Annotated in this window: 433 protein-coding genes, 6 tRNA genes, 3 rRNA genes and 4 pseudogenes (2 of these 446 cut by a window edge); 168 read left to right on the forward strand and 278 right to left on the reverse strand. The window is 54.9% G+C overall.

Annotated elements, in window-relative coordinates; translation table 11 throughout:
• The 7 genes in view from AB0A83_RS15055 to AB0A83_RS15085 are tightly spaced (at most 31 nt apart) and all read right to left on the reverse strand, a layout consistent with a single transcriptional unit that may run on beyond the window.
• A protein-coding gene (locus AB0A83_RS15055) for a glycosyltransferase family 4 protein (RefSeq protein ID WP_367154603.1) crosses the window boundary here: on the reverse strand, positions 1 to 300 show its 5' portion. It extends 882 nt beyond the left edge of the window; the window shows 300 of its 1,182 coding nt (coding positions 1-300); its start codon is at positions 298 to 300; its stop codon lies beyond the left edge, outside the window.
• A 1-nt stretch (position 301) separates the two neighbouring features.
• Positions 302 to 1,450, reverse strand: a complete 1,149-nt coding sequence (locus tag AB0A83_RS15060) for a glycosyltransferase family 4 protein (RefSeq protein ID WP_367154604.1) — start codon at positions 1,448 to 1,450, stop codon at positions 302 to 304.
• On the reverse strand, positions 1,447 to 2,637 hold the full coding sequence (locus AB0A83_RS15065) for a glycosyltransferase family 4 protein (RefSeq protein ID WP_367154605.1): 1,191 nt from the start codon (positions 2,635 to 2,637) through the stop codon (positions 1,447 to 1,449). Before AB0A83_RS15065 ends, AB0A83_RS15060 begins: the two co-directional genes overlap by 4 nt.
• A 7-nt stretch (positions 2,638 to 2,644) precedes the next feature.
• Entirely contained in the window at positions 2,645 to 3,469 is an 825-nt protein-coding gene (locus tag AB0A83_RS15070; RefSeq protein ID WP_367154606.1) for a PIG-L deacetylase family protein, read from the reverse strand.
• A gap of 10 nt (positions 3,470 to 3,479) precedes the next feature.
• On the reverse strand, positions 3,480 to 4,283 hold the full coding sequence (locus AB0A83_RS15075; RefSeq protein ID WP_150049828.1) for an ABC transporter permease: 804 nt from the start codon (positions 4,281 to 4,283) through the stop codon (positions 3,480 to 3,482).
• Positions 4,284 to 5,291, reverse strand: a complete 1,008-nt coding sequence (locus tag AB0A83_RS15080; RefSeq protein ID WP_190303163.1) for an ABC transporter ATP-binding protein — start codon at positions 5,289 to 5,291, stop codon at positions 4,284 to 4,286.
• A 31-nt stretch (positions 5,292 to 5,322) separates the two neighbouring features.
• Positions 5,323 to 6,465: a glycosyltransferase family 4 protein gene (locus AB0A83_RS15085; protein ID WP_367154607.1), complete on the reverse strand. Its 1,143-nt coding sequence runs from the start codon at positions 6,463 to 6,465 to the stop codon at positions 5,323 to 5,325.
• Positions 6,466 to 6,623: 158 nt separating this feature from the next.
• Between AB0A83_RS15085 and AB0A83_RS15090 the strand changes: the two genes are divergently transcribed.
• Positions 6,624 to 7,565: an FkbM family methyltransferase gene (locus tag AB0A83_RS15090; RefSeq protein WP_150049834.1), complete on the forward strand. Its 942-nt coding sequence runs from the start codon at positions 6,624 to 6,626 to the stop codon at positions 7,563 to 7,565.
• A gap of 35 nt (positions 7,566 to 7,600) precedes the next feature.
• Here AB0A83_RS15090 and AB0A83_RS15095 read toward each other — a convergent pair whose 3' ends face one another.
• The 14 genes from AB0A83_RS15095 to rpoE form a co-directional block, all read right to left on the reverse strand.
• Entirely contained in the window at positions 7,601 to 8,860 is a 1,260-nt protein-coding gene (locus tag AB0A83_RS15095) for a GNAT family N-acetyltransferase (protein ID WP_150049836.1), read from the reverse strand.
• A 14-nt stretch (positions 8,861 to 8,874) separates the two neighbouring features.
• Positions 8,875 to 10,842 carry an SDR family NAD(P)-dependent oxidoreductase gene (locus AB0A83_RS15100; protein ID WP_150049838.1) on the reverse strand — a complete coding sequence of 656 codons (1,968 nt, stop codon included), beginning with the start codon at positions 10,840 to 10,842 and terminating at the stop codon, positions 8,875 to 8,877.
• A 66-nt stretch (positions 10,843 to 10,908) separates the two neighbouring features.
• Positions 10,909 to 12,138: a GNAT family N-acetyltransferase gene (locus AB0A83_RS15105; protein WP_190303164.1), complete on the reverse strand. Its 1,230-nt coding sequence runs from the start codon at positions 12,136 to 12,138 to the stop codon at positions 10,909 to 10,911.
• Positions 12,139 to 12,148: 10 nt separating this feature from the next.
• Positions 12,149 to 12,805 (reverse strand): polysaccharide biosynthesis/export family protein, encoded by a 657-nt coding sequence (locus AB0A83_RS15110; protein ID WP_190303165.1) that lies wholly within the window; start codon positions 12,803 to 12,805, stop codon positions 12,149 to 12,151.
• 153 nt (positions 12,806 to 12,958) lie between these two features.
• The gene (locus AB0A83_RS15115) at positions 12,959 to 14,716 is read right to left on the reverse strand and encodes a sugar transferase (protein ID WP_150049844.1); all 1,758 of its coding nucleotides are present in this window, start codon (positions 14,714 to 14,716) and stop codon (positions 12,959 to 12,961) included.
• Positions 14,717 to 15,146: 430 nt separating this feature from the next.
• On the reverse strand, positions 15,147 to 15,377 hold the full coding sequence (locus AB0A83_RS15120) for a hypothetical protein (protein WP_150049846.1): 231 nt from the start codon (positions 15,375 to 15,377) through the stop codon (positions 15,147 to 15,149).
• Positions 15,374 to 16,771 (reverse strand): GNVR domain-containing protein, encoded by a 1,398-nt coding sequence (locus AB0A83_RS15125; protein WP_150049847.1) that lies wholly within the window; start codon positions 16,769 to 16,771, stop codon positions 15,374 to 15,376. The genes AB0A83_RS15120 and AB0A83_RS15125 overlap by 4 nt, the downstream gene beginning before the upstream one ends.
• A 580-nt stretch (positions 16,772 to 17,351) precedes the next feature.
• Positions 17,352 to 18,407, reverse strand: a complete 1,056-nt coding sequence (locus tag AB0A83_RS15130) for a hypothetical protein (RefSeq protein ID WP_367154608.1) — start codon at positions 18,405 to 18,407, stop codon at positions 17,352 to 17,354.
• On the reverse strand, positions 18,404 to 19,657 hold the full coding sequence (locus AB0A83_RS15135) for a hypothetical protein (protein WP_367154609.1): 1,254 nt from the start codon (positions 19,655 to 19,657) through the stop codon (positions 18,404 to 18,406). Before AB0A83_RS15135 ends, AB0A83_RS15130 begins: the two co-directional genes overlap by 4 nt.
• A gap of 27 nt (positions 19,658 to 19,684) precedes the next feature.
• Positions 19,685 to 20,593 (reverse strand): cysteine synthase A, encoded by a 909-nt coding sequence (gene cysK, locus AB0A83_RS15140; protein WP_150049853.1) that lies wholly within the window; start codon positions 20,591 to 20,593, stop codon positions 19,685 to 19,687.
• Between the two features lie 13 nt (positions 20,594 to 20,606).
• Positions 20,607 to 22,001 (reverse strand): DegQ family serine endoprotease, encoded by a 1,395-nt coding sequence (locus AB0A83_RS15145; protein WP_150049855.1) that lies wholly within the window; start codon positions 21,999 to 22,001, stop codon positions 20,607 to 20,609.
• A gap of 177 nt (positions 22,002 to 22,178) precedes the next feature.
• Positions 22,179 to 23,117 (reverse strand): MucB/RseB C-terminal domain-containing protein, encoded by a 939-nt coding sequence (locus AB0A83_RS15150; protein ID WP_150049857.1) that lies wholly within the window; start codon positions 23,115 to 23,117, stop codon positions 22,179 to 22,181.
• Between the two features lie 8 nt (positions 23,118 to 23,125).
• On the reverse strand, positions 23,126 to 23,632 hold the full coding sequence (locus AB0A83_RS15155; protein ID WP_150049859.1) for a sigma-E factor negative regulatory protein: 507 nt from the start codon (positions 23,630 to 23,632) through the stop codon (positions 23,126 to 23,128).
• A gap of 11 nt (positions 23,633 to 23,643) precedes the next feature.
• Positions 23,644 to 24,234 carry an RNA polymerase sigma factor RpoE gene (rpoE, locus tag AB0A83_RS15160; RefSeq protein ID WP_150049861.1) on the reverse strand — a complete coding sequence of 197 codons (591 nt, stop codon included), beginning with the start codon at positions 24,232 to 24,234 and terminating at the stop codon, positions 23,644 to 23,646.
• A 138-nt stretch (positions 24,235 to 24,372) separates the two neighbouring features.
• On the opposite strand from rpoE, the gene nadB reads away from it, so the two are divergent.
• Positions 24,373 to 26,001: an L-aspartate oxidase gene (gene nadB / locus AB0A83_RS15165; protein ID WP_150049862.1), complete on the forward strand. Its 1,629-nt coding sequence runs from the start codon at positions 24,373 to 24,375 to the stop codon at positions 25,999 to 26,001.
• Positions 26,002 to 26,430: 429 nt separating this feature from the next.
• A complete protein-coding gene (locus tag AB0A83_RS15170) occupies positions 26,431 to 27,279 on the forward strand; it encodes a hypothetical protein (RefSeq protein ID WP_367154610.1) in 849 nt (282 codons plus the stop codon).
• A 538-nt stretch (positions 27,280 to 27,817) separates the two neighbouring features.
• Here AB0A83_RS15170 and AB0A83_RS15175 read toward each other — a convergent pair.
• From AB0A83_RS15175 to AB0A83_RS15200, 6 genes are read right to left on the reverse strand one after another with little or no spacing between them, the layout of a single operon-like run.
• Complete coding sequence (locus tag AB0A83_RS15175) at positions 27,818 to 28,864, reverse strand: formylglycine-generating enzyme family protein (RefSeq protein ID WP_367154611.1); 1,047 nt, start codon at positions 28,862 to 28,864, stop codon at positions 27,818 to 27,820.
• Positions 28,861 to 29,040 carry a hypothetical protein gene (locus AB0A83_RS15180; RefSeq protein ID WP_367154612.1) on the reverse strand — a complete coding sequence of 60 codons (180 nt, stop codon included), beginning with the start codon at positions 29,038 to 29,040 and terminating at the stop codon, positions 28,861 to 28,863. Before AB0A83_RS15180 ends, AB0A83_RS15175 begins: the two co-directional genes overlap by 4 nt.
• Before the next feature lie 46 nt (positions 29,041 to 29,086).
• Positions 29,087 to 32,317, reverse strand: coding sequence for an SUMF1/EgtB/PvdO family nonheme iron enzyme (locus tag AB0A83_RS15185; protein WP_367154613.1), 3,231 nt, complete (start codon positions 32,315 to 32,317; stop codon positions 29,087 to 29,089).
• 20 nt (positions 32,318 to 32,337) lie between these two features.
• Entirely contained in the window at positions 32,338 to 33,423 is a 1,086-nt protein-coding gene (locus AB0A83_RS15190) for an AAA family ATPase (RefSeq protein ID WP_367154614.1), read from the reverse strand.
• 2 nt (positions 33,424 to 33,425) lie between these two features.
• Positions 33,426 to 34,997, reverse strand: coding sequence for a trypsin-like peptidase domain-containing protein (locus AB0A83_RS15195; RefSeq protein ID WP_367154615.1), 1,572 nt, complete (start codon positions 34,995 to 34,997; stop codon positions 33,426 to 33,428).
• 30 nt (positions 34,998 to 35,027) lie between these two features.
• Positions 35,028 to 35,357: a CU044_2847 family protein gene (locus tag AB0A83_RS15200; protein ID WP_150049876.1), complete on the reverse strand. Its 330-nt coding sequence runs from the start codon at positions 35,355 to 35,357 to the stop codon at positions 35,028 to 35,030.
• Between the two features lie 318 nt (positions 35,358 to 35,675).
• Between AB0A83_RS15200 and AB0A83_RS15205 the strand changes: the two genes are divergently transcribed.
• Genes AB0A83_RS15205 through AB0A83_RS15215 form a run of 3 tightly spaced genes read left to right on the forward strand, consistent with a single transcriptional unit; the run spans position 35,676 to position 37,694 of the window.
• Positions 35,676 to 36,596, forward strand: coding sequence for a TatD family hydrolase (locus tag AB0A83_RS15205; protein WP_367154616.1), 921 nt, complete (start codon positions 35,676 to 35,678; stop codon positions 36,594 to 36,596).
• Positions 36,589 to 37,368, forward strand: a complete 780-nt coding sequence (locus AB0A83_RS15210; RefSeq protein ID WP_367154617.1) for a ThiF family adenylyltransferase — start codon at positions 36,589 to 36,591, stop codon at positions 37,366 to 37,368. The genes AB0A83_RS15205 and AB0A83_RS15210 overlap by 8 nt, the downstream gene beginning before the upstream one ends.
• Entirely contained in the window at positions 37,365 to 37,694 is a 330-nt protein-coding gene (locus tag AB0A83_RS15215) for a hypothetical protein (RefSeq protein ID WP_150049880.1), read from the forward strand. The genes AB0A83_RS15210 and AB0A83_RS15215 overlap by 4 nt, the downstream gene beginning before the upstream one ends.
• Positions 37,695 to 37,697: 3 nt before the next feature.
• Here the strand turns inward: AB0A83_RS15215 and AB0A83_RS15220 are convergent, their stop codons facing one another.
• The 3 genes from AB0A83_RS15220 to AB0A83_RS15230 all read right to left on the reverse strand — a co-directional run bounded on the left by AB0A83_RS15220 (position 37,698) and on the right by AB0A83_RS15230 (position 40,748).
• Positions 37,698 to 38,327, reverse strand: a complete 630-nt coding sequence (locus tag AB0A83_RS15220; RefSeq protein WP_150049882.1) for a sulfite oxidase heme-binding subunit YedZ — start codon at positions 38,325 to 38,327, stop codon at positions 37,698 to 37,700.
• 2 nt (positions 38,328 to 38,329) lie between these two features.
• Positions 38,330 to 39,256, reverse strand: a complete 927-nt coding sequence (gene msrP / locus AB0A83_RS15225; protein WP_150049884.1) for a protein-methionine-sulfoxide reductase catalytic subunit MsrP — start codon at positions 39,254 to 39,256, stop codon at positions 38,330 to 38,332.
• 481 nt (positions 39,257 to 39,737) lie between these two features.
• Positions 39,738 to 40,748, reverse strand: coding sequence for a hypothetical protein (locus tag AB0A83_RS15230; protein WP_367154618.1), 1,011 nt, complete (start codon positions 40,746 to 40,748; stop codon positions 39,738 to 39,740).
• Between the two features lie 697 nt (positions 40,749 to 41,445).
• On the opposite strand from AB0A83_RS15230, the gene smbP reads away from it, so the two are divergent.
• Positions 41,446 to 41,934, forward strand: a complete 489-nt coding sequence (smbP, locus tag AB0A83_RS15235; RefSeq protein ID WP_150049888.1) for a small metal-binding protein SmbP — start codon at positions 41,446 to 41,448, stop codon at positions 41,932 to 41,934.
• A gap of 117 nt (positions 41,935 to 42,051) precedes the next feature.
• Here the strand turns inward: smbP and AB0A83_RS15240 are convergent, their stop codons facing one another.
• Positions 42,052 to 42,978, reverse strand: coding sequence for a DMT family transporter (locus tag AB0A83_RS15240; protein WP_367154619.1), 927 nt, complete (start codon positions 42,976 to 42,978; stop codon positions 42,052 to 42,054).
• A 281-nt stretch (positions 42,979 to 43,259) separates the two neighbouring features.
• On the opposite strand from AB0A83_RS15240, the gene AB0A83_RS15245 reads away from it, so the two are divergent.
• From AB0A83_RS15245 to AB0A83_RS15255, 3 genes are read left to right on the forward strand one after another with little or no spacing between them, the layout of a single operon-like run.
• Complete coding sequence (locus AB0A83_RS15245; RefSeq protein WP_367154620.1) at positions 43,260 to 44,291, forward strand: agmatine/peptidylarginine deiminase; 1,032 nt, start codon at positions 43,260 to 43,262, stop codon at positions 44,289 to 44,291.
• 23 nt (positions 44,292 to 44,314) lie between these two features.
• Positions 44,315 to 45,199, forward strand: a complete 885-nt coding sequence (locus tag AB0A83_RS15250; protein WP_150049894.1) for a carbon-nitrogen hydrolase — start codon at positions 44,315 to 44,317, stop codon at positions 45,197 to 45,199.
• A gap of 14 nt (positions 45,200 to 45,213) precedes the next feature.
• Positions 45,214 to 46,758 (forward strand): cation:proton antiporter, encoded by a 1,545-nt coding sequence (locus tag AB0A83_RS15255; protein ID WP_367154621.1) that lies wholly within the window; start codon positions 45,214 to 45,216, stop codon positions 46,756 to 46,758.
• A gap of 38 nt (positions 46,759 to 46,796) precedes the next feature.
• Here AB0A83_RS15255 and AB0A83_RS15260 read toward each other — a convergent pair whose 3' ends face one another.
• The 4 genes from AB0A83_RS15260 to radA all read right to left on the reverse strand — a co-directional run bounded on the left by AB0A83_RS15260 (position 46,797) and on the right by radA (position 49,322).
• Entirely contained in the window at positions 46,797 to 47,000 is a 204-nt protein-coding gene (locus tag AB0A83_RS15260) for a YbdD/YjiX family protein (RefSeq protein WP_367154622.1), read from the reverse strand.
• Positions 47,000 to 47,362 (reverse strand): PilZ domain-containing protein, encoded by a 363-nt coding sequence (locus AB0A83_RS15265; RefSeq protein WP_150049900.1) that lies wholly within the window; start codon positions 47,360 to 47,362, stop codon positions 47,000 to 47,002. Before AB0A83_RS15265 ends, AB0A83_RS15260 begins: the two co-directional genes overlap by 1 nt.
• A 180-nt stretch (positions 47,363 to 47,542) precedes the next feature.
• Positions 47,543 to 47,821, reverse strand: a complete 279-nt coding sequence (locus AB0A83_RS15270; RefSeq protein ID WP_367154623.1) for a hypothetical protein — start codon at positions 47,819 to 47,821, stop codon at positions 47,543 to 47,545.
• 133 nt (positions 47,822 to 47,954) lie between these two features.
• Positions 47,955 to 49,322, reverse strand: coding sequence for a DNA repair protein RadA (radA, locus tag AB0A83_RS15275; protein ID WP_150049904.1), 1,368 nt, complete (start codon positions 49,320 to 49,322; stop codon positions 47,955 to 47,957).
• Positions 49,323 to 49,445: 123 nt separating this feature from the next.
• Here radA and AB0A83_RS15280 point away from each other — a divergent pair, with 123 nt between their 5' ends.
• The 7 genes from AB0A83_RS15280 to AB0A83_RS15310 all read left to right on the forward strand — a co-directional run bounded on the left by AB0A83_RS15280 (position 49,446) and on the right by AB0A83_RS15310 (position 57,773).
• On the forward strand, positions 49,446 to 49,931 hold the full coding sequence (locus tag AB0A83_RS15280; protein ID WP_150049906.1) for a hypothetical protein: 486 nt from the start codon (positions 49,446 to 49,448) through the stop codon (positions 49,929 to 49,931).
• Between the two features lie 267 nt (positions 49,932 to 50,198).
• Positions 50,199 to 51,104, forward strand: coding sequence for an HprK-related kinase A (locus AB0A83_RS15285; RefSeq protein ID WP_232056876.1), 906 nt, complete (start codon positions 50,199 to 50,201; stop codon positions 51,102 to 51,104).
• On the forward strand, positions 51,101 to 52,183 hold the full coding sequence (locus AB0A83_RS15290) for a nucleotidyltransferase family protein (RefSeq protein ID WP_367154624.1): 1,083 nt from the start codon (positions 51,101 to 51,103) through the stop codon (positions 52,181 to 52,183). Before AB0A83_RS15285 ends, AB0A83_RS15290 begins: the two co-directional genes overlap by 4 nt.
• 33 nt (positions 52,184 to 52,216) lie before the next feature.
• Positions 52,217 to 53,422 (forward strand): TIGR04063 family PEP-CTERM/XrtA system glycosyltransferase, encoded by a 1,206-nt coding sequence (locus AB0A83_RS15295; protein ID WP_150049911.1) that lies wholly within the window; start codon positions 52,217 to 52,219, stop codon positions 53,420 to 53,422.
• On the forward strand, positions 53,422 to 54,624 hold the full coding sequence (locus tag AB0A83_RS15300; RefSeq protein WP_367154625.1) for a glycosyltransferase: 1,203 nt from the start codon (positions 53,422 to 53,424) through the stop codon (positions 54,622 to 54,624). The genes AB0A83_RS15295 and AB0A83_RS15300 overlap by 1 nt, the downstream gene beginning before the upstream one ends.
• Entirely contained in the window at positions 54,570 to 55,976 is a 1,407-nt protein-coding gene (locus AB0A83_RS15305) for a phenylacetate--CoA ligase family protein (RefSeq protein ID WP_367154626.1), read from the forward strand. Before AB0A83_RS15300 ends, AB0A83_RS15305 begins: the two co-directional genes overlap by 55 nt.
• 15 nt (positions 55,977 to 55,991) lie before the next feature.
• Positions 55,992 to 57,773: an asparagine synthetase B gene (locus AB0A83_RS15310; protein WP_367154627.1), complete on the forward strand. Its 1,782-nt coding sequence runs from the start codon at positions 55,992 to 55,994 to the stop codon at positions 57,771 to 57,773.
• A gap of 42 nt (positions 57,774 to 57,815) precedes the next feature.
• Here the strand turns inward: AB0A83_RS15310 and AB0A83_RS15315 are convergent, their stop codons facing one another.
• Positions 57,816 to 58,241, reverse strand: a complete 426-nt coding sequence (locus AB0A83_RS15315) for a CopD family protein (RefSeq protein WP_367154628.1) — start codon at positions 58,239 to 58,241, stop codon at positions 57,816 to 57,818.
• 174 nt (positions 58,242 to 58,415) lie between these two features.
• Between AB0A83_RS15315 and AB0A83_RS15320 the strand changes: the two genes are divergently transcribed.
• From AB0A83_RS15320 to AB0A83_RS15400, 17 genes are all read left to right on the forward strand, one after another.
• Positions 58,416 to 59,126, forward strand: coding sequence for a hypothetical protein (locus AB0A83_RS15320; protein WP_150049919.1), 711 nt, complete (start codon positions 58,416 to 58,418; stop codon positions 59,124 to 59,126).
• A gap of 41 nt (positions 59,127 to 59,167) precedes the next feature.
• A complete protein-coding gene (locus tag AB0A83_RS15325; RefSeq protein ID WP_150049921.1) occupies positions 59,168 to 60,322 on the forward strand; it encodes a hypothetical protein in 1,155 nt (384 codons plus the stop codon).
• 13 nt (positions 60,323 to 60,335) lie between these two features.
• Positions 60,336 to 60,875, forward strand: coding sequence for an ATP/GTP-binding protein (locus AB0A83_RS15330; protein ID WP_150049923.1), 540 nt, complete (start codon positions 60,336 to 60,338; stop codon positions 60,873 to 60,875).
• 1 nt (position 60,876) lies between these two features.
• Positions 60,877 to 61,515 carry a hypothetical protein gene (locus AB0A83_RS15335; RefSeq protein WP_367154629.1) on the forward strand — a complete coding sequence of 213 codons (639 nt, stop codon included), beginning with the start codon at positions 60,877 to 60,879 and terminating at the stop codon, positions 61,513 to 61,515.
• Positions 61,516 to 61,560: 45 nt separating this feature from the next.
• The gene (locus tag AB0A83_RS15340) at positions 61,561 to 61,923 is read left to right on the forward strand and encodes a roadblock/LC7 domain-containing protein (RefSeq protein ID WP_150049927.1); all 363 of its coding nucleotides are present in this window, start codon (positions 61,561 to 61,563) and stop codon (positions 61,921 to 61,923) included.
• A gap of 21 nt (positions 61,924 to 61,944) precedes the next feature.
• Positions 61,945 to 62,421 carry a PAS domain-containing protein gene (locus AB0A83_RS15345; RefSeq protein ID WP_150049929.1) on the forward strand — a complete coding sequence of 159 codons (477 nt, stop codon included), beginning with the start codon at positions 61,945 to 61,947 and terminating at the stop codon, positions 62,419 to 62,421.
• A 13-nt stretch (positions 62,422 to 62,434) separates the two neighbouring features.
• Positions 62,435 to 63,181, forward strand: coding sequence for a phosphate/phosphite/phosphonate ABC transporter substrate-binding protein (locus AB0A83_RS15350; RefSeq protein ID WP_150049931.1), 747 nt, complete (start codon positions 62,435 to 62,437; stop codon positions 63,179 to 63,181).
• A 10-nt stretch (positions 63,182 to 63,191) separates the two neighbouring features.
• Complete coding sequence (locus AB0A83_RS15355) at positions 63,192 to 63,800, forward strand: histidine phosphatase family protein (protein WP_367154630.1); 609 nt, start codon at positions 63,192 to 63,194, stop codon at positions 63,798 to 63,800.
• A 212-nt stretch (positions 63,801 to 64,012) separates the two neighbouring features.
• Positions 64,013 to 66,811, forward strand: coding sequence for a class I adenylate cyclase (locus AB0A83_RS15360; protein WP_367154631.1), 2,799 nt, complete (start codon positions 64,013 to 64,015; stop codon positions 66,809 to 66,811).
• Between the two features lie 168 nt (positions 66,812 to 66,979).
• Positions 66,980 to 67,627: an FHA domain-containing protein gene (locus AB0A83_RS15365; RefSeq protein ID WP_150049937.1), complete on the forward strand. Its 648-nt coding sequence runs from the start codon at positions 66,980 to 66,982 to the stop codon at positions 67,625 to 67,627.
• A 3-nt stretch (positions 67,628 to 67,630) separates the two neighbouring features.
• Complete coding sequence (locus AB0A83_RS15370) at positions 67,631 to 68,011, forward strand: PilZ domain-containing protein (RefSeq protein WP_150049939.1); 381 nt, start codon at positions 67,631 to 67,633, stop codon at positions 68,009 to 68,011.
• Between the two features lie 65 nt (positions 68,012 to 68,076).
• Positions 68,077 to 70,203 (forward strand): phosphate acetyltransferase, encoded by a 2,127-nt coding sequence (pta, locus tag AB0A83_RS15375; protein WP_150049941.1) that lies wholly within the window; start codon positions 68,077 to 68,079, stop codon positions 70,201 to 70,203.
• Positions 70,196 to 70,690: a DUF2380 domain-containing protein gene (locus AB0A83_RS15380; RefSeq protein WP_150049943.1), complete on the forward strand. Its 495-nt coding sequence runs from the start codon at positions 70,196 to 70,198 to the stop codon at positions 70,688 to 70,690. The genes pta and AB0A83_RS15380 overlap by 8 nt, the downstream gene beginning before the upstream one ends.
• 122 nt (positions 70,691 to 70,812) lie before the next feature.
• Positions 70,813 to 72,006, forward strand: coding sequence for an acetate/propionate family kinase (locus tag AB0A83_RS15385; RefSeq protein ID WP_367154632.1), 1,194 nt, complete (start codon positions 70,813 to 70,815; stop codon positions 72,004 to 72,006).
• Positions 72,007 to 72,134: 128 nt separating this feature from the next.
• The gene (locus AB0A83_RS15390; protein ID WP_150049947.1) at positions 72,135 to 72,527 is read left to right on the forward strand and encodes a PilZ domain-containing protein; all 393 of its coding nucleotides are present in this window, start codon (positions 72,135 to 72,137) and stop codon (positions 72,525 to 72,527) included.
• 17 nt (positions 72,528 to 72,544) lie between these two features.
• A complete protein-coding gene (locus tag AB0A83_RS15395) occupies positions 72,545 to 73,381 on the forward strand; it encodes an MOSC N-terminal beta barrel domain-containing protein (protein WP_150049949.1) in 837 nt (278 codons plus the stop codon).
• Positions 73,382 to 73,622: 241 nt separating this feature from the next.
• The gene (locus AB0A83_RS15400; protein ID WP_367154633.1) at positions 73,623 to 74,429 is read left to right on the forward strand and encodes an OmpA family protein; all 807 of its coding nucleotides are present in this window, start codon (positions 73,623 to 73,625) and stop codon (positions 74,427 to 74,429) included.
• A gap of 81 nt (positions 74,430 to 74,510) precedes the next feature.
• Here the strand turns inward: AB0A83_RS15400 and AB0A83_RS15405 are convergent, their stop codons facing one another.
• On the reverse strand, positions 74,511 to 75,824 hold the full coding sequence (locus AB0A83_RS15405) for a replication-associated recombination protein A (RefSeq protein ID WP_367154634.1): 1,314 nt from the start codon (positions 75,822 to 75,824) through the stop codon (positions 74,511 to 74,513).
• Positions 75,825 to 75,904: 80 nt separating this feature from the next.
• Between AB0A83_RS15405 and accA the strand changes: the two genes are divergently transcribed.
• The 10 genes from accA (at position 75,905) to truD (ending at position 85,478) form a co-directional block, all read left to right on the forward strand.
• Positions 75,905 to 76,879, forward strand: a complete 975-nt coding sequence (gene accA, locus AB0A83_RS15410) for an acetyl-CoA carboxylase carboxyl transferase subunit alpha (protein ID WP_150049955.1) — start codon at positions 75,905 to 75,907, stop codon at positions 76,877 to 76,879.
• A gap of 56 nt (positions 76,880 to 76,935) precedes the next feature.
• Entirely contained in the window at positions 76,936 to 78,276 is a 1,341-nt protein-coding gene (gene tilS, locus AB0A83_RS15415) for a tRNA lysidine(34) synthetase TilS (RefSeq protein ID WP_367154635.1), read from the forward strand.
• A 206-nt stretch (positions 78,277 to 78,482) separates the two neighbouring features.
• Complete coding sequence (locus AB0A83_RS15420; RefSeq protein ID WP_367154636.1) at positions 78,483 to 80,117, forward strand: CTP synthase; 1,635 nt, start codon at positions 78,483 to 78,485, stop codon at positions 80,115 to 80,117.
• Positions 80,114 to 80,947 carry a 3-deoxy-8-phosphooctulonate synthase gene (gene kdsA, locus AB0A83_RS15425; protein WP_150049961.1) on the forward strand — a complete coding sequence of 278 codons (834 nt, stop codon included), beginning with the start codon at positions 80,114 to 80,116 and terminating at the stop codon, positions 80,945 to 80,947. Before AB0A83_RS15420 ends, kdsA begins: the two co-directional genes overlap by 4 nt.
• 17 nt (positions 80,948 to 80,964) lie before the next feature.
• Positions 80,965 to 81,570, forward strand: coding sequence for a Uma2 family endonuclease (locus AB0A83_RS15430; RefSeq protein WP_367156170.1), 606 nt, complete (start codon positions 80,965 to 80,967; stop codon positions 81,568 to 81,570).
• 41 nt (positions 81,571 to 81,611) lie between these two features.
• Positions 81,612 to 82,895 (forward strand): phosphopyruvate hydratase, encoded by a 1,284-nt coding sequence (gene eno, locus AB0A83_RS15435; RefSeq protein ID WP_150049964.1) that lies wholly within the window; start codon positions 81,612 to 81,614, stop codon positions 82,893 to 82,895.
• Between the two features lie 95 nt (positions 82,896 to 82,990).
• Entirely contained in the window at positions 82,991 to 83,260 is a 270-nt protein-coding gene (locus AB0A83_RS15440) for a septum formation initiator family protein (protein WP_150049966.1), read from the forward strand.
• Positions 83,261 to 83,263: 3 nt separating this feature from the next.
• Positions 83,264 to 83,959, forward strand: a complete 696-nt coding sequence (gene ispD, locus AB0A83_RS15445; RefSeq protein ID WP_367154637.1) for a 2-C-methyl-D-erythritol 4-phosphate cytidylyltransferase — start codon at positions 83,264 to 83,266, stop codon at positions 83,957 to 83,959.
• Positions 83,956 to 84,429 carry a 2-C-methyl-D-erythritol 2,4-cyclodiphosphate synthase gene (gene ispF / locus AB0A83_RS15450; RefSeq protein WP_150049970.1) on the forward strand — a complete coding sequence of 158 codons (474 nt, stop codon included), beginning with the start codon at positions 83,956 to 83,958 and terminating at the stop codon, positions 84,427 to 84,429. Before ispD ends, ispF begins: the two co-directional genes overlap by 4 nt.
• Positions 84,430 to 84,431: 2 nt before the next feature.
• Entirely contained in the window at positions 84,432 to 85,478 is a 1,047-nt protein-coding gene (gene truD, locus AB0A83_RS15455) for a tRNA pseudouridine(13) synthase TruD (protein ID WP_367154638.1), read from the forward strand.
• On the opposite strand, the gene AB0A83_RS15460 is transcribed toward truD, so the two are convergent.
• From AB0A83_RS15460 to rpoH, 5 genes are all read right to left on the reverse strand, one after another.
• Positions 85,475 to 86,248 carry a TIGR01458 family HAD-type hydrolase gene (locus AB0A83_RS15460; protein ID WP_150049974.1) on the reverse strand — a complete coding sequence of 258 codons (774 nt, stop codon included), beginning with the start codon at positions 86,246 to 86,248 and terminating at the stop codon, positions 85,475 to 85,477. The two genes, truD and AB0A83_RS15460, sit on opposite strands and share 4 nt — an antisense overlap.
• Positions 86,249 to 86,300: 52 nt before the next feature.
• Entirely contained in the window at positions 86,301 to 86,855 is a 555-nt protein-coding gene (rimI, locus tag AB0A83_RS15465) for a ribosomal protein S18-alanine N-acetyltransferase (protein ID WP_150049976.1), read from the reverse strand.
• A gap of 12 nt (positions 86,856 to 86,867) precedes the next feature.
• On the reverse strand, positions 86,868 to 87,734 hold the full coding sequence (locus AB0A83_RS15470) for a uracil-DNA glycosylase (protein ID WP_367154639.1): 867 nt from the start codon (positions 87,732 to 87,734) through the stop codon (positions 86,868 to 86,870).
• A 12-nt stretch (positions 87,735 to 87,746) separates the two neighbouring features.
• On the reverse strand, positions 87,747 to 89,291 hold the full coding sequence (locus tag AB0A83_RS15475) for a 2-isopropylmalate synthase (protein WP_150049980.1): 1,545 nt from the start codon (positions 89,289 to 89,291) through the stop codon (positions 87,747 to 87,749).
• 271 nt (positions 89,292 to 89,562) lie between these two features.
• A complete protein-coding gene (rpoH, locus tag AB0A83_RS15480) occupies positions 89,563 to 90,414 on the reverse strand; it encodes an RNA polymerase sigma factor RpoH (RefSeq protein ID WP_150049982.1) in 852 nt (283 codons plus the stop codon).
• Between the two features lie 552 nt (positions 90,415 to 90,966).
• Between rpoH and AB0A83_RS15485 the strand changes: the two genes are divergently transcribed.
• Positions 90,967 to 91,077, forward strand: coding sequence for an SUMF1/EgtB/PvdO family nonheme iron enzyme (locus tag AB0A83_RS15485; RefSeq protein ID WP_367156171.1), 111 nt, complete (start codon positions 90,967 to 90,969; stop codon positions 91,075 to 91,077).
• A 158-nt stretch (positions 91,078 to 91,235) separates the two neighbouring features.
• Here AB0A83_RS15485 and AB0A83_RS15490 read toward each other — a convergent pair whose 3' ends face one another.
• From AB0A83_RS15490 to AB0A83_RS15515, 6 genes are read right to left on the reverse strand one after another with little or no spacing between them, the layout of a single operon-like run.
• Positions 91,236 to 93,476 (reverse strand): hypothetical protein, encoded by a 2,241-nt coding sequence (locus AB0A83_RS15490; protein ID WP_367154640.1) that lies wholly within the window; start codon positions 93,474 to 93,476, stop codon positions 91,236 to 91,238.
• Complete coding sequence (locus tag AB0A83_RS15495) at positions 93,477 to 94,604, reverse strand: glycine-rich domain-containing protein (protein WP_367156172.1); 1,128 nt, start codon at positions 94,602 to 94,604, stop codon at positions 93,477 to 93,479.
• Positions 94,604 to 95,020 (reverse strand): hypothetical protein, encoded by a 417-nt coding sequence (locus AB0A83_RS15500; RefSeq protein ID WP_367154641.1) that lies wholly within the window; start codon positions 95,018 to 95,020, stop codon positions 94,604 to 94,606. Before AB0A83_RS15500 ends, AB0A83_RS15495 begins: the two co-directional genes overlap by 1 nt.
• Positions 95,017 to 98,562, reverse strand: a complete 3,546-nt coding sequence (locus tag AB0A83_RS15505; RefSeq protein ID WP_367154642.1) for a hypothetical protein — start codon at positions 98,560 to 98,562, stop codon at positions 95,017 to 95,019. Before AB0A83_RS15505 ends, AB0A83_RS15500 begins: the two co-directional genes overlap by 4 nt.
• A 7-nt stretch (positions 98,563 to 98,569) precedes the next feature.
• Positions 98,570 to 98,950, reverse strand: a complete 381-nt coding sequence (locus AB0A83_RS15510) for a hypothetical protein (RefSeq protein WP_367154643.1) — start codon at positions 98,948 to 98,950, stop codon at positions 98,570 to 98,572.
• Positions 98,950 to 102,462 (reverse strand): tape measure protein, encoded by a 3,513-nt coding sequence (locus tag AB0A83_RS15515; protein WP_367154644.1) that lies wholly within the window; start codon positions 102,460 to 102,462, stop codon positions 98,950 to 98,952. Before AB0A83_RS15515 ends, AB0A83_RS15510 begins: the two co-directional genes overlap by 1 nt.
• A gap of 25 nt (positions 102,463 to 102,487) precedes the next feature.
• Between AB0A83_RS15515 and AB0A83_RS15520 the strand changes: the two genes are divergently transcribed.
• Complete coding sequence (locus AB0A83_RS15520) at positions 102,488 to 102,646, forward strand: hypothetical protein (protein ID WP_367154645.1); 159 nt, start codon at positions 102,488 to 102,490, stop codon at positions 102,644 to 102,646.
• Between the two features lie 75 nt (positions 102,647 to 102,721).
• On the opposite strand, the gene AB0A83_RS15525 is transcribed toward AB0A83_RS15520, so the two are convergent.
• From AB0A83_RS15525 to AB0A83_RS15605, 17 genes are all read right to left on the reverse strand, one after another.
• Positions 102,722 to 103,030: a hypothetical protein gene (locus AB0A83_RS15525; RefSeq protein WP_367154646.1), complete on the reverse strand. Its 309-nt coding sequence runs from the start codon at positions 103,028 to 103,030 to the stop codon at positions 102,722 to 102,724.
• A gap of 3 nt (positions 103,031 to 103,033) precedes the next feature.
• On the reverse strand, positions 103,034 to 103,168 hold the full coding sequence (locus AB0A83_RS15530; protein ID WP_367154647.1) for a hypothetical protein: 135 nt from the start codon (positions 103,166 to 103,168) through the stop codon (positions 103,034 to 103,036).
• Positions 103,169 to 103,210: 42 nt separating this feature from the next.
• On the reverse strand, positions 103,211 to 103,969 hold the full coding sequence (locus AB0A83_RS15535) for a hypothetical protein (RefSeq protein WP_367154648.1): 759 nt from the start codon (positions 103,967 to 103,969) through the stop codon (positions 103,211 to 103,213).
• 65 nt (positions 103,970 to 104,034) lie between these two features.
• Positions 104,035 to 104,466, reverse strand: coding sequence for a hypothetical protein (locus AB0A83_RS15540; RefSeq protein WP_367154649.1), 432 nt, complete (start codon positions 104,464 to 104,466; stop codon positions 104,035 to 104,037).
• A gap of 2 nt (positions 104,467 to 104,468) precedes the next feature.
• Complete coding sequence (locus AB0A83_RS15545; protein ID WP_367154650.1) at positions 104,469 to 105,020, reverse strand: phage tail protein; 552 nt, start codon at positions 105,018 to 105,020, stop codon at positions 104,469 to 104,471.
• A gap of 107 nt (positions 105,021 to 105,127) precedes the next feature.
• Positions 105,128 to 105,433: a hypothetical protein gene (locus AB0A83_RS15550; RefSeq protein ID WP_367154651.1), complete on the reverse strand. Its 306-nt coding sequence runs from the start codon at positions 105,431 to 105,433 to the stop codon at positions 105,128 to 105,130.
• 1 nt (position 105,434) lies between these two features.
• On the reverse strand, positions 105,435 to 106,121 hold the full coding sequence (locus tag AB0A83_RS15555; protein ID WP_367154652.1) for a hypothetical protein: 687 nt from the start codon (positions 106,119 to 106,121) through the stop codon (positions 105,435 to 105,437).
• Positions 106,118 to 106,573, reverse strand: a complete 456-nt coding sequence (locus AB0A83_RS15560; RefSeq protein WP_367154653.1) for a hypothetical protein — start codon at positions 106,571 to 106,573, stop codon at positions 106,118 to 106,120. The genes AB0A83_RS15555 and AB0A83_RS15560 overlap by 4 nt, the downstream gene beginning before the upstream one ends.
• Positions 106,573 to 107,040 carry a hypothetical protein gene (locus AB0A83_RS15565; RefSeq protein ID WP_367154654.1) on the reverse strand — a complete coding sequence of 156 codons (468 nt, stop codon included), beginning with the start codon at positions 107,038 to 107,040 and terminating at the stop codon, positions 106,573 to 106,575. Before AB0A83_RS15565 ends, AB0A83_RS15560 begins: the two co-directional genes overlap by 1 nt.
• A gap of 9 nt (positions 107,041 to 107,049) precedes the next feature.
• The gene (locus AB0A83_RS15570) at positions 107,050 to 107,283 is read right to left on the reverse strand and encodes a hypothetical protein (RefSeq protein WP_367154655.1); all 234 of its coding nucleotides are present in this window, start codon (positions 107,281 to 107,283) and stop codon (positions 107,050 to 107,052) included.
• Positions 107,283 to 107,621, reverse strand: a complete 339-nt coding sequence (locus AB0A83_RS15575) for a hypothetical protein (RefSeq protein ID WP_367154656.1) — start codon at positions 107,619 to 107,621, stop codon at positions 107,283 to 107,285. The genes AB0A83_RS15570 and AB0A83_RS15575 overlap by 1 nt, the downstream gene beginning before the upstream one ends.
• The gene (locus tag AB0A83_RS15580; protein ID WP_367154657.1) at positions 107,602 to 108,072 is read right to left on the reverse strand and encodes a hypothetical protein; all 471 of its coding nucleotides are present in this window, start codon (positions 108,070 to 108,072) and stop codon (positions 107,602 to 107,604) included. The genes AB0A83_RS15575 and AB0A83_RS15580 overlap by 20 nt, the downstream gene beginning before the upstream one ends.
• A gap of 2 nt (positions 108,073 to 108,074) precedes the next feature.
• Positions 108,075 to 108,449 carry a DUF2190 family protein gene (locus AB0A83_RS15585; protein ID WP_367154658.1) on the reverse strand — a complete coding sequence of 125 codons (375 nt, stop codon included), beginning with the start codon at positions 108,447 to 108,449 and terminating at the stop codon, positions 108,075 to 108,077.
• 70 nt (positions 108,450 to 108,519) lie between these two features.
• Positions 108,520 to 110,577 (reverse strand): ClpP-like prohead protease/major capsid protein fusion protein, encoded by a 2,058-nt coding sequence (locus AB0A83_RS15590; RefSeq protein WP_367154659.1) that lies wholly within the window; start codon positions 110,575 to 110,577, stop codon positions 108,520 to 108,522.
• 19 nt (positions 110,578 to 110,596) lie between these two features.
• Complete coding sequence (locus tag AB0A83_RS15595) at positions 110,597 to 112,201, reverse strand: phage portal protein (RefSeq protein WP_367154660.1); 1,605 nt, start codon at positions 112,199 to 112,201, stop codon at positions 110,597 to 110,599.
• The gene (locus AB0A83_RS15600; protein WP_367154661.1) at positions 112,198 to 112,428 is read right to left on the reverse strand and encodes a hypothetical protein; all 231 of its coding nucleotides are present in this window, start codon (positions 112,426 to 112,428) and stop codon (positions 112,198 to 112,200) included. Before AB0A83_RS15600 ends, AB0A83_RS15595 begins: the two co-directional genes overlap by 4 nt.
• A gap of 285 nt (positions 112,429 to 112,713) precedes the next feature.
• Positions 112,714 to 114,153, reverse strand: a complete 1,440-nt coding sequence (locus AB0A83_RS15605; protein WP_367154662.1) for a WYL domain-containing protein — start codon at positions 114,151 to 114,153, stop codon at positions 112,714 to 112,716.
• Between the two features lie 122 nt (positions 114,154 to 114,275).
• Here AB0A83_RS15605 and AB0A83_RS15610 point away from each other — a divergent pair, with 122 nt between their 5' ends.
• Positions 114,276 to 114,521 (forward strand): hypothetical protein, encoded by a 246-nt coding sequence (locus tag AB0A83_RS15610; RefSeq protein WP_367154663.1) that lies wholly within the window; start codon positions 114,276 to 114,278, stop codon positions 114,519 to 114,521.
• A 42-nt stretch (positions 114,522 to 114,563) separates the two neighbouring features.
• Here AB0A83_RS15610 and AB0A83_RS15615 read toward each other — a convergent pair whose 3' ends face one another.
• The 12 genes and pseudogenes from AB0A83_RS15615 to AB0A83_RS15670 all read right to left on the reverse strand — a co-directional run bounded on the left by AB0A83_RS15615 (position 114,564) and on the right by AB0A83_RS15670 (position 120,665).
• Positions 114,564 to 114,839, reverse strand: coding sequence for a Mor transcription activator family protein (locus tag AB0A83_RS15615; RefSeq protein ID WP_367154664.1), 276 nt, complete (start codon positions 114,837 to 114,839; stop codon positions 114,564 to 114,566).
• Complete coding sequence (locus tag AB0A83_RS15620; RefSeq protein WP_367154665.1) at positions 114,836 to 116,902, reverse strand: phage terminase large subunit family protein; 2,067 nt, start codon at positions 116,900 to 116,902, stop codon at positions 114,836 to 114,838. The genes AB0A83_RS15615 and AB0A83_RS15620 overlap by 4 nt, the downstream gene beginning before the upstream one ends.
• A complete protein-coding gene (locus AB0A83_RS15625) occupies positions 116,899 to 117,390 on the reverse strand; it encodes a DUF1441 family protein (protein WP_367154666.1) in 492 nt (163 codons plus the stop codon). The genes AB0A83_RS15620 and AB0A83_RS15625 overlap by 4 nt, the downstream gene beginning before the upstream one ends.
• A gap of 112 nt (positions 117,391 to 117,502) precedes the next feature.
• Entirely contained in the window at positions 117,503 to 117,832 is a 330-nt protein-coding gene (locus AB0A83_RS15630) for a hypothetical protein (protein WP_367154667.1), read from the reverse strand.
• Entirely contained in the window at positions 117,829 to 118,275 is a 447-nt protein-coding gene (locus tag AB0A83_RS15635; protein ID WP_367156187.1) for a hypothetical protein, read from the reverse strand. The genes AB0A83_RS15630 and AB0A83_RS15635 overlap by 4 nt, the downstream gene beginning before the upstream one ends.
• Positions 118,276 to 118,572: 297 nt before the next feature.
• Positions 118,573 to 118,761: pseudogene (locus AB0A83_RS15640) on the reverse strand (helix-turn-helix domain-containing protein); the annotation flags it as partial.
• Positions 118,758 to 119,267 carry a hypothetical protein gene (locus AB0A83_RS15645; RefSeq protein ID WP_367154668.1) on the reverse strand — a complete coding sequence of 170 codons (510 nt, stop codon included), beginning with the start codon at positions 119,265 to 119,267 and terminating at the stop codon, positions 118,758 to 118,760. The gene AB0A83_RS15645 and the pseudogene AB0A83_RS15640, both read right to left, overlap by 4 nt.
• Positions 119,268 to 119,298: 31 nt before the next feature.
• The gene (locus AB0A83_RS15650; protein WP_367154669.1) at positions 119,299 to 119,832 is read right to left on the reverse strand and encodes a hypothetical protein; all 534 of its coding nucleotides are present in this window, start codon (positions 119,830 to 119,832) and stop codon (positions 119,299 to 119,301) included.
• Positions 119,829 to 119,996: a hypothetical protein gene (locus AB0A83_RS15655; protein ID WP_367154670.1), complete on the reverse strand. Its 168-nt coding sequence runs from the start codon at positions 119,994 to 119,996 to the stop codon at positions 119,829 to 119,831. Before AB0A83_RS15655 ends, AB0A83_RS15650 begins: the two co-directional genes overlap by 4 nt.
• Entirely contained in the window at positions 119,993 to 120,244 is a 252-nt protein-coding gene (locus AB0A83_RS15660) for a hypothetical protein (protein WP_367154671.1), read from the reverse strand. Before AB0A83_RS15660 ends, AB0A83_RS15655 begins: the two co-directional genes overlap by 4 nt.
• On the reverse strand, positions 120,241 to 120,393 hold the full coding sequence (locus AB0A83_RS15665; protein WP_367154672.1) for a hypothetical protein: 153 nt from the start codon (positions 120,391 to 120,393) through the stop codon (positions 120,241 to 120,243). Before AB0A83_RS15665 ends, AB0A83_RS15660 begins: the two co-directional genes overlap by 4 nt.
• Positions 120,390 to 120,665 carry a LuxR C-terminal-related transcriptional regulator gene (locus AB0A83_RS15670; protein ID WP_367154673.1) on the reverse strand — a complete coding sequence of 92 codons (276 nt, stop codon included), beginning with the start codon at positions 120,663 to 120,665 and terminating at the stop codon, positions 120,390 to 120,392. Before AB0A83_RS15670 ends, AB0A83_RS15665 begins: the two co-directional genes overlap by 4 nt.
• A 185-nt stretch (positions 120,666 to 120,850) precedes the next feature.
• Between AB0A83_RS15670 and AB0A83_RS15675 the strand changes: the two genes are divergently transcribed.
• The gene (locus tag AB0A83_RS15675; protein WP_367154674.1) at positions 120,851 to 121,225 is read left to right on the forward strand and encodes a hypothetical protein; all 375 of its coding nucleotides are present in this window, start codon (positions 120,851 to 120,853) and stop codon (positions 121,223 to 121,225) included.
• Between the two features lie 18 nt (positions 121,226 to 121,243).
• Here AB0A83_RS15675 and AB0A83_RS15680 read toward each other — a convergent pair whose 3' ends face one another.
• Positions 121,244 to 121,492 carry a hypothetical protein gene (locus AB0A83_RS15680; RefSeq protein ID WP_367154675.1) on the reverse strand — a complete coding sequence of 83 codons (249 nt, stop codon included), beginning with the start codon at positions 121,490 to 121,492 and terminating at the stop codon, positions 121,244 to 121,246.
• 76 nt (positions 121,493 to 121,568) lie between these two features.
• Here AB0A83_RS15680 and AB0A83_RS15685 point away from each other — a divergent pair, with 76 nt between their 5' ends.
• The 25 genes from AB0A83_RS15685 to AB0A83_RS15805 all read left to right on the forward strand — a co-directional run bounded on the left by AB0A83_RS15685 (position 121,569) and on the right by AB0A83_RS15805 (position 136,351).
• Entirely contained in the window at positions 121,569 to 122,333 is a 765-nt protein-coding gene (locus tag AB0A83_RS15685) for a helix-turn-helix transcriptional regulator (RefSeq protein ID WP_367154676.1), read from the forward strand.
• A gap of 25 nt (positions 122,334 to 122,358) precedes the next feature.
• Positions 122,359 to 123,429 (forward strand): type I restriction endonuclease, encoded by a 1,071-nt coding sequence (locus AB0A83_RS15690; RefSeq protein WP_367154677.1) that lies wholly within the window; start codon positions 122,359 to 122,361, stop codon positions 123,427 to 123,429.
• Between the two features lie 140 nt (positions 123,430 to 123,569).
• A complete protein-coding gene (locus AB0A83_RS15695; RefSeq protein WP_367154678.1) occupies positions 123,570 to 124,079 on the forward strand; it encodes a hypothetical protein in 510 nt (169 codons plus the stop codon).
• Between the two features lie 260 nt (positions 124,080 to 124,339).
• On the forward strand, positions 124,340 to 124,528 hold the full coding sequence (locus AB0A83_RS15700) for a hypothetical protein (protein ID WP_367154679.1): 189 nt from the start codon (positions 124,340 to 124,342) through the stop codon (positions 124,526 to 124,528).
• A gap of 11 nt (positions 124,529 to 124,539) precedes the next feature.
• The gene (locus AB0A83_RS15705) at positions 124,540 to 124,728 is read left to right on the forward strand and encodes a hypothetical protein (protein WP_367154680.1); all 189 of its coding nucleotides are present in this window, start codon (positions 124,540 to 124,542) and stop codon (positions 124,726 to 124,728) included.
• Positions 124,729 to 125,043: 315 nt separating this feature from the next.
• Entirely contained in the window at positions 125,044 to 125,271 is a 228-nt protein-coding gene (locus tag AB0A83_RS15710) for a hypothetical protein (RefSeq protein WP_367154681.1), read from the forward strand.
• Positions 125,268 to 125,699 carry a hypothetical protein gene (locus tag AB0A83_RS15715; protein WP_367154682.1) on the forward strand — a complete coding sequence of 144 codons (432 nt, stop codon included), beginning with the start codon at positions 125,268 to 125,270 and terminating at the stop codon, positions 125,697 to 125,699. Before AB0A83_RS15710 ends, AB0A83_RS15715 begins: the two co-directional genes overlap by 4 nt.
• Before the next feature lie 107 nt (positions 125,700 to 125,806).
• Positions 125,807 to 126,229, forward strand: coding sequence for a tellurite resistance TerB family protein (locus AB0A83_RS15720; RefSeq protein ID WP_367154683.1), 423 nt, complete (start codon positions 125,807 to 125,809; stop codon positions 126,227 to 126,229).
• A gap of 67 nt (positions 126,230 to 126,296) precedes the next feature.
• Entirely contained in the window at positions 126,297 to 126,647 is a 351-nt protein-coding gene (locus tag AB0A83_RS15725) for a hypothetical protein (RefSeq protein ID WP_367154684.1), read from the forward strand.
• 33 nt (positions 126,648 to 126,680) lie between these two features.
• Positions 126,681 to 127,490 (forward strand): YfdQ family protein, encoded by an 810-nt coding sequence (locus AB0A83_RS15730; protein WP_367154685.1) that lies wholly within the window; start codon positions 126,681 to 126,683, stop codon positions 127,488 to 127,490.
• 23 nt (positions 127,491 to 127,513) lie between these two features.
• A complete protein-coding gene (locus AB0A83_RS15735) occupies positions 127,514 to 128,215 on the forward strand; it encodes a hypothetical protein (RefSeq protein ID WP_367154686.1) in 702 nt (233 codons plus the stop codon).
• Positions 128,216 to 128,749, forward strand: a complete 534-nt coding sequence (locus AB0A83_RS15740) for a glycoside hydrolase family 108 protein (protein WP_367154687.1) — start codon at positions 128,216 to 128,218, stop codon at positions 128,747 to 128,749.
• Positions 128,750 to 128,757: 8 nt separating this feature from the next.
• Positions 128,758 to 130,767, forward strand: coding sequence for a DNA cytosine methyltransferase (locus AB0A83_RS15745; RefSeq protein WP_367154688.1), 2,010 nt, complete (start codon positions 128,758 to 128,760; stop codon positions 130,765 to 130,767).
• Between the two features lie 37 nt (positions 130,768 to 130,804).
• A complete protein-coding gene (locus AB0A83_RS15750; protein WP_367156173.1) occupies positions 130,805 to 131,089 on the forward strand; it encodes a DUF4326 domain-containing protein in 285 nt (94 codons plus the stop codon).
• Positions 131,086 to 131,676, forward strand: a complete 591-nt coding sequence (locus AB0A83_RS15755; RefSeq protein ID WP_367154689.1) for a MerR family DNA-binding transcriptional regulator — start codon at positions 131,086 to 131,088, stop codon at positions 131,674 to 131,676. Before AB0A83_RS15750 ends, AB0A83_RS15755 begins: the two co-directional genes overlap by 4 nt.
• The gene (locus AB0A83_RS15760) at positions 131,673 to 132,230 is read left to right on the forward strand and encodes a 3'-5' exonuclease (RefSeq protein WP_367154690.1); all 558 of its coding nucleotides are present in this window, start codon (positions 131,673 to 131,675) and stop codon (positions 132,228 to 132,230) included. The genes AB0A83_RS15755 and AB0A83_RS15760 overlap by 4 nt, the downstream gene beginning before the upstream one ends.
• 116 nt (positions 132,231 to 132,346) lie before the next feature.
• Positions 132,347 to 132,586 (forward strand): hypothetical protein, encoded by a 240-nt coding sequence (locus AB0A83_RS15765; protein WP_367154691.1) that lies wholly within the window; start codon positions 132,347 to 132,349, stop codon positions 132,584 to 132,586.
• Positions 132,587 to 132,794: 208 nt separating this feature from the next.
• Positions 132,795 to 133,220: a hypothetical protein gene (locus AB0A83_RS15770; RefSeq protein ID WP_367154692.1), complete on the forward strand. Its 426-nt coding sequence runs from the start codon at positions 132,795 to 132,797 to the stop codon at positions 133,218 to 133,220.
• Positions 133,217 to 133,417: a hypothetical protein gene (locus tag AB0A83_RS15775; protein ID WP_367154693.1), complete on the forward strand. Its 201-nt coding sequence runs from the start codon at positions 133,217 to 133,219 to the stop codon at positions 133,415 to 133,417. Before AB0A83_RS15770 ends, AB0A83_RS15775 begins: the two co-directional genes overlap by 4 nt.
• Positions 133,414 to 133,647 carry a hypothetical protein gene (locus AB0A83_RS15780; RefSeq protein ID WP_367154694.1) on the forward strand — a complete coding sequence of 78 codons (234 nt, stop codon included), beginning with the start codon at positions 133,414 to 133,416 and terminating at the stop codon, positions 133,645 to 133,647. The genes AB0A83_RS15775 and AB0A83_RS15780 overlap by 4 nt, the downstream gene beginning before the upstream one ends.
• Complete coding sequence (locus AB0A83_RS15785) at positions 133,644 to 133,979, forward strand: hypothetical protein (RefSeq protein ID WP_367154695.1); 336 nt, start codon at positions 133,644 to 133,646, stop codon at positions 133,977 to 133,979. Before AB0A83_RS15780 ends, AB0A83_RS15785 begins: the two co-directional genes overlap by 4 nt.
• Positions 133,980 to 133,990: 11 nt before the next feature.
• Positions 133,991 to 134,662 (forward strand): hypothetical protein, encoded by a 672-nt coding sequence (locus tag AB0A83_RS15790; RefSeq protein ID WP_367154696.1) that lies wholly within the window; start codon positions 133,991 to 133,993, stop codon positions 134,660 to 134,662.
• A gap of 4 nt (positions 134,663 to 134,666) precedes the next feature.
• Complete coding sequence (locus tag AB0A83_RS15795) at positions 134,667 to 135,053, forward strand: hypothetical protein (protein ID WP_367154697.1); 387 nt, start codon at positions 134,667 to 134,669, stop codon at positions 135,051 to 135,053.
• Positions 135,054 to 135,056: 3 nt separating this feature from the next.
• Positions 135,057 to 135,347: a hypothetical protein gene (locus AB0A83_RS15800; RefSeq protein ID WP_367156188.1), complete on the forward strand. Its 291-nt coding sequence runs from the start codon at positions 135,057 to 135,059 to the stop codon at positions 135,345 to 135,347.
• Positions 135,269 to 136,351, forward strand: a complete 1,083-nt coding sequence (locus AB0A83_RS15805) for a tyrosine-type recombinase/integrase (RefSeq protein WP_367156174.1) — start codon at positions 135,269 to 135,271, stop codon at positions 136,349 to 136,351. Before AB0A83_RS15800 ends, AB0A83_RS15805 begins: the two co-directional genes overlap by 79 nt.
• 187 nt (positions 136,352 to 136,538) lie before the next feature.
• Here the strand turns inward: AB0A83_RS15805 and pnp are convergent, their stop codons facing one another.
• From pnp to AB0A83_RS15845, 8 genes are all read right to left on the reverse strand, one after another.
• On the reverse strand, positions 136,539 to 138,617 hold the full coding sequence (pnp, locus tag AB0A83_RS15810) for a polyribonucleotide nucleotidyltransferase (protein ID WP_150049984.1): 2,079 nt from the start codon (positions 138,615 to 138,617) through the stop codon (positions 136,539 to 136,541).
• Between the two features lie 82 nt (positions 138,618 to 138,699).
• Positions 138,700 to 138,969 carry a 30S ribosomal protein S15 gene (rpsO, locus tag AB0A83_RS15815; protein ID WP_150049986.1) on the reverse strand — a complete coding sequence of 90 codons (270 nt, stop codon included), beginning with the start codon at positions 138,967 to 138,969 and terminating at the stop codon, positions 138,700 to 138,702.
• 91 nt (positions 138,970 to 139,060) lie between these two features.
• Positions 139,061 to 139,981 (reverse strand): tRNA pseudouridine(55) synthase TruB, encoded by a 921-nt coding sequence (gene truB, locus AB0A83_RS15820; RefSeq protein WP_150049988.1) that lies wholly within the window; start codon positions 139,979 to 139,981, stop codon positions 139,061 to 139,063.
• Positions 139,981 to 140,397 (reverse strand): 30S ribosome-binding factor RbfA, encoded by a 417-nt coding sequence (rbfA, locus tag AB0A83_RS15825; RefSeq protein WP_150049990.1) that lies wholly within the window; start codon positions 140,395 to 140,397, stop codon positions 139,981 to 139,983. The genes truB and rbfA overlap by 1 nt, the downstream gene beginning before the upstream one ends.
• A 3-nt stretch (positions 140,398 to 140,400) precedes the next feature.
• Positions 140,401 to 143,085: a translation initiation factor IF-2 gene (gene infB / locus AB0A83_RS15830; RefSeq protein WP_367154698.1), complete on the reverse strand. Its 2,685-nt coding sequence runs from the start codon at positions 143,083 to 143,085 to the stop codon at positions 140,401 to 140,403.
• A gap of 15 nt (positions 143,086 to 143,100) precedes the next feature.
• Positions 143,101 to 144,612 carry a transcription termination factor NusA gene (gene nusA / locus AB0A83_RS15835; RefSeq protein WP_150049994.1) on the reverse strand — a complete coding sequence of 504 codons (1,512 nt, stop codon included), beginning with the start codon at positions 144,610 to 144,612 and terminating at the stop codon, positions 143,101 to 143,103.
• Positions 144,602 to 145,087 (reverse strand): ribosome maturation factor RimP, encoded by a 486-nt coding sequence (gene rimP / locus AB0A83_RS15840; RefSeq protein WP_150049996.1) that lies wholly within the window; start codon positions 145,085 to 145,087, stop codon positions 144,602 to 144,604. Before rimP ends, nusA begins: the two co-directional genes overlap by 11 nt.
• 126 nt (positions 145,088 to 145,213) lie before the next feature.
• A tRNA-Phe gene (locus AB0A83_RS15845) sits at positions 145,214 to 145,289 on the reverse strand.
• 252 nt (positions 145,290 to 145,541) lie between these two features.
• Between AB0A83_RS15845 and AB0A83_RS15850 the strand changes: the two genes are divergently transcribed.
• From AB0A83_RS15850 to AB0A83_RS15865, 4 genes are read left to right on the forward strand one after another with little or no spacing between them, the layout of a single operon-like run.
• Positions 145,542 to 146,456, forward strand: a complete 915-nt coding sequence (locus tag AB0A83_RS15850; protein ID WP_150049998.1) for an AEC family transporter — start codon at positions 145,542 to 145,544, stop codon at positions 146,454 to 146,456.
• Entirely contained in the window at positions 146,453 to 147,649 is a 1,197-nt protein-coding gene (locus tag AB0A83_RS15855; RefSeq protein WP_367154699.1) for a competence/damage-inducible protein A, read from the forward strand. Before AB0A83_RS15850 ends, AB0A83_RS15855 begins: the two co-directional genes overlap by 4 nt.
• Entirely contained in the window at positions 147,640 to 149,526 is a 1,887-nt protein-coding gene (locus tag AB0A83_RS15860) for an ATP-binding cassette domain-containing protein (protein ID WP_150050002.1), read from the forward strand. The genes AB0A83_RS15855 and AB0A83_RS15860 overlap by 10 nt, the downstream gene beginning before the upstream one ends.
• A 25-nt stretch (positions 149,527 to 149,551) precedes the next feature.
• Positions 149,552 to 150,385 carry a S1-like domain-containing RNA-binding protein gene (locus AB0A83_RS15865; RefSeq protein WP_150050004.1) on the forward strand — a complete coding sequence of 278 codons (834 nt, stop codon included), beginning with the start codon at positions 149,552 to 149,554 and terminating at the stop codon, positions 150,383 to 150,385.
• A gap of 317 nt (positions 150,386 to 150,702) precedes the next feature.
• On the opposite strand, the gene AB0A83_RS15870 is transcribed toward AB0A83_RS15865, so the two are convergent.
• The 4 genes from AB0A83_RS15870 to AB0A83_RS15885 form a co-directional block, all read right to left on the reverse strand.
• On the reverse strand, positions 150,703 to 150,882 hold the full coding sequence (locus tag AB0A83_RS15870; protein WP_367154700.1) for a hypothetical protein: 180 nt from the start codon (positions 150,880 to 150,882) through the stop codon (positions 150,703 to 150,705).
• Positions 150,883 to 151,067: 185 nt separating this feature from the next.
• Entirely contained in the window at positions 151,068 to 151,859 is a 792-nt protein-coding gene (locus tag AB0A83_RS15875; RefSeq protein ID WP_367154701.1) for an SDR family NAD(P)-dependent oxidoreductase, read from the reverse strand.
• Between the two features lie 53 nt (positions 151,860 to 151,912).
• Positions 151,913 to 153,001: an alkene reductase gene (locus AB0A83_RS15880; protein ID WP_367154702.1), complete on the reverse strand. Its 1,089-nt coding sequence runs from the start codon at positions 152,999 to 153,001 to the stop codon at positions 151,913 to 151,915.
• 50 nt (positions 153,002 to 153,051) lie between these two features.
• Positions 153,052 to 153,780 (reverse strand): SDR family oxidoreductase, encoded by a 729-nt coding sequence (locus tag AB0A83_RS15885; RefSeq protein ID WP_367154703.1) that lies wholly within the window; start codon positions 153,778 to 153,780, stop codon positions 153,052 to 153,054.
• Positions 153,781 to 153,911: 131 nt separating this feature from the next.
• Here AB0A83_RS15885 and AB0A83_RS15890 point away from each other — a divergent pair, with 131 nt between their 5' ends.
• From AB0A83_RS15890 to AB0A83_RS15905, 4 genes are all read left to right on the forward strand, one after another.
• Entirely contained in the window at positions 153,912 to 154,838 is a 927-nt protein-coding gene (locus tag AB0A83_RS15890; RefSeq protein ID WP_150050012.1) for a LysR family transcriptional regulator, read from the forward strand.
• A 163-nt stretch (positions 154,839 to 155,001) separates the two neighbouring features.
• Positions 155,002 to 156,318, forward strand: coding sequence for an amino-acid N-acetyltransferase (gene argA, locus AB0A83_RS15895; protein WP_367154704.1), 1,317 nt, complete (start codon positions 155,002 to 155,004; stop codon positions 156,316 to 156,318).
• A gap of 30 nt (positions 156,319 to 156,348) precedes the next feature.
• Positions 156,349 to 156,801: a GDP-mannose mannosyl hydrolase gene (locus AB0A83_RS15900; RefSeq protein WP_150050016.1), complete on the forward strand. Its 453-nt coding sequence runs from the start codon at positions 156,349 to 156,351 to the stop codon at positions 156,799 to 156,801.
• An 11-nt stretch (positions 156,802 to 156,812) separates the two neighbouring features.
• The gene (locus tag AB0A83_RS15905; protein WP_367154705.1) at positions 156,813 to 157,604 is read left to right on the forward strand and encodes a metallophosphoesterase; all 792 of its coding nucleotides are present in this window, start codon (positions 156,813 to 156,815) and stop codon (positions 157,602 to 157,604) included.
• Here the strand turns inward: AB0A83_RS15905 and AB0A83_RS15910 are convergent.
• The gene (locus tag AB0A83_RS15910) at positions 157,585 to 158,124 is read right to left on the reverse strand and encodes an RNA pyrophosphohydrolase (RefSeq protein ID WP_150050020.1); all 540 of its coding nucleotides are present in this window, start codon (positions 158,122 to 158,124) and stop codon (positions 157,585 to 157,587) included. The genes AB0A83_RS15905 and AB0A83_RS15910 overlap by 20 nt on opposite strands.
• Positions 158,125 to 158,277: 153 nt before the next feature.
• On the opposite strand from AB0A83_RS15910, the gene AB0A83_RS15915 reads away from it, so the two are divergent.
• Complete coding sequence (locus AB0A83_RS15915; RefSeq protein ID WP_150050022.1) at positions 158,278 to 158,934, forward strand: HAD family phosphatase; 657 nt, start codon at positions 158,278 to 158,280, stop codon at positions 158,932 to 158,934.
• 3 nt (positions 158,935 to 158,937) lie between these two features.
• Here the strand turns inward: AB0A83_RS15915 and AB0A83_RS15920 are convergent, their stop codons facing one another.
• Positions 158,938 to 159,168, reverse strand: a complete 231-nt coding sequence (locus tag AB0A83_RS15920; protein ID WP_150050024.1) for a sulfurtransferase TusA family protein — start codon at positions 159,166 to 159,168, stop codon at positions 158,938 to 158,940.
• Between the two features lie 71 nt (positions 159,169 to 159,239).
• Between AB0A83_RS15920 and cysG the strand changes: the two genes are divergently transcribed.
• Positions 159,240 to 160,643: a siroheme synthase CysG gene (cysG, locus tag AB0A83_RS15925; RefSeq protein ID WP_367154706.1), complete on the forward strand. Its 1,404-nt coding sequence runs from the start codon at positions 159,240 to 159,242 to the stop codon at positions 160,641 to 160,643.
• Between the two features lie 208 nt (positions 160,644 to 160,851).
• Positions 160,852 to 161,187 carry a cytochrome c gene (locus tag AB0A83_RS15930; protein ID WP_150050028.1) on the forward strand — a complete coding sequence of 112 codons (336 nt, stop codon included), beginning with the start codon at positions 160,852 to 160,854 and terminating at the stop codon, positions 161,185 to 161,187.
• 96 nt (positions 161,188 to 161,283) lie between these two features.
• On the opposite strand, the gene AB0A83_RS15935 is transcribed toward AB0A83_RS15930, so the two are convergent.
• The 3 genes from AB0A83_RS15935 to AB0A83_RS15945 all read right to left on the reverse strand — a co-directional run bounded on the left by AB0A83_RS15935 (position 161,284) and on the right by AB0A83_RS15945 (position 164,470).
• Positions 161,284 to 161,910, reverse strand: a complete 627-nt coding sequence (locus AB0A83_RS15935; protein WP_150050030.1) for a hypothetical protein — start codon at positions 161,908 to 161,910, stop codon at positions 161,284 to 161,286.
• Between the two features lie 136 nt (positions 161,911 to 162,046).
• Positions 162,047 to 163,255 carry an argininosuccinate synthase gene (locus AB0A83_RS15940; protein WP_150050032.1) on the reverse strand — a complete coding sequence of 403 codons (1,209 nt, stop codon included), beginning with the start codon at positions 163,253 to 163,255 and terminating at the stop codon, positions 162,047 to 162,049.
• Between the two features lie 414 nt (positions 163,256 to 163,669).
• Positions 163,670 to 164,470 carry a helix-turn-helix domain-containing protein gene (locus AB0A83_RS15945; RefSeq protein ID WP_367154707.1) on the reverse strand — a complete coding sequence of 267 codons (801 nt, stop codon included), beginning with the start codon at positions 164,468 to 164,470 and terminating at the stop codon, positions 163,670 to 163,672.
• 69 nt (positions 164,471 to 164,539) lie between these two features.
• On the opposite strand from AB0A83_RS15945, the gene AB0A83_RS15950 reads away from it, so the two are divergent.
• The 4 genes from AB0A83_RS15950 to purH all read left to right on the forward strand — a co-directional run bounded on the left by AB0A83_RS15950 (position 164,540) and on the right by purH (position 168,041).
• Positions 164,540 to 165,016, forward strand: coding sequence for a hypothetical protein (locus AB0A83_RS15950; RefSeq protein ID WP_150050036.1), 477 nt, complete (start codon positions 164,540 to 164,542; stop codon positions 165,014 to 165,016).
• A 191-nt stretch (positions 165,017 to 165,207) separates the two neighbouring features.
• Complete coding sequence (gene dusB / locus AB0A83_RS15955; protein WP_150050038.1) at positions 165,208 to 166,185, forward strand: tRNA dihydrouridine synthase DusB; 978 nt, start codon at positions 165,208 to 165,210, stop codon at positions 166,183 to 166,185.
• Positions 166,186 to 166,449 (forward strand): DNA-binding transcriptional regulator Fis, encoded by a 264-nt coding sequence (gene fis, locus AB0A83_RS15960; protein ID WP_150050040.1) that lies wholly within the window; start codon positions 166,186 to 166,188, stop codon positions 166,447 to 166,449.
• A 29-nt stretch (positions 166,450 to 166,478) separates the two neighbouring features.
• Entirely contained in the window at positions 166,479 to 168,041 is a 1,563-nt protein-coding gene (purH, locus tag AB0A83_RS15965) for a bifunctional phosphoribosylaminoimidazolecarboxamide formyltransferase/IMP cyclohydrolase (protein WP_150050042.1), read from the forward strand.
• Positions 168,042 to 168,175: 134 nt separating this feature from the next.
• Here purH and AB0A83_RS15970 read toward each other — a convergent pair whose 3' ends face one another.
• Entirely contained in the window at positions 168,176 to 169,417 is a 1,242-nt protein-coding gene (locus AB0A83_RS15970; protein ID WP_232056676.1) for a M20 aminoacylase family protein, read from the reverse strand.
• 242 nt (positions 169,418 to 169,659) lie between these two features.
• On the opposite strand from AB0A83_RS15970, the gene csrA reads away from it, so the two are divergent.
• The 4 genes from csrA to AB0A83_RS15990 all read left to right on the forward strand — a co-directional run bounded on the left by csrA (position 169,660) and on the right by AB0A83_RS15990 (position 170,184).
• Positions 169,660 to 169,851, forward strand: a complete 192-nt coding sequence (gene csrA, locus AB0A83_RS15975; RefSeq protein WP_150050044.1) for a carbon storage regulator CsrA — start codon at positions 169,660 to 169,662, stop codon at positions 169,849 to 169,851.
• 12 nt (positions 169,852 to 169,863) lie between these two features.
• Positions 169,864 to 169,954: transfer RNA gene (locus AB0A83_RS15980), tRNA-Ser, on the forward strand.
• Positions 169,955 to 170,016: 62 nt separating this feature from the next.
• Positions 170,017 to 170,093 (forward strand) — tRNA-Arg (locus AB0A83_RS15985).
• 15 nt (positions 170,094 to 170,108) lie between these two features.
• A tRNA-Asn gene (locus tag AB0A83_RS15990) sits at positions 170,109 to 170,184 on the forward strand.
• 400 nt (positions 170,185 to 170,584) lie between these two features.
• Here AB0A83_RS15990 and AB0A83_RS15995 read toward each other — a convergent pair.
• From AB0A83_RS15995 to mtnA, 8 genes are all read right to left on the reverse strand, one after another.
• On the reverse strand, positions 170,585 to 170,683 hold the full coding sequence (locus AB0A83_RS15995) for a hypothetical protein (protein ID WP_367154708.1): 99 nt from the start codon (positions 170,681 to 170,683) through the stop codon (positions 170,585 to 170,587).
• A 145-nt stretch (positions 170,684 to 170,828) separates the two neighbouring features.
• On the reverse strand, positions 170,829 to 170,921 hold the full coding sequence (locus tag AB0A83_RS16000) for a hypothetical protein (protein WP_332095490.1): 93 nt from the start codon (positions 170,919 to 170,921) through the stop codon (positions 170,829 to 170,831).
• Position 170,922: 1 nt separating this feature from the next.
• Positions 170,923 to 171,102 carry a DNA-binding protein gene (locus AB0A83_RS16005; protein ID WP_367154709.1) on the reverse strand — a complete coding sequence of 60 codons (180 nt, stop codon included), beginning with the start codon at positions 171,100 to 171,102 and terminating at the stop codon, positions 170,923 to 170,925.
• Positions 171,099 to 171,413 carry an addiction module antidote protein gene (locus AB0A83_RS16010; protein WP_367154710.1) on the reverse strand — a complete coding sequence of 105 codons (315 nt, stop codon included), beginning with the start codon at positions 171,411 to 171,413 and terminating at the stop codon, positions 171,099 to 171,101. Before AB0A83_RS16010 ends, AB0A83_RS16005 begins: the two co-directional genes overlap by 4 nt.
• Positions 171,406 to 171,633, reverse strand: a complete 228-nt coding sequence (locus AB0A83_RS16015; protein WP_150050102.1) for a type II toxin-antitoxin system RelE/ParE family toxin — start codon at positions 171,631 to 171,633, stop codon at positions 171,406 to 171,408. Before AB0A83_RS16015 ends, AB0A83_RS16010 begins: the two co-directional genes overlap by 8 nt.
• Before the next feature lie 659 nt (positions 171,634 to 172,292).
• Entirely contained in the window at positions 172,293 to 174,371 is a 2,079-nt protein-coding gene (locus tag AB0A83_RS16020; RefSeq protein ID WP_150050104.1) for a carbon starvation CstA family protein, read from the reverse strand.
• Positions 174,372 to 174,448: 77 nt separating this feature from the next.
• The gene (cysZ, locus tag AB0A83_RS16025; protein WP_150050106.1) at positions 174,449 to 175,171 is read right to left on the reverse strand and encodes a sulfate transporter CysZ; all 723 of its coding nucleotides are present in this window, start codon (positions 175,169 to 175,171) and stop codon (positions 174,449 to 174,451) included.
• Complete coding sequence (mtnA, locus tag AB0A83_RS16030; RefSeq protein WP_367154711.1) at positions 175,168 to 176,202, reverse strand: S-methyl-5-thioribose-1-phosphate isomerase; 1,035 nt, start codon at positions 176,200 to 176,202, stop codon at positions 175,168 to 175,170. Before mtnA ends, cysZ begins: the two co-directional genes overlap by 4 nt.
• Positions 176,203 to 176,265: 63 nt before the next feature.
• Here mtnA and AB0A83_RS16035 point away from each other — a divergent pair, with 63 nt between their 5' ends.
• From AB0A83_RS16035 to AB0A83_RS16045, 3 genes are all read left to right on the forward strand, one after another.
• Positions 176,266 to 177,579: a TRZ/ATZ family hydrolase gene (locus AB0A83_RS16035; protein WP_367154712.1), complete on the forward strand. Its 1,314-nt coding sequence runs from the start codon at positions 176,266 to 176,268 to the stop codon at positions 177,577 to 177,579.
• 113 nt (positions 177,580 to 177,692) lie between these two features.
• On the forward strand, positions 177,693 to 177,863 hold the full coding sequence (locus AB0A83_RS16040; RefSeq protein ID WP_150050112.1) for a rubredoxin: 171 nt from the start codon (positions 177,693 to 177,695) through the stop codon (positions 177,861 to 177,863).
• A gap of 178 nt (positions 177,864 to 178,041) precedes the next feature.
• A complete protein-coding gene (locus AB0A83_RS16045; protein WP_150050114.1) occupies positions 178,042 to 178,527 on the forward strand; it encodes a putative metalloprotease CJM1_0395 family protein in 486 nt (161 codons plus the stop codon).
• On the opposite strand, the gene AB0A83_RS16050 is transcribed toward AB0A83_RS16045, so the two are convergent.
• Complete coding sequence (locus AB0A83_RS16050; RefSeq protein WP_150050116.1) at positions 178,524 to 178,802, reverse strand: PilZ domain-containing protein; 279 nt, start codon at positions 178,800 to 178,802, stop codon at positions 178,524 to 178,526. The genes AB0A83_RS16045 and AB0A83_RS16050 overlap by 4 nt on opposite strands.
• Positions 178,803 to 179,052: 250 nt before the next feature.
• On the opposite strand from AB0A83_RS16050, the gene mrcB reads away from it, so the two are divergent.
• Both mrcB and lolA read left to right on the forward strand, forming a co-directional pair.
• On the forward strand, positions 179,053 to 181,377 hold the full coding sequence (gene mrcB / locus AB0A83_RS16055; RefSeq protein WP_150050118.1) for a penicillin-binding protein 1B: 2,325 nt from the start codon (positions 179,053 to 179,055) through the stop codon (positions 181,375 to 181,377).
• Positions 181,374 to 181,991 carry an outer membrane lipoprotein chaperone LolA gene (gene lolA, locus AB0A83_RS16060; RefSeq protein ID WP_150050120.1) on the forward strand — a complete coding sequence of 206 codons (618 nt, stop codon included), beginning with the start codon at positions 181,374 to 181,376 and terminating at the stop codon, positions 181,989 to 181,991. The genes mrcB and lolA overlap by 4 nt, the downstream gene beginning before the upstream one ends.
• Before the next feature lie 187 nt (positions 181,992 to 182,178).
• On the opposite strand, the gene AB0A83_RS16065 is transcribed toward lolA, so the two are convergent.
• Together AB0A83_RS16065 and AB0A83_RS16070 are read right to left on the reverse strand one after the other, a co-directional pair.
• The gene (locus AB0A83_RS16065) at positions 182,179 to 184,566 is read right to left on the reverse strand and encodes a fatty acid cis/trans isomerase (RefSeq protein ID WP_367154713.1); all 2,388 of its coding nucleotides are present in this window, start codon (positions 184,564 to 184,566) and stop codon (positions 182,179 to 182,181) included.
• A 319-nt stretch (positions 184,567 to 184,885) separates the two neighbouring features.
• A complete protein-coding gene (locus AB0A83_RS16070) occupies positions 184,886 to 186,196 on the reverse strand; it encodes a TolB family protein (RefSeq protein ID WP_367154714.1) in 1,311 nt (436 codons plus the stop codon).
• Positions 186,197 to 186,601: 405 nt separating this feature from the next.
• Between AB0A83_RS16070 and AB0A83_RS16075 the strand changes: the two genes are divergently transcribed.
• The gene (locus tag AB0A83_RS16075; protein ID WP_367154715.1) at positions 186,602 to 187,282 is read left to right on the forward strand and encodes a TIGR00266 family protein; all 681 of its coding nucleotides are present in this window, start codon (positions 186,602 to 186,604) and stop codon (positions 187,280 to 187,282) included.
• 16 nt (positions 187,283 to 187,298) lie between these two features.
• Positions 187,299 to 188,432: a M48 family metallopeptidase gene (locus AB0A83_RS16080; RefSeq protein WP_367154716.1), complete on the forward strand. Its 1,134-nt coding sequence runs from the start codon at positions 187,299 to 187,301 to the stop codon at positions 188,430 to 188,432.
• 59 nt (positions 188,433 to 188,491) lie between these two features.
• On the opposite strand, the gene AB0A83_RS16085 is transcribed toward AB0A83_RS16080, so the two are convergent.
• From AB0A83_RS16085 to AB0A83_RS16215, 27 genes and pseudogenes are all read right to left on the reverse strand, one after another.
• Positions 188,492 to 191,011 (reverse strand): DUF3570 domain-containing protein, encoded by a 2,520-nt coding sequence (locus tag AB0A83_RS16085; protein WP_367154717.1) that lies wholly within the window; start codon positions 191,009 to 191,011, stop codon positions 188,492 to 188,494.
• The gene (locus tag AB0A83_RS16090) at positions 190,998 to 191,177 is read right to left on the reverse strand and encodes a DUF4266 domain-containing protein (RefSeq protein WP_150050130.1); all 180 of its coding nucleotides are present in this window, start codon (positions 191,175 to 191,177) and stop codon (positions 190,998 to 191,000) included. Before AB0A83_RS16090 ends, AB0A83_RS16085 begins: the two co-directional genes overlap by 14 nt.
• A 58-nt stretch (positions 191,178 to 191,235) precedes the next feature.
• On the reverse strand, positions 191,236 to 191,751 hold the full coding sequence (locus AB0A83_RS16095) for a TlpA disulfide reductase family protein (RefSeq protein ID WP_232056679.1): 516 nt from the start codon (positions 191,749 to 191,751) through the stop codon (positions 191,236 to 191,238).
• Complete coding sequence (locus tag AB0A83_RS16100; protein ID WP_150050132.1) at positions 191,748 to 192,203, reverse strand: hypothetical protein; 456 nt, start codon at positions 192,201 to 192,203, stop codon at positions 191,748 to 191,750. The genes AB0A83_RS16095 and AB0A83_RS16100 overlap by 4 nt, the downstream gene beginning before the upstream one ends.
• A 30-nt stretch (positions 192,204 to 192,233) precedes the next feature.
• Positions 192,234 to 193,097 carry a hypothetical protein gene (locus AB0A83_RS16105; RefSeq protein ID WP_150050134.1) on the reverse strand — a complete coding sequence of 288 codons (864 nt, stop codon included), beginning with the start codon at positions 193,095 to 193,097 and terminating at the stop codon, positions 192,234 to 192,236.
• A 180-nt stretch (positions 193,098 to 193,277) separates the two neighbouring features.
• Positions 193,278 to 194,075 carry a hypothetical protein gene (locus AB0A83_RS16110; RefSeq protein ID WP_150050136.1) on the reverse strand — a complete coding sequence of 266 codons (798 nt, stop codon included), beginning with the start codon at positions 194,073 to 194,075 and terminating at the stop codon, positions 193,278 to 193,280.
• A gap of 507 nt (positions 194,076 to 194,582) precedes the next feature.
• Positions 194,583 to 195,670 (reverse strand): annotated as a pseudogene (locus AB0A83_RS16115) (IS5 family transposase).
• A gap of 303 nt (positions 195,671 to 195,973) precedes the next feature.
• On the reverse strand, positions 195,974 to 196,420 hold the full coding sequence (locus AB0A83_RS16120; RefSeq protein WP_190303169.1) for an SPASM domain-containing protein: 447 nt from the start codon (positions 196,418 to 196,420) through the stop codon (positions 195,974 to 195,976).
• Positions 196,410 to 198,137 carry a glycosyltransferase gene (locus AB0A83_RS16125; protein WP_150050140.1) on the reverse strand — a complete coding sequence of 576 codons (1,728 nt, stop codon included), beginning with the start codon at positions 198,135 to 198,137 and terminating at the stop codon, positions 196,410 to 196,412. The genes AB0A83_RS16120 and AB0A83_RS16125 overlap by 11 nt, the downstream gene beginning before the upstream one ends.
• A gap of 112 nt (positions 198,138 to 198,249) precedes the next feature.
• Positions 198,250 to 199,443 carry an iron-containing alcohol dehydrogenase gene (locus tag AB0A83_RS16130; RefSeq protein WP_150050142.1) on the reverse strand — a complete coding sequence of 398 codons (1,194 nt, stop codon included), beginning with the start codon at positions 199,441 to 199,443 and terminating at the stop codon, positions 198,250 to 198,252.
• Between the two features lie 5 nt (positions 199,444 to 199,448).
• Positions 199,449 to 199,745, reverse strand: coding sequence for an antibiotic biosynthesis monooxygenase (locus tag AB0A83_RS16135; protein WP_150050144.1), 297 nt, complete (start codon positions 199,743 to 199,745; stop codon positions 199,449 to 199,451).
• A gap of 298 nt (positions 199,746 to 200,043) precedes the next feature.
• Entirely contained in the window at positions 200,044 to 202,302 is a 2,259-nt protein-coding gene (locus tag AB0A83_RS16140; protein WP_367154718.1) for a methyl-accepting chemotaxis protein, read from the reverse strand.
• Between the two features lie 320 nt (positions 202,303 to 202,622).
• Positions 202,623 to 203,054, reverse strand: coding sequence for a SoxR reducing system RseC family protein (locus AB0A83_RS16145; protein ID WP_150050146.1), 432 nt, complete (start codon positions 203,052 to 203,054; stop codon positions 202,623 to 202,625).
• 7 nt (positions 203,055 to 203,061) lie between these two features.
• Positions 203,062 to 203,451: a Rieske (2Fe-2S) protein gene (locus AB0A83_RS16150; RefSeq protein ID WP_367154719.1), complete on the reverse strand. Its 390-nt coding sequence runs from the start codon at positions 203,449 to 203,451 to the stop codon at positions 203,062 to 203,064.
• 1 nt (position 203,452) lies between these two features.
• Positions 203,453 to 203,977, reverse strand: a complete 525-nt coding sequence (locus AB0A83_RS16155) for a flavodoxin (RefSeq protein WP_150050150.1) — start codon at positions 203,975 to 203,977, stop codon at positions 203,453 to 203,455.
• A gap of 25 nt (positions 203,978 to 204,002) precedes the next feature.
• Complete coding sequence (gene grxD / locus AB0A83_RS16160; RefSeq protein WP_150050152.1) at positions 204,003 to 204,614, reverse strand: Grx4 family monothiol glutaredoxin; 612 nt, start codon at positions 204,612 to 204,614, stop codon at positions 204,003 to 204,005.
• Positions 204,615 to 204,660: 46 nt separating this feature from the next.
• Complete coding sequence (gene clpX, locus AB0A83_RS16165) at positions 204,661 to 205,959, reverse strand: ATP-dependent Clp protease ATP-binding subunit ClpX (RefSeq protein ID WP_367154720.1); 1,299 nt, start codon at positions 205,957 to 205,959, stop codon at positions 204,661 to 204,663.
• Between the two features lie 61 nt (positions 205,960 to 206,020).
• Positions 206,021 to 206,875 (reverse strand): nitrogen fixation protein NifM, encoded by an 855-nt coding sequence (gene nifM, locus AB0A83_RS16170; protein WP_150050157.1) that lies wholly within the window; start codon positions 206,873 to 206,875, stop codon positions 206,021 to 206,023.
• A gap of 1 nt (position 206,876) precedes the next feature.
• Positions 206,877 to 207,356, reverse strand: coding sequence for a nitrogen fixation protein NifZ (locus AB0A83_RS16175; protein ID WP_150050159.1), 480 nt, complete (start codon positions 207,354 to 207,356; stop codon positions 206,877 to 206,879).
• Positions 207,353 to 207,667 carry a nitrogenase-stabilizing/protective protein NifW gene (nifW, locus tag AB0A83_RS16180; RefSeq protein WP_150050161.1) on the reverse strand — a complete coding sequence of 105 codons (315 nt, stop codon included), beginning with the start codon at positions 207,665 to 207,667 and terminating at the stop codon, positions 207,353 to 207,355. The genes AB0A83_RS16175 and nifW overlap by 4 nt, the downstream gene beginning before the upstream one ends.
• 3 nt (positions 207,668 to 207,670) lie before the next feature.
• On the reverse strand, positions 207,671 to 207,799 hold the full coding sequence (locus AB0A83_RS16185) for a hypothetical protein (protein WP_269473488.1): 129 nt from the start codon (positions 207,797 to 207,799) through the stop codon (positions 207,671 to 207,673).
• A 203-nt stretch (positions 207,800 to 208,002) separates the two neighbouring features.
• Positions 208,003 to 208,509 (reverse strand): hypothetical protein, encoded by a 507-nt coding sequence (locus AB0A83_RS16190; protein WP_150050163.1) that lies wholly within the window; start codon positions 208,507 to 208,509, stop codon positions 208,003 to 208,005.
• Positions 208,509 to 209,285 (reverse strand): serine O-acetyltransferase, encoded by a 777-nt coding sequence (gene cysE, locus AB0A83_RS16195; protein WP_150050165.1) that lies wholly within the window; start codon positions 209,283 to 209,285, stop codon positions 208,509 to 208,511. The genes AB0A83_RS16190 and cysE overlap by 1 nt, the downstream gene beginning before the upstream one ends.
• The gene (locus AB0A83_RS16200; RefSeq protein ID WP_190303170.1) at positions 209,282 to 209,443 is read right to left on the reverse strand and encodes a hypothetical protein; all 162 of its coding nucleotides are present in this window, start codon (positions 209,441 to 209,443) and stop codon (positions 209,282 to 209,284) included. Before AB0A83_RS16200 ends, cysE begins: the two co-directional genes overlap by 4 nt.
• 11 nt (positions 209,444 to 209,454) lie before the next feature.
• Positions 209,455 to 210,579, reverse strand: a complete 1,125-nt coding sequence (gene nifV / locus AB0A83_RS16205; protein ID WP_367154721.1) for a homocitrate synthase — start codon at positions 210,577 to 210,579, stop codon at positions 209,455 to 209,457.
• Between the two features lie 342 nt (positions 210,580 to 210,921).
• A complete protein-coding gene (locus tag AB0A83_RS16210) occupies positions 210,922 to 212,772 on the reverse strand; it encodes a hypothetical protein (protein ID WP_367154722.1) in 1,851 nt (616 codons plus the stop codon).
• A gap of 67 nt (positions 212,773 to 212,839) precedes the next feature.
• Complete coding sequence (locus AB0A83_RS16215; protein WP_367154723.1) at positions 212,840 to 213,283, reverse strand: pilin; 444 nt, start codon at positions 213,281 to 213,283, stop codon at positions 212,840 to 212,842.
• 246 nt (positions 213,284 to 213,529) lie between these two features.
• Here AB0A83_RS16215 and AB0A83_RS16220 point away from each other — a divergent pair, with 246 nt between their 5' ends.
• Entirely contained in the window at positions 213,530 to 214,027 is a 498-nt protein-coding gene (locus AB0A83_RS16220; protein WP_150050171.1) for a tetratricopeptide repeat protein, read from the forward strand.
• Here AB0A83_RS16220 and murU read toward each other — a convergent pair.
• Positions 214,005 to 214,709, reverse strand: coding sequence for an N-acetylmuramate alpha-1-phosphate uridylyltransferase MurU (gene murU, locus AB0A83_RS16225; protein ID WP_150050173.1), 705 nt, complete (start codon positions 214,707 to 214,709; stop codon positions 214,005 to 214,007). The two genes, AB0A83_RS16220 and murU, sit on opposite strands and share 23 nt — an antisense overlap.
• Entirely contained in the window at positions 214,706 to 215,710 is a 1,005-nt protein-coding gene (locus tag AB0A83_RS16230; RefSeq protein WP_150050175.1) for a phosphotransferase, read from the reverse strand. The genes murU and AB0A83_RS16230 overlap by 4 nt, the downstream gene beginning before the upstream one ends.
• Before the next feature lie 95 nt (positions 215,711 to 215,805).
• Between AB0A83_RS16230 and lptD the strand changes: the two genes are divergently transcribed.
• From lptD to AB0A83_RS16245, 3 genes are read left to right on the forward strand one after another with little or no spacing between them, the layout of a single operon-like run.
• The gene (lptD, locus tag AB0A83_RS16235; protein ID WP_367154724.1) at positions 215,806 to 218,631 is read left to right on the forward strand and encodes an LPS assembly protein LptD; all 2,826 of its coding nucleotides are present in this window, start codon (positions 215,806 to 215,808) and stop codon (positions 218,629 to 218,631) included.
• 9 nt (positions 218,632 to 218,640) lie between these two features.
• Positions 218,641 to 219,933, forward strand: a complete 1,293-nt coding sequence (locus AB0A83_RS16240; protein ID WP_367154725.1) for a peptidylprolyl isomerase — start codon at positions 218,641 to 218,643, stop codon at positions 219,931 to 219,933.
• Positions 219,934 to 219,948: 15 nt separating this feature from the next.
• Positions 219,949 to 220,452: a DbpA RNA binding domain-containing protein gene (locus tag AB0A83_RS16245; protein WP_150050178.1), complete on the forward strand. Its 504-nt coding sequence runs from the start codon at positions 219,949 to 219,951 to the stop codon at positions 220,450 to 220,452.
• A gap of 145 nt (positions 220,453 to 220,597) precedes the next feature.
• Here the strand turns inward: AB0A83_RS16245 and AB0A83_RS16250 are convergent, their stop codons facing one another.
• Positions 220,598 to 222,913: a TonB-dependent receptor gene (locus AB0A83_RS16250; protein WP_367154726.1), complete on the reverse strand. Its 2,316-nt coding sequence runs from the start codon at positions 222,911 to 222,913 to the stop codon at positions 220,598 to 220,600.
• Between the two features lie 186 nt (positions 222,914 to 223,099).
• On the opposite strand from AB0A83_RS16250, the gene rnd reads away from it, so the two are divergent.
• Positions 223,100 to 224,254: a ribonuclease D gene (rnd, locus tag AB0A83_RS16255; protein WP_367154727.1), complete on the forward strand. Its 1,155-nt coding sequence runs from the start codon at positions 223,100 to 223,102 to the stop codon at positions 224,252 to 224,254.
• Positions 224,255 to 224,375: 121 nt separating this feature from the next.
• On the opposite strand, the gene fliL is transcribed toward rnd, so the two are convergent.
• Positions 224,376 to 224,774: a flagellar basal body-associated protein FliL gene (gene fliL / locus AB0A83_RS16260; RefSeq protein ID WP_150050184.1), complete on the reverse strand. Its 399-nt coding sequence runs from the start codon at positions 224,772 to 224,774 to the stop codon at positions 224,376 to 224,378.
• Between the two features lie 66 nt (positions 224,775 to 224,840).
• Between fliL and nagZ the strand changes: the two genes are divergently transcribed.
• The 3 genes from nagZ to AB0A83_RS16275 are packed head-to-tail and all read left to right on the forward strand — an operon-like array spanning position 224,841 to position 227,135.
• Positions 224,841 to 225,857 carry a beta-N-acetylhexosaminidase gene (gene nagZ / locus AB0A83_RS16265; protein WP_232056681.1) on the forward strand — a complete coding sequence of 339 codons (1,017 nt, stop codon included), beginning with the start codon at positions 224,841 to 224,843 and terminating at the stop codon, positions 225,855 to 225,857.
• Complete coding sequence (locus AB0A83_RS16270; protein WP_367154728.1) at positions 225,850 to 226,398, forward strand: hypoxanthine-guanine phosphoribosyltransferase; 549 nt, start codon at positions 225,850 to 225,852, stop codon at positions 226,396 to 226,398. The genes nagZ and AB0A83_RS16270 overlap by 8 nt, the downstream gene beginning before the upstream one ends.
• Entirely contained in the window at positions 226,395 to 227,135 is a 741-nt protein-coding gene (locus AB0A83_RS16275; protein WP_367154729.1) for an S-methyl-5'-thioinosine phosphorylase, read from the forward strand. The genes AB0A83_RS16270 and AB0A83_RS16275 overlap by 4 nt, the downstream gene beginning before the upstream one ends.
• 172 nt (positions 227,136 to 227,307) lie before the next feature.
• Here the strand turns inward: AB0A83_RS16275 and AB0A83_RS16280 are convergent, their stop codons facing one another.
• On the reverse strand, positions 227,308 to 227,502 hold the full coding sequence (locus AB0A83_RS16280) for a hypothetical protein (protein ID WP_150050190.1): 195 nt from the start codon (positions 227,500 to 227,502) through the stop codon (positions 227,308 to 227,310).
• A 173-nt stretch (positions 227,503 to 227,675) separates the two neighbouring features.
• On the opposite strand from AB0A83_RS16280, the gene AB0A83_RS16285 reads away from it, so the two are divergent.
• Entirely contained in the window at positions 227,676 to 228,074 is a 399-nt protein-coding gene (locus AB0A83_RS16285) for a thiosulfate oxidation carrier protein SoxY (RefSeq protein WP_367154730.1), read from the forward strand.
• Entirely contained in the window at positions 228,074 to 228,400 is a 327-nt protein-coding gene (gene soxZ, locus AB0A83_RS16290) for a thiosulfate oxidation carrier complex protein SoxZ (protein WP_367154731.1), read from the forward strand. Before AB0A83_RS16285 ends, soxZ begins: the two co-directional genes overlap by 1 nt.
• Here the strand turns inward: soxZ and AB0A83_RS16295 are convergent.
• From AB0A83_RS16295 to AB0A83_RS16305, 3 genes are read right to left on the reverse strand one after another with little or no spacing between them, the layout of a single operon-like run.
• A complete protein-coding gene (locus AB0A83_RS16295; RefSeq protein ID WP_367154732.1) occupies positions 228,387 to 229,346 on the reverse strand; it encodes a beta-ribofuranosylaminobenzene 5'-phosphate synthase family protein in 960 nt (319 codons plus the stop codon). The genes soxZ and AB0A83_RS16295 overlap by 14 nt on opposite strands.
• 31 nt (positions 229,347 to 229,377) lie before the next feature.
• Positions 229,378 to 230,073, reverse strand: a complete 696-nt coding sequence (locus tag AB0A83_RS16300) for an HAD family phosphatase (protein WP_150050198.1) — start codon at positions 230,071 to 230,073, stop codon at positions 229,378 to 229,380.
• Positions 230,048 to 230,974, reverse strand: a complete 927-nt coding sequence (locus tag AB0A83_RS16305) for a hypothetical protein (RefSeq protein ID WP_150050200.1) — start codon at positions 230,972 to 230,974, stop codon at positions 230,048 to 230,050. The genes AB0A83_RS16300 and AB0A83_RS16305 overlap by 26 nt, the downstream gene beginning before the upstream one ends.
• 319 nt (positions 230,975 to 231,293) lie before the next feature.
• Between AB0A83_RS16305 and AB0A83_RS16310 the strand changes: the two genes are divergently transcribed.
• Both AB0A83_RS16310 and pntB read left to right on the forward strand, forming a co-directional pair.
• Positions 231,294 to 232,856, forward strand: coding sequence for a Re/Si-specific NAD(P)(+) transhydrogenase subunit alpha (locus AB0A83_RS16310; RefSeq protein ID WP_150050202.1), 1,563 nt, complete (start codon positions 231,294 to 231,296; stop codon positions 232,854 to 232,856).
• A gap of 12 nt (positions 232,857 to 232,868) precedes the next feature.
• A complete protein-coding gene (gene pntB, locus AB0A83_RS16315) occupies positions 232,869 to 234,257 on the forward strand; it encodes a Re/Si-specific NAD(P)(+) transhydrogenase subunit beta (protein ID WP_367154733.1) in 1,389 nt (462 codons plus the stop codon).
• Between the two features lie 108 nt (positions 234,258 to 234,365).
• On the opposite strand, the gene AB0A83_RS16320 is transcribed toward pntB, so the two are convergent.
• The 8 genes from AB0A83_RS16320 to AB0A83_RS16355 form a co-directional block, all read right to left on the reverse strand.
• Positions 234,366 to 235,658: an adenylosuccinate synthase gene (locus AB0A83_RS16320; protein ID WP_150050206.1), complete on the reverse strand. Its 1,293-nt coding sequence runs from the start codon at positions 235,656 to 235,658 to the stop codon at positions 234,366 to 234,368.
• 14 nt (positions 235,659 to 235,672) lie between these two features.
• A complete protein-coding gene (locus AB0A83_RS16325; RefSeq protein WP_150050208.1) occupies positions 235,673 to 236,863 on the reverse strand; it encodes an ATP phosphoribosyltransferase regulatory subunit in 1,191 nt (396 codons plus the stop codon).
• A 71-nt stretch (positions 236,864 to 236,934) separates the two neighbouring features.
• Complete coding sequence (hflC, locus tag AB0A83_RS16330) at positions 236,935 to 237,789, reverse strand: protease modulator HflC (RefSeq protein WP_150050210.1); 855 nt, start codon at positions 237,787 to 237,789, stop codon at positions 236,935 to 236,937.
• 4 nt (positions 237,790 to 237,793) lie between these two features.
• Positions 237,794 to 238,990 (reverse strand): FtsH protease activity modulator HflK, encoded by a 1,197-nt coding sequence (gene hflK, locus AB0A83_RS16335; RefSeq protein ID WP_367154734.1) that lies wholly within the window; start codon positions 238,988 to 238,990, stop codon positions 237,794 to 237,796.
• Between the two features lie 133 nt (positions 238,991 to 239,123).
• A complete protein-coding gene (gene hflX, locus AB0A83_RS16340) occupies positions 239,124 to 240,401 on the reverse strand; it encodes a ribosome rescue GTPase HflX (RefSeq protein WP_150050214.1) in 1,278 nt (425 codons plus the stop codon).
• A 12-nt stretch (positions 240,402 to 240,413) separates the two neighbouring features.
• Positions 240,414 to 240,659 (reverse strand): RNA chaperone Hfq, encoded by a 246-nt coding sequence (hfq, locus tag AB0A83_RS16345; protein WP_150050216.1) that lies wholly within the window; start codon positions 240,657 to 240,659, stop codon positions 240,414 to 240,416.
• Positions 240,660 to 240,982: 323 nt separating this feature from the next.
• Entirely contained in the window at positions 240,983 to 242,647 is a 1,665-nt protein-coding gene (gene ettA / locus AB0A83_RS16350) for an energy-dependent translational throttle protein EttA (RefSeq protein WP_367154735.1), read from the reverse strand.
• Between the two features lie 461 nt (positions 242,648 to 243,108).
• Complete coding sequence (locus AB0A83_RS16355; protein WP_150050220.1) at positions 243,109 to 243,366, reverse strand: hypothetical protein; 258 nt, start codon at positions 243,364 to 243,366, stop codon at positions 243,109 to 243,111.
• A gap of 409 nt (positions 243,367 to 243,775) precedes the next feature.
• Here AB0A83_RS16355 and AB0A83_RS16360 point away from each other — a divergent pair, with 409 nt between their 5' ends.
• On the forward strand, positions 243,776 to 244,321 hold the full coding sequence (locus AB0A83_RS16360; protein WP_367154736.1) for a peroxiredoxin: 546 nt from the start codon (positions 243,776 to 243,778) through the stop codon (positions 244,319 to 244,321).
• A 400-nt stretch (positions 244,322 to 244,721) separates the two neighbouring features.
• Here AB0A83_RS16360 and AB0A83_RS16365 read toward each other — a convergent pair whose 3' ends face one another.
• Positions 244,722 to 246,110: an integron integrase gene (locus tag AB0A83_RS16365; protein ID WP_367154737.1), complete on the reverse strand. Its 1,389-nt coding sequence runs from the start codon at positions 246,108 to 246,110 to the stop codon at positions 244,722 to 244,724.
• A gap of 146 nt (positions 246,111 to 246,256) precedes the next feature.
• Here AB0A83_RS16365 and AB0A83_RS16370 point away from each other — a divergent pair, with 146 nt between their 5' ends.
• From AB0A83_RS16370 to AB0A83_RS16395, 6 genes are all read left to right on the forward strand, one after another.
• On the forward strand, positions 246,257 to 246,595 hold the full coding sequence (locus tag AB0A83_RS16370) for a hypothetical protein (RefSeq protein ID WP_367154738.1): 339 nt from the start codon (positions 246,257 to 246,259) through the stop codon (positions 246,593 to 246,595).
• 62 nt (positions 246,596 to 246,657) lie between these two features.
• Positions 246,658 to 247,113, forward strand: a complete 456-nt coding sequence (locus AB0A83_RS16375) for a hypothetical protein (RefSeq protein ID WP_367154739.1) — start codon at positions 246,658 to 246,660, stop codon at positions 247,111 to 247,113.
• Between the two features lie 60 nt (positions 247,114 to 247,173).
• The gene (locus AB0A83_RS16380) at positions 247,174 to 247,671 is read left to right on the forward strand and encodes a hypothetical protein (RefSeq protein ID WP_367154740.1); all 498 of its coding nucleotides are present in this window, start codon (positions 247,174 to 247,176) and stop codon (positions 247,669 to 247,671) included.
• Positions 247,672 to 247,706: 35 nt separating this feature from the next.
• Entirely contained in the window at positions 247,707 to 248,207 is a 501-nt protein-coding gene (locus AB0A83_RS16385) for a hypothetical protein (protein WP_367154741.1), read from the forward strand.
• A 55-nt stretch (positions 248,208 to 248,262) separates the two neighbouring features.
• Positions 248,263 to 248,808: a hypothetical protein gene (locus tag AB0A83_RS16390; RefSeq protein WP_367154742.1), complete on the forward strand. Its 546-nt coding sequence runs from the start codon at positions 248,263 to 248,265 to the stop codon at positions 248,806 to 248,808.
• A gap of 155 nt (positions 248,809 to 248,963) precedes the next feature.
• Complete coding sequence (locus AB0A83_RS16395) at positions 248,964 to 249,398, forward strand: hypothetical protein (RefSeq protein WP_367154743.1); 435 nt, start codon at positions 248,964 to 248,966, stop codon at positions 249,396 to 249,398.
• 209 nt (positions 249,399 to 249,607) lie between these two features.
• On the opposite strand, the gene AB0A83_RS16400 is transcribed toward AB0A83_RS16395, so the two are convergent.
• Positions 249,608 to 250,696 (reverse strand): IS5 family transposase, encoded by a 1,089-nt coding sequence (locus AB0A83_RS16400; RefSeq protein WP_367154744.1) that lies wholly within the window; start codon positions 250,694 to 250,696, stop codon positions 249,608 to 249,610.
• 181 nt (positions 250,697 to 250,877) lie between these two features.
• On the opposite strand from AB0A83_RS16400, the gene AB0A83_RS16405 reads away from it, so the two are divergent.
• From AB0A83_RS16405 to AB0A83_RS16415, 3 genes are all read left to right on the forward strand, one after another.
• The gene (locus AB0A83_RS16405) at positions 250,878 to 251,267 is read left to right on the forward strand and encodes a DUF5071 domain-containing protein (RefSeq protein ID WP_367154745.1); all 390 of its coding nucleotides are present in this window, start codon (positions 250,878 to 250,880) and stop codon (positions 251,265 to 251,267) included.
• Between the two features lie 84 nt (positions 251,268 to 251,351).
• The gene (locus AB0A83_RS16410) at positions 251,352 to 251,930 is read left to right on the forward strand and encodes a hypothetical protein (protein WP_140913071.1); all 579 of its coding nucleotides are present in this window, start codon (positions 251,352 to 251,354) and stop codon (positions 251,928 to 251,930) included.
• A gap of 85 nt (positions 251,931 to 252,015) precedes the next feature.
• Positions 252,016 to 252,255, forward strand: coding sequence for a hypothetical protein (locus AB0A83_RS16415; RefSeq protein WP_367154746.1), 240 nt, complete (start codon positions 252,016 to 252,018; stop codon positions 252,253 to 252,255).
• Between the two features lie 248 nt (positions 252,256 to 252,503).
• On the opposite strand, the gene AB0A83_RS16420 is transcribed toward AB0A83_RS16415, so the two are convergent.
• The 19 genes and pseudogenes from AB0A83_RS16420 to AB0A83_RS16510 all read right to left on the reverse strand — a co-directional run bounded on the left by AB0A83_RS16420 (position 252,504) and on the right by AB0A83_RS16510 (position 301,220).
• Positions 252,504 to 255,596, reverse strand: coding sequence for an efflux RND transporter permease subunit (locus AB0A83_RS16420; RefSeq protein WP_367154747.1), 3,093 nt, complete (start codon positions 255,594 to 255,596; stop codon positions 252,504 to 252,506).
• A 12-nt stretch (positions 255,597 to 255,608) separates the two neighbouring features.
• Positions 255,609 to 256,730 (reverse strand): efflux RND transporter periplasmic adaptor subunit, encoded by a 1,122-nt coding sequence (locus tag AB0A83_RS16425; RefSeq protein ID WP_367154748.1) that lies wholly within the window; start codon positions 256,728 to 256,730, stop codon positions 255,609 to 255,611.
• Complete coding sequence (locus tag AB0A83_RS16430; protein ID WP_367154749.1) at positions 256,727 to 258,085, reverse strand: efflux transporter outer membrane subunit; 1,359 nt, start codon at positions 258,083 to 258,085, stop codon at positions 256,727 to 256,729. The genes AB0A83_RS16425 and AB0A83_RS16430 overlap by 4 nt, the downstream gene beginning before the upstream one ends.
• A 55-nt stretch (positions 258,086 to 258,140) precedes the next feature.
• Positions 258,141 to 259,406, reverse strand: a complete 1,266-nt coding sequence (locus AB0A83_RS16435; protein ID WP_367154750.1) for a thioesterase domain-containing protein — start codon at positions 259,404 to 259,406, stop codon at positions 258,141 to 258,143.
• Positions 259,364 to 264,085, reverse strand: a complete 4,722-nt coding sequence (locus tag AB0A83_RS16440; protein WP_367154751.1) for an amino acid adenylation domain-containing protein — start codon at positions 264,083 to 264,085, stop codon at positions 259,364 to 259,366. Before AB0A83_RS16440 ends, AB0A83_RS16435 begins: the two co-directional genes overlap by 43 nt.
• Entirely contained in the window at positions 264,061 to 268,497 is a 4,437-nt protein-coding gene (locus tag AB0A83_RS16445; RefSeq protein WP_367154752.1) for a condensation domain-containing protein, read from the reverse strand. Before AB0A83_RS16445 ends, AB0A83_RS16440 begins: the two co-directional genes overlap by 25 nt.
• Complete coding sequence (locus AB0A83_RS16450; protein WP_367154753.1) at positions 268,455 to 271,253, reverse strand: amino acid adenylation domain-containing protein; 2,799 nt, start codon at positions 271,251 to 271,253, stop codon at positions 268,455 to 268,457. Before AB0A83_RS16450 ends, AB0A83_RS16445 begins: the two co-directional genes overlap by 43 nt.
• 47 nt (positions 271,254 to 271,300) lie before the next feature.
• On the reverse strand, positions 271,301 to 279,196 hold the full coding sequence (locus AB0A83_RS16455; RefSeq protein WP_367154754.1) for an amino acid adenylation domain-containing protein: 7,896 nt from the start codon (positions 279,194 to 279,196) through the stop codon (positions 271,301 to 271,303).
• Between the two features lie 75 nt (positions 279,197 to 279,271).
• The gene (locus AB0A83_RS16460) at positions 279,272 to 280,963 is read right to left on the reverse strand and encodes an amino acid adenylation domain-containing protein (RefSeq protein ID WP_367154755.1); all 1,692 of its coding nucleotides are present in this window, start codon (positions 280,961 to 280,963) and stop codon (positions 279,272 to 279,274) included.
• A complete protein-coding gene (locus AB0A83_RS16465; protein ID WP_367156175.1) occupies positions 280,942 to 282,513 on the reverse strand; it encodes a condensation domain-containing protein in 1,572 nt (523 codons plus the stop codon). Before AB0A83_RS16465 ends, AB0A83_RS16460 begins: the two co-directional genes overlap by 22 nt.
• Positions 282,508 to 292,316, reverse strand: a pseudogene (locus AB0A83_RS16470) (amino acid adenylation domain-containing protein); the annotation flags it as partial. The pseudogene AB0A83_RS16470 and the gene AB0A83_RS16465, both read right to left, overlap by 6 nt.
• Positions 292,317 to 292,324: 8 nt before the next feature.
• The gene (locus tag AB0A83_RS16475) at positions 292,325 to 293,332 is read right to left on the reverse strand and encodes a TauD/TfdA family dioxygenase (RefSeq protein WP_367154756.1); all 1,008 of its coding nucleotides are present in this window, start codon (positions 293,330 to 293,332) and stop codon (positions 292,325 to 292,327) included.
• Between the two features lie 206 nt (positions 293,333 to 293,538).
• Positions 293,539 to 294,282 (reverse strand): alpha/beta fold hydrolase, encoded by a 744-nt coding sequence (locus tag AB0A83_RS16480; RefSeq protein WP_150052037.1) that lies wholly within the window; start codon positions 294,280 to 294,282, stop codon positions 293,539 to 293,541.
• Positions 294,283 to 294,289: 7 nt separating this feature from the next.
• Entirely contained in the window at positions 294,290 to 294,502 is a 213-nt protein-coding gene (locus tag AB0A83_RS16485) for an MbtH family protein (RefSeq protein ID WP_150050254.1), read from the reverse strand.
• A 7-nt stretch (positions 294,503 to 294,509) separates the two neighbouring features.
• The gene (locus AB0A83_RS16490; RefSeq protein ID WP_367154757.1) at positions 294,510 to 295,481 is read right to left on the reverse strand and encodes a GNAT family N-acetyltransferase; all 972 of its coding nucleotides are present in this window, start codon (positions 295,479 to 295,481) and stop codon (positions 294,510 to 294,512) included.
• 143 nt (positions 295,482 to 295,624) lie between these two features.
• Entirely contained in the window at positions 295,625 to 296,962 is a 1,338-nt protein-coding gene (locus AB0A83_RS16495; protein ID WP_150050258.1) for a SidA/IucD/PvdA family monooxygenase, read from the reverse strand.
• Between the two features lie 51 nt (positions 296,963 to 297,013).
• Positions 297,014 to 299,425 carry a penicillin acylase family protein gene (locus AB0A83_RS16500; protein ID WP_367154758.1) on the reverse strand — a complete coding sequence of 804 codons (2,412 nt, stop codon included), beginning with the start codon at positions 299,423 to 299,425 and terminating at the stop codon, positions 297,014 to 297,016.
• A gap of 25 nt (positions 299,426 to 299,450) precedes the next feature.
• Complete coding sequence (locus AB0A83_RS16505; protein ID WP_150050262.1) at positions 299,451 to 300,221, reverse strand: hypothetical protein; 771 nt, start codon at positions 300,219 to 300,221, stop codon at positions 299,451 to 299,453.
• Between the two features lie 81 nt (positions 300,222 to 300,302).
• Complete coding sequence (locus tag AB0A83_RS16510; RefSeq protein WP_367154759.1) at positions 300,303 to 301,220, reverse strand: hypothetical protein; 918 nt, start codon at positions 301,218 to 301,220, stop codon at positions 300,303 to 300,305.
• Positions 301,221 to 301,931: 711 nt separating this feature from the next.
• On the opposite strand from AB0A83_RS16510, the gene AB0A83_RS16515 reads away from it, so the two are divergent.
• Genes AB0A83_RS16515 through AB0A83_RS16525 form a run of 3 tightly spaced genes read left to right on the forward strand, consistent with a single transcriptional unit; the run spans position 301,932 to position 304,089 of the window.
• Positions 301,932 to 302,144, forward strand: a complete 213-nt coding sequence (locus AB0A83_RS16515; RefSeq protein WP_367154760.1) for a hypothetical protein — start codon at positions 301,932 to 301,934, stop codon at positions 302,142 to 302,144.
• A gap of 47 nt (positions 302,145 to 302,191) precedes the next feature.
• Complete coding sequence (locus tag AB0A83_RS16520; RefSeq protein WP_150050268.1) at positions 302,192 to 302,413, forward strand: DUF6686 family protein; 222 nt, start codon at positions 302,192 to 302,194, stop codon at positions 302,411 to 302,413.
• Positions 302,414 to 302,421: 8 nt separating this feature from the next.
• Positions 302,422 to 304,089: a multidrug ABC transporter permease/ATP-binding protein gene (locus AB0A83_RS16525; protein ID WP_367154761.1), complete on the forward strand. Its 1,668-nt coding sequence runs from the start codon at positions 302,422 to 302,424 to the stop codon at positions 304,087 to 304,089.
• Between the two features lie 108 nt (positions 304,090 to 304,197).
• On the opposite strand, the gene AB0A83_RS16530 is transcribed toward AB0A83_RS16525, so the two are convergent.
• The 4 genes from AB0A83_RS16530 to AB0A83_RS16545 all read right to left on the reverse strand — a co-directional run bounded on the left by AB0A83_RS16530 (position 304,198) and on the right by AB0A83_RS16545 (position 308,877).
• Positions 304,198 to 304,674, reverse strand: a complete 477-nt coding sequence (locus tag AB0A83_RS16530; RefSeq protein ID WP_150050272.1) for a hypothetical protein — start codon at positions 304,672 to 304,674, stop codon at positions 304,198 to 304,200.
• A gap of 414 nt (positions 304,675 to 305,088) precedes the next feature.
• On the reverse strand, positions 305,089 to 305,274 hold the full coding sequence (locus AB0A83_RS16535; RefSeq protein ID WP_150050274.1) for a hypothetical protein: 186 nt from the start codon (positions 305,272 to 305,274) through the stop codon (positions 305,089 to 305,091).
• A gap of 96 nt (positions 305,275 to 305,370) precedes the next feature.
• Positions 305,371 to 306,546, reverse strand: a complete 1,176-nt coding sequence (locus AB0A83_RS16540; RefSeq protein ID WP_367154762.1) for a PepSY-associated TM helix domain-containing protein — start codon at positions 306,544 to 306,546, stop codon at positions 305,371 to 305,373.
• Between the two features lie 15 nt (positions 306,547 to 306,561).
• Positions 306,562 to 308,877 (reverse strand): TonB-dependent siderophore receptor, encoded by a 2,316-nt coding sequence (locus AB0A83_RS16545; RefSeq protein ID WP_367154763.1) that lies wholly within the window; start codon positions 308,875 to 308,877, stop codon positions 306,562 to 306,564.
• 221 nt (positions 308,878 to 309,098) lie between these two features.
• Between AB0A83_RS16545 and AB0A83_RS16550 the strand changes: the two genes are divergently transcribed.
• Positions 309,099 to 310,697: a tetratricopeptide repeat protein gene (locus AB0A83_RS16550; RefSeq protein ID WP_367154764.1), complete on the forward strand. Its 1,599-nt coding sequence runs from the start codon at positions 309,099 to 309,101 to the stop codon at positions 310,695 to 310,697.
• A 353-nt stretch (positions 310,698 to 311,050) separates the two neighbouring features.
• Here AB0A83_RS16550 and rrf read toward each other — a convergent pair.
• The 18 genes from rrf to queF form a co-directional block, all read right to left on the reverse strand.
• Positions 311,051 to 311,166 (reverse strand): 5S ribosomal RNA (rrf, locus tag AB0A83_RS16555).
• 244 nt (positions 311,167 to 311,410) lie between these two features.
• A 23S ribosomal RNA gene (locus AB0A83_RS16560) occupies positions 311,411 to 314,304 on the reverse strand.
• Positions 314,305 to 314,614: 310 nt separating this feature from the next.
• Positions 314,615 to 314,690 (reverse strand) — tRNA-Ala (locus AB0A83_RS16565).
• A 43-nt stretch (positions 314,691 to 314,733) separates the two neighbouring features.
• A tRNA-Ile gene (locus tag AB0A83_RS16570) sits at positions 314,734 to 314,810 on the reverse strand.
• A 61-nt stretch (positions 314,811 to 314,871) separates the two neighbouring features.
• Positions 314,872 to 316,406 (reverse strand): 16S ribosomal RNA (locus AB0A83_RS16575).
• Together the 16S, 23S and 5S rRNA genes with 2 tRNA genes alongside form the textbook arrangement of a ribosomal RNA operon.
• 351 nt (positions 316,407 to 316,757) lie before the next feature.
• Positions 316,758 to 317,258, reverse strand: coding sequence for a thiol peroxidase (gene tpx / locus AB0A83_RS16580; protein WP_150050280.1), 501 nt, complete (start codon positions 317,256 to 317,258; stop codon positions 316,758 to 316,760).
• Between the two features lie 92 nt (positions 317,259 to 317,350).
• On the reverse strand, positions 317,351 to 318,742 hold the full coding sequence (gene der, locus AB0A83_RS16585) for a ribosome biogenesis GTPase Der (RefSeq protein ID WP_150050282.1): 1,392 nt from the start codon (positions 318,740 to 318,742) through the stop codon (positions 317,351 to 317,353).
• A 3-nt stretch (positions 318,743 to 318,745) separates the two neighbouring features.
• The gene (gene bamB, locus AB0A83_RS16590; protein WP_150050284.1) at positions 318,746 to 319,963 is read right to left on the reverse strand and encodes an outer membrane protein assembly factor BamB; all 1,218 of its coding nucleotides are present in this window, start codon (positions 319,961 to 319,963) and stop codon (positions 318,746 to 318,748) included.
• A 10-nt stretch (positions 319,964 to 319,973) separates the two neighbouring features.
• Positions 319,974 to 320,627 carry a tetratricopeptide repeat protein gene (locus tag AB0A83_RS16595; protein ID WP_150050286.1) on the reverse strand — a complete coding sequence of 218 codons (654 nt, stop codon included), beginning with the start codon at positions 320,625 to 320,627 and terminating at the stop codon, positions 319,974 to 319,976.
• 35 nt (positions 320,628 to 320,662) lie between these two features.
• Positions 320,663 to 321,952 (reverse strand): histidine--tRNA ligase, encoded by a 1,290-nt coding sequence (gene hisS, locus AB0A83_RS16600; RefSeq protein ID WP_367154765.1) that lies wholly within the window; start codon positions 321,950 to 321,952, stop codon positions 320,663 to 320,665.
• Positions 321,953 to 321,969: 17 nt separating this feature from the next.
• Positions 321,970 to 322,737 (reverse strand): type IV pilus biogenesis/stability protein PilW, encoded by a 768-nt coding sequence (pilW, locus tag AB0A83_RS16605; RefSeq protein ID WP_367154766.1) that lies wholly within the window; start codon positions 322,735 to 322,737, stop codon positions 321,970 to 321,972.
• The gene (gene rlmN, locus AB0A83_RS16610; protein WP_367154767.1) at positions 322,727 to 323,833 is read right to left on the reverse strand and encodes a 23S rRNA (adenine(2503)-C(2))-methyltransferase RlmN; all 1,107 of its coding nucleotides are present in this window, start codon (positions 323,831 to 323,833) and stop codon (positions 322,727 to 322,729) included. Before rlmN ends, pilW begins: the two co-directional genes overlap by 11 nt.
• A complete protein-coding gene (gene ndk, locus AB0A83_RS16615) occupies positions 323,817 to 324,248 on the reverse strand; it encodes a nucleoside-diphosphate kinase (RefSeq protein ID WP_150050295.1) in 432 nt (143 codons plus the stop codon). The genes rlmN and ndk overlap by 17 nt, the downstream gene beginning before the upstream one ends.
• A gap of 46 nt (positions 324,249 to 324,294) precedes the next feature.
• Positions 324,295 to 326,142, reverse strand: coding sequence for a protein translocase subunit SecD (gene secD / locus AB0A83_RS16620; protein WP_367154768.1), 1,848 nt, complete (start codon positions 326,140 to 326,142; stop codon positions 324,295 to 324,297).
• 75 nt (positions 326,143 to 326,217) lie between these two features.
• A complete protein-coding gene (gene yajC / locus AB0A83_RS16625; RefSeq protein WP_150050299.1) occupies positions 326,218 to 326,559 on the reverse strand; it encodes a preprotein translocase subunit YajC in 342 nt (113 codons plus the stop codon).
• Positions 326,560 to 326,675: 116 nt separating this feature from the next.
• A complete protein-coding gene (asd, locus tag AB0A83_RS16630) occupies positions 326,676 to 327,536 on the reverse strand; it encodes an archaetidylserine decarboxylase (RefSeq protein WP_367154769.1) in 861 nt (286 codons plus the stop codon).
• The gene (locus AB0A83_RS16635; RefSeq protein ID WP_150050303.1) at positions 327,533 to 327,817 is read right to left on the reverse strand and encodes an EscU/YscU/HrcU family type III secretion system export apparatus switch protein; all 285 of its coding nucleotides are present in this window, start codon (positions 327,815 to 327,817) and stop codon (positions 327,533 to 327,535) included. Before AB0A83_RS16635 ends, asd begins: the two co-directional genes overlap by 4 nt.
• A gap of 12 nt (positions 327,818 to 327,829) precedes the next feature.
• Positions 327,830 to 328,219: a preQ(1) synthase gene (gene queF / locus AB0A83_RS16640; protein ID WP_150050305.1), complete on the reverse strand. Its 390-nt coding sequence runs from the start codon at positions 328,217 to 328,219 to the stop codon at positions 327,830 to 327,832.
• A 183-nt stretch (positions 328,220 to 328,402) separates the two neighbouring features.
• Between queF and AB0A83_RS16645 the strand changes: the two genes are divergently transcribed.
• The gene (locus AB0A83_RS16645; RefSeq protein WP_150050307.1) at positions 328,403 to 328,720 is read left to right on the forward strand and encodes a hypothetical protein; all 318 of its coding nucleotides are present in this window, start codon (positions 328,403 to 328,405) and stop codon (positions 328,718 to 328,720) included.
• A 101-nt stretch (positions 328,721 to 328,821) separates the two neighbouring features.
• On the opposite strand, the gene AB0A83_RS16650 is transcribed toward AB0A83_RS16645, so the two are convergent.
• From AB0A83_RS16650 to AB0A83_RS16690, 9 genes are all read right to left on the reverse strand, one after another.
• Entirely contained in the window at positions 328,822 to 330,312 is a 1,491-nt protein-coding gene (locus AB0A83_RS16650; RefSeq protein ID WP_197737385.1) for a cobyric acid synthase, read from the reverse strand.
• Positions 330,287 to 330,943, reverse strand: coding sequence for a 5,6-dimethylbenzimidazole synthase (gene bluB / locus AB0A83_RS16655; protein ID WP_150050309.1), 657 nt, complete (start codon positions 330,941 to 330,943; stop codon positions 330,287 to 330,289). Before bluB ends, AB0A83_RS16650 begins: the two co-directional genes overlap by 26 nt.
• Positions 330,937 to 331,662 carry an adenosylcobinamide-GDP ribazoletransferase gene (locus AB0A83_RS16660; RefSeq protein WP_150050311.1) on the reverse strand — a complete coding sequence of 242 codons (726 nt, stop codon included), beginning with the start codon at positions 331,660 to 331,662 and terminating at the stop codon, positions 330,937 to 330,939. The genes bluB and AB0A83_RS16660 overlap by 7 nt, the downstream gene beginning before the upstream one ends.
• An 84-nt stretch (positions 331,663 to 331,746) precedes the next feature.
• Positions 331,747 to 332,160: an NINE protein gene (locus tag AB0A83_RS16665; RefSeq protein ID WP_150050313.1), complete on the reverse strand. Its 414-nt coding sequence runs from the start codon at positions 332,158 to 332,160 to the stop codon at positions 331,747 to 331,749.
• 5 nt (positions 332,161 to 332,165) lie between these two features.
• Positions 332,166 to 333,206: a nicotinate-nucleotide--dimethylbenzimidazole phosphoribosyltransferase gene (cobT, locus tag AB0A83_RS16670; protein WP_150050315.1), complete on the reverse strand. Its 1,041-nt coding sequence runs from the start codon at positions 333,204 to 333,206 to the stop codon at positions 332,166 to 332,168.
• A 1-nt stretch (position 333,207) separates the two neighbouring features.
• The gene (gene cobU, locus AB0A83_RS16675) at positions 333,208 to 333,729 is read right to left on the reverse strand and encodes a bifunctional adenosylcobinamide kinase/adenosylcobinamide-phosphate guanylyltransferase (RefSeq protein WP_150050317.1); all 522 of its coding nucleotides are present in this window, start codon (positions 333,727 to 333,729) and stop codon (positions 333,208 to 333,210) included.
• The gene (locus tag AB0A83_RS16680; RefSeq protein WP_150050319.1) at positions 333,722 to 334,162 is read right to left on the reverse strand and encodes a universal stress protein; all 441 of its coding nucleotides are present in this window, start codon (positions 334,160 to 334,162) and stop codon (positions 333,722 to 333,724) included. The genes cobU and AB0A83_RS16680 overlap by 8 nt, the downstream gene beginning before the upstream one ends.
• A gap of 7 nt (positions 334,163 to 334,169) precedes the next feature.
• The gene (locus AB0A83_RS16685; protein ID WP_150050321.1) at positions 334,170 to 334,682 is read right to left on the reverse strand and encodes a hypothetical protein; all 513 of its coding nucleotides are present in this window, start codon (positions 334,680 to 334,682) and stop codon (positions 334,170 to 334,172) included.
• Positions 334,683 to 334,685: 3 nt separating this feature from the next.
• Entirely contained in the window at positions 334,686 to 336,578 is a 1,893-nt protein-coding gene (locus AB0A83_RS16690; RefSeq protein ID WP_150050323.1) for an ATP-binding cassette domain-containing protein, read from the reverse strand.
• A 535-nt stretch (positions 336,579 to 337,113) separates the two neighbouring features.
• Here AB0A83_RS16690 and AB0A83_RS16695 point away from each other — a divergent pair.
• The 3 genes and pseudogenes from AB0A83_RS16695 (at position 337,114) to AB0A83_RS16705 (ending at position 338,994) form a co-directional block, all read left to right on the forward strand.
• Positions 337,114 to 338,244, forward strand: a complete 1,131-nt coding sequence (locus AB0A83_RS16695; RefSeq protein ID WP_150050325.1) for a fatty acid desaturase — start codon at positions 337,114 to 337,116, stop codon at positions 338,242 to 338,244.
• 206 nt (positions 338,245 to 338,450) lie between these two features.
• Positions 338,451 to 338,695, forward strand: a pseudogene (locus tag AB0A83_RS16700) (type II toxin-antitoxin system RelE/ParE family toxin).
• Positions 338,692 to 338,994 carry a Fis family transcriptional regulator gene (locus AB0A83_RS16705; protein ID WP_367154770.1) on the forward strand — a complete coding sequence of 101 codons (303 nt, stop codon included), beginning with the start codon at positions 338,692 to 338,694 and terminating at the stop codon, positions 338,992 to 338,994. Before AB0A83_RS16700 ends, AB0A83_RS16705 begins: the two are co-directional and overlap by 4 nt.
• A 483-nt stretch (positions 338,995 to 339,477) precedes the next feature.
• Here the strand turns inward: AB0A83_RS16705 and AB0A83_RS16710 are convergent, their stop codons facing one another.
• The 9 genes from AB0A83_RS16710 to AB0A83_RS16750 all read right to left on the reverse strand — a co-directional run bounded on the left by AB0A83_RS16710 (position 339,478) and on the right by AB0A83_RS16750 (position 348,435).
• Entirely contained in the window at positions 339,478 to 340,635 is a 1,158-nt protein-coding gene (locus AB0A83_RS16710) for a DEAD/DEAH box helicase (protein WP_367154771.1), read from the reverse strand.
• Between the two features lie 133 nt (positions 340,636 to 340,768).
• Entirely contained in the window at positions 340,769 to 341,032 is a 264-nt protein-coding gene (locus AB0A83_RS16715; protein WP_150050331.1) for an RNA-binding protein, read from the reverse strand.
• Positions 341,033 to 341,422: 390 nt separating this feature from the next.
• The gene (locus tag AB0A83_RS16720) at positions 341,423 to 341,635 is read right to left on the reverse strand and encodes a cold-shock protein (protein ID WP_150050333.1); all 213 of its coding nucleotides are present in this window, start codon (positions 341,633 to 341,635) and stop codon (positions 341,423 to 341,425) included.
• A gap of 195 nt (positions 341,636 to 341,830) precedes the next feature.
• The gene (locus AB0A83_RS16725; protein WP_367154772.1) at positions 341,831 to 342,670 is read right to left on the reverse strand and encodes a PP2C family serine/threonine-protein phosphatase; all 840 of its coding nucleotides are present in this window, start codon (positions 342,668 to 342,670) and stop codon (positions 341,831 to 341,833) included.
• An 8-nt stretch (positions 342,671 to 342,678) separates the two neighbouring features.
• The gene (locus tag AB0A83_RS16730) at positions 342,679 to 344,109 is read right to left on the reverse strand and encodes an FHA domain-containing protein (RefSeq protein WP_367154773.1); all 1,431 of its coding nucleotides are present in this window, start codon (positions 344,107 to 344,109) and stop codon (positions 342,679 to 342,681) included.
• A gap of 3 nt (positions 344,110 to 344,112) precedes the next feature.
• Positions 344,113 to 344,676 (reverse strand): FHA domain-containing protein, encoded by a 564-nt coding sequence (locus tag AB0A83_RS16735; protein ID WP_150050339.1) that lies wholly within the window; start codon positions 344,674 to 344,676, stop codon positions 344,113 to 344,115.
• A gap of 53 nt (positions 344,677 to 344,729) precedes the next feature.
• Positions 344,730 to 346,127 (reverse strand): serine/threonine-protein kinase, encoded by a 1,398-nt coding sequence (locus AB0A83_RS16740; protein ID WP_150050341.1) that lies wholly within the window; start codon positions 346,125 to 346,127, stop codon positions 344,730 to 344,732.
• A gap of 52 nt (positions 346,128 to 346,179) precedes the next feature.
• Entirely contained in the window at positions 346,180 to 347,112 is a 933-nt protein-coding gene (locus AB0A83_RS16745; RefSeq protein ID WP_150050343.1) for an HDOD domain-containing protein, read from the reverse strand.
• Between the two features lie 9 nt (positions 347,113 to 347,121).
• Entirely contained in the window at positions 347,122 to 348,435 is a 1,314-nt protein-coding gene (locus tag AB0A83_RS16750) for a sigma-54-dependent Fis family transcriptional regulator (protein ID WP_150050345.1), read from the reverse strand.
• A gap of 208 nt (positions 348,436 to 348,643) precedes the next feature.
• Between AB0A83_RS16750 and AB0A83_RS16755 the strand changes: the two genes are divergently transcribed.
• Positions 348,644 to 349,459: a hypothetical protein gene (locus AB0A83_RS16755; RefSeq protein ID WP_367154774.1), complete on the forward strand. Its 816-nt coding sequence runs from the start codon at positions 348,644 to 348,646 to the stop codon at positions 349,457 to 349,459.
• Positions 349,460 to 349,520: 61 nt separating this feature from the next.
• On the opposite strand, the gene AB0A83_RS16760 is transcribed toward AB0A83_RS16755, so the two are convergent.
• Both AB0A83_RS16760 and AB0A83_RS16765 read right to left on the reverse strand, forming a co-directional pair.
• Complete coding sequence (locus tag AB0A83_RS16760; RefSeq protein WP_367154775.1) at positions 349,521 to 352,007, reverse strand: ABC transporter permease; 2,487 nt, start codon at positions 352,005 to 352,007, stop codon at positions 349,521 to 349,523.
• A complete protein-coding gene (locus tag AB0A83_RS16765; protein ID WP_150050351.1) occupies positions 352,004 to 352,693 on the reverse strand; it encodes an ABC transporter ATP-binding protein in 690 nt (229 codons plus the stop codon). The genes AB0A83_RS16760 and AB0A83_RS16765 overlap by 4 nt, the downstream gene beginning before the upstream one ends.
• On the opposite strand from AB0A83_RS16765, the gene AB0A83_RS16770 reads away from it, so the two are divergent.
• The 5 genes from AB0A83_RS16770 (at position 352,692) to AB0A83_RS16790 (ending at position 359,233) form a co-directional block, all read left to right on the forward strand.
• Positions 352,692 to 353,312 (forward strand): arylesterase, encoded by a 621-nt coding sequence (locus tag AB0A83_RS16770; RefSeq protein WP_150050354.1) that lies wholly within the window; start codon positions 352,692 to 352,694, stop codon positions 353,310 to 353,312. The two genes, AB0A83_RS16765 and AB0A83_RS16770, sit on opposite strands and share 2 nt — an antisense overlap.
• A 388-nt stretch (positions 353,313 to 353,700) precedes the next feature.
• The gene (locus tag AB0A83_RS16775) at positions 353,701 to 354,642 is read left to right on the forward strand and encodes an NADH:ubiquinone oxidoreductase (protein WP_367154777.1); all 942 of its coding nucleotides are present in this window, start codon (positions 353,701 to 353,703) and stop codon (positions 354,640 to 354,642) included.
• A 2-nt stretch (positions 354,643 to 354,644) separates the two neighbouring features.
• Positions 354,645 to 356,183 (forward strand): nickel-dependent hydrogenase large subunit, encoded by a 1,539-nt coding sequence (locus tag AB0A83_RS16780; RefSeq protein ID WP_150050358.1) that lies wholly within the window; start codon positions 354,645 to 354,647, stop codon positions 356,181 to 356,183.
• 3 nt (positions 356,184 to 356,186) lie between these two features.
• The gene (locus AB0A83_RS16785; protein WP_367154778.1) at positions 356,187 to 356,636 is read left to right on the forward strand and encodes a hydrogenase maturation protease; all 450 of its coding nucleotides are present in this window, start codon (positions 356,187 to 356,189) and stop codon (positions 356,634 to 356,636) included.
• Positions 356,633 to 359,233, forward strand: coding sequence for an EAL domain-containing protein (locus tag AB0A83_RS16790; protein WP_367154779.1), 2,601 nt, complete (start codon positions 356,633 to 356,635; stop codon positions 359,231 to 359,233). The genes AB0A83_RS16785 and AB0A83_RS16790 overlap by 4 nt, the downstream gene beginning before the upstream one ends.
• Positions 359,234 to 359,361: 128 nt before the next feature.
• Here AB0A83_RS16790 and AB0A83_RS16795 read toward each other — a convergent pair whose 3' ends face one another.
• The 4 genes from AB0A83_RS16795 to AB0A83_RS16810 form a co-directional block, all read right to left on the reverse strand.
• Positions 359,362 to 360,438, reverse strand: coding sequence for a formylglycine-generating enzyme family protein (locus AB0A83_RS16795; RefSeq protein WP_367154780.1), 1,077 nt, complete (start codon positions 360,436 to 360,438; stop codon positions 359,362 to 359,364).
• A 446-nt stretch (positions 360,439 to 360,884) separates the two neighbouring features.
• Positions 360,885 to 361,400 carry a hypothetical protein gene (locus tag AB0A83_RS16800; RefSeq protein ID WP_367154781.1) on the reverse strand — a complete coding sequence of 172 codons (516 nt, stop codon included), beginning with the start codon at positions 361,398 to 361,400 and terminating at the stop codon, positions 360,885 to 360,887.
• Between the two features lie 75 nt (positions 361,401 to 361,475).
• Positions 361,476 to 362,528 (reverse strand): recombinase RecA, encoded by a 1,053-nt coding sequence (recA, locus tag AB0A83_RS16805; protein ID WP_150050368.1) that lies wholly within the window; start codon positions 362,526 to 362,528, stop codon positions 361,476 to 361,478.
• Between the two features lie 100 nt (positions 362,529 to 362,628).
• Complete coding sequence (locus AB0A83_RS16810) at positions 362,629 to 363,141, reverse strand: hypothetical protein (protein ID WP_150050370.1); 513 nt, start codon at positions 363,139 to 363,141, stop codon at positions 362,629 to 362,631.
• A gap of 495 nt (positions 363,142 to 363,636) precedes the next feature.
• On the opposite strand from AB0A83_RS16810, the gene AB0A83_RS16815 reads away from it, so the two are divergent.
• The 7 genes from AB0A83_RS16815 to AB0A83_RS16845 all read left to right on the forward strand — a co-directional run bounded on the left by AB0A83_RS16815 (position 363,637) and on the right by AB0A83_RS16845 (position 372,823).
• Positions 363,637 to 366,198, forward strand: coding sequence for an SGNH/GDSL hydrolase family protein (locus AB0A83_RS16815; protein WP_150050371.1), 2,562 nt, complete (start codon positions 363,637 to 363,639; stop codon positions 366,196 to 366,198).
• A gap of 35 nt (positions 366,199 to 366,233) precedes the next feature.
• Complete coding sequence (locus AB0A83_RS16820) at positions 366,234 to 366,485, forward strand: acyl carrier protein (RefSeq protein ID WP_150050373.1); 252 nt, start codon at positions 366,234 to 366,236, stop codon at positions 366,483 to 366,485.
• A 51-nt stretch (positions 366,486 to 366,536) separates the two neighbouring features.
• On the forward strand, positions 366,537 to 367,763 hold the full coding sequence (locus AB0A83_RS16825) for an aromatic ring-hydroxylating dioxygenase subunit alpha (protein WP_150050375.1): 1,227 nt from the start codon (positions 366,537 to 366,539) through the stop codon (positions 367,761 to 367,763).
• The gene (locus AB0A83_RS16830) at positions 367,760 to 368,236 is read left to right on the forward strand and encodes an aromatic-ring-hydroxylating dioxygenase subunit beta (RefSeq protein WP_256603355.1); all 477 of its coding nucleotides are present in this window, start codon (positions 367,760 to 367,762) and stop codon (positions 368,234 to 368,236) included. The genes AB0A83_RS16825 and AB0A83_RS16830 overlap by 4 nt, the downstream gene beginning before the upstream one ends.
• Positions 368,237 to 368,328: 92 nt before the next feature.
• Complete coding sequence (locus tag AB0A83_RS16835) at positions 368,329 to 370,077, forward strand: cobalamin-dependent protein (RefSeq protein ID WP_150050379.1); 1,749 nt, start codon at positions 368,329 to 368,331, stop codon at positions 370,075 to 370,077.
• A 47-nt stretch (positions 370,078 to 370,124) separates the two neighbouring features.
• The gene (locus tag AB0A83_RS16840; RefSeq protein WP_367154782.1) at positions 370,125 to 371,672 is read left to right on the forward strand and encodes an amino acid adenylation domain-containing protein; all 1,548 of its coding nucleotides are present in this window, start codon (positions 370,125 to 370,127) and stop codon (positions 371,670 to 371,672) included.
• Between the two features lie 2 nt (positions 371,673 to 371,674).
• A complete protein-coding gene (locus AB0A83_RS16845) occupies positions 371,675 to 372,823 on the forward strand; it encodes an acyl-CoA dehydrogenase family protein (RefSeq protein ID WP_367154783.1) in 1,149 nt (382 codons plus the stop codon).
• Positions 372,824 to 372,857: 34 nt separating this feature from the next.
• On the opposite strand, the gene AB0A83_RS16850 is transcribed toward AB0A83_RS16845, so the two are convergent.
• The 6 genes from AB0A83_RS16850 to AB0A83_RS16875 all read right to left on the reverse strand — a co-directional run bounded on the left by AB0A83_RS16850 (position 372,858) and on the right by AB0A83_RS16875 (position 380,329).
• Positions 372,858 to 374,504 (reverse strand): electron transfer flavoprotein-ubiquinone oxidoreductase, encoded by a 1,647-nt coding sequence (locus tag AB0A83_RS16850; RefSeq protein WP_367154784.1) that lies wholly within the window; start codon positions 374,502 to 374,504, stop codon positions 372,858 to 372,860.
• 7 nt (positions 374,505 to 374,511) lie between these two features.
• Positions 374,512 to 375,456 (reverse strand): electron transfer flavoprotein subunit alpha/FixB family protein, encoded by a 945-nt coding sequence (locus AB0A83_RS16855; protein WP_367154785.1) that lies wholly within the window; start codon positions 375,454 to 375,456, stop codon positions 374,512 to 374,514.
• A complete protein-coding gene (locus AB0A83_RS16860; RefSeq protein ID WP_150050389.1) occupies positions 375,453 to 376,199 on the reverse strand; it encodes an electron transfer flavoprotein subunit beta/FixA family protein in 747 nt (248 codons plus the stop codon). Before AB0A83_RS16860 ends, AB0A83_RS16855 begins: the two co-directional genes overlap by 4 nt.
• Positions 376,200 to 376,414: 215 nt before the next feature.
• A complete protein-coding gene (locus AB0A83_RS16865) occupies positions 376,415 to 378,016 on the reverse strand; it encodes an ABC transporter ATP-binding protein (RefSeq protein ID WP_150050391.1) in 1,602 nt (533 codons plus the stop codon).
• Entirely contained in the window at positions 378,009 to 379,352 is a 1,344-nt protein-coding gene (locus tag AB0A83_RS16870) for an ABC transporter permease (RefSeq protein ID WP_150050393.1), read from the reverse strand. The genes AB0A83_RS16865 and AB0A83_RS16870 overlap by 8 nt, the downstream gene beginning before the upstream one ends.
• The gene (locus AB0A83_RS16875) at positions 379,352 to 380,329 is read right to left on the reverse strand and encodes an ABC transporter permease (protein ID WP_150050394.1); all 978 of its coding nucleotides are present in this window, start codon (positions 380,327 to 380,329) and stop codon (positions 379,352 to 379,354) included. Before AB0A83_RS16875 ends, AB0A83_RS16870 begins: the two co-directional genes overlap by 1 nt.
• Positions 380,330 to 380,507: 178 nt before the next feature.
• On the opposite strand from AB0A83_RS16875, the gene AB0A83_RS16880 reads away from it, so the two are divergent.
• The 6 genes from AB0A83_RS16880 (at position 380,508) to AB0A83_RS16905 (ending at position 385,503) form a co-directional block, all read left to right on the forward strand.
• Positions 380,508 to 381,059: a copper resistance protein NlpE gene (locus AB0A83_RS16880; protein ID WP_150050396.1), complete on the forward strand. Its 552-nt coding sequence runs from the start codon at positions 380,508 to 380,510 to the stop codon at positions 381,057 to 381,059.
• Positions 381,060 to 381,307: 248 nt separating this feature from the next.
• Positions 381,308 to 382,546 carry a glutamate-5-semialdehyde dehydrogenase gene (locus AB0A83_RS16885; protein ID WP_367156176.1) on the forward strand — a complete coding sequence of 413 codons (1,239 nt, stop codon included), beginning with the start codon at positions 381,308 to 381,310 and terminating at the stop codon, positions 382,544 to 382,546.
• Positions 382,546 to 383,166, forward strand: coding sequence for a nicotinate-nucleotide adenylyltransferase (gene nadD / locus AB0A83_RS16890; protein WP_150050400.1), 621 nt, complete (start codon positions 382,546 to 382,548; stop codon positions 383,164 to 383,166). Before AB0A83_RS16885 ends, nadD begins: the two co-directional genes overlap by 1 nt.
• Before the next feature lie 14 nt (positions 383,167 to 383,180).
• Positions 383,181 to 383,519, forward strand: a complete 339-nt coding sequence (gene rsfS / locus AB0A83_RS16895; RefSeq protein ID WP_150050402.1) for a ribosome silencing factor — start codon at positions 383,181 to 383,183, stop codon at positions 383,517 to 383,519.
• Between the two features lie 111 nt (positions 383,520 to 383,630).
• Positions 383,631 to 384,332: a hypothetical protein gene (locus AB0A83_RS16900; RefSeq protein WP_367154786.1), complete on the forward strand. Its 702-nt coding sequence runs from the start codon at positions 383,631 to 383,633 to the stop codon at positions 384,330 to 384,332.
• Positions 384,322 to 385,503 (forward strand): flagella assembly protein FlgT middle domain-containing protein, encoded by a 1,182-nt coding sequence (locus AB0A83_RS16905; protein WP_367154787.1) that lies wholly within the window; start codon positions 384,322 to 384,324, stop codon positions 385,501 to 385,503. The genes AB0A83_RS16900 and AB0A83_RS16905 overlap by 11 nt, the downstream gene beginning before the upstream one ends.
• 65 nt (positions 385,504 to 385,568) lie before the next feature.
• Here AB0A83_RS16905 and AB0A83_RS16910 read toward each other — a convergent pair whose 3' ends face one another.
• Entirely contained in the window at positions 385,569 to 385,901 is a 333-nt protein-coding gene (locus AB0A83_RS16910) for an SMR family transporter (RefSeq protein ID WP_150050409.1), read from the reverse strand.
• A 379-nt stretch (positions 385,902 to 386,280) separates the two neighbouring features.
• Between AB0A83_RS16910 and AB0A83_RS16915 the strand changes: the two genes are divergently transcribed.
• Positions 386,281 to 393,822, forward strand: coding sequence for a PKD domain-containing protein (locus AB0A83_RS16915; RefSeq protein WP_367156177.1), 7,542 nt, complete (start codon positions 386,281 to 386,283; stop codon positions 393,820 to 393,822).
• A 171-nt stretch (positions 393,823 to 393,993) separates the two neighbouring features.
• Complete coding sequence (locus AB0A83_RS16920; RefSeq protein ID WP_150050423.1) at positions 393,994 to 394,491, forward strand: transposase; 498 nt, start codon at positions 393,994 to 393,996, stop codon at positions 394,489 to 394,491.
• Positions 394,492 to 394,770: 279 nt separating this feature from the next.
• Here AB0A83_RS16920 and AB0A83_RS16925 read toward each other — a convergent pair whose 3' ends face one another.
• Both AB0A83_RS16925 and AB0A83_RS16930 read right to left on the reverse strand, forming a co-directional pair.
• Positions 394,771 to 394,983, reverse strand: coding sequence for a hypothetical protein (locus AB0A83_RS16925; protein WP_367154788.1), 213 nt, complete (start codon positions 394,981 to 394,983; stop codon positions 394,771 to 394,773).
• A gap of 65 nt (positions 394,984 to 395,048) precedes the next feature.
• Positions 395,049 to 395,591: a helix-turn-helix transcriptional regulator gene (locus AB0A83_RS16930; protein ID WP_367154789.1), complete on the reverse strand. Its 543-nt coding sequence runs from the start codon at positions 395,589 to 395,591 to the stop codon at positions 395,049 to 395,051.
• 43 nt (positions 395,592 to 395,634) lie between these two features.
• On the opposite strand from AB0A83_RS16930, the gene AB0A83_RS16935 reads away from it, so the two are divergent.
• From AB0A83_RS16935 to AB0A83_RS16945, 3 genes are all read left to right on the forward strand, one after another.
• Positions 395,635 to 396,366, forward strand: a complete 732-nt coding sequence (locus AB0A83_RS16935; protein WP_232056688.1) for a cytochrome b/b6 domain-containing protein — start codon at positions 395,635 to 395,637, stop codon at positions 396,364 to 396,366.
• A 144-nt stretch (positions 396,367 to 396,510) separates the two neighbouring features.
• Positions 396,511 to 397,212 (forward strand): hypothetical protein, encoded by a 702-nt coding sequence (locus AB0A83_RS16940; RefSeq protein ID WP_232056689.1) that lies wholly within the window; start codon positions 396,511 to 396,513, stop codon positions 397,210 to 397,212.
• Between the two features lie 96 nt (positions 397,213 to 397,308).
• Positions 397,309 to 398,388: a hypothetical protein gene (locus AB0A83_RS16945; RefSeq protein ID WP_150050427.1), complete on the forward strand. Its 1,080-nt coding sequence runs from the start codon at positions 397,309 to 397,311 to the stop codon at positions 398,386 to 398,388.
• Positions 398,389 to 398,538: 150 nt separating this feature from the next.
• Here AB0A83_RS16945 and AB0A83_RS16950 read toward each other — a convergent pair whose 3' ends face one another.
• Positions 398,539 to 399,033, reverse strand: coding sequence for a retroviral-like aspartic protease family protein (locus tag AB0A83_RS16950; protein ID WP_150050429.1), 495 nt, complete (start codon positions 399,031 to 399,033; stop codon positions 398,539 to 398,541).
• Positions 399,034 to 399,197: 164 nt separating this feature from the next.
• Here AB0A83_RS16950 and AB0A83_RS16955 point away from each other — a divergent pair, with 164 nt between their 5' ends.
• The gene (locus tag AB0A83_RS16955; protein WP_367154790.1) at positions 399,198 to 399,626 is read left to right on the forward strand and encodes a hypothetical protein; all 429 of its coding nucleotides are present in this window, start codon (positions 399,198 to 399,200) and stop codon (positions 399,624 to 399,626) included.
• A gap of 267 nt (positions 399,627 to 399,893) precedes the next feature.
• On the opposite strand, the gene AB0A83_RS16960 is transcribed toward AB0A83_RS16955, so the two are convergent.
• From AB0A83_RS16960 to AB0A83_RS17050, 19 genes are all read right to left on the reverse strand, one after another.
• Positions 399,894 to 401,027, reverse strand: a complete 1,134-nt coding sequence (locus tag AB0A83_RS16960) for an IPT/TIG domain-containing protein (protein ID WP_150050433.1) — start codon at positions 401,025 to 401,027, stop codon at positions 399,894 to 399,896.
• Positions 401,028 to 401,656: 629 nt separating this feature from the next.
• On the reverse strand, positions 401,657 to 402,583 hold the full coding sequence (gene lpxC, locus AB0A83_RS16965) for a UDP-3-O-acyl-N-acetylglucosamine deacetylase (protein WP_150050435.1): 927 nt from the start codon (positions 402,581 to 402,583) through the stop codon (positions 401,657 to 401,659).
• An 84-nt stretch (positions 402,584 to 402,667) separates the two neighbouring features.
• Positions 402,668 to 403,828: a cell division protein FtsZ gene (ftsZ, locus tag AB0A83_RS16970; protein ID WP_150050437.1), complete on the reverse strand. Its 1,161-nt coding sequence runs from the start codon at positions 403,826 to 403,828 to the stop codon at positions 402,668 to 402,670.
• 39 nt (positions 403,829 to 403,867) lie between these two features.
• Positions 403,868 to 405,094, reverse strand: coding sequence for a cell division protein FtsA (gene ftsA / locus AB0A83_RS16975; RefSeq protein ID WP_150050439.1), 1,227 nt, complete (start codon positions 405,092 to 405,094; stop codon positions 403,868 to 403,870).
• Positions 405,095 to 405,159: 65 nt separating this feature from the next.
• Positions 405,160 to 405,894 carry a cell division protein FtsQ/DivIB gene (locus AB0A83_RS16980; RefSeq protein ID WP_150050441.1) on the reverse strand — a complete coding sequence of 245 codons (735 nt, stop codon included), beginning with the start codon at positions 405,892 to 405,894 and terminating at the stop codon, positions 405,160 to 405,162.
• Complete coding sequence (locus AB0A83_RS16985) at positions 405,885 to 406,829, reverse strand: D-alanine--D-alanine ligase (protein WP_150050443.1); 945 nt, start codon at positions 406,827 to 406,829, stop codon at positions 405,885 to 405,887. Before AB0A83_RS16985 ends, AB0A83_RS16980 begins: the two co-directional genes overlap by 10 nt.
• Positions 406,826 to 407,716 (reverse strand): UDP-N-acetylmuramate dehydrogenase, encoded by an 891-nt coding sequence (murB, locus tag AB0A83_RS16990; RefSeq protein ID WP_367154791.1) that lies wholly within the window; start codon positions 407,714 to 407,716, stop codon positions 406,826 to 406,828. The genes AB0A83_RS16985 and murB overlap by 4 nt, the downstream gene beginning before the upstream one ends.
• Positions 407,713 to 409,131: a UDP-N-acetylmuramate--L-alanine ligase gene (gene murC / locus AB0A83_RS16995; protein WP_367156178.1), complete on the reverse strand. Its 1,419-nt coding sequence runs from the start codon at positions 409,129 to 409,131 to the stop codon at positions 407,713 to 407,715. The genes murB and murC overlap by 4 nt, the downstream gene beginning before the upstream one ends.
• 11 nt (positions 409,132 to 409,142) lie before the next feature.
• A complete protein-coding gene (gene murG / locus AB0A83_RS17000; RefSeq protein WP_150050447.1) occupies positions 409,143 to 410,207 on the reverse strand; it encodes an undecaprenyldiphospho-muramoylpentapeptide beta-N-acetylglucosaminyltransferase in 1,065 nt (354 codons plus the stop codon).
• Positions 410,204 to 411,346, reverse strand: coding sequence for a putative lipid II flippase FtsW (gene ftsW / locus AB0A83_RS17005; RefSeq protein WP_150050449.1), 1,143 nt, complete (start codon positions 411,344 to 411,346; stop codon positions 410,204 to 410,206). The genes murG and ftsW overlap by 4 nt, the downstream gene beginning before the upstream one ends.
• Positions 411,346 to 412,713: a UDP-N-acetylmuramoyl-L-alanine--D-glutamate ligase gene (murD, locus tag AB0A83_RS17010; protein WP_150050451.1), complete on the reverse strand. Its 1,368-nt coding sequence runs from the start codon at positions 412,711 to 412,713 to the stop codon at positions 411,346 to 411,348. The genes ftsW and murD overlap by 1 nt, the downstream gene beginning before the upstream one ends.
• Before the next feature lie 3 nt (positions 412,714 to 412,716).
• On the reverse strand, positions 412,717 to 413,799 hold the full coding sequence (gene mraY / locus AB0A83_RS17015; protein WP_150050453.1) for a phospho-N-acetylmuramoyl-pentapeptide-transferase: 1,083 nt from the start codon (positions 413,797 to 413,799) through the stop codon (positions 412,717 to 412,719).
• A complete protein-coding gene (murF, locus tag AB0A83_RS17020; protein ID WP_150050455.1) occupies positions 413,799 to 415,172 on the reverse strand; it encodes a UDP-N-acetylmuramoyl-tripeptide--D-alanyl-D-alanine ligase in 1,374 nt (457 codons plus the stop codon). The genes mraY and murF overlap by 1 nt, the downstream gene beginning before the upstream one ends.
• Complete coding sequence (locus AB0A83_RS17025; protein ID WP_150050457.1) at positions 415,169 to 416,632, reverse strand: UDP-N-acetylmuramoyl-L-alanyl-D-glutamate--2,6-diaminopimelate ligase; 1,464 nt, start codon at positions 416,630 to 416,632, stop codon at positions 415,169 to 415,171. The genes murF and AB0A83_RS17025 overlap by 4 nt, the downstream gene beginning before the upstream one ends.
• Positions 416,629 to 418,281: a penicillin-binding protein 2 gene (locus tag AB0A83_RS17030; RefSeq protein WP_232056690.1), complete on the reverse strand. Its 1,653-nt coding sequence runs from the start codon at positions 418,279 to 418,281 to the stop codon at positions 416,629 to 416,631. Before AB0A83_RS17030 ends, AB0A83_RS17025 begins: the two co-directional genes overlap by 4 nt.
• Positions 418,282 to 418,353: 72 nt before the next feature.
• Positions 418,354 to 418,626 carry a cell division protein FtsL gene (gene ftsL, locus AB0A83_RS17035; protein ID WP_150050461.1) on the reverse strand — a complete coding sequence of 91 codons (273 nt, stop codon included), beginning with the start codon at positions 418,624 to 418,626 and terminating at the stop codon, positions 418,354 to 418,356.
• Positions 418,626 to 419,549 (reverse strand): 16S rRNA (cytosine(1402)-N(4))-methyltransferase RsmH, encoded by a 924-nt coding sequence (gene rsmH, locus AB0A83_RS17040; RefSeq protein ID WP_367154792.1) that lies wholly within the window; start codon positions 419,547 to 419,549, stop codon positions 418,626 to 418,628. The genes ftsL and rsmH overlap by 1 nt, the downstream gene beginning before the upstream one ends.
• 11 nt (positions 419,550 to 419,560) lie before the next feature.
• Positions 419,561 to 420,028: a division/cell wall cluster transcriptional repressor MraZ gene (gene mraZ, locus AB0A83_RS17045; RefSeq protein WP_150050465.1), complete on the reverse strand. Its 468-nt coding sequence runs from the start codon at positions 420,026 to 420,028 to the stop codon at positions 419,561 to 419,563.
• Positions 420,029 to 420,687: 659 nt separating this feature from the next.
• Positions 420,688 to 421,275, reverse strand: coding sequence for a TIGR00730 family Rossman fold protein (locus tag AB0A83_RS17050; RefSeq protein ID WP_150050467.1), 588 nt, complete (start codon positions 421,273 to 421,275; stop codon positions 420,688 to 420,690).
• 148 nt (positions 421,276 to 421,423) lie between these two features.
• Between AB0A83_RS17050 and AB0A83_RS17055 the strand changes: the two genes are divergently transcribed.
• From AB0A83_RS17055 to AB0A83_RS17065, 3 genes are all read left to right on the forward strand, one after another.
• Complete coding sequence (locus AB0A83_RS17055) at positions 421,424 to 422,548, forward strand: aminotransferase class V-fold PLP-dependent enzyme (RefSeq protein WP_367156179.1); 1,125 nt, start codon at positions 421,424 to 421,426, stop codon at positions 422,546 to 422,548.
• A gap of 5 nt (positions 422,549 to 422,553) precedes the next feature.
• The gene (locus tag AB0A83_RS17060) at positions 422,554 to 424,326 is read left to right on the forward strand and encodes an ABC transporter transmembrane domain-containing protein (RefSeq protein ID WP_150050469.1); all 1,773 of its coding nucleotides are present in this window, start codon (positions 422,554 to 422,556) and stop codon (positions 424,324 to 424,326) included.
• A gap of 220 nt (positions 424,327 to 424,546) precedes the next feature.
• Entirely contained in the window at positions 424,547 to 424,864 is a 318-nt protein-coding gene (locus AB0A83_RS17065) for a hypothetical protein (protein ID WP_367154793.1), read from the forward strand.
• A 212-nt stretch (positions 424,865 to 425,076) separates the two neighbouring features.
• Here the strand turns inward: AB0A83_RS17065 and AB0A83_RS17070 are convergent, their stop codons facing one another.
• Both AB0A83_RS17070 and AB0A83_RS17075 read right to left on the reverse strand, forming a co-directional pair.
• Positions 425,077 to 426,291 carry an MFS transporter gene (locus tag AB0A83_RS17070; protein WP_367154794.1) on the reverse strand — a complete coding sequence of 405 codons (1,215 nt, stop codon included), beginning with the start codon at positions 426,289 to 426,291 and terminating at the stop codon, positions 425,077 to 425,079.
• A 226-nt stretch (positions 426,292 to 426,517) separates the two neighbouring features.
• Positions 426,518 to 426,673 (reverse strand): hypothetical protein, encoded by a 156-nt coding sequence (locus AB0A83_RS17075; protein WP_190303175.1) that lies wholly within the window; start codon positions 426,671 to 426,673, stop codon positions 426,518 to 426,520.
• 148 nt (positions 426,674 to 426,821) lie between these two features.
• On the opposite strand from AB0A83_RS17075, the gene AB0A83_RS17080 reads away from it, so the two are divergent.
• The 8 genes from AB0A83_RS17080 to AB0A83_RS17115 all read left to right on the forward strand — a co-directional run bounded on the left by AB0A83_RS17080 (position 426,822) and on the right by AB0A83_RS17115 (position 434,417).
• Positions 426,822 to 427,019 carry a metallophosphoesterase gene (locus AB0A83_RS17080; protein ID WP_367154795.1) on the forward strand — a complete coding sequence of 66 codons (198 nt, stop codon included), beginning with the start codon at positions 426,822 to 426,824 and terminating at the stop codon, positions 427,017 to 427,019.
• A 24-nt stretch (positions 427,020 to 427,043) separates the two neighbouring features.
• Complete coding sequence (locus AB0A83_RS17085; RefSeq protein WP_150050477.1) at positions 427,044 to 427,751, forward strand: hypothetical protein; 708 nt, start codon at positions 427,044 to 427,046, stop codon at positions 427,749 to 427,751.
• A 163-nt stretch (positions 427,752 to 427,914) separates the two neighbouring features.
• Positions 427,915 to 428,385 carry a hypothetical protein gene (locus tag AB0A83_RS17090; RefSeq protein WP_367154796.1) on the forward strand — a complete coding sequence of 157 codons (471 nt, stop codon included), beginning with the start codon at positions 427,915 to 427,917 and terminating at the stop codon, positions 428,383 to 428,385.
• Positions 428,386 to 428,556: 171 nt separating this feature from the next.
• Entirely contained in the window at positions 428,557 to 429,648 is a 1,092-nt protein-coding gene (locus AB0A83_RS17095; RefSeq protein WP_150050481.1) for an ATP-binding protein, read from the forward strand.
• Between the two features lie 25 nt (positions 429,649 to 429,673).
• Positions 429,674 to 430,090: a response regulator gene (locus AB0A83_RS17100; protein ID WP_150050483.1), complete on the forward strand. Its 417-nt coding sequence runs from the start codon at positions 429,674 to 429,676 to the stop codon at positions 430,088 to 430,090.
• The gene (locus AB0A83_RS17105) at positions 430,087 to 431,418 is read left to right on the forward strand and encodes a PAS domain S-box protein (protein WP_367154797.1); all 1,332 of its coding nucleotides are present in this window, start codon (positions 430,087 to 430,089) and stop codon (positions 431,416 to 431,418) included. The genes AB0A83_RS17100 and AB0A83_RS17105 overlap by 4 nt, the downstream gene beginning before the upstream one ends.
• Before the next feature lie 364 nt (positions 431,419 to 431,782).
• On the forward strand, positions 431,783 to 434,026 hold the full coding sequence (locus AB0A83_RS17110; RefSeq protein WP_367154798.1) for an RHS repeat-associated core domain-containing protein: 2,244 nt from the start codon (positions 431,783 to 431,785) through the stop codon (positions 434,024 to 434,026).
• Between the two features lie 4 nt (positions 434,027 to 434,030).
• Complete coding sequence (locus tag AB0A83_RS17115; RefSeq protein WP_367154799.1) at positions 434,031 to 434,417, forward strand: hypothetical protein; 387 nt, start codon at positions 434,031 to 434,033, stop codon at positions 434,415 to 434,417.
• Between the two features lie 170 nt (positions 434,418 to 434,587).
• On the opposite strand, the gene AB0A83_RS17120 is transcribed toward AB0A83_RS17115, so the two are convergent.
• Entirely contained in the window at positions 434,588 to 435,676 is a 1,089-nt protein-coding gene (locus AB0A83_RS17120; protein WP_367154800.1) for an IS5 family transposase, read from the reverse strand.
• Between the two features lie 183 nt (positions 435,677 to 435,859).
• Here AB0A83_RS17120 and AB0A83_RS17125 point away from each other — a divergent pair, with 183 nt between their 5' ends.
• Positions 435,860 to 436,126, forward strand: a complete 267-nt coding sequence (locus AB0A83_RS17125; protein WP_367154801.1) for a hypothetical protein — start codon at positions 435,860 to 435,862, stop codon at positions 436,124 to 436,126.
• Between the two features lie 178 nt (positions 436,127 to 436,304).
• On the opposite strand, the gene AB0A83_RS17130 is transcribed toward AB0A83_RS17125, so the two are convergent.
• The 15 genes from AB0A83_RS17130 to AB0A83_RS17200 all read right to left on the reverse strand — a co-directional run bounded on the left by AB0A83_RS17130 (position 436,305) and on the right by AB0A83_RS17200 (position 445,273).
• Positions 436,305 to 436,706 carry a hypothetical protein gene (locus AB0A83_RS17130; protein WP_367154802.1) on the reverse strand — a complete coding sequence of 134 codons (402 nt, stop codon included), beginning with the start codon at positions 436,704 to 436,706 and terminating at the stop codon, positions 436,305 to 436,307.
• Between the two features lie 82 nt (positions 436,707 to 436,788).
• On the reverse strand, positions 436,789 to 437,304 hold the full coding sequence (locus tag AB0A83_RS17135) for a hypothetical protein (protein ID WP_367154803.1): 516 nt from the start codon (positions 437,302 to 437,304) through the stop codon (positions 436,789 to 436,791).
• A gap of 411 nt (positions 437,305 to 437,715) precedes the next feature.
• Complete coding sequence (locus tag AB0A83_RS17140; protein WP_367154804.1) at positions 437,716 to 438,003, reverse strand: hypothetical protein; 288 nt, start codon at positions 438,001 to 438,003, stop codon at positions 437,716 to 437,718.
• A 347-nt stretch (positions 438,004 to 438,350) separates the two neighbouring features.
• Positions 438,351 to 438,566 (reverse strand): hypothetical protein, encoded by a 216-nt coding sequence (locus AB0A83_RS17145; protein WP_367154805.1) that lies wholly within the window; start codon positions 438,564 to 438,566, stop codon positions 438,351 to 438,353.
• On the reverse strand, positions 438,563 to 438,964 hold the full coding sequence (locus AB0A83_RS17150) for a PIN domain-containing protein (protein ID WP_367154806.1): 402 nt from the start codon (positions 438,962 to 438,964) through the stop codon (positions 438,563 to 438,565). Before AB0A83_RS17150 ends, AB0A83_RS17145 begins: the two co-directional genes overlap by 4 nt.
• 112 nt (positions 438,965 to 439,076) lie before the next feature.
• Positions 439,077 to 439,469 carry a hypothetical protein gene (locus tag AB0A83_RS17155; protein ID WP_367154807.1) on the reverse strand — a complete coding sequence of 131 codons (393 nt, stop codon included), beginning with the start codon at positions 439,467 to 439,469 and terminating at the stop codon, positions 439,077 to 439,079.
• 100 nt (positions 439,470 to 439,569) lie between these two features.
• Positions 439,570 to 440,070, reverse strand: a complete 501-nt coding sequence (locus tag AB0A83_RS17160; protein WP_367154741.1) for a hypothetical protein — start codon at positions 440,068 to 440,070, stop codon at positions 439,570 to 439,572.
• 35 nt (positions 440,071 to 440,105) lie between these two features.
• Positions 440,106 to 440,603 carry a hypothetical protein gene (locus tag AB0A83_RS17165; protein WP_367154808.1) on the reverse strand — a complete coding sequence of 166 codons (498 nt, stop codon included), beginning with the start codon at positions 440,601 to 440,603 and terminating at the stop codon, positions 440,106 to 440,108.
• A gap of 61 nt (positions 440,604 to 440,664) precedes the next feature.
• Positions 440,665 to 441,120: a hypothetical protein gene (locus tag AB0A83_RS17170; RefSeq protein ID WP_367154739.1), complete on the reverse strand. Its 456-nt coding sequence runs from the start codon at positions 441,118 to 441,120 to the stop codon at positions 440,665 to 440,667.
• Positions 441,121 to 441,182: 62 nt separating this feature from the next.
• Positions 441,183 to 441,521: a hypothetical protein gene (locus AB0A83_RS17175; protein ID WP_367154738.1), complete on the reverse strand. Its 339-nt coding sequence runs from the start codon at positions 441,519 to 441,521 to the stop codon at positions 441,183 to 441,185.
• A gap of 82 nt (positions 441,522 to 441,603) precedes the next feature.
• Positions 441,604 to 442,140 carry a hypothetical protein gene (locus tag AB0A83_RS17180; RefSeq protein ID WP_367154809.1) on the reverse strand — a complete coding sequence of 179 codons (537 nt, stop codon included), beginning with the start codon at positions 442,138 to 442,140 and terminating at the stop codon, positions 441,604 to 441,606.
• Positions 442,141 to 442,239: 99 nt separating this feature from the next.
• Positions 442,240 to 442,464 (reverse strand): hypothetical protein, encoded by a 225-nt coding sequence (locus AB0A83_RS17185; protein ID WP_367154810.1) that lies wholly within the window; start codon positions 442,462 to 442,464, stop codon positions 442,240 to 442,242.
• A gap of 218 nt (positions 442,465 to 442,682) precedes the next feature.
• Positions 442,683 to 443,630: a glycosyltransferase gene (locus tag AB0A83_RS17190; RefSeq protein ID WP_367154811.1), complete on the reverse strand. Its 948-nt coding sequence runs from the start codon at positions 443,628 to 443,630 to the stop codon at positions 442,683 to 442,685.
• A complete protein-coding gene (locus tag AB0A83_RS17195) occupies positions 443,631 to 443,987 on the reverse strand; it encodes a hypothetical protein (protein WP_367154812.1) in 357 nt (118 codons plus the stop codon).
• Positions 443,984 to 445,273 carry a glycosyltransferase family 39 protein gene (locus tag AB0A83_RS17200; protein WP_190303176.1) on the reverse strand — a complete coding sequence of 430 codons (1,290 nt, stop codon included), beginning with the start codon at positions 445,271 to 445,273 and terminating at the stop codon, positions 443,984 to 443,986. Before AB0A83_RS17200 ends, AB0A83_RS17195 begins: the two co-directional genes overlap by 4 nt.
• A 241-nt stretch (positions 445,274 to 445,514) precedes the next feature.
• Here AB0A83_RS17200 and AB0A83_RS17205 point away from each other — a divergent pair, with 241 nt between their 5' ends.
• Positions 445,515 to 446,183 carry an SOS response-associated peptidase gene (locus AB0A83_RS17205; RefSeq protein ID WP_150050511.1) on the forward strand — a complete coding sequence of 223 codons (669 nt, stop codon included), beginning with the start codon at positions 445,515 to 445,517 and terminating at the stop codon, positions 446,181 to 446,183.
• 51 nt (positions 446,184 to 446,234) lie between these two features.
• Here the strand turns inward: AB0A83_RS17205 and AB0A83_RS17210 are convergent, their stop codons facing one another.
• The 14 genes from AB0A83_RS17210 to AB0A83_RS17275 all read right to left on the reverse strand — a co-directional run bounded on the left by AB0A83_RS17210 (position 446,235) and on the right by AB0A83_RS17275 (position 460,705).
• Positions 446,235 to 449,831, reverse strand: a complete 3,597-nt coding sequence (locus tag AB0A83_RS17210; RefSeq protein WP_367154813.1) for a hydantoinase B/oxoprolinase family protein — start codon at positions 449,829 to 449,831, stop codon at positions 446,235 to 446,237.
• Between the two features lie 35 nt (positions 449,832 to 449,866).
• A complete protein-coding gene (gene ccmI, locus AB0A83_RS17215) occupies positions 449,867 to 451,111 on the reverse strand; it encodes a c-type cytochrome biogenesis protein CcmI (protein ID WP_150050515.1) in 1,245 nt (414 codons plus the stop codon).
• A 3-nt stretch (positions 451,112 to 451,114) separates the two neighbouring features.
• Positions 451,115 to 451,558: a cytochrome c-type biogenesis protein gene (locus tag AB0A83_RS17220; protein ID WP_150050517.1), complete on the reverse strand. Its 444-nt coding sequence runs from the start codon at positions 451,556 to 451,558 to the stop codon at positions 451,115 to 451,117.
• Positions 451,555 to 452,088, reverse strand: coding sequence for a DsbE family thiol:disulfide interchange protein (locus AB0A83_RS17225; RefSeq protein ID WP_150050519.1), 534 nt, complete (start codon positions 452,086 to 452,088; stop codon positions 451,555 to 451,557). The genes AB0A83_RS17220 and AB0A83_RS17225 overlap by 4 nt, the downstream gene beginning before the upstream one ends.
• Positions 452,089 to 452,098: 10 nt before the next feature.
• Positions 452,099 to 454,078, reverse strand: coding sequence for a heme lyase CcmF/NrfE family subunit (locus AB0A83_RS17230; RefSeq protein ID WP_150052055.1), 1,980 nt, complete (start codon positions 454,076 to 454,078; stop codon positions 452,099 to 452,101).
• Positions 454,078 to 454,524 carry a cytochrome c maturation protein CcmE gene (ccmE, locus tag AB0A83_RS17235; protein WP_150052057.1) on the reverse strand — a complete coding sequence of 149 codons (447 nt, stop codon included), beginning with the start codon at positions 454,522 to 454,524 and terminating at the stop codon, positions 454,078 to 454,080. The genes AB0A83_RS17230 and ccmE overlap by 1 nt, the downstream gene beginning before the upstream one ends.
• Positions 454,525 to 454,529: 5 nt before the next feature.
• Complete coding sequence (gene ccmD / locus AB0A83_RS17240) at positions 454,530 to 454,700, reverse strand: heme exporter protein CcmD (protein ID WP_150050521.1); 171 nt, start codon at positions 454,698 to 454,700, stop codon at positions 454,530 to 454,532.
• Entirely contained in the window at positions 454,697 to 455,437 is a 741-nt protein-coding gene (locus AB0A83_RS17245) for a heme ABC transporter permease (protein WP_269473490.1), read from the reverse strand. The genes ccmD and AB0A83_RS17245 overlap by 4 nt, the downstream gene beginning before the upstream one ends.
• A gap of 44 nt (positions 455,438 to 455,481) precedes the next feature.
• Positions 455,482 to 456,165, reverse strand: a complete 684-nt coding sequence (gene ccmB, locus AB0A83_RS17250; RefSeq protein WP_150050523.1) for a heme exporter protein CcmB — start codon at positions 456,163 to 456,165, stop codon at positions 455,482 to 455,484.
• The gene (ccmA, locus tag AB0A83_RS17255) at positions 456,162 to 456,785 is read right to left on the reverse strand and encodes a cytochrome c biogenesis heme-transporting ATPase CcmA (protein ID WP_367154814.1); all 624 of its coding nucleotides are present in this window, start codon (positions 456,783 to 456,785) and stop codon (positions 456,162 to 456,164) included. Before ccmA ends, ccmB begins: the two co-directional genes overlap by 4 nt.
• A 119-nt stretch (positions 456,786 to 456,904) precedes the next feature.
• Positions 456,905 to 457,789 (reverse strand): peptidylprolyl isomerase, encoded by an 885-nt coding sequence (locus tag AB0A83_RS17260; protein ID WP_150050527.1) that lies wholly within the window; start codon positions 457,787 to 457,789, stop codon positions 456,905 to 456,907.
• Positions 457,790 to 457,993: 204 nt separating this feature from the next.
• Positions 457,994 to 458,581: a phosphoheptose isomerase gene (locus tag AB0A83_RS17265; RefSeq protein WP_150050530.1), complete on the reverse strand. Its 588-nt coding sequence runs from the start codon at positions 458,579 to 458,581 to the stop codon at positions 457,994 to 457,996.
• Between the two features lie 4 nt (positions 458,582 to 458,585).
• The gene (locus AB0A83_RS17270; RefSeq protein WP_150052061.1) at positions 458,586 to 458,951 is read right to left on the reverse strand and encodes a YraN family protein; all 366 of its coding nucleotides are present in this window, start codon (positions 458,949 to 458,951) and stop codon (positions 458,586 to 458,588) included.
• Positions 458,951 to 460,705 carry a penicillin-binding protein activator gene (locus AB0A83_RS17275; protein WP_367154815.1) on the reverse strand — a complete coding sequence of 585 codons (1,755 nt, stop codon included), beginning with the start codon at positions 460,703 to 460,705 and terminating at the stop codon, positions 458,951 to 458,953. The genes AB0A83_RS17270 and AB0A83_RS17275 overlap by 1 nt, the downstream gene beginning before the upstream one ends.
• A gap of 93 nt (positions 460,706 to 460,798) precedes the next feature.
• Between AB0A83_RS17275 and rsmI the strand changes: the two genes are divergently transcribed.
• A protein-coding gene (gene rsmI / locus AB0A83_RS17280) for a 16S rRNA (cytidine(1402)-2'-O)-methyltransferase (protein WP_367154816.1) crosses the window boundary here: on the forward strand, positions 460,799 to 461,373 show its 5' portion. 280 nt of this gene lie beyond the right edge of the window; 575 of the gene's 855 nt are visible here — the first part of the coding sequence; its start codon is at positions 460,799 to 460,801; its stop codon lies beyond the right edge, outside the window.

A 461,373-nucleotide genomic window follows, 5' to 3' on the forward strand; every position in this document is an offset into this window, starting at 1 on the left:
CAAGGTGCAGCCGTCATTTTTCAGCGCCAGCCAATGCCGGACAAAATTGGAGAAGAATCGATAATAACGGCTGAATTTAATACCGCCGCCTGGTCCTAAAATCACCATGGCTACTTTGGGATCGACCAAATCCATTTCTTCCGGATCGACATCTACCCGCCGGCGCTCGGAAAACACCGCCGTCAATGCGACTTGCCCGACCTCTCCCCGGGCTGCCAACGCATTGCACAACAAGGCACAATAATGGTGGTAAGCGCCGACCGGCAAGTCGTACAACATGTGGATATTTAGCGTGGACATCTCATAGGTCTCGATAAAGTTGCAAGGTTTGTTCGGCCATGTTTAGCCAAGAAAACTGTCGAGCCCTTTCCAAACCACGGGCAACCAGTCGCGCCGTGCCTTCGCTGTCCGCCAACAAGCGAACCATGGCTTGCGCCAATTCGTCGACAGCCAAGGGATTGACCAAATAGCCGGCGCCGCCCAACACTTCCGGTAGCGACGCCACATCGGAGGTAATCACCGGCGTGGCGCTGGCCATGGCTTCCAATACCGGGATGCCGAAGCCTTCGTACAAAGACGGAAACACGAAGGCCGCGGCAGCGGCGTATAACAGCGGCAAATCCGCGCGGGCCACGTGACCGGCCAACAACACAGCGTCGCCCAGCTTGAGTTCCGCTATCAGCTTACGGATGGCGTCTGTGTCGGGCCCCGGCGCGCCGGCCAGCACCAACCGGTGCGGCCGGGCAAACTCGCTTCTCGCCTGGGCGAACGCTCTAAGCAAGCGAAGCAGATTTTTTTTCGGCTCCTGCAACCCGACGAATAACAAATAAGGGCCGCGTATGCCCAAGCGGTCTTGCATCGCTTGCAGTAGCCTCGCATCGTGGCGATCGTGAAACTCTTCGCCTATCCCCGGATAAATCACCCGAATGCGGTCGCTGCCTATGCGGTAAGCCTGCATGACTTCGTCTCGAGTAAAATTGGATACGGTCAGCAATACGTCCGCATGTTGCACGGCGTATGCGGTCTCGCGCCGATAATTTTCCAAACCGCGCGGATCGGGGAACAATTCCGGATGTTGCAAGAAATTGATGTCGTGAATGGTCGCTACCGACTTCTTGTAATAAGCCTTGGGCAACAGGCGAAAAGCCGGCCCGTGATAGACGTCGAATCGCCCGCCCAACCCGGCCAACGACGGTGCATATTCGCCCAGCGCGTGTATCAAGCGGTAAGGCGTGCGGAACAGGCTTTTATCAAAATTGGCTTGAAACCGGTAAGATGCGACCAACTCCCGACTCGCCCGGTCGCGGCAACTGAAGAACAACAGCCGATAGGCGTTCTGCCGGTCAATCTGCTGCAGATTGTCCACTAAGCGCCAGGTATATTGATAAACTCCGGTACGGTTGCCCGGGATCTGCAAGGGTAAGCCGTCGATACCGATACGTAAACTCATCGTGCGGCTCCGGCGGCTTCCTCGTAGACGCTCTGCAAGCGCTGTAAATGCACCGGCAGGCTATACAGTTCTTTAGCCCGCCGTCCGGCCGCCTCGCCCATGCGGGTTCTGAGTGCGTCGTCTTGCAACAGTTGGTCTACCCGCCGCGCCAGCCCCTGCCGATCGCCGGCCTCGACCAAAAATCCGCTGGTTTCATGCGCCAGCCAATCGCGGATACCGCCGATATCGAAACCCACTACCGGCCGGCCGGCCGCCATGGCCTCGATGCCGGCCAGGCCGAACGCTTCCGGCACCTGAGAGGGCACCACCAGCAGGTCCGCTTGCTGGTAAACCTGCGGCATCGCTTCGCGCGCCACTTTACCGGCCAATCGCACCCGGCTGGTTAATCCGGCCTCGGCCAAACGCTGCTCAAGCTCTGCCAGCATAGGTCCCTCCCCTACCATGGTGGCTTGCCAGCCCGGGGTTTGCAGCCGGTTTAGCATGTCTACGAATTCGCTAACGCCTTTTTCCCAGCTAAAGCGGCCGACGAATAATAATTGCCCGGCTGAGCGCTTAGTGTCTGAAACGCCAACCTGCGGCAAGGCGGTGAAATGCGGCACCACCGCAATCCGCTCGGCCGGCACGCCGACTAACCGCAACTCTTCCGCCATGCTGGCGGACGGGGCAATCAATTTGTGCAAGCGCGGCAACATGCGCAATAACCGATAACGCAGCCAGGCCTGATAAGGGCCGTACAGCCAGCCGCCGAATTGCAAGGGTTTATAACAACCGCTGGCGATGCAGCGCCACCCCATAGCGGACCGACAAATTTGCCGGTTGTCCGCCCGTATCTTGGACGATAGAAAACACAACATTTCGACACTGTGCAGGGTGAGCACCAGCGGATACGCACTAAGCAAGGCTCGCAACCAGACCGGGGTAAACAAACAATGCAAATGAATGACGTCGGGCGCTTCCTGCTCGACGATTTGCAGCAGCCGCGGCAGTTTAGCCAGGCCTTTGAAATAACCGTGCGGCTTGTGTAGAACATGCTTGCCCGGCCGGCTGGATTCGCCGGCGTCCGCTGCCAGAAGATGCAAGGTAGCGACCTGATGCCCTCGTTGCAATTGGCCGGCAACAACCTCGGCAAAATACACTTCGCCGCCGCCGTATCCCGCCGGCCGATCATGGATATGCAGGATTTTCATCTAACCCTTAACCGGCAGTCGCCAATCGCTCGGCAAATGCCCGCATCTCCGCCATCGGCAGGCGAAAAAACGCTTCAGCATAGCCGTCGCGGCTAATGCGCATGGCGCGATAGCGGGTCAAGGCATCCATGGCCCGCTGATAATCTATACCCTGTAATTGACTGGCATGGGCTTGCAAGGCTTCCCGTTTGCAGGCCATGGTGTCGCTGATATCGACCAAACAGTTTGGAAATAACGGAGTCCAGACTTCGTAACAATAACAGTCGAATCGATAATCGCCGGTTTCCACGGTATCCAGCAGCACTTGCGTGGTTTGCCGGTGATCTTTGTGGTCTTCGGTAAAAAACGGCGTGAATACCGCGTCCGGCCGAAACTCGTCCAGCACCTGGCGCAATTGCCGGCGGATGACGTCGGTCGATTGCAGCTGCGCGTCGACGGCGTCGAAAAAAATCGGCGGTTCCACGCCTAAAATTTCGCCGGCACGCAAGGCTTCCCGTTTGCGGGTCCGGATCAATTCCTGCTGCAAATCCTGGAAAGCCTGTCCGCTCAGATGGGCCAAGCGGTCGTCGCCGAACCGGCCGTCGGTCATGAACGCTACCTTAACCTGTTTGCCGGCTAGCACGCATTTGCGCAGAGTACCGCCACAGCCTATGACTTCGTCGTCCATATGCGGCGCCAACACCAATATACGCTGGCCATCCGGCCAGGCTATCAGCTGCGGCGGGGTTTCGTACCTATCCCAAAGTTGCTTGGCCTTGAGAAATTGCTTGACTCTGTCTTCGACATGCAACTTGCGCAAGCAATCGCCGATAATTCTGCGGAAACCAGCCATGTTTCACCCGTCAATATTGACCCAAGGTACCGTTGATCTTCGCATAGCGGGTCGCTAGCGAGAAGGCATACAAACCGATGGGCAGCAACACGACCGAAAACAATGCCAAGGCGTTGATCGCCGGTAGCAGTTCCAGCACCCCGGCGCCGGTCAACAGTGAAGAACGCATGCCTTGCAAGGCATAGCTGAACGGTATGACTTTCGGCACCCATTGCAGCCAATCGGGCAGCAGGGTAACCGGATAAGCCACCCCGCCGAAGGCCAAGCTGATACCGGTCATCATCAGGTTGATACCCTCGCTGCGTTTGATGATCAAGGTCGCCGCCGCGATCAAAATCCCCAACGAAGCCATGCTGGCTACCGACAACACGAGAATCAATAAAAATCCCGGCACGTTGGCGGCACTTAAGTCCAGCCCGAACAAAAAGCCGCACAGTAAATAAATCACAAAGCGGAACGAGGTAAAAATATAACCCCACAGCGACGAGAAAATTAAAATCAACGGTACCGGCGTCGGCGACAGCATGACGATCTCCAAGGTCCCCATGAATTGATGTTCGCGGATGCTGGTAGTGAACGAAGACTGGCTCACGGTAATGAAATCTTGGAACGCGACGCCCAGCAGCAAAAACGGGAAATATTTACCGCCGTATTGCGCCAGCGAATCGGCTTGGCCGCCCTCCATGACCTGGCTGATGAAATACAGCACCGGCACCCCGAAGGCGATACCCAGTTGTTGCAAGATGAAAGCGCCCCGGTAACTGACGGCCAATAAAAAGTCGCGCCGTAAAAACGCCAATGCGATTCGTCCCATTTATCCCCCTTGTCTTGCCGACGCAATAACCCTGCTAAATACATCCTGCAACGATACCGGCACTTCGCTGCAATGCATGACGTCGGCACCGTTGGCCAACACGTTTCTCAACATCTCCGAAACCAGACCGGGCCGACCGTTGGTTTCGATCTCGAAGCGCGTGCTGGCGGCATCGCGCACCGTGTTGATGTTGACGATCCCGTCCAGCGCGCTGAGCTGCGGCAAAAAGGCTTCCGGCGCACCGGCCAATTCCAGAACGTAACTTTTGATTTTCGAGACGCTACTTTTCAAAGCTTCGATTTCCTCGCATTTCAACAGCGTACCGCGCTGCATGATCGCCACCCGCTTACACAATTGTTCGATTTCGGTCAAGTTGTGCGAGGTGATGATGATGGTCGGTCCCCACATGTTCAAAATCCTATCTTCTATCAATTGCACCAATTCGACGGCCGCGACGGGATCCAGGCCTTTGGTCGGTTCGTCCATGAATAAAATCCGCGGCCGGTGCAGCATCGCTCTGGCAAACGCCACGCGTTGACGCACCCCGGTGGAGCAACTGTCGAAGCGCCGGTCGGCAAAACGGGCAATGTCCAAAGCATCCAGCATTTCGTTTATCCAAGGCGAGGTTTCCTTGTCCGGCAAGCGGTATAGCTGCGCGAAAAAATGCAGATTCTGGCGTACGGTCAAGGGCCAATAAAAACTGCGCTCGTTACTGGTGACCAATCCGACCAAACGGCGTATTTTGCCGGGTTCTTTCAGCACGTCTATGCCGTTGATCCGCGCGGTTCCGGAAGTCGGAATCAGCAAGGTGCACAGCATGTTGATCAACGTGGTCTTGCCGGCACCGTTAGGCCCCAACAAACCGAATATTTCTTTGGCTTCCAAACTAAAAGACACGTTGTCTATCGCCGTGACCTGTTGCGGCGCACTGCCGGTAAACACGTCTCTTATTCGCTTCTGCTGGGCGAATTTTTTGGTTAGCCCGCAGACTTCTACCATATATGTCATCGCTATTTTTACCGTTTTTTCCGTAACAAATTTAGGCCGTTGAGGCATTCGACAAATCGCGGCTACGCAAAATTTGCCGATACAAGGCTTGAGTTTTCTCGACGTGCCGCTCCCAGGAATAACGTTCGGCGACCACACGGGCCTCAGCACCTATCGCTCGCGAAACCGTAGTATCGCTAAGCAAATAGCTCGCTTTAGCGACCAGGCCGTCTATATCGCCCGGATCGGTAACCACTAAACCCGACACCCCGTCGGCTATTGCCTCGATAGCCAGACCTACCGTGGACGCGGTGATTACCGGCAATCCGCAGGCCATGGCTTCCAATACCACCAAACCGAACGATTCGTATTGACTGGGCGCCATCAAGGCGTCCGCTGCGGCGTAATAGGCGGCAATATCTTGATCGGGAACGACAAACCGCAAACGTCCGCTTTGTTGCAAGCTATCGATCAGTTCAGCGTCATCCGCCATTTCAGCAGGGTTACCGTGCCCAACCACCAATAACACTGCCCGTTCGGGTAAACGCTGCAAGGCCTTGGCGGCAAAATGCATGCCTTTCAACCGTAAGGTGGAACCTACCAGCATGAACACGAATTGGCCGTCGTCCAGCGCTAACTGCTTACGCATCCGTAGCCTGTGTTCGCCCACCGTTTGCGGCGAAAATCGCTCAAGATCCACGCCATTGGCTATCGCGCTGATACGCTGCACGGGGTAGTCGTAACGTTGCACAATTTCGCTTTTGACCTTTTCCGACACCGCAACAATGCGCCCTTGAGCCCGGCCTAAATGGTAACGGTACAAGGCGTTTTGCAACTGATACGGCACCCTGACTTTCCAAGGCAAATCCCGGTTTTCCAGCAGGGCTGCCGGCAAACTGTGGCAGGTAAGCAGATCCGCGGGAATCAAGGCCGGAATATGCGCGTGCAAAATGTCGCAATCGGCAGATCTGATCAACCCGGCAATTTTACAGAGATATTCTATTTCCCGCGGATAACGGCCGCGCAATCTGAGCGGCAACACTTTCAGCTCGACCCCGGCTACCTCCGGATGATTGGCAGTGGCCGCAAACACCGTGACCCGATTCTCCACCGCCAAGCGTTTAGCCGACTCGACGACGCAACGACCGACCCCATCGGCGGTATCGAATCCCCAGGTAATTAATCCGATTTTCATCACTCGAATCCGCGCACCAAGCCTAAGCCACGTCGATTAGTTTCAATAACACGGTATCTGTAAAAGATATTTTTCACGCCCTAGATGACGCCGCACATCGTTGTGCTTAGAATGACTCGCCGTTTCACTATTCATTATTATTCGCCAGTTAGCCGCCTATGAAACCGATTACAAAACAAATACTAAAAAAAACCTTATCGCTGTTCGGTTCTAACGCCCTCGTGCGCCAGCGGTTAAGATACTCCGCTCCCAAATCGGCACACCCTTCCAAATACGACCTACCCGATATCATTAGCCACGATTACGGCACATGGAGCGGCAAATGCCGGCGCATACTGCCTATCCCCAACGACTTGGCCTTCTCCCCGGAAGAGGGGTATCGATTCCAACTGGCCGGCTCCAATGCCAGCGCCTTAACCCGATTGGTTTACTGGTACGGCATTCCGCAAATGGATTTCTACCCGAATTCGCCGATCTGGAACATCGTCAACCAAGCGAAAACCATCGTAGACATCGGCGCCAACATCGGTTTGTATTTGTTTTGCTTTAAGCAAGCCGCCCCCAACGCCAAACTGTTCGCGTTCGAACCCGCCCCCGAGGTCTTTCAAACGCTGGAACGCAATGTTGCGTTAAACCAAACCCGGGCTGAAATTTATCCGTACGCAATTACCGATTATTGCGGCGACATCACCCTTTATATTCCGCCGACCGAATGCGACGCTTCCACCCGCGCCAGCTTACCCGACGAAGCCAAAATTCTCGACATCCCGGTAGTTGCGCGTACTGTTCCGGCATTTACACTGGACGAACTGAGTAGCCGACTCAACATGGGTCCGGTCGATTTCGTCAAACTCGACACCGAAGGCACCGAGCCGGCGGTATTGCGCGGCATGGCACACATTCTGGCCACCGATAAACCGGACATTTTCTGCGAAGTGGTAGACGGCACCCACACCGAACGCGACCTCGAGGCTCTATTGCTACCGCACGGTTATCACTTTTATCAGTTAATCCGCGGCGAATTGTTAAAAGTCGATTCGATCGTTCCGGACCCGGACAAACAAAACCTGAATTTCTTCTTCTCGACCCGGCTGCACTGACCTAACAACAGGCTAACCCCGCCGGCTCGGTGGGGTTAGCCGCCGCTCGTCTTGTCCGGTTGCGTTCGACCAATTCCCAACCGTTGCATTAGCCAAGCGCGTATTGCGCCCCAGCCGCTTTCGTTCAACAAGGTAAACGCATAAAACAAACGCGGTAAGCCACGCTCCATACCCGGCAACAGCTTCAACCACAGCCACGCGGCGATACGCGATGAAACATCGCTACGGTATGACGCTAGTCGCATACTCTGCCGCCCTTGCTTAGCCCAGTTGGCTTTATAGCCTTCTTCCCCACGCAAAAGATCGATTTCGCTTGCCCCGCTATCCCAAAACAGTTGCAACATGCGGATGAAGGTCAAGCGCCCTACTCCGTAGCGGCGATAATCGTCGCGGTAGGACGTCAAATAGGCGTAATAGCGGCCTTGATACAAAAAGGTTAGGTAATAAGCGACCGGTACATCGCCGCAACGCATCAGCACTACCCGCAGCCACTGCGAAGATACAGGATTTTCCAGAAACTCTTCCAGGAAGGCACGAAACGGAAAGGTGCGCAGGAAGCCGGGCCTGGCGTTATCGATGCCCGGATGCCGGCTTTCGATATCGGCCAACGTTTCCAGCAAGTCGTGCAGTCCTTCGCCGCCGCCCGCTAGTTGTACTTCGACCGGCGCGACGGCTTCCAAACGCCGCCATTCCTTCCGGTGATCGCGTCGCCCCTGAGCACTGCAGCACTCGGCAAAGTAATCGTCCCACCCACCGCGCATCGGAATAAACCGGCAATAACTTTCCTCGGCAGTTTTGTTAAACCACTGCAACCGTTTCGATTGCTCGGCAACCAGTGTCAAAGTGTCCGATTCCGCGTAAAGATTGCGTAAATCCAAAACCTCCCATCTGGCCGCCTGTTGCTGCAAATAAGCGAGGATGGCCGCTGTGACCTTGGCGCGCGACACGGCGCGGCTGAGCAGAATATCGTTGTAATCGGAAGCGTCTTCCCCCCAAAACGAAACGACTCTGAGCCGATAACCGAAAAAATCGTGCGCGGTAATTTTGAACGGTGCCAATGCTTGCAATTCGCCTTGCGGGTCGCGCACGGTAATCGCCAACAGTTCCGGCACAAACCGGCGCAAGGACTCGGAGCAAAAATGCCGCCAGCAACCTTGCAACCATTCCGGCGTCAAAAACATTAAATCGACGGCACTACGCTGCAACAACTGACGCCACTCGTCGCTTAGCGCCAGCAGAGATTCGGGGTTATTGATCTCTTCGACCTGAAAATCCCCAACCGACAGTTTGGTCATAACGGACCGATCCTTCAAGCGTTCAACAAAATATCCAAGTTTCTATCGTTTTGCTCCGGCCGGAAAATCGGGAAAATGATGAATTTTTCCTGCCAAACGCCGCGCGGCATCAAAATGCCGGCCGCATCGTAGGCCTGGTAGACCCGTTCCGGCGGCACGGGACATTCCACGATCATCACGTTCATTTCCCCGGGCATGCTGCGCAGGCCGGATTCGGCCAAGCGCGCTTGAATCCGCCGGCGCTCGGTGTCGGCGTTGTTCAAGGTCCGTTGCGCATGCTCGGCATCTTGCAGAGCGGCCACCGCCGCGGCTTCCGCTAACGGCGTCAAGCAAAACAAGGGTTCCAGGCGTTCGAACAAACGCATCACCTCGCGCCGGCCGAACGCATAGCCGATACGTAATCCGGCCAAGCCGTAAAACTTGGAAAAGGTGCGTAAACCAAGCACTAAACGATCGGAGCGCTCGACGATTTCATGGCTGCGCAACGTGCCGGGATTGCTACTGTATTCCAGATAGGCTTCGTCGACTACGACCGGAATGTGTGCCGGCACCTGTTGCAAGAATTCCGCGAATGCTTCGGCGCGAATTCCGACACCCAGCGGATTGCTGGGGTTGATCAAATAGATAAGTCGGGTGTTGTAACGAATCTCGCGCGCCATTTGTTGCAAGTTGTGGTCGAAACCCTCGGCGGTTTCTACAAACGGCACTTTGCGATTGACGATACCCATGGCTTGGCACAGCCGGTCAAACATAAACCAGGTAGGGTCGTTGGACAACACTTCTTCGCCCGGCAACGCGAAGGTTCGCAAAATGCGGTCGACCAATTCGGACGAACCATTACCGAAGGTAAAATAATCCTCGGGTAGTTTCAGTTTTTGGCTTAAAGCCGTGCGCAGAGAAGGATAATTTTCATCGGGGTAGCGCGAAAAATCGAAACGCTGCCCAGCGTCCTGCAATAGCTCGCGGACTTTTGCCGGCATTCCGAAAGGATTCTCCGCTCTATCCAAAGCGGCTATTTGCGGATCGAAACGGTTTAAGGCAACACCGTCGCGATAAACCGGATTAAACGTAAACTTATCCAACTCCGCTAGCGGACCGTTCAGCAAGGTTTCGCCATGCGGATCGCGCAAATAGCGCCAGGCCGCCAAAATTCTGCCGTGTAACGCGTCTCCCGCTGCAGTCGCAACGTGCAAGAAAAACGGCACAACCGCTTCGGGAGGCGGCAACAGTTGGTGCTCTTCCCAATTGAAATAGGCTTTGGTCATCGGTGTACGCAAGGAACCAAGCTCGACCGCGACCACCGTCAATCCGGACTTAGCAGCTTCCAGGGCCATCACCCGCGTCATCATTTCCAATGCGCATTTGCTGACCGAATACCCGCCTATCCCCTCGGCCGGCATGCGCGCGGCGCCGGTCGACACATTGATGATACGCCCGGCCACCGCATGATCGGCCATCCATATAGCCGCTTCTCGCGCACAGTAAAATGCGCCGTTAAGATTGACTTCGATCACCCGTGACCAATCCCGGGGAGCCAGCTGGTGGAAACCTTGTCCGGCCGGTCCAAGTATCGCGGCATTGTTGATCAAAATATCCACTCGGCCCATGCGCGCGACCGACTCTTTGATCAATTCGGCCGCGCCGCTTTCGCTTGCGATGTCGACGGCTATACCTTCCGCCCGCCCGCCCGCCGCTTGAATATTTTGCACGACTTGCCGTACTTCGCTTGCGTTTCTGCCGTTGACAACCACCGATGCGCCGGCCTGGGCAAACGCCGCGGCCAACACCTGGCCCACGCCGTGAGAGGAACCCGTGATCACCACGACTTTTCCCGATAAATCGTTGGAACTCAACGCTCTGGGAATTTCCGCGAGTAATTGTTCCAGCTCGTCTGTCTGAAACAGCCGGGTTTGCAAACGCCGCAACCGGCCAACCAGTTTACTGGTAATCCAAATAAATTTGCGCGCAACTTTATTACTCATGCTTGAATGCTCTGATAGTTTCGGTTTGATCGGTGAGGTTACAGCCGAAAAGCTGAATGATTGTGACTAATCGGTTACCGTTTGAACTGATTGCGGCGAAATAGACTTAAGACTTGACCTGAGCCGGCCGATGAACGGCTTGACCGTTTGCAGTACAGTATCGAGCGTAAAAAGCCAACGCCCGTACCAATGATTTGCGTAAATACCGATACGGTCGTACTCGTGCCAAGTCGGCGCCAACCGTTGGGCGGTAGGCACGTCGCTCAAAAAGTCGATTTCCTGATAGCCAGCGCTGTATCCCTGTTTGATCAAATGGGTCAACAAGATTAGACCCGGCGACAAACGAGCCGACGAAAACTTTTGTTTGAACGAAGTTTTATAGGCATAGAAGATGTTTTTGTCGGCAATACAGAACACCGCGGATGCCGGCTCACCGGCTATACGCAACAGCCAGATTTCACATCGCCCGCTCACTGCGAGGCCATGATAGAGACGGGTATAAAATTGAGACAACTCCGCGGTAGCGGCTACGCTCTCCCCATCCTCGGCTTTCCAGCTCTCCGTATCTATCTCGAAAAAAGCTTGCAAACCCGCGTCTCCGGATAGCTCCGAAGTATGACGTTCAACAGTGATCTCGCCAAGTTGCGCCAGATAACCTTCCTGCTGACGTAAACCTTTGCGAAAGTGTTTACCTTTGGACGACAAATACTCTTCCCAATCGCCGGACAGGCGGATGAAACGGTTTCGCCACGGAAAATCTTGCTTGGCCACCAACAACTTTTGCTTGACGGCGCTGCAGCGTACAGAGGTTTCTACACCTAACTCCCGCTCCAGGCCATCGAGCAACAATACGTCCCAATCGGCTTTAGCTTGCAAAAACTCTAATGCAGCTTGATAAGCCCAATCGGCTCCATCGGCAAGCAAAAATCCGCTACGCCATGCTTGGCTGTTGACGGGAGACAACAAGATACGCGCCGGGCAACGACGCCAAACGCCTTTAAAACTCAACAACGGCAATATTCCGACGCAACGGCCCTGATCGCGCACCACCACGACATGCGGATGCCATTGCGCATGGTTAAACGGAACAACCTCATAAGCGCGTGTGAAATGTAACGGCGTTTGCGCCAGCGGCGGTGCGAAACTCTTAGCCCAAGTAAGAAACCACTCCACGCTATTGAATAAAGTGCTATGGCTTGCCTGTTGCCATAAAAGCTCCCACTCGGCTTTGAATTGCCCAATCGTATCCAAATCATCTAATAGCGATACCTTAGGCAAATTAATTTCTGAATTCAATATGTCCGTCCTATTTTGGTGAAACGACAACTGTCGAGCTGGAATTCGTTACGCCTTTAATGGCATCGACCACCGATGGGTATAAAACGATACCTTGTTCAACCAATAATCCGGTAATCAGCCCCCTTTGGACATGTTCGAAAAATCTATCGAGATCGGCAACGAAACTGCGAGGCACATAGACTATATCTCCCGGTTTTAGCACCGCATTATCGATACCGCCTTCGCCGTTGATAATATTTTTTAAATCCAATACCTTCATGCGCGATTGGTTTTGATTATTCCTAATCAAAACCACGCTATCCTCGGATGCGTTTAATGTAAAGCCGCCAGCCCTTGTCACCGCATCCACCGCACGTACCGCCGAATCGTAGGGAATCGCCCCGGCCTGAGTTACTTCACCCAGCACATAGATATTCTTACTGCGTTGCGAAAGTAAATCGACGCTCACTTGCGGATTGACTAAATAATGACTTAATTTTTCGGTTAACACCCGCCTAACCTCGTTTACTCCTTTATCGCTGACATCGATTTCACCGGCCATCGGAAAATAGATGATTTTAGACGCCGGGATACGAACTTTTCGGGTTAAATTCTCTTGCGGATAAATTCTAATTTCCAGTTCGTCGCCGTAATCCAAGGCATAATCCTTGGCATCGACAGCCAATAATTCACTCTCAGGAATACTTTGAATCTCCGGAGTACTAATCGAACATCCCGTTATCAATATCGCAATGAATATCGGACTAAAATTCAGTAACTTAACAGCTAAACGATGCAACTCGGAATCTCGCTTTCGAATCAACATTTTCAAATTCAATTAAACGCCTTGTAAAGCCGATTTAATCGTTCCGAACAAAATACGGATGTCCCGCCTAAGCGATTGATTTCTGACGTAATCGATATCCTTTTCTATCCAAGCGTGAAATCTTGGATCGTCTCGCGAAGAAACTTGCCACAAGCCGGTGAGTCCGGGCTTAACCATCAAACGCAAGTCACGCCAGTGAGGGTTGTAAACCATTTCCTTGATCGCTAACGGCCTAGGCCCGACGCAACTCATATGTCCGAGTAGAACGTTAATCAATTGCGGAAGTTCGTCGATACTGGTCTTTCTGAGAAATCTACCGACCTTGGTTAATCTGGGATCGTTAGTCATTTTAAAAACGGGACCGTCCGCCTCGTTGAGCTTCTCTCTCAAGCCATCCTGCAGCTGATGCGCATTAGGCTGCATGGTGCGAAACTTGATCATCGGAAATTCTTTACCGTGGATGCCGCAACGTTTTTGTAGATAGAAGATAGGGCCTTTGGATTCTAAGCGAATCGCAATCGCCACCAACAACCAAATCGGCAAAGTCAATAGAATGACAGATGAAGCAAGCATCACGTCAAACACGCGCTTTTTGATTTGATATTTTGCAACCGAATATGCACAGGACAGGGTATCGTAATGCTCCATGAGTTGCGGCATTTCGTGGTTTACGAAGCCGTCGTTGCGACGCATTTCAACAGCGTCGATCAACGCGTCGACGCAGTTACGCGAATCGGCCGCGGCAACTTGATGTCCCTCGCCTAACAGGCTGTTTCGCACTTGAGTATATTCGCCTAACACTACACCGTCGTGCAGCACGCTGCTTTGTAGCCAGGCATTGGCGCCGATCCGGCAATTGTGGCCGATGACGACCGGCCCGACTATCGTCGCTCCCTCATCTACGATGCAGTGGTCTCCGAATAAAGCAGGACCGATCAAGGTGACGCCTTGTCGAATATCGCAAAAATCCCCAAACGCAACTTCACCGACGATTTTGACCTCACCATGAATAGTCGTAGTATTTTTATCTTTTAAGCCGAATTTATCATAGTCGCCTTCAAGAGCTTCTCGTAACAACCGAAATTTGAGTTTGAGGTAACTGGCGGACGTAAGTACCGAACATTCGCCGTCGACGATAAATGCTTTAATTTTCAGGCCATTTTTAATCAAAAAAGGTAACAATTGCTCTTTAAGGTCAAAAAAAGTATTATCCGGAATATAATTAAAACATTTTGGCGACAACAGATAAAACCCGGCCAGACCTTTATTGCTGCGCCTGTTTTGAGACCTGTGCGCGCGATAAACTCCTAGAATACTTCCGGTTTTTGATATATTGATAGTCTCTGAATAGTCAAAATCCGACAAACTCTCGTAAACCGCAAACACTCCGCCGCAACTATCGGAAAGTTCCGCATACTCATCAATGATTGCCTTGACTTTTTCATCATCTATGTACGTTGATACGTTCAACAGAATAAAGGGCTCGTCTTTTAATACATCTTTCAAGGTTAAAAGAGCCCCTGCAGTTCCCATAAAATCGTCTTGCCTATGTATTTGCAAGCCTTCGTATTGACATAAATCATGCGCGGCGTCTCCGGCCAACAACATATGAATATCAGATATTCCATTATTTTGTAACGCTCTTATCTGATAATCGATGAATGGTTTATTTAACAAGCTCGGAGGCTCCATTCCATGAATAGAACCTTTGGAAAACCAAGAAATCGTACCTTTATTTAATATTACCGCTTTCGTAATCTTGGATTTCATGAATCAACCATTAAGTTCGTAGAAATACGGGCTGCATACAAACAAAAACATAACAATATTTTATCCTAAAAATCAGTCGGGCAGCGAGCTAGGCATTTTACATCAAGAGTTACTTATTACGAGAAATATTACAATATATAGCAATATATCTACAACCACTCCCAACGTAATAATCAAACCTATATCCAACAATGCCGCAGAGTCCACTCTCCAAACCCTTCCGTTTACAGCCGACAAGTCGTTTGCGAAACACCAGCGATTTCGAAAAAAAACTTTATTATTTTTGGCTTGCTGCTTAAATATATTTATAAGCCGCACTTCCCATTTTTGCCTCACCGTAAGGCGATACCTATCCAACAACTCGCTTCTTAATACGGATAGGCGTGTTGATCCTGGAAAAGCACCGCCCTCGATCCTGTAATTTCGGGACTCAGAAACTGACATGCAACATCCGCACAAAGATCAAATAATTCGAAATAATTGCAACAGCAGATATAAAAAAGCCTAATAAAATTGCTCCCAAAATCTCCAATCTAACTCTACGCTTCTCGGCCGATTGTTCGGCTAACATCACAAATTCAGACTGCTGAATATTGCGTACCAGCCATGAAATTTCTTCTTGTTCGATCCGCCGTCTTAAAGCAACACTTAAAGTTTTCATACGCTTTCGTTTTCGATAGCGGTCAAGTCGTCGCGAATATCTAATTTCATCCTATCGACGAAATCCAGCACAAACGCGTAAACTATACCGGCAATTATCGCCAGGAAGAACGACATGATTATATTCAAGATTAAATTGGGAAATATCGGCCGATCGGGCAACGATGCGGCATCAACCACAACGGCATTGTTAATATTTCTTCTTTCCTGTGCCATCGTTTCTTCCAGGTTTACTTGAAGGGTTTCCAGATGCTTTTGATACAAATCGATATCCAAATTCAATTCATGTATATTGATTTGTATTTTAGGTGCGTTACTTATTTTTTGCTCCAATTGACTAATTCTCTCTTCGATCCCTGTTTTCCTGACTAACAAACTATCTTGCTCTATTTCCAGATGAACGATTTCTTGACGCAAGTTCTCTATTAGAGTATTAGGCGATTTTATTTTGCTATCTTCGATACGCTGTAACTCCAATAAATAATCCTCTATTTTATGGTCGTATTGAATTTGCAGTTTTTCAACCTCCGGATGAGGCCCTTTATACTCAATTTTCGCGCTAGCGATTTGCGCTTCCAAATCAGATATCTGCTGTTTAAGATTGGATATGAGAGGATTGGATAAGGCTACCGAAGACTTGGAAAACGCCATAACTTCTTTTGCATATTGCTTTCTTAAGCTATCCAGCTTTTTGGATATCTCCAGCAAAGTCAGCGCAGTATCTTCTATGGACTTTAAATGTTGAGCACGTTGCAACGTTAAATTTTTCAATTCTTCGTCTTCCATGGCAATTCTATTTTCCGCTTTATATTCTATAAGCCTTCTTTTAGCGTCGTGGAGTTTTTTCTGAGTTTCTTCCAACTCCTTCTCTATGGCCGATTTATTTTCAGTCGTAAGCTTTAACGAATAGCCGTTTAAAGTTTCGTTAAATAAAGAAACATAAGCGTTTGCAATATCCATAGCCAGCTTAGGATCGGAATCGCGGACGTGGATTTTAATTTGAAAATTCGTTCCGCTGCGAAAATCGACATTACGCTTGATTTGGGATACGGACTTTTGAGGAAACATGGCATGGATTCGTTCACGTAAATAATCACTATCTAATAATCCCAAATAGATAATTTGCGCTTCACCTCGAGATTCCGGCAATAGCGGCGAACGACTGACTTGTCGAGTATCTTGAGAAGAGTATAAAGTTAATATATCGGACCGCGCCGGTACGAAAAAAACCGCCCGAGCTTCGTAAAGCGAAGGAAGCAACAAACTTGTGACAGTTGCAATCAATACTGCACTGACAATCAAAAGGTAAATCACTTTTCGTTTGGCGTGCAAAATGTACCAATAATCGTACAGGTTATACTCTTGGTTGGCACCAGTCTCCATAGCCGGATTCATGATTTCTTCTTTAATAATTTTGTTTACTTAGTTTTCAAGAACTAAGCCGTTGTTTTAACAATGCCGACTTTTTGAAGCCGTCATCCCATTTGCCCGGAAGACAAGATCCTGATTCCGAACATAAAACCCGCATTTTGGGAGGCTTCTCTTCGTCAAACAGCTTACCTTAACGGGCTGTGAAGATGCCTGCATATTGGTATTACAAGTTGATCAAAATACTCGACCGTTCATTTTATCGCACCGGCCCATTCGGATAAACCGCAATAGGTGCATTAGACTATTATGGTTTTCTACTTTAACGTGCTCTAATTAAGCTTGCCACACCGCACGACTGCTTTCCGGCGGATGTCTATGCTGGTAATTTGAAATGAAAGTTTGATGACTGCGTTAAGAATTACCGAAATAACCATCAAAGTGGCCAAGAAACCTATAAGAATACTGCCGCAACAAGGCAATCACAGTCGACCGCCCATCAACTGCGGACATTTTTTATAAAAAGCCCGAAAGTTGTAACAGCATTTTCAAGGACATTGGCACGAGAAACAAATGCAACCAATAATAGCAAAGACTGATCGATTTATTATTGATCTTGAGCATTTCCGCCCTGAAGCGATTCGCCGCTTTCCTCCCAAAGGCGTTTAGTAGTCACTTGTCGCTGAATTTCCGCAGCCGTTTGCTTGTCTTCCAACATAGCTTTATGTTCTAAATTGTTGGCCAAATCTTGAGTTTCCGCCAATCTTTGTCTGGCTTCGCGCTGTTGACGTGCGTGCAATTCTATTTCAAGACTCAACTCCATTAGATGTTGCTCATGCCTGACTTGTTCGGCATGCAGGCGGGTTTCCACTTCACGCTGCCGAGCGAGTTGCTGCTCTTTATCTTGAAGCAATTGGATTTGCGCCTCGGCTTCTTGCAACTGGATAAGCCGTTGCATCTCCATCAGCTGTTTGAGATGCTCCAATTCTTGCTGTTTACTTGCCAACGCTTGCTGCTGATTCAGCTGCTGCTGTCTATCCATCTCTTGATGTTTTTCTTGGTTTATCTCGAACGTCCTTTTTAACACATGCAGATAAACGCTGTCCTTTCCCAGTTTCACCTCGGGAAAATCGACAAAATCAACCGACATACGACAAACGGCTTCGGCTTGGATTTGTTGCTGGGTAAATATTTCGCATATGGATAAGGCAAGATTGCGTTCATGCCTAAGCAATCCGTCCCGCACCCAACAACCATCCGCCAATGCAGACAATTCCCAATTGATTCTATCTTCTACTACGCCGGCGTAAATCGACTTAATCTGCCGATTTAAATTATCCAGCAATTCGGAGTTTCTCCGCGCGTATGCCAAAGTTGCCTGAAATCGAATGTCCAATTCCACGCTCAGCGTGCAAAAATCGTCGAATAGCTTGATCTGGCGACGATACGGCCAGCTTTCGATAACCAACGGATAAATCTGATGATAAAACCGCTTGTTGAACCGCTCCGGCCGTAAAAACAAATGCTGAAACGGACCGAGCTTAAAGACAACCAACTGTCTGTCGGCGTCAAATCCCGCCACCCACTCTTCCAAGTTCGCCGGACTCATGCTCCAAAGATCATCGCCGGCAAACCAAGCTTCCAAGTCCTTGGATTGCGTCATGGCGAACTATCCGGGGCGCTGGACGCTGCTTTCGCTTTCAATGCGGCGATTTTATCGGACATTTTTTCGGCAATCAGTGGATAAAGATTAGGGGCAAACTCAACCGTTCTGGAATCGACTTTACGCAAAAAACCTCTGTTCAACAGCAGGCCGACGACAAACATGCGCGCCCAATCCGAATAACGCCGTGCTTTTTCCAATTCGGTTTTTTCGATGACCAGTTCAAGCTCGTCGTTTTCGTTGATGCGAAATTCGCTGAATTGCCGCAAACATTCGAACACCAATTCTTCTTCTTGTTGGGTGAGTGGTCCCGGCGCGGTAAATTCCAACCGATAAGACAACAAGACAGTGAAGAAATCCACCATAGCCGCACAGGCAAACGCAAACCAAGAAAATCCCTGCCACATCGCAAAGGAAGGTTTGACCTCCTCCGAAAATTGCGAATACGTCATTAGCATAGGTGCGTCCGGGAATTGCAGACCGGCACTGCTGGATAATTGGTTGACGGCAAATTGTATGTCCTGAAAATTTTTCAGCACAGCCTCGTAAACTTGCTGCTGCACACTTGGCCTATCCAATTCGGCCAGGCTCGCTTGCACGGCATGAATTTTGCCGTCCAATGCCAAAAATGCCTGTTCCTGGGCTTGAAATGCCTGTTTCTTTTCTTGATAGATTTGATTGTAATGCCGCCAGAAAGGCCCTTCGCCCACTTGGTTTTTAAAACCTGGACCGATTTGATCCAGAGTGCCGAAATAAGCTTTACTCGCATTATTCGAAGCGCGATCCAAGACATGTTTTTGCTGCTGTAGTAGCTCGCCTTTTCGAGTCAAGACCGCGTCGATATAGGCTTTGATATCCTGGCGAATACGCTGCACCCGCTCTATATGCAAGGTTTCGCGTTCGGAAATTTCGTAGAATTTGAAATATGAAAAGGTAATGGAAGCCGTTATGGCAATCAACAAAGATCCCAAGACGCTAAAGTATCGCGTTCTGTTTGCCGCCCAATGAATGCCGGCCATCTCCAGCGAGCAAATTACAATGATGGATTGGATCGCCACGGTAATGATCAAGGCAATCCAAGGCGTAATGAAATGCGACAGGCCGTAATAGGTTGTGAATCCGGACGCCAGGCTTAACATCAGCACGATAGGGATGGTCCAAATCCGCAACAGGCTGACAAACAGCGTTTGTATCCGGTTGATTAAATAGCCTAAGCCGGCCGGGCGCACGGGTAATCGGGAAGTGGTCATGATGGGTCCGCAGCAAAAGCTATGGAACTATGCCCCCATGCTCAAATAACGTTCACCGGTATCGTGAACCATGGTTACCACCACCTTCCCTGCCCCTAGTCGCTCGGCAACACGTAAAGCCGCGCAAACGCTGGCGCCGGATGAGATGCCGACCATAATGCCTTCTTCTTCGATCAAACGCTTACGCATGGCAAACGCTTGCTCGGTACTGACCAGCTCGACCCCGTCCAACAAATCGAGGTCCAAGTTTTTCGGGATAAATCCTGCACCTATGCCCTGTATCTTATGCGCTGAATGCTCCCCGCCGGAGATCACCGGCGACTCGGCGGGTTCTACCGCAATCGCTTTAAAATTCGGGTTGCGATTTTTAATCACGTCCGCCACTCCGGAAATAGTTCCCCCGGTACCAACTCCGCACACAAAGGCATCAATCGCCCCATCGGTTCCGGACCATATTTCTTGCGCAGTGGTTTGCCGATGAACTTCGGGATTTGCCGGATTTTCGAATTGTTGCGGCATATAAGCACCGGTATCGGACGCGATTTCCTGCGCTTTTCTGACAGCGCCTTTCATTCCTTCCGAGCCCGGGGTCAACACGATTTGCGCACCGTATAACACCAATAAATGCCTGCGTTCCACCGACATGGTGTCCGGCATGACCAAAATACAGCGATAACCTCTAGCCGCCGCCACCATCGCCAACGCAATCCCGGTATTTCCGGAGGTTGGCTCGACGATTGTCCCACCGACCCTTAACGCGCCCATGCGCTCGGCGGCCTGTATCATTGCGAGGCCTATACGGTCTTTCACGGAACCGCCCGGATTTCGGGATTCCATTTTTAACAGTATGCTCGCCGAATTTTCGACGGGGATTTTTTGTAACTTGACTAACGGAGTATTCCCGATCAGTTGAGTGATGCTAGTTGCGTTAGCCATAACAACAAAGCTCCTACTTATCGATCTTGAATGCCAAAAACACCGGACTTCCATTGCGCTGAATCAACATCGCTATGGATTTTTCCACCGGCAACTTGGCAACTATTTTATTGAAATCCGCCGCATCTTTCACCGGAGTATTTTGTACCCGAAGAATCACGTCCCCGGGTTGTATCCCTGCATCGAGCGCAATTCCTTTTCCGACTTTTTGCACTAAAACGCCATGTTTTTCAACCTGTAATTGTTGCCGCTGCTCTTCGGTCAAATCCGCAACCACTAGCGCCAAACGATTCACGTTAGTCTCGGGAGCGGCGCCGGACTCCAGCTGCGCGGCTTGGGCCGGCAACAAGCCTATTTTTACGCTTAATTCTTCTTCATCGCCCTGGCGGATAATTTTAAGCTTCGCTTTTTCATCGACAGGAGTCATGCCCACGATAGGCGGCAATTCGCCGGAGGTATCTATCGTCTGATCGTTGAATTCGACAATGATGTCGCCGACTTGCACCCCCGCCTTGTCCGCCGGTCCGCCCGCCACGACTTTAGCCACCAACGCGCCGTGAGGCCTATCCATACCGAACGATTCAGCCAGTTGCCGAGTCACGTCCTGAATTTGCACTCCCAGCCAACCGCGCGACACTTTGCCCTTGGTTTTGATTTGGTCGGCGACACTCATGGCTACGTCAATGGGTATGGCGAAGGATAAGCCCATGTATCCGCCCGAACGGCTGTAGATTTGCGAGTTGATACCGACGACCTTGCCCTGCATGTTAAATAGCGGCCCGCCGGAATTACCGGGGTTAATCGCCACGTCGGTTTGAATGAAAGGCACGTAGTTACCGTCCGGGAGGCTACGACCCTTGGCGCTGACGATACCGGCAGTCACCGATTGTTCGAATCCGAACGGAGTACCGATCGCCAACACCCACTCGCCGACTTGCAGTTGATCCGGCGAACCGATCTCAACCACGGGCAAATCTTTCGCCTCGACTTTAAGCAAAGCAACATCGGTGCTCTCGTCCGACCCTACCAATTTGGCGACCAACTCCCGCCTATCTTTTAACTTGACCACGATCTCGGAGGCATTATTAACGACATGATGATTGGTCAAAATGTAACCGTCTTTAGAAAGCACAAATCCCGAACCTAAGGAATTGGTCTCTTTAGGCACGTAACCCCGCCCCGGACCTTGAAAGTAATGGCGGAAAAAGTCTTCCAATTCCGGCGGAATGTCTTGAGGCATTCCGGATGGATCGTCGACCTGCATGTCCGGAGTTTTTTGAGTCGTGCTGATATTCACCACGGCATCGCCGTTGCTCTTGACCATTTGGGTAAAGTCCGGCAACTGCGCGTATACCGAACTGGCGAGTAACAAAAACAAGCAAAAGCTGTTTACAATTTTGTTAAGCATGCATGCTCCATTCCTAGAGTTGAGATCGAATTCGAGTTAAACCGCCGTGGGCGGGAACATAGCAAATACAATTAGGCGTTTTCCCTGCACGAAAAACACCCTCAATTTTCTTATACTTATGTTTTTATGAGTGGGATTATAAGCCGGTATCGGCTGCCTTAGGCAAGCCGAAATCGCTTACCGGATTTCGACGCCTTGGCCCAGCATTTCGACAGTCTTTACCGGTACTTCTCCGAGTACCGTAATTTGTAAGTCGTCGATGGTTCGGCTGTAAGAATTGACGGGACCCAATGAGCGTAGGCCATCGATACCTTTATCGCCTTTAGCTTCGAAATAAACCGAAACCGTAGAAAACCCATCGCTGATCAACAAATGATCTACGGTTTTTTTCGATTGCTGCATGGTATTGCGAATAAAAAATATTTTCTCGAAGCCCGGCGGCCAAGTTTTAATTTGATAAGGTGACGAGTCGAAACTGTGAGCTTCAATCACCTGCTGAGGATTCGATTCGCCGCCGGCTTGCGCAGAGCCTTCCGCTAGAGAAGACTCTGCGTCCAACACCATTTCAGTAAACAAAACTTGTTCCAAGGCCATACCGTCCAAATCGTAGACCTCTACTTTCAGAGGCAAGCCGGTTTGAGTGTCCGCCCATAACTTACGGGCGTAACGCAGCTCGTCTTTAGGCAAGATCGCAATAATCTGCGTGGGCCGCATCGCCACCATTTCCTGCCCGGTAGCGGCTAATAGGTAAAAATCTTGCAGGGTTTCCGGGTGTTGCGGCAAATTGACGATAAAAGAGCGGTCCAATGGATGGCGGGTTTCGATTTTTTGGCTGGTCTCTTTATATAAGCACTTTATTTCACTGGACTTTCTAGTCACTTCCCGCAAGGGTGAGTTCAATGAGGTCAGACGTTCAAATTCGACACCGTTTTCTACCGAATGTTGATATTTCATGGTATCGATTTGACCATTCTTCATGAACACGACCGTGCCATGATAGTTGCGGGACTTCATTGCTTCGTTGACTTTCTTCAGCCAATGAAGTCCGTCCAGCGGAGAGTCGGCTAACGCAGCAGTCGCCGAGATATAAAAAATTATCGCAAAAACCCAACGCATTAAGGCACTTATTGATGTTGATAACTAGCTAAGCGAGCATGGGACGGATTAGCAACCGCATCGTTAACGTACCAAACGTTATCATGAGCTTGTAAATACTCTTTGAAACGCGCATTGCTTTGTGCGGCAGGCAGATTGACTTGCGCCACCCGGCTTACGCTATTGAACGGGTTGGATTGGTAAGGCAATATCGACAGTGACGCCCAGCCGATTACCACCATCGCCACGCTGGCGGCAACGGCCACTGCGGCTTTTTTAGGCAAGGCAACCAGCCTTTTTTGCGGCAAGAAGTAAACAGGTTCGGATTTGAGCTGTTCAGCCACCTTAGCGGCAAAACCGGCATCCGCCACCGCATAACTATTTTCTTTCAACGCTTGACTGATCATCGAATAACGTTGCAACTTGGCTTGCAAGTCTTTATCCCTGCTCACCGTGGCCAGCAATGAAGCAGCGCTTTCGGCGTCCAACTCATCGTCCAGCATTAAAGACAGTCGTTCTTTCAAGTGTTCTTGCATGACACTACCTTCTAATCAAGCAATGGATTTAATTTTTGGTCTATAGCCTCTCGGGCTCTGAAAATTCGAGACCGAACGGTTCCTATCGGGCAATCCATCGCTTCGGCTATCTCTTCGTAACTCATACCCTCGAACTCCCTAAGCGTAATGGCAATCCGCATTTCCTCGGGTAACTTTTCGATGGCCGATTTGATCACCTGGACAATTTGATCGTTCATCAACAAACTCTCCGGGGTCTCGATGTCCTTTAGTTGCGGTGCATTTTCCACCTGTTCGGCATCCTGCACCTCTATCTCGTAATCGGTATAACGCCGGGAACGAGATAGCAAATAATTCTTCGCCGTATTGATGGCGATGCGATAAAGCCAGGTATAAAAGGCACTATCGCCGCGAAAATCGCCCAAGGCTTTATACGCTTTGATAAAAGTATCCTGCGCCACGTCTTGCGCCTCACTGGGATCTTTCACATAGCGATTCACCAGATGCACAATCTTATGTTGATATTTTATGACCAATTGATCAAAAGCGGCTTTATTCCCCTGCTGGACGCGCCTTACCAACTCTTGGTCTAAATCTTCGGAGAATCTGGATGATTCGTTCACTGAGCTATTTCGATGCTGTAATGGACAGAATTAAACCGCATTAGTTCTGGTAATACAAAAAAAATTACCACCCACTTAAAACACGATATGATTTTTACAGATTTGTAACAAACCTTTCAATCTTGCCCGCAAACGACATTGACCACTCGTTCAACCCTTCACTACGACATCCTGATTGCCGGCAGCGGCGGCGCCGGATTAAGCCTTGCCTTGCATTTAGCGGATCAATACCGGGTCGCCGTATTGGCCAAGTTCGCGCTGACCGAATGCAGCACCTTTTACGCGCAAGGCGGCATCTCGGCGGTTTTCGACGATCAACGCGATTCCATAGAATCTCACATCGAAGACACATTAATAGCCGGCGCCGGCCTGTGCGACCCTGACATTGTAACGCTTACCGTTTCCAAGGGCCGTGAAAGCATAGAATGGCTACGCGCGAACGGCGTCAATTTTACCGAACGCAAGACCAAAAGCGGCATTAAAGAACTGCATTTGAACCGCGAAGGCGGTCATTCTCACCGGCGCATCGTGCATACCGACGATGCCACCGGCAAGGCCGTGTCTTTATCTCTGATCGAACGCGCCCGGCAGCATCCCAACATTCACCTGTTGGAGCACCACAACGTCGTGGAATTAATCACCGCGCACAAACTGAATGCTGCCCCGCAGCGGGTGTTAGGCGCCTACGTGCTGGATAACCGCCTGGGACAAATCAAAACCTTCGCCGCCAAAATCGTAGTGCTGGCTACCGGCGGCGCCAACAAGGTGTATTTGTATTCCACCAATCCGCATACCTCGAGCGGAGACGGCATCGCCTTGGCATGGCGCGCGGGCTGCCGGGTAGGCAATATGGAATTCATGCAATTTCATCCCACCTGCTTATATCACCCGTCCGCCCGTTCGTTTTTGATCAGCGAAGCGGTGCGCGGCGAAGGCGGACACCTGATTCTGCCGGACGGCGAACGCTTTATGCGCCACTACGACGAGCGCATGGAACTGGCGCCGCGCGACATTGTGGCCCGCGCCATCGATAACGAAATCAAACGACACGGTCTGGATTGCGTCTATTTGGACATCAGTCACAAGACGCGCGAATTCATCCAAAAACACTTCCCGACCATTTACATGCAATGTTTGGAGCTGGATATAGACATCAGCCAACAAGCGATACCGGTGGTCCCCGCGGCGCATTATACCTGCGGCGGGGTGGTTACCGACCGCAACGCCCGCACCGACATTCCCGGCTTGTACGCCATCGGCGAAGTCGCCTGCACCGGCTTGCACGGTGCCAACCGCATGGCCAGCAATTCGTTGTTGGAATGCTTGGTATTTGCCGAACAAGCCGCGCAAGACATCAGACGCTGCTTCAAAGACATTGCCGAACCGCCCGCGCTGCCGGCTTGGGACGAGTCGCAGGTCAGCGACTCGGACGAGGAAGTCGTCATCTCGCATAACTGGGACGAACTGCGCCGCTTCATGTGGGATTACGTCGGCATCGTTCGGACCAACAAGCGTCTGGAACGCGCAATGAACCGACTGGTGCTGCTCAAAGAGGAGATCAGCGAATATTACGGCCAATTCAGAATCAGCAGCGATTTGTTGGAATTACGCAATCTGGTCATCGTCGCCGAACTCATCATTCGTAGCGCTCAGCAACGCAAAGAAAGCCGCGGCTTGCACTTCACCCAAGATTATCCGGAAAGTGACGACACCTCACCGCCGCGCAACACCATCCTGACGCCACCCAACGCGGCCAAGCAGCCCTAAATCGCTATAACCGGCATAGCAAAAGCCGATCCAACCGCGGCGCGTCGATTTCACAGGCTTGCCAAACATCCGGCGCCGACGCGTTCAATGGCTTTTTCCAATCGAAGATTCGGTCTCGATGAACTTCGAACTTCCGGTGTAATTGCGCCGGAGTTTTATCTCCAGCCTGCTATTTTGACTTTGAAGGCCGGTGAAAATGTTTTTCCCGGTTTTGAGACACTATCCGCCCCATCTATGTCGTTGCGGATTTTTTAAACTAGCTGGTCTTTCACTCAAGCGGTTGTTCAATTTTCGGGACCACCACTAGCCATGAAAAAGATACTCATACCCGCCCAAACCACGCTAGCGTTGGTGCGCTAGTCGTAACCTGCACCCTAGCGCATCTGCCGCGCTGACCTATAATGAACCGGAATCAAGTCCAATCCAGCCATGCTCCCCCTACTCCCGCAGCAAATCGCCCCGGCCGACGCCCGCCAGCAGGCCTTAACCGAAACGCATCTGACCGGCCGCATCAACGAATTGACCGGCTATTTTCTAGCCTTACGCGCCGACGTAGACCGGAAACTGGCGGCCAAACTGCCGCCCGCCACCGGCAAACCTTACCCCTACGGCCGCTGCGAAGAAATTACCCGCGAAGCGTTTGCCTTATTGACGCAACGCCTGCCACAGGCACAAACCGCAACCGATTTGGCCTTGCGCGACTTCGCCGCTAACGGCGGCATCGTGCGCACGGTGTGGGGCGTGCTGCGCGAGCAATATTTCCAGAACGCGCTGCAATTCGGCAGCCTGTATGTAGACGTGGCTAACGACACCGTAGACCTCGCCAAACCCAAGGTGGAAATTCTGCCCATGGCCGATAGCGGACTGCTGGACGTGCGCGACTTGGCCCACTTTCGGCAAACCGCACAATCTTACTGGGGCGCCGCGTTGTACGCCAACCATCTGCTGCCCAGCTTGGCACCGCTGCTGCCTATCGTTTCGGTCAGCCCCGGCCGGCTCAAACCCGGCCTGCAATCGGCCTGCGACTACATGATCGCCTTGATGTGCCGCGACGAATTTCGCCAAGCCGAAGCTTGGTTGGAGAGCGGCCCGCCGCCGCCCGCGGACATTGCCCGGGCCGTGCTGTCTAAAGCCCCTGCCGACCTGCAAGCTTGGACCGCCGACCCGCGCCAAGAAGCCATCACCGCCTGCCGCCGCGCCCGCAACGCCGGCTGCCATACCGACAGCCAATGGCGAGACGCCCGGGTACTGGATTACCTGCGCGCTCGCCGCCAGTAATAATCTGATTTCAATGCTCCACCTTCGTCACCCCGGTAGTCGCCGCAATCCAATCCAGAACCTCCGTAACCGCGACAGGGATTCGCTTACGCGCCCTACGGGTGCCGGGGTCCAGAAGCCATGAAAGGCTCCATTTCACAGTCAACGCCGTTCACATCCATGTGGCCTGGATTCCGGCAATCCCTGCCGGAATGACGGTGGTAGGCTACGGGCTGGCGAGGAACGGTGATTCTGGTTTTACGCACTTTGCACCCCCACCACCACTCACCGCAACGCAACCGAAAAACACGCCCGATCCTCCGTCACCCCGGCAGGGAATGCCGGGGTCCAGACGCCATGGACGGCTCCATTTCACAGTCAACGCCGTTCACATCCATGTAACCTGGACTCCGGCACCCGTAGAGCGCGTAAGCGAATCCCTGCCGGAACGACGGTGGTTGGCTGCGGGAATGCCGGGGCCAATAGCGTTGCGGCCAAAGTTAAACGCCGGTTGGCTATTCGGGGATGGGAAAAGGGAAAAAGAAAAAAGCAAAAAGGTTTATAGAGTCCTGGCGAGCCGAAAACCGGTGTTGATGTCCGCTACATCGGGCCGGAACCAGTAGCGGATGGCGGAACGCAGGTACGACGGTTCGTCGCTCCACGAGCCGCCGCGCAGCGCCCGCTTTTCGCACTGGTCCTCCGGCTTCGCGCGACCGTCGCTGTCTCCGCCTTGGTAATCGTCGTGGTAACAATCCTGTACCCATTCCCAAGCGTTGCCGGCCGTATCGTACAGACCGAACCCATTGGGCTGGAAACGGCCAACCGGCGCGGTAAACGCGTAGCCGTCGCTGCAAGCGGCAAACGTCCAGTTTTTGCCGATGAACTCGCTATCGGTTTGTTTGGCGGTTTGATCCGCGCCGTTGGCAAAACCGCATGGCTCGGCAGCGCCCCAAAAATACGCGGTTTGCGTGCCGGCCCGCGCCGCGTATTCCCATTCCGCTTCGCTGGGCAGGCGGTAGGTGCCGGCCGGCAGGCCCAAATCGGTATTCAACCACTGGATATATGCCTGAGCGTCGTCCCAACTGACGCACACCACCGGATGACTGTCGTCGTAAGGTTTAAAGCCCGGATTGCGCCAGTTCAAATTCTTGTCCTGTTTCGCCTTGTTGGCGGCGACATTCCAGCGGTAGCAGCCTTCACCCTTCTCGGCACTAGTCGGGTAACCCGTCGCTGCGACGAAGCGCTTGAATTCGCCGACCGTCACTTCACAGCGGCCGATTGCGTACGGAATTTTGATTGTTACCGAATGCCGGGTTTCGTCGCTATAGTGCCCGGCTTCGTCGTTAGGTGAACCCATGTCAAAAGTTCCACCGGCGATCAACACCATCTCCGGCCCGGCATCGGCCTGATTAACACACTTGGGCATTTCGGCGGATTTTTCCGGCGGTTGGCCGGCATCGGCGGCCGGCAAAGTTTGTGGCAACTTGTCGGCCCCGACCGGCAGCGCCGCCAGCAAGGCCGCGCAAAAAAATGCGCCGGCGGCGGTGAATTTGCCGGCAAGTAGCGGATGACCGCAAGCGGAGCGAATACGGATCATTCGCCTCATTGGCCCGGTTCCCGCCGTAGCCGCACCTCCATCAACAGCACTTCCAATTTCTCGCCCAAAGTAAAGCGGCGGGCGCGCGGGTATTGATCCAGCTGCGGGATGATCCAGGCCAGCAGTTGATGGCAGTCGTGCACCGCGACCGGGGTGGTATTTGCCGCATACGCTTTGTTGGTCATCGCTTACCTCCAATTCGGAAAAGGGAAAAAGCCCAGAGTAAACAGTTTAACGGGTCCTGGCGAGCCGAAAACCGGTGAAGTCGAGCGCAGCAACGGGCCGGAACCCGTCGCGGTTGGCGGAACGCAGGATCGACGGTTTGATGAACCACGAGCCGCCGCGCAGCGCCCGCGTTTCGCACTTGTTCTTTTCCCAGGCGCGACCGTCGGCTGGCGCGCCTTGATAATTATCGTGGTAACAATCCTGTACCCATTCCCAGACATTGCCGGACATATCGTACAGTTTGAAGTTATTGGCTTTAAAGCTTTTAACCGGTGCAGTGTAGGCGTAACCGTCCGCGCAATCGGCGTAGGTCCAGCTGTCGCCGTAGGACCAATCTTTATCCTTTTTCAAGCTTTGATCGGCGCCGTTGGCGTAATCGCACTGTTTGGCATTGCCCCAATAGTACGCGGTTTGGCTGCCGGCCCGGGCCGCGTATTCCCATTCCGCCTCGCTGGGCAGGCGGTAGGCGGCGTCGCCGCTTAAGTTCAAACGTTTATTCAGCCAAGCGATGTAGCTTTGCGCATCGTCCCAATTGACGTTGATGACCGGGCGGTTGCCGCTGCCCCAGCCGTGGTCTTCGACCTGCCGGCAAGCCTTGGCTTGCACACAGCGCTCCCACTCATTGAAGGTCAGTTCGGCTTCGGCCAATTGGAAGGCGGCGAGCTTGACCTCGTGCTGCGGGCCTTCGTCTGCGTCTCTGCCGGGTTCGCTATCCGGCGAACCCATCGTAAATTGACCGGCCGGGATAGGCACCAGGTTCGGCAGAATCGGCTCGACCGACCGGTCTATGTTCGGGTCCGGGCGCTTGAGTTGGATTTCGCTAGGCGCGGGCTGCCAATCCAGCTGCGCCGGATAAGCCGTGGCGGCCCGGTTTTGCGGGCGCGGATCGCGGAATAGTTGGCCTGTTTGCGGCAGCGCCGCCAGATAAACGGCGGCTTGTGCGGTTTCCGCACCGAACGGAAATTCGCCGCCCCAAGTCATCTGTTGAACCACGTCGCGCAACTCGGTTTGCCGCGGCGCCGGGGCGTCGAGACGGCTTTCGGTTACGCTGTCGTCGGCGATTTTGGCAACTTTATAACCCATCGCCGCCAGGCCGTAGCCCAAGGCCTCGGCAGCGGCCAATGCGGAAGAATGGTGGACGATGGTGACCAGCTGATCGGCATTCTCAGCCTGGTGCGCGGCCAGCTGCTGCCGGCCCCACCAGGCGCGGCCGTAGAGATCCCAACCGCCGGCCACCATACCGGCGTATATCGCCGCCAAGGCCAGCAGCGCCAAGCGCTGCGGCCAGGCGCCGAGCAGCCATTCCGGCAAGGCGGTCAACAGCCGGCGCGGCAGCATTTTTTGCAGCCACTGCCAGCGCGGCAGCAGCAGGATTTCGGCATAGACGCCGTCGCGCCACGGGCTGCGGTAACCGCCGCGGCTTGCCCAGAACTGCAGCCACAACCGCCAGACCGCCGGCGGCTTATGCAAGTGCAGTTGCACCACGTGGCCGGGGCGTTTTTTGCGGTCGAACAAGGTGCGGAAAAAGTCCTGCGCCAAGCGTCGGTCTTCGGCGCTCATTTGCGCCAACAAGGCCTGCCGCAACCAGCGCGGCAACCAACCTTGCCGGCACCACGGCAAGCCGAGCACGGTGAGCAAATCGGCCGGTTTGAAGCTTTTACCGACGCCGGCAGCGGCGGCGTAATCGTACAAGGCCCGGCTCAAGTCGCCGTGCAGGCCCGGATAGACGGCCAACAGGCTCAGCAGTCCCACAACGCCCTTGCCGTAGCTGTTTTCAATCCAGTCCAGGGCTAGCTGCGGATCGTCCGGCGGCAGATTGCCCAGCCAGTCGCGGCGAAATTTTGCGGGATCGGTATCGGCCTGCTGCCGCTCCGGTTTGACGTCGGCGGCAAAATCCAGCAGCGGGCTCAAGTCGGCCAGCCGGTCGACCACGCTGTAGCGGTATTTCGCCCGTTGCAGACATTCAAGCTGGCGGCGGTTCGGCGGCGTGGTCAGCGCCAGCCGGTATTCCGGTACGGTCTTAAAGGCTTGCAGCCAGCTTTGCGGTTCGCCGGTCAGCCGGTAAAACAACACTTCGTGCTCGACCACCAGCAACACCCGGCTGCCGGGGTGCAGCCACAACACTTCGGCCAAGGCTTGCGGCCGGGCGTTTTCGCGGTGCTGCGGCCATAGCCACTGCGGATGACGGTCGAAATGGTAGCGATGCACGCGGATTTGCGCTTGTTTCAGGCTGTCCAGCAATTCGGCCAGCAGCCAGGCGCTTTGGTCGTCGCGATGGCGGCGGTCGGCGATCAGCACGAAGTCGGTTTGGCGCTGGCGCTGGCGGTAGCGCAGTTGCGGATAGCCGCCGGATCGGGCGATGGCCCGCACGGTTTGTTGCCAATCGATGCGCCGCTCGCCGCTGGCGGCAAAGCGCAAGCGGCCGAACAACTGTTTGGCGCCGGCGCCCAGCAGCGGCGCCAACGAGGCCTTGGGCGCCCGCAAGCGCAGGTCTTCGCCGGCCTCGCCCAAGCCGCGCCGAAACTGCACCCGCCGCTTGCGCCACAACCAGATCAGCGGCAAGCCGAACAGCGCGGCCGCGATGCCGGCCAGCCAGTATTCGGCGCTGCGTAAATCTTGCGGATCGACAGTGTAAAGCGGCGGCAACTGGCGGAGCGGCATTTGGGTTAGATACGGCCGTGCTGGGGCGGTTTGGGTTGTCTGGCGCTCGGCTTGCCCTGCGGTGTCCGGCTGGACGATCGTGGTTGGCCAGTTGCTGACCTTTTCGACCGATTGCAGCGGAAAAAACTGCGGATACAGCAAGCCGGCCAGCACGATCAATAACACGGCTAAAACCCACAATTGCCGACGCTGCTTGCGCCGCCGGCGCAATTCGGCGGCGGTTAGGCCGCTGCGCTGTTCCTCCAGTAATGTTTCGGCTTCGCGCCGGATGGCCGGGTTTGCCGGTTGCGTCGCCGGGGCCTGATCGTCGCCCGGCTCGCGCCAATGTCCGGCCCAAACGGCCATAAATTGTTGTTGCTGGTCCGGATCGCGGCACAATAGCGGGCGGATACGCAAGCCGTAAGTCTCTAAATCAACTGGTAAGTCGTCTTGCTGGCGCCAGACGGCGAACAAATAGTGCAGGTCGCGCTGTTGTTGGGGCTTGACGGTTTGACCGCTGCGGGCTTGCCATACGGCTAGAAAAGCCGGCAGGCCGTTGACCAAGGTTTCCCACAGCGCGAGATTAGGCGACGACAAGGCTTAGGCCCGAGACGGTTTTAGTTAGCGTTGCCTTGCCACACTTTCATCAACTCGTCGAAGCGGGCCGCATCGTCTTTGTGTTTGAGCAGGCTGGATTTAGCCAGGGTTTGCCACAATTTTGTTTCTTGGCTTTTTTGGGTCGCGCCGGCACCGTGATGGTCGAGAATCAGCAACCAGTTCAGCAGTTCGGCGGTCGACGGCGGCTTTTCCAGGCTGACGCGCTCGGCGTCTTTCAAAAATTGGAAAAAAGCGATGCTATGGTGACGGGCTTCCGGGCTTAAGGTGACTGCTTGTGGGTGTGTCGAGTTATCCAGACGCTTGTCTACGATGCTCTTCAATTGATCGGGGTTGGGCGGCTGCATGTGGTAATACACGCAACGGCGTAGAAACGGCTCCGGCAAACCTTTTTCCGAATTGCTGGTAATGACGATTTGCGGGCGGAATTTGGCCTCGTCCTTGTCCGGACGCTTGCTATCGGCATAGATCGAGAATACTTGGTCGCCCAGCTCCGGTACCTTGAATTGCAGGCGGCGCACTTCTTCCAGCATGTCGTTGCAAAAATCGGACGGGGCCTTGTCGATTTCGTCGATCAACACCACCGACGGCTGGCGCGGCAACGGCTCGGTCAAGCCCGGCCAGGCGTGTTTGTCCAGTTGCAAGACTTGCAGGGTGGATAAGGGCATCGCCCGCAAAATCGCCAGACCCAGGCCTTCAAAATTCAAGAACCGGCGCACGTCGATGTCGGCGTCCGTGTCTTTTTTCGCCTGCGCCGCGTGCAAGCGGCGCAGATGGTCGATGCTGTAAAACAAATCCTGCGCGCTGCTAGTGGACTTGACCGCAAATTCAATGGTTTGACAGCCCAACTCGTAAGCGATGCGATGGGCCAATTGGGTTTTGCCGACGCCCGGCTCGCCGGTTAGCAGCAAAGGCATGCCAAGCAGCAAGGCGGTGTTGACCGCTTCGACCAAGCCTTGATCGGCTAAGTGATAGTCTGCGGGATCGTCCAACGGCGCCAACGGACGGGGCAGCAGCCGTTGCCAATTGCTGTCCGGTGTCTGTTCGATCGGGCCTTGGCCGGTGAATTTAAAATTATGCGTCGTCATTATTATTTATTTTGATTATTCGGCAAGTTATTTGTAACAATATCTTCGGCGTGTCCTAGAAAACTATTGAACGATTGCAAATATAAACCATTCGGCATAAATTTTTGCCCAAAACACGTGTTGAAGCGATTGATTCCCGCCACCAAAATCTGTTTGCTACATCGGGAATCAAAATAATCGACTAATAAGTTATGCGCCATGCCGAACCAATTATTATATAGATCAGCGGAAATTTTATCCAAATTGAAACAAACGCCATCTTCTACAAGGATAGATTCGTTATTTTCGGCTTTTATAAAAAATATTATCGCTAATACGCCATCGAATTCTCGCTTGGACCCTGCGGTTTTAGCAGCGGCGGCCAGCTTATCCGAAAACTCGTTTATCCAGGCCGTTCGCGTTTTTAGTTGTTTTTCTTTTTTCTGATTTTTATTAATTAAAAACCATTTGTTATTTTGAACACTGGGTATTGAGATAAGATGATACAAAACCGTGTGATTTAGCTTGCCCGGTGTAAAAATTTCTTCGCACAACCTATCGAAATTTTTATTAGCATCGTAATCTTTTTTCATCAACCTATAGACTTCTTCCACGTAAAGTTGAAAGAACTCCTGCTTGTTTCTAGCTTGCCAGAAATCGATTTCTAAACAATTAACATCGAACAGCTCAGCCTCATTTATTTTCTTCAAACAATCAAGTCGCTCCGCATTCGCCGCCAACCTAATCGCCAAGACTTCGCAGAATTTACTCGGGTTGTCGCTAGCGTCCGAGTAACGGCAGATGCAGGCCTTGACCGCTAGCTTTTGCTTGATAAAGACAGAAAGCAAGTGAGTATAGGCGGCCGCCGGACGCTCAATGTAATCGGCAAGCTTTTGTATTTGCGAAAATATGTCGTCGAGAGACGGATTATTAAAAGAAGTTTGACGTTGCGTTAATCCGCTTAATTGATTTTCCAGCTCACGGTCTTTTAAGGTCTCGTTTATAGCCCGCAACCAATCGAAACAGTAAAATAACGGTATGAATCTGGATTCATTCATTTGTTGGTCGCTGTCTATGACTACACCGATTGCGACTTCTTTTCCGTTTTTTACCGTCGTAGCCGCTCCGCCGCTGGAACCGGGTTTGGCCAAATGAGCAATGAGATACGCATCGTATTTTTCGTCGAGCGTGGATGAGTTCTTGATATTTCCAGTCAGTTTGAAAACAGTTTTGTCGTCTTTATCCACACCGCAGTATTTAACCTCCAGGCCATTTTTATAATGGTCACGACCGAAATCCATTCTGCAATATGCCTGTAGCGGCTTTGGACTATTCAAACAAATTGCCGCCACGTCCAAATCGCCGAATAAAAATAGATTTTCGTCAACAATAGGCTGCAACGGAATCCGTTTGTCTTCCCCCTTAACCATGCCGATATAAAGTACGTAGTAGTTTTCACCCTGTTGCAGCAAATTGTGCCTAGCGGTGAGGATTAATTGCCGGGAAATAAAGAATCCGCTACCGATGAAACCATCGGCGGAATTGGCGTCGCGGTAGATGCTGACTATGGCTAGTTCTGGATCGTCGGCTGTCATGGAGCTAGTCTTTGGGAAAAAGCCGAGGAGTTACTTGTTTACCCACTTCGCCGTGACTTTCACGGCACCGTTGGCTTCGCCTTGAGTGACGAAGGGTACGCCGGCGCTGCCCTTGAAACCCATGTTGATTTCCAAAGTCCATTCGCTGGGCTTGCTGTCGGCTAATGCCTGCTGCATGGTGGCGCAGAGGCCTTTAACGGTGCTCAGCACTTTAGTCCCGGCATCCTGAATGTCATCCAACGCGTTAACCGGTTTAAAACGACTTTGCTCGCCGGGATCTTGCCCGTGTTGCTCGACTTCGGCCACTTCGATGTAAATGACTTGGTCGCCGAATTTTAGCGGTTGGATAGTGCGCGACATGTTTAAACTCCGGGTTTGTTGTGTTTTTATTTTCGCAAAAAAGAAGCGCTTCGACCGAAGGGAAGTCTAACGTAACGAATCATCGCCGCTAGCGGTATTATTTTCAAGCTTTGACGCTTGGTCAGCGTTAGCGCAACTTGCGGCCGGCATTGCCATCCGTAGTTCCCGGATTCCGGCAGTCCCTGCCGGAATGACGGATATATGCCGCGCTTACCGATAGGCGCGGTTTGGTTCACTACTCTATGCCGAAGTTGACAGACGGCGGGTTCGGTTTCTACAGTGCCGCCCATCGACCCGAAATTGTATTGCCAGCCGATAATGACTTCCGCCATCGCCGACGACGTTTTAATCGACGTGCACTGCCACCGCGCCTCGGCGCAGGGGGTGGCGATTGTCAGCGTGGATATGTCCGGCGCGGCCGGATGGGCATTATATTCGGACGGCGACGCGGCGCTTAGTCCGGCCCCGTTAATCTTCGAGATGCCGTCAGGTGCGAGCGGCTCTAAGCCCGACGCGGTGCGTCCTTCGACAAATTCAGGACGACCGGTTTTCGAAGATCGGGCCGATAACGGCCGCTATTTCAGCCTGGGGATGCACCCTTGGTTTATAGAGCGGCAAGCGCAGGAGATAGCTTTTAGCCGGCTGGAACGGCTGGCCGCGCATCCCAAGGTGCTGGCGATAGGCGAATGCGGCTTGGATAAGTGCATAGCCACGCCGCCGGCCAGACAGGCCGAGGTGTTCAGCCGGCACATCGAATTGTCGGAAGCGGTCGGCAAACCATTGATTATTCATTGCGTCAGGGCATTCGCCGAACTGCTGCAATTGAAAAAGCGCTTTGCCCCTCGCCAAGCCTGGATCGTGCATGGCTTTACCGGCAAGCCGGTGTTGGCGAAACAATTGCTGCAACACGGCTGCTATTTGTCGTTCGGTAAAGCGATATTGTTAACCCGGCCTTTTCATCCCGAGCCTGTCGAAAGTAGTACCGACCCGGGCTTGGATACGCTTAGCTCAAACGGAATACCCCTGATCGATAGCACCGATTCATTAAAGTCCGCTTCGCAAGCCGCCGAAGCGTTGAAAATCGTGCCGCCGGACCGGCTGTTTCTGGAGACCGACGCTGCAATAGACGTTTCGATTGGCGAAATCTATGCGGCAGCGGCTAAAATTCTGGGTTTGGATCTCGCCGAGCTGGAACGGCGAATCGCGAGTAATTTCAACCGGGTATTTCCACATGACTGATTTAGGCTGGCTGTCGCGCACCGAACTGTTGATCGGCAAGGACAAACTGGACGCGTTGCAGAACGCGCACGTGTTGGTGGTGGGGATGGGCGGGGTCGGCTCTTACGCGGCGGAATTCGTATGCCGGGCCGGGGTCGGCCATATGACTATCGTCGACGGCGACGTGGTGGAAGCCAGCAACCGCAACCGGCAGTTGCCGGCCTTGGCCACCACCCACGGACTAGCCAAGGCCGACGTGATGGGCGCCCGCTTGCTGGAAATCAATCCCGAGTTGCAACTGAGCATCAAGCACGAATTCATCACCCCGGACAGCGCGGCGGCCTTATTGGACGAAACCCGTTTCGATTACGTGATCGACGCCATCGACAGCCTGACGCCGAAGATTCATTTGATCCGGGCCGCCAAGACGCGCAAATTGAAAATCGTCAGCTCGATGGGGGCCGGCGGCAAGATGGACCCGACCCGCTTGCAGGTGGTGGATATTTCCAAAACCTACAACTGCCCGTTCGCCCAGTTCATCCGCATTCGGCTGCGCAAACACGGCATCAGCCGCGGGGTGAAGGTGGTGTTTTCCCCTGAGGTGGTGAACAAGGATTCGTTGATGTTTACCGACGGCGCCAAGTACAAGAAATCCGCCTACGGCACCATTTCCTACCTGCCGGCCGCGTTCGGCGGGGTGTGCGCCTCGGTGGCAATCCGCCAGTTGATTGCAGCCGCTCACAAGCCAGCCGCCGCGATTTCCGAAACCTCCGAGTTGGAAACCGGCGCATGAAACCGACCGATAACGGCGCTCACGGCCCCAAACAATTGAATTTGGTCAACAGCAGCCGCTTGCAACAGCTGGTAAAACGCCCCGATGCCGAACCGTCCGGCGACCATCCGGCGGCCTGTGCGCCGAAACCCGGCGTGAAAGCGGACCCAAACCAGCGCTTGCGGCAATTGGCCGACCAGCGGCTGGCGCAAATCCTGGCCGAGCTACCGGCCGGCCGGCAGCACAGTCTGTTCAAAATTCGCTACGGATTCAGCGTCGAGGAATTCGAACGCTTGCCGCCGGAACAGATGGCGAAAATCCTGAAGCTGATTCCCGGCAAACGCTAGCCGTCACTGCGCGGTTTTCAGGCGCAATCGAATCCGCAGGTGCCGATGCGCCCAGCGAATCAATAACAAAGCCAAAAAGACCGCGGCAAATGCCAGCGGCCGGCTCAGGTCTTTTTTCACCAGCCAGGCAAAATGCACCACCCCGCCCAGCGCAATGTAGTACACCAGCGTGTGCAAAGCTTGCCAGCGTTTGCCGCCTAAGCGGCGCAGCATATTGTCAGTCGAGGTGACGGCCAAAGGTATCAGCAACAAAAATGCACTGAAGCCTATGCTGATGTAGGGCCGCTTGAGAATGTCTTCGCCTATCGCTTGCCAATCGAAGAATTGGTCCAATACCAGATAGATCAGAAAATGCAGGCTGGCGTAAAAGAACGCGAACAAACCCAGCATGCGACGCAGCCGCACCGGCCAATACCAGCCGAACAGCAAGCGCAGCGGCGTGGCCGACAGGGTCAGCATTAAAAATGTTAATGTCCAATAGCCGGTATCGTGGGTAATGCGTTCGATGGGATTGGCGCCCAGTGCGTCTGTCAGCCCGCCCCCAATCAACTTGGCCAAAGGCAGTAACGCCGCTACGAAAACGCCGATTTTTAGCCACGCCAACCGGCGCGCGGACAAGGATGGGGTTTTCATGCTTAAAAATATCGACGCAAATCCATACCCGCATACAACCCGGCCACTTGTTCCGCATAGCCGTTGAACATCAAGGTCGGCCGTTTTAAAAAGTCGCCGATGCGGCGCTCCTTGGCTTGACTCCAGCGCGGGTGGTCCACTTCCGGATTGACGTTGGCGTAAAACCCGTATTCGTCCGGTCCGGCCCGCATCCACGAGGTGACCGGCATGTGCTCGGTCAAGCGGATTTTGACGATAGCTTTTGCACTTTTGAAGCCGTATTTCCACGGAATCACCATCCGTACCGGCGCGCCGTTCTGGTTGGGCAATAGTTCGCCGTACAGGCCGAAGGTCAGTAAAGCCAAAGGATGCATGGCTTCGTCCAGGCGCAAACCTTCCCGGTACGGCCAATCCAACACCGAGCTGCGCTGCCCCGGCATTTGCTGGGTATCGTGCAAAGAGACGAACTCGACGAATTTGGCCTTGCCGGTGGGCTCGACCTGTTTCAGCAATTCGGCCAGCGGATAGCCTATCCACGGTATCACCATGGACCAGGCTTCGACGCAGCGCAGGCGATAGATGCGCTCTTCCAGCGGCGCCAATTTCAGCAATTGGTCGATATCGAAGGTCTTCGGCTTATGCACTTCGCCTTCCACGCTGACCGTCCACGGCCGGGTGCGCAGACTATGGGCATTGCGGGCCGGGTCTTCCTTGCCGGTGCCGAATTCGTAGAAATTGTTGTAGCCGGTGACGGCTTTGTATGGGGTGGGTTCATCGCTCAAGCCGTAGGCCGAAGAGGTAGAGAATGCCAATTTTTCGGCGGCCAACAAGGTCGCCGGCCACCAGGCGGCCAAACTTGCACCGGCCGCCATTTTCAACAAGCGGCGGCGCTGGTCGAACAACTGACGCGGCGTAATGTCGGCGTGGCTTAGGGATAGTCGGTTTTTCATGCTTGTTCCTCTTATCGAAATCGGTACCGGGACGCGCAATCGGCGAACACCGGAATTAGTCAATCGAACGGATTGCCTTAAGGTTCAGGCAATTGGGATTATCCGCGACGCAATCCGTTCAGTGCAGATCGTACAAAATCTGCCGAATTCGATAGGGCAGTTTGCATGCCAACCGGCAAACCGCTCAAATAATTCAAATATTTTCAATAAGTTAGATAAAATAACGACAGTTTGCACCCTGCGCCGTTGAGCGTACAACCGCAAAATATTGAGGCTGAGCCGCAGATAGTGGCGGCTGAGCGCGGTGGGATGCAAGGCCCAAACGACCGTTGCCGCCCCTCTGCAGGCGGCTCGGTGCGGATAGTTACTATGAAAATCATGGGGGGAACGACAGATAGCCGCGATTCGCAAGGCCCTCATCGCGACTAGGCGTCGCTCCTACCAACTACCTTTCATTTGCCGGGTCTTCATGATCGTTAGGCTAAGACGCGCTAACCGGCTCAACCAACCCGGTTTCGGCTTGTTGCCAAATCAACACCCATTGCCGGTCGGAATAAACGGCCTGCACGATTCGGCTTGGTCCGCCCAGGGGACTTTGCGCATCCTCGCATGCTTGGTCACTCAGCATTTGCCAGGTCTGGTTCTGGCCGCTTGGGTTGTTGGACATGAATAACGTCCATGTGCCGTGACCGTAGGCTAGATTGTTGATGTAATACCCCTCCGCCCAACCCTGGCGAATTTGCTGTTCGGGAAAGTCGTCGCTCAAGGTCCAGCGTTGCAGCTCGCTACGCTCGGTCGACGTAAATACCAGCAACCATTGGGTTTCGCCGACGGCCAACGCGCTGACCCGGTAACCGTCGTTCCAGGCGTCGCCGATTGCCTTACCCGGAAAGTCGTCGGAAAATTGCAAACGCTGCCAGGTCGGTTGCCCAATTTTGGACAACACGACCAACCATGCCGTCTCGGCATAAGTCACTGCGGAAATATGAAAACCATCGTTCCAGCTTTGTTGAATGAGTTCGGCCGGAAATTCCGTACCTTTGTACCAGCGTTGATCCTGGTAGCCCAGGGCTTCGAAGCTCATAAACCAATGTCCGCCCCCATAGGCGACTTGCCCGACATGCAGCCCTGCTTCCCACGCCTCCCAAATTGCCCGCTCCGGAAATTGGCGGCCGAAATAATAACCTTTGTCGGCAGCCGCAAGCGGCGGTTCCGATGGCAAAGCAGACTGCGGCAGTACATCCGCGGCCTCCGGCTCGGGCGGTAAGTCGCTGCCGGATTCGGCTTGTATCTCGCCAACCGGCATAGGCATTGCCTCCGTGTTTGCCTGCCCGTCCCCTTCTGCAGCCTCCGGGACTTTATCCGAATCCGCAACACTCTGCGGTGCAGCCGGTGCCTTGGGTTCCGCTTCCGGGGCAGGCGATTTCGCCAAATACCAATACGCCGCCAAGCCCACTATTGTGGTTAAAACCAATATAACCTCGATGCTCATAGTTATTCCCGATATTTTTTCTAACAAGTTCAGCACTATTTATGCCGCAACCGATTTGCTCCGGCTATTGCGCCGTCCGGCGTGTCTCCCGGCCGCTCAACGCACCTTTGATGTGCATGCGCACAAGCCTGGCAATTCAATTGCACGCCAAATTTCCGATTGTTCCCGACTATCGAACCTCTTCCGCCTCCCGGCCTCATTGTCCGGCAAAACGCCTCGTAAATACCGAACCGCTAAACACTGGAACGCCGAATAAGCAAAATTATCAGGAACGATTTTTGTATTTGGCAGTCCACCAGCACGTGACCGAATAAGATAGCCGGCATGCATTCGAATATCAGGAGATACAACGAAATCAACGGCCGCCTTTTTCGAGTCATAGTAGCGTTTAAATTTTGAAAACATGATGTCAATGCAAACCGCAAGTAAATTGGCATGGCTAACAACACTTAATTATTGAATTTACCGGGCTACGCTACCTTTTTCGCACTTATTGATTTTTTTTGACTGAATTTAATAGCTGCCGGATATCGAAAATGACAACCGATTTAATTACAGAAACACCGGGAATGGAACTTTAACGATATTCAACTTTGGATTTAGAAACCATCGGCCAAAGTTGAAAATCCCCATCAAGCCTACTCGATCCGGCTTTAACAATAACGCTCTTTCAGAGAGATAAAGCGGGAGAAACACCATGAACACCCACATCAATCCCAAAACAGCCGTCCTGCTAGCCGCTACCTTAGGCCTGATTGTAAGCAGCCCGGCATTCGCCAACCCACCCCATGCCGTCATGGCATTGGAGCATGCGGTTACCGCGCAAGCGCATAACGAACTAGGCCACGGCAACGACGTAAAAAGCCACCTGAGCGAAGCGCTCAAACACGCCGGCGAAAGCGAAAAACAACATGCGGACGCGCACGCCCACACGACTGAAGCCATAAAACACCTGAAAGAAACCGTCAAACACGACGAAATGGCTCACACTCAATCCGGAGTCTACGCGACCGAAACGCTTAGAAGCGCCGAATCCGCCGAGCAAGCCCATGCCTCCGCGCACGCCCACATGAGCGAAGTCGTTAAGCATTTGAAAGAGGCCGAAACCCACAACAATGCCGGCCACAAAGACAAAACCGCCGAACATTTGCAAGAAGCGGTCAAACACATCGAAGAAACCTTGTAAATCCGGAAATCCGATTTACCGTTAACGCCACTCCTCGGTAATCAATTCGCCGGGCCCGGCATACCCGCCGAACCCGGCTTCCTCGCCAAATGTTCGAACGCAGGCGATTTATGCCGGCTACTCGTCGGCGGATTTGCGCGTCAAACTCAAGACACCTGCCAATACCAGGCCCGCACCGACGCTTTGCAACCAGCCCATAGGCTCGTCCAACAAGGCGTATGCCATGATCAAGGTTGCTACCGGCCCGACCGATCCTATCATGGCGGTCCGGCCGGAACCGATCAGACCTATGCTGGCGGATAACATAAACCCGGGCAGCACGGTGGAAAACAGCGCCATCAACACTGCAAGCCGGTGAACCCGAGTCGGAACTTCCAGCAATAGCTGCGGCGGATGCGTCAACACGAATTGCAGTACCGTAGCCACGCAGGCCACCAGCATCGCATACGTGGTAAACCGCGCCGCACCGACGCGCTTGACCAGTTCGCCGGTACCGATCAAATACAGCGAGTAAGTCAAGGTACTGGCAAATACCCAAGCCGCTCCCTGCCATAACCCGGCCGGCTGCATGTCTATTTGCCGCACGAACACCAGTATTATGCCGGCGTAGCTGGTCGCCAACGCAATGAGATGCCGACGCCGCAAAGGCTTACGCAGGAGTATTGCGGATAACAACAGCACCAAAGTCGGGTACAAAAACAAAATCAGGCGCTCCAGCCCGGCCGAGATAAACTGCAATCCGATGAAATCGAACAAACTCGACAGGTAAAATCCCAATAGCCCTAACCCCAGGAGTTTTACATGGTCTGCGGCGCTAATCGGTTCCGCTTGCCGGCGCCAGCCGTACCGCAAGGCGGTTAGCAGGAAAAAGGGGGCTGCGAACAACATTCTCAACGTCAACAGCGTGACGGCGTCGACCGAATCGACATAGCTGAATTTGACCAAGATAGCCTTAGCGGAAAAGCCGATGGCCGCCAGCACGGCCAAACAAACGCCGCAGAGATGTTTATGTTGAGAAATTGCCGAAGATAGAACAGTCGCCACAAGGCCTCCTAAAAAAGAAGCGGACTCGTGACGAGGTGGACAAAGCAACCGCGGCGGAGTCCGCGGTTGCCGAACAATCACAAAACCGGCAGCACCACGGCGGAAACGCTCCACCACAGCCATGCTTGCTTACCGAATCGATGAAAATTGATAGTCATGGGCCGGAACTATATTGGCTTGAACGGAGACTGTCAAATTGACAATTGGCTGACTGTCGTCCAATCGTTTGGCGGGATTGCTACAATAGCGCTCATTGACAACCACTTTTCCGGGAGTACCGAATGATCCGCTTTCCAGCCGAATGGGAGCCGCAATCCGCCGTGTTAGTTGCCTGGCCGCATAAAACCGGCGACTTTATCGATATGACGGGGGTCGAAGCAAGCTATTGCGAAATCGCCGGCACGATCAGCCGTTTTCAACCCTTTATCATTGTCTGCAGAGACGACGAACACCAACGACATATCCAAGGCCTCCTGAAAAGCGGCGACAACATTCACTTCGTCCAGGCCGATTACGACGATATTTGGGTAAGAGACACGGTATTCATCAGCTTGGAATGGCAACACCCGAAAGCGAAATTACAGTTGGTCAATTTTCGTTTCAACGGCTGGGGCAACAAATATCCGCACGATGCGGACAACGCCCTGAATCTTGCCCTGTTCGCACATCCCATTTTTAAAGGCCGGCCTACGGCGACGGTCAGTTTGGTATTGGAGGGCGGCAGCGTCGAATCGGACGGGCAAGGTACGCTGATGACCACCAAAAACTGTCTGTTCAACGCTAACCGCAACCCTCAGCTATCCCAAGAAGCGATTGCCGGGCAGGTGAAGAATTATCTGGGCGCGCAGCGTATTCTTTGGGTGGAACAAGAACACTTGGCCGGCGACGACACCGACGCCCACATCGACACCTTAGCGCGGTTTTGCGATGCCAACACAATCGCCTACACGGCTTGCGACAATAGCGACGACCCGCATTACGCCAGCCTGAAACACATGGAACAGCAACTAAAAGGCTTTACCACCCCGGACGGCCGACCTTACAACTTGGTTGCCCTGCCCTTGCCCAACCCCATATCGGACGAAAGCGGGCAACGCTTGCCCGCCAACTATGCCAACTTCTTGATCATCAACGGCGCAGTGCTGGTACCCGTATATGGCGACCCTAACGACGCAGTCGCCCTCCAGCGCTTGGCACCGTGTTTCCCGGACAGAGAAATTCTGGGCGTTCCGTGCCTTCCGCTGGTTCAGCAATACGGCAGCCTGCATTGCGCCAGCATGCAGATTCCGGCTTTCGTGAATCCGAATCTCTAAAATACCAAAACCGACCTTTCATTATGAATAAATCCATCGTCGCCTGCGCCGTGCAGCAAGCTTGCAACCGCGGCCGGGAAAGCAACTTGGCTTACTCCGTGTCGCAAATTCGCCAGGCCGCCGAGCAAGGCGCACGCTTGATCGTATTGCCGGAACTTCATTTAGACCACTATTTCTGCCAAAGCGAAGACACCGGCTGCTTCGATATGGCCCAAGCCATTCCCGGCCCTACCTGCGAAGCGCTGAGCAACGTAGCCAAGGCCAACCGAGTCGTGCTGGTTTCGACCTTATTCGAACGGCGCGCGCCGGGTTTGTATCACAATACCGCCGTCGTGTTCGATAGCGACGGCAGCATCGCCGGCACTTTTCGCAAAATGCACATCCCGGACGATCCCGGGTTTTACGAGAAGTTTTACTTTACACCGGGTGACTTGGGCTTCGAGCCCATCGCAACCTCGTTAGGTAAGCTCGGCGTGTTGATCTGCTGGGACCAATGGTATCCGGAAGCCGCCCGGCTGATGGCATTGGCGGGGGCCGAGATTCTGATTTATCCAACCGCGATCGGCTGGAATCCGGACGATAGAGAGGACGAAAAGCAGCGCCAACTGGACGCTTGGATTACCGTACAGCGCGGCCATGCGGTCGCCAACGGCATACCCGTGATTGCCTGTAACCGCATCGGCTTCGAAGCCGCTCCTACCGGCACGGACGGCATTCAATTTTGGGGTAACAGCTTCATCGCCGGTCCGCAAGGCGAGTTTTTGAGTCACGCTAACGACTACGACGACTGCCTGCTGTTTGCAACCTTGGATCCCAAACGTAGCGAAGACGTCCGACGGATTTGGCCTTTTTTGCGCGATAGGCGCATAGACGCATACGCCGACATTTTGAAACGCTACATCGATTAACGACCGGCCCGTCGATGACCGAGTTAATCTGGGTAGGCAGCGCCTACCTGATCGGCTTGATTGCCAATCGCTTAATGCTCCCCCCCTTGGTCGGCTATTTGATTGCCGGCTATGCGCTGCATGCCGCCGGCATCAGCGCGTTACAGACGCTCAACCATCTGGCCGACATCGGCATAGAGTTGTTGCTGTTCTCAGTCGGCCTGAAATTAAAACCCAGCTCGTTGATTCGCCGCGAGGTGTTGGCCGTGGGCGGCACGCACCTGCTGCTGACCACAGCCGTCTCCGGCTTGGTTTTTTTGTGGTTGGACAAACAGGTCACCGGCGGTTTGATGTTGGGGGTCAGCCTATCCTTCTCCAGCACCGTTTTGGCGATCAAAGAATTGGAAGACAGCGGGGAATTGACCTCCTTACACGGCCGAGATGTACTGAGTATCTTGATATTTCAGGACTTGGTAGCAATCGGCCTGCTGGCTTTTGCCGACGGCCGGCAACCCACGCCATGGGCTGCGGCGTTATTATTTCTCCCCTTGCTCCGCCCCTTGGCCCACCGCTTATTCGACCTCACCAAAGCGGCCGAACTGAAGCTGTTGTTAGGCGTGACCTTGGCGCTGGCAGGCGGCGTGCTTGCCGAACAGGTCCATATTTCCAGGGACATCGGCGCGTTACTGACCGGTGTCATGCTGGCATCGCATTCCAATATCGACGAATTGACCGATAAGATCTGGGGATTGAAAGAAGTATTTTTGGTTGCGTTTTTTTTGCAGATCGGCCTGACGGATCTCCCTAACGCCGAACAAGCGCGGATGGCCGCCGCTTTGTTGCTGCTGCTACCCTTACAAGGCGGATTATTTTTCGCTTTCTTTCTGGCCGCCGGATTGCGTGCTAGAACCGCGTTCGTATCGTCGCTGGCCTTGACTACCTACAGCGAATTCGCGTTGATTACCACCAATGCCATGGTCAACTCCGGCTTGCTGACTGCCGAGTGGCGTTCCGTCATCAGCCTGGCCCTCGCCGGTTCGCTGGCAATCGCCGCCCCGCTTAACCGATTTTCCCGGCCGATATTTCAATGGCTGGAACCGATACTCGGCCGCTTCGAACGCCAATCCGGCTCCATTCATCCCGACAAGATTCCCGAAACCCTGGGCGTCGCCGAATGGTTGGTCATGGGCATGGGTAGAACCGGAATCTCCGCTTATCGTGCGTTATCGGCGCAGGAAAAACGCGTGGTCGGCTTCGATGCCGATCCTACCGTGATTGAACAATTGCTAAACGAAGGCCGCCGAGTAATTTACGGCGATGCGGAAGACAGCGAGCTCTGGTTGGAACTGCCGCTAGACAAGGTTAAAGGGGTAATTTTGACCTTGCCCGAGTTGGAATTACGCGCGTCGGCAATCACTCAACTTCGGGAATGCGGTTTTCGCGGCTTGATAGGAACCTTGTGTTATCACTTCGACGAACAAGCCGTGCTAATCGATCTAGGCGCGGACTTCGTGCTGCATCCGCGCATAGAAACCGGCAACCAAATCGTGCAGCGTATGCTGGACGCCGACGCGCAATAATTTGCGGAACCATTCAAATAGAATCGTGCTTGGCAGTACTAACAACAACGCTTGACGCCATGCCATTTTCGCTTGGTTTGCGCCGCAAAAAAAGCCTTTCGGCTCAATGGAGCCTGTTCCGATTCTGCATGGGCGAGTTGCCAATGCGTTAAATAACGTTGGTAAGCATTATCTCCGTTCAATTCTCGCCAAATATTTCCCAGCAGTGGAGAAAACAATTGATGACGCTTGGGTATGCCCATTAATCGACATCCACTCCTTTAACGCACTTAACACATTCGAACATTAAATCGTCCAATTCTTGCTCGGTATGCTGTTCTACATACTGCAGCCCGCATTCTTGACCGTCATGAATATGGCGAATAATGCCGTGAATAGTTACCGGTACGCCGGATTCGGGCAGTACCAGCAATATTCTTAACTCCGCTTCCTCGATTTCCTGGTGTATCGGTTGCTGCAATTTAATTTTTATGCCGCGATAACTCATATCGATTACTTGCCCGTCCATGGTAATTTCATCTGCCGGCGGCGGCGGATCGATCACGATATGTGCAGCCAACCCTTCAGGGCATATCCGTTTATGATTCCGTTTATCGGCTTCCACTGTTTGCCTCCTATTTCATTTGAGGCTTGAGTATAGGCGTAATCGATTAAACAGCAAAGCTTCGCTCGTCCTATTTAATAACTCCAATTTGTCTAAGTATCCGCCGGAAAAAACCATACCATTCCAAATAATATGCAGGTTTAAATACCGACGACCGTAGCGAATGAGATAACCCTGTTTTTAAACTACCGGTTGCCACGCCTGATGTTTATCCATCCATTTCAGGCTACACCAATACCAAATGGTCATAGGCACCATCATGACAAACCAATCCCAACCTTCAATTAAAAATAATTTCGTTACCCAAGCGTTGTCGACTATTAATTGACTCCAGGGAATACAATACATACTAAATACTAGACAGCTACGTATAAGTAATAATGCACCACGCCTAGTATGAATATTCGACAATGCCAAAAACACCCACATCGGCATTTTTTTTGTGTTTTGCGCTTCCATTTTAATGACCTATCTAACAGATAACGTGGTAAAAGCTGAAATCAGATTAGTGTGAATGCCGTCCGGCAATTATTTACAAAGCGATAGCCGGATAACTCCGGAAAAAACCTTGGAGTTTAAGCGGCATGGAATGTTACGCTAAATCCGCCAAAACGCCTAACGCTTGTTGAATGTTGCAAACCGCAAACACCTCTAGTTGTCCGGGAGCCTCTTTGGTTTTATTAGCTTTTGGTATAACCGCCCGTTTAAAACCGTGCTTTGCAGCCTCGTTCAAACGCGCCTGACCGTTAGCGACCGGGCGAATTTCGCCATTCAACCCTACTTCTCCGAAGAAAATCGTATCGTACGGGATGATTTTATCCCGCAAACTGGAAACAACCCCCACCAGAATCGCCAAATCCGTGCTGGTCTCAGTAACTTTAATGCCGCCAACGACATTGGCGTATATCTCGTCATTACCGGTAAATACCCCGCCATGGCGGGAGAGAACGGCCAGCAACATCGCCAATCGGTTCTGATCCATTCCCACCGCCAAACGCCGCGGATTGCCATATTGACTTTCGGTAACCAAGGCCTGAATTTCGACCAATATCGGCCGAGTTCCCTCCCATAACACCGTCACGACACTACCCGGCGCCGCAACTTCCGCTCTCGACAGAAACATCGCGGACGGGTTTTTGACTTCTTTTAAGCCGGTACTTTCCATCGCGAAAAAGCCCAGTTCGCCAACACTGCCGAAGCGATTTTTATCGGCCCGTAATACCCGGAAACGCGTATCGTTGGTTTGTGACAAAACGATTTGAGTGTCTACGATATGACTCAGAGTCATAGGTCCTGCAAGCGATTGGTCTTTTGTCACATGCCCGACCATAAAAATCGCCACGCCATTTTGCTTGGCATATTGCGTTAAAAAGCTGGCGCACTCGCGGACTTGAGATACCGAACCTGACGCAGACTCCGATTCCGAGGTATGCATCACTTGAATAGAATCAATGATCACTACCTTCGGCCGCTCCTGATCCATTGCCGCCGCAATTAATTGCACGGAAGTTTCGGCAAGCATTCTGATTCTAGGCGCTTGTATTTTTAGACGCTGGGAGCGCTCTGCAATTTGTTCCAATGACTCCTCTCCGGATATGTAGAGCACCGGAACAGATTGCCCAATAAATGCGATCGTTTGCAATAGAATGGTACTTTTACCCGCGCCCGGCGCTCCACCTACCAACACGACGCTACCTTGCACGATTCCACCGCCTAACACCCGGTCAAACTCGGTTGACCCGGTGGAAACTCGTTGCGACTGAACGCTGCCTATATCAGTAAGCCATTTGACCTCGCTACGAACCCCCGTGTACCCATTGCGCACATCGCTTCGGTTATGTCGATCTGAGACTTGTTCAATAGTATTCCACTCGCCGCACTGATTGCATCGCCCAGTCCAGCCTGAATATTCAGCCGCACACGTGCTGCATTGAAATATGGATTTTGGCTTTTTTCCCATTTTTGATAATTCAGGTAAGCAAACGTTAACAAAATTAAGATACCATTAGATGTACTGAGGGGCAGTAGACAGCACATAACCATTTTGTTAGAGTGTTAATCCAAAATGCTGAGGGCAAACAAAATGAATGAGAAAAATCAACAATTTAAAAATGCACCAGAGCAAGACCACGGGACTCATGTGGACGAATCCAAACGGCGTTTCGCAAAACGTGGCGCCGCTCTAGCCCCCGTCATTATGACACTGGCGAACAAATCCTCCTGGGCTGGCGAGTTTTGCGTTGCTAATCAATCGGTTAACGGAATTGTTTCATTCGCTAACCAAACCAACTCGTATACAACAGCAACCCCGAATACCGAATGGAAAACACCGGAGGAATGGGAGACATATCTGGATACCAATCCACCTCCTTCTATTGTGTTCCCCACTGGTTACCATAGTATCCATTCTGTCTTGATGAAACTTGAATCAAGTGACGCCAAAGTAGTTTATATGATGGCTTCTCAATTGAATGACGCAAACTATGGCGGATTCCCTGAAGTACTAACTTCAGGGAATGCAACGGTATCTGAGTACGAAACGTTTTATGACGCTTGCGTAGCACCATAATACCGTGTTCTACTGGATCCATCCTATTTACATTGCAAATTGGCAGGACGAAGTCGTAGTCTATCAAGAACAGTCAGGGAATACTCATCTGTTTTCCGGAGTATCCGGAAAAATAATAAAACGCCATATTGATAACCACGGTTTTTCTAAACAAGATATAATTAACGATAATACCAATTTGTTTTGCAACACCCTAGAGGCCAATAGCTTTATTGACTCTTTATTAACTGTATTGATCCAAAAAGATTTAATTTTTTCTACTTGAGTGTGTTTTTTCCCGGACTTCCAATAAACGATTATCGTAACTATTTACTCAGATCCGGACCATTCTATTTTCTGGTCACTAGCGAGCTTAACTCAATAGAGGAAAACATAGTTAAGCTTTACGATACAACCAAACACCCCAGACCCTCGCAAGCACTGCCGTTTATCGATTTCAATATCTCCGTAACCGGTTCAAAGAGTAAGTTGATTTTCCGGAACAATCAAAACGCCGAATTCAGCTTAGATTCAAAAAAAGTCTTTAATCCCTTCCCTATCAGCCATGTTACAGCAATGCTGGAATGGGGCATGAATTGGTGCATTTCCACCCAAATTAACACGTATTTGATCATTCATGCTGCAGTCGTTGAAAAGTACGGCTTTGCGGTCATTTTACCAGCACCGCCAGGTTCAGGAAAAAGCACATTATGCGCAACGCTAATTCAAGAAGGTTGGCGACTACTGTCGGACGAATTGACATTACTTGACTTAAACACGGCAAAAGCCGTACCCATGCCAAGACCAATTGGTTTAAAAAACCAATCCATCGACATCATTAAAGCGCGCTACCCTAAGGCGGTTTTCGGTCTGTCTTCCGCTGAAACCATAAAAGGCAATGTCTGCCACCTTAAACCGCCAACCGAGAGCATCAGATTGCAGTCTGTACAATGCCCGGTTCGATGGATCGTATTCCCCAAGTTCGAGCACAAAGCTTCCACCCAACTTCGCAACAAACCCAAAGGCGAAGCATTTCTCCAAATAGCCAATAATGCTTTCAATTACAACATAATAGGAAAAATCGCATTTAACACCTTGAAAACAGTTGTCGACCAATCGGAATGCTTTACCTTCCAATACAGCAATTTAGACGAGGCGATTGAGGTATTCGACCGACTGAGAATCAACTTATGAGCGTAAAATGGCCGCTATTAGTCGCTATATTAAGGCATGAAAAATCATTTTCCGACCTAAGCAATGCCGATTGGAGCCTATTGATCAGCCAAGCAAAGCGCAGCCTACTACTAGGCAAGCTTTACTATTTGTTAGAAGCTCAAAACAGCCTAATCGACTTACCCGACGGACCTTATACCCATTTTGAGACGGCGCGAGTCCGGGCCGAAAAACAGCGCAGGGATCTTGGTTGGGAACTAACAAAACTTAAACAGGCGTTTTCCGAAACAAATTGCCCCGTTATATTATTAAAAGGAGCCGCTTATGCCGCTGCTAATCTTTCAATAAGCTATGGACGAACTTTTTCGGATATCGATTTACTGGTTCCCGCATCCGAACTTAGCAAAATCGAGTCCAGATTAATTATACATGGCTGGCTACATCAGTCGAAAGACCAATACGACGACATGTACTATCGTAAATGGATGCACGAACTTCCACCATTTAAGCATGCTAAACGTGGCAGCATCATTGATTTACACCATAACATCTTGCCTATTACGGCGTTAAATTGCCCCAAAGCGGGATCACTGTTAGAGTCAATAGTTGAACTTGAGAATGACCACAGCATTTTTACTCTATCCCGGCTGGATCAAATCATTCACAGCGCTACGCATCTTTTCTACGACGGCGAATTGGAGCATGGCCTGCGCGACCTTGTGGATTTACAAGGACTAATCAATGAGCTCGACGAGAACGCCAAGTTGCATTTAGCCGATCGTGCACTACAGTTAGGGCTGCACAAACCCGTGTTTTACGCTGTGCGTTATTTAGAACTTATACTTAATACTCCTAATTTAGAGTCGTTAAGGCAAAAGCTGGAACAAAATGGAGCCAGGATCAGATCTTTAAACATAATGGATTTTTTATTCAGCAAAGCCTTCATGCCCGATCATCCGAGCTGCGACAGTCGCTGGACCGGATTGGCTCGATGGATTTTATACGTCCGCGCCCATTGTTTGAGAATGCCATGGCATTTACTGCTACCCCATTTAACTAAAAAGCTTTTGAAAAGACTATCAAAAACTAATTCAAGCTGACAAAGCAGAATTAAAATCTAAATATTCCGTAATATGAAAATCTTACATATTCTAGATCATTCTATACCTTTACATAGCGGCTACACTTTTCGTACTCGGGCTATTTTAGAAGAACAAAGAAAACTTGGTTGGCAAACTTTTCATATAACCTCAGCCAAACATGTCGGCGCTAGAGCTCCAGTAGAAACCTTCGATGGCTTAGACTTCTACCGTTCTCCCGATCCCATTGGCATATTCGCAAATTTACCCATACTTAATCAGTGGGCAATTATTCAAAGCTTGGAAAAACGCTTAGAGGAAATAGTCCATGAAATCAAACCAAATATTTTACACGCTCATTCGCCAGCTCTAAATGGCATTGCTGCACTAAAAATATCAAAACGATACCGAATACCATTAGTATACGAATGCCGAGCATTTTGGGAAGATGCCGCCGTCGATCACGGAACCACCAAAGAAGGAAGCATTCGTTATCGCTTAACCCATGCCCTGGAATCTTATGTATTCAAACATGCCGACGCTATAACCACTATTTGCGAAGGCTTGCGAAACGATATTATTTCCAGAGGAATTTCCGGGGAAAAAATTACTGTTATTCCTAATGCTGTAGACATTGATAAATTTAACTTCAACACGACTGCAGACGATGAATTAATCGAAAAATACAAGCTTCGTAATTGCACAGTTTTAGGGTTTATAGGGTCCTTTTATGCATATGAAGGAATATTAATTTTATTGGATGCGCTACCCAAGATATTAACAACGCATCCCAATATTCGCTTGCTGTTAGTCGGCGGAGGACCGCAACTCAAACAAATTAAAAACAAAATTATCGAGCTAAATTTACAAAACATCGTAATCATGCCGGGCCGAGTTGCACACGACTTGGTTCCACGCTATTACAGTTTGGTCGATATATTTGTTTACCCGCGTTTAACGATGCGTCTAACCGAATTGGTAACACCCTTGAAACCTTTGGAAGCAATGGCGCAAGGAAAATTAGTGATAGCGTCGGACGTCGGCGGTCACCACGAATTAGTCCGCAATCTAAAAACCGGCTACCTATTCAAAGCAAACAATACTGAATCATTAGCTCAAACAGTATTGACGGTAATTGCAAACAAGGATAATTGGCAAGATATTCGCTTAGCCGGCCGTCGTTATGTAGAAAATGAACGAAATTGGCAAAATAGTGTAGCTAACTACCAATCGATTTACGTAAATTTAACGAAGAAATAATGCCCGGAAAATCACCGAATATATTGGTTTTTTCCTCGCTTTATCCCAGTTCTGCTAGGAAAAATGCCGGACTGTTTATCCGGGAAAGGATGAGCAAAGTCGCACAACATTACCCGCTTGCGGTAGTTTCACCAGTTCCTTGGTTTCCACTACAAAACGTGATTCGGATATTCAAACCCGATTATCGGCCGCAACCCGCATTTAGAGAAATGCAAGACGATATCCAAGTATATTTCCCTAGGTTTCTGTCCATACCGGGCCTATTTCGGTTTTTAGACGGCTTTTCAATGGCTATCTGTTCCGTTTTCTTACTCATTCGCTTAAAAAAACAACTTCAGTTCAATATCATTGATGCCCATTTCGCTTATCCGGACGGTTACGCCGCTACTCTATTAGGTCGTTGGCTAGGAGTGCCGACAAGTATTACCTTGCGTGGAACCGAAGTACCCTTATCGAACATCCCAAAACTAAAATCGAGAATTCTTAAGGCACTTCGGAATGCCGATAAAGTTTTTTCAGTTTCGAACTCTTTAAAAGAATATCTGGTCGGTATAGGGGCTGCACCCGAGAAAATAACTGTCATCGGGAACGGCGTCGACCTCATTAAATTTTTTCCCATCGAAAAAACCTTAGCCAGAAAAAAGTTATCGATTACCGAGGATGCGGAAGTGCTTATATCCGTGGGAGGTTTAGTGAATAGAAAAGGATTTCATCGAGTAATAGAGATATTACCGAAACTGCTAAAAAATCATCCAAAACTGCTGTATTTAATAGTAGGCGGTGCCAGTCCGGAAGGAAACAATAGAGAATACCTTGAACGGTTAGTAAACGACTTAAATCTATCCAATCATGTCAAGTTTTTAGGCGCAATGGAGGCCAAAGCGTTGCATGAGCCGTTGTCCGCTGCAGATGTTTTCGTGTTGGCTACCGCTAACGAAGGATGGGCCAACGTATTTTTAGAAGCCATGGCTTGCGGATTACCTGTCGTAACTACCGACGTAGGGGGCAACACCGAAGTGGTATGCAACAACACCCTAGGCTATATAGTACCTTTCGGCAATTCAGATTCTTTGCGCATAGGCATCGATAAGGCATTATCAAATCACTGGGATCGCGATAAAATTATCGATTATGCCAAGAGCAATTCATGGGATACTCGAACTCAAACTCTAATGACAGAATTCACCAAAATGGTAAATTGATGGACTTATACACTAAATTCTGCTCATCTTTACTATTTCCGTTGCATGAGACTCTTAAAAAGCACTCTAGCGTTAGAGTGAGAGCGGAAATGGAGCGCACTCAATGGCTTAGCACGGATAAAATCAGAGAATTACAGTTAGCGAAATTAAGGGCCTTACTTTTGGACGTTCAAACTCACGTACCGTATTATCGCTCGCTATTTTCGGAAATTGGTTTAGATCCCAACGAGTTTGCTCATTTGAATGACCTGGAAAAACTCCCTCTTCTTGACAAGCCAACCATTAGAAAGTACTCCGATGCCTTAAAAGCGGACGACGCGGTGGGCCTTTCAAAATTCAATACAGGCGGCTCTAGCGGAGAGCCTTTACTATTTTTCATTGGCCGACTACGAGTGAGTCATGACGTAGCCGCAAAATGGCGCGCCACCCGTTGGTGGGGAGTAGATATAGGCGACCCGGAAGCTGTAGTATGGGGATCACCTATAGAATTAGGCGCACAAGATAAAATCCGCTTGCTTCGAGACAAGTTGCTACGAACTCAGTTACTACCGGCGTTCGAAATGTCGCCCGAAAAACTCGACGCTTTCATCGCAAAACTACAGAAAATTCGCCCCAAAATGCTGTTCGGCTATCCTTCCGCTCTGGCTCATATTGCCGGTTATGCCGAAAGCAAGGGTATTTCGCTGAAAAACTTAGGTATTAAAGTGGCGTTCGTAACCTCGGAAAAACTTTACGAACATCAACGCGAGACTATCCAGCGAGTATTCGCTTGCCCTGTGGCAAACGGTTACGGTGGACGGGATGCCGGCTTTATCGCTCATCAATGCCCTGCCGGCGGCATGCATATCACGGCGGAGGACATCATCGTAGAAATCATCGATACCGACGGAAAAACCTTACCTATCGGTCAATTAGGGGAAATTGTAATAACCCACCTCGCTACACGCGACTTTCCGTTTATCCGCTATCGCACCGGCGATATGGGCATACTGTCCGAGCAAACTTGCACTTGCGGACGCGGCCTCCCGCTGCTTAGCGACATTCAAGGCCGTACCACCGATTTCATCATCGCCAAAGACGGTACGGTATTGCACGGTTTAGCGCTCATTTATGTACTACGGGATTTATCAGGTGTAGAAAATTTCAAAATTACGCAACACTCTATCGATAAAACTCAAGTGCATATCGTTAGAGGTACTGACTATTCCAGTCAAACAGCCGAACATAAAATTCGCTCGGAATTTAAAAAACGCTTAGGGGACAGCGTCGAAATCGATATAGAGTATTTAGAAACCATACCGGCGGAAAAATCCGGGAAGTTCCGATACGTTGTAAGTCACGTAAAACATTAATCGAAAACTATCATCATGAAATCTTTTTTTGGCTGGATAGACATTTCATCAGTGCGCAATACTAACCTTGCCCTATTAAGCAAGCTTAAATCCGCTCAAAATAATCAAGATTATGTCGATGACCGATGCGTGTTTGCTTCTGCACGCCATTTGTTAATAGCCGAAAATCGCATTTTTTTCCCTATATACGGTGAAAGCTTATCGATAGAAAATTTCAATAACATATTCGATAGCAACCAATCAGTTTTCAATTTTCTGGTACAACAACCCAACATTCAATCTTTTATTGCACTGGATAGCAAACAAAATCGGCTTTTGCTGGCAACCGACCCGATAGGTTTGAAGCACATCTATTATGCCGAAATTGCCAACGGCATCGTATTCGGCTCGAACGCCGATCTAGTCATAAGCCATCCGGCAGTCGATAGCTCAATAGATCCACAAACCGTTTACGATTATGTCTATTTTCACCATTGCCCCAGCCCTAACACGATTTACAAGCAGGTTAAAAAGCTAGAAGGCGGCCAATGCTTAATTTACGATAACGGAAAAATAACCATCCAACGTTATTGGCTGCCTGAATTTCTTGAGGGAAGCAATTTCAATATTTCCCAAGCCGGCCACGATTTAAAAAGTTTATTAATCGATTCTGTCGAAAAACTAACGGATAACGAAGATAATACCGGCGCATTTTTATCCGGCGGATTGGATAGTTCCAGCGTCGCTGGAGCCTTATCCAAAATTATTCCCGGTAAAGCCAAAACATTTTCCATGGGCTTTCCGGTGGAAGGCTATAACGAAATAGAGTATGCCAATATTGCCGCCAGCCATTTCAATACCCGACAATTCGAATATTACGTCACGCCGAAAGACACTGTCGATGCAATTCCGTTGATAGCCGCTTATTACGACGAACCGTTCGGAAACTCGTCCGCCTTAGCCGCTTATTACTGCGCAAAACTGGGAAAAGAACATGGCATCACACGGCTTTTGGCAGGAGACGGCGGTGATGAAATATTCGCCGGCAACGAACGCTATGCCAAACAAATGCTGTTCGAGCATTATTTTCGCTTGCCCGGAGTCGTCAGAGCCGGACTGGAACAAGGGATAAACCTGCTACCGGATGGATTGACGAAACATCCATTGCCGTTTAAAGCCAAACGTTACATAGAGCAAGCTAAATCGCCGATGCCCGATCGCTTGCAAGACTACAATTTCTTACACCGCCACGATGTTGCAGACATATTCAACCCTGACTTTCTTGCCGATATCGACATTTCCGAACCGCTGAAATTGCTCCGTGAATGCTATCACCGGCCCGAAAAAGCCAGTACTTTAAACCGGATGTTATACATGGATTGGAAAACCACTCTGCACGACAACGATTTAGTCAAAGTAAACCGCATGTGCGAAATGGTTGGCATCGAGGTTTATTATCCTTTGCTGGATCAGCGCATAGTCGATTTGTCGTGCAAAGTTCCGTCCAACCTAAAGCTTAAAGGCCAACAGTTACGTTGGTTCTACAAACAAGCCATGGCAGATTTTTTGCCGGATAAAATTATCAATAAGACTAAACACGGATTCGGCTTACCCTTCGGGATCTGGTTGCAAGATCATCAGCCGTTAAAAGACTTGGCTTACGACGCCATTGCTTCGTTAAAACGCCGCGCATGGTTCCAACCCCAATTCTTGGATCATGCGGTAAACATGCATCAAAGTGTTCACGCGGCATACTACGGCGAATTAATCTGGATCTTGATGATGTTGGAGCTATGGTTTGCCGGAAAAGGTTATTAACCTCCTTTATCACTATAAATCACTAACACTTGGCGAGAACTTTCAAAACGGTTTTAGCACGGCAAGAAACACAATCGCTAATAAGAACAACACCGGAACTTCGTTCATCCATCGGAAATAAACGTGGCTGTGGCGATTGCGGTCATATTTAAAATCGTACAGCCATTTTCCGCAGAGCAAGTGATACATCGCCAAGAAAAATAACAAAACCAGTTTCGCATGCAACCATCCGGCGGATGCGTACATGGCCCATGCATAATCTTTCAACATCCAGGTGCCGAATACGAGTGTCGCCAGCATGCCCGGACTCATAATGCCGAAATAAAGCTTGCGTTCCATCAATTTGAATCTTTCCTTGCTAACTTCATCGTCCGACAGGGCGTGATACACAAATAACCTGGGCAGATAAAACAACCCGGCAAACCATGTCACCATAAATATCAAATGCAAGGCCTTCAGCCACAGCATATCAGCCACCTCAAGTTTTAGATTTCGTTAAGGTTTTATATAAAATCAAACAGATAACGACAATTCCACATAAATCATAAGTTTTATTGTGAATCTCGTCATGCCTCAATTTAAAATTGCCACCGAAATTTCAGTACACTGCTATTGTTTCACAAAACATGATGAGGCACGTTAATGAGTAAACTTTACGCCGATCTTTTAATACAAACAGCTTGCAACACCCCGGAAAGGATAACGTTTTTCCCAGGAGAATTAATCGCATTAAGCTCGGACCCTTTTTCGGCTGAAAGCATCTACATGTCGTTAACCTACCGTCTACGCGCCCATCCCACTGATTTATTAACCCACGTTCAACGCATATATTTTTGCTATCGGAATTTGCTCCGTGACGCCTTATACGCCTCTTTAGTGGATTTGCTCGTCACGCTGAACGGAAAAGGTCACCCTCTCAGTCGACGCTTGATAATCGGCTCAAAACAGCTACTGAGCCCTGAACAGTTTTCCGAGATAACCCGATCCCTCGCGTCTCCTAATCATTTGAAAACAAACAAATATTGCCTTTTTTCCCCGTTATCGAACAGACAACCGCTTATAATGGAGAAACAACAGACCAACCTCCACGGCATCGGCACGGATTATTTAGCGCTAGCCTTAGACTATATTGAGTTTAGCCAACTGGAAGAAGCCATCGAGCTATTGGAAGCCGGATTGTCGGAGCAAGCGCATCGAATGGATTTACAAAAACTTTTAATAGAACTTTATGGCTCTACAAACAACTTCGCTCGAATGAACGCTTTCTACAACACTCTACTCGTTAAAACCGAGCAATTGTTGCCGGAGTGGCAGTCCATCATACAAGCCCATTCTGCAGAGGGATCCTTGTGAAACCGCAAAATGTTTTGCCGATCAAAGTTGCACTGTTTGGCATGGACACACGTGCATCCAAAACCTTGGCGCTTTATCTGAAAGGCCCTTGTAAAGGCATCGCCGAGGTCGTCACAGAAACCGAAGCGGAAGTGGACATCATCGACGCGGACTTTGCGACCGCCGGCGAAATTCTGCAACAGAGGCGTCAAGTGTCTCCCAGACGACCGATAGTTTTACTATCACTGCAATCGATTAACATAGAAAACACTTATTTTTTACAAAAACCTATCAAGTCGGACAATCTGGTTGCCATCCTTAATAAAGTACGCGGCAACGGGAATAGCACAGCCGATCAGCCGCAAGCCCAACTGAAAACCGAAGTTGCCCCCAATCCGCCAATCGACCACCCTCAGACTGAAGACGACCCGGAAACCGAAACTGAATCCGTGCAAAATCAGCCGGCTAGAGCGCATAAAAAATCATTAGTAACGGAAAACGAAGGCGGATATACCGCGTTTTTAGGCTTACTAGCCGACATTGATTTCGATGATCCAACTCAAGCCTATAAAGCAAGGTTCAACCCCAATCATTACCTTTTGGGTCAAGTGTTATCCGCGCGCCAGCTGGCTTATCAACAAGACCAAGCTATATTGGTCAATTCGGTTTGGAAACCGTTAACTATTTACCCCGATACTCACCAAATCGAAGTAGACGCGCAAGACAAACAACTGCGCATCATCGCCGGTATGGAGCAAAGCCAACTGTTTAGCGACAAGAACACCTTGACCCCCGTCAATCTGCGTAATATATCGACAAAAAACAAACCGGAAGCAGCGCAGAATCTGGAGGCATTTATTTGGAAACTAACAGTTTGGACCTCCAAAGGCCGCTATCTGAATGGACTTGATCCCAATCACCCGGTCCACTTAGAACATTGGCCTAATTTCACACGCCTATTATTAGTACCCGACGCCATGCGTATCAGCGCCCTACTGATACGCGAAGATCAATCTCCAAATCAAATCATCCATGCATTAAACATCAAACCTCAATATGTATTCGCCTTCCTGAGCGCGTGTCATAGCATCGGCCTATTAAAGCAAGGCGAAAAATTACCGGAACAAGCGACACAAACCCTAACACCTCCAACTACAATCAAGAAAAAACAAAGCTTGCTAGGAAAAATTCTGAATAAGTTACGCGGCGAACAGTAGAAGGATTAAACGCATGACCCAATATAAGATTATTTTTACCGGCCCGGTCGGTGCTGGTAAAACAACCGCTATTTCAAGCATTAGCGATATACCGCCAGTAAAAACCGATGCTACCGCCAGCGACATGACCAAAAATCGTAAGTCCGCGACGACTGTTGCAATGGACTACGGCGTCATGAATCTCGCCGGAGGAGAAAAACTACATCTATACGGGACGCCGGGCCAAGAGCGGTTCGACTTCATGTGGGACATTTTGACCACAGGCGGCATCGGCTTAATTTTATTACTAGACAACACTCGAGCCGACCCTTTCCAAGACCTGCGTTTTTTTCTACAGGCCTTCGATAAATTTATTCAACAAACTGCAGTCGCGATAGGCATTACCCAAATGGATCTCAGCGATAAACCGACTATTTCGGACTATCAACAACACTTGCAACACATCAAGCTCAAAGCACCGTTATTTTCGGTAGACGCTAGACAGCGCAACGACGTGTCTTTGTTAGTACAAGCTCTGCTCTTTTCATTGGATCCGCTACTTAAAGAAGCATGATATGAGCGAATTGGAATTAGCTCCGAATCTCTACATACAGTTGACGCCAGCTGGCGCATACCAAGCCCTTTGTTCACCGGTGGCAGACAAATCGCGCCGTTTTTTGCAGCGCATATTGCAACAGCCAACCAGCCCCTCCGCCTCCAAGGAAGAGCTGGCTACCTTGATGGAAAGTGACGACTACGCCAAGAACTTGGAATTGCTGTACCACTGCCAAAAACTAGGTTGGTTGCACGGAATAGGCTCGTCTATCCAAGCCCCCTCCGAGGCGCTGGAAGATATATTGCCTAGCCTATTAAGCGCGATTTCCGAGACGGACAAAGTTTTATTGGCCGACGAACAGGGCTTTTATCTAAGCAGCAGTGGCTTTCCGCACGAAACGGCGGAAGAGCTGTCCGCTCTGAGTGCGGAACTAGCGACCGTACATGCGAGACGGACCGGTTTACTCGCCAACAATCTAGGCTTAGCCAGTCATGCCTGGGCCATTGTCGACGCCTATGGCTTCAGTCAGATCGGTTTTTGGCCTTTATTCATCGGTAAGCACCGTTTCGTCGTTGCTATAGCCGGTATTCCACATTTTAACCGCGACCACTTTGTCACCTTAGCGTGGGCTCTCAGCATACGCTATTGCGAAAAATAGTACGTAATCTCAAGCATGAAAATTCAATATATCTGGAGAACATAAATGAAAGCTGATCTTTTAACCTCGGTATTAACGGAACTAAACGGCACCTCAGCCGACATCGAGGCATCAGGCGTCATTTCGACCGACGGTTTGATGATGGCGGCGGTGTTACCTGCAAATATGGACGAAGATCGAGTTGGCGCCATGAGCGCCGCGATGCTGTCCCTAGGCGATCGTACCGCGCAAGAACTGAATAGAGGCGAACTGGAACAAGTACTGATCAAAGGTAAACGCGGCTACGTCTTAATGACTTATGCCGGTCACGAAGCAGTATTAACCGTACTCGCAAAACCAAACGCCAAATTGGGTTTAATTTTTCTTGACGTAAAACGGGCAGCGGAAAGCATTGCGGACATGCTCTAAACCATACTACGGGGGATGAATATGATTTCTGACATGAAGATCGAAGATATTATCGGCGATTATCGAGAAGCCGAATTGTCTTTGTACCATTCGATCACGCGTAAAGTTTATTACACGGAAATAGAAACGCCTTATCCCGACGGAAAACTCATAGTCTCCAGTACCAATCCGCTAGGCTTCATTACACATGTAAACCGCGCTTTTGTCGAAATGTCCGGCTATCTCGAGCACGAATTGATCGGCGCCCCCCATTCCATTCTACGCCACCCGGACATGCCTGCCGCCGCCTTCCAAGACTTGTGGAATACCCTGCAAAACGGAGAAAAATGGCAGGGATATGTAAAAAACTTAAGAAAAGACGGCGGTTTCTATTGGGTCAAAGCGACCGTCATCCCGAATATCAGAGGCGGCCAAGTCGTAGGCTACACCTCGGTAAGGCGTAAACCGTCGCGAGCTAAAATCGCCGAACGCATACAACTCTACCGTACTCTTTCCTGATCGGGAGTCATTGATGTCTTATCTATTTACCGTCAGTCCGGATTTCACGCCTGATCATCTTTCAGGTTGGTACATCTTTAATACCTGGCTACAAAAACAACTGGAAACCAACATCCACCTGCAGATGTTCGATAGCTTTCAAGATCAAAGAAAAGCAATAGAATCCGATCAAGTAGACCTAATTTACGCAAACCCTTACGACGCGGCGATGCTGGTTAGGGAAAAAAACTTTTTGCCTGTTGCCAGAGTCAACGGCGCGACAGACGAAGCACTAATTGCGGTATCCGAGCAAAATCCTGCCGCGAGTGTAGAGGACTTAAAACCAGGCCTTCGTATCGCCTTCACAGACGACCCGGATGTTAGCCTAATCGGAATGATCATGCTGGAGCCGGCAGATCTGGACAAGAGCAATGTCGCCTTCGTTACTTCAGACACCTACGTATTGGTCGCCAAACATATCCTTAGAAATGAAGCCGATGCAGGCATTTTTCTGGTCGAAGCCTTCGACGGACTGTCCGCCATCATCCGTAAACAACTAAAAGTCTTGGTTAGAAGCCAAATTAGCGTGATCAATCACACCTTAATGCTCGGCCCGAAACTGCATTCCCGGCGCGACCAAATCCGCAGTTTGCTGTGCGACATGACGACTCATGAGAAAGACTGCGGCGTGTTGAAAAGCTTGGGCTTTGCCGGCTGGAAGGCCGTTGAAGACGAGGAAATGGAGTTCATGATCGACTTAATGGATACGCTCAACACTTAAAATCAACCCCATGAGGGAATTCGAAAACACGCAAACCACTATCGATATACTGCGCCATGGCGAGCCAACCGGTGGAATCCGCTTTAGAGGCATTACCGACGATCCCTTAAGCGAAGTCGGGTGGCAGCAAATGCTTGAGTGCTGCGATAACAGAAACTGGCAGGCGGTCATCAGTTCGCCATTGCAACGCTGCCAAGCCGTCGCCCTACATTTGTCGGCAACACGCAATATCCCGCTCTATGTCGACGCAGCTTGGCAAGAAATTGACTTCGGAAGGTGGGAAGGATTAACCGCCGAAGCCATAGAACACCGCTACCCTAAGGCTTTGGAAGCCTATTACCGGGACTTTATGAACGCCAGCCCGCCGGAAGGCGAAACCTATAAGCAATTCAGCACTAGAGTTAACATCGCCTGGTACCAACTGACAGCAGCATATTTTGGCCAATCAGTGCTACTCATTACCCACGCCGGCGTGATTCGGGCATTGTTTTCCCTATTGATGGGCATTTCTCCGGAAAACAGTTTCCGAATTGAAGTTCCCCATGCCAGCCTAACCCGGTTTCGCTGCTTCGGTAGTCCGGGGAAACAAACCGTACTGCTGGATTTTCACAACCGCTAGCGGATGTCACGCCATTAATCCTTTATAACAACCGGTGCTGGGCGCGGCATCAGGGGAGATAAAACCGTTACCGGGTCACATAAATCTCTAAGGCAATGAACAAGAATAAATCTACCCGACAGGCGCCGAATTTTCGTGTGGGGCCAAAGCACCGTCAGTCGGGTATATTTCTCGCTGGAATTCGCCTAAGTTAACAAACGGGTAATCTCAATTTGTCGTCTCGTCATTTACCAATTCGTCTAGGAGCGCCGGGAGAAGAGATCAGTAAAAAAGATCTGCATGCCGTCATCCAACGCTTTAAGCATCTCAATCAAGGCCGTTTACAACGAATTCGCGAGTTTTTACAGCCCAGACAGCACGACTTTTTAAACCTTCTACCCTTATTGTTCCATCAAAACCACCCGCTGTTACCCGGTTTCGTTTCACTGGAAACACCGGCGGGAATACCCGATTACCAGCCTAATCGCCAAGCGGTCGATACGGCCAAACAGTTTTCCAAAGGCTATACCTACAAACGTAAAGCCTTAAGATACTATCCCGTCGAAAGTATTTTTTTGATGGGCAGCGTAGGGAGTGTCGCCTTCTCGCAAAAAAGCGACATTGACGTTTGGCTCTGCCATCCGGCCGCTTTACCGGACGAACAACTGGCACAATTGCGCGCTAAAGCGGAATTGATCGAGAAGTGGGCAGTATCGTTAAAACTCGAAGTGCATTTTTTCTTATTGAACAGCACTCAATTTAGCGAAGGCACCAACACCCCGCTCTCCTCCGAGAGTAGCGGCGAGACTCAACATTATTTACTGCTGGAAGAGTTCTACCGTACCTCCGTCTATATTGCCGGCAAAGTCCCGATTTGGTGGCTGGTCCCTCCCGAACAAGAAAGCCGCTATCGCGAATATGTATCGCATTTATTGGAAAATCGCTTCATTTCCGAAAACGAAGTGCTCGACTTCGGCAATCTGGAAAACATGCCGCAATCGGAGTTTGTCAGCGCCACGCTTTGGCATATCTACAAATCGCTGGGGTCGCCGCATAAATCGTTGTTGAAATTATTTTTGATGGAGAGTTATGCGGCCGAATTTCCACAACCCATGTGGTTATGTTCCAATTTGAAAAAAGCGATTTACGCAGGGACTTATTCGCTAGACAGCATGGACCCCTATCTTCTGATCTACGAAAAAGTAGACGATTATCTGAGCCGACTTGGCGCGCACGAACGATTGAACTTAGCCAGAGAATGCCTGCAAATCAAAGTAATGGGCGCCATTACCCCTCAGACCGACAGCAAAGCAAACGCTATACACGAAGCCTTTATGGCCAATATCGCCCGCCGATGGCATTGGCCGGAGGAACTATTGCCCAACCTATTGCAACGCAAATCGTGGACGATAGAAAAAGCCGGCGCGCAACATGGCGTTATCCGCGATCAACTGCAGCAATGTTTGCGGATGATACTTAAGATCACCGGCAACCCTCTGGACCATCCCGGTCAAAACCACGATTTAAAGCTCTTAAGCCGCAAACTTAGCGCATCCCTGGATTTGAAGCCCGGAAAAATAGAGGTGCTGACCACCCGCGCCATGGTCTACACCAAACCGGCAGCAGTCACGCTACAAGAATTGCCGTATTCCGGAGGCGAAGCGTGGAAATTATTCTCAGGGAAACTTCCCACCTTGCAATCAAGCCTTGCCCAAGCTATCAAACAAGCCGATTCGCTATTGGAACTGCTGTGCTGGATTGTGGTGAACGGCATTTATAGCCGCACCCTGCAAGCCCAAATGCTCACTAGCGGAGCAAGGCAAAACGGCGACGGCGAGGTATCCAGGCTATTGTCGCAATTACACGCGTTTTTAAGCTTGCACTTACCCGATAAAGACACCGGCTTGGAAATTTATAGCCAGCCTAACCGGATCAAAGCGTCTTTTTTATTAGTAAACTGGGGCAAGGAACTGCCAATAGACAATAATCCTCAGCTGTTCATGATGAGCGAGCGCTCGGATCCTTTAAGCTACGGCGACAATCGCTACTGTTTTGTCATTAACATTCAAAAAGTATCGGTATCATCATGGGGCGAAGTGACTTTTCAAGAATACCAAGGCTTGGAAGGCGTCTTCAATTGCTTGAGCGAAGTGTTCAACCAGACCAGTAAACCATTGAGCGCAGAATCGCTACGGATTGCTTGTTATACCCGCGCCAGAGGACGCAGCATCTGCATGCGCTTGGAAAGCTTGTTTGAAGGTTTATCCTCGCATTTTTCGTCCGGTCCGCATGCCCAAAACGGTCGCTATCTGTTGGCAGCGCAGGCCGGCTATTGTTGCTTTAGGATACAAAATAACAGCTTGAGTTATTATCTTCTGGAGAACTCCCAGGCTTTGTTGCAAGAACTTTCCAGCACACAAGCGCAATTTTCTCCGGTACATTTCGACGATTTCGTGTTGGAACAAACCTTCATCCCCTATCTGTACCAATTTAACAAACCCAAACGGCTACAGATTTTTTACCACCATTCCAGCAAGCATATCGCTTTCTACATCATCGACGAGAAAGGCGCTCTGTTTGTGCGCCAGCATTCCGGCGCTAACCCGCAGCAAATCCTGACCCACTACTACGTTTTCATTAAAAACCTGCAACTACAAACCAAATTGCCGGAAACGATCCTTATCGATTGCTACGAAATCCAAAAAAATTCGGCAGGCGTCGTCTCCTGCCACTCGGTCGACATCCGGCAAAACGACTCGGCACTGGATTTAAGTGTACGCATCACGGCCGATCGTAGCCAAGGCCACGCGATTTATTGCAATCAACGCAAATTCGCCATAAGCAATGCGCAATCGTACTTAGAGGTCAAACAATACATCATGAATTTCCGTAAAACCCACGAAAACTATCCTTGCCACATCACGGATATCGACATTCCTTGCGAGTTATTGGGCATTAGCGATTTTGCGCAGGCGCAAAGCGTGCATTACCTACAGTACAAACAAAAAATCGAAGATAAATTAAATATCTAGGCCGGACTATCGCGCCGGTTAGCCAAGGCCGTATACAGGCGACACATCGCAGGATATTCGGCAATCAGTAACGACTTCTAAAATTGACTAGCGTTAATTTAGAGTTAAGCAAGCTTAGCGAATAAAGCTATACTACAATCCGGTCGCGCAGACTTTTAACTCGAAGCAATGGCAAAATTTACCGTCTATTTTAAAGATAAAGTCATTCATTCATGTATTTACGATTCCGGCGTTATACATATTGGTAGGGACGAGAGCAACGATTTGGTCGTCGACAGTCTGGCCGTCGCGCCGGCGCACGCGGCAGTCGTGGTCAAAAACGGGGCTTGCATCATCAAACAGCTGAACGACAAGTTTCCGCTGATGATCAACAACCATCCCACCAAAGAATGGAGTTTGCAAAATAGCGACATTATCAATGTCGGCAAACATTACATCGTGTTCAACACCGTGGAATCTTTCATCGCCGCGCCGGAGCCCGAACCTAAGGTCAAGCTTAAAAAAGACGCCGACGTAGAAGCCTTAGACCGTAAACTGGAGCAACTCAGCAAACCGCTGGAAGCCAATCTGCAAATCATGGACGGCCCGCACATCGGCCGGATTTTACCGTTAAAAAAAGCCATGACCCGCCTGGGACACGACGGTGCCGGAGTCGTCGTCATCGCCAAACGCAAAGACGGCTATTACGTATCCGCGCTGCAAGGTCACGACGGCCTGGCGGTCAACAAGCAGCCGTTAGGCGATAAAAGCCTACAGTTGAAAAACCACGACGTCATCGAAATCGACAATACACCGATGCAATTTTTCTTGGAGTGAAAAATGGCAACATCCGCGCCGGCACAAGACGATAAGCGCCACTTTCAAAGAATTTTTTTCAGTGCCAAAGCGGTGTTGGAAAGCAACGGTGTAAAAACCGAGTGCATAGTCAACGATATCAGCTTAAAGGGCTGCTTGTTGGAATTCGAACACGATTGGCAAGCGTCTCCGGATGCCCTATACACGCTGACGCTTTCGCTGGGACCGGACGTCGGCATCGCCATGCAATTAAGCTACGCCCACTCGCATCAGCGCTCAGTGGGATTCAAATGCGAAAACATCGACATAGACAGTATCACCAACTTGCGTCGCTTGGTGGAACTTAACTTGGGCGACAGCGCGCTGATGGATAGAGAACTTTCTATGTTGATCGCCAACGGATAACGGCGTCAACGCTTCCGCCACCCGATTTACCGGCAGGCTACCTCCTTCTCAGCTGAGCATCCCCCATGCCCGCATCTACCCCCTCTTCTTCAAGCGCTTACAGAACCCAAGACATCTACATCACCGGAGTCGACCGCGGTAGCGGCAAATCGATTTTGATGTTGGCTTTCATGGAAATGCTAGCCGGTCACGCCGACAAACTGGGTTTCTTTCGCCCGTTGATCGACGGCGGCGAGCAAACCGACGGTTTGATTGAATTCGTCCGCGATCGCTATTCGCTGGAATTCGATTACGACAGCCTATACGGCTGCACCATTCAACAAGCGCAAAGTTTGTTAGCCGACGAGCAATACGACGAGCTACACAAGATCATTCTTGCAAAATATCGCGCCCTGAAAGCCGAATGCGACCACGTGCTGTGTGTCGGTTCCGACTATCGGCGCGGAAATTCCCTGTTCGAGTTCGACTTCAACGTTGAAGTAGCCAATAACCTGAACTGCCGTTTATTGCCGGTCATGCAAGGCCACACGCAGAACAATCTACAGATACTGAACAACTTAGGCGAGCTCAAACACCAGTTACAAGATCACGACAGCGACGTGTTAGCCGTCGTGATCAACTGCGTGGAGCCCGGGCAACTTCCCGCATTGCGCGAACTACTGCATCAGAATGCCGAATTCCCTATTTTTCTGGTGCCGAATGAACCCTTGCTGAGCAAACCGTCTTTAGGCAACGTCGCCAAAACCCTCAATGCCCGGCTGCTGTGCGGAGACGCCAGCGCACTCAGCCGGGAGGTGTTTCAATACAAAGTGGCGGCAATGCTGGTCCCCGACTTTTTAGATTACGTGCAAAGCGGCGATTTGATCATCACGCCCGGCGATCGTACCGACATTATCCTAGCCAGCGTATTGACTTACCACTCCAGCAATTTTCCGCAAATCGCCGGCCTGCTGCTAACCGGCCATCAAGAGCCTGGCAAACAAGTTCAAGCATTGCTCAACGGTTTAGGCGACATTCCGTTTGCAATCCTGGGCGTCGATTCGGACACCTTTACCACGGCGATGCAGGTTAGCCAAGTGCCGGCGCGTTTGCATTCTCAAGACGAACGCAAAATCGCCAAGGCACTGGGTCTGGTCGAAAACCATATCGACATGAGCGCACTTCGCGCCCGGCTGCATGACAACATCAGCCAAAAAATGACGCCGATCATGTTCGAATACGAACTCGTGCAGCGTGCCAAAGCTCAAAAACAGCACATCGTCTTACCCGAAGGCAACGAAGAACGCATTCTGCGGGCGGCGGAAATTTTATTATTGCGGGACGTGGTTAAGCTTACTCTCTTGGGTAACGAAAGCGAGATCAGGCAAAAAATCCAAACCCTGGCTTTGAAATTAACCGACGTAGATATTATCGATCCTTTAACGTCCGGGTTGCGGCCCATGTTTGCGCAAGCGTATTACGAAGCACGCAAGCACAAAAACATCCTCTACGACACGGCATACGACCTAATGGCCGACGTAAGCTATTTCGGTACCCTGATGATACATTTGGGCTTCGCCAACGGCATGGTATCGGGGGCGGTACATTCCACTCAACACACCATACGCCCCGCTTTCGAAATCATTAAAACCAAACCCGGCGCCGCCATCGTTTCCAGCGTATTTTTCATGTGCCTGGAAGACAGAGTACTGGTTTACGGCGACTGCGCGGTCAACCCGAATCCCGATGCGCAGCAACTGGCCGACATTGCCCTCAGCTCGGCCCAGACCGCGGAAATGTTTAATATAGAACCCAGAGTAGCCATGCTGTCCTACTCTACCGGCGATTCCGGCAAAGGCGAGGCGGTGGATAAAGTGCGCGAAGCGGTCAAGCTGGCAAAAGCTCGACGGCCGGATCTCAAACTGGAAGGCCCCATGCAATACGACGCCGCCGTAGACCTCGGCGTGGCCCATACCAAATTACCCGGCAGCGAAGTCGCGGGCCACGCCACCGTATTCATCTTTCCGGACTTGAACACCGGCAACAATACCTACAAAGCAGTGCAACGCTCTTCCGGTGCCATCGCCATCGGCCCGGTATTACAAGGCTTGAATAAGCCGGTGAACGATTTGAGCCGCGGCTGTACGGTGCCGGATATTGTCAACACCGTCATCATCACCGCCATTCAAGCGCAAGAAAACTCACATGCGTAAAGGGTACGGGCTATTAACAGTCATTTGGCTTTTCAGTTCGACCGTTTGGGCCGCGCCCCGCATCGCGGTTTTGGAATTCGAACTCAAGGACCTGACGCCTACGCCCAATATCCCGGCGGAATTGGCCCGCACTGCCAGCATCAAGCCGCTGCTGCAACACGCATTGCTGGCAACCGGCTATCCCATCGTCGAAATTGCGTTTGCCAGCCAACAAACGGCAAACGCCGGAAGCGGTTATTTGCTGGATCACGCCGATGCAGCGGCCGATCTGGGCAAACGCTTTGGCGCCGACTACGTTTTGATCGGCCGCTTACACAAACCGAGTTTTTTATTCGCGTATTTGATGGTTCACTTAGTCGAGACAGAAACCTCGAGCTTGGTCGGTCGTTACATCATAGAATCCAAAGGCCGCGATCAGGCATTGTTAGCGAATGCGGCACGGCGGTTGGCCGACAAAATCGACAAAACGATATCCGCCGCCAAGTAACGCCGACTCGGACTTAAGCGTTCCGACAGCGTCGAACCCATCGGTTTGCGCTCATCTAAGATTGGCCAAACCGGGATAACCTCCTTGCAGCGTCCGCCACAATCAACATCCACAGTCGAACCATGAACATTCTTGTGCTGAACTCCGGCAGTTCGTCGATTAAATACAGCCTGCTAAACATGCAAAGCCACGCTTCCGTGTTATCCGGTTTAATCGAACGCATCGGCGAGGCGCAATCGCGGCATACAGTCCAAAGCGAAACCGGAGCGACCCGGATTTCGGAACGTCCCATCGCCGACCACAGCCAAGCTTTGGCGGAACTATTTGCAGCATTGGACAACAGTTCGGCATTAAAAGCCGGCGCGTTGAGCTGCATCGGCCATCGCGTGGTACATGGCGGCGATCGTTTCTCAAAGCCTACCGTCATCACCCCCGACGTACTGACTCGTATCGAAGCGGTTAGCGCACTTGCGCCGCTACACAATCCCGCAAATTTGCTGGGTATAAAAGAGGCCCTGCACACTATGGGAAATGTTGTGCAAGTCGCCGTTTTCGATACCGCTTTTCATCAAACGTTGCCGGACTATGCCTACCGCTATCCGCTACCCGACACCTGGTACGCCGAACACGGGGTACGCCGCTACGGATTCCACGGCACATCTCACCGATATGTCGCCAAACAAGCGGCAAAATTCTTGAATGCAGAGTTGAACGAAATCAACTTGATTACTTTGCATTTGGGTAACGGCGCCAGCGTAACTGCAATCAGGAACGGTCTTAGCGTGGATACCAGCATGGGCATGACGCCGTTGGAAGGCCTGATGATGGGCAGCCGGTGCGGGGACATAGATCCGTCTATACCGTTCTATATGGCTCGCAGCCTGCGACAGCCGCTGGAAGACTTCGAGGACGTCTTGAACAAAAGTAGCGGCTGCAAGGGAATTAGTGGACATAACGATATGCGCAGCTTGCATCGTTTGGCCGACAACAACGACGCGTCGGCCCGATTGGCCCTGGACATGTTCGCCTATCGCGTTAAAAAGTACATTGGCGCTTATATGGCAGTGCTGGGGCGCGTGGACGCCCTGGTATTCACCGGCGGCATAGGCGAAAACGATGCGTGGTTGCGGCACACCGTCTGCGAAGGCATGCAGGGTTTTGGCTTGGAGTTGGCAAGCGAGAAAAACGCGCTCCGCCACCCCGCGTGCGCAGAGATTAGTACTCCCGAATCCCGAAGCAAAATTCTGGTCATAAAGACTAACGAAGAGCTGGAAATTGCCTTGCAAGCCGCCGAGTGTTTAGAACATGCCTTTTAGACGGCAAGCTTACAAACCCGCTAATTCAATGGCTTTGCACTGCGTAGCGGATTTAGCGCAGGCCGTCTTGAATTTTTCCTACCTTAAAACAATACTTCTGCGACTACGGAATTATCTGGTACATCGAAATGACGGCTAACGACTTTTCATCGGACGAATTCGATGTGTTCGCTCAAAAAATAGAGCTCGACGACAGCTTTACCAATAAACGCATTTCGGTTCGTTATCGTCGTAGCGACATCAAAGTGGTACTCAAAGCCAAGCACCCATTTTCGCGAACCGTCGACGTACAATTGATAGACATTAGCAGCAAGGGAGCTGCGGTCATTTCTCCGAAAAAATACCGCATCAAAACCCCTCTCATTTTTACCGTTTCGTTTCCGGACGGCAGAATCTTTAACATAGATGCCCGGGTAGTGCATAATCAAGCCTATCCCCGTCTGGGCTTGAAATTCGCACGCTATCAAGCCGACTTGGCCGACCACCTGCTGAACACTCAAACCGATCTCACCTTTGCCTAATCCGCTCGCTTGTTTTTATGCCTGTTTTAAGTCAAATCTTCATTTATCCGATTAAATCGTTAGCCGGCATCAGCGTTTCCGATTGGCCGGTAGACAGAAACGGTTTGCAATACGATCGCAAATGGATGTTGGTCGACTCGGAGGGGCAATTCCTCAGCCAACGCCGCTTGCCGAAAATGGCCTTAATCCGAACCCGCATCGACGCCGATGCCTTGATCGTTTCCGCCGCAGGCCATAGCGAGTTGAACTTGCCCTTGCAGCCTATGGACGGAGAAGACTTAACCGTGCGCATCTGGCGCGACGACTGCATTGCCCGGTTGGTTTCGGATAAGGCAAACGCTTGGTTTAGGTCGGTATTGGACCTGGACTGCCGCTTGGTTTACCACCCCGATCATCGCCAACGTCAGGTCGATCAAAAATACGCGGCACCGAACGATCAAACCGCGTTTTCCGACGGCTTTCCGTTTTTGCTTATTGGCGAAAACTCTTTACATTCGCTAAACCAACAGATGACCGAAACTATCGACATGCCGCGATTTAGACCGAACTTGGTCGTCACAGATTGTTCCGCTTATGCCGAAGATACTTGGCGGCGCATAGAAATCAACCACATCGAATTTCGGCTACCCAAACCCTGTTCCCGTTGCTCGGTACCTACCATAGACCCTACCACCGCCTTAACCGGCAAAGAGCCTTTGGCGACCCTGAATCGGCTGCGAAAATGGAACAACCAAGTGTATTTCGGGCAAAACGCATTGCACGGCAGCCAAGGTTCCCTATCGGTTGGACAACAGGTTCTGATTTTAGAAACCGGCCGGAATCAACCGCCCCTAAACGATCCCGTTTCCGATTAAGATGCGATTAAGCCTGTTGGCTGCAGAATATCGCCGGATAACAATTGCATAGGCACACATTCAACGTTGGCGAGCATGCCGAATATCAACACTTAAGCACAACAAGCCAGACCGCACCGTCTCTGAATCTATCTGCAACCTGACGGTCTATAGCGGCTTACAGCATGGGCTATCAACAATCCTTGCTCAATTAAAACAATCCACGCAAACCATCAGTAATCATTTTCCAAAGGACAAAACAATGAACAAGAAAATCTTAGTAATCGGCCTTGGTTTGGGCGTTTTAGCCGGTTGCGCCACCAACCCGTATACCGGCGAAAGCAGTATGAGCAATCTCGGCAAAGGGGCCGGGATTGGCGCCGCGGTCGGTGCCGGCGCCGGCACCCTATTCGGCGGCAACGATTGGAAAAACGCCGGCTTGGGCGCTTTGGCCGGCGCAGCCGTCGGCGCGGGCATAGGCTATTACATGGATAAACAACAGCAGGAGATGCAACAATCCTTGCAAGGCACGGGCATAGAGGTACAACGCACCGCCGAAAACCAACTGACCCTGAGCATGCCCAGCACCAGCAACGTGACCTTTGCGTTCGGCAAATCGGATTTATCTCCGGAAGCGCAAAACGCGTTGGACCCAATCGCCCGCATACTGGTCAATTATCCCGAATCGACGATTTCGGTAACAGGGCATACCGACGACGTCGGTTCCGATTCCGACAATCAGCGCTTATCCGAAGCCCGCGCCAGCAGCGTCGCCGGTTTTTTGGCCTCACGCGGCGTCAATCGCTTGCGGATTTCCCAACAAGGCATGGGCGAAAGTTCGCCTAAAGTATCCAATACCAACGATGCCAATCGCGCCATCAACCGCCGCGTCGAATTAGCGATTGTCGCTCAGCAAAACGCCGGTTCCGCACAACAACCCCAAGGAAACCAACAACCGGTCAACCCACAGCAAGGTTATCCGCAACCAAACTATCCGCAGCAGCCTTACCCGCAACAATATCCTCAACAGCAATATCCGCAACAACAGTACCCTCAACAATATCAATAAACCGAATTGTTAACCTAGCATCGGCGCAAGGACGCGCCGCATGCAAGCCTATATCGCCTTCGTGCCGCGTCTATAACTGCGTCAAGACAACTTACGCAAGAATGCCAGCTTATCCTTTATCTTGATCTCCAACCCGCGTTCGACCGGAAAGTAATAGCGCTTGCCTTCCAAGGGTTCCGGAAAATAATTCTCGCCCGCCGCATAAGCATGGGCTTCGTCGTGGGCATAACGGTATTGAGCCCCGTGTCCCAACTCTTTCATCAATTTCGTGGGCGCATTGCGCAAATGTATCGGCACTTCCAAAGAGCCGCTGGTCTTAGCGTCTGCCATCGCCGCCTTGTATGCGACATAAACGGCATTGCTTTTCGGCGCGCAAGCCAAATACACGATAGCTTGCGCCAGCGACAGCTCGCCTTCGGGACCCCCCAAACGCTCGTATGCCTGGGCGGCGTTCAGTGCCAGCTCTAAAGCACGCGGATCGGCGTTGCCTATGTCCTCGGACGCCATGCGCACCACACGGCGGGCGATATATAAAGGGTCGCAGCCGCCGTCCAGCATCCGGCAAAACCAATACAATGCGGCGTCCGGATCGGTACCTCGCACCGATTTGTGCAGGGCTGAAATCTGATCGTAAAAAATATCGCCGCCTTTATCGAAACGGTTGGCATGGCCTTGCAGCACCTCGTCCAAGGTCGCACGATCGACGATGTCTTTACCGTCAACCGTTTCCGCCAAATCAGCGGCAATCTGCAAAATATTCAAGCAGCGGCGCGCGTCACCGTCGGCCGCCTTGGCTATCAGTGCCAGTACCTCGGGAGCTATCACCAGGCTTCTGCGTCCCAAGCCGCGCTCGCAATCGGCTAAAGCGTTTTGCATCAACGCGATCAAGGCCTCTTGCTCTATGCTGCGCATCACGTAGACCCGCAGCCGGGATAGTAGGGCATTATTCAATTCGAACGACGGATTTTCGGTGGTAGCGCCGAATAAAATAATGCTCCCGCTTTCAATCGGCGCCAACAACGAGTCTTGCTGGCTTTTGGAAAAGCGGTGGATTTCATCGATAAATACCACCGTATTGAGATTACGACTCAACCGGACCTGTTCGGCTTCGGCCACCGCCGCGCGAATTTCTTTGACCCCGGCCATCACCGCCGACAGTTCGATGAAATGGCAAGCGGCACCGGTCGCGATAATTTTGGCCAGGGTAGTTTTACCGACGCCCGGCGGCCCCCAGAACACCAATGAATGCGGCACGCCTTGTTCAATAGCGGCCCTCAGCGATTTGCCCTTGGCCAAAAGATGCTGTTGCCCGATAAACTCGTCCAGCGTGCGCGGCCGCATGCGCGCGGCCAACGGCGCGCCGAGCGGCGCGGCTAAATCTACGGCTTTAGTCATGTCAAGGAAAACAGATAGGCAATAGCCCGATTTTTCATTAAAATTGCCGGCCATTTTATTGATTCTGACGCCGGATTAACATGGATTTAAAATTCCTGGATTTCGAACAGCCCATCGCCGAGTTACAAGCCAAAATCGAAGAGCTGCGCAAAGTAGAGCTGGATAACAATTTCGACATCTCCGAAACCCTGAAACAGCTGGAACAAAAATGCGAAATGCTCACCGAAAGCATTTTCGCCAACTTGTCCGACTGGCAGATCTCTCAGCTATCGCGCCATCCCGGCCGGCCGTATACGCTGGACTACATTCGCCTAATGTTCACCGATTTTCACGAATTGCACGGCGACCGCGCTTTCGCCGACGATCCCGCCATCGTTTGCGGCTTGGCGCGCTTGGATGGGCAACCGGTGGTCGTCATCGGCCACCAAAAAGGCCGCGACACCAAAGAAAAAATCTACCGCAACTTCGGCATGCCGCGTCCGGAAGGTTATCGCAAGGCGTTGCGCGTCATGAAACTGGCCGAACGCTTTCAATTACCCATCATTTGTTTGATCGACACCCCGGGCGCTTATCCCGGCATAGGCGCCGAAGAGCGCGGCCAAAGCGAAGCGATAGCTCGCAACCTGTTCGAAATGTCCAAACTGCGCACGCCCATCCTGTGCACGGTGATAGGCGAAGGCGGCTCCGGCGGCGCCTTGGCAATCGGCGTGGGCGATCGCTTGTTGATGCTGGAATTCAGCACCTATGCAGTCATTTCGCCGGAAGGCTGCGCCTCCATCTTGTGGAAAAGCGCCGAAAAAGCCCAATTGGCCGCCGAAGCCATGGGCATCACCTCGGACCGGGTCCGCGAACAAGGCTTTTTGGACGAAGTCGTACGCGAACCGGTCGGCGGCGGCCACCGCAATTTCGAACAAGTGGCCGGCAATTTGCGCGAAGCCCTGATCCGACATTTATCCGAACTCAAACAAGAAGCGGAAAACATGAACGCGATGCTGGAGCGGCGCTACCAACGCATTATGCGTTTCGGGGCTTATTACGAAGAACCGGTCAAATAACCTTCGCTGCATTGCCGCCGGCAAAGGCCGCATCACCGCGGCCTTTGTCGTTTAACATGCCCATCGATTTACTCGCCGTTGCCGATTCGCTTGCCGCTTGTCCGGGCCGGCTATACCTTGCATACAGCGGCGGCATCGATTCGCAGGTATTGTTGCATCTGTGCGCCAGCAATCGGGAATTACGGCCACGCCTTACCGCCGCCCACGTCCATCACGGCCTACAAAGCCAAGCCGACGCGTGGGAGCTACATTGCCGGCAACAAGCCGATGCGTTGGACGTAGCCTTTTACAGCGTGCGCGTCGATGCCCGAGCCGCCGGCGGACAAAGTCCGGAAGCGGCGGCTCGGGAAGCCCGCTATCAAGCGCTGGGCGCGTTGATTCAGTCCGGCGACGCCTTACTGGTTGCCCAACATCGCGAAGATCAGCTGGAAACATTGCTGCTACAGCTGTTTAGGGGAGCGGGCGTGCAAGGCTTAGCCGCCATGCCCGCCAGTGCAGCGTTCGGTAAAGGCCGGCTGCTACGGCCGCTACTCGACGTCGGCAAGGCCGAAATCCGCCAATACGCCGCTCGGCACCAGTTACGCTGGGTGGAAGACCCCAGCAATGCCGACACTGACTTCGACCGCAACTATCTGCGCAACGCTATCCTGCCGCTGTTGAAAAACCGCTGGCCCGCTCTGGATAAAACCGTGTCGCGCAGCGCCAGGCATTGCGCCGAATCCCAGCAATTGCTGAGCCACTACAGCCAAGCGCTGCTAACCGCGCTATCGGACCCACGCGACCATAGTCTGGACCTGGACGGCTTGCGTGGTCTATCGGACGCCGAGCAATCCTGGACTTTACGGGCTTGGATGCGCGCTCTGCGTTTACAAATGCCCAGCGAAGCGGTATTGAACACGCTCAAAAGCCAATTTTTAGCCGCTAACGGCGATCCGTCGCTACATTTTCAAGGCCATCGAATACGCCGTTACCGACAACGCCTGTACTGCCTGGAGGATAGGAAGTTTCGGCCGGCCGAGCAGCAAGTTTGGCCTCAGTCGGCCGAACGGATAAGCTTGTCTAACGGTTATGCTTTGACCCTAACCCCAACCGACTCCGGCATCAGCCGGCAACTTTGGCAAGCCGGACAGGTGGAATTGAAACCGCGCCAAGGCGGAGAACGCCTAAAATTACCCGGCCGGCATGGCCATCATTGCTTGAAGAAACTTTATCAAGCCGCCGGCATTCCTCCCTGGGAACGCGATTCCAGACCCTTGCTGTACATAGACGGCCGGCTGGCAGGCGTGCCGGGATTGTGGATAGACGAATGGGCATGGACACTAGCCGAAAACGCTTGCTACCGCATCGATTGCCGGCACGAGGACCTCGCTCCAGCCCTTCTCCGGCAAGGCGAGTGACGGGCATTCAGCCTCGCGCGTCCTACCGCTATCGGCCTCAGCGCAAAGGTCGACCGGACAACCGCCGACATCGACGGACGCAATGCGCACTCGATAACGAGTGTTTCGGTCGCCCGAATAAAACCGGCAAGTCGCCGGCAAAACTGCTAAAATCGCGCAATTTTCCAATCCCCTTGCTATCCGCTCATTTAGGCGAATAACACTCCATGACAAAATTCATCTTTATCACCGGCGGCGTGGTGTCTTCTCTGGGAAAAGGCATCGCCGCATCGTCTCTGGCCGCCATTTTGGAAGCCCGCGGCCTCAAAGTCACCATGACCAAACTCGACCCTTACATCAATGTCGATCCCGGCACGATGAGCCCGTTTCAACACGGCGAAGTGTTCGTCACCGAGGACGGTGCGGAAACCGATTTGGACTTAGGTCATTACGAACGGTTTTTAAAAACCACGATGACCAAGAAAAACAACTTCACCACCGGTCAAGTCTACGAGCAAGTGCTGCGCAACGAGCGCAAAGGCGAATATCTGGGCGCCACGGTGCAAGTGATTCCGCACATCACCGACGAAATCAAGCGGCGGGTTTTCGCCAGCGCCGAAGGCATGGACATCGGCATCATCGAAGTCGGCGGCACCGTGGGCGACATCGAATCCTTGCCGTTTCTGGAAACCATACGACAAATGGGCGTCGAACTGGGCCGCGACAAAGCCGTATTCATACACTTGACCTTAGTCCCTTACATCAAGTCGGCCGGCGAACTTAAAACCAAACCGACTCAACACTCGGTGAAAGAGTTGCGTACCATAGGTATACAGCCGGATATTTTGATCTGCCGTTCCGAACAACCGATTCCGGCCAGCGAACGCCGTAAAATTGCGCTGTTTACCAACGTCAACGAAAAAGCCGTCATTTCCGCGGTCGACGCCGATACCATTTACCGCATTCCGCTGCTATTGCGCGAACAAGGTTTGGACGACATCGTGGTTAACCAGTTGCGCTTGGACGTGCCGCCCGCCGAATTGTCGGCCTGGGAAAAAGTGGTGGACGGCTTGACCCACCCGACCGACGAAGTCGAGATTGCCATCGTCGGCAAATACGTGGACCACACCGACGCCTACAAATCGCTGAACGAAGCCTTGTTGCACGCTGGCATCAACACTCGCCACAAAGTGCAAATCAAATACATCGATTCGGAAACCGTAGAAGCCGAAGGCACCGCTCAATTGAAAAACGTCGACGCGATTCTGGTTCCGGGCGGCTTCGGCGAACGCGGGGTAGAGGGCAAAATCTCAACGGTGCGTTTTGCCCGGGAAAACAAAATTCCGTATCTGGGCATTTGCCTGGGCATGCAATCGGCGGTGATCGAGTTCGCCCGCAACGTGGTCGGCTTGGAAGGCGCGCACAGCACCGAATTTTTACCGAAAACCCCGCATCCGGTGATCGGCTTGATTACCGAATGGATGGACGAAGCCGGTGAACTGGTAATCCGCGACCAGGATTCCGACTTGGGCGGCACCATGCGCTTGGGTGCGCAAAAATGCCGGCTGAAATCCGACTCGCTGGCATTCGAGCTTTATCAAAAAGACGTGATTACCGAACGCCATCGCCACCGCTACGAATTCAACAACCAGTATCTGAAAACCCTGGAAGCGGCCGGCATGCGTTTTTCCGGCAAATCCCTGGACGGCCGGCTGGTAGAGATTATCGAACTGGCGGACCACCCCTGGTTTCTGGCCTGCCAATTTCACCCGGAATTTACCTCGACCCCGCGCAACGGCCATCCGCTGTTTTCCGGTTTCGTCGAAGCCGCCGCACAACACAAAAAGAAAGGTCAAGCATGAAGTTATGCCATTTCGAAGCCGGCTTGGATCGGCCCTTGTTTCTGATCGCCGGCACCTGCGTCATCGAAAGCGAACAAATGTCGCTGGATACCGCTGGCACCTTAAAGGAAATCACCGCGCAACTGGGCATTCCGTTTATTTACAAGTCTTCCTTCGACAAAGCCAACCGCTCGTCCATCAATAGCTTCCGCGGCCTGGGACTGGAAACCGGCTTGCAAATACTGGAAAAGATCAAACAACAAATCGGGGTACCGGTATTGACCGACGTACACGAAGACACGCCGTTAGCGGAAGTCGCCGCAGTAGTCGACGTGATGCAAACCCCAGCCTTTTTATGCCGGCAAACCAATTTCATCCAAAGCGTGGCTTCGATGGGCATCCCGGTCAACATCAAAAAAGGCCAATTCATGGCACCCTGGGACATGGGCAATGTCGTCGCCAAAGCCAAAGCGACCGGCAACGAGCACATCATGGTGTGCGAGCGCGGAGTCTCCTTCGGCTACAACAATCTGGTGTCCGACATGCGTTCCTTGGCGGTCATGCGCGACACCGGCTGCCCGGTAGTATTCGACGCCACCCATTCGGTGCAATTGCCGGGCGGACAAGGCAGTTGCTCCGGCGGCCAACGCGAACACGTGCCGGTACTGGCGCGCGCCGCTACCGCAGTCGGCATCGCCGGCTTGTTCATGGAAACCCACCCGAAACCCGAGGAAGCCTTGAGCGACGGCCCCAATTCCTGGCCCTTGCACCGCATGAAAGAATTGCTGGAAACTCTGATCACCATCGACCGCGCAGTCAAAGCGGCACCCTTCATCGAAACCACGCTATAGACGAAAAACGCATGGCCATGGCAAAAATCACCCGGTTATCGCAGCTCGATATGTCGGCCAACTATAGCTATGCGGATTATTCGACCTGGCAATTCGAGGACGCGGTTGAACTGATCAGGGGCAGGATCTCGCTGATGTCGCCGGCGCCGAACGTCCATCATCAGCGCTTGTCGATGAACTTGAGCGGGCAAATGTTCAATTTTTTCCACCACAGGTCCTGTCAGGTGTTCGCCGCGCCGTTCGACGTCCGCTTGTACGACCGCAGAAATTCCGTCCCTGTCGGCAAGGACGTCTTTACCGTCGTGCAACCGGATATTTGCGTGATTTGCGATCTTGCCAAGCTGGACGAACAAGGCTGCAACGGCGCGCCGGACTGGATCATCGAGATCGTCTCTAAAAGCAGCTCGAAAAAGGACACGCAAATCAAGCACGCGCTATACGCGGAAAGCGGCGTCAAGGAATACTGGCTGGTCTTCCCGCACGAGGCCATCGTCGAACAGTTCGTGCTCGACGAACAAGACCGCTACCAATTGACTCGAATTTTCGCCGGCGACGACTTCGCCACGCCGCACCTATTCCCGGAGCTTCGCATCAGCTTAAGCGAACTCTTCCCGGATAATTAAAAACGTTTACAAAACCTACCATTCATCACGGAGATTAGAAGATCATGAGAATCGTTGACGTAAAAGCAAGAGAAATTCTGGATTCGCGCGGCAACCCCAGCGTGGAAGCCGACGTATATTTGGATTCCGGCGTGGTCGGCAGCGCCATGGTGCCGTCCGGCGCTTCCACCGGCGAACGCGAAGCCATCGAGTTGCGCGACGGCGACAAATCCCGTTATCTGGGCAAAGGCGTATTGACCGCCGTCAACAACGTCAACACCGAAATCCGCGACGCCGTAATCGGCATGGACGCCGACAAACAAGAGCTGCTGGACGAAAAAATGATTGCCCTGGACGGCAGCAACGCGAAAAGCCGCTTGGGCGCGAACGCGATTTTGGGCGTGTCCATGGCCGCCGCTCGTGCCGCTTCCCTGGAAGCCGGCCAGCCACTGTATCAATTTTTGAACAAAAGCGGCGAATTCGTGATGCCGGTACCGATGATGAACATCATCAACGGCGGTTCGCACGCCGACAACAGCGTCGATTTGCAGGAATTCATGATCTTGCCGGTCGGCGCGCCGACTTTCCGCGAAGCCATCCGTTACGGCGCCGAAGTGTTCCATAATCTGGCCAAGGTATTGAAAGGCAAAGGCCTGGCCACCACCGTGGGCGACGAAGGCGGTTTCGCGCCGAACCTGCGCTCCAACGAAGAAGCCATCGAAGTCATCCTGGAAGCCATCGAAAAAGCCGGCTACAAAGCCGGTCAAGACATCTATCTGGGCATGGACGCGGCCGCTTCCGAATATTTCGACAACGGCAAATACGTATTGGCCGCGGAAAACCGCAGTTTCAGTTCCGAAGCGATGGTCGACTTTTTGGCGGCTTGGGTCGACAAATATCCCATTATCTCCATCGAAGACGGTCTGGACGAAAACGACTGGGACGGCTGGAAACTGTTGACCGACAAATTGGGCGGTAAAATCCAGTTGGTAGGCGACGACTTGTTCGTGACCAACCCGGCCATCCTGAAAGAAGGCATAGACAAAGGCATCGCCAATTCCATCCTGATCAAAGTCAATCAAATCGGCACCCTGACCGAAACTTTGGCGGCGATCAACATGGCAAGCGCGGCCGGCTACACCGCGGTAGTTTCGCACCGTTCCGGCGAAACCGAAGACACCACCATCGCCGACCTGGTAGTTGCTACCGGCACCGGCCAAATCAAAACCGGTTCCTTGAGCCGTTCCGACCGGGTCGCCAAATACAACCGCTTGATGAAAATCGAAGACGAGTTGGGCGCCAAAGCCCGCTACGCCGGCCGCAGCGCATTCAAAATGCTCGGCTAAACCCGATCGGCCGGGCGCAAGCAGCGCCCGGCTATCAACGACTGCCGGTTTGGGTCTTTCCTGCACTCGCCCGAACCGCTTATCGAGGTGTCGTCATTAAATACGTAGTTCTATTGCTTCTAGGCCTGATCGTCCATTTCCAATACCGCTTGTGGATAGGCGACGCCAGCATTTCGCAAATCAGCGAATATCGGCAACGTCTGGAAGAATTAAACAAAGAGATTCAAGACAGCAAAGACAGAAACGATGCGCTGTACGCCGAAGTATTGGACTTACGCAGCGGCTTGGAAACCATAGAAGAACGCGCCCGGTACGAACTGGGCATGGTCAAGGAAAACGAAACCTTTTTTCAGGTGCTTGAGTAGCGCATGATGGCATCAACAAAGTGCTGGGCCGTGGTTCCGGCCGCCGGCGTCGGCAAACGCATGCAGGCCGACCGCCCCAAACAATATCTGCCGCTGGCCGGCAAGACCGTGATCGAACACACTTTGAGTCGCTTGCTGGAATCCGGCGCGTTTCAAAAGGTCGCGACGGCGATCTCGGTCGAAGACCCCTATTGGCCTGAACTGGACATTTCCAAGCATCCCGACGTGATTACCGCCCCCGGCGGCAAGGAACGCGCCGATTCCGTGCTATCGGCCTTACAATCGTTGCAAGGTTTGGCCGGCGAAAACGACTGGGTGCTGGTGCACGATGCCGCCCGCCCCTGCCTGACTGCGCAAGACATTCATTTGCAAATCGAAACTTTGAAAAACGATGCGGTCGGCGGCATTTTGGCCTTGTCGTCGCACGACACCTTGAAACATGTCGACGGCGATACCATCACCGCCACGATAGACAGAACGCAGGTTTGGCGCGCCCTGACTCCGCAAATGTTCAAATACGGCATGCTACGCGACGCCTTGCAGCAAACCCAAGGCAACCCGGCGGTTACCGACGAAGCCAGCGCTTTGGAATTGCTGGGTTATCGACCGAAAATCGTCGAAGGCCGCCCCGACAACCTCAAAATCACCCGCCCGGAAGACCTAGCCCTGGCACAATTTTATCTGGAGCAGCAAGCATGATACGCGTAGGCATGGGATACGACGTGCACCGGTTCAACGACGGCGACCACATCATTTTAGGCGGCGTGATCATTCCTTACGAAAAAGGTCTGGAAGCGCATTCCGACGGCGACGTGGTGTTGCACGCCCTGGCCGACGCCATCTTGGGTGCCGCCGCGCTCGGCGACATCGGCCTGCATTTTCCGGATACCGACCCCGATTTCAAAGGCGCGGACAGCCGCATTTTGCTGCGCCACGTGTATAAAATCGTGCAGGAAAAAGGCTACCGCCTGGTGAACGCCGACATTACCATCATCGCCCAGGCGCCGAAAATGCTGCCGCACGTGTCGGCCATGCGCGCCAATATCGCCGCCGATTTGGCGGTCGAGGTCGACTTCATCAACGTTAAAGCCACTACCACCGAAAAACTGGGTTTCGAAGGCCGTAAAGAAGGTATCGCGGTGCAAGCCGCGGTATTGATAGAATCCTAAGCGTGCCCGCCCACTACCCGCCGGACGACTGGCATTACGCGCACGGCGGCCCAGGCGGCCGCGGCGTATTGAAACAGCAACCCGCCGATTTCGTCGTCGAAGAGCTTTTGCCCTTCGTTCCGGAAGGCTGCGGCGAACACGTGTTTCTCCACATCGAAAACGCCAACGACAACACCGGTTATATCGCCCGCTCCCTGGCGCGGCTTGCCGGGGTCAGGAGCCACGACGTCGGCTTTGCCGGCCTGAAAGACCGCTACGGCTTGACCAGGCAGTGGTTTAGCGTGTGGCTACCCGGCAAGAGCGAACCGGATTGGCAGACTCTGCAATCGGACCATTTGCGCATCCTGACTATTGCCCGCCACGCCCGCAAGTTGAAACGCGGCAGCTTGAGCGGAAACCGGTTTACCATCACGATTCGCGACTTTGGCGGCGACCGGGCCCGTTGCGAACGCCAATTGCAAGCCATCTCGGCCGCGGGCTTCCCCAATTATTTCGGCGAACAACGTTTCGGGCACGGCGGAACCAATATTACCGGCGCGCTAGCGCTGTTCGCAGGCGCAAAGGTCGGACGAGAGTTGCGCTCGCTATACCTATCCGCCGCGCGCAGCTTGCTATTCAACCGCGTGTTGTCCGAACGGGTGAAGACGGCAAGCTGGAATACCGCCTTGCCCGGCGACCTGCTGAACTTGGCGGGCACAAATAGCCGCTTTGCCTGCGATTGCGTGGACGAAGTTTTGCTGGAACGGTTGCAGTCCGGCGACATTCACCCGACCGGTCCTATGTGGGGCCTGGGCGAACTGGCGTCCGGCGCCGAAGTAGCCGAGTTGGAACGGCAAATAGCCGCGTCCGCTCCCGAGTTGAGCGCCGGTTTGGCGGCCGCCGGCTTGCTGCAAGATCGGCGCAGTTTGCGCGTCATCCCGAAAGCGCTGAGCTGGAGGTTTGCCGATACCAACCTGCAGATAAGCTTCGAATTGCCGGCCGGCAGTTACGCCACCGCGCTGCTGAGGGAAATCGTCGAACTCAGTCCGGCCGACAACCGGCCCGCTTAGATCAGCGTGCGCAAATCGGCAATCGAAGCCAGGGTCGCATCCGGCGTCACGCCGGACGCTTGGGCATAGGCCTCGCGGTATTTCCCGGTTTTGACCAACATCCCTTTCAAGCCGGCTTGTTGCGCTCCGCCCACGTCCGAATCGATGTCGTCGCCTACCATGGCTACCTGATGCGCCGGCAAGTCCAACTCCGCCAGTGCCGCTGAGAAAAAAGCGGGCGAAGGCTTGCCGATGACGGTTGCCGCCTTGCCGGTCGCATATTCCAAACCGGTCACGAAAGCGCCGATGTCCAGCTGCAAACCCGCTTCGGTTTGCCAAAACTTGCCTTTATGCAAGGCGATCAGCTCGGAGCCGGCCATCACCCGCTGAAACACCTGATTGAGCAATGCATAGCTCCAGGCTGAACCTATATCGCCGATCACGACAGCTTGCGGCTGTTCGCTATCGCAACTGAATTCACTAAATTCCTTGCATACCTGGTCAGCCAGCAACAATTGGCAGGCCCGGTAGCCGTTGCGGCGCAAATGCAGCAAGGCTGCGTAAGGCGCGCTGATGATCTCCTCGGCTTGAATCGGCAAATTCATGGCTTGCAACTTGACCGCCATGTTAGCTCTGGATAGCGTGGTGGTATTAGTGACGAAACGGTAGGGTATGCCGCGCGCCTTCAAACCGACCAGCAGCTCGGCGCCGCCCGGTATCGCCTCGCACCCGACGAAAAACACGCCGTCCAAATCGAATAGCATGCCGCGAACTTCTGTGAATGCCAGCATAGTGCCTCCCGTAAAATCCAGACTTAGCGCCAGCCGATTGATCGTTCCAGGCTTACAACATCGGCACCAGTTCCAACGCGAACATCAGCGCGTCTTCCCGCCCGCCTTCGGCCGGATAATAATCTTTGCGCTTGCCGATTTCCCGGAATCCGTTTTTTTTATACAACTCGATAGCCCTGGGATTGCTGGGCCTGACTTCCAGGAACAGGGTTTGCGCGCGCGGTCTGGCATATTCGATCAAATGATCCAACATCTTGCGTCCGGCGCCTTGCCCTTGAAACTCCGGGTTAACGCTGATATTCATGATGTGCGCTTCGCCGGCCGCCACCGAAATAATGCAGTAGCCGACCATCAAGTCGTTGGGCAATTCGCACACCCAGTTGGTGTAGTTCATCGCCCGAAAACAGTCCTTGAAGACTCCTTCAGTCCAGGGAAACTGGTAGTTCAGCGCTTCTATCCGCAACACGGTCGGCAGATCGCCATGTTCCATCTTGCGCAAGCGCAGCAAATCTTTGTTCTGTACCGAATCCGGAAACACTTTGGCGTAAAACTCCCGGTCGGCATCGTAAACAACGGCATCTTTCAATCTACGCAACAGCTTCCACATGATTTCTTATAGTTATAAGGATTGATAAACGGACCAAGCAAACTGCAAATCCTCCCAAGCCTTGGCTTTTTCAAGGGGGGAACGCAACAAATACGCCGGATGATGCACCACCACCAAGGGCAAATCGCCCAGCCGATACTGTTTGCCGCGCAAACGGGACAGCGGTTGTTGCGTGTCGAGCAAATTCTGCGCAGCAATGCGGCCAACGGCCAATAGGATTTTTGGTTGCAATAATTGGATTTGCCGCTGCAAAAAATCGTGGCAGGCAGCAACCTCCTCGGCTTGCGGATCCCGATTGTTCGGCGGCCGACATTTCAGCATGTTGGCGATGTACACCTGCTCGCGTTGCAATCCGATGGCTTTGAGCATTTCGTTCAGCAACTGCCCCGCTTTACCGACGAAAGGTTCCCCTTGCAAATCTTCGTTTTGCCCCGGCGCTTCGCCGATCAACATCCAGGTCGCCTGCTTGTTACCGACTCCGAATACGGTCTGGGTGCGGGTTTCGCACAGCGCACAAGCCCGGCACACCGCAACGCTGTGTTGCAACGATTGCCATGCCTCGGCGGCGTTTTCCGGTCCAGGCCCACGCAGCTCTTGGGTAGATGCACATCCGTCATGGTCTGCGTCCTCTGCCTGACCAAGCTCCAATCTTTCGTCAGCTGCCTCAGCATCCGGGCTTGGGTTTACCGGAAGTGCGGATGTTTGCGGATAAGCCAACCCGGAAACATCCGCATCCGCTAAAGTGGTTACCGGCTGCCGGCCGTCCGCATCGGCAAAATCGTCACTCGGCAGCCGGCCGCAAACGCCGGGAGGATGTCTGGCCACCCAGACATCAATATCCATGGCTTGCAAATAACGCAATCGAGCGGCAGCGTCCATCGCGTCCCGCCGTTACACGTCGGCTTTTTGCGGATGTTGGCGTTGATCCGGACTTTGCAGTTTGTTGACGGCGTTGATGTAAGCCTTGGCGGAAGCAATGACGATATCGGTATCGGCGCCAAGTCCGTTGACAATGCGTCCGGCTTTTTCCAGACGGACGGTCACCTCGCCTTGCGCGTCCGTGCCGGTGGTAATGTTGTTGACCGAATACAGGGCCAGGGTCGCACCGGTATTTACCAAACTTTCGATAGCTTTCAAGCTGGCGTCCACCGCCCCGCCGCCTTGCGCATTGCCGGTCAGTTCCTTGCCGTCTAGCATCACCGTGACGCTGGCGTTAGGTACTTCGCCGGTTTCCGAACACACTTTCAAAGATACCAGCTTGATACGTTCGTCCTCGGCTTCGAAGCTTTGCTCGGAGATCAAGGCTTGCAAGTCTTCGTCGAAAATATCGTGCTTTTTGTCCGCCAATTGCTTGAAGCGGTAAAATGCTTCGTTCAGTTCGGCCTCACCGGCGAACTCCACGCCTAATTCGGCCATACGGGTTTTGAACGCATTACGCCCGGAATGCTTGCCCAGCACCATCCGATTAGTAGTCCAGCCCACGTCTTCGGCCCGCATGATTTCGTAAGTCTCGCGGTTCTTCAACACGCCGTCCTGGTGTATGCCGGACTCGTGAGCGAAGGCGTTGGCGCCGACGATGGCTTTGTTCGGCTGCACAGGAAAGCCGGTGATTCCGGATACCAACTTGGAACAGGTGACGATCTCGCGCGCATCCAGGCCGGTGTCGCACGGAAAGAAGTCTTGCCGGGTGCGCACCGCCATGACGATCTCCTCCAGCGAGGCGTTACCGGCCCGCTCACCCAAACCGTTGATGGTGCATTCCACTTGCCGCGCGCCGTTCATCACCGCCGACAGCGAATTGGCCACCGCCAAACCCAAATCGTTATGGCAGTGCACCGAGAAGATGGCTTTGTCGGAATTGGGGATGCGTTTGATCAAATTCGCGATGGTAGCGCCGAACTGTTGCGGCATGCTGTAACCCACCGTATCCGGAATATTCAAGGTGCTGGCGCCGGCGTCGATCACAGCTTCCAGGATGCGGCACAAAAAATCCTCTTCGGAACGACCGGCGTCCTCCGGCGAAAACTCCACATTGTCGGTATATTGCCGCGCCCGCTTAACCGCCCGCACCGCATACTCGATCACCTGATCCGGCTGCATGTTCAGTTTTTTCGCCATATGGATAGGCGAAGTCGCGATGAAGGTATGGATGCGCGAACTTTTGGCGCCTTTCAAGGCTTCGCCGGCCCGGTCTATATCCTTGTCTAAAGCTCTGGCCAAACCGCACACGGTACTGTCTTTGATCGCGTCGGCCACCGCCTGCACCGCTTCGAAATCGCCCTGACTGGCGGCCGGAAAGCCTGCTTCTATCACATCGACTTTCATCCGCTCCAGCGCTCTGGCAATTCGCACTTTTTCGTCGCGCGTCATCGATGCACCCGGGCTTTGTTCGCCGTCGCGCAAAGTCGTATCGAAAATAATCAATCTGTCTTTCATGAGGACTCCGTCATGAAACTATCGGCCCTGCGGCCGGGAAATAAAAAGTATTTGTTAAACGCGGGATAGAGTAGTTGCCCCTCAGGGCAGCAGTCTCAAAGATAGGACGCAAGCCGCATTGCATAGGGCAGGGCCTGAAATCGAAGTGCTTGATGTGATAGGGATTACGGCTGTCATGGCGCGCACTATAGCCGATTGCGGCAAACGACTCAAGCGCGAGCGTTTTAGCAAGGCAAACGCTCCGGCTGCCGAAGCGCTTGCCTCTTGGCAATTATGCGGCCAACACCATGACCGCTTTGAGTTTTTTCATTGCGCTTTGCTCCAGTTGCCGGATACGTTCCGCCGACACCTGGTAACGATCGGCCAAGTCGTGCAACGTGGCTTTTTCTTCCGACAACCAGCGGCTGACTAAAATATCGCGGCTTCTGTCGTCCAGTTCGGCCATCGCATTAACCAAAATGTCTTCCTTGCGCTCTTGCCAATCGCTGTTTTCCAACAACAAGGCCGGGTCGGCGTTTTGTTGTTCCAAGTACGCGATAGGCGCGACTTGGCGGTCGTCTTCGTCTTCGGCGCCGGGTTCCAGAGCGACGTCCGCTCCGTCCATACGTCTCTCCATTTCGTAAACCACGTCGACACCGACGTCCAGATTTTCGGCAATCGCAGCGGCATCGGCCGGCGATAAATGATTCAGATCCTTTTTCAACTTTCTCAAGTTGAAGAACAACTTACGCTGAGCTTTAGTCGTAGCCACCTTGACAATACGCCAATTTTTTATCACGTATTCGTGTATCTCGGCCTTAATCCAATGTACGGCGAACGACACCAAGCGCACCCCCATATCCGGATCGAAGCGCTTAACCGCTTTCATCAAGCCGACGTTGCCCTCTTGAACGATGTCCGCCATAGGCAAACCGTATCCGGCATACCCTCTGGCGACGTGGGCCACAAAGCGCAGATTAGACATCACCAACTCTCGAGCAGCGCTCAAATCGCCATCGTCCCGGTAGCGAACCGCCAAATCGTATTCTTGCTCGGCCGACAATTTCGGCACACGCGCAATCAGAGCCAAATAACTGTCGAACGTCCCAACCGTCAAATTCACCGGTAAAGCCAACATATTCATTGCCAACTCCAATCAATCCACAATTGTTTAACTGGAGACGATTTTAGCACTCGATTCACAAGAGTGCTAATAACAGCTGAAAATTTATTTTCGCTTCCAGCATTCACTACTACAACCCAGGCCACCGTCGCGAATTTCGCAAGGTATTCTTTCAGCACCTGAATGTAGTTTTCATGAGATCTTTGGCCTTCGGGGCCTGTTGCAAAACTTCATTTCAGGCCCGGATGGGTCTGATGCAATTCAGAGTTGGCACGCGCCAATTCAGCAATAACATCCCGCCATGCGGAAGGCGGAACGCGGTCATCGGATGACGGGATGATACGCGGGTTTTTGTACTTCTTTGCATTTCCGTGCATTCTCAAATAGCCCGATGGCCGAACCCAAAATATTCGAGAAGCGCGCAGGCGATTTTTCTGTCGGATGGCTCGAGATTTGTCTCGGCGGATAAGCCCTGTAGGGACGCTTGAGTGGCCGATTAGATACGTTTCGGACAAGATCATCTCAAAATCACCTTTTAACGGAAAACCTTGCCAAGCTTTATTTTGAATTGGGCTGAATAGTTACGGACGGCTTTGCTATACCGCACCGGTCGCGCAATTCCAACCGAACACCTTTGGTCTGTTCGACGTGTTGGGCAATGTCTGGGAATGGACGGACAATTGATAGTGCCTGCCGCTAACCGGGAAAACTCGGCGAATTTTATCCCGCTGCGCCAAGCCATGGGCACACGCACAATAAAAAAGGGCCGTAAAGCCCTTTTTTGTTGCTGATATAAAAAGGTTATTTCAAAAACATACATTAAAAGCGTACATAACCCACCGTTAAACCACAATCTCATTCACCCCCATTGCCGGCGCCGGCCCCTCGATGCGACCGGCCCGGATATAAACCCTCCCGCCCACCGTGCCCGTTCCTCGCACGCTGACCACGCCGCCGTCCAATAGCGTCACCACGCTGACGTCGTTCGCGCTGCTGGCCACCGTGCCGACCAGCAACGGGTCGCGCGGCAATAAACTGGTAAAGGCGGTCCAGACGTTGGCGGTTTCCTCGCCGATTTGAATGGTCTGGTTGACGCTGTCCAGGCCGGCTTCGATCGCCACGCTATTGATCACGCCCTTGACGATCTCGCCGCCCAATGTGATCGCCACCAACTGCCCGACCCGAGCCAAGGGGAATACGTCGTTATCCAGCGGCAGGGTGGCCGACTTGATCACCGGCGCCGGCTGCTGGCCGGACAGGATGCGCTCGCCCAATAGCCGGCAGCCGATCACGTCGGTCATCAGCGCGTTGCTGACGGTGGGCGCCAAGCGGTCGCCGGCGCTGCCTGCCAGACGGCACCAACCGAGCACGCCGCCGATGTCGCCGCCGTGCACGTAGACGCCGTTGGCTTGAGTGGCGATGGCCGGCCGCAGGCTGACTTGCTTCAAGGCCGCCTCGGGTATCGCCAGATCGGCCGCCGCAACGCTGAAGTACCAGGGATAAACCGGATAGCGCGGTTGCACGGTGATTTGTTGCAAACTGTTGTGCGGCACCGCTACGCAACCGATGTCAGCGACTAGCCCCACTAAGGCCTGGATAGGCGTCTGATTGGTGTAACTCCAAGCCCCGGCCGGCACTATCCAGGTAGGGGCGTTCCAATTGATAGTCCAGCCGAGCGGCATCAAGCTGTCGGCCAGTTGCTGCACAGTCATGTCGCTGCCTTGAGTAGCGCTAGCCGGCAGCACATAAGGCGCACCCAATAGTGCGGTCAAGGAACGCCCACTCAGACTAATCGAGCGTTGTGCGAACCGGATGCTATGTTCAATACCCTCTACCAAGACATGCCAGACCAAACCGTCGATGGTCACAGCCAGCATGACCGGATTTCCACCGGCCGCCGCAACCAGGCTCAGCGCCGCTGCATCGAGCAGAGTGCCGCTAAACTGCCAGGCAAACGAGTCGGCATCGTAAGATAGACTGACGTTACCCATCGGTATGTCGATATTGCCAGGCACGGTTTTGACGCTGATAACATGTTGCATGATGTAAACCTGTTGAGTCTGGATGGTTACGGTAACGTGACCGGGCGGCGGTTCGTATGGCGGGCGCTCGGGCTCCGGCAAGAGCGATTTCCCCGGCGGCGGCCGTCGGGCTTGCTCTACCGGGATACAGAGCTGGGCGCTGTTTGGCGCCGCCTGTTGCCGGTCTGCGCAGAACGTTACACCATCCAAGCCGATGATTTGCCGTATCGCAAGATCGATGCGCGGTACGGCCGGAAAATTAAACACCCATGACGACGTATATCCCTGTTCCGATTGAAACCCGTATGCCGAGCCGGGGGTGTAGCGCCATGGCGCTTCAGGCTCGGATGCAATGGTCTTGATGAAGTTTCGTCGAGTAGCACTGCTGTCCTGCACGGGGCCGCACCAATCCGGCGGCCTGACTTTAGTCATTTGCTGCATCACCGCCGCCGTGCCGGCATGGATTGGCGCAGCAACATCGACATCCATCGTCCAATGCCTTACCGCCCAATCGAGCAGCTGCTGTAGCGAACACACGACGCCATGCAACGAGGTGGCCGGCACTACTGGCATACCAGTTTCCGCCCGTACCAGCCACGCTTGATCGTGGGCAACACGGACACGGGAAGACCGCGCCGCGGCCGGTGCGAGGATGGCATGACAAGGTTGGGAACTCATCAAGGTGGCGACTAACGGCATACACACATCGCGTACCGCCCAGGTGCCGTTTTGCTGATTGGCTGCCGCTAAACCGACAGTGTAACGCATGACATTGGCGCTATATTTAGCGGCTAGCGCGCCTCCGGCGCCAGTGAGCGCGGCATGCATGCGGGCGGCATTACTGACAACCAAGCCGCCGAATTGACCGGATGCGCCGGCTAACGTGACAGCCAAATGGCCGCGCGGCGCTACGGCGCCGACCAGCGCCGCTCCGGCATCGGCTAGTGTGACTGATAAAGCAGCGCTAACGACAACCGCATCGGCCTGAAATTCAAATTGACCCGATGGCACATAGCCGCTGGCACCAACAAACGAAAATACAAGACTGGGTGTGTAGGCCATTTACGAGGGTATCAAGGGCCCCTGCGTGATGGGCTGTACCATGCGCTCGACGCACTCCCAGGTTACCGTGCCGTCGGTGACGGTTTGTCCTGGCGTGGCGGGCCAGTTGGGCTCCGTATTGCCGGACGTGCCGGACAACGCGGCGGTGTAGTAATAGGGCTTGGCAACAGTGTCCAGCGGCATCACCAAGTCGCCGGCCACATAAGGCTGAGCCAGTTGCCATGTATCGCCTATGTACGGGGCTACGGTCACAATCATCGGCCGGTTTGGCAATGTCACATGATTGATACCTGCACCGAGCCGCAACGTTTTAAACAACGACAAATCATGAGCTCTACATACCGCCACATTGAATGCATCAGCCACAATACCCGATTGTATGTCTATGTCCAGATTAGTCGCCGCATATGCCAGTATAATGACAGCGCCATTGGCGCCCAAGCCGGATGCATTTTTACCCGGATTTGGCCCGTACCATATACCGCCTCCGCCACTGCCGTAATTAGTCGGCGCATTGACTGTGCGATAATCTAGCGACCCATAGCCGCCACCGTTGGCGCCGCCTGGAGTAATTTCGGTGCTGTTATTTGCCGATCCTCCACCGCCTGCCGCATACTTGATGCCCAGCTCAGGCACCAAATAACCTTCCGCTCCATTAGCGCTCATGATGACATTGGCTGTCACGCTACAGCCACCGCTGCCGTAATTATTGGATGCCGGCTTCGATCGTGTCGTTTTGGCCGGCACGGATACCACCCCATCTACATAGCCGGCCCCGGATACTCCGCCCAACGCGCCACCGCCACCTGACGCACCCGACTCGCCGCCGGTAGCCCGCATATACGATGCGCCGTTAAACGACGATTCACCGCCTGAATTGCCTGTCCCCGCTCCAGCGCCGACAGACACCGGGTAGATGCCCGGCTGTAATAGCACAGCACGATCAGCCACGCCACCGCCACCGCCACCGCCACCGCCATAGGTGCCGCCAGAACCGCCGCCGCCTATGACGATTATCCGCGCATCAAGCGGTACGGATGGGCTAAACATGCCCGACGAGGTAAACACATACACACTGAGCGACCAGCCTAGATATTCCGTATCATAGTAAATGTCCGCTCCATACATCACGCATTCCCCTCTATCAACGACCCGCTTAATATCTGAATCCCCCCGCCGGCCTGCACGGATAGCGTGTTGAAGATCAGCTCTTCTTCCGAACCGGATACCCCACAGCCCATATCCAGCACAAAATTATCGTTGCCATCGACGCCGCGGGCGAAACCTATCGTGCCCGTGGCGTCCGCCAGCGCATCTTCGGTAAACGTGCCGAAACTCAACTCACCGGCGGTGATAGTCCCGCAGGGTATTGATAACGTGATCGTACCGAGCAATACCTGATCGGTGATTACGCCGCCGGTCGCCGGCCGCCCAACACCCGCCGTATAGAGTCTGATTTTCCCGGGCCCCGTGCCGGCGTCGAACGCATTGACGATCTGCTGCAAGCGGTTGTTACGAATGGCGGTAGCTAGTCCTAGTGTCATGGCGTATCAATATCTCCTCTCACTTCGATGCACATTGTGTAATCGTCATCCGTCGCCGCGCCCTGGGCAACGGCCTGAATCACCCAGACCGGCGCATTCGCCGCATAGGTATTGAAGCGCAGCACGTTGCCGGCCGACCAACCGCTACCCCAGCCCAAATAAGAAATAATGAAATACGGCAGGCCGGTATTAGGATTGACGGGCGCGCAATCGACCGATGTGTTGCCGCCGATGATTTGGCCGACGTGCTCGCCAATGACGTTGAACGTGGTAGCACCGGTAAAGATAACCGACCAGCGCTCTTGAATGGCGGACAAATTATCGACGGCTATTGGATATTGCCCGTGGTTGTATTGCGCAGCCACCGACGAGCCTATCAAGCTGTCGCTCCAGACATTCGTCCAGGTCTGCTGATCGAACGGGGTAGACGTGCGTGCGTATAACGTACCCCATATTACCGCATTGGCGACCAGGGTATTATCTGCCGGGAAATCGTGACTCAACGGCTGAGATAGCGCGAGCTGCCCGGTAATTTGCACGTCGGTCAATACCGCCATGTCTTCGATCCGGTCCACGATGGTCAAAGGTTGCGACACTCCCGATAAATCACCCCACACAACAGTGCCCGCATCCAGATCGGCGGTATATTTTTCGACCGGCAATGGATTGCCGCCCAAGTCGCGCACAGTGAGTTTAGCGATGCGTACCCGACCTAGATCGGTAGTAGCGCCGCTGGTAAAGGTACCCACAGTGGTTTGATCGTTCAGCACCACCACGACATCACCAGGCTGATAGACGGGCACACGACCATCCGCCGGCAGACGCACGGGATCCAGGCCTAATATCGCCGCCGATAGTGGCAGGTAGGTATAGCTGACCGTGGTGTATACGACGCTTTCGGCGTAGACCAGCCGCGGCTTCCAGATTTTACTATCCACCACGTTTTCGGCCACATACCAGGGCTTGGTTTGGTTGCCGGCTGCGTCGACCATGTCGCCGAAACGCACTTTGACGACGCCGGTTTCGTAGTCGATATATCCCCACACATCGCCGGTATCGATGACGCCTTGACTGTCCGCTGAAGCCAATAGATCGGAACCGCCATCCACCGGCGTGGCGCGCACTTGAAATACGCCGACCTTCACCGGCGCGGCGGCGACGCTGAAGGTGACCGATTCCACCGGATGATATGCATAGTGCGTCGCCAGCCCGATGAGCGAGACCTCCGCCGATTGACCCGCCGGCCATTGCGAGATTAAACACCGGCCACTGGCATAGTCTACGGTACCGGCCAATGTGGCGACGCCGCTGCTACGGTCGATGCCGTAATACAACTGGCCGTTGCGGTCGAAATACGTGCGTCCGCCCAGACTGAACAATACGCTACCCGGAATAACCGCTTCGCCCCCGGCAAGCGCCAAATCGACGATCAATGCCGACGCGGTTAATGCGGCTGCGCTGCCGTTAGTGGCCGCCAGCGTGCGGTAGGTAACCGTGTATTGAGCCGGCGCACCCTGCTCGGCGGTATGACTGCTATAGCCCGTGACTTGAGCGCCGTTGACATTGTTAGTGTATGTCACGCCGCGCACGATTTTGGACCACGGCTCGGTGGGATAGTCGGTACCTCGGCCGAATTGCGCGGCGAGGTACGGCACACTACCCGCGTAATCCACCGTCAACACCCCCGTGGCATAATCGATGCCACCGCCGCCAACAGTCCAATCGCCGGCGCCGTTATCTACCCGCCAACGCCGCACACTGCCGGACCCGACCGGCACGATCAGGCCGGCATCCGCAGACCACGGCGCTTGCCACTCTACCCGCACCGAACCCGGATAGAGATTGGTATCCGCTACGTTCAGCGTGTCTACCGTGCCCGCCGTGGCGGCCGCCGGCAATGTTTTCACGTGCCGTGTGGCTACCGCGTAGGCGAAATTGAACACGACGCCGGCGGCCGGCAATAGATTCGGGCTAAACGCGATTTCGCCGGCTGCTAAATCCACATTGCCGGCGGCATCGCCGCTAATGACACCGGCCGCGTTACAAGTGGCCGTGCGAGCCGTGCCGTCGTTCCAATAGATCACCAAGGTTTCGGGCGCCAATCCTTTGTCCGCGTCCGGCAACTCAATGCTAAACCCGGCTTTCCCGGGCACATTGCCCGAGCGATTGAAGTAGTCCGTCGATTGACTCCAGGTAAAAATAATGTCGGTATCCACGTCCGGATAGGCGGCCGCGGTAATCGACACGCTGCCGGTACCGTAGTTGACCGTACCCGATCCCACACCCGGTTCGTCGGCCACAAGGGCGCCGGCGCCGTTGTCTGTCAGTGCGTACCATTTGCCGAGCGCCCGGTAACGCACGGTCAGCGCCCGAGGCTTGGCCGCCGGTATCAGAATCAAGGTATACACATAACCCCGATTGGCGGCGGTCACTTTGATCGAGGCAGTATCGCCGCTATTGGACGGCGCGGCTGCCGGCCTGAACGATACGGTCTTATTGCCGGCGTAGCTGGGCGCCACGGCCGAAAATGCGATAACGCCTTGCTCGTAATCGATGCTGCCCACAACGGTTTCACCGCTTTTGATTTTGCCGGCCGAATCGGTGAGCGCAGCCCCCCCCGTTACCGTCAGAGATCCAGGCAGACAGGGTGCGCCTAAATAGACGTACCCGCCAGCCGCCCAAGTGGTTGACGTACTAAAACCGGTATTGGCTTGCCCGGCATCGATCAGCGGCGTCACAATCGCGGCGGCCGCTTGGTCTACCAAAACCTTCTCGGCCTGCGACGCCGGCACGACTTGCGAATAAACGGTATCTACCTTAACCTCGGAATCCCCCAACTGCGCGGCTAAGGCTAGCGGGCGGGCGGAATAATAGCGAGCCGCATTGGCGATGACGGTTTTAAATACGGTCGCTGCGGGCGACAAATTATCCAGCCTACTCATTTGGGCGCCGACAAAGTCACGGGTTAGTACATCCGATATTTCAAGCTCAATAACTCGCCGGTTATACGCACCTTTATCGTCTGTGAACTCTTGTTGGCTATGGCTAAAATTGACAATCCGGATGTATTGACTGCCGGCCGCCGTCACCAGCATTAACACATCGCCGATGCCCGGCAGCGGCGCCGTCACGCCCTGAAAAATGGTAACCGCCCGGCTGCCTTGGTACTGCGTACCCCACAAAAAGCCATTATATAGCGGCCCCTGGGCCCGATAGTTTTGCACCCGGCCGGTAGCGTCCGGACGCCGGTCGAACCAATCGGCCGTGGAAAACAAGTTAACCCCTAGCTTGGCATCGCCGGGCAGCTTGCTGATGATGGCATGCGCACCGTAGTACTTGTCTTTGTTTGCAGTTTGCACCGCACCAAATATTTTGCGCACGTGCACAGCACCGTACACCCGGTCCAAAGTGCTGACGTCATCGAACATATTATTCGACTCGCCGTCCACCACCACTTGCCCGGTCACGCCGCCACCGCCTTCCGGCACGTCGTACATGACTTCGGATTTCAATAACTTGATGTCGTTTGCCAGAATAGTCATAGCCACACTACACAGTGAATAATTTTAACGTCAACGCGTACACGTCGCCGTCGTCCGGATTGTTGTAATCGATGATTTGCCTTGCTTGAATCGGCGGGCCGTTGTGATCGAACCGGACCTCAAATGATCTAGCGTCGTTGAGCGTCAATGTCAGACTGTCGTCCGCATCCAGCGCAGCATATAGCGCCTTGACCGTCGCGCGGCTAGCCCAGCCGTAATCGTCGCCGCCCGAGAGGGTAATCGGTCGGCCGGCCAGCATCTTGCCGGATTCGATGATCAACGCCCCGGACAGCGTATACGACTTGGTCTGCTGCATCGGCGTCCATGCAAATTCGTTAATCCATATTAGATCGTCAGGCAATTCGATAGCCCCAAGCGCCAGCGCCATCAAGACACCCCTACCGTCGCGCCGCTTTGCCGCAACACGTCCAGCATTTTTTGCACATCTGCTTGCGACGAGAAGCGCGCGGTGACTGCCTGCCCGGCGGGCGACTCGAAGCGCACACGCACGGCTTGTCCGGCTTGCGCGGCCTCGGCCGACGTGGGCAACCCGACTTGCGGCAGATTGATGCTGGGGATACTAGGCACTTTGACCGTAGCTGCTTGCTGAATTTTGGCACTGAGCCCGGACAACGGATTGCCGCTACCCAATTTCGACAACATGGCATCGAATACGGTTTGGTCCCGCTTGGCCGCCGCTTCCTGCCGTTGATCGATAAAATTGTCACCCACCGAGCTTGTGAGCTTATTCGCGTTGCGGTACACCCGCAGTTTGGGCACATAAGCCAGAATTTGCCGCACTTGTTCGGCCGTTTGCGTATCCAATTGCTGCATCAACGCCTGTAGCGGCTGCTGTATCGATTGCTGCGCCACCCTCTCGGCAAACAAGGTGCTACCGCCAAGACCGCTGGAATAATAGTTACTTGTCATGGCTTGACGTAGCTGCAATAGCCGCTTGATTTGCTCCAGTACGTCTTTTTTGATTGCCGCGTCTACCGCATCGCCCACACTGCCGCCTGCGGCGCGCTGTATCGGCAATTGGCCTTGATTGACCAACTGCAAAACCGGCACGCCGAGCTTTTTCACCGCTTCTTTACGCACCACGAATTCGCCGTCTTCCAGCAAAGCCCGCCGCCGGTCGCCGCCGCCGTAACCGGACAACAAGCCCGCCATCCGCGCCCAGCCGCCTTCGGCAAAACGCCAGGGCCGGCCGGTTGGCTGCCCGGCCAAACCACCGGTGGCTTGCGCGGGCGCACCGCCGCCGCCTTCGTTGACGGTTTTGATGGTGATGATTTTGGTTTCGGGTTTGGTCAGACCGGCGATGATTTGTTGCGCAACGGACAGGCTGTCTTGATCTATTTCTATGCGCAGCATCTTGGCATCAAGCAGCCTTTTCTCAATCTCGCCAATGGCGGCCTGGATGCTGCCCAAAGCATCGGTGGCGGCTTTCATTTCGCTATCTATCGCTTCAGCATTATCCGTATGCCTTTCCTGACTAGTCGCCAAGGCTTTATTCAGTTTGTCGTACACGTCATTGACCTTGCCGACGCCTTCCTTGGTTTTCTGATCCGCCTCCCAGCCTGATTGGGCCGATTTGGCTTTTTCGGTGGCGTTGCTGACAATCAATGTCTTCGCTTCGCCGGCCAGTCTATTCAGCTCGCTAGCACTGACGCTTTCTCCCTTAGCCAGTTCGGCTTGAAATTCGGCAATCTTTTGGGATTCCTCTTTTTCCTTGCTACGCATCAAGGATTTTTCGTCCATGGCCGCGCGCTGTATGGCCAGAATAGCTTGTTCCCTGGCTTGCTCGTTGCCGACCATTTGCTGAGCAATGCTATTGGCCGCATCCAGTTCACGCTGGCGTTCCGTGATCAAATTGCCGATATGGGTATTGAGATCGGTTTGCGCTTGCTGATACACGCCGCGCCTAGCTTCCAGGTGCGCCAAATCCATCGCGCCTAGCTGGCTTTGCAAGGCTTGGCGCTTTTGCAGCTCTTCGCCATTCAGCGCATTGAGCTGGGCTTGTTTGGCGGCTTTTTCCTGTGCATGGTAAACGTCCAGTTGCTGCAATTGTGCGGCCTGGAAGGTTTGGATGATAGTCAGGCGCTGGGCGCTGGCGGAGATAAAGGCATCGGTCTTGGCTTGTTCTTTTTGCTGCTCGCTTAAAGCGGCGTTAGCGGCGACGTCGGCATTCTCTTGCGCCAGTTTGGCATTGAGGTCGGTCAGTTGTTGCTGATACTGGCCTTTTTGCAGCTCGGTAATGCCCTTGATGTTTTCCGCCATCTTGGCGTAGGCGGCGTCGTATTGACCAACGGCGGCATCAATGGCGGCCTTGGTATTGGCGGTTTGCTGGTTGAGTTGTGCCGTGGCCTGATCGGCGTCTTTGGCACCAGAAATCCATTGACCTAGTGCCCTGACGCCTTCGAATATCAGTAACCCCAAACCTATAAACGGCAAGGCCCGCAAGGCCACCGATAGTGCGCCCGTCGCTAACGTCGCCCCGGTCATGACCGGTATCAGTGCGCTGGATATGGCCGATACCACGGGTGCGATAGCGAGTTTCCAGGCTACGAATCCGCCGCCGATGGTTAACAGTGCACCAATAAAGGCTTTGGTCACCGGCGAGAAGCCGTTGATGACCTCGATCAATTTCGCCAAGGCATTCGCCAGCGCGGCCACAACCGCCATCAAGCCACCACCAACCAATCCTTGTTTGAATTCCAAAACGGCGTTGTACAAGCGGTTGAAGGCTGCCGTAGCCCCCTGCGTGGCTTGTGGCAAACCACCGGCTACCGATTCCCTAAGCGCCTTGCCAAACTTCGGCAAAAAGTCGCTGGCGAGAATCTGCCCGCTGTTCAGCATCTTGGTAAATTCAGCCGTGGTGACGCCCAGGGCTTTAGCGCCGACTTGAGTGGCTTGCGGCAAATGGTCGCCCAATTGCTGACGAAACTCCTCGGCGCTGACGACACCTTTCCCCATCATTTGCGACAAGGCGTTTAACACACCATTGGCTCTATCCGCCGATAGATGCATCACCGTCGAAGCTTCGGCCACGCCGGAAAACAACTCCTTCAATGGCTGACCTTCCAGTGCCGTCCCCTTGGCAGCCGCCGCTAGTTTGGCGAAGCCTTCGGCCATCACGTCGGTCCTTTGTCCCAGGCGGTTGGATTCGTCGTGGATGTATTTAAGGGCGTCGGCGGTCTTTTCGCCGGATCCAGTCACGGCGTCCAGTTGCGACTTGATAGCCTCCATCTTGACGCCGGCATCGATCAGGCTTTTGAACGCCACACCAGCACCGGCCACCGCGCCGGCAAAGGCCAACCATTTACCGTTGAGGTTTTCCAACGCGCCGCCGAAATTATTCATTTGGCTGTGCAGCTCGGCCGTTTTGTCCTTGAGCTGGAGTTTGGCCTTGGCCAGCTCACCCATGGACAGTTTTCCGGAGTCGGACAACGCTTTATAAGCAGAATTCAAGCCGTCAATTTTGGACTGGATTTCAGAGAACGGTTTAAAGTCCAGCGTTTTGAAGCTATCTCCCAACGATCTGGTCTTTGCCGCTTCATCGCTTGAACGCGCTAGTTTTTTGTAGGCCTCGGTCAGATTTGCCACATCGACACCGGCCGATGATAGCGCCGCGCGTTGCTGGCCTAGGCTATCGCGATATTTGTCGATCTTCCCTGATAGATCGGAAACGGTTTTCTTGGCTTTCTCGAAAGATTCGGTCAAGGCTTTAGACGGCGCATCGCTGGCTTTCATCTCCCTAGCCAAGCGCTGCACGGTTTCTTGTGCTGTCCTAAAGTCCGATTGCGTATCGCGAAGTTTTTTGGATAATGCAACGAACGCATCCAAGGCTTCCTTGCCATCGGCGCCGATTTTTATCTTCAGTTCGAGGTTATTCGCCATATTTAAACGCTATCCTGATTACATATTGGGGTTTTCGATTGCCTCGGCACTGATACTGCTCGATGCGCTAGGCGGAACGCCGATTTTGCAAGGCTTGCTGGGACTGGCATGGGCCTTGTTTATAGGCTTTGGTATTGGCGCGTTTCTGTTGGCTATCGGCCTGATGGCTTGGCACCGCCGATAACTCGCATAAAAAATGCCCAGCCATAGTCAAACACCCCAGTATGCCCACGCTCGACCAACGAAATGCAGGCGTAGTCTAGTTTTCCGATGGGGTCTGAATCAGGTGCTCCATCCCCATCAATTTGAAAAAATCCTTGTTCACCTCTCTGAATGCGTCGACAACGGCCCGAGCGTCGCCCAGCCCGAATTCGTCGAAATCTTCCCCTGCCGGCAATTGCACGCAATCGCCCAACAGGCCGACCACTTCCGGGAACTTGTCTCCCAGCATGTCCGGCAAGCCGACGCCGGTTAAATTGGCAATCAGGCGGCGAGCGTCCTTCACCCGCAGTTCATGCACGATGGCCAGGCGGCCGTCGGATAGTTCTATGGTTTTACTATGTCTCATGGTTTAGGCCGCCGGCGTAATATCGATATAAACCTCTTGAGCCGGATCGTTGCTGTAGACAGGCGTCATTCGAATACTGGCACCGTGTTGAAAACCTACTATTGAATCGACTTTGAATTTCGCTCTGATTGTTTGCATGAGTAAATACCTTGGATATTGGCCATCCCTGGCCGTTATGGATTAAGAGAAGATTTGGCCGACGATGACTTCGAACGGCGCGTCTTTGCCGGTCGGTACCGCCATGCGGCCTTTCATGCTCAGCTCGATCGGTTTGTCGCTCATGAAGTCGACCGCGCCGTCGGCGGTCAGCGTTGCTTCCCAGATCGAGACCGACAGCGGGCTGCCGTCGAACAGGTTATTGCCGTCCAGGAGCAGTTCGCCCTTGATTTGCGCCAACGTGCCGCCCTTGACCTTGGTGCCGCTGACCGCGCCGTAAGCGAAATCCACTTTCAGTGATTGCGTTTCGGTAATCGCGCCGGTGCTGAGGATCTCCAGCCAGCCCATCGCATAGTTCACCCGGTAATCGGTGTTCAACACGTAGGTAACGGCGCCGGCGGAATCGGTCACCACGAAGCCGGCGGCCGCAATGTTCTTTTTGGATAGATCGACAAACTTGCCCAGCTTGGCGGTGACCACTTCATCCGTCACCGTGCCGCTGCCTTGCGTATAAACCGATTCGTCGCCTTGCAGCGCCATGGCCAACGCCGCGCCGGTGATTTTGGAAATGCTCACCGATAAATCGGACGGCTTGTTGATGGCGGCGGACGCCGTCACCTGTCCGTACTCACCCTTATCTTTCGAGACCTGCTCGATCAATTCGGAATTAGGCTTGATCTCCAGTTTGGCGACGCCGGGTAATTTGACCCGGCCTTGTTTGACGCCGGCCACGATGCGGTCGAGGTATAAAGTGCCTTCCGCTAATACGCCTGATACAGACATGGATTATTCTCCTGTGTTGGGTTGTTCGAAGCGGGGTTGCTCACGTAAATCTCCTAAAAAAATGATTACGCCATGCCAATGACGGCATTGGCTAAAAACGTCATCGGGAATTCGGCATAGCCCAGGTTATAGCTGGGCCGCTCCCGGCCTTGGTAGATAAATCCCTGCCGTTGCGTTGGGTCGGCTTTCCAGCCATGCAGCGCTTTCAGTACAGCCGACATAAAGCCGCTGGCGACCACTTCCGTGAGCCCATTCGCGCTATCGGTGGCCTGATGGGGCACGATGATAATCACGTCCCATTCCTGCTGTTCCAGTAGCGGCGTATCGGTGGGATTGCCGGGCGAAACCGGTTCACCGCCGCCAGGCACCACGAAACAACCCGGCAATAGCGGCCCGATGTCGCGTAGCCCGGCCAGCAACGAGGCGTTGCCGACCGTGATAAATCCGCTGACCTGGGACTGGATGCGTAAAACAATGTTTTGTTCGAGCGTCAGCATGATCAATCGATACCCGGGTTAAGCTCGCGCACCTTGGCGGCGAAGCGGTTGCGTAGCTCGATTTGCGCTGCGCGGGCGACGTCTTCGGCCACTTCGAAGCCAAGGTCGAGATCAACGTATTGCTCCACTATAGGCAAACGACTTTCGTTTAGGCGCTTGAATATTCCCGCATGCCCGGATCGCATCGTGGCAACAAACCCACCTTCAAAAAAGAATTTGCCAGCTCTCGCGCCACGTTTCGTTTGCACAAGCTTGTAACTTTTCGCTCCCGTTTCTTTGTCGGTCGATTCGGCGCCAAGATACGTTGCCTTAACCTTATTCAAACCAATCCACACCGTACCGGTTTCCCGGTTACGTTTGGTCTTGACCCGAAACCGCCTAAACACCCGCGCCGGGATGCCGGTTTTAACCCGCATGCGGTTACGCAGCTCTTTGCCTGCCCAGGTCGTCGTGGTGGAGATGGCCGAGCGCTGCGCGTTGAAAATCGTGTTTGGCAACGCATCCAGCGTCCGCTGTACGCCATCATCGATCAGGCTGATATTGATGAGAGCCATCAGTAGCGCCTCAAAGTCAACGTGGCCATGCCGGAAACATCGCTTTGACTGTCGATATCGTTCAAGTCCTCGAACATCAGCGCCGGGTCAGCATTTCCTGGAATTCCTCATGCGTATGCCCTTAGCGTTAATACACTCCAACCGGTATGATCGGTCTGCCAATCCAATATGCTGTATTCGGCCTCGCCCACCATCACCACTCCGCGCAATACGACCCCCGCGCTATCCAAATTCGCTTTCGGCAGCTCCAAACTATAGGTTTTGTCGGCAAAGGCTTGACCGGCTATCGCTGCCGCTCGCGTATGGTCGGTAAAAATCCCGCGCAACTCGTGAGCAATCGCCCCATCCCGATAAATAAACGGCTCACCGAAGGCCTCCAGCGCCATGTCATTCACCACATTTTCTTCGCTCACGTTACACCTCAAGCAAATACACGGCCGGCATGACTGCAGAGCCTGCGGCATTGTTTAATGTAGCCGGCGCAGGGTTATCCAGCGCGCCGCCGCTGCCTGTGCCGTATAGATAGCTTAATATCGCCGTCCCCCCTGGCAATCTTCCAAGTGACGGCGCGAGCGATCCCGTGGTTAACCCGCGCATACCGGGACCTGCCGATGCGATTAGCCCGACCCAGTACATGCGTCCCGGCTCCAGCGTTAAGTTGCTGCCAAATGAGCCGGACTGATCGCCGGTAGACGTAGTATCCAAGCCGGTGACAGATGCTAATAGTGCGCCGGGCGCATCGTTACCGGCGATAACAGCATTGGCATATATGCCGACTTGCGCGGTACCGGATGCCCCAGTCGTCACGTTGATGCGCAAGCCTGACAGCTCTATTAATCTCGGCACGACAAATGGGGCAAAATACTCGCGATTTGCGGTGATGGTGACGCCGCCTAACGCCGTACCGGCCACATCGCCGGCGATTTTTGGCGTGTCGACGCGCTTGGGATATGCAGTAGATTGACAGCCGAGCGGGTATCCTTGACTGGCTCCGCCACCAACAAAAAACCTGTGGTCGGCAAGATTGACAGCAGCCTCGCCGCTTGAGAGCGGCGGCGTGTTTCCTGGCGTGGTAGAGCGCTTGAGTAATATGTCGGTCATAAGTTTTCGGACACCGCCCACACCTGATCGGCTTGATCTGCGCTAACCCCTAACGTGATCAGCATACTGATCACTAACGGGTGATAACGGTCATAGTCCACAGAATATTCCCACCAATCCGCCAATGTGTCGTCAGCTGCTACTGCCGCCTCGACAGCCTCTCGTAATCCACATTGCCGCAGCGCAAGACGTAAGGAGCGAGCAGACACGCGCCAGACGCCGATGCGACCGTCTCCGATAATGACCGCTAGATCGGGCAAATACCGTTTGCCTCGGCCGCTGGCCAGTATGTCGTCCCACCAAGCCTCCGCGTCTTGCTCGGCCAGCCATGCCGCTTCCGGCACGTCGGACGGCCGGGCGTCATTAGGCCCGGCGGCTAATACGCGCTCCATGATCGGCTCGCCGTCTGTCGTTTGCCCGGCAATCCACGCCCACACGTAACAGACGGACATCAGAATGTACCGCCGTCTATAGCAGTGACAAACTCCAGCCCCGTAGCGCCCGCATTGACGCGCACAAAAGCGCCGCCGGCGCCGGTATAGTTTGCCGGCGTGTCGTTCAACGACACGAATTCTGTCACGCCATTGCCGGCCGCCGCAGACTCCCACCTGCTGTTAGCCGTGCTGTACGTCAGCACTTGTCCGTTGCTGGGCGCCGGCACGTGTACGTTGGCCAATGCATCAATATTGGCCGCGGCAACACGGGCATCAGCTGCGGTATTAAAATCCGTAATGTCGGCGGATGCCAGCGCACTTATTTTGTCCACTACCCATTTGCCGCCGATGTCGACCGGCGTACCGTCGGATATGCGACCGTAAAACAATTTGCCTGATTGCTCAGAGTACGATAACTCCCCGGCCGATAACGAGGACGGCGACGCAGTGGTAGCCGAGCGTTTGATTTTGATAATGTCTGCCATGATTACTCCTTAAAAATTTTGCCCATCCAGCACTTGATCGCGCCAGGCGCCGTTGTAATAGATCATCAATCGTCCGCTGGCCGGATCTCGCCATAATTGACCGTCAACGCCGGGTGATGGCGGCACCGCCCCGGTAGCGGCGGTCGCTCCGCCATCGCCGCCCGGACCGGCCGGACCTGCCGGTCCGGGTAATCCGGGCTGACCGACTAGCACGATAATAGGTTCGTACACAGTGACAGACATCAGTCTCTCGCTATGTCCTGTATGATAATCAGCGGCGAATGCTCGTAAGTGATTCGCACTCCGTCCGGGTAAGTAACCTCCAGGTCGAACCAGTAATTTCCGACCGCGATTTCGGTAACCGCTGCCGGCATCACTAAATCAATACGCCCATCGAGCGGTTGAGTAGCCAGGCGACCATCCGCCGTACTCGCCTGCATCGCTACTACGTCATCCGCCCCACGCACTTGTAGCCGAGCCGCAGCCCCCGTCAGATCCACCGGACTCTCGTCCGCATACCGGATAATCCAGGCACGCTGCCAGGTATCGCCGCGCAGCAGCCTAACGATCGGTGCCGGCATATCCACATCTCTTTTCTCGCCGCTCTTCATCGAACAGCGAAAACTTGTCGCTTTTGCGCAAGGCGATTGTGCGCATCACATCGGTCATGCCATCCAGGTCTGACCGCATACCGAGGATTTGTGCTTGCAGCTCGGCGACTTCGCGCTTTGCGCTGGCTAGAGCTTCGCTCAGCTGCAGATTGATCGCGCTGAGCTGGTCGATCTTGCCGTTTGCGGCGGTCAAGGCGTCGTACAAACGGTTATTGACAGCGCTCATCCGCTCGATTTCGTCGCGCAACAGCTGTATGACGTCGCTTTGCGCGTGGGCAGCTTTCACCGCCGTGCCGTCCGCCGCGCTTTGCACCGCCCAACGCTTGATCAACAGCCACAGCGAGCCGAAACCGGCCACCGCGCCGGCGGCACCGGCGGCGATGTCTTCCGGCGAGATACTATTAGGGTCGGGTAAAGTCATGCTTACGCCAGCACGCCGGGCTTGCCGATCAGTTTGATCTTGATCGTGGTCACGCCGGCGCCAGCCGATTCCCAGGCAATCGCACCATCGGACACGTCGCCGGCTGCCGGTGTCGCTGCGTTATCGTCGAAGGCGGCGGCGGACGCGTCCCACATCACGTATTCGCCTGTGGCGATGACCGCGGCCGAGACTTTAGGCACTTCCCAGACGCCTTCTAACGCGACCGCGCCGGTTGCACCATTGGCAATATCCACCAGCGCGATACCGATCAGCGCATCGCTGTTGGAACCGATGACAACTGGATCGCCAGAATTAACTGCCGCTCCGCCGTTCGCCCAGTCGATGATGTCGCCGTCTTGTACATAATTACTTGCCATTGTCTTTTCCTCTAAATTGAATCCGGCTAATGTATGACCACTACTGTCGCCATACCCTGTTTACTGGCGGTTATGCGCCCGGGTTTTTATAGGCGCCTTCGTAACCGATGACCCCCACGCCGAAAGGAAGCTCTACGCGGTAACGGATGCCAGCGGTGTCGAAATTTTCTTCCATCGCCAGCATTGGCTCTGACTCACCATCCAGGAACACGACTTCAACGACCGGAGCGACGCTTGGATCCGCAAACAAATACCAGGCCGTACCGGTTAAGCGCGGCGTATCGACAACGTCTTGCACGATGCCGTTGACCTTATTAGGACGTTGCAATTTGTTGGCGGTATCTGGGTCGTAAACCGCATCGACAATGACGCGCGCAGTGCCGCCCATGCCAAGCGGCGCTAACAAAATCTCCGGCCGAATGTCCAGATATTCGTTGCCGGATAGATCTTTTTGGCTGGCCATTGCCACCCGTGCGGCATCCAGACTATCAACCGAAAGCGCAGCGCCTGCTACAGCCAGGTTTCCGTGGTCAGCATGGAATAATGCCACGCCGTCTTTGAGCGCCGGATTTCCGGTCAAAGCGGCGTAGGCGCTGGTCTCAATGGTGCGCTTGGCCGCGCGGCCCAGCATGGCCGTGGTGTCGGAGATATAGCCAATGTCGTCGTTGATGACGATTTCCGGCGTAATGCTGACGATACCGCCGCGGCGTTTTGCGCTAATACCCTCTTTGGCCATATCAGGAATTACAAGACTTTTGTATTCGCCATGTTCGTTGACCGGATCGATATTGCCGATGGTGCCGCCGCGCAAACGCTGCCATTCGCGGAAGTCCGAAACGCTGCCGATTTTGCACCACCGCGTATAGGTGTCCGGCGTAATTTGGAAAGCAGTCAATACTTGACGGTGCATGACATTTTCCAGCAATACCGGGAAATCGCTGGTGGTTTGCCCCATGCCGGAAGCATAGGTATGCATCGCCAGTGCTTTTTTGACCACACCAACCCTATCCATGCCTTTAACGTTAATACCGGCCTGTGCTAAGCAAGCTTGGGCGATTTGCTCCAGGCGCATGCCACGGAAATCGTTTCCTGCCTCGGCACGGATCGGTTTACCTTCGGCATTTTTTGCGCCACAGCGCGCTAACAGTGCGTTAGCCACGCCAGCGCCGAATTTATCTTTGGCGTCCTCGGTGACGGTGGCATGTTGACCGGCCACCGGTTCGGCACCCTTAGCCAGATGCGCCAGGATGCGTTTGTTGGCGGCATCCTCACTGATCGTATGATCGTTTTGCAATGATGCAACCAATTCTGCCATTCCTTCGTGAGTCATGAATTTAGCCGCATTGGCTGCAATAGCATTGCGGCGGGATTGATCAGCTGCTAATGCGGCATTGACTACTACGCTATGCTCTGCAGGCTGAGGCGCTTGATTGGATGGCGGTTGCTGAGCGGTCGCCGCCGGTTTTTTGTCGTCTTTATCCATGGTTTTCCCCTGTGGATGGTGATTAAATGCGGCGGCTGCCGCGGGTAAATTCCGGTAGCGGGATAGATCAAATGAGGCGGCAACTGGCATCGCCTCGACCACGGCATCGATAAATCCATCGGCACGTGCTTGCTCGGCGGTATACCAGTGATCGTCGCCATCGGTCAGCAAGGCCAACATGTCGGCTTTGTCTTTGCCGGTTTTTGCGGCATAGCTGGTGGACATGGCGTCGGCCCACATATCCAGCACGTCGGCAGCGTTGCGCAGTTCGGCGGCATTACCACCGGCATAGGCCCACGGCGCATGGATCATCAGCATGGCGTTATCGGCCATTTCTACCGTATCGCCAGCCATGAGAATCAGGCTGGCAATGGAAAGTGCCATACCTTCGTTGCTAGTCGTGATCTGCGCTTTGTGGCGTTTGATGGCGTTATAAATCGCCAATCCATCCGGCACCGACCCGCCAATACTGTTGATGCGCACGGTGATGGCGTCTACATCCAGCGCGTTGAGTTCCTTGACGAAGTCTTTGGCGGTGACTGACTCGCCCCACCACGATTCGCCGATGTCTCCGAAGATCAGGATTTCCGCAGCTTTAGCTTCGGCCTTGACGCGAATGGCATACCATTTGCTTGCTGTCGTCATATTTGTCTCGTTCTGTTAGTTATTGCTCATCGCCCAATTCATGCAGCCATTTGCCAAGCCGCTGCTTAAGAACGGCGTTGACCGCTGCTTCGCTAGATCCATCGCCGCGATCATTCGCAGGCTGCGCAACGCCTTGCTCGTTGGCGTAATCGCTGGACAACACCAAGCCCTTATCTTTGACGGCGATTCGCCATGAATCCATTTGTTCCAATACGTCGCGCGGGTTGACGCCACGGCGGCGCATAACTTCCACTTCAGCGGCAAAACCGTCTTGCACCAGTTGATGCCAGGCCAGCGCCTCTTTCAGCGGATCGATCCATGGCATGGCCATCGCGATGTAAAGCGCATCGTCGGCACTTTCCGGCAGGACGTCGGCAGGACGTTTGACTATGCCGGACAAATGGGCCACGTTGACGAACGCCTCCCATACCGGCTGCACGCATTGCCCGGTAAAATCGTCGGTAAGCACGGCATAATCGATCCAGGACTCCACCAACTCTTGACGTTGTGCCGAGTAAGTGCCGCTGTAGTCCCGGGAGATGCTGGAATAACTGCCGGCCGGCATCCCCGCCGCCACTGCGCGGAGCTGGCCTTGGCGGTAGCCGATCAGGTTTGGATTTGGCCGCTTGCTGTCGATTAGGCCAATTTCTTCGCCGATGCCAAGATCGGTGATAATGGCCCCGGCGGATAAGCGAATGTCTGGCGGTAACGCTTTGCCGTTTTCGTCGTGCGCGACTTTGTCAGGATCGAACATATCCGGCGTGCCGCGCTTAACGTAGGCGGTCAGCATCGCGGCGATTTTGGCCGCAATGCGTTCTGATTCCTCGTAATCTTTGATGTCTTCCAGGCGGGTAAGCACCGCGGCAAATTCGGAGACGCCCCGCAATTGGTGCATACGATCCAGAGCCGCTATGTGTAGCATGCGCGACGCATCGATACGGCGCATATCTGACCTAGAAGCGGTCAAACTTGAAAACGAACCGTATAAATCACCCGGGTGCTGTTTGAATACGTGATAGGCCACGCGACGACCCCAGCCATTACGCTCAATGCCTTGCCGAATGCGACCGCCGTCGCTGTATTCCAGCGGCACCATGTCGGGCTCGAATAGTTCTAGCGAGAACGGTATGCGCGTTCCATGATCTAGTGACGCAATAGGCCCGCTGAGCATTTGCGCAAAGGCCTCGCCATCGCGAAACCACGTAGCCGCCATCAGTCGTTGTGATCTCGCCCAGGTATGTTTCCATGTGACTTCAGGCCGACGTTGCCAATCGCGCCACGCATCGCGCAGCGCTTTGGCATATTCTTCGTGGATAGTGCCATCCGCGCGGCGCGGTTGCGGCTCAATGCCGATGCCTTGCGGGCCTACTGTGTTGTTGACCAGTTTTCTCAGGATTCCACGTGCCAAATCGTGATTGGCGCATTTATCGCGGGCTTGATCGCGCAACGCGGCGGCTCCGCGCTGCACCCATACGTCTGGAGCGGATTTGTCGCGGGCGAATTTACGTAGCTTGCTGGGTTTTGCGGCCTCGTAATAGGCCAAGATATTGCGAGCAGCCAGGCGTTTAACCGCCGCTTGCGGAGCAAAAAAACCGATGAGACGATCAAACGGATGCTGTTTCATCGTCCGTCCAACCGTGCTGTTGAGATGCCAAGCCCGCCCATTGTTGACAGGCCGGCCGTATTACGCGCCTCGGCGCTGACTTTACGCTGCCACTCTTGGCGGCCTTTTTGCACCATGGCCAAATCGGCCCGCGTCAACATCCGCTCGCCAAAGCGTACCGATTGACCGCTCAGAATGGCGGCCTCGGCATCGATGTATTTTTGTAGCATGTCGGTGGCTGTGCTCATGGGGGAGCATTACACCGATTAGCTTGTGTCAAAAATAGGGGAAAATGACAAAATTTTTAGGCATCGGCGAAAAATCTTGAATATATACGGCTTTGCCGTTCATGAACTGCAAAGATTATGCAACCATTCAGCTTTAGTTGATAAGGCGGATGGCGCTTCGCTTATCCGCCCTACGCGCTGTATGGTCAAAAATCGGCAGGCATAAAAAATCCGCATATCTTAACGGGTGCGGTTTCCGCTTGTAGGGTTTCGAAGCATTGTAATCAGAATGGCGGCCAAGGCTGGCTATGTCAACTTAGAATAAATGTAATCTAATGCGAATTTTTCCACTGGGTGTACCGTCTTTTGAGTATCGACAATGGCTTGAGCAGTGTCGGCTAACGATCGCTTGAACACCTCATCTTTCTTTGCTTGAGCATCGACATATTTGATGAACGCATTCGGTGACGGCACCGTCATCGATTTAAAGGTTTCTTTTATCTGTTTTTCGTTTATGCGCCGATCTCCACTTAGCTTTTGGCAAAATGCCGCGACCTTTGAGAGCTCAGCAGCTCTAACACTGCCGTCGGCCTTCGCTACGAATAGCAAAATACCAAGCGCTTCAAATTCACTTTCGAATAGCTTATCAAGTGAATATTCGGAGGAGGCGCGATATTTTTCTTCGAAATATCTCAAAATATCATCAACGACTTCCCCAGTTTCTAAATCAACGCAATGTTTCACATGATTGGTTCTGAACACTCGGTTCGCATCGCGTAACCGGCAATGTCCGTAGAATTTCCCGCCGTAAGACGTATGGCCAAATTGTTTAATATCGACAGTTCTGGTTGTCCGATTTCCTTCTATATCGATGTAATCGAAACTGATAATGGCTCTTAGCGGCAATATATCGTCGACTTCCGAATGAAACTCCTCCCAGGCATCTTTATCAACCGATGCCCATTCTTTAGGCGGCGAATAAATCTCAATAGGAGTAACTGATTTTCCTGTGGATACGTTGACCATATCGCCAACGATACGATCGATGACGAATGTCCGCATCTCGTTGCGCAGGTGGCAAAACGCTTCTAAGTAGATACTTTTTCCGCGTTTTTCAACCTCATGAACGGTGATGGTTCTGGAAGTGGCCTCTCCAAGCGCATCACAATAGTCAATCTGATATGTTTCCCCTGAAATTTTTGGCACAGGGGAATGTATGCGATTATTTTCAGATTTGACTTTTATTTTAGGGCGCTGTTTTTTAAGGTAAGCATAAAAATCACCAATATTAGAAAGCGAGCTGCGACTACCCGAATCGTTTACTCTTTCATCAGATGGAAGTATGGGTGGCAATCTGGGCTCAACTGGATGTTTTTTATAATATTCACCAATAACATCCGTTTTGAATATCGACGGCGTCGATTTTTGGAGCGTGTCAACCGTTGCAATCTTATCGCGGTCCAAATAATCCACATATCGGGGGCCGGTTTTTTCTAAATAGGATTCTTTTACGTCATCCGTTTTAGGTTTATCCGGCACCGGTTTTTGGCGGGGAATAATGACCATCTCCCTTGGCATTTCTGTTGCCGTTGAATTAGCCAAATTCTTGGTCTGTTCTCGATGCTGTCGCATGATTTCGGCGACTTCGGCTTTCCGCTTTTCTCTTTTTCGAACGCCGATGACTTGCGCTATTGAAATCACAAACACCAGCAATAAAACAGCAATGATTACCAGCTTTAGTACCATTTATTCACCTTTTTAGGCGAAGTGTAGACCAAAGCCGTTAGGGTCCGCCAGCCTCAGACCGTTATCAATTCAAGGTTTTAGACTATGCTTTTGGTTTTTAAACCCAGGATAGGTTAGACAATATGCAAGGCATCGTGAAAGGCATATCCCGAAACAAGCAACGCATGGCGATTTTGACCGAGCATGGATACACCGTGTTCGATATTCGGGATGGCGAAGCCTGCATGGGCGACATGATCAGCGGATGCCTAGACGATCACGGAGAGCAGGACTTAACCAATCTAAGCAGCGGACATAGATTGTGCGTGTATATCGAAGCCATTCAGGCATCGAAAGAATCCGCTCAATCTCTGCTGTCTCATAGATAACACCTGAAAAAAATAATGCGTTGATTTGATTCCGGCGCATGATTAACCCCCAATCGCCCGATATAAGGTTTTCAGGCTAATCCGGAAGCGTTGGCACACTTCGGCATGGTTGTGCCCGTCGAAGGCTTCCCTGATTTGCTGGCTGGTGTATGCGGGCCTTTTGGGAAAGTAGATGCTACTGCCCCCCCAATTGTCTTGCAGCTTTTTGAAAATGCGATTGGACAGCTCGGCCGCCGCCGGTTCGTCTATTTCCGAATCCAACAGCGCTTTTAGAATGTCGTGTTTGAACAATTCGGCGATGCTGTCTTTTAAACTCATAATCTTGAACTCCAGGAATCTGAGGTGAATGGGTTGACGGTAGCCATGGGCGGTTTTTCCGGCGCGGATGGCGTTCTAATTTGACGGGCTTCAGCTGCGCTGACGATATTGCTGTTCGATTCCAATGCGGCGGCCCATATCGGGGGCTTTTCCCAGTCGAATTTTTCGTCATTCAGCCGTAGCCGCCAGCAGCAAGCCAAGATGTAGACGCATAAATCCAGACCTTCGTTGCGGGCACGGATTTTTTCCCATTTGCCGTTTTCGCCGCGAACTTCTGCGCGCAATTCGTCGTAAAAGCTGACGTCTAGCCAATGTGGGAAATGCAGGTATAGGCCACCGGGATGGACGCGCCGCAGCATGGCATCGACCTTGTCTTTGAACGCGTTGGTGTTGAGGATGTAGAGCGGGATGTCTTTCATCGGCCGGCCCTGGTTATCCTTGCCGAAGGATTTGACGATGGGCGATTTGTCGTCTTTCGATCCGCCCTTGACCAGCATGACTTTTCCGGACAAGCCGGATTTTTTCATGCGCCGGTAAAATTGGTAGGCATAGTCGGTGGTGTTGCCGTTTCCGCCGGTGTCGATGGCGATCAGGTGGATCAGCATTTTGCGGCCGTCGCCGGTTTTGTAGCTGGCGTTGATGACTTTTTCCGTTAATAAATCCCAGTCCTCTTTGTAGACGCCGGGTTCGACGCGGCGCTTTGTGCCGTCTTTCTCGGTAAAGGCGATGTCAAAGCGGTCGATTAAGGTTTGCTCCATTCCGACGCCGACGGCATGCACTTGCACTACGAAGCGGGCATCGCGACCGTTCTGGATGTCGACAGCGGCTACCAACAGGCGGGCCGATGCCGGAACGTGATAGCGCTCCAGGGCTTCGGCGCGGTTGGCCAGGTCATCGCCGCTTTCCAGTTCCGCCAGGTGACGCGGCAAATAGGCCGCGCCGAAGTTGACGTTGACGATGGTTTTGAGGTTTTCTTCCGAGCCGGTAATGTCGTATTCGCGATGGGCTTTGAGGTATTTGTCGACCAGATTGGCCGGGTCGGAATAGGCGGCAAAGACGCCGGGAAACCAGAAGGAGGCGACGCGGCTTTTGACCGGTTCGCCGGCCAACCGGCCTTCGACGATGGTTGCACCTTCGGGTACCCAGATGCCGGTGCGGTTCATCTCGCGTTTTTTGTTGACGTCGATCAGGCAGCCGTTGCGCGTGCATTGGTATTTGACCTGCTGCTGGACTTGGGTAACGGTGACGCCAAACAGGTCGCGCTCGTGGATGAAATGCAGACCGCGTTGGTCCGGCGGCGGCAGGTAGTATTCTCCGCATTCCGGGCACTGTACGTACCAGCGGCGCATGTCGCCCATGTTGTATAGCGATAGCGCGCCGCCGCAGGGTGGCGCTTCATGTTTGTAGTGAGTATTGGGCTTGGGATCCGTGATTTCAAAACCGGGCGAGGTTTCCACCAAGGTCATGCCGCGGCTCAGGAACTTGGCGGTGCGCTGTTGGGACAGGGCAAACGGCGAGCCCTCGCCGTCTACGTTTTGGGTCATGCGGTCGTAGTCGGTGATCAGGACGTATTTCAGCGGCTTGCCGGATATTTCGTTGATGGACGGCCAACGCTGGAACAGGATCGCGCCGGATTTGAAGACTTTGTCGTAGGTGTTGTCCGATTTGCTGCCGGGAGCCAGCTCTTCTTTGAGCGACGGGCTATCGCGAAAGGCGCGCTTGATGACCTGGGTATCGAAATCACGGGCAGTGCCTTTTGTGGTCTGCATGATCAGGGCGTCGGACGGGTCGCATTTGATGATATACGCCATGAAGTTGGTGATGAGGCCCTGGGTTTTGCCGCTCTGCGCCGGTCCGACGAAGATGACGGCGTCGTATTGGCGGCTGCTGAGGCAGTTCATCGGTTCGATCATGTAGGGCGTGAGACTTGCATCCCACGGCGCAATGCCGCCACTGGCAGTGCGGACGTTGACGTAGCGCTTGGATGCTTCGACGACGCTAATCCTTTCTGGCGGACGGATCATTTTCGCAATGTTTTTGCGGATATCGACTGCGGCACTCATTCCGTTTCTTCCAGCAAGTTTGCCCATTGTTCGCGGAGCACATCGACCCTTGCTTCCACGCCGGCGATGACATCGGCATCCAGGCCGAAGTCGCGCTCTAAGATGTCTGGCAGGGTTTCCAGCACTTGTAGGCCAGTCTTGGCGATCACGGCCATTTGCTCTCTGGATTCGTTCACGTAGACAGCTGCACCGATTTCGCGCTCTAATTTGACCCGGTCGATTTCAGCCTTAAACCAATATGCGCGATCTTGGGGTGACATCTTGTCGGGATCGTTCAGCGTCACGCCAAGCGAGGTCTGCGGGACCAATATTGCCTTGGCAGCCTGAGCAACGCTATACACAGGAAAACCCCGTCGCTCGCCATTGGGATTGATGTTGGCCGAGCGCAACCTGGATTGCACGGTTTCCCGTGCAATACCGAACTCTCGCGCCAACTGGTTCAAAGACCAGTTAAACCAATCGTTTTGAGATACAACCTCAGCCGCCATACAAACCCAAGACAATTAAATATCTCATAAAAAAAACAGCAAGTTACACAACAAAACAAGACATCAGTTGAGACCCTAAGCACCCCAAAAACTCAAAAAAACCGAGCGTTTTTTATCCCGCAATCGGCTGAGAGCCAGAAGGACCCGCATTAAGCGCCGCCCTGATATCCTCGAATCCACGCCGTGACGCCAGCGAGTGCTTCGGCCGCATGTAATCGGCGAACAGCTCCGGCGACGGCGGGCAATCCTCGGCATGATCTTTCTGCCAGCGAGCAAGCCCATCACGGATCTCCCGAACCGTCAGCCTGGACAGCACAGGACTCCACAACCGGCGAAACTCTTCCTGCGCGGCCGTGGTTTTGTAGTTCGTCCACCACCAAACCCGATACTGGCTGCTGGCCATGATCCCGATCAGAATTGTGATTTTGTCTTCCGTTTTCATCCAGCCACCTCCCGACGGCGTTCTCGCAATCGCTTTTCGACTTCATCGTTCAAAAACGTCCGGTATTGCCGGTACGTCTTGCTGCCCGGCCCCGCATACCCGTGCTGCTTGGCCCACGGCCAAAGATCGTCGTCGGCTTTCGGGACTTTCGCCCACTCATCGATCGCTCGAATGCGCCCTGCCCCTGGCCTGTCGGCAAACGCCGATTCCTCGGCCAAGCGCTTTTGCTCATCCAAGATCGACTGCAGAAACTTGCGATACAGCACTGGCGAATCCGGCAGCCGCCCGCCGTTCCAGGCATGGCATGCCGACATGGCCTGGCGGATCAGCCCGACCGAATGACCAAGCCGCACCCAATCCGCAAACAACGGAATCGTCTTGGCTGTCTGCACGATATGCAGCGGATAGCCGCACTCGGTAATGAAAAACTGCGCCCACTGCAACGGCTGATCGAAAACCGAGTCGTCCGGAATTTTCTCGCATGCGTGCGCGCTAAGAGTTTTGTATGTTTCTTCTTTGGTTTCTATTTGGGTTATGGGTGCACGTGGTGCAGGGGTGGGTGCACGTGGTGCAGGGGTGGGTGCACGTGGTGCAGGGGTGCATGTCGTGCAGGGTGCACCTGGTGCAGGGGTGCATGTCGTGCAGGGTGCACCTGGTGCAGGGGTAACCACCCCGGATTCCGGACTAACAACATATACAGTGCTATGCCCGTTTCTAATTTTTTTGCTCAAAAATCCCATTTGTTCCAGCTCGGCAGTCACTTTACGAACGCCGCGCTCACTCAGATTGCACTTTCTCATTAGCGCGCCCACCGATGGAAAACAAACGCCGTCATCGTTCGCCGAATCGCACAGAGCTATCAGCACGAACTTTTGAGTCATACTTAGGTCTGGCAGTTTCCATGCAACAGTCATTAGCGCTATGCTCATCGACGTTTACCATCGTCTTTGATATACCCTGTCTCGCTAAGATGCTGCTTCATCCTATTGAACACATATCCGCCGTCGCCATCACCCCACCGCCAAAGCAAACCCAAAGCCTCTGCGTTGTTTTCAACAAAGCCATGAAAACTATCTATGGCGTCGCGCTCCTTCTGCAAATCGTCTGCATCAGGCTTCATACTGATAATGTGACGACAATAGTCAGTCAGCTTTGCGTACAAGTAACCACCATCGTCTTTCGTGACCTCGATCAACTTCAAGCCGCGCAATTTATGTACCCGCTTTGATAAGCCACCATTGCTATTCAGGCCGGACATCGGCATGTCCTCAATAAACACCCGATACTCAAACAGCACGAATCCATCAGCACGAACATCGCCTTTATCGGACAACCACTTGATGTAATCGATGACGGCCCAGTCTGTTAAATCGGTCGATTCATGCAACCCGGATTTCACAATGCCGAACTGGTTAATCAGAACAGTAAATTTCATAGCTCAACCTCGCGCAAACGGCATCTGAATCTCAATCCCCGGCCAAAGCCAGCACCGCATCCAGTAGCAAACCCAAATTGCCGCAGTTATCCAGCACGATATCGCCGGGGGCCACGGCAATGCCTGCCTCGCTGGCATGGGTATCGGTATCCGGCAAACCGGGGCGCTGGATATGCACGATCATCCCGCCATGGGCGCGAATCAGCGCCGCCTCGTTCTCGAAGCGCACGTCGTCATAAACCCGATGCGCGTCGGCCGACAACTGCTCAAGCCGCGCCTGCTCGCACATTACCCACAAATCCGGATTGATCAGCCGCCTACCCCAATCGGTGCCCAAGGTTTGCAACAAATGCCGCATCGACACACCGATGGGGTAAATCACCTCTTCCTTGCTGGCATGACAAGCGGCAATTTCCGCCGCCGTCAAACCCAGCGCCGACAGCAACACATCCACCATCGCCCGCAGCGGATCGGCGAACGAATGCCGCCGATAACCCAGCGACAGCAGCGCACTAGCCGCCGTCGACTTGCCGGACTGTTTACGGCCCGTAAACCCGATAATCATTTAAAATCCTCAGCAAAACTCATCACCCAATCGACCAGCGCGCAGCCGCCCCAGCGCACCACGCAACCGATGCCGATCAACAGCAGACCGGCCAGCCACAGCGCCAGCAACAAAGCAGCCCATGTCGCCAAAACCCATCGCTCAAACCACGACGAACCCATCATGCCAACGACCACGCCTTCAACACCGTCCCGTCCCGAATCACGTGCGTTACCTGTCCGGCCTTTTCCAGCCGGGCTAAACACAGGCGTACGCTATGATCCTGCTCTTTTAAGCCTTCGCGCAGCAGACGGCGGTCGGCCTTGGTTTCCACCAGGCCAGCCAACGCCGTCCACAGCTCAAACGCCGTGGAGCCCGGAAAACGGCCCAACGCATTCAGCAGCAATCGCTCTATCCATTCTTTATCGCTCATTCAAACCCTCCGCAAAATCGCGCCAGCCAGCGCAGCAGCCAGTCAAACAAGCGCTGCCACGCTTCAGACAGCAGCGCCCATAACGCTTCACCGGCTATCTCCAGCCTTAACCGTACCGCCAATGCCAGCAACCAGGCTTGCCGCCTCACGCGGCACCCTGCACCCGACCGATATTCAGCCTGACCATCCCGCGCGCTACGGCGGTGGCAATTGCCGTGCAGCGCATATTGATCGCGTCCTGCCTAATCGCCATCCTGAGGTAAATCTGATCGGTATTCGCCGCCACGGTCTTGGCGCTGATCGCCAGGCGCCGGGCAATCGACTTATCCGTCGCCCCCTCGCAGATCAAACGCAACACCTCGGCCTGTCGCTCCGACAGCCCGGCCGGATTCACGATTTCCGCCGCCAATTCTTCCAACATAGTAAAACTCCCTAGGGAATTGACCCTATAGTCAAGCCGTTAAAAACACTCAATAATGATTTTGACGGCGCAACTTAAAAGGCGCCTCAAATGCAGTACCCGTGGCTACCAACCCCGAACCCAACAAGAGAGACGCCAAAACCATGAACGACCTAATCATCACGCTCGGAAGCCTGATCGCTTCCTTGGGCAACACCCAATCCGCCGCTGTTTTGCGCGACCATATCGGCCTGATCAAAACTCGCCTTGAGCAGCTCGAACAACGGAATAAACAGCTCGAGGAAGAAAACGCCGATTTTGTAAAACGCATGCACGAAATGCAGCAGCAAATAGCGCGTGACGCGAAAACGAGCCAATACACCGAATACCGGGGCGCATTGTTTGAACGTGGTGCGTCGGGTACTTACAGCAAAACGCCGCGTTGTCCCGCGTGTCATAGCGTGATGTTCTCCTTTCAAAACGTAATGGAATTCACCTGCGGCAAACCCACCTGCGGCCAAATCGCAAACTTCACGGGTTTCGACTTGGAATCGGTGCTTAAAGAACTTGAATCGTTATAAAAATCGGTATGCACGGGCTTACTCCTGACCGATTGGGGATGGCTTTGAAAGCGATGGGCGCAACTGATCAACCGAAATTTCGCCATCGACCGCCTTGCTTATCAGTTCGGCATATTGGGTTTCGCCCGTGTACTCGGTGCGCGGAGGCCGTCCGGCGATGGCCCATTTCTTAACCGCTTTACCAGTTAATCCGCAAACACGGCCTAATTTTTCAAAGCCGCCGACAATGCGGCTGGCTTCGTTTAATTTTTCGGAGTAAATGTTCATGCTGGAAGATGGTAGAACCAATTGTGCCTGTTGGTCAAGAACTGATTGTTCTAGGTCGAAACGCTATATTGAACTTATGGTTACTGACGAAACAGACAAAGAAGGATTTTCAGAACGGTTAAACGCTGTTCTGGATGCGGCTGGAATCCCAAAAATAGGGGATGGCAGGCAAGGTGTACTTGCAGAAATGTTTGGCGTATCTGATAAGGGCGCTCGGAAATGGATTCAGGCAGAATCGATCCCAAGGCATGGAATTATAAAAAAGATTGTTGAAAAATTTAGGGAAACCGGCGTTACTTATGAATGGTTGATGAGCGGCGATCCCAAACTATCGCCCTTCAAAAAGAGCCTGACACCGGAAAATAATTATGCATTTCCCAAAGAAAAGCAGCTTTCGGAACAAGTAAATTATCCAGATCCCGGTTTTAAACCCGTCAGATTTGGCAGCTTTCGCCTACAAGCCGGCATCGTTGGATTTTCAATCGAATACCTCAACGAATCGCAAACACCGCTGTATTTTCACGTAGATTGGTTACACAAAAAAGGACTGAAGGCCGAGAACCTGACCGCCTGCACCATTACCGGCGACTCAATGGAGACCGGCTTGTATGACGGCGACACCGTGGTCATCGATACCAGCAAAACTGTCCCGCAGGACGGCGACGTTTTTGCCATCAACTACGAAGGCGAACTATTGATTAAGCGCCTATACCGTGACGCTGGACACTGGTATCTGCAATCGGATAATCCGGATAAAACCCGCCACCCCAACAAGCTTTGCGCGGGCGATATTTGCTTGATCATCGGGAAAATAGTTCATAAGCAAAGCAACAAAATTTAGCAACCCACCGAATAATGGAATCGTCATGGACTTAATCGATAAAATCAAAGAGATTGCCAATCGTTACGAAAAACAAGCCGCCAACATCCAAACAGAAGAGGCCACAAAAAACGCCCTGGTTATGCCGTTTATCGCCGCCCTGGGCTATGACATATTCAACCCATCCGAAGTGATACCGGAATTTACCGCAGACGTTGGTATCAAAAAGGGCGAAAAAGTCGATTACGCCATCAAAAAGGACGATCAAATCATTTTGCTATTCGAGTGCAAACACTGTGGCGCCAACCTGCAAAACGAACACGCATCGCAATTGTATCGATACTTCCACACTTCGGCCGCTAGATTTGGCGTTCTAACAAACGGCCTGATTTACCAGTTTTATTCCGATATTGAAGAACCCAATAAAATGGACGAAAAACCATTTTTCGAGTTCGACATCAGAGATATAGCCGACAACCACATTAACGAGCTGAAAAAATTCGCAAAAACCAATTTCTCCCTCAGCGATATTATCAATACGGCCAGCCAACTGAAATACAAGGGCGAACTCATCAAATGCCTGGAGCGTGAAGCCGAAAACCCATCCGATGCACTGATAAAATTTTTTGTGGCCCAGATATACCAAGGCCGCGCTACACAACCGATTATCGAATTATTCGGAAAATTGGTTAAGGAAGGCCTAAACGAATTCATCAATCACCGCATAAATTCCCGCCTAAAATCAGCCCTATCCCAACCGACAACAGCGCCAACGCCGGAACCCAGTAAAGACGAAGCGATAGCCGAGGATAACAAGTCTGACATCGTTACGACACCCGAAGAGCACGAAGGCTTCTTAGTGGTCAAAGCTATTGCCAGGCAAGTCATCAGCCCCAAAAGAGTCATCATGCGGGACACCAAAAGTTACTGCGGCATCCTGTTGGACGACAACAACCGCAAACCCATTTGCCGCCTGCACTTCAACGCCAGCAAAAAATACATCGAGATCGGCCGTAGCGGGATCCGCATACCCATAGACGATGTCGACGACATCTATAATCATACTCAAGACATCCAACAATCGATTAAGGATTACGAATCGGGCGGCGAGCAATAATAAAAATAAGGTGATACCATGAAAATAAAGATACCGTCGATGCCGGCAAATGATAGACCCATCCAAAAAAGCCACGTGCCGCAGCCGTCCAAAGCTCCGCCACCACCGCCACCGCCACCCAGTTAAAACCAGGAGGCTTTATGTCGACCGAAGAACGAAATTATTTATGGCAGCGCCGCTACGAAATTAAGCTGCGCGCGCTAATGAACCGCATGTATTATCTGGAACGCCAACGCCTCTTCGAATTTCGCGAAGGCGCCATCAAGGCTTTATCCATCGTCGCCGGCTCGGTCGCGTTGGCCAAAGTAGCCGACCCCGATATTTTGCAAATCTGCGCCGCTCTGATTACGCTGGGAAGTACTTTTTCGCTGGTTTTCGGTTACGGCAACAAAGCCCGCGAAAGCGTAAAACTCGCTACGGAATGGACGCAATTGGAACGCGACATCGATAGTGCCGGAGAACGCACCTTTACCGAAGCCCAACTCGATCAGTGGCAGGCCCGCTGCAGTGAGATAGAAGCCGGCGAACCGCCTGCCCATAAACTACTACTTAACCGTTGCAACGAACGAGCTGTTAAAGCACTGGGCGGCCAATCCGACTACAAACTCAACTTCATCGAACGCATTCTTCCGCTCGTTCTTGTACCCTAACCGACCGCTTAATACCCACCAACAACCCGCCCCGGCGGGTTTTTTATTGCCCATCCGCCGGCCTTAAGCCGGCTTTTTTATGCCCGTCAAAAACGAACACGGCTGCGTTCTAGTGGTTTTTTCAACACAAGAACAATTAGTTCTTGACTAACTAGAACTTTTGGTTCTAGTATATCACCCAACAGAGCAAGCGCCCCGTGAAGTGAGACCTCCCGTTACCTGACCCGGCTTTTTTAGCGGGTCTTTTTTGGAGAACAGCCATGAAACAGCTAAACGTCAGATTGACCCAGGACAGGAATAAAAAGCCGCTGGCAGTCGTTGAAAACTTTCCGGGCCTCGATGCAGAAATGACCCCGGCACAGTTGCGCTCGCTGGCCAAAGCACTGATGAACGCAGCGGACGTTTGCGAAGAATCTAACGTGAAAGGCCTTAACACCTTTACCTGGTAAGGAGCATCACCATGACGCACATAACCCTAACCACGGAACTACCGGACAAAGAAGCACTCGCCCTGGCACAACTGTGCAAACGCATCAGCTGGAGCGATTGCCGCGAGAACGCCGTCAACGACGACGAGGCCTACATCATGATGGACGCCATCGCCAAATTGCAAAAATCGCTAGCCGAATCCGGCTACGCCCCGCGCTGATCAAACCAAAACTGGACGCCCTAAGCAGCAAGTCAGGGCAAACGCGCGGCCGGCGCATCCGGCCATTAACCCCATGAGAAAACCATGAGCGAAGAAAACCAAGCAGTCGAAGAAGAAGTCTCTGAAACCACCGAAACCACGGACGCGGCGGAAAGCACCGACGAAAGCGCGGAAACATCGGACGACGAAGCCGCCGCCGAGTAAGCACTAGCCTTCAACGATTTTTTTTGTTGAAGATCTAGCAAATACGCCGAATCGCTGCCACAGCGCCGCCGGGCAACCGGCGGATTTTTTGCAGAAACCCAGGATACAGCTATGACTACATCGCCCCATCAAGTCGTTTCGACTAACAAGTCTGCCGTACTCAAAATACTAAATAACATTGCAAACAATGCAGGCACCAATGCACTAAACCATACGCCGGACAGCAGCTTGGTGGCCGTACTAACCATAGAACACCTATTCCAGCACGACACAGACATCACAGACGCCGCATTTGCGGCACGCAGCCACATAGAAGCGCTATGCGAGCAGGCCGCATGACCACCACCCACGCCGCCCACTTATCCCTGACTGCCCCGGACGCGCAGGCATTCCGCGCCCAACTGGCCTTTGCCGCCATAAAAAACGCCAACTACCCGGAAGCCGCGGAACTGCTGATCGCCGCCGCCCGGGCGGAACTGGACACCGCACCCGACTGGGCGGAACGCGCCGCCGAGCTGGCTCAGTGGTGCGCCGGCCAATGCAGTGCACAACGCAAGGCCTTGCTGGCGGCGCTGCTGGACCTGTTCGGCAAGCGCCGTGGCGCCAACGCTATCGACATCAACGCCGCCGTGTTCCTGGCATCGGCGCATCTCGATCGCGGCCACTCGGCGGCCAAAGCCTTGGCGGAAGGCCGGAAGCTATTGCTGAGCACTGTAACCCTTTCGACAGGGCGCTCTGCTTGGGGCGCGGCTTCCAGCGGGCGGTGAGGCTGAGCCAAAAACACCCGCAGCGGCCCCGTTTGCTCCACCACCGATGGGCGCACCGCCGTCCGCCGCACGATACGCGGCAAACCCTAACTTAACTGGAGATACCCATGTTCGGAAAATTTATGAAAAGCGCCAAAAAAGTGGCGAACCAAAACCTGATGGAAGCCATTGTCGCCGGTGCGATGCTGGTTGCCGCCGCTGATGGCACCGTCGAAAAGTCGGAAATCGACAAACTGGATAAGTTGCTGACCAGTAACGAAAACCTATCTGCCTTCAAACCGGCCGACATCCGCAAAACCATATCGCGCTATCAAAACGTCCTGGAAGCGGATTTTGGCGTCGGCCAACAAAAAATGCTCAAAGAGCTGTCCGATATTTCGGACAACCCGGACCACTGCGAAGAGGTATTTCTCAACATGCTGGCCATCGCCAAAGCGGACGGCGAAATTGAAGCGGAGGAAAAAACCGTGCTGTTAAAAGTGGCGCGCAGCCTGGGCATTAGTGCGGACGAATACGGACTGGCGGCCTGATGTGCATTCTGATCGACATCGTGGCTATCGTGGCCGTGGTTTTATTTTTCTTACTTAGGAAATCATCATGAAAAGACCAGATCTCTTCACCCACACTATCAACCAGCTTCGCTACGGACAGACCTCCGAGGAACTCAGCGAGCAAATCGCGGAATGCGTCAACGCCGCGCGCGACACCATGAAAGTGGCGGAACTGACCCTAAAACTAAAATTCAGGCCGGAAGCCAACGGCGCGCAGATTTTTATATCCGACGAAATTAAAGCCAAGGTGCCCAAGTTTCAGCGCGAAGCCACCATCCTGTTCCCAACGCCGGAAGGCAATTTGCAGCGCGAAGACCCGCGACAGACCACCATCCCAGGCATACGCAGCGTCAGCGAGGAACGCCCAACCGAATTCAAATCCGTCGCCATTCAGTAATCGGCCATCGTCAACTCTAACAGAGACCAAACCATGTCAGAAACAAACAACAACATCCAGGCCGCCATCGACGCTGGCCGCGAGTTAGCAACCAAACCCTTCGAAATCGCCGGCACGCCTTTTCTGGTGCTTCCGGATGATCATAATTACGTCGAACTTAGCGACTTGCGCGAACATCCGAAACGCATCAAACAAACCGTAAAACACACCACGGCCGCCAGCTTTATCGATTACTGCAACCGGTTCGCCCATGAAAATTCAGTCATCATGATGGACGACGAAAACAACCGGTTTACCGCCATTTTCGATTACCACGGCCCAGACGCGGCCGATTGGGGAGACCATAAAGCGGTTTTCGGCCTGAAACCCACCGTGGAATGGAATAACTGGAAGGCCTTTGACGGCAAAGCCATGAGCCAGTCTGAATTCGGCAAGTTCATCGAAACCAACCTCGAAGAAATCATCGAGCCCACGGGCGCCGAAATGCTGGAAATCTCGCTATCGATTCAGGCAAAAACCGAAGTGAAATTCAGCCAGGCGCAACGCCTGGACAACGGCCAGATGCAACTGACCTACAACGAAGAAATCAACGGCAGTGCCGGCGTTAAAGGCCAGCTCAAAATCCCGCAAACATTCAAGATCGGCCTACGCCTGTACGAAGGCGGCGCGCCTTACCAGATAGAAGCTCGCCTGCGGTACCGCATAAAAGATGGCAACCTGACACTTTGGTACGAACTGATCAGGCCACACAAAACCGTACAAGCCAACCTGACGGAAACAGAGGAACTGATCAGCACAAGCGTCGGCAGCGCTGTCGCCATTTACCACGGCACAATTTCATAAAACGGCCTAACTAAGGAACCCCCATGCGCGACCCACTTAGCCAAGCCATTGCCAAACAGCTGGCCGACAGCAATGTCGGCCTGTTCAGGAAACAACTATTCGACAAAATCCCGGCCGACCTGACAGCCGGCAATATCGAGAAAGTCAGCCAGACGCTAAATGTCATGTTGAACGAAAGCCATGTGGAAAAATCGGCCCGGCAAGGCGTGGACGGGTCGCGCTGGTCGCTGACCCCCAAGGGCCGCGCGGCGTATTCGGCATTGAATGATGACGAACAAGACGACAGAGGTTACACCAACCGCTTGCTATCGGATGCCATGGCCGCGCCCGCCGACGAATTACACGGCGCAGACCTGTCGCCCGAGCAAGTGGACAAAAAACTGGCCGAGCTTAGCGAAGGCATTGACGACGAACGCGACTACACATTTCCAGAACATTTACAGCACCCCGATAGCTTTTCCGACCTGACACTGGAATTCCTGGACAGCCAGAAAATAACCAAAACATTTCTGCAATTCGACGTCACCGACACCCTGGACCGCGCCCTCTACGGCCTGGTCAAGCTGATCCGCGACACCGCCGAGCAACCACCCGTCGCCATCGAGCGCAAAACCGAAAAACTGGTTTTGCTGGAGCGCTTGGAAAATAACGACCTATTTCCCGGCAACGTGCGGGCGCTGCTGAGTTATATCCGCCGAGACATTGAACAACTAGACGAGGCCTAAATGAACATAGAAACCGAAATCTACAAGCTGATAGACCGCCAAGGCGGCTTCGTCAACGACCCGCAAAACCAGGGCGGCGCCAGAAAATACGGCATCAGCCAACACACCCTGCAATTCTGGCTGGCCCGCGAAGCCACAATAGACGACGTGCGCAATTTGCAAAAACGCACAGCTTACGAAATTTACTACAGCTGGTATTACATCAAGCCCGGCTATAACGAGCTGCCAACACTGATACAGCCCTTCATGCTGGACACCGGCGCCCAGTCCGGCATGGGCCAAAGCCGCGCCATCAAACTGCTGCAAGACGCCCTGACTTGCCACGGCTACCCTTGCGGCAAGGTAGACGGCAAGATCGGCGAAAAAACCGTTGCCGCCAGTCAGCTGGCCGCCAGCAACATGGGCAACAGTCTGCTCAAAACTCTGATCAACCGCCGCGTCATCGTCTGCGAAAACATCGTCAAGCGCGACGAAACCCAGCGCGTATTCCTGGCCGGCTGGATAGCGCGGGCGGAGTCATTTTTGCCGGCGTAGGAATTGCAATGGACCATAAGTTGATTGTCGATTTATTCGCCGGCGGCGGCGGTGTCAGCGAAGGCATTTTCATGGCTACGGGCCGCCATCCCGACATTGCCATCAATCACAGCGACGATGCGCTGTCGATGCACCGGGTTAACCATCCGAATACCCGGCATTTTATCGCCGACGTCTACGACGTATGCCCAAAAGGGGCTACTCAAGGCAAACCGGTTGGTTGGTTGCATCTTAGTCCGGATTGCACCCACCATTCGCAAGCATCGGGCGGGCAGCCGCGCAGCAAAAAAATCAGAGGACTGGCTTGGGTTGGCTATCGCTGGGCCGGCCAAGTTAAACCTGATGTCATCAGCCTGGAAAATGTTACCCAGATTTTAAAATGGGGCCCACTTATCGCCAAGCGCGACAAAGCCACCGGCCGCGTCGTCACGCTGGATATGGTGACCTGCCCCGTTACGGGCCGCAAAACTAATCGTATTGCCGAGCCTGGCGAGCGCGTGCCGGTACGAGGGCAATATCTTGTGCCCGATCCTCGGCGAGCCGGCCAGACCTGGAGCCGTTTTACCGGCGAATTGCGCAAGCTGGGATATAACATCGAGTACCGCACATTGTGCGCCGCCGATTTCGGCACCCCAACCACGCGCGAACGCCTATTTATGATTGCCCGGAGCGACGGGCAGCCTATTAATTGGCCGGAACCGACGCATTTTAAAAACCCGGCAGCAGGCCAAGCCAAATGGCGCGCCGCTGCCGAGTGCATCGATTTCAGCATCCCATGTCAAAGCATTTTCAACCGCAAAAAGCCGCTGGCCGACGCCACGATGAAGCGGGTTGCCAAGGGTTTGAAGCGATATGTGTTGGATAGCGCGAACCCGTTTATTGTGCAGATCGCTCATTACAACGGGAGCGACAGAGCCCATTCAATTTCCGATCCTTTGAAAACGATTACTGCCGGCACCAAGGGCGGAGAGTTTGCATTGGCGACGCCCATCATCGTTCAAGCCGGTCACGGCGAAGGCAAACCCGGCAGCACACAACGTCGCGGCGTGGGATCAATAGATATGGAATATCCGCTCGGCACTGTGGTATCAAGCGGCGGCGGCTTTTCGCTATCTACCGCCTATTTGGCACAAATGAACGGCGGCTTCAATGAAACGACCGGTCGCGATCTGCGCGACCCGATGACGACCATCACCAATTCCGGTAGCCAGCAACAGGTCGTTGCGGCCCACTTAACGCACTTGCGCGGCAATTGCGACGCCAGAGACATCAACGAACCGGTGCGAACCATCAGCGCCGGCGGCGAGCATCACGGCGTGGTTTCCGCCTTTCTATCGAGGCAGTTCGGCAATAGCGTAGGCCAACCGGTAACAGAACCGGCGCCAACCGTCATGACCGACGGACTAGGTAAAACCGCAGTTGTTGCAGCGACTCTGATCACGAATACCAGCGGTCACGATGCAACCGATTTGACAGATCCCACGCCGACCGTTACGACCGGGAACCATCACGGTTTAGTATCTGCGTTTATTTCCAGCTACTACACCGATGAATCAAACCGCTCGCGGTCGATGGAAGATCCGGCCGCCACCATCACCACCGAAAACAGACTAGGCCTGGTCGAATGCACCTTGTCGCCCGAACATGAAGAAAGCGCGCAAAGGGTTTCCGCGTTTTTGTGCCGCTACTACAGCGAGGGCGGCCAACACAACGCCATCACCGACCCCATGGCGACTATCACCACCAAGGACCAGCTGGCACTGGTTACCGTCACTATTGAAGGCCATCCCTATGTCATCGTTGACATCGGCCTGCGCATGCTGCAACCGGCTGAGCTTTTTCGAGCTCAGGGATTCCGACAATCGTATGCGATCGAACACGGACACGATGGCCGAAAATTTACCAAGACTACACAAGTGCGGTTATGCGGCAACAGCGTGCCGCCCGAGCTGATGGCGGCGCTGGTCAGAGCAAACCATCAAGAAACGGATATTAACCTTGCACAATCCGCCGCTTAATATGGACACCAAAATACAACATTCCGCCACGTCAGCCATGCCCGGGCGTGTGCAACTGCGCCGTTCGAAAGGATGGAGGATGCCACCGAATACGGTGAAAGTGGATCGCACCACTAGATGGGGCAATCCATACGTGGGCAGCGGGCAGCATGATCGCGAACAGATGACGCGGCTCTTTGCCGAGTATTGCGCTCGACCCGAGCAGGCCGATTTTGTGGCGGCCGTATGCACTGAGCTGCGCGGAAAGAATTTAGCATGTTGGTGCCCGCTCGATGGGCCCTGCCATGCTGATGTGCTGATTTTGCTGGCTAACGCCCCATGAAACGCATCGAACATACCGAACGAACCGATAAGCTGATCATCGCCGCCTATCAGTCGGCGGGCTACAACAAAGGCGCGGTCAAAAAAGCCGTAAAAGCCACCGGCTTTTCCATCGGCACACTGCATCGGCGGGCGGCGGAACTGGGCGTGGTGCCGTCTCATCGCAAACTGCACAGCTGGGAACCCTGGCAAGTGCAACTGCTGGAAGACAACGCCCATAAATCCCTGTCCGCCCTCAACAGCATGATCTGCCGTCGAGGCGGCCCCAGCCGCTCCCTGCTGGCCATTGCCGCGCAATTAAAAGACCTGGGCCTGGGCCAACGCCAAAGCCGCATCGATGCCGGCATCTACAGCGCCGCCCAGGCCGCCAAACTGCTGGGCGTGACCGACGACGTGATCCGGCGTTACATCAATATCGGCCTGTTGTCCGCCAAGCAACGCGACGACATTACCAAGCGGGAATACAGCATCACTGATGCCGACCTGAAAAAGCTGTTGATGACACACACCTGCGAAGTCAACTTTACAAAAATCGATAAATATTGGCTGGTGGAATGCTTAACCGGCGGCCAAGGAGCCAAGAAATGAACGACTTGATGATAGACCTGGAAACCCTCAGCTTAAAACCCAACGCAACCATTTTGACGATGGGCGCCGTGATGTTTAACCCCATCAGCGGCGAAACCGGCGCCGAATTGCACATCGCCTGTTGCTTCGGCCAAGGCCGCGACGTTGACATTGGCGTGGTCGATTGGTGGGCGGAACCGAAACAAGCAGCCGCTAAAACCGAACTCGTAGCGTTCCTTAAACAAAATCCGCACCGCCTAGATTTCGCCCTGGAAAAGCTCACTCGCTTCATCAAGCGGCATCGCCCCGCACAAATCTGGGGCAATAGCCCGTCGTTCGATTTGGCGATCCTGACCGACGCTTATCGGCAACATGACATGACGGTGCCCTGGCCTTTTTGGATCGAGCGGGATACCCGCACCCTTGTCAACGTATGCCGCCAACTTACCGGCGTAGATCCCAAGAAACAAATCGAATTCGACGGGACGGCGCACAGCGCCCTGGCCGATGCCATCTATCAGGCGCGGTATGTCAGCAAGGCATTCCGACTGATTACAGGCTTAGAAGAACAATGAAAATAACTGTAATTCCACGAACTCAAAAGCCTAGTTGGAGGGTAGCCAGGGCAATGTGGCGCGTTACCCGTGACCGCTGGCTTCCACCAGACGAAGTATACCGAATAGGTTTTGCATTGGCTAAAGCCGCAAGCTTTAACCCGCATATCGTAATAAAAACCGCCATTAGCGGTGAATGCCGCGCAGTTGGGATGATCCGAGGACAACCACCAGCATTACATTTTGAGGATCATTATCGTACGGTTTTGGACGCAGTTCGCGCGAACAAGAAGCGCGGAGCTGCTTTTGTAGAAATAGCACTGCTTAAAACAGCGATGGGCAATAGATGGGGAGGTTTATATGAAAACAACTGGTGACCTAGCCGAGAATTGGCGAAATGCTTCGTGATGGCTAGGGATGGAAAACTCAGTGGAGATAGCTTGCGGGGTGTAATTGGATGCGCCAATCAAATAAACAATAGTTTAATAATAGAAGTGAAAGCGCGTGCGCAGCTAATGAAAGAGGGACATGCAACAGGCGCTTTAGGTGAAATGAGCCTAGAAAAGACTAACTAGGCGTAACACCATGACACAATCCATCATTCAACCCAAAAAGCCCAGCGGAAACGGTTGGAGCCCAGCGCAACTACCCAGCCAATTCGACAACCTGGGTTATCCGGCCGCTTTGTTCATTCATCCCGAAACCGGCCTGACCGTGATCAGCGCCGTCGAAGTTCCCGCCACGGAACCAGGCGCGGAACCGCTCGGCCCCGAATATCACATCAGCATCAGCAAATACGGCCAACGCTGTACCAGCCAGGAAGCCAAGTGGGTGTTGCGCCAGTTCAAACTGGAAGATGCGGAAGAAGACAACCACGTGCCCAGCGGCAAAGTGCGCAACTTTTGGCGTCCGGTGGCCGACAGGCTGTCGGGTTACCAATGCCCCTGCAAAGCCAGCGAACCGGCGATGGTCGAGGATAAAGGCGATTTTGTGTGGCGGGGCGTGCCATGAACTCCATTCAACAAACCAAGCTACAACTCGTCCACAAATTACATCTACTGCAAGACGACATGCTCGAAATCGCCACGACCATGGACTATTACGGCGGCTTTAACCCTCTATACGGCCAACATGGACGCGAACTGGCCGGTGCCGCCGCTATGGTCGGCGAATGGGCCGATGAAATCGAGCTGGAGATTGAGCCATGAGCCTCACCAGCCAACTACCCCATCTAAACGCAACCCAGCTGCGCAGCCTGTCGTCAACCCTGCTCAATGCATCGCTGGCCCACGAAAACGGCGGCAACCCGCGCGAAATATTCCGCCGGGCCAAATATCGCCATATTGGCTTGATGCAACGCATCTACGAACTACTGCAGCACGCATCGCATGCTGAAATCGATCAACTATCCAAACACATAGCGGAGATAAATCCATGAGCACACCAAACCAGACATTCGACCAATGGTGCATTGTCGAGCTATTCGGCCACCAGCGCATTGCCGGACGCGTCACAGAGCAAACCATCGGCGGCTGCAACTTCGTCCGTGTTGACGTGCCCGCCGTAGCCGGCAAACCGGCCTTTAGCAAATTGTTCGGCAACGGTGCCATCTACGCCATGTCGCCCGTCGCGGAAGAGGTTGCCATCGCCGCGGCAAACACACTTCGGATAGTGCCGGTATCGGTCTATGAAATCCCTGAGTTGCGAAAACTGCAGGATAGGACCGGTCCGGAATATTCCGATGATGATGACGACCGACTTGATTTTTAGTGGAGATAAAAATGAACATAGCCAAAGCCAGCGATAGCGATATTGACATGGCTATCGACCTTTCAAGAACTCTGGAAGACTTGGAAAGCGGATTCATGCCGGTATCAATCGCAACTGAAGATGAGACATTCGACTGCAAGAACCATGATGATTGTCACGCAGCGTTGAACCTGATTTTATCCACACTCCAAAGAGGCAGTATAGGCCGAGTAATATGGGGCATGGCTGCGCTATGCGATCCGGAATCTAAAATATTAAACCCCGACTCAGACATCATTGAGCGGCACCCATCATTGAGTGATCGCCAAGATCGCCAAACTAAAATCTTGCAATGGACAATCGCCACTTTCGGCCAAGCCACTGCGGACAATACCGGCGAACGCATCCGCCGTTTTCTGGAAGAAGCCTTGGAACTGGCCCAGGCAGTCGGACTGGATCAAGACGCCGCACAGAACATGGTCGAATACGTCTATTCCAGACCTACCGGCCACGTAAACCAGGAGATCGGCCAAGTCGGCGTTTCATTGCTGGCCTTGTCCGAACACCTACACATCAACGCCGAACACGAGGAATTTGCCGAATTCCAACGCATCACGTCATTACCAGCCGATCACTGGCAATCCCGGCAAAACGCCAAAGCGGGGAAAGGTATTGCTTTGGCCTCATCGGCCGATCCGGAGTAAGCCCATGCAGCTCGAAACTAGATACAGAGTCTTTAAGATCAAGGATATTGAGTCTTATCTAACAGTCGACGGACAGGAACTGCTTGACGATCTGAGCCGTAAGATCAATCGAATTAGATTATTTGACGGGAAAGAGATACTGCAAGGCCTGTTCGTCGAACACGATTGGCCGGAATACGAATCCACCCTGCAGGCGATTGCGAATCGCGTCGATGGAATCCAACCACAAACGACATCTGCAGCAAATGAAGAGCTTATCAATAGCACAGAGACAATAGGCCGAATCAAAGCTGCTATCGAGAAATACCACCTGGATCTGGACAACCGGCAACACGGCGACATCGCGCAAAACCGGGCCTTTGATGAAATTCTTGGATTGAAATGGAGGTGACCAATGTCAGCCAACTGGGTAACCGTCGATAAATTCAGCGAATTGACCGGCATCAAACGAGAACAAGCACTCCGCATGTGTCGGTCTGGGCAGTGGCAGGAACATCTAGCGTGGCGTAAGCTATCTGACCGTATTTATCTGATCAGCATCAAGTGGTGGGACAATTGGCACGAAACGGCAGCGGCATTAAACAGGCGTCAAAATCGTCAATCGAAATCGAATTCCAATATGACGGACAGCGATGTCGAGAGCGAATCAAGTGCAAGCCCACGCCTGCCAACGTTAGAAAGCTGACGCTATTCCGCGATGAAATCATTGAATCGATTGCCGCAGGCACGTTTGACTATCAAGCTACGTTCCCGGAAAGCAATCGGTTCAAAGTCAAAGCGCCGCTGTCCGATGATCAAACCATCGGACACTGGTTAAAAGTGCTGCTGGATCGCAACGAGCAAACGCTAAAAGCCAGCAGCTACGCTACGTTGACCATCACAGCCAAAAAACTGGATAAGGCGTTTGGATCATTGCGGTTGAATGAAATCAAGCGCCGGCACGTGCGCGAATATTGCGAAAAGCTGGCATGTGGAAATCGACAAATCCGAAAATTGGTGTCGGCGCTCAAACAGGCCATCGATTGCGCGGTGGATGATGAAGTCATAGACGGCAACCCGATACGCGATTTCAGCTTTAAGCGGATCGAGCCGCCGAAGGAAGATCATGTTGACCCGCTCACCAAGGATGAGGTAGCGGTATTGCTAGGCAGCATCGACGGGCCTTTTAAAAACTTCTGTCAGTTTGCCATATGGACCGGGCTACGCACATCCGAACTGGTCGCGCTGGAATGGTGTGACATTGATTTTATCCGTGGCGTGATCAGGATCAGCAAAGCCAAGACACAGGACGCCAGACAGGCCGAAACCACCAAGACCAAATCAGGCACCCGCGACATTAAACTATTGCCCCCCGCACTAGAAGCCTTGCAGCGGCAAAAACCCCACACTTTCATGCTTGCCCGGCAGGTCTTCATGATCGACGGCAAACCATTTACCGGGGCTGTGCATGTCTGGCGCGAATGGAAACGAGCCTTGCACCGCGCGGGGATTCGCTACCGCAACCCATACCAGACGCGGCATACCTTCGCGTCGTTCATGCTGTCGGCCGGCGAGAATATCAACTGGCTGGCCAAGCAAATGGGGCATACCAAAGTCACCACCACCTTACAGCATTACGCGCGGTTTATGCCGGATGAAAATGATCAGTATGGGTTGAAGGCGGTGGAGTTGTTTTCGTCCAATATTTGACTCTCTAACCGATTTAGTCATGCTCCACGCCGCCCCTAAAAAGCGTACATAAAAACATACATTAATAGCCAGAAATTGCCGGATTTACGCAACATAATGTACGCCATGCCGCGTAAATACTGGATTTACTGAATAGCTACGGGCCGTAAAGCCCTTTTTTATTGCCGCTTAAGGATATGATCTGCGGTTAAGCCGTTTCCGCGTCCTTCATGCTCAAGCGCACTCGGCCTTGGCGGTCGATTTCCAGCACTTTGACGCGGACGATGTCGCCTTCGGACAATTTGTCGCTGACTTTTTCCACCCGCTCGTCGGAGATTTGCGAGATGTGCACCAGGCCGTCTTTGCCGGGCAGGATGGTAACGAAGGCGCCGAAGTCCATCAAACGCACAACCTTGCCTTCGTAGGTTTTGCCTACTTCGACTTCGGCGGTGATTTCTTCGATCATGCGGCGGGCTTCTTCACCGGCGGCTTTATCCACCGAGGCGATATTGACCACGCCGTCGTCGTTCAAATCGATGCTGGCACCGGTTTGCTCGGTGATGGCGCGGATGGTCACCCCGCCTTTGCCGATGACTTCGCGGATTTTGGCCGGATCGATTTTGAAGCTGATGATGCGCGGCGCGAAGTCGGACATTTGTTCGCGCGAGCTGGACAGGGCTTTGTTCATTTCGCCCAGAATATGCAAGCGGCCTTGTTTGGCTTGCGCCAGCGCCACTTGCATGATTTCCGGGGTGATGCCGTCGATCTTGATGTCCATTTGCAGCGCGGTGACGCCGTGTTCGGAGCCGGCCACTTTGAAGTCCATGTCGCCCAGATGGTCTTCGTCACCCAAAATATCGGACAACACTGCGAATTCCTCGCCTTCCTTGATCAAGCCCATGGCGATGCCGGCTACCGGCGCTTTCAACGGCACGCCGGCGTCCATCAAAGCCAAGCTGCTGCCGCAGACGGAGGCCATAGAGCTTGAGCCGTTGGATTCGGTGATTTCCGAAACCACCCGAAGCACGTAAGGGAATTCGCCCATGGTCGGCAACACGGCTTGCACGCCGCGTTTAGCCAGGCGGCCGTGACCGATTTCCCGGCGTTTGGGCGAGCCGACCCGGCCGGTTTCGCCGACGCTGAACGGCGGAAAGTTATAGTGAAACAGGAAAGTATCTTTGTATTCGCCGGCCAAGGCGTCGATGATTTGCGCGTCGCGGTCGGTACCCAAGGTGGCCACGACCAAGGCTTGAGTTTCGCCGCGGGTAAACAATGCCGAGCCATGGGTGCGCGGCAACACGCCGGTGCGCACGCTAATCGGCCGCACGGTGGTCAAATCGCGGCCGTCTATGCGTTTGCGGTCGCGCAAAATGGCACCGCGCACGATATCGTATTCCAGCTGTTCGATGACGTTGCGGATGTCGCCTTCGGCATACAAGCCGTCCGCGCTCAGCTTTTCCACCACAACACTGCGAACGCCGCTCAAGGTATCCTGACGTACCAGTTTCTCGGGAATTTGGTAGGCGGCTTGAATGTCGGCGGCGCAGGCGTTTGCCACCGCGGCTTTCAGTGCCGCATCAGTTTCGATCGAGGTCCAGCCCATAGCCGGCGTGGCGACTTCTGCGGCCAATGCGTTGATCGCGTCTATAGCCGTCTGCATGTGTTCGTGGCCGAACAGCACCGCGCCCAGCATCACGTCTTCGGGCAGCAAGTCGGCTTCCGATTCCACCATCAACACGGCTTGTTGCGTGCCGGCCACCATCAAGCGCAACCGAGATTCCTTCAGCTGCGGCAAGCTCGGGTTCAGCACGTACCGGTCGTCGATGTAACCGACGCAAGCCGCGCCCAAGGGCCCTTTGAACGGCAGGCCGGAGATCGCCAATGCCGCAGACGCGCCCAGGATAGCCGGTACCTCGGTGTCGACTTCCGGGTTCAACGACACCACGGTGGCAATGATTTGAACTTCGTTGGTGAAGCCTTCCGGAAACAACGGCCGAATCGGACGGTCGATCAGGCGCGAAATCAGAGTTTCGTTCTCGCTCGGACGGCCTTCGCGCTTGAAAAAGCCGCCGGGTATTTTACCTGCGGCGAAGGCTTTTTCTTGATAGTCCACCGTCAATGGGAAAAAATCGCCGCCGCTGCCTTCTTTTTTACCGACTACGGTGACCAAAAGAGAGGTGCCTTCTACGTCGATCATCACCGCGCCGTTGGCTTGGCGGGCTATTTCACCGGTTTCTAACGTGACGAGTCGATCGCCGTATTGAAATTGCTTCCGGATTGGATTCACTATGGGGTTCCTTGGTGTAAAGGTTGGTTCGAAAAATTGCGTGAACGCAGAAACGGCACAAAAGTGCCGTTTCTTCAAAACGTTATTTACGGATGCCTAGACGGTCAATCAAGGAGCGGTAACGCGCCATGTCGGTGCTTTTCAAGTAATCCAGCAACTTGCGGCGTTGGTTAACCATGCGTAACAGGCCGCGGCGGGAATGATTGTCTTTTTTGTGAGTTGCGAAATGCGGGCTCAGTTGGTTGATGTTTTCGGTCAACAGCGCAACTTGCACTTCGGTGGAGCCGGTGTCGGATTCCGACAAACGGAACGCTTCGACGATCTGTTTTTTCTTTTCTGCAGTTAATGCCATTCTTAATCCCTATCGATTAATGTGTTGAAAAATGCCACCGGCCGGTGGCGAGATAGCCCGCTTCCACCATAGGGTGTAGAAGCGGAAAATTTTATGCCCGATCAGCGCTGTGACCCTGCAGGTTAAACAGCTTTCTGGGGGCTAGTTTATCATTCAATAGAATTTCTCCCAACCCTAAAAAGGCATGCGGGCCGTACATGCGGACCGAGCCGGGCGGATGGCCGCTCAGCCGGATGGCTTGGCCGTGCACGATACAAACGGATTGTTCCGGTGACAGCGCCACCGCCGGCAGATCGCTCAGCGGTAAATCGGGCGGCAACAAGCACGCCGTCAACGCCTGTTCGCTCATGGCCTGCAATTGCTCCAGCGTGTAGGCCTGCTCCAGTGCAAACCGGCCGGCCGCGGTGCGCCTCAAGGCCGTGACCGTCGCGCAAGTCCCTAACGCCGAGCCGATGTCTTCTACCAACGACCGGATATAAGTGCCTTTGGAGCAACGCACGTCGAGGCTGATCGAGTCGCCGGAAAATGCCAATAATTCGATGGCTTGAATCGAGATGAGCCGCGGCGCGCGGGCTACGGTTTTACCTTCCCGCGCCAGCTCGTACAGCTTGCGTCCGTTCAATTTCAAGGCGGAATACATAGGCGGTACTTGCTCTATCCGGCCGACAAAGCCTTGTAAACAAGCCTGCAATCCGAATTCGCTAATCTCCGGCACCGGCTTGGTTTCGAGCACGCTCCCCTCGCTGTCGCCGGTGTCGGTCAAAACGCCTAAACGCATGGTGACGTGGTAACGCTTGTCGTCGTCCAACATCAAACCGGAAACTTTAGTGGCCTCGCCGAAACACAAGGGCAACAAACCGGTAGCCAAAGGATCCAGACTGCCGGTATGCCCGGCCTTGTTGGCGTTATACAAGACCCTGACTTCCTGCAAGGCTTTGTTGGACGAAACGCCTAGCCGTTTATCGAGCAACACGATGCCGTGCACATCGCGCCCGGATTTACGTTTAGCCATCAAGCCTCGTCGTCGGTTTCCGCCACTGGGCCGGATGCCGATTCCGCCTGTCCGGCGGCGTCGGAATGAACTCCGGTTTCCCGCAACAATGCGTCGACCCGCATACCGGTATCGAACGAATGATCGTAATGAAAATGTAATTCCGACATATGCCGCAGCCGCATGCGCTTGGCCAACTCGTGCCGAATAAACGGTGCCATTTCGTTCAGGACTTCCAAATTACGTTGTTTACCAGCCGAATCGGCGTTCAACACCGTGAAATAGATTTTTGCCACCGCTAAATCTTTGGATAATTCCACTTCGTTAACGGTAATAAAGCCCAAGCGCGGATCTTGCACCTCTCGCTGCAAGATGAGAGCCAATTCCTTCTGCATTTCCGACGCAACCCGCTGGCTGCGACCAAACTCTCTCGCCATGCCTTAGATTTCCCGCTTGATTTCGATTCTTTCGAATACTTCGATTTGATCGCCGACTTTGACGTCGTTGTAGTTCTTCACGCCGATACCGCATTCCATGCCCATTTTGACTTCGGTCACATCGTCTTTGAAGCGGCGCAAGGATTCCAACTGACCTTCGTAGATCACTACGTTGTCACGCAGCACCCGAATCGGTAAATTGCGTTTGACGTAACCGTCGATGACCATGCAGCCGGCGACTGCACCGAATTTCGGCGAACGGAACACGTCGCGCACTTCGGCCAAACCGACGATTTTCTCTTGGATGTCGGGCGCCAACATTCCGCTGATGGCTCGTTTGACTTCGTCGATGGCATCGTAAATGACGCTGTAATAATGCAAATCCAGACCTTTTTCTTCGATCAGCTTGCGCGCAACCGCATCGGCGCGCACGTTGAAGCCGATCAAAATCGCCCCGGAGGTGATCGCCAGGTTGGCATCGCTTTCGGTAATGCCGCCTACGCCGCTATAAACGCATTTGACTTGCACTTCGTCGGACGACAAACCGACCAAGGATTCGCGCAACGCTTCCAAGCTGCCTTGCACGTCGGTCTTCAACACGATGTTCAAGGTCAACGTTTCGCCGGCGGTCATTTTGGAGAACACATCGTCCAATTTCGAGGCAGCGGAAGCTTGGCGGCTGGATTTTTTACGATCTTCGCGGTGCGCGGCCAGTTCGCGCGCCACCCGCTCGTTTTGCACCACCAGAAAATCGTCGCCTGCGTCCGGGGTACCGGATAAACCGAGAATTTCCACCGGCGCGCTGGGACCGGCGGTTTTAACCGGGTGAGAGTTTTCGTCGAACATCGCCCGAATCCGGCCATACTCGTGGCCGCACAACACGAAATCGCCGCGACTCAAGGTACCTTTTTGCACGATGACGGTGGCTATCGCACCGCGGCCTTTATCCAAACGCGATTCGATACACACGCCGGACGCGCCGCCTTCGACCGGCGCTTTCAATTCCAGAATCTCGGCTTGTACGATCAAGGTTTCGATCAATTCGTCGATACCGGCACCGGTTTTAGCCGAAACGCGCAAAAACGGCACGTCGCCGCCCCACTCTTCCGGCACCACGTTCAAGTTGACCAATTCCTGCATAACCCGGTCCGGATTGGCTTCCGGCTTATCGATTTTGTTCAAAGCAACCAACATGGGCACCTTAGCGGCGCGCGCATGTTCTATCGCTTCTTTGGTTTGCGGCATCACGCCGTCGTCGGCCGCCACTACCACGATAACGATGTCGGTCACCTCGGCACCGCGCGCCCGCATCGCGGTAAACGCCGCATGGCCCGGGGTGTCGAGGAAGGTTACCGCGCCGTGGTCGGTTTTAACCTGATAAGCACCGATATGCTGAGTAATACCGCCCGCTTCGCCGGCGGCAACCCGGGTTTTACGGATGTAGTCCAACAACGAGGTTTTACCGTGGTCGACGTGACCCATAATGGTGACGATAGGCGCCCGCGCACTGACTTTATGCTCTTCGAGATCGCCAACGACTTCGGCCAACATTTCCTGCTCGAAATCGTCCTCGCTTTGCATAATGGCTTTGTGACCCATTTCCTCGACCAAAATCACCGCGGTTTCCTGGTCGATGGCCTGGTTGATGGTGGACATGATGCCGAGTCTCATCAAATGCTTGATCACTTCGGCGGCTTTGATGTTCATCTTGGCAGCCAGATCGGACACGATGATGGTCTCTGGGATCCTAACTTCGTGTACGGTAGGCGCGACCGGTTTCTCGAATCTATGTTTGCTGGTTTGTAATTCGATTTCGAATTCAGGTTTTTCCCGGCGTGCTTGCTTGCCCTTCTTCGCTTTGTGGCGGCGACCGGCGCTGTCGCCGGCATCGACACTACTGACTTCTTGGCTGGGACCGCGGGTCGCTTTAAATTCCTGTTTCTTTTTATGCAGAGTCTGCTGTTTAGCTTCCGCCGCACGCCGCACTTTCTCGGCGTTTTTCTCGACCGCCGCCTCCAAGCGCTGTTTTTTCTCCAAGGCTAAACGTTCTTCATCCGTCATTTCTTTAACCTCGGGCTTAACCGGTTTTGCCGGCTGCGATGCGGTCTCTGCTGCGGCTGTCCGGACGGGTTTGGGGCTAGCCTCCGGAACGCGAGTTTCCGCAGCCTCCGGCGTTGGCGCAACGGAAGCGGCAGGCGCGGTTTCCGCCGCAGCTGCGGCCGGCGTATCCCGCTCCGGATGATGCGGCGCCTCGTCGTGCTCGCGTCGCAGAGCTTCTTCCTGCATCCTTTGCCGCTTTTGCTGTTCCAGCTCCTCCAATGCTTGCTTGGCCCGTTCGGCTTCGCGCTGTTCCGGGCTGACGAAGGCTTCGCTACGTTTGATGTAAGTTTTTTGCTTGCGCACTTCGACGCTGACCGTCTTGGTACCGGAGCCCGGAACCGACGCTTGACGCAATTCGGTCTTAGTGCTGCGCTTCAAGGTGATACGCTTAGGACTCACCGCCTCTTGGTCGTTGTCGCCCTTGCCGTGTCGTTTGCGCAAGTGGGCCAACAACTTGACTTTTTCGTCGTCGGTAATGATGTCTTCAGGCGCGCCGTGGGTTAAGCCTGCTTCCTTCAGTTGCTCCAAAAATTTTTCTAAAGGAATGCCGACCACTTCAGCCAATGCCTGTACCGTTTTATCGCTCATAGTATCCTCCTAGCGTTAGCCTTTATCCTCGACGAACCAAGATTCGCGGGCTTTCATGATCAGCTTACCGGCCCTGTCCTCATTCATGCCGGTGAAGCCGATTATGTCGTCAATCGACTGCTCGGCCAAGTCATCCAGCGTCACAATACCGTTGGCCGCCAATTCGTGCGCCAAGGTCTCATCCATCCCTTCCATCTCCAGCAACTCGGGGCTGGGCTCGGAAGTCTCGATTTCTTCTTCGGACGCAATCGCTTTAATCAGCAACGCGTCCTTAGCCCTGCTACGCAAGGCCTCTACCAACTCTTCGTCGAAACCTTCGATCTCCAACATTTCGTCGACCGGTATGTAAGCGATTTCTTCGATGTTGCTCAAGCCCACTTCCACCAGCACGTCGGCGATTTCTTCGTCGACGTCCAACAGCTTCATGAATTCTTCTTTAGCTTTTTGGGCTTTTTCGTCCATGTTTTTATCAACTTGCGATGCGTCGAGTATGTTCAGCTCCCAACCGGTCAGCTCCGAAGCCAAACGCACGTTCTGCCCGCCGCGACCTATCGCTTGCGACAAACTGTCGGTAGTGACGGCTACGTCCATGCTGTGCTTGTCCTCGTCGACCACGATGGATTGAATTTCCGCCGGCGACATGGCATTGATGACGAATTGCGCTTCGTTCGGATTCCATAAGATGATGTCCACCCGTTCGCCGGCCAATTCGTTGGAAATGGCCTGCACCCGCGAACCGCGCATGCCGACGCACGCACCGACCGGGTCCAAGCGCGGATCGTTAGCCTTGACCGCAATTTTCGCCCGCGAGCCGGGATCTCTGGCCGCTGCGATGATGTCGATCAAACCTTCTCCAACTTCCGGCACTTCCAGACGGAATAGCGCAGTCAGCAATTCCGGCGCGGTGCGGCTTACGAATAACTGCGGCCCGCGCTGCTCGGAACGCACCGCTTTCAAATAACCGCGCACCCGGTCGCCCATGCGTATCGGTTCTTTGGGAATCATGTCTTCGCGGGCGATATAAGCCTCGACGTGACCACCCAAATCCAGGTAGACGTTGCCTTTTTCCACGCGTTTGACGATACCGGTAATCAATTCGCCGACGCGGTCTTGATACGCTTCTACGATTTTGCGCCGCTCGGCTTCCCTGACTTTTTGGATAATCACCTGCTTGGCGGTTTGCGCGGCAATCCGGCAAAACGCGACCGATTCAATCTCCTCTTCGATGTAATCGCCTACGGCAACGCTGGGATTATCCAACTGAGCCACTTCCAGCAACACCTGCCAGCTTGGGTGTTCCACGTCACCGTTGATGTCAGGATTGGCTTCTACCACCAACCAACGGCGGTAGGTCACGTAGTCGCCGGTATGCCGATTAATATTGACGCGGACTTTGATCGGGTTTTCGTAACGCTTGACGGTGGCGGCTTCCAGTGCGGACTCGATGGCCTGAAAAATAATTTCCTTGTCGATCTCTTTTTCGTTAGCGAATACGTCCGCTACCAATAAAATCTCTTTATTTGCCACTACGTCCTCCTTTTTTAAGTAAGTATTCGGGCACCAAACGCGCCTTGCTCATTGCTTGAAACGGCACTTTGATAACCTGTTCGCCTTCCAGCAACACCACTTGATCATCTTCCACCGACTGAATTTGTCCGGTTATTTTTCGGCGTTTGTCTACCGGCTTGAATAAATTGACCGTTACGGTCGCGCCGGCAAAACGTTCGAATTGGCTCAGCTTGAAAAACGGCCTGTCCTCTCCCGGCGAGGAAACCTCCAATTGATATTCGCCTTGGATAGGATCCTCGACATCCAGCATACCGCTGAGCTGATGGCTGACTTTGGTGCAGTCTTCCAGCAAAATCCCGTTTTCGCTATCGATGTACACGCGTAACAACCCATGTTTCGGATGAGCGTTATACTCTACCCCCACACACTCGTATCCCAGCCCTTCTACAACAGGCTCTATCAATGCCACCAGATGCTCTGGAGCGTGCTTCATAATTCAGCTTGCCTTCTTGAACACAAAAAAAAAGAGCCGCAGGCTCTTCCCTAAACTTGTTAATCTAGGGCTCGCACAGCCCAAAAATAAAAAACCCCATAACGGGGCTCTTTAAAAAAGCAGTCATGGTGCCCAAGGACAGAATCGAACTGTCGACACGAGGATTTTCAGTCCTCTGCTCTACCGACTGAGCTACCTGGGCGCTACTGCTGATTCATTGACAGCAACTTGTCAATATCCGCTCATTATACGCATTAATATTTTTTCGTGCAATCAGTAGATTACGATCCGGGAAACGGTAATATATGCCAAGCCATGTAAATCGCGGTCTCCCGGCGCATATACCACCCGCAAAATAGATAGTACTGCTCCCTTGGCGGAGACGGCCACCCGGCCAAAACAGATAGCGCACGCTACTACGCGTGCTCCTCGCAAACCTTATTTATCGTTACCGATGACAGCCACTTTGCTGCAAATGACCGTTTTGATGTTATGCGGAGCCGGTTGGCGTTTGTTTCCGCTACGTGGCTTATCGGCCGAACAAACTCGCTTGGTTTTGACCAGCGTGGTCTATTACTTCTTTTTACCGGCCATGGTGCTGGACGTATTATGGCAGGCCGAACTGGGCTGGCAATCGCTACAATTCAGCGCACTGGGATGCGGCGCCATTCTATTGGGCGTGATCTTAAGCATTGCCGTTGCCCGGTTGTGCCGCTTTCAACCGGCACAAACCGGCGCATTCGTTCTGGCTACTGCCTTTCCCAACGTAACCTATCTGGGCCTGCCGGTGCTGGAACAGATTTACGGCGGCTGGGCCCGCTCCGTGGTCATCCAGATCGATTTATTCGCCGCGGCACCTATGGTGTTCACCTTAGGCATCGCGCTAGCCGGACACTACGGCACAAATGACGTACACAAGCCCAAATTTTTCCTCAGTTATTTCAATACTCCGCCCTTCTGGGCCGCACTGCTTGCCGTAACGCTTAATCTTTGGCAGGTTGCCAACCCTGTCTGGTTGCACGGTTTGCTGCAAAAAGTAGCGGCGGCAGTAGCACCGTTGATGATTTTTTCCCTGGGCTTAGCGTTAAGCTGGCAAACATTACGCTGGCGTAATCTACCCTACCTTATACCCATCGTCGGCCTGAAACTGCTTGTACTGCCCTGGTGCGCCGGCTTCATGGCCGACTGGGTGGGACTGGGCGCTCAATTCAAAACCGTGGCGCTGTTGGATTTGGCCATGCCGAGCATGCTGCTGGGAGTGGTATTATGCGACCGCTATCGACTGGATAGCGCTTTGTACGCTACCGCCGTGACCGCCACCACCTTGCTGAGCTTGTTCAGTCTGCCGTTTTGGTTTCAACGCTTATGAACCCGGTCGCCGAAATTTTCTCGCAAGGCCAAGAAGTAGTCAACGGACACATCGTCGACAGCAACGCCGCCTGGCTGGCGACCGAACTGACCGAAATAGGCTTTCGAGTCACGCGCCACAGCGCGGTCGGCGACCGGCTGGAAGAGTTGGTCGCGTTGATGAAGGAAATCGCCGGACGCGCCGATTGTTGCATTTGCACCGGCGGTTTGGGGCCGACCTGTGACGATCTGACCGCCGAGGCGGTCCGCGTCGCCGCCGGTACAACGTTGGAATTGGACGAGACCGCGTTAGCGCAAATCGAAAGTTATTTCCAGCAACGTCAGCGCTCCATGCCGGACGTCAACCGCAAACAGGCTTATCTACCCGGCGGCGCCCGGCGCATCGACAACTTGACCGGCACGGCACCGGGATTTGCGTTGCGCATGGAGCGCTGCCTGTTCGTCTTCCTTCCGGGCGTGCCGCGCGAAATGAAAGCCATGTATCCGCAGGTCCGCTTACTATTGCAGACGGAATTCGCCTTGCTAGCCCCGCGTCTGGTCACTTTACGCAGCGTCGGCATCGGCGAGTCCGGCATTCAGCAATTGCTGGACGGTTTTGAAGTACCGGCGGGGATCGAACTGGGTTTTCGCGCCGCAGCTGACGAAGTGCAAACCAAACTGCTGTTTCCGGGCGACTACGATCCCTTGGAACGCTACCGGATTGCGCAACGACTGCGCGAATTGATAGGCGATTGTGTGTTCGCGGTAGACGGCTTGGACGATGGCGGCGGCGATTTATTGGCCACTATAGACCGCGACTTGCGCGACCGGCATCTTCGCGTGGCACTGCTGGAAACCGCGAGCGGCGGTGCCTTGGCGGCGAAATGCCAAGCCTATGATTGGCTGGAAGTTGCCTTCGTCGCCAAAAACGACAAACAGGCCGCCCGCCAACTGAATGTCGCGCTGGAAAACAGCGAAGATCCGGCCGTCTCGGTACGCCAACTGGCTTACGGCTTATCCGCCTACCGGGCCGACATCGAACTGCTGCAGTTATTCCGGGCGGATGCCGGCGGCTTCCGGCTTTATAATTTCTTGCAAACCCATGAGGCGGTCTACCACCGCCAACATTTTTTGTTCGGCGCCCATTTCAATCAAACCCAGACCGCGGTGCTGACTTTGGATTTACTCAGACGCTATTTACAACAATGCCTTTAATCCGCTTAACCGACGTTTCTATCGCTTTCGGCACCCATTCCTTGCTGGAAAATGCCGCTTTTCAACTCGATCCCGGCGAGCGCGTCGGCTTGCTGGGCCGCAACGGCGAAGGCAAGTCCACCTTAATGAAAATCATCGCCGGCGCGATTGCCGCTGATCACGGCGAAGTCTGGCGACAACCGGAGCTACGCCTGGCTTGGCTGGAACAAATGCCGGATTTGCAAGACGATGCCAGCATTTACGAAGCCGTTGCCGGCGGCCTAGGCGCTTTGGGCGATTTGATCGCCCAATATCACGACTTGCTCACCCACATGGACGGCAGCGAGTCATCCTTACAGGCTTTGGGCGCCATCCAGCACAAACTGGAAGCCGGCCAAGGCTGGCATTTCCAACAGCGGGTCGAATCGGTCCTCAGCCGCTTGCAATTACCGGCCGACCTGAAGGTCGGCAGCTTGTCCGGCGGCTGGAAACGGCGGGTGGCACTGGCTAAAGCCCTGGTCATCGATCCGGAGGTGCTGCTGCTGGACGAACCGACCAACCATTTGGATTTCGAAAGCATCACCTGGCTGGAAGAACAACTGCTCAACTTTTCCGGCGCGTTGCTGTTCGTAACCCACGACCGGGCCTTCCTGCAAAAGTTGGCGACCCGCATCGTCGACCTGGACCGCGGTCAGCTGACCTCATGGCCCGGCAATTATCAAGACTATTTGCAGCGCAAAGCCGCGGCCCTGGACGAAGAAGCCGGCCACAACGCCGAGTTCGACAAAAAACTGGCCAAGGAAGAAGCCTGGATCCGCCAAGGCATCAAAGCCCGCCGCACCCGCAACGAAGGCCGGGTGCGCGCCTTGAAAAAACTGCGCGCCGAACGCGCCGAACGCCGCAACACGCAAGGCACCGCCAAATTAGCGCTGGCTCAAGCCGACGCGTCCGGCAAAAAAGTGGTGGAAGCCAAAAACGTCAATTTCTGCTACGCCGACAACACCATCGTCGCCGATTTTTCCATGCGCATCGAGCGCGGCGACAAAATCGGTCTGATCGGCAATAACGGTGCCGGAAAATCTACGTTGTTGAAACTGCTGCTGGGTCAACTAACGCCGACCGGCGGCAGCGTCGAGCTGGGCACCAACCTGCAAATCGCCTACTTCGACCAATTGCGCGAACAATTGGACCCGGACGCCAGCGTGGCGGACAGCGTCGCCGACGGCGGCGAATTCATCGATTTGCCCGGCGGGCGACGGCACGTCATGAGTTATCTGGCCGATTTTTTGTTCGCACCGGCCCGCGCCCGCTCGCCGGTGCGCAGCTTGTCCGGCGGCGAAAAAAACCGTTTGCTGCTGGCACGGCTATTCACCAAGCCGGCCAACTTGATCGTGATGGACGAACCCACCAACGATCTGGACTTGGAAACCCTGGAGATCCTGGAAGAAAAGTTGGTGGATTTTCAAGGCACATTATTGTTGGTCAGCCACGACCGGGAGTTTCTGGATAACGTAGTCACCAGCGTACTGGTGTTCGAAGGCGCGGGCAAGATCGGCGAATACGTCGGCGGCTATGCGGATTGGCTGGCGCAAACCGCTAAGCAAAAACCGGCTGAATCGGCTAAAGCCGCAGCCGAAGCGAGCAAAAAAGAAAAACCGAAAAGCGCGCCGAGCAAAAAGCTCAGCTATAAAGAACAAAAGGAACTGGAGCAACTGCCGGATCGCATCGAACAGCTGGAAGCCTTACAAACCGAACTGACCGCTACCATCAATTCGCCGGCTTTTTACAAGCAAAGCCCGGAAGCCGTCGCTCTAACCTTGGACGACTTAAAAAACGCCACCGATTCACTTGCCCAAGCTTACCGGCGTTGGGACGAATTGGATGCCTTGCAAAACTGATCCGCCAGCCCTACCCCCTTTACCTATGCTAGAACTCGGCAAATGCAATACCTTAAAAGTCAGCAGTCAGCGCGACCTACACTACTACGTGGACGGCGGCGCGTTGGGAGAAATCCCGCTGAGCAACGCACCGCCGGATTTACAAACCGGCGATACAGTCACGGCTTTCGTTTACATCGACGGCAAAAACCAAACCCAGGCGACGTTGCAAACGCCCAAGGCCCAAGTTAACGAAGTGGCGTGGTTGAAAGTCGTCTCCACCAGTCACGCCGGCGCATTTTTGGACTGGGGCCTGCCCAAAGACTTGCTGTTGCCGTTCAGCGAGCAAAAAGGCAAGGTCAGCGAAGGCCGCCATTGCCTGGTGCGCTTGTTTCTGGACGAAGACAATCGCATCGCCGCCTCGATGCGTCTGGACGATTTCATTCAAGACCAAGCCTTTTATTACCAAGCGGGGCAACAGGTAAAATTGACGATAGCAGAAGCTACCGAATTGGGATTTAAAGCCATTGTCGACGATCACTATTGGGGGGTGTTATACCGCAACGAAGTCTTCCAGCCGTTGAAAAAAGGCCAAACCCTGACCGGCTACATCAAAAACGTTCGAGCCGACCACAAGCTGGACTTAACGTTAAACTCCGCCGGCAAATACGGCGATAAGGTGCACGCAACGGCGGAAAAAATCCTGGCCGCCTTGCAACAAACGGGAGGCTTCTTGGCCCTGACCGACCGCAGTTCGCCTGAAACCGTTTACGCCACGTTCGCCGTCAGCAAAAAAATCTTCAAACAAGCCATAGGCAATCTATACAAACAGCACAAAATCGAGATTCAGGCGGACGGAATCCGTTTGCCCCGAGGGTAAACGGTTCGTCAACAACGGCGGGCGGGCATGCAATGCCGTGTGACAAGCCATGAGGACAACCGATCACGGCAAAGCCAATCGAGTGGCATAGTCAATGATTTAGCGCTCGCCCCGCCCTTACTAACAAAAGTTTCGGAGTTCGTTTTTACCGGCCTAGCGTAGGCTCATTGTTGATTTCCAAGGCCTCAAGCCTAAGCGTTTTGGGCCTAGTTAAAGACTTGCGAAAACCAACACTGTATGTGTGCATCAATGGCCTCCATCACCCTGGCGACTGCGTCACCCGATACCGCTTTCAGGCTATCCAAAGCCTCCGGTAATCATGGCGCGAAAAACGTGCCACAGTTTGCCGGTCCGTGCTGTTGGCGGATAGCCGCCAAATGGATGGACGCAGTATAGGCTGCATAGTGGTTGCTTTGCTCTTTCAGGAAGCCGAGGTACTGCTTGGCATCTTTGCAATACACGTCAATGGCCCGACGCATCAAATACAGTTTCAGCATTTGAGCCGCTGACAGCTCCTATCGGTCGCCAGAAAGACCGCCCGGGATGCGCACCACCGCAGGCATCCCGGGCGTTCAGGCTTGGCGGTTACGGCGCCGCATAGGCAACCGCCGTTTTTGGCCGTCCGGAAAATGACGACGGCAGGGTCGGCGAATCCACCCTGCCGTCGCTGATCAATTTCAGATCAGAATGCACTTTTGATCACGCCGCCGTCAACCCGCAGCGCGGCGCCGGTGGTTGCCGAGGCCAACGGGCTGGCCAGATAACAGACCAGCGAGGCGACTTCGTCGGTCGTCGCGAAACGTTTGATCAACGACGTCGGACGGACGGTTTCGAAGAATTGTTGTTCGAAGGCCTCGAAACTTTGGCCTTGTTGCGCGGCCAGCTCGTTGACGAAATCGCCGACGCCGCGCGAGCGGGTCGGGCCGGGCAACACCGAATTGACGGTGATGCCGGTGCCGGCCACGTGTTCGGCCAGACCGCGCGCCACCGCAATTTGCGCGGACTTGGTCATGCCGTAATGGATCATTTCCGCCGGGATTTGCACGCCGCTTTCGCTGGAGATGAACACGATCCGGCCCCAGTCGGCGGCGCGCATCGACGGAAGATACAACCGGGCCAAGCGCACGCCGCTCAGCACGTTGACTTCGAACAGCCGGCGCCAGTCGGCGTCCGGAATGTCTTCGAACGCGACCGGCTCGAAGATACCGAGGTTGTTGATCAAAATATCCACCTGGGGATGGGCAACCAGCAAGGCTTCCGCCGCGTCGGCCCGCGACAAATCGCCGGCAAAGCCGAGTAGTGGCTGGGCGGCGAACGGCGCGAGTTCTTCGATCGCCTGCGCCACCGACTCCGGCGAGCGGCCGTTGACGATGACGTTCGCGCTTTCGCCGGCCAGCGCCTTGGCAATGGCGAAGCCGATGCCGGCGGTGCTGCCGGTCACCAGTGCGGTTTTGTCGTGTAATTGCAGATCCATAACGACTCCTTACCGATTGCGGTGATAGGTTCTGTGTGGCTGAGACTAGCCGATTAATACTGCAAACAGGGGAAATCGATGTAGCCCGTGGCGCCGCCCGGCGTGTACCAGTGGGCCACGTCGGCTTCCGGATTCAATGCCGCGTTCTTGGCAAAGCGTTCGACCAGATCCGGATTGCTGATGAACGGCCGGCCGAACGCAATCAGGTCGGCCGCGCCGGACGCGACAGCTTGTTCGGCGCTGGCTTGGTCGTAGCCGCAGTTGCCCATCAACGGCCCGTGGAAATAGTGACGGAATTCGGTCAAAGTCATCGCGGCGCCGAGATGGTGAAATCCAAAGCCCAGGCCGTCCATCACGTGCAAATAGGCCAGGTTGAGTTTGTCGAGTTGTTGGGCAACGTAAGCGAATTGTTCGCGATAATCGGCCGAGCCCATGTCGTTGAAGGCGCCATTGGGCGACAGCCGCACGCCGATGCGGTGCGATGGCCATACCGTGGCGATCGCCGCGACCACTTCGCCGAGCAGCCGATAGCGGTTTGCGATGCTGCCGCCGTAGGCGTCGTTGCGATGATTGGTTTTGGATTGCAGAAATTGGTCCAACAAGTAGCCGTTGGCGGCATGGATTTCGATGCCGTCGCAGCCGGCCCGCAAGGCGCGTTCGGCGGCGCGGCGGTAATCCTCGACGATGCCGGCCAATTCGGCGGTTTCCAGCGCGCGGGGCGTTTCGTAAGGTTGTTTGCCCATAGGCGTGTGGATGTAATCGCCGTTTAGTTTTATCGCGGACGGCGCAACGGCCGGCTCGCCGCCGTGAAAGCTGCTGTGCGAGGCCCGGCCGCAATGCCACAGTTGCATGAACATCTTGCCGCCCCGGCTGTGTACCGCGTCGGTCACCGGCCGCCAGGCCTGCGCCATCGCGTCGCTGTAAATGCCGGGTGTTTCCACCCAGCCCAAGCCTTGCTCGGAAATCGAAGTCGCTTCGCTGATCAGCAAGCCGGCGGAGGCGCGTTGCCGGTAGTATTCGGCCATCGTGGCATTGGCCAGCCGTTCCTTGCCGGCCCTGGCGCGGGTCAACGGGGCTAGTACCACGCGATTGTTCAGCGTTAAATCGTGCAATGGAAAGGACGTTAATAGTTGCTTGGACATGGTTTGCTCCTGGATTAGTTCGTGTTGTTCATGGAAAGCGGTATTTGGGTTCAATTCATGCCGCCGTTGGCGCGCAAGACCTGGCCGTTGATCCAGCCGCCGTCCGGGCCGGCCAGAAAGGCGACGAGCGCGGCGATATCGTTCGGTGTGGCGATGCGCTCCAGCGGCGGCAGCTTGCGTAAGCGTTCGACTTGTTCGGCAGTCTTGCCTTGGAAGAACAACTCGGTATCGGTCGGTCCCGGCGCGACGCAATTCACCGTGATATTACGGCCGCGCAATTCGTTGGCAAAGGTGCGGGACAAGGCTTCCACCGCAGCCTTGGAGGCGTTGTAGACCGCGTAGCCGGGCAGGGCCAGACCGATCGCGCTGGTCGAAAAATTGACGATGCGGCCGCCGTCGTTCAAACGGGTCGCCGCTAAACGCAAGGTGTTGAAGGTGCCTTTCAAGTTGACCGCGACGATGTGGTCGAAGCTCGCGTCGTCGGCCTCCGCCAGCGTTTGCAATGGCATGATGCCGGCGTTGTTGACCAGTAGGTCGATGCGGCCCAGTGCTTGCTCGGCGTTGGCGAATAACTCGGCGACTTGCGCCGGATGACTTACATCGGCTGGCAAGGCGACGGCTTGCCGGCCGATCCGGCGGATTTGCGCGGCGACCGCTTCGGCGGCCTGAGCGTTAGCGGCGTAATTGACCGCGATGTCGAAGCCGTCTTGCGCAAGACGTAGCGCGACGGCTTTGCCGATACCGCGCGACCCGCCGGTGACTAAAGCGACGTTTCCCATCCGAACCTCCGTGGTTTGCGGCGCAACCGCGCCGGTTGAAATAGACGGGATTCAGTATATTTTTAGGAATTAATCGGATAAACGGGCAAATTCCGATAACACTGTTCAAAATCGAATAACAGTTCTCCACGATGAATCAACTCGACGCGATTAAAATCTTCGTCCGGGTCGCCGAAGCGGCCAGTTTCACGCAGGCAGCGGCGGATTTAGGCCTGCCCAAGGCCTCGACCTCGCTGGCTGTACAGTGGTTGGAAAACCAGACCGGCATCCGCTTGTTGCACCGCACCACCCGGCAAGTACAAATGACCCAGGACGGCCAGGTGTTTTACCAACGCTGCCTGGAATGGCTGGCCGACGCCGAAGAATTGCAAGACATGTTCCGAATTGATCCGGCCGACGTGCGCGGCCGGTTGCGAGTGGATATGTCGGTCGGCGCGGTGGCCGGCATCGTGATGGCGCGCTTGCCGGAATTCATGGCCCGCTATCCTAACGTCGAAGTCGAACTCAGCGCCGCCGACCACTTCGTCGATATCGTCGGCGACGGCTTCGATTGCGTGATGCGGGCCGGTAACATTTCGGACTCGCGTTTGGTTGCCCGGCGCTTGGGCGCCTATCGGCAAATGAACTGCGTGAGTCCCACTTACGCCGCCGCCCACGGCGTCCCGCAAACCCTGGCCGAGTTGGCCGAACATCGCCTGATTCACTATGCCTTGAGCTTGGGCAGCAAACCGGCCGGCTTCGAATACGTCGACGCCGCCAGCGGCGAGGTCCGCAACCTGCCGATGGCCGGCAAGCTGACCGTCAATAGTTCGATCGCCTATTTCTCCGCGTGTCTGGCCGGCTTGGGTATTATCCAAGCACCGGAACCCAACCTGGAACCCTACGTTCGGCGCGGCGAGTTGATCGAAGTTCTGCCGGACTATCGGGCCGAACCGTTGCCGGTAACGCTGCTATACAGCAACCGCCGCCATCTGTCTCGGCGGGTGCAGGTCTTCATGTGTTGGCTGGAAGACATCATGAAGCCGTATTTGCAGCCGATAGCGCCGACGCGGACCTAACGATGAGAGGGATTAGCACCGCAGGACTCGTCCGATTGGCGTCCCGGCCTATTCCACCACTATTTCCGGTTCCTTATCGGTGGACAAGGCTACCACTGGACTTCGCCCGTGCATCTAAACTACCATGCCCCGCTCGTCATTTTGCCCGGATAACACTCGGTTTATGCAAGACCCTACTACCTTCGTCAATTGGTTCAGAAACTCCGCACCTTATATACACGCGCACCGCAATCGCACGTTCGTGATCTTTTTCAGCGGCGCGGCGGTAACGGAAACCGGTTTCGATTCGCTAATCCATGATCTGGCCATGCTGAAAAGCCTTGGCGCCCGCTTGGTGTTGGTGCACGGCATACGCCCGCAAATCGACGAACGGGTATTACAGCAAGGCGACACGCCAAAATTTCACCACCATTTACGCATCACCGACATCAACACCCTGCGATACGTCAAGCAAGCCGCGGGCTTGGTTAGGGTGGAGATAGAGGCTTTGTTGTCCATGGGCGTGTCCGGATCGCCGATGGCCGGCGCTAAAATCCGGGTGGCTTCCGGCAATTTCGTCACCGCGCAACCCTTGGGAGTACTGGCCGGCATAGATTACTGTTATACCGGCAAGGTCAGACGCATAGACGCCGAAGCGATACACCAACAGTTGGATCAACAAAACGTGGTGTTGATTTCACCGATAGGCTATTCGCCCAGCGGCGAGGTGTTTAATGTATCGGCGGAAGAAGTGGCCACCGAGGTGGCTATTGCCCTGCATGCCGAAAAATTGATCCTGTTGACCGACCAACTGTGTTTGTCGCCGGTCGACAAACAGCCGATACAACAATTGACTGCCGATCAAGCCGGCCGCTTGTTGCAACAATACCCGGACATGCCGGAACCGGTGGTACATTCTTTGAATGCCGCGATTCAAAGCTGTCGCCGCGGCGTGCAGCGCGCACATTTGATCGACCGGCACGTAGACGGCGGCCTATTGCTGGAATTGTTTACCCGCGACGGTGTGGGCACGCTGATCAGTTCGCAAGAATTCGAAACCTTGCGCCCCGCGACCTTGGACGACATCGGCGGCATCATGGAATTGATCAAGCCTTTGGAACAGCAAGGCATCTTGGTCAAACGCTCCAGGGAAAAGCTGGAAATGCAAATCGGCGACTATATCGTCATCGAACGCGACGGACTGATCATCGGTTGCACCGCCTTTCACGTCATGCCGGACGGACAAAATGCGGAAATCGCCTGTCTGGCGGTACACCCGGAGTATCGCAAAGGCGCCCGCGGCAATCGCTTGCTGGAACATTTGACGCAAAAGGCCGCCCAACAGAGCATCGAACGCCTGTTCGTCCGTTCCACCCAAACCGCGCACTGGTTCGTGGAGCGCGGGTTTCTCCCTTGCGATATCGCCGATCTACCCGAACCGATTAAAATGACCTACAACTATCAACGCAATTCCAAAGTGTTTTACAAAACCATTGCTTGAATACTGCCCCACCCAACGTTTCCTATTCACATGTTGAGCAAAGAAGAATTCCTGGCTACCGTAAAAAACACCCCGCTGGTTTCCATCGATTTGGTGGTTCGCGCGCAAAACGGCAAAGTCTTGATGGGCAAAAGAATCAATCGGCCTGCAGCCGGCTATTGGTTTGTACCGGGCGGGCGAATTTATAAAGGGGAAACCCTGGAAGATGCATTTAAACGCATTAGTTTGACCGAATTGGGTATTGAACTGGAAATTTCGGCAGGGGTTTTATTGGGCGCTTTCACCCATATTTATGCCGACAACTTTGCCGGAGCTGCCGGAATAGGCACGCATTATGTGGTGCTGGCCTATCAGTTGCACTTGGAAGCAGCCGACTTAGGCTTGCCGGACCAACAGCACAGTGCTTACCGCTGGTTCGCCGCGGACGACGACCTAAGCGAGGCCCATTTCAACAGCCTAGCGTATTTTCCTTATCTGCAATAACTCTGTTAGCCATGGCTACCCATACCGTCTTGCAAATCACCGATTTGCACTTAAAAACGCCGCGCGCTGCCACCATGCTGGGCATCGATACCGAAGCGTTTTTTCTACAAACCTTACGGCACGCGCTGGACGCACACCCCCGGTGCGATTTGCTGTTGCTTACCGGGGATTTGGCTCAAGACCCGTGCCAGGAGGTCTATCTAAGAATTCGTCAACATCTGGAAAAGACCGGCCTACCCTGCTTATGTTTGCCCGGAAATCACGACGACTTCGAACTCATGCAGCAAAACTTGAGCGGCGGCCAAATAGTGTGCGAACGCACTTTTCAATTGGGCGCCTGGTCTATCATTGTCTTGCATAGCCAGCAGGCTGATAGCCAAACCGGCACGTTAGCCCAAGCGGAATTGCAGTTTTTGCGGGAAACGTTGGAGCACAATGCCCACCGCCCGACCCTGATCGCGGTTCATCATCATTGCATAGCGACCGGCTCGCCCTGGATGGATAGCATGCAGATCGACAACAGCGCAGCGTTTTTGCAACTATTGGCCGAATATCCGCAAGTCAAACTGGTAACCTGCGGCCACGTCCATCAAGAATTCGCCCGCAAATTCGGCACTATTAGCCTATTCGGCACGCCCTCCAGCTGTTTTCAATTCGCCCCGCAATCCCATCAATACGCGTTGGACAATCTGCCGCCGGGATACCGACTTTTTTCGCTAGTCGACGATGGAACATTCGCCACCGAATGCCGCCGCGTGCCGTTGGATATGCGGGATTTAGACCCTAAAGCGCCGGGCTATTAACCTCTTGCAAACCGTTTAGATAGCCGGAGGCGTCTATGCCGGCGTCTCCCGTCAGTAACAACGCGCCCAATTCGTCCATGGCTTTTCGATAAACTCTGCGCTTGAAGTACACAACGTCCTGCAAAGGGTACCAATACTCCACCCATTTGTAGCTATCGAACTCTTGTTTTTGCCCGCAATCGAAACGCACGATGGATTCGTCCGCGCGCAAGCGCAACATAAACCAAATCTGCTTTTGGCCTATGCATAAGGGCAGCGAATTCTTGCGGATGTAGCGTTCAGGCAGCTTGTAGCGCAACCAATAGCGGGTACGACCGATGATCTGAACGTGCTGCGCCTGCAAGCCGGTTTCTTCCCACAATTCCCGATACATCGCGGTTTCAGGATCTTCATTGCAATCGATTCCGCCTTGTGGAAACTGCCACGAGTTGGCCCCCTTGCGTTTGGCCCAGAACACACGACCCTCGTCATTGCAAAGGATAATGCCGACGTTAGGCCGGTATCCTTTCGAGTCTATCATGTAAAAACCTGTACTATATGCGGCCCGATCGGAACGACGGAATGTTAAAATCGCCACCGGGCCCGCCAATAAATTAATGGGCGCAATTGTTCCACAAATGCGCGGCGGAAACCATAAGCCGCTCGGTTTAATTTCTTAACTATCAGGTTTTACGTGAGCTTAGCGATTTTCGATTTGGACAACACGCTGATCGCCGACGACAGCGACTTCTTATGGGGACAATTTCTGGTCGACCGCGGCATAGTCGACAAGAGCTATTACGAGGAAGCCAACGCGAAGTTTTACGAGGATTACAAACACGGGGTATTGGACATCGTGGCGTTTTTACGCTTCTCTTTGGCGCCGCTTGCCGCGCACAAAGCCGAACAACTGCATCGCTGGCGCGACGAGTTCGTTCGCGAGATTATAGAGCCGATTACTTTGCCGGCCGCACACGAGCTGGTCGAAAAACATCGGCAAGCCGGCGATACGCTGCTGGTCATCACCGCGACCAACCGTTTCGTCACCGAACCCATCGTCAAGCTATACGGCATCGATTACCTGCTGGCGACAACCCCGGCGCAAGCGAACGGCGAATATACCGGCGATTTTATCGGTACTCCCTGTTTTCAGGAGGGTAAAGTCCGTCACTTGCAGCAATGGCTTAGTGCCAACGGAGAAAGCCTGACTAACAGCTGCTTTTATAGCGATTCGCACAACGATTTGCCGCTGCTGCGTTTGGTGGACAAACCGGTGGCGGTGGATCCGGACCCCACCTTGAGAGACGAAGCCCAACGGGCAGGTTGGGATATCATCAGCTTGCGCGGCTAGACGCTATTTTTTCTTGATATAAAAAATTTGCCGGTCCGGCTCGCGCAAATTATGTACCAGCGAATGGCCCGCCTGATCGATATAAACGCCGAAATCCAAGTGTGCCGCGGGATCGGTAGCAATCACTTTCACTACCGCACCGCTTTCTATCGCCATGATGGCCTTTTTCAACCTCAATAACGGCAAGGGGCATTGTAATCCGGTCGCGTCGACCTCAAAATCAAATTCGAACATTTGCGTTTTCTCAGGAATTCTCTAGTCCCTGCATCATATCACCAACATTACCCGCCGAAAATCAAGCCGATATGGAATACTTCCCCTTGTTTATGAAGCTCGCCGAGCAACCTTGTCTGGTCGTTGGGGCTGGCGACATTGCCGCTCGTAAGATCGAAATTTTAGGCAAAACCGGCGCGCGTATCAGCGTCGTCGCGCAAGACATCGGTAGCAGCGTTGCGGCGCTGCAACCCGGCTTGAACCTTGACATCCGGCAAAAAGCCTTCGAAGCCGCCGATGTTACGGGCATGCGCTTGGTCATTTCCGCTACCAACGATAGAACAATCAATGAACTAGTCGCCGCCGCCGCCCAAGCCTCGGCCATTCCGGTAAATGTGGTAGACAACCCGGACTTATGCAGCTTCGTGTTTCCGGCTATCGTGGATCGCTCACCGCTAATCATCGCCTCGTCGACAGGCGGCCTCTCCCCCGTTCTGGCCCGCTTGGTAAGGGCCAAAATCGAAAGCGCAATTCCCGCCGCTTACGGCGCTCTGGCGCGGTTTGCCGAGAAATTCCGTCAGCCGGTAAAACAAGCCATTACGGACATCAATCAACGCAGAGCATTTTGGGAATCCGTATTATCCGGCCCCATAGCGGAATTGGTTTTTTCCGGAAAAATCGACCAAGCGGAACAGCGCTTGAGCCAGGAATTACATGCTCAAAACTCTGTCGACACTAAACGCGGCGAGGTTTATTTGATCGGCGCGGGCCCCGGCGACCCGGATTTGTTAACGTTTAGGGCACTGCGCCTAATGCAACAAGCCGACGTGATCGTCTACGATCGTTTGGTATCGGCCGGCATTCTGGACATGGCCAGGCGCGACGCGCAAAAAATCTACGTCGGCAAACAACGAAGTCAGCACAGCCTAGCGCAAGAATCGATCAACGAGCTACTGGCTAATCTAGCCTTGGCCGGCAAACGCGTCGCCCGGGTAAAAGGCGGCGACCCCTTCATTTTCGGACGTGGCGGCGAAGAGATCGAAACCTTGATGCAACAAGGCATAGACTTTCAAGTAGTACCCGGAATCACCGCCGGCGCCGGCTGCGCGAGTTATGCCGGCATTCCGCTAACCCACCGCGACCACGCCCAATCTTGCACCTTCGTGACCGGCCATTTGAAAGACGGCACGATCAACCTGAATTGGAAACAATTGGCAGTCCCTAATCAAACCATAGTCATCTACATGGGCCTGGTCGGTTTGCGTGCGATTTGCGCCGCACTGATCGAGCACGGCTGTCCGGCTGACCATCCGATCGCTATCGTGCAACAAGGCACCACGTCGCAACAGCGGGTATTGACGGGAACTCTTTGCAGCATGCCGGACCTTGCGGAGCAAGCGGACATCAAACCACCCACCCTGATTATCGTCGGCAGTGTAGTCAGACTGCATGAAAAACTGTCCTGGTTTCGTAGTTCGCCGGCAAGCCGTATTTAGCCGGATTAAAGGCATTTGTTTTTTCAGTAGACTTTAAGTTATGGAGTTAACACTTAGCGCCGAAAGCCCGTGAAATGCTCCTGTTTAACAGAAAAGCGATTGAATTTTTCTGCAAAATTCCCTATCCTTTCACGCGTTTTTCCCATTGGTCTGTAGATTGCTTGTGAGATCTACGGCTTTCTTTAAATCACAACGAGAGAACACAATAATGAAAAAATCATTCGGTTTATTAGCAGGTGCAATCCTGATTGCAATCAGCAGTCAAGTCGCCGCCGGCGAAGCGGAAGAAGTTGGCGCAAAAATCTACGAACGCGCTTTCGGACGCGGTTGCGGAGCTTGCCACGACATCGCCTCTAACCCACAACTGAAAGAACTGATCAAAGCGGGTAAATTACCGAAAGACCAATTCGCTACTGTTTTGAAAAACGGTAAAAACGGCATGCCTAAAGCGATGGAAGCCATCATGGCAGTTGGCCCTGTCAAAAAAGCAGGCTACACCGAAGATCAAGCGATCGACGCAGTTTACTCATTCTTGAGCCAATAAGACTACCGGCGTTTTAGACGCAAAAAAGCCGCCCACGTTAGTGAGGCGGCTTTTTTAATGGGCGCAAAAATCACACCGACAAAGCGACGATTACGATTAGCGTTGCTGCTTGTCTCTCTCCAATAAAACCGCATAACCGCTTTGATGCGTTAAACGGTATCGATAGCGCAACCAGATTCCCGCCACCCCGGCCAGCATTAAACCGCAGGAAATAAAAGTTAAATAAACGAAATCTTTTAAGTCAGTGACTTCCTTTATCAATTGCTGATTGACGCCGGGGTCGGCCGATTTGGCTGGCGAATTAGGCGCGTAACCATTCAGCACCTTGACGTCGCTTTTGAGATCCTGCAGGGTGTTCAGCGAATCCGTCAGGCTTCCCCGTTTGATACTGTCTTCCAGAGAGCGGAGTTTGCTTTCTATAGAACCGCTGACCAAACCGAACATCTGAGCTTTCAAAGCGTTGATCTCTGCTGAAATCGCCGGATTTTGCAAAGCGTAAGCGGCTTGCGCGATTTGACCGGCATCCGCTTTAGCCGTAAACGAGGGCTTAGGCACGACGATTAAGCCCAAGATAAACACCGCCAGCATCAATACAAATACCAAGCCCAGCAATATTCGGTTGGCTTTCACTAAGGCTCGGTGTGTCTGCACAACCTGAAGCATCGCTAGCGGACTTGCGTCGCTATCGGCACCATCCGGATTAATCTCAGGCTTATTGCTCATTATTGTTATGTATGGCTAATCAGGAAGCGGTATCGGGAGAAAACGGCGACTAAAAGGCGCTCAACACCCCCCGATTCAGTTGCTCAATTATACAAACTTCCTTGGAAATGTCCTGTTTTATGACGCTAATGGCGAATCACCGGCCTTTTTTTGCGGCGATCCTCATCCTTAACGCATTGAGTTTAATGAAGCCTTCCGCATCTTTCTGATTGTATGCTCCGCCATCTTCCTCGAATGTAGCGATGTTTTCGTCGAACAAACTATTGTCGGACATGCGCCCCACCACGATAACGTTACCTTTATAGAGCTTGACTCTGACTTTGCCGTTTACATTGAGTTGAGAAGCGTCGATCATGGTTTGCAGCAATTTCCTTTCCGGACTCCACCAGTAACCGTTGTAAATGAGTGACGCGTAGCGCGGCATCAATTCGTCCTTCAAATGCGCCACTTCCCTATCCAAAGTTAAAGATTCGATGGCGCGATGAGCTTTCAGCATTACGGTACCGGCCGGAGTTTCATAACAACCGCGCGATTTCATGCCCACATAACGGTTTTCGACAATATCCAAACGGCCTATGCCGTTAGCCCCGGCGATTTTGTTGAGATTTTCCATCACCTGATGCGGCGTATAAGGAATGCCGTCGATCTCGACAATGTCACCGTTGCGATAAGTTAACTCGATATAGGTGGCTTGATCCGGCGCGTTTTCCGGGGAAACCGTCCAGCGCCACATATCCTCTTCCGGTTCCGTCCAAGGATTTTCCAATATCCGCCCTTCGTACGAAATATGCAGCGAGTTGGCGTCCATCGAATAAGGGGACGATTTACCCTTTTTCATTTCCACGGAGATACCATGGCTTTCCGCATAATCCAACAGTTTTTGCCGCGAATTCAAATCCCATTCCCGCCAAGGGGCAATCACTTTGATGTCCGGACGCAAAGCGTAAGCCCCCAGCTCGAAACGCACCTGATCGTTGCCTTTGCCGGTTGCGCCGTGGGAAATTGCGTCGGCCCCGGTTTCGTTGGCGATTTCGATTAAGCGTTTGGCGATCAACGGTCTGGCGATCGAGGTACCCAACAAATATTCGCCTTCGTAAATCGTATTGGCCCGAAACATCGGAAACACGAAATCCCGTGCGAACTCTTCGCGCAAATCGTCGATGTAAATTTCTTTGATACCCGCGGCGCTCGCTTTAGCCCTGGCCGGGTCTAACTCTTCACCTTGGCCGATATCGGCGGTAAAAGTCACTACCTCGCATTGGTAAACATCCTGTAACCACTTTAAAATCACCGAGGTGTCCAGGCCGCCCGAGTAGGCAAGCACGACTTTTTTAACGTCGGACATAATTTGTTTCGCACCCTGTTTATTTAAAAAGTGGGCGAAATTATATAGTGCCCGCCGGAAAACTTGAATGATTAAAAAAGTATCCCCGCAGGATCGGACCGCAGTTTTGTTTGAGCGGTAAAAAACCCTGTTTTTAATGTGCCCCGCGAGCCTGCAGCAGCAGAATTTGTCCCAAGCTACGTAGCCTTACCCATTGCTCCAGTTGCCAACCGCCTAAAAATACTCGCGCACGGTATCGAACAAACGCTGTTGAACAGGTTTGACGGCGATTGCGGCTGGAACTGTCATAAGCTTCGCTGGCATGCGGAACGGACCGGCGGATTAGCAATCGCTCGCTTTTTTTGTTAATCAAACTTGCACCTTTGTTTGGCCGCAACGCTTACCCCATTGCTGTGTGGTCGAGCGATTAAGCAATCACGTTTGCAATCGAGCCAAGCGGCGCAGACTGATGCTGGGCACCGCCCCGAACGTTTTGCGAAAGTCGTGACAGAAGTGGGCGGAATCGCTAAAGCCGGCGGCGTGGGCGGCGACGGTGAAATTATCGCCCGACACAATGCGGGTCAGCGCTTGGCGCATGCGGCTCCAGGCACGGTAGCGGCGAAACGGTACGCCGATTTGTTGGACGAACAGGTGTTGAAAACGCGACGGCGACAAACCCGCTTGCGCAGCCACGGCAGCCAACGGGGTCAACTCGCCATTGTGGCAATGCAGGTATTCGAGCGCTTGCCGCAAGCGCGGATCGACTACCGCGCCGGACGATTTGCGCTTGGCATATTCCAGCAAATCCCGTAAAGCATCCGCCGTCCAGTCGGATCGGTAGCGCTGCTCGTATAGTTCGCGCATAAAGGCGATTTCGCCGCCATCGGCAACCAGCGCACCGTGTTGCGCTTGGCCGTTTTTCAGCAACGGCAGAAAAGCGTCAAGGCCGGCGACGGTCGGTTCCAGGTAAAGCACGGTAATCGGCTCGCCGCCGACCACCAATTCGTGCAGCACGCCGGCGGGGATCACGGCGGTGCGGCACCAATGCCAATCGGTGCCGGGCAAACGCAGGCGGAATTTCCCATACAGCCCGGCCAGAAATACCGGTGCGCCATGCTGGTGAGCCGCGCAGTCATACAACGGCCCACTGAAAAAGGTACGGCCGTCGCGGATGTCCCACAGCGCATCGAAAGCTTTGATCGTAGCAGGTTGGTACAAGCGCGGAGTTGGCATCATCGGTTACGCTCCCACTCGTCGCACCGGCAAGATTTGCCGCCGTCAACCCATTGTTTGCCGAGGATTCTCATGTTTCAATCATCCACCTTTAACACCACTCACTTGATTCTGCTGGCCGGGGCCGGCTTATGCCTGAGCATGGCCTTGGCCATTGCCTGGGTATTGGGCGTCAGCTTGTTTTTTCCGAACAGTGCTTTAGCCGAACATTTAGTCGAGCGCGACGACGTGATCCGCGCCCATATCGATTATCTGATGATGGCGCAGTTTTTGTTGATTTTTTTCTTAGCCTTTCGCCAGTGGCATATCGAGCCGCCCCTGTGGCTGGTTGGCGCTTGCTGCTTTGGGGCGTTTTTCAATCCGTTGGCATTTTTGCTGCGCGGCTTGACGCCTAAAGCCCCGATAACGGTAGTGGTGGAACCGCATTTTCCGTTGCCGGCGGCACTGAGCTTTAGCTTGACCACCGTCGGGTTTCTGGGTGCAGTGCTGTTGGTGATGCGGGCAGCTTGGCGGTGTTATGCCAACGGCAAAAACAACGGCGATTTATAACCCGGCTCTCAAATACCCTTCGCCCTGTCGTAGGACACTCCCCTCGTTCAAATTCAAGCGGGAGTAGCGCGTTAAGCAGCCGTAGCCTATCGCCAAAATGGCTTTAGACTTGGATTAAACCGAACAAATTTCGTCAACCCGGCGCGAAGTTTCGGGTATGATGTGCGGCCTTTTTGGAAGTGCAAACCCGCATGCAAATCGGCCCATACTCCTTACCGAACCGCGTGATGCTGGCGCCGATGGCCGGCATCACCGACAATCCGTTCCGCCGCCTATGTGCTGAATTCGGCGCCGGATTGACAGTGTCGGAAATGGTGACGTCCCACACTCAATTGCAAAATCACCCCCGCACCTTACGCAAAACGGTTATCGACGGCGAGGTCGGTTTACGCTCTGTTCAGATACTCGGCACCGAACCGTCCCAGTTGGCCAAAGCCGCTCGTTTGAACCAGGAACGCGGCGCTCAAATCATCGACATCAACATGGGCTGTCCGGCCAAGAAAGTGTGTGCGATCGCTGCCGGTTCGGCCTTGTTAAAGGACGAAGACTTAGTCGAGCGCATTTTGTCGGCGGTAGTTGGAGCCGTGCAAATCCCGGTTACCCTGAAAATCCGCACCGGTTGGGACAAAAACCAAAAAAATGCGTTAAAAATAGCCCAAATCGCACAGAATTGCGGAGTAATGGCCTTAACCATCCACGGCAGAACCCGGGCCTGTAAATTCGAAGGGCACGCCGAATACGATACGATCAAAGCTGTGAAACAAAGCGTCGGCATTCCGGTCATTGCCAACGGCGACATCGACAGCCCGGAAAAAGCGGAACGTGTGTTAAATTACACAGGGGCCGACGCCGTGATGATAGGCCGGGCTGCGCAAGGCAGGCCTTGGATATTTCGCGAAATCGATGCGCAGCTCAACCAGCAAAATCCTTTCGTCATTTCGATGAGCGAAATCAAAACCGTCATCGACCGTCATTTACTCGATTTATATCGTTTTTACGGTAACTCCAGTGGTGTTAGAATCGCTAGGAAACACATTAGCTGGTATTTAAATCAGATCGGTAACGTGCCGCCGGCCATTAAACGGTGCATCAACCAAGCCGAAACCCCTTCACTACAGCTAGCCCAAGTCGATACAGCGTTTAAATACATCATCCCCCGAGTCGTTTAAATGGAAGATCAATCTACCCCCCTTAAAAGCGCTGCTAGTCAAACGCTATCCGATCATGTACGCCAATGCGTCGAAGATTATTTTAGCCATCTCAACGGACATGACTCTAGCGGGCTTTACCAGCTGGTATTGGCGGAAGTGGAAAGGCCCTTACTCGAAACGGCGATGAAGCACGCCGACTTCAACCAAAGCAAAGCCGCCAAGGTATTAGGTCTAAGCCGCAGCACCTTACGAAAAAAACTGGATCAATACGGCATTGGTTAACCGCCGAATTTATCATCACCGAGGACTACATGAACAAAAAAGTAACCCGCGCACTGGTCAGTGTGTCGGATAAAAACGGCGTTTTAGACTTTTGCCGTGGCCTGCACCAGATGGGCGTCGAATTGTTATCGACCGGCGGTACCGCAAAATTGCTCGCGGAACACCAAATTCCGGTTACCGAAGTGTCGGATTACACCGGTTTTCCGGAAATGATGGATGGACGCGTTAAAACCCTGCACCCCAAAGTTCATGGCGGCATTTTGGGCCGAAGGGGGATAGACGATGACGTCATGGCCGCCAACGGCATAAGCCCCATCGACATGGTAGTGGTTAATCTGTATCCCTTTGAGCAGACCACGGCCGATCCAAATTGCGACCTGGCGACGGCTATCGAAAACATCGATATCGGCGGTCCGAGCATGTTGCGCGGCGCAGCCAAAAACCATACAGATGTGGCCGTAGTAGTAGACCCGGCCGATTATCCTGCAATTTTGGAGCAGCTAAAAAGCCATGCGGGCAACTTGAGCTTGCAAACCCGCTTTGAACTGGCCGTCAAGAGTTTCGAACACACCGCCCGCTACGACACGATGATTTCCGCGTATTTAGCGAAACAAATCAGCGCAGACGACTTTCCGCAAACCTTGAATCTGCAGTTTTACAAATTGCAAGCCATGCGTTACGGCGAAAATCCGCATCAAAACGCCGCCTTTTACAGAGAGAAATCCCCCGCCGCCGGCACCATCGCCTGCGCCAAGCAACTGCAAGGCAAAGAACTTTCTTACAACAATATTGCGGACGCGGACGCGGCATTGGAGTGCGTTAAAGCATTCGACGAACAAGCCGCGTGCGTAATCGTCAAGCACGCCAATCCGTGCGGAGTCGCAATCGGAAACGACATTTTGCAAGCATACGATCTGGCGTACGCGACCGATCCGACCTCCGCCTTCGGCGGAATCATCGCCTTCAACCGCGAGTTGGACGAAAAAACCGCGACAGAGATTGTGCAACGCCAATTCGTTGAGGTGATCATTGCCCCCTCGGTTAGCGACGGCGCTAAATCAGCGTTGAGTAAAAAATCCAATGTCCGTGTATTGGAAACCGGTGTCTGGAGCACAATAAAAGCCACCGGCTTAGAATTCAAACGCGTCGGTGGCGGCCTACTGGTGCAGCAAACCGACGCCGGTTGCATCGACAAAAATGACGTCAAAATCGTCAGTAAACGCGCCCCGACTCCGCAAGAAATGGCCGACTTGATGTTCGTCTGGAAAGTTGCGAAGTTCGTTAAATCGAACGCCATCGTTTACGGTAAAGAAGGCAGAACGATAGGCATAGGCGCCGGCCAGATGAGCCGGGTATACTCCGCCAAAATCGCCGGCATCAAAGCCGCCGACGAAGGCTTGTCGGTACCGGGATCGGTGATGGCTTCCGACGCCTATTTTCCGTTTCGAGACGGCATAGATGCTGCCGCAGCGGCAGGAATCACCGCCGTCATTCATCCCGGCGGGTCGATCCGTGACGCGGAAGTCATCGCTGCCGCCGACGAACATAATATTGCCATGGTGTTGACCGGCATGCGGCATTTTAAGCACTAACTTTTCCTGCAAAAACTCGCCGGCAGAACCTATGAATGCGATCTGCCGGCGGCTGCAATTTTCGTCTTAACATCGTCGGGCATCCGGTTTATCCCCTGACTCACCGCTTCCATTGCACCCTCTTGCCAGAATAATCACCCTAGGCAAGGTAAACACGTTTCTACCAATTTCACCCAATAACTCGCGCCTAACGCCAATATCTCATCGTTAAAATCATAACTGGGGTTATGCAGCATACAGGGTCCGCCACCGTGGCCGTTTAGCCGATGATCACCTTGGCCGTTGCCGATAAAGCAGTAACTTCCGGGCAACAGTTGCAGCATATACGCAAAATCTTCCGCCCCCATGACCGGAAGCTGGACCAGAACATTATCCTCCCCTACCAGACCCGCCATCACGTTTTTCGATATTTCGACTTGCTCCGCGTGGTTGACTGTGGGCGGATAACCTTTGAAAAACTCGATATTGCAGGTCATGCCATAGGCCTGACAAATGTGGCTAGAAATTTCGCGCATACGCTGTTGAATCAGGTCCATCAAATCAGCAGAAAACGTGCGTATCGTACCGGTTAACTCGCAGTTGTCGGAAATTACGTTGGTTGTCTCGCCGACATGCATTGTAGTGATCGACAATACCCCCACGTCTAAAGGATTCGCCGAGCGCGTCAATATTGTCTGCAAGCCTAACACTAGCTGAGCGGCTACCGGTACCGGGTCCAATCCCATATGAGGTAGCGCGGCGTGACATCCCTTGCCAATAATCACGATGCGAAACGTATCGAATGCAGCCATCACTGGACCCGGGCTGATTGCGAACCGACCGACTGCAATGCCTGGCCAATTATGCATGCCATAAACGGCCTGCATCGGAAACTTTTCGAACAATCCATCCTTTATCATCGCCGCGGCACCGCCGCCGCCCTCTTCAGCAGGCTGGAAAATGAAATAAACCGTTCCATCGAAACATCCACTATCCGATAAATGTTTAGCTGCAGCCAATAGCATCGCCGTATGCCCGTCGTGACCGCACGCGTGCATTTTGCCGGTTACTTTAGAAGCGTGCGGGAAAGTATTTTGTTCTTGGATAGGCAACGCGTCCATATCCGCACGCAAGCCTATTGCGTTTTTCGACTGCCCGCTTCGAAGTACACCTACCACGCCTGTGCCTCCTAATCCGCAATGAGTTTGTATCCCCCATTGCGACAACAGTCGCGACACCAATTCGGATGTCTTAAATTCTTGAAAACATAGCTCCGGGGTTGCATGCAAATCGCGCCGCAACGCGATAAACTCTGAAATCGAATCCCGAATTTCCGGCACAACGCTGAAATCGGCAGCTAAGTCATCAAACCTATCTTGCTCCGGCATATTTCTCATTCAATTGTCCCATACTCAACCTCAACCATTTTTCAACAGCTAAACGACAGCATCACCCACGAAAGTCCCTTTAAATGAAGAAGCAACTCCACGCCGACGTACTACGCAATGCCTCATACTTCTTTTTCAACCTTGAATCACCACAAAAGCGAAATAAATTTCCATTTTTTGTTAAAAGCGAATAGAATTACTAACTCAGCTTGCACTGCAAACAAGTGCTTTTGGATATGTAGGGAGATTATATGCTTATCTTGACTCGTAGAGTGGGGGAGACATTGATGATAGGCGATGACGTTACTGTCACGGTCCTCGGAGTAAAAGGCAATCAGGTTAGAATTGGCGTTAACGCTCCGAAAGATGTTTCCGTTCACAGGGAAGAAATATACGAACGAATCAAGAAAGAGCAATCCGAATCCAAACCATCCGATATATAAACGAACGAATTAGGAGAGATGGCCGAGAGGCCGAAGGCGCTCCCCTGCTAAGGGAGTATGTGCCAAAAGCGCATCGAGGGTTCGAATCCCTCTCTCTCCGCCACTTAATAAAAAATAAAGGTTGACACAATAAGAAAATCAGCCTAAAATGCACAGATCAATTAGGCGCCCGTAGCTCAGCTGGATAGAGTACTCGGCTACGAACCGAGCGGTCGGGAGTTCGAATCTCTCCGGGCGCGCCATTACAAATACATTATTCCCCTGTAGCTCAGTCGGTAGAGCGGGTGACTGTTAATCACTAGGTCGGCGGTTCGAGCCCGTCCGGGGGAGCCAGATAAATCAAGGACTTACGATAAATCGCACGTCCTTTTTTTTCGCCTGTCGAGTTCATGTAGGCATTTTTGTTCAATTTATGGGTATGTCGATCAACAGTTTTTTACTCCCAATTCGTCATCAGCATTCGGGGTTGCTGAATAATAGCCAGACTGATTGACACAGATTACCTCCCCTTCCTTCTGTTTCTGAACCCGAACCGCCAAATCGGCGGTTCGACTGCTCCCCATAGATGAGTACCGCCGGCAGGGGCAAGCCTTCCCATTTCTGATCCCAATTCATGTCAGCAATCGATTATGACAAGACGGAATCGAGATTGAAACAAAGTCTATCCTGTCCATTTCCGGCTTTGTAGACCGACGCAAATTTGCGTTCGTCTATCTCGGCAAGCTGTTTTTGTTTAAAACCTGCGATTTGCCGGTTTGGAATATTCCGCCTGCAAGCACAACCATGTTTCTGCTGTCGGGCCATTCACCCAAGCTTCCAGCCGGATTGCCATATCGGCACTAATCGCTGCCCGACCGTTGAGAACACGCGATAACGCTTCCCGAGAAACCCGGCGGCTTCGGCGGGGCCGATACCCAGCGTGGGTAACACGTCCTTTTTCAAAATGCTGCCCGGATGGGGCGGGTTAAGCATATGCATTAGGACACAATCAGCTTGCAACCAAGGGCATCAACAATCTTGGCGATGGTTTCAAACCTGGGATTGCCATCGTCGGCCAGCGACTTGTACAAGCTAGCGCGGGTAACGCAGATCTGTTTGGCTATCTCGGGTCATGCCTTTAGCTCTTGCTGCTGTATTGAGAGCGTGAATAAAATCATTCGCTGTACCTGTCTCGGCTGCATCTTTCAAAAAAAGCTTAATGTCTTCATCCGTCTCCAAATGCTCTGCAATATCAAAAGGCGTAATCCTCATGCTGCAACGTACCTCTGTACCGATAACTTCAGTCCAACCGCGCTAGTGACTGCCAGCAAGGTTTTTATCGTGGGATTACCCTTAGGTGAAAGAGCGCGATAAAGACTCTCACGCTTAATCCCTGCACGCTCGGCAACATCTGACATTCCGTGCGCCTCAGCAATATGTCTCAACGCTGCCAACAAGGCTTCTCTGCCGCCCGGCTGATCGATCTCGTCCAATGCCGCCGCTAGATACTCGTTGGCAAAGTCGGGATCTTCTCTCAGTAGCTCAATAACGGTTTGGTCATGGGGTCTTGATGCTTCAGTCATGGGTTGCTCTCCGCTTCCAGTCTTTCCAATAATCAACAGCTTTTTCAATATCTAACTGCTGTTTTCGTTTGTCAACGCCAATTAACAGCAACAGCAACTTGTCACCGGCCTGTGCGTAATACACGCGGTAACCTGGGCCGTAATCGATACGCAACTCCCACACGCCGTCCTGTATGGGCTTGCAGTCGCCGAAATGTGATTGATTCGCGCAATCCGCCATTGCTGTTAAATGCACGACTGCCGGAATTAGATAGCTTGATAGGCATCTCCGAACGTAAAGAAGAGCTGTGCAAGCTTAAAGAACTGGCCGCAAACAAACCACCTATCGTTGTTCCCGGCGGCCTTGACCTACTGATCCTGTTCTCAAGCGCGTGTGGGAAGCTACCGTAACAGCGCAGAGTCTTGATCTACCGAACATATACCCAGGCTCGATAGCATTCTTTGGGGCCAATCGAACCCCGGGCGATCTTGGTTTCCTTCACGATCCGCGAGTGATCCGGAATCGATTAGCCGGGGGAGATTTGGAGATTCACGAGATCGGTGCGCATCGCTTCGCATTGCTCGAAGAGCCTCATGTCCGTACTCCGGCAAACCAGTTGCGGCTCTTTGCCTGGATCGTGCTCAATCCTCACAATAATCCGCCGCTCAACCGACTCTTGTGCGCTCAGCGATAGGTCCGGGGCAAAAGCGGGAAAGGTTAGCAGGTCGTTCGGGTTCGAATCGCCGCTTCTCCGCTAACGACTCATCCGTTTTCGCTGCAGATAGGTAGATAGTTAAATTTTGAGAGGCTTGGGCGTATCAACGGATAAAGCCCGCTACCTTCGGGATTGTTAGCGTCGCAAATTTTCGAAAGCAGCGTTTGCTAACCGACAATTCGCCTCAATCGCGTACCCAGTTTTCCACCAGGCGGCTGGGTATGTGCGGCGATTCGCTGGATTGGGGATGCGGCTTGCCGCTCAGCACGCAGTAGGCGACGCGCAGGGTATCCAGCAGCAACAGCCAGGTGATCAGCATGAACAGCGCGGTCAGGCCGGCATTCAGATAGTCGTTGAATAGCAGGTGCGGAGCTTTACCGGCCATATCCGCATCCAGCATGCCGGCCTGCAGTTTGGCGGACAAATCGTTGGCGTGAGTCAGGAAACCGACTCTGAGGTCGGCCGAAAACAGTTTTTCCCACGCCGCACTGCTGGTGATGACGAGCAGCCAGGCTAACGGTGCAGCCGTGACCCAGACGTATTTCAACTTGCCGGATTTGATCAGAATCGTGGTGGCCACGCACAATGCAATCGCCGCCAGCATTTGGTTGGCGATGCCGAACAAGGGCCACAAACTGTTGATACCGCCCAGCGGATCTATGGTGCCCATGTACAAGAAATAGCCCCAGGCGCCGACGACTGCCGCGCTGGTCAGCAGAATGCTGGCATAGTGGTTGGCTTTGCCGACACCGATGTTGAAATTGCCGAGCAGGTCCTGCAGCATGAAGCGGGCAACCCGGGTGCCGGCGTCCAGCGTGGTCAAAATGAACAGGGCTTCGAACATGATGGCGAAGTGGTACCAGGCTGCCAGCAGGTTGGCGCCGAACACTTGCGCGAACAGGCTGGCCATGCCGACCGCCAGCGACGGCGCGCCGCCGGTCCGGGCGAACAAACTGGATTCGCCCATGGTTTGCGCCAAATGTTGCATGTGCTCGACCGAAACCGGAAAACCCCAGGCGCTGATTTTTGCCACCGCGTCGGCCGCTTCCTTGCCGACCACGCCGGCCGGGCTGTTGATGGCGAAATAGACGCCGGGCTCCAATACGCTGGCGGCTATCATGGCCATAATGGCCACGAAAGATTCCATCATCATCGCGCCATAGCCGATGAAGCGGGCGTCGGCTTCGTTGGCTAACAGCTTAGGCGTGGTGCCTGAGGAAATCAGGGCGTGAAAGCCGGAAATCGCGCCGCAGGCGATGGTGATGAATACGAACGGGAACAGTTTGCCGCCGAAAATAGGTCCGCTGCCGTCGACGAATTGGGTCAAAGCCGGCATTTTCAACTCCGGGCGCAGGATCACGATAGCGACCGCCAACGCGGCGATAGTGCCCAGTTTCATAAACGTGGACAAATAATCGCGCGGGGCCAGCAGCAGCCAGACCGGCAATACCGCCGCGGCGAAGCCGTATAAGATGACCATAAGCGCCAGTTGCGGGGCGTCGTAGTCGAACCAGCCGCGAATCGCCGGATTGTCGTCTATCCAACCGCCGCCCAACACGGCGAAAATCAGCAGCGACACGCCCAGCAAGGTCGCTTCCGCTACCCGGCCCGGGCGGACATTGTTCAGATAAATACCCATCAACACCGCAATCGGTATGGTTGCCGCTACAGTCGACGTCGCCCAGGGACTGTGTTTCATCGCATTGACCACCACCAGGCCGAGCACCGCGATCAGGATGATCATGATGGTCATCACCCCCAACATGGCCGCGCCGCCACCTATCGGCCCAAGTTCGTCCTTGGCCATTTGTCCCAGCGAGCGACCATCACGCCTGACCGAAAAAAACAAAGTGACGAAATCCTGCACACAGCCGCCCAATACTGCGCCTATCAATATCCACAGGGTGCCGGGCAAGTAACCGAATTGTGCGGCCAAGGTCGGGCCAATCAGCGGGCCGGGGCCGGCGATTGCGGCAAAATGGTGGCCGAATACCACCCATTTATGGGTCGGCATGAAATCGCGGCCGTCGTCGAAGCGTTCCGCCGGCGTGGCTCGGCCGGCATCCAGCACCAACACTTTCGCCGCGACGAACGCGCTGTAGAAGCGGTAACCTAAGGCATAGGTGCACACTGCGGCGGTAATGATCCACATACTGCTGATGGTTTCGCCGCGTTGCAGGGCGATGCCGCCTATGGCCGAGGCGCCGATTAGCGCGACGGCTAGCCATGCTAGCGTGGAAACCCAAGGCTTGTTGCCGGACATGTCAATTCCTATCGGTGGATGGGGCGTTTAATCGGGATGCGGCACGCGCCAGTGCGAGCCCAGCAAACTTAATCTCTTTATATCTGTTGTTCGAGTTTATGCACGTACAAGGTCGCGCCTATCACCGCGGCTTGACCGATGAACAAATTGATCACCGGCAAGGTCAGCGCTAAGCCGGTTAGGCCGCCGAAGCTCAAGGCCCCCCAGCGCGATTGCCGCAGGAATTCCTTTTGTTCCGGAAACGTCAGGCCGCGGCTTTCCAGCGGATAGGCCATGAATTCCATGGCTATGCCCCAAGCGGCGAATATTGCCCACAGTACCGGCGCAATCAAATTGACTACCGGAATCACGGATAACAACAACAACGGCAAGGTACGCAGCAACAGGTAGCCTACCCGGCGCAGTTCGCCGACGAATACCTTGTCCCACGGAATTTCCGGCTGATCGTCGTAAGTTGCGCCAATGAGCTCCAGCGTTTTCGCAGCCAGCCGGCTGTAATACGGTGCAGCAATCAAGTTGGCGATCAAGGTGAAGGTGAAAAAGCCGATGATCAAAAAAGACACGAAAAACAGCGGCCATAAGATCCAGTTCAGCCACGACAGCCAGGCCGGAATGAATTCGTGGATCAAAGCCGACACCGAATGGTAACCCAGCACGAATGCACCGCTGTACAAGAAGAAATTGATGAACAGCGGGATCAACAGGTATTTGCGCAAAGCCGGATGATTGAGCATTTTAGCGCCTTGCAGCAAACAGCTTATCGCCACTACCGGGTTGTTGCCGTAGTTTGGGCCTATCATATCTGCAAACTCCTGACCCCGTGTTTGCCGGGATCGATGACGGCGCCGCGTTCGGTGACGATAGCGCTGATTAGTTCGGCGGGGGTGACGTCGAATACCGGATTCCAGGCACTGACCAAGGAATCGGCCTGCAAATAACAAGCGGGCAGCAATTCTTGCGCGCTACGCTGCTCGATTTCTATGCTGTCCCCGCTTTCCAAGCTGAAATCGAAGGTGGAAGACGGTGCGGCCACCATCATTTTGACGCCGTGCCGTTTGGCCAGCACGGCCAGCGAATAGGTACCTATCTTGTTGGCCACGTCGCCGTTGGCGGTAATGCGATCGGCGCCGACCACGATCCAGTCGATCTTGCCGGATTTCATCAACCAGGCGGCGGCGGAATCGGCGATCAAGGTGGCCGGAATGCCGTCTTGGGCCAGTTCCCACACGGTCAAACGCGCACCTTGCAGCCAGGGGCGGGTTTCTCCGGCGTACACTTGCTGCAACCGGCCGCGTCGATACGCGCTGCGAATCACGCCCAAGGCCGTGCCGTAACCGCCGGTCGCCAGGGCGCCGGCGTTGCAGTGGGTTAATACTGCGCGCGCGTCTCCCAGAATATCCGCGCCGCGCTCGCCCATTGCCTGATTGGCGGCCAGATCTTCGGCGTGGATTTGTTCGGCCAATGCGGTCAATGTCGTTATCGGCTCGGCGGACGGGTTGGCCAATAAAGCGCGCATTTTTTCCAACGCCCAAAACAAATTAACCGCAGTCGGCCGCGAAGCGGCCAAACGTTCGATGTCTTGTTCGACCGAGTCGCGCCAGTTGTCGGCCGGGTAGTGGCGCATCGCCGACAATACCACGCCGTATGCGGCCGCGATGCCGATTGCCGGCGCGCCGCGCACCCGCATGCTGGATATGGCTTCGGCCACCCCGGCGGCATCTTGGTATTCGTCGTAAGTTATCGTGGCGGGCAATACCCGTTGGTCCAGTACCTTCAAGGCTTGGCCGCTCCATTGCAGGGCTTGCACGGACAGTTGTTGCAGATCGCTCATAGTGTTTGTCAAAAGCCGGTTGGGATCTCAGGGTTATAATCGAGTTTTTTGCCGAGGAAAGCCATGCAAGTCGATTTGATAGTTCAAGCGCGTTGGATTATACCCGTAGAGCCGGCCTCGGTAATCCACGAAAATTACAGCGTGGTGGTCAACGACGGCAGGATCGTCGATTTGCTGGACAACGAGGCCGCACTACAAATCTATCAACCGCGTGCCGTGGAATGCCTGGATCGGCAGGTATTGATCCCCGGTTTGGTCAATTGTCATACCCACGCGGCGATGTCGTTGCTGTCCGGTATCGCGGACGATTTGCCGCTGATGGATTGGCTGACCCATCACATTTGGCCGGCGGAACAAAAGTGGGTGAGCGAGGCTTTCGTGCGCGACGGCACCGATTTGGCGATAGCGGAAATGCTACGCGGCGGCACCACCTGTTTCAACGATATGTATTTCTTTCCGGAGGTGACCGCCCAGCAAGCCATCGCCCATGGGATTCGGGCTAATGTAGGGCTGATCGTATTCGATTTTCCGACCGTATGGGCGGAAAACGCCGATGCCTATTTACAGAAGGGTTTAGCCCTGCACGATCGCTTGCGCCACCAAGCTTTGATCAGCACGTCGTTTGCGCCGCACGCACCGTATACGGTTTCCGACGAACCATTGCGCCAAGTGCGCACTTTTGCCGACGAGCTGGAATTGACCGTGCACATGCATGTGCACGAAACCCGCCACGAAGTCGACGAACAGCGGCAAAAAACCGGACATACGCCGCTGCAACGTCTGGCCGATTTAGGCTTGCTCACCTCTGCCTTTATGGCAGTACACATGACACAGCTGAGCGACGAGGAAATAGGGTTTTATGCCCAAACCGGCGGCCATATCGTGCATTGTCCGGAATCCAATATGAAACTGGCCAGCGGGTTTTGCCCGGTTGCCGCTTGCTTGAAAGCCGGTATCAATGTCGCTTTAGGTACCGACGGCGCCGCCAGCAACAACGATCAGGACATGCTGGCGGAAATGCGGGTCGCGGCATTGCTGGCCAAAGGCGTTTCCGGCGACGCCAGCGCGGTGTCGGCCGCGCAAGCCTTGCAAATGGCGACCTTGAACGGCGCGAAAGCCTTGGGTCTGGATGCGGCTATCGGTTCCTTGCTGCCGGGTAAACAGGCCGATCTGGTGGCCATCGATTTGAGCGAGGTGGAAACCCAGCCGGTGTTCAATCCCCTGGCGCAAGTGGTGTACGCCGCCAGCCGGCATCAAGTCAGCGATGTGTGGGTGGCCGGCAAGCGGTTGTTGAACAAGCGGCAATTGACGACTTTGGATTTGGAAGAGTTGCGCGGCCGTGCGGCGATTTGGCAGCAACGCCTGACGGGGCGCTAACTAACCGGCAAGGCGTCCGCCGATTTCGGTACAACTTTGATGGTTTTTTCCGCTATAGCCTTGGGCTACAATCAGCGCGCTTTTGAACCCACTTAGGTATTGGAGAAGAGAACATGGCTGAATACAGAAAATACAAATGCAAAACCTGCGGTCACATCTACGACGAAGCGGTGGGTGATCCGAGAAACGGGGTTGCACCGGGCACTCGTTGGGAAGACGTGCCGGAAGATTGGGGTTGCCCGAAATGCGGCGCGGTGAAATCGATGTTTACCCTGGTGCGCTAAGGGTCGGCTGTTTTAGGGGGGGAGTTGGGTTGTAGTTATCGAGCCCAACTCGCCGTCGGCGGATTGCGGGCCGGAACCGTATCCAAACCGAATAGTCTTTAAAATGCAGTTTTACTGTTTGTTCCGGCATTGAAATAAAACCGGCCGACGTCGCGGTATCGCCGATTCAGGGGCCAATATGCAGATTACATCGTCCACACAGGGCTATGCGTTAAATCGGGCTTATGCCTCGACCGGCCATGCTGTGCCGGTTAAAAACTCCGCTACCGGCAATACCGAACAAAACCAACAATCCGCACAACTCGACGGGCTAAAATCGCGCGACCGCGAGGTAAAAGCGCACGAGCAAGCGCACTTGTCGGCAGCCGGGGGCTTTGCGCTTAGCGCTGCTAAATTCACATACGTGGTTGGCCCGGACGGGCAACGTTATGCTACCGGCGGTGAAGTTAAAATTGACGTTTCTCCGGTAGAAGGCGATCCTGAAGCAACCTTGCGTAAAGCCGAAACCATACGCAGGGCGGCCTTGGCACCCGCCGAGCCCTCCTCCCAAGACTACGCCGTGGCAGCGAAGGCAGCGGCGATGGCGGCTAAAGCGGCTGCCGAATTAGCCAAAACCGCTATTGAGCCGGCTGGATTAGGCGGCACATTGGATGTCGTCGCCTAGTCGGTATCGGCAAACCTAACGCCGAAGCCGATAGCGTTTTCCAGCCTGACCACTTTGGCGATGCGCACCGGGGCCCCTTCGAATTCGGTGGTTTGCACTTCGATATTCTCGTCGATACGAGGCATATCTTGTTCAGCGCATAACAAGAACAGGCCGCTGTCCGACAAATCCCGCAAAGTGGCAAAAAAAGTTCGCCCTTGTTCTCCCGGCAGCGCGACTTTTATCTTGGCGCGGTGCGCTAAACGCTGGTGTTTACGTTGGTCCTGTGGGTTCACGTCCGAGTCTACCTGTTAAGAAGAAATTAATCCGATTGCCGCCATACTGGTCGCCGGGCAGAATGCTCAGTTTTAAGCTCGCCCAGCACTCGCACTTATCGTGTTGCCCTAGGCCGGCAGCTGTTTGGCAAGCAGATTATAGTCAACGAATAAATCGCGGCTGCCGCCCCAATTGAGCAATAATACCGATTTTAACCGCAAGGCCGGGGAAATGCGTATGTCCTTCGGCCTACACCTCCTTATGTAACTAATGACGAATCGCCCAAGAACTCGAAAACGTAACTCGTCCAGGCGCAGAAGAAACCCACCGAAAACACCCTGGTTATTAAAAGCCGCAATTCCGCTCGTATTGGTAGGCGGCTTTTTCGCCGTAAGTTATATCGGTTATCTGGACTACACGGTGCGGGAACAATTTGAGGGCAAGCGTTGGTCCATTCCGGCCAGAGTCTATGCCAACCCGGTCGAACTTTACGCGGGCTTGTCTTATTCGCCCAAGGAGATGGAAGACTTGTTGCTGCGATTGCATTACCGGCAAGACCGGCAATTGGGCGGAGAAGGCGCTTATTACCTGGATGGTTCCGGCGTATATGTGAAAACGAGGGCGTTTAATTTCGGCGATAAACAACAAGAACAACGCAACCTTAAAATTAGTTTTTCCGGCCGTTCGGTAGCCGCTATCGTCGACGCGGCCAGCGGCGCTGACCTGCCGATTCTGCGGATGGAGCCCGAACAAATCGGCAGTTTTTATCCCAGCCGCAAGGAAGATCGGGTATTGATCAAGCTGGAAGAGGCGCCGGAAGCGTTATTGCAAGGACTGTTCTCCACCGAGGACAGGGATTTTTACCATCATTTCGGCGTATCGCCGCGCGGTATCTTGCGGGCCATGTGGGCTAACGTCAAAGCCGGCGGCATGGTGCAAGGCGGCAGCACCATCACGCAACAGCTGGTCAAAAACTTTTTTCTGACTTCCGAGCGCAGTTTGACCCGTAAGGTTAACGAAGCTTTGATGGCGCTGATTTTGGAGTATCACTACAGCAAGGACGAGATTTTGGAAGCCTATTTGAACGAGATTTTTCTCGGTCAAGACGGCAGTAGCGCCGTGCACGGTTTCGGCTTGGCCAGCGAATTTTATTTCGGACAATCGCTTAAGACCTTGAATTTACCGCAAGTCGCCACCTTGGTGGCATTGGTGCGCGGCCCGTCGTTTTACGATCCGCGTCGTAATCGGGAGCGGGCTATCGAGCGGCGGAATCTGGTGCTCGATGCCATGGCGGAACAAGGTTATATCAGCCATGAACAAGCGGTCGAGGCCAAAAAGCAAACCATGGAAGTCGTCACCATGAGCCACCGCGCGGCAAACCGCTATCCGGGCTTCATCGATTTGGTCAGAAGGCAGCTGAAAGTCGAATACAAAGAAGAGGACTTAACATCGGAAGGGCTACGCATCTTCACCACCCTGGATACTCGAGTCCAAGACGAATTGGAGCAAGTCCTGACGGAAAAGTTGAAAAAACTGGAACGCAGCCCCAAGTCCAATGATCTGGAAGGCGCGGCCGTTGTTACCCGCAGAGACAGCGGAGAAATCGTCGCCTTGGCCGGCGGGCGTGACGGCGGCGAGGCAGGTTTTAATCGGGCTTTAGATGCAGTGCGGCCTATTGGCTCATTGATCAAACCGATTGTGTATCTGACTGCGCTGGAATACCCGAAGCGCTATACCATCATCACGCCGATCAGCGATACCCGTTTGGACATTCCGGCGGAAAAAGGCAAATCCTGGTCGCCGGACAATTACGACAACCGCGAACACGGGGTGGTTGCGCTGCACACCGCATTAACCAACTCTTACAATATGGCCACGGTACGGATAGGCATGGATGTCGGTTTGGCAAAAATCGCCGCTAATTTGCGCAGCATGGGGGTTAGCCGGGATATCGAGGTGTTTCCGTCCATGTTGCTGGGCGCGGTGCCTTTATCGCCTATCGACGTCACCCAGGTCTACCAAACCTTGGCCGGAGACGGTTACTCCACGCCGCTACGAAGTATCAGAGCGGTGAATGCCGCGGACGGAAAGGCGCTGCAAAGCTATCCTTATACGGTGCGGCAAGTGGTGGATCCGGCAGCAACCTACATTACCAATACTATTTTGCAGGACGTCATGCGTTACGGTACCGGCCGCTCGGCGTATAACTATATGTCCGGCGATATGAATCTGGCCGGTAAAACCGGAACCACCAACATGTTGCGCGACAGTTGGTTTGCCGGCTACAGCGGCGATTATTTATCCGTGGTTTGGGTCGGCCGCGACGACAACAAGCCCAGCGGTTTGACGGGCTCCAGCGGCGCGTTGCAGATTTGGGCGGAACTGATGCGACGCATCAGCCGCCAGCCGGTCACGTTGGTTGCACCGGACAATATACAAATGCGCTGGGTCGCCAACGGACTGTTGGCTGACGAACATTGTGCCGATGCCCGCTACCTGCCGTTTGTTTCCGGCTCGGAGCCCAGCGAATACGGCGAGTGCGGCGCACCGGCCGGCGACGATTCTTGGTTAAATCAGTTAAATCCATTTCTATGAAAAAAATAGCAGGTGTTGCTTTATTGATCACGTCTTGCGGTCCAGCCACGGCGGAGACCGCGCCCATCCAACAGTTGAAACAGGTTTTGCACAGCAGCGAGACCTTGTCGGCGGATTTTCGCCAAGTCAGTGTCAATAAATCCGGCCAAGCCGGACAAAGCAGTAGCGGCCGGTTTTATTTACAGAGGCCGGGTAAGTTTCGTTGGGATTATTTGAAGCCTTTTGTACAAGAGATCGTATCCAACTCCGGCAAAGTTTGGTTTTACGACGCGGATCTGGAACAAGTGACGGTGAAGCAATTGGACGACTCGGTAGGTTCTACCCCGGCTTTGTTATTAACCGGCCAAGTCGATTTGGACGAAAAGTTTGTGCTGGAAGATCAAGGTCAAGACGAGGAGATGAATTGGATCAAATTGTCGCCCAAGAACGAAGAAAGCGGTTTCAAATACATTCTGATCGGTTTGGAGCATGGACAAATCGGTGGCATGGAGCTGAGCGACAACTTCGGCCAGTTGACCCGCATCTATTTTTCCAACGTCAAGCTCAATCCGGTATTGAGCGATGAGTTGTTCAATTTCAAACCGCCGAAAAACGCCGATTTATTCGAAAATTAACCGGGACAATCGAGCCAACAAGCCGCCGTATTCAGCGCCGATGGCCGGCAGGCAATTCGAATCCAAGACCTATCTAGTCAATGCTCGACATTAACCAAGAGTAACGAGCGTTATGCGGAAACGGGGATTACCGAATGATGTCTCTAATCCGTAGCCTGCGTTGCCCGGTTTCGCTTGGCTAGCTCGTCTAGCGATTATCGTAGCGGTTTAAATCGAATAAGCCGGCCTCTAATCCGGCTTGCCGTTGGTAGCGCTGGTTGAACCAATCGAAATAGGCCCAAAAATGCGGATGAGTGCGCCTGATGGCGTAAGCCGCGTAAAACGCCTCGCGTTGCCGGTCGCTGTTACAGGCCGCCAAATCCGCGACGAACTTCGGCAAATCCCGTTGTGCCACATAGAAAAATACGTTGGGATAACTGCCTAGAAAGCCGGACACGACGGTTAATTTATCCCGCTTGGGATTGTGGCGCAGATCCTCGACGAATAAAGTCGACAAGTTTTTTAAGTCTCTATCCACCAACAAGGTGAATACGCTATCGTCCTGCCCCTCATCGTCGGCTTTGATACGCAAAAAAGCGGTCTCAGGCAGCGTTTGCAATGGCGTGCCGCTGATCGCCGTTAGTTGCCGTAACGGTTGTAAAACGCCAGGCGCAATGTCTTGCAGCCTATGAGTGCTGCAATCGGCGAACAAACAGCCGTTAATGGCGTCTCCGGCCCCCGCGGCCCGATCCAGTCGGCGGGCAACCTTGTGTAAAAATTCGGCTTGATGGCCTTGCGAACGGTATTTAACCCCGGATTCCTGCTGAATGCCGAATAAGGGTTGCGCCATTAATTTTGACATTTCCGGCAAAATTCCGGCGTACCATATCGCGTGGATGGCTTCGCGTTGCCGGGCCGGCATGAAGCGCAGGAAGTTGTTTTCCCCATCCATTCTCAAATAATCCATGTATTTGCGGGTAGCGAGTTGATGCCACAAGGTACCGTAGACGTCGAAGCCGGCCACCAACAAATAATGCAAGCGTTCCAACAAGGGATAATCGATTACCCAGGCCGTTTTCGGCACGCTGCCCACAAAACCTTTGACGACGGTGGCGCTGTCGAAATGGCGGAACACGGTCAGCGCCGCATTCCGGTTGCTGCGGTCGCCGTCCCAAATATCGGTTTCGTCCAATCCGCGCTGACGCGCTTGCAATACGGCCGCCACGAAATTTTCCTTATCCTGCAGATACTGCTGCGCCAGGGTATCGTAGTCGTACCAACCCAGGCTGCTGATGTTCTCGCCTTCGGCCGCCGGCAAGGACAAAATTTCGCTGTGGTTGGCCAAAAATTGCGAGCCGCGCCCGGAATAATCGAAATCGGGCGAGACGAACATCACCCAAAACCGGTCTTGAATCGCATTCAGGGCAATTTGACCGCGACACACCGGTCCTTTGATAAAGCCGGCAATGAAATAAGCGGCTTCGTCCAGTAAAAAACGGTAGCGCGCATCCACGGGGATGGCTGCATAGGTTAAAAACGGATTGGTGGCGCGTTTCTCCGCGTAACCCGGCAGCGCATCCACCGTATACGGGGCGTCGATAAACCAGCGGCGGATTTTTTCCAAGCGACTGTCGCTCAACGCGTACACAAAATGGGTTTTGTCGACGATGGTCTCGGTCACCGGCTTTAAGCGGTAGTAAACCCGCTCTACGCCGGGATTCTGATACGGCAAATCGGTGACGATTTCCTGCAACGCCTCGCCCGGTGCGGTTTTGGAACGCACCAGCGTAAAAAACCGGTTGGCTGCTGCCTGTTCAAAATATAAATGTCCCAAAAATAGATGTTCGTATAAGTAGCGCGCGGTCAACCGGTGCTTGAGCCCGGGTTGATTTAAAAAATCTTCCCATACCGCAATCAACCGTTGCGTTTGCGCATCCGGCTCCGGCCGACTTTCCATCTTTGCCCCTTGTTCGATCCAGGCATTGACGAGCCGGCGTTGTTGACCGCTCAAACCGGGAAAACCGTACGGCATGCCCCAATCGGGATGTTGGGCGCGGAAGGCGTCGAACTCTTCCGGTTTGGGGCATTCCAAATCGCGGTCCAATTCGAACTTGAAACTATCCGGCAATTTGCCGGACACCGGAAACAACTGCTCGCGCTTGAGCGCCAGCATCGCCGCTAACAAATTCGGTTTATCCGGCGCTTGCGAGCCTACCGGCGCATCGTTTAATACCGGGAAAAATCCCAATTGCCGCCATTGTTCCGTAGTCTGCGCATCCATGAACAAACGCGTATGCACTGCCGGAGTTAAACGTTCGCCGTCGTAGACTTTGGCTTTACTGGCGCCTCGCGCCAAGCCTTCCGGGGCGGTCAGTTTCAGTTGACAAGGCGCGTCGTAACACGAATGGCAAACCACGCAGCGCTGCTCCAATATCGGCTTGATCTGCTGCTCGAACGATATGGGCCGGCCGGCAACGTCATGGGCACCCGGCTCCTCCGTTTCTATCCGATAGCTTTGTTCGAATTCGTTTCCGCACCGGCCTTGCTTGACGACAACAAGCAGCAACAGCGCAACCGCACATTGCATCATGCGCATAAACTCTCCGTTCCGGTCCCGGTAATGATTGCTCAAACAACGATTTACACGCGTTAGCCCCGCCAGCCTATTGTCTATGCGGCTGAAAAAAGAATCCGTGATCGGAAAACGCGTCGCCGGCAGACTCCCGGCCAATCCCCATGCGCTAGGCAGTTTATAGGAAAATGCGGCGGGCCTGGAAGCGGCCTTCGCTAATTGGAGGACAGTAAGGTTCGGCGCCTAAGTGGATCAACCACCGACAGTCGAGACGAAATACCGGTGAACAGCGGTTAAAGAACTTTCCGGCAGATTGGCGGTACCCGGCTTTTGACCACACCTTTCATTTGTTCCTGAATCGAAACACGTCGGCACCCGCATTATCGTCGCCGAACGTTAAATTTTCCCCGGAAGACTCGAATACCAAAAACCGGCCGTTGCCGCTAATGGCCGGACTCCGGCTAACGCCGTCGGACTCCCACGCTTGAGCGTTCACCGACACTCTGGTCAGTTGCCCGGTTTTCCTATCTTTTAAAAAAACATCCGATTTGTCGTTTAAATCCTGTCCGACCAAATTATCCGCGCCGGACATAAAGCTCACGAACCGTCCATCGTTACTGATAGTCGCCGCCGAACTATCGCCGTCAGCTTCCACGCCGCCGCCGGCTAAGGAAACTCGCACCACTCTGCCGCTAGCCATATCTTTAACGAATACGTCTATGGCCGCATTGTCGTCGCCACCCACCAGATTCGTCGCGTGGGAATGAAAGGCAATATAGCGGCCGTTGGCACTGATGGCCGCCCCGAAACTATCGCCGTTCGCTTGTCCGCCGGAGCCGGAAACGGAAACCCGTTCTACTACGCCGGTCGCAAGGTTTTTACGAAAAATGTCGTAACTGCCGTTGCTGTCGCCCCCCACCAGATTGGTCGCCGCCGATTCGAACACCACGAAGTTGCCGTTGGCGCTAATGGCCGGATAATAACTTTCACCGTTTGCCTGACTACCGTCCGCGGCGCTGGAAACCTGCACAAGCTGCCCGGAAGCGATGCGTTTGACAAAGACCTGCGGATATCCGTTGCTTCCTCCGGCTACCAAATTGGTGGCGTAAGAAAAGAACGCCACTATTGCGCCGTCGGCGCTCAATTTCGGCTGGTAGCTGGCCTTGTTGCCCAACGTTCCGTCTTCGGCACAGGACACCAACAATAAACGACCGGTTTTCATGTCTTTGAAAAATACGTCGGCCTGCAAATTATCGTCTTGCACGGCGAAATTACCGGCATTCGAATAAAACGCGACATAGCGCCCGGTAGCGCTGAGCGACGGGGCATAACTGGCCGCGTCGCCAAGTTCCCCGCTTTGGCTAATCGACGCTATTGTCACATTCCCGGATTTAAGATCTTTGACGAATACGTCCGAACTATTGTTGCTATCGCCATCGATTAGATCGCCGGCCAGCGATTCGAATGCCACCATCCGACCGGTGGCATTGACGGCCGCGTTCCGGCTGGTACCGTCACCGGGTATGCCGGCGTGATTGCCGGAGGCCAACTGCAAGGTTCCCGCTATCGCTACACCGGCAAATAGGCTAATCGACAAACAGACAAGTCCGCGGCAAAAGGTCGTCACACCTGATTTGTTATTTTTCGTTTTCATTTTTGCGCACTCTGAAAATACTGTTTCAACCGCGTGACAGGATTTCCTCTGCCACGCGGTTATTAACCGACAGATGCGCCGCATTTTTTGTGGTAAGGGTCTAAAACAACCCAACGTTAAGATTTTCTAGCCGAAAATTGCGAACTGGATAAGCTTTGCGGACGGATGATGAACGAGAAGCTTAGCGTGCGACTTTTCCGTGTCGTGTTTTACGAGAGCAGTGACCTAAAACGCCGCAGCTTCCGGTAGCTGGTGCGGGTGGCCGGCCGGTTTGTATGGTCCGCTAGGGTTTTAATCACATGTGTCCGATAACGCCGGCGCTAATCGGCCCATGTTTTTACTCAGGCTCAGAACAACAAAATCCGTTAGACTAACGGCTTGATGTCATCAATTTTGGAGTGATTTATGAAATTCGCTATAACCAATCCGGGTGCATTTTCGACTTTGTCGGTACATCTGGAACAAAGCGAAAGCATCAAGGCCGAATCAGGCGCCATGATCGCTATGAGCGAGACATTGGATGTCGATTCCAAAATGGAAAAGGGCCTGCTGGGCGGCTTGTCCCGCAAACTGCTCACCGGCGAATCACTGTTTTTCCAAACCATCACCGCATCGCGCGGCCCCGGCGAAGTGATGCTGGCGTCTGCATATCCCGGCGAAATTCAAGTTCTCGAATTGGACGGTTCGGAAGAATACTTGTTGCAAAAAGACGGTTTTTTAGCCGCCGAACATTCCGTCGACGTCGCCACCAAAGCACAAAATTTGACCAAGGGCTTGTTTTCCGGCGAAGGTTTCTTCGTGATGCGCATCAGCGGCCGCGGTAAACTGGCCATCAGCACCTACGGCGGCATCCAAAAACTATCCCTGGCGCCCGGCGAAACCCGCATCATCGATAACAGCCACATGGTGGCCTGGAGCGCCAACGCTAACTATAAAATCGAAAAAGCCTCTAAAGGCTGGATATCCAGCTTTACCAGCGGCGAGGGCTTGGTCTGCCGATTCCGCGGACCGGGCGACGTATATATCCAAACCCGCAATTCGCCGGGCTTTGGCTCGTGGATCAGGCAATTCATTCCGACCCGTTAACAGACAGACGAAAAACATGACTTCCGGCAGCGTTTACAACGGCCTGTATTACGCCGGGCGCGACAAATTTCAGGTGCAGTTTCGCGTGACCGGCCACGGAATTTTGGAGTTTGACGTCGCGGAGCGCGGCCGCTTGGAAATCCCGGTGCAAAAGACAACGCTGGATCTCATCGGCGATCCGGGCACGACTTTGCAAATGCGCTGGTCTACCGACGATCTTCGCCACGCGTTGTTGTGTAATCAGCCGGCGTTGCTCAATGAACTGTCGGCGTTAAATCTGCCTCGGGCCACATTGACCCAATTGGCCATCTTGCAAGCCAAGCAACGGAAAAGCCTAAAAGGCGAAACGCACCGGGTACCGGTCTATTTAAGCCTGATTGCGGCATTTTTTGTCGGCGGCTACTTCGCTCTGCAGTATTCGACCCCGTTGCTAGCCGACCTGATTCCCTACCAATGGGAACAAAAAATCGGCGCTTTCGCGCTGGAGAACTATCGGTTGGGAAAGAAAACCGTCGACGATCCGGCAGTAATCGATGCGGTCAACACTATCGTCAATCGGATCAATAACTTCGATGACGCCGACATCGAATATCAACCGGCGGTGGTCGATGCGGACATGATCAATGCCTTCGCCTTTCCGGGCGGTTATGTTGTGGTGACGACCGGCTTGATCGAAAACGCCGACAACCCCGAACAAGTCGCCGGCGTGCTGGCCCATGAATTGACTCATGTGATCGAGCGACACAGCATGCGCAAATTACTGCGGCACGCCGGGATGGGCGTATTGATCGGCATCGTGTTCGGCGACGTGTCCGCGCTATCGCAGCTGATCGAACTCAGCGCACAACTGGACAGCCTATCGTTCGACCGCGACCAGGAACGCAGCGCCGACGAAGGGGCGATTAAAATCATGAGCGCCGCCGGCTTGTCGCCCAAACATCTGGCGACTTTTTTCGAAAAACTACCAAAAGCCGATGCGCTTACCGGCAGCATTCCGCAACTGTTTCAAACCCATCCTTTGACAGACGATCGTATCGAACGCGTCGCGCAGGCTACCGAACCGGAGCAGTTATTCGCATTCGCTATGGATTGGGATGAGGTGAAACGAAGAGTCAAACGGCCTGAGGCGGCCCATGCTAGCGGAAAATAACCCGGATGCTGAACCTGCCGTCGCATCCACGGTTGGGTAGCCCCAGCCGCGAAAGCAAATCAGAATGCAAAGCCCCAGCTGGCGAACAAGGCACTTTCCCGCTCCAATTGGTAGCCGTTGTGATCGTCGGAAACCGGCTGCAACCATTCGAAGGCGAAATGGTTGCCGGCCAAATCGCCGCCGGGCACCGTGGCGTTCAAACCGAAGCCGACATCCCAGTAACGGCCGCCGTAGTTGGAAGCATGGTCTACCGGCGCATCGGTCGGATGTGCGGCGTTGAAGCCGCCGCGTATCGTGCCTTGCACGGTGTAGACGCCGCGCAGGGTAGCAGACAACCAATCCAACAACTGGTAGCCGCCCCAGACGCTGGATTGCATCATATCGCCCAGGGCATAACCGGCGCTGTTAGCGTCTTGCATACGCACGGTGCCGCCGACTTGCGCCCCCCAAGACCAAGCATCGCGTGAGCCGGTATAAGTCAGACTGGGCAGAAAATCCCAGGTACCGCTGCCCAATTGCATGCCGTAGTGAATGTATCCGGCCGAGCCGGCACTCGCGTTGTTGCCGTGATTATGCCCGCCCGGCACCAAGGCAATGCGATAATCTCCGGTCGGGGCACTAACCCCCAGCGTGGTATTGATCTGATGCTCGGCCGCATCGAACAATTTGAACATGGCGTACAGACCGGTATCGCCCACCCCGCCGGTCGCGTGTTTGAACAAATCGGTGCCGGCGCTAGCGGCATCGAATGGCCGTAACGCCATATTCATGTCCATGAATTGCGGCATGACCATCAAGTTCAGCCAATCGGTCGGCGCATACATGATGTTCAACATGTGCATATGCATATTCATGTAAGCCGGGACCGTCGCGCAGGTCTCGCCGCCGCAGGCGTTGGCCGCGATGGTTGAATCGCCGACCGTCCGGCTACCTTGCAGCATGCCGCCCGCCTGCCGGCCGTACATATAGCGGTAACCGACCATGAACTTGCCCTGCTGCATCATGTGGCCGAACATCACGCCGGCGGGAACGCTATCGTGATGCTGGTGAGCATGGTGATGGTGGGCGTGTTCGTCGTTACCGCGCAACGACACCGCTTCCAGATTGACTTTGAAACCGGCGTTGACCAAGTAATAATCGAAGTCGGCGTAACTATCCTCGCCACCGCCGCCCAGTTTCATGCCGCCGCCGTGCTTGTAATATTCGAACCCGGCGTCGAAAGTAATGCCTTTGGCAAAGGTTTTGCTGAACAACAAGCCGCCGCTCAACGCCCCGTATCCGGACAAACGGTGATCGCTGGAAAAATGACTGACGGGCAAGCGGCTAAAGTCGATGCCGCCGTTGGCCGTAGCCGGTTTGGCTTGGTTGAAGTAATAAACCGGCTGATAAAAGTCGGCCGCATCCTGAGTGTAATAACGCACTTTAGGCGTCACCGTCCAGCCGCCGCCTAAGGGCTGCTCCCAGGCAGCGGAAAAGGTATGCGCGGCGATAGCCCAATCGTCTTGAAAAAACCGGTAATCCAGGTGCAGAGCGGCGTCCAGCGGCTGCACATATTGCACGTATTTTAAGTCCAGATTGAACTGGTTGCGTTCGGCAGGCCGGTTTTCCAAGGCACTGATGATTTCCGCAACGTAAACGTCGTCCGGGTACACTGTATGCGCTTGATTCGGGTCTTTAAACACGAAAGTCGAGGCTTTATACGGATTGGACAAGTAACCGCTGCTGCGGGTAAAGCCCAGATTAGCACTGAGTAAGGCATGTTTGTTCAAAACCTGGGTAACACCCAACGATCCGCTCCAATCTTCCCGATCACCCATTACCGCCGTACCGCTTTGCGCGCCAACCGCGCCATAATCGATGTAGCCCTGCGCGCTGACCATCTTCTGCGCATAGACGCTGCTGTCGGTATAACTGAGACCGGCGTTAAGGCTGGTCAGCTTCTGATTGAGGTCCCAGCGGCCGTTGGCGCCGATAAAGCTGGAGTCGTAATCGCGTTCGCTGGAAACCCCGCCGTTCAGGTTCAGCTCGGCTTCGTCCCAAACATAACCCAGGCGCACGTTACCTTGTTTGCGGGTTTCCGGCGACGCGGAAGTGAGCATGTGCATCATCTGCTTGTCGGCGGCGGAACTGCGGTACACCAGATTGCCGTTGCTGTCGTAGCCTTCTTGCAGCGGGTTGAAGTTGGCATCTACCAACGCATTGGAACCGGTATTGACGTGGGCGGACGCACCGGACAGGCCTTCTATCATCATGCCTGCCGGCACCGTGGTAATCGGCGTGGCGCCGGACCAGGTGTCCTGAATGTAATCGAAGCCCAATTTGATGCGGTCGGCCAAGCGGATAGTGCTGCTGCCGTTCAGACTGTCCACCCGAATCGGCTGGGCCTGATTACCGAATTGATATTGGTTGCGAAAGCCTTCCTGGTAATAGCTGTATTCGAACGCGGCTTCGTCGTTTTCGGCCTCGGCCTGAGCCGGCAGCAGCAAGCCCGGCAATGCCAATGCCGCCAAGGTCAAGGCCTGTAGCGGCGATTTACGCGCTTCGCCGCCCACTGCGGCACCTGAATCAATAACAGCCACAACCGCCGCCGCCGGCCGAGCCGCTACCGGCCGCGGCTTCGCGCGAGCCGTAAACGTGTGCGTTGACGGCGTCCACCTCCGGATGCGGCTGCACCGCCATCTGCGGTTTTGCCAGCACGCCGCGCTCCCAGGGGGCCACCGGGCTACAAGCCACGAGTGCCTGCATCAGGAGCGCGGTCGATGCAATGCGTCGGCAACTAAACAACACGTTCAAGACCGTTCGCCTAGTGCTCGGCGATCAAGGTTTTCAGCAGCCCGCCTATCTCTTCGTTTTCGCCGCTGCGATAGCCCAGCCGCACATAGCGCACCTTGCCTTGACGATCGATCAAATAAGAGGACGGCATGGCTTTAACGTCGAACTGGCGGGCACATTGTTGCTCGGCATCGTAGGCGATCTGAAACTGGGCAGGCACTTGTTGTAAAAATTGTTCGGCGTCGGCGGCGTTTTCGTCCAGATTGACCGCCACCACCGCCAAATCGTCGCCGAATTCGCGTTGCAACTGATTAAAATAAGGAAAGGATTTGACACAAGGCCCGCACCATGAAGCCCAGAAGTCTACAAACAGCACCTTGCCGCGATAGCGTTCCAAGGGCAGCGAACTGCGGGTATCGAAAGCGGCCAACGCACAATTGGGTACCGGCTTATCGACTTCGATCGCCGAGGAGTCTGTGGAAACCCATATCATTCCGAACACTACAGCAATGGATAGCATTTTGCCCGGAAATGCTGAAACCTTCATTGATTTTGCCATGGCACATCGCTGATTTCTGTTCCTGTATGAACATCCGACGCAGTCAAACAGTGATATTCAAAGTGGTAACTTTGAATACCCGCTTTTGTTTTGTTAACCGCTAAAAAATAAAAGCCATTGCCTTTGCCGTCGATGTCATTTGCCACATCAACTGTGCGACTAGGAAGCTTGTCTTTAGAATTAGAGTCTGTCAGATTAATGATTGTTTCCGGAAACTCCGTAGCGACTTGCAAACTCAGAGGCGGTCCTTTTCTCTTAAGCGCTTTGACGGCGACTTCCAATTTTGCCGCATTACCGTTGCCGTTATTAGAACATTGAACGCGATAATAATCGGTAGCTGTCGCATCCGGCCCCAACAAACCATATTTGTCGTGGGCATTTAAAGGCAAACTGGTCGCCAGCAAAAGCATAGAAAAAAAACTACGTGACTCGGTTTTCATAACATCTCGGCGGTAAATGGTACTCACGGCTTACTGATCCTGCAGGGTTTCTAAACTCCCCGCAGTCGTGGCTTGCCCGCTGGAGTTCAAGCAACTGTATATGAAGGAATAGGACTTGCTATTGTCGTTGGCTTCACTGGTACCGGAATTATTGACGGAAATATAGTAATCCGTAGAGCCCCCGGCCGCTTGAGCGACGTTGATTTCCTGGCTGTATTCGTCGTCGCCGGTTAAATCGCTAACGTTCAATGCGGACGCCACACCCGACCCGCGATTGACCACTTGTCCGCTCAACACCGGCAGCGAAGCCACCCATTGATCTACAGGGATAGCAGAGGTATTGGTCAATTTCAGGTGCAGGCTTGCGGTCTCGCTGGGAGAAACCTTTTTATTCGATTTACAGCGAATGGCGATCTTGGCCTTTTTACTGTTTTTAATTTTTCGGACTTTCCCGCTTTTCAAACCCGCCGATTTGGTAGCGTCGCCGTTGCTATTGCTGCACTGGTATTCCACAGCGTAAGTCTGCGGCGTGGTCAGTACGTCGTTAGTACCCACGGTATCCAAGGTGATCAGATACTTACCGTTGCCTACAGCCAGCGTGGTTTCGTCGCTGTTTCCGGAGTTGGCAGTTAGATCGGCCAGACTCTCGCCGCCACTGGAAATTGCGGCGTTGACAACTTGAGGTGGAATTTCGGTACTGGAGTCCAGCGATTCGTCGCGCAGTTTGAAACTCACCGATGCGGTGTCTACAGCGCAGCTTAATTTAAAAAAATCGCTGCTCCCCACCGCGCTAGACAGCGATTTCGAGCCGGAATCGTCGGCAAAACTGTTCGAGGTTGCTATGGGAACCAGCGCACAGAGAAATAGGCTGGAAATTCGAGCGGTTTTTGTCATCAGGATACACATCTGTGAATGGCTAGCTATGCGGACTAGAAAGTGCGGCAAGCTATTATACGAAGCTAATTAACTGAGGTACATTCGTGTGACCAAATTGCTTAGCCGAAGCGAGCACTTACGCTCGGTAATATGCACCATCCTTGGCGCTTAGCGTTTTCTCAAACTCTCGATTACGGATTAATTCCAAACTTTAGGAATAGCGAAATTTGCGTCTATGTAGCTGTCAGTCGGCCAAATTACAACAGTCTTCCCTGCAGGACAGGCCACGGAGTTGTCAACGGTGATCGTCGCTGGTTCCCCCCCGCGAGTAGTTGAGCTCGTACCATCAACTACTTCTGTATACTTGTCAGTAGTATTAGGCATCCATAAATTAACATGCCCCTTTTTAAATCCTTTGGTCTTACAAACATCGGCAATACTGACTTTAATTTGCAATTCCTTTGTGCAACCTTTAATGTCGGTACCGGAAGTATCCTGAATATTCAGCTTCTTCATGTGGAAAGGCACTAACCCGATAAAGCCCTGTTGAAACCGGCCTTTATAACTGTTAAACCCAATTGTGGTAGTCGCGTTATTTATTGAAATTTGTTTCAACGATTGTTTGGCAAAAATTTCATTACTGGAAACCGGTCGAAATTTGCCTGCTAACGATTCGCCAAGGATGTTTTCTACCGTGACATCAACAGGGGTATGCGTGGAGTCTTCGACGGTCGTAATATAGGCATCGCTACCACCAGTAGGGAAAAGCACACTTTGAGCGATCACGTTGATATAGTTACCCGTTTCGTTTCCATTTTTATCTACGGTCTCACAGCTGTGAGTAATGATGAGTTGATTGACTCCAGCTGCTACCTCTCCTGACGCATCCGCGTTGACCGTACCATTAAGTACACTGGTATGAGCATAAGCGTTGACGCTTAAACCAACCAACAACGCGCCGGCTCCCGCCAGTAAAGCTTTTTTCGGTTTAAACATGATTGTCCCCCCTAACGTGATGATCTGATTTGGTCGAATTACAAAGAGTCCGGTATACGTCGTCAAAACCGCCTGAGATTGCTTCCCGCAACCCTATCGGATCGACATACCGATAATACCAGTCCGTAATTGCAAGCACAAACCAGACCACCTATATAACATATATAAATCAATAACTTAAAATAAACAAATTATTAAACTATGTTATTTAACTGATTTTATATGGGTTAACCCTGTGATATGCCTTATTCAAATCGCTTTGGCAGCATAGGGCATTCACCTTTTCTTTGGGCTTCTGACACCGGCGCAACGCTGCTGACAGCGCCGACAAGACTAAGCTAACAGGGTGTTGAAATTTGCCTATATGCCTTCGGCTTCAAAACCATTTTTTGGTTTTGTTGGGCTTCTGGAAGCCCGATCAGGCCTCAAAAACCGGTTTTAGCCGGTTATATTCGCCCCGAAGGGCGTTAAATTCCGCCTTTTGGCGGATTTCAGGCGCACCACCGCCTAGGCGGTACTGTATCGCCAGCCGAAAATGGTACCCATGCGCGTCAGGTTATAGGCGGCAAAGGTAAAAATCGTTTGCGCGGCGACCTTCTTTAACCCCGGAACTTGGTTTGGCGTAGCGGGCCGACCGTCTTGGCCCAACCGAAGACTTCTTCGATCCGCTTGCGGACGTTGAGGCTTTTCCGGTAACCCTCATGCCGTGTGGTACGTCCGTCGATGGCCGAACCTTTTTCCTTGCTGGCGACATGCGGCGTGACTTTGCGCTGGCGTAACTTGGCGACAAAATCCTGCGTATCGTAATTTTTGTCGGCGGCCAAGGTCGCGCCCGGTTTGTGGATCGTGCGTTTGACCATGGCATGGGCCGCCTCGCGTTCTGCGGTGCCGGTGGCCTGGGTGACTTCGACGTCGACGACCAAGCCATTACGGTTCTCCATCAAGGCATGACCGAGGAAAGCCAGCTGCGATTTGTCGCCCTCGCTCTTTTTGTACAGCCGAGCATCGGGGTCGGTGCGTGATGCGTGGGTTTCGTTACTGCGTTTCTCGCCCTTGAAGTTGACCGTGGGATTGCGGCCGCCATCTTCCGGCGGCGGGGTCGAGCCGTCTTTCTTGACGAAACTCTTGTGCGAGGCCCAGGCTTGAATCAGTGTGCCATCTACGGAGAAGTGCTCGTCGGAGACAAGCTTTTTCCAATCCGCCAAGGCCAGTACCCGTTCGAAAAACAAGCGGCTGATCCGTTCGTTGAGCAAACGGTCGCGGTTGGCGCTGAAGGTCGAGTGATCCCATACCTCGTCGTCCATCGTCAAGCCGACGAACCAGCGGTACAAGAGGTTGAAGTCGATATGCTCCACCAGTTGCCGTTCCGAACGGATGGAAAATAGCACTTGCAACAAACTGGCGCGCAACAAGCGTTCCGGCGGAATGGAATCTCGACCGCGACGAGCGTAGAGCGCGTCGAACTCGTCGTTTAGCGTGGCGAGCAACAAGTCGACCACTTGACGCAGCTTGCGTAGCGGATGCTTTTTGGGAATCCGGCTTTCCAGGGTTCGGTAACTGAACAGGTCTTCTTGAGTAATGTCGGCGCCGCGCATGGGGTCAATGCAATAGATTGGAGATAGAACTATTTTATCATTTAGAACAATACTTTATGATTTACCAACACATCTGACTCAACCAGCCAATGCGGGTTACAGGGGAGATAAAATCAACAGCCTGCTAAGCCCTATCTATATTGGGCAGGATTGCAAGATTTGAAATGCGTGGGAAAAGGTTATGAGTGAATTGAACTGCGCTAATCAGATTTTCAGACTGATTTGCCAATTTTAGACTCTCCGGATACGAAATTTACCGACCGCAGATACCTTACGACTATATTATCCGGCAGCGGGACGGCATTAATTCTTGTCGCGGTCAACTAGTCGAAACCTACGTTTTTCCGATTTCCCGAATTTATTGTAATGGTCCCATCCGGAATGAAAAAAACCTTTTGAAATGGCCTCGGCAACATCCGGGTAATTATCTAAGTACCATATTTCGTCAAATAAACTACCGTCACTTATATCTTCCGTAATCAACAAACTCAATTCCGGATCGTCATCCGTCATATTTTGGACGAATTTACATGGAGCATTTCGGCAAACGGAATGAATTTTATTTGACTTTATTGCCTGCCTCAATTCCATTGCCACTTTACCGTTCCAAATCTCTTCGGCACTGGCTTTATTTAAATTCCCTAACTCACCCTGAGCGAAACAACAAGGTCTAATTGCGCCGTTTGCGGTAACCATCATCCAAGTCCAAGGATAATGACAATCTTTTACGGTAGGTTTGTTAGAGGTCATCGAAATAAACTTGTTTATTCTGATCCAAATATACTCCGACATTTAATTCTTTTGCTAAAGCCAATGCCTCAGCAATACATCGATTAGACAGCTCCGGATAATTCCATAATCCTTCTTTAGCATAGTCAAACACCCAATCGCCTTTATTAACGACATAGCGCGCCATTTCAGTCTCCGTCCAACGATTTAAATGCCAGAAAAGCAGTTTATTCACGGCCAAGCGAGCTGCGAGACGAACAAGCTCGTTCAACTCTTCTATATTGCTTCTCATCAACGTCATATTTAAATATACCAGCGGATAAGTACGGCTCTTACGATTACGCTCGGCGATTAAATTCTCAATATTTTTTACTACTTTAGCAAAATCTCCGCCGCGGATTCTTGTATACGTTACCTCGGTAGCCGCATCCAGAGACACATTAACAATTTTTATATTCGATTTAATTATTTGATCCGTTTTGGCTTGATCCAATAAAACTAAATTAGTATTTACCGAAGAATCGCAGGATGCCGTTGACGGCAAGTATTGCAATAAATGCCAAAAAGACGGGCTAAACAACGGTTCGCCGATTCCGTGCAATTGAATCATGGTCGAATTGCGAACATAAGGAAGCAATTTATCCATCAATTCGTTGGACAAATGCTTGGGACGATCGACGCCGTTAATTCCGTGCGGACACATCACGCACTGCAAATTACACCGAGAAGAAGTCTCTAACGTCAACATATTCGGCATACTGTTAACCTTGACCACACCGGCTTTGAACTCTTCCAACGCCAGCTTGGCATTTTCTTGCGCGCTCCGGCGATTGACTCTATACAACGCCGTTTTTTGTTCGACCGTTTCATATAAACGCTCATAATCCGCTACCGACAAAAATGGTGCTACCCGCTCCAAAAAAGTAGCGCATAAATCTTTCAAACCTGAACTGTCCAACTGATCGACTTTCTGCGCCCATATCGCTTCAATATAGCCTCTTGCCCATTCCGCACTGCAATCGCCGTAATATTTAAATACGATGCACATACTCTGAATCACCAGAGCGGCACAGTTTTCGGTAGTATAGCGGCCCGGATATACAGCGGTTATTGTTTGAATTGCGTTGACAAATCCAATTCGCTGCCGAAGGCGATAGAAAGCCCTGACCCAAAAATCGAAATCGCATTGCGATTCTAGTGATTGATCGAATTTGCCGATCAGACTCAGCAAGCACCATTTAAAGAATACTGCCGGGGGGCAAAGAAAGTTACCGGCCGAGTTGGCATTAGTCGCTTGCTTCGCCGGAAATGCCGGGACGAATTCGATTTTTGCCCCACTCGCATCCTGCGTTTCGCCTCGCCCGTATACCATCAGCAAATCCGCTTCTGCGCTAACCGCAGAAATCGCGCGCTCAATCGCCGCGAGAGTGTATACGGTGCCGGGAGGCATCCAACCGATAATCGTTCCCTTAGCTTTATCGAGAGCCAGGTTATAGGCCTGAGCCGTACCGATATTCGGATACGAATAATAACGAAGCCTGGGATCAGCGTCCCGTATTCGCTTCAACTCGTCTGGCGTACCGTCCGCCGAAGCTCTATCCACAACAATGAGCTCAATATTGGAATAAGATTGAGCCAATATGCTCTCGACCGTCTGCAACAACGGCAGGCGTTGATTACAAGACGTCACAACGATCGAAACGAGTTCTAAACAGTTATCCATCTTAATGTTTTTCATATTGCACTGATTTCTCAAAAAAATTGTGCAATCGCCATTTTGCCGCTAATAGAGCTTACACACGCTTGTATTGTCGCCCTGCCGGAAAATTCGGGCGGGGGACGCTTGGCACTCACAAACGCAACTCCAGCACCCGTTGAATTTCCGCGTCGGTCAGAACGATAGGATTGGTTTGCATGCTGCTCCCCCGGCTGTTGGCGACTATCATCGGAAAATCCCCGCCGGCAATACCGAATTCGCCAAGCCTGGGTAAGCCCAGGCACCGACTCCAATCGTGCAACACGTCGACCAAGGCGGAACGAGCCGTCTCGTCCTTTAAGTCGTGGTCGCCCGCCAACAAGCGCCCGACCCCGGCGTATTTTGCCAAAGCCGGATGCCCGGGCTCGCGTTCCAGCAAAGCTTGGATGTTGATTTGCGTAGCCGCGGCAACCAAAGTACCGCAAACGACACCGTGCGGTATCGGAAAATAGGCGCCTAGCGGGGAAGCCAAGCCGTGCACCGAACCCAATCCCACTTGCGCCAGGGTAATGCCGGACAACAACGCGGCATAGGCCATGGCCGCCCTACCCTGCGCCGCTTGCGGTTCCACGCCTTGCCAAGCGGCGAAAAAACCGGATTCGACTGCCTGCATACCGCTCCAGGCCAACGCATCGCTAAAAGGATTGGCTTTCAACGACACGTAGGATTCCAACAACTGGGTAAAGGCATCCATACCGTCCGCCGCCAGCAAATCCGGCGAACAACTCGCCAACAACTCCGGATCGACTACCGCGTATTCGGGCACCAAACATTCGTCCCTGAACGACTTTTTAAAACCGTTTGCGCCTTGAACGCTCAACACTGCATTTTTGGTGGCCTCGCTGCCGGTGCCGGCCGTGCTGGGTACAGCAATAAACGGGGTACTGGGGCCGCGGTAAGGCACGTTTTTGCCCACGCCTTCCAAATGATCCATGACCGAATTGCCGTGCGGCAACAAGCCGGCAATCGCCTTGGCTGCGTCCAACACGCTGCCGCCGCCTATACCGACCACGACGTCTATATTGCGTCCGGCGAAATCGCTGACCGCACTATCCACCAGTAGCGGGGAAGGTTCGCCGGATACCGTGAAATGCTGCCAGCTTAAACCGGCGGCTTCCAGCGATGCGATGAAAGCCTGCCAGCGCGGCGAGCCGCAAAACGAGCGTTTACCGGTAACCAACAACGCCTGTCGGCCGTATTTGGCCGCCAGTGCCGGTACTTGTTGAATGCAGCCGTTACCGAATATCACCCGCGGCAACCTGGAAATGGCAAAAGGAGAAAACAACATGAGGCTTATTCCTGCGGTAACAAACCGTGGTAACAAATGCCCTGACGCGGCTCCGCCATCCAGTCCGCGACCGTTTCGCGCCAAGCCAAGTAGTGAGCGGTTTCTTTATGCGCGGCCGCGTCCTGCGCCGTTAGATAAGCTTCGTACAATACAAAACGGGTAGGATCGTCCGCCGCTTGCAATACGTCGAAACGCCGGTTGCCGGCCTCGCAAATCGACGCCAGATGATTGTCGCGGGTAGCGGTGATAAACGCGTCGAGGTGTTCAGGTTTGACGTGAACGTGAACCAAGGTGACATGCATAACGCTGGCCTCATAACCGGAAAGTAATTCCGTATTATACGCCAGCGACAGCCAAGACCGCCGCGCCGTATCCCGCCAATATCGGCGCTTGCGGGTCGAGCACGGGGCATCCCCCCAACAAATTCGGAAAGCAGCGGAACCGTGGGAAAGCTTGATGCGAAAGTCCGGCCGGGAGGGACGCATTGCCGCGAAGACGGCTTGTCACCTCGCTCCTACTCCGGCTGCTATGGCCATTGATACCGGGCGAATGAATCGCCCCTACGCCCGATTAATTCCGAAGCTATCGCTACCAACCTCATTAGAAGCGTCCGAACTTGGTCTGATCGAAGCGATCGGCAGCCGGTTGTTGGCGTTTGCCCGCACTTTTGCTGGACGAGTTGTCAGGCTTGTCCGGCAATTTAAAGGTTGGATTCGGCGCTCCTTGCGCATTGGCATCGATTTTGAAAAAAGCCATCAAATATTGCAGCTGTTCTGTCTGGCTGGTCATTTGTTCGGCAGTCGCGGCAAGCTCTTCGCTGGCCGCCGCATTTTGCTGAGTGACGTAACTCATTTGATTCATCGCCGCATTGATTTGACTGGCTCCTGTCGCTTGTTCCTGCGAAGCCGCGCTAATTTCCTGTACCAAATCCGAGGTTTTGGCAATGCTAGGCACGATTTCCGCTAACAATTCTCCGGCGGATTCGGCGGTTCCGACGCTGGTTTCGGCCAATTCGCCGATTTCCTGCGCAGCTATCTGGCTGCGTTCCGCCAGCTTACGCACTTCGGCGGCAACCACCGCGAAACCCTTCCCGTGATTGCCCGCCCTAGCCGCTTCGATCGCGGCGTTCAGCGCCAGCATATTGGTTTGATAAGCAATGTCGTCGATGATGCCGATCTTGGCGACGATTTGCTTCATCGCTTCGACGGTATGTTTGACCACTTCGCCGCCCTCCTCGGCTTCCTTGGCCGCTTTGGTCGCCATGGCATCGGTCAGTTTAGCGTTATCGGCGTTTTGATTGATGCTGGCTGCCATTTGCTCGATACTGGCACTGGTTTCTTCCACACCCGCCGCTTGTTCGCTGGAGGCTTGCGACAGGGATTGCGAAGTCGCGTTGATTTGCTCGGCAGCATTGCCCAGTTGCTCGGTGGCGCTGACAACCTCCGCTATCGTAGCGGACAACTTGCCTATGGTGTTGTTAACGCTGTTCTTGAACTCCGCCAACCGGCCTTGATAGTCGCCTTGCACCGTTCCGGTCAGATCGCCTTGTTCGACCATGGAGAGTACCTCTATGGCCTCGTTCACCGGCAAAATCACCGCGTCCAGGGTATCGTTCACACCTCGCACGATCTGTCGGTAATCGCCGAAATGCCTGTCGGCGTCCGCACGCACATCCAAGCGCCCTTCCTTCGCGGCTGCAGCCAGCATACCGGCGTCGTCTATCAAGGCTTGCACGTTGGCAACCGCGGCATTCAAACTTTCTTTGAGTTGATTGAATTCCAAACCGTAATCGTTGCCGTCTCGGACCGGCATCTCGCCGTTGCCCAGTTTGCCTAAGCCTTCCAGCATGACATTGACTGGGCGGAGTACGCCGGTGACCGTGACCCAGCTCAGGTATAAAAACACCCCGAATAGCACCAGCAACATGCCGAACCGCAGGGTAATGTCAGTGCGTATTCTGTCGATACGCGCATCCAAGGTATTCAGCAACATCTTGTTGAGCGATTCCGAAGCGTTGAAATACATATCCACCACGACCGTAATCTGCTCGAAAAAGCTTTTGGCCGAGTAATCGATTATCTTGGCCACGACGATTTCGGCATCTATCAGCTTTGCCACTTTATGCGCTTCTCCGAGCATTTTTTGCGTTTCGGCAAAGATGGTCTTATCGCCGATGGAAATTTTGCCCAGGTTTTCCTCGACCAGTACCTGATACACATCCAGCGTCTTGGTGGCATGATAAACCTTGTTTGCATCGTCGGGCCCTAATTGCTTGGAAGTCAGCACCTTGGTGCCCATGGCACGCAATCCGCCGAGCAACTCGGCCATTTCCGGCAATTGACTCACCGCAACGGAACTCAGATAGAAACCGTCAATTTCAGGATCCAGGCTGAGTCCGGAGGCATCCAGCACTTTGCGGTTGAACTGCAATAATGTATTTATCCACTCGGTATGTTGCGTCAAACTCGCTTTGGGATCCATAGTCTCGACACTGCCGGCCAATTGTTCCCAAGCTTGACGCAATTGTTGCCATTGCCGGCTCATGCCCAAGTCAGACAATCGCAGGTCTAACGCGTCGACTTCGGTAACTTGACTATCGATCTGCCGACGTTTCGCCCGCCAACTATCGCTTAAGCCGTCATTTCCTGACAAAACCCCGCTACTCAAGCCACGGTGTTGTTGCACCAGTTGCAATAATTTAATGGTGGCTTGCAAATATTCGACCCCCCGCTTTTCCCTGTGGGTGTCGGCTATAGACCGGGTACTGGAAAGGATGACTGACGCACTGGGAATGGCAAACATCACCACCGCCAAAACGATCAAGCCCAGAAATTTGTGAGAAAGTTTGAATTTATTCATGAAAATTGCTCTCGGTTAACGTTCCGTGTAAGCACCGGGAGCAAAAATCGACGCGTTTTCTCCCAAGCCCAACAAGCCAAGACTGTTCAAAAACTCGATTATGCAACGGTCTTCGCTGAACCGATGAAACACAGGCCTAAATAGTAGTCAAGGCTAAGAGAAATACTACCCTACAAACTGAGGCGTTTTTTATGAACCTGAATGCCGCGAGGCTAAGCATCAATAAGTAGGCTCATGCGTCGCTCCCGCTTTCCTGAATTTGTGGTATCGACAGGGGGATTGGTCACGCAATATGACGTTTGTGTGTAGATCGGAAACCTTTAAAGTCTGCCGACGATTTGCGGACGAAAACAAAAATACAACAGCAATATTCCTTGGCACAAATGAATGGCCCAAAAAGTCAGAAGCAACACCGCCAAGGCTATTTCCGGCAGCCATTGATCGGCAACGGCTACCGGCAACAAAACCTGCGCCAGCGCGATTCCGCCGAACATGGCCAGCAACGGCATCAAATACAGGATGATCGACGTTAAAATCAAGTGCGAGTCGTCTATGGCAACTCGCACTTGATCGCCAACCCGCAAGGTCAAGTCGCAGTCCACCGCAAATTCGCGTTGCGGCAACAGCTTGCTCAACGTTGCAGTAGCGCACGCGGATTGCTTGGCACATCCGCCGCAGGCACTGCTGGCTTGGCTTTTAATCCAGGCCTGACCGCCGGCTATTCGGGTAACAGTGGCGATTTCCTCTATCATCGTTCGATCAAACGAAATTTCGACCGATGGGATGGCCGTCGACGAATTGAAGCCGTTTTTCTTTAAACACTATCATTCCATGCTCTTCCGCCACTTTAAGCGGCCTAAGCTTTTGTCCCTCGCACACCGGACTTAAACATTCCCCGGTTTCCGGATGAAATAAAAACCCGTGCATGGAACAACGCAAATACCGGCGCTCTTCGTCGAAAATCCCGTCGGATTGGCAATTCAACGGCCTGTGCATGTGCATGCAATGGTTGACGTACGCGTAAACTTTGCCGAGATAGCGAAAAATCACCGCATTGACGGCTTGTTGCCCGGGCGAACGGCTATTGAGCACCACATCGACGGTTAAAAAGGCTTTTTCGGCTAAAGCGCCGGCAGCGGCTATACGCATTTTATGCCAAAACGGGCTCGAGTTCGGTCAGCCAGTCCGCCAAGCGGTCCTCGGAAAGCTCTTTTTGATTATCTTCATCCAGCACCAAGCCGACGAACTGACCGTCCACAACCGCTTTAGACTTGTTGTAGGTGTAACCGTCCGTGCTGGTAAAACCGACCATGGTGGCGCCCAATTCGGAGAATTTGTCGTACAGCATGCCCAGGGCATCGACAAAATTGTCGGGATAACCTTCCTGATCGCCCAAACCGTAAAGCGCAATCGTTTTGCCGGAGAAATCCGCTCCGTCCAGGTTAGGCATGAATTCTTCCCAACTTTCGGACGAGGTTCCGGCGGTTAGGCCCGGCAATTCGCCGTCGCCGTAAGTAGGGGTACCCAAAATCAGTACGTCGTAGGCCAATAGATCGTCGACACTGGCTTTGTTAATATTTTCGGGCTTGGCCACGCCCAATTTTTTGGCGATTTGTTTTGCGACTTTACGCGAGTTGCCGGTATCTGTACCGAAGAATATACCTACATTTGCCATGGATGTTTGCTCCTTGTGATAGAAATTAAAGTTGAATTTGTAATAGCGCTGGTTTTTCCGCCGGTTGCTGCGCCTGCCACTGTTCCGGGGTGAATGTTTTTAAGGTCACGGCATGCAAACGGCCGCTCGCCAAAGGTTCGCTCAAAGTCGCCATAACCCCTTGCTGCTGTTTCAATAGGGATTGCCCGCCGAATATCTCGCTGACCACTACGATGCTGAGGTCGCAACCTTCGCCCTCGATCATAATAGTCGACCCCGGATAGTCGCCGTGTATCAAATTTTCCACTTCAGAGTGGGTAATGACATTGGCAGCGCCGGCCACCGGCGCGATGGCCGCCTGCAACATGGGCAATAAACTGCCGTCATTGTTCATAGATTCGATAATGTCCGCACCGCCGACTAACTCTCCCTTGATAAATAGCTGGGGAAACGTAGGCCATTTGGAAACCGACGGCAGTTTTTCCCGAATAAACGGCGCTTGCAGTACGTTCACATAAGTAAACGGCACTTTGGTTGCGTTCAAAATATTCACGGCCTTTTCGGAAAATCCGCATTCCGGCGCGGACGGAACGCCTTTCATATAAATAATCACCGGATTTTCGGCTAACTGTTTGAGGATTTTATCTTTGGTGCTCATTATGTAATCTCTTTAAAGTGATAGTCGACCCGTCGCAAGCGCAGGCTTATTCGCCGCCGGACAAGCGTTGCAGCTTCGGTTCTTCCCGCGTGTCGCATTCGACCAACTGAATTTCGCCTTCGCCTTTGACGACTTCGGCGGTGACGATGCAGCGGGAAACGTTTTCTTTGGACGGTACGTCAAACATGGTGCGGCGCAACACGGTTTCCATGATGCTGCGCAAGCCTCTGGCACCGGTGTTGCGGGCGATGGCTTTTTCGGCGATTTCCACTAAAGCGTCTTGGGTAAACTCCAGCTCGACCTCGTCGAATGCGAACAATTGTTGATATTGCTTGACCAGCGCGTTTTTGGGTTCGGTCAACACTTGAATCAAGGCGTCGACGTCCAAAGGCTCCAGCGGCGCCAACACCGGGAAACGGCCGATAAATTCCGGAATCAGGCCGAAGCGTTTCAAGTCGTCCGGCTGAGTCGCGTTCAACATCGCTTCCAATGACGGTTTGTCGTCCGGATTACTGACTTCCGCATGAAAACCAATCGCGGTTTTTGGCGGCATCAAGCGTTTTTCCACGTGTTTTTCCAAACCGGGGAATGCGCCGCCGGCAATGAACAGGATGTTGCGGGTATCGACCGTCACCGTGTCGCTGCCGCTATGATCCTTACGCCGGCCTTTGGCCGGCACTTTAACGTGCGAGCCTTCCACCAGGCGCAACAAGGCTTGTTGCACGCCTTCGCCGGAAACGTCGCGCGTTCCGAATGCTTGTTCCGGGCTGCGGGCGATTTTGTCCACTTCGTCGATATATACAATGCCCCACTCGGCTTTGCTGATTTGCCCGTCCGCGACGTCCAGCAAACGAACCAAAATATTTTCGACGTCGTCACCGACGTAACCGGCCTGGGTCAGGGTGGTAGCATCGGCCACGGTGAAAGGAACCCCGACAATTTTCGCCAAGGTGCTGGCCAGCAAGGTTTTACCGGTACCCGAAGGCCCGATCAACAGGACATTGGATTTGCCGATTTCCACGTTGGTATCGGCCTCGCCTAAACCGTCCGCTTTGCTGCTTTCATGCTTCAGGCGTTTGTAATGGTTGTAAACCGCTACCGACAAAATTTCCTTGGCCAAATTTTGGCCAATCACGTACTGATCCAGAATGGCTTTGATTTCTAAAGGCTTAGGCAACGTCGTTTGCATCTCGTTGAGTTCTTTCTTTTTACCCCAACTCGACACCACTTGGCTGGCTAACTGTACGCAAGCCTCGCAAATGTAGCCTTCGGTACCGGCGATCATCGGAACGGAAGCCGACGCAGCTATGCCGCAAAACGAACAATGTTTAGATTCTTTCGCCATGTCTGTCACCATTTAGATTAGGGTGATCGTAACCACCGTGGTTGAATAGTAGACCGTATCGCTACGGTTTTCCGGCCGGCAAACTCGCCAGCCAGGTTCGTTGGCAATTGCGGCGGGAGCGATCCTGCATCAATTGTTTGATCTTAGGCGCCGCTTTTTTCAGAGACACCGTTTCCGCGTGAATGATTTTTTGACATTGAATTAAATGGAAGCCGATTTCGGTCTCGACTATGTCGCTGATTTGATTTTCTTTCAGCCCAAACAAAGCGGCATCCAACTCAGGAAAGAGTTTCCCGGCCACGATGGTACCCAATTCGCCGCCATTCAGAGCCGTAGGGCATTCGGAATTTTTTAAGGCAAGTTCGGCAAATTTATGCGGTTTGCGCTTTAAAGTCGCCTCGATTTCTTCCATACGCGACCTAGCCGTTTCCCGCGTATTTTCCGGATAATCCGGATTAATGCTGATCAGAATGTGACGAGCAACCCGTTGTTCGGGCTGGCGAAATTTATCGGGATGTGAGTGGTAGAAAATACCGATTTCTACCTCGTTAACTTTAGGCGCACGCGAACCGACTTTTTCCAATATCGCGTTAACCTTACATTGTCGCGACAAGGCGGATTTCAACATGCCCTCGTCTAAATTATTGGCGCTCAATGCCTTGAAAAACGCTTCATCATTATCAAAACGCCCTTTGATTTCGTCAAATGCTCGACTCAATTCTAGATCGGAGATGATGACACCAACCGCCTCGGACGAATTCAACACCCGGTTTTCGATGTCGTATTCGCTTTTTGCTTGGCGTTCTGCCTGATGCAACTGCGTTTCTTCCAAATCGGCTGGCGGCTTTTTGAATAAGCTCAACGAAGCGCGCAGCAGAGTATAGGGCTCGACGGCAACGTTCACGTGCTGATTCATATTAATCCTCTGGTTCTCTGAAATTAGCCGGGTCGGCCGGTTCCAACACTTTTTCCGGCACTTGCAAGGTACGCCCCGGAAAACGGATGTGGTACTGCAAGGGTTGGGTTTCCCGCAAAATCTTCAAGACTTCGCCCTCGGCACCTTTATGTACAATGATTTCACCTTTCACCGCCAAATCGATGGAGCACACGACCTTGTCGCGAAATTCGAAACGACTCGGGTTCCAGGGCGCATCGGCTGGAATCAATTCCTCGGCGCGGCAACCGACCATCCGGTTTTGATTCAAAAAGTGTACGGTGTATATCACCTGATCTTGCAAAAAAGTACCTACCTCAATCACATGGCCGATACTGCCGCGCCGTATCAACAGGTCACCGATTTCCTTACCGGGATAGGTACCGTCGTTTCTAACGTTTCGTGTAAGTCTAACTGCTTCGCCAAATTCGAAACGTTCTTCGTCAAAGCGTTCTTCGATCATGTTTTGATATCCCCTAGGGAGATAAATACGGTTGCAGGTTCCACGTCTTTGAATACCTTGAAGACTTTCTCGGTCAAGGCGTCGGATTCCACGAAGTCTTGATAAGCCCTGGCTAGCAGCTTTTTGTAGACTTCCCGTTTAGCCTCTTCTTCTTCCGGGAGTTGTTCCGCTCCTTGGCTCAAGTAATCGTGAAAACGTTGCAAGATGTGCAAGCGGTTTACATGGACTACCGTTTGATCGTAAGGCAATTGGAAATACAGTAAAAAGTCTTCTGCGGATTCCAGCTCTTCGATGTCGTCTTCAAAACTCATGGGTTACCTCGCGGCAATTAGATGATCCAGGTTGCCACTGTCGCCTCCCAGCGCGTACATCACCAATAACAGCACCAGCATGACGGAAGCCTGGGCTAAAAACGGGTCGTGTTCGGGTTTATGCTTCATCATGGCAATTACCTCGGGTTAAGGACGGGTAAACCCGCCGTTGCAAAAAGGACTTATTTCATTCCTAACTCATTAAAAAGGGCCGATTATGTTAGGGTCGCTCGCCAGCAGATACATGACCAGCAATGCGAACAGCAAGACGGGAAGCAGAGAGATATCCGGTTTTTCTTTTAGCATGTCATCACCTTAGTTTGATTACTTGCCACTCATCCCGCGGCGACGGCTTGCGTTTGCAACACCAGCTCCAGTAAACCTCTAGCGCCTATCCGATCTTTGTCGTCCAGCGCCACTAATTTTTCGAATATGCCGCGGCTCAATTCCAAATTGTGCAGACGCATGTTCAAGAAACCGATCGATTTCAGGGTAAACAGGTAAAAACGTATCCGGCTCAACAATTCGCCGGGCGCGGCCGTAATGTGCTCCTTGCTCAACAGCCGCCAATCGTCCGGTACATCCAAGCCGCGCCTAACCAGCAGCAGAGCCCGTTCCGAAATCATCAACGCTTCCTCCAACCGGTGCTGGTAGTAATAAAACCGATTGAGCGATACCAACACGTTAAAAGATTCCGGCGCCCGCAAATAGGCTTTCAGCAGCGGCAGTTCCGCTTCGCCGTTAGCGTAGCCGTCGGATGCGGCTTTGATCAGCTCTTGCACCTCGTGGCTGTCTTCTTGCTCGTAATACAAATCCTGTGGGTCGAAATCCAGTAAATCCATTATCGTCTTCCCGCTATCTGCTCTAAAGCCACCGTTTCCTCCCCATGACAGACGGTCTCCGCATCGCAGCCGCCGCAATTTTCTCCGCTGATTTGGAACAATTTTTCTTGATCCGCTTCCAGCTTATCCAGCCGCTCCACCAGACAAGTCAATGCCTTGCCTACCGGATCCGGAACCAAATGGTGGTCTAAATCGATACCGCGCGGGTCTTTGATCTTGACGCCTTTTTGCTGAATGATCCGCCCCGGAATGCCGATGACGGTACAACAAGGCGGCACGTCTTTGATGACTACCGAGTTGGCGCCGACTCTCACGTTGTTGCCCAGGGTTATGGCGCCCAGGATTTTGGCACCCGCCCCGACCAACACATTGTCGCCCAAGGTAGGGTGGCGTTTTTCCTTGTTCCAGGTAGTGCCGCCTAGCGTTACCCCGTGATACAAGGTCACGTCGTTGCCGATTTCCGCGGTTTCGCCGATCACCACGCAGGCGCCGTGGTCGATGAAAAAACGCTTGCCTATGGTAGCGCCGGGATGAATGTCGACGTTGGTCAACCAACGGGCAAAGGCAGCCAATAACCTCGCGGCCAATTTCCAGTCCGCATGCCATAAGCGGTTGGTCATACGGTACAGCAATACCGCGTGCACTCCCGGATACGCCAACAAGACTTCCACGATATTGCGTGCCGCGGGATCTCTGGCGAACACGCAAGCCACGTCCTCCCGCCAGTCCTGCCACAGAGTAACCTTGCGGTTACGAGGAGGTGAGAAAAACATCATTTTGCCAAGCTCCATTTGGTTTTACCCGGCGCCGGCACCCCCGGAACTTTAAAAAAACTGCCAGGATAGCGATCGTCCTGTTCTTGCTGCGGCAAACCGGGCAGGGTTTCCAGTTTGACTTCGGATTTCAGGCTTTGCTTTTGACGTTGACTGTTCATCGGACACCTCACTATAAACTGAGTAGGAATTGACTTAGATCGGTCGATTGCGGCGCCCGTTTATGGGTAGCAACGAATTGACGGATTAAAGGCAGCAAGCGTCCTGCTTGCCAACGGTTGATCGGGATGCCGAGTTGACGATAGGCATGCACCACACCCTGGCTACCGGAATGTTTACCGAGCACCAATTGATGGCTTCTGCCTACCACGGCCGGGTCTACCCCTTGATAATTGATGGGATCTTTCAGCAAGCCGTCGACGTGGATACCCGCTTCGTGGCTAAACACGTCCCGGCCGATTAAACTCTTGCGGCTGCCGATGGTATCGCCGGACGCGGCGGCCACTTGTTCCGACAAACTGGGAAAGTCCCGCAAATCCACGCCGGTATCGATACCGTATAACTGTTTCAGGCCGACCACGACTTCTTCCAAAGCGGCATTACCGGCGCGTTCCCCGAGTCCGTTGACCGTGGTATTGACATGAGTCGCACCGGCCAGTGCCGCCGCCAAGGTGTTGGCGGTCGCCAAGCCCAAATCGTCGTGCGCGTGCATTTCTATATCCATGTCGGTCGCGACGCGCAATTTTCGAATCGCGTCGTGCACGCCGAACGGCTCCATGATTCCGACGGTATCGGCGAAACGGATGCGGCTGGCACCCGCCCGTTGCGCGGCTTCGGCCATTTGCGCCAAAAAGTCGCTGTCGGCCCTGGAAGCGTCTTCCGCCCCGACGCAAACGTTCAAACCGGCATCGACAGCGGCTTTAACGCAATAATCGATAGTGTTCAACACCCATTCGCGGCTTTGCTTGAGCTTATGTTTGATGTGTTGATCGGATGCGGAAATGGACAAATCGACCGAACCGACGCCCAAATCCAAACAATGGGCCAAATCCTCCTGACGCATCCTGGACCAAACCAACAAATTGCACGGCAAATTCAAACCGACGATGGCTTTGATTTCCTCACGCTCTTGTTCGCCCATGGCCGGAATCCCGATTTCCAACTCCGGCACACCCAAACCCGCCAAGCGTGTGGCGATTTCGAGTTTTTCGTCGAGAGAAAAAACCACCCCTGCCGATTGCTCGCCGTCGCGTAACGTTGTATCGTCGATAATGATGCTGCGGGTGATGGCTTGCATGTTTCAACCTCTAAACGAGTAGGTATTTGCCTTTAATTCCTTAAAAGCAAAACGTTTGCCAACTCGCATTAGAACTTGAAATCAATAACTTAAGGCGTTATTGACATATTAGCTACAATACAAACGCCTACTAATCGTCGGGGTTTGTAACAAACCTTACAATGAGGGATCAACGGGATAGCGGCTCGGATTTAAGCCGCCGATTTTGACAAGCAGACGGATGATGACGCTGGACTCGAAGGAGACATTGTCCACCACATGCGCGCTTATCCACTCGACTTTTCCTGTGCCTGCGGGCAAGGCTAGCCTGAGTCAGGAAAGCAATCGTGACGAAAGTTAAGACTATGGTTTGCTCAGTTTAAACCGCAGTTGCTCGGTCATTTTTTCGACCTCGGCCCGAATGGGCAGCCACTGCCTGAGGTTGGCCGATGACCTCGAGCGCATCCCCTCCAGAATCGCCAAACTTTGCTGCGCCAGCCCGGAAACCGCGTAAAACTTGGCTTTCAGCAATAAAAAATCCAAGCTTGCCGCCGTTTCGTCGATGGCATCCAAGCAATGCGCCGCTTCGATCAATTTGCCCTCGGCATCCAACGCGAGGCTTTTCATCGCCAACCAATCTTCCATCTGAAATGCGAAGTTTTGATTCTGCGTAATAGCGTCGGTATAGACTTGAAAATCCTGCCAACTCAAATTTCGACAAGCGCCTTGTTTTTTGAAATCGAGAATTTGATTCCAGGCATCCAGCGTCCCGCGATCGAACACGCCGGATTTAAACCGGGCAATCAACCCAGTTTTATCCGGCAGCATGACATGATCGTCCACGCAACCGAGCATCAACAGTTGGCTGTAGGTGCCCGGAAAGCCCGGCCATTTTTTTTCGATCGCGTTGAGAATCAGTGCCGAATTAGCGTAATCGCCGCTATTGGCAAAGAAGGCCGCGGCTTCTTGGTGAGCGCGAATGGAATCGGGCCGCTCCACCAAGGCGGACATGGCCTGAATGGCAGGACTGCGCCAGCTGTTTATCTCCGCCCCGTACACCGCAAGGTGGAACAAGGCAATTGACGCCAAACCGGCCAAGGTCAATCGGTCGGACGCATTGCTAGCGGTATTCGCACGCCGCGCGCGCCATGCAAACAGTTCGCCGACTAGGCCGATTATCAAGCCGGCGCTCGGTAAATAATTGCGGTGTTCGAAATACAACTCCAACCCGAATATGCTGGATTCGAGCACGTGCCCGGCTAAAAACCAAAACAATCCGAATGCCAGGAACCGGTATTTTTTCCTCCACCACAACGCCGCCGCACTTAAAACCACCCAAAACGCATTGGCCTCCAGCACCAGCCAGGAATCGCCCAGCGATTTGTAGGCGGGAAACCCGTCGTTAAAAATGTTTAACCGGCCCGGAGTAGGCCATAAAATTTTGAACAGATAATCCTGCAGCACCAGGCTTTCGCTGAGCATGCGCTGCCAGGGCGTGAATTCCGCCCGGGTGTAGTTGGCGATGTTGAGGCTTAAATAGCCGAGCACCAACGCCGGCGGCAGTACGCAAACCATCGCAATCCAGGCGTCCCATCGCTTGCTGCCGTAGCGGCCGCGCAGCAAAAACGCATACAGTACGGCGACTTCCAAGCCGGTCAGCACAGCGTTCTCCTTGGCTAAAATCCCTAAGCCGTAAGCGACAGCCATCGCAAAGGTTGCCACCACCCCGCCCAAGCGCTTATTTGATTGAATTCCCCACAAAAACCCCAGCACGCCCAGCCAGGAAAACAACGCCGACAATAATGTCATACGTTGCACAACATAAAAAACGCTACTGATATTGAGCGGTAAAAACAGCCAAAACGCCGTTACGACGATGGAAAACTGCGCGCTGAGTCGGACCGGCCAGTCCTGCAGCTTGCCGATTAACAGACAGACCGCAAAAACCAGACAGGCGTTGACGATGTGTATCGCCATACCTGCAAGCTTGAAGGGATAGGGATTGCCCGGCCAGTCGTGCGCCTGCAAGGCGTAACTAAACAGACTGAGCGGCCGCCCCAAGGTGCTGGACACGCCGCCGAATACGTAGTGCCAAAATCCCTGCGAGGTTTTGGCTTGTTCCAAGCCGGTTAAATTTGGCCAATCGTCAAGGATGAAACCGCCGGATAAACCGGGCTGACTGAAAGCCAGATAAAGACCAATTATGCAACACAAAAAAAACCCCTGCATTAGCAGGGGCTTCAATCTACTATGTTGATTTTCAGATAAAGCTTTCGAAGAATTATTTACAGACACTTGGCCAAACTTCTTGGGTTGTGATGCTAGAGCAACTAAATGAAAATTGTCCTGTTGTCGTAGCGTAGGTCATAGTGATTGTTTTACCCCCCAATTTAGCGTTAACACTGCCTGCTGGTTTAAAAGTAGCTGTTACAGTCGCACTACCGTTGTTTGCGACAGACGCAACATACTTCCCGCTTAAAACTGCGACACCGAATTGCGATTGGGTTGCTACGTTAGGGATGGCGCCATTGGTTGAATAATATTCAGCAATACCTGTTTTCAAGCCACCCAACAACGAAGCCGCCTCAGCCGCTTGCGATCTGGCCAGATAGTCTTGATAAGCCGGAATCGCCACCGCTGCCAAAATGCCGATGATGGCGACGACGATCATTAACTCGATCAGGGTGAAACCTTGTTGTACTTTTTTCATGACGGGTGTGTTCATAGTGTTGTCCTCTTCTAGGATGTGCGGGTTAAAAATTCATTTAACTAAAAGCAGAAACGATGCCAACCCAAACAAAGCAAAGCAAAATATATCCAACGCATTGATTTTCAAATAATTAAATTGGCATTTGATTGAAATTTCGCATTGCCATCCATGCCGGTTTGAGAAAACTCGCCTAATGGACTATGTTTGCCCGAGCCGAAAGACTGCCACTCAATTTTTGCCGGTCAAAAAACCCTGCCAATTATGGTAAATCCTCCCAACGACGAAATGCTTGCCTGCGTCAGCCTCCAAGCGGCGATTACTTTAACCGAATGGAGCGAACGCACGTTGCGCAGGCGCCTGGCCGAAGGCTCGATCAGCTGCGCGGCGGTCGCCGGCAACAAAAACCTGATTTCACTCAAATCCATAGGCCACGCAGTTTGCATCCCGCTAAGCGACGACACTGTCCAATTAATCACGCGTGCGGACGGCGGCGAGGCCGAAGCGCAAACCGATCTGGCCATGCTGTTTTTAGCGCACGACAAACCGAAAAGCGCGGTTTATTGGCTGGAGCAAGCTGCCAAGCAGAATTGCCTGGACGCCATGCATTGGCTAGGACTATGTCATTTAAGCGGCGTCGGCTTGGCGCAGGACGATAACCTGGCGGTGATGTGGATAGCCAAGGCAGCGGCTCAAGGCCATGCCGTGGCGAAGACGCAGATGGAAGCCCTGTCGAATTTTAATCCGCAGCAACAGCATTAGTCCCGGTTTGCCGGGCCAACAACACGGTACCCTCCAACTCCCTCAATCTTTCCGGCGTTCCTATATCCAGCCACAGCCCGCCGAAAACCTCGCCGCCGACCGCCCGCCGCCGCATGGCTTCGCTGAGCAACGGGCGCAATTTCAATGCCGAACCGCATTGCATGCTGTCGAACAGACGCGGATGATAAACGCCGATGCCGCTGAAGGTGTACCGCTCTGCCCCGGATTCGAATAACTGTCCGTCGGCCCCCAGACCGAAATCGCCGCCCGGATGATGCGGCGGATTGGCCACCATCACCAGATGCGCATCACCCAGGGTGACATCCCGCAAACGAGCGAGCGGATAGTCGCAAATCACGTCGGCGTTGACGACCAGAAACGGTTGATCGCCCAACAACGGCAGGGCGAATTTTATGCCGCCCGCGGTTTCCAGCGCCGTAGCACCCTCGTCGGAATAACGGATGGAAACGCCCCATGGCTCGCCATTCCCGCAATGGTGGCGAATTTGCTCCCCCCGGTACGCCAGGTTAACCACAATGTCGCTGAAGCCGGCGCGCGCCAAGTTCTCCAGCGCGTAATCGATCAAGGCCTTTCCGCCCACTTTGAGCAAGGGCTTGGGAGTCAGTTCGGTCAGTTCCCGCATGCGTTCCCCGCGTCCAGCGGCCAGTATCATCGCTTTCATGGCGTCGTGCGGTAAGCCGGTAACACGCTTTGCTGTAAAAAAGCGTTAAATTCTTGCAGTTCGGGATAGGCGCTGCAAACATCGGCTATATACCCCAAGGTGCGCGGAATGTCTTGCAGATAGCCGGCTTTGCCGTCGCGCAAATGCAAGCGGGAAAATATGCCGACCGCTTTCAAGTGCCGCTGCAAGCCCATCCAGTCGAACCACCGGTTGAACCGTTGAAAATCGTCGTCGACCATACCTGCATCCAGCAAACGGCCGAAGTACTGCCGCAGCCAACGCTCGACGCTCGCCTGCGGCCAACGCACATAGCAATCTTTCAGCAAAGACACCAAATCGTAGGTGAGCGGCCCGATCACGGCGTCTTGAAAATCCAACACGCCGGGTGGCCCGTCGTCTTTCACGATCATCAAATTGCGCGAGTGATAATCCCGGTGCACGCATACCCGAGGTTGCTGCAAGGCGGAATCGATCAACAGCGCTTGCAATGCCTGCCAAACCGGTTGCGGGCAGGCAAGCGCCAATGTTTCCTGTAGAAACCAGTCGCGAAAAATGGACAATTCGCGTTCCAACAAGGCTTTGTCGTAAGCCGGTAAAGGAGTCGCCACGACGTCCACCTCGCTCTGCAAACGAAACAGGCTGTCCATGGCCTGCAGGTATAAAGCATCGGCCGACGCTTCGTTTAAACCGTCGGCATACAAACGGGTACCGAAATCTTCCAGTAGCAAAAAACCCAACGCTGCATTCTGCGCAAAGATTTTCGGCACCCGAATGCCGGCGTTTCCTAACAACGCGGCATTCCGGACGAAAGATTCGGTGGTTTCACGCTCGGGAGGCGCATCCATGACCACCTGACACCCTCGTTCGTGCCGAACGCGAAAATAACGCCTGAAGCTTGCGTCGCTGGATGCGGCTTCTATGGACCGCACCCGGTAGTTCAAATCCTCTGACAACCAACAAACCAACAGCTCCAAGCGCCGGTCGGAAACAAGAACGTTCATCTATAGTTACGAATTGCGGGACAACCTAAGGTAAAATGACCGGATATTTTATTCGATTTCCATCCCGCTACGCTTAATTCCCTGCCGACCGCAATATGACACTACGGTTATACCCGATTTATTTGGCATTGTTGTCTGTCCCGGAACTATCCATTGCCGCCAACAACGCCGTCTGGAATTGCGAGCAAGGCCCCAACGGCCAGTGGAGCTGTTTAAACCAGGACACTCCCGAGGCACCGCCGCAGCCGGGCAAGGATGCAGCCGGCGCGCAACAGCGGCCAGTCGAACCGACACCGGCACAAAACAGCGCCGAAACCAAACCGCTGCCGCAAGCGCCCGGCTCTCACGCAGTACCTGAAGCCCCCGGTTCCGAACCCGCCGCTCCGGTCGCCGCGGCACCCATCAGCCCCAAACAGGCGCTTGAACAGGCGCTGCCTAAAAAACTGCACGCCCGCATCGGCGAACGACAAAAACCCGTTGTCGAAGAAAAGCCGCCGGCCAAGCAAGCTGCCAGCAAAGCCGGCCAAATCCCGGGTTGGACCTGTAAAGGCGGCGAGGAAAATGCGAATTGGAATTGCAATTTAGTGGGGCAAGATCCTAAAGGCGAAGCCCAGGTCGTGGCGGATACCACACCTGCTTCCTATTGGTTTAACCCCACATACAGCCTGGAACAAGAGCGCGCTTTTCAAACCTTGCGCGGCGAGTTTCAAGTAGACCCTTGGCTCAACTGCGGCAATTGGTCGGCCAAGAAAAACCAAGCGACCATGCAAACTTCGGCGGACAGGGAAAATGCCAGCACCGACGTAATAGCCGACTCCTCCGAAGTGTTCGACGGCGAGATACTCAACTTTGCCGGCAACGTCGATTTGAAACGGGCGGACCAACACTTGCTCGCCGATAAAGCCAGTTACGACACGGTAGCGCAAACCTTGGACGCCCAAGGCAATATCGTCTATAGCGAAAACGCGTTGGCTATCGCCAGCGATACCGTTTCGCTCAGCCTCAACAAAGACGAAGCGCGCATGCGCAACGCCCAGTTCATTGTCGCCGAAGCACCGTTGCGCGGTTCGGCGCAGACCATGTACCGGGACAGCGCAGCCCTATCGCGCTACAACGAGGCGACCTTCACCAGTTGCCCGCCCGGCAACCAAGACTGGATAGCCCATGCCTCGCGGATTAAAATCAACCGCGAAACCGGCAAAGGCTCGGCTAAAAACGCCTGGCTGGAATTCAAAGGCGTACCTGTGTTGTACACGCCCTACATCTCGTTTCCGACCGACGGCCGCCGCACCACCGGCCTGCTCGCGCCTACCTGGGCGACTACCCAACGTAACGGTTTCGACTTTTCCGCGCCGGTTTATCTGAATATCGCGCCGAATATCGACGATACCATTACCCCGCGCTTCATGGAGAAACGCGGCCAGATGTTGCGCAACAAATTCCGCTACTTGACCGAAACCTCGTACGGCTACCTCGGCACCGAAATCCTGCCGCACGACCAAATCAAAGACAAAAGCCGCTATTCGGCGACCTTTAGGGACGTTACCCAATTCACGCCACACTTGAGCTCGCACACCAACCTGAACTACGTATCGGATAAGGAATATTTCAACGACTTGAACAATGCCTTAGGTTTCCAGACCAACCGGTTTTTAACCAGTACCGCATTTTTAAACTACGACCGTTCCGATTTGTCGTTCGCCACCGGTATCCAGCATTATCAATCCGTCGATAAAACCATCGCCAATACCGGAGTACCCTACGACATCCTGCCCAGGGTATCGCTGAACTACGATCACGATTTCGAAAACCTGCCGGTTACCATCGCGCTGCACAACCAATACAGCCACTTCTTTCATAACGACTTGATCAACGGCCAACGGTTTAATATCGCACCCTCCCTCAGCCTGCCGCTGGAAACCAGTGCCGGCTTCTTCATCCCGAAAATTACCGGCCAATACACCCAGTATTCGCTCAGCAATCAAACCAACGCCAGTCAACCCGACAGCGTCAGCCGCACCCTACCGATCTTCTCGGTCGATAGCGGGGTTAACTTCGAACGGGACATGCTCATCGGCAACTCCAGCTACGTGCACACTTTCGAACCGCGGGCTTTCTATTTATATATCCCGCGTAAAGACCAAAGCGATATTCCGATTTTCGATACGGCGGCCTACGATACCAACTACTACAGCTTGTTCCGGGAAAACAGTTTCAGCGGTTTGGACAGGATTCAAGACGCCAACCAAATCACCCTGGCCGCCTCATCGCGCTTCATCGACTCCGCCACCGGCTTGGAGCCCTTGAAAATCAGCGTCGGGCAAATCCTGTACTTTCAGGATAGAACGGTCAATCTGCCCGGCATTCCGGTACAAACCAGCAGCACCTCCAATTTCGTCGGCGAGTTGGCCGGCCAGCTGACCCGAAATCTTTCTTATACGACCGGCGCGCAATGGGACCCTGAAGCCAACGGCATCGCGCGCGGTTTAGCCATGCTGAAATACCGCAACCAACCGGATCAGATTCTGGACCTCGGCTACCGCTACCGGAGAAACACGCCCAACGACCAATCCACCTTGTCGCAAACCACCATCTCGCAAACCGACATGTCGTTCCGCTGGCCGTTAGCGGCCGGCTGGTACGGTTTGGGTCGCTGGCAATATTCGTTCAATTTCGATAAAACCACCGAAAGCTTTATCGGCATAGAAAAAGAAACCTGCTGCTGGCGTTTGCGCTTGATAGGCCGGCGTTACATCAACGGCGCGCGTACCGGCGATATTCTGGCGCCGGACGCCAAGCCGGAAAACGCAGTATTCGTGCAACTGGAGCTGAAAGGACTGACCAGCTTCGGCGACAGCGTCGACGCGTTTTTACAACGCAACTTAAACGGCTATCATCCGGCCAGTTATTTCGAAGATTAACCCCCCTACATGAACCGAATTATCCTGCTTTTCAGCTTTGTATTAGCCTGCGCCGCTTCGCTCGGCGGCGTGGCGTGCGCGGAAACCCTGGACCGCATTGTGGCGGTCGTCGAGGACGACGTCATCCTGAGCCGGGAACTTGACCAGGAAGTGGCGGCAGTCGCCAGCCGGCTCAGCAGCAACAACGTGACCATGCCGCCCGAGTACGTCCTGCGCAAACAGGTACTGGAACGCATGATCGTCGACAAACTGCAGCGCCAATTGGCCGCGCGTTCCGGGATACAAGTCAGCGACGAAATGCTTAGAAGCTCGGTGGGCGACATCGCCGCGCGCAACAACATGTCCGTGGAAAACTTCAAACAAGAACTGACGCGGCAAGGCATGGATTACAAAGCCTTCGAAGACAATCTGCGCAACGAAATCATCATCAATCAATTGCGCGGACGGGAAATCGGCAGCCGCATCAAGGTCACCGATGCCGAACTCAACCATTACATGGAAACCCAGAACAAGGCCGGCAGCGGAAACAATCAATATCATCTGGGCCATATATTGATTTCGATTCCGTCCGGCGCCTCCGCCGGCGTGATACAAAAAGCGCGCGACAAAGCCGAGCGCATCGTCGCCGACTTGCGCCAAGGCGCCGATTTTCGCGAAACCGCCATCAGCGAGTCCAACGACGATAACGCATTGAAGGGTGGCGACTTAGGCTGGCGCAACCTGGGGCAAATTCCCACCTTATTCGCCGATCTGGTGCCGCGCATGACCCAAGGCGAAGTTTCCGACCCCATCCGCAGTCCCAGCGGTTTTCACGTGATCAAAATGCTGGAGACCGAAGGCTCCGCCCATCACATCGTCACCAAAACCAAAGTCCGCCATATCCTGGTTAAAACCAACGAACTGGTCGACGACGCGGAAGCCCAAAAACGTTTACACGCTCTGAGACAGCGCATAGAAGACGGCGACGACTTTGCCGCATTGGCGCGCGCCCATTCGGACGACAAGGGTTCGGCCATCAACGGCGGCTCGTTGGATTGGGTCAGTCCCGGCGCCTTGGTTCCACCGTTCGAAGAAGCCATGAACAAACTGGAGATCAACCACATCAGCGCTCCGGTGCAAACCCAATTCGGCTGGCACATCATTCAAGTATTGGGCCGGGAAAGCCAAGACGACAGCGATCAATTCCGCAAGGATAAGGTGCGCGACGAAATTCGCAAACGCAAAATAGAAGAAGAAACCGAATTATGGCTACGCCGCTTGCGCGACGAGGCTTACGTCGAAATCGACGCCGACAAATTGTAACAAGGTGCAAGCCCTATGCGCGCGACGACGCTCAAACCCGACAAGTTGAAAAAACGTCTGCAACAGACGCTTAAACAGGAAAAGCTCGGTGCGCAACGCGATTTCGTACAACGCTTACAAGACGAATTGGGTATAGAACCGCTGGACTGCGCCGCCGCATTGCTGCATATCTGCTTTCCCAGGCTGTTACCGCACCGCAGCAAAGAACCGGCGCCACAGCCCGCGGCGGCCAAAACCTCGCCTGCTTTCAAAAACGTGCGCTACCGTCTGGACGTCGGCAGCCTGCATCACGTCAACAAAGAAGCTTTGTTAACGGTGTTGGTCGAAGAATCCGGGGTCGATAGGAAACGCATCAACTATCTGGACATCCGCGATACCTACACCTTGGTCGACTTGCCGGACGGCATGCCCGCCGACATTTTTCAATTGCTGAGCGAGGCGACCATAGGCGAACACCGCCTGAATATCAAACGGGTCCGTTCCAACCGCAAACGATTCCGCGAAGGCAAGACCGCTTAATACTTGAAAAACGGGTAACTATTCAGCGGTTACCCGGAAAAACGGTTTATCCCCCCATCAGGAGAGGGGATTTGTGCTTCGCACTGAATAATGCCGAAAAATTACGCCCCTGATCGTTAGGCCGAACGCCTAATCAGCCATACGGTCACAAGGTAAAACGTATGCCTATCCAGGCCGCGCGCGGTGCCCCAACGCCGACGAAACGGCTGTTTTTCTCGTCGATGCCGAAACTTTCCAATACCTCGCCGGTTTCCGCCCAGGCACCGAAATTGGCGTAACGCCTATCGAACAAATTCGTCACTCGGCCGAACAAGGCTACGTGTTCGTTAAAGCGGTATTCGCTACGCAAATTAAAGATTACGAAAGCCGGCAGTTTTGCGGTCAAGTTTGCCTCGTCGCCACGCAAATATTGGCCGCTGTTGTAATTCATATCGAAGCCCAGCGTCCATTGCGGCACTATGTCGACGTCGGTACTGAATTTGAATTGATGCGCCGGTATACCGGGAATTTTATCGCCCGGATGCACCTGAATTTTCCCATCGACCGCATTAGGATTGGCGGGACTCAGACTCAAAAAAGGCGACTGATAGGTCGCGTCGATAAAGCTGTAATTGGCCGACCAGCGCCAACGCTGGTAAAACAAGCCGGACAAGCCCGCTTCCACCCCTTGCCGCTGGATTTTTCCGACATTGGTGAAATAGCCCCGGGTATTCACCCCGGCGTCGCTTTGAAACACGATGTCGTCGTTGTTAATGATATGAAAGAATCCGGCATTCCAATCGACCGGGCCTGGCGCCAGCTGCGCCAAGCGTCCGCGAAACCCGCTTTCCCAGGTATTGGCAACCACTTGCTTCAACGGCGGATCGGAAACGAAGGCGTTAGGCAGTTTACACGGTGCCTCGGGATTGGCGCAGCTCAGTTCCATCGGGGTCGGCACCCGCGACGATTCGCTGTAGTTGCCGTAAAAGGTCAGCTCCGGCATGAAGGCATAAGTCAAGCCTGCCGCCGGATTAATCCGGTTGAAACTGTGCGCGCCGGCCAAGTCACTACCGTATTGGTCTTTCAATTCAGCGTGTACGATGTTGTAACGCCCGGATACCGTGACATCCAACTTATCAGTCACCGCATATGTGTCGGTCAGAAATATCCCGTACATATTGTTTTCGGTATTCAAGCGGACGTGCGACTCGTCCAGATACACCCCGCCGCCGGCCACGCCGCGATCCGCGGTCAGCAGGCCTAGTTCGGTATCGGCGCGGTAATGCGTCGTGCTGTGATCGTAACTCGCACCGACCACCAACTGGTTGTCCCGGCCGAAAATCGGCTGATGAAAGGCGTTTTGCAAGGAAAATCCGAAGGATTGCTGGGTAGCTTCCGAAGTATTGATGGTACCGCTTTGCAACGCTTCGTCGGCGGCGATCAAGCCGCCGCCCAACCGCTCCACAGGCTCCAATACACCGTCTTCCTCCTCGCACACGTAATCGCTGCCACCCTGGCTGCAAGTCTCCAGTTCGCTGCCGTCGCCGTTATAAGTGGAGATGCGGTTGCGCCGGTAATAAGCCACCCCGGACAACTGGTTACGTTCGTTCAGCCAGGTATCGCCGTCCAGCGACACCAAAAACAGCCGGTTGCGGGTCAGATCGGGATGGGTGAACACCTTATCGCGTCCGAAAGCCAGCAGTTCCTCCGGCACGGTACCGTTACCGCGCAACGCGTTTTCACTGCCTGCCAGCGACAAATTCAAACTCGATTCGGCTCCGCGCCAACTCAGTGTGCCGAATCCGCGTTTGGCGTCGCTACGCGAATGGTCGCGCCAGCCGGCCTCGGAGAAATTGTTGAAATCCACAAAGTAGCCCCAGGTACCGTTGTTCCAGCCGCTGCTAAGCTCTTCGCTGTGCCTGTCCCAAGAGCCGCCCTGTACCTCCAGACTGTGTTTAGGTGCGGAAAATCCGGTTTTGGTCTTTACGCTCAACGCACCGCCTAAAGCGTTCAGACCGAAAGCCGGATTGGCCGAAGGCAGTAAAGCCATGTTGTCTATGGCTCCCGGCGGCAGCAAGTCCCAATGGATCATGTCGCCGAAAGGTTCGTTGAAACGAATCCCGTTCACGTAAACCGCCAAGCCCTGCGGCAAACCCATCAGCGGCGATGCGCTGAATCCGCGAAACTGCACGTCCGGCTGCAAGGGATTGTTTTGAGCGTCGTTGACATTGACGCTACCCAAATAACGATTCAGGTAATCGGCCAGGGATAAGGCCTGAGCCTGCTGCAATTCCTCTGCGTTTGCAGTCTGCAGGTGAGCCGGAATTTTATTGATATTGACCCCGCCGGATTGTATCGGCGACACCGCCACCACTTCGATGTCGTCCAATACCTCTGCACCGCGTTCCGATTTTTCCAGCGCTTGCGCACCTAGCGGTAACGCGGCAAGCCATGGCAGCATGCCGAATAGCACAGTTTTCATGATTTTCCCCCCGAATAAATGGACCGAACATGTTAAGTCGCTCCCCCAGCTTTAGAAATTCGCCTTGGATAAAAAGGATTTTTTCCCGGTTCATGGTGGCTCCGCTTCGATATTCTCCCGCCGATAAAAGCCGGCGCGCTAAAATAACGGTTTAAAAATAATCAAGCACCATCACTATCCGGCAATATGACCATTCAATTTATAGACCGCCCCGAACAGCTACCCGACCTTTGCACCCGTATCGCTTCCGAACCCTGGATTGCACTCGACACTGAATTTCTAAGGGAAAAAACCTATTACCCGAAGTTTTGTTTACTGCAAATCGCCACGCCCGGATGGGTGGCTTGCGTAGACCCGCTGGCCGTATCCGACCTGTCCGCCTTATTCGACGTCATTTACCGGCCGGACATCGTCAAAGTGCTGCATTCCTGCCGCCAGGACCTGGAAATTTTTTTTCAAATCACCGGCAAAATACCCGGCCCGATTTTCGACACTCAAATCGCCGCGCCTCTACTGGGTTTTCAAGAAAATCCCGGTTACGCGATGTTGGTTTCCAGTTTTTTGAACGTCAACTTGAATAAAGCGCACACCCGCACCGACTGGTCGGAGAGACCGCTAAGCCCCGAGCAATTGCAGTACGCCGCCGACGACGTGACGTATTTATGCAAAATCTATACAGTGATGCGCGACCAACTGCAGGCATTGGGACGCTCAGGTTGGCTGGACAGCGATTTCGAGCTATTGAACAACCCGGATCATTACCAACTACCGCCGGAAAACGCTTGGCTAAAAATACGCGGTAAGAACAAACTCACCGGTCGGCAACTGTCGGTGTTGCAAACCTTGAGCGAATGGCGGGAACAGAGCGCACAAACCGAAAACAAGCCGCGCAACTGGTTGTTTCCCGACGACATGCTGCTGGAATTGGCGAAACTACAGCCTGTGACCTTGGCGGATTTAAGCAAGATACGCAACATCAACGAACGTAGCGTCAACCGATACGGCAAAGTATTGTGCGAATTGATAGAACAAGCCCGGCAACGTCCTCCCAAACCATTGAAAGACAAGGACAAGCCCGGTAAAAAGACCCAGCAGCACGAAGCCATCATCGATGTACTGTCCGCCGTGGTTCGCATCCGCGCCGAAGAAAACCAGTTGAATCCGGTGATCCTGGCCACCCGCAAGGAACTCGAACAATTATTGTTCGGCGAGGAAGACTGCCCGTTGCTGCAAGGCTGGCGTTACAAGATGGCCGGTCAAGAATTGCAGGGTTTGCTGCAAGGTCAATACAGCCTGAGCTTGTCGGCCGACGGCATCGCCATCGAACCGATGCCTAATTGATGTTTTGAGATTCGCCGCATTACCGAAGCACCCGAAAACAGCGGCCTGCCGTTCGCCCATTTCGCCGGCGCCGGCGGCCCAAGCGTCTATGCTACCGAGCGGCAAACAACAGGCAAGACCGTCAGTTGACTAAAAAATCGGAGAAAAATACGTCTCTAAAGCCGTCGCTGTTTTCGATTTTGGCCAAACTGTCGGCCACCAGCGTTTTGACCTTCAACCGCAAGGCCTCGCGTTGCTCCATGGTTTGCAAGTCCTCTACCTTCATGCCGCTAAGCATCATGATCATTTCGTGCCGCAACATCGGTTGATGTTTTTTGATTTTTTCGACATTTTCGGCGCCTTCCACCAGCAATTGCACGGTCAACAGCAAATATTTCTTCGGTTCCGCCAAATTGACGGTAAATTTGGGCGACATTTCCACGTATTCGATCACAGGTCCGGCTGGTTCCGCTTTTTCCTCGTTGCCGAAACCGCAGACCGGCACCAGCAACAAGGCAATCAACAAAAACACGTTTCGCATAGCGATTCCTCATATAATGTTAGCTTTAGCAAGCCCCCAGTATATGCCAATTTCGATTTTTATCTCATGAGAGCAGAGCCGATCGGGCCGGTCATGATAGACCTGGAAGGCCTGGAATTATCTGCATTGGACAAAGAAAAGATCGCCCATCCGAACACCGGCGCGATTATCCTGTTTGCCCGCAATTACGATAATCCCGAACAAATCCAAGCCTTGGTCCGGGCGATTCGGGATGCGCGCAACGGACAGTTGCTAATCGCCGTCGACCAGGAAGGCGGGCGGGTGCAACGCTTTCGCAGCGGCTTCACCCGGCTGCCGGCGGCAGCTAGCTACGCCGCCCAACCGGAATTGGCCGAAACCGCCGGCTGGTTGATGGCCACCGAAGTATTATCGGTGGGAGTGGATTTTAGCTTCGCGCCGGTGTTGGACGTCGATTGCGGCGTCAGCGAAATCATCGGCGACCGCGCGTTTTCTCAATCCGCCGAGCAAGCCACGGAATTAGCCGGTTTATTTTTGCAAGGCATGCGTTTGGCGGGCATGGCGGGTACCGGAAAACACTTTCCCGGCCACGGCGCGGTAGCCGCCGACTCGCATGTAGCCCTGCCGGTGGATAACCGCCCGTTGGCGGACATTCGCACACGCGACCTGCTGCCGTTTCAATGTTTGATACAGCAAGGCTTGCAAGCCGTCATGCCGGCGCACGTGGTGTATCCGGAAATCGACGCGCAACCGGCCGGATTTTCCGAAATTTGGCTGCAACGCATCTTGCGCGGCGAGCTCGGTTTCGACGGCGCCATCTTCAGCGACGACCTCAGCATGGAAGGCGCGGCGGCGGCCGGCGGCTTTTTGGATCGGGCGTTGTCGGCACAACGCGCCGGTTGCGACATGCTCTTGGTCTGCAACAATCCCGGCGCGGCGGAACAGGTCTTGGAAAACTTACCCATCAGCCGTTCTGCGGACCGGGAACGCAGATTGCTGGCGATGCGCGGCCGCCCGCAATATGTCTACCAAGAATTATCCCACTGTACGCCGGCTCAAGACGCCGTCCGCCAAATCCAACGTTTTTCCGATGCCCATGCTTAGCGAAATCGAACAAGTCAAACACAACGCGCTGTTGTTGCACGACCAACGGGAAGTGGAAGCCGCATTGGACGCCATGGCGGCAGCCATCGGTTCCCGATTGTCGGCCAGCAATCCTTTGGTCTTATGTGTCATCAACGGCGGTATTATCGCTACCGGTAAGCTACTGCCCCGTTTGGACTTTCCGTTAACCCTGGACAGCATTCACGCCAGCCGTTACCGCAACAACACCCAAGGCGGCGACGAAATTCACTGGCTGTTCACTCCCACCAGCCCGGTCGCAGGCCGCACTGTGTTAGTGGTAGACGACATTCTGGATGAAGGCCACACCCTAGCCGCCATCGTCGCTTGGTGCAAACAGCAAGGCGCGGCGGAGGTGTTCAGCGCCGTGTTGCTGGAAAAGCAGCTAGAGCAAGCCAAACCCATACAAGCCGATTTCGTCGGCATCAGCGTTGCTAACCACTATTTGTTCGGCTACGGCATGGACTACAAAGGCTATCTCAGAAACGCCGCAGGCATTTACGCTTGCAAGGACACGATATGACATTGGCGATAATCGGCGGTACCGGGCTAACCCAACTAGAGGAATTGCGCATCATAGGTCGGCAAACGTTACATACGCCCTTCGGCTCGCCGTCGGCCGAGTACCTGTTCGGGGATATAAACGGCACGCAACTGATCTTTCTGGCCCGGCACGGTAATCCGCACCGAATACCGCCGCATAAAATCAACTACCGAGCCAATATTTGGGGCCTTAAGCAATTGGGGGTTACCGACGTCATCGGCGTAGCCGCGGTAGGCGGCATCGGCGAACACATGCAACCGGCGCAAATCGCGGTGCCGGAGCAGCTGATCGACTATACCTACGGCCGCGAGCATAGTTTTTTCGCCGATAACCTCGAGCACGTAACCCACATCGATTTTACCGATCCCTATACCCCGGCGTTGCGCAATCGCATTATTCAGGCCGCCGATAACGCCGGCCTGGAAATCTGCCGCTTCGGCACTTACGGCTGCACGCAGGGGCCAAGGCTGGAAACCCGTGCGGAAATCAAGCGGATGGCGCAAGACGGTTGCGATTTAGTCGGCATGACCGGCATGCCGGAAGCCGCGCTAGCGCGCGAATTGGACATGGCTTACGCCAATATTTCGGTCGTGGCGAACTGGGCGGCGGGCCTGGGCGACGGCGAAATTACCATGGCGGAAATCGAAAAGAATTTGCAAATTGGCATGACCAAAGCGACAGAATTGCTGAAAGCCATAGCCGTCCTACCCGTTTGAGCGGTTTTACATCGCCGCTTTCATGCGGCAACGCGCAGAAAAAAGGCCTTCCGCTGGGGTCACCGGAAGGCCATCAGCTCATGTTCGATGTCCGTCAATCACGCCCTTTTCGATCGAACAGTACGCTGAAACCAGAGAGAAGCTAATTTCTTAAAGGGTAAGCTTACCGCGCTTAGCGTTTGTTGCCGGCGGCGTGCAACACGTCGTTACGGTAGGCGGAATTGCTGGAATCTTCGGCGATTGCGGCCGCGGCTGAGGCATATTTGTCGTGCTCGGAGCTTTTCACCATGTATACGGCACCTGCAGCAACGGCGCCGGCCAACACTACGTACAAAACGAAATTGTCTTTTTCTTGTGCTTGGTTCATTGTTACCTTCCTGTTGTTTTTGTGAAATGGCGTTGATCAATCAACGGCGCTTAAGTTATCAAAGGCCGGTCGATTAAATTTGATATGAATCAAGAAAACCAGGGTTATTGATGCGGCGCAGAAACTTTTTATTACACGGCCTCCGGATCTTTACGGCTGCACTCTTAGAAACATTGGGCATTGAACCGGCACGGGCCGGCGCTTGGCGAACGGACGATTTTCGCAGCACGGATTTCGCTTCCGCCTTCGCTGCCTTATTCGACGGCCAGGCGATAACCGAAAGCGATGGTTTGCAGATTTCCTTACCCGAAATCGCGGAAAACGGCGCAGTCGTTCCGCTGACGATAGACAGTACGCTGAGCGGGATCGACAAACTCTACGTCTGGGTGGAAAACAATCCGACCCCTTTGGCGGCGCAATTCGATCTATCGCCCAATCTACTGCCTTTCGTCACCGCCCGCGTGAAAATGGCGGAAAGCGGTTACCTGCGGGTAATCGCCCGTCAAGGTAAAAATTGGTTACAGACAAGAAAGTGGGTGACAGTCGTACAAGGCGGTTGCGGAAGCGGATGATGACAAGCTCTACAAAAATCAGAAGCCAGCGTTTTGCGGATTATCTGGAAATCAAGGTATTGATTCGCCATCCGATGGAGAACGGCCGCAACCGCGATAGCGAGGGCAAACTGATACCTGCCCACTTCATTCAAACATTATCGCTGGAACTAAACGGCCAAACGGTCATGCAAGCCCATTTAGGCCCCAGCCTGTCGCGCGACCCCTATTTCTGCTTTAGGCTACAGCGGGTCGAATCCGGCGCTCTCGTAAAGGTTAGCTGGTCCGACAATCAGGGCTTGAGCGATGCGGTCGAGCACAAAATATCCGATATTAGTGGCGAATAATGTCGGCGCCGCTGTTGCGTGCGGACACCACTTGAAATTCTAAATAGTGCGACGCAAAGTGCCGCTGCAACTCGCTTAGCAAATGCGCGGCGCGTTGCGGATCGGGAAGCGCGCAAAATCCGGTAGGCCCCCACGAAGTTTGCCCGATAGCCACCGCGCCTTGCGCTTGCAGCCAGGCCATGGTTTGCGCGACTTCGCGACTGGCAAACACGCCGCCTTGTACCGGCGCGAAATGCCGGCCCACCGAATTTTGCAACTCGGTTATGACTTCGCCGAACGCAGTCAAATTCCGCTCTGCGATAGCCGGCATGGCTTGCATCAACAGCAAATACGCCAAACGCTCGGCCTCCCGGCGCGGAAACGGCGGCAACTTCCGGAACGCCGACACCTCTTGTTCGCCGTGCAAACCCTGTCCGCGCGTGTCGAATACCAGAATAAAACGCCAACTCTCCGGCACTGCGATTTGCGCCAAAATCGGCGGCGTCACGGTATCGGGCCCTCTGCCGCCGTCCACCACCAAGCCGCCGGCTTCGAACGCACCTATGCCTATCCCCGAGCGCGCGCCGCGCTCGGTCAAATGCGCGATGTCGCGCACGCTGAGATTCAATGCGTAAAAGGCGTTCAGCGCAGCGCCCAGCGCTAACGACAATTGCGTGCCCGAGCCCAAGCCGATGTGTTCGGGAATTGCGGCGATGACATCCACCCGCAAGGACTCGGGTAACTGCAAACGCCGACACAAACGGCTCAAGGCTTTCGCCACCCGGTCGGCACACAAACCGTTTACCGTAAGCGTTTCGGCGTAAGAAACTTCTACCCGGGTATGAATTTGCTCCAACGCCATACCGATGCTGCCGAAATGCCTGCCCAACGCGCCGCTTAAATCGATAAACCCCATATGTAGGCGCGCCGGCGCAATCACAGTCACTTTTTGATGGTGCGGCTTCACAAGCTCATTCCCCTAAACGATAAGGGATTTATTATAACGAAGCCGACTCGCGTCCCGGGATAAATTCAATCGCTTGCCTCAAGTCCCGGCAAGTGCCGTCCGCAGCCTGAACTGCCGACAAATCGGCCGGTAAACAGGAAGGAATGAATAGGCAACGGCAACCGGCCGCAACCGCCGCCCTCACCCCAACCGGCGAATCTTCCAGCACTAAGCAGTCGGCAGGTCTCATGCCCAGGCGTCGGGCGGTTAGCACATAAATGTCGGCGGCCGGCTTGGGACGTTCCACGTCGTCCCGGCTAACGATTTCGCTAAACACGTCCTCCAAGCCCGCCAAACGCAAACAACGCAAAGCGTCGTCTCGGCGGCTATTGGTCGCCAACCCGAACGGTAAGGCCATGGCACGCAAGTGGTTCAACAGCGCGTCTAACCCCGGCTTCACCGCGATACCTTCGCGCTGCACCTTACGCTGCCAGATGGTGGCGCTACGCGCGAAAAAACCGTCGGTATCGAAATCCTGGCCGAATTGGCGGCGCAACTTGCCCGGAAAATCCGCGCCGGCCGTACCGGAAAACGACCGGGCAAACGCCGCACTCATCTCGAACCCCATCGCTGCCGCCGCCGCGCGCCAAGCGGCGAAATAGCCGGTTTCGCTATCCAGCACCAAGCCGTCCATATCCAAAATGACAGCCTTGACCGGCGGCTTAGCGCAACACCCTGATATATTCACCTAACGCTTCCCGGTTGGAACCGACCACGACGCGCCGCCGACCCGACCTATCTTCCTCCAACAAACCTGCCGCTTCTATCATTTCGCCAACCTTCGCTTGACCCAGGTAGGTCGCGGTAAAGCTCACCACTGCGCCAATTTCCGGATGATCGAGCTGCAATTGTCCGGGATAATCGAAACCTAAGGAATCGTCGATCACCTTGGCGCGAATTTTCACCGGACCGATTTTTCGGAAAACTTGTGCGGATTCGGCCGCATCGTTCAATAAAGACAAGTCGAATTTGCGTCGATTGAACATGGCTTTGTTGTATTTGCGCTGTTCGTGCCAGACGTATTCGTCGAATCCGAAATCGCAAGCGCGGCGTTGATAACTGGCCAGCCAATCCTCGCGACTCAAATCCTGGCAATGGTTGGCGGCAATTGCGGCTTGTACGACCTGTCTGGCCCGGTGAAACTGCTCGCGGTGGTAACAAACCAAATCAATGTCGGATTGACGGTTTTGCATGCCGACCAGCAACGAACCGGTTATCCCGAAACCGGCCAAATCCAACCCGTTACCCTGCAACAACCGGCACAAGCCCTGCAAATCGCGCACCGCGGGATCGTTGGATTCCGCTTGCAGCAGGTCTTGCAATACGGTTTGCGGGCGAAAATGCTGCTGCACCTCGTGCTCGGCCACCGCATGCAGATCGGCGTCCAGCCGCGCCGAGTGAAACAAAAACTCGGGATGGCTATACGCCAGCAAACCGTTGGCCGAATCGCTAGCCAGCTTGCGCCAACAACCGGCTTGCAACGCATATCTTAAAAAGCACAAAATTCTGCCGTGCTCCAAACCATCGGCGACGACGGCGAACAACAGCCCGTCGCGCACCTTTATAAAATCTTTAGCACGGTAGTGCATCGCCAATCTCCACTCGATTCCGGCCGTTTTGCTTCGCTAGGTACAACGCGGCGTTCGGCCGTTTGCCGCGTTGGACGATTGTGCAACCCGCACTTTTCAAACGTTCGACCACTACACGTCTGATTGATTTACTGTCGTCGCCGCCTAAGAATTTCATAAATTCCCTTATGCAAATGTCCGCAAGGATTCTAGTCTACAATTTTTGCGGTTTTAAAAACGATTGATATTCGCCAGCCAATCCCCTATTCTCGGACACAGTAAGGCCCCAACAACACTGCAAAGCATACCGTTTCGCTTTCATTACAACAAAGGAGCTATTATGAAAATCGGCGTACCCAAAGAGATACGCGAGGGTGAAAAACGCGTCGCCATCACTCCCGAAGCCGCGGAAAAAATCATCAAACTCGGCTTCCAGATTTGCCTGGAATCCGGTGCCGGATCATCCGCCGACATCAACGACGAAGCCTATCGAGAGATCGGCGTCGAAATCTTGCCGGACGCCAAATCGGTCTGGAAACAAGCGGACATTGTCATGAAAGTCAGAGCGCCGGAAAGCCATCCGGAATTGGCCTTGGACGAAGTCAGCCTGATCAAGCCGGGCCAGCATTTGATCAGCTTCATTTGGCCGGCGCAAAACGAACAGCTGATGAAAAAGCTGGCCGATAAAAAAGCCACCGTGTTGGCCATGGACAGCGTGCCGCGCATGTCCCGGGCCCAAAAAATGGACGCGCTCAGTTCCATGGCCAATATCGCCGGCTACCGGGCCGTGATCGAAGCCGCGCAACATTTCGGCCGCTTTTTCACCGGCCAGATTACCGCAGCCGGCAAAGTGCCGCCGGCTAAGGTATTGGTGATAGGCGCCGGCGTCGCAGGTTTGGCCGCAATAGGCGCGGCGCGCAGCATGGGTGCCATCGTTAGGGCTTTCGATACCCGACCGGAAGTCAAAGAACAAATCGAAAGTATGGACGCCGAGTTTTTGATGCTGGACTTCGAAGAGGACGGCTCCGGCAGCGGCGGTTACGCCAAAACCATGTCCAAGGAATTCATCGAAGCCGAAATGGCTTTATTCGCCCGCCAAGCCATGGAAGTGGATATCATCATCACCACCGCCTTGATCCCGGGCAAGCCCGCGCCGGAGCTGATTACCGCCGGCATGGTCAAATCCATGAAACCGGGCAGCGTCATCGTGGACTTGGCCGCCGAGCAGGGCGGCAACTGTGCGTTGACCGAAAAAGATCAAGTCGTGGTCAAACACGACGTTACCATCATCGGCTACACCAATCTGCCCAGCCGCATGGCCAATCAGGCCAGCCAACTCTATGCCACCAATCTCAGGCATTTGCTGACCGACTTGTGCCCCCAAAAGGACGGCAATTTGCTGGTCGACATGGAAGACGAGGTCATCCGCGGCGCTACCGTGATCAAGGAAGGCGCCATCACTTGGCCGCCGCCGCCGCCCAAACTCAGCGCCGGCCATAAACCGCTGACCGAATCGCCCGCGGTAGCGGAAGTCGTCGCCAAGCGGCAAATCGTGCCGGACCCGCTCAAGCAATGGCTACCCTTTCTATTGGCCGGCGCGGCCTTGTTCGGGGTCGGTTCGGTAGCCCCCACCTCGTTCCTGGAACACTTTACCGTGTTCGTGCTGGCGTGCTTCGTCGGTTATCAAGTCATCTGGAACGTAACCGCCTCGTTGCACACCCCTTTGATGAGCGTCACCAACGCCATCAGCGGCATTATCGTCATAGGCGCCCTGGTGCAAATCTCCACGCCGGATAATTGGCTGGTCACGATTTTGTCCGCGGTCGCAGTCTTGATCGCCGCCATCAACATCGCCGGGGGCTTTTTGGTCACCCGCCGCATGTTGGAAATGTTCCGAAAGTAAGGGGAGAAACGCATGTCACAAGGTTTGGTAACGATGTCGTATATCGCGGCATCCATTTTATTCATCTTGAGCCTTAGCGGCCTGAGCAACCAAGAGACCGCCCGCCGCGGCAACTACCTGGGCATGGCCGGCATGGCCATCGCCATCCTGGCCACGATACTCAGCGATAAAGTCACGGCCTACACCCTTCTGATTATCGCCTTGGCGATAGGCGGTTTTATCGGCTCCCGAGCCGCCGCCAAGGTGGAAATGACGCAGATGCCGGAATTGGTCGCGTTAATGCATAGCCTGGTAGGGATGGCGGCAGTGCTGGTAGGCTTCAGCAATTTTCTGGACCATAGCTCCACACTGGAAGGCGTAGAAAAAACCATACACGAGCTGGAAATTTACATCGGCATCTTCATAGGCGCCGTGACCTTCTCGGGTTCGGTCATCGCATTCGGCAAGCTGTGCGGCAAAATCAACGGCAAACCGGTGTTGTTACCGGCCCGGCATTGGCTGAACCTGGGTTTGTTCGCCGTCGCCTTCCTGTTGGGCGGCAGTTTTCTCAGCAGCGCGGAAAACGGCGGCGGCTGGTGGCAATTAATCCTAATGACCTTGATCGCGCTGGCGTTCGGCGTGCACATGGTCATGGCCATTGGCGGGGCCGACATGCCGGTCGTGGTATCGATGTTGAACAGTTATTCCGGGTGGGCCGCCGCCGCCACGGGTTTTATGTTGAGCAACGACCTGCTGATCGTGACCGGCGCGCTGGTCGGCAGTAGCGGGGCGATTCTGAGCTATATCATGTGTAGAGCGATGAACCGGCATTTTCTCAGCGTGATCGCCGGCGGTTTCGGCACCAGCGGCGGCGCGGCGGCGGAAGTGGAAGGCGAAGTCAGCCCGATCGAAGCGGAAGAAACCGCTCAACTGCTACTGGATTCCAAAGATATCGTCATCATCCCGGGATACGGCATGGCGGTTGCGCAAGCGCAGCACACCGTCAACGACATCACCAAATTGCTAATCGCCAAGGGTAAAAAAGTTCGTTTCGCCATCCACCCCGTGGCCGGACGCATGCCCGGCCATATGAACGTGCTGTTGGCGGAGGCCAAAGTCCCCTACGACATCGTGTTCGAAATGGACGAAATCAACGAAGATTTTCCTGAAGTCGACGTTTCCATCGTGATTGGCGCCAACGACATCGTCAACCCGTCCGCGCTGGACGACCCGAATAGCCCGATTGCCGGCATGCCGGTGCTGGAATGCTGGAAAAGCGCGACAACCATCGTCATGAAACGCAGCATGGCTTCCGGTTACGCCGGAGTCGGCAACCCCTTGTTCGTGCACGAAAACACCCGCATGCTGTTCGGCGACGCCAACGACAGGCTGCAATCCTTGTTGAAAGCCTTGCAAAGCTAGGTCGGGGGCCTAGCCAAGCGTAAAAAAGCCGGCTGCTTTAGGGCTAGCCGGCTTTTTTGTGAGCGCCGCCAAAGCTCAGCCGCGGCGACTTTGTTTGCATATCAGTGCCTAACCGAACGGACTTTCCAAAATAATGGTTTCGTTCCTGTCCGGACCGGTAGACAAAATCGTCACTTTTACCCCGACCAGAGCTTCGATGCGGGCGATATACGCTCTGGCGTTTTCCGGCAAGTCTTCGAAGCGGGTAACGCCGGCGGTGCTGTCGTTCCAACCCGGCATTTCCTCGACCACCGGCTCGCACACCGCATACTGATCGGCACCCAAGGGCGCAGTTTCGGTCAGCCTACCGTCGATCTTGTAGGCGGTGCAAATGCCGATTTTATCCAGGCCGTCCAGCACGTCCAGTTTGGTCAGACAAATGCCGCTCAAACTGTTCAACTGCGCGGATTTACGCATGGACACGGCGTCGAACCAGCCGCAGCGACGCTTACGGCCGGTGGTAGCGCCGAATTCGTGACCTTTAGTCCCCAAATGCTCGCCGTAACTATCGTGCAATTCCGACGGAAACGGCCCGTTGCCGACTCGGGTCGAATAAGCTTTGGTAATACCCAGCACATAATCGATAGCCAAAGGCCCTACGCCGCTGCCGGTTGCGGCTCCGCCTGCGGTAGTATTGGACGATGTCACATACGGATAGGTGCCATGGTCTATATCCAACAAAGCCCCCTGCGCCCCTTCGAACAAGATGTTGTGTTCCTGTTGCTGGTGAATATACAGTTCCTCTGCTACATCCGCCAGCATCGGAATGATCTGTTCGCCCAGTGCCAGCAAGGTATCCAGCATTTGCTGATAATCCAACGCTTCGGCTTGGTAATAATTGACCAACATGAAGTTATGGTATTCGACCAGTTCTTTCAAGCGCTGCGCGAACTCCTGCGGTTTGAGCAGGTCGCCGGCACGCAGGCCGCGGCGCGCCACTTTGTCTTCATATGCGGGACCGATGCCGCGTCCGGTGGTACCGATCGCTTTGCTGCCGCGGGCTTTTTCCCGCGCTTGGTCTATCGCCACGTGAATAGGCAGAATCAACGCGCAAGCTTCACTGATTTTCAAGCGGTTACGTAGCGGTACGCCGGATTTTTCCAGCAATTCGATTTCCTTGATCAAGGCCTGCGGGCACAAAACCACCCCGTTGCCGATCAGGCATTGCACCTTGTCGCGCAACACGCCGGAAGGAATCAGGTGCAAAACGGTTTTTTCGCCGTTGATCACCAAGGTGTGACCGGCGTTGTGTCCGCCTTGGAAACGCACGACCGCGGAGGCTTGCTCGGTCAATAAATCGACCAATTTACCCTTACCTTCGTCACCCCACTGCGTGCCGATGACAACTACATTTTTTCCCATATATTTTTTCAACCCTAACTTAATGGCTTGACGACCCAGCGGCCATCCTGTTTTTCCAGAATTGCGTTACACCCCAGCTGCTCGGCACTTCCGGTCTGACCCGGCAAATAGCGGATCACCTTAGTACCCTCGGCCCGCAAATCGCGCACCAGCACCGCCAAATCGGCATCGTCGTCGGCCGGCGCCAGCACGGACTGACGGCCGCCTATCGAGACTTGCGGTTCCAGCAAACCCGCCAAGGTTTTCAAATCCGCGCTAAACCCGGTTGCAGCCCGGGCCCTGCCGAACACCGCGCCGATATTGTCGTAACGGCCGCCACGGGCGATTTCCCTACCCATACCGGGAACAAATGCCGCAAATACAACACCGGTGTGATAATGGTAACCGCGCAATTCCGCCAAATCGAAACTGACGGCAAGAGATGGATAATCGCGTTGCAATTTATCGGCGACAGCTTGCAGTTCGCCTAAGGCTTGATCGATGCCGGCATCGGCGAGATCGAGCAAACGTCCAGCCTTGTCCAGCACCTGCACGTCGCCGTTCAGCTTGGTCAAGGCTTCGAACAAGGCTTTCAATTCGGCGGCAATGGCGAAACCGTTCAACAACTCGCTCAGCTCGGTGCGGGCCTTGCGTTGCAAGACGTCGAACAATTCGGCTTCCTGGGTTGCATCCAATCCGGCCAGTTGCACCAAAGCCCGGTAAATACCTACATGGCCTAAATCCAAATGGACGTGTTGCGCACCGCTGATGGCCAACATTTCCAGCATCAGTTGCACGACTTCGTAGTCGCTTTCGATTCCGGCGTGGCCGTATAACTCGGCACCGATTTGCATCGGACTGCGGGTTTTTTCCAACGGATCACCTACGGTATGCAACACCGTGCCGGCATAGCACAAACGGGTGGGCCAAGCATGCTTCAAATTATGCGCATCGATACGCGCCACTTGCGGGGTCATATCGGCCCTTACCCCCAACAGTTCACCGCTCAATTGGTCGGTCAATTTGAAGGTTTGCAGATCCAAATCCGAGCCCGAGCCTATCAGCAAGGACTCCAAATAATCGACGAACGGCGGCACTACTAGTTGGTAGCCCCAGCGTTCGAAAGTATCCAGCAAGTCCCTGCGCAAGCGTTCTACGTGCGCAGCCTGTGCCGGCAACATCTCCGAGATGCCTTCCGGCAATAACCAGGAATTTTTTTTTTGCATTTTCGTTATTCCAAGCGCAGAAAACGCCCCGACCGGCGGAGCGTTTTCTGCGGCGTTTTTAAACACCTAAGTTATTTCGGATGCCTGAAAAATTTGAAGAAATCGGAGTCCGGCTCCAATACCATGATATTACCGGACTTGCCCAAGCTTTGTTTATAAGCAATCATGCTACGATAAAACGCATAAAACTCGCTGTCTTCTCCGTAGGCCTTTGCAAAAATCTCAGCGGCCTTGGCATCACCCTCACCCCGCAGCACCTCGGAATCCCGGTAGGCATTGGCTAGAATGATCTCACGCTGCTTATCCGCATCCGCACGGATGCGCTCAGCAGCCTCGGATCCTTGCGAGCGAAACTCGCGCGCGACTCTCGCTCTTTCCGCCTCCATCCTTTGATATACCGAACTGCTGACTTCATTCGGTAAATCGATACGCTTGACTTGCACATCCACAATACTGATGCCTAATTTAGCCGCATGCGGCGATAAATTGGTTATCAACGCCTCCCTGATCGCGCTCCTATCGGTGGAAACCAGTTGTTTGATTTCTCTTTTGCTAAACTCGCTCCGGGCAGCATCTTTCATCATTTGATCAAGACGAATATTCGCCTGACCTACATCGCCGCCGACTGTAGTATAAAAGGTCTTTACATCCCCAATACGCCATTTGACGAAAGAGTCCACGAGAACGTTTTTCTTTTCCATGGTTAAAAACCGTTCCGGCGTGGAATCCATGGTTAGGATACGTGCGTCGAACTTTTTAACGTTGTTAATCAAAGGCCATTTGAAATGCAAACCCGGTGCGTAGTCAGCTCCGACAATTTCACCCAAACGGAATTTGATGACTCTTTCGGTTTCGGCAACGGAGAATACCGACATCAACAACACTATGATGGTTGCACCGACCGCAACGACTAATTTATTGCCCATATTATTAGCGCCCCCTCACGTCGCGTTCCCGCGCTGATGCGCGGATATCGCTTTCATATTTTTGAATAGGCTGGCTACCCGGCGATGTAGATTGCTCGGGTAAGGCTACCGCTTCGACAGCCGGAGCGGGGGAATTGCCAACGACTTTATCCAGCGGCAAATACATAATGTTATTACCGTCTTTGACGTCGACCAACACGCTGCTGGCACGATTCAATACCGTCTCCATCGCCTCGAGATACATCCGCTGTTTAGTCACTGCCGGGGCTTTTTTATACTCCGTCAACAACTGGGTAAAACGACTGACATCCCCATTGGCCTGTGCACTAACTTTTTCCTTGTAGCCTTCCGCCTCTTGCACGATACGAGACGCCGCGCCGCGCGCCTTAGGCAGCACATCGTTGGAATAAGCTTCCGCCTCGTTGATCAAACGCTGTTTGTCTTCACGAGCTCGGATCGCATCCTCGAACGCACCTTGAACCTGCTCCGGCGGCTGGGCATCCTGCAAGTTGACACTGGTCACCAAAATACCGGTCCGATAGGCATCCATGACTGCTTGAATTTCCGCTTTGATAGCGGATACGATTTCGCTACGCCCTTCGGTCAGCACGAAGTCCATGTTACTGGCACCGATCACGCCGCGTTCCACGCTTTCGGTCACCTGTTTAAGAGTCGAATTCGGATCCAACACATTGAACGCATAATCCTTGGCGTCTTTAACTTGATATTGCACCGCCAGCCGCACATCGACGATGTTTTCGTCTTTGGTCAACATCATCGCTTCTTTCGGTACCGATCCCATGGCCTGGCCGCTACCTGAACGGTAACCCACTTCGATAAAACGTTGCTGTTCGACGTTAATCACCTGAACTTGCTCAATCGGGGCGGGTATATGCCAATTCAGACCGGGCGTAGTGGTTTCCACGTAAGCGCCAAAGCGGGTGACGACCCCGCGAGTGCCCTCGTCCACGGTATACCAACCGCTGACTCCCCATAGCACTACTGCGCCGATAGCCAGATAGCCCAAACCGGCCATGGAAGAGCCTCCGCCGGAACGGCCACCGCCCGAACCGCCGCCGAAGATTTTTCCCAACTTTTCCTGCAGTGAACGAACGACTTCATCTAAATCGGGAGGGTTATTCCGGTCGTTCCGACCGCTCCACGGGTCATTCTTATCGCCGCCAGGCTCATTCCAAGACATATGAACACTCCAATTGGACTGTAAAACCAACGCTGAAGGCATTGCAATCGAAATCAACCGGCTTGCATCGCGCTAAAGCGGACCATTCTAACTTAAATTATCGTATCCGGTAAGCCGCCGGCGCCGCGCCGCCTCAGCCCGGCAAGGCCAACACTTCTTCGGCGCGCACGTCTTTCAACAAGCCTAAATTTTTCTTGTCGATTTCTATCGTCAGTTCGCATGCGCCAAAATCGTCGATTTTTTCTTCTAAAAAACGCACTTGGCCGAACCATTTGGCTTTCAAACCGGCCTGACTGGCCGGCAAAAAACATTTGCGTATCACTTTGCTGTCGCAAAAACATTGTTTCAAGGCTTGCAGCAACAAATCCACCCCTAGACCGGTTTGTGCACTGATCCAGACTGCTACCGGCCGGCCGTTTGCATCAAAATCGATGCGTGGCGCTACCTCTTCCAGCAAATCGATCTTGTTGTAAATTCTTAACTGGGCGATCGAGCCGGCACCGATGTCTTGCAGTACACGGTTGACTTCCAGAATCGTATCCTCGCGGTCCGGAGCATCGGCATCGATCACGTGCAACAACAGATCCGCCTCGCTGGCCTCCTGCAACGTGGACCGAAACGCGGCAACCAACTCGTGCGGCAAATGCCGAATAAAACCGACCGTATCGGCCAAAATAACCTCGGCATTTTGGTCTATCGGCAAATGCCGCAACGTCGGGTCCAGCGTCGCAAACAATTGGTCGGCGGCGTAAATGCCGGCGCCTGTCAGTGTATTGAACAACGTGGATTTGCCGGCGTTGGTATAGCCGACCAGGGAAACCGTGGGAATTTCGGCTTTTTTTCGTTTGCTGCGCCCCTGGTGGCGTTGTTTCTCCACTTTTTGCAAGCGCTGCTGTATCTGCTTGATCCTGACCCCTAGCAAACGCCGGTCGGTCTCCAGCTGGGTCTCACCCGGACCACGCAGACCGATACCGCCCTTTTGCCTCTCCAAGTGCGTCCAGCCACGTATCAGGCGGGTCGATAAATGCTTGAGCTGGGCCAATTCCACCTGCAACTTACCTTCGAAAGTTTGCGCGCGTTGGGCAAAAATGTCCAAAATCAAGCCATTCCTATCCACCACCCGGGTTTCCAGGGCTTTTTCCAAATTACGTTCCTGGCTGGGCGACAGCGGGTGGTTGACGATAATGATATCGGCCTGATGTTCAGCCACTGCGGCTTTTATTTCATCCAGCTTACCGAGGCCGACAAAATATTTCGGGTCTGGCCGGTGCCTGCTGCCGCAAACGGTATGAATAGGCTGAGCGCCCGCCGATTTGGTAAGTTCTTTCAGCTCGTCGAGATCTTCTTGTCCGACTTGCAAATTCAGGTGAACAAGTATGGCTCGTTCACCCGCATCGGGACGTTCGAACAAACAATAAACCTCTTAGTGTTGTTCGTCCCCTGCATCGCTATCGCGGTGCATGGTCACGTTTTTACTCGGCACGATGGTCGAAATGGCGTGTTTATAGACCATTTGATTGACAGTGTTTTTCAACATTACGACATATTGATCGAAAGAATCGACCCGGCCTTGCAGCTTAATGCCGTTGACCAGGAAGATAGATACAGGGGTATGCTCTTTTCTAAGCGCATTCAAAAAACTATCCTGCAAATTCTGTGCTTTCGACATCCTATTTCTCCTTATTATTGTTCTTGCGGGCATACATTACCCGCTCTAAGCATGGATTTCAACATAACGGGCACTAGGGTTTTCCACCCGGACTCAAGGGTAAGTTTGGGACGAATTACAAGCTTTTCAAGTTCCAAGAGCCACGAAAAAAAATTCGCAGCCCCAACATTTGACAGACAATAGCCGGCGGCGAAGCCGGAATTGCGAAAACATAACCGGATAACCTCAAAGCTAAGCCGCAATAATTAAGCCTTTCCGTTAGGCAACGCCGCCGACTTGACGGCGGATAGAAACCAACGCCGTTAACCCGGCAAAACCGCGTGTTAACTTATTTTTTTGTACTTGATTCGATGCGGCGTATCGGCATCGATGCCTAAGCGGCGATGCCGATCAGCTTCGTAATCGGCGTAATTGCCTTCGAACCAGACGACTTCGCTATCGCCTTCAAAAGCCAGCATGTGAGTGGCAACCCGGTCTAAAAACCAACGGTCGTGCGAGATCACCACCGCGCACCCCGGAAACGCCAGCAAGGCTTCTTCCAGCGCACGCAAGGTTTCCACGTCCAAATCGTTGGTCGGCTCGTCTAGCAGCAGCACGTTGCCGCCGCTTTTGAGCAGCTTTGCCAAATGCACCCGGTTGCGCTCGCCGCCGGACAGATCGCCGATACGTTTTTGCTGGTCCGGCCCTTTAAAGTTGAAACGGCCGCAATAAGCGCGGGACGGTGTTTCATATTTACCGACCGTAATCATGTCCAAACCATCGGAAATTTCTTCCCAGACGGTTTTGTTGTTATCCATATTGTCGCGGAACTGCTCGACATAAGACAGCTGTACCGTTTGTCCCATGGTAAAAGTACCCGAATCCGGCTGTTCGAAACCGGCCATCATCCGAAACAAGGTGGTTTTACCGGCGCCGTTCGGGCCGATGATGCCGACGATACCGCCGGGCGGCAACTTGAAGCTCAAATTGTTGATCAACAGCCTGTCGCCGAAACCTTTGCTGACGTTGTCGGCCTCGATCACCACATCGCCCAGCCGCGGACCGGGCGGAATATAAATTTCCTGGGTCTCGTTGCGTTTTTGCACTTCGACCGAAGACAATTCTTCGAAACGAGCCAGACGGGCTTTACTCTTGGCATGCCGGCCTTTCGGATTGGAACGCACCCATTCCAACTCGGCTTTCATGGCTTTTTGCCGCGAACTCTCCTGCTTTTCCTCTAATTCCAGGCGTTTTTCTTTCTGCTCCAGCCAGGACGAGTAATTGCCCTCCCAAGGAATACCCATGCCGCGGTCCAATTCCAAAATCCAGCCGGCGACGTTGTCCAAGAAGTAGCGATCGTGGGTCACCGCCACCACGGTGCCGGTGTAATCGTGCAAAAACCGCTCCAGCCAGGCCACCGATTCGGCGTCCAGATGGTTGGTCGGTTCGTCCAGCAACAACATGTCCGGCTTGGACAACAACAAGCGGCACAAAGCTACCCGGCGCTTTTCGCCACCCGACAACTTACTCACGTCGGCGTCCCAATCCGGCAAGCGCAAGGCATCGGCGGCAATCTCCAACTGCCTATCCAAATTATGGCCGTCGCATGCGTTGATAATGTCTTCCAGCTTGGCCTGTTCCGCCGCCAATTTATCGAAGTCGGCGTCGGGGTCGGCATAAGCGGCATACACCGCATCCAACTGCGCCAGCGCATCTTTGACGTGCTGGACCGATTCTTCGATGATGCCGCGCACGTTTTTAGTCGGATCCAACTCGGGTTCTTGCGGTAAATAGCCGATATTGATGCCTTTCAGCGGCACGGCTTCGCCTTCTATCTCCTTGTCCACCCCGGCCATGATGCGCAGCAACGTGGATTTACCGGACCCGTTCAGACCCAACACGCCGATCTTGGCGCCGGGAAAAAACGACAACGAAATGTCCTTCAAAATGTATTTTTTGGGCGGCACGACTTTGCCGACCCGGTTCATCGAAAAGATGTATTGCGCCATGGTTTTTCGAAAACTGAAAAAAATAAACCGGCATTATACCGTGGCCGAACCAATCACAAGGAGCAATTTGCTGCCAAGACCAAACCTGCCCTTTATTTTTGGGTTTGAACCGGACCGGTTATCGGTGGTGTAGAGCAAACCCGAACGGAAGCGGAACGTAAGCAATCGGAAAGCACATCCGCTAGACAGCGGCAAACGCCCACAACGTTACCATCGTTCAAGGAAAAATTAGACAGGGCTGAGCGTCGCAATGTCGCGATGACTAGCCATACCGTAAACACTGGCGGGACTAGAATGCCCGAAATGCACAAAGGCATACATTTCGGGCTGAAATACAGGATTCAGAGTAACCTGCTTAAGAAAAATACCGCCCCGAAACATCGGCTGCACGGCATGCGGTGTTTTTACAATCCGTTAAATATCGATTCAAATTCCGTTTCGGCCAAACTCGAACGGTCGCCTTATTTGAAGAGTTCTGCCGCTGCCGCTTTCAATTTGGCTTCGTCGGCCTGCATCGGCTTCATCATCGGATTTTGCGAACTTTTCGCACCAGCTACCAACTCGTCGGCAGTTTTGAATTTTGCTTTCAGCGCATCCACTGCAGGCGCGACTGAGCCGTTGTGACAGCCTTTGCAGGTATCCGCTGCGCCGGCGATGGATAAACTTGGAACAACGGTCGCTACGGCCAGCGTAGCCAAAGTCAATAGAACTTTTTTCATCTAAATCTCCTGGTTTTTTTAGTTATTATCAGCCTCTAATGCTCGACCGTTCATGCGTGCAACTTCGACCGGCCGAACGGTTTGGTGCAGCAGTTGAAATTCCGTCTGCGCGAAATTTTCTACCACAGCCACCCAAGCAATGCAAATTCTGCCAAGCTGCCGCGCCAACCTACCCCGCGTCGCAACCGCTTTTTGATCGTTCTCGGCCGACTTGTCGCCTTCGCTTGCCGACCCGTTTTAACCTTGCCGTAGCGACGTCAGGCAATACCAAGCTTAAGAATTATCGCAGTTTACGGCCGCAAGCGGACTTTGCCGCAACAACCCGCCCGAATCCGCAAACGGGTTTACTGCCGACCCTCGCCGGGTTTAGCATAGCGTAACCGACTAGCGAAAAATCCCCCGAGTTGTTATGCGCACTGCCTCGAAATTATTGAAACGTCTACCGCTGTTATTGGTCTGGCTGCCTTTCGCATCGCCGAGTTGGGCTCAGACCGCGAACGTAGGCAGCCCGGCTCCGCTGTTCCGGCTCGCCCAGCACGACGGCGGCGAGTTCAACTTGGCCAATCGGCGCGGCAACGGCTGGACCGTGCTGTATTTTTACCCGAAAGCCGGCACCCCTGGTTGCACTACCCAAGCTTGTGCATTTCGCGATGCGATAGACGCGATCCGGCAAAAAAACGCCGAAGTCTACGGCATTAGCACCGACGCGGTCGCCGACCTGCAACGCTTTCACCGCGAGCACCGCTTGAACTTTCCGCTGCTGTCCGACCCGGACGCGCAAGTCACCGACGTCTACGGCGTCAAAATGCCGGTATTGACTATGGCAAAACGCAGAACCTTTTTACTCGATCCCGACCTGGTGATCCGCCTGGTCGAAGACGACGTGGATCCGGCCCTGGACGCACAACGTATCGCCGATGCTCTAACCAAGCTGCAAGCGGCAAGCGCTCGATAAAGCTGTCGTTACCGGCGAGGCACCCAAGATACCGATTGGCGACAGCGTAAGCGACGTCTGTATGGTCTCGATTTGTTCTAATGCACCACGCCGCCGGCGCTCTAATTGAAAGTTGCGTGGCGTATGGCTTACTCCCCTAAGTTAGTCTATTAGACGCAAAGCGGCGCGCCCAACGGTGGTCAATTCGTTTTAAACCCTTGGCTATACGCATTTTAGGGTTTGAAATCAGGCCGATTGCCATTTCTGAACTTCGCCGTTTTGAGCAAAATTTGGTTGAATTATTAATGTACGCGACGAGCCGCCATCTGCAAAAGTTGGTCGGGAGTAATGCTCGTTATCGGCCAAAAGCCGCCACAGGACTTTCATTGCGAAATGACGGCAAACGGCCGATGGTTTTGCATCACAAATCCAACGGGCTTTTTGCGTCCTTGATGGTACGACTGGGCAAGGTATGCGTGTAGATCATGGTCGTGCGCAAATCGCTGTGACCCAATAATTCTTGAATGGTGCGAATATCGACGTTGGCTTGCAGCAGATGACTGGCAAAGCTGTGGCGAAACGTATGCGCCGATGCACGTTTGGCAATTCGGCTTCTGCGCACCGCAAGTTTTAGGGCTTGTTGCACATGAGACTCGTGCAAATGCCAGCGCCGATACTCTTCAGTGGAGGGAACCAGGGTGAGCGACTTTGCCGGGAACAACCATTGCCAGGCAAATTCTTTGGCGGCGTTTTTATATTTGCCATCCAGTGCCTTGGGCAAGAAAACACCGGCGGTGTTCGCCGCCAAATCCTGTTCATGCAGAACAGCAACGCTTTCAACCTGTGCCGCCAATTCGCTCGTTAACAGGGCCGGCATAGGCAGTGTTCTATCCTTCAGGCCTTTGCCGTCATGCACGGTCAACACTTGCAGGTCAAAATTCAAATCCTGCACCCGCAGTTTCAGACACTCGAACAGGCGCAGGCCGCAACCGTACAACAGCTTGGCGACCAAATCATAAGGCGGCTCCAACAAACCGATAATCCGATCGACTTCCGGTCGCGACAACACCACCGGAATGTAAGGGCGACGTTTGGCCCGCACCACACCCTCGACCTTAGTGAACTCCTTTTGTAATACATGCTTGAACAAGAACAGCAGCGCATTGAAGGCTTGATTCTGACTGGAAGCGGCGACCTGCTTGTTCATAGCCAGATGGCTCAAAAAATCTTTCACATCGTCCATATTCAGCAAGCGGACGTCTTTGCTCTTGGTATAGGCTTGAAATTGCTGCAACCAATAGCGGTAGGCTTGCCAGGTTTTGTTCGAATAATGCCGCACCTGGATTGCGGCTTGCAGTTGCTCGTAAACCGCCACCCAATTGGCAGCGCTTAACTTCGGCGACTGGTCGGCAGGCAAAGGTTTCGGAGTTTTTGGTACGGATCGTGTTAAAGCGGTCCGGATTACCGAAGCCGAAATGGGTTCGGCGAATTGCCTAGCCGCCCAAGGTTTAGTTGGCGGAGAATCGCCGGAGGGCGTTGACGGTGATTGAATCGCGCCAACCATCCGGTAATAGACGGCTATGGCACGGCGAGCTTGTTGGCGTTGGCTTTCAGACTGGCCTTTGCTTTGCAGCTTTTCGTCAAAAGCGGCAAAACTGGCGGTGAGTTCAGGCTTCGCGTCGTACTTGTCGCAAAAATCCAGATAAAACCGCAACCATTTTTGAAAATCACGGCGTTGTGGTTGCGGCACATTGCGTTGAACAAGCTGCGCCTCAAAGGCCTGACTGAGCGATAGGGGAACGGCTAACATGACAACCTCCAAAACAGCTATCTGCTCAGTTTGGATGATATACAGAAGGGAAAACCCCTTGCGGATCACATATTTATTGTGGCGACACAAAATTTATGGTAGATATACGGAAACTATCTAATAACTAGTTATGCATCTGATACGCGATGAGAATCCCGCACGATATTGAGGCCGAAATTTACTTCCTTAAGCCGGAAGAAGGAGGGCGAAGTACTCCCGTCTTTAACGACTATCGACCTCAGTTTTATTATGAGGGGCACGATTGGGATGCTAGGCATGTTTACCCTGATGTCAATCAAGTCAATCCTGGTGATACCGTCAGAGCCTATCTGGGTTTCCTCAGCCCTGCAGAACATTGGGGGAAACTTTATCCCAACATGAAGTTTGAAATTAGAGAAGGTACACGTATCGTCGGACGAGGGAAAATTACTCAAATTATTGAACTTGAAGCGTCAGCAAATCGAGCGAAGAAAACAAATGCATAACCCTGCGCTCAAAGGGACGATTCGCTGCGCTGCGCGCCACTTAGCTTTGCGTTAGACCGCCTATGCCACGCATCATTAAAAAACCAGGCGATGTCCTCAAATTTCCGCTATCCGCAGCAGGACATCATGCCTATGCACAATGGCTGTCCGATGGAACCGCACGCATTTTCTTGGCCGCCAATATTGCGGAGTTATCAGTTGATGAAGTAATGGCCTTGCCAGTAGCGTTCCGTGTAGTGGTATTCAACGACACGCCAAATCGTTATGGGTGGGCTAAGATTGGCAGGGCGGCTATACCTGAAGAATTCGCGAAACCTCAGCACTATGCCAAGAAGGATTGTATATCTGGAAAGTTAAGCATCTATTTCGAAGGTGTGGAGATGCCTGCGACACCAGATGAACTGCGAGGGTTAGAAACATGTGCCGTTTGGGCGCACCCACATATCGTAGAAAGATTGGAGGCTCAACTTGAAGGTCGAAAATCTAAGTTCCTTAAGTCCATTGAAGTTGTGGTCTAACCCGGCATTCGAGAGGGACGCCTATCGGCGCCCTCAATTTCACGTTAGGCACTGCTCCAAATGGATCCGCTGATCTATCTAATTGTTGGTGGTTTCGTCTTGGTTATTGCTATCGCTGCTATTTGGGGGCGAATCTCCTACCGTAAGCAGCTCATGCGTATTGCAACGGCTCGGCAAGCGCAATTGACTACCCGGCCGCAAACATCGATTTGCATCGAGCGCGATGGAGGGAAACTTTGGTTGCGCCCCTTCAATATCTATATTGACGGACAAAAGATTGGCGAGGTTTCACCTGAAGAGGTGAAGTATTTTGGTGTCGCTCCCGGAGAACACACCGTAGAGGTTCGCCTTGACTGGCTGCGCAGTTTGAGCGTCATGGTAGATGTGGTAAGAGACCAGTCATGTCATCTTCAGTGCGGCATCAAAAAGATGTTTTATGGCCCCAATGCACCCATATGGTCTTACCTGATCTTTCATCCCCGAAGTGTGCTTTACCTCGAACAGATTCCCTCTTCTGGGGGGCGGGAACCGAGAACCGACCGAAGGTCATTCCGCTAACGATTGGGTTTGCCAATCTGAGTGGCGATGACCTCGTGCCACTATTGAATGAAGATGCGGCGGCTCTTAGCTCCATGTTCAAAAACACGAACATCGCTCCTGTAACGCGCTTTCCGAGCTGCGAGATATTGTTCCTCTACTCTCACCTACGCGAAGACGGAACGCTTGCTGGTATCGATGTCCCGGCGGGGCTTCGACAGGTCGCAAAACTTACGAGCGCAACGATGATTGTGCTCGCATCTCCCAATTCTTCTGACGCTGCACAAAAGTCTGCGGCGCTTCCGGGCGAGAAGTCTGCAAATCTGGTGCTGACACTAAATCGCAATGCAGATGGATTCAGTAGGTTTTTTCGGGAGCTATTTGAGCGTATGGAAGTTGGAACGTCATTGCTACATGCATGGGTTGAACTAGCGCCGCAACACCCGAGTGCAATGCACAGCTTTGCACCAGCTACATTGCTCCTTGCAGAAGCTGGTGACATTCGCTTTCCTGATTCAGTGCCTAACCCATCCATCAACACGGACGCTGCGCGATGAAGCCGCGCAGCGCCGGTTATGTCAGACGTTATGCATAAATCGAAGGGGCACCACGATGGCTGACGCCAGCCTGGGACTTGAGGCCATTAAGGTGATCGCGTCCGTGGCAACACCGATCATCGTTCTCCTGCTAGGTATCTGGGCCAAGAACATTGCCGTTGACTACGAGCGGCGCGCAAGCCTGAATGGACGGATCATCGAAAGGCGGGTTGAGATATACGAAGAGGTCAAGACGGATATTAACGACATCTTTGTCTTCTTAACCCAAGTGGGGAACTGGAAAGAGTTCACGGCGCAACAAATAGTTGAAAAGAAGCGGCGGGTGGACAAAACCATGTACACAAGCCGCCCTTACTGGTCCGATGCAGCATTTCACGCATACATGGATTTCATGAATGCCGCCTTTGAAACCTATACCGGCGTTGCTGAGGATGCGAAGATTCGAACGGAGACATGGCAATTTGAAAAGCTTCCTCAGTGGGACAACGCCTTTTCGCGGTGGTTTTCTACCCAGCCGACAAGTTTGTCGGAGTTGCGCCTCAGGTATGACGCGCTCATGAAAATGTTGGCGGCGGATTTTGGCTATTACCAAGAGCAATGATGCATAACCAGTCGCTCCATCGGACGCCAAAAAGGCTACCGCCTTTTCGGCGCCGCTGAGCTTCGCGTTATGCAGGCACATACTTGTCAGAAGGAGCGTTAAGCAAAGCAACACTGTCTCGTAAAGCCAAAAATTAATTTTAGGATGTTTTAGATATGCCTCATGATCAACTTACCCTGGACTTTAAAATACTACGCTTCTCTATTCGTTTTATTGCTATTTTCGGTATTTTTGGGCCGCCATTAGGCATTACTTTAGCAAATGTCATTTACTTAATCTCACAAAAACAAACTCTGGCGTTTTCTTATAATGAGTTATTAATATCTTACTTTGAGATTGGATTAACAGTTCTGCTAAGTGGCTTATCAATACTTTCAATAAATTTATTTCGATATAGAATACGTAAGATTTATTTGACAAGGCGTTCCAATACACTTATTAGTGCAATAGTGCTATCTATATTCTTCTTGGGATTTTTTATACAAAACTTTATGGCGCATGGCTATGTTTCTAGAATTCTGCTATTCAGTACTTTTTTGGCTCCCATTTCTGGCGCTATTCTTGGTTTTTACACTGCGGCAAAATCATAGTGATATCTCTCATGATGACAATATTGGGCATAACACGTCGCTAACAGGGTGTTGAAATTTGCCTATATGCCTTCGGCTTCAAAACCATTTTTTGGTTTGGATGAGCCTCTGGAAGCCCGATCAGGCCTCAAAAACCGGTTTTAGCCGGTTATATTCGCCCCGAAGGGCGTTAAATTCCGCCTTTTGGCGGATTTCAGGCGCACTACCGCCTAGGCGGTACTGTATCGCCAGCCGAAAATGGCGCCCATCCGAGTCAGGTTATAGGCGGCAAAGGTAAAAATTGTTTGCGCGGCGACCTTCTTTAACCCCCGGAACTTGGTTTGGCGTAGCGGGCCGACCGTCTTGGCCCAACCGAAGACTTCTTCGATCCGCTTGCGGACATTGAGGCTTTTCCGGTAACCCTCATGCCGTGTGGTACGTCCGTCGATGGCCGAACCTTTTTCCTTGCTGGCGACATGCGGCGTGACTTTGCGCTGGCGTAACTTGGCGACAAAATCCTGCGTATCGTAATTTTTGTCGGCGGCCAAGGTCGCGCCCGGTTTGTGGATCGTGCGTTTGACCATGGCATGGGCCGCCTCGCGTTCTGCGGTGCCGGTGGCCTGGGTGACTTCGACGTCAACGACGAGGCCGTTGCGATTTTCCATCAAGGCATGACCGAGGAAAGCCAGCTGCGATTTGTCGCCCTCGCTCTTTTTGTACAGCCGAGCATCGGGGTCGGTAGTCGAGGCATGGGTTTCGTTGCTGCGTTTCTCGCCCTTGAAGTTGACCGTGGGATTGCGGCCGCCATCTTCCGGCGGCGGGGTCGAGCCGTCTTTCTTGACGAAACTCTTGTGCGAGGCCCAGGCTTGAATCAGTGTGCCATCTACGGAGAAGTGCTCGTCGGAGACAAGCTTTTTCCAATCCGCCAAGGCCAGTACCCGTTCGAAAAACAAGCGGCTGATCCGCTCATTCAGCAAACGGTCGCGGTTGGCGCTGAAGGTCGAGTGATCCCATACCTCGTCGTCCATCGTCAAGCCGACGAACCAGCGGTACAAGAGGTTGAAGTCGATATGCTCCACCAGTTGCCGTTCCGAACGGATGGAAAATAGCACTTGCAACAAACTGGCGCGCAACAAGCGTTCCGGCGGAATGGAATCTCGACCGCGACGAGCGTAGAGCGCGTCGAACTCGTCGTTTAGCGTGGCGAGCAACAAGTCGACCACTTGACGCAGCTTGCGTAGCGGATGCTTTTTGGGAATCCGGCTTTCCAGGGTTCGGTAACTGAACAGGTCTTCTTGAGTAATGTCGGCGCCGCGCATGGGGACAGTGCAATATATTGGAGATAGAACTATTTTATCATTTAGAACAATACTTTATGATTTGCCAACACATCTGACTCAACCAGCCAATGCGGGTTACAGGGGAGATAAAATCAACAGCCTGCTAAAAGGGACGCTCCGCTTCGCTGCGCGCCCCTTAGCTCGGCGTTAGGCTAAGAAAATGTCCGATACTCACTCGCTAATTCCCAAGGACAAGCACGACCTCGAGTGTGTTGACCGGTTGTCCCAACTTGGATATCCAGCTATCGCACCTATCCTGCCTCAGCTTTTAGAGTGGGTTCAAGATATTAACTGGCCAGTTGCATATCCTTTATCGCGTTTGCTAGCTTCAATCGGTGAGCCTGTAATTCCTCATCTTTTAGAGGTTCTGCATAGTGAAGACGGCATTTGGAAGTACAACTGTATTGAGTTTGTTATTAAGCCAATGCGCATGGATGTAAAGCGAAAACTGGCTGCCGAATTGGAGTTAATAGCAAAAATGCCTTCAAAAACTGATATTTTAGAAGAAGTGTATCGTGTAGCTCAGGAGGCTATTGATGAAATGGACTAACGATTGCGTCAACGTGACCGGTTTTCCGCTGCCGCTCCAAACCGGCCCGTTACGCTGGCGTTATGTTTCTCGGAGCGAAATACCATGAGTATGGATATAAATGTATTTCTAAATGAGTTGGACGATTCAATCGTTCCAATTTGGTTAGAAAAAATGCAAGAGCTCGGCATGTCTTGCCAAATTCATCCCGAGTTCTCGTTTCGCACGCATTCGGGGTTTTTGCCTTTTAAAATCAATATACGGGACCATTCTCACCCTGACTTAATAGGCAAAGATTACTATGCAGGGTTTGAGTTCTATTACGACCATTTCGATGTCAATAAGCATATAAAGCAGCCTAAGCAATCATGGATAGATAAACTCTTGAGAAAACCAGTACCCGTTGCATATTTCGCTAATGCGGAAATAGATCAACGGCTTAAAAAATGCACGAAATCAACCTTATTCAATTTTGGCTCATCGGACACTTTTGATCTGAGAATGGCGTTACTTGCATCTGCAACACTTACCGAGATAGCGAAAGGTATCTGCTGGCAAGCGTTTTCAGACGCATGGCCTAGTAGTGATACGATAGTTTCCCAAGCACTTAATGAAGTGTGCGAGTATGAAAAATCATTAACGCCTAAAGACTTCAAAGTGCATGAATTCAAAGGATGGATATGAAAAAACATAACGATTGCGTCAACGTGACCGGTTTTCCGCTGGCGCTCCAAACCGGCCCGTTACGCTGGCGTTAGGCAGCAAGCGAATGGCCCCCGAAGATCAACCTGATGTCCAATTTAAGATCACTTCCGACGAGGCAATTGTCTTGTTTGAATTTCTTCAACGATTCAGCAACACAGAAAAATTGGGCATCGAGGATCAAGCTGGAGAACGCGCACTCTGGAACCTCTGCTGCGTTTTTGAAAAGTACCTAGTCATGCCGTTTGATAAAGACTATCCAGAGTTGTTGCGTGAAGCACGCGAGCGGTTGCGCGATGAACCCTAGTCCTCCGCTACCTAACCCGGCGCTCAACCTCTCTCCTTTCAGTCGCTGGACGCTGCGCGATAAAGCCGCGCAGCGCCGGTTAGCTCTAAGTTGACTTTAACGCAATCCAATTGCCGGTGGTCAAGTTCGTCAGCAAGTGAAAGCCAACCGGCACATCAACCAGACTCCACTACGTTAATCAGGTCAGAGAGAGCCGCAGCTCGTTTGCCCACAGAACCGTGATAAGGGTCGGTATATGGCGCCCTACCTTAGACCGTTGGATCGTCGCTGCGCCGCCAATCCTGCAATACCGCATAGCAAACCGGCGTCAGCAACAGACTGGCCAGCATGCCGAACAGCAAACCCGCCGCCAGCGACAAGGTCATCGGTACCAAAAATTGCGCCTGCTCGCTGCTCTCCAGCAAGGTCGGCAAAAAGCCGGCAAAGTTGGTGATAAAGGCCAAAAAAATCGGCCTAAACCGGGCGGTGCAGGCATCGGCTATCAAACTGAGACGATCCGTGGCCCGGGCTTTGTGCTCGTGAATGTAATCCAACAGCACCATGGAATCGTTGACCACCACCCCGCTGGCCGCAATCATGCCGACCAAGGACTCCATCGACAGCGGCATGCCCAGCGCGGCGTGGGCCAGCACCGCGCCGCACCAGGCCAGCGGCGCGGCCAGCAAAAACACCAACGGCAAGGCGTAGGAACGGAACGCCACGGCGATCATCGCGTAAATCGCGCACAAGGCCATCGCCGTATTGCGCGCTAACACCCGCAAGGTCTGCTGCTGTTCCTGGCGTTCGCGGCCGAATTCGGCCTGCAAGCCGGCAAAGCGGCTGTGCAGCGCCGGCAAGGCTTGCCTTTCCAGATCGGCGTATATCGCGTTCAAATCGGCCAACGCCGGATCGACCCGCGCCGCAACTTCCAATACCCGCTGCCGGTCGCGGCGGGTCAATTGCGACACGCCCGGCTCGAACTCCAGCTTGGCGACGTGGGCCAACACGCTGTAGTTGCCGTCCGGCAAAACAATCGGCAAACGATATAAGTCGTCCAAACTGCGGCGCTGCTCTAACGGCAAACGCACCATGACCTTGACTTCGCTGCGCCCACGCTGAAAGCGTTGCGCTTCCGCGCCGTAATACGCCTGGCGGACTTGCTCGGCCAGATCGTCCAGGCTCAAGCCCAGCGCAGCGCCGGCTTCGGTCAGGTGCAAGCGCAACTGCGGCTTGCCGGCCATGTCGGAATCGAGCACGTCGTAAACGCCGGGATAAGCCGACAGCGTTCGCTTTAACGCCGCCGCCGCTTCGCGCAAGCGTTGCGGATCGGCCGCGGCCAAGTTCAACACGATGTCGTAAGGCACATCGCCTTCGCGGACGATGAAATCCAGGCGCGCGCTGCCCAGCTCGCCGATGCGGCGGCGCCATTCGCGCACGAAATCGTCGACTTTGATGCGCTGCCTGGCCTGCGCCGACAATTCCAGCCAAAAACCGGCCTCCTGCTCCCAAATCAAGGTTTCCTGGCCAATCAACACCCCATATCCCGGCTCGGCGCGTTCCAGTTCGTCGCGGTAATCCAGCAGCGCCCGCTCCACCCGCTCGGCCAGCGCCCGGGTTTGCCCCGGCGCGGTACCGGGCGGCACGCTCAAACGGGCCCAGAACGCGTCTTTGCTGATGTCCGGATTCATCGCCTGGCGTACATGACCGCCGGCATACAAGCCGCCGGTCAGCAGCAATAGCGCGAGGAACAGCGACAGTACCAAGTAGCGGTTGTCTAAAGCCCAAGCCAGCAACGGCCGGTAGCGGCCGACGATCCAGGCGTGCAAGCCCCGGTTGACGCCGTCCCGCCAGCGCGCCAATCCGGGAAAGCGCTCGGGCCGGCCGGCCGGCACAGCCAGATGCGCCGGCAAAATCAACAAGGCTTCCGCCAGCGAGAACAGCAAGGTCAAGATCATGATCCAGACGATGGGCCGCATCATCGCCCCGCTCCATCCCGGCAAAAACAGACCGGGCAAAAACGCCGCCGCGGCAATGGCGATCGAAAGGCCCACCGGCAATGCGACCTTTTGCACTCCGGCCGCCGCCGCGCTTAAAGGATCGACGCCCGGCCGCTGTTGCTCGCTGTGCACGCTCTCGCCGATGATGATGGCGTCGTCGACCAAAATGCCCATCGCCAGCAAAAAGCCGAACAACGACAACATGTTCAACGACAGACCCAGGATAGGCATGCACCATAAGGTACCGAGCACCGAGGTGACGATACCCATGCCGGCCCACCAGGCGACCTGGGCGCGCAGAAACAAGGTCAGCACCAGCCAGACCAGCACGAACCCGCTCAGCCCGTCTTCCAGCAAGGTATCGATGCGTTGCTCGAACGCGATCGAATCGTCCCACCAGGTTTTCAGCCGCACCCCGGCCGGCAAGCCGGCCTGGGTACGCTGCACGTAATCGCGCACTTGCTGCGCCACGCCGATGCCGCCGGCTTCGGCATGGATTTCCCAACCCTGGGCCGGCAAGCCGTCGTGCCGCCAGTACAAGGTCTTTTCGCCCAAGCCGTCCTTGACCGTCGCCACGTCCCTCACCCGCAACAGCGCGCCGTCAGGCCGGATCATAATCGGCAAATCGGCAATCGCATCGCCGCTACGCGCCGCGCCGCGTACTTGCAATAACAGGTCGCCGGCCGGGGTTTTCAGCGCGCCGCCGGCCAAATCCAGCGAGGCTTGGCGAATCGCCGCCGCCAGCCGTGCCGGGGTCAGGCCGTATTGCCGTAAACGTTCGGCCGCAACTTCGATGCCGATTTCGTATTGCATGCGCCCGTAATCCACGGCCTGGCTGACGCCGGGCAAGGCCGTCAATTCGCCGCGTATTCTTTCCCCCAGGTTTTTCAAGGCCAAAGGTTCGACCTGCCCGTATAGCGCCACCCAAATCACGCCGTCGTCGTCGCGCCGGGCTTCGCGCACCTCGATTTTTTCCACCGATTTCGGCAAACGGGTCAATGCATCGATCCGGCCGCGCGCCGCACTCATCAAGGTTTCCCGGTCGTGGCCGGGCGCAACGCCGACCTTGATCTGGCATTCCCCCTCGAACACCCCGGTATCCAAATGGTGGATACCGGGCAAATCGTGTATTGCCTCTTCCAGCGGGATGCAGACCGCGGTTTCCACGTCGGCCGGCCCGGCACCGGGATAAAAAGCGACGACTTCGAATTGGCCGGGACTGAAGCGCGGATACACGTCGCGCTGCAAGGTCAGCAAGCCGCTCAAGCCGCCCAGCCAAATCAGCAACATCAACAAATTGGCGGCCACCGGATTGGCGGCAAACCAGCTTAGCCAGGAACGGGCGTTCGACCGGGAAGCGCTCATGCCGGCATCCGCTTAGCGCTCGGCATCGCCGGTCTCGACGACCACCCGCTGCCCGGCGACCGGTGCGTCCAAGCCGGACACCACCACCCGGTCGCCGGCCTGCAAACCGCCACCTATCCAGACCCGCTCCGCATCGCTACGCAGCACCGGCAGGCGGCGAATTTGCAAGGTATCGCCGGCAACGACCAGCACCGCTTCCTGGGCGGCGTTCAAGGCCGCGCGCGGCAATTCGAACACGCCGTCCAATTCCCGACCTTCGATTTCCGCGCTCAGAAAAGTCCCCGGCAACAAGGCCGGATCGCGTTCCGGCTCCTCCAAACGCGCCACCCAATATTCCAAACCGGTCGCCGCATCGACCATGCCTTCGCGGCGCACGATACGCGCCTGCCGCCGCACGCCGCGCTCGGCGCTCAGCCACACGGTAGCACCGCTCTCCGCGTCCGGTAAATAGCCGATCTGGGTTTGGTTCAGCGGCAACCGCACTTCGGCGGCTGCATCCGCGTATATCCGCCCCAGCGCCTGACCGGGCTCTACCGTTTGTCCGGTACCCACCCGTTTTTCTTTCACCCGTCCGCTAAAGGGGGCGCGAATTTCGCAACGGCTACGTAAAAACTTGGCGTCGGCCAATTCGGCCTCGGCCTGTTTCAACCGAGCCGCAGCCTCTTGCAGCTGCGGTTCGCGTAGCGACAGCGGCGTGGGTTTACCCTGCCCCAGCACCTGCCATTCCCGGCGCGCTTGCTGGGCCGCCGCCTGCTCTTCGGCCAGTTTGCGTTTGGCTTCGGCTAACTGGGTTTCCGCCCGCACCACCGCCAAATCGTAGGCGCGCCCGGCCAGTTTGACCAACACGTCGCCGGCCCGGAAACGGCCACCGGCGACAAAACCCGCCGCCACGGCCTCTACCCTGCCACCGGCTTCGGAGGTCAAATCGATTTCCCGCACCGGCTGCAGCACCCCCTGGCTGTGCACCGGCAAACGCAAGCGTTGCGGGCTGACGCTAACCACCTTGACTACCGGCAACGGCGCCGCGTTTGCTGCACTGGGGGGCGCCGAACCTGCGGCCAGCCAGAGGCTGCCGGCCGCAGCCGCCAGCAATACCGCGGCCGGCAGTACGAATTTCCGCTTCCCGCCGCTCACGCGCCGCCGCCCAGGGCCAAATAGAGCGCGAGGCGATTGTTCAACAGATTCAACCGCGCCTGCAACAACGCGGCTTGCGCAGTCAGCGTGCTGCGGTAGCTGTCTAATAAAGTCAAAATGTCCACGGTACCGTTACGGTAGGAATAAATCGCCAGCTCCCGGCTGGTCTCGGTTTGCTTGACCGCCCCGGCCAAGGCCTGTTCGCGCTCGAGCAGCTTGCGCTCGGCGGCCAAACTTTGTTCGACCTCGCGCAAGGCGTTCAATACCGTTTGCCGGTACAGATACAGGGCTTCGTCGCTTTGCGCCGCGCGCAGATCAATATCGGCCTGCAAGCGGTCGCCGGCGTACAAGGGTTGGCTCAAGCCCAGGGCCAGATTCCAGGCCGCCGCACGCGGATCGCTCAAATCCGCCAGGGTATTGCCTAAACTGCCGCCGCCGGCCGCTAAATTTACCCGGGGTAACAAGGCTTTGCGCGCGCTGCTCAGTCTATGGTCTTGAGCACGCAGCCGGGCGAAAGCCGCGACGATATCCGGACGGCGGGTCAACAACTCGGCCGGCAGGCCGGCAGGCAACGGTTCCGGCAGCTCCGGCAGTTGCCGGCATAAGCCGGTTTCGCCGGCCGGATAGTGCCCTAACAACACGTCCAGCCGGCGTTGACCGAGTTGAATCCGGTTATCGGCGTCCTGCAATTCGGCGCGGGCGTCGTTCAAGTCGGTCAAGGCCAGGCTCAAATCCAGACCGTCCGCCAGCCCCAAGTTGAAGCGGCCTTGCAGCAAATCGACCAAGGTCGCCCGGTCGTCTATGGAGGCTTGCACCACCGCCAGCCGCTGCCGGGCTTCCGCCAACTCGAAACAGGTTTGCACGGTAGCCGCCGCCAGCGACAAGCCCGCCCCGCGCCAATCGGCTTCAGCCGCGTCGGCGCTCAAGTCGGCCGCTCGCCGCGCATCCGCGATGCGGCCCCACAGGTCCCATTCCCAGCTCAAATTCAGCGGCAATGTCCACAGCGTGCCGTCGTCGGCATAGGCCCGGGCCTCCCGGCCGGCGCCGGCGTGCGCAAAGCCGGGCGCCAACTCCAATTGCGGCCGGGCCGGCGCGCCTTCGATGCGCGCTTGAGCCCGGGCTTGACGGATGCGCGCCGCGGCGGCCTGCAAATCGTTGTTGCCGTCCAAAGCCGCCGTCACCAATGCGACGGCGTCGGGGTAGCGAAAGCTAGCCAGCCATGCGCCGACTTCGCCTTTTTGTGCGGCGACCGGCCGCGCGCGCCAGCTGACCGGCAACGGCACCGTTTCCTGCAACGGATCGCGTGGCGGGGTCTGCACGCAGCCGGCCAGAAAGCACAAGACCCAAGCGGCCAATAGCCGGTTCCGCAGCGAACCGGAACGTTTATCGCACCTGCTCGCTGCCGCGTCGTTAAGCTTCGCCATCGCCATCCTTACCCAACAGGGTAACCAGGTCGGCCAACAAATCCGGATGACGGACGATGCCGGCGTGATCGCTGTCTATCCGGGTGGAACGCAACACCCGGTTGCCGCAGGCTTGCTCCACTACGTCTTGCGCCATGTCGGCCGCGTCGCCGGCCGCAGCCGACCACCAGCAATGCATGCCGGTTGCCAATTGCGGCAGCCGGTACGCACTACTCAAGGCTGTCAGATGTTGCATGATCGCCATGCCATTTTGTAAATCCAGCAATTTAACCCAATCCGCGCCCGGATGCTCGCGGCTTAACCGTTCCGGCAAAGCCGTCAATTGCGCAGGCGAAAGACCGGCCCCTTCGGTTGCGATGCCGTCTAGCAATCCGCCGAGATGGTCGCTGTCGTCTTGGTCGTCCGCCTCGGCGTCGAAGCCCGGTACGAAACCGTCGACCAATCCGAGGAAAGCCACTTCGCGCCCCTCCTGTTGCAAACGAGCGGCGATGCTCAACGCCAGCGCACCGCCCAGCGACCAACCCAACAAATGCAGCGCACCGTGCGGCTGACGTTGCCTGATCGCCTCGGCATAATCGTCGGCCATCTGTTGCAGCGACAAATCGCGCCAATCGGGATTTAAAAAACTGCGGCACAACACGCCGATCACCGGCCGTTGCCCGGCCAAGGCCCGCGCCAGCGGATAATAGCCGAACACGGTACCGCCGGCCGGATGCAGACAAAACAGCGGCGGTAAGGCGCCTGCGGCCTTGTTCAATTCGACCAGCGGCGACAGACCGTTATCGGCGCCGGCGGCCAAGGCAGCTATCGTCGGGTTCTGCAACAAGCGGCTGAGCGGCAAATCCCAACCCAGCCGGCGCTTGATCGCCGATACCAAGCGCAAGGCTAACAAGGAATGCCCGCCCAACTCGAAGAAATTGTCGTCCACGCCGACCGTCTCCAGGCCCAGCACTTCCTGCCAGATCTCCGCCAGTTGCCGCTCCAGCGCGCTGCGCGGTGCGGTGCGGGCCGCTACGGCCCGCTCCGCTTCCGGCAGAGCGTTGCGGTCCAGTTTGCCGTTGGGCAATGTGGGCAATTGGGGCATCAGCAGGATATGCGCCGGCAGCATGTAGTCCGGCAGTTGCCGGCTCAAGGCTAGACGCAACGTATCCGGGTCGGTCGCGCCCGCGCCGGTCAACGCCGCGTAGGCCAACAAGCGGCCTTGGCTGTCTACCCGTACCGCCGCTTGCGCCACGCCCGGCTGAGCCAGCAAGGCGTTTTCGATTTCCCCGGTTCGATGCGGTAACCGCGCAGTTTGAGTTGCCCGTCGGCCCGGCCCAGAAATTCGATCACGCCGTCGCCCCGCCGCCGCGCCCGGTCACCGCTGCGGTACATGCGGGCGCCGGGACCGGCGAAGGGGTCCGGCAAAAAGCGTTCGGCGCTGGCGCCCGGCCGATGCCGATAGCCTTGCGCCAGATCGAGCCCGCCGATATACAACTCGCCGGCCGCCCCGCTCGGCAAGGGGTTCAAGTCGGCGTCCAGGATATAGGCGTTGCGGGCGCCGACGCAGCGGCCTATCGGCGCGTACAGGCTGTCGCAAGCGGCTTCGGCCTGCCAGACCAGCGGGCTGATCACGCATTCGGTGGGGCCGTAGGCGTTGAACATCCGCTTAGGCCGCACGCGGCTTTGGATCAAAGCCAGTTGTTCGCGCGGCAAGGCTTCGCCGCCGACCGTGCAGCCAAGCAAGGCCGGCAGCGTTTGCTCCGGCTCCAAGCAGCGCGCCAATTCGGCCAGATAGGCCGGCGGCAGGTCGATGCGGCTGATGCCTTGTTCGTGCAGGGTTTGCAGGGTCTGCTCCAGGCTCCAGCGGGCCGGGTCGCCGATGATCACGGTCGCACCGCAAAGCAACGGCACGGCCCATTGCTCGATAGCCGCGTCGAAACTGAACGAGGCGAAATGCAAGCAGCGTTCGCCCGCGTGCAGCCCGTATAACTCGGCCATCGCCGCGCAATGCCGGGCCAGCGCGCCGTGCGCCACCGCCACGCCTTTGGGTTGTCCGCTGGAGCCGGAGGTGTAGATCAGATAGGCCAGGCTTTCCGGATGCAAGGCCGCGGCCGGCGGCTGTTGCGCTACGCCGGACAAGTCCAGCCGGTCCAGAAACAGGCCGCGCAGCTTGCCGGGCAGCGGGGCGATTGGCGCGGCACAGTCTTCCGCCTCCCCGGCCCAACCTATCCACCAGGCGGCGCCGGCATCTTCCAGCATGTACTGCAAGCGTTCGGCCGGATAGTCCGGGTCCAACGGCACAAAGGCCGCGCCGCACTGCCACAGCGCCAGACTGGCGACTAGCATGTCCGCGGACCGCGGCAGGCACACACCGGCCACTTCGCCCGGTTTCAAGCCCTGCGCGACCAGACAAGCCGCCAGCGCATCCGCCCGCCGCTGCAATTCGGAATAGCTCAAACCGCTGTCTCCAACCCGCACCGCCTCGGCCTGTGGGTTGATCTGCGCTTGACGGCGGATCAGCTCGGGCAGCAAAACCGTATCGGTCGGCATAGCCGGCGTCGGCGTCGCGTGAGATTGCCTATCCTCGAAGCTGATCGCCCCCAGCCGCTGCTGGGGAGCGCGAATCAAACCCAGCAATACCCGGCGCAGGCGCTCGGCCAGATTATGCACGTCGGCGGGGCTGAAATACCGTTCGCCGTAATCGAAGCCGATTTCCAGCACCCGGCCCATGCTGACGTCCAACGTCAAAGGATAATTGGTCCGATCGCGCTGTTCCAGGCCGACCACTTTCACGCCGCCCGCCGCTTGTCTCAGCGCCGCGTCGACCGGGTAGTTTTCGAACACCAGCAAGGTATCGAACAATTCTCCGCCACCGCTGCCGGCCCAACGTTGCATGTCGTACAACGGCAGGTATTCGTATTCGCGCATGTGCAGATTCATAGCCTGCAGCGCGCGCAACCAATCCGCCGCCGGCCGGCCGGATTCCATGCGCACCGCCAACGGCAAGGTATTGATGAACAAGCCCAGCGCCCGCTCGGCATCTGGAACTTCCGCCGGCCGGCCGGCCACCGTGCTGCCGAACACCGGCATGCGCAAGCCGGTGTAGTGCGCAAGCACAAGCGCCCAAGCTCCTTGCAGCAGCGTGTTCACGGTTAGATGTTGCTGTTGGGTAAAACTTTGCAGTTCGGCAGTCTCCTGTTCGCTGAGCCGGCATTGCCAATAACCGTGACCGGTTGCCTCCGGCTGCGCCGACAGACAAGCGGCCAACAAGCAGGCTTGTTCCGCGTCCTGCAGGGTTTGCCGCCAAAACGCCTGCCCGGCCGCGCGGTCGCGGCCCGCCAGCCAGGCGATATAGTCGCGGTAGCGGCCGGACGGCTCCGGCACTTGCCCGGCATAAATAGTCATGACTTCGCCGAACAACAGCGAACTGCTCCAACCGTCGAGCAGCAAATGGTGACTGGTCCAAATGATGCGGCATAAGCCGCCGGGCAAATCGACCAACGTCAAACGCTGCAACGGCGGTTTAGTCAGATCGAAGCCACCCGCGTAATCGGCTTGTGCCAAAGCCGCTAAATCCGTTCGGTCGATCGGACGCTGCCGCCAGTCCAAATAGATTGTAGGTACATCGGCCTGCCGGAAAACCGCCTGCAGAGGCGTCGGCCAATCGCCGTGCCAAAAAAAGCCGCTGCGCAAAATCGGATGACGCCGGCCGACCTCGCGCCAGGCTGCAAGGAAACGTTGCGCATCCAAGCCGCGCAAGTCCACCGCCAGCTGCGTCACGTATAGGTTGGCTTCCGGCTCGCGCAGCGCATGAAACAAAATGCCCTGCTGCATGGGCGATAAGGGGTAGAGGTCTTCGATGTCGGCGTGGTCCAGCGGCAAGGCCTCCAGTTGCGCCTGATCGAGGCCGGCCAGCGGCAGGTCGCTGGGGGTCAGGCAGGGCTTGGCCGTCAGGCAGTGGGCCAGCAAGGCTTGCAAACGGGTTCGATAGCGCCGGATCAGCTCGGCAATGGTTTGTTCGCGGTAACGTTCCCGGCTGTAACTCCATTCGATGCGCAGCCGGCCTTGATAAACCTCGGCGTTGATTTCCAGGGCGTAGGCCAACGGCGCGCCGGGGTCGCGTTCCTCGCCGCCGGGTTCTGCAGCCGGTTCCAGCAAGGCATCGCGGTCGAAACTGTTGTCCAGCTGGCCCAGGTAGTTGAACAGCACCGGCGGCTCGGCCGTTATCGCGTTCGTTTGCTCGGCGTCGGCGGCCGGGCCCGCCAGATAGCGGATCACGCCGTAGCCCAAGCCCCGGTCCGGCACCTGCCGCAGCTGTTCCTTGACGGTTTTGACGGCGCTCGCAGGGTCGGCGTCGCCGCTGAGTTTGACCGGGTAGACGCTGGTAAACCAGCCGACGCTGCGGCTTAAGTCCGGTGGCGTTTGCGCGTCGCTTACGATCAGCTCGGCTTCCCGGCCGTGGCCTTCCAGGGCGATGCAGACCTGCGCTTGTCCGCTGTAGTCGCACAGGGTTTGTGCCAAGGCGGTCAACAGCAGGTCTTGGATGCGGGTGCGGTAGGCGGCATGGGCCGGTTGCAGCAGTTGTTCGGTTTGTGCGGCCTCCAGGCTCAGGCTTAGGCTGGCTCGGTCGCGCTGCTGCGCCCGGCCGTTCGGGTGGTCGCAGGGCCAGGCCGGGTCGGTCGGCAATTGCCGTTGCCAGTAGTCGCGCTGGGCCTGTAAGGCCGGGCTGCGGGCGTAGGCTTGCAAGGTGTCGCCCCAGGTTTGGTAGCTGGCGGTTTTCCCCGGCAGTTGCGGGGGGTGGCCTTGGGCGATTTGCCGGTAGGCGCTGCCCAGGTCTTCCAGCAGGATGCGCCAGGACACGGCGTCGACGATCAGGTGGTGGGCCAGCAACAGCAAGCGCTGGCTGCCGTCGGCCAGGTCGATCAGCGTGGCTTGGAACAGCGGGCCGCGTTCGAGATTTAGACTGCGCTGGGCCTTGTCGGCGATGGCGCGGATGTCGGCGGCGTCTTGCGCGGTGTGTCGTTGTAATAAGGCGGCGTGGTTCGTCGTTACGTCGGTGGCCGGCGCATAGGTTTGCTGCCAGCCGTCCGCTTGGCGCACATACCGCAGGTTCAGGCTGTCGTGGTGCAATACTAGCGTCTGCAAGGCTTGCGCCAGGACCTCGGCGGACAGCGGAACGCGGGCTTTCAACAGCAGCGATTGGTTCCAGTGCGCCGGGTTGGTCAAATGTTGCGCGAAGAAAGTGTGCTGGATCGGCAGCAGCGGCGCGGTGCCTACCGCCGGCCCGGTCGGCGCCTGGGCGGACGCGGCCAAGGGCCGGGCGACTTGGGCCAAGCCGGCGACGGTTTGGTGTTGAAACAGGTCTTTCGGGCTGAAACTCAGTCCTTGCGCCCGCGCCCGGCTGACCAGTTGGATGGAGACGATGGAGTCGCCGCCCAGTTCGAAGAAGTTGTCGTGCACGCCGATCGTCTCTCGGCCTAGCAGGTCTTGCCACAGTTGCAGCAGCAGGGTTTCAGTCGGGGTGCGGGGGGCTTGGGCCTCGGTCGTTGATCGAGTCGGCGCCGGCAGGGCCCGGCGGTCGATTTTGCCGTGGGCGGTGCGCGGCAGCCGCTGCAGGCGCAGCAGGCGGGCCGGCACCATGTAGTCCGGCAGGCGTTCGGCCAGGGCGGTTTTGAGTTGCGCTTCGCTCGGGTAGGCGTCGGTTTTGGTATGCGGTGCGTACCCTAGGCTTGAATCGGCGTGCGCATGCGCTGCCACGCTCGGCTGCCAATAGCCGGTCAGGTAACGGCGGCCGTCGTCTTCGCGCAGCAGCACGTAGGCGTCGTCTATTCCGGGCAGTTGCCGTAACGCGGCTTCGATTTCGCCGGGTTCGATCCGGTAACCGCGCAGTTTGATTTGCTGGTCGGCCCGGCCGAGGTAAACCACTACCCCGTCGGCGCCGCGCCGCACGATATCGCCGCTGCGGTACAGCCGGCTGCCGTCGGCGGCGAACGGGTCGGGTAAAACCGTTCGGCGCTCAGATCGGCCCGGCCGTGGTAGCCGCGCGCCAGGCAGGGGCCGCCGATGTACAGTTCGCCGGCCGCACCCAGCGGCACGGGATTCAGGTCGGCGTCCAGGATGTGCAGGCTACGTTCGCCCAGGGCGCTGCCGATGGGGGCGTAGCCGGCGAATGGGCGGTCGTCGACCAGCCAGGCCAACGGGGTGATCACGGTTTCGGTCGGGCCGTAGCCGTTGACGATGCGTTCGGGCCGCAGGGCGCTGCGGATTTTGGCCAAGGCCGCGGCGGAGACGGCTTCGCCGCCGACGCAGACGATGCGCAGCGCGGTGGTATCGCCATGCGCCGCCACCGCGTCGGCCAGTTGCAACAGGGTGGCGGTCGGCGGGTACGCCACCGTCACCGCGTGGCGCAGCACCGCATCCCGGACGGCTTCGCCGCCGCCGCGACTGTCGCCCAGCACCACGCCGGCACCCTGACTGAGCGGGGCCAGCCATTGTTCCAGCGCGGCGTCGAAGGTTAAGGCGGCCAGGTGTAACGCTCGGTCGGCCGGGGTATAGCGATACAGTTCGGCGGCGGCCTGGATGTGGCGGCTCAACGCGCCGTGAGCTACCGCCACGCCTTTGGGTTTGCCGCTGGAACCGGAGGTCAGGATCAGATAGGCCAGTTGGTCGGGATGGATCGCAACCGCCGGCGGCCGGTCGGAGTAAGCCGCAAGGTCCAGCTCGGCCAAGTCCAGCAGCGGCGCGCCGCCAAAAGCGGCGCGTGCGCCGGCTGCCCGTTCGGCGTGGATCGTCCCCTCGCCCGCACCAGTCACCTCTATACCGCGCACGATCACCAGGCTCGCTCCGGCATCGGCGATGACGTCGGCCAGCCGCTGCGCGGGTTGTTCCGGGTCCAACGGCACGAAGGCCGCGCCGGCTTTCAGCACCGCCAGCATCGCCACGATCGCTTCGACCCCGCGCGCCAGCAATACCGCCACCCGGCTTTCCCGCCCCAGCCCGGCGTCCAGCAATACATGCGCCAGACGGTTGGCGTCCCGTTCCAGCTCGGCATAGCGCAAGCTCTGCCCGCCGGCGATCAAGGCCGCCGCTTGCGGCCGGGCCTCGGCTTGGCGGCGGATCAGTTCCTGTACCGGCACGCCGCCGTCGTAACGGCGCGGCCACAGGTTCCAGGTTTGAAAGCGCTCGGTTTCCCTCGGCGTGACTAGCGCCAATTCGCCCAGCCGCGCCTGCGGCCGGCTGATCAGCTGTCCTAACACGTATTCGAAATGTTCGGCCAAATCGGCGATCGCCGCAGCCTGGAAATTACGCTGTTGATAATCGAAAACCACCTGTAAGGTCTGGCCGCTAATTTGTATCGCCAGGGTCAAGGGATAATGCGTGGTTTCGCGCTGGTGCTCGCCGCTAATCCGCAACCCGTCCTGCGGCCGGCGACTCAAGGCTTCGGACAGAGGATAGTTTTCGAACACCAGCAAGGTATCGAACAACGCTGCGCCGCTGCCGCCCCACCAACGTTGCAGCTCGGCCAGCGGGGTGCTTTCGTATTCGCGCAATTCCAGATTGGCCTGTTGCAGGGCTTGCAGCCAGTCGGCGACGATGCGGTCCGCGCGTAGTGTTTGAATCACCGGCAAGGTGTTGATGAACAAACCGACCATTTGCTCGGCACCCGGCAAATCGGCCGGCCGACCGGACACTGTTACGCCGAATGCCAGGGTTTCGCCGCCGCAATAGGCTTTCAGCAACAAGCACCAAACCGCTTGTACCAAGGTGTTGACGGTCAGCTTGCTGCGATGGGCAAAGCCGCACAGTTGCTCGAACCGGTCGCCGCCTATGCGCAACGTATGCAAACCGTAACCGCTGCCGGCCAAGACGCACGGCAAGGCATCGGCTAGGCGGGTCGGGGCCGGCAAGGCGCTCAGGCGCGGCCGCCAATAGCGTTCCGCCGCCCCGGCATCGCGCTCGGCCAGCCAGGCCACGAAATCGCGAAATTCCGCCGCAGGAGAGGAAACAGGCTCGCCTCGATAACTGCTCAGCACTTCGCCCAGCAAGCGGGCGCTGCTCCAGCCGTCCAACAGCAAGTGATGACTGAGCCAAATAAAGTGGTAGACGTCGTCCTGCAATCTGACCAACACCAACTTGAACAGCGGCGCCGTATCGGTCGCCAAACCACCGGCGCTCAATTCGCCGAGCAACTGGTTCAAGCCGGCGTCCGCATGGTCGCGCCCGCGCCAATCCAATTCGCTCAGCGGCAGGGTCACCCGCTTGCGCACGATTTGCAGGGCTTGCGGCCAGCCGGCCGGGGCGCGAAATTCGCTGCGCAACACCGCGTGCCGCTGCAACGCGCCTTGCCAGGCGGCGGCGAAGCGTTCGACATTCAAGCCCGTCAGGCAAACGTCGAAACGGCTGACGTAGCTGGCCGGATCGTTGTCGTACAGGCTGTGAAACAACATGCCTTGCTGCATGGGGGTCAACGGGTAAATGTCCTGCAATTCGGCGACCGGCAACGGCAAATCGTCCAGCTGCGCCTGGTTCAAGCCCGCCAACGGGAAGTCGGACGGCGTTACCCCCAGAGGGCCGTGCGAGCAATGCTCGATCACGCCTTGCAACTCGCTCTGAACATCCGCTGCCAGAGCGGCAACGGTTTGCGCCCGGTAACGCCGGCTATCGTAAGTCCAGTTAAGCGCCAGCCGGCCCTGATAGATTTGGCCGTTGACTTCCAGGCCATAATCCAGCGGGGAGGCCGGATCACGCTCGTCCCCGCGCGCTTCGACGGCCGGGCGCAACCGGGCCTCGGCGGCGAAACCGGCATCGAACTGGCCGAGGTAATTGAAGCACAGCTCGGGCTTGGGCAAGCCGGCCAAACTCGCGCGCGCCGATTCCGAACCGCAATATTTCAGCAAGCCGAAGCCCAAACCGCCCCCCGGTACCCGGCGCAGTTGTTCCTTGATCGCTTTTATCGAGTCGGACCATTCTGCTTCCGGGCGCAACAGCAAGGGATGAACGCAGGTAAACCAGCCTAGGCTGCGGCTGACATCCGGCGCGCCCGGAAAGGCTTCGCGGCCATGGCCTTCCAGATCGATACTCACGCAGCCGCTGCCGCGCCGGCGGCACAATACCCGCGCCAAGGCCGTCAGCAACAGCTCGTCGATGCGGGTCCGGTAAGCCGCCGGACAGTCGGACAACAATTGCCGGGTGGCGGTCTGCGACAACTCCACACTAAGGGTTTTAGCGTCGGCGGCCGTGCCGCGAGCCGCGCAGAAGTCCACCGGCAGCTCGCAAGCGGCGGTTTGCTCGCGCCAGTAGGCCGCTTCCGATTCGATTTGCCCTGCCCGCTTGTGCAAGGCCTGGGCCCAGGCCCGGTAAGACGCGGTCTTAGCAGGCAAATCTGTAGCTTGCCCGCTACTCAATTGCCGGTATAGCCGTTGCAAATCCTCCAACACAATGCGCCAGGACACGCCGTCGACAATCAGGTGATGAATCGCCAGCAGCAGACGCACGCTGCCGTCGGCTACCCGGATGTAAACGGCGCGCAGCAACGGACCTTCGCGTAAATCCAGGCTGCGCTGCGCCCGGTTGGCCACCGCTTCGATCTCCGCTGCATCCGCCGCGTCGCATAGCCAGAGCAGGTCCGCACCGGCAGCCGCCTCGGCGTAGAATTGCCGCCAACCGTCGCGGTATTCGAAACGCAAGCGGAACGCATCGTGCTGCGCCAACAACAGGCGGAGCGCTTGCTGCAAAACCGACACGTCCAACGCTTGTTCGGCCGCCAGCAGCACGGATTGATTCCAGTGGTCGCGTTCGGCAAAGTCGGCGGCAAAAAACTCGGCCTGGATGGGTGTCAGCGGCAGCTCGCCATCGGTGTCGTCGGCAAGCGCCGGCTCGGCATCGGCCAACGGCGTCAGTACCCTGGCCAATGCAGCAACGGTTTGATGACGGAATACGTCTTTGGGCGACAACTGCCAGCCGGCTTGCCGAACCCGGCTGACCACTTGCAGCGAGACGATGGAATCGCCGCCCAACTCGAAGAAATTATCATCCACGCCGACCGTCTCCAGGCCCAGCACTTCCTGCCAGATGTCCGCCAGTTGCCGCTCCAGCGCGCTGCGCGGTGCGGTGCGGGCCGCTACGGCCCGCTCCGCTTCCGGCAGAGCGTTGCGGTCCAGTTTGCCGTTGGGCAATGTGGGCAATTGGGGCATCAGCAGGATATGCGCCGGCAGCATGTAGTCCGGCAGTTGCCGGCTCAAGGCTAGACGCAACGTATCCGGGTCGGTCGCGCCCGCGCCGGTCAACGCCGCGTAGGCCAACAAGCGGCCTTGGCTGTCTACCCGTACCGCCGCTTGCGCCACGCCCGGCTGAGCCAGCAAGGCGTTTTCGATTTCCCCGGTTCGATGCGGTAACCGCGCAGTTTGAGTTGCCCGTCGGCCCGGCCCAGAAATTCGATCACGCCGTCGCCCCGCCGCCGCGCCCGGTCACCGCTGCGGTACATGCGGGCGCCGGGACCGGCGAAGGGGTCCGGCAAAAAGCGTTCGGCGCTGGCGCCCGGCCGATGCCGATAGCCTTGCGCCAAATCGAGCCCGCCGATATACAACTCGCCGGCCGCCCCGCTCGGCAAGGGGTTCAAGTCGGCGTCCAGAATATAGGCGTTGCGGGCGCCGACGCAGCGGCCTATCGGCGCGTACAGGCTGTCGCAAGCGGCTTCGGCCTGCCAGACCAGCGGGCTGATCACGCATTCGGTGGGGCCGTAGGCGTTGAACATCCGCTTAGGCCGCACGCGGCTTTGGATCAAAGCCAGTTGTTCGCGCGGCAAGGCTTCGCCGCCGACCGTACAGCCAAGCAAGGCCGGCAGCGTTTGCTCCGGCTCGAGCTTGCGCGCCAATTCGGCCAGATAGGCCGGCGGCAGGTCGATGCGGCTGATGCCTTGTTCGTGCAGGGTTTGCAGGGTCTGCTCCAGGCTCCAGCGGGCCGGGTCGCCGATGATCACGGTCGCACCGCAAAGCAACGGCACGGCCCATTGCTCGATAGCCGCGTCGAAACTGAACGAGGCGAAATGCAAGCAGCGTTCGCCCGCGTGCAGCCCGTATAACTCGGCCATCGCCGCGCAATGCCGGGCCAGCGCGCCGTGCGCCACCGCCACGCCTTTGGGTTGTCCGCTGGAGCCGGAGGTGTAGATCAGATAGGCCAGGCTTTCCGGATGCAAGGCCGCGGCCGGCGGCTGTTGCGCTACGCCGGACAAGTCCAGCCGGTCCAGAAACAGGCCGCGCAGCTTGCCGGGCAGCGGGGCGATTGGCGCGGCACAGTCTTCCGCCTCCCCGGCCCAACCTATCCACCAGGCGGCGCCGGCATCTTCCAGCATGTACTGCAAGCGTTCGGCCGGATAGTCCGGGTCCAACGGCACAAAGGCCGCGCCGCACTGCCACAGCGCCAGACTGGCGACTAGCATGTCCGCGGACCGCGGCAGGCACACACCGGCCACTTCGCCCGGTTTCAAGCCCTGCGCGACCAGACAAGCCGCCAATGCATCCGCCCGCCGCAGCAACTCGGAATAGCTCAAACCGCTGTCTCCAACCCGCACCGCCTCGGCCTGTGGGTTGATCTGCGCTTGACGGCGGATCAGCTCGGGCACAAACGCCGTAACCACGGCAGCGTCGAACTCAGCCGCCTGCCCGCCTTCGCCTGCGCTCAGCCACGGCAAATCTCGTAGCGGCGTCTGCGGTGCCGATAGGGCGGCGTCCAGCAAGCGGCAAAAATGCCCGGCCATTCGGGTTATGGTGGCCTCGGCGAATACATCGGTCGCATAGGTCCAAATCAAGTGAATGGCGCCGTCCGCGCCTTCGAAGCTATCCAAGATCAATTCGAACTGGCTGCTGTGCGCTGCGCGGGCGTAGGCTTGCCATTGCAAATCGCCCAGCGCTCTGACCGATTCGGTTGGCGCGGCCTGGTGGTTGTACATCACCTGAAACAAGGGATTGCGCTGCAAGCTGCGTTGCGGGCTCAAGGCTTCGACCAACTGATCGAACGGCAAATCGGCGTGGGCTTGGGCGCCTAACGCCGTTTCTCTAACCCGCGCCAAGATTTGGCGGAAGCTCAGAGCGCCGCTCAGCTCGGTTTGCAGCACCTGGGTATTGACGAAAAAACCGACGACGTGCTCGATTTCCCTGCGGTTACGGTTGGCGACCGGCACCCCGACCCGGATTTGCGCTTGCCCGCAGTAGCGGTAGAGCAGCATTTTGAATACGGCCAGCAAGCCCATGAACGGCGTCGCGCCTTCGCTTTGGCACAGCACGCGCAAGCGCTGCCCGCTCGCCGCCGGTAACTCGATTTCCAGTTTGGCCCCGGCATCGCTGCGCTGCGCCGGCCCGGTTCTGTCCCACGGCAGCTCCAACTGCGGCGTGTCGCCGGCCAACTGCGCCTGCCAATAGGCCAGTTGCCGCTGCATTTCGCCGGCTTCCAGCCAATGCCGCTGCCAAACCGCGAAATCGGCATAACCGACAGACAATCCGGGCAAGTCCGCCTCGCTACCGCGGCAATAAGCGCTGTACAGCGCGGCGAACTCGCCCATCAGGATATTCAGCGACCATTCGTCGGCGACGATGTGGTGCAACACCCATACCAGCACATGCCGGTCCGCCGCCAATTTCAGCACCGCCACCCGCAGTAGCGGGCCGGTTTGCAGATCGAACGGCCGCCGCTCCAGGCTCTCCACCCAAGCCGCGGCCAGCGCCTCGCTGTCGCCGCCCGGTGCCGACAAATCCTGCCATTGCACTGCAACCGGCAGGCTGTCGTGAACTACCTGCAGCGCTTTGCCGTCCGCACTGCCGAAGGTGGTGCGCAAGCTTTCGTGGCGCTCGACCAGCGTGGCGATGCTACGCTGCAAGGCATCGGCGTCCAGCCGCCCCTGCAAACGCACCGCGTCGGCGATGTGATAAGCGCTGCTGTCCGGCTCCAATTGCGCCAAAAACCACAACCGTTGCTGGCCGTAAGACAACGGCAGCGGCCGGTCGCGGCCGACGCCGGCTATAGGCAGGCGGCCTATGTCGATGCCGCGTTTTTTCAACAGGGCTATCAGGGCTTTACGTTGGTCCGGACTTAACTTATGGAAATCGGCTAGTGGGTTCTGCATTCGCTGTTTTCTAATCTGGTTGATAGGGTTGGCGCTGCGACGGGTGCTCAGTCGTCGCCCAGCAGCGCCTTGAGCGCCTCGTCCGACAAGCCCTGCAACTCAGCCAAGGCGTCCGCCAATTCGCTTTGCAGTACCGGTTCGTCCCGCGCTTCGACCGTCAACGTGTCGACATGCCCGGCCAAGGCCGACAAGCGCGCGGATTCGAACACCTGCCGCACCGGGACTTCCACCCCGAAATCCCGTTGAATCCGGCCGACCAATTTCATCGCCAACAAGGAATGTCCGCCCAGTTCGAAGAAGTTGTCGTCCAGGCCGACTGATTCCACTGCCAGCAGCTCCTGCCAGATGGCCGCTAGGCGCCGTTCGCTGTCGCTGTGCGGAGCGCGGTAAACTTGGCCTTGCCAGTGTGCGTGCGGCAGGGCTTTGCGATCCAGCTTGCCGTTGGCGGTTTTCGGCAGGCTGTCCAGCCGGATTAGCGCTGCCGGCAGCATGTAGTCCGGCAAGCGCCGGCTCAGGGCGTCGCGCAGGTCGGCGTCGCTGCCGGCCTCGGCGCCCGCGGCAATGTAAGCCACCAGGCGCGGGCCGCCGGCGGCCTCTTGCAGCAGCACCGCCGCTTCGGCCACCCCGGCTTGCTGCAGCAAGGCGGTTTCGATTTCTCCCAGTTCGATGCGCAAGCCGCGCAGTTTGATTTGCTGGTCGATGCGCCCCAAATAGTCGAGCGCGCCGTCGGCCCGCCGTCTGGCCAGGTCGCCGCTGCGGTATAAGCGGCCACCGCTGCCGAAGGGATCGGGCAGGAAGCGTTCGCCGGTCAGGCCGGGTTTGCGGTAGTAGCCGCGCGCCAGGCCCAGGCCACCGATGTACAGCTCGCCCGCCACCCCGGCCGGCAAGGGATTCAGGTCGCTGTCCAGGATGTGGATCTGCAGGTTGGCGATGGGCCGGCCTATCGGTACCGGGCCGGGCTCGGCCCGGCAGGTCCAATGGGTGACGTCGATGGCTGCTTCGGTAGGGCCGTACAGGTTGACCAGGTCCACGCCCGGCAGGCGTTCGAACACCCGCTGTTGCAACTCGGCCGGCAGGGCTTCGCCGCTGCAAACGATGCGCTTCAGCGCAGGCAGTGGCGGCAGCTGGGCTTGATTGACGAATTCCGCCAGCATGGACGGCACGAAATGGACGGTGGATACTTGCTGCGCTTGCAAAGTGGCTGCCAGTGCCGCAGGGTCGCGGTGTGCGCCGGGCCGGGCCAAAACCAGGCGGGCGCCGGTCATCAAGGGCCAAAAGAATTCCCAGACCGAGACGTCGAAGCTGAACGGGGTTTTTTGCAACACGCTGTCGCCGGGGCCGATGGCATAAGCTTGTTGCATCCAGTGCAGGCGGTTGGCCAGGGCGGCGTGGCTATTGGCCGCGCCTTTGGGCTGACCGGTGGAACCGGAGGTGTAGATGATGTAGGCCGGATGGGCCGGATGCAGTTGGACGACGGGCGCGCTTTCGGCCTGAGCCGACAGGTCCAGGCTGTCCAGATCGTACACCGCGCATGAATCGGGACACAATGCGGCGAATCGGTCCAACACAGCACCGTGACTCAGCAACATGCCGATGCCGGAATCGGCCGCCATGTAGGCCAGCCGCTGGTCAGGATAGTCGGGGTCCAGCGGCAGGTAGGCGCCGCCGGCCTTGACGATGGCCAGTATGCCCAGCACCAGTTCGAACGAACGCAGGGCGCCGATGCCGACCGGGGTTTCCGGGCCTACCCCGCGCGCGATCAGCCAATGCGCCAGCCGGTTAGAGCGCGCTTCCAGCTCGGCGTAACTCAGCTCGGCCTCGCCCAGGGCCAAGGCCGGCGCCCAAGGCTGCCGGGCCGCCGCCCGGGAAAGCCATTCGGGCACCAAACCCTCGGGATAGACCGTCGCGGTGGCGTTGCCACTCAACAACTGCAGCCGGTCCGCGTCGTCCAGCAGATTCAACTCGCTCAGCCGGCACTGCGGGTTTTCCGCCAGAGCCGTCAACACGCGGCAAAACTGCCGATCCAGCCGCTCGATGCAATCGGCATCGAAGCTGTCCTGCCAGTAACCGTAAGCCAAACCCAAGCTGTCGCCGATGCTGACGTTTATGGTCAAGGGATAATGAGTGGTATCGACATGCCGGGGCGCGCCGAAACTCAATCCGGCCGGGCTGGCCTTTAACGCCGCGTCTACCGGAAAATTCTCGAACACCAGCAAGCTGTCGAACAAGGCCGAACCGGCCTGCCCGGCCCAAGCTTGCAATTGGTAAAGCGGCGTGTGTTCGTGCTCGCGCATCGCCAGATTGCCGAGCTGGATTTCGCGCAGCCAATCGCCCACCTGCTGCTGCGGCGCTATCGTCACCACCAGCGGCAAGGTGTTGATGAACAAACCGACGATCCGCTCGACAGCGGGCAATTCCGCCGGGCGGCCGGATACCGTGGCTCCCAGCGCAACCGTGTCGCGATTGCAGTAACGGCTCAACAGCAAGGCCCAAGCGGCTTGCAGCAGGGTATTCAAGGTCACCCGCTGCTGCTGCGCATAGGCTTGCAAGTCCCTAGTGAAGGCGGCGTCCAAACGCCGGGTCAAGCTAGCGTGGCCTTGGCCGGCGCGCGCCGGTTTAGCGACGGCGGCGGCCAATAAGGTCGGCTGCTCCAGGGCCGCAAGACGCGCGCGCCAGAACGCCTCGGCCGCCGCCTGGTCGCGGCGGCTCAACCAGGCGATATAGTCGCGATAACCGCCCGCAGGCGCCGACCTGGCATTGCCGACGTAGTCGTCCAACACTTCGCCCAGCAATTGCGAGGTGCTCCAGCCGTCCAGCAACAGATGGTGGCTGGTCCACAGCCAATGCCAGCGCTGCTCGGACAGACGCACCAGCGTCATGCGCATCAGCGGCGCCCGAGTGTGTTCGAAGCCCTGAGTGCGTCGCGTCTCGGCCAATCCGGCCAAGGCCGCCGCGTCGACGATCCGGTCGCGCCAATCCAGGATTTCCACAGGCAGAAACGCCCGCTTGTACACCACTTGCAAGGCCTGTTCGGCCTCGCCCCGCCACAAAAAGCCGCTACGCAGTATCGGATGCCTGTCCAACGCGCGCTGCCACACATCGGCAAAGCGTCGGCCGTCCAAGCCCTCGATATCCAGGCACATTTGATTGAGATAAACGCCGGCCTGCGGTTCCAGCACATCATGGAACAACATCCCTTGCTGCATAGGCGATAAAGGATAGAGGTCTTCGACTTGGTTCGTCGACAACGGCAAGGCGTCCAATTGCGCCTGACTCAAGCCGGCCAGCGGAAAATCCGACGGGGTAACGCCGCTGGTCCCGGCGCAGTGAGCCAAAATCGCCGCCAATTGGCTCCGGTAATCCTCCGCCAGGGCCAGCATGGTGTCCCGCCGGTATTGGCTGGCCGCGTAACGCCAGCGCAATTGCAGCACGCCGCCGGCCACTTGCGCGTTGATCTCCAACCAGTACGGCAGCGGCGCGCAAGGATCGTGGTCGTCGCCGACCGTTTCCGGCGCCGCTGCGAAATCGCCGGCTTCGCCGTCCAGCCGGCCGAAGTAATTGAAGCCGATGCGCGCTTGCGGCAAGCCCTCCCACTCGGCCCGGGCGGCCGGGTCTGCCGGATAGCGCAGCACGCCGTAGCCCAAACCGCCGTCCGGCACCTCGCGCAGCATTTGTTTGACCGCTTTCAATGTCGCGCCGCTCTCGTCGGCTGCGGCCAGACGTAACGGATAGACGCAGGTAAACCAGCCGACACTGCGGCTTAAGTCCATACCCTCGAACGGGTGGTCGCGGCCGTGGCTTTCCAGGTCCACCAGCAAAGCGCCGCCGCTCCAGCGTTGCAACACGACGGCCAAGGCCGTCAACAACAGATCGTTGACGCCGGCCCGGTAGGCGGCCGGCGCCGTGGTCAAAAGTAGCCGGGTGGACTCGGCGTCGATTTCCAGGCTGACGGTTTGCGCCTCGGCGAACTTCGCTTCCGCGACCGGGAAATCCCGCGGCGGCTCGGGCACGCCGCGCAACAACGTCTGCCAGTAGGTTTTTTGCTGCGCCAGTTCCGGACTGGCCGCATAGGCCTTGAGCCGTTCGCCCCAACGGCCGAACGATGCGGTTTTAGCCGGCAGGCTAGACGCGCCGGCGTAAAGCGCTTGCAGATCTTCCAACAAAATCCGCCACGATACGCCGTCGACCAGCAAATGATGCGCCACCAACAACAGACGCTGGCTGCCGTCGGCCACGGCAATCAGCGCGACTTTAACCAACGGGCCGTTCGCCAAATCCAGGCTGCGTTGCAATCGCCGGGCAATTTCGCTGACTTGACCGGCATCCGCGGCGGCGAGCTGCTCCCAGCATTCGCCGTCGGCCAATTCGGCGTAAAACTGCCGCCAGCCGTCCGGGCCTAAGCTATAGCGCAGGCGCAAACTATCGTGGTGAGCCAGCAAGCCGCGCACGGCTGCGCCCACGCGAACCGGATCCAGCCGGTGTTTAGGCCGCAGCAGCAGCGACAGATTCCAATGTGCCCGATTCGGCATGTCTTGCGTGAAAAATTGCACCTGTATCGGCGTCAGCGGCGCGTCCCCGTCGGCTTCGAGCTCGGCCTGCGCCGCCTGCGGCGCACACGTTCCGGCATGCGCCGCCAATTGGGCGACGGTCTGGTGCAGAAACAAATCCTTGGGCGACAACTGCCACCCGGCTTGGCGGGCGCGGCTGACCAGGCGAATGGCCATGATCGAATCGCCGCCCGCTTCGAAAAAATTATCGTCCGCGCCTATCCGCTCCACCCCGAGCACCGCCTGCCAGATCGCCGCCAATTCGCGTTCGGCCGGGGTTTGCGGCGCGCGGGACGCCTCGTTGTCCGTCCGCTCGGGCTTGGGCAGCGCCTGCCGGTTCAGCTTGCCGCTGCTCAGCCGCGGCAGTCGTTCCACAACTTGAATGCTGGCCGGCAGCATGTATTCCGGCAGGCGTTCGGCCAAAGCCGCTTTGACGCCGGCGACGTTCAAACCGATACCAATGTCGGCCGGCGCCGGGCCGGGTTCCAAATACGCGGCCAAGTACGCTCGGCCCTGGTCGTCGAACAATCCGACGTGGGCATCGGCCACGCCGGGCAGACGGCGCAGTTCGGCTTCGATTTCGCCCGGTTCGATTCGGTAGCCGCGCAATTTGATCTGCTGATCGGCCCGGCCTAGGTATTCCACTTCGCCGTCGGCGCGAAAGCGGGCCAAGTCGCCGCTGCGGTACATACGACTGCCGTCGGCGGCGAACGGGTCCGGCAAAAAGCGTTCGGCGCTCAGGTCAGCCCTGCCGTGGTAACCGCGGGCCAGACAAGGGCCGCCGATGTACAGTTCGCCGACCGCGCCTAAAGGCAATCGATTCAGGTCTTGGTCCAATAGATAGAGCGAGCGCTCGCCCACTCCGGTACCGATGGGCGCGTATACGCTATCGCAGACGCTGTCCGGCAATGCGGTCCACACCAGCGGAGTGATCAAGGTTTCGGTGGGGCCGTAGCCGTTCAGAATCGGTGCCTCGCCGACCAAATGGCGGATTTGCGCCAAACCTTCCCGCGACACCGCTTCGCCGCCGACCGAACAGGCGCGCAGCGGCAGATGCAAACCGTGCGACTCAGCCCAACGGGCGATTTCCAGCAAATAAGCCGGCGGCATCTCGAACCAGCTGACCCTATGCTGGATCAGGGCTTGATAGGCTTGATCAGCGCTCCACATCTGCTCGCGCAGCAGCAAGCGGCAGCCGTGCATCAGCGGCACCAGCCACTGTTCCATTGCCGCGTCGAAAGTAAACGCCGCGAAGTGCAATGCCACGTCGTCGCGTTGCATGGCGTAGCGTTCGCCGATAGCCAAGCAATGCCGCGCCAGGGCACCATGGGCTACCGCCACGCCTTTGGGTTTGCCGCTGGAACCGGAGGTCAGGATCAGATAGGCCAGTTGTTCGGGATGGACGGCGACCGCCGGCGGCCGGTCGGGATAGGCTGTCAGGTCGACTGCCGCCAAGTCCAACAGCGGCGCGCCGGCTAGGGTGTGCCGAGGCTCACCGCACACGATCACCAGGCTCGCCCCGGCATCGGCAATCACGTCGGCCAGCCGCTGCGCGGGTTGTTCCGGATCCAGCGGCACGAAGGCCGCGCCGGCTTTCAGCACCGCCAGCATCGCCACGATCGCTTCGACCCCGCGCGCCAGCAATACCGCCACCCGGCTTTCCAGCCCCAGCCCGGCTTGCACTAAATAATGCGCCAGGCGGTTGGCGTCCCGTTCCAGCTCGGCATAGCACAAGCTCTGCCCACCGGCGATCAAGGCCACCGCTTGCGGCTGCGATTCGGCTTGGCGGCGGATCAGTTCCTGTACCGGCACGCCGCCGTCGTAACAGCGCGGCCACAGGTTCCAGGTTTGGAATTGTTCGCTTTCCGCGGCGCTCAGCATGACGTGCGCGGCGATAGGCGCGTGCGGCTGCGCGAGCAGTTGCGTCAGCAGGTTTTGCAACTGCCCGGCCAGACGTTGGACGGTCTCGGCGTCGAACAGGTCGCAGGCATAGGTGAAAAAGCCGCCGAAGCTGTGCGGGCCGTGTTGCCAGGTGTCCAGGCTCAGGTCGAATTGGGCGGCGCCGTTGTCCCGCTCCAGGCTTTCGATCTGCCAATCGCTGCCGGCTTGCAACAGGCTAAGGTCGGTTTGCTGGTGGTTGATCAGGATTTGGAATAAGGGATTTTGTCCCAAGCGCCGCTCGGGTTGCAGGGCATCGACCAGTTGTTCGAACGGCAGGTCCGGATGGGCCTGGGCTTGCAATAGGCTGTGTTTGACCTGTTGCAGCAGTTCGAGGAAGGTGGTCCGGCCGTTCAATCGGCTGCGCAATACCACGGTGTTGACCAAGTAGCCGATCAGCCCCTGGGTTTCCGGGCGATTGCGGTTGGCCAGCGGCAGGCCGATACGCAGGTCGGTTTGGCCGCTGACCCGGTACAACCAAGCGTTGAAGGCGGCCAGCAGCAGCATGAACGGGGTCGCGCCTTGTTGTTTGGCCCGTTCGGCCAGTTGCCCGCCCAGCGCTTCGGGCAGGACAAAGCCGACCCTTCCGCCGCGCTGGCTGGGTTCAGCCGGACGCGGCCGGTCGTACGGCAGGCCGATTTGCGGCTGTTCGCCGCCCAGCTGTTGCAGCCAGTAAGCCAGTTGCCGTTCGGCTTCGCCGGCTTCCAACCAGTGGCGCTGCCAGCAGGCGAAATCGGCGTGGCGGATCGGCAAGGCCGGCAGTGGCGCCGGCCGGTCGGCGCCCAACCCGGCGTACAGTTCGGCGAATTCGGCCAAGAGCCGGTTCAGCGACCAGCCGTCGGCAATCAGATGATGCAGGGTCACGTTCAGTTCGTAGCGGCTGTGCCGACCGGCGTCCGCCAGCTTGACCAGCAGCAGTCGCCACAACGGGCCGTTCACCAGATCGAACGGCGCCCGCGCCGCCTGTTCGGCCAGTTGCCCGGCTTGCGCCTGCGCCTCGGCCGGCGGCCAAGCGCTCAGGTCGCGGTAATCCCAGGCGGGGAGCAACCCGGACACGAGGCGCTGGCGCGGCTGGCCGTCCCGGGCGTAAAACACGCTGCGCAAGGCGTCGTGGCGCTCGGCCAGGGCGGCGAAGGCCTGCCGCACCCGCTCGGGCGCCACGTCCCCGGTGATACGCACCCCGCCGGCTATGTGGTAGGCCGCGTTGGACGGATCCAGTTGCGCCAGTATCCATAAACCCTGCTGCGCCGCGGACAAGGGAATGTCGTCGTTCGCGCACAAATGTGACGGAATCGGCAACTGCGCGAATGTCCGTCCCTGTTCGGCCAGTTTCCGGATGAACGAGCGCTGCTTATCCAGCGGCAAGCGCACGAAACGTCGTACTAAGTCTTCGCCGTTAGCGGCGGCTTGTTGTGGTGCGGTTTGCAGTTCGAGGCAGTTTTCGCTGTTTAACTTCATAGGATTCCGATCGATAGTGTCTGTTGGCGCGCGCTCTTAAAAACCTGCCGACCTAAGCTCCGGTCGGGGCAGCCCTTACTCCCGTTCCGACATTTCCAACTCGTCCAGCCAATCGCCCATCTCGGCAAGAACTTGGTCGCCCAATTCGGCACTGGCGCTTGGCGTGCCGAGCAGCGCCGCTAAATCCTGCAGGCTTGCGGTTTCGAACACGGCAAGGAGCGGCAAGTCCGCCCCCAAATCGGCGCGTATCCGCGCCACCAAACGGGCCGCCAACAAGGAATGTCCGCCCAGTTCGAAGAAGTTGTCGTCCAGGCCGACTGATTCCACTGCCAGCAGCTCCTGCCAGATGGCCGCTAGGCGCCGTTCGCTGTCGCTGTGCGGAGCGCGGTAAACTTGGCCTTGCCAGTGCGCGTGCGGCAGGGCTTTGCGATCCAGCTTGCCGTTGGCGGTTTTCGGCAGGCTGTCCAGCCGGATTAGCGCTGCCGGCAGCATGTAGTCCGGCAAGCGCCGGCTCAGGGCGTCGCGCAGGTCGGCGTCGCTGCCGGCTTGCGCGGTCGCGCCGATATAGGCCACCAGGCGCGGGCCGCCGGCGGCCTCTTGCAGCAGCACCGCCGCTTCGGCCACCCCGGCTTGCTGCAGCAAGGCGGTTTCGATTTCTCCCAGTTCGATGCGCAAGCCGCGCAGTTTGATTTGCTGGTCGATGCGCCCCAAATAGTCGAGCGCGCCGTCGGCCCGCCGTCTGGCCAGGTCGCCGCTGCGGTATAAGCGGCCACCGCTGCCGAAGGGATCGGGCAGGAAGCGTTCGCCGGTCAGGCCGGGTTTGCGGTAGTAGCCGCGCGCCAGGCCCAGGCCACCGATGTACAGCTCGCCCGCCACCCCGGCCGGCAAGGGATTCAGGTCGCTGTCCAGGATGTGGATCTGCAGGTTGGCGATGGGCCGGCCTATCGGTACCGGGCCGGGCTCGGCCCGGCAGGTCCAATGGGTGACGTCGATGGCCGCTTCGGTAGGGCCGTACAGGTTGACCAGGTCCACGCCCGGCAAGCGTTCGAACACCCGCTGTTGCAGTTCGGCCGGCAGGGCTTCGCCGCTGCAGACGATGCGCTTCAGCGCAGGCAGTGGCGGCAGCGGCGCTTGATTGACGAATTCCGCCAGCATGGACGGCACGAAATGGACGGTGGATACTTGCTGCGCTTGCAAAGTGGCTGCCAGTGCCGCAGGGTCGCGGTGTGCGCCGGGCCGGGCCAAAACCAGGCGGGCGCCGGTCATCAAGGGCCAAAAGAATTCCCAGACCGAGACGTCGAAGCTGAACGGGGTTTTTTGCAACACGCTGTCGCCGGGGCCGATGGCATAAGCTTGTTGCATCCAGTGCAGGCGGTTGGCCAGGGCGGCGTGGCTATTGGCCGCGCCTTTGGGCTGACCGGTGGAACCGGAGGTGTAGATGATGTAGGCCGGATGGGCCGGATGCAGTTGGACGACGGGCGCGCTTTCGGCCTGAGCCGACAGGTCCAGGCTGTCCAGATCGTACACCGCGCATGAATCGGGACACAATGCGGCGAATCGGTCCAACACAGCACCGTGACTCAGCAACATGCCGATGCCGGAATCGGCCGCCATGTAGGCCAGCCGCTGGTCCGGATAGTCCGGGTCCAGCGGCAGGTAGGCGCCGCCGGCTTTGACGATGGCCAGTATGCCCAGCACCAGTTCGAACGAACGCAGGGCGCCGATGCCGACCGGGGTTTCCGGGCCTACCCCCGCGCGATCAGCCAATGCGCCAGCCGGTTAGAGCGCGCTTCCAGCTCGGCGTAACTCAGCTCGGCCTCGCCCAGGGCCAAGGCCGGCGCCCAAGGCCGCCGGGCCGCCGCCCGGGAAAGCCATTCGGGCACCAAACCCTCGGGATAGACCGTCGCGGTGGCGTTGCCAGCGGATTGCTGCGCCAGTTCGGCCGGGCTTAACAGCACCAGCGCCGCCAACGGCAACTCCGGGTTTTGCGTCCAGCCGTCCAGCAAGTTTAAAAAGTGACCGGCCAGCCGGGCTATGGTCTCGGCCGAGAATAAATCGGCGGCATACACCCAACGAGCGCTGAAGTTGCCGTCGGCGTCTTCTTCGGTTGCCAGGCTCAAATCGAATTGGGCGCCGGCCTCCTCGGCTTCGATACGTTCGATCAGCAGATCCGGCAAGGTTTGCAACACTTGCAAATCGCGCTTTTGATGATTGAACATCACTTGGAACAGCGGGTTGCGGTTCGGCGCCCGTTGCGGTTGCAACGCCTCGACCAGATGTTCGAACGGCAAATCCGGGTGTTCCTGCGCTTGCAGCACGGTTTGTTTCAGCCGTTGCAGGCACTGGCTTAAATTCCATTCGCCGCGACATTCGGCTTTGATCACCAAGGTATTGACGAAAAAGCCGATCAGCATGTCCGTCTCCAACCGTTGCCGGTTGGCGACCGGCACACCGATGCGCACATCGGCTTGCCCGCTATAGCGGTACAGCAAGGCCGAAAACGCGGTCAACAATACAACGAACGGGGTGGTGTCGTTGGCCAGCGCCAAGCGCTTGACCGCCGCGCCGAGCCCGGCCGGCAAGGCCAAGCCATGCGAAGCGCCGACTCCGGACAGGCGCTCCGGCCTGGCGTGGTCGCACGGCAAGGCCAATGTCGGGTGCTCGCCGCCCAATTGCCGCCGCCAATAGTGTAATTGCCTGTCGGCCTCCCCGGCCGCCAGCCACTGCCGCTGCCACACCGCGTAATCGGCGTAGTCGATGGCCAGGGCCGGTAGTTGCGGCTGGCGGCCATGAAGCGCTGCGGCGTACAGCTCGGCGAACTCGGCCAACAAGCGGCCGACCGACCAGCCGTCGGCCAACAGGTGATGCAAGGTCAGCCATAAGGCGTGTCGATCCGTCCCGCAGCTGCACAACACGGCCCGCCATAACGGCCCGGCCTCGAAATCGAACGGCGCGTTGACGTCCGGCACCTGCCCCAGCCGGGTTGCGTCGACCTCGATCCGCGCCAGCGGCGCTTGCACCCCGGTCTGCGCGATTTGCATCGGCTTGCCGTCTATACTCACGAAACGGGTGCGCAGCAGCGCGTGGCGCTCGGTCAAGGCTTGAAATGCCGAACCCAGTGCCTGCAGGTCCAGGCGCCCGTCTATCCGCAAGCCGCCGCAGATGTGATACGCCGTGGAGCCGGGCTGCAATTGCGCCAAGAACCACAAGCGCTCCTGGCCGTACGACAACGGCCTGGGTCCGACATCCGGCAGGCGCGGGATCGTCGCCGGTTGCTCCGCCACGGGTTCGTCCAACGCCAAGGCCAGTTCGGCCACGCTCGGGTTATCGAACAGCAGCTTGGGCGTCAGTTTCAGGCCTTGCTTGCGGGCGCGGGCGATGATCTGCAAACTCAAAATGGAATCGCCACCCAATTCGAAGAAATTGTCGGTCACACCGACCGCTTCGCGTTTCAACACGGTTTGCCAGATCGCCGCCAGCTTGGCTTCCAGCTCGTTGCGCGGCGCCAATACGGTACGGGCCTGGGCTTGTGGCCTGGGCAAGGCCTTGCGGTCCGGCTTGCCGTTGCCGGTCAGCGGGATGGCGTCCAACAGCAGCAAATGCGCCGGCAGCAGGTAATCGGGTAAGCGCTCGGCCAAGTCACGCAGCAAATCGGCCGCATCCAACGCATGGCCGCGTTCGGCCACCGCATAAGCCAGCAACTGCAAGCGCCCGTCCGCGCCGTTGGCCTCGGCAATCACCAAAGCGTCAGCGATGCCCGGCAAGCCGCGCAGGATATGGGCGATTTCGCCGGGTTCCACCCGGTAGCCGCGTATTTTGACCTGACTGTCCGCCCGGCCCAGCCAAACCAGGCGGCCGTTGCGCAGCACGGCACGATCGCCGCTACGGTACATCCGCGCCGCCGGCCGGAACGGGTCCGGCAAAAAGCGTTCGGCGCTGGCGGCAGCCGAACCGTGATAACCGCGTGCCAAGCTGCCACCGCCGATATACAGTTCGCCCGCCACCCCGGCGGGCAAAGGATTTAAGTCGCGGTCCAGCAAGTAGGCGTAAACTCCCGGTAACGGCGTGCCTAGCGGTAGCGACGGTCCACTGTCCGCGCCTGCCTCATGGGTCAGCACTCCGACCGTGGTTTCGGTCGGTCCATAATGATTGACGATGCGGCAGCCCGGTTTCAGGCGACGCACGCTAGCCAACAATTCGGCGTCGCAGGCCTCGCCGCCCAAGATCAGCAAATTTTCCGGCAGTACCGCCGCCGGATCGGCCGCTTGCAACAAGCCGCGCAAATGGCTGGGCACGATTTTCAATACCGACACTTGCAGTTCGCCCATCGCCGCGGCGAAACGGTCGGGGTCGGCCGTGATCTGCGCATCCAACAGCACCAAGGTGTGTCCGCCATACAACGCACCGAACAACATGGTATGCCCCAAATCGGCGGCCGCGGTCGACACCATCGCCCAGCGGCTCGACCGTCCGGTCTCTAAGCGCGGCAACACGCCTTGCAGATACTGCGACAAAGCCGCGTGACTGACGGTCACCCCTTTAGGCCGGCCGGTCGAGCCGGAGGTGTAGATTCGATAGGCCGCCTGTTGCGGATGTATTGCGGCAGCCCGGAAAGCCCTGCCCCCTTGCGCGGGGATACCTTGCGGGTCCAGCTGCGGAATGTCCCAATCGGCGCAGCGCGCGGCGGCGGCCGACTCGGCCAGCAGCAAAACCGCGCCGCTGTCTTGCAGCACATCTCGCAACCGACTATCCGGCAACGCCGGGTCCAGCGGCAAATACAGCGCGCCGGCCATCTGCACGGCCAACAGGCTGATCACCAAGTGCGCCGTGCGTTCGAATAGCACGCCGACAGTGCTCTCGGTTTTAACGCCGCGACCTTGCAGCGCCGCCGCCAAGCGTTCGGCAGCCGTATTCAACTGCGCGTAACTAAGCACGGTATCGCCGGCTATCAGCGCCGGCGCATCCGGCCTACTCGCAACCCGACTTTGCCAGACTTGCAGCCAATCCCCTTCGGTCGGCGCGACGCCGGCAAGCGGCTCTGCGGCCAACAGCGCCCAGGCCGGATCGGCCAAGGCCAAGTTCGGTTCCGGCAGTGGCTGTAAGTGCAAATCGGCCAGTTTAAGTTGGTCGGCGGCGGCCAGTTGCAGTAAAAGAAACCGGTATTGCCGCGCCAATTCCGGCAACGCATCCGCCTGGAAACGCTGGCGTTCGCCGGATAAGGTCAGATGCAAGCGCGCATCCAGGGCGGCGATTAGACTCAAGGGATAATTGTTGCGCCCGCGGGCGTGGCGCAGCCCGCTTGCCGGCGCCGCATCGTCCAGCAAACCGACGCTCAAACCGCCGCGCCGGCCGGTCAGCACCCGGTCCAAGGGATAGTTTTCGAACACCAGAATCGCATCGAACAGACTTTGCCCTTCGCAACCGGCGACACGCTGAATATCCGCCAGCGCCACGAACTCGTGGTCGCGCATGGCCGCGGCTCGGGTTTGCAGCTCGCGCAGCCAGCCTGCGACCTCCTGCCCACCCGGCACCGCGACCTTGAGCGGCAAGGTATTGATGAACAAACCGGCCATCTGGTCGATGCCGGGCACGTTCGCCGAACGGCCGGACACGGTGACCCCGAACAAGGCCTCGCCGCCATGCCTGGCCAACAGCAGGGCAAATGCTGCCTGCAGCAAGGTGTTGACCGTCACGCCGTAGCGGCGCGCGGCGACGCTCAGCTGCGAGGTCTCGGACTCCGACAAGCCGAATTCGACTTCCTGGTAAGCCCCGCGTTGGCCGGGCGGCGGCCCGTCCGCCGCCAGCGGCAAACCGGTGACGTGCTCGAAACCGCTCAGCGCCTCGCGCCAATACGCCAGCGCCGCCGGATAATCGCGGCCGGCCAGCCAACGCAAATAGTCGGTATAAACAGCTTGCGGACCTAACGGATCGCCGTGATAAGCGCACATCACGTCGCGCAGCACCAAGCCCATGCTCCAGCCGTCCAGTGCGACGTGATGGTGGCTCCACAGCAACCAGAAAACACCGTCGGCTACTCGAAACAAAGCCAGCTCGAAGCCGCGCCGGCCGGAGAAGTCGAAACCGCGCGCCCGTTGCTCGGTTAAAGTGCGGTTCAAGCGCTGCCAGCGTTGCGCGTCGTCCAATTGGCGCCAATCGGCTTGCTGCCAAGCCACTAAGCGGGTTTTTTCCACGATTTGCAGCGGCGGCTGTATCTCTTCGTCACCATAGACCGAGCGCAAGGCCGGATGCCTGTCTACTGCGGTTTGCCAGGCTTGACGCAGCCGCTCCGTGTCCCATTCGCCTTGCAGGTGAAACAGCCGCTGATAAAAGTACGGATCTTGCTCGCCGTGCTGCAGCGCATGAAACAAAATGCCCTGCTGCATGGGCGATAAGGGGTAGAAGTCTTCGATGTCGGCGTGGTCCAGCGGCAAGGCCTCCAGTTGCGCCTGATCGAGGCCGGCCAGCGGCAGGTCGCTGGGGGTCAGGCAGGGCTTGGCCGTCAGGCAGTGGGCCAGCAAGGCTTGCAAACGGGTTCGATAACGCCGGATCAGCTCGGCAATGGTTTGTTCGCGGTAACGTTCCCGGCTGTAACTCCATTCGATGCGCAGCCGGCCTTGATAAACCTCGGCGTTGATTTCCAGGGCGTAGGCCAACGGCGCGCCGGGGTCGCGTTCCTCGCCGCCGGGTTCTGCAGCCGGTTCCAGCAGGGCGTCGCGGTCGAAACTGTTGTCCAGCTGGCCCAGGTAGTTGAACAGCACCGGCGGCTCGGCCGTTATCGCGTTCGTTTGCTCGGCGTCGGCGGCCGGGCCCGCCAGATAGCGGATCACGCCGTAGCCCAAGCCCCGGTCCGGCACCTGCCGCAGCTGTTCCTTGACGGTTTTGACGGCGCTCGCAGGGTCGGCGTCGCCGCTGAGTTTGACCGGGTAGACGCTGGTAAACCAGCCGACGCTGCGGCTTAAGTCCGGTGGCGTTTGCGCGTCGCTTACGATCAGCTCGGCTTCCCGGCCGTGGCCTTCCAGGGCGATGCAGACCTGCGCTTGTCCGCTGTAGTCGCACAGGGTTTGCGCCAAGGCGGTCAACAGCAGGTCTTGGATGCGGGTGCGGTAGGCGGCGTGGGCCGGTTGCAGCAGTTGTTCGGTTTGTGCGGCCTCCAGGCTCAGGCTTAGGCTGGCTCGGTCGCGCTGCTGCGCCCGGCCGTTCGGGTGGTCGCAGGGCCAGGCCGGGTCGGTCGGCAATTGCCGTTGCCAGTAGTCGCGCTGGGCCTGTAAGGCCGGACTGCGGACGTAGGCTTGCAAGGTGTCGCCCCAGGTTTGGTAGCTGGCGGTTTTGCCCGGCAGTTGCGGGGGTGGCCTTGGGCGATGGCCCGGTAGGCGTGGTTGAGGTCTTCCAGCACAATGCGCCAGGACACGGCGTCGACGATCAGGTGGTGGGCCAGCAACAGCAAGCGCTGGCTGCCGTCGGCCAGGTCGATCAGCGTGGCTTGGAACAGCGGGCCGCGTTCGAGATTTAGACTGCGCTGGGCCTTGTCGGCGATGGCGCGGATGTCGGCGGCGTCTTGCGCGGTGTGTCGTTGTAATAAGGCGGCGTGGTTCGTCGTTACGTCGGTGGCCGGCGCATAGGTTTGCTGCCAGCCGTCCGCTTGGCGCACATACCGCAGGTTCAGGCTGTCGTGGTGCAATACTAGCGTCTGCAAGGCTTGCGCCAGGACCTCGGCCACCAGCGGGAGGCGGGCTTTCAACAGCAGCGATTGGTTCCAGTGCGCCGGTCTGGCCAAGCCTTGGGCGAAGAAGGCCTGCTGGATAGGCAGCAGCGGCGCGGTGCCTACCGCCGGTCCGGTCGGCGCCAGGGCGGACGCGGCCAAGGGCCGGGCGACTTGGGCCAAACCGGCGACGGTTTGGTGTTGAAACAGGTCTTTCGGGCTGAAGCTCAGGCCGTGCGCCCTTGCCCGGCTGACCAGTTGGATGGAGACGATGGAGTCGCCGCCCAGTTCGAAGAAGTTGTCGTGCACGCCGATCGTCTCTCGGCCTAGCAGGTCTTGCCACAGTTGCAGCAGCAGGGCTTCGGCCGGAGTAGAGGGCGCTTGGGCCTCGGTCGTTGATCGAGTCGGCGCCGGCAGGGCCCGGCGGTCGATTTTGCCGTGGGCGGTGCGCGGCAGCCGCTGCAGGCGCAGCAGGCGGGCCGGCACCATGTAGTCCGGCAGGCGTTCGGCCAGGGCGGCTTTGAGTTGCGCTTCGCTCGGGTCGCCTTCGGCCTCGCTATCTGCTACCGGGCAGGGGTTCGGCTCGGCGTGAGCCCGGGCTGACGGACTCGGCTGCCAATAGCCGGTCAGGTAACGGCGGCCGTCGTCTTCGCGCAGCAGCACGTAGGCGTCGTCTATTCCGGGCAGTTGCCGTAACGCGGCTTCGATTTCGCCGGGTTCGATCCGGTAACCGCGCAGTTTGATTTGCTGGTCGGCCCGGCCGAGGTAAACCACTACCCCGTCGGCGCCGCGCCGCACGATATCGCCGCTGCGGTACAGCCGGCTGCCGTCGGCGGCGAACGGGTCGGGTAAAAACCGTTCGGCGCTCAGATCGGCCCGGCCGTGGTAGCCGCGCGCCAGGCTGGGGCCGCCGATGTACAGTTCGCCGGCCGCACCCAGCGGCACGGGATTCAGGTCGGCGTCCAGGATGTGCAGGCTGCGTTCGCCCAGGGCGCTGCCGATGGGGGCGTAACCGGCGAATGGGCGGTCGTCGGCCAGCCAAGCCAACGGGGTGATCACGGTTTCGGTCGGGCCGTAACCGTTGACGATGCGTTCGGGCCGCAGGGCGCTGCGGATTTTGGCCAAGGCGGCGGCGGAGACGGCTTCGCCGCCGACGCAGACGATGCGCAGCGCGGTGGTATCGCCATGCGCCGCCACCGCGTCGGCCAGTTGCAACAGGGTGCCGGTCGGCGGGTACGCCACCGTCACCGCGTGGCGCAGCACCGCATCCCGGACGGCTTCGCCGCCGCCGCGACTGTCGCCCAGCACCACGCCGGCACCCTGGCTGAGCGGGGCCAGCCATTGTTCCAGCGCGGCGTCGAAGGTTAAGGCGGCCAGGTGTAACGCTCGGTCGGCCGGGGTATAGCGATACAGTTCGGCGGCGGCCTGGATGTGCCGGCTCAACGCGCCGTGAGCCACCGCCACGCCTTTGGGTTTGCCGCTGGAACCGGAGGTCAGGATCAAGTAGGCCAGTTGTTCGGGATGGATCGCAACCGCCGGCGGCCGGTCGGAGTAAGCCGCAAGGTCCAGCTCGGCCAAGTCCAACAGCGGCGCGCCGCCAAAAGCGGCGCGTGCGCCGGCTGCCCGTTCGGCGTGGATCGTCCCCTCGCCCGCACCGTCCGCCTCGTCTAGTCCTGCAGGCAGCGCCGACCAGGCCGGCGCCACACCGCACACGATCACCAGGCTCGCCCCGGCATCGGCAATCACGTCGGCCAGCCGCTGCGCGGGTTGTTCCGGATCCAGCGGCACGAAGGCCGCGCCGGCTTTCAGCACCGCCAGCATCGCCACGATCGCTTCGACCCCGCGCGCCAGCAATATCGCCACCCGGCTTTCCCGCCCCAGCCCGGCTTGCACTAGATAATGCGCCAGACGGTTGGCGTCCCGTTCCAGCTCGGCATAGCGCAAGCTCTGCTCGCCGGCGATCAAGGCAATCGCTTGCGGCCAAGCCTCGGCTTGGCGGCGGATCAGTTCCTGTACCGGCACGCCGCCGTCGTAACGGCGCGGCCATAGGTTCCAGGTTTGAAAACGCTCGGTTTCCGCGGCGCTCAATATGGCATGCGCGGCGATAGGCGCTTGCGGCTCCGCGAGCAATTGCGTCAGCAGGTTTTGAAACTGCCCGGCCAGACGTTGGACGGTCTCGGCGTCGAACAGGTCGCAGGCATAGGTGAAAAAGCCGCCGAAGCTGTGCGGGCCGCGTTGCCAGGTGTCCAGGCTCAGGTCGAATTGGGCGGCGCCGTTGTCCCGTTCCAGGCTGTCGATCTGCCAATCGCTGCCGGCTTGCAACAGGCTAAGGTCGGTTTGCTGGTGGTTGATCAGGATTTGGAATAAGGGATTTTGCCCCAAGCGCCGTTCGGGTTGCAGGGCGTCGACCAGTTGTTCGAACGGCAGGTCCGGATGGGCCTGGGCTTGCAATAGACTGTGTTTGACTTGTTGCAGCAGTTCGTGGAAGGTGGTCCGGCCGTCCAAGCGGCTGCGCAATACCACAGTGTTGACCAAGTAGCCGATCAGCCCCTGGGTTTCCGGGCGGTTGCGGTTGGCCAGCGGCAGGCCGATGCGCAGGTCGGTTTGGCCGCTGATCCGGTACAGCCAGGCGTTGAAGGCGGCCAGCAGCAGCATGAACGGGGTCGCACCTTGTAGTTTGGCCCGTTCGGCCAGTTGCCCACCCAGTGCGTCGGGCAGGACAAAGCCGACCCTTCCGCCGCGCTGGCTGGGTTCGGCCGGGCGCGGCCGGTCGTACGGCAGGACGACTTGCGGCTGGTCTCCTTCCAGCTGTTGCAGCCAGTAAGCCAGTTGCCGTTCGGCTTCGCCGGCTTCCAGCCAATGGCGCTGCCAGCAGGCGAAATCGGCGTGACGGATCGGCAAGGCCGGCAGTTGCGCAGGCCGGTCGGCGCCCAACCCGGCGTGCAGTTCGGCGAATTCGGCCAAGAGCCGGTTCAGCGACCAGCCGTCGGCAATCAGATGATGCAGGGTCACGTTCAGTTCGTAGCGGTTTTCCCGACCGGCGTCCGCCAGCTTGACCAGCAGCAGTCGCCACAACGGGCCGTTCACCAGATCGAACGGCGCCCGCGCCGCCTGTTCGGCCAGTTGCCCGGCTTGCGCCTGCGCCTCAGCCGGCGGCCAAGCGCTCAGGTCGCGATAATCCCAGGCGGGGAGCAACCCGGACACGAGGCGCTGGCGCGGCTGGCCGTCCCGGGCGTAAAACACGCTGCGCAAGGCGTCGTGGCGCTCGGCCAGGGCGGCGAAGGCCTGCCGCACCCGCTCGGGCGCCACGTCCCCGGTGATACGCACCCCGCCGGCTATGTGGTAGGCCGCGTTGGACGGGTCCAGCTGCGCCAAAAACCACAGGCTTTGCTGGCCGCAGGACAGCAACAAGTCGTCGCTTTGCCTCGAATGGTTGATAGGCGATTCAGTCCGGGCCGCATCTACCGACAGGCTATCCAAAGCCGCACAGAATTCGCGCAAGCTAGGCCATTCGAAAAACCAGTGTGGCTCGACCCGTACGCCGAATTGCGCGTTCAGGTGGGCAATCGCTTGCATGAGCGCGATAGACTGGCCGCCGAGCGCAAAGAAATTGTGTTGAGCGCCCACCGCATCAACCCCCAGCACCTCGGCCCAAATGGCGGCGACTTGCCGCTCCAACGGCGTCAATTCGTCGTCGGCGTTCGGAAGCGTTTGCTCCCCGCTCCGCCACGAAGCATAAGCGTCCAGACTGCCGTCCAGCCAGCCCTGCCTGCAAGCGCTACGTTGCAATTTGCCGCTGCTGGTTTTAGGGAGCGCACCCGGATTCAACAACAGAATGACGGCCGCCGGCTGCTGACAACACAACGCCAGTTGTTGGTTAACCGCTTCGATCAGGCTTTCCGCCGGCACCCGCTTTTGCGTGCTGCGGCCGATTTCCGCCGCCACGCCTATGCCTTCGCAGCCGTCTATGTTGACCGCAAACGCCGCCACCCGGCCTTGGCGCAGTCCCGCCACCCCATGTTCCAGCGCCAATTCCAGGTCTTGCGGGTATAGATTTTGGCCGCGAATCACGATCAAATCCTTGCAACGCCCGGTGACGTGCAGTCGACCATCTGCCAAAAACCCCAGATCGCCGGTGCGCAGCCAGATTTCGCCGTGCCGCCTGACGAAAGTTTCCGCCGTTGCCTGCGGATTTTGCCAGTAACCGTGCGTGATGCTCGGCCCCGTCACCCAAATTTCGCCGACCCGGCCGGCCGGCAAAGACTGGCCGTTATCCGGGTGTATAACAGCTATGCCGTGTTCCGGCTGCGCATGGCCGCAGTCGACCACGGCGTTGGAACCGACGGCAAGCGCCGCCCGGAGTTCGGCCGGGGCGTGCGCCGCGCGCACCCCTTCTCCCGGCAGCCCGCCGCTGACCAGCAGCGATGCTTCCGCCAAGCCGTAGCACGGGTAGAGCGCGCCGGCCGGCAGACCGGCGGCGGCAAATTTGCCGGCGAAACCGTGTAAGGTGTCCAAGCGTATCGGTTCGGCGCCGCAAAAAGCCAAACGCCAACTATCCAGGCGCAAACCGGCCAGTTGCGCCTCGCCGATACGCTCGTTGCACAAGCGGTAGGCGAAGTCCGGCCCGCCGCTGACCGTGCCGCCGAACCGCGACAGCGCTTGCAGCCAACGCAGCGGCCGTTCCAGAAAATGCCGCGGCGACATCAGCACCAGCGGAATGCCGCTATACAACGGCTGCAGCAAACTGCCGACCAAGCCCATGTCGTGGTACAAAGGCAACCAGCTGACGAACACGTCGTCGCCGCTGATCCGAAAGCCGTGTTTGATCGCCCGCTGGTTGGCCAACAGGTTGTCGTGACCGACCATCACGCCTTTGGGGCTGGCGGTGGAACCGGAGGTATATTGCAAAAATGCCAAGCTATCGGCCGCCAACACCGGCATGCGCCAGTGTTCCGCCCACTCGGTTTCGATGGCGTCTACCGCTATCGCGGCGATAGGTTCGCCGCCGCTCAGTGCGTCCAAGACCGGCGCCAACCCCGCCTGCAACGAAGCATTGCTCAGCACGACGCGCGGCCCGGCGTCGCGCATGATGGCGGCGACGCGCGCTAGATGCTGCGGGGTTTGCGATTCCGGCGGATAGGCCGGCACGGCGATGACGCCGGCGTACAAGCAGCCGAACAAGGCACTGACGTAGTCGATGCCGGTGTGCAACAAAATCAGCGCCCGGTCTCCCGGAACGCATCGGCTTTGTAGATAGCCGGCCACGGCACGGGCGCGCCGGTCCAAGTCGGCAAAGCTGTAATCGGTAACGGCGCCGTCGCCGTCGGCGATGCAATGTAGCGCCGGACGCTCCGGATGGCGCTCGGCACGCTGCTGCATTAAATCGACGAAATGGCGGGCTTGGGCGGGATTGAAACTCATAGCTTCGATTATGCGGAAAAGGTTTGCGAATAAGGTTCGGCCATGGCGACCACGACTTTACGCGGCCCGCGAAACGGCGCGCGGGCGTGGGCCGCCAGCATGTTGTCCAACATCATCACGTCGCCGGTTTGCCAGGGAAAACTGACGGTCAGCTCGTCCAACACAGCGCGAATTTCCGCCAGGACGCTGTCTTCTATCGGGCTGCCGTCGCCGTAATAGGCGTTGCGCGGCAATTCTTCCGCTTCCAGCACCGCCAGCAGCGCCTCGCGCACGTCCGCTTCCAGATTGGAGACGTGAAACAAATGCGCCTGGTTGAACCATACCCACTCGCCGGTTATCGGGTGGCGGGCGGTGGCCTGGCAGATTTGCCGGGTACGCAATTCGCCGTCCGCCAGCCATTCGCAGTCGATGGCGTGCTCGCGGCAATAGCGCTCCACGACCGCCGGGTCGTCGCTGTTGAACACCTGGTTCCAAGGCACATCCAAGCCGTTGCCGTAATTGCGTACATACATCAAGCCATGCTTTTCGAAGCGACGGCGGATGGCCGGATCGATGCGGCGGTAGATTTCCCGGCTGTCGGCAATCGGCGTTTCCCCGCCCCGCTCGGCCACCAACGCGCTGTAAAACCAGATTTTCAGCGGCCATTCGCGGGTGTAAGCCTGTTCGTTGTGCAAGGGAATAGCCTGATGCGGCGGATATTCGGTCGAGGTATATATCCCGGCATCCACCCGGGTGCGCGGCGTGGAGCCGAATTCGTAACTCAACAGCGGGTGGCCGAAACCGGCGGCAAAGTCCTTGAATTGCGTAATACCGTCGACCACGAAATCGCGGAACAATAAGCCGCCGCATTCGAGCAGCCGCTGCTGCAACAACTCGCCGAACCGAGTGACCACATCTTGCAGCGCCACGCCCGGAATTTCCGGCCGTATAAGCAATGGCAGGAGGCCGCCCGGCGATAAAGGCTCTATGTGCAATGCAACTGTGGCATTCGCTGCCGATGCGATACTCGTAATCATCAAAATTACCGTGATCTATGAATTGAAATTCGTGCGGAGCCAAGCCTGTCCGGCCGTTTCCCGTACTTCAAGACGCCGAGGTGTTTGCCCTGGGAAGCGCTTTCGCACCAGGTATAGAGGCAGGGGGAGAATTCCTTTTCCATTGCCTCCCAGGACAAACACCGCGTCAGCCTGAATGACGCCGATTCGAGGGGCGCTATCGTCCGCTAGAGCGGGCCGCTCGCAGCCTGCGCAAGTTCGCCGCAACATGCGGCTGCCACGCGGTAAGGTTGTAACGTCTGTCCGAAAAAGCGCAAAAGCTCGGACTCGCAAGCGCGCAAAAAGAAATGGTCTCCGTCGAACATCTGCAACGAACAGCCGCCGCTGCTCTCTTCGCGCCAAGCCAGTAGCGCTTCCTTACTGATCGCATCGAGGCTGCCGCCCAGAACGTACAGCGGCATAGCCAACGGCGGGCGCGTCTTTCTGCGGTAGCCGGCGCACAGCGCGAAATCGGCTTTGAGCACCGGCAACAACAAGGCCATCATCTCGGCGTTAGCCAGAATTTCGCTGTCTGTACCGTTTAAACGCTGCAACTCCCGGCGCAATTCGTTATCGGTTTGCAAATCGGCGTAACGCTCGGTTCGCCGGCACAGCGGTGCCTCGGCCGCTGACAATATCAACGCGCATGGCTGCGGCCCGCCGCATTCTTGTAAAACATGGGCCAACTCGAATGCAGCTAACGCGCCCAGGCTGTGGCCGAATAATGCGAACGGCGCCGAAATTGCCGGTATCAGAGTCGCGGACAGCTCGTCCAGCAAAGCCGGCCATTCGCGCTGCAAGTCTTGCTGCCAGCGCGCGCCGCGCCCCGGCATTTCCACCGGCACGGCCCGCAACCAGTCCGGCAGGCGCTGTTGCCAGCGCAAGTAAACGGCCGCGCTGGCACCGGCATAAGGCAGGCAAAAAAGCTGCATCACCGGCTTAGCTCTCCTGACCTTCCATGAACTTGCGCAAGCTTAACGGTCGCATGTCGGTCCAAACCTGTTCGATGTACTCCAGGCAGTCCTTTTTCAGGCCCGATTTGCCGACCGTGCGCCAACCGTTGGGCACCGGCTTGTAGTCCGGCCATATCGAATATTGTTCTTCATGGTTGACCACAACCTGAAACACGGTGTCTTCGCTATCGATGCTCATAAATTCGTCAAATACAAAATTGCTCGAAAAATACTTCCCGCGACAACAGCATCATCGCGGCACGTTTATGCGGAAAATCGAATTCCTTCAGCTTGCAAAAGCCGGCTTGCTGCATGTAGCCGATCATCTTGGCGTTGTCGGCGCGCGGCTCGGCCACCACGTTGCGGGTACGCGGATCGTCCAGAAACATGAAATGCGCCAGAGAAGGCAACCAAGCAGCCACCCGCTGCGGGCCTCGCCAACGCTGTTCGCCGACCAGCATGTGCACGCCGCGATCGTAATCGTCCGCCGGGTAGTAAGGCGCGATGCGGTCTTCCTTAGCCCAATAAATCTCGAAATAGCCGAAAGGCTGGCCGTCGAAACAACCGAATACCGGCTGCATGTGCGGATCGTTAGTCACTTTGTCCAAGTATTCGCGGTGCATGGCTTGGCTGCCGGCCAATTCCCAAAACGCCGATACTCTAGGGTCGTTATGCCAAGCGTGGAAGGTATCCAAATCGGCATCCGGATCGACACTGCGAAACGACACCCGCAAGTCCTGCTCAGGCAAATAGCGTCGATACAGTTCCCCGGCCGGCAACGGCGGGCGCAGCGGATGGCGCTTGCCGTCGCTGACGACGTAATGCAAAGGGAAAGGTTGTTGACGCAGCTGCGGTAAAAAACTGTCGGAGAGTTGCCGCAACATGCTGCGCTTGACGGTGACCAGCTCTTCTTGTGAGCCGGCGATGGCGATTCCGCCGCTGATCAAAGCCGCCGCGATGCCGCGGGCTTGGATCCGCAACACGACTTCCCTGTTAGCCGGCCGCCGGTCGAACCAGGCTTGCAAGGCCGGCAATAACGCGGCCGGGCTACTGTCGCCGGCCGCTACAACGACGCTGCCGTCTGCGGTTTCGCACAGACTTGACTGAGGCTGCCGATCGCTATCGGCAGCGTACAAATCGATTTGCAGATTGTCGTAACAGGTTTGAGAGAGTGTCATAGCGCTGGTTACACCTTGGAAACAGTCAGGTTAGCGGATTAAAAATTTATGCGAATAATAACGATTCTCATTTAATATGTCAACCAAACAATTGCTTTCCTCGTCGCGCCGCTCGCCCGTTACCCGCTTCATGCAGCTCGGCCCTATCCGACTTTATATATCTTCGCCGCCAGCCCGGAGGTTTCCGCTCCGGCATTTTCGGCAGCTTGCCCGCCGACCCAGCGCATCGGCGCCGGAAAAGGATCGACCTTGTAAACCGGCCTATCCAGCAAACTGTTGATGATTACCGCGGAACGCCAAGCCGCCAAGCTTAGCTGGGCGTCGGCTACGCCGTGGCTGTTGCGGCCGGCGTTCAGCATGTAGATGCGATGCCGGGCCGGGCCGTCCCAAGGCAATCGATAGTCCTCGCTCAAACGCGGCAGCCCCTCCCGGTCCAAGTCCAATCGTTCCAGCAACGGGGCAAGACAATCCGGTAATTGGTAGCGGTAACCGGTCGCCAGCACGATGCGATCGACGGTTACCGACTCGTCGCTGCGATTGAAACCGTTGCGCATATGCAAGTGGTAAGCGCCTTTGTCTCGGCCGGCCAGATGCACTTCCCGATACGGCAAAATCGCATACGGCGTGGTGTCGCGATTCAAGAAATCGCCGTCGTACAAATATTGCGACAGGACTTGCAAGGTGGCCGGGGACACGCCGTCGCCGGTCAGCTTGTGCGAGGCGACAATCGGCAACTTGCGCGCTTCCGGCAAGGCATGAAACTGGCGCACATAGTCCGGGGTGAAATATTCGTTGGTGAAGGCGGTTTCATCCAACGGTTCCAAATTAGGCCGGCGACTGATCCAGACGATCTCCTCGGCCTTGCCGCGGTTGCCGGCCATCAAATCCAGAAATATCTCCGCCCCGCTTTGCCCGCCGCCGATAATCGCCACCCGCTTGCCGGCTACCGAAAAGTCCGAACCGACGTATCCGTGACTATGCAGACAATACTCGCCGACGTAGCGCTCTATCCAGGTGGGAAGGTGCGGGCGCATGCCGGTCGCTACCGCCAAGTGCCGAGCCGCAAGCTCTTTACCGCTTTCGCAGCGCAAGCGGAAACCGCCGTCGCTAAACCGGATGTGTTCGATGCCGTCGCCGAATTGCAAGCAGGGCAATTGCTCGGCAGCCCAGCGCAAATAATCGGCAAATTCCAGCCGCCGCACCCTGGGGTAATCGGCATTGACAAAACGGTAAAACCGGCCTTTTTGTACCAGATAGGCCAAAAAACTATAGGGATTGCTAGGGTCTATCGGGGTTACCAAGTCTTTTAAATACGAGGTCTGCATTTGCGTACCCGGCAGCATCATGCCGGGATGCCAGTTGAAACGCTCGCGGCGCTCGAAGAAGCGCGCCCGGCAGTCCGGCACTTTAGCCAGCAAGGCCGCCAAACTGAGATTAAAAGGCCCGACGCCGATACCGGCCAGATCAAGAATGTCGCTCATTGCTGTGTCCTAACTGAAGGGTGATTTGAAAAGTGGTAACGCATGCCGAGCTCAGTGCGGCAGCAAGATCGTGCGCCGGACGGCGGCTTGCGCCACCCGCTCGGCTGAAGTCAACAGGGGAAAACCGGCACCCGTGCGCCAGGCGCCGGTCATGTCCCGGTACTGCGCCGCCAAGGGATTGCCGGATTGGCCGGTACCCAGCACAAATAGGGACCTGTCCGGCTCCGCCAAGTCGTAAATAGCCCGAAACGCCGGCCCGGCCTCGCCGACGTAACGTCCCGACGCTTCGTCGTAACGGTAACCGCTGACGTTGACGCTATCCATGCCGCCGGGACTGGAGGTTTCGACGTTGAACCAAGCGGACAGCCACGGCAAGCCGCCGAACGCCGCGTGACGAAACAAACTGGGATGCGCCTCGCCCCAGCGCCACGCCCGCATATCTTTTCCGAAATGCTCGCGCAGATTGTGCAAAGCCCGTTGCAGCGCGGTCTGCATGGCAGCCGCGCATGGCACGGTATCATCAGCGGTTTGCGCCGGACACCAGCGCGCGGCGGCGCCGTCCCGGTCGGTCAGGACGCGGGCTAAAAACGGCGGGTTGTAATCGCCGACTTGCTCGAACAAATCACCTAGCGGCTCGCGATACAGCACAGCCGCCAATTGCCGCAACCATTCGGCGAAAATCAAGGGCTGCGGACTGTCTTCGCGCATGCCGCCGTCCCAAGCCCGCAGCAAAACCAAGGCCTGCTGCGTTTCCAGCGTAGCCGGTGTCGCCAATAGAAAAGGCAACAGTTCAGAGGCAAGCGGGTTGGCGATGTCCGCCTGTATTGCGGCGAAAGAAGCCGTGTCGTGCCGTTCGGTGGCATCCAGCAAGGCCGAGATGCGCTCGGCCCGATACGGCAAGGCCCAGTTGGCGGTGATGAAATAGGGATAGTTGGGCGGGGTGATGTCTTGATTGGCAGTGACGATTTTGCCGTCGGCGGCTCCGGTTTGTTGCGGCAAGTCGTCGAACGGGATCCAGCCTTGCCAATCGTAACGACTATCCCAACCCGGTGCGGGCAGGCGGCCGGACAACACGTTCCGTTGATCGCGCAGCGGCACCCGGCCGGCGGCGATGAAGCCGATTTGTCCTGCCGCATCCGCATAAACGATGTTTTGCTGCGGCGCGTGAAAGTCGCGGGCCATTTGCCGTAATGCGTCGGCATTCGCCGCGGTGCCGGCGTTCAGAATAAAACGGATGGTGCTATCGTCGGCGGCCAAGCCGGACCAGTTCAAAGCAATCGCCAAACCGTCGGACGCCAGCTGAGCGGCATCCGGGTCGGCATCGGACAACAGCGGCCCGTGACGGCTCAGGCGCACGGTTAAATTTTCCGTTTGTCCGCCCTTAATCCGGATCGTTTCGTCGATACGCTCGAACTCGGCCGCACCCTCCGGGGTTCGATAACGCTGCGTTTGACCCGGCAAGGTTTGTTCGAAATACAGGTCCTGGCTATCCGGACCGGTATTGGTGAAAGCCCAGGCGACTTGGCGGTTGCGTCCCAGAACGACGCCGGGAATACCGGGCAAGGTCGCGCCGATTGCATCCAAACCCGGCGCGTGCAAATGCGCGAAATACCACAGCGATGGCGCGGTCAGGGGCAGATGCGGATCGTTGGCCAAAATGGGTTTACCGCTAGTCGACCGACTGCCGTCCACGGCCCAGTTGTTGGAACCGACTGCTTGTTTGGCCGGCAAGCGGCCAAATGCCAGCAAGCGTTCGGTCAGGCTATGCGTTGCCGCCGCATTCCCCGGATATTCGGGCAGCCCGGCCACGGATGCGTACGGGTAACCTGGAAACAAATCGGCGATGTGCTTAGGCGGCAAGCGTTGCTGCAATTTGAAATTCAGCAACTCCTCCCACCAATTGCCGGACAGATTCCAGGCCAGGGTTTTCAACCAGACCAAGGAATCCTGCGGCTGCCACCGCTCCGGACCAGCGCCGAGCAGGTAGTATTCGACCGGCAACCAATGCGCCTGGTCCAGATAGGCGTTGACCCCGTCGGCATACGCCTGCAGCGCCGTGCGCGTGGCTTGATCCAACTGTTGCCAATTGGCCTGCGCCGCACGCTGCAAGCCCAACACCCGGAAAAACCTATCCTGCGGCAAAGCCTGTTCGCCGAGCAGTTCCGCTAACCGGCCGGAGCCGGCCCGCCGGTTCAAATCCATTTGCCACAAGCGCTCCTGCGCGTGCAGATAGCCCAAGGTCAAATAGGCGTCGGTTATGCTAGCCGCGTACACGTGCGGCACGCCGTAACGATCGGTGACTATTTCCACCGTGTCGCTCAAGCCCGCCGCCGACAACTTTTCCGGCCCTTGATCCAATCCGATGAACAAGCCGCCGCCGATAGCCAAGCACAAAACCAGACTCAGCGACAAGCCAAGCGGCAGCGCCCGGATATTTACAACGCAATGTGCGGCTGTCGGCATTGGTTTACTCTGTCTGCTTTGCTTGTCAAACGCGGATAAGGTCTCGGGATTTGGGTCGATTAACACCCAACACGCCGAATAAAGCCGTTAAAAACAACCAAACGGCACCCGGCAACGGCACGGCAACCGGAGTTTCGGCATAGGGCGCGCCTTGCGCTACCCCGGCAATGTCGAAAGCAACCTGGGCGATGCGCGAACCCGCGGCAGCGGATAAATCAAATAAGTAGGCGCTATCGTCGGGGGCAAAAGTTAAATCCCAAATCAGTAGCGATTGATACACCGCATATTCGACCGAGTCCATGACCACGGTATTGCCGGTGTCGGTCAATGCCACATAGTCCGCACTCAAGCCGTTCAGCCAAATGTTGTCGTAATCGACGCCGTCGCCGTCCAACGTTACCCAAGCTTCCAACTGCATGGCAACCCGGGTGACTTGATCTACGGCTTGCGCGGCGTATCCGGAAATATCCGCGTAGGCGAATATCGACTCGCCGTCGTTGGCCAGATTGCCGTAAGCGTCGATTGCGGTGCCGTCCCAGCTATTCCAGCCGAAGCTGGCACCGCTTAGCCCGTAGCTTCCGGCCAACAACTGGCCGTCTGCGTTGAAGGTATCCCATTCGGCATAAACCGTCCCCGCGTCACCGCGGCTCCAGCCTCCCCAAACCGCTTGCTGCGGCTTGTCGAACCCGTAGCCTGCCTGGTAAGGATCCATGCCGTTGGCGATATCCGCCACCGCGGGTAGTGCCTGCGTCAACAATCCTGCCGCCAGCACGATTGCAAAAGAATGATGTTTCATAGTCGAATTCCGGTTGATATTGATGAATTGCGGCAGCCGGCTTTACCTCAGCCGGCTGCTTTCGGATTTAGGGAGGCGAGTCTATTGCAGCGAGCAGGACTGATCGTCATCCGCGGTAATTTCCAGACTCCAGCCACCCTTGATCTCGCCGGCGAACCAATAGAAATCGTCGACCACGTACAACTTCCATTGGCCGGACGGATCCGCACCGTTAAAGGTGGCGAGTTTCGGACCGTTGGTGACGATTTTGTAAGTGCTTTCGTCGCCGGGGGTCGGAGTGGTCAACACCGTGGTAGGGGTCAGTGCAATCGAGGTTTCCGGATCCTGCAGTTCCACGGGGGCCGGTGCCGGGAAATGGTCGGTATCGGGATTGTTGTCGTAATCGCTGGGTTTGTAGGTACGCAATGCGGTATCGGTCCATACGTCCACCCACTCTTCGTAGATGACGTTGTAAAGCGCATTGGTGGTTCTATTGCTCAAGCGACCATTGTTGCGAGTAGTACGCGGCAACGGCAAGGTTGCGGAATCGTCGAATTTCCAATTCAGGTTTTCCGCGACGATGCCCAACACCCCACCCTCAGGGGTCGCACCGGCCGAACTGACGTTAGACGCCAGCATCACGTATTGGCCGTTCGGCCCCACCAACAGCATGTCGACGTCGTTTAAATAGTCGTGATACAAGCCTTTGATGGTTACGTTGACGTCCTTAATTTTCGCGCCTTTCGGGAACGCGCTTTTCGGAACGTTAATCATCGAAGGATAGGTTTTGGCTGCTTTTACCGGAACCGCCGGCGCACCTTCCGCAGTGTATGTCTCCAACAGCGCGGCGCACTCCGGCAAATCCGGATCGGCGCAGGTGTCTTGAATCACGATCGGGCGCGGATTGGCGAAGGTTCTGGTAACCGCATCGGCATTGACCGAAGCGACGGGCAAGCCCGCCAGCAGCGCTACCGCAGCGGCTAACGGCTTGGCTTGAACACGTGACAAAGTATGCTTCATGAATATTTTCCCTAAATAACAATTGAGATGACTGTGGCTGCATTCCCGTTCGAAAACCTCGCTAAGGAGGCATTAAAAAACGAAATATTTTCGAAATGAGAACGATTATCATTTTGTTAAACAAACACAGACTTGTCAACCTGTTTTGTTCAGCACACTGAAGCCTCAATTGATTTCGGGACTATTTCCCCATTGGGTTTAAAGAATCCAACCCTTTGTAACGCTTTATGAAATCCAAATCTCGCCTATGCAATGTAATCTAAAGTTTCCTACAAATTCCTCAAGCCATCATGCCAAGCAACACGGCGAACAGAGGATTTTCGGGAGTTGCCGGGTCTGGGGCAGCTTTTCATTACTATGAACGTCATGGTGAGGGGACACATAGCCGCTATTCGCAAGGCCATCATCGCGACTATGCGTCGCTCCTACCAAGCTAGCTTCATTTACCGGAGCGATTGTCAGGTCTTCATGATCGTTAGTTGGGGTGATAACCATACATGCCCATTATCCCCCGAGTAATGCGGAATCGCCTAGCAGACGCAGTAAAAAACGCTGTACATACAATCACTAGCGCCTGCTTTTAATCAGCCTGACCTAGTCTGAGTTAGGCTTGCAAACCGCCTGAACTTACGAGCAGGAAAATTTTGGTTGCTTTTTTTAATTGAGAATGATTATCATTTGAAAAAAGTCACTCGCCACGTGAGTACACCTATGAAAATGTTTTCATCATTTTTTAAAGCACCCGCCACGGTAAAACTGGAAATCGAGCCGCGCTACTTGGCCGTACTGATTGCAAACGGCCAACTGCATGCTACCGATTTCCGCTGTCTGGACCTAAATTCCAAGCAAATCGTTTGGAAACTGCTGCTGACGCTTGCCAAGGCTAAGCTGAACGGCAACGACAGACTCGCGGAAAGCGGCTAGACAGCGGCCCGATCAAACGCGTCCATCCATATCCCGGAGATTAATCCATGTCGAAAAAACCTTGTACTCACGAATACTTAGCCACTAACGAGAGCGGTAAAGTATTGATTTGCCGCGAATGCGGAGTAGTTCATCTGCATCTGCACAATATGTCCTTGCGCCTGGACGAACAGCAATTCGCCAGTTTTGCCGCGTTGATGAATCAAGCGGCGCGCAACGTCGCCGACAACGCCATGGCTAAACGCCCCAGCCTGACTTTAGTGCATTAATTCAGATTATGACGCTGCTGCGTTTATTGTTTAACCGCTTCAAAACCACTTTATTACTGGCGATTCTGTTAAGCCTGGCCAGTGCCGGGCTTTCGGTGGCGGTTATCGCGTTCAGCAACGAACGCTTGCTACAAACAACGGGTGACTTGCAAACCACGCTATTACAGTTTTCCGGCTTGCTGGCAGCTGTTTTGATCATTGGCACCGCCTCGCAAATCTGCATGACCAAACTTGGCCATCGCTTGGTGTACGAAATGCGCCGCACCATGGTCAAGCGTATTTTGGATACGGAATTGCAGCGCCTGGAGTGGCTAGGCCCCGCCCGCTTGTTAGCCAGCTTGAACGGCGATACCAACCGCTTGACCTCCGCCTTTATCGGCCTACCTTCGGCACTGTACGGTTTGGCGCTGAATCTGGGCAGTTTTGCTTACCTGGCCTGGCTATCGCCGCGGCTATTCGCCGCAGTAGCCGGCTGGATGGCTGTCGGCGTGGCGATAGCCTGGTTGCTGCTTAACCGCACCCATCAACACATAGCGGCGGCCCGCTACGTCGAAGACCTGTTATACGAGGACTATCAAGCCGCACTCTACGGCCGCAAGGAATTGGCCTTAAACCGCGACCGGGCAAAACGCTTCTATAACGACGAATTCGAAACCAACGCCCAAACCAGCCGCAACTGCGAAATTCGGGCGGACATTTACAACGCGTGCAACGAAAACTGGGCCAACGCCATGATATTAGGTGCCATAGGCTTGGTATTTTATTTGGTCAACGCCCTGGCCTGGGAAACATCCGCCGTTGCCACCACCTACGCCGTGACGATTTTATTCTTGCGCACGCCCTTGACCGGTTTGATCGCCGCCATTCCCGGCTTAATCGGCGGCAGCGTGGCGCTGGCGAAATTGGACAGCCTGGAACTCCCCTGCTACAACCCTAAGTTTTCCGTTGCGCAAACCGCCGCAACCGCAACGTGGCGGACGCTGACGTTAAAAAACGTCGAATACCGCTACCCCGCTCTTGAAAACGGCAACCCGTTTTCGGTGGGGCCTATCGACTTCGAACTGCGGCGCGGTGAACTCGTGTTTCTGATCGGCGGCAACGGTAGCGGAAAAACCACGTTCAGCCGCTTGCTGACCGGACTGTACCGTCCGCAAAACGGGCAATTGCTGCTAGACGGCCACCCGCTGACCGAAGCCCATCGTCCCGCTTACCGCAGTCTGTTCTCCAGCGTGTTTTCCGACTTTTATTTGTTTTCGCGCTTGCTGGGCCCGAATGGAGCCGATGCCGATCCGGAGCAAATCCGTTTTTGGCTAAACCAATTCGGTTTGGCGGACAAGGTAACCGTTGAAGACAGTAAACTATCGGATACTAACTTGTCGCAAGGCCAACGCAAGCGTTTGGCGCTGATAGCCGCACTATTGGAAGACCGGCCCGTGTTGGTGTTGGACGAATGGGCGGCCGATCAAGACCCGGAATATAGGCGCCGCTTTTACAGCGAGTGGTTGCCGCTATTGAAAGCCAGCGGTAAAACCGTGCTTGCCATTACCCACGACGAACATTATTTTTCCGTCGCCGACCGCATTGTGAAAATGGACGAAGGCCACATCCACGCGCTAGAGACACGGCAGGGCCCGGTTTTTCCGGTTAGTCGATATTCGGTTTCGGATTGGCCGTAAATCCCCCGGAAATAAAGGAAGCGGGAAAATTTCAAACGCCATGCTTATCGAACCATAGCCGGCTAGCGCTTAAGCCCCTCTCTGTGTCCCACTTAAAACGGGCAGCCGCTATCGGTTCGCTTGCAGGCGTTGCCGCAATGCCGCAAGCGAAGCCAAAGCTCTAACATCGCCGGCGACGTCTTCGACTTTAAACAACTTCAGTCCATAGCCGGCGTTCGGCCTATTTGAAAGGCGAACGATAGTTAAGCGGTAAAACAGTTCTTCATAGTAATGCAACGCCAGCTCGGTTGGCGATACCGGCCAATGCGCGTTCAACAAGAAAGACTGGTTAGGCACGATTAAGCGCTTACTCGCCAAAGCTTCGAAACGCGTCCCCAGCAGCAGGAATTCGTTCGATTCTTCGAACGGACAATCGTAAGAAGTAATCAACAAATAACCGGCATCGCATTGATATTGGGCTTCGATGAAATAGCCCGGTAGCGACACCCCGGTATCCAAGCCGGCAAAATACAAACGGCTCGTACTCGGCCAGGTTTGGTATGGGCCAGGATGATTTTCCAAGCTGAAGTGATCAATCGGATGCATCGGAAACTCTATGGCTTAAGAGGCCGCCGGCTCAAGCCGATTTTCTAACGGCCTTAATTATGCCGCTACACGCAAATCCGTGCAGCCGGCAGCCTGATCTTGACGGCAATACGTTGCACATCCGCTCTCTCCCAATCGAATAGAGGCCGGACAAGAATCTAACGCCTAAACAAATCTTTTTTCAACCATTACTTTCCGAAATTGCGTTTGCAAATTGATCGTCAACCCAAACCTGCGGTCATTCGATTCGGTTCCAGCGGTTCGGATCCAGTTAAAAATTAAATTTCCCGGTTGAAAACAGACTAATTCGCCCACCCGGATAGACGGCGGGCATTGACGCACCGAATGCGGGTTAGCCGAAGCAATTACCCATTTTCCGGGATCAAGATTGGCCACTCATACGACAAACGGGTTTTATTGCACCGGTATTTTGCATTCATTGCGTTGGTCGCGAAGCGGAAGATGCCATTCTTTGAAATCGATCGGCAGCTCCAATAACGGGCCGGTCGCGCAAAATTTCACGCTGCCGTCTTGGCTGAGGTACAGACTACCTTTTAACTTGGCTGCCAGTTGATAGTTGGAACAAACGGAATTATCCATAAAACCCTCGAAACGCTTGGATCGGCGCTCACTTTGCGAAATTCGACTTAAACCGAACTTAAGCCCGCCGCTTGCGGTTTTGCCCCATGCCCCGAGTCAGGAGCGGCGCGTTGCCGATCTCCCGCTCTTATGCCACCATATCCTGAAACCGGTCACGACCAGCACGGCAATGGCCAAGCCCAGCACGGATACCGCCACGCGCCCCGGTAAGCCGGCTATCCGCCCGCTGTGCAAGGGCAATTGCCAAGCGTCGAAAATGTCGGCGGCCGTACCTTGGCCCGGCAAATAGTCGTCCAAGTATGCGGCAGTTTGGCCGTCGTAATACAGATAATCCGCCCCTAAGCCGTCGGCATCGCCGTATCCGACCCCGAAAATGCCGTATTGGGCGTTATAAAACACGCTGGAGCGCTGCTTGGTCCAGTGCCGCGCGTCAGCCTCTATTTGCGCCCGATCCAAGACCATGACGAAAGATACCACAGCTTCGACCGGCTCCGCCTCGGCCCGGTCGTCGCGCGCATCGAACGGGCTAGGGGTAAAATCGCTAAACAGGCCGACTAGCGGCTCGAACAAGGCATCCCGCAAATTCAGCGAAATCGCCGAAACCGACAGGATCAGCAAAAACCCGGAAAGCCATAAGCCGCCGGCCCTATGTAGATCGAAATTCAAGCGTTTGCCTCGTGCGCCGGGTTTAATCCGCCAAGCGGTGCGCCAAGATTGCCGGCTGGCCCCGGCCTCCCGGCGGACTAGCGCTAAGGCCGTTTGCGGTAAGCTCAGATAAAAACCGATCAGGGTTTCCAGCAGCACGATCACCGCTACTATACCCATCACCCACAAGCCGATCTCGCCCGGCAATTGCAAGCTGTAGTGCAGCACGTAAACGCATGGGATCAGCTGCTTGCGTTCCAAGCCGCACGCCCCCCATATTCGCCCGCCCAACACTTTGCCGTCTACCGGATCGACGAACACCTCGTCATACGCCGCCGGCATGTCGGCTTGCGTAGGCCTCAGGGTAATTTTCGCCGCGCGGCCGGCGACGCGTTGCAGTGGTAACGACACCACACGGTATTCGGGTAGCTCGCGCTGCAAGGCGGACAGCAGTTGCGCGTCGGTTAGCGCCGCGCCCTGAGCGGAGCTATAAAACAGCTCGGGGTTCAGCCACGCGTCCAATTCCTGCTGGTAGGCGATGATGCACCCGGTCAAACTGGCTTGCAACAAAAACAAGGCGGCGGTCAAGCCAAGATAGCGGTGTAAGCACGCCCAAAGCTTTCGCATGGCGGGACTTCGCGCCTACCAGTTGTAGCGCAAACTGGCCAGTACGGTGCGGCGGTTGCCGTAAAAACAATTACCGCCGTAACAGGTAGTGAAATACTCGTGATCGAGCAGATTGGCCATATTCACCCCTAAACGCAAGCCGTTCAATTTGCTGTGCAACTTGCCTAATTCATAGTGCACGGCCGCATCCACCACCACGTAAGACGGCGTTTTCAAACTGTTGGCCAAATCGCCGTAGTTGCCGCCCGCGTAACGCAACCCACCGCCCAAACCCAAGCCTGCGAAATCGCCTTGCCGTTGCGTGTAATCGAGCCATAACCCGGCTTGATGCTCCGGTGTATAAGTCAAATTGTTGCCTAATTCGGAGGCAATCGTGGATTTGGTTACTTTGGTATCGGTATAGGTATAGGATGCGGCTACGTCCAAACCGACATCCAGACTGGCCTTGCCCTCCAATTCCGCCCCTTGCGAACGCACCTCGCCGGTTTGAATGTTATAACCTACATGCGAAGGCTCAGGATCGGCGGTTAACACATTTTGCTGGACTAAATGAAACAGCGCTGCCGTAAATAAGGCGTTATATCCGACCGGTTGATACTTGACGCCGAATTCATGCTGTTGCCCCGTTGTGGGTTTGAAAGCCTTGCCGAAAAAATCGCTATCGGCAATCGGATCGAACGATTCCGAATAACTGTAGTAAGGCACGACGCCCGCGTCGAACTGGTAGCCCAGTCCGGTCCGGTAGGTGAAGGCTTCGTCGTCGCGCGACGGATCGATCAGGCCATCGTTACCGGTTTGGGTGGTCGCCCAATCGTGGCGAATACCGATAGTCGCAATCCAACGATTCCATTTAAGCTGGTCTTGTGCGTACAGCCCGACTTGGTCCAGTTGCTGACTTCTGGATGAGTCCAACACGGGTTCCTGAAACGCATTGCCGTAGGTCGGGTTATAAACATCCAACACCAGTTCGGGCAATTCAAAATCGGTAAAGCCTTGCTTTCTATCGCCGGTAAAATGCCTGAAATCCAAACCGACCAAGCCTACGTGTTCAACATCGCCGGTGGCAAAATCGGCTTGTAACTGATTATCCAGCGTAAAAGTATGGGTCTGGTCCTTGTAGCGCGCGCCGTACCGGTTAATCTTGGTCATTTGCGCATCCACGAAGCTAAGGCCGGGAATAAGCTCGCCCTTGTCGGCATCAAAGCCGTAGTAATAATCCGGGAAAATACCGCGGTAATCGCTGCTGACATTGGCGTAACGCACATTCTGCCGCGCCGTGAAAATGTGGTTGAAGCGATGATCCAACCCATAGCCCACCGCAAACTGCTCGCGTTCATAACCGTCGAATCCGGGCTCACCCAGAAAGCGGTTGCTCGGAATGCGGCCGTTGGGGTTGGCCAACACCGTGCCTTCATAGGGCAAAAACTGCATCGCGTTGCCGGTTTCGTCTTTTTGATAGTGGCTCAAAAAGGTAAAACTGGTCGCGTCGCTCGGCTTCCAGGTAAAACTGGGCGCGACGTAGTAACGGTTGTCTTCCACGAAATCGACCTGGGTATCGGCGTTGCGGCCCATCGCTACCAAGCGGTAAAACAAATCGTTTCGGCTCGCCACCGGCCCGCTTAAATCCAGGCTGCCTTGCACCCTGTCGTAACTGCCGCCCAGAAACTGGATTTCATGAAACGGGGTTTCGGTAGGCCGTTTGCTCATCATATTGACCAAGCCGCCCGGCGGATTTTGCCCGTACAACACCGAAGACGGTCCGCGCAGGATTTCGATCCGCTCCAAGCCGTAAGGATCGACCCGCAATTGCGCATACGAAGAACTGGAACTCATCAAGCGGGTACCGTCCAGGTACTGGGTACCTTCGAAACCGCGCAGAATAAAATAGTCGTCGCGGGTACTAGGGCCGAAAAGCCCCGTCACCACGCCGGGCGTATAAGCCACCGCCTCGCTAACGCTTTGCGCCGCGCGGGCAACGAATTCGTCCCTGTTGACCGCGCTAATCGACTGCGGCACTTCGATCAGCGGCGTATCGGTTTTAGAACCCGACGCCGATTGTTCCACGACATAACCTTTTACCGGTGCCGCCGCGCTGCCGGCGTTTTCACCGACCACCGCCACCTCGGGCAAGGTTTGCGCGCTGCCAACTGCAAGCTCGCGGCGTTTATCGGTTTGCGACTTGGCCGGCCGGGCATTGTTATCAGCCGCCGTTTGCTCTTGAGCGCTTAATTCCAGCGGCGCGAGCACCGATGCCAACGCGATGGCCGCCGCTTTACCAAAACCTGACCGGACACGAGTCCGCGCTCGCGCATGTACCATTCGTTTAGTCATTGCTTCACCTGCAAATTTGAGTTGCAAGCGATATTACTATGAATAATAACGATTCTCAATTATGTTTTTATCTTATTCGACTCCCTAGCCTTTCCCCTCCGGTTAATCCGGCCTGTTCGGAAACGCCGCTAAACGCGTTACCATAAGCAGCACTCGCATAGCCGCCGGACACAATCTCTATCCCCCTTAAGCATCAGACACCTCACCGCCAGCGATTCGTTATGAAAACCGTTGCCAAACAACCCGATCCCAGCCAACTTAATTCGATCCACCGTCTGGTTCAAAGCGGCCAGTTCCATTCGGCCGAAACCCAAGCCCTCGCCTTGTTGGCGCAGTATCCGAAATCGCTGGGTTTGCTGAATCTGTTGGGCATGAGCCAGCAAGCGCAAGGCAAGCTGCGCGACGCGGCGGCCAGCTTCCGCAAAATGTTGAGCTTGGACCCCAACGTCGCGGAGATCCATTTCAACCTGGGCGCGATCAATACCGAACTGGGCGACCTCAAAGCCGCTCTGGCCTGTTACCGCAAAGCCCTACAACTCAAGCCTCAATTGACAGTCGCCCATTTCAATCTCGGTACCTTGCTGCAACAGCAAAGTCAGTGGTCCGATGCGGCCAAACACTACCGGCAAGCGGTCGATCAACAACCCGGCTTTTACCAAGCCTGGGCCAACTGGGGTACCGTATTGCAGCAACGCGGCGATTTGCAGGGGGCCGAACAATGCTACCGACAGGCCTTGACCATACAGACGGATGCCCAAGGCCATTTTAATCTGGGCACCGTGCTGTACGGCCAAGGCGAACACCACGCGGCGATAGCGGCGTTCGAACAGGCTTTGCGGCTGGATCCGCAATTCGCCGACGCCTGGAACGATTTGGGCGAAACCTACCGCGATCAAGGCAACATGGAAGATGCGGTGCGCTGCTACCGGGAAGCCCTGAAGGCCGATCCCAAGCACGCCCGCGCCAATTACAACCTGGCAGAAAGCTACAGCCTGGGCGGACAATTGCAGCAAGCCATCCCTTACTTTAGCTCGTCCGATTTCGCCGACGCGCAAGAGCGCGTGTTGCAATGCCTGTATAAAACCAGCCAATTCGACGACTTCAAACAACGGCTAAACCAATTCACCGAGCAACGACAGCATGCTTCGATACTGGTCGGCACCCTGTCCACCCATTACGCCACCAACTTTAAACTGGACAATCCTTACCACTTCTGCCGCGAGCCGATGCGCTTCGTACAGCACACCCACATCGCCGAATTGTCCGCACCGAACAGTCCGCTGTTACGCCAACTCCTGAGCGACATAAAATCCCTGGCCATTGCCGAACGCAAGCAGGGCCGGCTGTATTACGGCATCCAATCGGCCGGTAACCTGTTACAACGGGCCGAACCCTCGTTTCAACAGCTGGCCGCGCTGATCCGCGCCAAAGTCAAAGCCTACCGGAAGCATTTCGCCGGCTGCGACGACGCCCTGATCAAGCTGTTTCCGAAAGACTTGGAATTCGCCAGCTCCTGGTATTTACGCATGAACCAAGGCGGCTATCTGACCTCGCATATCCACGAAGAAGGCTGGATCAGCGGTTGCGTCTACCTGCAACTACCGGACAAATGCGGCGAGCACGCCGGCAGTTTCGAATACGGTACCGACGGCGACGATTACCCGCGCCTGCACGACGACTTCCCCAGCAAAATCGTCGATCAAGCGGTCGGCGATCTGGTACTGTTTCCGTCCTCGCTATTCCACCGCACCATTCCGTTCCAGTCCGATCAGGAACGGGTGTGCGTGGCTTTTGACATCAAACCGCAAGCGGCGGCCTGACGCTGCTCCAGGCTAAGCCTGGCCTTATCGAGCGGAAACAAACCCCCCGAATGGTGTTGTCTAGTAGTTCGTTCATTAATATATTGACTAATTACTCAAGCTCCAAGTCGAACTTTTTCCAGCGGAAAACGACAACGCTAGTGCACCATCCCGGTAAAGACATCGGCCATCTCGCCCGTGTCCTACGACCAATAGGCGCGATAAGCGAGTAATCTGCTCCTTCATAAGTGTCCACCTCATTATAAGTGGACACTATCTTCGCTTCTTTCGAGCAACTGATATAGACGCTGTCTATAGATCGCTTACTTTACACGCATAAAAAAGCCCATCGAGGGATGGGCTTAAGAATAAGAGCTTGGCGATGACCTACTTTCACATGGCAAACTGCCACACTATCATCGGCGCGAAGCGGTTTCACTTCCGAGTTCGGGATGGGATCGGGTGGTTCACGCTTGCTATGGTCACCAAGCAAACTGGTTTGAAGGGGTTAGGCGCAAGGTAAAAAGTTCAGGGTTCAAAACAACGGCGCTTCGCCGTGTAGCGTCTATCCTACTTTACCTTTCGTTTCCCTTCGTCATGAGCAGTATTGATAAAGGCTTCCGGTTTTTTGAACCTTGTACCTTGCTTCTTGTACCTGCCCTATGGAAATCTGTAGTTGCGATTGTTCTCTTACTTTTCAGCTACTGTCGCTGACCAAACGCATTGGGCGTTATATGGTCAAGCCTCACGGGCAATTAGTACACGTTAGCTACGCCCGTTACCGGACTTCCACACCGTGCCTATCAACGTTGTCGTCTCCAACGGCCCTTCAGGGGACTCAAGGTCCCAGTGAGATCTCATCTTGGGAGGGGCTTCCCGCTTAGATGCTTTCAGCGGTTATCCTGTCCGAACGTGGCTACCCGGCAATGCTCTTGGCAAAACAACCGGAACACCAGAGGTTCGTCCACTTCGGTCCTCTCGTACTAGAAGCAGCTTCCCTCAAATCTCAAACGCCCACGGCAGATAGGGACCGAACTGTCTCACGACGTTCTGAACCCAGCTCGCGTACCACTTTAAATGGCGAACAGCCATACCCTTGGGACCTGCTTCAGCCCCAGGATGTGATGAGCCGACATCGAGGTGCCAAACACCGCCGTCGATATGAACTCTTGGGCGGTATCAGCCTGTTATCCCCGGCGTACCTTTTATCCGTTGAGCGATGGCCCTTCCATACAGAACCACCGGATCACTAAGACCTACTTTCGTACCTGCTCGACTTGTCCGTCTCGCAGTCAAGCACCCTTATGCCTTTGCACTCATTGCCTGATTTCCGACCAGGCTGAGGGTACCTTCGTGCTCCTCCGTTACTCTTTAGGAGGAGACCGCCCCAGTCAAACTACCCACCAGACACTGTCCCTAACCCGGATCACGGGTCGAGGTTAGAACTCCAAACATACCAGGGTGGTATTTCAAGGATGGCTCCACAAGAACTAGCGTTCCTGCTTCACAGCCTCCCACCTATCCTACACAAGTAGGTTCAAAGTCCAGTGTCAAGCTATAGTAAAGGTGCACGGGGTCTTTCCGTCTAGCCGCGGGTACACTGCATCTTCACAGCGATTTCAATTTCACTGAGTCCCAGGTGGAGACAGTGTGGCCATCATTACGCCATTCGTGCAGGTCGGAACTTACCCGACAAGGAATTTCGCTACCTTAGGACCGTTATAGTTACGGCCGCCGTTTACTGGGGCTTCGATCAAGAGCTTCTCCTTACGGATAACCCCATCAATTAACCTTCCAGCACCGGGCAGGCGTCACACCCTATACGTCCACTTTCGTGTTTGCAGAGTGCTATGTTTTTGCTAAACAGTTGCAGCCACCGATTTTTTGCAACCCCCTTCCGCTTCAGCCGCGAGGGCTTACACGTACCAAGGGCATACCTTCTCCCGAAGTTACGGTATCATTTTGCCTAGTTCCTTCACCTGGGTTCTCTCAAGCGCCTTAGAATTTTCATCCCACCCACCTGTGTCGGTTTAGGGTACGGCCACCGATCACCTGAAGCTTAGAGGCTTTTCTTGGAAGCTTGGCATCTATCACTTCGCGGTTCCGAGGAACCACTCGTCATCACGTCTCAGCATATAGCCTCCCGGATTTGCCTAAGAGACCTGCCTACTTGCTTAAACTGCCACTTCCAACCGACAGCTGATATAGCCTTCTCCGTCACCCCATCGCAGTGATCACTGGTACAGGAATATTAACCTGTTTTCCATCGACTACGCCTTTCGGCCTCGCCTTAGGTGCCGACTAACCCTGCGTCGATTAACGTTGCGCAGGAAACCTTGGGTTTACGGCGAGGGGGTTTTTCACCCCTTTATCGTTACTTATGTCAGCATTCGCACTTCTGATACCTCCAGCCGACTTTTCAATCGACCTTCGCAGGCGTACAGAACGCTCCTCTACCGCTCATCTTTCGATGAACCCGTAGCTTCGGTACTATGCTTAGCCCCGGTGAATCTTCCGCGCAGACCGACTCGACCAGTGAGCTATTACGCTTTCTTTAAAGGGTGGCTGCTTCTAAGCCAACCTCCTGGCTGTCTGGGCCTTTCCACATCGTTTCCCACTGAGCATAGATTTGGGGACCTTAGCTGACGGTCTGGGCTGTTTCCCTTTTCACGACGGACCTTATCACCCGCCGTGTGTCTCCCGTGCTCGCACTTCTCGGTATTCGGAGTTTGCATCGGTTTGGTAAGTCGGGATGACCCCCTAGCCGAAACAGTGCTCTACCCCCGAGAGTGATACACGAGGCGCTACCTAAATAGCTTTCGAGGAGAACCAGCTATCTCCGAGCTTGATTAGCCTTTCACTCCGATCCACAACTCATCCCCTACCTTTTCAACGGGAGTGGGTTCGGTCCTCCAGTGTGTGTTACCACACCTTCAACCTGGTCATGGATAGATCGCCCGGTTTCGGGTCTACACCTTGCGACTGAACGCCCTATTAAGACTCGGTTTCCCTACGCCTCCCCTATTCGGTTAAGCTTGCCACAAAATGTAAGTCGCTGACCCATTATACAAAAGGTACGCAGTCACCCCACGAAGGGGCTCCCACTGCTTGTACGCATACGGTTTCAGGTTCTATTTCACTCCCCTCTCCGGGGTTCTTTTCGCCTTTCCCTCACGGTACTGGTTCACTATCGGTCAGTCAGGAGTATTTAGCCTTGGAGGATGGTCCCCCCATATTCAGTCAACGTTTCACGTGCGCCGACCTACTCGATTTCATGATCAATGAGTTTTCGTGTACGGGGCTATCACCCTGTATCGCCGGACTTTCCAGACCGTTCCACTAACTCGTCAACCACTTAAGGGCTGGTCCCCGTTCGCTCGCCACTACTAAGGGAATCTCGGTTGATTTCTTTTCCTCCGGGTACTTAGATGTTTCAGTTCTCCGGGTTCGCTTCAGTGAGCTATGTATTCACTCAAAGATGACGAGGTTATCCTCGCCGGGTTTCCCCATTCAGACATCGCCGGATCACAGGTTGTTTGCCACCTCCCCGACGCTTTTCGCAGGCTACCACGTCTTTCATCGCCTCTGACTGCCAAGGCATCCACCGTATGCGCTTATTCACTTGACCATATAACCCGAATGCGTCTGTGTTTGAGCACAGTCGATGGTGTTATTCTAGTCAGCTGACATGTTCGCTGATGTTGCTTGAGAACGATTTGCTGTTTTCACCGTCCTCTTTCGAGACCGATTAAACGGCAATTCGCATCAGTTTTGATCGTTTCCGATCAAGACTTGTTTACAGATTTCCATATTGTTAAAGAGCACTTGATACAAATATCAAGTCTATAAAGTCTTAAGGCCAACGACGCAAGGTCTCTTGACCGTAAAAGTTTATAGAGTTGATGCCGGCATCTTGACTTCAGATCGACGTCACAGAATGGTGGAGCCAGGGAGGATCGAACTCCCGACCTCCTGCGTGCAAGGCAGGCGCTCTCCCAGCTGAGCTATGGCCCCGAATACGATTCACTACACGCTTATTCGTGCTTTGTGTATGCGTTGGTGGGTCTGGGAGGATTTGAACCTCCGACCTCACCCTTATCAGGGGTGCGCTCTAACCAACTGAGCTACAGACCCAGGTGTGTCGTGTGGTATCGAAATAATGTGTTGTGAGCACGTAGAGCCGTTTCTGTCTTTGTAAGGAGGTGATCCAGCCCCAGGTTCCCCTAGGGCTACCTTGTTACGACTTCACCCCAGTCATGAATCACAAAGTGGTAAGCGCCCTCCCGAAGGTTAAACTACCTACTTCTTTTGCAACCCACTCCCATGGTGTGACGGGCGGTGTGTACAAGGCCCGGGAACGTATTCACCGCAGCATTCTGATCTGCGATTACTAGCGATTCCGACTTCATGCAGTCGAGTTGCAGACTGCAATCCGGACTAAGACCGGCTTTTTGGGATTAGCTTGCTCTCGCGAGATCGCAACCCTCTGTACCGGCCATTGTAGCACGTGTGTAGCCCTACCCATAAGGGCCATGATGACTTGACGTCGTCCCCACCTTCCTCCGGTTTATCACCGGCAGTCTCCCTAGAGTTCCCGGCCGAACCGCTGGCAACTAAGGATAAGGGTTGCGCTCGTTACGGGACTTAACCCAACATCTCACGACACGAGCTGACGACAGCCATGCAGCACCTGTCTCAGAGTTCCCGAAGGCACTCCGCTATCTCTAACAGATTCTCTGGATGTCAAGGGTAGGTAAGGTTCTTCGCGTTGCATCGAATTAAACCACATGCTCCACCGCTTGTGCGGGCCCCCGTCAATTCATTTGAGTTTTAGCCTTGCGGCCGTACTCCCCAGGCGGTCAACTTAATACGTTAGCTCCACCACTAAGCACTTAAAGCGCCCAACGGTTAGTTGACATCGTTTACGGCGTGGACTACCAGGGTATCTAATCCTGTTTGCTACCCACGCTTTCGTACCTCAGCGTCAGTTTGAGTCCAGAGAGCCGCCTTCGCCACTGGTGTTCCTTCAGATCTCTACGCATTTCACCGCTACACCTGAAATTCCACTCTCCTCTACTCAACTCTAGTTTTCCAGTATCAAATGCAGTTCCCAGGTTAAGCCCAGGGCTTTCACATCTGACTTAAAAAACCGCCTACGCACGCTTTACGCCCAGTAATTCCGATTAACGCTTGCACCCTCCGTATTACCGCGGCTGCTGGCACGGAGTTAGCCGGTGCTTCTTGTATGGGTAATGTCAGTCTACCGGGTATTAACCGATAGGTATTCCTTCCCATTGAAAGTGCTTTACAACCCTCAGGCCTTCTTCACACACGCGGTATTGCTGGATCAGGCTTGCGCCCATTGTCCAATATTCCCCACTGCTGCCTCCCGTAGGAGTCTGGGCCGTGTCTCAGTCCCAGTGTGGCTGATCATCCTCTCAGACCAGCTACGGATCGTCGCCTTGGTAGGCCTTTACCCTACCAACTAGCTAATCCGACATAGGCTCATCTATTAGCGCAAGGCCAAAAGGTCCCCTGCTTTCATCCGTAGATCGTATGCGGTATTAGCGTGAGTTTCCCCACGTTATCCCCCACTAATAGGCAGATTCCTATGCATTACTCACCCGTCCGCCACTCATCAAAGGTGCAAGCACCTTATCAGCGTTCGACTTGCATGTGTTAAGCATACCGCCAGCGTTCAATCTGAGCCATGATCAAACTCTTCAGTTTAAATCTAAAGCGATACTAAGAAAGATTAGTATCCAATCTTGACTCGACTACAGAACGTGCATTACATTAATTGACGTGGTCTGTATGTCGACTATTTCTTAACAGAAATCCGTCGCCCTACATGCCCACACACATTATTTCGATTTTCTTGTTAAAGAGCCGGCGGCTTAGCGCCCCGTTGAGCCTGTGCATTCTACAGCATTTCACAGACTTGTCAAACTTATTTTTTTCACCTTCCCGAGCTTCGCACACCCTGTGCAATCTCCTCACATCCCTACAATCTTCCACTCTCTCGAAAGGAGCCGATCATTATAGCGCTAATTCAAGCAATGTCAACAAACACATCAAAAGTTATTCAGCTAAAACCTGCAACGCAGCGGCGTAATCAGGTTCCTCGGTTATTTCAGCCACCAGTTGCGAGTAAATCACGATATCCAACTCATCTAAAATCACAATAGCCCTAGCAGTTAAGCCCGCCAGCACACTGTCTAGCAACAACACACCGTAATCCTCGGCAAATTTGGAGCGAAAGGTCGACAGCGCTATGAGGTTTTTTATGCTCTCCAATTCGCAAAACCGAGCCTGGGCGAAAGGCAGATCGGCTGAAATCGCCAGCACCACAGTGTTGTTCAGTTGAGCCGCTTTTTCGTTGAATTTTCGGGTCGACGTCGCGCAAGTTGGCGTATCCAAACTAGGCACTATATGTAGTAACTTACGTTTGCCGGCGAACTTCTCCAAGCCTACATCTTGCAGTTTGCGATTGGTAAGCATGAAAGCCGGAGCAATTTGTCCCAAATTCGGCAGATTTCCATTTGTTGTTATAGGCTTACCTTGAAATGTGATCGTCGCCATTAACCTTTCCTATTTGTAACCAATGACCATTCCAGCTTGACCGACAGCAACATTCGTTCATCCACAACACGTTATTGAATCGGCAAAACCTGTTATTTTTTTCGCCGAGTAAACTCGACTAGCCGTTTGCGCTTCTTGATCTGCCTTTCGGTTAATTTATTTTTTTGTCCTTGAAATGGATTTTCCGGGGATTTGAACACCAACCTCACCGGGGTTCCCTGCAATCTTAACTGCTCTCGATAATAATTCATCAAGTAACGCTTATACGCACCCGGTAACGCATCGGTTTGCACGCCGTGAATTACGACTACCGGCGGATTCCTACCTCCTTGATGGGCGTATTTGAGCTTAATCCTTCTCCCCCCTACCATTGGAGGCTGATGCTGTTGAACCGCGTCATTCAGAATCCGCGTTAATTCCGGAGTTGACATGTCGATCATCGTGGAATCGTAGAGACTTTGCACGACATCAAACAACTTACCGACCCCACTGCCGTGTAGTGCGGAAATCGGATGTTTTTCCGCAAAATCTAAAAACGACAGTTTCATCTCAATTTGTTTTTTGACAAATTCCCTATGCTCGGAACTTAAACCATCCCATTTGTTTAGGCCGATAATCAGTGCCCGACCGGCCTCCAATACCAATCCGAGAATGTGAGCATCTTGATCGGTTACGCCTTCGCGCGCATCAATCAAATAAATGACCACATGCGCTTTCTCTATCGCCTGCAAGGATTTGATAATGCTGAATTTTTCCACCGCTAACGACACCCGCGACTTACGCCGCATGCCCGCTGTATCGATGAGGGTAAATTGATGGCCGTTGCGCTCGAACGGGATATAAATACTATCGCGGGTAGTGCCTGCTTCATCGAACACCACTACCCGCTCTTCGCCAAGCAATCGATTAACCAACGTCGATTTGCCGACATTCGGTCTGCCGACGATGGCAATCGCAATGCCCGCGTCAGACTCTTCCATAGGCTCATCGCTAACCGGCAACAACGCGTCGATATGAGCCAAAAGTTCGTGTACGTTTCGCCCATGGCTTGCGGCAATCGGCACCGGCTCGCCCAGCCCTAAACTGAAAAAATCGCCGGTCACCACTCTGGTATCCACCCCGTCGATTTTATTGACGACTAAAACCACGGGCTTACCAAGCTTGCGCAACATATCGGCTATGGTTTCGTCGGAAGCATTGATGCCCTCGCGCGCATCGACCAAAAAAAACACGACATCGGCTTCTTGCAAGGCGACTTCAACTTGCTTTTTGGCGAACGCATCAATTCCTTGAATCTCGTCGGTAATACCCCCGGTATCGACTACCAAACAGTCACGCTCCCCGCGTTTGACCCGTCCGTATTGACGGTCCCGAGTCAAACCCGGATAGTCGGCGACCAAGGCTTCCCGGCTGCGCGTTAAATAATTGAATAGGGTAGATTTGCCAACGTTCGGTCTGCCGACCAATGCAATAACGGGAAGCATGAATTATCTGGCTTTTAATGCGGCAAGTGTGCCGTCTTTGGCGTAAATATATACGACGCTGTCTACGATAACCGGCTTGGCCTCGATAGGAGAGCTGCTAACTTGAGTTCGCCCCAACAACCTGCCGTCACTGGTGGATAGCCAATGCACATAGCCTTCGAAGTCCCCCACGACCACATAACTGTCATACACCATTGCAGCAGTGAGCTGACGATTATGCAATTCTTTCTGTTTCCATAACGAGGCGCCGTTACGTTGGTCCAATTGCGAAATTTCGCTTTGTGTATCGCTGATATACAAATAGCGCCAATCGACGCTAATGCCCGTATTGGTTGAAATTTCCGGGTTGCGCCAGATAATATCTCCGTCGACTTCGGAAACGGACGACGTACCACCGTTAAAGCTGGATATGAATACCACCCCGCGACTTTCGACCGGATCCACATCCAAATCGACCAAACGCTCCACTTCCGAGCGGCCGCTCGGAACCGCAACCGTGGCCTCCCACAACTGCTTGCCGTCTTTCAACTGTAGCGCTTGCAATTTGCCGTTGGCCGCACCGGCGATAATATAGTCGTCGATAGCGATAGGCGCTCCGGCTCCGCGTATGCTCAAAGCAGGCACGCTAACTTCAGATACCCACAGTTGCCCGCCGTCCGCTTCTCTCAGGCCTATAATCTTCCCATCGGTGGTACGTACCACCACTATGCCGTCGGCGACAACAGGAACCGCCTGCACCTCGCTAGGCACGTTAACCAGCCATTTCTGTTCGCCGCTACCGATATCATAGGCAACAACGACGCCGGACGAGCACCCCATGATAACGGTCTGCCGCCCCATACCCGGCCCTGCGGCAAACTCCAAACCACTATCCGCGCTCCAAATCAAATCGCCGTCGGCAAGGTTACGGGCCTGCAACAAGCCGTTGCGGGCAGCCGCGTATATTCGATCCCCCAACACCACCGGAGCCAACTTTAAATGCTGCTTCTCGGCACCGTCTCCTATCGAAGTTTTCCACACCGTTTCGATTTGTAACTCCGCAGTGTACTCGGTCAGCTGTGCCGGTGGATCCGCGCTGTCATCGTCGCCGAATATGGAATCCGACAAGCCGGACAACAGCTCGCGTCCCGCATCCAAGCCCGCACACCCCGTCACCAAGAGCAAACATAAGGACGCTAATAGTAGGTAGCGAGCCGGTGCGGCATAAACCTTGATTGTCATAGCTTAAGGTTTAATTGCCGGTTGGCGGGGTAAACGAAGGCGCGGCAATATCGTCCAATTTAAATTGCGTCAACGCCGTGGTTTTGCCGGTACGTATAGCCTCTTGGTAAGCCGTTCGCGCCTCATCCAGACGATCCAAAGCCACGTACAAATCGCCTTCCAATTCGCTATAGGCAGCCGAGAAACCTTCCGATTTAGCGGGATCGACCAGCGCTATCAGTTTCAGGCCTTCTTCGTACCGGGCGGTAGCCAACATCAATTGAATCAAACGTAAACGCGCGACGTGGCGCACTTCCGGACTATCGGACTGTTGGATTTCTTGTTGCAAAATCGCTTTCGCCGCGTCCAAATCACCCTGTAACACTTTAACTTTGGCTTTTGCCAACCCGGCAAAATCCGCATAGATGAGCGACCCGTAACCCGCGCTGAGTTGATCCGCAAGTTTTTCTGATTGCCCCCAATCGTTTTTCTCGCCACTCGCCAAAAGCTGTTGATAAAGCTGGGATGCTTGTTTTCTCTGTTCCTGCTGATGGCTTTGCCACAAATTCCAGCCGCTCACCAATACGATTGCGGTCACTACACCTGCAATCAGCGAAGTATTGTTGGTCTCCCACCACTTTTTTAACTGTTCCAGTTGTTCTTCTTCGGTATCGTAAATCGCCACAGTCGTTCTCGTTTGAATAGGTAAAGTGCTAAATATTACCGGCTCTCGGCCCAATGTTTCAGCGTTTCCAGCAAGGCGTCGTGGTTTAAATTAACCTGTGCCTGTTCCACGCGCAGATTTTTCAACGCGACTTCGCCGCTAAGTGCCTCGTCTTCGCCGATGATGATTGCCAGTTCGGCACCGGATTTATCGGCTTTCTTGAACTGACTTTTAAAGCTGCCGCCGCCGCAATTGACTTGTAGCTTTACGCCTTCAAGTTCGTCGCGAATCCGCTCGCCAAGTAATAAGCCGATTTTTTCCGCCGCTTCGCCGACTCGAATCATATACACATCCACCGACTGCGGAACGCTCAATTCAGGCAACTGTTCGATTAGCGCCAGAATACGCTCCATACCCATCGCGAATCCTATCGCATGGTTAGCCCTGCCGCCCAACTGCTCGATCAAGCCGTCATAGCGTCCACCGGCACAAATCGTACCTTGCGCACCCAAATCGTCCGTAACCCATTCGAATACGGTTTTACCGTAATAGTCCAAGCCACGGACCAAGCGAGTATTGAGCTCGTAGTCGATGCCCAAAGCGTCCAACATCGCTTTCAAGTCATCGAAATGCCGCAGGCTTTCTTCGCCCAAATGCTTCAACAACACCGGCGCGGATTGCAACATCGATTGCATATCCGGATTTTTGCTATCCAGGATGCGCAAAGGATTTGTATGCAAACGACGCTTGCTATCGTCGTCCAGCAATTCGATATGTTGTTTGAAATAGTCGACCAAACGCTGGCGATATACCGCCCGCTCCTCGCACGTTCCCAAGGAATTTAATTGCAACACGACTTTTTCGCGAATGCCTAATTTCCGCCACAACCTATCGGTCAACTGAATCATTTCCGCGTCGACGTCGGGACCGGCCATGCCGTAAGTTTCCACGCCCAATTGATAAAACTGCCGGTAGCGACCTTTCTGCGGACGCTCGTGCCGAAACATGGCTCCGTAATACCACAGCCTATGCGCTTGGTTATGCAACAAACCGTGTTCCAGACATGCCCGCAAACAACCGGCTGTACCTTCAGGACGTAGCGTCAACGAATCGCCGTTTCTATCGTCGAAGGTATACATCTCTTTTTCGACAATATCGGTGACTTCACCTATCGACCGTTTGAAAAGCTCGGTTTTTTCCAGAATCGGCAAGCGTATTTCTTGATATCCGTATGCGGAAAGTACTTGCCGGGCGTGCTGTTCCAGCCAATGCCACCTGGGAGATTGTTCAGGCAAAATGTCGTGCATGCCGCGTATCGCCTGAATGACCTGTTGTTGTTTTGCCATGGGTGTTTGTAACGGGATTATTTATTAATATCGCTCGCTGCCGCCTGCGCCTGTTTCGATGTCGGAAACAAGGTCAGCAGTTGTTCCTTGTAATGTTCTGCCGCCGATTGGTTGCCTAGCGCGCGTTCTATTTGAAACGCAAACCACAAGGTTTCCGCACTATGTTTAGCGACGGATTGATAACGCTCCAAAAATGCCCGAGCAGACATATATTGGCCGTTGTTGTAGCTCAGCTTCATCATTTCTTGCAACGCCGGAGAATATTCCGGGTTAGCCTGCAATGCGCGTCTAAGATAGCTTTCACCCTGCACCACATCGTTTTGCCCTAAATAGCAAATCCCGACATTGCTCAGCGCCAACCATGTACGCTGGTTCATAGGCGAATCCAACGCAACTTCCAATAACGCCATGCCTTCCGCCACCTGACCGCGCTCGCATAGCAACCTTCCGTAATTGTTTTTTATACTGTAGTTGTCCGGGTCCTCGCGAACGGCTGCTTGATAAAACTCTTCGGCGCGTTCGTAATTTTTCACCCGTTCGTAAAATATCGCGAGCGCATTCAGAATTTCCGGGTTATGTGAATCCAGACGGTAAGCGGCTTCCAATTTTTGTTCCGCAGTCTCCAGCATCCCCATTTCCATGTAACGCACCCCCATCTGCACATTCAAAGCGGCTTTTTCCGCAGAACTTAAATGCTCACTGTCACTAGGCAATAGCCCGCAGGCAGACAAGGCTCCGGCAACACAAATCGCAACCCAACGGGCCGCGAAAAGCTTATAAAACATGCGATTCAGCTTTGGCTACCGGCAATTTCAAATGCCGGCGGCTTTTATCTTGCACCTGCCCCACCAATTGGCCACAGGCCGCATCGATGTCCTCTCCTCTGGTTTTACGTACCGTCGTAACGATACCCGCGTTATGCAACAGGTCGCGGAATGCCAGAATGTCGTTCATAGACGAACAGCGGTATTGTGATTGGGGAAACGGATTGAAAGGAATCAAGTTAACTTTGGACGGTACGGTTTTCAATAGCTTTATCAAGGCTTTGGCATGTTGCAGGCTATCGTTAACGCCGTGCAGCATCACGTACTCGAACGTGATATGTTTGCGGGGGCCGTTTTGCGCGTAAGCGCGACAGGCGTCCATCAATTCGCCGAGCGGATACTTTTGATTGATAGGCACCAGTTGATCGCGCAATTCGTCGAAAGGCGCATGCAAAGACACGGCCATGCTGACGTCACAAACCTCGTTGAGGCGATTCATGGCTGGCACCACCCCTGAAGTGCTCACGGTAACGCGCCGCTTGGACAAGCCGTAGGCGAAATCGTCCATCATCAGATTCATCGCCGCGACCACGTTATCGAAATTCAATAAGGGCTCGCCCATGCCCATCATGACTACGTTGGTGATGCGCCGCTCCGACCCCAAACGCTGCTGCGCCAAGAACAATTGACCTATGATCTCCGCAGTGCTCAAGTTGCGGTTAAACCCTTGTTGCGCCGTAGAGCAAAAACTGCACGCCAACGCGCAGCCGACTTGCGACGACACGCACAAGGTTGCGCGGCGTTCTTCCGGAATAAACACCGTTTCGACCCGATTGCCGCAATGCGTTTGCATCGCCCATTTGCACGTACCGTCCGTCGCCAGCTGCTCGACGACGATTTGCGGCGTGCGTATTACGCAATGCTCTTGCAGGTAAACGCGCAAAGATTTACTCAGGTTGGTCATTTGTTCAAAATCGACCACGCCTTCCTGGTAAATCCATTTCATCACCTGAGTGGCCCGAAACGGCTTCTCGCCCAAACCGGCAAAAAAGGCCTGCAGGCCTTTTCTGTCCAGATCGAGCAAGTTGATAGGCACCGTGTTAGCGGATGCGCTCACAAAGTTCATCGGCTGAGAAGAAATAGGCGATTTCTTGCGCGGCGGTGTCTTGGCCGTCGGAACCGTGAACCGCGTTTTCGTCGATGCTGACCGCGAAATCCGCTCTAATGGTGCCCGGCGCGGCTTCTTTCGGATTGGTCGCCCCCATCAGTTCGCGATTTTTCGCCACTGCGTTTTCGCCTTCCAACACTTGGGCGACGATAGGGCCGGAGATCATGAATTTGACCAAATCGTTAAAGAAAGGCCGCTCTTTGTGCACTGCATAAAAACCTTCCGCTTGCTCTTGGCTCAATTGCAGCATTTTGCACGCCACGATGCGCAGACCGTTTTTTTCGAAGCGGCTGATAATTTCCCCAATCACGTTTTTCGCTACCGCGTCCGGCTTGATGATTGAGAAAGTACGTTCGATAGCCATTGTCTAAAGCTCCAAATTTAATAAAAGAAAAAAAGGGGGTAAACAGTTAGATGGATAAGGTGTCCACGCGGCGATTACCGCCGTATATCCAGTTCACCAGCATACGGGTGCCGGTGATAGCGGTAAACATCGAGGTCAAAATACCCAAAGACAACACCACGGCGAAACCTTTGACCGGCCCGGTACCTAGACCGAACAATAGCAAAGCGACCAGCAAGGTCGTAATGTTGGAGTCCAAAATAGTCGCGAACGCCTTTTCGTATCCGACGTAAATACTGGCTTGCGGGCTGTTGCCGTTTCTCAATTCCTCGCGGATGCGCTCGTTGATCAACACGTTGGCGTCCACAGCCATACCGACGGTCAATACGATGCCGGCCATGCCGGGCAGGGTTAAGGTCGCTTGTAATAGCGACAAAATGGCAATCAGCAACACCAAGTTGAATACCAGTGCAAAGTTGGCAATCAAACCGAACGTGCGGTAATACACAAACATGAACACGACCACCAACAGAAAACCGATGTTGATCGATAACATGCCCTGATCGATGTTTTCCTGACCCAAGCTAGGTCCGACGGTCCGCTCCTCGACGATCTCGACCGGCGCGGCCAATGCCCCGGCTCTCAGCAATAACGCCAAGTTGCGGGCTTCTTGGGCGCTCTCCAAACCGGTGGTCTGGAAACGCTTGCTGAAGGAATCGCGAATGGTCGCGACACTGATGACTTTTTCGACCTTTTCCTTGTGCTGAACTTTTTGTCCATCGACCACTCGGGTCTCGGATTTGTATTCGATAAATACCACCGCCATCGGCTTACCGATGTTTTCGGAGGTCAGCTTGCCCATTTTTTTGGCGCCGACGCCGTCCAACGTGATGAACACCGCCGGGTTACCATCTTGATCCAGGCCGGATGCCGCATCGGTAATTTGATCGCCGGTCACTATCACAGCGCGCTTCAATAAGACCGGTCCGCCGTTCTTGTCGTAATACAAACGACTACCTACCGGCACCCGGCCGTCGATAGCCGCTTTCAAGTCGTGTTCGACGTCGACCAATCGATATTCCAAGGTTGCGGTGGTACCCAACAATTCTTTGGCCCGCGCGGTATCCTGAACGCCGGGCAACTGCACGACGATACGGCTGTCGCCTTGTTGTTGAATGATAGGCTCCGCCACCCCAAGCTCGTTGACGCGATTGCGCAGGGTCGTGATGTTTTGTTCCAATGCCGATTTCCTGATGGCGCGAATTTCCTGCTCGGGCATGGTCAAACTGAATTCCATAGGCCCTGTTTCGGCCAAATCCAAATTACGAAAATCCTTGTTCAATACGGCCGCCGCCGCAACCCGGCTTTCTTCGTCCGGCAAAACCACTTTCAGGGTATCGCCTTCCTTGCTGACCGATTGGTAACGGACTTTAGCCTCGCGCAATGCACTACGAATGTCGTTGTTATAACGCTCGTCGGCTTGCTTGATCGCGGTATCCATATCCACTTCCAGCAGAAAATGCACCCCACCGCGCAAATCCAACCCCAGATACATAGGCTCGGCGCCCAAAGCACCTAGCCACGCCGGGGTAGCGGGAGCCAAATTCAGAGCTACCGTGGCTTTGCCGGTCATCTTACCGCGCAGCAAATCGGCGGCTTTCAACTGCTGATCGGTGTCCGGAAAACGCACCAAGATTTTGCCGTCCTTAAAGTCCAAGGATTTGGTTTGCAATCCGGCCTCGGCCAATGCCGCACGTACCGCGTCGGCTTGGCCCTGCTGTAACGGCGTCGCGGTATTGGATGCCAGTTGCACCGCCGGATCGTTGCCGAAAACATTAGGCAGCGCGTAAAGCGTGCCGAACACCAAAACGGCTAACACCAGGATATTTTTCCAAAGCGGGAAATGATTTTGCATGATACGTCCATAACGGCAGCGCAAGCGGCGCTGCGGGTAAAGTTCAGGTTGGCGCCGCCGAGCGCGACGTCCTGTTTACGATTTCTTGTTTAAAGACTTATAAGTTCCTTTAGGCATCATGTTGGCGATAGCATGGCGCTGTACTTGAATGAAACTGTTTTCCGACACTTCCAGCTTGACGAAATTGTCGTCGACGTCCGCGACCTTACCCAAAATTCCGCCGGTAGTGACTACTTCGGCGCCTTTGCTTAAGGCCGCCAACATTTGTTTTTGTTCTTTGTTGCGTTTGGATTGCGGACGGATAAACAGGAAATAAAAGAAAACCAGAACACCCAACGGAAACAGCATGCCTTCGAAACCGGGTTGTTGTACGACTGGTGCGGTTTGGGCCACGGCGTCTGAGATAAAAAAGCTCATCGTTTTCCTCGTCTAATTATTATCGTTTCAACGTATAGATAATGGCGTTCGCCAAGTAGTCCGCCATTATGCCACATTCGCGGCCATTAGCGCATATCAGGTTGATTTTGGAGTATTTATCCATTCGTCCGCCCTATATTCTCACCCAACCTAAGAGGCCGGCCGGCTGTTAAATCCGCGTTCCATGTCGTTTTATCCGCTCCGAACAGCACGATGACAGTGGAGCCCATATTGAAGCGACCCATTTCAGCGCCTTTTTCCAAACGCGGAGCGTCGGTTGCATATTGCCAAACTCTAGGCTTGGCGCTGCTTGGCGGAGTCACTACGCCGTGCCAAACCGTTTCGACGCTGGAAACGAAAATCGCCCCTACTAAGATCAGAGCCATGGGCCCCACCTCCGTATCGAAAACACAAACGACACGCTCGTTACGGGCAAACAAATTCGGCACCGAGGAAACCGTAGCATGGTTGACGCTGAATAGCCGCCCGGGCACATGCACCATTTCCGTTAAGGTTCCGGCCAAAGGCATATGCAAGCGATGATAGTCTCTGGGGGACAGGTAAATGGTCGCAAAACTCCCGTCGACGAAAGCTTCGGCCCGGCGAGCGTCACCGCCCAATAATTCCAGTGCCGTATAGCTGTGGCCCTTGGCCTGAAAGATGCGACCGTCCTGAATACGCCCGGCTTGGCTGACCACGCCGTCGGCCGGACAGGCGATGCTTTCGGCTGCACGACAGATCGGCCGCGCCCCGTCTTTCAACTCGCGGGTAAAAAACGCGTTGAAACTGGCGTAATGCTTCGGATCCGGATATTTGGCCTCGGCCATGTCGACATTGTATAAACGGATTACCGTGTTGATTAACCAATCCTTCCACGCCGGATGTTCGCAATGGGTCAATTTCGACATCAATAGGGATAGGGCGTGATGAGGCAGTAAATATTGCGGATAGACGGCCGCGAGAGTTTTAAGATTCATGAATTCCGTTCGGGGGTCTTGCCACTTAGAAAATAAGCGAATGCAATTACTTCAGCTACAGCGATATACAGCTCTTGAGGAATCTCGTCGCCGAGCGGAACGTGCGCCAAAATCCGCGCCAGCTCGGGCTCGTTTTGCAACGGAATGCCGTGCCGGTCGGCAATCGCCAGAATTTGTTGCGCAGTAAAACCTTCGCCTTTGGCCGTGACTTTCGGCGCGTTTTTGCCGTCGTATTGCAACGCAACGGCAATGTCGCTGTTAAAAAAGGTTCTACCGCTCATATTCGCCGAATACTACGGCAGTTGAACCAAAATCGGCGACTGCCAAGCCGGGTTGCGATGTTCGGCGATGACCGTCGTGTAAATGCCGCCTCTAACGTTGAATTCGGCACGCAAACGCATGAAGTTCGGCGCAATCGCGGCGACGATATGGTCCAGGATTTCATTGGTCACCGCCTCGTGAAACGCTCCGCGCTCTCGAAAGGTCCACATGTACAGCTTGAGCGATTTAAGTTCTACACAGAGTTTGTCGGGCACGTATTCCAAGATCAATTTTGCGAAATCGGGTTGTCCCGTCATAGGACACAAACAGGTAAATTCCGGAATATCGATACGAATGGTGAAGTCGCGCGCCGGTCTGGGATTTTCGAATGTACCCAGCTCTGAACTTGGTTTTGTACTCATGTGTTGTGGCTATTTGATGACAGTTTAAGCAAGAAACGGCAGCCGCCGTCATTATGAGTAGATTTTATCAGGTATGAACCGCATAAGTTGGAGCGAATGTTTGCTGTTCTTTGCCGTAATTGCGCTACAATCAGGCTCGCTCGAATCGCTAGCAACGTCATTCCACCGAATGGGAGGCTAATCATGGATATCAACACCAACTATTCCAAAACCAACCCGGTTTCCGCGCAATTAGCCACAGCCAATAAGACCCCGCAGCCGGTTAAAGCGGAACCACCCAAAAATCACACCAGCACCGATAGCGTGAGTCTATCCGATCAATCGTTAAAGCTGGCCAAAGCGGCAAATGGCCAAGAAAACAGTGCCGCCGACCAAATCGAAGACCGTAATCAAGCGAAAAACCTGACCGACAAAGTGGCTGACGAAATCCGTAGTCAACCCGGTCAAGCCCGGAACGCCGTCGGCAATCTAAATAGCAACAGCGTGGGGCTGTTGAATTGAGGTAAATGATCCGTCCCCGTTTCGGGGACGGGCATTGGCCGGCAACAGCGGCTTGCCGGCCGCCGAATCAGTAACGTGCCGCGCTTGAGGCGGGCACCGCTTCAATCACCTGCATAAAATCTTTGCAAAGCCAGCTCCAACGCGGAAAAATCCGCATGTTGCCGCCAGCAATCCGCTAACGTATCGATTCCCTCCTCGCGCAATTCACCGAAATCCACTGCTTGCCGTTTATGGCATCCGGCCCAGGCCAACAGCGCGTCGCAGGCTTGCGGTAAATCAAACATGCCGTGCAAATAGCTACCGGCGATTTGCCCGTCGTCGGAGATCGCCCCGTCCGGCCGATCACCCAGATCGAACAGCGGCCGCTCCAGTGCCGGGCCACCAGTCGTGCCCATGTGAATTTCGTAACCTGCGACCACCACGCGCTGCCCGGCGAAGGTGCCGGTTACTTGCCGCAGACATTTTTCGGTCTGCAGAGTCGTTTCCATATCCAACCAGCCTAAGCCCTGACTACTGCCCGGTTCGCCTTCCACCCCGGCCGGATCGTGAATTGCCTGACCCAACATTTGAAAACCGCCGCAAATACCCAGCAATTTACCGCCGTAACGTAAATGCCGGGCGATGAAATCGTCCCATCCTTGCTGTTTCAAATGTTGCAAGTCGCTACGCACCGACTTGCTGCCCGGCAGCACCAGCAAATCCGCACCCGCCACTTGCCTAGGCGCGCGGGCGAACTGCACCTGAACGCCCGGATGCAATTGCAAGGGGTCGAAGTCGGTGTGATTGCTGAAACTGGGCAACAGCGGCACGACGATTCGAAACGGCTGTTCAGTTGCATCACCTGGCGCGCGCCGATACGCCAATGCGTCCTCCGCCTCCAAAAATAAATCGTGCAGATAAGGCAGCACCGCCAACACCGGTTTACCGGTTTGCCGGGTAAGCCAATCCAACCCCGGTTGCAGCAAGCCAATATCGCCACGAAAACGGTTGATCACAAACCCTATCACCCGGCGGCGCTCGGTTTCGCTTAACAAGGCCAAGGTGCCGACAATGTGCGCGAACACGCCGCCCCGGTCTATATCGGCGATCAAAATCACCGGACAATCCGCCGCTTCGGCGAAGCCCATATTGGCGATGTCGTGGTCGCGTAAATTGATCTCGGCGGGACTGCCGGCACCTTCGACGATGACGCTTTGGTACTGCGCGGTCAATCGATGCCAGGATTGCAAAACCGCCGCCAACGCCTGTTGCTTGTAATCGTGATATTGTCCGGCGCTTTGATTGCTGTGCACCTTGCCGTGGATGATGACTTGCGCGCCCGTATCGCTATTGGGTTTCAGCAACACCGGGTTCATATCGCTGTGCGGCGCCAAGCCGCAAGCCGCCGCTTGCACGGCTTGCGCTCTGCCGATTTCTCCACCGTCGACAGTTACCGCGCTGTTAAGTGCCATGTTTTGCGGCTTAAATGGCGCGACGGCGACACCCAAGCGCCGATAGTAGCGGCACAACGCGGTAACTAAGGTACTTTTGCCGGCATCCGAGGTCGTGCCTTGCACCATCAAGGCTTTAGGAATCACCGGCCTCCCAAACATTTTCGTACACCATGTCCGACAGGGGTTTCGGACTCGCCCACTGTTCGCATTCCAGCATCGGCTTGGGGTAAAACTCGAGGACGTAACCAAGACATAAAATTGCTATGGGCTTACTGCCTTCCGGCATGGCTAACAATGTTGCCAATGCCGAAGGGTCGAACAGCGACACCCAGCCCATGCCCAGACCTTCCGCGCGCGCCGCCAACCATAAATTCTGTATCGCGCAAGCCGCCGAAGCCACATCCATCTCCGGCAAGGTACGCCGCCCGAACACGTGGGATTCTCGCCCCTGCGGCAATGCGGCCACCAATAACTCGCCGCATTCCAAAATGCCTTCTACTTTTAAGCGCAGAAACTCGTCGCGACGTTGCCGCAACGCCTCAGCGGTAAGCTGGCGTTCGCGTTCGACCAGGGCGTGAATCCGCCTGCGCAATTGCTCATCGGTAATGCGGATGAATCGCCAGGGCTGCATCAAACCGACACTACCGGCCTGATGCGCGGCTTGCAGTATGCGCGCCAACAACTGCGGCTCGATCGGGTCCGACAGGAAATGCCGCATATCACGGCGCTCGGCGATAGCCCGGTACACGCCGGCGATTTCCCTATCGTCGAATCGGTGCTTGTTTACCACAAGGCAACCGCTAACAACGCCGCGGTTTCCACCAGCTCGACCGCCGCACCGTAAACGTCGCCGGTTGCTCCACCCAAGCGTTCCATCGTCGCATAACGTACCCACAACAATATGCCGCCGGCAACCAGCACGTTCGCCCAGCCGAGAAACATGCCGGCAAAAAACAGCGACACCACCACAACCCAACGCGCTTCGTAAGTCGGTAAATGTTCCAACAATTTTTCCGCCAAGCCTTGCGGGCTGCAATAGGGCGTGGACAGCATCAACAATAAAATCGCCGTTCTGCCCAACACCGGCACCAGCATCAGTACGATTAAATTGTGCTGCAACATCAATACCCAAATTGCACACCATTTCAGCAACAGCACCATCACCAACACGACCACGGCAATCGCGCCGACGGCCGAATCTTTCATGATGCGCAGACTGCGTTCCTTATCCCCCAAACCGCCTACCCAAGCGTCGGCACAATCGGCCAAACCGTCCAAATGCAAACCGCCGGTCAACAACACCCAAACCATCAACACCAATGCAGCGGCAGCCGGCTCGGCACCGACAGCGGTCGAAGCCAGCGCGACGACGTTCAGCAACACGCCGATCAACAAGCCCACCAAAGGGTAATACAGCGCGCTACGGCCTAATGCCGGCCCCGAGGCCGACACGCGATAGCGGACCGGAATACGGGTTAAAAATTGAATGGCTAGCAGGAAATAATCCATAACCGGGGAAAGAAAATAAAGACTTTAGAAAAACGAGAACTGTAATCGCACATTATCGAAATCGTAGTGTATGCCTGATTCGGTTTATTTCAACTGCCGGCCTTTAGCATCCTTGCGAATGTGGCCGGTAAAAATCAACACGCCCTCGATAAAACCCCAAACAAAACCGAAACCGCCGAACATCACCGTCACGGCAATCTGCGTGACACCCAAGCCCCAAAAGCCCAAATAAAAACGATGTAAGCCGAAGCCGCCGCCGATGATACCTAACAAAGCGGCAATCAAATGATTTTTAACCGGTTTCACCTGGGTTAAATAAGCCCCTACCGGGCCGATTTCCGTAACCTCGCCGTTTTCATGGTCGAAATCCACATCGTCGCCGACCCGCGGCGCTTCTTGCGACGTCCAGTGGTCGATATGAAATTCGTAAAACCTATCTTCGTGTTTAACGACTCCTGTTTGGCAGCGTTCGTCGTAACTTTCTATATGCCCAAGCATTGTTATTATCCCGTTGTTATATTTGCTTGTGTAAACGTGGCCATTTCGCCGTGCAGCCGACACGCCATTTGTAAAACCGGCACCGCCGCCAACGCGCCGCTGGCCTCCCCCAACCGCATCCCCAGGTCCAAAATCGGCTCTGCGGATAACGCATTCAATACCGTGTGATGGCCTTTTTCCGCCGAGCGGTGGCCGTAGAAAAACCAATCCTTGCAGACCGGTTGAATAGTCGCCGCCGACAAGGCCGCCACGCTGCTGATAAAGCCGTCGACCATCACCGGCAAACGTGCCGACGCGGCCTCCAGATAAGCCGCCGTCAGTGCGGCGATCTCGAAGCCGCCCACGCACCGCAATACCTGCCAAGCATCGGTTAACGCCGGCCGGTGCAAAACCAACGCGTGTTCGATGACCTGGGCTTTATGCCGAATTTGCGCCGAGCTCAAGCCGGTGCCCGCACCGGTGATTTCAGCAGCCGGTAAATTCAACAAGGCAGCGGCGATAGCGCTGGCGCTAGCGGTATTGGCGATGCCCATTTCCCCGCCGACGAAAAGCTGCGCCCGATGCGCCAGCGCGCGGCCTACCGCGTCCCGGCCGGCTTGCAAGGCCACTTGCAATTGCGCTTCGCTCATGGCCGGTTCCACCTTAAAGTTTCGAGTGCCGCACCCGGCCCGGCAGGCAAGCACCTGCGGCAGATCTACCGGCTCCAACAAACCCACGTCCACCACCTCGAATCCGGCCGCCAGGTAACGCGATAATGCGTTGACCGCCGCCCCGCCGGCGGCGAAGTTTTTGACCATTTGCGCGGTCACCGCTTGCGGAAACGCCGAAACGCCTTCCGCGGCAATGCCGTGATCGGCGGCAAACACACTGACCCGGATGTTGTCGAAGCCGGGTTTATCGGTGTTTTGCATGGCTGCCGCACGCACGGCCAAGGCTTCCAGCTTGCCCAATGAACCGGCAGGCTTGGTCAATTGATTTTGTCTGTCTTGGGCGCGCTGCAAGCCGCTGGCCTCGACAGGCGCGATAATCTGACTATAGCCGTACATTTTACTTGAGCCTTTGCGGCAACCCGGCTGCCACCCAAGTCACCCGGCTGCAAACGGCCGCCAATTCCTGGTGCAGGAAACCGGCTTCGTCCACAAATCTGCGGCTCATCGCATCCGCAGCCACGATACCCATGCCGACCTCGTTGCTGACTAAAATCACGGCGGATTCGCACTCGCGCGCACACTGCAACAAAGCGGCCTTTTCGTGCCGATAATGCTGGTCTTGCACATTGCCGTCACGATCGAACAGAGCATTGCACAACCATAAGGTCAAACAATCGACCAGCACCAGCGTTGCGGCATCGGCATGGCGGCGAATCGCTTCAGCCAGCGCCAAAGGTTCCTCGACGGTAAGCCAGGCCGGATCGCGGCCGGCTCTATGTTTGTCGATACGGCTTCGCATTTCGGCGTCACCGGCCTCGGCGGTGGCGACATATACCACGTTTAAACCGCTGGCCGCGGCTTGCCGTTCCGCATAACGGCTCTTACCGGAACGAGCGCCGCCCAACACCAGCTCAATCATCTTGCAATCTGACCGCCAACACGTCGCATTTAGCGTGGTGCAACACGCCGTTGGCGGTCGAACCTAACAATAAGGCCAAACCATGGCGACCGTGCGAACCGACGACGATCAAATCGACCGCATTTTCCTCGGCGACCCGCACGATCTCCAATTTCGGGCTGCCCAATTCCAGCCATTGCCGCTCGGCCGGCACCTCCAATTCGGTAGCTAGCGCGTTCAGCCGGGCTTTTGCCGCATCCATCCATTCCTGGGTCATGTCCACATCGAAAGGTATCGGCCCGTAAGCGGCATCGGTCACCGGCAGGTTTTCCACCACGTGCACGATGCAAAGTTCCGCCTGATTTTGCAGAGCCAACTGTCGTGCTTTTTCCGTCACCGCTTTACCGTGATCGGAGAAGTCCACCGCCAATAACACGCGTTTATATAAATTCATAAATACCTCATTGCGTAGCGCCTGAAATTTCCGGAAACAATGCCGTCATGATTTGCGACGACAGCATCATGTATAGCAAGGCCAGCCCCAATCCGAAAAACAACGATCTGTCCAAAGCATGACGAATGATATGTCCGCTGGCCAACCAGTGCCACAACACTAAACCCAGCATCGAAAAATAGGCCAAATTGTTGGCGTGCGTATTCAAGGTGGCGACGGCCGGCAAGGCGCAGAAACTGATCACGCTATCCACGCCTAACATCGCCGCGAAGGTTTGCGGAAAGCGGGCCGGCTTACCCGAAAAAAACAGCAAGGGCCAGCAAAAACCGGCGATTAACAGAAAATCCACGCCAATTTGCAACACCGCGCCGGCCGTTGCGCCATTTAACAATAAAACCAAATAGTTAATCGCTATATAAACCGGTATCACTAGTTTCAACACCAGCGGCGAGGCCGGAACGTCTTGCGGCCCTAGCCGAAAAATGGCGATTTGAAAGAACAGTTGCGCCAACTCGTACATGTGTCACTCCGCTTGCGATAAATTTTCCTCTGCCGTCATCCAATCCAGTTCCGCTTGTTCCAGCGCGCTGTCGACTTGGTTCTTTCGGCTGAGCAATTGTTTTAATTTTTCTTTATTCTCGTCGCTGTACAGCGCGGGTTCGGCCAATTCCACTTCCAAAGATTGTTGTTCCCGGTGGTATTTTTCCACGGCGGCTTCGGCTTTTTTAACCGCATCCGTCAAAGGTTTCAAACGTTGCCGCCGCTCGGCGTCCTGCTTGCGTTGGTCTTTGCGCGACACGGGATTGTCGCTGCTGCCGTCTGCCTGTTCCGGTGTCGGCGCACTGCGTTTTTGTTCGGCTAACCACTGTTTGTAGTCGTCCAAATCGCCGTCGAAAGGCGTCAGTTTACCGTTGGCTACCAGAAGCAGCGTATCGGTTACCGAACGCAGCAAATGCCTGTCGTGCGATACCACCAACAATGCGCCTTCATAGTCCTGCAAAGCGACCGTCAAGGCATGGCGCATCTCCAAATCCAGATGGTTGGTCGGCTCGTCCAACAGCAGCAGATTGGGATTCTGATAAACCAACATCGCCAGCACCAAGCGGGCTTTTTCTCCACCCGAAAACGGCCCGACCGGATCGTTGACCTTATCGCCGCGAAAATCGAATCCGCCTAAAAAATTGCGCAAATCCTTTTCGGTCGCCTGTTTATCCAATTGCTGCAAATGCCATAATGGAGTTTGGTCCAAGCGCAGCAATTCCAATTGATGTTGGGCGAAATAACCGATGTTCAGATCCTGCGCAATAAGCAGTTGCCCGGACAACGGCGGCATTTGCCCTGACAGCACCTTGATCAAGCTGGATTTGCCCGCACCGTTCGGCCCCAACAAGCCTATGCGGTCGCCCGGCGAAATCGACAAGCCGGCGTTGTCGATGACCACTTTTCCGGGATAACCGATTGCCGCTTGCTCCAGTTTCAACAAAGGATTCGGCATTTTTCGCGGCGGCGGAAACGCAAAGTTGAACGGCGAATCGACGTGGGCCTGGGCGATCAACTCCATGCGCTCCAACGCCTTGATGCGGCTTTGCGCCTGCCTGGCTTTGGTTGCCTTGGCCCGGAACCGGTCGACAAAGCTTTGCATGTGGGCGATTTCTCGTTGCTGTTTTTCGAACGCCGCTTGTTGTTGCGCCAATTTTTCCGCCCGCATCCGCTCGAAAGCCGAATAATTGCCGGTATAAATGTCCGCTCGGTTCTGCTCGATATGAATGATGTGGTCGGTAATCGCATCCAAAAAATCGCGGTCGTGGGAAATCAGCAGCAAGGTACCGGGATATTTGACCAACCAATCCTGCAAAAACATCACCGCATCCAAATCCAAATGGTTGGTCGGCTCGTCCAACAGCAAAACGTCGGATCGGCACATCAGGGCTTGCGCCAAATTCAAACGCATCCGCCAACCGCCGGAGAACGAGCTGACCGGCCTAGCTTCCTGCTCGGTGCAAAAGCCCAAGCCGTTCAGCAAACGCGAAGCGCGGGCTTGCGCGCTATAGCCGTCGGCCTGTTCCAATGCAACGTGCAATTCGGCCACGCGTATGCCGTCGTGTGCCTGCTCGGCTTCGTCGAGCTGCCGCTGCAGACGGCGTAATTCACGATCGCCGTCCAACACATAATCGATAGCCGAAACCGGCAGCGCCGGCGTTTCTTGCGCCACGTGGGCTATTTCCAAATTGGGCGGCATGGAAAACTCACCGGCGTCGGCCTGCAATTCATGCCGCAGTAGCGCGAAAAAACTGGATTTTCCGGCGCCGTTTGCCCCGGTCAAACCGACTTTTTGGCCGCTATGAATGGTAAATGACGCGCCATCGAACAGTAAACGGCTACCCCGGCGAATGGCGATGTTTTTGAAATTGAGCATTTGAACGGTGTCTAATAACAAATGAGGCAAAAAAGCCCGACAGATTTTATCGTGTGAACGGCAAGCTAACGAAGGAATTTGCGCTACACCGCCAAACCATTGCCGCCTAAGCAGGCCAAAACGCTACGCCGTCGCTTCAGTTGCCTTCTGCCCTGTTTACTCGGCTGCTCGCTCGCGCCATACCTGTTCTGCAAAAACAGGTATTCGACACAAACAACCCAGTCATTTCGGATTCAGGCATTTTGCCAATGATTGAAGTAAAATTAAGGGCTGCCTTGCTTACGGCGCGGATCGAAAAAGCGATTTAAGCAAACCCTTGTAACAAGGGCATCGCCCAAGCCGTTTTTATGCTTTTCCGGAGCTAGCAAAGCTTACCGCTCAGTCTTGTTTCGTCAGTTATCTATCACTTCGCATTACAGCTTCCAGCGCGTCCAGGGTGCTTAACCCGATTACGTTATGGCAAAGGCGCAGGGACAGTGTCGACAGCGAATCGTATTACTGGGATTTTCCGTCGCACCGTACCTAAGAGGTTCTTTTGAGTTTATCTTGTTACCAAACCGTCGATCGCGAGCAACTTGCCAAAGACATCAAACAACTCTATCGACAAGCCCAGACCGACACGGGGCCTGAAGATTTCCGCCACATGAAGAGGATGGAACGCTGGGGCCAGGCCTGTTCGCTACTCGGCTACGCCACGGCCTGGATTGCACCGAATCCGCTATCGGCGCTGTTGATCAGCCAGGGCAGTTTTGCCCGCTGGACCCAGGTGGCGCATCCGATCCAGCATCGCGGCTACGACAAAATCAAGCAAGCCGAGCCGCGCTATAAAAGCAAGGGCTTTGCCAAGGGTTGGCGCCGATTTGTAGACTGGCCGGACTGGATGACGCCGGCTGGCTGGCACCACGAACACGACGTTCTGCACCACTACCGCTTGGGCGAAACCGCCGATCCCAATAACGCTCAACACAATATGGAATGGCTGCGCCAATCCGGCTTGCCGATGTGGCTGCGGTACGCCATTGTTGCGCTGTTTTCCGGGGTTTGGAAGCTGAGCTATTACACGCCGCGTACCCACAAGGAATTGCGTCTGGAACAAGCCCGCCATCAGCATCAACCGGCCCCGAAGATGACCCGGCTAGGCGCCTGGAGCCTGTTCACCTCGCAAGGTCGCGGCCTGTGGCTGCAAAGCGTATTGCCTTACACGGCGTATCGCTTCCTGTTGCTACCGGCGCTGTTTCTACCGCTAGGCACGGTGGCCGCTACCAGCGTATTGCTGAATTCCCTCCTGGCGGAAGTGCTCACCAACATGCATACCTTTCTGGTGATGATCCCCAACCACGCCGGCGACGACGTCATGGGCTTCGACGAAAAAGCGCACTGCAAAGGCGAGTTCTATCTGCGGCAAATTCTGGGTTCGGTCAATTACCCGACCGGTTCCAACGCCAACGATTTTCTATACGGCTGGCTGAACTACCAGATCGAGCACCACCTGTGGCCGGATCTGCCCTTAAGCCAATATCAAAAGCTGCAACCGCAGGTCAAAGCCCTGTGTGCCCGTCACGGCATCCCCTATTGCCAGGATTCGGTATTCAAACGCTTGTTAAAGGCGGTGGACATCATGGTCGGCAAGACCTCGATGCTGAAACCGGCGCAGGCGCAGGCTTGACCTTCTCCGGTTAATCAAAGCCATGGCCTCAGACGTGATAGCGCGAAAAAGGAAAATTCCCGGAAAGAATGCTTGTTACCATGTACCAATCCTGATGCGTCGCGGCAAATGAATCTAATCCGTTCCGTCAGATTTTTTGTAACAGAGGCCGGCAGTAAGCCCGTAGGGAGGGCTTAAAGGATTATCCGCCCGAGACAGAAGAACGGTTGGCGAAGATATTAAAACGGTGCAATTCGGTTGCCCACCTTGGAATGCCATTAGTCAATCATCTAGAAGGCGACATTTGGGAAATCAGAAGCAAGCTGAACAAGCGGATAACCCGCATTCTGTTTGTCATCGCAAGCATACGATGATTCTGCTGCTTGGTTTTATCAAAAAAAATCAAAAAACACCGAAGCCGGAAATGGATTTAGCAAAACAAGGATTGAAAGCATTACGAGGTAAACAATGAACAATCAACATGAAGAGAATCTCCACATTGGTAGCAGCTTCGAAGATTTCTTGGCCGAAGAAGCCATCCTTGACGCAGTCACTGCGGTAGCAACCAAACGGGTCATTGCCCGGCAAATATCGGAAGGCATGGCAGCACTTAAACTTAGTAAAACGGCAATGGCCCAAAAAATGCCTACCAACAGAGCTTCGCTTAATCGGTTGCTGGATGAAGAAGACACCAGTTTAACCTTGACCACATTAGTGAGTGCCGCCGCCGCGCCCGGTAAAAAAGTAAAAACTGAGCTGGAGCCGCTGTGAACTTGACGGTAGTTGTAGACTAAAAATTGACCAATTCCAATCACATAAAATTAATCGCCAAATTCCGGTAACCCGGCACAGGATCGCCATTCAAAAACGAGAGGCATGACCTATAAAGCCAAGTCTCTCGTTTTGCATTATCTTGGCACGCCTTCAAACCTTCAGAAAGGTTTCGGCAGTTTTGGACAATTTTGACCATTCACACACCGTAACGGCCATCAAGGTAGGCAACAGCCCGACTGATGAAAGTCAAAGCTGTTTTGCCGTCAGCTTTTTGGGCGTTCGTTAGGTAGTTTTCAGCATAACGCGAAAGCGCCCCGCCTTTTCCAAGTCGGAACGGGGCGCGTAAGAACAACTCCGGTTTCACCACGGATTCCGCAAGCAGTTTTTTGCAAAAGCCGTGAAAATTCGATTTTGCGGCTTTATTAGATCCACGCCACACACAAACACCTTCTATTTCCCGGCAGGATTAGGCCGCTGAGATTACCTCTTGGCGGCTTTTGCCGAGTCGATACCGGAAAGCGCACCGAAGGCGATTTTATTACCGATCAGTTTTTCCACTTGCCGTAAGGCACTGCGTTCATCGGCGGAAACCAGGGAAACGGCAAGGCCGCTCAGCCCCGCCCTGCCGGTGCGGCCGATGCGGTGCACATAGTCGGCCGAGGAGCGCGGTAGTTCGAAATTGACCACGTGCGGCAGCTTGGCGATGTCGATGCCGCGTGCCGCCACATCGGTGGCAACCAATACCCGAATGTCTCCGGCCTTGAAATCGGCCAAGGCGCTGGTGCGAGCTCCCTGGCTTTTATTGCCGTGAATGGCCTTGGCACTGATCTGCACGGCGTTCAATTTCTCGGTCAAGCGGTTGGCATTATGCTTGGTGCTGGTAAAAACCAACACTTGCCGCCAGTCGTTACTTTTAATCAAATGTGCCAAAACTCCGGCTTTAGCGGGTTTTTCCACGGCGTAGGCAATTTGTTCGACACTGTCGGCGGCGGCGTTTTCAGCCGCGATTTCGACTTGCAGCGGATTGCGCAGCAAGGTTTGCGCCAGTTGGCGAATCTCGCCGGAAAAGGTGGCGGAGAACAACAGGTTCTGCCGGGTCTTAGGCAACAAGGCCAATATTTTGTTGATGTCGCGGATGAAACCCATGTCCAACATGCGGTCCGCCTCATCCAACACCAATATTTCAACCTGATTCAGCTTGACGGCATTCTGGCCGACCAGATCGAGCAAGCGGCCTGGCGTCGCGGTCAGGATGTCGACGCCACCGCGCAAACGCAGCATCTGCGGATTGATTTTGACCCCGCCGAACACAACGTCCGATTTCAGCCGCGGTTGTTGATGGACGCCGTACTTGACGACCGACTCGGCTACTTGCGCCGCCAATTCGCGGGTTGGCGTCAATATCAGCGCCCTGACCGGCCGATTGCGGCCGGTACCGGGATTGGTCGTCAGACGTTGCAAAATAGGTAAAGTAAAGCTGGCGGTTTTGCCGGTGCCGGTTTGTGCGGCGGCGAGCAGATCGCGACCGGATAACACCAGCGGGATAGCCTGTTGCTGGATCGGTGTTGGCGAACTGTAACCGGCTTCGCTAATGGCCCGCAACAAAGTCTCGGACAGACCGAGGGTGGAAAATGACATGAAAATCTCGATATTCGGGAGCGAAATCCCGATCAATGAAAGTTAGTCCCTAACGGGGATAACCGATAACCGGACGGCCTAATTCGCCTAATGTCCGGCATCGGACAACTGTTGCAGCAAATATCGCCTTAGCCTATCGACGTTTGCCTTGCTTGCCGGTGGCGTTTTCAAAACTGACTCTGAGCATGTTGCCGCCAAATTTGACGCCGCTCAGCTTAGCAATAGCAACTCTGGCTTCGTGGCCTTCCATGCCAATGTAACCAAAGCCACGGCATTTGCCGCTGAACATATCGATGACGAGTTCGATGGAATGCACTTTGCCGAATTCCGAGAACAAGGCGGCGACGCTGGCTTCGGTCGCATCGCTAGGCAAGTTGCCGACAAATATTCTTTTCAAAATGTGTCCTGAGTGAGTGAAAAGGCGGTAGAAACGCTAACGTATTTAGCCAAACCCAAGTCTTGATAACAACAAAGACGATCAATTGGGTTAACTAAACGCAACGAACCACAATAATGGGCTAGGACAACCAAGCCGATACCGTCATGCTTTTGCAAAGCCGGTAATGATCGCTATGAAAGTCTTGACGAATGCGACGGTCCGGTCGCGGTATAGAAATCGCTTTCACAAAGCCATCGCACATCTTCCAGAGGCTTGCCTTGACCATGAGCGCAAGCAAAAAGATAACGCTCAAACTCTGTTGGTTTTTATCGCTACGAAACGCTTTGCGTTTAGCGACAGGTTGCGAGTAAATCTACTCGGCAACCTGTAGAAATAGAAAAGGATCCGTTAAATCACTTTGACATTTTCAGCCTGCAAGCCTTTAGGGCCGCGGCCAATGCTGAATTCGACCCTTTGGTTTTCTTCCAGGGTTTTGTAACCGCCGGAATTCACGATGCTTCTGAAGTGAACGAAAACATCCGGGCCGGATTGTTGTTGAATAAAGCCGAAGCCTTTATCGGAGTTGAACCATTTAACGGTGCCGGTCGTAACTGTAGACATAAGTAAGTCCTTGAAAAATAAAAAACGCGCCTAAAAGGCAAATGTAGCCGGTAAAATTGGAACTTACTTTATGAAATCAGAACGAGTTACAGCTTCGAGGGAAGTGGCGTCGAAATGGGAATCAGCGGGGTAAATCTTAATTTTTAGAGCTTCTCTCAGTATGGTAGACCGATGACTGTATGTCAAGCTATATTTTCATCCTCGCACAAATTGGCGGAAAAATTGCACTGCTCGCGTTATTCGCGCACGCTCCGTTACCCCCGACCGCACCGCCGGTTGCGATGCGTCGGTTAATCCCAACACGACTGCGGTTAAATTGTCCTGATTGGGGTTGCCTTTAGCCAAAGCGGCATCACATAGAGCTTGCGCCGCTCGCATCGGTTCTGCGCCCAGGCAGGCGATGATCTCGTCGGACGTCAAAACGCCATCTATTCCGTCCGTGCACAGCAAAACGCAATCGCCAGGCAATAACGGCAAGCCGGTGCTACCCGTATCGACCAAAGGCAGAGGCTCCAAGCCTAAAAAACTTTCCAGAGAATATCGCTCCGGATGAAATTCCGCCTCGCGTTGACTGATGATCCCGGCATCCGCTTGCTTTTGTAGGGTTCTGGCGAAGTGGTGATCGATAGTCAACAAGCCCAGACGCCGATCCCGGCATAAATATAAATGACTATCGCCTACCGAGCGCCAATACAATCTGTTGTTCCACACCGCTGCAGCAACCAGCGTCGTCCCCATCCAAGCCAAACAGTGCTTCTGTTCCGCAACCCGGCAAACGGCTTGATTCGCAGCGCTCAAGGCCTCGTCCAAAGCTTGCGAGATACTTTGCTCTGCGGGTTTGGCGGCGTACTGTTGTAAAAATGCGGAAACCGCCAATTGCGCGGCTTCCCGTCCGTGCAATAAACCGCCAATGCCGTCCGCCACGACAGCCAAATAACCACCGTGCGGCGTGAATGTCGTATCCGCAAAATCGGACAAACCGAATGCGTCTTGTTGATAACGCCGCAGCCCGATGTGGCTTGAATTGCCGGGCACGACGCAACCTAGTTCAAAATCGGACACGTGATACGTAGCTCTGTTCGTCCCAACAGCAATAAGTCTCCGTTGCGTAACGGATATTCGTTACGAATCGGCACCCCGTTGATTGAAGTTCCGTTGGTGGAATTCAAGTCGCGCAGGGTTAATTTGCCTGCAGCCCACTGAATCGAGGCATGCCGTGCGGAAATTTCCGCATCGCCGTCGATCAGCCAATCGTTTGCCCCCACACCACGCCCTAAAACCGCCGAATCCTGTAATTGAAAGCGATAGACCTTGCCCGGCTCCGCTCCGGTCACTACCGTTAACAATATGCTTACTCCTTCGGGTAAAACAGCCTCGGGCTTAGCTTTAGGCGAAATCCGAGGCTCGATGGCGACATCTTTGTCATGAGGTAGATATCCTGGGTAAGCCAAACGCTGCCGATACAACCAAACCACACCGCCCAAAAACACGCCCAAACCGATCGCAAACAGCATAGGCGAGCGGCTTTTGGGTTTAGCCCCGCTCTCGCCCTCACTTCCAGGCGCGGCCGGCTTGGGCAACAGCCGAATTTGCAAGCCCTGGTTCAGGGTGCGCTCTCCGTCGCTCCAGGACACGTCGAGGTGCTGTATTTGCCCGTCGGGTATGCAAGAACGGCATTCCAAGCGCAAGCGGTAAGCGTGTTCGATATGTCGATGCTGGGTCGTATATGCGGTATCCAATTGCGCCGAACCGGCTTGCATAAAATGGCCGCCGGATTGGCGCGAAAGAGTAGCCAGTACCTTTAGGCCTTCGCGCCCCCGTTCGCTGACCGGTTGAGACGCAAAACCGATGGCATAAATGGGAATTTGCGATTCGCCGTTCTGCTGCAAGACCTCGTCCACTGTGGCGCCGTTTAAGCTGTCGTCGATGCCGTCGCTGAGCACGACAATCGACCGACGCTCCGGCATACCTACTTGTTGCTGTCGCCCTAGCGCTATCGCCTGCAGCAATCCCTCGTAAAGACTGGTTTCCATATCGGTAGTCGCCAGCAAGTTCACGGCGTTATTTAATTTGGACCGGTCATTGGTAAATTCCAAACTGCGATTGACGCGGTGCCCGAAAGTTAAGATGGCCGCCCGATCGTCTTCCCCCATGTCAAGAAACCATTGATGCAGGGATCGCTTGATTTGGACCAGTTGGCGACTGCCGATCGACTTGGAAATGTCGACCAGAAAAATGTAACCCACGCCTTGTCCTGTGCTGGCCGCGGTTTCCACCGAAATCACCTGGAGCGAATTTTCGCCGAAGCTAGCCGTAAATTGCTCGCTCACGACTGCGTTTTGCGCCGGCACATGCAGCCAGACATCGATCACCGGGAATTTCGCTACCGCTTGCACCAAATGAAACGCTTCATTTTCCTGAGCTTGGACGCAACTGAAAAGCAAGCCCAAGCACCACACCCACAGCCAACGCATAACTCAGTCCTCGCGATTTTCCCAGCCGAATCGTTCCCCGCACAACGGGATGAACAGCAACGCGGTTTGCCCCAATTCGATACGATCGTATGCATTCAGAGGCATGGGTACGTCCACTTCGTTGCCGTTCAAATAAGTCATCCCCCTCCCGTCGCCGGGAGCGATTCGAAACGTACCGGCCCGCGGGTTGAAACTCACGTAGGCGTGGTTTTCGCGCGAAATCGCTTCATCGCCTTGAATACAAATCGCCATTCCGGCGCCGCGACCGATGCTGTTTCGCTCACTTCTGATGCGATAATCGCGGCCTTTTTCCGGCCCCTCAACACACACCAACCAGCCGACTACCGGATCGATACCGATATTTTTCCGCACCATTGCGACGGTCACGCCAATATCGGCTACCGAATTCGCCTGTCCGCGCACTTGGGTGACTTCATGATCGATCCGTGCGGAGGCCGATTGGCTTACTTGAGTTTGAACGCCTAAATCCGCCACGCCGCAGGTCGGACAGCGGCTGTGCTGGCTTGCATCGTAATAATGTCCGTATTCGCAACGCATAAGCTTCATAATCGCCTCACACTCTTTGCTCTGATGAGCGAAAAGATAGACCGCAATCCGGGTTAATGCCGAATTTCGCAATCCATGGTCGCCCCCCATTCGGCACATAAACTGCGTAAATGATCGTTTTGTTCCGGCATGGAATTTTGGGACGAAGCGGAACTGTGATGTTTTTGCCGGCGTTCCTGCTCCTCGAAGCGCCGTAATGCGGCTTCTTGCCGACTCTTTAAATTTTCCGCCGCTATCCGCTCTTGCTCGCGCAGGCTTTTCCAGTCCGTTTGTTGCCGTTGATCATCCGATTCGTGCTTTACCTGCGAAATTTCCCGCGCCGGATCGTTTACGTCATGGCCTTTTTCCAAAGTCTCGCGCTGATCTACGAATGCGGATTTAAACAGCAACACGCCTATCAGCACCGCCACGACCCAAAATAGACGATGAGTATGCCGGGTTTGCACAACCGCATCCTTGTCCGATTGCTTGGACAATAAAGTCGCGGCGGCTTGCGGCAACGCTCTATTTTCGAGTTGACGTTGAAATCGCTCGACGCTTTGCTGCCTTTGCGCAGGATCTGCTGCCAATGCCGTAGCCAGAGCGACTACCGCAAGCGAGGGAAGTTGCGCAGTGACAGCGGCCGGCAACGCAGCGTTCGCCTGTGCTTCAGATAGGCCGGGCGTGTTGCCGGTCAGACAGAAATACATACAGGCCGCTAAGCTATACACGTCCGTCCAGGGCCCTAACGGATAACCTCCATTGCTTTGTTCGAGCGCAGCAAAACCGGGTTTGACCAGCCGGATTGCTGCTTCATTCGCCATATCGTCACTCGACTCACTGATACGGGCGGCGCCGAAATCCAATAACTTAACCCGCCCGTCGTTACACAAATAAATATTGTCCGGGGCAATGTCCAAATGCAGGAAACCGCTAGCATGAACCGCACGTACTGCATCCAGCACATGAGTAAAGAGTTCCTGGGTTTTTGACCAACCCAGCGGGCCAACTCGCTGCAGATAGTGCTTTAACGTTTCGCCGGCTACGTATTCCATCACCATGTAACCGGTACCCAACGCCGAAAAATAGGTCAATACCGACACTATGCCTTGATGTTGCCGAAATTTGGCTAATACGCGCGCTTCGTCCAAGAATGCTTTTAATCCCGCCGCATAGTGATCCGCTACGTCATTTTGTGCAGGACCTACACATCCGGTAGCAATATCCCGCTTAGCCCAAGATTTTGGAAAATACTCTTTAATGGCAACATGAATTTGCAAATGCTCATCTACACCCAGATAGGTGATGCCAAAACCGCCCTGACCCAGCACATTCGTTACCGAATAAGGCGATTTGATCAGTGTGCCTTGCGGCAAGCCGATCGAGGACTGCTCTTGGAGCGTATCCCCCCAGCCGCAATACGGACAAGGATAAGCATGGTTTAACGGCGAAAAACAGGCTGGGCAGCGCATTAGTGTTGTTTAAGACTTAACCACCGCCGGACGAGGGATACTACGCGTCAGGTTACTTGGCGACATTAGCCATGCTTTCGGCCATTTCCTTTAGTAGGGCGATCTCCGCTTGAATTTGGCCAAGCGCCTGTTGGCCGTGTACCGCTTGCAAGCCCAATTCGCTCCACAATTCGTCCGCAAAAGGCTGTTGGGCGGCATCGCCTATGCCGATTTGCCCCAACAAAAAGTCGTTCAAGTAAATGAGCAAATTCAGTCGATAATTGTCGCCGCGATAATACGGATTATGGTGATGGTAAACAATGTCGGTCAGTACCCGCGGCATCCCCCAGGTATTCATTAACCAAGCGCCCAATTGCGCATGATTTACCCCAAACGCGAAAGTTTCCAAATTGTAAATATTAGCGGCCGGATTAATCGCAATTAAGCTCTGCAAATGCGCGAATTCTTCCGGAAACTGGTGGCCGAACAACGGAAAACCGATATTATGAATTAAACCGGCGATAAACACTTCGTCGCGGTTAGGCTGTAACTCTACCGGCATGCGCTCGATCAGCAATTTCATTAAGCGGGTACTGGCTAAAGCATGCATCCAAAATGCACGCGTGCCGATCACACCCTCTTGAGGGGCTTTCAACGGCGCCAATACCGCCAATCCCAAAGCCAAGTCGAAGACAAAATTAAACCCCAACACGCGGATGATGGCGTTTCTGACCGAGTCAACCTTACCGCGGTATCCGTATAAAGCCGAACTGGCCCAGCGCACTACTTGCGCGGTCAGCATCGGATCCATTTCTATAATTTCGGTCAATTTGTCGACATCGGCCTCCGGATCGGAGATCAAGTCGATAATCCTCGCTGCAGTACCCGGCAAGGGCGGCAATGCGCGAATATTAGCAATCGATTCGCGCATGTCCAAAGGCGGCATGAAGCCGTTGGCACCGGAGTCAATCGCATCGAGGGTCCAATTGATCAGCGAAGCTTGCATGCATTCCGCCTAGTTGAGATTAAGCCTACTGAGTTTACGGTATAAAGTTCTTTCACTAATGTTCATTTCCGCTGCAATAAGTTTTCGGTTTCCATGATATTTCTCGATTAAACCGGCGATAAAGTTGGTTTCGTATTGTTCTAAAACGCTAAGTTGGCGAGAAGAGCGATTCGGAATCACCATTTGCTCGGAAAACCCGATATCCGCTTTTACGGAATCTATCAGCGGTCGCATAAAGTGAATGTCGGTATCTTCGATCTTGCCGTTTCGGCTTAAACCGCTAGCCAACTGCAAACAATTTCTCAACTCCCGAATGTTGCCCGGCCAATTGTGGTGAAGCAATTTGACCAACCCGTTTTTGCTCATCGATATCGGCGCCCCGCGCATTTGCGCAAACTGCTGTAAAAAATGCTCGGTTAATGCCGGAATATCTTGTTTGCGTTCGCGAAGCGGCGGAATCTCGATGGGAAATACAGATAGCCGGTAAAACAAATCTTCTCTAAATTGCCCTTTTTTCACCATTTCGACAAGGTTTCTGTGCGTCGCGCAGACCACTCTGACCGCAGCCTTTAAAGTTACCGTGCCGCCGACCCGACGAAATTGACCACTTTCCATCGCCCGCAATAATTTAGCCTGTTGTGACAACGGCAACTCCCCGATTTCGTCCAGGAATAATGTGCCATTATCCGCCAATTCGAACAGCCCTTTTTTACTAGTCGCCGCTCCGGTAAACGCACCTTTTTCATGGCCGAACAATTCGCTTTCAAACAAGTCCTCGCCGAACACGGTGCAATCGGCAATGACAAATTCGTTATCCGCATTGGGCGAAAACCGGTGCACGAACTCAGCAGCAAGTTCTTTGCCAGTTCCGGTCTCGCCCATTAATAAAACCGGTGCATGTAGGCCAGCCGCCTGTTGCAGTTTATTTTTAAACGCCACAAAAACATCGCTACCGCCCACCATGCCGCTCTGACGCGCGGTAGCACCGGGTTTGTGTAAAAGGCTTTGACACTCGGCTAAAAACAATCGCCCGTCGGCATCCAACAGGGGATAGCCTCTTACGTTCAACAGCTTATGCTCGCTTTCGCACTCGGTATCATTAAAAATCCCGGCATAAGGCTCAAGCGTTTGAAACAAACGTTGATGCCGGCAATTCCCTTGCCGTTCGCAGCAAGGTCTACCGATTATTTCCCGACGGTCGGTCGCAAACACCGTCTCCCAAGCACGATTGGCTGCAACAACAACTAAATCGGCCCCGATTACGACCAATGGCTGCTCGTGGGTTTCGAGCAAGGCTTCCAACTTAAAAACACTTTGCGACATAGTCCTGCTATTTGATTATCTCGTCGAGACCGCCCGATTTCACCTGACATCTTTCCGATTTATTCGCCTTACCTGTCAGCACAACCTGACAGATATGACAGCCGAGCCTTGCATTTTAGCGATCACGCGCCAATTTCCAAGGTAAATTGCGTTGGCATGGATATTGATTCACTTTAGTTAACTTAAAGTTCCGTCTGCGAGCCTGTCTATGAACCTGAAGCTACTACTTGTCTTATCGACGCTAACCGCTTGTTACCTGACTACCGCTCAGGCGTCTCAGATCGCTATAGATGGCAACCTAGCCGACTGGGGCCTGCATAAAAACGGGAACGCGGATGACTGGACTCCGGATTCAAGTTTAAATCTGGTTTTAGGCGAGACCTATAACGTCGAAGACCAACATACGGCTTATTTAAACCCCGGTTTCGGCGGCCAAGCTTACGATGCCGAAGCAATGTACGTGCATGTCGCTGACGGCAATCTATATCTGGCTTTAATCACCGGCTTATCCCCTAACACGCCTAACGACCCTCTACACAACAGTTTCGGCCCCGGCGATTTCGCTATCGATTTCGGACAAGACGGGAGTTACGAATTCGGCATTCAAACCACCGGACCTAACCAAGGCCACGTATACAGTAATGTAGCGTGGGACTACGGACTATGGGATGCCGATGGAAACTACGCACCGAACAACCCGGACACTCAACATCCGACCTCGATTAAATCCGGAACCGACATCGCAATAGGCCAATTGGTCTATAACGGCATCGGATTTAAAAACATGGGGCAATATTACAAAGACACCCATTATGTCATCGAAGCGGCCATTCCTTTACTCGCGTTCGCCGGCTTCTCGGGTAAATTCGACGTTCACTGGACAATGAATTGCGCCAACGATGCAATTTGGGCAGATCCTATCTTGCCGTCACAAATTTCCGAACCCGCCACACTCGCGCTGTTGATTTTCGGTTTAACAGGTCTAACCTACAAACGAATGCAGCATGCGCTCGTTTCGATTTAGTCACACCCGCTGGGCTAGGCGGCAAAGTAACCGATCCGTTCTTTGCCGCCCTTTTTTATTTTTAGAACCGCCTCAACACTAATAACGGCGATTGTCTTACTACCTGACGCAATCCCCAATATGCGGCAATTGTCACCATGCCCGCAGCGCCGACGGGTAGCAAAATAAATGGCATAACGTCAACTTTGAACGGTAAATGCATTACCCCGGCATACAGCGCATACAATACGGCCTGAGCCAACATCACGGCAAGCAAGCCGGCAATCCAGCCTATGATTCCAAACTCTATGGCATGCGCCAAGTGCAACCAGCCACGTCCAGCACCTAAGGCGCGCATTAGCGCTGCCTCATGCATCCGAACGTCCAGCGTGCCGTATACCGCTGCAAAAAGCACGGTAAATCCGGCAAGCAAGGCAAAATAAAGCACTAAATCGATCGCTTTGCTCAACTGCCGCAAAATATCGGCTATTTGCGCAACAATTTGATCCACTTCCAAAATCGTAAGTGAAGGAAAACGTTTGACGATTGTATGCAGCACGGCTTTTGCTTCCGGGGATAAGTAAAAGCTGGTCAAATAGGTGCTAGGAAATCCATCCAAACTGCCGGGCGAGAAAATCATATAGAAATTAGGTTTCATGGTATCCCACCGTAAACTGCGGATGTTTGCCACCCGGGCATGCACTTGCTCGCTCCCAACCGTAAATCGCAACTCGTCCCCCACTCGAATGGCCAGGCTTTGCGCCAACTTTTCTTCTACGGAAACCCAGCCGGGCTCCGCCTCAACTGGCCAAGCCTGCCCTCGAACGAGGGTATTGTCGTCCGGTAGCCGCTCCGTCCACGTTAAGCTCAACTCTCGGTGGGTGGCGGCTTCCCCTCGGCTATCTTTGCTGACGCGTTTCTGAACGGCTTCGCCATTTATTGCCACCAGTCTGCCGCGTATTACAGGATACATTCGGCTCGCTTCTATACCTGATGCATTAAGCTCGGCCTGCAAGGCATCGCGCTGTTCCGGGATAATATTCAATACGAAATGATTCGGCGCCTTTTCCGGCAATTGTTGCCGCCATTGCTCCAACACATCGTTGCGGACGCTAAAGCTAAGACTCATAGCCGCAAGCGTAATCGAAAAAGCCAAAATTTGGCCGATGCTGCCCCGCCCTTTCCGTACCACTCCCAACAAGCCGAATCGCCCTGCCAGACTCAGGCGCGGCGCCAGCAGTCGCAACGCTCTTAACAACATCGCAACCACTAGAGCAAGCACCAGCAGAGCCAAAGCGCCACCTCCTAACACTGCTACGATCAATTGAGTATCCCCGGTATAGCGCCAAACTAAGCCGGCGACCAGTGCCAGCGCCGTGCCGTACACCAGCCAGGCCCGCACGGGCAATGGCGCCAGATCCCGCCGGAATACCCTTAGCGGCGAAACTTCACGTAACCGCAACAAGGGCGGACTCGCAAAACCTAACAACACCGCCATACCTATCGCAAAGCCATAGCCTACGCCGCTAATTCCGGGCTCGGCCAACTGTTTGGGTAATAGTGGACGTAGAAAATGCAATAACCCTTGTTGACCAATCCAGCCTATAGCGCAACCCAAACCGCTGGCAATGACCCCTAACACACAAAATTGCACGACGTACAACCGGAATATCGTAGACTGGTCGGCACCCAAGCAGCGTAATAACGCCACGCTGTTGAAGTGTCGTTCGCTATAACGTGCGGCAGCCATGGCTATTGCCACGCCGGCAATCACCACCACGGCAACACCGGCTAAGCCCAGATAGCGTTCCGCCCTATCCAATGCCGAGCCTAATTGCGGCCGGTCTTCGTGTATATCCAAAATTCGCTGCGACGGCTGCAATTGCGGCTGCAACCAGTTTTTAAATTGGCTTAACCGGCCAGCCTCGCCGGCGAATTGATAGTAATAGTGCACGTGGCTGCCCGGCTGAATCACACCAGTGGCTGCTAAATCGACCTGATTCATCATCACTCGCGGCGAAAAACTGTAAAAATCTCCGGCTTTATCGGGCTCGTAACGCAATATTTTCGCGATTCGCAATGGCTTTTCGCCCACGGTCAGCCAATCGCCAATCGCCAGATTCAGCGCCGGCAATATTCTGGGCTCTACCCACACTTCACCGATCGAAGGGCCGGATGTGGAAACGTCATCCTGCCCGCTATCGCTATCGGCCGTTTTCAGCACGCCCCGTAACGGATACTGATCGCTGACCGCTTTTACCGCGGCAAGCAACATCTCCTGATTTTCCAACAATACGCTGCTAAAATCGATGGTTTGCGCTTGTCGCAGCCCTCGATTGCCGGCTTCGCCCAGCCAGGACTCCGCAACAGGACTAGAGCTGGTCAACACCAAATCCCCCGCCAAAAACTCGCCGGCTTGTAGCGTCATAGTTCGCTGCATCCTATCGGCAAACAGCGAAATCGCGGTCGAACACCCCACGGCAACCAGTAATGCCAAAGTCAACAAGGTCAATTCGCCGGCCCTAGCGTCGCGCATCAGCAGGCGAAATGCCAATTTAAGCGCCGTCATACCAGCCTCCCGGCTTCCAACTCCACCACCCGATCACATTGGTTTGCCAAGGCCCTGTCGTGGGTCACCAACACTAAAGTCGTACCTTGCAAGCTATTCAATTCGAACAATACCTCGATAATCTTTGCACCGGTCTTACTGTCCAGATTTCCGGTAGGTTCGTCGGCAAACAAAATCGCCGGCCGAGCGACAAAAGCCCTGGCTAACGCAACCCGCTGCTGTTCGCCGCCCGACAACTGCCGGGGAGTATGTTTTAGCCGTTGCGCCAAGCCTACCCGCTGCAACAAAGCCTTGGCCGAGAGCTCCGCATTGGCGTCCCCACGCAGCTCTAACGGTAACATTACGTTTTCCAAGGCAGTCAAGCCGGGTAAAAGTTGAAACGATTGAAACACAAAGCCTACCCACTGATTACGCAATAGCGCCCTGCCGTCCTCGTCCATCAGGGTCATGTCTTTTCCGCACAGACTAACCGAGCCGCAGGACGGCAGATCCAAACCGGCCAACAAACTTAACAACGTGGTTTTACCCGAACCGGATTCGCCGACAATCGCGACACTTTCACCGCGATTAATGGTTAAATTCACCGCTGCCAAAATTTGCAATTCGCCTTCCGCAGTGAACACCGACTTACCCAAGCCCACGGTGGAAATAACGGGAGTCTCGTTTTCTAATCGGAGAGTATGCATGCTGTATAGCCTTGTGTTTACCTTGTTGTTGGGAATCGCCCCGGCACACGCGACGTCGGCGGTATCGATTGTCGTGGTGGGGGACAGTATCAGCGCCGGATACGGGATAGAAGCCGGTTCAGGCTGGGTCGGTTTGTTGCAACAAAAGTTCAACAGCCAAGCCAAGGCTTATGTTATCAACAACGAGAGCATCAGCGGCGATACTACGGCCGGCGGCTTGGCTAGAATCGACGCGGTACTGGCCCGGCACAAGCCACAATACGTTTTATTGGAATTAGGCGCAAACGACGGACTGCGCGGACTTTCTCCCAAAGAAATGAAGCGAAATTTGGAAGAAATGATTCGCCGCTGTTGGGCCGGCGGGGCCGAAGTATTACTATTGGGCATGAAGATTCCGCCGAACTACGGCAAACGCTATATCGACATGTTTTACCAAATTTATCCGCAACTTTCCGCCGAAATGGAAGTGCCTTTGGTACCCTTCATTCTGGAAGATATCGCGTTAAACCCGGCAATGATGCAAGCGGACGGCCTGCATCCGAACGCATTGGGACAACCTGCGATTGCGGAAAAAGTATGGCGTTATTTAGAACCCTTGTTGCGCACCGCAAAGCCGTAAACTCGCTTAATAATCAAATAGTAACAAGAAAAAGCGGCAGCTTGACACGAAATGTCGGGCGGCCATGCCGGTCTCGTTTTAAAATTCGGGGATTTTATTCACCTATCGAACTTAAGCACCTTAATAGAAATCACAACAAACACTGCTGCAAGCACACGCTATGACGTTCGCTTTAAAATTTTGGTAACGTCGATACCGCGCAGGCGCAACAGGCTTAAACTTTTCGATGTGTTTGTTTGGCTCGCTTGATGACGCATGGAGGCACGCACAACCTAGCGGGACATATTCACGCCTCCTCTGCCAAACACACCGCTACGAATTTGAAGTGCGACAATGCACGCTCATCACTCCACACCACAGCGCTCATCCTGAAGCGCACGGAGGCAGTATGAAATCCTTGTTATGGTTGCAAACCGGCTCGTGCGGCGGCGACACCATGTCCATCTTGTGCGCCGACAGCCCGTCTTTAGAAGAATTGATCGACCATTTCGGCATAAGGATTCTTTGGCAGCCCTCTCTTTCCACAGAATCCGCTGCCAGCTTGGAACGTACCATAGACGCAATATTGGCCGATCAGCTCGCGCTCGATATTTTTTGCGTCGAAGGCAGCATTATCTGCGGCCCCAACGGCTCAGGCATGTTCGACCCTTACCGCGGACGAGCCAAAATGGACTGGATACGGCGTTTGGCCGAAAAGGCCGGCGTATTGGTCGCCATCGGTACTTGCGCGGCATTCGGCGGGGTACACTCGGCGCCGCCTAACCCAACCGATTGCCTGGGTTTGCAATTCGATAAAACCACAGGCGGCGGCTTATTGGCGGATAGCTGGCGCTCGCGCCTGGGGCTGCCGGTCGTCAATCTGGCCGGTTGCCCGACTCACCCTAACACCATGACCAAAACGCTGGCCATGCTGGCTACCGGGATACCGTTGGAACTCGATCACCTGAATCGGCCCAAGCTGTTTTTTAATACCACGGTCCATCAGGGCTGTACCCGGAACGAATATCACGAGTACGACGTGGAAGACACCTCGTTCGGCGGCAACGCCTGCATGTTTTTCAACCTAGGCTGCCAAGGCCCCATGACCATGGCGGTGTGCAATAGCGAACTGTGGAACGGCCGCAACAGCAAAACCCGGGCCGGCGTTCCGTGCTTCGGTTGCACCTCTCCGGATTTTCCGCTGGACAGAGACTTATTCCTTACGGAAAAAATCGGGCCGATTCCGGTAAACTTGCCGTTAGGCGTGGAACGGGCCAATTACATGGCTTATAAAAGCTTGGCTCACGATGCCGCTCCGGAGCGAGTGCTTAACAAAAAAATGGATACCTAATCATGAGCAGTAGAGTCGTGCGTATCGAACTGAATCGGGTCGAAGGCGACTTGGACTTCGAATTGACCTTGCAAGACCGCGTGGTCGTCGACGCCCGCTGTATAGGCTCGCTGTATCGAGGTTTCGAACAAATCATGATAGGCCGCAAACCGATGGATGCATTGGTGATCACCCCGCGAATTTGCGGCATCTGCGGCACAGCCCAACTCAACGCCGCGGTATTGGCCCTGGAACAGCTGGCGAATCTCCAGGTGCCGGCCACCGCCTTGCACATTCGCAATTTGTGCCTGATGGCGGAAACCGTGCAAAGCGATTTACGCCAATCGTTTTTATTTTTTACTGCGGATTTTTGCCATTCCAAATACGCCGGCCGCCCCTGGTACGAAACGGCCGTGTCGGCGTTTCTACCATTTAAAGGTTGGGCGCATAAAGGCGCTTTGGAATATTCCCGGCAAATGGTAGAAATCGTAGCGCTATTCGGCGGCCAATGGCCGCATTCCTCGTATATGCTGCCGGGCGGCGTCACCAGCCCGGCCAGCCCTCGCCATGTCCTCAATAGTTTATCCATACTCAACAAAGCCATACAGTGGTTCGAAACCCGTATCATCGCCACCGAACTGGATCAATGGTTAGCCATACAAACCAATAGTGAATTTTTCAATTGGCTGGACGGCAAGCCCGGCCACTCCGACAGCGCCATCGGCCTTTTTACCCGCATCGGCCGTGACATCGGCCTGCAACGTTTGGGCTTCGGCACGCCGCACATGCTCAGCTACGGCGCTTACGACCATCCTGAACAAGGCGACAAACCGTCCGCGTTACGCGACCGGCGCTATCGGGCCGGCTTTTTAAACGGCGACAGCGGCCAAATTCTACCTTTCGACCAAACCAAGGTTAGCGAACACGTGCGCTTTAGCTGGTTTCAACCATATTCCGGCGGACGCCATCCGTTTCAAGGCCAAACCATCCCGGATTATCAACCGCATACCGACCGTTACACCTGGTGCAAAGCACCGCGCTATCAGGACAACGTCGTACAAACCGGTCCGCTGGCCGATGCCTTGATAGACGGCGACCCTTTGATTACTTCGTTTTATCAATCGGAAAAAGGCAGCGCCTGGCTCAGACAATTCGCGCGCTTGCGGCGCACCGCCAAGTTGCTGGCCGATATGCGGGAAATTTTGGGCGAACTCGGCAAACGCTCCGGCAGCCCGCATATCATTCCGCCGCACAGTTCCGAATTTCCCGACGGGGAAGGCTACGGCTTGGTAACTGCCGCCCGAGGCGGGCTGGGGCACTGGCTACAAGTGACGGACGGACTGATCAGCCGCTATCAAGTGGTAACGCCCACCGCCTGGAACGCTTCGCCCAAAGACAGCGAAGGCCGCCACGGCCACTGGGAAAGCAGCCTGTTGGGCCTTGAAATCGATAACCCGGACGACCCGGTCGAAGTCGGCCATATTATCCGCTCGCACGACCCCTGTTTGGTTTGCACGGTCCACATGCTGGACAGCGATACCCGGATTAGCATCCGGCCGTGAAACATGCACTGCCACATCATTTGTTTCGGCAACGGTTTTCATGGCGACGACGCCGTCGGCATCCGGATTTATCAAGCGCTGATCCAATTGGCCTGGCCTGCCGGCGTGCAAATTTTCGAGGCCGGTATCGCCGGCTTGAATGCCTTGCGCTTATTCGAGGCCTGTAACCGGGCGCTCATAGTTGACGCCTATCACAACCCCGAAACGCCCGGCGCGGTGGAACTATTCGATTTGGCCCGCCTATCCAGGCTGTCGCCGGTCAATTACGGCCACGCAGCAGGGATCGATTTCTTAATCCAAGCGTTGCTGGCGTCGGATAAGCCACTCCCGGAAATCCGCATGGTCGGCGTCGGCATAGCCGGCGTTTCGCCCTTTACCTCTCAATTAACTCGTTCGGTAGAACTCGCCATACCGAAAGCGGTACACCTTATCCGTCAAGTAGTAGCACCGTGAATTTCAAAACCTCCACAACGTTTGACATCGCGTTCGAAACCCAAGACTTTTTGGAGCATTGCGCGCCGCCGCGTTGGCAAGCGCGCTTGGCGCACCCCAGCTTGAGCCGCTCCCTCGAGATGCTGATTTTCCCTTGGAACGAAAGCTTCGTGGCGATTCCGTCTCGCTGCCCGCACGAAGGTTTCGATCTCGCCTCTTGCCCGTTAACTGCCGACGACGTACTGGTGTGCCCTCAGCACGGGGCGCGCATTCCATTGACATCCGGCTGCAGGGTGATCCGACGCCTCAACGTGTTTTACACCTCGCTGGCCAGCCTCAGAGATGCCGGAATCTTGAGCAACGACGGCGGCACGGCGACACCGTCCGAGCTACAAGACGAACTCGATAAACTCCGCCAATCCCATCTGCAACAAGAAAAACAAATCCACATCATCACCGCCAGCATGAACGCCATGCTGAAGGACTTGGAACAGCAAAAAGCCGAATTAAAGAGCAAAGTCAACCAGCAACACGCGTTAAATCGCTTCGTCGCCCGCATCATGGACAGCATGGACGACTTGTTGTTCGTCATCGATACCCAGGGCTTGATTACCCGCATCAACCGCGCCGTGGAGCTTGAACTGGGCTACAGCGAAACCGAACTATTGCACAGCCCGATAGACCGGCTATTGCCCGACAACGAACTGCGGCGTTTGGACGCACTACTGCCCGAATTACCTTGGCCGGTTAAGTCCGTGATGTTGGAAGCCACCCGGCTGCACGGCAACTACAGCGCCGAACACACCCTCATCGGCGCCTCCACGCCACATTCCAACGGCATTTATTTTCTCAAAAGCAGTTTGCTGCATTCGGAACAAGGCAAATTGGAAGGTGCCGTGCTCACGGCCTTGAACATCACCGAATTGAAACATCGGGAGATGCAATTGCGTTTGAATGCCAAAGTTTTCGAAAACAGCAGCGAAGCCATTTTCATCACCGACCCGAACGCCATCATCCTGGAAGTCAACGCCGCATTCTGCCACATCACCGGTTATTCGCGCGAAGAGGCCTTGGGCCAACATACCCGCTTGTTGAAATCCAATATGCACGACCGCTCGTTTTACGCCAACTTATGGGGATCGTTATTAAGCCGCGGCTATTGGAAAGGCGAAATTTGGGATAGGCGCAAAAACGGCGAAAACTTTCCGATGCTGCTCAGCATCAACGCGGTTACCGACGACGAAGGCCGGGTTACCCATTTCGTCTCGGTATCGACCGACATCAGCCAGCAAAAACAAACCGAACAGGAATTGAAAAGCCTGGCCTATTACGACGTGCTGACCGGCCTGCCGAACCGTTTTTTGTTCAAGGAGCGCTTCGAACACGAAATTCTGAGCGCCCAACGCAACAACAGCCGGCTGGCGTTGTTTTTTATCGATCTCGACCACTTTAAGAATATCAACGATACCCTAGGCCACTGGGCGGGAGACGCCTTGTTGCAAATCGTCTCCAACCGGCTGCAGAACTGCCTGCGCAAATCCGATACGGTCTCGCGCCTGGGGGGCGACGAATTCACGGTGATTTTACCCGGCTTGAACGATACCCAAGACGTCAGCGACCTGGCCCGCAAGCTGGTAGAGCTGATGACCAAACCCATACCGATCCAGGAATATCAGGTCTACATCGGCGTCAGTATCGGCATTTCCATTTTCCCGGACGACGGCCAGGATTACGATACCTTGACCAAACACGCCGATACCGCCATGTATGTTTCCAAGGAGCGCGGCCGCGGCACCTTCCGCTATTTCGAAGCCGGCATGACCGAAGCGGCGCATCAGCGCCTGATATTGGAAAACGCCCTGAGACACGGCTTGGAAAAACAGGAATTCGAACTGTATTATCAGCCCAAAGCGGACTGCTCATCCGGCCGCCTGACCGGAGCGGAAGCGCTTATCCGCTGGAAACGGCCCGGCATAGGCATGGTGCCGCCCGATCAATTCATCCCCATGGCGGAAGAAACCGGTTTGATCCTGGCGCTGGGCGATTGGATTTTGCGTACCGGATTTTTACAAGCCAAACAATGGGTAGCGCAATTTCCGGACTTTCGTTTGGCGTTGAACCTGTCCGCCAAGCAACTGCTGGCCGAAGACTTTATAGAGCTGCTGCAACGCATGTCTAAGGAAACCGGCGTCACCCCCGGCAACATAGAGCTGGAAGTGACCGAGAGCACGATCATGAAGGATATCGAACGGGCGACCCAGCAATTGCGCCAAATTCGCGAATTGGGCTTTTATGTAGCCATGGACGACTTCGGTACCGGCTATTCGTCGCTGGCCTATTTGCAAAAACTACCGATCCAAGTCTTGAAAATCGACCGCTCTTTTGTCCAAGCCTATCACGACGACCCCGGCTCGCAACAAGCCGCGTTCATTAACACCATCGTCTCTATGGGCCACATCTTGAATCTTAAAGTGGTCGCGGAAGGGGTGGAAACCGAAGCGCAACTAAACTTGCTCAGAAGCTATCAATGCCACGAGATACAAGGCTATCTGCTATCCCCGCCGCTTCCCGGCCACACATTCGAAACCGAGTGGTTAGCCAAGCAGGTAGACGGCTGACGCCATTCCAAGACTTGCCGGCCTCTACGCCGATACCGCATCCGGCGTGCCGCGTTTCCCGGCCTATCCCAAAATTCGCAAGCGGCCCGCGGCCTATCAAAAAGGGAAAAAGCCAAAAGCGCAAAGGGTTACAGCGTCCTGGCGAGCCGAAAACCGATATCGTTGTTGCGGAGATCCGGTGCGTTCCTGAAGCGGTGAATCGGTCGAAGGATGTTCGCCGCATCATGCCAGGAACCGCCGCGTAACACACGCTGGGAAGCATCTCCATCGACTTCCCACGCAGAACCATCATTCGGCGCTCCTTGATAAGCTTCGTGCCAGATATCTTGCTGCCATTCCCAAACATTGCCGACCATATCGTACAACCCCCAAGGATTAGGCTGCTTTTCGCCAACCGGCTGGGTTTTCCCTTTACTATTGTTCTCTAACCAGGCGTAGCGTTCGGCCTGCGATGGGTCGTCTCCCCAAAAATATTCGGTGTCGGTCCCGGCACGGCAGGCGTATTCCCATTCGGCCTCGCTAGGCAGCCGAAAAGTGTGGCCGCATTGGGCGGACAGCCACTCGCAGTAGGCTTGAGCATCCTGCCAAGTTACACCAATTACCGGACGCGCGCCGCGTCCCCAGCCCCAGTCGTCAGGCTTGCGGCGGCCGGTCTGCACGGCAAACGCGTCGTATTCGGCGAAGGTTACGGGATAACAGGCCAATAGGAAGGGCTTAGCCAAGGTCACGCTATGATCCTGCCCCATCACAAAACTACCCGGCGGAATGAATGTCATTTTCGGCAGTGCCACGCCTAGGGCGGCCGCTTTATCGGGCAACTTGGGCAAAAACGTATACGGTTTTAGTTTGGTATCGGTGCAGTCGAATACCTCGTAGAAGGCACTCGCTTTGGATAAGTCCGCCTTTGCGGCGCAAAGAAAATCCCACATCTGCGCGGTAGCCAAGGACTTGCCCAAACACGTCGCATCGTCGGACAAACTGTCATTCATCAGCGCGTTAACCAGCAAAAACTCCTGGATACTGTAATGGGCAAATCGATACTGCTGCTCGGAGTTTCGATTGAGCAAAGAGCGTCCACCGAAATCCAGGTGTTTGAAAGACTCCATATCCAATACCGGCCCAAGCAGTTGCTGCAGCCGGTCTTCCGGCAGCCAGCGTTTGCCGTCCGCCTGTAGGAAATAAGCAACTTGCGGCAAGCGCTCCACAATTGCGCTTCGCTAGGCGCCGCGGTCAAGGCCGGAATTCGCTTCATTTTGGCCACTTCGCGTTTCAACCAGCAACCGACCAAAGCCTGGTAAACGTGGTAGGCATCCCAGGAGTTTTGCTCCGCTTCCAGCAAATCTTCGATGTGGGCTAATAACAACGGACGAAACTTAAGCGACTTCATGGAAGCTAACAATCTTTCCGCCTTTAAAAACTGGTCACTGGGTTGCTTGGTGATTCCGTGATGCCAGGGATTCGGGAAGCGTTTAAGCAAATATTCGCGAACCTGGCTATCGTCGAACAACGACACGAACAACATCGGGCAGATAAACCCGGCAACGCTGACTTTACCGGGCCGGCCGAACGGATCGAGGTCGGTCTTCGGGAAAAACTGGGTACGGCAACTGAGGATGACATGGCGATAGTTCGCCGAAGCCTGTAACAAAGCCTACAAACGCTGGACAATGCGGCCTTGGGCCGTGGGATCTTCGTCCAGCGCATCCAACAACAATACAGTTTGCGTATGATCGCTATGGTTTTGGATACGCTGTAAGGTATCCTCACCCAATTTCAGCAACAGGCAGTCGTAATTCTTAGGCCAAAATCCCAGTAGCTGACTGAGTTTCAACAACAGCAACAACGAGGTTTTACCCATGCCGGCGTCGGCTAACACGAACAGCTGATTGCGGCCGTCGCTCAGCGGCGCGGATCTGGCCAGAAAATCGTTAATGGTCTTGAAAATCGGCGCCTTGACGTTGGAAACCGGATCGTGGTCTTCATCGTAATCGGCCGGATTGTGGTGCTGGCAGTTGGGTTCGACGTAATATTTTGCCAGCAAGCGCGGATCGCCGAACAGATTACCGATTTCAGCCAATTCCTTATCTTGCTGTTGCCAGACTTGATTCAGCTTTTTCCACAGCGGTTTGATCCAGTCGATGGAAATGAAGGACAACTCGCCAACCATGCCGTCTCCTTGAATTGGGTGAAAGCCAGCCGAACGCATGCGCCGCCGCATGCGTTAAATCAGCTAGCGTGACGTTCAATCCCCGTCCACAAACTCCGCATCGTTATCGTCGTCCTGCATAGGCGTTGCACTGATCCGGCCGGCGAAGGCTTTCTCGCGGATGGCTTTTTCCAGTTCGACGGCTTTTTCTTGGTTGTCGCGCAGAAATTGTTTGGCGTTTTCTTTGCCTTGGCCGATCTTCTCGTTGCCGTAGCTGTACCAGGAGCCGGATTTTTGCACCAGGCCGAATTCGACGCCCAAGTCCACCAGTTCGCCGTAAAACGACACGCCTTCGCCGTACAGGATTTCGAAATCGGCTTGTTTGAACGGCGGGGCGACTTTGTTTTTGACGACTTTAACCCGGGTTTCGTTGCCGATAACTTCGTCGCCTTTTTTGATCGCACCGATGCGGCGGATGTCCAGGCGCACCGAGGCGTAGAATTTCAGGGCGTTGCCGCCGGTGGTGGTTTCCGGGTTGCCGAACATCACGCCGATTTTCATCCTGAGCTGGTTGATGAAGATCACCAGGGTGTTGGAGCGTTTGATGTTGGCGGTGAGTTTACGCAAGGCTTGCGACATCAAGCGGGCTTGCAGGCCCATGTGCGAGTCGCCCATGTCGCCTTCGATTTCAGCTTTCGGGGTCAAGGCCGCTACCGAATCCACTACCACGATGTCGACCGCGCCGGAGCGCACCAGCATGTCGGTAATCTCTAACGCCTGTTCGCCGGTGTCCGGTTGCGACACTAACAAATCGTCGATGTTGACGCCGATTTTTTGCGCGTAGACGGGGTCCAGCGCGTGCTCGGCGTCTACGAACGCGGCGGTGCCGCCGAGTTTTTGCACCTGGGCGATGGTTTGCAGGGTCAGCGTGGTTTTACCCGACGATTCCGGGCCGTAGATTTCGATGATGCGGCCGCGCGGCAAGCCGCCCACGCCCAAGGCGATATCGACCGACAGCGAACCGGTGGAAACGACTTCAATGTCGCGAGACGCCGCGACGTCGCCCATGCGCATCACCGAACCTTTGCCGAATTGTTTTTCGATTTGCATCAGCGCTGCGCCGAGCGCTTTTTTCTTGTTCTCGTCCATCAGGATTTCCCGCTAGTTATCGCAAAATTCAAAGCCGGCATTATCACATAGATGATAGCCGGCAACACAGCTCGCCCGGTACCGGCCGCCGCTGTTCCCGTCAGTCGCTTTGTACGATTTCCAGACAGCGCTGCAAGGTGTAGCGCACGATGAATGCGCACATCAGCACCGGATACACTAGGTAATGTTCGGGTATCCATAGGCTGGCCAGCAGCGCCGGCGCCAATAGAAGCGTGTTGAAGCGCGCCAGCCGAGTCTGCACGTAAATCAACGAATCGCGCGAGGCTTGATCGAAATAGCGGCTTTTGCTTATCACCGCAAACCACAGCCAGCCGCTCAGCACGGCAAAAAACGGCGGGAAGGCGAAAAACATCGGCGCGTCCGGGCTGAACAACGGCTTCCAGCAACCGTACCAAGCCCATAGCAGACAAGCCGCAAAACCGTCGTGCCAAGCGGCGCCGGACAGTTTTTTCGCAAGGCCTGCCAGATAACAAGCGATAGCCAGGGCAAGCGCCGCCTGCCAAACCGCTGCTTCAAGCAAATACGGCAGATAGAAACTGTCGGTCAGCAACAAAAAGGTTAACACCAGACAGCTAAGAATGAAGGTCGGCACGGAGTTTCGAATCGGCTGGTTAACGAAAAGGGATGAGTTTCATTATGCCACATATGGCCGGCAAGCCTGTTTCCAGCAAAAAATAGACCATGAAAACTTAGAAATTTTTAATTAAATGATAAAAAGACAATATAGCGCCAATCTTTTGTTTAAATGCCCGCGGGCATTATCTAGCAACGTTTAATTTAATCTTCATCCAAACTTCACATAACTCATTACAGAATAAGCGGGGGTTTTCCGCATTTCCGTTGAGTGATACCGTTTCTCGACAAACGCTGCCGCTCTTCCAGTCCCCTGGATAGATCTTCGCGCATTTCAACCTGCCAATGTTCAACCCGAAAAACTATGCCATAATCCACGCAATACTGACTAAGGCAATCCGTGCGAACGTTTAGCCTGCAATATTGACGGTAAGCTTTCTTGATTCGCGACTAAGGAATTCGCAAGTGGCTCGATAACAAAATTGTAATAAACAATAATTAGGAGACATATACAGTGGGTAATTTCATCTCAAGATTAACGGCGTCGATTCAAACCGATTCGAACTCACCCGGTGGAATTACTTTTCCGAAGTTTTTGTTGATCGTTCTGCAACTGGCTTTCATGCTGCTGGCAATGCGCCAGTTTCAAATCGAAAACGCCGCTTTTCTACGTTTAGCCGTGTTGGCCTTCGGCGGATTTCTGCTGCATGCCTGGCTGCCTCTGGCTTACCGGCTACCGTTTTTTCTCGGCTTGTCCTTGGCCGGAATCGTGCTGGTGATGGGCTGGCAGAACGGGGCCTGGTTAATCGGCATCGGCTTGTTGTTGATCGGAATTTGTCATCTGCCGCTGTCTTTCCTGTGGCGCATTGTGCTGTTACTGAGCGTCGGCTCGGTTTTAGCGCTACAACGGGCCGAGTTGCTCGCATTCCCCTGGTCGGCCGCCATTTGGCCGATCTTAGGCTCCATGTTCATGTTCCGGCTGATCGTGTATATGTACGATTTGCAGCACGATCAAGCGCCGTTCAATTTGTCGCGCAGCCTCAGTTATTTCTTCATGCTGCCCAACGCTTGTTTCCCGCTGTTTCCGGTGGTCGACTACAAAACGTTTCGCCGCAATTATTTCGACGCCGACAGCTTTCATATCTATCAAACCGGCGTCGATTGGATGCTCAGGGGCGTTACCCAACTGATTATTTACCGGCTGGTTTATTACCATTTGACCTTGGCACCGGCGGAAGTCCACACCGGCGGAGATTTGGCCCAGTTTTTGTTAGCCAATTTTGCACTGTATTTGCGGGTTTCCGGTCTGTTCCACCTGATCACCGGCCTTTTGCATTTATTCGGGTTTAGAGTACCGGAAACTCACCATCTCTTTTTCCTAGCCACCAGTTTCAACGACTGGTACCGGCGCGCCAACATCTATTGGAAGGATTTCATGATGAAGGTGTTTTATTTTCCGGTTTATTTTCGGATAAAAGATTACGGCGCAACCTGGGCGCTGGTTTTATCGACGATGCTGGTGTTTTTTCTGACCTGGTTTCTGCATGCCTACCAATGGTTCTGGCTGAGAGGGACCATTTTGTTCGTCCCGCAGGACTTTTTATATTGGGCATTGCTTGGCGCGGTAGTCATCGCCAACTCGTTATATGAAGCCAAATGGGGCAGAACCCGTACCCTGAACAAATCCACCCAAAGCTGGCGCAGCCGGTTGTCGCTTTACCTGCAAACGTTGGTGACGTTTATTGCGCTGTGCATTTTATGGTCGTTCTGGACCAGCGAATCGATTACAGGCTGGCTGTCGCTGTGGCAAGTATTGGGTTCCGACCCCGCGGCGGCCGAGCCTAACAGCAATCCGGTGTTTAATGCACAATCGCTGCTGGTGGCTGCGTTATTAGTGGTTGTCGCCAGCAGCACCGGCACTATAGGCGCATCGGGCAATATACCGCCGCGTAAAGGCGTTAGCCGAAAAATCTGGTCGCCGGTATCGATCACTACCGTAAAAATCGTGCTGCTGTGCTTGTTGGGCATCGAAGGGATTTATTCGCAGTTTTCTCCCACCACAGCCACCATGGTGCTGTCTTTACGCTCCAGCCATTTAAGCCGGATAGATACCGCCAAAATGGAACGCGGTTACTACGAAAATCTCCTGGACGTTAACCGTTTCAATTCGCAGTTATGGGAAGTGTATTCTAAAAAGCCTACCAACTGGATAGACGTGGACTCCAGCAATTTGAAGCGTTTCGTCCCCGGCTTTGCGCATACCGAACTGATTCCTTCCTTTGCCGAAGACACCAAGTACGGCCGAATTACCATCAATCAATACGGCATGCGCGATAAAGATTATGCTGTGGCGCCGGAGCCGGGCGTGTTCAGAGCGGCGGTGCTGGGCGCTTCGTCGGTGATGGGCTGGGGCGTCGGCGACGGACAAACCTTCGAAGCGCTATTGGAAGACCGCCTGAATCGGGAGTTGGTCAACTCGCCTTACGCCAAATACGAATTGTTGAATTTCGGGGTACCCGGCTACAATCCGCCGCAACAACTACCCGCACTGGAGAAGGCATTCGGCTTTACGCCGAGCGCCGTTTTTTATATCGCCACCGGCCGGGAAATGTCGCGCTCCGCTCGCTATATCGCCACCGCTGTGCGCGAAAAAATTGCCATTCCTTATCCGGAATTAAGCGCCATCGTCACATCCGCGGCTGTAACCCCGGATATGGACGAAACCACGGCACTAAGACTTTTAGAGCCTTACGGCCAAGACATACTCACGGCAATTTACCGTCGCATCACCAGCCAATGCCGCGAACGCGGTATCAAGCCGGTACTGATATTTTTACCGCAACTACGAGACGGGGTATGGCAGGAAGAAACTGCGCCCAGTCTTAAAATCGCCGCCGCGGAAGGTTTTATCGTGCTCGACTTGAACGGAATGTTCCGCGGCCGCGACATTAATACCATTCGTTTGGCCGAATGGGACGAACATCCCAACGGCACCGGTCATCAATTGATTGCATCGGCAATTTACGACGCCTTGCTGGTAAACCGCGAGGCCGTGTTTTCATCAACCCATCAGTAAAACAACAACGCATCCGCCAACAGGAGAATCCACACATGACTCAAGACACACTCGCAATCGTTAAAGAATTTGTGCTCAGGGAATTTTTGCCGGGGGAAAACCCGGACGAATTGACCGACGATACGCCGCTCATCACCGGCGGTATTCTTGACTCGATTGCAACTTTGCGGCTGGTTGCGTTTTTAGAGGAAAAGTTCGGCGTCAAATTCAAGGCGCACGAAACCGATTCGGAACATCTCGACACCCTAGCCGATATCAGCGCGCTGGTTCAGGCGAAATTAGGTTAAGCGCATACCCACCCGTTGCGATTTCAGCACTATTGGCTAATTGGGAGACCCATGGATAAGCGCCTGGTCGACATTCACGATAGAACCGTCAGCGGGCGGGTATTCACCGACCCGGATATTTTCGCCCGCGAACAAGCGACAGTGTTTTCCGAAAGCTGGCTTTACCTCGGGCATCGCAGCCAGTTCAAGGAAAAGGGCGACTTTATCCAGGCTTACGCCGGTACGGTGCCGGTACTGCTTTGCTTGGACGGCGAAGGCCGATTCAATGTGTTTGCCAACGTCTGCAGCCATCGCGCCGCCAGAGTCTGCCAGCAAGAATACGGCAACGCCAGAAAATTCGTGTGCCCTTACCACAACTGGGTATTCGACAACAAAGGCGATTTGATCGGCGTCCCCCGCCGCCATTCACCGGAATTCGACAAATCGAAGTGGGGCTTATGCAAAGCCGCCCAGGTTTCTGTGTATCGAGACCTGATTTTTTGCACCTTCTCGCCCGCTGCCGCTCCGCTGGAAGACTACCTCGGCGACATGAAATGGTATTTGGATATGTTGTTGGATTGCAACGGCGGCACGGAGGTGTCCAAGGGCACCCATCGTTCGACCGTACATTGCAACTGGAAAATTCCAGCGGAACAATTCGGTTCCGACAATTGGCATTTTCAGGCCGTGCACTGCAGCATGGGCAAACTCGGCCGCCGCAACGAAGACCCGAACAGTGAAGACAGCTTTCACGTCTGGACCGACCAGGGACACATACTGATCTGTATCGCGCCCAAACAAGAGGTCGACACCACCTACACGCTTTATCTGGATAAACTGGCGGCCGAACAACGCATCTCGGAAGCCCAACGCAAACTGCTGCGTTGCACCTTGGTCATCACGATATTTCCCAATCTGTCCTTCGTCTATTTTCCGGGATTGTGCAGTATCCGCGTCTGGAACCCCAGGTCCCCCGATCAAACCGAATTATGGTCGTGGCCGCTCTATCACAAGGACGCGCCCGAGCAAATCAAGGATTTGGTCAGAAAACAGGTCACCCGGCTGTTTTCGCCGACCGGCATGCTGGAACAGGACGATTTGGAGGTGTGGTCACGCTTGGCCGACAATCTAAAAGGGATGCCGCCGGATTTTCGCCTCTGTTACGAATTCGACGCCGACCCGGAAATTCAGAATAGGCCCTTCCCGGGCCACACCGCTTCATTGCAATCCGATATTGCGGCCTTGGCGTTTTATAAACGTTGGGCGGAGATAATAGCTCACGCGGACGGCACCCCATGATCCACGACATCGAAAGACTGCTATTTCACGAAGCGCATTTGCTCGACTCCGGCCGCTACCGCGAATGGCTGGAACTTTTAGCCTTGAATTTACGCTACTGGGCTCCGGTACGCGCGAATGTGTCCCGCGCGCAGGAAAAACAAGACGAAACGCAGCGGCTGCCACTGTTCGACGAAAACAAAGCCAGTTTGATCTTGCGGGTAGACCGCTTGGATACCGAACTCGCTTGGACCGAAATTCCGCCCACCCGGACCCGGCGTTTCATCTCCAACATCACCGCCGATACCGAACAGGACGGTTTGGTGCTAGTCAGGTCCAACTTCATGGTATTCAGAAGCCGTAGCTTCAGAGAGGAATGGCTGGTCGTCGGCTGCCGGGAGGACAAATGGTCGACAGGCGGAAAATGGTTGCTACGGGAACGAAAAATCCTTGTCGATCACTGCACCGTCGAAAATCTCTCGCTGTTTCTGTGAAAAACCATCGTAATGACTACCCGCGTAAACCCAGGGACGATTTGCCGGACACTTTCAACCACTCGCCTTCAGCCTGCCTTTAGAGGATTTATATGATGTCAAACCTCGGCCATTCCCTGCCGTCCCTTCGCTCCGACCTGGTATTGATTCATGCCCCGGCATTTTTCGATTTCCGCAATCGCCGCGACATCTATTTCCCCTTTCTCGGCACCAGCGGCGACGTGCCGATCACGCCTTTGTACGAATATTTTCCGGTGGGTTTCAAAACTCTGCAGCGTTTTCTGGGCGAACGCGGCCACGAGGTGCGCATCCTCAATTTAAGCAGCATTCTGCTGCGCCACCCCGGACTCGACTTCGACAAAATCGCCCTGGCTTTGGATACGCCTCTGGTCGGAATCGATCTGCATTGGATGGTGCACGTACAAGGCAGTCTTGCAGTCGCCGAACGCATACACGCTTTGCGCCCGGACATCAAAATCATATTCGGCGGCATTTCCTCGACTTATTTCGCCAGCGAGCTGATTCAATATCCGTACGTCGATATGGTGATGCAGGGCTACAACACCCACGAACCGATGGCGCAGTTGCTGCCCGCGATCAAGGCAGGCCGCGCCCCGAGCGACATCGAGAACTTGATGTGGAAAGATCACGACGGCAACGTGCGGATGAACGACTTTGCCCACAAACCGAACGTGTACGGTTGCGGCATAGACTGGTCGCAACAGCCGCGGGATGCCAAATCCACCGCTTTACCGATCATGGAGCTCTTATCGACCCAGAACGCCGGTTGTGCTTATAACTGCGGCTGGTGCGGCGGTTCCCGGGAGGCCTTTCGCCGGGTCTTCAAACGTCACCGCACCATGGCCCGCAAGCCCAAAGAAGAAATCAGCTACGAATTCCAGACCATCCGCAATATTCCGGACGTCAACAACTACCATTTTTATTCGGTGGGCTCGTATAACGAATCGCCGCAAGGCATGCATTTCTTTCTGGACTTGGTCGGCGACACCGGCCTCAAGGGCATCAGTTACGAGCAGTATTTTTTAACCAGCGAGGACATCCTCAAACACATGGTGCGCGCCAACAAGCGCACCAGCATCACCTTGTCGCCGGAAAGCCACGACCACACCATTTCCAAGCTATCCGGACGTGGCGTCTATAGCAACGAAGAAATGGAGGCCTGGATAGAGCGGGCCCTGGAAATCGGCATCCATAACATCGACATCTGGTACTTTATCGGCATGCCGCAGCAGACTCCACGGTCTGTGGACGAGACGGTGGATTACTGCGCCCATCTGCTGCACAAATTCAAAGGCCGCAACGTCAATCCGATGATATGCCCGATGATTCCATTTCTCGACCCCGCTTCGACCTTTTTCGAATTCCCCGAGCAGCACGGCTACCGGGTGTTTCATCGTAGCGCCGAACAGCACCGCAAAGCCATGGAAAGCGCGTCGCTACTGAACCGGATCAACTACGAAACCCAATGGCTAAGTCGCGAGCAGCTAGTTGACGTCGGCTTCCGCGCGGTACGACGATTGATGGAAATCAAAGGCAGCGTCTCCGCTCTGCCCAAGTTTTGCGTCGAGGACTACAACGCGGCCATCGACGACGCGTTGGAATTCATACCGGTGGTACACGAAGCCGATTGCATCAAAGACCCGGTTGCCCGCGCCCGCGCTCTGGATGCATTAGGAGACGATATTTTGAAACGCAACAACATGATTTTGTTCGACGGCGTGATGAATCAAGCCTTTCCGTTAAACCGCGGCATAGGCGGCCGCTGGTTCGACGAAATGGGCTGGGACGCCGCCACTCTGGAAGCCGCGGAAAGCGCTTAACACGCATCCACGAACGACTATCTCGATTGCCGAGGACGAATCCGCTTATGACGAGTCAAGTTTTACATCAGGCATTTATTCAGGCCGCGCAACGCTTTCCGGAACGCATTGCCGTCGTCGAACCGCAGGCCGGCCAACTGACCTACCAGGAGCTGGATAAACTGTCCGACGGTTTCAGGGATTATTTGATCGCCTCCGGCGTTCGGCCAGGCGACCGGGTAGGCCTTTATATGCGCAAGTCTATCGATACGGTAGCGGCTATTTACGGCATTTTAAAAGCCGGCGCCGCCTACGTACCCGTGGATTTCAGCGCGCCGCCCTCCCGCAACGCCTATATCATGCACAACTGCCAGGTCAAAGTGCTGTTGACCGAACGCCGCTTCGAAGAAAAATTGCGAGTCGAATTAGCCCGGTTGGGCGCCGAGCCGACACTGTGTTGCATCGAACAAGCCGGCGGCGGCCAGGGTTTAGCCGACGTTCTGGCCGATCTTTCCCCAGCAGCGGCAACCACGGTCATACCGAACGCCGACGATTTGGCCTACATCCTCTACACCTCCGGTTCCACCGGCAAACCCAAGGGCGTGATGTTGTCGCACCAAAATGCGGTCAGCTTTGTCGAGTGGTGTTCCGAGGTGTTCGAACCGAGCGAAACCGACCGCTTCTCGTCCCACGCCCCCTTTCATTTCGATTTGTCGATTTTGGATTTGCATGTGTCGCTGAAGCATGGCGCTGCCCTGGTGCTGGTGCCGGAAGACGTCGGCAAAGAACCCACCAAATTAGCCCCGCTGATTGCCGAACAGCGCATCAGCTGCTGGTATTCGGCACCGTCCATCCTGAGTTTGCTGGCCCAATTCGGCACATTGGCGGAGTACGACTATTCCGCATTGCGTTTGGTGTTGTTCGCCGGCGAAGTATTCCCGGTCAAACATTTGCGTAATCTTAGCGAGCAGTGGCCGCATCCGCGCTATTTCAATCTGTACGGCCCGACCGAAACCAACGTTTGCACCTATTACGAAGTGAAACTGCCGATACCGGAAGACCGCACGATACCTTTTCCTATCGGCGAGGTCTGCAGCCACTTACAAGGCATAGTAGTCGATAGCGACGACCGCATCGTGCCGAACGGAGAGTCCGGCGAACTGTGCATCAGCGGCAGCGGCGTGATGCAAGGCTATTGGGATTTGGCCGAACAAACCGCGCGGGCGTTTTTAAGTTTCGACGGCAAACAGTGGTATCACACCGGTGACATCGTGGTGGAAACCGCACCCGGCTGTTATCTGTATCAAGGCCGCCGCGACCGCATGGTCAAACGCCGCGGCTACCGGGTAGAGCTTGGCGAAATCGAAGCCGGCTTGTATAAACATCCCGACATCAAGGAAGCCGCGGTACTGGCGCAGGCCGACGAAGAGGCCGGCATTAAAATCAAGGCCTTTGTCAGCCATCACGGCGAAACCCGGCCGTCCATCATAGCGATGAAACGTTTTTGCACCGAAAACCTGCCGCTATACATGATTCCCGACGAATTCGTCTGGCTGCCCGAACTGCCGAAAACCTCCACCGACAAAATCGATTACCAAGCCTTGAAGGGGGCCTGACCATGGACTTCAGTTTGTCCGAGCAACAAAAAAACTTAAGCGACAGCATCGTCAAATTCGCCCAACAAGCGCTGAACGACGACGTGATTGCGCGCGACCGCGACCACCAATTCCCGCGCGATTGTTGGCAACAATGCGCCGACATGGGCATCCAGGGCCTACCCGCCGACGAGGCCTACGGCGGCAGCAATCTGGACGCCTTATCGGTGGCCGTCGCCTTGGAAGCCTTGGGCTACGGTTGCCGCGACGCCGGTTTGGTATTCTCCCTCAGCGCCCACATTCTGGCCTGCGTGGTGCCCTTATCCGAACACGGCAGCGACGAACAAAAACAGCGCTACTTACCCGGCTTGTGCGACGGCAGCTTGATAGGCATGCACGCCATCACCGAACCCGGCGCCGGCTCGGACGCGTTCGCCATGCGCACCACGGCGGTGGCCGACGGCGACGGCTGGCGCCTCAACGGCAGCAAGACCTTTATTTCCAACGGCCCGGTCGGCGACGTCGCCATCGTGTTCGCCATGACGAATCCGCAAAAAGGCTTTCACGGCGGCACCACGGCCTTCTTGCTGGAAAAGGGCATGCCGGGTTTTTCGGCACCCGGCACCTTCGAGAAACTGGGCCTGCGCACCTCGCCGATCAGCGAATTGGTGTTCGAAAACGTCTACCTGCCCGCCTCGGCAGTGTTAGGTTCGGTGGGCGGCGGTGCCAGCGTATTCGCCACGGCGATGGACTGGGAAAGGGTATTGCTGGTCGCCGGCCACGTCGGCGCCATGCAACGCTTGCTGGAAACCTCTATCGCCTACGCCAGAAAGCGCAGCCAATCCGGGCAAGCAATAGGCAAATTTCAGGCGATTTCGCACAAAATCGCCGACATGAAAGTCAATCTGGAAGCCGCCCGGCTGCTGACCTACCAAGCCGCCTGGCGTCTGCAGCAAGGTAAAAACGTGTCGATGGACTCGGCGATCACCAAGCTGTTCGTCAGCGAATCGCTAGTCAAAACCGCCATGGACAGCGTACAAATCCATGGCGGCTACGGCTTCATGGTGGATTACGAAGTGGAACGCGCGTTGCGCGACGCAATCGGCAGCACCATTTACTCCGGCACCTCGGAAATCCAACGCAACATCATCGCCCGCTGGCTGGGTTTGTAGCCCCCCACCCGAACGGCGCGAGCCAAACTTTCCGCTACATATTGGTGTAATTGGGGCCGCCCCCACCTTCGGGCGGTCGCCAGTCTATGTTTTGCGCCGGATCTTTAATGTCGCAGGTTTTGCAGTGCAGACAATTTTGCGCATTGACGACGAAACTGCGGCGGCCCTGCGCATCGCTTATCACCTCGTACACCTTAGCCGGACAATAGCGCTGAGCCGGCTCTGCGTATTGCGGCCAATTGACCGCCAGCGGCACTGCGGCGTCGCGGAGCTGCAAGTGACAAGGCTGGTCGGCCTCGTGATGGGTGTTGGACAAGGCCACCGAAGCCAACAAATCGAAGCTGATCTTGCCGTCCGGACACGGGTAATCGATGGGCCTACAAGCGGTGGCCGCTTTCAACACCGCATGATCGGCCCGCGGCTTGCGCAAGGTAAACGGCAATCGCCCGGCTAGTAGATTTTGGTCCAGCCAAAAAAACGCTCCGCCCAGCAAAGGGCCCCATTTGCTCAGCGCCGGCGCCACGTTGCGAGCCTGATAGAGCTCCGCATACATCGGCGATGCGCGAAATTTTTGCTCGAAGTTGTCAAGCTCGGCGCCGTCGCCGGCCAACAACGCTTCGCACACCGTTTCCGCCGCCAGCATGCCGGAACGCAATGCATTGTGGATGCCGCGCAATTTGGCCGGATTCAACAAGCCGGCATCGCAACCCAGTAACAAACCGCCCGGAAAACTCATGCGCGGCAACGACTGCCAGCCGCCTTTGTTTAGCGCCCGCGCCCCGTACGCCACACGGGTGCCGCCTTCCAGCAAGGGTTTGATCTTGGGATGCAGTTTCCAGCGCTGCATTTCCTGATAAGGATTCAGGTGCGGATTGACGTAATTCAGGGCGACGATGAAGCCCAAGGCCACTTGTTGTCCGTCCAAGTGATACAAGAATCCGCCGCCTTCGCTGAAACCGTCCAGCGGCCAGCCGAAGGTATGCAACACGTTTCCCGGCCGGTGCTTGGCGGCGTCTATCTTCCACACTTCTTTGATGCCTATGCCGTAATGCTGCGGATCGGCGCCCTCGCGCAGGCAATAACGTTCCGCCAGTTGCTTGCCCAAATGGCCGTGACAACCCTCGGCAAACAAAGTGTACTTGGCCCTGACTTCGATGCCGGCCTGGAAACCGGGCTTTTGTCGGCCCTGTTTATCCAGCCCCATATCGCCGGTCAGTACGCCGGCTATGCCGCCGTCTTCGCGGTACAACAGGCTGTCGGCCGGAAACCCGGCGAAAATATCGACGCCCAAGCCTTCCGCCTGCTTGCCCAGCCAGCGGCACAGATTGGCCAAACTAACCACGTAATGGCCGTGGTTACGTAAAGGCTTGGGAACTGCGAAATCCGGCACTGTCACGGCGTGCTGTTGGCCGGCCAGAAAACACAGCTCCTCGTCGGCAACTTTTACCCCGACCGGGGCCTGCAAATCCCGCCAAGCGGGAAACAACGCCTCTAAAGCTTTGATTTCCAATAAAGCGCCGGATAAGATGTGCGCCCCTACTTCGGAGCCTTTTTCCAACACACAAACGCTGATATCCAGGCCGCGCTCGCCTGCCAACTGCTTGATTTTAATGGCAGCGGCCAAACCTGCCGGCCCGGCGCCGACGATGGCCACATCGAATGCTACGGATTCGCGTTCCATGGCCGGCCTACTTGTTTGCCAAGGCTTGTTCGAGCTGCGGAATCACCTCGAACAAATCGGCAACCAGACCGATGTCCGCCACCTCGAAAATCGGCGCGTTCGGATCGGTATTGACCGCCACGATCACGCCGGCGTCCTTGATCCCGGCCAAATGCTGAAATGCGCCGGAAATACCGAACGCAATGTATAAATCCGGCGCGATGATTTTGCTGGTTTGGCCGATTTGCAGGTCGTTGGGGACGAAACCGGCATCCACCGCAGCGCGGGATGCGCCAACCGCTGCCCCCATCGCATCGGCCAGCTTGAAAATGTCGGCAAAGCCTGCTTGAGTGCCGACCCCACGGCCGCCAGCCAATACCCGGGCCGCCGCTTGTAAATCCGGCCGGTCGCCGCTACCGCCCACCAGAGACACGAAACGGGTATGCTCGGGCTGGTCCGGTGCCGTTTCGTGCTTTTCGATGCAGGCGGCACCGCTTTCAGTGACCGGCTTGAAGGCATTGGCGCGCACCGTACCGACCACGATGCCCGGCGGCGCTTGCACGGTTATCAACGCGTTTCCGGCATAAATCGGCCGCTTGAATATCCGCGCACTTTCCACCGCGACTATCTCGCTGATTTGCGGCACGTCAAGCTTGGCGGCAACCCGTGGCAACACATCCCTGCCGAAACTCGTGGCCGGCGCCAAAATATGCGTATATCCCTGCGCCAACGCCAGAATCCGCCCTTCCAAGCCCACCGCTGTCGGATGAGCGTAACCGGCATCCGCCAGCCAGATCACCTTGCCGACCCCTTCCAGCTTGGCCGCGTGTTCGGCGGGCGCGGCATCGGCCGCGAACACCGCAAGATCCAGAGTTTGGTGCTCGATTTGCCGGGCGCAAGCGACGGTTTTAGCCGTAGCCGGATTTAAAACGCCGCCGTGCTGCTCGGCGATCACCAAAATGTTATTGCTCATAGCAACCCCCGTTCTTTCAGCGCACCCACCAATTCCGCGACCGATTCCACTTTGATTCCGGCCTGCCGCCCCGCCGGCGCTTCGGTTTTCAAAACCCTCAAACTCGGCGTATCCGCAATCCCTAACTCGGCGAATTCCACGATCTGTAGCGGCTTGGACTTGGCTTTCATGATTTGCGGGATTTTGATAAACCGCGGTTCGTTCAGACGCAGGTCGGTGGATAGGACGGCCGGCAAGGCAACCGACAAGGTTTCCAGACCGGCGTCGACTTCCCGAATCACCTCGGCTCGACCGTCGCCGACCTGAATGCTCGAGGCGAAGGTGGCTTGCGGCCAGTCCAGAAGTGCCGCCAGCATCTGCGGGGTTTGACAGGCGTCGTCGTCTATCGCCTGCTTGCCGAGCAAGACCAAATCCGCATGCTCCCGCTTGACGACGGCAGCCAGGATTTTGGCGGCCAACAAGGGTTGCACCGCCTGAGCGGTGTGTACCAACAACGCCCGGTCCGCCCCCATCGCCAAGGCCGAGCGCAATTGCTCCTGCGCTTCGGCTTCGCCTATGGACACCACTACGATCTCGTGCGCCACACCGGCTTCTTTTAAGCGAATCGCCTGTTCGACCGCAATCTCGTCGAACGGATTGCTGCTCATTTTGACCCCGTCGGTTTCGACCCCCGAGCCGTCCGCTTTCACATGCACCTGCACGTTGTAGTCGATCACCCGTTTAATGCCTACCAGTATTTTCATCGTCTATACAACCTGCGACGTTGGTTAGAATTCTTTTAAGAAAAGCCCAGCCGATAGCGAGAACCCGCAGGGCGCCAATGTCGTTAACTCAACCGGTCGCGGCGAATTCCGGGGCTGCGAGCGGGATAAGTTCATCGAACCAAAAGGCGGCCTAACCCTGCGACCTTGGGCATAGTCAGGGCGGACGCTCAAGCCAAAACTTAACGGTTTCAGCGTCAAGCGGACAACAAGCGTGGCACCGCTGCCAACAAGGTTCGAGTATAAACGTGTTCCGGCCGATTCAGCACTTGTTCGACCGGACCGTATTCGACGATTTTACCGCGATACATCACCGCCACTTGATCGGCCATTTCCGCGACCACGCCGAAACTATGGGTAATCAGCAAATAGCTCAAGCCGCGTTCGCGCTGCAGCTTCTTCAATAATTCAATGATTTGCGCCTGCACCGACACGTCCAACGCGCTGGTCGGCTCGTCGCAGATGATCAACTTGGGCTCCACCGCCAGGGCTCGGGCGATGCAGATGCGCTGGCGTTGCCCGCCGGAAAATTCGTGCGGATAACGCAACGCAGCGTCTGCGGGCAAATCCACTTGTTGCAGCAATTGGGCCACCCGCCGGCGTTTTTCGTCCCGGTCGATTTCCGGGCGTAGCGAGGTAATGCCTTCGGCGACGATGTCGCCGACCAGCATGCGCGGGTTCATCGCCGCAAATGGGTCCTGAAACACGATCTGCATTTCGGCTCGCTGCTTGCGCAAATTTTCTCCGCTCAACAGCGTCAACTCCCTGCCGTCGAACGACACCCGGCCGGCATGCGCCGGAATCAAGTTCAGCAAGCCCTTGCCCATGCTGGTTTTACCACAGCCGGATTCGCCGACCAAGGCCAGCGTGGTACCGACGTGCAATTCGAAATCCACCCCATCGACCGCTTTGACGTGGCCGACCGTGCGTTTGAACACCCCTTTGCGGATCGGGTAATACACTTTGAAATCCTCGACCTTCAGTAGCGGTGTAGCCGGTTTGGCCGGTCTGCCGATACAGCTTTCCAACCGGGGCAAGGCCGCCAGCAGTTTCAAACTGTAAGGGTGTTGCGCCTGCCGAAAAAACTCGGCGGTCGCGGCGGTCTCGACGATTTTGCCGTGCTGCATTACGGCAATGCGATCTGCAACGTTGGATACCAGGGCGAGGTCGTGACTGATCAACCATAAGGCCATGCCGGTCTGTTGCTGCAGGTTCTTCAATAGCGTCAGAATCTGCGCCTGTATGGTCACGTCCAAGGCGGTGGTCGGCTCGTCGGCGATCAACAAATCCGGCTCGCCGGCCAGCGCAATCGCAATCATCACCCGCTGGCGCTGGCCGCCGGACAGTTGGTGCGGATATTCGTGGATACGCCGTTCCGGCTCGGGAATTTCGACTTGTTCGAGCAAGGCCAGCACCCGTTGCGCGATTTGCGCCCGGCTAAGTTCAAAATGCAATTGCAGCACTTCAGCGATTTGTTCGCCTACCGTCATCACCGGATTCAACGACGACATCGGATCTTGGAAAATCAAGCCGATGCGGCGACCGCGCAGCCGGCAGAACTCGATTTCCGGAATACCGGTCAATTCCGCGTCTCCTAACCGAATGCCGGCAGCCCGCATGGCTGCCGCATTCGGCAACAACCTCAATACCGCCAACGCCGCCATCGACTTGCCGGAACCGGATTCGCCAACCAATGCAAAGGTTTCGCTGAGGTTGATATGAAAACTGACGTCATCGACGACTTGGGATTGACCGAAGGCGACGGTCAAGTTCTCGACCTTGAGCAAGGAATCAGCCACGCTCAACCCTCCGCGGATCGAACGCGTCCCTGACCGCGTCGGCAAATAGATTCGCCGCCAACACCAGGGCGAACATGAAGGCAAAAGCGGCGGCCAGCGACCACCAGACTACGGGCTCTCTGGCCATTTCCAGCCGGGCCCGATTGATCATATTGCCCCAGCTGTGGGTGGTGGGATCGACGCCGATGTTGATGTAGGACAACACGGCTTCGGCCAGCACTAGCGAACTGAAATCCAGCACCACGGCGATCAAGACGATGTGCATCACGTTGGGTAGGATGTGGCGAAACAGAATCATGGCCGGTTTGACGCCCAGGGCTTGGGCGGCCTGCACATATTCCATCTCGCGCAATTTCAGGGTTTCCGCGCGCAGCAAACGGCACAGGCCGGTCCAACTGGTCACCCCTAATATCAAACACAAAAACAGCAATCGCATGTCGGCGCGCACCAACAAGTTGTTGAAGTTTTCCGGATGATTGGCCATATATACTTGCACCATCAAGATGGACGCAGCGATCAGCAAAACGCCCGGAACGGAGTTCAAGGTGGTATAGATGAACTGAATCACGTCGTCGACCCAGCCCTTGAAAAACCCGGCCATGATGCCGAACACGATGGCCAAGGGCAGCATCACCAGCGTCGTCAAGGAACCGATCACCAGACCGGTGCGTATGCTTTTCAAGGTTTGATAGAACACATCTTCGCCGACTTTATCGGTACCGAGCACGTGGTAGTACTGCGATAGCGAAAACAAGGCATAACTGACAGTGACGACGATGAACAACGTCGCCCAAACCGCCTGGGCGCTGGCAGCAGCGCAAAATGCCCTGCCTCTAGCCTGCCTATCGCCCCAAGACAACAGCATGACCATCAACATCAAGCCGCCGCCCTTGCTCAAGCCGCCGACGGTTTTAGCCACTACATCGCCGGCCCATTCGTGCTGCGGATCTTGCAAATGCGCGCCGCCGTGTTGCAGGCGCGGATAATCCCAGCGGGTGCTGCCGTCCGGCATCGCAATGTTTTCCTTGGCATACAAATGAGTCGCAAACGGCGCCGAATAGGTTTTCTCGGCGTGCGCGCGCATGTCGTTACAGGCTAAATCCAGCAAACTAAGGATTTCGTTACCGCGGCTATCCGCGTCTTTGAAATGCAGCGAATCGGCCAGACCGATCAGCGCGAAGCATAGCAACAGGGTTAACGAAGCCGCCGCGACCGGGCTAGCGGCAATTTTGCGCAACGGCCTTTGCATGTGCTGCTGGCGCGCCACATAAACCGCCAAAGCCGCGGCAGCCGCGACCAGCAGATAAACCAGCGCGTCCGTCCATAACACTTGCATCAATTCAACCTCACGCGCGGATCCACCAAGGTATAGGAAATGTCGGTGAGCAATAAACCGACAATGTATAGCACCGACCCCAAAAACACCATGGACCGAACAATGGCGAAATCCTGGCGGTTTATCGCATCTATCGTGTAACTCCCAAGTCCGGGAATGCTGAAGAACGACTCCATGATTAAACTGCCCATGAACAACAGCGGCAGCACCACGACCACGCCGGTCAAGATAGGAATCATCGCGTTTTTCAGTACGTGCTTGAACAACACTTGGGTTTCGCTCAAGCCCTTGGCGCGTGCGGTACGCACATAGTCCTTCTCCACTTCTTCCAGGAATAAGGTACGGTACCAGCGCACGCCGGACCCGATGCCTGCCGCCACACTGATGAGCACCGGCAAAATCAAAAACTTAAGCGCCGCCAAGCCGGTGTCGTACCCGGAAATCGGCACCAATTTCAGCAGTTTGCCGATGAAATATTGGCCGCCGATGATGTAAAACAAGGACGACACCGACATCAGCATCACCAGCAGCACACTACCGCCCAATTCCAGATAACTGTTGCGAAACAACACCAGCAACAAGGCCAGGCTGATATTCACCAGCAAGCCGACCAGCAACGACGGCACCGCCAGAGCCAAGCTGGGCCACATGCGTTGGCGAATATCCGCGCCGATGTTGCGGCCGCTATCGGAAATACCGAAATCGAACAAAAACAAGTTGACCGACTTTTGATAGAAAATGGTTCCGGTCAGCCGCTCGCCGCCTTGCGCGGCGCCGTTCCATAGCAGCGGCAAATCGTAGCCGTGCTGATGCTTCCAATTTTGTATGGCTTGTTCGGTGACGTGCTTTTGCCCCAACTGCATGCGGGCCATGTCGTCCGGGCTGTTAACCACGAAAAACAATATGAAAGTCAATACGTTGACAGCCATCAGCAGCGGCAAGGCGTATAGAAACCGGCGGACGATGTAGGAAATCATGCAAAAACAACTACGCGAAAGAGTCGTCGATGCGCCCATTCTCGCAACTTTGTCGTTTTACAAGCAACCGCAAATTGCGCAAATGGGCGCGATCGGATTATGCTGGTAAGCTGTAGCCGGCGCGGCCAATCGGCGCGCCGCTCTACCACTTTTTCCGCACTACATCGGAATTACCACTATGCCAAAACTGACTACAACAATAAAAAACGCCGTCTATGCGGCTCTATTGGGGAGCTTGGGTTTAGCCTACGGCAACGCCTGGGCGGAATCGGACATGCAACTGCAGGAAAAAGCCTTGAAAGCGCGGGAAATGCAGCGCCACGAAGGCATGGACCATTCCAAACACGCCGTACCGGCGGAAGCCGCGGACGAAACCGGCGGTTTCCGCGGGGTGTTTTACGGCTATTTGCCTTGTAACGAAGCGGGCTGCTCCGGCATCAAGCAAACCCTGTCGCTCAAACCCAGAAGCAATTATTTGCTGGTGACCCAATACGCCAAGGACTCGTCCATGCGCGAATATTACGACAAAGGCAAATACGACTGGAACGACAGCACCCGCATCCTGACCTTGACCTCGAACAAAAACGGCGACAAGCGGTTGTATACCATTCAGAACGAAGGCGAGTTGGTGCAATTGGACAGCAACGGCAAAGCGATGCCCGGCGATCAGGACGATTACACCTTAAGCCGCAGCGACAAATCCAAAACTCGCCAAGTGCATATTCATTAACGTCGCAAGCACACGTTCTTTAAGCATAAACAACCCGGTTTAGCGATTGAGCGCAGCCCCATCCGGCCAATCGAGCGCTACCGGGTTTCAAAGCCTTCATCTCCGCAATGACAGGGCTGATTCAGCAACCTATCTTTAACGGCATTGCCCCAAAACTCGACATACGCTCTGCCTATCGCGGCAAGTTGCTATAATGCTCGGCCTTTTTAACCTTTAGGGTCGATGCCATCGTGGATGTCAAACACTATATGCAGCAACTGGGCAGGCAGGCGCGGCAGGCCGGCCGGCAAATCAGCAAGGCGGAAAGCGGACAAAAAAACCTGGCCCTGTTGAAAATTGCCGAAGCCATTGTCGACGGCAGCGAGGCCATAGCCGCGGAAAACCGCAAAGATTTGGAAGCCGGCCGGCAAAACGGCTTGGACGCTGCCTCGCTGGACCGTTTGGAACTGACGCCAACCCGCATTCAAGCCATGGTGGAAGGCTTGCATCAAGTCGCCGCATTGCCGGATCCGGTCGGCGAAATCACCCATCTAAGTTATCGGCCCAGCGGCATTCAGGTAGGGCAAATGCGCGTGCCCTTAGGCGTGATCGGCATCATTTACGAGTCTCGACCCAACGTCACCATAGACGCCGCCGCCTTGTGTCTGAAATCCGGCAACGCCTGCATTTTGCGCGGCGGTTCCGAAGCCATCCATTCCAACCGGGCCATCGCCGCAGCCATCAGCCTGGGTTTGGCGGAAGCCGGCCTGCCGCAGCAGGCCGTGCAAGTGGTGGAAACTACCGACCGGTCGGCCGTCGGCGAACTGATCACGCTCAAAGACTATGTCGACGTCATCGTGCCGCGCGGCGGCAAAAGCCTGATCGAAAGGATCAGCGCCGAGGCCACGATTCCGGTGATCAAACATTTGGACGGCATCTGCCACGTGTATATCGACGGCAAGGCCGATTTGGACAAAGCCGTGGCCATCGCCGTCAACGCCAAAACCCAACGCTACGGGGTCTGCAATGCGATGGAAACCTTGTTGGTCGCCGAAAGCATCGCCGCCGGCGTGCTGCCGGTTCTGGCGCAACGCTACGCCGAAAAAGGCGTGGAACTGCGCGGCTGCCTGAAAACCTGTTCGTTGCTGCCCGGAGCGGTCCGCGCCACGGAAGACGATTGGCATACCGAATATCTGGCACCGATTTTGTCGATCAAAATCGTCGCCGGCATAGACGAGGCCATCGCCCACATCAACCAATACAGCTCGGCCCATACCGAGAGCATAGTCACCGAAGACTACACGCTGGCCCGCCGTTTTTTGCGCGAAGTGGACTCCAGCTCGGTAATGGTCAATGCCTCGACCCGCTTTGCCGACGGCTTCGAATACGGTTTGGGTGCGGAAATCGGCATCAGTACCGATAAACTTCACGCCCGTGGCCCGGTGGGCTTGCACGGCCTGACCTCGTTGAAATACATCGTATTGGGCGACGGCCACATTCGCACTTGATGATAGGCGTTTACGGCGGCACGTTTAACCCCGTACATTTCGGCCACTTGCGCACCGCGGTGGAAGTTCAGGAACGATTCGGCTTGCGGCAACTGCACATGATACCCTGCCGCTTGCCGGCCCACCGGGAACGCCCGGAAGTAGACGGCGAACGGCGGTACGCCATGCTGCAATTGGCGCTGGCCGGCCTTCCCGGCGTAATCGCCGATCGCCGCGAGCTGGACCGCCCCGGCCCGTCGTATATGGTCGACACCCTGCAATCGTTGCGCGACGATTATCCGCACGTCGGCCTCCTCTTGTTCATCGGCACGGACGCCTTTGCCGGCCTGCCAACCTGGCATTGCTGGCAACGGTTATTCGAGCTTGCCCACGTCGTAGTGGTTACCCGACCCGGTTACCGGCCGCCCAGACTGGCAGACTTTTTAGCGGAAAAACTCACGCGCCACGACAATGACTTAGTGGAAACCCCGCAAGGCTGCTTGCACTTCCAAACCGTTACCGCCCTGGACATCTCCGCCACCGCAATCCGGAATTTGATAGCCGGCAACCACAATCCGCAATTTTTACTGCCCGACAGCGTGATTGCTTACATCCGCCGGCACAACCTTTATCTCGCTTAATTTCAGGACATTCGATGCAAACAGAACAATTACTCAAGCTGGTGGAACACGTGCTCGAAGAGCGCAAAGCCCTGCAGGTAAAAACCTTGGACGTGCGCGGCAAAACCAGTATTACCGATTACATGGTCATCGCTACCGCCACTTCGACCCGTCACGCCAAATCCTTAGCCGATTACGTGATCGAAAAAGTCAAGGAACAGGGCGAAATGCCGTTAGGCGTGGAAGGCCAAGCCGGTTCCGACTGGGTGTTACTGGATTTGGGCGACGTGGTCCTGCACGTTATGACCACTCAAGCGCGCGAATATTATCAGCTGGAAAAGCTGTGGACAGTCGCGGCCGACAAAACCGAGTAGTTGGTTTTTTGCAGTCGGACTTCGGTGACTCATCCCGCGTTTTTGCTAATAGTCATTCAAGAATTCGGCGTCTCAGTCGATGAATGCTGAAGAAATCGTGAGGAATATCCAATGAAACGCGTCGCATTCATCCTGTTTTTCGGCATAACCCTGTTGAGCGGATTAACCGCTTGTTCCGGAGTGCAATCTCATAACGAGCCAACAGCCGATTCGCCGACAGCCGCTAGAGTCTTGCAAGCGACGGGTTTCAGCCACTTCGACGACAGCGGCCGGCTGAACGTCGGCCAGCGTTGGTTATCGGCCCGGCAAATAGCCAAACTGAACGCTTATCGCGGGCTGGCCGATCAATTGTACGACGAGCCATTAGGACCTGATGCGACGGTAGGCTCGCGAGTCATCGAAAACGAAGTGTACCGGGTCTATCTGGACCTCTATTTGCGCCAAGCCCAAGCCAGCGACTACCGCACATTCAAAGACCGCTTGAAAACCGTGCTGCAACTGCCGTTGACTACCCGCTTCTACCATTGCATGAGCGGCACACCCGCGCTAGCCGAGCAATGCATACGCGAAGACGGTAAACTGGCTTACACCCGCTTGGGTTATAAAACCGCAACGACTACCCGGGTCAATCTAGCTTGCGGCAGCGCTGGCTGTAGCGACCAATTTCACGTAGGCGGTTTCAATTCCCGGCCGGGCCCGGTCGATTCCGCCTTGCTCGACGCCGGCTTATACGGAGTGGAATGGACATTGAACATGACCGGTCGAACCCTATTCAATTATTTGCTGATCAACGGCATCATCAATGCATTATAGGTTTTGGCTTTCATTGGCACTGGCGCTGATATTGGCGGCTTGCGGCAGCGGCGACGCCAGTCGCCGCGTCGACCCGGAACAAATCCAACACCTGCGCAATCGCCAAGTGACGGTACAAGGCTTTGCGGCCGTCGGCGTGGGCGGCGTCTCCGCCGCCCGGCAAGCAGCCATCGACGACGCTATCGCCCAAGCCGCCCGAACCCTGGCCGACCGCGACCCGGGCGCAATGTCGACCAGCGAGGTCAAAGTGGTAGACGAATGGCAGGACCAAGACGGTTATCACGTGCAAGCCTTGGTGATGTTGTCTGCACAAAAAAGTTGTAATGCGCCGTACCGCAAACGTATCGTGGCAACCGGCTTTCCGGCCATGAATCCTTATCAGATCAGCGGCACGGAAACTCAAGACTTGTTCGGCGGCATTCCGCGCGAAATCGGCAACTTGCTGATGGAACGCGGCGATTTTATCGCCTACAACCTCACCGATTCGTCACTGTACGTCCGTCCGGATCTGGCCCCGGAAATTCCGGCCAGCGGCGGATTTTCCGGCAACGTCATTCTCGACATTGCCAAACGGCATAATGCCCAATTGGTGCTATCCGGCATCATTCGCGACTTTAGAGTGGAATCCACCGAATACGTGCGCGGAGCCGGCGTATTGGCCGAATTGAAATCGGCCATGCGCGATTACGTGGGCCGGCGCAGCATCGGCATAGACGTTTTCATGCACGACGGCTTCACCGGCGCCTTGCTGTTCCAACACCGCTACACCGATTCGATTATCGGCGACGTCAATCTACCCTCCGGCTACAACGTCGGTAGCGAACGCTTCGAAGACACCCCGTCCGGCCATAAAATCGGCGACATCGTCCGTCAGGCTAGCCAAGACATCGCCGACTTGTTCAGCTGCTATCCCTTCTCCGCCCGGGTCATCCGAACCGAATTAGGCCGCATCACCATAGGCGCCGGCGCGCAAGACAAGATCAAAGTCGGCGACCGATTTATGGTGTATTCGGCCGGCTTCGCCGATAGCGCCGGCCTGGGCTATACCGACCCTATCGGCATCTTGAGCATTGCCGAAGTCGGTCCGTCTATGGCGGCCGGCAGCCTGGAGCAAAACGCGCGCACCTTGGTCCGCCCCGGCGACTGGGTACGCAGTTTTACCATCTATTGAGCCCCGCCGGCATGCAGCCGGAATCAATCTAGGCAAATTCGCCGCACGAATGCGGGCTTTACCCCTCAAGCCGACGCCGAGTCCGAAAATAGCCGAATGACGACCACCCCGGCAACGATCAAAGCCATGCCCCAAAGTGCCGGCGCATCCAATTTCTGCCCGAAGCCGAACCAACCGACCAAGGTAATCAAGACGATGCCGGCCCCGGACCAGATGGCGTAACAGACACCGACCGGAATGGTACGCAAGGTCAGCATCAAACAATAAAACGCCAACCCGTAACCCGCCAGCGTCAATAGCGATGGCCAGAACCGGGAAAACTCCTCGCTGGCTTTCAACGCCGACGTCGCGATCACTTCCGCCACGATGGCAACCGCCAGAAACCACCAATCGTTCATTACGTTTTTGCCTCATTAAAATACCGCAAGCCAAAAAACCTCATTAATGGTAGCTTTTACAAAACCACACACTAGCCGAGAGATTCATCATGGCGTCCCGGAATGTAAACCTGATAAGTACGAAAGCTGCGAACGACACACCGAGAGCCCTTCAAACTTCAACATGCTGATGTCTTTCTCTGAAAGTAGCGCGTTAGTCTTCCAGGCAAAATGCCCTAACGCAAAACATCCTCCACTTTCATCGCCGGCACCATGCCGCGCCTTCATGAACGTTAGGTAATTATCACCATGCAGGGGACCTGCCATGCCCATTACAACCCATAAACAGCTCTCGACTCACCGAATTCTGTTGACTGCAATCGGTTGCATTTTCTGGCTGATGATAGGCCTGCATCAATCACCGGTTTGGGCGGCATCCGTGGTTAAAGGCATCCGGCTCAGCAAAACCAACCCGGTTGAAAATACCGCCAATCAGACCTTTGATAGCTATATCACGCTGACCAACACCACTAAGAACAAGTCGATTCACGGCCCGTTAGCCCTGATCATCAAGAGCATCAACCGCAAAAATGTCACCGTCGCTTCATCCGACGGCAGCATCAACCACAAACCATACCTATACATTCCCTTACCCACCGGGCTATTGGCGCCGCAACAAACCCTGGGCAGCCTGGTAATCCGTTTCAAAAATCCCGGCAAAAAGTCGTTTAAATTTGTTGTTCAACTCATCACCCAACTGCCGGACATTCATACCATCCCGCCCAACCATCCCGCTGTTGCCCACGCAGGAGAAGATCAGACCGTTACGGTCGGCACTACCGCGCAGCTCAATGGCAGCGCTTCCAGTGATCCCGATGGAGATGCACTCGCCTATCAATGGAGCATTCTAAAAAAGCCGGAAAACAGCAGTACCCAGTTGACGGCAGCCGACCAGCCGCTGGCCGGTTTGCCGATCGACCAACCGGGCCAATACCAATTGAAACTCATCGTCCACGATGGCCAAACGGCCGGATTTCCGGATAGCGTGCTGCTGGACACCAACGGCTCGGCCCCCATCGCAGATGCCGGTTTACCCATAACCGCCGCTCACCGGGCCACGGTGACCTTAGATGCTTCAGCATCCCGCGGCAACGACGCCCGAACCTTGACCCACGCCTGGAGCTTGCCGCGCAAACCCGGTGGCAGCAAAGCTAAAATCACCCCGTTCAACGCCGAAAGCCCCACGCTTACCCTGGACAAAAAAGGCCGCTATATCGCCCGTTTGATTGTCTCCGACGGCCAACAAACCAGTGACCCGGCGACTGTCGCTATCAGCACCGGCCAATCGGCGCCGGTTGCTAATGCCGGAAGCGACATTGGCCCCGCTCCCCCGCAACAACCGATCCAGTTGAACGGAGCCTTGTCCTCGGATTCCGATCAGGACCCACTCAGCTATCGTTGGTCTTTGTTGTACAAACCGGCAGACAGCGCCAGTCAACTTAGCGATACGGACAAACAGCAATCTCAAATCACCCCCGATACCGCTGGCGATTACATCGCACAACTGATGGTGCACGACGGCCACTACTACAGTGCTCCCGATACGGTCTGGATTAAAGTGCGCGATGGCGCAATCAATCCCGGCAATCAAGCCCCTAAAATCACTTCGACAGCTGTAACAATAGCCTATGCCGAAAAACCCTACAGCTATGCTGTCGCGGCCGTCGACGCCGATAACGGCGACGTTTTGAGTTACACATTGACGGCTCCGCCTACAGGCATGGGCATCCATGCGCAGACCGGAGCGATTAGCTGGACGCCGTCGGTCAATCAAATTGGCACACACCACGTTACGGTCAATGTCACGGACGGCAATGGCGGTCATGATGCGCAAAGCTTTCAGGTCACGGTAGAGGACTCGCTCACCGCCGATCAAACCCGCGTCCCCAATCTCGTTGGCGCAATGCGCAATACCGTGCAAACTACACTTATCCAAGCCAACATTGTATTAGGCGGCGAAACCTTTCAATACAGCGAAGGCGTGGCGGAAGGTCAAATTATCAGCCAAAGCCTGACTGCAACCAGCATTGTTGATAAAGGCACAACCATCGATTTGATCATCTCATTGGGGCCAAACAACAACCTGCCGCCCAATCCGGTCGTCGTCGCCCCCAAGCAGGATCAAACCGTCGCCACCACCACCCAAACCGCCGGTCAATTTCTTTACACCGGCGATAATCCCATCCAAACCGGAGTGGCGGCTGGAACCATAGAGACCAAACGGGCCGCCGTCATACGCGGCAAAGTACTGGACAAAGACAACAAGCCGTTGCCGGGCGTGACCGTTACCATTAAAGATCATCCCGAATTCGGCCAGACTCTCAGCCGCGCCGACGGGCAATTCGACATGGCTGTGAACGGTGGCGGTTACTTAACGGTGAATTTTCAAAAATTAGATTATCTCTCTGCTCAACGAATATCTAAATTGGCGTGGCAGGATTGGTCCGTCATCGAAGATGTCGTTTTGATTCAAGTGGACAGCAAAGTTAATTCCATCAATCTGAACGGCATCGACTCTGAATTTGCCGTAGCCGAGGGTTCCACGGTTACCGATGCCAGCGGCACACGTACCGCCACACTGGCCATTCCCGACGGTACCAAAGCCTATGTTTACGATGCGGACGGCAGCGTAAAACAGACCGATACCCTGAGTTTGCGCCTGACCGAGTACACAGTAGGTACTAACGGTTTAGCGTCAATGCCCGGCCCATTACCGCCGACCAGCGCTTACACCTATGCCGTAGAACTGAAAGCCGATGAGGCAGCGTTGAAGAAAGACGGTAAAGATGTGCTGTTTAATAAGCCGGTGCCGTTTTATGTGGATAACTTCCTCAATATGCCGGTAGGGATTGCCGTGCCTTCCGCTTATTATGATGCGGGCAAATCGGCCTGGATACCTTCAGCCGATGGCAGAGTCATCAAAATCATATCGGTTAACAATGGGTTAGCCAATATCGACAGCAATGGCGACAACACGGTCGACACCCCCAGCCAATTGGCGGCTTTAGGCATTACCGATGCCGAACTCGCCACCCTGGCGGGTTATCCGGCTAATAAAACGATATGGCGCGTACCTTTATTACATTTATCCACATATGATTTGAATTATGGGGTCAGCGCCGAGGCAGGCTCCACCCCCCCAAGTAATCCGGAAGCCAAGTCACCCGACAGCAAACCCGACTGTCAGCGCCAACAAGCCGGATCAATTATCGGTTGCGAGGGCCAAACCTTATCGGAACAAATCGCCATCACCGGCACGCCACTCTTTATACGCTACGACTCCGACCGAATGCCGGGGCGCAAGGCCGGTTACAGTCTGGATATACCCTTAAGCGGTGAAACCGTTCCCGAGGTATTGAAACGTATCGAACTGGAAATCAGTGTGGCTGGTCGCACGTTCAAACAAACCTATCCCGCCCAAGCCAAACAGCGCCATCATTTTGAGTGGGACGGGCTGGATGCCTATGGCCGTTTACTGCAAGGTCAACAGCAAGCTACCATCAAAATCGATTACGTTTATGACGGTTATTACAACCTGCCGCCGGCTATGGCCAGCAGCTTCGGCGCGGCCAGCGGGCAACGTATTCCTGGAAATATTCCCGCGAGACAAGAAGTCAAACTCAGCCAACAGCAAACAGCCAATATCGGCATTGCAACAAATAGCCATGCCGGCTTGGGTGGTTGGAGCCTGAATGCCCATCATCGTTACGATCCATCGTCGCAAATACTTTACCTGGGGGATGGAGCGGTAAGAGATACTGAAAATTCAGGTATCAAAACCGCGATTATTTCCACTGTAGCGGGCACGGGTATGTCAGGCTACCTTGGGGATGATGACCCGGCTTTATTGGCCCGTTTGGACAACCCCATTGATGCGGATGCGGCGATTGACGGCAATCTATACATTACTGATTTCGGCAATTCCTGCATCCGGCGGGTTAATCAGAATGGCATTATCAGCCGTATCGCCGGTATTTGCGGTTCAGCAGGGTTCAGCGGTGATGGAGATCAGGCAAATCTGGCAAAAATTTCGCGCCCCCTAGGTTTGACTGTGGATTCAAACGGTACGATTTATTTTATTGACGCCGGAAATAAGAGAATTCGTAAGATATCAGCCGATGGCATTATTACTACAATCGCTGGTATTGGTGTGGGCGGATTCTCTGGCGATCAAGGGCCGGCGATAAATGCAAGGCTGAATCCAAACAGTAGTTCTAGCAACATCTGTGGCGATATTTCGGTTGCCGCTGATAGCACCCTATTTTTTGCCGATTGCGGAAACCACCGTGTCAGAAAAATTTCTCCGGATGGCATTATTTCCACTGTTGCAGGGAATGGTAACGCGAATTTCTCCGGCGATGGCGGCCCGGCTTTAAATGCGGCTCTAAACAAACCCATTGGCGTTGCTTTAGCCGAAGATGGCAGTTTCTATATTACCGATTCGAACAATAATAGAATTCGTAAAGTAGCTGTTGACGGAGTTATCTCAACCATCGCCGGTAATGGTTCCGCTGGTTTTAGTGGTGACGGTAGTAAAGCAACAGTAGCGAAAATTAATCACCCGATTGTTGCTGCAATAGGAAAAAACCAAACGATCTATTTCACCGAAGGAGAAAATCATCGTATTCGTCAAATAGATGCAACCGGTATTATTTCAACAGTAGCCGGCACCGGTAGTAATGGCTACTCTGGAGACGGCGGTTTGGCAACCTCGGCCAAGTTGAATATTCCTAACGGCATGTCAATCGACCCACTGGGGAATTTAGTATTTGCGGATTATTTAAATCATCGCGTTCGTCGCATTACCCCGGCACTACCGGGCATCGGCATAACCGATATTGCTATCCCTTCCCAAGATGGTTCACAACTCTACCGCTTTGACGCCTCCGGCCGCCATTTGGAGACCAAAGACACCCTGACAGGCAAAACCTTGCTGACCTTTGCTTATGACGCATCGGGTTTACTGAGCAAAATTACCGACCTGGACAACCACGTCATCAGCATCGAACGCGACAGCGTCGGCAAGCCAACTGCCATTGTGTCCGCTTTTGGGCAACGCACCAGCCTGTCGCTAGACAATAATGGCTATCTGAATGCAGTTACCAACCCCATGGATGAACGCTATAAAGCCAGTTATACCGCCGACGGCTTATTAACCACGCTTGAAAACCCGCGCCAGTATGCGTCGACGATGAGTTACGACGTTTCAGGTAAACTGGTTTCCGACACCCATGCCGAAGATGGCAGCCAAAGGCTGGCGCGGACGGACTTGGACAACGGTTATGTCGTCATGCACACCAGTGCCGAAGGACTCCAAACCGTATACTCGGTGCAAAACATAACCGGGGAAGAAATACGCCAAACCAGCTGGCCGGATGGCACTTCTGCCATAACCCGCCGCAAAGCCGACGGCACGGTAATCGCTACCGCCGCCGACGGCAGCGTTACCACGTCCGTCAGCAGTCCCGATCCGCGCTTTGGCATGTTGGCGCCGCTAGTCACTTCGCAAAAACTGACCACAGGTAATTTGACGGCTACCGCCACTGGCCAACGCAGCGTGGTGCTGAATAATCCGGCCGACCCGTTAAGCGTAAAATCTCTGACCGACAGCCTCACCGTCAACGGCCGTACCGCCACCAGCAGCTACGATGCCTTAAGCCAAACCGTCACGGCTACCAGTCCGGCCGAGCGGGTGACCAAGGCTGTGCTGAATGCCAAAGGCAGAGTCAGCCAACTCCAAGTCGCCGGATTATTGGCAAGCCATATCAGTTACGATGCTCATGGACGTTTAGAGTCGGTTTATCAAGGCACAGACGCCGAACAGCGAAAAATTAACTACACCTACAATCCGCAGGGCTATCTGGCCAGCGTACTCGATCCGCTCGGCCGGGAAGTGCAATTTCAATACGATCAGGCTGGTCGGGTCACCACGCAAACCCTGCCCGATGGCCGGCAAGTGTTATACAGCTACGATGCCAACGGCAATCTGGCGTCCTTAACGCCGCCCGGTCAACCGGCGCATCTGTTCAACTACACCGGTATCGATCAAACCGCAAAATACCTGCCGCCCGACGTTAACGCGGGAAGCAACGATACCGTCTACACCTACGATAAAGACAAAGCCTTATTATCCGTAGCCCGGCCTGATGGACAGAGTATTGAACTCAATTATGACAATGCCGGCCGCTTGTCGTCTTTGCTGCTGGAACCAGCCGACCAAACTCTGGCCGGTTACGCTTATGATGTCAACACCGGCAAATTGACGGGAATTACTACCCCGGATGCCGAACTTGGCTTTAGCTACAACGGTGCATTGCTGACCCAAACCGCCTGGACGGGTACTATTGCAGGCACAGTCGACTACGCTTATGACAATGATTTTCGCATCACCTCGATCACTCTCAACGGCGCGAATACTGTTAGCTATAGCTACGATGCCGACAGCTTATTGACCGGCGCCGGTGATCTGAGCTTAACCCGCAGCAGTCAAAACGGCCTGCTCACCGGCACCAAACTGGGCAGTATGTCCGATAGCTACTCTTACAATAGCTTTGGTGAACTATCCGGCTACGAAGCCAAATACAACACGTTCTTGCATTTAAAAATCGCCTACAACCGCGATAAATTGGGCCGCATCACCCAAAAACAGGAAACCAGGGGCGATGTGCTCAATACCTTTGATTACCGCTATGACGACGCCGGTCGTTTAGTGGAAGTCAAAAAGAATAACGTCGTGCAATCCAGCTACAGCTATGACGACAACGGCAACCGCCTGAGCCTTACCAAAGGCGGCGTCACCGAAAACGGCAGTTACGATGCCCAAGACCGGTTGCTCACCTACAACGGCGCTAGCTACAGTTACACCGCCAATGGTGAATTGCTAAGTAAAACCGTAGGGGCGGCGGTTAGTCAATACGACTACGACGTGCTGGGCAACCTGAAAAAAGTCGTGCTGCCCGGCGGTGGCCGCATCGACTACCTCACCGACGGCCAAAACCGCCGCATCGGCAAAAAAATCAACGGCAACCTGACCCAAACCTTCCTCTGGCAAGGTCAGTTACAGCCGATTGCCGAACTAGACGGCAGCGGCAACGTGGTCAGCCGGTTCGTCTACGCCACCAGCGTCAACGTGCCGGATTACATGATCAAGGGCGGCGTCACCTACCGTTTGGTCAAGGATCATTTGGGCAGCCCCAGGATAGTGGTCGATGTCGCTACCAATACCGTGGCGCAGGAAATGGAGTTTGATGAGTTTGGCCGGGTGATCAAAGATACCAATCCAGGGTTCCAGCCGTTTGGGTTTGCGGGGGGATTGTATGATAAGGATACTGGGTTGGTTCGGTTTGGGGCTAGGGATTATGATGCTTTGTCAGGGAGGTGGACTAATAAAGATCCGGTAAGATTCAACTCTCATGAATCCAGTTTTTACAAATATTCTTCAAACGATCCGATTAATTTAGTTGACTATTTTGGTTTAAAAAATGAACCAAGAGGCGATTTTGCCAGTGATTTAGTGGAATTAGCTTCATGGGCATGGGGTGCTGCAAGAATAGGGGCAAACGCATATCAAAATGCTGCAAATTTCTATTTAACAGAATTTGGATATGTGCATTCCAGCCTAGCCTTTCATAGACTCGCAGTTAGTTTGTCATGGGGAGGCGTTTTTTTTGTAATTGAGGGGGGGTATCCTCTTATCTTGGGAGATTATGGACCTTGGTATGAGTTTGGCGTACCAGCTGCTTATGAGGATCTACAAAACTCTTATGAATCTATTAGTGATTTATTAGAATATCATTTGGATAATTTTTTTGATTGGGATGGGTTATGTGCCTTGGGCGGGACGGGGTATGCACCCCGTCCCAAACGTTTCAAGCCAGTTTGAAGGTAATGTAAACGTTACGGACGGATTAAATAATCCGTCCAGCAAGTAGCTGAGCGTGGCGGGGTATTACCCCGTCCCAAACTTTTCAAGCCAGTTCAAAGATAATGCAAACGTTACGGACGGATTAAATAATCCGTCCAGCCCCAATTATCAGAGGTAATTTGATTAACCATGCCCTCCCGACGCGTAGCAACCGAGTTAAACGCCGGCACCTATTACGTCACCTTGACGGTCGCCCGTTGGTATTATTTGTTCGATCGCTTCGAACGCTGGCAAATCCTGGCGGACTCGATCCGTTATTGCCAAGAACATAAAGCCTTGCATCTCAACGGTTACGTGTTCATGTTGAATCATTTGCATTTGATCGTAACCTCCCCGGATGTCGCTGGCTTTTTACGGGATTTCAAACGTTTCACCTCCAAACAACTGAAACAAAACATCGAAACCCACGAGCCGCGCATTTTGCCGTTATTTACCGACGAAGCCGGGCAGTATCAGTTTTGGCAAAATACCAACGCGCCCAAGAAAATTGAAAATCCGGCGTTTTATCGCCAAAAACTCAATTACATCCACGAAAACCCGGTAAGAAAAAATTACGTGGAAAAACCGGAGCATTGGCGCTGGTCATCCGCCAATCCCCATACCCCGGTTAATGTGATGTTTTTATGATGGCCGTACAAGGGATAAAAGCTGAATTTGCCGACAAGCAAACACCATGCTAACTTTTCAACCCTTTTGGGCCCTCGCCACTCGCTATCGTGTTGCTACGAGTAAAACCCTCTTCTTAAACTTCGCAAAAGCGAACGACCGCTCAACGCCAACGACACGCCTCAGCATAGATGGCCGGGTTAACCCGCGTAGGGAGGAAGCCGATACGACTGCTGGGATGCAGGAGGTAGAGCAACGCATGGAGCAGTTGCCGAGGCGTTCCGCCATTTTGGGATCGGTTTACCGAGTTCCGCCGAATGCCCCCGCGTCAGAATAGTTGTCGCCCAGCCACACGTAGTTGCGGGCGCTGCCGTTGCCGGTCTGTTCGTAGATCAAGCGGCCGGCGGTATCGTTTACGTAGCGGGTTTGCCCGGCCCCATGGTTTTCAACACCCGCCGCCGGCCGTTGCTTATACCGATGTCTATTCCGCCGGATAGTCCACGGTCGGATCATTTACATTCCAAGCGCAAGGCGCAAGCGGCCTAGAAATTCAACTCCAAGGACAAACAAGCCGACACTCAGTTCTCATCGGCTTCGGATTGCGGCCCATTCGGCATTAATAAGTCTTCCAGAAAAAACGCGGAGAGTTCGATGCGGTTATTCACCCCCGCCTTACGGTAAATCGCCCTAGCCTGGTCTCTTATGGTTCGCTCGCTCGAGTGCCGCAGCTCGGCAATTTGTGCGTGGCTTAACCCCTTCAACATGAACATGCCAACCTCAGCTTCCGCCCGGGTTAACTGCCAACTATCGAATTGCTGCTGAATCTGTTTGGCCAAGCCGACGATCAAGTCCCGATTGGCATCGCGCCAATGCCGAGCTTGCCGATTGGCCAGCTCCAGATCGTGTCTCAGCAAAGCGATCTTCGCTTGTGCAGACAAGCAATACAATCGCCAGAAATAAACGATCCCGGAAAGCGACAGCGACAGTATGCCCAACTCCAGCAGTAAATGCTGCCAGTGCACGCCTTCCCGGTAGTCTCCGACCATATCCAGGGCAATCAACACGCAAATCATCAGACTGATGAGAATCGCCCAAAGGTTGACACGTTTGTTTTCGATCATCGATTGCTCCCAAAATTGAGTCAAAAACCCCCTTATACGTCGGATGACGGATGCAGGAAAAAACGAATTTCCACACTATATGTGCAAGTTTCAAATTGGAGCGCCGCACAGTATGGCAAAAGATTCAAAAAAAGTGAAAGTTTGGGATCCCGTAGTACGAATCGGCCACTGGTTGTTGATACCTGCCGTTTTTACCGCGTATTTCAGTGAAGACGACTTGATGCCACTGCACATCGTGGCGGGCTACGTCGTGAGCACGATCGTCTTGATTCGTTTGATTTGGGGTTTTTGTGGTAGCCGTTACGCTCGGTTTGCGGATTTCGTATATTCACCTGCCGCAATCCTCGCCTATTTGCAACAGATGCTTTCAGGCAAATCTCAGCACTATATCGGCCACAACCCGGCCGGCGGTGCGATGGTCGTCGCTTTGCTGCTAAGCCTTGCCGCAACCTCGCTATCAGGTTTGAAATTGTATGCACTAGAAGAAAACGACGGCCCCTGGGCTTGGGCCGCAGAAATTGCAACATCTAACGGCTCGCCGCAACATCAAATCAAAAGCGGATTAGCCTCACCTTCGGCCAACACCGTTCTTCCCGCTACCGATAAAAAATCCGAAGAATTTTGGGAAGAATTGCACGAGTTGTTTGCGAACCTGACTCTGGCATTGGCCACATTGCATATCACCGCAGTCCTTTATTCGTCCCGGAGAGAAAAACAACAACTAATTACAGCCATGTTGAGTGGGGTTAAGGAAATAGACGACTCCTATAAATGAACCTCCCACACAGATAACCCGCTAGGTGACGAACAATACGCCCACTAACTCGTCTTCAAGAGCGGTTTTCGCTTCACTTCAACCAAGCCTTCATGTAGCTCGAACGGCCGCTTGATAACTTGAATTTTCAACGAGAGGTATCCAATGACGCATACACCCGTTTTTCTTTGTACCAGCAGCATGTTGATCGCTACCGCGGCATTTTCCGTCGCCAGTTTTGCAGCAGACATACAGATCGGTTTTAGCGGCAAGACTTTCGCCTCCAGCGTCGTGCAATGCGCTGCAGACCCTAACGGTAGTGGTGAGCAAGTGCCGAGCGTGCAAGCCGGTTTATTCAACGCCAAGCCTGGTACTAGTGCCGGCGTTTTCGTGAACGGCTCGCGGCTGGCAGTCGTGACTACTGCCAATCCGAGCACCGGCGTAGCTCTCGCCGACGGCAACAACAGCGTGGTCGTGCGCATCAGCAAAAAAACCGCCGACCGATACGCTTTTACCGTACAACCCGGAATGTGCTTGCTTCCCGATACCTCGGGCAACACCTTCAGCAACGACGGCTCATTGGAATACGCGGCCAGCGGCAAGTCATACGCAACGGTCACGCCGGGTTGCGCGCTGAATCCGGCTACCGGCCTTAGCCAGCCTTACGTCAACGTGTTCGATAACGGCACTTATCTTTTGAACGTGTCTATCAACGGCACCCCGTTGACCCAGCTCAACGGCACCACTCGCCCTAAAACCCCGGTATTTTTGAGTGCCGGAACCAACGTCATTTCGTTAGCTAACGCTTATATATCCACCGACTATTTCATCCGCGATGGCGGAAGCGGCAATTGCACCTTGCCTTAAGGAGTCTTTCGGCCGCGCACTGCTGCCGATTGAACCTTTATTACAAATCGAACATTTACACCCGCCAACCCATAAAACATTCAATTGAGGCACATCATGAATAAACTAAATTTCGCCGCCGCGGCACTCAGCGTTTCCGGTTTATTGGGCAGCGCAATTGCCAACGCCAGTACCACCTACGGTACCTTGGGCAACTTCGACGTCTTCAACGATTCCACCAGCAATACCTATTACGGATTCGAAATCGAACTGGAAGGCATAGATCCTTCGGCAATCGCCAACTACAACGGCCAGTACTATACCTTTAGCAATTGGCACTACGGCTCCGGGCAAGTATCCGGCGGCAACGGCATCACCAGCATCCGCTATTTCGACGGCGGCGTACATAGCACCGTGCCGTATACCACAGCCATCACCAATACCGGCGGACACTCTTGTATTACGATTGCGGGCTGTGAGCACTTCGGCTTGGCCCTCAATCAAAACCCGACCGCCTCGCGTTACTATTGGCTGGATCAAAATGGCAATCGCAGCACTCCGGTCAACTTGATCGGCGCACCGATAGTCAACGTCGTGCAACCGCAACCGGCTCCCAACAACCCGGCACCGGTGGTGCAATTCGTGGTCGAAGCACCCGAGGCTCCGGAAGCGGAGCCGAACCAGCATTTTTCCGATGCGGTATGGGTAAAGGTCATGAAAACCGAACTGGATTTGGAACACAAGGCCGATTTGAACGACCTGATGGCCGACAATCCGGACCAGATCGCCGACGAGAACGACCCTAACGCAGTCGAAGTGGAATGGAAGCTGATGCAACGCGATTTGCGTTTGGCTGCCGACGACCCCAAAAACCTGCTCGATAGCGGCGAGCAAGAAGCCGGGGCTGATGCGGAACAAGTATTAAGGACCTACCAATACTTTGCGTTTACCGGCAGTTACGATCCGGAAAGCCACGAAGCATCTTGCGTGGAAATCGGTTCGTGCGAAGACGATCTCGCCAACGATCCGGCCAACATCGAGTTGTATGTCGGCAGGCTGCTAGGCCAACAAATGATCGCCGCCAATTTGGATGGCCCTATCGTCTTTCCGGCTCAAGTACCTGTTCCGGGAGCGGTTTGGTTGTTCGGTACCGCATTACTGGGTTGGTTGAGAGCTATTACTAAACGTTCGGCCTAGATACAAAATCCCCGGCCGATTCCTAGGGATAGGCCGGGGGCAATTCAAGTTCGCTTAGCCACGCTATGCACCGAATAGCCGCCACCGTTTAGACCGTAATTAGCCGGTGCAAAACGACTCCGCGTTACGCAAACGAATGATGAAGGGATGTTACTGATTGCCCGCAAGTTCCAGCGAAAGCGCCTTACAATCGCTAAGAATTAAATGATCGGGATCCACCGATAAGGCAAATGGAGCCACTTTCTTCAACGCGCTTAAACCGAGAATCTGACGCTCGGTGCCTTTGAATACCGCCGCCTCCACGTCGCGCACGATACAGCAGCAGCCGATGTTGAGTTTCGCGATGCGATAAATCGGCACAATCACATCGGACCCGTCGGCCATAACCCCCGAAACTTGTTTGACATAATCCACGTTTCCGCGCTCTTTAAGTAAATCGAGGGTAGCTTCGTTGATTGTTACATAATCGGACCCCGTATCGACCATCAAATCGTTCCCGGCGATTCCGTCAAATTCAACCTGAACATAAAAAGTCGCCGTACCCTTTTTGCTCATAGGCACCGTAGTGGCGAATTGACCCGCTTGGGCAAGAGGCAACCAAAAACACAAGCTAAACAAGGACAACCGGACGATTTGTGCAAACATGGTGATTCCGAAAATAAATTGCGCCACACTTGCAGCTTACCCAGCATATCGCATGCCATTAAAAAATATGTTTAATTACATTATCTTATAAAAAAACCGACTTTAGTCTCCGCACTTGCAAGCACCAAAAAAGAGCGTTATGATGAATAAAATGCACCATATCAATGCAAATCGAACAAACGGCTAGCGGAAAAAGAATTGCGAATTTAATATTGATTCGATATATTAATGTCATTCCTTATTCACCTAAGGAATCCATGCGGGGGTTAACTTCATCAATCGACAGGGGTACTACTATCATGAAAAAAACAATTCAAATCACAAGCTTGCTTGCGGCTGTGGCAACGGCTTCAATTTCAACCAGCGCTTTTGCGGAAACCGACAACTGCAATTCCTTCTGGCCGAAACTACCCTACAATTGCGTATTACACCGCGGCAAGGCGCTTCCCGCCGAACGCGCGGACTTTTCCGCATTTGAAACGGGTACTACCAAAACCTCTTCTATCGACAAGGCTCACTACACGCATCGATCCATTTCCAGATACGCGGCAAAACAACTTCGCCCGCAATCGACCGAAGCCGAGAATAGATAAATTCAGCACTGTGTCGGAGTGCCGTAGTTGCCGACAAGCGCGTACTCAATCCTCTCATACAGCATCCGACCGAACCCGTTGCTCACAATACCGCAGTCAATGTCGCCGACTTTGATTACCCGCATTTTAACCTTGAGCACCGCCGTCCAACCTGGCTAGAACCTAGCCAGGCACCGCCCGAAAAACAGCAATCGCCTAGCTTGCGGGTAGTAAACCCCGGCAAGAACATCTACGAAGCATACATCTCGGAATTGGCTCGACAGCAACTTAGGGAATGTCTATCTGCTGGGCCGCGCTAATAATGCCGTTGTCTTTTTGCACCGTAACCCAATGTTGGCCGGAAGCAAGTGCATCGGTCAGATAAATCGAAATGGCATTATTTTTCCAAACATCCGCCGCAAGCTCCTCGCCGTCCAACATGACTTTACCCATGATTTTGCCGAAACCAACCCCTTTTATTTTCAGTTGGTCGCCAGCTGACGTTTGTTTCCGGTTTATGCGACTGATCTTCGGCAATACGATGGAGGTTGATTTCAGCTCGATAGGTAAAGCTTCGTCGCTAAATTGATACTGGCCCAGACCTTTAATCATCCCAACCCCTTTGGCAACAAAATACGTCACGGCGACTTGCTGCGAGTTTACCGTCGAGCCGTCGAATACCGGCAGCACGGTGTCTTGAGCCACCTCGACCACATTCGCATACAGCCAATTTCCGACTGGGTATTGGTCATAGTACTGTTTGATCTCCCACCGTTCCGGCGATGCGACACTGGAATCATCCAAGTCCCGGCATTCGGAACTGCCGAACATTTTTGCACAAACGCTTCCCTGAAAATTCAGAGTAACGGGAGCTTGCGCACTGTAAACATAGCCGACTCCCAGGGTATCCAGATCGTTTCTATCCAAAAACCATTCGCTAGGCGGTGAAATTTGCGCAACCAAATCAGCTACGACTTTAGCCGTTACTCCGCCGGCTGCGACCGAAACTTTGAAATCCGCCGTTTCGTCGCTGATCAAGATTTTTCCTTCGTCGCCCGACAGCAGATTTTCGACGATTTTCATACTGAATCGGCCGCCTGCGGTTCGCGTGCCCAAACGAGCCACTAAATTTCCGCTGATTTTGGCGGTTCTTTGCAAAGTTTTAGGATCTATCGTCAACAACAGATTGCCGAACTTCAAGCGCAGGCTGTCCAAACCTTGCAACTGGCCGCCGGTAATCACGATAGGTAGGCCATTATTGATGATATAAGTCCATTGCAATTTCAGCGGCTTGCCATTGTCCTTGTTCATGGTAACCGGCGAAAAAGAACCGTTGCCGCCCCATTCCGCCCACGCCAAGCCGCCGGCAAGCACCGCGGCCAGCAAAGAAAAAATAATGAATTGACGAATAAAACCTTTCATAGCCAACCTCCTGTTTGCGATAGCAACCGGCAAAAAGTAAAAGCCACACGTCAGCGCCGGTAAATTAAACACAACATGTCACCCAGACCGCAACCTTAAGCCATCCTAACGACCATGAAGGCTTGGCAAATGTAAGGTAGTTTGGATAGGGGTCGAACTGACGCCCGCCCGAATTCGCACCTCCGGACAGTCTCCTCGCTTATCTCGCACACCCGTCCCAACGTTCCACCTTCAGCCACAGGCACGGCCCGGACATCGTTTCTTTCGCCAAACGTGTTCGATGCGTTTCAGGCTTCGCCATCTCCCAGCAGGCTCGCCGCCGTGTCCCGCCGAATCGCGTTCGTCTCCGATTGCTCTCCACCCCGTTTCGCAACGACGCAGCTATCTTCAGCTACAGGGCCTTGGCATACCTGACATGGACTTTCACCATGCGATACGTGCGCGCCTTCACAAGCGCACTGGGCGCGACGTATAGTCGCGATGATGGCCTTGCGAATCGCGGCTATGTGTCGCTCCCACCATAACACTCATAATAAGTTAAAGCCGTCAGGGAGGTGTTACTAAGACAAGAGGAGCGGATGCCGGCAATACCGGCATCCGAAAACGGAGAAGAAAAAGGACGGCTCGAGCTAACCTGTAGCCGACATAGCCGCCTTTTCCGAACGCACATAGGAGATAGGCGCGTCTTCGTCCGCATCGAACGACACCATTTCCCACGCATCTTTTTGTTCCAACATACGCAGCAGCAACTTGTTGTTTAATGCGTGACCGGATTTGAAGCCCTTATATTCGCCGATCAAGCTATGCCCCAACAAATACAGGTCGCCGATGGCGTCCAAAATTTTGTGTTTGACGAATTCGTCCGCGTAGCGCAAACCGTCCTCGTTCAAAATCTTGTCGTCGCCGACCACGATGGCGTTGTCCAAGCTGCCACCCAAGGCTAAATTGTTCTCGCGCAGAAACTCGAAATCGCGCATAAAACCGAAGGTACGGGCCCGGCTGACTTCCTTGACGAAAGTCGTTGTTGAAAAATCCATTACCGCGGTTTTCAAGTGGTCGCGAAAGGCCGGATGCTCGAAATCGATGGTAAAGGTCAGCTTGAAACCGTCGAAAGGTTCGAACGCCGCCCATTTATCGCCGTCTTCCACTCGAACCGGACGCTTGATGCGAATGTATTTTTTCGGTGCGTTCTGCTCGACCACGCCGGCCGATTGCAGCAAAAACACGAACGGCCCGGCGCTGCCGTCCATAATGGGTACTTCCGGAGCGCTCAGATCAACCACAGCGTTATCAATACCCAGGCCGGCCATGGCCGACAGCAAATGTTCGACGGTCGATACTCGGATACCGTCTTGAATCAACGTGGTCGACAACTTGGTTTCGCCGACGTTTTCCGGACGAGCCGCAATCACGACCGGTTGGTCCAAATCGACGCGGCGGAATCGGATTCCGCTGTTCGGCTCGCCCGGATGCAAGGTCAAAAGGATCTTGTCACCTGTATGCAAACCGACGCCGGTGGCTCGGATGGTGTTTTTCAGTGTGCGTTGTTTGATCATGAATAACGGCTATGAGAATGCAACGAAAAAACCGGGAAGTCTACCATAAAGCTCAAGGCAACTTCCCGTGCGAATTTTGATCGTCTAGTCCGCCTGCCGGCGCAAAAATGCCGGTACATCCAAGTAATCCAAATCGCCGTCGGCTCTAGGTTGCGCGCCGAAACGACTCTCTCTTGTAGCGGCTTCCGATCTTTGTTGCCGGATAACGGTCGGCTTTTCCAGCTGGTCGTAATTCACTTCGCCGGCCGCGACTTTTTGCACCAATTTGATAGGCGCATTCGCCCGCATTTTTTCGCCCATGCCGGTAGCGACCACGGTCACCTTGATCTGATTGCCCATATCGGGATTGACCGCCATACCGATTTTGATGTCGGCATCGTCAGAGGCGAACGCATGCATGATACTGCCGATTTCGTCGAATTCGTTCAAGCCCAGATCGCCGCATGACGTTACGTTGACCAGAATACCGCGCGCGCCTTGCAAATTGATGTCTTCCAGCAACGGGCAAGCAATCGCTTTTTCCGCCGCCAAGCGGGCGCGGTTTTCGCCGCTGGCGATACCTGTACCCATAATCGCGCTGCCCATATTGGTCATCACGGTGGTCAAGTCGGCGAAGTCGACATTGATCATGCCGGGATGGGTAATCAGTTCGGTAATACCTTGCACCGCATCCAGCAGCACGTCGTTGGCCACCTTGAACGCCTCTACCAGTGAGCGGTTGTTACCCAAGGTCGGCAACAGTTTTTGATTAGGAATCACGATCAACGAATCGACCAGCTTCTCCAGATCGCGCAAGCCGTTATCGGCCACGCCTTTTTTCTTGGCACCTTCGAATTCGAACGGTTTGGACACTACCGCTACCGTCAACACCCCCATCGATTTAGCTTCTTCGGCGAACACCGTAATCGCACCGGTACCGGTGCCACCACCCATGCCGGCGGTCAAAAACACCATGTCGGCGCCGTCGATGACTTCGCGAATCCGCTCGCGAGTTTCTTCGGCCGCCGCGCGTCCAACCTCGGGACGGGTCCCGGCACCTAAACCTTTAGTCAATTCGGAGCCCAATTGCACGATGGTGTCGACATTCATTTGCCTTAACGCCTGCGCATCGGTATTAGCGCAGATAAATTGCACGCCGTCGATGCCGGTTTCGATCATGTGGTTGACGGCATTGCCGCCGCCTCCACCAACACCGACGACCTTTATCACGGCACTACCTATGTTATCCATCAATTCGTACTTCATTTTCACACCCTCCGAACACACTAGTTGTATTTGCTTAAATTAAAAATTTCCTTGAAACCAATTTTTGATGGTTGCCCACAAATTTCCGCCTTCGTCGTTCAACCCCAAAGCCCGCCCGTGATGATCCTTGCCATAGACCAATAACCCCACCGCGGTGGAATAAATTGGATTTTGCGCCACATCGGTCAACCCGGACACGTGCAGCGGCGTCCCTAAACGAACCGGCATATGGAAAATTTCTTCCGCCAATTCGGTCAGTCCCCGTACTTGCGAACTACCGCCGGTAATCACCATGCCGGCGGCAATCAAATCCTCGTATCCGCTACGGCGCAATTCGGCTTGCACCAGCAGCATCAATTCTTCGTAACGCGGCTCTACGATTTCCGCCAGGTTTTGCGCGGAAATTTTGCGCGGCTCGCGGTCGCCGATACTCGGCACGTTGATCATTTGCTGGGGGTCGGCCATGTCGGTCAACGCGCAGGCGAATTGGCGCTTGATTTCTTCGGCATTTTTGGTCGGCGTGCGTAACGCCACCGCGATGTCGTTGGTGACCTGATCGCCGGCAATAGGAATCACCGCAGTGTGCTTGATCGCGCCTTCCGAATAAATCGCAATGTCCGTAGTGCCGCCGCCGATATCGATCAGGCACACGCCCAAGTCTTTTTCGTCGTCGGTCAATACGGCCGAGCAAGACGCCAGCTGCTCCAATACGATGTCATCCACGTCCAAACCGCAACGGCGAATGCACTTGACTATGTTTTGCTCGGCGCTGACGCTACTGGTCACCATGTGCACCTTGGCTTCCAAACGGATGCCGGACATGCCTATCGGCTCTTTGATGCCCTCCTGCTGGTCTATCACGAACTCCTGCGGCAGGATGTGCAGGATTTTCTGATCCGCCGGTATCGCCACCGCCCGCGCGGAGTCGATCACGCGGTCGATGTCGTGCTGAGTTACTTCCTTTTCCTTGATCGCGACGATACCGTGCGAATTCAGGCTTTTGATGTGGCTGCCGGCAATACCGGCAAATACCGATTTAATCTGGCAACCGGCCATTAACTCGGCTTCTTCCACCGCCCGCTGAATCGAATGCACGGTAGATTCCAAATTAACCACGATGCCTTTTTTCAACCCTTTGGACGGCGCCGTGCCTATGCCGATCACTTCGATCTCATCTCCGCCACGGTATTCTCCGACTATGGCCGCGACTTTCGACGTGCCGATGTCCAGCCCCACAAGTAAATTTCGATCAGTCTTTTTGGCCATGTTATTGCTCTAGTAAGCCTACAGTTTCAATTATGTATTCGTTAAATGCACCGGCAACCGGATGATCAATAAGCGGCATGTGCCACCTGCTTCCAGTCGATCGGCGGCGCGTCCGGCTTCCAGGTCACCGCATAACCGTTGGGATAGCGCGTGTCCACGCTCGCCATCATTCCGACCCGTTCGGCGCCTATCAAGTCGATAGTCCGCAAAAAACGCTGCATGCTCTCCAGCGGCGCCTTGCGTCCCAACTGCATTTCCATGCCGTTAGCCAATTTGATCCGCCACGCCCGCCGTTCGTTAACGTGAAATTCGGCCAATTGCATGGATTTATCCCGCAGCACTAGATAAACGCCCTTCATGATTTCCAATAATTTTTTCTCCTGGCCGGCCGGCCCGGTAATCAACGGCAAATTCTTAAATTCCGCGGTGTCGTCCGGCAGCAAAATATCGCCTTGTTTGTTTAACAAGGCCTTATCGCCCCAGCGGACGATAGGCTTCTCTTCCACGATTTTGATATGCACCGCATCCGGCCACACCCGCTTTACATCCACTTTGGCAACCAACGGCAAACTGCTCAGCGACTCCTGCACGGTATCCATGTCGGCGTGATAAAAGCCGCGCTTCAGTTCCGGAGTCAGAAGTTGCTTTAATTTATCCTTATTGGTGTACTGAAACGCCCCTTCGATCCTGACGTAACGGATAGGCCGGCTGGCGGCGTCGGTCGCGTGCCATTGCCGCCAGCCCAAGCCGAGCAATAAAGCCGCTATCACGGCAAATCCGAATGCTCTTATCAGCCGCATGTATCCGCCACGCTGGTTTCCAATATGCGCCAGACCAGTTGCTCGAAATCGACCCCTAACGCTTTCGCCGCCATCGGCACCAAACTGTGATCCGTCATGCCCGGCACCGTATTGACCTCGATCAACTGCGGCTCACCGTCTTTGTCCAGGAAACAGTCGACTCGCCCCCACCCCTTAACGCCTACCACCTCGCAAGCCGTCAACGCCAACGCTTTGAGGCGTTCTTCGGCTTGCGCGTCCAAACCGCAAGGGCAGTGGTATTGGGTAGTGTCCGCTCGATACTTGGCGTCGAAGTCGTAAAATGTGTGCGGCGTTTCCAGCCGAATCGCCGGCAAGGCCTCGCCGTCCAAAATTCCGACGGTGTATTCCTTGCCCTCTATCCATTGTTCCGCGTACACGTCGCAACCGTATTGACTGGCCAATTGCTGCGCCGCCAGCAATTCGCCGCGGTCATTGGCTTTACTCATGCCGATACTGGAGCCCTCCAACGCCGGCTTGACGATGACTGGAAACCCCAGCGCATCAATGCATGCATCGATGTCGCTTGCGTCTTTCAACACAAACCATTTCGGAGTCGGCAAGCCCATCGCCTGCCAACACAGCTTGGTCCGTAATTTGTCCATGCTCAAGGCGGACGCCAACACGCCCGAGCCGGTATAAGGCAGTTCCAAGGCTTGCAATATCGCTTGCAACACGCCGTCTTCACCGCCGCGGCCGTGCACAATGTTAAATACCCGGTCGAATCCTTGATCTTGCAAAGCCCGGATCGGACTGCCGGTCAGATCGATCGCGACCGCATCGACCCCTTGGGCCTGCAACGCCAGAAAAACCGCTTTGCCGCTGATCAAGGAAATCTCCCGCTCGGCGGCGGTGCCGCCCATCAATACCGCCACTTTGCCGAACTCGGCGGCGTTATGAATTTTCAATGCTTTCATATTTTGTCACCTATCCGGCACACTTCGGTTTGCAAGGCGACGCCGAATTGGTTACGCACCCGATCTTGGATATATTCGATTAAGGTTTCGATATCCGCGGCGGTCGCATCGCCGCGGTTTTCGATGAAATTCGCGTGTTTTTCCGACACCATCGCCCCACCGACGCTAAAACCTTTCAAACCGCAGGCTTCTATCAAACGCGCGGCAAAATCTCCGGGGGGATTTTTAAACACCGACCCGCAGGTCGGTTTATTGGTCGGTTGGCTGGCATTGCGTTTGTCCAGCAAGGTCTTGATATGCGTCTGGCTGGCTTGACTATCGCCTGATTGCAGACGCAACTGCGCCGACAAAAACCATTCTTCCGGCAAGCCTCTCACCGAGCGATAAGCCACTTCGAACTCGTCTGTACCGCGCTCCAAAATTTGCCCGTGCCGGTTCACCATCTCGACCCGCTCGACGATACGCCAGGTTTCGCCGCCGAACGCGCCGGCATTCATCGCCAAAGCCCCGCCCATGGTGCCGGGGATGCCTGCCAGAAACTCCGCGCCGGTCAGGCCCAAATCGCTACAAAACCGGGCGACGTGAGCGCAAGGCACGCCGGCCTCGACATACACCCGGCCGGAATCGATTAAGTGCATGTCTTTCAATTTATTGCGGGTATTGATGACCGTACCTTTGACGCCGCCGTCGCGGACCAACAAGTTGCTGCCTAAACCTATCCACACCAAGGGTTCGCCCGCCGGCAGGCTAGCGATGAACCTCACCAAATCGGCTTTGCTGTCCGGGATGTACATCCGACGTGCCGGGCCGCCCACCCGCCAACTGGTGTATTTGGACAAGGGCTCGTCGCTCAGCAGCGTTCCGCGCCAGGTTTCGGCCGCCATCATGCCAAAGCCTCCTGTAATTTCGCCGGCAACTCGGCCGCGATCTGCCCTACGTTACCGGCGCCCATTGTCAATATCACATCGTCTTTTTGCACGATGCCGGCCAAAATCTGCGGCAAGTCATCGCGGTGTTGCACAAATACCGGATCGACTTGGCCGCGAACCCGAATCGAACGACTCAAGGCTTTGCCGTCCGCGCCGGTAATCGGCGCCTCTCCGGCGGCATACACGTCCAGCAGGATCAACACGTCGACGCCCGACAACACGTCGACAAAATCTTCGAATAAGTCGCGTGTGCGCGTGTATCGATGCGGCTGAAACACCACCACCTTGCGCCGCTGCGGCCAAGCTTGCGCCAGCGCCTCCAAGGTGGCCGCCAATTCGCGCGGATGATGGCCGTAATCATCGACCAAGGTCAGCATGCCGCCGTCGAAAGCCACATCGCCGTTGATTTGAAAACGCCGGCCCACGCCTTTGAATTCCGCCAAGCTGCGCACTATCGCGTCGTCGTCCACGCCCAAGGCGGTGGCGATGGTGGTAGCCGCCAGCGCATTCAGCATGTTGTGCCAGCCGGGCAGGTTCAGGGTAACCTTTAACGGCGGCAAACCGCCCCAGCGCAACACGGTAAAATGAGTACGCAATCCGTCTTGATGGACGTCAACCGCTCGCACGTCGGCTTTTTCGTCAATGCCGTAGGTTTTGACCGGTTTGGATATGCCCGGCAGAATGTCGCAAACGCCCGTATCGTCTATGCACAACACCGCCAGACCGTAAAACGGCAACTGATGCAGAAATTTGACGAAGGTGTCCTTCAAACGCTCGTAATTGCCGCCGTAGGTTTCCATGTGATCCTGGTCGATGTTGGTCACAATCGCCATCATCGGCTGCAGAAACAAAAACGACGCATCGCTTTCGTCGGCTTCGGCCACCAAATATTTGCCCAATCCCAATTTGGCGTTGGCCCCCACGCTGTTCAAGCGCCCGCCGATCACGAAAGTCGGATCGAAACCGCCCTCGGCCAGCATCATCGTGGTCAAACTGGTGGTAGTGGTTTTGCCGTGGGTACCGGCCACCGCGATGCCGAAGCGAAAACGCATCAACTCCGCCAACATTTCCGCGCGCGGAATCACCGGGATACGGTTTTCGTAGGCGGCGACGACTTCCGGGTTAGTTTTATCGACCGCCGTCGAAGTCACGACCACGTCGACTCCGGCCACGTTTTGTTGGGTATGCCCGAAATGAACAGTTATTCCCAAGGCTTCCAGCCTATCGGTTACCGCGGAAGCCTTGATGTCGGAACCGGACACCGTATAGCCCAAATTCGACAGCACTTCGGCAATCCCGCTCATACCGGTGCCGCCGATTCCGACGAAGTGGATCTTGTCGATATCGCCCAACGTTTGGGTGGGCATGTGCATCAACGGCCGGTTCATCGCGCCGCCTCCTGCACGCAAATATCGGCAACCGCCTGGGTTGCATCGGGTTTGGCCAAACTTTTGGCCGCCCGGCTCATGGCCTGCAAGGAGTTTCTGACCCTGTCGATGGCGTCGCTCAAGCTATGCTCGTTCAATTCCGCTTGATCCAATACGATGGCCGCACCGGCACCGCTCAGGTAACGCGCGTTGGCGGTCTGATGATCGTCGATGGCGTGCGGAAACGGTACGAAAATAGCCGGTAAACCGCAGGCCGCGACTTCGCTCACCGTCATGGCACCGGAACGGCAGATAATCAAATCCGCCCAGCGGTAGACTTGCGGCATATCCTCGAAAAAGGCCGCCACCTCAGCCGCCACACCTAATTGCCGATAACGCTCGGCTACCGCGTCCCGCATTAAATCGCCGGTTTGGTGCTTGACTTCCAAGCGTTCCAGGCCACCCAACACCTCGGGCACGGTTTCGTTCAGCGCTTTGGCCCCCTGGCTACCGCCCAACACCATGATGCGTAACGGACGCGCCTTTGCGAATTTGCGTTCCTCTGCCGGTTGCAAGTCGGCGAATGCTTGCCGCAACGGGTTGCCGGTGCAAATCGCATTGATTTCGGCGGCAAAACTATTCGGAAACGCCTCCAACACTCGGCTGGCCGCCAATTTCACCAACCAGCGGTTAGTAGTGCCGGGGATACGATTTTGTTCGTGCACGACCAAAGGAATATGCAGCCATTTCGCCATCAATCCGCCCGGCCCGGCTACGAACCCGCCCATGCCCAGCACCACGTCCGGTTTACGATGTTTCAAAATTCGCCGCGCTTGCAGACAAGCGGTCATCAATCCGGCGAGCGCCGAGGCCTTGGCAACCGGACCTTTACCACGTATACCTTCTACCGAAAGCCAATCGATCTCGAACTCGCGTTCCGGCACTACCCGGCTTTCCAAGCCTTTGCGGGTTCCCAACCAGCTGACCTGCCAGCCGCGAGACCGCATTTCTTCCGCAACCGCCAAAGCGGGAAACACATGGCCGCCGGTTCCCCCCGCCATGATTACGATACGACCGCTCATCGCTTTATCCCCTTGACGTTACTTTTTTGAAGTTCGGTGACTTCGAAATGAATGCGAAACAGCACCGCAACCGCGCCGCACATGACGATCATGCTACCGCCGCCATAACTCATCAGCGGCAAGGTCAAACCTTTGGTTGGCAATATGCCCATATTGACGCCCATGTTGACGAAGGCCTGAAAACCGAACCAAATCGCCAAACCGTAGGCCACCAGCGCGGAAAAATATTCGCCGACCTTCTCGGCTTGCTCGCCGATAGCGAAACCGCGCAACACCAAGGCGCTAAACAAGGCTATTACCAGCACAACGCCGACCAAGCCCAATTCTTCGCCCAATACCGAGAACAAAAAGTCGGTGTGCGCTTCCGGTAAATAAAACAGTTTTTGCAAGCCGTTACCCAAACCGACGCCGGTCACTTCGCCGCGTCCGAACGAAATCAAGGCCTGCGTCAATTGATAGCCGCTATCGCGGGCGTGTTCCCAGGGCTCCAGGAAGCCGACTACCCGTTCCCAGCGATAAGGCGAGGTGTAAGCCAGGGCCGCCGCCGCGGCCGAAACCAGCACGACCAGCAACACGAACGGCGACAATCGGGCGCCACCTAAAAACATCATGCCCATGGCGATAATCAGTATCACCACCGCCGAGCCGAAATCGGGTTCCATCAACAACAACACGCAAGCCACCGAGAACAGCAACAAGGGCCTGACCAGGCCGAACAGCGATTTACGCACGTGCTCGCCATGTCTGGTGATGTAGCCGGCCATGTAGACGACCGCAATGAATTTCATCACTTCGGAAACCTGAATGCGCAAGCCGAACAGCGATAGCCAACGCACGCTACCGTTAACCCTGACGCCTATGCCAGGCACCAATACCACCAACAACAACAGCAAGCCGGCAATGAACAAGGGCTGACCTATTTTGTGCCAAGTCTTCATCGGCACGTTCATCATAGCGGCCGCAACCACTAAGCCGATCAAGATATGCGCCAACTGCTTAATCGGATAATTCGACAAGTCTTCCGCCACCTTCACGCCCATGTGCATGGAAGAAGAAGCAACCATCACAAAACCCAAGCCCAGCAGGCACAGACAAGCCGTCAACAGGGTTTCATCGACGTGATAGCGTTGTTTTGCCATTAGCCTAACTCCAACACCGCTTCGGCAAACTTGTTACCCCGGTCGGCGTAACTTTTGAATTGATCCAGACTGGCGCAAGCCGGCGACAATAAAACGCTATCGCCAACTTCGGCCAGTGAGGCCGCAATTTTCACGGCCTGCTTGATATCGCCGGCTTGATAAGTCGGTACGCAACCTTGCAAGGCCCGTTCCATCAATAAGGCATCTTTACCCATTACCACTACGGCTTTGGCTTTTTCGCTGACTACCGGCTGCAGCTCGCTCATGTCCGCACCCTTGGCGTCGCCGCCGGCAATCAGGATCACTTTGCGTTCGTAGCCTTGCAGCGCGGCGACGCAGGCGCCGATATTGGTAGCCTTGGAATCGTTGACCCAGCGCACGCCGTGCAGCTCGGCCACTTTTTGCATCCTGTGAGGTAAGCCTTTAAATTTGCGCAAGGCCCGGCACATCGCATTCAGGTCCATGCCGATCGCGTGTCCCAGCGCCAACGCCGCCAATGCATTGGCAATATTATGGCTACCCTCTAAATTCAACTCGTCCGCGGCCATTAATTGTTGCTCTTCCCACATCAGCCAATCGACGGACTCGCAACGGCGCAAATAAAAATCGGCCCGCTCTCTGACCGAGAAGGTCAAACACCGCCGGCTCTGATCGCGCATGGCCGACACCACCGGGTCGTCGGCATTCAACACCATGACGCCGTCACCGCAATATACCCGCTGTTTTTCGGCGGCGTATTCGGCCATGTCGCGGTGGCGATCCAAGTGATCGGCGCTGACATTCAAAACGGTTGCCGCCGCCGCGTTCAGCAAGCGGGTGCGTTCGAGTTGAAAACTGGACAACTCCAGCACATATAAATCGGCTTGTTGTTGCAACAGGTCCAACGCCGGCGTGCCCAAATTCCCCCCGATCGCGGTTTTAAAACCGGCCGCTTGACCCATGTCGCCCAACATGGTCGTTACGGTACTTTTACCGTTGGAGCCCGTGATTGCCAGCACCGGTTTCTCGGTCGCGCAGGCAAACAAATCGATGTCGCTCAGTACGGTCACCCCTGCTTGCACCGCCCTGCAGATCACTTTTTCGTTTAAAGACACGCCGGGGCTGATCAGCATATGGGTAGCGACGTCGAACGCAGCCTGATCGAAACCGCCGGTAAACACCGGTACGTCCGGCATCTGTTCGCGGAAACTTTCGATTTGCGGCGGCTGCCGGCGGCTGTCGACGATGGCGAACTTAATCGGCGTGTGCTGCAGGAACTGAGCGGCGGAGTATCCGGTAGCCCCTAAACCCACGATCAACAGGCGCGCGCTGTCGGCATGCAATCCGAAGTGCGTCGCCAATTTGTCGAGTAACCCACCGGTATCCATCGTTTACCTCAACTTCAAGGTCGCCAATCCGATTAACACCAAGATCACTGAAATAATCCAGAATCTGACGATGATGCGCGGCTCCGGCCAACCTTTCAACTCGTAGTGATGGTGAATCGGCGCCATCAAAAATACCCGTTTCTTCCGCATTTTGTAGGACCCCACCTGGATGATCACCGATACGGTTTCCAAGACGAAAATCCCGCCCATGATCACCAACACAACCTCCTGTCGCACCAAAACAGCCACTACGCCCAATGCGGCGCCCAAGGCCAGCGCACCGACGTCGCCCATGAACACCATGGCCGGATAGGCGTTGAACCACAAAAACCCTAGCCCCGAGCCGACTAAGGCCGCGCAAAATACGATTAATTCGCCGGCCTTGGGTATATGCGGAATATGCAAATATTGGGCAAAATTGGCGTGTCCAGATAAATAGGCGAATATCGCCAACGCCGCGGCTATCATTACGGTCGGCATAATCGCCAAACCGTCCAGACCATCGGTCAGATTGACCGCATTGCTGGCGCCGACGATCACGAAATAGGTCAGCACCACGTACCACCAGCCCATGTCCAAATTGACACTTTTGAAGAACGGCACAATGAACTGGGTTTCTGCCGGCACCTGAGCGGTACGAAACAAATAAACCGCCGCGGCGAACGCTACGACCGATTGCCAAAAATATTTGGCTCGAGCCGAAAGTCCGTCACTATTGCCGAGCAAGACCTTTTTATAGTCGTCGATGAAACCGATCACGCCGTGCGCCAACGTCACCAACAGCACCACCCAGACATAACGGTTACTCAAATCCGCGCACAGCAAGGTGCTGATGGCGATGGCGAACAGAATCATCGTTCCGCCCATCGTCGGCGTGCCGGATTTGGAATAATGAGTTTGCGGGCCGTCGTCGCGCACGCTTTGGCCAATCTTTTTGCGCGTCAGCTTTTCTATCATGAGCGGACCGATCACAAAGGAAATCACCAAGGCGGTCAACACCCCGAGAATGGCGCGAAACGTCAGGTAATGCAAAACCCGAAAGCCGCTATCGAATTGAAGTAAAAAGTCCGCAAGTAACAGTAACATTAGTGTAAATCTACCCGAAAATTGTCTACCAGCGCCGCGACTACGTTTTCCATTTTCTGCGCACGCGAGCCTTTTATTAATATGATTTCGTCACCGCCGGCCGCCGCGGCCAGTGCCTCTATTAAATCGATCTGGCGGTCGAAGAATTGCCCGCCGCCACCAAAAGCCTGCACGGTATGCCGGGCCAATTCTCCGGTAGCGAACAAGCGCTGCACCGGTTTGGCCTGAATGACTTTACCCATCTGCGCGTGCAACGCCGCACTGTCGCTGCCCAACTCTCCGAAAGCCCCCAACGCCAGCCAAACCGGCTTGCCGCAGCTATCCAGCGCGTCCAGAGCCGCTTGCAACGAGGCCGGGTTGGCGTTGTAGGTATCGTCGATGACGATATTGCCGTTTTTACCCGGCAAGGCTTGCATGCGTCCGGTAACGGGTTGCATGGTCTCCAAGCCGCTTTGAATGTCGTCTATCGCAATGCCGAATTGCAGCGCTACCGCGGCGGCGGCCAAGGCGTTTTTGACGTTGTGTTTGCCGGCCAAGGCCAAACGAATTCTGGCTGTACCCGCCGCCCATATCAGATCGAATGCAGTATCGAAACCGTTAGGGCCCAGGCCGCTTGTCACGCCTTGCGCCCGGACGTCGGCCGCGAGGTCGAAACCGAAGCTCACGCTACGCCGGCCGGCCACGCAGTGCTGCAACCAAAAATCGTAAAACGGGTCGTCCCGGTTCAACACGGCCACGCCTTGCGGCCCAAGCGCACGAAGAATCTCGCCTTTGGCCTCGGCTACTCCCCGCACACTGCCGAACCCCTCGATATGCGCCGGTCCCACGTTGGTAATTACGCTGACGTCCGCCTGCGCATAACGACTGGTGTAGGCGATTTCGCCGGGATGGTTTGCGCCCATTTCAATCACGGCAAACCGGTGCTGCGGGTTCAACCGCAGTAAAGTCAGCGGTACGCCGATGTCGTTATTCAAGTTGCCGCGGGTAGAAAGCGTGTCGCCTTGGGTCGCAAATATCGCCGCTATCATTTCCTTGACGGTGGTCTTGCCGTTGCTGCCGGTGACGCCGGCCACTTTGACCGGCAAACCGCGCCGCCAATAGCCGGCGGCTTCGGCCAGTGCCAAGCGGGTATCGCCAACGAGAATCTGCGGCAACGCGCAATCCGCAACGCGTTCCACCAATAATGCCGAGGCGCCCGCCTTAGCCGCATTGGCGGTAAAATCGTGGCCGTCGAAGGCGTGACCGCGTATCGCCAGGTACAAATCGCCCGCGACCAGCGTGCGGGTATCTATGCTGATGCCGCTTATTTCTCGGTCTGCGCCCAAAAGTTGTCCGTTAACCGCAGCGCTGATTTCGCTCAAAAGCAACTTCATAGCGGCGCCCCCCAAGCTTGCAGTGCGGCAACGGCCGCCTCTTGATCGCTGAACGGGATTTTGCGACCTTCGATGTCTTGGTAGTTTTCATGGCCTTTGCCGGCAATCACCACGCAATCTTCGGCTTGTGCCTGCTTGATCGCGGTCGTGATAGCACGATGTCTGTCGTTGATGATGCTGACTTTGTCGCTCAAACAACCGGCCAAAATGTCGTTGATGATTTGGTACGCCGGTTCACTGCGCGGATTGTCGTCGGTCAGGATCACTCTATCCGCCAAAACCTCGGCTATCCGGCCCATTTCCGGCCGTTTGCCTTTATCTCTGTCGCCCCCGCAACCGAACACTACCCACAATTTGCCAGAACCTTTGGAAGCCAGCAGCACTTTTTCCAGGGCATCCGGGGTGTGAGCGTAATCGATGATCACCTGCGGCTGACCGGCGGCCCCGAATTTTTCCATCCGTCCGGTCACCGGCCGTAAATGGGCTAAGCGTTCTACCGCTGGTGCAAACGGCCAACCCATCGCCAACAATACGCTCATCACCGTCAACACGTTTTGCAGGTTGAATGCGCCCACTACCGGGGTGTAAGCCGTTTGACTGAGGTTTTGCCAAGTCACGCGAAACCTGATTCCGTCATTCGAATGCACGACCTGGTCTGCCTGCACGCACTCAGTCTGCGGGACGGTCTTGCCGGTAACGCTGAAGCCCCAACGTCGAACGGTCGGGCTCAAAGTCATAGACACCTCTCCACTATTGGGATCGTCCAGGTTAATCACCGCGAACTGCAAGGCCGGGTTGTTGAACAAGCTCAATTTAGCCTGTAAATAACTGTCCATATCGCCGTGATAATCCAGGTGATCCCGACTTAAATTAGTAAAAACCGCGCCGACGAAATCCACGGCGTTGACCCGGCCCTGATGCAATCCGTGCGACGACACTTCCATTGCCACTCGCTTCAAGCCGATAGCCGCCATATCGTGCAGCATGCGCTGCACCGCCAGGGCGTCCGGGGTGGTGTTGACGGTCGGATGTAAATTGCCGATGCGTCCCCAACCTAAGGTGCCTATCACGCCGCAGTCGGCCAAGGCTTGCGCCAAGAGTTGACTGCAGGTGGTCTTGCCGTTGGTACCGGTAATGCCGACGACTTCGAGCCGCCGCGACGGATAGGCGTAAAAGCGCGCGGCGATTTCCCCGAGCAATCGGCCCAATTCATCGACTGCCACCATGGGAACTTCTGCGGATTGCGGACACGCTCCGCCGCTCCCTTCCGGGTCGTAGACGATCGCCGCCGCACCGGCCGCCGCCGCCTGACCGGCATAACTCAAGCCGTGTTGCAAAGCGCCGTTCAACGCAATGAACACCTGCCCGGACTGCAACTGCCGGCTGTCTAAGCACAGACCGCCGACTTCGCAATCGCTGGTTAGGTCGGCAAGCCCTTCGAGTAACACGCTGAGCCTCATTTTCTAGTCAATAACAATGGCATGGTATCCATGCCGTCCGGCTCGACGCCGTAGATGCGTAAAATGCCCGCCATCACCTTGGAAAACACCGGCGCGGCGACCAATCCGCCGTAGTACTGGCCGGTGCTCGGTTCGTCGACCACAATGGCGATAACGAAACGCGGATTGCTGGCCGGCGCCATGCCGACGAACACCGATAAATATTTGTCGTGGGTGTAACCGCCGGAAGCGGAGGTTTTCTTCACGGTACCGGTTTTCCCGGCCACTCGGTATCCTTCCACCCTGGCTTGGTAGGCCGTGCCTTCCTTGCTGATCACGTGTTCCAACATATCCCGCACCTTACGCGCCGTTTCCGGCTTGAACACCCGACGCGCATCCGGGTCTTCGTCGCGTTTCAGCAAAGAGACCGAATGTACGATGCCGTCGTCCGCCAACGCGGTATAAGCCCGCGCCAGCTGTAGTATCGAGGTCGATACGCCGTAGCCGAAGGACAGAATAGCCTGATCGAATTCGTGCCAGCCTTGATAGTCCAACAAGCTGCCGCTGGCTTCGCCGGGAAAGCCCACGCCCGCCGAGGAACCGAAACCTAAGTTACTGTAAACGTTCCAGAAGTATTCGGGCGGCATGCTCATCGCGATTTTGGTGACCGCGATATTGCTGGATTTTTGCAACACCAAAGTCAAATCCATCGTGCCATAGTTGTGAATATCCTTGACCACGTTACGGCCGACGTTATAGATACCGTGCGTTTCTATCAACACATTCGGGTCCACATAACCGCCATCCAAGGCCGCCGCCACCACAAACGGCTTCACCGTCGAACCCGGCTCGAACACGTCCACCATGGCCCGGTTGCGGTAGCGATTGCTGCGTAATTCCTTTCTATTATTGGGATTAAAAGCCGGCTGGCTAACCGAAGCCAACACATCGCCGTTTTTAGCGTCCAACACCACCAACGACGCGGAATGGGCTTTATGCTTGAATAACGTTGTCTGCAATTCCCGATACGCCAAGTATTGAATGCGTTCGTCTATGCTCAGATTCAAATCCCGGCCCGGCACGGCTTCCTGAATGTTTTCCACGTCTTTTATGACGCGGCCTTTACCGTCTTTAATGACTCTTTTGCGCCCCGGTTTGCCGGCTAACAAATATTCGTATCCGTGTTCCAGGCCTTCCTGACCGACATCGTCGATATTGGTGAATCCCAATAAATGGCCGGTGGTGGCGCCGGTCGGGTAATAACGTTTGAACGCGGTTTCGAAATACACGCCGGATATTTCCAAAGCCTTGACCTTATCCGCCAAATCCGGATTGATCTGCCGGCGCAGATAAACGAAGCGCTTACCGGCATTGTTGCTGATGAATGCGTCCAGATCCTTGGTCGGCATGCCCAAGTATTTGGCCATTTGCAATTGTTTATCTCGTTCTTCGGCCTTCAACTGACGCAAATTCACCCAGATGGACTGCACCGGCGCGCTAATCGCCAAAGGTTCGCCGCTTCTATCTTTAATCTGCCCGCGGTAGGCCGGTACTTCGATAATGCCCAAATGCTGCATGTCGCCCTTGTCTTGCAAAAAAGTCCGGTTCAATACTTGCAGATACAAAGCGCGGCCCGCCAGCGCCAACATCGCGCAGGCGATGGCTCCCATGAGCAACCGACGTCTGACTGGGTAGCCCGGCAGGGCTCTATTGTCAGCGGTGTGTGCAACGGCGATTCTCATCTACGGCCTGATGTAAACAATGTCGTTTTGAGCGGGTAAGGTGAGTTGCAGACGTTGTCTGGCTTCTATTTCCACCCGCGTTTCTTCGGTCAAGGTCGACAGCTCCAACAATAAGCGGCCTCTTTCAACCTCGTAATCGTCCAACTGTTTTTCTTTTTTTTGAATTTCGATAAACAAAATGCGCGCTTGATACTTGCTGTAAATGACCGCCAGCGCGGATACCATCAGCATCGCAATCAACATACCCAGAAAAACGTTTTTAACGGCGTCCATTACAATTTCTCGGCAACCCGCATCACTGCGCTACGCGCCCTGGGGTTGGTTTTCAGTTCTTCACTCCCGGCTCGAATCGGGGCGCCGATCTTTTTAAACTGCCCTTTCACAATATCTTGCTCTTTCACCGGTAAGCGGCCTGGATCGGTTTTATTGCCTGATTCGTTTTTAATAAAGCGTTTAACGATACGGTCTTCCAGAGAATGAAATGCAATGACCACCAATCTGCCGCCGTGCGCCAAAAGCGCCGCGCTCTGCGCCAGTATTTGCTGGACTTGCTGTAATTCCTGGTTGATTTCTATGCGTATTGCCTGAAAACTGCGCGTCGCCGGATGTTTGTGCTTTTCCTTGAACGGCACGCAGGCTTCGATTAATGCCACCAACTCGGCGGTGGTGCGAATCGGTTTGTGCTTGCGTTCTTTGACGACGGCAGCGGCAATCCGCCGGGCAAATCGCTCTTCGCCATATTCGAACAACACGCGCACCAACTCTTGCTCTTCGACTTGCGCCAAATAATCGGCCGCCGTCATGCCTTGACTGCTGTCCATACGCATATCCAACGGACCTTCGCGCAAAAAACTAAAACCTCGTTCCGCAGTATCCAGCTGCGGCGAAGAAACGCCCAGATCGAGTAACAAACCGTCTACTCGCCCGGATAAATTCAGACTTTCGGCAATCGCTTTCAGCTCGGCGAAACTAGCGTGATACAAGCTGAAACGCGGATCGCTTTGTAACCGGCATGCTTCGGCGGAGCGAATGGCTTCCGGATCTCTGTCGATTGCCAACAGCCGCCCGGACACCCCGAGTTGCTGCAACACGCCGGCGCTATGCCCGCCGCGGCCAAAGGTACAATCGACGTAAATGCCGTCGGGCTTGATGCGCAGACCGGTCAAAGCCTCTTGATACAATACGGATTGATGCACGTTACCGACCGCTAAAACGACAAGTCTTCCAGATCGCTCAATCCTTCCGTATCGTCACCGTCCATCCATTCCTGTTGCTTTTGCAACCAAGCCACATCGTTCCAAATTTCGAATTTATTTAATTGGCCAACCAAATACAGTTGTTTGTCCATGTTGGCGTACTCGCGCAATTTCTCGGGCAATAACAAACGCCCTTGGGTATCCATTTCGCATTCGCTGGCATGCCCGATCAAGAACCGGCGCAATTTGCCGGCCGCTTTGTTAAGCGTCGGCAGTTTGTTAATGGTTTGTTCCAATTTTTCCCATTCGGGCAAGGGGTATAGCCACAGGCAACCGGGTTCGCCGACGCATTTTTCGTTTACCGCCAGGGTTACGATCATTTGCCGTTCGCAGCATTCATGCAATTCATCGCGGTATCGCGTGGGAATCGCAATACGACCTTTGGCATCCAAACTGATTGAACTTATGCCGCGAAACAAGATCTGCCTCAAAAAATCCGAAATTTTCCCTTTTACGCCACTTTACATCACTTCTACTCCACTATAGTTTTGTCGGGACGGATAGTCAAGAGGAGTTACATTAAAATCTCTCTTTACCTACAATGACTTACAGCACAACACCCAGGCATTGCAACGAATATTTTTTCGCCGCTCAATCTCCATTGGTATCAGTCAGTTAATTCACAAAATTAAGCTGGAATGTCATGGAAAAAGACGGCATCCACTTGAAGCGCCGACTTTTTATAAAAAATAAAAATCAATAATTACAATAAGTTATAAAATATTATCGACTTAATTTTTCGCGCAAAAACCATTTTTATCGCCAACCGGCGGTCAGCAACGGCAAATCGCCGCGAACAATAACGCCTCTGGCGACAGGCGGCTTCGCAGAAGATTTTTAGACAAGCGGAACCCAGTCCGGTGATTGGAACGGATAAGGCAGGAGGACTTGGAAGAATTACTGCGCTAACGAGGAAAGCAAACGGTTATGCACCAAGTTGGAAGTTTTTTCTAAAACATGGGACATCCCGCCACTTCGGGCAATCGGAAAAAAATCGAAACATTATCGCGGCGCCGGCGCTTGCAAGTGCGACCGAGCTTTCGCCGCACGCCGGCCCAATCAAATGGCCGGGCAAAACTCAAATCTGTTCACTAGTCATCCAACGTGGCTCCTCGGCGGGATGGTAGGTTTCGAAGCCGTCCAGCAATTGCGCCGCGGCGCTGGCGACCAGCAAAGCTTGTCGGTGCGGCGGCTTGACGAAGCGTTCCTCGACCACGTGATCCAAAAACGCAATCAGCTTGTCGTAATAGCCCGCCACATTCAACAAACCGAACGGCTTTTGGTGCAAGCCCAGCTGCGCCCAGGTCCAGATTTCGAAAATTTCTTCCAGTGTGCCGATGCCGCCCGGCAAGGCGACGAAGGCGTCGGCCAGCTCGGCCATCATCGCCTTGCGGTCGTGCATGGAGCGGGTCACGTGCAGCTCGGTCAAGTTGCGGTGAGCCACTTCTTTGGATACCAGGGCTTCCGGGATGATGCCGGTGACTTGACCGCCGGCCGCCAGCACCGCGTTGGCCACCGCGCCCATGACGCCCACGTCGGCACCGCCGTAAACCAAGCGAATGCCACGCCCGACCATTTCTTCGGCCAGAGCTTCGGCGGCGGCCAGATAATCGCCGTTACGGCCCGGGCTGGAGCCGCAATAAACACACAGGGATTTGATGCGCATGTTGCCTCCGGCAAATAGTCGAGCGCAGCAGTCTAACACCGCTTATGTGACCACCGCGACCGCATATGCACAGCGAAAAATGTCACTTGCCATCGGCCAGTCCTTCCGCGACACTGCCGGCATCCCATTGTTACCGCTGGTTGCCGCCATGAGCCATCCCGAATTTCCATTGACCGACGAATTGATTTATCTGAACCACGCCGCGGTGGCACCGTGGCCCAAACGTACCGGCGCCGAAGTGATCCGCTTTGCCGAGCAAAATTGCCGTTACGGTTCGCACTATTACCCGCAGTGGCTGGAGAAAGAAACTCAAATTCGCGAGCAATTCCGGCACTTGTTGAACGCGGCCTCGGCCGACGACATCGCCTTGGTCAAAAACACCTCGGAAGCCTTATCCTTCGTGGCCTACGGTTTGGATTGGCAAACCGGCGACAACATCGTCTCCAGCAACGAGGAATTTCCGTCCAACCGCCTGCCCTGGCAATCCTTGGCCGAACGCGGCGTCGAATTTCGCGAAGCCGATTTGCAAGCCGCCGCGACGCCGGAAGATGCGTTGTTCGCCCTGGTCGACCAACGCACCAAGCTACTGACCATCAGCTCGATTCAATTCGCCTCCGGTCTGCGCCTGGATTTGAACCGGCTGGGTGCCTTCTGCAAACAGCGCGGCATCCTGTTTTGCGTCGACGCGATCCAGAGTCTGGGCGCGGTGCAATTCGACGTACTCGCCTGCCAGGCCGATTTCGTAATGGCCGACGGCCACAAATGGTTGTTCGGGCCGGAAGGCTTGGGCGTGTTTTATACGACGCCGACGGCGCGCGAGCGTTTGCATTTAACCCAATACGGCTGGCACATGATGAAAGACACTCACAATTATGAAAACCGGCCGTGGGAAATGCACCCGACCGCTCGCCGCTTCGAGGCGGGCAGCCCGAACATGCTGTGCATCCACGCGCTGTCGGCCAGTCTGTCGCTCTTGCTGGAAACCGGCATGGACAAGGTCGAAGCCTTGATCGTGGAGCGCAGCGACTACCTGAAAGCCGCGATCGATGCCGATCCGGCCTTGGAATTATTGTCCGAGCGCCACCCGCCGCTGAAATCCGGCATCGTCACTTTTCGCCATCGCCGCCGCGACAACCACGCCGTGTACCGGCATTTACAGCACTCCGGTGTGGTTTGCGCGTTGCGCGGCGGCGGCATTCGCTTTTCGCCGCACTTTTACAACAATCTGGAGCAACTCGACCGAGCGCTGGCTATCGCCGCCGCGACGCCGTGAAGCAAATGGCGGCGGCACCGCAAGCACGCCGCTTGTTGCCGGCATTGTGGCCGTTTTTACGGCCTTACCGCCGCCGGGTGTTACTGGCCTTTGCCCTGCTGTGTTCGGGCTCGGCGACCCTGCTGTTGGTGCCGTTGGCGTTTCGCGATTTGCTCGACGCCGGTTTCGGCCCAACCCGAGCGCAAAACGGCCTGCTCGGACCCATGAGTTTAAACGGGCACTTCCTGCTGATGTTCGGCTTGGCGGCCTTGTGGGGACTGTTAGTGGCCGGCCGCTATTTTCAAGTCAGCTGGCTGGGCGAACGGATCAGTGCCGATTTGCGCAGCGCGGTCTACGCCCGGGTTTTGCAGCAATCGCCGCAGTTTTTCGAAACCCTACAAACCGGCGAAGTGCTGTCGCGCTTGAGCGGCGATACCACGCTGGTGCAAACCGTGGTCGGCAGCTCATTGTCGATGGGCTTGCGCAGCCTGTTGCAGTTTACCGGCGGCATGGTCATGCTGGCCGTGACCGATTTCCATCTGTTCGCCTTGAATATCGGCCTGACGGCGCTATTGATTCTACCTATCGGCCTGCTTAGCCGCCGGGTCAGAACGCTATCGCGCGAATCGCAGGACAAACTGGCCGATGCCGCGGCATTGGCCGGCGAAATCCTCAATGCCGTTCCTACGGTGCAAGCCTATACCCAGGAAGCCGCCGAAAGCGGGCGTTTCGGCGAGCGCGCCGAAATCGGCTTCGCCAGCGCGATACACCGCACCCGTTTTCGCGCCGTGCTGACCGCGCTGGTCATCCTGGCGGTGATGGGTGCAATCATCTTCGTACTGTGGATAGGCGCCCGCCAAGTGCGCGACGGCGCGATGAGCGGCGGCCAGCTCGGTTCGTTCGTGTTGTACGCCCTGATGGTAGCCGGTGCAGTCAGCACCCTGGCGGAAGTATGGGGAGACGTCATGCGCGCGGCCGGCGCGGCCGAACGCTTGCTGGAACTGCTGCATGCCACGCCGGCCATCGTATCTCCGCCGCAACCTCTCCGGTTACCGCAACGCGAGCTAGCCGAACTCAAATTCAGCAACGTCGGCTTCGCCTATCCATCTCGGCCGCAATCGGCGGCACTCAGCGACATCGAGCTACAGATAAACGCCGGCGAAAGCGTGGCGCTAGTCGGCCCGTCCGGCGCCGGCAAAACCACCTTGTTTCAACTGTTGCTGCGCTTTTACGACGTCGAGCGCGGCAACATCCGACTCAACGGCGTCGACATTCGCGATTTGGCCTTGACCGAGTTGCGTCGGCAGATCGCCGTTGTGGCGCAAGACGCGGTGATTTTTTCCGCCAACGCCCTGGAAAATATCCGCTACGGCCGCCCCGACGCCGGCGACGATGAAGTGATCGCCGCCGCGCAAGCCGCCCAAGCGGACGAATTCATCCGCCGTCTGCCGGACGGCTACCTGACTTTTCTCGGCGAGCGCGGCACCCGTTTGTCCGGCGGCCAACGCCAGCGCATCGCCATCGCCCGAGCCATTTTAAAGAATGCACCGCTGTTGCTGCTGGACGAAGCCACCAGCGCCCTGGACGCCGAATCGGAAATCCTGGTGCAACAAGGTCTGGCGGCGGCCATGGTCGGCCGCACCACCTTGATCATCGCTCACCGGCTGGCCACGGTACAGCAAGTGGATCGAGTCGTCGTCCTGGAACGCGGCCGCATCGTCGAAACCGGCAGCCCGGAGGCCCTACGCCGGCAAAACGGCTTGTATGCGCGGCTAGCGGCCTTGCAGTTCGGGTTGTAGCCGATCTCGCCAGCCTTCATCCGGGGCGGCCGCTGCCGCCTATCGAACATCCAGGACGCAACGGGTTTCCCTTTGTCGCGAACGCGACAAATAAGTCGAATTATTTTTTATAATTATCAACGGCTTGTAAGTTGGTGCGATTTATGACTTCCCGATTGGATGAGTCATGCGAAACAAGCAATCATGGCTTTACCCAGCCGATTATTCACTTATCGTTTTTATGTCACAAATCATCCAATTCCCCGTCCTGAACACCCAACAAAAATCGGATATAGATGCGGCCATCGACCAAGCACTGATGCAGGTTCCCAAAAAAGACCGGGAAAAGCTCAGGTTCGAGCTGATCAAAACCATCGACAGCTACGGTGCGTTTTTCACCGAATGGTCCTTAAGCCTGCCCGCCGATAGCGACGAAACGTTTAAAAAGCAAATCTACGATATTGCGCATCAGGAACACGATAGAAAAATCAGAATGCTGAAAGGTATTATGCGGCTGAAGATTCAAGTGCTGGTTGCGGAATATCATCAACGCAAGTGATTCGCTCAAGCATCCAGTCCTGCGTTCATCGCTCGCCTCATACTGATATTGAGGCTGGGGGGCGGCCGCCGACTTTCAATTCCGGCTAGCGGCTTAAAGACGTTTGTAACTATTCAGCCACTCCTACCTCTTCATTCGTTTCAGACTATCGCTGCTCCGAGATAAGCCGGAGCGCCTGCTGAATATTTACAGACTTTTTAACAAATTAGCCGTCAATACAAATCGCTAAGCTCCAGGCGTCGCAATTTCGGCGCCAGCTTGGCCGTCGCGGCCACTACGACCAGCGTCATCGCTCCGCCGAACACCACCGACGGCACCAGCCCCAACCAACGGGCAGCCAGACCGGACTCGAACGCGCCCAGCTCGTTGGAGGAACCGATGAAAATGCCGTTAATCGCCGCTACCCGGCCGCGTAGCGTATCCGGGGTAGCCAGCTGCATGATGGTGGAACGCATCACCACCGATACGCCGTCGAAACTGCCGGACAATACCAACAGTCCGGCGCCCATCCAGAAATCGCTGGCCAGGGCGAACGCAATCATGCACAGGCCGAAGCCGGCTACCGCTGCCAATAGCCAACGGCCGGCATGATGGTTGATCGGGCGGCGGGCCAGTAGCAAGCCGGTGATCACCGCGCCCACAGCCGGCGCAGCGCGTAAAATGCCTAAACCTTCGGCGCCGTAATGATAAACGTCCTGAATAAAAGCCGGCAGCAAAGCCACCGCACCGCCGAACAACACTGCAAACATGTCCAAGCACTGAGCGCCGAGCACGATTTGGTTGTTGAATACGAAACGCAGTCCTTGGCCGATGCTGGCAAAAATAGGAGCCGCCTCGGCCGGCGGCGGTTGTTTGACGCGCAGCAGCAACAAGGCTAACCCGGCGATCAACGCCAAGCCGGCAGCAACGCCGTATGCTGCGGTTTTGCCGGCCCAGGCCACCAACACCCCGCCCAACGCCGGTCCCACGACCAATCCGAATTGAAACACCGCGCTGCCGACGCCGGCCGCTTTGGCGAAGGCTTCGCGCGGCAACACCAACGCGAACAACGCACTGTAAGTCGGCCCTAAAAAGGCACGGGCCAGGCCGGTGCAAGCAATCGAGCTATATATCCACCACACCGGATTGCCCGGCAGTCTAGCCCCGGCCACCCACACCAAGACTGCCGCATTCAGCGCCAACAACAAGCCGGCGAATATCCCGAACCAGCGCCGCGAATAATGATCGACCGCATAACCGGCAAACAGCGCGCAGCAAAAATATGGAATCACCTCGGCCAAACCGACCAAGCCCAGCGCCAGTGCATCGTGGGTCAATTCGTAAATATGCCAGCCTACCGTCGTGGCCATCACTTGATAAGCGAGCACGATCACGCCGCGGAAAATCAACAGATTGAAAAATGCCGAATGGGCGATGCCGAAAGCCATGCAGGTCCTTGATCAATACCCGGCGAATGCGCCGGCCGCAATTGGTGGAGTATTCTACTCGCTTATGCCCGCCGGGCCGGATAAGACAGGAACCCGGCAAATAGAAATGGGTGAGAACGGCGAATGTTGACGAGCGCAGATGCAAAAAAGCCAGCTCATCCCCGCCTTCAGCCGGTTGAAGGCGGGGATAACAAGCGCGTCAGCCGGTTTTATCGGTGAACCCGGTTCAGCTCGGCGGTGTATTGTCGTCGCTGAGTTTTTCGTTCTCGCGAGCTTTGTCTTCGCGGCTTTCTTTGGCCAGGGTCTTATTGATATAAAACGCTCCGACCAGCAAACCGATGACCAAACCGATTTCCAATATTGTGCGTAACATACTCATCATGGCGGCATTCTCCCGTTGGCTGTACGATAGCCGGCGCTAACTATACCGTAAATTGTACGGCTCACCATCCTTATGGTTTATGTGCAAAATAAACTGGCGCGTCATGGAATCGCGACAAACCGGCCGTCTTTATAGCAAGAGCCCAAACATGAAAATCCTCCATACCTCCGACTGGCATCTAGGCCATACGCTGAAAGGCTTCGAACACCAATGTTTTTTGGATTGGCTGCTGTTGCAGCTACGCGAACAAGACATCGACGCACTGTTGGTAACAGGCGACATTTTTGACAATGCCAACCCTTCCGCCGCACGCAAAAGCAGTTATACCGGTTGCGGAGGTCGATAGCCTTACGACAAGCATGCAAGCACATTGGCTCAGCGCCAACAGGCTGCTGACGCGCTGAACACAGTCGAAAACCGGCTACCTCTGTTGATCGCCAGCCACGACCAAGCCGCCAAGATGCTCGATCTAGCCAAATTGGCCTGCAGCGAACGGGTGGAGGCACTGCGCGCCCAACTGCAACCGGACGCGGAATGTCCGGTGTGCGGCGCCAAACAACACCCGTTTGCCGAGCACGATCATCCGCTACGCCAAGAGTTGCAAATCTTGGCATCCGAAGTCGAGACCTGCCGGCACAATCGGCAGCAGGCGGAACAGGAGCGTCAGCGCTGGCAGCTGGACATCGCGCAATGCGACAAAACCCTTCAAGCCGGCGACGCCTCGCTGGCGGCATTACATCGGCAAATCGAGCCGCAACGCCACCAGTGGTCGGCAACTGCGGCAGAATTGGCGGCCTTGGACATAGCCGATGAAGGCATGTCGGCGTGGTTAGCCGGCGAAATTCAGGCGACCGAACAAGATTTGCACGCATTGGCCGAGCGTTTGAAAGCCATGAGCGCGGCATTGACGGCACGCGACCGGGCGCGGCAGACACCGGACCGACTCAAATCGGACCAACAGGCCTTGCAACAGCAGTTGGACCAAGCCGCAAGCGACCGGCAAGCAGCGCAGCAGGCATTGCTTAACGCCCGTGAAAAACGGCAGGCGCTAACCCTACAAAACGACAGTCCGTACTGAACGGCCGCTCGGTCGCCGATGTCGAGCGCGAGCTGGCAAATACAATGAACGCGGCCAAAACCGCGCTACAAACTGCCGCGACTGCAGCACAGCATGCCGCCACCCAAACAGCAACGGCGCAGGAAGCGCTCGCCGGACCGAGTGGCAAACCGCCGAATCGGCCGTGTCGCAATGGTTGCAAGCTTTTAACGCCGCCCGGCCCGCACAGCCTGCTTTTAAGCCCGACGATCTACGCCAACACTTGCAACGGGACGCCGCTTGGTTGAGCCGTGAGCGCGACGCCCTACAGCAGTTGGAGCAGGCACTGATGCAGGCGCAAACCGTGCTGGCCGAACGCCGCTGGCAATGCGAGCAGCATTTGCAGACCCGGCGTTCGCTGGAAAGCGGAGAAACCTTGGCATCGCAGCTGGCCGATCTTTCCGAGCGGCTTAACAGCCTGACGCAACGACTGGGCGATTTGCAAATGCAACGCCGGCTGTACGATGAGCGTTTGCAAGCCCTTGGCCGCAAAGTCGGAGTGATTTCGCACGTGCAGGAAATGACCGAGCGGATCGGAATCGGAATAGAAGTCAAACGAGTGGGCAGCGGTTTAAGCCGTATCAAAGTAATTGGACCGGCGGCGAGTCCTAATTGACGGATGACGACGTCGATCGGATAACCGACAATCACCCTCGCGCCGTCTTGTTTTAAGGGATCGTGCAGACCATTGCCCTAATGGCTTGCATCGTAGCCTAGCCACCATTTTGCGGCGCTGTTGGTGTATTATCCCTCAGCTTTGGCGTTTGCAACCTTCAGGATTACACCGATGAATACTGCCGCAACGCATACTTTAGAAAACCGCGACGCCCGCTGGCTGCTAAATATCGCCGCCGACGCCATGCTCATCGTAGATGCCGACGGGCGGATTTTACTGGCCAATCCGGCGGCCGAACGCCTATTCGGATACCAAAACGACGAATTTACAAACCTGCTGATCGAAGATTTGATTCCGGCCCGTTTCCGTAGCGCTCATAGCGAACGGCGCGCCGATTACGCCCGGCAGCCGGAGTCGCGCCGGATGGGCAGCGGTCTGGATTTGTTAGGCTTGCGCAAGGACGGCAGCGAGTTTGCCGCCGACGTCGGCATCAGTCCGGTAGGCAACGGCCAAGTATTGGCTACTATTTACGACGTAACCGCCCGCAAACGCCTGGAAGAAGAGCAAAAGCGCATGATCCACGAGCTGGAAAACGTCAACGAAGAACTAAAAAACTTTGCCTACGTGGTCTCGCACGATTTGAAAGCGCCGTTGCGCGCCATCGGCTCTCTGGCGGACTGGATCGCCGCCGACCAGCACGAACGGCTGGACGCCGAAGGCCAGGAACACCTGCGCTTGCTGATACAGCGGGTCCGCCGTCTGGATGCGTTGATCGACGGCGTATTGCGTTATTCCAGAGTCGGCAGGATTCAGGAAGCGGCCACCCCGGTCGACCTAGACCAATTGCTACACGAAGTCGTCGATTCGCTGGCGCCCCCGGCGCACGTGGCGGTGACGGTCAGCACGCCGCTGCCCGTGCTGCTGACCGAGCGCACCTGCATGCAACAGCTCCTACAAAACCTGCTCTCCAATGCGATTCGCTATCTGGATAAAGCCGAAGGCCGCATAACGGTCGGCTGCCAGGAATGGCCCGACCACTGGCAGCTGAGTGTGGCCGATAACGGTCCCGGTATCGAAGCCCGCCATTTCGAACGCATCTTTCAATTGTTTCAGACCTTAAATCCGCGCGACCGGGTCGAGAGCACCGGGGTGGGGCTGTCCATCGTCAAGAAAATCGTCGAGCAACATGGCGGCCGAGTCTGGCTGGAATCCACGGTCGGCCAAGGCAGTACCTTTTATTTCACGATACCGAAACACACTTAGCAATCCACCGAACCCGGTTTAAACGATGAGAATCAAGAACAATCCTATCCTGCTGATAGAAGACGACAGCGTAGACGCGATGACGGTCAAACGCGCGCTAAAGGAGTTGCGCGTAACCAATCCTTTGCAATGGAAGGAAAACGGCGAAGAAGGTTTGGCTTATTTACAGCAGCCCGGCCACGAGCAACCGTGCCTGATCCTGCTCGATCTCAATATGCCGGTCATGAATGGCATCGAGTTTTTGCAAAACTTCAAAAGTTTGCCGGAATTGCGGCGCATCCCGGTAATTGCCTTGACAACCTCGGACGAACAGGAGGACAAGGTGGAGAGTTTTGAATTAGGCGTGGCGGGCTACATGCGTAAACCGGTGGAATATCAACAATTCGTCGAAATCATCCGTACCATAGACGCCTATTGGACCATCAGCGAGTCGCCGTTATGACAGCGGCACCGTCCAAACCGCAAATACGCCTGCTGTTGGTCGAGGACGATCAAATCGACCGCATGGCCTGCCGGCGCGCCCTGGCGCAACATCAGGATTGCGAATTTGTGTTGTTCGAAGCCGAAACCGGCAACGAGGGCTTGAACTACGCCCGTAACGAATCCATCGATTGCATCTTGCTCGACTACCACTTGCCCGACATCAGCGGCGTCGATTTTCTGGCCGAACTGGCGGAAGATACCGGCGATTTGCCGATGCCGGTAGTCATGTTGACCGGCTCCGATAACGCCATGATAGCGGTGGACGCCTTGAAATCCGGCGCCCGCGACTATGTCGTCAAAGGCGCCGGACCGGACGGCGACGCCCTGCAATGGTTGCCGGCCGTCGTGATGCGGGCGCTGCGCGAACAGCGCGCCATCAGGGAAAAAGTCGAAGCCTCCGAGTTGCTGCGGGAGGCGGAAGCCAAATACCGCTGTTTGGTGGAACAGATGCCGGCGATTACCTATATCGCCTCGCTGGAACAACCGGGCAAGCTACTCTACGTCAGTCCGCAAATCCGGCAACTCGGATATCGGGCCGAAGAATGGCTGGCCGAAGCGGACGGCATATTGAAATGGGTACATAACGACGACCGTCAGGCCACCATAGAAGCCTTCTCGGCCACCTACGAAAGTCATACCCCGCTACATTGCGAATACCGGGTACTCACGCGCGACGGCCGGACCCGCTGGCTGCTGGACGAAGCCAACGTGGTGCGCCCTGAAAATCGCGGTGCCCTGTATCTGCAAGGCTTGTTGATCGACATCACCACCGAAAAGGAAAACGAACAAGAGCTGTTTTATTACCGGCGCCGGCTGGAAGAACTGGTGGCGCAACGCACCGAACAATTGGAAAAGCAAAGCGCGATACTCGAATCGGCCAATGCCCGCATGGACCACGAATTGTGCGAGCGCAAACGGGCGGAAGCGGCCTTGCGCAACAGCGAAGCGCGTTTTCGCCTGTTACTGGAATCGGTCGGCGACGGTATCATCGGCGTCGACGCCGACGGCATCTGCACCTTCGTCAACAAAGCGGCCTTGAACCTGTTGGGCCTTGCCCCGGAACAACTTCTGGATCAACACGTCTGGCGCGCGATACAGCCCGAACTCAGCCCCGCCCAACCGCAATCCTGCGCACACGAGGCTCTGCACAACGGCCAAACGGCTAAGGAAATCTTGGCACTGCGCCGGCCGGACGGCACAAGCATAAGCGTGGAATGCACCGCTCAGCCGATGCAACCGGACGGCAAAACCGTTGGCGCGGTGTTGGTTTTTCGTAGCGTGGAGTGATTTTAGTTGGGATCGAGCCTGACTCAAGGCTCGAGTAACGATAAACGCTATTTTGATAGTGTAACCGCGCCCGGTAGACAGATTGTCACGCCGAGGTAAAGCACATCCCTAAGCTACGGCCAATATTCAAGGGTTGGGGCCCCTCATTCATGATCTTCTATTGGCAAAACCTGACGATATAAGTCAGCAGAATGACGTCTGCCTTTTGCTGAAAAGCGATCACCATTGGTTCACCGCGCTTTGCAGACCGCATCTTCGTGTAACTGACAAAACTTTGAGTGTTACCCCCACCGGCACCAGAGTTTTTTGAATTAACTTTAACTTTATGCTGCCAATAGCACAATCCCGATAATCCACTTCTGCTTTGGGAAACAGAACGCAAGAAACCTTATCCAATTCGGATGGCACTGTTAAAACATTTCTTCGGCAATATGACACATTAAATCGCTTAGTAAGACAATCAACTGCACTTGGTGCCGATACACAATACAGCTACGACCGTGAAGGTCACGTACTTGAACGCACAAATACGTTAGGACATACCGTAAGTTATGCCTACGATGCAGCATACCGCATTAGCCAATTGACTGATCCAAGTGGAAATTCGACTTATTTTCAATATAACGAGCAGAATTTTATAACCCAGGTTACCGATCCTAAAGGATGGGTAACAAAATACGACTACAATGCACTGGGCGATTTACTTCAAGTGGAATCACCCGACCAGGGAGTTACAGAATATTCTTATGATTTATCGGGAAATCTAAAAACCCGTGTCGACGCAAGAGGCGCAAAACTCGAATATACCTATGATGCATTGGATAGGCCGAAAAAGTTAACCGCCAATAAAGTCGATGGCGTCAAGCCGCGAGAGGTTGTCAGCTGGAAATATGACGAAAATCAAAACGGTACCGGCCGCTTGACTACCATGAGCGACGAGTCCGGCGACACTTCATTTGAATATGATAGTCATGGCCGATTAATCAAAGCTACGCAAGCTAGCAAATACGGCAAAGCCACGCTCACACAATCCGTCAAATATCGCTACGACTCAAACGGTCGCCCGGATCATCTGACTTACCCGTCCGGCACAGTTGTTAGCTATGATTACGATAATCAAGGCCGAATTCATCAGCTGAATATCAACGATAAACCGGTGCTTGAAAACATAGTCTATCAACCATTCGGTCCACCAGTCGCTTGGCTCAGCAACGGGAGACAGTACACTCGCACATTTGATGCGGATGGCGATATAAGTGAATATTCGCTAGGGAATAATGATCGTACTATTGAATACGACCAAGGCAAACGCATTACTGCTTATCTCCATAATGATTCACGGCTCGATCGCAGCTTCGATTACGACGACAATGATAGAATAATTTCGGATACGGCTAATAGCGGCGAAATATTTAACTATGAATATGATGCCAACGGCAATCGCCTTAGTCATTCCATCAACAATTCAAACACTTTATATACAATCAACAACAAAAACAATCGGTTAGTAAATTCTACGGGTGCGATAAAAAAGGCTTACGCTTACGACAAAGCGGGTAATATCCTTTCGGATGGAAATATACTGTATTATTGGGATGCATTCGGGCATTTAGTCGAAACAAAAAACTCTACAACCCATTACGAATATTTTTATAATGGCTTCGGTCAACGTATCATGAAAAATAATGCTGAACTAAGTAATGCACCGTATCGATTTATATACGATAAAGCCGGGCATTTATTGGGGGAATACGACAAGTTCGGCCGTGTAAGACAAGAAACTGTCTGGCTTGGCGATATTCCGGTTGCCGTGATCGATAATGCAAAAATTTACACCATAGATACCGACCACCTAAACACCCCGAGGGTGATTTTAGATAGTTCGAACAAGCCCGTATGGCGCTGGGATAATAGCGACGCGTTTGGATCCATTTTACCGAATAACGATCCGGATAAAGACGGCAAAAAATTCGAATACAACTTACGCTTTCCCGGACAATATTTCGACCAGGAAACCGGGTTATTTTATAACTATTTTAGATACTACGATCCCAAGCTAGGCCGCTATCGACAAAGCGATTTAATTGGTTTAAAAGGGGGCGTTAACACCTACACCTATGTCAGCAATAACCCGTTACGGTACATTGACCCACTTGGATTAGAGGGGATATGGATTGAATATTCATCTCCTGGTGAGCCAGGGCCTCACCAAAGTATTGGGGTAGGTGATCCTAATGGCAACAATTTAACGTATAGTTTTGGTCTTGAAAGCGGGTCGCCATTTGGTGGTCAAGGTCAAGTTTATGTAGATCGAAACTCTGGTGGTGCAATTCGTAATTATTATGATGTTCCTGATTCAAGTTTATCGGCTGTCAAAAAAGAATTACGACAGATGTATGGGCAGTCGGGTAAATACAATTTAGTAACAAATAATTGCCGACACTTCTCTAATCGGGTTCAAAATTATTTGGTAGATAAATACAATCTACAACCTGCTGATGCTCCAGAAAGAAATGCTACTCCACAAGGAAACTTTGGTATTTCAATCACTGGGCCAGCAGCTAATACAGGTGCATATATCTCTTCACCAGGGCCTACTGGAGATTGAGTTTATGAACAAAAAGCATATTTATTGGATGCTGTGTTTGATTGTTTTTATTGCAATTGCTTTTCCTATAGTTTCTAAATCTGACCAGAGAGCTGTTTTTCAAAGTGTTAATGCACAAGATATGTGGGATAAATCAGCTGTTGATCTAGAATTTCCTGACAACGCAAAAGTTCCTCTTTTTTTGATCAGGAATGAAACTCTGTTTTTAAACATACAGATAACTCAGCCAAGATGGATGCTATACATGGAAGTTCATCAGATTAAATGGGATGAGGATAAGTTACAAAGTCTGTTAAAAGGTAATCCTGAATTGCAAAGATATTTGCCGATAGCAGTTGCGCTTGATGGTGGTATCAAGTGGATTGAAGCAAAAACCAAAGTCAATAAATGATTTAACAGGGTGTTGAAATTTGCCTATATGCCTTCGGCTTCAAAACCATTTTTTGGTTTGGATGAGCCTCTGGAAGCCCGATCAGGCCTCAAAAACCGGTTTTAGCCGGTTATATTCGCCCCGAAGGGCGTTAAATTCCGCCTTTTGGCGGATTTCAGGCGCACTACCGCCTAGGCGGTACTGTATCGCCAGCCGAAAATGGCGCCCATCCGAGTCAGGTTATAGGCGGCAAAGGTAAAAATTGTTTGCGCGGCGACCTTCTTTAACCCCCGGAACTTGGTTTGGCGTAGCGGGCCGACCGTCTTGGCCCAACCGAAGACTTCTTCGATCCGCTTGCGGACATTGAGGCTTTTCCGGTAACCCTCATGCCGTGTGGTACGTCCGTCGATGGCCGAACCTTTTTCCTTGCTGGCGACATGCGGCGTGACTTTGCGCTGGCGTAACTTGGCGACAAAATCCTGCGTATCGTAATTTTTGTCGGCGGCCAAGGTCGCGCCCGGTTTGTGGATCGTGCGTTTGACCATGGCATGGGCCGCCTCGCGTTCTGCGGTGCCGGTGGCCTGGGTGACTTCGACGTCAACGACGAGGCCGTTGCGATTTTCCATCAAGGCATGACCGAGGAAAGCCAGCTGCGATTTGTCGCCCTCGCTCTTTTTGTACAGCCGAGCATCGGGGTCGGTGCGTGATGCGTGGGTTTCGTTACTGCGTTTCTCGCCCTTGAAGTTGACCGTGGGATTGCGGCCGCCATCTTCCGGCGGCGGGGTCGAGCCGTCTTTCTTGACGAAACTCTTGTGCGAGGCCCAGGCTTGAATCAGTGTGCCATCTACGGAGAAGTGCTCGTCGGAGACAAGCTTTTTCCAATCCGCCAAGGCCAGTACCCGTTCGAAAAACAAGCGGCTGATCCGCTCATTCAGCAAACGGTCGCGGTTGGCGCTGAAGGTCGAGTGATCCCATACCTCGTCGTCCATCGTCAAGCCGACGAACCAGCGGTACAGCAGGTTAAAGTCAATGTGTTCCACCAGCTGCCGTTCCGAACGGATCGAAAACAAGACTTGCAACAGACTGGCGCGGAGCAAGCGTTCCGGCGGAATAGAGTCCCGGCCGCGGCGGGCGTAGAGTGTATCGAATTCGTCGTTGAGCGTGGCGAGCAACAAGTCGACCACTTGACGCAGCTTGCGTAGCGGATGCTTTTTGGGAATCCGGCTTTCCAGGGTTCGGTAACTGAACAGGTCTTCTTGAGTAATGTCGGCGCCGCGCATGGGGACAGTGCAATATATTGGAGATAGAACTATTTTATCATTTAGAACAATGCTTTATGATTTGCCAACACATCTGACTCAACCAGCCAATGCGGGTTACAGGGGAGATAAAATCAACAGCCTGTTAAGGGGCGAATACAATAAGCTCCTAAATTCACAGCCACGCCATTGAAGGTGAAAACCATGAATATATTTACCTATATCTGGTTGAGCCTAATTATTCTTTGGCCTATCGTATTCAATATACTTGAACACTTTGACCCAAATAGGGGGCTGATATGGTTTTACTTACAGCAGCTTTATTACTGGCCGCTTGGTTCTTGGTTAAAAGAACCATTTTTCCAGCCTGATAGTGAAGTTGGTTTTTTTGTAAGGCCTTTGGGGCATGTTGCCACAACGAGCATTTATCTCTTGATACTGTTTGGGTGGAGAGTGCTAAGGAAGAAATAACGACGACACGAGGGCATTAATACCTACGCCTATGTGCGGAATAATCCGTTGAAATGGATCGATCCGCTCGGATTAAAACCAGGTGACCCATTTGATACACCTCAAGCCGCAGCAATGGATGCAATTAATTGGGTATACGGGTCAACTTCAACGTCAGGTTCAGGTCCTCTCATGAATGTTAGGCGGGACCGTTCCAGAGCACATAGTGATCGTATTCATCGGCAAAGACGGCAAGCAACTTTGGACTGTAGATGCAAATGGTTGAATGAGACCACGCAACTCCCCGATTCGGATCGATCGCCTCATCAAACGAATATACATTGCCGTCGCGAGACGAATGGGCCGAGATGACATGCACGGGGCCGCCGGCTCGGCGCCGCCTGAGCAGGGCAATGAAGTCTGCTTGATGCAAATGCTTTAGGTGTTCCGTCGACCGAGCTTCGAAGTCGAAGCCATGATGCAGACGCTGCAACTGCTTTGACCTTCTCTTTGGAGAATCGAGTTGCCCAAGCCAACGGTCCTTGAGCGTCGGCTTGACGAACGCCTGAATGAATTCGACTTCAGCCACCGGTAGGTTCATGGTCTTCCATGCCGCCTAACGTGGAGGTAAGGGGCTGCGCTTCAGCGCAGTCCCAGCCCGAAGGGCGAACTTGACCGCAGGGTTAGGATTCATCGCCATACAGCTCGTCGTATTTTTTCGTTAAAAACTCACCCAACTCTTCAAATCCCCGCAGCATGTTGGAACACCAGATACGACGCACCTGCATCGTGCTAATGAAATGTGCCTTAAGCAAGCCAGAGTAGCCAACCTCTTGCACATCGGACCATGGAATTACGTGCGCCCCCGCAAGCGGAGAAGAGTAGTAAATGTTTTTTTCGTCGTACCCAAAAGAGACAAAGAAAGCTTGATATGCAAAGAATGCTGCCGCTACGAGAAATACGATTGCAATGAGGCCCGCAAGGACTAGTTGACTTGGGCGCGCATGGGCGGCTGCATAAGCCACAAATAGCGAACCGGGTACGAGAAGCGCCGCGAATAACTTGAAACCAATGCCGTAGCTGAGAATTCGACGGTCGCCTTTCCGTGTTGCAGGCTTCGTCCCTGTGCGAGCAAGAAAGTACACGGCAGCCGCGCCAAATAGGTCGCTGAGTATTGGATGGAAGCTGTTGAGGTCCATAGAGTCCTAACGTTCAAGATAAGCTGAAACGCCCTTCGGAAAGCTTGACCGAAGTCGGAAACTTCAAATAACCGCTAAAACAGAAGAAAGAAGCAAAGGGCGTTTTCCGCTGCATCGCTATGTTAGGCTCATTTTGTACTACAAAGTAGGCAGAATTGCGAATAAAGCTTGTATATGGCGGTTACGCAGCATCATGTTGGATCGGTCAGCTTCAGTGTCTATATTGTCATTTGATGAGGGTTAATTTTTTGCTGGAAGAGTTGCATCCTCCTTGCCGGGCGGATGCGACTATTGCCCTAAGAATTGACTAACAGAGATACCCAATGCTGCGGAGTCCGTCCATGTCTAGCTTGCAAGCGTTCATTATCTCTGTAACATAATTCTGCGGCCAATACGATTTGGCCCCAACAATTAGCGCCAGAAAGCAAGCCCACTAAACCATCCAAACCCCGGAAAGGCTTTTCGCACCTCCTTCAGGGATTGCTTCACCAGTGCCTTCTGACGAGGATTCAACGGCCGGCATTCCTTGCGGATGGCTAAGACCACAAGACCCAGTTCCCCAATTAGTTCAGATGAGGTTGTCCATGTACCGTCAAGGACCTCTTCAAGGCAATTGGCATGCGCGACAAACCCACCATCGATAAGGGCCGCGACTAATTGGCGGAACGGTTCGGAACTAACAGAAGCGCGCATTTTCAAGACCCAACACCTCCGCATAGCTCTCCGTGCTTCCCGTTTGCAGAGCTTACGCCTAACAGAAAGCTGAGCTGCGGAGCGGAGTCAGCTTGAGCTTTTAGTTGATGTGCGCCATGAGGCGCATGACTACACTTTAAAAAAGGGGCAAAAAAAATTCAATATTCGAAGTGCGTAACCGCGTTTTGATATCCGCTTTAGCAAAGCTAAGCGCGTACCAAAACGCGGTTACGCTCAGTACCATTTTTTTTCGCCTTTGTCCAATTTGTGCCATGAGTTTCATGTCGTCAAATCAACGTAAAGCTAAGCCGACCGCTGGAGCGTAGCGGAATCGGGTCGGCTTGAGCGTTTTGTTAGGCTGGATCCTTGCTTTTTTTTGCTCTTATCTCGGTGAGCACGTCGTCCAAACTAAGATGATCAAAGAGTGCCTCTCGTTCTTCCGTGTAATTTCCTGTTCCGGTAGAAAACTGGCCTAAAAAACGCATCGTATCGGCAACCCCAATTTCTTTGGCAAGAACATGGAGGGCCTTATTTGTAATATCAGTTAAAGGTCTTGCTGGAGTGGTCATGGCTCGATTACCTCGATAAGTTCCAAAGGCGAAACCACCTTTGTCTGTTCTGTTTCCATCTGCTTTGCTCGCCGAAGAAATCGGTCGTCGCAAGTGCAGAAATAATTTGCCTGTGCTTCCACTGCACAAGCCAAGTGCAATGCATCCAGCACCTTGATTCCGTGACTGCCATAGTTGCGGGCGCGCTGCTCAACCGAATTCGTGGCTTGAATAATTGAATGACTTTTCGACAAGGCTTCTTGCACAAAAGCCTTTCGTGCAGGATGGGGATTATGATCGGCTTCATAACTCAAAGCGACAGAATTGAGCAGCTCTGCATTGCCTTCCTCACACCAAGACAATATGCCGAGGATAGCTTCGGCTTCAATGTGAATGCGGATGTGAGTTTGGTCGTCCATTGGCCGTTGTAGACAGCACATGTCCAAATATATTCGCATTGTCTTGGTATGCCTCGTTGATATTGTAATATTCTTAATCGGGCAACGAATAAATCGTTGCCCGACATGCTTTTTATTGCTCTACAGTGGTTTGGCCAGAATGTTGATTTACATGCTGCTGGGCATTTTGAATCCAGTAGCAGGCGTAAATGCAAGCAGTGAGCGGGCCAATTTCATTGAGCATCCATGTAGTTTCGACGTGCCCCGGAATCTCCATTTTATTCTTTGGAATCATTGTTAGGGTGCGGCTTTCCGGGTCGGTATATTCGCAAAGAATTTCATCATCATTAAGATCGAAATGCTTATGCACGAGATGTAAAGCGCAGCGATCCAACTTCCCATGTTTTTTCAGTACTTCGCGGATTTCAGCCAAACATTCGGAATCTTGGTCATTCAATGGCTCCACGTCTTGTAAATAGCTGATTGGTGCCCACTGCATAGGGGCGACTGCAATTTGCTCACGCATATTTCCTCCAAGCTTTACTTTCCCGCCGTTTTGACACTAGACCCGCATGTGGCGGTTTGCATGAGAGCCTAACGTCTGACATAACCGGCGCTGCGCGGCTTCATCGCGCAGCGTCCGTGTTGATGGATGGGTTAGGCACTGAATCAGGAAAGCGAATGTCACCAGCTTCTGCAAGGAGCAATGTAGCTGGTGCAAAGCTGTGCATTGCACTCGGGTGTTGCGGCGCTAGTTCAACCCATGCATGTAGCAATGACGTTCCAACTTCCATACGCTCAAATAGCTCCCGAAAAAACCTACTGAATCCATCTGCATTGCGATTTAGTGTCAGCACCAGATTTGCAGACTTCTCGCCCGGAAGCGCCGCAGACTTTTGTGCAGCGTCAGAAGAATTGGGAGATGCGAGCACAATCATCGTTGCGCTCGTAAGTTTTGCGACCTGTCGAAGCCCCGCCGGGACATCGATACCAGCAAGCGTTCCGTCTTCGCGTAGGTGAGAGTAGAGGAACAATATCTCGCAGCTCGGAAAGCGCGTTACAGGAGCGATATTCGTGTTTTTGAACATGGAGCTAAGAGCCGCCGCATCTTCATTCAATAGTGGCACGAGGTCATCGCCACTCAGATTGGCAAACCCAATCGTTAGCGGAATGACCTTCGGTCGGTTCTCGGTTCCCGCCCCCCAGAAGAGGGAATCTGTTCGAGGTAAAGCACACTTCGGGGATGAAAGATCAGGTAAGACCATATGGGTGCATTGGGACCATAAAACATCTTTTTGATGCCGCACTGAAGATGACATGACTGGTCTCTTACCACATCTACCATGACGCTCAAACTGCGCAGCCAGTCAAGGCGAACCTCTACGGTGTGGTCTCCGGGAGCGACACCAAAATACTTCACCTCTTCAGGTGAAACCTCGCCAATCTTTTGTCCGTCAATATAGATATTGAAGGGGCGCAACCAAAGTTTCCCTCCATCGCGCTCGATGCAAATCGATGTTTGCGGCCGGGTAGTCAATTGCGCTTGCCGAGCCGTTGCAATACGCATGAGCTGCTTACGGTAGGAGATTCGCCCCCAAATAGCAGCGATAGCAATAACCAAGACGAAACCACCAACAATTAGATAGATCAGCGGATCCATTTGGAGCAGTGCCTAACGTGAAATTGAGGGGCGCCGATAGGCGTCCCTCTCGAATGCCGGGTTAGACCACAACTTCAATGGACTTAAGGAACTTAGATTTTCGACCTTCAAGTTGAGCCTCCAATCTTTCTACGATATGTGGGTGCGCCCAAACGGCACATGTTTCTAACCCTCGCAGTTCATCTGGTGTCGCAGGCATCTCCACACCTTCGAAATAGATGCTTAACTTTCCAGATATACAATCCTTCTTGGCATAGTGCTGAGGTTTCGCGAATTCTTCAGGTATAGCCGCCCTGCCAATCTTAGCCCACCCATAACGATTTGGCGTGTCGTTGAATACCACTACACGGAACGCTACTGGCAAGGCCATTACTTCATCAACTGATAACTCCGCAATATTGGCGGCCAAGAAAATGCGTGCGGTTCCATCGGACAGCCATTGTGCATAGGCATGATGTCCTGCTGCGGATAGCGGAAATTTGAGGACATCGCCTGGTTTTTTAATGATGCGTGGCATAGGCGGTCTAACGCAAAGCTAAGTGGCGCGCAGCGCAGCGAATCGTCCCTTTGAGCGCAGGGTTATGCATTTGTTTTCTTCGCTCGATTTGCTGACGCTTCAAGTTCAATAATTTGAGTAATTTTCCCTCGTCCGACGATACGTGTACCTTCTCTAATTTCAAACTTCATGTTGGGATAAAGTTTCCCCCAATGTTCTGCAGGGCTGAGGAAACCCAGATAGGCTCTGACGGTATCACCAGGATTGACTTGATTGACATCAGGGTAAACATGCCTAGCATCCCAATCGTGCCCCTCATAATAAAACTGAGGTCGATAGTCGTTAAAGACGGGAGTACTTCGCCCTCCTTCTTCCGGCTTAAGGAAGTAAATTTCGGCCTCAATATCGTGCGGGATTCTCATCGCGTATCAGATGCATAACGCAGAGCTAAGCCGACCGCTGGAGCGTAGCGGAAGCGGGTCGGCTTGAGCGAGGGGTTAGAGATTATTTGCACTCCGTGGTTGGTAACGTAAGACTGTCTAACTTACCTCGAACGCGAAGCAACTTTTTGCAGCCGATGTTTCCGATGGACTGGCGGTTTTTGTCAAACATTTCTCCGCTGCCCAGATGTAATACCACACCTGACTCATAGTTGTGCGCATGGGGAACCGAAGGAAATGGATCAACATCATTTTTATGAATGCGCCAAACCTCACCTTTCACCTTTACCGTTTGCTCAGTGAGCAAACGGGGAATGCCTTCTGGTATTAACGGTTCTTCAGCAATGAACTCTGCGAGAACCTCTGGATGGAATTTTCTAAAATCGAAGTTGCTCAGATAGCCAATGATTTTTTCTGCATCAAGACCTTGATCGAGCACTCCAAGTGGCGGATTTTCCGGAATGTTCAGAACTTCCGCTAACGCAGCTTGAATATCAAGGCTCGATATTTCAAAGCCCCGAAGCTCGCTGAGAACGCCACGTGCAATTCGAGATGCCTCAATGTATGAAATAAGGCGTTGCTCAATATCCATTGTTTTCATGACCTCTAACGTTAAAATCAGCCGCCCGAAAAGCGCTTAGCGGTTTTTGGGTCGACTGGATTTGCTAGTTATGCGCTTTACTGCCTCAAGCGTCATAATTTATTTAGTATCGATTAAATGACTAAGGTCTATGTATGCGTCTTCAGCAGCATCTGGCCTCATTGAAACGCTTACATATATTTGACCAAATGAAGCCTTGAACTTCCAGAACTCCCACTGATCCATTTCCGACTCAACATATCTGCTTAGCTTTCGAATCATTTCCTTGAATTCTTCCTCGGTTAGCTTTTCAGTTGAAATCAAGATTTTTTCCTTATTCTTCATTGGCAACAAAAGAACATAACTAGTAATTAGATAGTTTCCGTATATCTACCGGAAATGATTTCCTAACCGATAATTCATTGAGCAGCATATGATTTTCCCTTCTGTATATCATCAACGATAGGCGACAATGATTGGTAACGACGCATTTGCTACCATTGAATCAAATTAGGCGATAGACAGCAACGGGTCAACGGACTTAGTCATAAATTCATCAAGCCCTAAAGCTTGGGATGCACCGGCAGGCGCGGTTCGCTTTGGATGTCGATCTGTACGGCGGTCAACAGCAACTGAAAACCCAGTACGATGGGCAACACCGCCAACATCACCGTTCCGGCGCTGGAAAATACTCCGGCTGCGCTGTTGTGGTACCACTGCCAGGCGCCGAAACCGCTGCCGGCCAACGACAAGACGCTCCCGGCCAGAAACATCACCGACGCCGCATTGAAACCGCGCAAAAAATAACTGTAAAACAATCGCTTGAAAAAACGGTTCAAATACAAACCGGAAAATTCCCAAACGACTCGCCGCACCGACAAATTGCTGATCTCGTCGGCGTACACCGCCTGCATCGGCACGTCTTCCACCACCGCCCGCATGATATTCAAACGAAACAGCAAATCGGATTCGAAAAAAAACCGTTTGGATAACTTGTCCAGCGGCAGTTCGGCGGCGATTTTGGCGTGCATTGCCACATAACCGTTGGTCGGGTCCATGACGCTCCAATAGCCGGTGGACATTTTGCTGACGAAGGACAATACGGTATTGCCGAATAAGCGCAGCTTGGGCATGCTCTCCAGATATTCCAGCTTGTAAAAACGGTTGCCCTTGCAATAATCGGCCCGGCGCAGCCGGATCGGTTCGACGAATTTGCCGATCAAGCCCGGATCCATTTGCCCGTCGCCGTCTATCTTGACGATGATGTCCGCTCCGTCCGCCAGCGCCGCCCGAATCCCGGTCACCACCGCCCCGCCTACCCCTTGGTTTTGTTCGTGCCGCAGCACCTTTATCCTGGGATCGATGCACACCTGCTCGACTCTGTCGCCGGTATGCTGCGGACAGGCGTCGTCGACGACGTAGATTGCAGCCACTTGTACGTCGATGCGCCCCAACACCGACAACACGGCATCCCCGGTCCGGTAACAAGGAATAACGACTGCGATCCGCATTCAAGCACTCCCGATCACGATAATGCCGGCGACGATCAGCAGCGAACCGATCAGTAGCTGCAGATGCCACGCTTCGCCGAACAGATAATGCGCCGCCACCGGCACGATGACGAAAGCCAGAGCGGTAAACGGATATGCCCGGCTCAGCGGTACCTGGGTCAACACCCACACCCATGCCATCGTCGTCAGCGCATACAGCGCCAGCCCGGCCAGCAGATAAACGTTAGTCAACGCCTGAATCAAACGTTCCCAAAATCCCGCACCGCTAATTTGCAGAGCACCTTGTTTGAACAGCACTTGCCCGGCGGCCAGGGCCAAAGTCACGCTCAAACACATCAAAGCGGCGGAAGCCTTCATGGCAGCCACTTGGCTTTTGCCGCGACCAGCAAGCGGGCCGCTCCCGCCGCGGCCAGTCCGTAGGCGATCGGATACACCGGAAACGCATAACGCGGCAGCGGCGCCAATACACTGTGCAGGGCCGTGAAATAAGCCAGCAAGGCGACGCAAACCAGCGCTGCCGGGTCATTGGCGCAAATACTAGGTCGCGCGCGCCAATCCGCCAGATACCCAACGCATGCCAATCCGCCCAAGGCAATCAACAACGGATGAATCGCCATCATCATGTTCAAGGTAAAGGCCGGCAACGGCTGTCGGGTATACACCGACGACGCCACCTCATAGACATAAGGGCCACCGGCCCCGGCCACTTCTTCCGCTTGCCAATACTGCCACGGCTTGCCGAACAGATACCAACTCGCGTAACGCCACGGCTGTTGCAAGGCCCGCGCCCAGATCACCGACGCCGCGTTGGCCAAACTTTTAGTCATCGCCTCGTATTGCGGGTCTTCCCGATACGGATAACCGCGTAATTCCGGGGTTTTGAAGGTCAAATCCGGGTAGCCGCCCAGCGCGAAAGCCGCCGCCGCCAGATTGACCTCGTCGGGTTGGCGATTGTCCGACTGCCAGATTTGCCAAGGCGCCCAGACCGAAACCAGCGCCACCAGCAGCGCCGCATGCCGTTTAACCTGCTGCTTCGACAGCAACGATGCCAAGCACAACAGCGGTGGAAACAACAAAATAGCCGGCCTGACCAAAGCCGCGCAGGCGAACATCGCTCCGCTCAGGGCGAACCAGAGCCAATGCCGTTTATCCCAGCCTAACAGGTAAACGGTCACCGACAAAACAATCAGAAAGCCGGACAGGGTTTCGGTCAGCACGTAGCCGCTGCCGATAATCAACTGCGGCGAAATTGCCACCCACAACGCGCCCAAAAATGCCGCCCAAACGTGGGTCAAGCGCAACACCAGATGAAAAGTCAGCAGTACGGTCAGACTGGATAGCAAGGCTTGAATCAACAGCACCGTGCTGTAAAACTGCGGAATCTCGCCGGTCAAACGCAACACGGCCGCCAAAAACAGGGGGTATCCCGGGGAAATATAAGTGGACGGAGTGAACGGGGCCTGTTCCGCCAACGAATAACTATGGTTAAAGGCCAAATTCAAGGCCAGACGCAGGTACTTGCCGGCGTCGGCCCGGAACGGGAAATCGATTTCCATCGAATACACGTAACTGATGCGTAAAATCAACGCGCACACGAACAGCAGAACGCTTATGGCGGCAGTGGGTACTTTATTCTCAGTCATAGTCATCGGGTTGAGCACGACGAACGAATTCGGTGCAGTTCGTTAAAAAAAGCCGCGAAGGCTTCGCGATTGTGGCTCTGCGGCTTGGTTGCCGCGCAAAACCTGAATAACTGTAGCCCAGTATTCGAACGACGTAATTCAGCCCCGATGACCAGCGGCAACGTTTGAAACCTCAGCGGCAGTTGGCCCGGCACCATGCTGCAAGGTTATGATGTCGGACGGGCCGATTGGGAGAACGACTATGTGTGGACGTTTCGATTTAACCGCAAATGCGCAAACCATCGTCGAACATTTCTTATTGCAGCGTACCCCGAAATACCAACCCAGCTACAACATCACGCCGGGCCGCAAAATATTGAACATCGTCCAGTTGGAGGACGGCTCGCGCAAATCGGTGAATCTGTTCTGGGGCTTGGTACCTTCGTGGGCCAAAGACAAGAAAAACAGCGGCCATTTGATCAATGCCCGCATGGAATCGGTACGGGAAAAACCCTCGTTTCGCGCCGCCTTCAGACACAGGCGCTGCCTGATACCGGCCACCGGATTCTACGAATGGCACCAACAGGACGCCGCCAAACAGGCTTACCACATCCACAAAGCGGACCACGGTGTATTGGCGTTCGCCGGCTTATGGGAACAATGGCAGCAACAAACCGAAACCCTCTATTCCTGCACCATCATCACCATGGCCGCCACGGGCTGTATGACCGAGATCCACCAACGCATGCCGGCCATCCTGAACCCCGCCGACTACGGTATCTGGCTGGATAAAGCCACCCCGCCGGATACCGCTTTCGCGTTATTGAACGCCGGCATCTACCCCGACCTGCAAGCCACCGCGGTAAGCAACTGGGTCAACAATCCGCAGCACGACGATCCGCGCTGTTTGCAGACGCAATCGGCCACTTGAGGTCGTATCGCTGGGGGGATAATTCGCTCATGCCTTAACCCATCGGTCGAACTAATCGGCCGCTCCGAACCCGCCCCCGCCCGGGGTTTCGATCAGGATGGCGTCGCCGGCCTCAACAGCAAGCTGCGCGCAAGCCGGCAGGACGTCTTCGCTGCCGTCCTTGTGCAACAAGCGGTTACGGCCGATTTGACCGGGACTGCCCCCAGCCAGGCCGAACGGCGGCAGGCGGCGATGGCTGGACAGGATGCCGACCGACATCGCTTGCAGAAATTCGATATGCCGGAGCGTGCCGCAGCCGCCACGATAGCGCCCGGCCCCTCCGCTGCCGTCGCGTACCGAGAATTCGTGCAACAACACCGGAAAACGTTGTTCCAGAATTTCCGGGTCGGTGATGCGCGAATTGGTCATGTGGGTATGCACCGCATCCGCCCCGGCAAAACCGTTGCCGGCCCCGGCTCCGCCGCAGATGGTCTCGTAATATTGGTAATCCCGGTTGCCGAACGTCAGATTGTTCATCGTGCCTTGCGAGCCGGCCAGCACCCCCAACGCGCCGTACAAGGCGTCCACCACGTATTGCGAGGTCTCGACGTTGCCGGCCACCACCGCGGCGGGGTAGCGCGGATTCAGCAAACAGCCCTCGGGGATAACGATGGTTAAGGGTTTCAAACAGCCGGCGTTGAGCGGAATGTCGTCTTGCAACAAGGTGCGGAACACGTACATCACCGCGGCTTGACACACTGCGGCGGGGGCATTGAAGTTGCCGTCCAGTTGCGGCGAGGTGCCGCTGAAATCGATTTCCGCTTGGCTGCGCCGCCGGTCCACCGTGATGCGCACCGCGATCCGCCCGCCTTGGTCCATGGGATATTCGAAATAGCCGTCCGCCAGACCGGGCAACAAACGGCGCACGCAAGCCTCGGCGTGATCTTGCACGTGCCGCATGTACGCGGCTACCACCGGCAAGGAATCCTGTGCGACCAAGGCCAGTAATTCGTTGGCGCCTTTGTGGTTGGCGGCGATTTGCGCCTGCAAATCGGCGATATTTTGCTGCGGATTGCGAGCCGGATACGGGTGATCTTGCAGCCATTGCACAACCGCCCGCTCCAGAAACTGCCCGGCTTGCACGATTTTCAAGCCGGCGCTGAGCACGCCTTCTTCGCTGATGTGGCGACTGGCGGCCGGCATCGAGCCCGGGGAAATACCGCCGACGTCGGCATGGTGACCACGCGACGCAACCAGAAACAACAGCCGGTTGCCTGGTGGGTCGAATACCGGACTGACCACGGTAATATCCGGCAAATGCGTGCCGCCGGCGTAGGGCGAATTAAGCAAATAGGCGTCGCCCGCTTGCATGACCAGGTCGGCCCGGGCCAACAGGGCGGCAACGGCGGCGCCCATCGAACCCAAGTGCACCGGGATATGCGGCGCGTTGGCAATCAATTGCCCGGTGGGGTCGAACACGGCACAGGAAAAATCCAGCCGCTCCTTGATGTTGACCGAATGCGCGGTGTTTTGCAGCACAAAGCCCATTTGTTCGGCGACCGAGACAAAGCGCTTGTTGAAAATTTCCAGCCAAACCGGGTCCGCAGCCGCGCCGGGCATCGCCGCCTCGATGCCGATTTCGCGGCGCTGCAACAACAAATCGGCATTTGCCGCGACTTGCGCTTGCCAACCGGGCTCGACCACTATGGTAGAGGTCGATTCCAGCACGATGGCCGGGCCGTCCAGCACCGCTCCGCTCGGCAAGGCTTCCCGCCGGTAAATCGGCGTTTCCCGCCAGGCGCCGCGGCTGAACATGCGGTCGATCCTTTCGGCGCGCACCGGTCCGGCGGCAGCCTGAAAGCCGCAATCCAGGTCCGGCGCGTCGCCGGCGCTGCATTCCAGATACACAGCCGACAACAGCAGCGGCCGGTCCGCGTAGCAAAAACCGAATTGCTGCCGATAGGCGGCCGCGAAACGCTCGGTCAGCTGGCCCGGTTGGTCGGCGTCCAGTGCCAGCGAGGTATCCGTGCCTTGATAGCGCACGACCAATTGGCGGCGGCTGCGAATCGTCGGCGCGGCTACACCTTGCGCGCTCAATTCCGCGGCCGCTTGCGCCAGTAGTTCGCCCCACCATTCGTCAAGCTCGGCGGCGCTGACGCCGTCCAAATGCCGCTCCACACCACGTTGCCGCAACACCCGAAATTGCGCCAAGCCCATGCCGTAAGCCGACAACACCCCCGCCAAAGGATGCAGCAACACTGTGCGCATGCCCAATTGCTCGGCCAGCAGACAAGCGTGTTGAGCGCCGGCCGCCCCGTAGCAGCACAAGGCGTAGTCGGCCAAGTGGTAACCTTTTTGTACCGAGATTTGCTTGATCGCTTCGGCCATGTTTTCGATCGCGACCGCCAAAAAACCGGCGGCGACTTGTTCCGGGCTGCGCGGCTCGCCGCAGGCCTGGCCTATGCGCTGCGCCAGCTCGGCAAATAGGACGCACACCCGCTGCAGGTCCGGTCCTTGATCGCCGCGCGGGCCGAATACGGCCGGAAAACCCGGTAATTTGCCCAGTAGCAAATTGGCGTCGGTCACGGTCAGCGGTCCGCCGCGCCGATAACAGGCCGGACCGGGATCGGCACCGGCCGAATCAGGCCCAACCCGGTAGCGGAAGCCGTCGAAATGCAAGACCGAGCCACCGCCGGCCGCCACGGTGTGGATCGCCATCATCGGCGTGCGAATTCTGACCCCGGCCACTTCGGTGTCGAAACTGCGCTCCAACTCGCCGGCGTAATGTGCGACGTCGGTCGAGGTTCCGCCCATGTCGAACGCGATGATTTTAGCCAGCCCGGCCCGTTCCGCCACCGCCGCCGCCCCGACGATGCCGCCGGCCGGCCCGGACAAAATACAGTCCTTGCCTTGAAATAAATCGGCTGCAACCAAGCCGCCGTTGGATTGCATGAACAACAAACGGCTGGAACGGCCGCCGTTGGTCAAGCCGCTGGTCACTTGCTCGACGTAGCGGCGCAAAATCGGCGACAGGTAAGCGTCGACCACAGCGGTATCGGCCCGGCCGACCAGTCTGGGCAGCGGGCTGACCCGATGAGACAGGGAAATTTGGCGGTAACCGATTTCGGCGGCGAGTTCGGCCAGTTGCACTTCGTGCGACGGATAGCGCCATGCGTGCATCAGGGCGATTGCGACGGCCCGATAGCCCTGCGCGTATAACTCGGCTAACTGCCGGCGCGCCCGAGCCGAATCGAAGGGGCGTATTTCCCGGCCGTCGGCGCCGATTCTGGCGCCGATTTCCACTACGGCGCGATACAGTTGCTCCGGCCGGCGGATGTGCAGCGCGAATATGTCCGGCCGGTTTTGGTAGCCGATGCGCAAACAATCCTTAAAACCCTGGTTCACCACCAGAACCAAGGGCTCGCCTTTGCGCTCCAGCAAGGCGTTGGTACCGACCGTGGTACCCATTTTCACGCTGCCGATATGCGGGGCCAATGCGGCGCTCGGCGGCAGCTGCAAAATGTCGCGTATGCCTTGCAAGGCCGCGTCTCGATAACGCTCGGGATTTTCGGACAACAATTTGCGGCAGAGCAAGCGCCCGTCCGGCGCGCGCGCGACGATGTCGGTAAAAGTGCCGCCTCTGTCGATCCAGAACTGCCAACCCGACATTGTTCCGCCCGAACCTAGGCTCGCGCGCCAAAACCCTAGCGCACTTGGTCGTTTATCACCACCGTAACCGCATTGCGCTGCTCGCCCTTGACGGCAACGCTGCCGATAGGCTCGCCGGCCTGCGGCATGGCATTGCCGCTACGGCTGACGCGGGCGGTAACCTGCAAATCCTCGAACGTCGACACCGTCATGTTGGGCATCATCGCCATACTGTCGTCCAAGGTAATTTTCAGCGGCAAATCCTTGACTTGCCGCTTGACCGCGGCCAGCGGCATTTTCGGTCCGTTGGCGGCCTTGACGTAAATCATCACGCTGTCGCCATCGTTGACCAAGGGCTGGTAACGCGGATCCAGGCTGACTTCGACGTTGACGCTGCTGCCGGCCTTGGCGGCAACAGCGGCGGTTGGTGCGGCCGGAGCCGGCGTCGCGCCGATTTCCGCTTCGCGTCCGGCCCGCTTCAACGCGGTATCTATTAGTTGCTGTACTTCCTGATAATCTTTATCGCCGGGCTGATAGCGTTGCTGCAGTTTGCGCCAAATCGCGATAGCCGGGTCGTACCGACCGGCTTCGGCCTTACTCAGGCCAAGCAACCACATGCCCATCTCGTTATCGGGTTTCAGCTGCAAGGCGCGTTCGATCAACTGATTAGGCTCGCCCTGCAAGCTGCCGTTATTGGTCATCGCCGCGGCGTCGGCCAATTGCAACATCAAATCGGGGTTATCCGGCTGCAAGGCCAAGGCTTTACGCAATGCGCCCACTGCGTCCGGGTAGCGCTTCATCGCTTTGTACGAACGGCCCAACATGATCCAGCCTTGCAAATCGTTCGGCTGCTTCTCCAAACGCTGCGCCAGGCCGTTGACCATTTGCTCGATTTGTTCCTCGCGGCTGAGCTCGGTTTGCACCGGCCGGGCCGCGTTCGGGTCGAAGGCGCGAAAATCGCCCAATTGCGCGTACAGCGCCAACGCGGCGACCGGTACGGCAAATGCCAGAGGCAGCGCCAACCAACGTCCGTTGCCGCCCGGTTGAGCCAGCGAACCGCCGTCGTGTAGGTCGTGGAACAAGCCCACTTCCAATTCGTGCTTGGCGGTGGAGAACTGGATTTGGCTGATATTGCCGGCCGCCAATTCGGCCTTCAGTTCCTTCAACTTGGTTTGCGCCAACTGGATGTTGGTTTCGTCGTCGGTCTGACGCACCACGGTTTTACTCAGCAACATCGGCACGACAATGAAACCCAAGGCCATCAACAGCAAAATCAGCGCATACAATCCAAATTCGAACATGGCTTACTCTTTATCCAATAAATTGCGGATTTCCGCTAGATCGTGTTCCTTGACGTCTTGCACCGACTGGCGACCGCCGCGCAATACCCGCCAAAATGCGAACAAACCCAGCAACACCGCCAGCAGCGGCCCCAACCACAGCAACAGGGTTTTGAATTTGAACGGCGGCCGGTACAGCACGAAATCGCCGTAACGGTCGGTCATATAGCCGATGATTTCCTGGTCGCTTTGACCTTTGTTCAACAGCTCGTACACCTTGTCCCGCAAGTCTTGCGCCAGCTCCGCGTGCGAATCGGCGATGTTCTGGTTTTGGCACACCAAACAACGCAATTGTTCGGTCAGGTTTTGGTAACGCTGCTCCAATAAAGGATCCTGAAATTCAAACACCTTGGTTTCGGCCGCGGCGGCCGAAACCACCAGCACCAAGATTAAGCCTAAACGTTTCATTGGCCGGTCTCCGCGTTCAATTGCTGTATCAACGGTATCAAGCGCTGTTGCAAGGACGGCATGTCCACCGGTCCGATGTGCTTATGCCGTACCACGCCTTTTTTGTCGATGACGAAAGTTTCCGGCACCCCGTATACGCCCCAGTCCAGGCCGACTTTGCCTTCGCGATCCATCACGCTCAAATGGTAAGGATTGCCCAACTTGGCCAGCCATTGGCGGGCGTCGGTCGGCTCGTCTTTGTAGTTAAGGCCTACGATGGGCAGCAAGCCGGTTTTGGCGAATTCGTTCAATACCGCATGCTCCTCGCGGCAGGATACGCACCAGGACGCCCAGACGTTCAACAGCCAGACTTTGCCCAACATGTCGGCCGGCTTGAAACTTTGCCCGGGCTGATGCAGTTGCGCTACCTCGAAAGCCGGGGCCGGCTTGCCGATCAGCGGCGAAGGCACTTCGCGCGGATTCAAACTCAGACCTATGCCTAAAAACACCACCAACACCGCAAAGATGGCCAACGGCAACCAATTTCGCATTTATCCCCCTTTATGCCCGGCTAGGTAATGCGGCGCCGGCCGCTTTACTGCGTTTCACCCGCGCTTCGTTGCGGTAGCGTTTGTCCATCACCGCCAACAAGCCGCCGCCGGCCATAAACAAGCCGCCCAGCCAAATCCAGCGCACGAACGGTTTGTAATACACCCGCACCGCCCAAGCGCCGTCTTTGCCCAAAGGCTCGCCCAAGGCCACGAACAAATCGCGGCTCAAGCCTACGTCGATTCCGGCTTCGGTCATCGGCATGCCTTGGGCGCGGTAAACCCGTTTTTGCGGATACAATTCGGCCACACTTTCGCCCTCTCGGCTGACGCTGACGTGGCCTTGGCTGGCGTCGTAGTTGACCCCGGCGGTTTTCTTGACCCCGTGGAACAAAAAGTCGAAGCCGGCCAAGTGCAACGTTTCGCCCGGCGCCAAACGCACGTCTTTTTCTTGCGAATAAATCGAGGTCAAGCTGATGCCGACGATGAACACGGCAATGCCGAAATGGGCGACGGTCATCGCCCAGATGCTCAGGGAAATGTCGCGCAAGGCCTGCCATTTATCGTCTTTGCTGCGCAAGCGCAAATGGATGCCGTACACCGCAGTGGCCGCCACCCATACCGCCAAGGTCAAGGCGATTAAAGCCCCCCAGCTGAATGCCTGCGGCAATAAGGCCAGCAGCACGCCGGCCACCAAGCTGCATAGCAAAGGCCAACGCAGCAATTCGTACAAGCGCGGCAGGTTGTCCTGCCGCCAGCGCATCAACGAACCGACCCCGACCAAGGCCGCCAGCGGCGCGGTCAGCGGGATGAATACGCTATTGAAATACGGCGGTCCGACCGAAATTTTGCCCAGGCCCAGGGCATCTATGATCAAGGGGTATAAAGTGCCCAGCAAAATGGTCACCGCCGCCGATACCAGCAACACATTGTTGACCAACAGCATGGCATCGCGCGACAGTAGTTCGAAGCTGGTTTCGCTATGAATTTGCGGGCCGCGCAAGGCAAACAGCAGCAAGGAGCCGCCGACCACCACGCCCAGAAACGCCAGTACGAATATCCCGCGGGTCGGATCGGCCGCGAAGGCATGTACCGAGGTCAACACCCCGGAACGGACCAAAAAGGTACCGAGCAGGCTCAACGAAAAAGCGAATACCGCCAACAAGATGGTCCAGTTCTTGAACAAGCCACGTTTTTCGGTTACCGCCAAGGAATGCACCAGCGCGGTACCGACCAGCCACGGCATGAAAGACGCGTTTTCCACCGGATCCCAAAACCACCAGCCGCCCCAGCCCAGTTCGTAATAGGCCCACCAGCTGCCCAAGGTAATGCCCAAGGTCAAAAACAGCCAGGCGGTGGTAGTCCAGGGCCGGGTCCAGCGCGCCCAGGCGGTATCCAGCTTGCCGTTCATCAGCGCGGCGATGGCAAACGCGAACGCCACCGAAAAGCCGACGTAGCCCATGTACAACATCGGCGGATGGATGGCCATGCCGGGGTCTTGCAGCAAGGGGTTCAAGTCGCGGCCTTCGGGAGGAATCGGGAACACACGCAAGAACGGATTGGACGTCAGCAGAATGAACAGCAGGAAACCCACCGCCACCCCGCCCATCACCGACAGTACCCGCGCGGTCAAATCGATGGGCAAGCTTTTGCTCAACAAGGCCACCGCCATGGTCCACAGCGACAGGATCAGGATCCACAGCAGCAGCGAACCTTCGTGCGAGCCCCAGACGCCGGAAATCAGATACATGTAAGGCAACTGGGAGTTGGAGTTTTCCGCCACGTAGGCGACGGAAAAATCGTGGGTAATGAAGGCGTGGGTCAAGCAGAAATAGGCGATGAATACAAACAGAAATTGGCCTACCGCCAGCGGCCTGGCCAAGGCTATCCAGGCACCGACGCCGCGCTTGACGCCAACCAAAGGCACCACGGCCAGCACCGTAGCCAGCACCAAACCTAAAATCAGGGAAAAATGTCCGACTTCCGGGGTAATCATGGCTGCACCTCTTGCGGTTTGGCGGCGACTTTCAGGCTTCCCGCCACTTCCGGCGGCATGTAATTCTCGTCGTGCTTGGCCAACACTTCCTGGGCGACGAACACCCCGGCAGGGTTGAGTTTGCCGTTAGCGACTATGCCTTGGCCTTCGCGGAACAAATCCGGCAATATCCCGGTGTATTCCACCGGCACTTCCTTGGCCATGTCGGTCAATACGAATTTAACCGTCAAGCCGTCGCCGGGACGCTGCACGCTACCCTTGACCACCATGCCGCCCAGGCGGAACAAATGGTCTTGCGGGGCTTTGCCGTCCACCACTTCGGTCGGCGAAAAAAAGAACATCAGATTCTCGTTGAAGGCACGCAAGCCGAACCAGGCTGCGGTACCGACACCGGCAATCATCAGAAAAATCAAACCCAGCCGATTACGGCGGTGCGGTTTCATATTGATCATGACGGAGACCTCTTAGTCATGCGCTGCCGCTTGAGCAGCAAACCGCGCACTATTTGTTTGTGTTGCCGTAAAGGCTTCAACACCCCGAACAACAGCACCGCCGCAGCGATGCCGTAGGACGTCCACACGTAAAAGGCGTAACCGCCCATGTACAGAAATTCGCTCATCGTTGTTCCAATATTTCGTCCACCCAGCGGTTGCTCTGCTCGCGCAACAGCAACTCGTTGCGGCAGCGTATCAATAACGCAATGGCGTAATAGACTTTGAAAGCCACGGCCATAGCCAAAAGCGGAATCAACATGTCGACGTGAATGGACGGTTTGTCGAATTTGGTCACGGTCGGCCCTTGATGCAAGGTATTCCACCATTCCACCGAATAGTGAATGATGGGGATGTTGACGACGCCGACCAAGGCCAGAATCGCCACCGCGCGGGACGCGGCCCGTTTGTCTTCGATAGCGCCGTACAAGCCTATCACGCCCAAGTACAAAAACAGCAGGATCAACTCCGAGGTCAGCCGGGCGTCCCACACCCACCAAGCGCCCCACATCGGCTTGCCCCACAAAGAGCCGGTCGCCAAGGCCAAAAACGTAAAACCGGCGCCTATCGGCGCGCTGCTGATCGCCACGATTTCCGCCAGCTTGATCCGCCAAACCAAGGCAATCGCGCCGCTGACCGCCATCACCATGTAAATGAACAAGGACATCCAGGCCGCCGGCACGTGTACGTAAATGATGCGAAAGCTATCGCCCTGTTGGTAATCCGCCGGCGCCAACACCAAACCGCCGTACAGGCCGTAAGCCAACAATCCCAGCAATAACGCGCTCAGCCACGGCAGCATCCGGCCGCTGATAGCGTAGAAATAAGGCGGGGAAGAGAATTTATGCAAAAATCGCATGATCATAAAATTCGACCGATGGTTTTTTATCAATTAAGAATCGCTGACGGCTAAGCCAAACTCATTTTCAACGCGGCGGCGGTTGGCCACGGGGTCAATGTCAAGGCCCCGACCAACAACGCGGCCATCATGTACAGCTGACCGCTGACCGGAAATCCGGCCATTGCCGCATCTACCGCACCGCTGGCGAAAATCAGCACCGGCACGTACAAGGGCAATACCAATATCGCCAATAGTACCCCGCCTTTGCGCAAGCCGACCGTCAGGGCAACGGCAATCGCGCCGATCAGGCTCAACACCGGCGTTCCCAGCAACAAGGTAAACAACAAAATGCCGATCACGTCGCCCTGCAATCCGAACATCACCGCCAACAACGGCGCCATTAGCGACAACGGCGCCCCGGACAACAGCCAATGCGCGGTTACCTTGGCCAGCACCAGCAGCGACAAGGGATGCGGAGTCATCACCAATAACTCCAAGCTGCCGTCTTCGAAATCGGATTTGAACAAGGTATCCAGAGACAATAGCGACGCCAACAAGGCCGCCACCCAAATCACTCCGGGGGCAATGCGTTTCAGCAAAGCCATTTCGGCGCCGACACCCAACGGGAACAGCGTCACTACCAATACAAAGAATGCCAAAGGGTTCAACAACTCGGCCCGATGCCGGTAAGCCAATAATAAATCGCGGTGCACTACCGCCGAAAAAGCCGCGAAACTGGAAACGGTATTCATGATTGCAGTTCGATGGTTTGCAGCATACTGGCCGGCAACGCTACGTCGTGATGCGAAGTCAACACCGCGATGCCGCCTTGCTGCGCGTGCTGTTCGATGTAGCCCTCGAACAAGCGGATACTGGCTCTATCCAACGACGTAAAAGGTTCATCCAAAATCCACAGACGTTTGCGGGTACACAGCAAGCGGGCCAAGGCCAAACGCCGGCGCTGACCGGCGGATAAATAGCGCAACGGCGTGTCCTGATAACCCTGTAAACCCACTTTGGCCAGACTATCGTCTATGCCTAAAGTCGGCACCGCCAGTTTTTGTGCAAAGCGCAAATTCTCGGCCACGCTCAAATCTTCTTTATTGCCGTTCATATGCCCGACATAGGCCACGTCTTGATAAAACTGCGCCGCAAGTTGCAACACATCCACGCCTTCCCACAGCAATTCGCCGTCGTCGGGCGCACGCAAACCGGTCAAAATTCGCAACAGCGAGGTTTTGCCGCTGCCGTTCGGACCTTCGATCAATAAAACCTGGCCGGCGCCGACGCTAAAATTCAGTTCGGAAAACAACACGCGCTCGTCGCGCACGCAGGCTAAATCGCGCGCTTCGAGCAAGGGAATGGACGTCATTGAAACTACGAAAAATGGATTGCGACAAACCGGCGAAAACCCTTGGGCCACCCGCTAAAAGTCCGGCATTGTACTGCAAATACCGCTTGTTACGGGAATTAAGCCCGGTTGGCCTGTTATTACTTGCCTGCCTCGGCCGGCTGGCTTTTACCGCCCGAAATTTTGTCGATTTTGGCTTGGCTCTTCAATTGTTCGACGTGTTTTTGAAATTTTTCCATGCGCAAAAACGCCAACAATCGGTCTTTAATGGATTCAAACGGCGGAAACTCTTGTTGTTTGGAATCTTCCCGCAATATCACATGCCAGCCGAACTGGCTTTTAACCGGCTGCGCGCTGGTTTCGCCATTCTTGAGCTGTTCGACGGCCGCAGAAAATTCCGGCACCGTTTCTCCGGGCGAAATCCAGCCCAAATCGCCGCCGCTTTCCTGACTGCCCTTATCGGTGGACAGTTTTTTGGCCAATTTTTCGAAACTTTCGCCTTTGTTCAGCTTGCCGATAGCGGCCTGGGCGGCTTTTTCGCTATCCAGCAAGATGTGCCTGACCTTGTATTGCATCGGCGCGTCGGTTTCGCGCTTCTTCTGCTCGTAGGCTTGGCGCAGCTCGTCGTCGCTGATGTTGACCGATTTTACGAAATACTCGGACGCCACCTGCGAATAAGCAACGCGCAAAGCGCTGTCCAATTTGTCCCGTAACTCCGGGTCGGCAGGCAAGGGTTGGCTCACGAATTCTTGGCGTATCAACTCCCGGCCGATTTGCTCTTCCAATAATTTGGCTTCGACTTCGGGACCGGAGCCGTTGCGATGACCCGCCGGGCTTAAACCGGATTTAGCGATGCCGCAGCCGTTAACGATTGCCGCATAACGTTCGGGATTGGCCGACGTCGCCAGACAAGCACCGCCGGCTTTGCCGTCTTCGGAAGCGACCTTGTGAGTATCGCTGGCGCAAGCCGCTAAAGCCACGCTCGCGGCGACGAGTAACGACCGCTGAATTTTTGCTGTAGTCATGAAATTTCAATGTAAGTAATAGGCGGAAAAGAAAAACGTCCTGTAGAACCGGCGACGTGCTCGGGTAATTTAAGCACGGATCGCGCCAGTATAAACTCCTTTTTTGTTTCAAAGCATTATCAAACCGGGCGACACAACAGCCCCGCTTAACTATGTCATATCACGCAGTTTCTCGCTCCAGCCGCGGCAATTGCCGCAATGCGTTTAGCCGCCGAACAATTGGTGATCTATCAAATCGCACAAACAATGCGAAATCAATAAATGCACTTCTTGAATTCGGGCGGTAGAACCGGACGGCACCCGAATTTCGATATCCGCTTCGTTCAGCAAGCCGGCCAAAGCGCCGCCGTCCTTGCCGCTCAGCGCAATCACCGTCATATCGCGCTCGTGCGCCGCTTTAACGGCTTTCAAAATATTGCCGGAATTGCCGCTGGTGGTATAGGCCAACAAAATGTCGCCGGCTTGACCCAAGGCCCGCAATTGCTTGGCGAAAATGTCGTCGTAATGGTAATCGTTGGCGATCGAGGTGATGGTCGAGGTATCGGTACTCAAGGCTATCGCCGGCAATCCCGGCCGCTCGCGCTCGAAACGATTCAACATTTCCGAGGAAAAATGCTGGGCATCGCCGGCGGAGCCGCCGTTGCCGCAAGTCAGCACTTTTTTATCGTTGACCAAGGCTTCGACGATTTTTTGCGAGGCGAATTCGATCAACTCGCACAAACTCGCCATCGCATCTTGCTTGGTTTGGATACTGTCGGAAAAATGATTGATGATGCGATCTTGTAGACTCATAGATTCAGGTTTGAAATGCGTTTTTAATCCACTGGATGCGGCCGTCACCGGATATCGCCACGACATCGAAGCGTATGGCGGCCTGATCCAGGCGGTTGATTATGACATAGTGCTGGGTAGCCGCGACGATGCGGGCCTGTTTTTGTCGGGTCACGCTGGCCAAGGCGCCGCCGAAATCGTCGGATTGGCGAAACCGGACCTCCACCACCACCAAGGCCGAGCCGTCGCGCATCACCAAATCCAGCTCGCCGAATTTGCAACGAAAATTGCTGCATTCCAAACGCAGCCCATGACGGGTTAGATAGTGCTCCGCTTGCCGCTCGGCCTGCTCGCCCTTGCCCAGATGCGCGGCTTTGGAACGGCCGAACATCAATCCGCGTACCCGTTGGGCACCGGCACGCCGCCGGTGAATTGCGCGCACACCAAGGTGCGAGTAACCCGGTTTTCGGCATTCAAACCCAGTTTTCCGGTTGCCCCGGCATAGGGCTGTACCGCCAATTGCGGCAAAAGGTTTAACAGATAATATGCATCCACTCCTAACGCGGCCAATCGGTCCAGACCGTCCGACAGACCTTGCAAATGACTTTGCAAGCTAGCGCGGCTCACCGGGCCTTGATAATAGTTATCGAACAGCCAAGGGATGTCGCAAAAATCGAAAGCCCCCAATTCGGCGTCTTTGCCCGGGTCCGGCCTGCCACTGTAAATAGTGGGCATTGCATACACCGTAAAACCGCCGGCTTGACGGTATTTGAGCTGCACCGCCAATTCGCGGGCCGCGTCGGCGTTGGCGCTCAATAACAGCGCCTCGACGCCTTGCAGCGCTCCGGGATGGTTTACCGTCTCCAGCAAACGCTCCAATACCGCGCCTATATCGTGTAGGCGCGGATCGTAACTCTGCATGCCGGCGACCGTGCCGCCTTGCGCTTGCCAAGCCGCGGTCAGGTAATTGCCGACACGCTGGCCCTGACCGGTATTCGGCACCAGAATCAGCACCCGCTGCTTTCCGTCGCGGCGGGCCTTGCGCGCTACGGCTTGCGCTTCGTCTATCGGACTCAAGCCGAATTGATACAAATTGTCGTGCTGCAAATTATCGACATGATTCAAGGCCAACACCGGAACGCTAAGCTCCGCATTAGCGGCCAGGGTTTCGATTTGCTCTTTGACTAACGGCCCCACCACGTGCTTGGCGCCGTCCGTCACCGCTTGCCGATAGAGCTGCACCACGTCCTCTTGTCCACTGTCGTAAAACTTTAACGGCACTGCGGTGGCACCGCCGACAATTTCGGCCCGGTAAGCCGCCAGCATGCCTTCTTTAATCGCTTTGCCGGCCGGCGCGTAAGGCCCCGAGGTCGGCAACAATACCGCAATGGCCGGAATGGCGACCGGCGCAAGCGGTTCATGGCCGCTGGCGGAATCGGCCGGCGTTACCGTCGGCGGGCTAGTCAGATACGCTTGCAAGAATTCGGCGTTAGCCGCATGGCCCGGATAATCCGCGCGCCACTGATTAATCGCCGCAGCACTATCCGTGCCGGTTTGCCGACTTAACTTTAAAATTTTGGCCAGCGCCATCCAGCCCTGCAATTCGGCCGACAATTCCGGCGCAACGGCCGCCTCGTCGTCCGGCAAGCTAGCCAGGGTTTCGACGATAGCGCGCACGTTATCCTGCTGCTGTTTAGGCTCGCGCAACAAATTGCCCAACCGAATGCGGCTGCTGACCGCTTGCAGCACGTTGCCGGTCAATGAATAGCCGAAAGCCAGCGACCGGTAGTAGGAAATCCTATCGGCCTCCTCCAGCAAAAGCGGCCTTACCGTTTTCAAGCGATACAGGGCTTGCTCCGCGTCGCCCATGCTCAAATCGATTTGCGCCGCCAACACGGTGTATTTGCCGCGCTGTTCAGGGGACAATTCGGCTTGGCGCAATAAATCCAGCTGTTTTTGCGCCGCGTCGATGTCGCCTGCTTGCAGCAAGGCGTCGGCGTTCAGCAGCCGTTCGAACGCCTGTCCGTCCGCCAAACCGTAACTTTTAACCGGAGCATCCGGCTGCGACAGCCTTGGTGCGGCAGGCTTGGCTTTAAGCTCGAACTGCGCGCGGTTATCCGCCGGCCCGGTCGAACAGGCCGTCACGGCCAATCCGGCGAAAATCCACCATCGGCCGAATCGGCGAGGCATAATGCTGGGCTTACGACAAACACGCATGGCGACGGGAGCAAAAATTCGATGAGCGGGAAATTATACGTGGTTGCCACGCCGATAGGGAATTTGGCCGATTTCAGCCTGAGAGCCGTAGAAACCTTGAAACAGGTGGACTTGATCGCCGCCGAGGATACCCGCCACGCCAAACAACTCCTGCAACATTACGGGATCAACAAACCGTTGCAGTCGCTGCACCAGCATAACGAGGCGCAGATTTCCCAGGGTCTGGTCGATAAAATGCTGGCCGGTCTGACGATTGGCTTGGTTTCCGACGCCGGCACGCCGTTGATCAGCGACCCCGGCCTGCCGTTGGTGCAACAAGCCCATAAAGCCGGCATCAGTGTATCGCCGTTACCCGGCGCATGCGCATTAATCGCCGCGCTGTCGGCCTCGGGCATGCCGGTAAGCCGATTCAGCTTCGAAGGTTTTTTGCCGCGCACCGCCTCGGCCAGACAACAATTCTTCAGCGACAAATTGCGCGACGCCTCTACCTGGGCCTTTTACGAATCCTGCCACCGCATCCAAGCCTCTTTGGAAGACATGGCGGCGATTTTTCCTGCCGAGCACGAAATAGCCCTGGCCCGTGAAATCACCAAGTT

The sequence above is a fragment of the Methylomonas sp. HYX-M1 genome (assembly GCF_040741385.1).
Lineage (GTDB): Bacteria > Pseudomonadota > Gammaproteobacteria > Methylococcales > Methylomonadaceae > Methylomonas > Methylomonas rhizoryzae.

What these genes read in the sequence shown, in the direction of transcription:
- AB0A83_RS16705 (WP_367154770.1), top strand. Translation starts at nt 338,692, where the DNA reads ATGAACAATCAACATGAAGAGAATCTCCACATTGGTAGCAGCTTCGAA.
- AB0A83_RS16530 (WP_150050272.1), bottom strand. Translation starts at nt 304,674, where the DNA reads ATGCATCCGATTGATCACTTCAGCTTGGAAAATCATCCTGGCCCATAC.
- AB0A83_RS17060 (WP_150050469.1), top strand. Translation starts at nt 422,554, where the DNA reads ATGGCGGCGGCACCGCAAGCACGCCGCTTGTTGCCGGCATTGTGGCCG.
- AB0A83_RS15210 (WP_367154617.1), top strand. Translation starts at nt 36,589, where the DNA reads ATGACTGATTTAGGCTGGCTGTCGCGCACCGAACTGTTGATCGGCAAG.
- AB0A83_RS15560 (WP_367154653.1), bottom strand. Translation starts at nt 106,573, where the DNA reads ATGTCCGTCTGTTACGTGTGGGCGTGGATTGCCGGGCAAACGACAGAC.
- AB0A83_RS16190 (WP_150050163.1), bottom strand. Translation starts at nt 208,509, where the DNA reads ATGGATTTACTGGATTTCGACCCACAGGATTTGTATTACGAGCAAGAA.
- AB0A83_RS15565 (WP_367154654.1), bottom strand. Translation starts at nt 107,040, where the DNA reads ATGGCAGACATTATCAAAATCAAACGCTCGGCTACCACTGCGTCGCCG.
- AB0A83_RS16775 (WP_367154777.1), top strand. Translation starts at nt 353,701, where the DNA reads ATGAAATCCTTGTTATGGTTGCAAACCGGCTCGTGCGGCGGCGACACC.
- radA (WP_150049904.1), bottom strand. Translation starts at nt 49,322, where the DNA reads ATGGGAAAAAAGCCAAAATCCATATTTCAATGCAGCACGTGTGCGGCT.
- AB0A83_RS16155 (WP_150050150.1), bottom strand. Translation starts at nt 203,977, where the DNA reads ATGGCAAATGTAGGTATATTCTTCGGTACAGATACCGGCAACTCGCGT.
- mrcB (WP_150050118.1), top strand. Translation starts at nt 179,053, where the DNA reads ATGACGAATCGCCCAAGAACTCGAAAACGTAACTCGTCCAGGCGCAGA.
- AB0A83_RS17095 (WP_150050481.1), top strand. Translation starts at nt 428,557, where the DNA reads ATGAATACTGCCGCAACGCATACTTTAGAAAACCGCGACGCCCGCTGG.
- AB0A83_RS15850 (WP_150049998.1), top strand. Translation starts at nt 145,542, where the DNA reads ATGACAGCCACTTTGCTGCAAATGACCGTTTTGATGTTATGCGGAGCC.
- AB0A83_RS15335 (WP_367154629.1), top strand. Translation starts at nt 60,877, where the DNA reads ATGAGCGAATTGGAATTAGCTCCGAATCTCTACATACAGTTGACGCCA.
- rbfA (WP_150049990.1), bottom strand. Translation starts at nt 140,397, where the DNA reads ATGGCGAGAGAGTTTGGTCGCAGCCAGCGGGTTGCGTCGGAAATGCAG.
- AB0A83_RS16220 (WP_150050171.1), top strand. Translation starts at nt 213,530, where the DNA reads ATGGTAAATCCTCCCAACGACGAAATGCTTGCCTGCGTCAGCCTCCAA.
- AB0A83_RS16325 (WP_150050208.1), bottom strand. Translation starts at nt 236,863, where the DNA reads ATGCAAAAAAAAAATTCCTGGTTATTGCCGGAAGGCATCTCGGAGATG.
- AB0A83_RS17190 (WP_367154811.1), bottom strand. Translation starts at nt 443,630, where the DNA reads ATGCGGATCGCAGTCGTTATTCCTTGTTACCGGACCGGGGATGCCGTG.
- AB0A83_RS16175 (WP_150050159.1), bottom strand. Translation starts at nt 207,356, where the DNA reads ATGATCGAAGAACGCTTTGACGAAGAACGTTTCGAATTTGGCGAAGCA.
- AB0A83_RS15400 (WP_367154633.1), top strand. Translation starts at nt 73,623, where the DNA reads ATGAACAAGAAAATCTTAGTAATCGGCCTTGGTTTGGGCGTTTTAGCC.
- AB0A83_RS15800 (WP_367156188.1), top strand. Translation starts at nt 135,057, where the DNA reads ATGTCAGCCAACTGGGTAACCGTCGATAAATTCAGCGAATTGACCGGC.
- AB0A83_RS16480 (WP_150052037.1), bottom strand. Translation starts at nt 294,282, where the DNA reads ATGCAGCTTTTTTGCCTGCCTTATGCCGGTGCCAGCGCGGCCGTTTAC.
- AB0A83_RS15900 (WP_150050016.1), top strand. Translation starts at nt 156,349, where the DNA reads ATGTTGAGCAAAGAAGAATTCCTGGCTACCGTAAAAAACACCCCGCTG.
- AB0A83_RS16095 (WP_232056679.1), bottom strand. Translation starts at nt 191,751, where the DNA reads ATGAAGGTTTCAGCATTTCCGGGCAAAATGCTATCCATTGCTGTAGTG.
- AB0A83_RS15605 (WP_367154662.1), bottom strand. Translation starts at nt 114,153, where the DNA reads ATGGTACTAAAGCTGGTAATCATTGCTGTTTTATTGCTGGTGTTTGTG.
- AB0A83_RS16825 (WP_150050375.1), top strand. Translation starts at nt 366,537, where the DNA reads ATGGATAAGCGCCTGGTCGACATTCACGATAGAACCGTCAGCGGGCGG.
- AB0A83_RS16935 (WP_232056688.1), top strand. Translation starts at nt 395,635, where the DNA reads ATGACGGATGCAGGAAAAAACGAATTTCCACACTATATGTGCAAGTTT.
- AB0A83_RS16135 (WP_150050144.1), bottom strand. Translation starts at nt 199,745, where the DNA reads ATGCATGTCACCTTGGTTCACGTTCACGTCAAACCTGAACACCTCGAC.
- AB0A83_RS16010 (WP_367154710.1), bottom strand. Translation starts at nt 171,413, where the DNA reads ATGACTGAAGCATCAAGACCCCATGACCAAACCGTTATTGAGCTACTG.
- murG (WP_150050447.1), bottom strand. Translation starts at nt 410,207, where the DNA reads ATGAGCGGTCGTATCGTAATCATGGCGGGGGGAACCGGCGGCCATGTG.
- ettA (WP_367154735.1), bottom strand. Translation starts at nt 242,647, where the DNA reads ATGGCGCAATACATCTTTTCGATGAACCGGGTCGGCAAAGTCGTGCCG.
- AB0A83_RS16910 (WP_150050409.1), bottom strand. Translation starts at nt 385,901, where the DNA reads ATGAACGATTGGTGGTTTCTGGCGGTTGCCATCGTGGCGGAAGTGATC.
- AB0A83_RS16690 (WP_150050323.1), bottom strand. Translation starts at nt 336,578, where the DNA reads ATGCTCAATTTCAAAAACATCGCCATTCGCCGGGGTAGCCGTTTACTG.
- cobU (WP_150050317.1), bottom strand. Translation starts at nt 333,729, where the DNA reads ATGATTGAGCTGGTGTTGGGCGGCGCTCGTTCCGGTAAGAGCCGTTAT.
- AB0A83_RS16120 (WP_190303169.1), bottom strand. Translation starts at nt 196,420, where the DNA reads ATGACCTCTAACAAACCTACCGTAAAAGATTGTCATTATCCTTGGACT.
- AB0A83_RS15620 (WP_367154665.1), bottom strand. Translation starts at nt 116,902, where the DNA reads ATGAGTGCCGCAGTCGATATCCGCAAAAACATTGCGAAAATGATCCGT.
- AB0A83_RS16820 (WP_150050373.1), top strand. Translation starts at nt 366,234, where the DNA reads ATGACTCAAGACACACTCGCAATCGTTAAAGAATTTGTGCTCAGGGAA.
- rsfS (WP_150050402.1), top strand. Translation starts at nt 383,181, where the DNA reads ATGCAAACAGAACAATTACTCAAGCTGGTGGAACACGTGCTCGAAGAG.
- AB0A83_RS15770 (WP_367154692.1), top strand. Translation starts at nt 132,795, where the DNA reads ATGACACAATCCATCATTCAACCCAAAAAGCCCAGCGGAAACGGTTGG.
- AB0A83_RS16495 (WP_150050258.1), bottom strand. Translation starts at nt 296,962, where the DNA reads ATGAGCGACATTCTTGATCTGGCCGGTATCGGCGTCGGGCCTTTTAAT.
- AB0A83_RS15705 (WP_367154680.1), top strand. Translation starts at nt 124,540, where the DNA reads ATGACGCACATAACCCTAACCACGGAACTACCGGACAAAGAAGCACTC.
- queF (WP_150050305.1), bottom strand. Translation starts at nt 328,219, where the DNA reads ATGAGTACAAAACCAAGTTCAGAGCTGGGTACATTCGAAAATCCCAGA.
- AB0A83_RS16945 (WP_150050427.1), top strand. Translation starts at nt 397,309, where the DNA reads ATGAATAAACTAAATTTCGCCGCCGCGGCACTCAGCGTTTCCGGTTTA.
- infB (WP_367154698.1), bottom strand. Translation starts at nt 143,085, where the DNA reads ATGAGCGATAAAACGGTACAGGCATTGGCTGAAGTGGTCGGCATTCCT.
- AB0A83_RS15115 (WP_150049844.1), bottom strand. Translation starts at nt 14,716, where the DNA reads ATGAAATCCAAGATTACGAAAGCGGTAATATTAAATAAAGGTACGATT.
- AB0A83_RS15405 (WP_367154634.1), bottom strand. Translation starts at nt 75,824, where the DNA reads ATGACTAAAGCCGTAGATTTAGCCGCGCCGCTCGGCGCGCCGTTGGCC.
- AB0A83_RS15905 (WP_367154705.1), top strand. Translation starts at nt 156,813, where the DNA reads ATGGCTACCCATACCGTCTTGCAAATCACCGATTTGCACTTAAAAACG.
- cobT (WP_150050315.1), bottom strand. Translation starts at nt 333,206, where the DNA reads ATGTACGGCTATAGTCAGATTATCGCGCCTGTCGAGGCCAGCGGCTTG.
- ispF (WP_150049970.1), top strand. Translation starts at nt 83,956, where the DNA reads ATGATACGCGTAGGCATGGGATACGACGTGCACCGGTTCAACGACGGC.
- soxZ (WP_367154731.1), top strand. Translation starts at nt 228,074, where the DNA reads ATGACAAGCTCTACAAAAATCAGAAGCCAGCGTTTTGCGGATTATCTG.
- AB0A83_RS15860 (WP_150050002.1), top strand. Translation starts at nt 147,640, where the DNA reads ATGCCTTTAATCCGCTTAACCGACGTTTCTATCGCTTTCGGCACCCAT.
- yajC (WP_150050299.1), bottom strand. Translation starts at nt 326,559, where the DNA reads ATGAGCTTTTTTATCTCAGACGCCGTGGCCCAAACCGCACCAGTCGTA.
- AB0A83_RS17145 (WP_367154805.1), bottom strand. Translation starts at nt 438,566, where the DNA reads ATGACCACTCCAGCAAGACCTTTAACTGATATTACAAATAAGGCCCTC.
- AB0A83_RS16950 (WP_150050429.1), bottom strand. Translation starts at nt 399,033, where the DNA reads ATGTTTGCACAAATCGTCCGGTTGTCCTTGTTTAGCTTGTGTTTTTGG.
- AB0A83_RS15970 (WP_232056676.1), bottom strand. Translation starts at nt 169,417, where the DNA reads ATGAGAAATATGCCGGAGCAAGATAGGTTTGATGACTTAGCTGCCGAT.
- AB0A83_RS15175 (WP_367154611.1), bottom strand. Translation starts at nt 28,864, where the DNA reads ATGAGGCGAATGATCCGTATTCGCTCCGCTTGCGGTCATCCGCTACTT.
- dusB (WP_150050038.1), top strand. Translation starts at nt 165,208, where the DNA reads ATGCAAATCGGCCCATACTCCTTACCGAACCGCGTGATGCTGGCGCCG.
- AB0A83_RS15310 (WP_367154627.1), top strand. Translation starts at nt 55,992, where the DNA reads ATGAAATCTTTTTTTGGCTGGATAGACATTTCATCAGTGCGCAATACT.
- AB0A83_RS16535 (WP_150050274.1), bottom strand. Translation starts at nt 305,274, where the DNA reads ATGGATAATTCCGTTTGTTCCAACTATCAACTGGCAGCCAAGTTAAAA.
- lpxC (WP_150050435.1), bottom strand. Translation starts at nt 402,583, where the DNA reads ATGATCAAACAACGCACACTGAAAAACACCATCCGAGCCACCGGCGTC.
- AB0A83_RS17115 (WP_367154799.1), top strand. Translation starts at nt 434,031, where the DNA reads ATGAACAAAAAGCATATTTATTGGATGCTGTGTTTGATTGTTTTTATT.
- mraY (WP_150050453.1), bottom strand. Translation starts at nt 413,799, where the DNA reads ATGTTACTGTTACTTGCGGACTTTTTACTTCAATTCGATAGCGGCTTT.
- AB0A83_RS17155 (WP_367154807.1), bottom strand. Translation starts at nt 439,469, where the DNA reads ATGCGTGAGCAAATTGCAGTCGCCCCTATGCAGTGGGCACCAATCAGC.
- AB0A83_RS15130 (WP_367154608.1), bottom strand. Translation starts at nt 18,407, where the DNA reads ATGACGCAATCCAAGGACTTGGAAGCTTGGTTTGCCGGCGATGATCTT.
- AB0A83_RS15570 (WP_367154655.1), bottom strand. Translation starts at nt 107,283, where the DNA reads ATGTCTGTCACTGTGTACGAACCTATTATCGTGCTAGTCGGTCAGCCC.
- AB0A83_RS15775 (WP_367154693.1), top strand. Translation starts at nt 133,217, where the DNA reads ATGAACTCCATTCAACAAACCAAGCTACAACTCGTCCACAAATTACAT.
- AB0A83_RS15745 (WP_367154688.1), top strand. Translation starts at nt 128,758, where the DNA reads ATGGACCATAAGTTGATTGTCGATTTATTCGCCGGCGGCGGCGGTGTC.
- AB0A83_RS15945 (WP_367154707.1), bottom strand. Translation starts at nt 164,470, where the DNA reads ATGATGCCAACTCCGCGCTTGTACCAACCTGCTACGATCAAAGCTTTC.
- AB0A83_RS16850 (WP_367154784.1), bottom strand. Translation starts at nt 374,504, where the DNA reads ATGGAACGCGAATCCGTAGCATTCGATGTGGCCATCGTCGGCGCCGGG.
- rnd (WP_367154727.1), top strand. Translation starts at nt 223,100, where the DNA reads ATGACCATTCAATTTATAGACCGCCCCGAACAGCTACCCGACCTTTGC.
- AB0A83_RS15655 (WP_367154670.1), bottom strand. Translation starts at nt 119,996, where the DNA reads ATGATGGGTTCGTCGTGGTTTGAGCGATGGGTTTTGGCGACATGGGCT.
- cysG (WP_367154706.1), top strand. Translation starts at nt 159,240, where the DNA reads ATGGAATACTTCCCCTTGTTTATGAAGCTCGCCGAGCAACCTTGTCTG.
- ccmI (WP_150050515.1), bottom strand. Translation starts at nt 451,111, where the DNA reads ATGTTCGAATTTGGATTGTATGCGCTGATTTTGCTGTTGATGGCCTTG.
- murF (WP_150050455.1), bottom strand. Translation starts at nt 415,172, where the DNA reads ATGAAGTTGCTTTTGAGCGAAATCAGCGCTGCGGTTAACGGACAACTT.
- AB0A83_RS15700 (WP_367154679.1), top strand. Translation starts at nt 124,340, where the DNA reads ATGAAACAGCTAAACGTCAGATTGACCCAGGACAGGAATAAAAAGCCG.
- AB0A83_RS16145 (WP_150050146.1), bottom strand. Translation starts at nt 203,054, where the DNA reads ATGATAGAGGAAATCGCCACTGTTACCCGAATAGCCGGCGGTCAGGCC.
- AB0A83_RS16955 (WP_367154790.1), top strand. Translation starts at nt 399,198, where the DNA reads ATGCAAATCGAACAAACGGCTAGCGGAAAAAGAATTGCGAATTTAATA.
- ccmE (WP_150052057.1), bottom strand. Translation starts at nt 454,524, where the DNA reads ATGAAACCGCACCGCCGTAATCGGCTGGGTTTGATTTTTCTGATGATT.
- AB0A83_RS16275 (WP_367154729.1), top strand. Translation starts at nt 226,395, where the DNA reads ATGACATTGGCGATAATCGGCGGTACCGGGCTAACCCAACTAGAGGAA.
- AB0A83_RS15330 (WP_150049923.1), top strand. Translation starts at nt 60,336, where the DNA reads ATGACCCAATATAAGATTATTTTTACCGGCCCGGTCGGTGCTGGTAAA.
- AB0A83_RS15495 (WP_367156172.1), bottom strand. Translation starts at nt 94,604, where the DNA reads ATGTATGGAGCGGACATTTACTATGATACGGAATATCTAGGCTGGTCG.
- AB0A83_RS16150 (WP_367154719.1), bottom strand. Translation starts at nt 203,451, where the DNA reads ATGCGTATAGCCGCTGCCGGCGCTTTAGCCGAAAAAGCCTTTTTAACC.
- AB0A83_RS15920 (WP_150050024.1), bottom strand. Translation starts at nt 159,168, where the DNA reads ATGTTCGAATTTGATTTTGAGGTCGACGCGACCGGATTACAATGCCCC.
- AB0A83_RS15910 (WP_150050020.1), bottom strand. Translation starts at nt 158,124, where the DNA reads ATGATAGACTCGAAAGGATACCGGCCTAACGTCGGCATTATCCTTTGC.
- murD (WP_150050451.1), bottom strand. Translation starts at nt 412,713, where the DNA reads ATGGATACCGGTGGGTTACTCGACAAATTGGCGACGCACTTCGGATTG.
- AB0A83_RS16915 (WP_367156177.1), top strand. Translation starts at nt 386,281, where the DNA reads ATGATAGGCCTGCATCAATCACCGGTTTGGGCGGCATCCGTGGTTAAA.
- nagZ (WP_232056681.1), top strand. Translation starts at nt 224,841, where the DNA reads ATGAGAGCAGAGCCGATCGGGCCGGTCATGATAGACCTGGAAGGCCTG.
- AB0A83_RS15750 (WP_367156173.1), top strand. Translation starts at nt 130,805, where the DNA reads ATGCCCGGGCGTGTGCAACTGCGCCGTTCGAAAGGATGGAGGATGCCA.
- AB0A83_RS17205 (WP_150050511.1), top strand. Translation starts at nt 445,515, where the DNA reads ATGTGTGGACGTTTCGATTTAACCGCAAATGCGCAAACCATCGTCGAA.
- AB0A83_RS16730 (WP_367154773.1), bottom strand. Translation starts at nt 344,109, where the DNA reads ATGCGTTGGCTGTGGGTGTGGTGCTTGGGCTTGCTTTTCAGTTGCGTC.
- AB0A83_RS15430 (WP_367156170.1), top strand. Translation starts at nt 80,965, where the DNA reads ATGGCAAAAATCACCCGGTTATCGCAGCTCGATATGTCGGCCAACTAT.
- AB0A83_RS15870 (WP_367154700.1), bottom strand. Translation starts at nt 150,882, where the DNA reads ATGCTGAAACTGTATTTGATGCGTCGGGCCATTGACGTGTATTGCAAA.
- grxD (WP_150050152.1), bottom strand. Translation starts at nt 204,614, where the DNA reads ATGAGCACCAAAGATAAAATCCTCAAACAGTTAGCCGAAAATCCGGTG.
- hflC (WP_150050210.1), bottom strand. Translation starts at nt 237,789, where the DNA reads ATGGGCAATAAATTAGTCGTTGCGGTCGGTGCAACCATCATAGTGTTG.
- AB0A83_RS17225 (WP_150050519.1), bottom strand. Translation starts at nt 452,088, where the DNA reads ATGCGAAATTGGTTGCCGTTGGCCATCTTTGCGGTGTTGGTGGTGTTT.
- AB0A83_RS15650 (WP_367154669.1), bottom strand. Translation starts at nt 119,832, where the DNA reads ATGATTATCGGGTTTACGGGCCGTAAACAGTCCGGCAAGTCGACGGCG.
- AB0A83_RS16390 (WP_367154742.1), top strand. Translation starts at nt 248,263, where the DNA reads ATGGCTGACGCCAGCCTGGGACTTGAGGCCATTAAGGTGATCGCGTCC.
- AB0A83_RS16360 (WP_367154736.1), top strand. Translation starts at nt 243,776, where the DNA reads ATGCGCACTGCCTCGAAATTATTGAAACGTCTACCGCTGTTATTGGTC.
- lptD (WP_367154724.1), top strand. Translation starts at nt 215,806, where the DNA reads ATGACACTACGGTTATACCCGATTTATTTGGCATTGTTGTCTGTCCCG.
- AB0A83_RS16515 (WP_367154760.1), top strand. Translation starts at nt 301,932, where the DNA reads ATGAAAATGTTTTCATCATTTTTTAAAGCACCCGCCACGGTAAAACTG.
- AB0A83_RS15245 (WP_367154620.1), top strand. Translation starts at nt 43,260, where the DNA reads ATGATCCGCTTTCCAGCCGAATGGGAGCCGCAATCCGCCGTGTTAGTT.
- pntB (WP_367154733.1), top strand. Translation starts at nt 232,869, where the DNA reads ATGTCACAAGGTTTGGTAACGATGTCGTATATCGCGGCATCCATTTTA.
- AB0A83_RS16310 (WP_150050202.1), top strand. Translation starts at nt 231,294, where the DNA reads ATGAAAATCGGCGTACCCAAAGAGATACGCGAGGGTGAAAAACGCGTC.
- AB0A83_RS15865 (WP_150050004.1), top strand. Translation starts at nt 149,552, where the DNA reads ATGCTAGAACTCGGCAAATGCAATACCTTAAAAGTCAGCAGTCAGCGC.
- AB0A83_RS16645 (WP_150050307.1), top strand. Translation starts at nt 328,403, where the DNA reads ATGGATATCAACACCAACTATTCCAAAACCAACCCGGTTTCCGCGCAA.
- AB0A83_RS16905 (WP_367154787.1), top strand. Translation starts at nt 384,322, where the DNA reads ATGCATTATAGGTTTTGGCTTTCATTGGCACTGGCGCTGATATTGGCG.
- AB0A83_RS15420 (WP_367154636.1), top strand. Translation starts at nt 78,483, where the DNA reads ATGACAAAATTCATCTTTATCACCGGCGGCGTGGTGTCTTCTCTGGGA.
- AB0A83_RS16750 (WP_150050345.1), bottom strand. Translation starts at nt 348,435, where the DNA reads ATGTCGCAAAGTGTTTTTAAGTTGGAAGCCTTGCTCGAAACCCACGAG.
- AB0A83_RS15325 (WP_150049921.1), top strand. Translation starts at nt 59,168, where the DNA reads ATGGACACACGTGCATCCAAAACCTTGGCGCTTTATCTGAAAGGCCCT.
- AB0A83_RS17165 (WP_367154808.1), bottom strand. Translation starts at nt 440,603, where the DNA reads ATGGATCCGCTGATCTATCTAATTGTTGGTGGTTTCGTCTTGGTTATT.
- AB0A83_RS16925 (WP_367154788.1), bottom strand. Translation starts at nt 394,983, where the DNA reads ATGATCCGACCGTGGACTATCCGGCGGAATAGACATCGGTATAAGCAA.
- AB0A83_RS16365 (WP_367154737.1), bottom strand. Translation starts at nt 246,110, where the DNA reads ATGTTAGCCGTTCCCCTATCGCTCAGTCAGGCCTTTGAGGCGCAGCTT.
- AB0A83_RS15600 (WP_367154661.1), bottom strand. Translation starts at nt 112,428, where the DNA reads ATGAGCACAGCCACCGACATGCTACAAAAATACATCGATGCCGAGGCC.
- AB0A83_RS15930 (WP_150050028.1), top strand. Translation starts at nt 160,852, where the DNA reads ATGAAAAAATCATTCGGTTTATTAGCAGGTGCAATCCTGATTGCAATC.
- AB0A83_RS16510 (WP_367154759.1), bottom strand. Translation starts at nt 301,220, where the DNA reads ATGAAGCATACTTTGTCACGTGTTCAAGCCAAGCCGTTAGCCGCTGCG.
- AB0A83_RS16280 (WP_150050190.1), bottom strand. Translation starts at nt 227,502, where the DNA reads ATGAACCAAGCACAAGAAAAAGACAATTTCGTTTTGTACGTAGTGTTG.
- ftsW (WP_150050449.1), bottom strand. Translation starts at nt 411,346, where the DNA reads ATGGCAAAACAACGCTATCACGTCGATGAAACCCTGTTGACGGCTTGT.
- AB0A83_RS16770 (WP_150050354.1), top strand. Translation starts at nt 352,692, where the DNA reads ATGCTGTATAGCCTTGTGTTTACCTTGTTGTTGGGAATCGCCCCGGCA.
- AB0A83_RS15280 (WP_150049906.1), top strand. Translation starts at nt 49,446, where the DNA reads ATGAATGAGAAAAATCAACAATTTAAAAATGCACCAGAGCAAGACCAC.
- AB0A83_RS15510 (WP_367154643.1), bottom strand. Translation starts at nt 98,950, where the DNA reads ATGGCGCTGGCGCTTGGGGCTATCGAATTGCCTGACGATCTAATATGG.
- AB0A83_RS15355 (WP_367154630.1), top strand. Translation starts at nt 63,192, where the DNA reads ATGAGGGAATTCGAAAACACGCAAACCACTATCGATATACTGCGCCAT.
- AB0A83_RS15500 (WP_367154641.1), bottom strand. Translation starts at nt 95,020, where the DNA reads ATGACACTAGGACTAGCTACCGCCATTCGTAACAACCGCTTGCAGCAG.
- AB0A83_RS15190 (WP_367154614.1), bottom strand. Translation starts at nt 33,423, where the DNA reads ATGACGACGCATAATTTTAAATTCACCGGCCAAGGCCCGATCGAACAG.
- AB0A83_RS17130 (WP_367154802.1), bottom strand. Translation starts at nt 436,706, where the DNA reads ATGAACCTACCGGTGGCTGAAGTCGAATTCATTCAGGCGTTCGTCAAG.
- AB0A83_RS15690 (WP_367154677.1), top strand. Translation starts at nt 122,359, where the DNA reads ATGGACTTAATCGATAAAATCAAAGAGATTGCCAATCGTTACGAAAAA.
- AB0A83_RS15555 (WP_367154652.1), bottom strand. Translation starts at nt 106,121, where the DNA reads ATGACCGACATATTACTCAAGCGCTCTACCACGCCAGGAAACACGCCG.
- fliL (WP_150050184.1), bottom strand. Translation starts at nt 224,774, where the DNA reads ATGCGAAACGTGTTTTTGTTGATTGCCTTGTTGCTGGTGCCGGTCTGC.
- AB0A83_RS15255 (WP_367154621.1), top strand. Translation starts at nt 45,214, where the DNA reads ATGACCGAGTTAATCTGGGTAGGCAGCGCCTACCTGATCGGCTTGATT.
- AB0A83_RS15350 (WP_150049931.1), top strand. Translation starts at nt 62,435, where the DNA reads ATGTCTTATCTATTTACCGTCAGTCCGGATTTCACGCCTGATCATCTT.
- AB0A83_RS15645 (WP_367154668.1), bottom strand. Translation starts at nt 119,267, where the DNA reads ATGAAATTTACTGTTCTGATTAACCAGTTCGGCATTGTGAAATCCGGG.
- AB0A83_RS17055 (WP_367156179.1), top strand. Translation starts at nt 421,424, where the DNA reads ATGAGCCATCCCGAATTTCCATTGACCGACGAATTGATTTATCTGAAC.
- AB0A83_RS15260 (WP_367154622.1), bottom strand. Translation starts at nt 47,000, where the DNA reads ATGGGCATACCCAAGCGTCATCAATTGTTTTCTCCACTGCTGGGAAAT.
- AB0A83_RS16040 (WP_150050112.1), top strand. Translation starts at nt 177,693, where the DNA reads ATGGCTGAATACAGAAAATACAAATGCAAAACCTGCGGTCACATCTAC.
- AB0A83_RS16550 (WP_367154764.1), top strand. Translation starts at nt 309,099, where the DNA reads ATGAAAACCGTTGCCAAACAACCCGATCCCAGCCAACTTAATTCGATC.
- AB0A83_RS16835 (WP_150050379.1), top strand. Translation starts at nt 368,329, where the DNA reads ATGATGTCAAACCTCGGCCATTCCCTGCCGTCCCTTCGCTCCGACCTG.
- AB0A83_RS15680 (WP_367154675.1), bottom strand. Translation starts at nt 121,492, where the DNA reads ATGAACATTTACTCCGAAAAATTAAACGAAGCCAGCCGCATTGTCGGC.
- murC (WP_367156178.1), bottom strand. Translation starts at nt 409,131, where the DNA reads ATGCACATGCCCACCCAAACGTTGGGCGATATCGACAAGATCCACTTC.
- tpx (WP_150050280.1), bottom strand. Translation starts at nt 317,258, where the DNA reads ATGGCGACGATCACATTTCAAGGTAAGCCTATAACAACAAATGGAAAT.
- AB0A83_RS15530 (WP_367154647.1), bottom strand. Translation starts at nt 103,168, where the DNA reads ATGCAAACAATCAGAGCGAAATTCAAAGTCGATTCAATAGTAGGTTTT.
- AB0A83_RS16540 (WP_367154762.1), bottom strand. Translation starts at nt 306,546, where the DNA reads ATGCGAAAGCTTTGGGCGTGCTTACACCGCTATCTTGGCTTGACCGCC.
- AB0A83_RS16215 (WP_367154723.1), bottom strand. Translation starts at nt 213,283, where the DNA reads ATGAACACACCCGTCATGAAAAAAGTACAACAAGGTTTCACCCTGATC.
- AB0A83_RS15180 (WP_367154612.1), bottom strand. Translation starts at nt 29,040, where the DNA reads ATGACCAACAAAGCGTATGCGGCAAATACCACCCCGGTCGCGGTGCAC.
- AB0A83_RS16100 (WP_150050132.1), bottom strand. Translation starts at nt 192,203, where the DNA reads ATGAAAACCGAGTCACGTAGTTTTTTTTCTATGCTTTTGCTGGCGACC.
- AB0A83_RS15885 (WP_367154703.1), bottom strand. Translation starts at nt 153,780, where the DNA reads ATGGGAAACGTCGCTTTAGTCACCGGCGGGTCGCGCGGTATCGGCAAA.
- AB0A83_RS15195 (WP_367154615.1), bottom strand. Translation starts at nt 34,997, where the DNA reads ATGACAGCCGACGATCCAGAACTAGCCATAGTCAGCATCTACCGCGAC.
- AB0A83_RS15065 (WP_367154605.1), bottom strand. Translation starts at nt 2,637, where the DNA reads ATGAAAATCCTGCATATCCATGATCGGCCGGCGGGATACGGCGGCGGC.
- AB0A83_RS16920 (WP_150050423.1), top strand. Translation starts at nt 393,994, where the DNA reads ATGCCCTCCCGACGCGTAGCAACCGAGTTAAACGCCGGCACCTATTAC.
- nifV (WP_367154721.1), bottom strand. Translation starts at nt 210,579, where the DNA reads ATGCAAGCCATCACCCGCAGCATCATTATCGACGATACAACGTTACGC.
- mtnA (WP_367154711.1), bottom strand. Translation starts at nt 176,202, where the DNA reads ATGAGCGATCTGCAACAACTGTCCGTGCAAGCCCTGCAATGGAGCGGC.
- AB0A83_RS15595 (WP_367154660.1), bottom strand. Translation starts at nt 112,201, where the DNA reads ATGAAACAGCATCCGTTTGATCGTCTCATCGGTTTTTTTGCTCCGCAA.
- AB0A83_RS16065 (WP_367154713.1), bottom strand. Translation starts at nt 184,566, where the DNA reads ATGCGCATGATGCAATGTGCGGTTGCGCTGTTGCTGCTTGTTGTCGTC.
- AB0A83_RS16130 (WP_150050142.1), bottom strand. Translation starts at nt 199,443, where the DNA reads ATGTTGTTTTCTCCTTTTGCCATTTCCAGGTTGCCGCGGGTGATATTC.
- AB0A83_RS17150 (WP_367154806.1), bottom strand. Translation starts at nt 438,964, where the DNA reads ATGGACGACCAAACTCACATCCGCATTCACATTGAAGCCGAAGCTATC.
- der (WP_150050282.1), bottom strand. Translation starts at nt 318,742, where the DNA reads ATGCTTCCCGTTATTGCATTGGTCGGCAGACCGAACGTTGGCAAATCT.
- AB0A83_RS16980 (WP_150050441.1), bottom strand. Translation starts at nt 405,894, where the DNA reads ATGCGGCTGATAAGAGCATTCGGATTTGCCGTGATAGCGGCTTTATTG.
- AB0A83_RS16415 (WP_367154746.1), top strand. Translation starts at nt 252,016, where the DNA reads ATGGCCCCCGAAGATCAACCTGATGTCCAATTTAAGATCACTTCCGAC.
- AB0A83_RS15940 (WP_150050032.1), bottom strand. Translation starts at nt 163,255, where the DNA reads ATGTCCGACGTTAAAAAAGTCGTGCTTGCCTACTCGGGCGGCCTGGAC.
- AB0A83_RS16800 (WP_367154781.1), bottom strand. Translation starts at nt 361,400, where the DNA reads ATGGTTGGCGAGTTGTCCTTCATTTCCATCGACTGGATCAAACCGCTG.
- AB0A83_RS17050 (WP_150050467.1), bottom strand. Translation starts at nt 421,275, where the DNA reads ATGCGCATCAAATCCCTGTGTGTTTATTGCGGCTCCAGCCCGGGCCGT.
- AB0A83_RS16305 (WP_150050200.1), bottom strand. Translation starts at nt 230,974, where the DNA reads ATGCACTACCGTGCTAAAGATTTTATAAAGGTGCGCGACGGGCTGTTG.
- AB0A83_RS17070 (WP_367154794.1), bottom strand. Translation starts at nt 426,291, where the DNA reads ATGGCTTTCGGCATCGCCCATTCGGCATTTTTCAATCTGTTGATTTTC.
- argA (WP_367154704.1), top strand. Translation starts at nt 155,002, where the DNA reads ATGCAAGACCCTACTACCTTCGTCAATTGGTTCAGAAACTCCGCACCT.
- AB0A83_RS16870 (WP_150050393.1), bottom strand. Translation starts at nt 379,352, where the DNA reads ATGCAAGTGTTATGGACGGACGCGCTGGTTTATCTGCTGGTCGCGGCT.
- AB0A83_RS15460 (WP_150049974.1), bottom strand. Translation starts at nt 86,248, where the DNA reads ATGCTGGCATTCACAGAAGTTCGCGGCATGCTATTCGATTTGGACGGC.
- AB0A83_RS15950 (WP_150050036.1), top strand. Translation starts at nt 164,540, where the DNA reads ATGTTTCAATCATCCACCTTTAACACCACTCACTTGATTCTGCTGGCC.
- pta (WP_150049941.1), top strand. Translation starts at nt 68,077, where the DNA reads ATGCCCGCATCTACCCCCTCTTCTTCAAGCGCTTACAGAACCCAAGAC.
- tilS (WP_367154635.1), top strand. Translation starts at nt 76,936, where the DNA reads ATGCCCATCGATTTACTCGCCGTTGCCGATTCGCTTGCCGCTTGTCCG.
- AB0A83_RS15735 (WP_367154686.1), top strand. Translation starts at nt 127,514, where the DNA reads ATGCGCGACCCACTTAGCCAAGCCATTGCCAAACAGCTGGCCGACAGC.
- AB0A83_RS16045 (WP_150050114.1), top strand. Translation starts at nt 178,042, where the DNA reads ATGCAGATTACATCGTCCACACAGGGCTATGCGTTAAATCGGGCTTAT.
- AB0A83_RS16400 (WP_367154744.1), bottom strand. Translation starts at nt 250,696, where the DNA reads ATGCGCGGCGCCGACATTACTCAAGAAGACCTGTTCAGTTACCGAACC.
- AB0A83_RS15075 (WP_150049828.1), bottom strand. Translation starts at nt 4,283, where the DNA reads ATGGGACGAATCGCATTGGCGTTTTTACGGCGCGACTTTTTATTGGCC.
- AB0A83_RS16140 (WP_367154718.1), bottom strand. Translation starts at nt 202,302, where the DNA reads ATGAATAAATTCAAACTTTCTCACAAATTTCTGGGCTTGATCGTTTTG.
- AB0A83_RS15060 (WP_367154604.1), bottom strand. Translation starts at nt 1,450, where the DNA reads ATGAGTTTACGTATCGGTATCGACGGCTTACCCTTGCAGATCCCGGGC.
- ispD (WP_367154637.1), top strand. Translation starts at nt 83,264, where the DNA reads ATGATGGCATCAACAAAGTGCTGGGCCGTGGTTCCGGCCGCCGGCGTC.
- AB0A83_RS16735 (WP_150050339.1), bottom strand. Translation starts at nt 344,676, where the DNA reads ATGAAGCTTATGCGTTGCGAATACGGACATTATTACGATGCAAGCCAG.
- AB0A83_RS16405 (WP_367154745.1), top strand. Translation starts at nt 250,878, where the DNA reads ATGTCCGATACTCACTCGCTAATTCCCAAGGACAAGCACGACCTCGAG.
- accA (WP_150049955.1), top strand. Translation starts at nt 75,905, where the DNA reads ATGGATTTAAAATTCCTGGATTTCGAACAGCCCATCGCCGAGTTACAA.
- AB0A83_RS16500 (WP_367154758.1), bottom strand. Translation starts at nt 299,425, where the DNA reads ATGCCGACAGCCGCACATTGCGTTGTAAATATCCGGGCGCTGCCGCTT.
- AB0A83_RS15080 (WP_190303163.1), bottom strand. Translation starts at nt 5,291, where the DNA reads ATGACATATATGGTAGAAGTCTGCGGGCTAACCAAAAAATTCGCCCAG.
- AB0A83_RS16355 (WP_150050220.1), bottom strand. Translation starts at nt 243,366, where the DNA reads ATGAAAAAAGTTCTATTGACTTTGGCTACGCTGGCCGTAGCGACCGTT.
- AB0A83_RS15740 (WP_367154687.1), top strand. Translation starts at nt 128,216, where the DNA reads ATGAACATAGAAACCGAAATCTACAAGCTGATAGACCGCCAAGGCGGC.
- AB0A83_RS15200 (WP_150049876.1), bottom strand. Translation starts at nt 35,357, where the DNA reads ATGTCGCGCACTATCCAACCGCTAAAATTCGGCGACCAAGTCATTTAC.
- lolA (WP_150050120.1), top strand. Translation starts at nt 181,374, where the DNA reads ATGAAAAAAATAGCAGGTGTTGCTTTATTGATCACGTCTTGCGGTCCA.
- AB0A83_RS15730 (WP_367154685.1), top strand. Translation starts at nt 126,681, where the DNA reads ATGTCAGAAACAAACAACAACATCCAGGCCGCCATCGACGCTGGCCGC.
- AB0A83_RS16245 (WP_150050178.1), top strand. Translation starts at nt 219,949, where the DNA reads ATGCGCGCGACGACGCTCAAACCCGACAAGTTGAAAAAACGTCTGCAA.
- AB0A83_RS15120 (WP_150049846.1), bottom strand. Translation starts at nt 15,377, where the DNA reads ATGAAAACTTTAAGTGTTGCTTTAAGACGGCGGATCGAACAAGAAGAA.
- AB0A83_RS15390 (WP_150049947.1), top strand. Translation starts at nt 72,135, where the DNA reads ATGACGGCTAACGACTTTTCATCGGACGAATTCGATGTGTTCGCTCAA.
- AB0A83_RS15270 (WP_367154623.1), bottom strand. Translation starts at nt 47,821, where the DNA reads ATGGAAGCGCAAAACACAAAAAAAATGCCGATGTGGGTGTTTTTGGCA.
- AB0A83_RS15395 (WP_150049949.1), top strand. Translation starts at nt 72,545, where the DNA reads ATGCCTGTTTTAAGTCAAATCTTCATTTATCCGATTAAATCGTTAGCC.
- murU (WP_150050173.1), bottom strand. Translation starts at nt 214,709, where the DNA reads ATGAAAGCGATGATACTGGCCGCTGGACGCGGGGAACGCATGCGGGAA.
- AB0A83_RS16380 (WP_367154740.1), top strand. Translation starts at nt 247,174, where the DNA reads ATGGATCCGCTGATCTATCTAATTGTTGGTGGTTTCGTCTTGGTTATT.
- AB0A83_RS16035 (WP_367154712.1), top strand. Translation starts at nt 176,266, where the DNA reads ATGCAAGTCGATTTGATAGTTCAAGCGCGTTGGATTATACCCGTAGAG.
- AB0A83_RS17200 (WP_190303176.1), bottom strand. Translation starts at nt 445,273, where the DNA reads ATGACTGAGAATAAAGTACCCACTGCCGCCATAAGCGTTCTGCTGTTC.
- AB0A83_RS15290 (WP_367154624.1), top strand. Translation starts at nt 51,101, where the DNA reads ATGAGCGTAAAATGGCCGCTATTAGTCGCTATATTAAGGCATGAAAAA.
- AB0A83_RS15490 (WP_367154640.1), bottom strand. Translation starts at nt 93,476, where the DNA reads ATGGCCTACACACCCAGTCTTGTATTTTCGTTTGTTGGTGCCAGCGGC.
- AB0A83_RS16740 (WP_150050341.1), bottom strand. Translation starts at nt 346,127, where the DNA reads ATGCGCTGCCCAGCCTGTTTTTCGCCGTTAAACCATGCTTATCCTTGT.
- AB0A83_RS17075 (WP_190303175.1), bottom strand. Translation starts at nt 426,673, where the DNA reads ATGATGAGTATGTTACGCACAATATTGGAAATCGGTTTGGTCATCGGT.
- ndk (WP_150050295.1), bottom strand. Translation starts at nt 324,248, where the DNA reads ATGGCTATCGAACGTACTTTCTCAATCATCAAGCCGGACGCGGTAGCG.
- AB0A83_RS15145 (WP_150049855.1), bottom strand. Translation starts at nt 22,001, where the DNA reads ATGCTTAACAAAATTGTAAACAGCTTTTGCTTGTTTTTGTTACTCGCC.
- AB0A83_RS15320 (WP_150049919.1), top strand. Translation starts at nt 58,416, where the DNA reads ATGAGTAAACTTTACGCCGATCTTTTAATACAAACAGCTTGCAACACC.
- AB0A83_RS15365 (WP_150049937.1), top strand. Translation starts at nt 66,980, where the DNA reads ATGGCAAAATTTACCGTCTATTTTAAAGATAAAGTCATTCATTCATGT.
- AB0A83_RS16860 (WP_150050389.1), bottom strand. Translation starts at nt 376,199, where the DNA reads ATGAAAATACTGGTAGGCATTAAACGGGTGATCGACTACAACGTGCAG.
- AB0A83_RS15720 (WP_367154683.1), top strand. Translation starts at nt 125,807, where the DNA reads ATGTTCGGAAAATTTATGAAAAGCGCCAAAAAAGTGGCGAACCAAAAC.
- AB0A83_RS15125 (WP_150049847.1), bottom strand. Translation starts at nt 16,771, where the DNA reads ATGAATCCGGCTATGGAGACTGGTGCCAACCAAGAGTATAACCTGTAC.
- cysK (WP_150049853.1), bottom strand. Translation starts at nt 20,593, where the DNA reads ATGGCTAACGCAACTAGCATCACTCAACTGATCGGGAATACTCCGTTA.
- rimP (WP_150049996.1), bottom strand. Translation starts at nt 145,087, where the DNA reads ATGAAGCACGCTCCAGAGCATCTGGTGGCATTGATAGAGCCTGTTGTA.
- AB0A83_RS16930 (WP_367154789.1), bottom strand. Translation starts at nt 395,591, where the DNA reads ATGATCGAAAACAAACGTGTCAACCTTTGGGCGATTCTCATCAGTCTG.
- hflK (WP_367154734.1), bottom strand. Translation starts at nt 238,990, where the DNA reads ATGTCTTGGAATGAGCCTGGCGGCGATAAGAATGACCCGTGGAGCGGT.
- hfq (WP_150050216.1), bottom strand. Translation starts at nt 240,659, where the DNA reads ATGTCGAAAGCACAGAATTTGCAGGATAGTTTTTTGAATGCGCTTAGA.
- AB0A83_RS15090 (WP_150049834.1), top strand. Translation starts at nt 6,624, where the DNA reads ATGAAACCGATTACAAAACAAATACTAAAAAAAACCTTATCGCTGTTC.
- AB0A83_RS16410 (WP_140913071.1), top strand. Translation starts at nt 251,352, where the DNA reads ATGAGTATGGATATAAATGTATTTCTAAATGAGTTGGACGATTCAATC.
- AB0A83_RS16125 (WP_150050140.1), bottom strand. Translation starts at nt 198,137, where the DNA reads ATGAAAAACATTAAGATGGATAACTGTTTAGAACTCGTTTCGATCGTT.
- AB0A83_RS15070 (WP_367154606.1), bottom strand. Translation starts at nt 3,469, where the DNA reads ATGGCTGGTTTCCGCAGAATTATCGGCGATTGCTTGCGCAAGTTGCAT.
- AB0A83_RS17030 (WP_232056690.1), bottom strand. Translation starts at nt 418,281, where the DNA reads ATGGGAGCCATCGCCTGCGCGATGTTGGCGCTGGCGGGCCGCGCTTTG.
- AB0A83_RS15100 (WP_150049838.1), bottom strand. Translation starts at nt 10,842, where the DNA reads ATGAGTAATAAAGTTGCGCGCAAATTTATTTGGATTACCAGTAAACTG.
- AB0A83_RS16475 (WP_367154756.1), bottom strand. Translation starts at nt 293,332, where the DNA reads ATGATTACGAGTATCGCATCGGCAGCGAATGCCACAGTTGCATTGCAC.
- AB0A83_RS15615 (WP_367154664.1), bottom strand. Translation starts at nt 114,839, where the DNA reads ATGAGTTTAAAAGACAGCATCGCCGAATTGTTCAAACACGACATTCTA.
- AB0A83_RS16490 (WP_367154757.1), bottom strand. Translation starts at nt 295,481, where the DNA reads ATGACACTCTCTCAAACCTGTTACGACAATCTGCAAATCGATTTGTAC.
- AB0A83_RS15790 (WP_367154696.1), top strand. Translation starts at nt 133,991, where the DNA reads ATGAACATAGCCAAAGCCAGCGATAGCGATATTGACATGGCTATCGAC.
- AB0A83_RS15315 (WP_367154628.1), bottom strand. Translation starts at nt 58,241, where the DNA reads ATGCTGTGGCTGAAGGCCTTGCATTTGATATTTATGGTGACATGGTTT.
- ftsL (WP_150050461.1), bottom strand. Translation starts at nt 418,626, where the DNA reads ATGGACGCCGTTAAAAACGTTTTTCTGGGTATGTTGATTGCGATGCTG.
- AB0A83_RS15155 (WP_150049859.1), bottom strand. Translation starts at nt 23,632, where the DNA reads ATGCAAGAACACTTGAAAGAACGACTGTCTTTAATGCTGGACGATGAG.
- hisS (WP_367154765.1), bottom strand. Translation starts at nt 321,952, where the DNA reads ATGGCAAAACAACAACAGGTCATTCAGGCGATACGCGGCATGCACGAC.
- nifM (WP_150050157.1), bottom strand. Translation starts at nt 206,875, where the DNA reads ATGAATCAGCACGTGAACGTTGCCGTCGAGCCCTATACTCTGCTGCGC.
- AB0A83_RS16855 (WP_367154785.1), bottom strand. Translation starts at nt 375,456, where the DNA reads ATGAGCAATAACATTTTGGTGATCGCCGAGCAGCACGGCGGCGTTTTA.
- rpsO (WP_150049986.1), bottom strand. Translation starts at nt 138,969, where the DNA reads ATGGCATTAACTGCAGAAAAGAAAAAACAGATCGTCGAAGCGTTCCGT.
- AB0A83_RS16185 (WP_269473488.1), bottom strand. Translation starts at nt 207,799, where the DNA reads ATGATGAAGCATAAACCCGAACACGACCCGTTTTTAGCCCAGGCTTCC.
- AB0A83_RS17175 (WP_367154738.1), bottom strand. Translation starts at nt 441,521, where the DNA reads ATGAGAATCCCGCACGATATTGAGGCCGAAATTTACTTCCTTAAGCCG.
- pilW (WP_367154766.1), bottom strand. Translation starts at nt 322,737, where the DNA reads ATGTTTTATAAGCTTTTCGCGGCCCGTTGGGTTGCGATTTGTGTTGCC.
- AB0A83_RS17125 (WP_367154801.1), top strand. Translation starts at nt 435,860, where the DNA reads ATGAATATATTTACCTATATCTGGTTGAGCCTAATTATTCTTTGGCCT.
- AB0A83_RS17195 (WP_367154812.1), bottom strand. Translation starts at nt 443,987, where the DNA reads ATGAAGGCTTCCGCCGCTTTGATGTGTTTGAGCGTGACTTTGGCCCTG.
- AB0A83_RS16665 (WP_150050313.1), bottom strand. Translation starts at nt 332,160, where the DNA reads ATGCTTGGGCATATAGAAAGTTACGACGAACGCTGCCAAACAGGAGTC.
- AB0A83_RS16090 (WP_150050130.1), bottom strand. Translation starts at nt 191,177, where the DNA reads ATGCAGGCACTCGTGGCTTGTAGCCCGGTGGCCCCCTGGGAGCGCGGC.
- AB0A83_RS16240 (WP_367154725.1), top strand. Translation starts at nt 218,641, where the DNA reads ATGAACCGAATTATCCTGCTTTTCAGCTTTGTATTAGCCTGCGCCGCT.
- AB0A83_RS17185 (WP_367154810.1), bottom strand. Translation starts at nt 442,464, where the DNA reads ATGAAGAATAAGGAAAAAATCTTGATTTCAACTGAAAAGCTAACCGAG.
- cysZ (WP_150050106.1), bottom strand. Translation starts at nt 175,171, where the DNA reads ATGATAGGCCCAAACTACGGCAACAACCCGGTAGTGGCGATAAGCTGT.
- AB0A83_RS17120 (WP_367154800.1), bottom strand. Translation starts at nt 435,676, where the DNA reads ATGCGCGGCGCCGACATTACTCAAGAAGACCTGTTCAGTTACCGAACC.
- AB0A83_RS15340 (WP_150049927.1), top strand. Translation starts at nt 61,561, where the DNA reads ATGAAAGCTGATCTTTTAACCTCGGTATTAACGGAACTAAACGGCACC.
- fis (WP_150050040.1), top strand. Translation starts at nt 166,186, where the DNA reads ATGGAAGATCAATCTACCCCCCTTAAAAGCGCTGCTAGTCAAACGCTA.
- rpoH (WP_150049982.1), bottom strand. Translation starts at nt 90,414, where the DNA reads ATGAATATGTTGGCTTTACCGGTGAATTTGACGGTTGGGACGTTCGAC.
- AB0A83_RS16070 (WP_367154714.1), bottom strand. Translation starts at nt 186,196, where the DNA reads ATGAAAACGAAAAATAACAAATCAGGTGTGACGACCTTTTGCCGCGGA.
- AB0A83_RS15230 (WP_367154618.1), bottom strand. Translation starts at nt 40,748, where the DNA reads ATGAGCATCGAGGTTATATTGGTTTTAACCACAATAGTGGGCTTGGCG.
- AB0A83_RS17270 (WP_150052061.1), bottom strand. Translation starts at nt 458,951, where the DNA reads ATGTTCGGCCGTTCCAAAGCCGCGCATCTGGGCAAGGGCGAGCAGGCC.
- AB0A83_RS15380 (WP_150049943.1), top strand. Translation starts at nt 70,196, where the DNA reads ATGCGTAAAGGGTACGGGCTATTAACAGTCATTTGGCTTTTCAGTTCG.
- AB0A83_RS15795 (WP_367154697.1), top strand. Translation starts at nt 134,667, where the DNA reads ATGCAGCTCGAAACTAGATACAGAGTCTTTAAGATCAAGGATATTGAG.
- AB0A83_RS15660 (WP_367154671.1), bottom strand. Translation starts at nt 120,244, where the DNA reads ATGAGCGATAAAGAATGGATAGAGCGATTGCTGCTGAATGCGTTGGGC.
- AB0A83_RS16985 (WP_150050443.1), bottom strand. Translation starts at nt 406,829, where the DNA reads ATGAAAGCATTGAAAATTCATAACGCCGCCGAGTTCGGCAAAGTGGCG.
- AB0A83_RS16375 (WP_367154739.1), top strand. Translation starts at nt 246,658, where the DNA reads ATGCCACGCATCATTAAAAAACCAGGCGATGTCCTCAAATTTCCGCTA.
- AB0A83_RS16005 (WP_367154709.1), bottom strand. Translation starts at nt 171,102, where the DNA reads ATGAGGATTACGCCTTTTGATATTGCAGAGCATTTGGAGACGGATGAA.
- AB0A83_RS15880 (WP_367154702.1), bottom strand. Translation starts at nt 153,001, where the DNA reads ATGTCCAAGCAACTATTAACGTCCTTTCCATTGCACGATTTAACGCTG.
- ccmD (WP_150050521.1), bottom strand. Translation starts at nt 454,700, where the DNA reads ATGAGCGAATTTCTGTACATGGGCGGTTACGCCTTTTACGTGTGGACG.
- AB0A83_RS16720 (WP_150050333.1), bottom strand. Translation starts at nt 341,635, where the DNA reads ATGTCTACAGTTACGACCGGCACCGTTAAATGGTTCAACTCCGATAAA.
- AB0A83_RS15715 (WP_367154682.1), top strand. Translation starts at nt 125,268, where the DNA reads ATGACCACCACCCACGCCGCCCACTTATCCCTGACTGCCCCGGACGCG.
- AB0A83_RS15590 (WP_367154659.1), bottom strand. Translation starts at nt 110,577, where the DNA reads ATGACGACAGCAAGCAAATGGTATGCCATTCGCGTCAAGGCCGAAGCT.
- AB0A83_RS16710 (WP_367154771.1), bottom strand. Translation starts at nt 340,635, where the DNA reads ATGTCATTTTCCACCCTCGGTCTGTCCGAGACTTTGTTGCGGGCCATT.
- AB0A83_RS16485 (WP_150050254.1), bottom strand. Translation starts at nt 294,502, where the DNA reads ATGAGCATCGATAGCGAAGACACCGTGTTTCAGGTTGTGGTCAACCAT.
- AB0A83_RS15935 (WP_150050030.1), bottom strand. Translation starts at nt 161,910, where the DNA reads ATGAGCAATAAGCCTGAGATTAATCCGGATGGTGCCGATAGCGACGCA.
- AB0A83_RS17025 (WP_150050457.1), bottom strand. Translation starts at nt 416,632, where the DNA reads ATGAGGCTCAGCGTGTTACTCGAAGGGCTTGCCGACCTAACCAGCGAT.
- nifW (WP_150050161.1), bottom strand. Translation starts at nt 207,667, where the DNA reads ATGAGTTTTGAAGACGACATCGAAGAGCTGGAATCCGCAGAAGACTTT.
- AB0A83_RS16760 (WP_367154775.1), bottom strand. Translation starts at nt 352,007, where the DNA reads ATGACGGCGCTTAAATTGGCATTTCGCCTGCTGATGCGCGACGCTAGG.
- AB0A83_RS16875 (WP_150050394.1), bottom strand. Translation starts at nt 380,329, where the DNA reads ATGATTTCCTACATCGTCCGCCGGTTTCTATACGCCTTGCCGCTGCTG.
- AB0A83_RS16075 (WP_367154715.1), top strand. Translation starts at nt 186,602, where the DNA reads ATGAAATTCGCTATAACCAATCCGGGTGCATTTTCGACTTTGTCGGTA.
- AB0A83_RS15580 (WP_367154657.1), bottom strand. Translation starts at nt 108,072, where the DNA reads ATGACTTTACCCGACCCTAATAGTATCTCGCCGGAAGACATCGCCGCC.
- recA (WP_150050368.1), bottom strand. Translation starts at nt 362,528, where the DNA reads ATGGACGAGAACAAGAAAAAAGCGCTCGGCGCAGCGCTGATGCAAATC.
- AB0A83_RS17135 (WP_367154803.1), bottom strand. Translation starts at nt 437,304, where the DNA reads ATGGACCTCAACAGCTTCCATCCAATACTCAGCGACCTATTTGGCGCG.
- AB0A83_RS17210 (WP_367154813.1), bottom strand. Translation starts at nt 449,831, where the DNA reads ATGTCGGGTTGGCAGTTCTGGATCGACAGAGGCGGCACTTTTACCGAC.
- AB0A83_RS16680 (WP_150050319.1), bottom strand. Translation starts at nt 334,162, where the DNA reads ATGAATTTATATAAACGCGTGTTATTGGCGGTGGACTTCTCCGATCAC.
- AB0A83_RS15300 (WP_367154625.1), top strand. Translation starts at nt 53,422, where the DNA reads ATGCCCGGAAAATCACCGAATATATTGGTTTTTTCCTCGCTTTATCCC.
- AB0A83_RS16395 (WP_367154743.1), top strand. Translation starts at nt 248,964, where the DNA reads ATGCCTCATGATCAACTTACCCTGGACTTTAAAATACTACGCTTCTCT.
- AB0A83_RS16370 (WP_367154738.1), top strand. Translation starts at nt 246,257, where the DNA reads ATGAGAATCCCGCACGATATTGAGGCCGAAATTTACTTCCTTAAGCCG.
- AB0A83_RS16080 (WP_367154716.1), top strand. Translation starts at nt 187,299, where the DNA reads ATGACTTCCGGCAGCGTTTACAACGGCCTGTATTACGCCGGGCGCGAC.
- AB0A83_RS15630 (WP_367154667.1), bottom strand. Translation starts at nt 117,832, where the DNA reads ATGAAAACGGAAGACAAAATCACAATTCTGATCGGGATCATGGCCAGC.
- AB0A83_RS15890 (WP_150050012.1), top strand. Translation starts at nt 153,912, where the DNA reads ATGAATCAACTCGACGCGATTAAAATCTTCGTCCGGGTCGCCGAAGCG.
- AB0A83_RS15215 (WP_150049880.1), top strand. Translation starts at nt 37,365, where the DNA reads ATGAAACCGACCGATAACGGCGCTCACGGCCCCAAACAATTGAATTTG.
- AB0A83_RS16830 (WP_256603355.1), top strand. Translation starts at nt 367,760, where the DNA reads ATGATCCACGACATCGAAAGACTGCTATTTCACGAAGCGCATTTGCTC.
- AB0A83_RS16885 (WP_367156176.1), top strand. Translation starts at nt 381,308, where the DNA reads ATGCAGCAACTGGGCAGGCAGGCGCGGCAGGCCGGCCGGCAAATCAGC.
- truB (WP_150049988.1), bottom strand. Translation starts at nt 139,981, where the DNA reads ATGGCTAAACGTAAATCCGGGCGCGATGTGCACGGCATCGTGTTGCTC.
- AB0A83_RS17170 (WP_367154739.1), bottom strand. Translation starts at nt 441,120, where the DNA reads ATGCCACGCATCATTAAAAAACCAGGCGATGTCCTCAAATTTCCGCTA.
- smbP (WP_150049888.1), top strand. Translation starts at nt 41,446, where the DNA reads ATGAACACCCACATCAATCCCAAAACAGCCGTCCTGCTAGCCGCTACC.
- AB0A83_RS15095 (WP_150049836.1), bottom strand. Translation starts at nt 8,860, where the DNA reads ATGACCAAACTGTCGGTTGGGGATTTTCAGGTCGAAGAGATCAATAAC.
- AB0A83_RS15305 (WP_367154626.1), top strand. Translation starts at nt 54,570, where the DNA reads ATGGGATACTCGAACTCAAACTCTAATGACAGAATTCACCAAAATGGT.
- clpX (WP_367154720.1), bottom strand. Translation starts at nt 205,959, where the DNA reads ATGGCGAAAGAATCTAAACATTGTTCGTTTTGCGGCATAGCTGCGTCG.
- ccmB (WP_150050523.1), bottom strand. Translation starts at nt 456,165, where the DNA reads ATGAATACCGTTTCCAGTTTCGCGGCTTTTTCGGCGGTAGTGCACCGC.
- AB0A83_RS15150 (WP_150049857.1), bottom strand. Translation starts at nt 23,117, where the DNA reads ATGCGTTGGGTTTTTGCGATAATTTTTTATATCTCGGCGACTGCTGCG.
- AB0A83_RS15370 (WP_150049939.1), top strand. Translation starts at nt 67,631, where the DNA reads ATGGCAACATCCGCGCCGGCACAAGACGATAAGCGCCACTTTCAAAGA.
- AB0A83_RS15525 (WP_367154646.1), bottom strand. Translation starts at nt 103,030, where the DNA reads ATGAGACATAGTAAAACCATAGAACTATCCGACGGCCGCCTGGCCATC.
- AB0A83_RS16110 (WP_150050136.1), bottom strand. Translation starts at nt 194,075, where the DNA reads ATGTTTAAACCGAAAAAAGCTTTACTGGCGGGAGCCGGCGCGTTGTTG.
- AB0A83_RS16525 (WP_367154761.1), top strand. Translation starts at nt 302,422, where the DNA reads ATGACGCTGCTGCGTTTATTGTTTAACCGCTTCAAAACCACTTTATTA.
- AB0A83_RS16840 (WP_367154782.1), top strand. Translation starts at nt 370,125, where the DNA reads ATGACGAGTCAAGTTTTACATCAGGCATTTATTCAGGCCGCGCAACGC.
- AB0A83_RS17245 (WP_269473490.1), bottom strand. Translation starts at nt 455,437, where the DNA reads ATGATCATGCGATTTTTGCATAAATTCTCTTCCCCGCCTTATTTCTAC.
- AB0A83_RS15540 (WP_367154649.1), bottom strand. Translation starts at nt 104,466, where the DNA reads ATGCTGACGCTCGAACAAAACATTGTTTTACGCATCCAGTCCCAGGTC.
- AB0A83_RS15085 (WP_367154607.1), bottom strand. Translation starts at nt 6,465, where the DNA reads ATGAAAATCGGATTAATTACCTGGGGATTCGATACCGCCGATGGGGTC.
- AB0A83_RS16450 (WP_367154753.1), bottom strand. Translation starts at nt 271,253, where the DNA reads ATGCAGAACCCACTAGCCGATTTCCATAAGTTAAGTCCGGACCAACGT.
- AB0A83_RS16745 (WP_150050343.1), bottom strand. Translation starts at nt 347,112, where the DNA reads ATGCAAGCTTCGCTGATCAATTGGACCCTCGATGCGATTGACTCCGGT.
- AB0A83_RS16455 (WP_367154754.1), bottom strand. Translation starts at nt 279,196, where the DNA reads ATGAAGTTAAACAGCGAAAACTGCCTCGAACTGCAAACCGCACCACAA.
- AB0A83_RS15625 (WP_367154666.1), bottom strand. Translation starts at nt 117,390, where the DNA reads ATGGCGGCTGAGGTTGTATCTCAAAACGATTGGTTTAACTGGTCTTTG.
- cysE (WP_150050165.1), bottom strand. Translation starts at nt 209,285, where the DNA reads ATGATGTTTTTCTCACCTCCTCGTAACCGCAAGGTTACTCTGTGGCAG.
- AB0A83_RS16685 (WP_150050321.1), bottom strand. Translation starts at nt 334,682, where the DNA reads ATGTACGAGTTGGCGCAACTGTTCTTTCAAATCGCCATTTTTCGGCTA.
- AB0A83_RS17105 (WP_367154797.1), top strand. Translation starts at nt 430,087, where the DNA reads ATGACAGCGGCACCGTCCAAACCGCAAATACGCCTGCTGTTGGTCGAG.
- AB0A83_RS15760 (WP_367154690.1), top strand. Translation starts at nt 131,673, where the DNA reads ATGAACGACTTGATGATAGACCTGGAAACCCTCAGCTTAAAACCCAAC.
- AB0A83_RS15505 (WP_367154642.1), bottom strand. Translation starts at nt 98,562, where the DNA reads ATGACTATTCTGGCAAACGACATCAAGTTATTGAAATCCGAAGTCATG.
- csrA (WP_150050044.1), top strand. Translation starts at nt 169,660, where the DNA reads ATGCTTATCTTGACTCGTAGAGTGGGGGAGACATTGATGATAGGCGAT.
- kdsA (WP_150049961.1), top strand. Translation starts at nt 80,114, where the DNA reads ATGAAGTTATGCCATTTCGAAGCCGGCTTGGATCGGCCCTTGTTTCTG.
- AB0A83_RS15385 (WP_367154632.1), top strand. Translation starts at nt 70,813, where the DNA reads ATGAACATTCTTGTGCTGAACTCCGGCAGTTCGTCGATTAAATACAGC.
- AB0A83_RS16420 (WP_367154747.1), bottom strand. Translation starts at nt 255,596, where the DNA reads ATGAGCGCTTCCCGGTCGAACGCCCGTTCCTGGCTAAGCTGGTTTGCC.
- AB0A83_RS15785 (WP_367154695.1), top strand. Translation starts at nt 133,644, where the DNA reads ATGAGCACACCAAACCAGACATTCGACCAATGGTGCATTGTCGAGCTA.
- AB0A83_RS16015 (WP_150050102.1), bottom strand. Translation starts at nt 171,633, where the DNA reads ATGGCGGATTGCGCGAATCAATCACATTTCGGCGACTGCAAGCCCATA.
- AB0A83_RS15250 (WP_150049894.1), top strand. Translation starts at nt 44,315, where the DNA reads ATGAATAAATCCATCGTCGCCTGCGCCGTGCAGCAAGCTTGCAACCGC.
- rimI (WP_150049976.1), bottom strand. Translation starts at nt 86,855, where the DNA reads ATGTGGAAGCTGTTGCGTAGATTGAAAGATGCCGTTGTTTACGATGCC.
- AB0A83_RS16020 (WP_150050104.1), bottom strand. Translation starts at nt 174,371, where the DNA reads ATGTCCGGCAACAAGCCTTGGGTTTCCACGCTAGCATGGCTAGCCGTC.
- AB0A83_RS15725 (WP_367154684.1), top strand. Translation starts at nt 126,297, where the DNA reads ATGAAAAGACCAGATCTCTTCACCCACACTATCAACCAGCTTCGCTAC.
- nadD (WP_150050400.1), top strand. Translation starts at nt 382,546, where the DNA reads ATGATAGGCGTTTACGGCGGCACGTTTAACCCCGTACATTTCGGCCAC.
- AB0A83_RS17080 (WP_367154795.1), top strand. Translation starts at nt 426,822, where the DNA reads ATGAAAATCCTCCATACCTCCGACTGGCATCTAGGCCATACGCTGAAA.
- AB0A83_RS17180 (WP_367154809.1), bottom strand. Translation starts at nt 442,140, where the DNA reads ATGAAAACAATGGATATTGAGCAACGCCTTATTTCATACATTGAGGCA.
- AB0A83_RS16940 (WP_232056689.1), top strand. Translation starts at nt 396,511, where the DNA reads ATGACGCATACACCCGTTTTTCTTTGTACCAGCAGCATGTTGATCGCT.
- AB0A83_RS16105 (WP_150050134.1), bottom strand. Translation starts at nt 193,097, where the DNA reads ATGACAAAAACCGCTCGAATTTCCAGCCTATTTCTCTGTGCGCTGGTT.
- AB0A83_RS16545 (WP_367154763.1), bottom strand. Translation starts at nt 308,877, where the DNA reads ATGACTAAACGAATGGTACATGCGCGAGCGCGGACTCGTGTCCGGTCA.
- AB0A83_RS16250 (WP_367154726.1), bottom strand. Translation starts at nt 222,913, where the DNA reads ATGAAAACTGTGCTATTCGGCATGCTGCCATGGCTTGCCGCGTTACCG.
- murB (WP_367154791.1), bottom strand. Translation starts at nt 407,716, where the DNA reads ATGATGGCGGCCGAAACCTGGCGCGGAACGCTGCTGAGCGACGAGCCC.
- AB0A83_RS15585 (WP_367154658.1), bottom strand. Translation starts at nt 108,449, where the DNA reads ATGGCAAGTAATTATGTACAAGACGGCGACATCATCGACTGGGCGAAC.
- AB0A83_RS15515 (WP_367154644.1), bottom strand. Translation starts at nt 102,462, where the DNA reads ATGGCGAATAACCTCGAACTGAAGATAAAAATCGGCGCCGATGGCAAG.
- AB0A83_RS15875 (WP_367154701.1), bottom strand. Translation starts at nt 151,859, where the DNA reads ATGGATCTGCAATTACACGACAAAACCGCACTGGTGACCGGCAGCACC.
- AB0A83_RS15855 (WP_367154699.1), top strand. Translation starts at nt 146,453, where the DNA reads ATGAACCCGGTCGCCGAAATTTTCTCGCAAGGCCAAGAAGTAGTCAAC.
- msrP (WP_150049884.1), bottom strand. Translation starts at nt 39,256, where the DNA reads ATGAAAAACCGACTATCCCTAAGCCACGCCGACATTACGCCGCGTCAG.
- AB0A83_RS15670 (WP_367154673.1), bottom strand. Translation starts at nt 120,665, where the DNA reads ATGTTGGAAGAATTGGCGGCGGAAATCGTGAATCCGGCCGGGCTGTCG.
- AB0A83_RS16765 (WP_150050351.1), bottom strand. Translation starts at nt 352,693, where the DNA reads ATGCATACTCTCCGATTAGAAAACGAGACTCCCGTTATTTCCACCGTG.
- AB0A83_RS15345 (WP_150049929.1), top strand. Translation starts at nt 61,945, where the DNA reads ATGATTTCTGACATGAAGATCGAAGATATTATCGGCGATTATCGAGAA.
- AB0A83_RS15135 (WP_367154609.1), bottom strand. Translation starts at nt 19,657, where the DNA reads ATGACCACTTCCCGATTACCCGTGCGCCCGGCCGGCTTAGGCTATTTA.
- AB0A83_RS16785 (WP_367154778.1), top strand. Translation starts at nt 356,187, where the DNA reads ATGCACTGCCACATCATTTGTTTCGGCAACGGTTTTCATGGCGACGAC.
- AB0A83_RS17265 (WP_150050530.1), bottom strand. Translation starts at nt 458,581, where the DNA reads ATGAGTCTACAAGATCGCATCATCAATCATTTTTCCGACAGTATCCAA.
- AB0A83_RS17065 (WP_367154793.1), top strand. Translation starts at nt 424,547, where the DNA reads ATGTCACAAATCATCCAATTCCCCGTCCTGAACACCCAACAAAAATCG.
- AB0A83_RS15170 (WP_367154610.1), top strand. Translation starts at nt 26,431, where the DNA reads ATGCTCCCCCTACTCCCGCAGCAAATCGCCCCGGCCGACGCCCGCCAG.
- AB0A83_RS16635 (WP_150050303.1), bottom strand. Translation starts at nt 327,817, where the DNA reads ATGAGCGGTAGAACCTTTTTTAACAGCGACATTGCCGTTGCGTTGCAA.
- AB0A83_RS15780 (WP_367154694.1), top strand. Translation starts at nt 133,414, where the DNA reads ATGAGCCTCACCAGCCAACTACCCCATCTAAACGCAACCCAGCTGCGC.
- AB0A83_RS15755 (WP_367154689.1), top strand. Translation starts at nt 131,086, where the DNA reads ATGAAACGCATCGAACATACCGAACGAACCGATAAGCTGATCATCGCC.
- AB0A83_RS15295 (WP_150049911.1), top strand. Translation starts at nt 52,217, where the DNA reads ATGAAAATCTTACATATTCTAGATCATTCTATACCTTTACATAGCGGC.
- AB0A83_RS16520 (WP_150050268.1), top strand. Translation starts at nt 302,192, where the DNA reads ATGTCGAAAAAACCTTGTACTCACGAATACTTAGCCACTAACGAGAGC.
- AB0A83_RS15545 (WP_367154650.1), bottom strand. Translation starts at nt 105,020, where the DNA reads ATGGCTCTCATCAATATCAGCCTGATCGATGATGGCGTACAGCGGACG.
- AB0A83_RS17100 (WP_150050483.1), top strand. Translation starts at nt 429,674, where the DNA reads ATGAGAATCAAGAACAATCCTATCCTGCTGATAGAAGACGACAGCGTA.
- AB0A83_RS15220 (WP_150049882.1), bottom strand. Translation starts at nt 38,327, where the DNA reads ATGAAAACCCCATCCTTGTCCGCGCGCCGGTTGGCGTGGCTAAAAATC.
- ccmA (WP_367154814.1), bottom strand. Translation starts at nt 456,785, where the DNA reads ATGACGTCCATTCCCTTGCTCGAAGCGCGCGATTTAGCCTGCGTGCGC.
- bamB (WP_150050284.1), bottom strand. Translation starts at nt 319,963, where the DNA reads ATGACAATCAAGGTTTATGCCGCACCGGCTCGCTACCTACTATTAGCG.
- AB0A83_RS17220 (WP_150050517.1), bottom strand. Translation starts at nt 451,558, where the DNA reads ATGAAACGTTTAGGCTTAATCTTGGTGCTGGTGGTTTCGGCCGCCGCG.
- AB0A83_RS15685 (WP_367154676.1), top strand. Translation starts at nt 121,569, where the DNA reads ATGGTTACTGACGAAACAGACAAAGAAGGATTTTCAGAACGGTTAAAC.
- AB0A83_RS15475 (WP_150049980.1), bottom strand. Translation starts at nt 89,291, where the DNA reads ATGAAAGACAGATTGATTATTTTCGATACGACTTTGCGCGACGGCGAA.
- AB0A83_RS16900 (WP_367154786.1), top strand. Translation starts at nt 383,631, where the DNA reads ATGAAACGCGTCGCATTCATCCTGTTTTTCGGCATAACCCTGTTGAGC.
- AB0A83_RS16230 (WP_150050175.1), bottom strand. Translation starts at nt 215,710, where the DNA reads ATGAACGTTCTTGTTTCCGACCGGCGCTTGGAGCTGTTGGTTTGTTGG.
- AB0A83_RS15575 (WP_367154656.1), bottom strand. Translation starts at nt 107,621, where the DNA reads ATGCCGGCACCGATCGTTAGGCTGCTGCGCGGCGATACCTGGCAGCGT.
- AB0A83_RS15710 (WP_367154681.1), top strand. Translation starts at nt 125,044, where the DNA reads ATGACTACATCGCCCCATCAAGTCGTTTCGACTAACAAGTCTGCCGTA.
- ftsA (WP_150050439.1), bottom strand. Translation starts at nt 405,094, where the DNA reads ATGGCCAAAAAGACTGATCGAAATTTACTTGTGGGGCTGGACATCGGC.
- AB0A83_RS16200 (WP_190303170.1), bottom strand. Translation starts at nt 209,443, where the DNA reads ATGAACAGTCAACGTCAAAAGCAAAGCCTGAAATCCGAAGTCAAACTG.
- asd (WP_367154769.1), bottom strand. Translation starts at nt 327,536, where the DNA reads ATGAATCTTAAAACTCTCGCGGCCGTCTATCCGCAATATTTACTGCCT.
- AB0A83_RS17260 (WP_150050527.1), bottom strand. Translation starts at nt 457,789, where the DNA reads ATGACTACAGCAAAAATTCAGCGGTCGTTACTCGTCGCCGCGAGCGTG.
- AB0A83_RS15205 (WP_367154616.1), top strand. Translation starts at nt 35,676, where the DNA reads ATGACTTCCGCCATCGCCGACGACGTTTTAATCGACGTGCACTGCCAC.
- AB0A83_RS16505 (WP_150050262.1), bottom strand. Translation starts at nt 300,221, where the DNA reads ATGAAACATCATTCTTTTGCAATCGTGCTGGCGGCAGGATTGTTGACG.
- secD (WP_367154768.1), bottom strand. Translation starts at nt 326,142, where the DNA reads ATGCAAAATCATTTCCCGCTTTGGAAAAATATCCTGGTGTTAGCCGTT.
- AB0A83_RS16780 (WP_150050358.1), top strand. Translation starts at nt 354,645, where the DNA reads ATGAGCAGTAGAGTCGTGCGTATCGAACTGAATCGGGTCGAAGGCGAC.
- AB0A83_RS16270 (WP_367154728.1), top strand. Translation starts at nt 225,850, where the DNA reads ATGCTTAGCGAAATCGAACAAGTCAAACACAACGCGCTGTTGTTGCAC.
- AB0A83_RS16845 (WP_367154783.1), top strand. Translation starts at nt 371,675, where the DNA reads ATGGACTTCAGTTTGTCCGAGCAACAAAAAAACTTAAGCGACAGCATC.
- AB0A83_RS16755 (WP_367154774.1), top strand. Translation starts at nt 348,644, where the DNA reads ATGAACCTGAAGCTACTACTTGTCTTATCGACGCTAACCGCTTGTTAC.
- AB0A83_RS15535 (WP_367154648.1), bottom strand. Translation starts at nt 103,969, where the DNA reads ATGTCTGTATCAGGCGTATTAGCGGAAGGCACTTTATACCTCGACCGC.
- AB0A83_RS15470 (WP_367154639.1), bottom strand. Translation starts at nt 87,734, where the DNA reads ATGGACGCTGCCGCTCGATTGCGTTATTTGCAAGCCATGGATATTGAT.
- AB0A83_RS15695 (WP_367154678.1), top strand. Translation starts at nt 123,570, where the DNA reads ATGTCGACCGAAGAACGAAATTATTTATGGCAGCGCCGCTACGAAATT.
- AB0A83_RS16660 (WP_150050311.1), bottom strand. Translation starts at nt 331,662, where the DNA reads ATGGATTATTTCCTGCTAGCCATTCAATTTTTAACCCGTATTCCGGTC.
- AB0A83_RS16960 (WP_150050433.1), bottom strand. Translation starts at nt 401,027, where the DNA reads ATGAAAGGTTTTATTCGTCAATTCATTATTTTTTCTTTGCTGGCCGCG.
- AB0A83_RS16320 (WP_150050206.1), bottom strand. Translation starts at nt 235,658, where the DNA reads ATGGGAAAAAATGTAGTTGTCATCGGCACGCAGTGGGGTGACGAAGGT.
- ftsZ (WP_150050437.1), bottom strand. Translation starts at nt 403,828, where the DNA reads ATGAAGTACGAATTGATGGATAACATAGGTAGTGCCGTGATAAAGGTC.
- purH (WP_150050042.1), top strand. Translation starts at nt 166,479, where the DNA reads ATGAACAAAAAAGTAACCCGCGCACTGGTCAGTGTGTCGGATAAAAAC.
- AB0A83_RS15610 (WP_367154663.1), top strand. Translation starts at nt 114,276, where the DNA reads ATGCAAGGCATCGTGAAAGGCATATCCCGAAACAAGCAACGCATGGCG.
- AB0A83_RS16650 (WP_197737385.1), bottom strand. Translation starts at nt 330,312, where the DNA reads ATGTTTGGGAGGCCGGTGATTCCTAAAGCCTTGATGGTGCAAGGCACG.
- AB0A83_RS16880 (WP_150050396.1), top strand. Translation starts at nt 380,508, where the DNA reads ATGCCAAAACTGACTACAACAATAAAAAACGCCGTCTATGCGGCTCTA.
- AB0A83_RS15995 (WP_367154708.1), bottom strand. Translation starts at nt 170,683, where the DNA reads ATGGCAATCCGGCTGGAAGCTTGGGTGAATGGCCCGACAGCAGAAACA.